This window comes from Halobacteria archaeon AArc-dxtr1, from assembly GCA_025517425.1.
GTDB lineage: Archaea > Halobacteriota > Halobacteria > Halobacteriales > Natrialbaceae > Halostagnicola.
Window position 1 is genome coordinate 831,601 of the sequence record JAOPJY010000001.1, and the last position, 446,064, is coordinate 1,277,664.

Here is a 446,064-nt window from a genome sequence, read left to right on the forward strand (position 1 = left end):
TCTCTAGGAACTCGGTGAGCTCCTGTTCGGGGAACGGCATCATGTCGGAGACACCGATACCCTTGACGGCGTGGCCCTGGTCGTTGAGGCGTTCGACGCCCTCTTCGACGACACCCTGGGAGGAGCCCCAGGTGATGATGCCGAAGTCGGCCGACTCGTCGCCGAAGTACGTCTGGTTCGAGTCGTACTCCTCGTCTAGGGCCGTGCGGATCGCCTCGAGCTTGCGCAGTCGGCGGTCCATCTGTGCGACGCGGTTGTCCGGATCCTCGCTGATGTGGCCGGCGGGCGTGTGCTCGTTACCCGTGGCGAGGTACCGACCGCCCTTCTGGCCGGGCAGCGAGCGCGGACTGACACCGTTCTCTGGGTCGTGCTGGAAGCGGTGGAACTTCCCAGAGTCGGCGTGGGGAAGCTCTTCGAGTTCGTCCTCGGTAGCCGTCGAGCCCAGCGACGGGTCGGGCTCGCGGTCGAAGAAGCTGACGGGAACGTTGGTGTTCTCGCCGGAGAGCTTCTGGTCGTAGATGATGATCACCGGGATCTGGTAGTCGTAGGCGATCTCGAAGGCCAGTCGCGTCTGCTCGTAGGCCTCGGCGACGGTGCCGGGCGCGAAGACGACGCGGTTGGAGTCTCCCTGACTCGTGTACAGCGAGAACTCGAGGTCGGCCTGCTCTGGCTTGGTCGGCATCCCGGTCGAGGGACCGGCACGCATCGACTCGAGCAAGACGATCGGCGTCTCGGTCATCTCTGCGAGGCCGAGCGGTTCGCTCATCAGCGCGAAGCCGCCGCCCGAGGAGCCGGACATCGCCTTCACGCCGGCGTGGCTCGCACCCACGGCCAGCGCCGCAGCCGCGATCTCGTCTTCGACCTGCTCGGAGATCCCGCCCATGTCGGGCAGGTTCTTCGACATGATCGTGAAGACGTCAGTCCACGGCGTCATCGGGTAGCCGGCGATGAAGCGACAGCCGGCGTCGATCGAGCCGTAGGCGATCGCGTTCGAGCCCGAGAGCAGCGCCTGCTCCTCGTCGTGCTCGCCCGTCGGCACGCGCAGGTCGTGCTCGAAGTCGTACTCCTCGGTGGCCATGTCGTAGGCCTCCTGGAGGATGATCTCGTTGGCCTCTAAGACGTCGCCGCTCATCGCGTCGGCCATCAGGTCCTCGATGTGGCCGAGATCCATCTCGAGCAGTGCGGCGGTGACCCCCACACCGGCGGTGTTACGCATGACCTCGCGGCCGTGCTCTTTGGCCATCGATCGGAGATCGACCGGGAAGACGTGCCAGTCGTTCTCCTCGGCTCGTTCTTCGAGGTTGAGCGCGTCGACGTCTTCCTCGTCGATCAGCCCCGAGTCGTAGACGATGATCCCGCCCTCACGGAGTTCGTCTAGGTTCTCCGAGAGTGGCTTGACCTCCTCGTTGCCGTAGTAGGCCTCTTCCTGTGGGTTACGCGCGAACGAGTCGCCCAGCGCGAGCAAACAGTTGTAGCCGTCTCCCCGTGACTGTACCTCTTCGGCTGCTGCGCGGATTTCGACGTACGTGTGGCCACCGCGAATCCGTGACGGATAGTGTCGGTGGGTGAACACGTGCAACCCCGAGCGCATCAGCGCTTTCGCAAAGTTCTGGCTCGTCGAGTCGATTCCGTCGCCGGAACCCCCCGCGATTCGCCAGATGAGTTCGTCGCTCATAGTGAGTTCAGTGGCCGATGGGCCAACAGTGTACGGATTTTCGGCGTACGCAACCTAAAGCCTTTGCTATAGATTGCCAAGGATCTTTCGTGAAGAATGTGTGGGTAGGCACCACCGATCGCACGAATCATCACTATTGGACACCATAACGGGAGAACAGTGGCCAAAAGAACAGTACGGTGATCGGACGAACGTAGCCGAATGCCCACCCTAAGACGGACCGGTTGGGGTGGGGGAACCTACGTCCGAGCGTAGGCTGATCCTACTCGTCTTCGTCGTCGCCAGCTCCTGCACCCGCCTCACGGATTTCGATCCCACAGAACTTGGTGTTGTCCTCGTGGGTCGTCGACCGAATCGAGAGGGTTTCCTGATTGACGACAACGCTTTGCAACGTAATCGTGTGTGCAGTGTCTTCGCCGGCTTCCGCGAAGAGGTCGAGCTCTTCGGCGACAGTGGTTCCCTGAATCTGGAGGTCGAAGACGCGTGTTTCTTCCTCGTCGAAGGCCGTCTCGGCGTTGTGGACGGTCACGTCGTAGACGCCGTTTTCGATGGCGATATCGTAACCGAGGTCGGGCCCCCAGTGTTCGGTCTGGTAGAGGGCATCGTAGTCGGTGTCTTCGATCTCACCGCCGTCGTCGGCTCTACCGGGATCTCCGAACCAGTCTTCACCAGCGTCTGGATCGTCCTCGTCCCAGTGGACGTCGACTTCGTCGATGTCGTCGGGATCGTAGAGTTCCCCGAACTCGAGGCCGTCGATTTCGACGGGAACGTCGGACTGTGGATCCTCTGGGTTACCGCCCGAGTTGAATCCGAACGGCGCGGAGACCGTTGGGACTTCTTCGGCGTCAGGATCTTCGAGCGTAAAGGTGCCGAGCGCTTCGTAGCTCTTGTCCTCGCTGATGGCGGGGCTGGTCCAGTTCAGGACGGCTTCGCGGCCGTCACCGTCGTCGTTGTTGATGATGACGCCGAAGCGGAAGGAGTCACCGGGCTCGGGCGCGGCTGGGAGGATGGCCTCCCACGGAATCGTCGCCTCGTAGGTGGTCAGATTCTCGTCGTCGTCGCGGCTGGTGTCGGCCTCGATGACGTCGAGACCCTCCTCGTTTTCGCCGTCCATCCAGCGGGTGGTACTAGTCTCGCCGTCGACGTGGGAGATTCCGTCTTCGGGCCCGTACGTGCCGTCGTAGCCGGCGGCGTACTGGATGCTGTCGGCCTCCCACATGCTGCCACCCTCGAGTGCGTGGTGCTCGTCGTCGGTGACCTCACCGTGGAGGTGGAGGTTGTCGTCGTCGTAGCCGAAGTAGAACTCCGCCGAAAGCTTGTCTTCGTCGTAGTCCTCGGGGTCTGCCATTTCAAGCATTCCCTCCTCGGGCAGCAACGTGAACGACGGCTCGTCCGCAACGCCGCCTTCGACGTGCTGGATTTCGACCTCGGCCTTCTCGATCTTGAGGCCGTTGAACGCGACCCAGTCGTCGACTGCTTCGCCGAGAATCGTGAGGCTGCCGTCGGTAACCTGCACGGAGGAAATCGTCTCGCGAGCGGCGGTCGCGTAGCCAACTTCCGCGACGGTGTTCCACTCGTCGAACACGACGCTCCCGTTGATGGAGATGTCCATCACGCGCGTATCGTCCGGCTCGGTGTTGTCTTCCCAGGTTTCACCGAAGTAGAACGTGACGTCGTAGACGCCGTTTTCGAGCGGGATGTCGTATCCCAGATCGCCACCGTCGGAGCCGTGGTGTTCGCTGAGGTAGAGGTCGTCGTCGTCGGTGTCTGCAACATCGTCGACGTCGTGTGTAGACGTGCCGTAGTCTCCGAGAATCTGGATGGCGTCAGGAAGGTTCGGCGTGAACGGCACGCCGTCTTTGACTGTTGGCTCGTCGGCCTCGGAGCCGAAGTTAAACGCCAGCGGCGTCGCGAGCGGACCGACAACAGTCACTTCGAGGGTGTGATCCTCGCTGTGTGACTCGTCGCCAACCTCGTGGCTTGCTTCGGCTTCGAGTTCGAACTCGTCTTCGTCGTCCGGGACCTCGACGTGCCACTCGACGCTTTGGGAGGAACCGGCACCGAGTTCGTCGAAGCTGGTTCCGTCGTCGTCGACGATCTCCCAGCCGTCAGGGACGTCGAGGCTGACCTCGCCGGACTCCGCTGCGACGGGATAGGAGTTGTCGAACTCGCCGGAGATGGCCGCAGTACCGGGCTGGACGGTGATCGAGTCCTCGCCGAACGAGAAGATCGAATCGAGGTCCTCGAACGGATCGACGGTGAGTGTCGCGCTCTCGCTGTCGTCGTCGGTGGTAACTTCGTAGTCGTAGTCGCCTTCGTCTAAGTCGCCGGTGTCGACGTCGAAGGAGACGTCGTCTTCGGCGCCACTTTCGAGTTCGAGAGTAGCGACGTCTTCGCTGTCGCCGTCGAAGAAGAACTCGACGTCCTGTTCGCCGTCTTCCTCACCGGTATTCTCGACCGTCGCCGTGACCGTCACCGACTCGCCGAGCGAGACGCTGTCGTCGCCGGGCTCGAGAGCAGTAATCTCGAACGTGTCCGACTCCGCTGGCGGCTCGTCGTCACCATTTGCGTCGTCCCCGTTTGCGTCGTCGCCATTCTCGTCATCGTCGCCGAGGCAGCCGGCAGTAATCCCAGCAATACCCGTCGCCCCAACCCCCTGGAGGAATCGACGTCGATGTTTGTTGACTCGCCCTTCGGCACCATCTGTGTTCGCTTTATCACTCATTAGTGAACCACTTGCATAGGAACAGTATTTTTCGCCACATATATACATATCGGTAAATATTGCAACTAGAATTCCAGTGTGATTATCTCAGGTATGTCGTGTTTACTCCATCGGTAAATAGAGGTTATTTCGGTGGGCAAACGGATTGGTGCCTGGCTGCTGACAGTCCAGGGAATCGAAAAAGAAGTTCCGGATGTACAACGCTTTTATCGACCGGCGCCGGACATTGTTGTATGGTAGACGTTGCAATTGTCGGCGGCGGCCCGGCGGGACTGAGCGCGGCCCTGTTCACCGCGAAGAACGGACTCGACACCGTTGTCTTCGATACAGACGAGACGTGGATGCACAAAGCACACCTGTTCAACTATCCCGGCGTTCGGAGCCTGAGTGGCAGCGAGTTCATGGCGCTGACCCGCGGGCAGGTCCGAGATCGCGGCGCCGACGTCCGAACCGACGAGGCAGTGACCGGTGTCGAAGACACCGACGATGGCTTCCGCGTCGAGACCGAATCCGACGAGTACGACGCCGAGTACGTCGTTCTCGCGACTGGAGCCGATCGGTCGGTCGCCGAAGAGATCGGGTGTGCGTTCGACGACGACGAGACCGTCGCGGTCGACCTCGACATGGAGACCAGCATCGACGGGCTCTACGCGACCGGTGCGATGGTTCGACCCGAGAAGTGGCAGGCGGTTATTGCGGCTGGCGACGGTGGTGCTGCGGCGCTCGATATTCTAAGCGCCGAGCTGGGCGAACACTACCACGATTTCGACGTTCCTGGAGACGTTCCGGAGCTCTCCGACGAGCTGTAACTGCCGTCCACGATTTCGAGCCGTCTTTCGGTAACACGCTGCCTCGCCCACAAGGAGTTATATAGTCACTGGCACTAGTCGCTCGGCTACGATTCGAAAGGCACCGACTGATGGGAGATATGACCTCCGTAACAAATAGTGCTCGAATGTGATGTGTTGCCGAGATGGACGACCTCACAGGGTTTCAGCGTGATCTGTTGTACGTGATCGCTGGAGCCGACGACCCGTCAGGACAGGACGTCAAAGAGGAGATCGAAACGTACTACGAGTCAGACATCAATCACGGTCGGCTGTATCCGAACCTCGATACGCTCGTCAACAAGGAGCTCGTCGAAAAAGGACAGCTCGACCGGCGGACCAACTACTACACGATTACCGACGACGGTATGGACGCAATTGAACGGCGTCGAGGGTGGGAAACACAGTTTCTGGAATGAGCTGAGACGTAGCGTTCCGGACTATCGATCGCCACGCCGTGAGCGGCGCGGAACCGGTCACCCCTGCCGCGGTGGGAATTGCTTTTTACCGCCATCGGCAAGCCTCGGGCGGTTCTCGTGGCCAGACAGGTACCGAATCCGTTCCGACTGCTGATCCTCTGGATCGGGCTCGGGCTGGCGAGACTTGGTCTCGTCGACGCCCAGCGAGCGCGTCGGACCACCGACCTCGCCTGGCCGCGGATCGTTACCGGTCTGGCCCGGATGTCGAAAAACGCCGTCGACGTCGCGATGGTCGGCATCGCCGTCGGCTCCGGGGCGATCGCCGGTGTCGGATTCGCGGCACCGTACTGGGGGCTGGCATTTACCGTCGGCGGCGGCGTCGCCGGCGGCACGATCGCGCTCGTCTCCCAACGATACGGCGCCGAGGCGACCGAGCAACTCGGGCAAGCCATCCGGTCGAGCGTCGTTCTCGTACTCGCGATTTCGCTGCCGATCGTCGCCATCTTCTGGACACAGTCGACGACCCTTCTGTCGCTTCTAAGCAGCGACCCAGAGGTGGTCGAGCTCGGCGCAACGTATCTGCAGTTAGTCGCACTCGGCGTCCCCTTCGCCGGACTGAATCTGATCGGGAGCCGGACGTTCGTCGGGATGGACGACTCCTGGACGCCGATGGTGCTTCGCGCGGGCGGCGCGGTCGCGAACATCCTGCTAAACGCCGTGCTCATCTTCGGGCTCGGAATGGGGGTGGCCGGGGCCGCGCTCGGGACCGTCCTCGCGAACGTCGCGGTGACGTCGGCGTTTACGGTCGCACTCGTTGCGGGCCGCCTGCCCGGCTTCGAACCGTTCCCGGTCAGCGTCGATCCACTCGGACGCTACCTCGATGCGGAGACGATTCGGGACCTCGTTCGGATCGGCCTTCCCGTGATGGGGACGAACCTCGTCTGGACCGCCGCCGAGTTTCCGATGCTCGCCATCGTGGACATCTTCGGCCAGGACACCGCGGCAGCGTACGTCATCGCCCGGCGCATCTGGGGGCTGATGAACACACCGGGTTGGGGATTCGGGCTGGCCGCTTCGAGCCTCGTCGGCCAGTCGTTGGGAGAGGGTGACGAGCGGACCGCCGAGCAGTACGGCCGGGAAATCGTCCGTTTTTCGGCGGGCGTCTACGTCGTCTTCGCGGCTCTGGTCTTCGTGTTTGCCGAGCCGATCGTACTCGGGTTCACCGACGATCCCGGAGAGTTATCCGTCTCGACTGCGGTGGCACTGATTCGCGCAGCCGCACTGGCTGCCGTTTTCCAGGGCGTGACGACCGGTGCCTCCGGCGCGCTGAACGGAAGTGGGGACACTCGCTGGCCGTTCTACAGCCAATTTCTGGGGACGTTCGGGCTGGCGATTCCGCTGGCGTATCTCGGCGCAACGTCTGTGAGCGTTCCCGCACTCACGATTCCAGTGTTCGGACTCTCGCTTCCCGGTGTGACAATCCCGGCGATCGGGCTGACCGGACTCTACCTCGCCTTCTTCGCAGAGGCGATGGTACCGGCGGCGATCAACTACTACCGGTTCACGACGGGAAAATGGAAGGCGATCGGCCGGGAGTTCCGACCGGAGTCGGCGAGCGCAGACGACTGACGACACGGCCTGAGTAGGCGGATACGCGTCTCCCTCTCATCCGTCGTGTTTCCAGTCGTAGACCTCGTCGACGTCGCCGGGTGGAACCGGTCCGTCGAGCAGTGGATCGTCAGTTTCGTCCATCCAGGTGTGCAGTTGCGCCGAGAGCTCCTCTCGAATGTCCTGGTAGTGGGGTTCGAGAACGACGTTTTCGTCTTCGCCGGGTCCCTTCTCGAGATCGTATAGCTCCTCGTACGGCCTGGGTGGCATTCCGTAGGACTCGCGCACCTCGCGACCGGCCTCGCTCGCGAAGATATCTGCCGAGAGGTACACCTCCGGCAGGTGCCAGAAGTTCCGGATGTACTTGTAGCGGTCCGTCCGGATCGCACGCACTGGATTGTACATGTCGTGCCAGGTCATCTCCGCGAAGAGCCGCTCCCGTGGATCGTCGCTCTCACCGGTTAGCTCCGCAAGGACGCTCCGTCCGTCGACGGCCTCGGGAACGTCACAGTCGAGGAGTTCGAGAATCGTCGGCAGAATGTCGACGTTGCTGACCAACCCGTCGTAGCGCCGGCCCCCGTCGAACACGCCGGGGTACCACAGCAAGAGCGCGGCCTCGATCCCGGGGTCGTAGCAGCTTCCTTTCGCCCGCGGGAAGGCGATGCCGTGCTCGGTCGTGAAGACGAGCAGCGTCTCCTCGGCCAGCCCCGTTTGCTCGAGAGCGTCGACGATCGTCCCGACGCCGTCGTCGACCGCCCGAACCATCCCGTGCATCTCGGAGAGATCGTGCCTGATTCCCCGACGGTCAGGGAGATACGAAAGTGGCTGGACGTCGGCCGGATCGGGTGTCTCGTAGCTATCCCCGTCGAACCCGAACCGACCGTTGTCCTCCTCTACTCGGTGGAGTTCGAAGAAGCCGACCGAGGCGAAAAACGGCTCGGGAGCCGACCGTTCTTCGAGAAACCGCTCGACGACGTCGGCGACGTTTCGGGCACGGTTTGCCTCGTGAACAGCCGGAGAGACCCCTGGATACAGATTCCCCTCCGAGTGGACGTGGTCGTAGCCGAGCCGGTCGGTATCCTGGCTGATGTGCTGGAGACCGAACAGGTGAGTCTCGTACCCCGCATCGCTCAGGTAGTGTGGGAGGATACGCTCGCCGTCGTGTAACTCCCAACTGCCGTGAGCGAGCCCCATCAACCCGTTTACGTGCGGATAGCGACCGGTCATGAGACTTCCCCGCGAAGGCGAGCACTGCGGTGCGGTCACGAAGTGGTTCTCTGCGGTAACGCCACGGTCGGCCAACTCGTCGATTCGGGGCGTCTTGACGTCGACACCGTACGTACCGAGGTACCGTCCGAGATCGTGACAGTGGACGAGAAGGACGTTCGGGCGCGTGTCTGCCATACGCCGTTCCACGACGACCCGCCCGAAAACCCTTCCAGTGTCTCTCAGTCAGCGATCCGGTATCGAGACGGTGCGATCCGACATCGGCGGGATCGCGATGTGACAGTCCTTTTGACCGCCGCGTTCCGTACGTGACGTATGCACTCGTACACGGTCTGGTCGAGCGAGCCAAATACGGGCGCGACGACGCTCGCGGCGAACCTGGCCCGCGCACACGCCGATCGCGGCAAGCGCGTCCTCGCGATCGACTTCTCCCCGCCGGGAGACGGACTCACGGCCCACTACGGCCTCGACCCAGCGCCAGACGACGCGGACAACATCGTCTTACATCTCTTAGAAGACGAGCAGGGAGCGTTCGAGGAGCTGATCGAGCCCGCCGAACCGGGCGTCGACCTCGTTCCGACCCACTCCCATCTCGACTCGCTCTCGGAGACCTTAGCGCAGAACGCAACTCTTGCGGAGCTGTCGGCTCCCAAACAGAATTACACCTATCCAACATCCGAACAGCTCCGACGAGTCCTGCTCGACTCGACGGTGTTCTACGAGTACGACCTGATTGTCATCGACGCTGCACCCGGGGTCGACGAACACGTACTCAACGCCGTCTACGCCTCCCCACATCTCGTGGTTCCGGTGGATTCGTCGGACGCGACAGAGCGCGTCGCCGAGTCGGTCGACGAGCTCGAAGCCGAGTTCGACGACGCAAATCTCACAGTGCTTGGCGCCGTACGCAACCGAGCTACCAGCGGCGACGCCACAGCTGAGGCGTCCGGACCGGGCGCAGACGAGGGTGCCGTTTCGCTCTTTTCCGCGTCGATTCCCGAGGCACCAGGACTGTTCGCCGACGCTCGAGAGAACGGCTGCAGCATCTTCGAACTCGCAGACGATAGCGCACACCGTGAGCTCGAAGCGGATGAGCAGGACGTCCTCGACGCGTTCGGGGCGCTCGCAGCGGCGGTCTCCCGTCGGCTCGAGGATCCTGCGTCGAGTCCCTGACCGGGAATCGATTGGCACTGCGAGACGGCGACTGCGGTCCAGAACGGTATCTCTTTTAGTCGGCCACTCCACGAACCGCGTATGACCGCGCTCGGACTGGTGGTCGCGGAGTTCAACCGGCCGATCACCGAGGAGATGGAACAGACGGCGCTCGACGCCGCGGGTGACGCCGGCGTGACCGTCTCCGAGACGGTACACGTCCCTGGCGCCTACGACGCTCCGCTGGCAGCCGACCGCCTCGCTCGTCGCGAGTCGATCGACGCCGTCGCCGTCCTCGGGGCCGTCATTACCGGCGACACCGACCACGATCGAGTGATCGCCGACGCGATCGCCGGGCGACTCGCCGACGTGAGCCTAGAGCGCGACACACCAGTCACCCTCGGCGTCACCGGGCCGGGAATGTCTGCGGCAGAAGCCCGCGAGCGCGTCGAGAACGCGGCCACGGCCGTCGAGGGCGCGATCGATCTCGCGACCTCGCTTCCCGATTCGAAACCGGCCGCCGGGAGCGATCCGGCAGACGACCCCAGTTCGCAGTGAGTCTCTGATACCATGACCATGGAATTTACCGACCGCGTAACCCGAGTCGAACCGTCCGCAACGCTCGCGATTTCCGCGCTCGCGACCGAACTCGAGGCCGACGGCGCAGACGTCGTCGACCTCTCGGTCGGGGAGCCGGACTTCCCGACGCCCCAAAACATCATCGACGCCGGCCAGGACGCCATGGACGCCGGCCACACCGGCTACACCACCTCCGCTGGCATCCTCGCGCTTCGAGAAGCTATCTCGGAGAAGCTCGCTGACGACGGTCTCGATCATACGACCGACGAGATCATCGTCACGCCCGGCGCCAAGCAGGCGCTGTACGAAATCGTGCAGGCGCTCGTACAGGCCGGCGACGAGGTCGTCCTGCTCGACCCGGCGTGGGTCTCTTACGAGGCGATGGTGAAGATGGCCGGTGGCTCGCTCTCGCGTGTCGACCTCTCGGGACACGACTTCCAACTCGAGCCCGCACTCGACGACCTCAGTGAGGCCGTCTCGGACGAGACCGAACTGCTGATCGTCAACTCGCCGTCGAATCCCACCGGTTCCGTCTACTCCGATGCAGCTCTGGAGGGCGTCCGCGACCTCGCCGTCGAGCACGACATCACCGTCATCTCCGACGAGATCTACAAGGAGATTACCTACGGCGTCGAGCCGACCAGTCTCGGCACGCTCGAGGGAATGGCAGACCGCACCGTCACGGTCAACGGCTTCTCCAAGGCCTACTCGATGACCGGCTGGCGCCTAGGCTACTTCGCAGGTCCCGAGGACCTGATCGACCAGTGTGGCAAACTCCACAGCCACTCCGTCTCCTCGGCCGTCAACTTCGTCCAGCACGCCGGCATCGAGGCGCTGGAAAACACCGACGAGGCCGTCACGGAGATGACCGAGGCCTTCGAGGGACGCCGCGATCTCGTCGTCGATCTCCTGGCAGCGCACGACGTCGACGTCGCGGTACCCGAGGGCGCGTTCTACATGATGCTCCCGGTCGATGAGGACGACCAGGCCTGGTGTGAAGGCGCTATCGAGGACGCCCACGTCGCAACGGTTCCCGGCAGCGCCTTTGGCACGCCCGGCTACGCGCGGATCTCCTACGCCGCAAGCGAGGAGCGACTCGAGGAAGGAATCGAGCGGCTGGCTGACGAAGGTTACCTGTAAGCCCGTCTCACAACCCCCGCAACCGACCGCGCATTACCTCGGTTTCTGTACGTCGTCAGTGCAGTCGCATCGGTAGCATGCGTCTCCGATTTCGCCGCCCACCAGCGCCGCGTTCTCAGGTTTATCAGGGATGGCGAAGCCACTCACCGCATGGACTGCCCGACGTGTGGCAAGTCACTACGGACGGAACAAGGGATGCGCCAACATCACACCAAAGTCCACGACAAACCGATCCCGAATCGGACCTGTAATGGGTGTGAAACGGAGTTTTACGACTCGAAGGCTCGCCGCGAGTTCTGCGAGAACTGTAACCCAAACGCTGGTGAGCACAACGGGAACTGGAACGGTGGGAACGAAACGACGACCTGTAAACTGTGTGGGGAGACGTTCGAATACTACCCGTCCGACAAGCTGGGTGTGTACTGTCCTGATTGCGTCGAAGCCGCTGACGGGCAGATTCCGGAGAACCCGTCGACGAAGGGGCCGCGAGTGCAGACGAACTGTCGCCACTGCGCCGCGGTTCTGGAGATTCGCCCGTCCCGGATCGAGTCGCGGACCCGCGGCGTCTTCTGTTCACTCGAGTGCTACGGCGGCTGGCTCTCGGCGAATGTCGTCGGGCCGGACCACCACCAGTGGGAGGGCGGTCCGATCGAGTACGGACGCGAGTGGTGGCGAATTCGACGGCAGGCACTCGAACGGGACGGCTACGAGTGTCAGGAGTGTGGCGCCGGACCGGACGAACTCGGCCGGAATCCGGACGTCCACCACCAGACTCCCGTTCGATCGTTCGGCGAGCCCGAAGACGCGCACACGCTGGACAACGTGATCTCGCTCTGTCGACCGTGTCATCGGCGCGCAGAGTCGAAGACCAGGTCGGCGTCGACTGCCGACGAAAAGTAACACTATTGTACCGAGAAAGCAGTAGCAGTTGATGGAGTCCCGTGGTGTAGTGGCCAATCATATGGGCCTTTGGACGTACTCGGTCCAGGCCGATTACGGAAGATAGCCCATGACGGCGGTTCGAATCCGCCCGGGACTATTCAAATTTTCAATATTTGGTTCGTAGCGTAGCTAGTGTAGTGATCACACGCAAAGTCTGTCATGGGCAATGGTGGCAAACGCGCGAAACGCCACAACCTGTCGCGAGCAGTCGTTATCACTCTGAAACGAAAGAAGCAACGCCGCACACAGCCCGAAGAGGGCGATAGGATGGCTCCTACCGCCCGTCTCGGGTGCGATAGTCATGAATCGCCCACTGGGGGCGTGTGGTAGCGTACCCCCCTTTCCCAGTAGGCATCGATATATTCGTCTCTGTATACATAAATCTAGAGGGTGAATTCAAAGATGGACGGAGTCAGCGGCCCAAAAGCACAAAGACGATCAGTAGCGAGACTGCGAGGATGGGGAGAAGCGGAACTCCGCCCAGCGTCGCCGTCTCGACCGGTTCGGGAAGGTCAACGACCCAGAGAAGCACGACCGAGACAGGGAAAATCGTGATCGCAGCCACGACTGTCGTCCAAATTGAGGTCATGGGTACACCGACAGTGGTGTCGCTATTAACCGTAGCCTCGATTCTCAGCACGTGTGTGTCGGCGCTGTCGGACGAGCGGCCGAACAATGATATAGCCGGCACACCCAGTTTCCAGTAACGGACCCCGACAATGACGAGCCACTACGACCACGCGCAGGTACAGGAGTTTTGGCAGTACGTCTGGGAGCGCGACGACGTCTACGCACTCCCCGAAGACGCCACAGATCCGACGTACGTGCTCGGTATGTTTCCGTACACGTCGGGGACGCTCCACATGGGACACATCCGGAACTACGCGATTACGGACGCGTACGCCCGATATCGGCGGATGCAAGGTGACGACGTGCTCCATCCGATGGGGTGGGACGCGTTCGGTCTCCCCGCCGAAAATGCTGCCCATGAGCGTGCGAGTGATCCCGGATCGTGGACGCAGGCGTGCATCCGGCGGATGCGTGAGGGACTCGAGGCGATGGGCTTTGGCTACGACTGGGATCGGGAGATCACCACCTGCGAGCCGAGCTACTACCGGTGGAATCAGTGGCTGTTCAAACGCTTTCACGAAGCCGGTCTCGTCGATTACGAGGCCGCCTCTGTCAACTGGTGTCCAGACTGCGAGACCGTCCTCGCCGACGCGCAGGTCGAAGTTCGAGAGGACGCTGCGGAGCCGATCGAAGGTGCGTCTGAGAGCGAAATTCACGCCGGGGAAACCCGGGTCTGCTGGCGCTGTGAGACCCCTGTCGGGAGACGCGAACTCGACCAGTGGTTCTTTACGATCACCGACTACGCCGAGGAGTTAGACGCTGGACTCGACGACCTCGAGGAGTGGCCCGAGGGCGTCCGAGAGATGCAACGTAACTGGATCGGTCGCCAGGAGGGCGCACACATCGCCTTCGAGGTCGCGGACCACGGATCAGTCGACGTCTTTACGACGAGACCCGAGACGGTCGGCGGCGCGACCTACCTCGCGGTGTCGCCGGGCCACGAGCTGGCCGAAGCGCTCGCCGAAGCCGACGACGCGGTCGCGGAGTACGTCCGAACCGCCCGGGAGCGCGATCCCAGTGAAGTCGGCTTCTCTGGCGTGGCAACCGAGGCGACGGCCGTCAATCCCCTCACGGGAGCAGCGCTGCCGGTGTACGTCGCGGGCTACGTGCTCGACGACGTCGGCACCGGCGCCGTGATGGGCGTTCCGGGGCACAACGAGCGCGACCACGCGTTCGCGACCGAGCACGGGCTCCCGGTCGAGCAAGTGATCGAACCCGAGGAGAGTAGCGAAGAGGAAGGAGCTCCCTACACAGGAGAGGGAAGCGTCGCCGACGATGGGGCGTACGACGGTGTCCCGAGCGAGGAGGCCCGCGAACGCCTCGTTGCCGAACACGAGGCGGTCGAGGAGGCGGTGACCTATCGTCTTCGCGACTGGCTCATCTCGCGTCAGCGCTACTGGGGGACGCCGATTCCGATGGTTCACTGCGAGGACTGCGGGCGCGTCCCGGTTCCCGACGAGGATCTCCCCGTCGAACTCCCAGAGTTCGTTCGGACGACAGGGAATCCGCTCGACGAGGCCGATGAATGGAAAGAGACGACCTGTCCCGACTGTGGCGGCCCGGCAGCGCGCGAGACCGACACGATGGATACCTTCGTCGACTCCTCGTGGTACTTCCTGCGGTTTCTCTCACCCGAGTACGACGAGGGTCCCTTCGATCCCGACCGGGCCGCAGAGTGGATGCCGATCGACGTCTACGTCGGAGGCGAGGAACACGCCGTGTTGCACCTGCTCTATATCCGCTTCGTTACCCGAGCGCTCGCCGATATGGGACTCCTCGAGGATCGGGAGCCGGTTTCCCGACTCGTCAGCCAGGGTGCGGTGTTGTACGAGGGGGAGAAGATGTCGAACACGCGTGAGAACGTGGTCACACCCGGCGAGTACGGCGCGGAGACGACGCGGCTGTTCGTCCTCTCGGCGGCCCACCCCGAACAGGACTTCGAGTGGACGGCCAACAACGTCCGCGGCGTCTACGACCTCCAGCAGTCGCTGTACGGAATGGCGACGGCGTTCATCGACGAGACAGAGACCCGCATAGAGCGGACGGATCGAGACGAGTATCTGGATCACGAGATCGATCGAACGATCGCTGCCACGACCGAGGAGTACGAGCGGTTCCGGTTTCACCGAGCGGTCAGCGAGATTCAGGGGCTGGCACGGCTCCTCCGACGGTATCGGGAGTACGGCACGCCCCACGAAGCGGTCTACCGGCGCGGGCTGTTGACGCTATCGGCGCTGATCGCCCCGATGGCGCCCCACCTCGGAGAGGAACTGTGGAACAAGCTTCGGGGAGACGGGCTCGTCGTCCTCGCGGACTGGCCCGAACCCGAGAGCGAGACGGGTCGGTACCGAGCGGAGCGCCGAACCGTCGAGCGAACGATCGCAGACGTCAGAGACATCGTCGACACCGCCTCCATCGAAGACCCCGACCGCATCGAACTGACCGTCGCGGCGCCGTGGAAGTACCGCGTCCTCACGCACCTGATCGAGGCGGACGACGAGGGCGCGGCGATCGAAGCAGCCCTGGCCGACGACGCGATCGACGTCGGCCGGGAACGGACGGCGGCGGTTGCAAGCGAGACGACACCGCCGCGGGGCGAGCCCGGACCGCTCGCCGACGCCGACGCCGAGTACGCAGTGCTCTCACAGGCGCGGTGGCTCTTCGAAGACGAGTTCGGCGCCTCGGTCACGATTCACCGAGAATCCAAGCGATCGACCGAAACCGACGCCAGGCCGGGAAAACCTGCGATCGAAATCGCGTAGCCCGCTCCAGGCGTCGATTTCGGGCGGATGACTTCGTGTGGGTTGTGTCCGCACCATACATGAACAGTTTTATTTCACCGGACTTGATACCTCCCGATAAGATGGTCGAGGGCGGAGATAGCATCGATACGCGCATCCAGACATCGCCGAGTTGGGCAGTCGTGGAAGCAGTAGCGGATGCCGAAGGAATTTCAGCCGACGAACTCGAACCACCCGAGTACGAGGCGTTACACGACGTTATCGATCCGGACGCACTGAACGCGCTCTTTTCACCGCGGGGACAGACTGCCGACCGTGATGGGGGCACTGTTATCTTTAACTACTGTAACTACGAGGTCATCGTCGAGAGTGACGGCTCCGTTCGGCTCGAGTAAGTACTTCGTCACGGTGCAGTAGTGCGAAGAACAAGACACATAGCGCCCCCGTTCTAACGCACACCGATGGCAACTGCGACTGCGAGACGGCAGATCCGGGACCGGCCACTCGGTGTGACGGTAGTTTTGAGCATCATCGGCTATGCGCTGGTCATCGGAACGTTCCTCCTCGACCTTCCGATCTACCCCGACCTGACGAACGCGCAGGTAAACCTGCTGACCCACGCCGTTGCGGTGACCAACCTGGTGACGACGGTACTGCTGGTACTTGGCTGGTACTGGATCCGGCGCAACGAGGTTGCCAAACACCGGGCCGCGATGATCGGTGCGTTCGTGACGATCATCCTGTTTCTGGTGTTGTACCTCACGCGGGTCGGCGGTGGTGACGGCGAGAAGCTGTTCGTCGGGCCCGATCTGTACTACTACGCATACCTGATCATGCTCGCGATCCACATCATCCTCTCGATCGTGGCCGTTCCGGTCGTCCTCTACGCGTTGCTTCTCGGGCTGACCCACACCCCGGCGGAACTGAAACACACTGCCCACGCTCGAGTGGGTCGGATTGCCGCCGGATCGTGGATCCTCAGTCTCGTCCTCGGCATCGTCACCTATCTGATGCTCAACCACATCTTCAGTTACGAGTTCGGACTGGTCGTTCCGCTCGTGTAAGTAGCCAGTACTGGGAATCTTCTCAGTCTCGAATTGCCGAATGAGACAGGATTCGGCCTAAGCCAGTAACTTATCCCAATCGAGGGCCTCAAGATGGATATGAGTGAACGGGCCGACCCCTCTGAAATGGCGTTCGAGGAGAATACGGATGACACCGAGGCCCTACAGTACTATCGCACCCTCGTTAGTACGATCGACGATGGGATCTATCGACTCGACGCTGAGGACCGCCTCGTCTCGGTCAACGACGCCATCGTCGAGAGTACCGGGTACATGCGCAACGAGCTGCTCGGCGAGCACGTGTCCGCCCTCTTCGGTGACGACAGTGCGACGATCGAACGCGAGATAGAGCGTCTCCGAGCGACCGCCGCCGATCAAATCGAGCCCCTCGATCTTACTATAGAAACCGCCGAACGAGGACCGATTCCGTGTAAAGTGCGGATGAATGTGCTCGACGTGGGCGAGACCGCGCAGGAAGCAGTCGGCATTGTTCGTGAAACTGGCGACCGCGAACAGCCGGAGTCGGAAGCGACCGAAGCGACCTTTCGGCGACTGTTCGAGAACGTGCCCGGCAACTATCTCATCGTCCAGCCCGGAGACTACGAAATCGTGGCCGTGAGCGATGCCTATCTGGACGCGACGATGACCGAGCGGGCGGAGATCCTGGGCAAGACGTTGTTCGAGATCTTTCCGAACAACCCCGACGATCCGGCCGAGGGTGTCGGAAATCTGCGGGAATCCCTCGATACCGTAGCGAAGACCGGTGAAGCGGACACCATGCCGGTGACACATTACCCGATTCCCGACCGCGAGTCCGATGACAACGAGTTCGAGGAGCGGTGGTGGAGTCCGATCAATTCACCGGTGTTCGACACGGGTGGCGAACTCGACTACATCGTCCACAGCGTCGAGGACATCACGCCGATCGTCGAGGAACTCTTCGCAGACGGAGAGGAGCAGTTGCTACAGGATTCGAGCACGGCGGAGCCTCAGCTCGCATCGGACGTCGTGTTACGTGGACAGGAGTTACTCCAACAGGCAAAACAAGAAGCATACGAGCAACTACGCGAGAGCGAAGAGCGCTTTCGCGCGTTGGTTACTACCACGTCAGACGCGGTGTTCAGCATGAGTGCAGACTGGAGCGAGATGCGCAGTGTAGAGGGGTCAGATTTCCTCGCAGACACCGACACACAAGGGGCCTCGTGGATTGAACAATACGTTCCGTCCGAAGACCAACTGCGCGTTCAGGAAGCTATTGACGAAGCCACTCGAACGAAAAGCAGCGTCGAGCTGGAACACCGGGTCGTTTGCGAAGACGGCACCGTCGCCTGGATCGTGTTACGTGCGACACCGCTGCTGGATGAAAACGACGAAATCACGCAGTGGCTAGGGACGGCCAACGACGTAACCCAGCGGGTCGAACGAGAGCGCTATCACGAGGACGCAAAAGAGCGCCTGGAGGCGGCGACCGAAGCCGGCGCTGTCGGGACCTGGGAGTGGCATATTCCCGAGGACCGGATGGTCACGGGCGCATCGTTCGCCACGAAGTTCGGGATCGATCCCGACGCGGCCACCGAGGGCGTTTCGCTCGACCAGTTCATCTCGGCGATTCACGACGACGATCGCGAGCGGGTCGAACAACGGGTCGAGGACGCCATCGAATCGGGGGAGGAGTACGAAGAGGAGTACCGCGTCTGGGACGCCGACGACGAACTCCGGTGGGTCGTCGCGCGCGGTCACGTCGAGTACGACGGCGACGGAAATCCCGTCACGTTCCCCGGTGCACTGGCCGATATCACCGAGCGAAAGCAGTTCGAGCAGCGACTCGGGGAATCCAACAAGCGTCTGGAACAGTTCGCCTACGCCGCCTCACACGACTTACAAGAGCCCCTACGGATGGTCTCGAGCTATCTGCAGTTGATTGAGGACCGCTACATGGATGAACTCGACGATGACGGTGCGGAGTTCCTTGAGTTCGCCATCAACGGTGCCGACCGGATGCGAGACATGATCGAGGGGTTACTCGAGTATTCGCGGGTCGAAACGCGTGGAGATCCCTTCGAGCCGGTTGATCTGGACGCCGTTCTCGCGGATGTCCGCACGGACCTTCAGGTGGTGATCGACGAGAACGGCGCCGAGATCACAGCCGAATCGCTGCCTCGCGTCGAGGGAGACCCAGGACAGTTACGCCAGCTATTCCAGAACCTGCTTTCGAACGCAACCGAGTACAGCGGCGACGAGCCGCCACAGGTAGATATTTCGGCTGTGCAGAACGGTTCGGAGGTACGCGTCTCAGTCACCGACAAGGGGATCGGTATCGATCCGGACGACAGAGGGCGGATCTTCGAGATCTTCGAGAGCCTACACGCACAGGACGAGCACTCGGGAACGGGGATCGGGCTCGCGCTCTGTAAGCGCATCGTCGAGCGCCACGGTGGCGACATCTGGGTCGACTCCGAACCGGGTGCAGGTGCAACCTTCTCGTTTACGCTCCCTGCTGCAAGCAGTCAGGAGGCGTGAACGCACTCAACTGGCCAGCTGGGTCGGCTCCAGTCTGAGTTTAGTCCGTCCGCGGGATCGAGCGCGCCCCGAGCGCGAACGCAACGATGGCGATACCCGCGAGGATCGCCAGATTTGCGAGCGCCGGGTCGACGCCCGCAATCTCGGGCGTGGCGGCGTCGGGAGAGGTCGCCGCTCGAACGCCGCGGGCGAAGTACGTAAGCGGCGAGAGCGCCACGAACGGTTCGAACCAGCCTGGAAGCTGCTCGAGCGAGACGAACGTCTCCGAGAGAAAGAGCAGTGGGAGGCCGATCGCGTTGCTCGCGGCGATGGCGCCGTCCTGGGAGTCGGCGTAGCTGCCGAGCATCGCGCCGATACCACAGAAACAGACGACGCCGATGAGGATGTAGGGAACCAGCAGCGGGGAGAAGACGATCTCCGCGCCCGTCAAGACGATCACGAGTCCGAGGATGAGAACGCTGGCGAGACCGATGATCGCCGCGTTGACGATCGTCTGGGCGAGTAGCCACTCGCCTCTGGTCAACGGCGTCGTCGCGAGTTTTTCGAAGCGGTTCCCCTCCCGGTGGCGGGCGACCTCGCTGCCGAGTCGCGAGAGGGGCGTAAAGAGGACGACGACCGCCAGGTAGCCCGGCACGTAGTACGCCGGCGCCTCGGTAAAGAGTCCGTCGCCGGTGGGATCGGTTCGGACGAGCGCCCCGAAGATGACGATCAGGATCACCGGGAAGAAAAAGGTGAAAAAGACCGCTGTTCGACGACGAGCGAACGAGCGCCAGCCGGCGCCGACCGCGGCGCCGACGCGACCCGCACGCACCGAGAGACCGCTGCGCTCACGGGACGCGCTCACGGCCGCACCTCCGGTTCGGCGGCGTTTTCCTCGGTTTCGAGTCGGGCAGTCCGCGCTTGCTCTGTATCATCTGCAAGCGCCAGGTAGACGTCCTCCAGATCCGGTTCGCTCCACGAGAGTCCGGTGTAGGTGACGCCCGCTGCCGCTAGGTCGTCGACGACATCGCCGATATCTGTCGGGGCGACGTCGTGAACGACGAGTGTACCCTCCCGGACCGATGTCCGATGTGCGAGCGCGTCGTCGAGCGTTCCATCACCAGCAGAAGCAGCCTCAGTTTCGACGGTGAGGGTGCGCTCTCCACCGTGGGCCGTGACGAGCGCGTCCGGGGCGCCGGTCGCGACGAGTTCGCCGCCTGCGAGGAGCCCAACGCGGTCGGCGAGACGCTCGGCCTCGGCCATATCGTGAGTGGTCAGAATAACGGTCGTCCCGCCCGCTGCCAGGTCCTCGACGAGGCGCCAGACGGTTCGGCGACCGGCCGGGTCGATCCCGGTCGTCGGCTCGTCGAGAAAGAGCACGTCGGGGTCGTTGACGAGCGTCGCGCCGACGCAGACGCGCCGTTGCTGACCTCCCGAGAGCTCCTCGTACCAGGTGTCGCCCGCGTCGACGAGTCCGACATCGGCGAGCACCGCCTCGGGATCGCGCGCCTCAGTATAGAGGCCGGAGTAGTAGGCGAGTAGCTCGCGGGCAGTGAGCCGATCCGGCGGTGAGAACGCCTGCGGGAGAACGCCCAGCCGGTCCCGATCGACGGTCGCCGGGGGCGCGCCCAGTACGCGGACGGTTCCCGAATCCGGCCTCGTCGTTCCCGTCAGTGCGCGGACGAGCGTCGTCTTTCCGGCGCCGTTCGGGCCGATCAGCGCGAACACCTCCCCACGTTCGACGGATAGCGACGCCGACGCGAGCGCGACCGTCTCGCCGTAGCGTTTCTCGAGCGCCGTTGCCTCGACGACGGCTTCCATACGAGAGGATACCGAACGGGCGCGGGTAAGCGGTTCGATTTTCGGCGTCTGTCGTGGTGCGACGGCTGAGTGGGGGCGCGTTGTGTTCGCAGGGCCAACGGTTAGAACGCCGTTCGTGATTTCTTCGGTATGGTCGAGCTCGGCTACACGCTCTCGAGCGAGGAACACGGCCCGAACGAACTCGTCGACATCGCGGCTCGCGCCGAGGCGGCAGGCTTTGACTTCGTCTCGGTCTCCGATCACTTCCACCCGTGGATCTCGGCGCAGGGCGAATCACCGTTCGTCTGGTCGGTTCTCGCCGGAATCGCCCGCGCAACCGACGAGATCGAGATCGGTGTTGGCGTCACCTGCCCAACAATCCGTATCCACCCGGTGAACGTCGCCCAGGCGGTCGCCACCACCCAGGTGATGGCCGACGGCCGGTTCACCTTCGGTGTCGGCACCGGTGAAAATCTAAACGAGCACGTCACAGGTGCGCGCTGGCCGCCCCACAACGTTCGCATGGAGATGCTAGAGGAGGCGATGGCCGCAATGCGCAAGCTCTGGACCGGCGAGACCGTCACCCACCGCGGCGAGCACTACACGATCGAGAACGCGAGACTGTACACCGTCCCCGAGGAGATTCCCGACGTCGTTGTCTCTGCGTTCGGTCCACAGGCTGCCCGACTGGCCGCCGAGGAGGGAGACGGTCTCTGGACGGTGGGGATAAAAGAGACCGTCCGCGAGCGCTACGTCGACGCCGGCGGCGAGGGGCCGAGATACACTCAGATCGACGTCTGCTACGCCGACAGCGAGGACGAAGCGATTGACACCGTCTACGAGCAGTGGCCGAACACGGCACTGCCGGGGGAGCTGAGTCAGGTGCTCCCGACGCCTGCCCACTTCGAGCAGGCGACGCAGATGATCGAGCGCGAGGACATCGCCGAAGGGTCGACGGTGACGAGCCAGGAACCGGAAGCACATATTGCGTCCATCGAAGAGGCGATCGACGCGGGCTTCGATCACGTCTACGTCCACCAGGTCGGCGACCGGCAGGCGGAGGCGATCGAGTTCTACGAGAACGAGGTGCTGCCAGCGTTCTCCTGATCCGTGCCAAGTGTATACATACACCAGCAGATAGTCTGTCTGACAAGAGAGGTGCGTACCATCGCTTTTTCTCAGTACGTAGACTTCGAATGCGAGTATGAACAATCCCCACACATAGTTGACAGACAGCGCCAATGTAATCGATAGCAACAATTAAGAGTGTTGTCGCACACCACACGAGGGATGAGACACAGCGACGCCGCCCTCCTGGTCGTCGTTGGCATGGTCCTCCTGGCGGGCTGTGCTGAGATGACGACAACAACAGAGGTCGCTGCCGACGGTGAGATCGAGGAGTTGACCGTACAAGCAGAGGTTGAAAAAGATGCCTACGAGAGCTTCGAAGCGGAAGTAGAAGAGAGTGGGCACGACTCTGTCGAGTCGTTCCTCGAAGACGAAGTCACCGAGGGTATCGGTGATTCTGCGCTCGGTTCGGTGACGACCGCAACTGAGCCAGTCGAAAATGACAGGTATCTCCTGACGGTGACGGTAACCCACGTCAATCCGGACGCACTCGGTGACGTCACCGTCACCGTCGAGGACGGGACAATGTACTACGAGAGCACCGACGTGTTCAACCGTAACTTCGCTGGCAACACCTACGAGTTCGACGATGCATTCGATGATGACAACGGGTTCGGGATCAATGACGATCTCTTCGGCGGCGTCGAGGATGGTGACAACGGATACGGCGAGAGTCTGGACGAACTCTTCGAGGAGTACGAAGAGGACATCTGGATCGAGTACTCGGTGACGATGCCGGGGGAGATCATCGATCACAACGCCCACCAGATCAGCGACGACGATCGGACCGCGACATGGGGATACATGGGCGACGAAATCGAGACGGTCTACGTCGAAAGTGAGATCGACGGTATAAATGGCGACGATGGATCCGACGACGGGGCCAACGATTCAACCGGTAGTGATGATGGAGGTGCAGACGACGAAAGCACGGACGATGGGGGTGCGGACGACGACGGTGACGATTCGATTGACAGCGACGACGAACAGACGGACAATGAGAGTACAGACGATGGCGGTAGTGTCTTCGACGATGGCGGCGTGTTCGATGACACACCGAGCGACGACGGAGTTGCTGACGAAGGCGACACACCGAGCGACGACGGGAATGACCACGACGACGATGGCGGGAGCGTAAGCGACTCGATACCTGGCTTCGGGATCAGCGCCATCGTGTTCAGTTCGCTGCTGGCCGGGGCTATCTTGGTGTTGCGACTTCGGTAGACAGATCAGGGCAGAATAGACCCCACCGATTTTCACGCACGGCGTTCAACCACCACCCATGGAGTACACCACGCTCGGAAACACCGGAACGACCGTCTCGCGACTGTGCTTTGGCACCTGGCGCTTTGGGAAAGAGGTCGACGGCGTCGTCGAGACCGAACGAGACGAGGCCCACGAACTGCTCGATGCCTGTCGGGAGCACGGGATCAACTTCATCGACACGGCTAACGTCTACGGCGATCCCGACGGCACGAGCGAGGAGTGGATCGGCGAGTGGCTCGCAGACCACGACCGTGAGGACTACGTTCTCGCCTCCAAGGTCTACTTCCCCTTTAACGGCTGGGGCGATCCCGGACCGAACGATTCGGGGCTGGGGCGAAAGCACATCCGAGCACAGATCGAGGGAACTCTCGACCGGCTCGGTACCGACTACCTCGATCTGTACTACATTCACCGCTGGGACGAGAAGACACCGATCCGGGAGACCATGCAGACGCTAACGGAACTCGTCCGAGAGGGTACAGTCCACTACCTCGGCGCCTCAACGATGGCGGCCTGGCAGCTCACGAAGGCGCTGTGGACCAGCGACGCCGACGGACTCGAACGGTTCGACGTCACACAGCCGATGGTCAACGCCGCCCACTACGACGCGGTCGGCGGCTACCTCGATGTCTGTGCCGACCAGGACCTGGCAGTCTGCCCGTACTCCCCGCTGGCAGGGGGCTTTCTCACCGGGAAGTACGACCGTGGTGACGACGGCGGCGTCGTCGCCCCCGACGGCTCCCGGGGAAGCTTAGACGACGCGTTCGGCGACCACTACGCCACCGAGCGCGCCTGGCGCGTTTTGGAGGCTGTCGAGTCCGTCGCCGACGAGGTCGATGCCACGCCTGCACAGGTCTCCTTGCGGTGGCTGATCGAGCAGGATCGCTTTACCTGCGTGCCGATCGTGGGCGCGCGCAGTCCGGATCAGCTCGCAGAGAACGTCGAGGCCGTCGAAATCGACCTCTCGGACGATCAGTTCGATCGCATCGACGACGCCCGTGCCGAGGAACTGTAGTCACCCGTCAGCGTCGACAAACTCTCGGTACAGATCGCGAATTGTCGGTTCCTCTCGGGAGATTACGTCGGCGTCAGGAAGGGTCGACGCCAACGTCGATTCGACGGCGGGCGATTCCGCGGTGACGCGAACGATCTCTCCGTCGACGGTTGCAGAGCGAACGCCGGGGACGGTCGCGGCGCGGTCGCAGGCGCTGGCTGGCTGTGGCGTCGTCAGCGCCATTTCTGTTTCCAGTTCGGCTCGCTGACACAGCTCCGCGTGCGTTCCGTCCGCCAGAAGTGTCCCCTCCGAGACGAAGCCGATTCGATCTGCGACGCCGTCTAATACGTCGATCTGGTGGGTCGTTACCAGAATTGCCGCACCGCGATCGCGTTCGGCCTCGATAATTCGGCGAGCGATGTCGGCCCCATCGGGATCGAGATTCGCGAACGGCTCATCGAGGATCAGGAGCTCCGGTTCGCCGATGATCGCCATCGCGAGACCGAGGCGCTGTTTCATTCCTTCGGAGTACGCTGTCGCTCGTTTCTCACCGGCGCCCTCGAGCCCGACCAGTGACAGTATACGATCGAGATCGTCGTCAGTTCCAGAGGCGTCACGAACGTACTCCAGATGCTCTCGGCCCGTCAGGTTCACGAACGGCGCGAACTGGTCGGGAAGGTAGCCGACCGGCTGTCTGGCTGCCATCGGATTGCGGTACGGATCATGTTCGAATACGGAGACGGTGCCTTCATCGGCCCGCATGAGTCCCATCCCGATACGGACGGTGGTCGACTTTCCGGCACCGTTCGGTCCCAAGAGACAGTAGAGATCACCTGTCGAGACCGAGAACGAGAGTCCGTTGGCGGCCGGTTCACCACCAAAGAACTTCGTCAGCCCAGAAACCGAGAACACGGTCATTGGATCTCCTCCTTGCGGAAACGAAGGTAGCCCAGTCCGAGTGGGAGAACAGCCCATAGAATCATACCCAGAAGAGCGGCCCCGCTGGTGAGATAAAACGGCGTTGAGTGGAGTACGTCTTCGACTGGGAAGACGTACAAAACCGTGTGCCTAGGTGCAGCGGCTTCAACGGAGGTACTCGCGTGCCACGACGTGTTTGGCGCGCCGATAATTGGATTCGTCACGACGTGATAGAGACTATCGGGAACGAGTCGTTGAAATAAAAGGTACCCACTTGAGGGGTCTGTCTCGGCACGAATCGAGTGCGGTACTTTCGAGCCGGTAAGTTGGTGGTACGCCATCCAACTCAGAACCGCCTCCCAGACGAACACGACGAACAGAAACACGAACGCGAGGAGGTTCGCGACGTGCCCCGAGCGAACAAGTGCCGACAGTCCGACCCCGATCGAAACACAGGAGACGGCGTACCCGGCCGTCACGACGAGAAACGCAACAGTACGTATCGGAGACGGAGTCCCGTACCAGAAGATGCCGGCGGTCAACATAATCGCGACTGGGATCGCCGTCAAGACGAGAACGACGAGCGACCGTCCCAGTACCTTTCCGAGCACGATTTCGAGTCGACTGTGCGGCAGCGATGCCGTCACGATCAAACTCTGGCCCCGTTCATCACTCATCGCCCGATACCCGAGGAAGAACGCCGTCACAAACACGAACGGACCAGTAATGCTCTGCACGGCGGCGAGAGTCGTATTTCCACCTAATGTCTCCAGAAGAAGTGACGTCCGGTGTGCGTGCGACCCGCCGATCCCGTACTGTCGCAACATCACGTACGTCACGAGGAGTCCAATTACAAACAGCAGGAGCGTGATTTTGTACTTGAGCGTCTGCTTGAACTCACGACGAACGATACTGCGTAGCGTATCAGGGCCGATTGTATTTTCTACGTTCATATACTGAAAAATATAGTGTTCCGACTAATAATTTGTGGCTATGGGAAGAGAGAATCGTTCCCAGAGTCGAGCGTGGAGCCACTTCCGTTCTCCTCGCCTCGAAGTTCCAGATACGGCTGAAACGTCTGTCGGAGATCTACACAGTACACTCCGCGAACGTAGTCAATGCAGATTTCACCCATCCTGTTGTCGAACGTGGCCTGCAAGTACGCGTCGAAGTACTCGCCCCGATCAACGATATCGATCTCTGTGCCTTCGTGGCTCACAGCCCAGTTCGTATAGAGTACCGTATCGACTGCGTCGATATCTGTTACTCCGCTACTACCGCCGCGGTACCAGTCCCAGTAGATCCGTCCTCGCCACTCGTAGCCGGTGTAGTCAAACGACGCAGCATACGCGCTGATAGTGTCACTGTAGCTTGTGCTGTATCGATACGAGGGGTGTGAGGTCGTACCTACCCGTGTCTGGTCGTTGGTGGTGCCGGATTCGACGAGTGACGCCTCGATGGATTCGTCGGAGCGGCGGTGAACGTCGCGTTCGTTCCATCCCCACGTTTCGGCTGGGTCGTCATCGATTGCCTCGACTCCTGTCTCGTGGGATTGGAGCACTGTCCCCTGTTCTTGGGCGAGAATGGCGTCCGGCGAAACGTCTGCACCGCGTCGAGGGGCACCGTCTCGGTGTGTGAGTTGGACCTGTTCTCGGGCGACGTATTTCGGGAGGACGGCGTCGAAGAACGCCTCCACTTGCGGCCGCGTCAGCGCGGAAAACACCGCATCCATCTCGTCCGTTTCGCTCCACTCGACGAGTTGTTGCAGCGGGTTCGCATCTGCATCGAAGACGCTCTTGACGAACCGGTCTACCTGCGGGAAACTATGCGGATCGAAGTCGGTGTCGACGCCGTCCGGAGTGCGTTTTCCGCTGGCAGTCCCCGCCAGGATGGCCGAACCGACGGCGATTCCGGCGCTTCGTTTCAACAGCTTCCTTCTCGTAGGGTTATGATTACCCATGGCCGCCCATTGCCAAGAGTTAGTTTAAGAAGTTAAGCGTGAGAATTTATATTAGAGTGTGGTACAAAAGCTATGAGGTTGAAGAGCAGCCTCGGCTGACTGGGAGACGAACCACGAAGAACGCCTATTTTGGTGTGGCTAACTAGCCGTCGGCGTTGTTGTCACAGTACGAGCGCGTCGACGAGGACGGCGACGAGGACGGCGCCGAGGAAGGCGTTCGAGGCGTGGAACGAACGGAAGGCGGCGGCCTCGGTCTGCTCGAAGTGGAGGCGAACGGCAGTCCAGAGGAAGATCCCACCGAAGAGCACGACCGTTGCGGCGTAAAGAACACCGAGATCGGTGATCCACGCCAGCGCGACCGTACCCGCGAAGGTGGCGGCGATGTAGTAGATGATGTGCTTTCGCGTGACCGTCTCGCCGCGGACGACGGGCATCATCGGGAAGCCGCCGCGGGCGTAGTCGTCCCGGTAGGCCAGCGCGAGGTTGTAGAAGTGTGCGGGCGTCCAGAGAAAGATGACGCCGGCGAGCGCGAGCGCCGGGAGCCCAATCTCGTTGGTGACCGCAGCCCAGCCGATCAGTGCGGGGAGTGCACCTGCGGCGCCCCCAATAACGGTGTTTTGGACCGTGTTCGGCTTCAACAGGAGCGTGTAGACGACACTGTAGAAGACGATTGCGATCAGCCCCAGAGCGGCCGCCAGCAGGTTGATTGTGAGGAACGCGGCCATCGAGGCACCTGTCAGAACGAACCCAAAGAGTAACGCGTTCCGGACCGGAACCAGCTGGGTCGCGAGCGGGCGGTCGGCCGTCCGGGACATCCGCTGGTCGATGTCGCGCTCTAAGACGTGGTTGAACGTCCCGGAAGCGCCGATCGCTAACACGCCGCCGCCGAGGGTCGCGACGATAGTCGTCGGGGAGAGGTCGGGTCCGGCAGCCAGAGCCATTCCGGCCGCGGCAACGAGACAGAGCAACCACATCAGCCGCGGCTTCATCAGCTTGAAGTATGCAAACGCGGTGAGCCTGGCCCGGGCCCACCGGCCAGCCGGGAGCTGACTCGAACCCCCGGTATCGGCTGTGGTGTCGGGTTCGATCGGGTCGGGCGCTGGCTCGATCGCATCGTCCTCCCGACCGGTCGCGATTTCTAGGTCCCAGGCGAGACCGAGAACGATCAGCGAGAAGATCAGGACACCGAGCCCTAAGTGAAGGCCGGGGGCGATCGCCGCCGGGCCAAGGGTCGCAGTCGCCGCGCCGACGGCAATCTGCACGACGTAGAGGCTGGCACCGGCGAGCAGGACCGTCCGAACGCGTTTTGAGGTCGGACCGAACAGCGCCGCCACCGCGGTGACGGCGACGAGTGCACCGACGAGGACCGCCGCGAGACGGTGGCCCCAGACGATCGCGAGCTCGGTCTGACTCAACGGATCCGCAGGAACTGTACAGGTCGGCCACGTCGAACAGGCCGATGAGGCGCCGGTCATCGAGGTTGTCGCGCCGACGATCAACAGGAGATAGACGCCGAGTGCGGTCGCTGCCAGTAGCGCGGAGAAGCGCTGTTGCGTGCCGATGGGACGTGGATACGACTCGAGCGTCACGGCAGTTCTTGTCTGAAGGTTCGACCGCGGGTATTTAGGCGTCCCGCTTTCCGCGTTCGGAGTCACTCCCCCGTAGCGTCACATCCCCATATCGGAAGCCGCGCCGGGAATCGGCAGCTCGAAGGGATCGACTCCAAGTAGCTCTCCGACGTGATCAAGTGCCATGTCGAACCCGTAGTACCGCTCCAGCTCGTCGCCATCAACGCCGTCTCGGACTTTGAGCATCGCGTACCCATCGCGGTTCTGGGCGACGACGACGGGAAAGCCGTCGATCGATGCCGGCAGGGTTGCCCCATCGTCCCGACTTGCTGAGGCGGACCGTCGGAACGCAAGCAGTCGTTCCGTTTCAGTTTCGTCGTACACTGCTTGGACCGCATCTGTTCGTTCCATGCGTTCGGCGTCGGCATCGTTGCTCATATCTCGCTGTCGGAAGCGGACGAACGGGAACCTGTCGATTTCGGGACCCGGCAACGCGGATCGACACCGATTTGCCGGCGCTCTGATGACAGGCGTTCGTGACGTCTTCCGAGCCAGCGGCGTGGCGCCGCATCGCGACCCTCCATCGCCCCGCCGCAAGCGGCCCTCGATGGCTCGCGCTCTCGGCGGCGGCGTTCTTCGCGTTCGCGTACGTGTTCGCAGGCGTGCTGGCTGTCCGGCAGGGTCGACCTCTCCAACCGATTATCATCGGTGTTCCCGCGCCAGAAACACTCTCTGTGACGCTGTTCACCCTGGCGGTACTGCTCGTACTGGTCGTCGTCGCTCACGAGGCGATCCACGGACTGTTCGCGACCTGGTACGGTGGGGAGCCGAAGTACGGGGTCGATCTGACGTCGGTTGGGCTCCCCCACGCCTACGCCGCGCTCGCCGGCACCTACACGCGCGATCAGTTGCTCGTGATCCTTCTCGCGCCGTTTCTCGTCCTGACCGGTCTGGGGCTCGTGTTTCTTACGATTGTCCCCACTCTGGTGGTCGCCGTCGTTCTGGCGGCCAACGCTGCGGGCTCGATCGCAGATCTCTGGATGGCCGGTCGGCTCCTCCGGTATCCTTCGAGCGTCCGAATCGGCGAGCCACCGGTGTGCGTCGAGACCGACAACCGTTACGCCGACGAAGTATCAAACGGCGATACGACAGACGGCGTGGCGATCTACGGACTCGCGTCCAGCGAGGAGACTGGCCACCCCAGCTCAGAACTACTCTCGTCGCTGGTCGTCGGCTCCGTCGGTACCTTCGCGATCCTCGTGATGGGGCTGCTCTCGCTGGTGTTGCTCTCGCTCGCAGTCGGCAGTGGAAGCGTTACGATTGGCCTTGGTGATCGGCTGACGCTACTCAGACATGACTTCGTTCCCGAGGAGGGGATCGCCCTGCTTCGCGTCGACGCCGCCGCAATTGTCGCGATATCCGCATTGGGCGGCGCCTGCTGGGCGGTCGTGGCGCATACGAGGCAATCCAAACCGAAAGGATAGAGAGCCAGAACCGTCGAGAGAGACCATGACGAAGTGGCTCCAGAGCGGACGCCGACGCGACATCTGCATCCTGCTCGCGAGCGCCGGTGAGCGACGCGGACAGGAGCTCAAATCGGCACTTGAATCGCACTACGACGAGCGACTCGACCCGTCTTCCTTTTACGGATCGCTCTCGGCGCTAGTCGAGGCCGGGTTCGTCGAGAAACGGACCGAGGGGCTGTACGACGTCTACACGCTGACCGAGGCGGGAGAGCGACGGCTCGCCGCACACTACGACTGGCTGCAGTCTTGCCTGGACGAGTAGAGACGGTACCACATAGCGACGGCCGGATCCTCGTGACTCGAGTGACGCACGGTAGGCAGTGTGGTACGTGTTCGAAGCGGTCACGGATAGTGACGCACGGACCGCGGTGTTTTTCCGGGAAGCGGACGAATAGGGGCTACGTCAATGACAACGGGCCAGCGCGAACGCACCATCGACGCCGACCTGGAGTGGTGTTCCGAGGCAGTACACGGCGTCTCGCGGACGTTTTCCATAACAATCGATCGGCTCGAAGAGCCGATGGCGACGCAGATTTCCCTGGGGTACCTCTTGTGTAGAATTGCAGATACGATCGAGGACGCAGGGCACATTCCACCGGAGCGACAGACCGAGGTGCTCGAAACGTACGACCGCCTGCTGGACCCGGACGATCCGACCGATGTCGAGGCGTTCATGGCCGACGTGGGGCCCTGGATCCCCGAGGATCCAAGCCCCGACTGGGAGGTTGTCGAGCAGACGCCCCGAGCCGTCCGGGCGTTCGAATCGATCGACGACGAACCGCGCGAGATCATGCGCGATCCCGTCCGAGAACTCGTCGGCGGAATGGTGATGTTCACCAGTCGGTACGCCGAGGAAGGGGGCCTACGATTACAGACGCTCGAAGAACTCGAGGAGTACTGCTGGTACGCCGCCGGCACCGTCGGCACCCTCATCACCGGACTCGTCGCCCGCGGGGCCTCCGAAGAGCGCGCCGAAGAGATGCGCGACAACGCCCGATCGTTCGCGCTGCTATTACAACTCGTCAACATCGCGAAAGACGTCGAGTCGGACTACCACGAGGAGAACAACGTCTACCTCCCCGCCGAGTGGCTCGCCGAAGAGGACGTTCCGCTCGAAGCGATCACCGAGGAGCCAAATCACGGCGGCGTCACGAACGTAATCCGCCGGGTAACCGACCGTGCCGAGACGTATCTCGACGACGCACACCGGTATCTGGAGGTGCTACCCGAGCACCACGGCAATCGTCTCTCCGCGTGGGCGATTCCCTATCTGCTCGCGGTCGGCACGATGCGTGAACTCCGCGAGCGACCCGAGGACGTGATCCGCGAGGGTGACGTCAAAGTTTCTCGCGCCGAGGTGTACGAACTACTCCGAGCGTTCGAACGCGGCGTGACACGGTCGGGTGTCGACGACCTGCGCCGTGAAATTTCGGAGAAACCGCTCCATCAGTAGCTGACCCGGCCTCGGACGGCGCCGTTTTTCAACCCAGCGTCACTCTACAGGCGAAATCTCGCTCTCGAGTTCGCCGTCCGGTGTGACGACGACGGTTACCGCGGCAGTGTCTGGCCCCCAGCCGCTTCCCGCCAGTCGGTCGACGATCTCCTCGTTTTCGAGTACCAGCACGTCGTCGCCCGTCTCCGCGCGAATTGCGTACGCTCTGGCGTGCTTGATCCAGGGACCAGCGATCGACATCTCGTCACCGTCCTCGCCCGCAGCCTCCAACTCGACCGTCTGCTCGTAGCCGTCGTCGAGATTGCGCCCCGCCGTTATCACGACCTCGACAGCCTCTTGGGAATCGTTTCTGGCAACGAGCGGATCGAACCGCAGATCGTTGCGTCGCACGTATTGCTCCCTCGCGTAGGCTCCGGTTCCGAGAGCGAGGAGACCACCGAGAGCGCCACCGAGGAGCGTTCGTCGACTGTACCGCATCAGTCAATCGTTCTCTGCATTCGACAAAACTGTATCGGGTATTCTCGCCGACTCTCGTTGACGTGTGGACTGTCGGACGTTCGTTCCGCCCGAGAACCGAGGATAATCTTCAAGAGCGATGGGTGAGAGGTGGGAACTGATCTGGTGATCGGAGTGGCAGACGAATCAGCCGTCGGGGAGACGGACGTCGACACACGGCGACTCGCCGAGCGCGAGCGCCGCGCCCTCGAGTCCGCGGGTGTCGAGCCGAACACCGTCTCCCGCGGCGAGCGTTCCTACCGGATGCTCCTCGACGACGGCGTCGAGCCCGGGATCGCCAACGCCCTTCGCCGTCGGTTTTCCCTCCCGTGGTCGTTTGAAACAGTGGGCGACCTCGACCGTCGCTCCGCTGAGGTTCGCGGTCTCGGAGCAGCCGAGCGGGAGTGGGTCGCCGCGAGCACCGACGAGGAGTGGCAGGCGTTCGAAACCGATCGCCACTACCACGCCGACGAGGGCGACGAGTCATCTGAGAGTCGACCGTGGCCGAAGCCGACGCCCGTCCACCGTGTCGCCGGCGTCGGCCCTGACGACGCCACAGCGCTGGCCGACGCAGGTGTCACCTCCGCAGAGCGCCTGGCAACGATCGATGCCGGCGCGGTAGCCTCGGCACTGGGGCTGAACGTGCTACACGTCCGAACCTGGCGGTACAATGCCCGCGAGTTGCTCGAGTGAGAATCAGGCGATCTCGCGTGGCCGGCCCCACGTCGACGTGAGCGAGACGTAGAGGCCGACACCGAACAGCAACAGTGCGTAAAACGCCCACCCGGGCCAGCCAGTCGACAGGAACAGCAGCGCCAAGAGTAACACCCAGAGTCCCAGAATAGCCGCGTCGAGTAGTAGTCTGGCGAGAACGACGACCGTCGTTCGCAGTCTGCTCTGTCCGCGCGTGTCTCCCGTTTGTGTCGTGTCTGTGGTGGAATTGGCCATCGTTAGAAGTGATATCCCTGCGTTTCGAGGAGGTGGTAGGCACTGACGCCCCAGACGTAGCTCTGTCCGGGCCACCAGGTGCGTGCGTTGTTCACGCCAGCGATGAGCACGCCGTCGGAATCTTCCGGATCAGGGTGATAGCTGACAGAGCCGCTGTCGCCATCTATCAGGTCCATCTCACCGCCCCAGCGAATCTGCCCGCGTCGGCAGAACTCGTCGGTGAAACACGTGATCGCGTCGATTCCCTGGATCGCTCCGCTCGTGTGGCCGGTCATCGAACCCACCTTCTCTAAGTACTCGTCGCGCGCGATGAGATCTGCGAGTCCCCAGCGAGTGTACTGACCGTTGACGCGGACCGGCGGACTCTGGTCGATGATCGATCCGGGTTCGACCTCGCCGTTTGGCTCTACGGCCACGATATCCTCGGCTGGGTAGGCGTTTCTGACCGTTCCCAGTTCGATTGAACTGCCGTGCTCGACCGGAAGCGAGAGCGGCTTTCCGCGGACGTTGTCGCTCCCCTCTGCGTAATAGGCGTGTTCAGCCGTGGAGAAAAACGGCCCGTCGCCGTCGCGATGGTGGAGCGCCGGACCAAGCGTTGCCGTGCTGTCGTCCGTCTCGACGGAAACGCCAGCGGGAGCGCCGTCGGAAAGCTCACTCGCCAGTCGCGGCTCGACCTCGCCCGGATTCCGACCGTCTTCGAGTTCGGTGATCTGCTCGACGTCGATCGTGACGTCTGTGATCATGTCTGCGATATCCGACAGGGTGCCCGTGCTGACCGATACTCCGACGGAGACCGACGCGGTTCCCTCGTCGTAAGAGCTCGGAACGACGGTGCTTCCGAGGTAGCCGGTAACCCGCAGCCGCGAGAGCCAGTCGTTTAGTCGGATTGCCGATTCGACGGCGGCGTACCAGTCAGCCGGTACCGTTCGCGTCCGTTCAGTGAGCGACCACGGATCGTCGTGGTCCTCACGAACCAGCGCGGTGACGACCGGAACCTCGCCATCGTCGGCCGTCAGAAAGTGGTCAACGTCGAGGAACTGAGCCATTCCGAGCGCGTAGCCGCCGCTGGCGAGCGTACGGAGGAACTCCCGTCGGTCCATCCCGGTATCGACGCGCTCGCGAAGCGTTGCTAGTGACTGGGTGCGTGTCGATTCGTCAGTTGCCATTCCTGTCGTCGGCCGTCTCGTCGTGTCTTCGATCGTCAGTGTACCCGCCGGCAGACTGCAGTCGCCGACCCCGGTCGTGAGTGCCCGAATCTCCGATAACGATCCCAGTATCCGCCCAGTGAGTCGATAGCAATTCTGCCTGCAAGTGCCGTCAACGGACCCCTTCGAGTCGCCAGACAGCGTTTTCAATCTGTGTAGCGCTCCGATTGCAGTGGCCTCGGTGCTGTGACGGCCCGAACCGTTCGAGCCGTGTCGTTCGACTAACACGCGGAGAGACGGTCAGAGACGGACGATAGGCGGCCCCTATGAGACGGTATGATTCGATTACTCACCCCTATCCTTCGCATAACAATGTCGGGGTTGCTGGTAGCGTGGCGTGCGGTCTCATACGCTCCTTGGGATACGAAGCCGGTTCGACTCCGGTTGGGAGTCTATGCGTTTCGACGCTGCCGCTATGCCAGTCGACGCGACGGAACTGTCGGCCGTCGATCTCGAACGCCAACTCTGGGTCGTGGTCGCTCTCGCACTCCTTGGAGACGTCATCACGACGTTCGTTGGCCTCCATCTCGGGCTCGGCGAGTCAAATCCCATCACCAGAAGTGCAATCGAGGCATACGGACTGATCGGAATGCTGGGTCTGAAGGCGGTCGCAATAGGCATTGGAGTGGCCTGCCGTCCGGCGTTGAGCCAGGCGTACCGACCGATTATCCCGGCCGGGCTGGCACTCCCGTGGGTCGTCGCTGTCGGCGTGAATCTGTACATGATCTCGACGGTCGTCTAACCGCCGTCGGCGACGAGCGGACGGTGCGCCGGTTACGAGTAGGGGTATCAGAAGAAGATTGGCACCACTAGGTGATGCATACACCGTCGTGTCAGCGTGGGGATTCGAGCGCACGACGCCAAACAATCTGTTACTCGTCTCATAGACGGTTGGCGCGTGACTCAGAGCGTAGAGTGGCCGCAGATGACGATTGTAGGCACTCAGTACTCGGTTACCTGGTGTAATGGTTGGCGGCGTTTATCCGGAAAATCCCCGTTGTTGTCGACGCCATTATGGCAGACATGAGCTCACGAAATCTACTCGTTGCCCTGGTAGCAGCGCTGATGGTCGGTGCCGCCCTCGCGGTCGGAGGCGGGGCCGCCGTTCCAGCCCAGGACGACGACCAAGCGACGGACGAGACGCCAGAGACGGCTGACGAATCGCCACTCGACGTTGTAATCGAAGAGCCAACCATCCTCACGGTCGATGACTTAGAGGAGTGGGGGGCTGACGACGCTACCGAGAACGGTGTTGACGATGCTGACGACACCGAAGTCGACGATACCGAAGCGGACGATAACGGCGTTGACGACGGCGTCGAAGAAAACGGCGTTGACGACGCCGAAATGGACGATAACGGTGTCGACGACGATGCTGCCGTCGACGAGTCCCTTCACGTAGCGATCGACGATGCGAACGTCTACACGGAAGCAGCCACACAGGCTGACGCCGATGCCGAAGACGGCCAGATCACCGTCGAATCGGCCACCATCTTCGTCGTCGCGGACGCACAGCTAGACGACGTCGACGATAACGGCGTTGACGATGCCGAGATGGACGACAACGGCGTCGATGACGGCGACGACATCGACGAGGAAGAAGACGTGGATGAGCGACCGACCGGCGAGAACGATGTCGCCGAGAACGGCGTCGAAAACGACGATAACGGCGTTGACGACGCCGAGATGGACGAGAACGGCGTCGACGACGCTGACGACAGCGTCGAAGAGAACGGCGTCGATGACGCCGACAATGGCGAAATAGACGATAACGGTGTCGACGAATACGTCGACATCGAGCAAGCCACTGTCTTCGTCGTCATCCACGACGACGGCGACCAGACCGATGACGGAGTCGCTAACGATGACGACGGGATGGATGACAACGGCGCCGATGACGCTGAGATAGACGAAAGCGGCGTCGATGACGCTGACAACGGCGTCGACGACACCGAAGCGGATGATAACGGTGTTGACGACGCTGACAACGGCGTCGACGACACCGACACTGAGGTTGACGACAACGGTGTCGACGATACCACGGACGCCGATGTCCACATCCAGCAGGCAGACATCTACGTCGTCCACCACGACGACGCAGCCCCGGTTGATGAGAACGGTGTCGACGACGCCGAGATGAACGATGACGAACTAGATGAGACTGACAACGGCGTTGACGAGACCGAAGCGAACGATAACGGCGTTGACGACGCTGACGACGGCGTCGAAGAAAACGGCGTTGACGAGACCGAAGCGGACGATAACGGCGTTGATGACGCTGACGATGGAGAAATGAACGATAACGGTGTCGATGACACTGCAGAGAACGGTGTCGACGACGCTGACAACGGTGTCGACGATACCGAAGTGGACGACAACGGCGTCGATGACGTAAGTCAGGACGCTGACGTCCACATCCAGCAGGCAACTATCGTCGTCGTTCACGACGATGTCGCAGATATGCCAGCGGAGCCGCCTGCTGAGGACAACGACTACGACAACGGCGAGGATGACGACTACGACAACGGCGAGGATGACGACTACGACAACGACGACGGTGTCGAGCAGGCAGCGGTCGCGAGCGCGTGCCACTGTTAACGATCGAATAGCTGCAATCGGCTGCAGACTGCTGCCCGATCGCTTTTTTGCCGGCGCACCGACGGTTAGTCACAAACCGACTGACGATTGCCAATCGCACTCTGTGGGAAGTTGACGTCCAACGTGACGACCGTTTTCGATACGTCGTCAGTCGCTACGCTTATTCACCACTCGATAAATTGTACGCATATGGCTGAGGCGAACCCGTTCGAAAGTCTTCAATCACAGATCGACGAGGCGGCCGAAAATCTCGAAATTGGCGACGACGTCATCGATCGGCTGAAACATCCCGAACGTGTCCTCGAAACGAACCTGACGATCGAGCGCGACGATGGCTCTCTCGAGCGATTCAAAGCCTTTCGATCGCAGTTCAACGGCGATCGCGGCCCGTACAAGGGCGGCATCCGATATCACCCCGAAGTTACCCGCGACGAGGTGAAGGCACTGTCGGGCTGGATGGTGTATAAGTGTGCCACCGTGGACATCCCCTACGGCGGTGGGAAAGGTGGCATCGCCGTCGATCCCGACGGGTACTCTGCAGCCGAGCTCGAGCGGCTCTCCCGTGCGTTCGCGGTCGAGCTACGGCCACTGATCGGCGTCGATCGGGACATTCCCGCACCCGACGTCAATACCGGCCAGCGAGAGATGGGCTGGATCAAAGATACCTACGAAACGCTCGAGAACACGACCGAGCCGGGCGTTATCACGGGCAAAGCTGTCGACAGCGACGGCAGTGAGGGACGCGTCGAAGCGACCGGCCGCTCGACCGTCGTCGCCGCCCGCGAGGCCTTCGAGTACCTGGGACGAGACATCGCCGATGCGACCGTCGCGATTCAGGGGTACGGTAACGCGGGCTGGATCTCCGCGAAACTCGTCGACGAGATGGGCGCAACCGTCGTCGCCGTCAGCGACTCCAGCGGCGGGGTCGCCAACCCCGACGGGCTGGATCCGATCGCAGTCAAAGAGTACAAAAATGAGACGGGAAGCGTCGTCGGATACGAGGGCGCGACCGAGGAACTCACGAACGAAGACGTACTCACCCGCGACGTCGACTTGCTCGTTCCCGCGGCCCTCGAGAACGCGATCGACGGAGACCTAGCCCAGGAGGTCGAGGCTGACGTCATCTCCGAGGCGGCCAACGGACCGCTGACACCAGCGGCAGACGAGGTGCTTGCCGACACCGAGACGATCGTCATCCCCGACATTCTCGCGAACGCCGGGGGGGTCACCGTCTCGTACTTCGAGTGGGTGCAGAACCGCCAGCGCTTCTACTGGACCGAAGAGCGCGTCAACGAAGAACTCGACGCGATTATCGTCGACGCGTTCGACGCCCTCGTCGACACCTACGAGGAACACGACGTAGAAACGTTCCGGACGGCCGCCTACGTCGTCGCGGTTCAGCGCGTCGCCGACGCCTTTGAGCAACACGGCGCGTTCCCCTGACGAACAGGGCGCGTTCCCCTGACGTGGGCGTTCGATGCTCGCGGTGACCGACCAGCGAGTGGTCGCTTCTCATGAAAGTCACGGAACCCAACGTTTTCTGTGGAGTCGCGATAGGTATTTGGTCTTCCTGACTGTCTGGGTAGGTGAATCGAATGCTCCGCGAACGACTCTCGACGTACCGCGATCGGGCCCGCCGAGAGCTCACGACGGCGATGACCGCGGAGTACACGCCACACGAGATCGCGCTGAGCTTCGCGATCGGGCTGTTCGTAACGGCGATGCCGACCGGTGGTCTCGGTATCGGACTGCTACTCGGGCTGGCCTACTGGCAGGCGTGGGCGAGCAAGGCGGCGATGATCGCGGCGATTGCGGTGTTGAACCCGCTGGTCAAGCCGGCGGTTTACGTCGCCAGCTACCAGCTCGGCGCCGCTCTGCTCGGCAGCGAACTCGTGGTCTCGCTGGGCCATCCGACGCTCGATCTGGGGCTCGAAATCGTCCAGTTCCTCCTGTTTGGAAACCTCGTGATCGCCCTCTTGCTCGCTGCGCTGGGCTACGTCGCCGTCTTCCGGGTGACAGTGGCCTACCGCCAGCGCCAGGAACAAGTCTCGCCGGGTGGCGCCTGGGCCACCCTCTCCGTATTCGGCCGACGAAAGCGATAGCCACTACCAGCCGCGATTCTCGTCGTCTTCGTCACGGTCGCTCGTCTCGTCCCACGTCGACCAGCCGTCGTCGTCTGTTTCGGACCGGCTATCGTCCTCGTTGCCACCGTTCCAACCGTCGTCCTTGCCGCCAGCAGCGCCCCAGCCATCGTTCCCGTCTGAGTCGTCAGGGACGCCGATCCCTGGCTCACCGTCTCGTACTGCCTCTCGCTGGTCGGGGATCAGATCGAGTTCGGGGTCGGTGTCACCGAGCAAGAGCAGCGCGTAGTACTGGAAGTACGTGGTGATCGGGACCCACACCAGCGCGACGAACACCAGAAAACTGATCAGCGCGAGCACGACCAGGAGGAGGACGGGAATCGCCGCGAGGTCGCCGAGGGCGGCGACCAGAACCACGGCGACGACCACAACGGGGATCGCGAAGGCGAGCAACGAGATGCCGACGACGAACCAGACGGTAATCGAGATGACGAGGTTGAGAATCCAGACCAGCAGCAGGTAGACGACGTACTCCGCCCAGTTTCCGGCAAGCGCCGAGAGGAATCGACGCCAGGCGCTCAACACGCCGCGTTCTTCGAGCAACATCACCGGGGCGACGAACTCGGAGGTAAATCGGTTGACGACCGCGTACGAGAGAGCGACGGCCCCACCGAACAAGACGACCGCACCGGCCTCCACACCCGAGAGCGCGGAGAGTCCACCTGCCCCCGAGACGAGCAGGTAACTCGGAACGAGCGCCACCAGTGACGCGAGGAGCAACAGCGCGATTCGGAACCCGAACAGCCGGAGGCCGCGACCGAGGTTCTCGCGGAAATACCGGCGCACGTGAACCGTAGACGTACTGAGCGACTGGATGAAGACGAACTCCATGATCGCGGCGAGCAGGGCGTAGACGAGCCAGATGCCAAACACCACCAGCCCGATCAACACGAGTGCGAGCACCAGCTCCTCCCAGGGCACCTCTTCGCCGGTCTCAGCTTCGAACTCGGATTCGAACTCCGAGAGGAACTCCCCGTCAGTGGTCATCTGAACGTCGCCGGCCGGAACCGAGGGGCCGCCGAATCCGAGGCTGCTGACGAAAAAGACGATCACGGCGAGCCTGAGCCACAGCCCGGGCCGAGCCGGCGTCAGGAACTCGCGGGTTGCGTCGATCGCATCGCTGAGGTCGTCGACGGCGTGCATATGCCACCCCATACTCTCGACACAGTGAAAATGATACTGTTTCACAGTGATCGAACGGGGACGAGCAGTGTGACGGGGACAGCAACCTTCGAACGAGAGACTCGGTCGGGACGTTTAACCTACCGGCCCGTCTGTGTCGTGATATGGATATCCGCCAGTTCGCTCGCGGAACGGTCGCGTGGAGTCGGATCGAGCGCGTGATCCGGACGCTGGCGGAGCGATACGATCGGGAGGTCGTCCGCGTCGAGTTTTTAGAGAGTGATAACTGGCTATCGACGCCCTGCGTGATTGACGACAGGTGGTTCGTCAAGATCGTCTCCCGCCAGAACGCCTTGGTCCACGCGCTGTTGACCACCGGCCGAAACGTGGGCGCGTTCTCCTCGGGTGTCGAGGGCTTTTTCGACCGATTCGAGACACCCCTCGAGATGGTCGAACACGAGTACGAAGCCACAGAACGGATGCGCGAAATCGGGATCAACGTCCCGCGTCCGATCGAGGCGTTCGAAGTCAACGGACTCGGCGTCTTGGTTCTCGAGTATCTCCCGGCGTTCCGGACGCTCGAGGAGGTCGACGACGAGGCGGTTCGACGCGTGGCAGTCGACCTCTTCGAAATGTTGGCGATGCTTCACGAGCACGGCCTCGCCCACGGCGACGTTCGCGCCGAAAACGTCCTCCTTTGTGGGGACGAACTGTACGTCATCGACGCGACGAACGTCTCACCGGACCGGGGTCACGAGACGACGGCCTACGATCTGGCGTGTGCGATGGCCGTCCTCGAACCCCGGATCGGTGCCAGAGACACCGTCCGAATGGCCGCGACCGTGTACGATCCTGAGACACTTCTCTCCGCACGGGAGTTCCTCGATTTCGTTCGCCTACGACCGGACCACGAGTTCGATAGTACAGTGCTCCGAAGCGAAGTCGAGAAGGTCGCTGATCTCGGGCAGGTGTAAGAACGGCTCGCCGGGGAAGGGAGTGGGCGAGAGCGACGAGCGAGGTCGGGAGTGGATCCAACTCCCGACGAGTGGCCGAGCGCGTGTACCGGTTTCGACGTGAAAAGCGCCTTCACCGGCATCTTCTCGTTGGCGGCCGATACCTAAAAGGCCACGGTTAGCTCGCACCGAGCGGCGCCTCTAGAGACGGCGCCTCAAGTACGGTCAATCGGTCGTCCGAAGATGTCGCTCGAGTGCCCGGCGGAGATTCTCGAGTTCGCCGTCTAGATTGCGCTTGAAGAAGGTCTCGACGCCGGGGAGCTTACCCTCGACGATGAACCGGTTCTCGAGTCGGCTTCCCGTCTCGGTCGCCGTGATCTCGTGGGTGCCGGTGACGTCCATCACCGCCGAGGTGCCGGTAAACTCGACGAACTCGGGGGGGCGTCGGGTTACGTCTTTCGTCCGGACCGTTGCCGTCTGTCGGACGAACGGGATCGGAAGTTCGACGTGCCAGGTGACCGCTCGCCCAGCCTCGTCGGTGACGGTGTAGTCCGAGACGACGCTGATGGCCTGCGCACGGTTTTTCGGATCTGCGATGAACTCCCAGACGCGTTGTGGAGGGGAATCGACCTCGAACGAACGTTCGACCCGGACGGTCATAACCCGACGTGCGTCACTCAGGGGTAAAAAGTCGATGGAAGCGGCGACCAGTCAGCTAACCGTGACCTTCCAGGTCGTCGAACGGGCACGTCCCCACTTCTCGATGTCGACGTCCTCGGATTTCTCGGCGAGATGGGGGAGACGAGCCCCGACCTGTTTCGAGGATAGTCCAATCGCGTCGGCGATGTTCTTGGCCCGGAAGTACTGCTCGCCGCGGGCTGCGCTCTCGCGGAGGTACGAGAGAATCCGCCGCTCTTCAGTGGAGTAGTCGCTCATCGTCCACCGAAGATAGAGCGTGGATGGTCTTAACTCTTCATAGCGTTCGTCCGGGCGTGAAACTGTGAGCGACCGGAGCGGGAGCAGAAAGTGGGCTGTCGGTCGAGCGTTAGTCCCAGAGGTGAATGCCGACGACGGCGAGGATCGCAAAGAGAACGGCGGCACCAAAGCCCCAGGCGGCCGTGATTTCGGGAATGCCACCAAGTTCTAGAGCACCGACGATCATCGCGACTGCACCGATGAGAACGAGCGCGCCAAACACCATCGTGAGTCCGAGCCCCGTATCCGTCGCGGACTCCGTCTGCGTAGTCATACGGCCCGGTTGTCGACCGGGTCCCTTAATTGCACCCATTCGTGTCGGTGTGACTGGCGACCGATCGGGTAGTCACGAGCGGGCTCAGTTGATCGTCGTGTGTTCGGACTCCTCGTTGAGCGCGAGGTTCGCGGCGATCTCTGCGTTTCGCATCGCGTACTGGGCGGTTTGCTGGAGGCTTACGAGCACCTCCCGAACCTGGAGCAGATCGTGGTTGTTCATCTCCGGGAGATCGGCGAGGATCTCGCGCTCTCGATCCGAGATTTCGTGGAACAGTTTGCGCGCCTCGATCATCTTGTCGTAGTCGCGTTCGACGGCCGACTCGACTGCCAGTGTCGTGATCTCGTCGACCTGTTCGGTCAGTTCGCGGATTTCGCGCATCGCCGCGTTATCGATGTCGAGTGAGTGATCGCCGGCCTCGAGGACAATTTCGGCGATATCTTCGGCGTTGTCGGCGGTGAGCTCTAAGTTCTTCGCGATCGAGCGGTAGCCGATCAGCGGGAATCCCGAGTCCAGCCCGACGGCGCGGGCGAGGTTGGGGTTCTGGTAGGCAGTAAAGATCAGGCGCAACAGGAGCACGAAGATCTTGTTCGCCTGGCGCTCTCGGTTCAGGGCTCGCTGGGCGAGGTCCGGGTTGCCGTGAGCGAGCGATTTGATCGCCTCGCCACGCATCGTCCGGCCGGTTCGCTCTAACCGTTCGAGGAGGTTATCGAGCGTGAAGTCCTCGGGGTCGACCGAGCAGCGAATCGAGATGCTTTCGGGGGTCTCTTCGATGACGCCAAGCCCCATCAGCTGGGTCTCCGCGCGGTAGACCGCGTTGATGTTCTCGGAGGCAAGGGCGCCGTCTTCGCACTCGATCCGGATCACGCGCCGCCCGAGAACGTACTGCGCGACGATGGCGCGCTCGACGGCGTCGGCGTCTAAGTTGTCCGAGTGGATAATCGCCTCAGTCTCCTCGGAGTTGGCGGACTCGGGCATTACCGTCAGCGTTCCTTTCCCGCTGGTTCGAAGCGACACTTCATCGCCCTTCTCGACACCGTGCTCGCTTGCCCACTCAGCGGGCAACGTCATCGCGAGCGTAGAGGGACCCAGTCGTTGTACCTTCCGCGTTTCCATAGAGAGGAGTTGGCACGAGGTGACCTTAATCCTGACTATATTCAAAGTATCTCGAATTGCATGATTATATTCATTATCAATACACCACTATTCAGTAGCGACCTTAAACAATTGGTCGTATAGAGGGACCACTGCGCAACCAAAGCGGCAACTACTCAGACGACTTCGACGAGTCGCGTGGTGAACCGCCCCGTTCGTACCCGCCGCCAGCCCCGGAGCGCCTCGTCGAGGGCGGTGTCGCCCGTGTCGACTCTGAGCGTTCCGATTCCGTCTATCTTCTCCGGAGAGGCCACGATTTCGATCTCGTCAACGCCGCGAATAACGGCCGGCGAGAGCTGGTGGTTTCCGCGACCGAAGACGAACCCCTGGCCGCCGATCGGCGAGACGACGATCGTCGCAGGCGACGCGAGCGCCGACAGAATCTCCGACTCGGCGGCGTCACGGACGATGAGTTCGCCGTCGCGCCAGACGTCGATCCCAAGCGGTGAGGCGTCAATCCCGAGTTCGTCCTCGATCCGGCCGACGGTGCCACCCGGACCGAAAACGTAGGTTCGATCCGGATCGATGTCGCGAGCAAAGCCAGCCGCGAGGGCGTCGACGCTCCCGCCGGCGAGTTGTTTGCTCGACTGGACGGCCGGCGACACCGGTACCGGAACCACCGCCCGCAGCGTCGTCCGAACCTCGCCCTCGCGGTACGCTGCTTCGTCGATGTCGGTCACCTCGCGGGGCTCGGTTCGCTCGAACTCGGCAGCGATCCGACCGGCCTCATTTGGCGTGACGGCGAACACCGAGGAGTAGATCTTTACGCCGGCCGGCACGCCGAGCATCGGCGTCTTCGCGCCGGCATCTTCGATCGTCTCCGCGACGTCGACCGCCGTCCCGTCGCCGCCGACGAAGAGCACGAGGTCGACGTCGTACTCGAGACAGGCCGCAACGACAGCCCGCGTGTCGGCGGCCGTCGTGCCGGCCTCGGCAGGAGCGGCCGTAACGTCAATCGAGGAGGGATCGGACGTTGCCTCAGTCGAGGCGGGGTCGGACGCCTCCCTGGTCGAGTCGGGCTCGTAGATGACCGTCGGATCGAATCCGGCGTCACGGGCTGCCTGCGCTCCGAGAACGCCGGCGCCCGTGTAGAGTCGGACGTCGGACCGACTGGCGGCCAGCGATTCGAGCGCCTCGCGAGCGCGGCTGGGAGCTCGTGGTTCTGCGCCCCGCTGAAGAGCCGCCTCGAGCTTCCCGTCGGTCCCTTTCAACCCCACCCGACCGCCCATGCCGGCGATGGGGTTGACGACGACGCCGATCGATTCCATATGGAAGACGGTGGGTCGTCAGCGTGAAAAGTCGTGTCGTTGGCAGACGAGTGCAAGGAGGCCGTTGAGACGGGTGAAACGGTGGCTACGGACTGTACTCGACGACGTGGATACCGGAGTACATGCCCATAAAGACGACGCGGCCGTCCGGCAGAACCTCCATGTCGTAGGCAGCCTCAATTGGGTTGCCCGGCAGGAATTCCTCGATCTCGACGCTCCCGTCGTCGTTGAACGTCAGATAGCGGATGACGTCCATGTTCGAGGGATTCATGAAGAACTGTTTGCCCTCGAAATAGGGGTCAAGCGCCCCCTCGCCGTACTCGTCAGAGTACCGGTAGGCGACACCAGCATCCGCAGATCCACCCGCGTCGAGTTCGGACCAGGTGGTCTCGCCGGGACGTGGCATGTCCGCCCAGGCGGCCGCATCCTCGTAGCTGGCGAAACTCTGGGGATGCCACAGCAACGCCGGCGTCACGTCCGGAATGTGCTCGATGCCGGTGTTGTTCGGCGAGCGGTTGCGCAGGTTGTCGAACCAGAACGGCTGGCGCGGCTGATCGTTCTCGAAGTCGTAGTCGCGGTTCGGATAGTACCCCTTAAAGAACGGGTAGCCCGCGTTCCCCGGCTTACAAAAGAGGTGGTGTGTGGCGTGACCCACTGTCCCCAGGTCGAAGTCCCACTCGGGAGCGTCGTTGCCGTAGTCGCTTACGAACGGGATCCCGGTGTGCTCGTCGACGTGGAGGTTGAACGGGTTGCGAAGTCCCATCACGTAGATTTCGGGATGGAACTCCTCCGCAGCGTAGGACTCGCCCGTCTCCCGTTCCCAGTACGCTTTGAGGTTGCCCTCCGGAATCTCGTAGCCGTTCTCGGAGGGGGTGATGCGCAGAAGCTTCCCGCGGAGGTCGGCCGTATTTCCAGACGTTCGCTGGGCGTCGGAAACCGCCGCCGGTCGGCCGCCGACGTCGCCGTCTCGCTCGTCGGTCATCGAATAGTCGATCTCGGGCCGATGGGGTGCGCCGACGTTGTTCGACTCGTCGCCGGTGCTGATCCAGAGGTCTCCCTCCGGGCCGAACTCGAGGCAGCCGCCGTAGTGACAGCAGGTCTCGAGCTGAACCGGGACCTCGAGAATTACCTCCTCGGAGTCGGGATCTAAGCCGTCGCCGTCCATCTCGAACCGAGAGATGAGCTGGGAGGCCGTCGTGATATCCTCGTTGTAGGGGTTGTCGATGAAGTCGAGATCGTCGCTTGCAGGATGGTAGAAGACGTAGACGTAACCGGTCTCTGCGAAGCTGGGATCGACGGCGATCCCCTGCCCGCCGAGTTCGCTCGCGTTCCCACCGGTGAGCTCCTCGGAGCCGACGATCACGTCGAGTTCGAGCGCCACGGTATGGTCTTCGGTATCCGGGTCGACGTAACAGATCTCGGTGACCTCGTCGCCGTGGATGTTGACGTCGGCACCCTTTCCGATGTACCAAATGCGGCCCTCCGGATCGACGTCCATCTCCATCAACTCGCCGCTCGACTCGTGACCCAGGTCACGGACCTCGTAGTTGTCCCAGTCGGTGGCTGCCCCGGGGTCTGGCACCCAGTCGTGGTCTCTGTGCCAGTCTGGAACCGGTATTTCGAGTGGGTCGTCGCCGTTTCCGTTCTCACCGTTTCCGTTCTCACCGTTTCCGTTCTCGTCGTTAGGATCGTCGTCGCCGTCATCGCCGAGGCAGCCGGCCAATCCGATAGCGCTTGCTCCGCCGAGAGCCTGGGCAAGCCGGCGGATCCTCCCTTCAGTCGATGATGTGTCCTCGGTCACGATAGTCAACCGTTCTGATAGGACTGCTACACTGTAGTAAAATTTGGGACGATCCTCACCCCCCGGCGATCGCCAGCGCGCTGTCGGGATCACATCTGCATCGAGGGGAGACGGGCACGGAAGGGACAACCGACATCGAGTACTCGCGACGGGTTTCTGAACCGTTAAGAGGGCGGGGGACACAGCGTAGCACATGAGCGAACTGACCACGCTGGCACTGGAAACTGACCTCCCGATGACCGAAGTCGGCTGGGGAGTTCTGATCGTAAGCCTGCTCGTCGCTGTCGTCTGGCTGCTGGCGCTGTACCGGTGACTACTCCTCGGCGAGGTCGACCTGCGACTTGAGCCAGGCGACGGCATCCTCGACCATCTCTGACCGATACCCCTCGACGAGGATTCGAACTGACTCACCCGGATAGCTGCCGACCGAGACGTCGAACCGGTCGCGTACCGTCTCGATCCGATCGACGAGGGCACTTTCGGGTTCGTCGACGACGACGGTTCGCTGGTGGCGCGTTCGGCCGGTGAACTCGTCGGCGACCGAATCAAACATCGCCCGCATCTCGGCAGGAACACCGGGGAAGACGTACACGCCCTCGAGTACGGCACCGGGTGCGACGCCGACGTCGTTGTGCAGCGGCCGTGCGCCTTCGGGTATCTCTGCCGTTCCGTCCGCGAGATCCCCCCGCTCGTAGCCGCCGGTTTCGGTGAGTCGCGAGATGACCGCCTCGGATTCGGCAAGATCGCAGCCGAGTGCGGCGGCGACGCCGGCCATCGTGACGTCGTCGTGGGTTGGCCCCAGACCGCCGGTCACGACGACCGCGTCGTAGGCCGCTCGGTACTCGTTGACCACGCGGGCGATGTCCGCGACGCGGTCCGGGACGGTTGTCACCCGCCCGACGCGCGTCCCGTGGTCGGTAAGCCGCTCGCAGAGCCACGTCGCGTTCGTGTTCGCCGTTCGACCGGCGAGCAGTTCGTCTCCGACCGTCACGACGGCGGCGTCCATACCCGGCGTTCGTTCTCGGCGGACAAAGGCGTCTCGGGAGCGCCCGTCGCCGTCGCGAGGGACGTTCGTCGGTTCATCTGACGGTTGACAGACCGACGAGGGGGCAGAAAGGTCACCACGCGAGTCGACGGACGGCTGTCCGTACTCTAGAGCCGTCCGCTCGAGTTGGTACTCTCACGATCTCCGTACGACCGGCGATATACATTTGTCCGACGGAGTGATACACCTGACATGGGTCCGACGACACCGAAACCGACGACGGTCGCCGACGGCGACGCGCTCGAATCGTTCGTCGCGGACCGGGACGCTGCACTCGTCTTCTTTCACACGGCCGGCTGCGCTAAGTGCCGGGCAATGGAGCCGGTGCTTGGAAACGTCGCTCGGGAGACCGGCGTCCCGATCGGGATGGTCAACCCGGGAAACGATCTCTCGCTCGTGTCCCGCTTTTCCATCCGGTCGGTGCCGACGCTGGTCTGCTTCCGAGAGGGCGAGGCAGTCGCGACGCTCGCTGACGGGTTCCAGGGGACGGACGCAGTACTCGAGTTTTTGGCGGCGAACGCACCAGAGACGGTCTCGGGTGGGGAGTCCTAACGCCACCCGGCTCACTCGACGGTCGCCAGCGACTCGAGAACGTCCTCGATCGGCTGGGTCGTCGTCGCCAGTGAGTAGCCATCGATCCGCGCGAGTTCGGCCGCGTGTTCCCACAGCTCGTCCTCTTCGATTCCGTGGAGGACGACCGCGTTTGGCGTTGGGTTCAGCACTCGGAGGGCGATACCGACGCCCTCACCTCTAGTGACGTTCGTAAACACGAGCACGCGGCTCGTACTCTGCCCGTAAAGGCGAAAGAACTCCTCGCTCGAGAGGCGAGTGATCGCCTTGATGCTGTCGACGACTGTGTGGCCGCTTACGTGGTCCGTCTCCCCGCGGCTGATCTCGGTCCCGCCGATTGCGTCGTAGACGGTCTGAAGGGGCAACGAGGTGGCGTACTCCCGAAGATCGAGGACGACGTCGCTCTCGAAACCCGCCGACAGAACCCGGCCGTACTGGCGAATCCGCTCGCCACCGCGGCGCTCGTCGATCGCCAGCAACCCAGTGACCAGACGGTTGACGACGCCGATCCCGGGACTTTCTCGCCGTCCGCTCTCGTAGTCGGAGATCACCGACGAGGAGACCGCAAGCTCCGTCGCCAGATCGGTCTGTGAGACATCGAAGTCGGTCCGCCACTTGCGCAACGTGGCGCCGGGATCGTCGCTCAGCGTGATCTCGCCGGCGATCTTCTCTGCGAGTTCCCGCTTCGGTCCACGGCCGCTCATTGGTTGTCGGTCGCCCGGTCACCCCAAGTAGCTACCGGAGTCGGTGCCGCCTCGCACACAGGCCGACCGTTCCGAGCCGGATTTACGCGTCGATGCCTGACTGACGACGAACGACATGACCGGATCGGACGAGTCTACGCAGGGTTCCTCGGAGTTCCCGTCCGAGGCCTCCACGAAGTCCCCGACAGACGTACGCTTCAGCGCCCGCGGCGCCTGGGCTGGCTTCGTAATTACCCTCCCGGTCGCCCTCGGCGTGGCTGGCTACGGCGTCGCGTTCGGCATCCTCGCCGATCAGGCGGGCTTGAGCGTCGCGGAAGCGGCGCTGATGAGCGCGACCGTGGTCGCCGGAGCCGCCCAGATCGTCGCCGTCGAGCTCTGGGAGAACCCGATTCCGGTGGCCGCGATCGTGGTCACGACGTTCGTGGTCAACCTCCGGTACTCGCTGATGGGGGCTGCGTTACGGCCGTGGTTTCGCCACCTCTCACCGCGCCAGGCCTACGGCAGCCTCTTCCTGATGGCCGACGAGAACTGGGCGCTGACGCTGCGCGATCTCAAGTCCGGCAGCGGACGTGGGGCGTTCTTGCTGGGAAGCGGAATCGCAATCTGGACGGCGTGGGTCGGAGCGACGATCCTGGGCGCGGCTGCAGGCGGGGCGATCGGTGACCCGAGAGCCTACGGCATCGACTTCATCCTCGCCGCCGTCTTCGCCGCGCTCGCAGTCGAACTCTGGGAGGGGCGATCCTCGGTCGTCCCCTGGTGTGTCGCCCTCGCGACGGCGCTCGTCGCGGCCTCCCTGTTTCCGGGCCAGTGGTACATCCTGCTCGGCGGCGTCGCCGCCTGCGCCGTGGAGGTGGCGCGGTATGAGGAGTGAGTGGATACGGACCGGAACCGAGACGATCCCCGCGATCGGTTCGGGAGCGCTCTCGCTCGACCCGCTGGTCGTCTTCGTCATCTTCCTGATGACGGTCGCGACCATCATCACCAAGATGGGCGGACTGTGGCTGGTGAGCCACGTCGAACTGAGCGATCGGGTTGAGGCCGGCATCTCGGTGCTCCCCGGCGCGATCATCGTCGCGATTCTCGGTCCGGAGCTCGCCGCCGGCGGCCCGGCGGCGTGGGGCGCTGCGGGCGTCACGGCCGTGGTCATGTGGCGGACGGAGAATATCCTGCTGTCGCTGTGTGCCGGGCTGGGAGCGATCGTTCTGCTCCGGTCCGTTGGGTAGCTCGATCACGCGCCGTACGTCGATCGGAGATACGAAACGATCTCGTCGACGAGAGCAGGATCGTACGTCCAGAATCCGTAATACCGACCGGGATCGCGCTCCACTGCGAGCAGCCCACACGCGTTCAGCTCACTGCCACCGCCGTCGAAGATCACGAACCAGAACTGACCGAGTTCGCCACCGGCGTCCGAGATGACGTTGACTGCGTCGGCAGAGGGGACGGTGCTCGCGTCGGCGGAGCCGATCCCGCTCTCGCTCGCCGTTCCATGCTGGACTCCAACCGCGCCACTCCACTCGTCTTCGACGAATATTCGGACTGAGACGTCGCTGTCGTGGGCAAACCGCTCGTAGATCGGGAACTGCGCTTTGAACGCGGCGACGCGCTGGAAGCCGACGTACAGCGTGCCGTCGTCGACGCGCCAGGCGCGTTCTTCGATCTCGCGTGTCGTCGCCAGCATCTGGCGGCGGTCGTAGGCGGTAAAGATCGTCTCGTCGAGGAACCGAAACAGGACGTGGAGATCGGCGCCTGCGTCTGCGGGTTCCCATGGAGCGGAAATCTCCGGCGAGAGGATTGCGTTGAACGTTTCGAGACTGAGGGCGCCACTGAACTCGCCCGTTTCGTCCCGCATCACGAGGAGGGCTCGATTCGATCCCGTCTGAAGGTCGTGGTGTACGACGTCGACGTTTCGCGTCGAAAACTGAGCTTTGAGCTCCGCTGTGACGTCCTCGTCGTCCGTGTACACCTCGAGTGTCTTCTGTCGGGACCGAACAGTTTCGAGTACGTCGTGGAGCGAGTTCATCTGTCTCGTGGATGGGATCAGTCGCCGCGTTCGAGGATTGCGTTCAGTTTTGGCGAATTCGTTCTGGCGACGGTGAGCGTTTCGACATCGAACTCGAGGTAGCCGAGCGTGTCGAGTTTCGGAAGGACTACGTGGTGGAGTTGGATTCGGACCCGGTCGTGGTCGGTAGAAATTGCGAGTCTGTCTGTCGCCGCCGCCTCGAACCCCGTCACCGCGTCGGTGAGTTCCTCGAGCGTCGCGGTCTGTCGGTCCGAGAGAAAGTAGAGGGTATATCTGGCGTGTGCGTTCGCGAGAACGCCGAACAGTTCGTCCAGTGGTAACTCTCCCTCCGCCGATCGAACCGCATCCAGATCGATCTCGAGCTGATCACTCGACATTATCACGATCTATGATTTGGAATGGTATGAATCTCGTGCTGGCACGCAGCAGGAGCGAATCGCGCGAATCGTCGGTCGGCTCTCCCAATCGGCGTCGTGTGTAAATATCGCTACTCAGACAGAAGCTACCTCCGCGACTCAGTCGTCTTCGGTGGTCGTCTCTCCCTCCCGAGCCTCGATCCGCGCCCGACAGTCGACACACCGCTGGGCCAACTCCGACAGGTTGCGCTCGACGTCGATCGATCCCAGCTCGTGGTCGTCATCGTAGGCCAACGGGCTCTCGTGGTTCATTCCCCGCCGTTCGAGCTCCACAGCGAGTTCGTCGTGGCGTGACTGAAGCAGGCTCGTGTCGACCTGGTTTCGCTCGGCGTGGCCCCGGACGATAGCCTCGCCGTGGGGATGATTCAGCAGCGTCCCCACCTCCTGGTGCATCTCCGAGTGCTCGCCAAGTAAGTGCTGGTCACAGAGCAGTGCCGGGTCGACGCCCCACAGGCGCGTCATCGACGGGACCCCTCCGGAGCGGTTGCGTGGTAGTTCCCCGCTGTGTCGGGGCGGGTCGAACCGCTCGGTGTCGAATCGTTCACGCCCAAGGCTTAGGAGCCACAGGGGATAATCTGTGCCCCTCGAGCCGTGGGGCCGCTTGCGAACGTGTCGACGAAACTGTGAGCTGTGGCGGATATTGGACCGAGTCGCACTGACGATCTGTGGCCGGTTTGTTAGCCGACACCGAGACGATCAAGGACACCGTCGTCTCACTCATTTTTAACGTCGAGGGCTCCGACTCTTTCTGTAGTGAGTTCGTTTTCTCCATTCGAATACCTCGTCGAGACGGTCGGGTTGCTGCTGGTAGCGACGACGAGAGTCTGGAACTCGCCAATGTCGCCCACAGGGAACTGGATGGGCGGTGCTAGTATACTACTGGGTCAGGTAACGAAGGTACGGTTATGTACGGCGTCGGCCGCGGTGACGCGACGTCGCCAGCCAGTGCGTGCGTGTTCGGACTGTTTGTCCAAGTGTCTGCGCTCGCGTTCGGGCGTCGGGGTGAACCGCGTTTGATCGACCTACCGACCACGCTACTGGAGGTAACTCAGCAACGGATCGCCGCCATCGGCGCCCTCTCGCTCTAAGGCAGTCATCGTGTCCGGCGAGAGACCCACGAGGTGACAGAGCGGATTTCCGGGGTAGACGACGGGGTTCTCGAGAACACCGACGACGAGTCCGGTAAAGGGGGCTTCGACGGAGACGATGTCGTCTTCCTCCTTGAACGGGTTCGTGATCGTACAGATCACGTCGCCCTCCCTGACCAGCTCGCCGCGACCGTGTTTCATGTCGACGATCCCGCCCGCGTCGGCACGGATCCAGGTCTTTTCGTCGTCGTCGTCGATGACGGTCCGCCAGCCGGGCCAGTGGACAGACGACTCCGTGTGGAGGCCGAACTCCGCGAGGACGCTGGCAACGCCCGTCAGCGCGCGGTCGATAAGCGAGCGCTGGAAGCGGTGGGCTTCGCCCATCTCGACGGTGATCGTCGGGACGCCGGCCTGGGTCGCCTCGTGTCTGAGGGTCCCGGAAGCGCCTTCGCCGTCGATGATGACGTTCGAACTGAACGCGTTTGCCAGCCGGACGATCTCGGGAAACTCCATGTCTGCCCGGACGTGGAGCATGTTGGTCCGCCCACGCGTCGAGGTATGGAAGTCGATACCGAGGTCGCAGGGCTCGATGAAGTTCGTGAAGATTCGGTGGGCCATCCGCCGGGCGCTCGTCGACCCCTCGCGGCCGGGGAACGACCGATTCAGGTCCCGGTCGTAGATCGGCAGGTACCGCTCCTGGGCCAGAAAGCCGGGGACGTTCATTACGGGGAGGCAGACGAGTGTTCCGTGGAGAACCGAGTGATCCCAGTCGTGGGCGACCTCGCGGACGACCTCGATACCGTTTAGTTCGTCGCCGTGAGCGGCCGCCGAGAGGAACACAGTCGGCCCGGGATGCTCGCCGTTGACGACGGTGACGGGGATTCGCACGGGATCGCCCAGATAGGTCTCGCTGATCCCGTATCGGATGTTCGCGGACTCACCCGGATCGACCCGGCCGCCGTTGTAGGTGAAGACGTCCTCCAGTTCGTCCGGATCCGCACCGTCGCTGGGAGGCTCCGCATCGTTCATATACTCACTCTATCGCCAACGCTAAAACGTGTGCCGTCACGAGGCCGAACTCGGCCCCGATGACGAAGCGCTCGTTGGGCGGTGTCGAATCGAGTATTTTAGCGGATCGAATTCGACGAAGCGTCATGAGGAACGGGGATACTTATTTTGTGTGTGGCCTGTTATCGTAGCTCGTATGGACATTCGCAATGCAACCGAGGAGGATCTGGCGTCGATCCGAACGGTGGCCCGCCGCTCGCTGCACTCGCTGTACACGGAGTTTCTCGGTGAGGACACTGTCGAAGAGGGGATCGACCAGTGGTACGGCGACGGCGCCGCCGACGAGATCGCGGACGACCACGCCCTATTCGTAGTGGTCGAACGCGACGGCGAGATTATCGCGTTCTCCCAGAGCGAACTGGTCGGCCAGCGCTACGGCACGGGACAGATCCTCTGGCTCCACGTCGACCCGGACCACCGCGGAAGTGGGCTCGGCGTCCGACTACTGGTTCGCACCCGCGAACGGTTGCTCGAAGCGGGTGCTGATCATATCCTCGGCTTCGTCCTCGCGGGCAACGACGCTGGAAACGCGTTCTACCGCGAACACGGCTTCGAGCAGGCGAGCCAGCGCGACGTCGAGATCGGTGCCAAGACGTTCACCGAGAACGTCTACGTCGAGGGCGGACTGAACGGTGGCAGCTGGGAGGCGACCGACGACCTCACGATCGATGGGCAGAATCGCATCGTGAGCTACGGTGAAGTCACGCGCGGCTCGCAGTCGCCGTTCTACGCGGTCTACGAGGGGCCTGACCGCGATCGGCGCTACGGCTGGCTCTGTGGCAACTGTGACTCGGTCGATAACGCGATGGACGCGATGGGGCGGATCGAGTGCAACACCTGCGGAAACCGACGCAAGGCGACGCGCTGGGACGCATCCTATCTCTGATCGCCCCGGCAACTGCTTCGGGATGTCGTCGACTCACGGTCAGGACTCGTTGGGACAGTTCTCATTTCGAATGTGTTGGTCACCCAAAGTATCCGATGTATCTGGATGTTTCCCGCTGTTCGCCCTCCATTACAATTGGTGTACCGGGCAACCCACCAGATGAACCGCCGTCGACATGGCGGATCGGACGTTTGTGACCGGCCGACGATCGATGAATCCGCACACATGGTGACGACACCCCAGACGACGCTATGAATAGACAGGAGCACATCGTCCGCGGCTTCAAGGCGACGCTCGTCGCGCGAGCCGTCTACATGCTCTCCAGTGCGCTGTTGATGCTGGTGCTGGCGCGGTACCTGCTCGACCCGGAGGGATACGGCGCGCTCTACTGGGCGATCGGCATTTTAGCCGTCGTCCAGCTGTTTGCCGACGTGGGCCTCGGGAAGTCAGCGGCGCGGTACGTCGCCGAGTATCGGGAACGAGACCCCGGACAAATCCCCCACCTGCTGCGGTCGACGGTCGCGTACAAGCTCGTCGTCATTGCGATCGTTTCTACGATCCTCCTGTTGTTCCACGAGACGATTGCGGACCTCCTCGGCGATCCGGATGCTGCCCCGTTTCTCGCCGCCGGCGTCGTCTACGTTGCCGTCCGGTCGTTCGACGGGTTCGCCCAGATCGTCTTCCAGGGGTTCAACCAGCTCGGCTACAGCGCGGCGGTCCAGGCGATCGGCGGCGTGGCTCGTCTCGTCTTCGCCGTCGCCTTCGTCCTGCTCGGTCTCGGCGCCCTCGGGGCCTTCTTTGGCTACATCGTCGGCTACACCGTCGGCGCCGCCGTCGGAATTACGGCGCTGTACCTCACGTTTTACTCCCGGTACGAGCCCGCCAACCGGTACGAGGACGGCCTCTCCCGGCGACTGGTCGAGTACAGCGTTCCACTGACTGCGACCCGGAGCGCGAACGTTCTGGATAAACAGATCGACATCGTCCTCGTCGGCGTGCTGTTGAATCCGGTCGCGGTCGCGTTCTACACCCTCGCAAAGCAGATTTCGGACTTCGTGCTTGCGCCGGCCGAGTCGCTTGGCTTTACCATCTCGCCGAACTTCGGCGAGCAGAAGGCAGCCGGGAAGATAGCCGAGGCCCGCCAGATCTACGAGAGCGCACTGACGAACGTCCTCTTGCTCTACATTCCGGCTGCCGTCGGGCTCGCAATCGTCGCCGGTCCGTTCATGACGCTCGTGTTCGGCGCCGACTACGCCGGAGCCGGGCCAGTCTTGCAGATCCTCGCCGCCTTCATCGTCCTCCAAGCGATCACGAACCTGACCAGCGACAGTCTGGATTACCTGGGTCGGGCACGATCACGGGCGATCGCGAAAGGCGGGACGTCGGTCGCGAACGTGATCCTGACCGTCGCGTTGCTGCCGGTAATCGGTGTCATCGGGGCGGCGATCGCGACCGTCGCTACCCACACCGTTTACGTGGCGGTCAATCTCTACATCGTCCACTCCGAGCTCTCGCTGCGAGTCGCCGAACTCACGCGGACGATCGGGGCCATCTGTGCGGTCACCGCCGCGATGGCCGTCGCCGTCATCGTGGCGGTTCCGATGGTCTCGAGCATCGTGATGTTGTTCGTCGTGATCGGTCTCGGTGCGGCGATCTGGGCTGCGCTGGCTGTGGCGAGCGGGCTGCTCGATCCGCAGGACGTTCGGGAGATCGTTGCGACGCCCGAGATCGGGGAGTGAGTCGAGGGAACAGAGTCTCCGAGCTACGCCTCGTCTGTCACTGCGAGCGTAAACCCACACTCGACGCGCTCGCCGTCCTCACCACCGCCCTCGTGGTATTCCTCCTCGCTTTCCAGATCGTACACCTCGTACGCTGACGAAAACCGATACTCGCCGGTGGCGAGGCAGTCGTCGACATCGTCGCCGTGTTGGATAACGTGGCGAACGTCCGACTGCGTCTCACCTGACTCCAGAACGCCGTCGTAGAGCGCGTCCTCTCGAACGAGGCGCTCGTCGTCCGCGAGCGACCAGCACCCGTCCGAATCGAGGTCGAGACGGTCGGCTTCTTCGGTCGTAATGGTGTACAGTCCGTTCGGCTCGCTTCCGCTGAACTGGCCGACGCGATACCGAAACCAGATTGAAAATGCCACGAGCTGTGGTCCGGTGTTTTCGACCTCGAGAGTCAGTTCGGGGAGGTCGCCATCGTTCAGCGACGCCGACTCGATCTCGACGTCGAAGGAGATTCCGTGTTCGTCCGGCGCATCGGTTATTTCTGCCACGGAGAGGGTTCGGGTCATCGCATTACTGACTCCGGCGGCTTCGGTTACGTCACCGATGCAGCCACTGAAACCGGCTATTCCCGCGACGGCGCCTGATGCGAGTAGATCACGTCTGGAGGGCATGAAAAATGGTTCGTGCTCCAACAAAAAAGTTGTGGACAGTCACACTGGGGTGTCTATCCATGATGCGCGAAGCGGACAGTGACTCGACTGTGAGAGTCACACATCGCTGATCGATCTATCAACGCTTTTCATCGACGTTGGTGTCTAGCGATCATGGCCGTCGACGATCCCGTCACTGTAGGTGTGTTGAGTCTTCACACGAGTAAAGAAACGAAAGCGATTCTGAACGCCGTCGAAGCACTCGGACACGACACCGAGTGGTTACGAAACGAGAATACGAGCGTCGAAGTGAACGACGGCGAGGTTGCCGTCGAGCCCGACGTCGACGTGATCGCCAACCGAATGCTGCTCTCGAACACCGAACAGCCCTGCGAGGAACTCGGGATCGCGAACACGTTCTCACAGCTGGTTCCGATGCTGAACGAGCCCGGCGCCGTCATGACGGCGTTTCACAAGCTCTCGACGGCCGCGGTGCTGGCGAACCACGGCGTTCGCGTCCCCGACGTCTTGCTCGCGCTCAACAGCGATCGACTCAACGCCGCCCGCGAGGAGTTCGGCGGCGAGGCGGTTTACAAGACCGCGATCGGCACCCACGGCGGCGGCACCTGGAAAGTCGGCCAGGACGACCCGATCAACGCGAAGGTCGGCAACCGATACGCGTTCCTCCAGCAGCTCATCGACATCGAGGACGTCCCCAACCGCGACGTCCGCGTCTACGTCGTTGGTGGCGAGATCGTCGGCGCGATGTATCGCTACGCGCCGGACAACGACTGGCGGACCAACGTCGCCCTCGGAGGGCACGTCGAGGACGCGACCGACGATCTGCCGGAGTCCGTCCGCGAGATGGCTCGCCAGTCGGCCGAGGCGACCGGCCTCGACTACGCTGGCGTCGACCTCGTCCAGGGTGACGAGGGCTGGTTCGTCCTCGAAGTGAACCCAACGGCGGGATTCAAGGGGCTGTACGAGGCCACTCGAGTCAGCCCGGCTCCCTACATCGCGAAACTCGCCATCGAACGCGCCGGCGGAGCGGTCGACGAAAGCCGCGTCGAAAAGCTGGCCCACTCCTTGGACGACTCCCAGCCGTCGGCCCGCCCGCCTGAGTCGGTCGTCGTCGACGACGAGCCCGCGATCATCGGCTACATCGAGGAGGTCACCCTCCTCGGGACGAGCGGTTCGAAGACGATCCACGCGAAATCAGACACCGGCGCGACCCGGACAAGCATCGACACCCAGCTCGCCGCCGAGATCGGCGCGGGCCCGATCAAGTCGATCACCCGCGTCAAATCCGGCAGCAGCAAGACATCTCGCAGCCGTCCTGTGGTCGACGTTGTGGTCGCCGTCGGCGGCAACCGCCACACCGTCACCGCGAGCGTCGAGGACCGGAGTCACATGGATTACCCCGTCTTGCTTGGCCGCGACATTCTGGAACACTACCGCGTAGACGTGAGCCGACGCGTCGATTCCGACGCCGTGGATACGCCCGAAGAAGAGGAGTAACACGCGATCGTCGTCCGGGTTCGCTGGTCAGTGTTACCTGTGCGTGGCAAACACGGCGTCTACAGCGAACGGAGTTACAGAGAGGAACGAATATACGAGCCCACTGTGATGGAAGCGGTGTTCCGTGGAGACCACTCTGCTTGTCGGTGTCTGGTTGTTCGCCATCACACACGTCGATACGCTTGTCGTCATCGGTGCGTTTTGTGCGGACAACGATTACCGGGTCTGGGAGGTGCTCGTCGGACATTACGTGGGCTTTTCGATCGGCCTCGCCGCTGCGATAATCGGGACCATCGTCGCCGCTGAACTGCTCCAAGAGTGGACGTTTCTCTTGGGGTTTGTCCCCCTCAGCATCGGCCTCTGGGGCCTCGTTCGGCGTCCCCCAGAAACAACGATCGACGACTTGCCAGTTGTGCCGAACTCCCTCGGACGGATCGGTGTGGTCGCCGTCGCGGGGATCGGTCTCAGCGGCGAAAACGTCGCGGTGTTCATTCCGTTTTTCGTCGAGCTTTCGCCACGAGAGCTGTTCTTCGTAGTCTGTGTCTATCTGATTGGCGCCGGACTCGTCTTTCTCACTGCGCTCCAGATCGTGTCTCGCGTCGCTGTCGATGGTATTTCTGATCGTCTCGACCGATGGCTCGTCCCCACTGTGCTGGTGGGAGTCGGTGGATACGTTATCGTGACCGGGTTGATCATCGGGTAAGCGATCGGACTGGACGGCTACGTCACAGCCAAAATCGGTCGCGATACCTGTCGAACGTCGCTGTAGCTGAGAAGAGCTAGCGATGAACCGATCTTCTGAATTGGTGATTGCTACTGGAGTCCGAATATTATTTTGTAGTTCAAAAGGATAGTCACCCCATGACGAAACTCAGCAAGGAGTGCAAAACCCATCTTGAGACAGCACTGAGCGAGGACGACCCCGCTCAGAAGGATTACCATATTCGACAGGTATTGCAAGCGTGTGGAGTCGAGGATGTCCCAGAAGGGATAACGGATCAGTAAGCACTCCCCACACTGAGAAATCACTGCTCACCGGTGATTGGTCACGAGTCCGTGTCGCAGTCGCGCTCTGTAGTTACCACAAACCCATCGACGGGAGTCCCCGTTTTGCGTCTCGATAGCGTTCGATCGTTGCGTAGCAAACACGCGCAGGTGCCAGATTGGAAACGACGGGTTACATACCGACGGATGAATCTACCCTAGGTTCACGACTCGTACTCAGCCCACAGATACCGCGTCGCCATGCTCCGGTAGGGTCGCCACGGTTCGGCGATCTTCCGGAGTTGGGGCCGGGAACGTTCGGCGCCGTCGGCGTACAGCGTCTCCATGCAACGCCGAACCGCGAGGTCCCCAAGTGAACCTAGCCGTTCGACGCGTTTGGGTACGTTCCACCACCACGTATTTCCGATCGTTGTTCGAACACAGTCGTATGGATTGTCTCCTGAGCGGTCTCGTCACTCGTCGGCGACGATGAACGGGTACTACCGCCGGTATCTCCAGGTGTTCCTCCGGTTTCTCCCGTTCGCGATCGCCTTCCTCAGGGATCGACGGCGATTCCTGTTCATCGGGCCGCCGAGGCGCGTCGAGGAAGACGTCCACCGCAAACGCGCCGAGCGGTTGACGGAAACGATGCTCGATCTCGGGCCGGCGTTCATCAAGGTCGGCCAGGTGCTCTCGACCCGACCGGACATCGTACCGCCGACGTACGTCGACGTCTTCGCGACATTACAGGACGAAGTTCCCGAAGGGGTGGGAGGTGATCCCCTGACGGTCGTTGAGGCAGAACTCGACGAGCAGATTGATCTCGAAACCGTCGATCCCGTGGCCGGCGGGTCGCTCGCGTTCGTCTACACCGCCGAGTACGAGGGCGAACGGATCGCGCTGAAGGTTCGCCGGCCCGAAATCGCCCCGATCATCGAGCGCGATATCCGGGTCATCAGGGGCCTCGTGCCGCTGCTTTCGACGTTCGCCGACGAGCGCCAGCGCTACTCGCTTGAGAACATCGCCGACGACTTCGAGAAGATCATCCTCGAGGAACTCGACTTCGAACGCGAGGCGTCGATCATGGCCGAGATCGGCGACAACGTCGCCGACGACGATCGGATCGTCGTTCCGACGGCGTACCCCTCGCTCTGTTCCGAACGGGTGGTGGCGATGGAGTACGTCGAGGGCGAGAAGATCACCAGTGAGCGGGCGCTGGAAAACGTCGGTATCGAACCGACCGAGATGGCGACGCTGATCGCCCGGACATACCTCGAGATGGGACTCGTCGACGGCGTATTTCACGCCGATCCCCATCCTGGAAACCTTGCAGTGACCGACGACGGCCGACTCGTCATCTACGATTATGGGATGAGTCAACGCCTCAGCCAGCAAGAGCAGGATGACATCACGAGCCTCTATCGCACGCTCGTTCGTCGGGACGTCGACGGGCTACTGGAGACGCTCATCGCTCTGGAGGTGCTGGAACCGAACGTCAACCGCGCCGAACTCCGGCGCGTCCTCGAGTTGGTAATCGAGAACCTCGAAGGGCGGTCCGACATCACCTGGCGGATGATTATCACTGAGCTGTTCTCGACGCTTTACGATTTCCCGTTCCGTATCCCCCCGAACGTCCTGCTCCTCGTGCGCGTCGGAACGGTCGGCGAGGGCGTCTGTCGGAGCCTGGACCCGGAGTTCGACTTCATCGCCGTCACGCGCTCGTTTCTCGTCGATCACGGATTTATCGAGAGCGAACTAGAGGCACTGTTCGACGATTTCCGAACCGATCTCCGCCGATCGACGCCGGTGCTCGCTCGACTGCCTGCCAGAACCGATACCGTTTTGGGCCAACTCGAGAACGGCGAACTTGTCGTCAGAACCGACCCCGTGGACCCGCCGAGCGATGGTGATCCCGGGGTCGGCTACGCCGTACTCGCCGGTGCGTTGGTCGTCTCGGCCGCAATCCTGACGTTCCAGGAGGTAGCGTACGCGCTCACCAGCCTGGCGGGGGCGTTCGTCGTTTTCGGTCAGTACCTTCGCCTGCAGTGGGCGAGAACAGGTGGCCGGTGACGTCGTCGGCGAGCGATCGGACGAGACTGCGACGGCTCTGAGGGATGGGCGAAACCGCGCGGACGAACGCTGCTCCGGATCGATACCCGAAAGCGCACGTTGTCGGGGACCGGGTCCGCCCCAGACACCACTCGCCCACCACCGTTTTCCCCTCGTGGGAGGTTCCTACGAACGAATGCAACTGAAGACAGTCAGAATCGACATTGGAACGAGCCGCGCGCTCGTCCTGTTGAATGCCACCGACGCGAGCGAATTGGGGGCCCATCCTCTCGATCGGGTCCGGATCGGATACGACGAGAAAACGACGACGGGGATCGTCAAGGTGACCGACGAACTGGTCGAGGAGGGGGTCGTCGGTCTGACCGAGCCACTCCACCACGTTCGGAGTCCGGTCGAGGTGACGCTCGCTGGGACGCCCCGATCGGTCCGATACGTTCGAAAGAAACTGAACGACGTCGAACTCCGGCGCCACGAACTCGAGACGATCGTCGAGGACATTCACGAGAACCGACTCTCGGACATCGAACTAGGTGCGTACGTTTCTGCCATCTATACGAACGGGTTCTCGCTGGAGGAGACGAAGCATCTGACCGAGGCGATGAGTGACGTCGGCGAGCGGCTGACGTGGGATGCCCCGATCGTCGCCGACAAGCACTCGGTCGGCGGCGTGGCGGGAAACTGCGTGACGCCGATTCTGGTGTCGATCGTCGCAGAGGCAGGACTGGCGATGCCTAAGACCTCCTCGCGGGCCGTGACGTCGCCGGCGGGGACCGCGGACGTCATGGAGGTGTTCTGTGACATCGAGTTCACCGTCGACGGAATCGAGGAACTCGTCGCGGAGACGAACGCCTGTCTCGTCTGGGGTGGCGGCGTCGACCTTTCCCCAGTCGACGACGAGATCATCCGCGCTGAGAATCCGCTTTCGGTGGATCCGCCAGGCCAGTTGATGGCCTCCATCCTCTCGAAGAAGCGAAGCGCCGGATCGACCCACGTTGTGATCGACATCCCCTATGGAGAGGGAGCGAAAGTCGAGAGTCTCGTCACGGCGCGAGAGCTGGCCGACGACCTCAAGCGTGTCGGCGAGCACTTGAAAATGGACGTTACCTGCGCGATCACTCACGGGACGGATCCGATCGGACGCGGGGTCGGACCCGTCCTCGAGGCTCGCGACGTCCTCGCCGTGCTGGAGGGAGACGGGCCGGAATCGCTCCGGCTGAAGTCCGTACGGCTCGCGGAGATGCTGCTCGATCACTGCGGCGTGGACGCCTCGGCGAGCGAGATCCTGGAGTCAGGGCGCGCCCTCGACCGGTTCCGGCGGATCGTTGCCGCCCAGAACGGCGACCCCGACGTCAGCACCGACGACCTCGAGCCGGGTGAGGAGACGGCGACCCTTCACGCGGAGCGTGCAGGCGTCGCCGCCCGCGTCGATAACAGGCAACTCTGTGACGTGGCCAGACGGGCCGGGGCGCCGCGGGACGCGCGGGCCGGGCTCGTGGTCCATCGATCGGTCGGTGATTCGATAGCTGACGGTGACCCGCTGTACACGATCTACGCGGAGACGACCACGAAACTCGAGGCAGCGGTGGACCTAGCGACCCGGAGCGAACCCATCCGCGTTCGAAGCAAGGCCGACGCACTCGTAGAACACCGGTGAACGCACGAGGCACAGATCGAACTACATCTGAACGCGAGAGGGAGCCGAGATGGCGTCGAATATTCAACTCCATCAGCCATTTACGACTCGTACTCAGCCCACAGATACCGCGTCGCCACGCTCCGGTAGGGTCGCCACGGTTCGGCGATCTCCCGGAGTTCGGATCGGGAACGTTCGGAGCCGTCGGCGTACAGCGTCTCCATGCAACGCCGAACCGCGAGATCTCCAAGTGGCAATACGTCCGGGCGCTCGAGAACGAAAATGCAGTACATCTCCGCGGTCCACTGGCCGACCCCCCGGATCTCGGTGAGGGTGTCGACGACCGCCTCGTCGGCAGCGTTGGCGAGCCCCTCTCGTGTTAAATCGCGCTCCTGAAACGCCTGCGCGGCGTTTCGCACGTACTCGACCTTCTGTGAGGAGAGCCCCGCCTCTCGTAGCGCATCCTCGTCGGCTGCGAGGACGGTCTCCGGCGTCACGTCCCCCGCAAGCGTTTCGAAGACTCGATTGCGGACCGCACGCGCGCTTGCGGTCGAGAGCTGCTGGTTGATAATCGAGATACAGAGGCGTTCGTACTCGTCCCAATCAGGTTCGACGTACGGGTCGTGGGCGTCTATCAGCCCTGCCATCACGGGATCCCGGCGCAACACGGGTTCGGCCTCGTCGAGCATATCGGTGAGCATCACGGGGGACTCGACGGGCAAAGGCGTCTCGGTTGGCCATGGGAGGTGCGTTCCGTCGGTCGGGATCGTATGGCGACGCCGCCTTTTTCGACCGTCGGGCCGTAGACGCGACCCGTGCAACCAGTCGTCCACCTCGCGGTCGGCTACCTCTGTTACGCCGCGTTCGCGCGGTGGCGAGACGGAGGTCCGCCCGCGGAACTGCCGGCGCTCGCGGCGATCGTCGGCGCGGCGCTGCCGGACCTACTCGACCAGTCGCTGGCCGCAGCCGGAATTACCGAGGTCACCCGGACGATCGGTCACTCGCTACTGTTCGCGCTCCCGGTCGTCGCCCTCGTCTGGGCGGTTGCGGCCAGCCGGGACCGATCCGTCCTTGGCGTCGCCTTCGGGATCGGGTACGTCTCACACATCGCGACCGACGTCCCGTGGCACGTCCTCGCCGGAGACTATCACGAACTCGGCTTCCTGCTCTGGCCGGTGACCGAGATGCCGGAGTACTCGGGTGTCAAGCCGCTCGGAACGATTCCGGGCCTCGGCATCGAGGCGACGACGCTGTGGATCGAGGCCGTGATTCTCGTCGCGGGCGTCGCGCTCTGGCGGGCCGACGGCTATCCGGGGACGGAGCCGATTCGGCGCGCAGTCAGCCGAGAGTAAACGACGGTCGGTGGGTTACTCCGACTCGGGGTGATCCACCGCTGCGGTGTCAGGCGTCTCTGGTTCGACGTTCGCGAGTCGCATCGCGTTGCCCGTCACACCGAGGCTCATCCCCATATCGCCGATGACGACCGCGTGGATTACGGTCACGAGCCCGAACGGCGCCCCCGCCGCGAGGACGGCTTTCACGGCGAGACTCGACCAGACGTTCTGCCGAATAACGCCGTTTGCCGTGCCTGAGAGCTCGTAGAGGTACGGCAGTCGGGTGAGATCGTCACCCATCAGTGCCACGTCGGCGATCTCGAGGGCGGTGTCCGTCCCCGCGGCGCCCATGGCGATCCCGACCGTCGCGGTCGCGAGCGCCGGCGCGTCGTTGACGCCGTCGCCGACCATGGCGACGTGGGTTCGGTCTTCGTCCTCGTCGGAACCCTCGAGCCGGCGAATCCACTCGAGTTTCTCCTCGGGGAAGAGTTCGGCGTGGGAGGCGTCGACGCCGACTTCCTCGGCGATGGCCCGGGCGGTGCCCTCGTTGTCGCCGGTGAGCATCACGACCCGCACGCCTTGCTCTTGGAGCCGGGAGACGGCCCACTTCGCTTCGGGACGGACGCGGTCAGCTACGCCGATGATCCCCAGTGGCCGGTCCTCGGTGCCGACGACGACCGCGGTCTTGCCCTCGCGCTCGAGGTCCGGAACGACGTCCGCGAGCACGTCCAGACAGGCCTCGCGATCGCACTTCGAGGACGAGTCGTAGCCCATCTCGGCCAGCGTAACGCCGCCGTCGGTCGTCGCGTGAACGTGTTCGAGGTCGGCCAGGCCGTCGAACAGGTCCGGCTTACCGACGTAGTAGGTCTCGCCGCCGACCTCGGCGCGAACGCCCTTGCCGGTCAGCGCTTCGAAGTCCGAAACGGACGGCCGGCTGCGTTCGCCCTCGTCACCGACGACACCCTGCTCCTCGGCGTAGCCGACGATGGCCCTGCCGATCGGGTGCTCACTTCGGTGTTCGGCCGCGCTCGCGATGTGCACCAGTTCGTCCTCGTCGACCCCTTCGAGCGGGATTATATCGGTCACCGACAGGTCTCCTTCCGTGAGCGTTCCCGTCTTGTCGACCGCGAGCACGTCGCTGTCGCCGACCGCCTCGAGGTGCTTGCCGCCCTTGATGAGCACGCCGTTTCGCGCGGCGTTCGTGATCCCCGAAACCACGCTGACGGGCGTCGAGATGACCAGCGCGCAGGGACAGGAGATCACGAGCAGCGTCAGGCCGACGACGAACCAGTAGCCCCAGGACGCGCCGAACGCGAGTGGAGGAGCGACCGCGGCCGCGAGTGCGAGGGTCACGACGATCGGCGTGTAGACGCCCGCGAAGCGGTCGATGAACTGCTCTCGGTCGGTCTTCTCGCGTTCGGCGTCCTCGACCAGTCGGACGATCCGGGCGAGCGTCGACTCGTCGGCCGGACGCTCGACGTCGACCTCGAGGTAGCCTGACTCGGCGATCGTCCCCGCGTAGACCTCGTCTCCCTCCGTTTTGTCCGCGGGGACGCTCTCGCCGGTGATCGGCGACTGATCGACCGCGCTCCTCCCCTCGAGTACCGTCCCGTCGGCCGGCACCTTCTCGCCGGGTCGGACGACGGCGGTGTCGCCGATCTCGAGGTCGGCTGCGGGAACCGTCTCCTCGCTCCCGTCGGGGCGCTTGACCGTCGCCGTCTCCGGCGAGAGCTCCATCAACTCGCGCAGAGAGTCCCGCGCCCGGTCCATCGAGAAGCGCTCGAGCAACTCGGCGACCGAGAACAGGACCGCGAGCAGCGCGCCTTCCTTCGGGAAGTGGGCGGCGACGCTCGCGAGGATACCGATGCTCATCAGCAGGTCGATGTCCAGACTGCGGTTGCGGGCCGAGTAGTAACCGTTACGGACGATCGGTGAACCGGCGAGCACGGCGGCCGCAACGAAGAGGGCGTGCGAGAGGTCGTACTCGCGACCCGCGACCGTCGCGAGCGTCGGATCGACCGCGGGAACGACGAACTCCAGAAGGAGACCGACCGTCACGAGGATGGCACCGAGTCCGGTTCCGAGAGCGCGACGGCTCTTCCAGACGGTGCGCTTTTCGGCGATGGGATCGCGCTCGTCGCCGATCGGCGTCGCGTCGTAGCCGGCCCCCTCGATCGCGTCGACGATCGCCTCAATCGAGTGGTCGTTGCTCGTCGTCACGGTTACGCGGCCGGCTGTCGGCCGGGTCTCGACCTCCTCGAGGCCGTCGACGGACTCGAGTGCGTTCTCGACTTTGTTCGCACAGGAGGCACAGTCCATCCCGGGAACCGAGAACGATCGCTCGGCGGCTACGCCCGCGACCTCGTACCCCGTAGCTTGGACGCGGTCGGTGACCTGCTCTGCGGTCGTCATCGTCAGATCGTACGTGACGACGAGGCGACCGCTCGTCACGTGGGCGTCTACGTTGTCGATACCCTCGAGTCGCCTGACGCTGCGTTCGACCTTGTTGGCACAGGAGGGACAGTCCATCTCGGGGACCCGGAGCGCGAGCGTGCGGCTCGACTCGGGCGACTGCTCGTCGAACTCGCTCATCACCTGTTCGTACACGGTCCGCCAGCATACGAGTTATTTGGCGCACGCCAACTCCGGCGGTGACCGAACTCACTCCCCAGACGCCCACTCGTGTCGGGCGCAGTCGAGAGCGAGCATGAACACGAGATACAACACGGGTACACTCACGATGAACGCCCAGTCGATCCGGCCCCGGTAGGCCTGAATCGCAAACAACACGCCGAAGACGATCTGCGCACCGATCACCCGCCGCTGCCACGGTAGCTCGGACACGTCCATGCCGGGCGTTGAGCGAGCCAGAACAAGTATCCCGTCGATTTGGCTCCGTGACTGTCGCTGGTTGTGGGTTCCGAGCGCTCGCTACCGGCTCGGGGCGATCGCCGCCAGTGACTCGTCTTCGCGGACGAACGTCCGTGCGAGCTCGCTTTCGGCTCGCTGGAGGCGGTACGAGAGCGTCGAGCGCGGAATCCCCAGCTCGGCGGCCAGTTGGGTGAGATCGATAGCTCGCGGCGTCTCGTAGTAGCCGCGGTCGACGGCCGCCCGAAGCGCCTGGCGCTGTTCGGCCCGCAGCCTCTCGTCGGGGGTGTCGCGGTTCGGATCGACGTCCGTCAGTCGGAGCATCTCCATACCCGCACACTCGCCGACTTCCTCGCCCAGCGCGTCGAAGAATGTGTGGATCGGCGCCTCGTCGTCGAGGACGATCCGCCAGCGGTACCGGCGCCCCTCGCGGTACGTTTCGAAGAGCAGCCCCTCCCCTAACTGATCGAGAGCGACGTGCGGGACGGAGGTACAGACGTCCGTCCGATCCCAGTAGGTGTAGACGACCAGCTCGTCGCTCGAACGGTCGAGAACCTGCGTCTCGCAGTCGGCGCCACAGTCGTCTCGGATCAGACAGTCCGCACAGTAGGTCACATCGCGGTAGGCGGTTTCGAGCGTCTCGAGAGCCGCCGCTGAGCCAGTGGCGTGGTCGACCCGCCAGAGACTCTCGGGGGTGACGTGACAGGAGAGCGATCGCACTTGCGTCCCGGGATTGTCCGCGAGGGCGTCTGCGACGGGGTTCGTCCCGGGATCGTACTCGAGGGCGAAGACGAACTCTCGCATGCGTCGCCGTAGGGGCTCACGGGAAAAAGCGTTCCCGGTGGGCCACGTAGAGGGCGTGTGCCACGACGCGATTCCCAGCCGGGAGTGCGAGAGCGGTTGCGAGGGCTCTGGGAGTTCTATCTGGCGTACACGAACACAGGGGTTCACACCGCTGCAGCCGCCGCACTCGCGATTTTCGGGCTGCTCGTCTTCGTCGACCCCCTGTTCGCTGTCGTCGCCATTGCCTCGTACGTGCTCCCGCCGCTTGTTCTGTACGCACGCTCGAACGGAAGACGGAGCGTAGAGCCCATAGGAGACAGCGTAAAGCGCGCACCGAATCGGCCAGATGCGAGTCGGCGTCGCGAAAATGCGACTGCGGATCCACCACGCACAGGAGCAGCTACTGCTGGAGACGAGCCCGATCGCAACCCCAACAGGAGCGTGGATGCGGGCGACGGCGATGAGGCGGACACTGACACGGACGGCGACACGGACGATGGCGATGCTGACACCGACAACGGCGACACGGACACCGATACAGATGCAGACGGTGGCGACACGGACACCGATACAGATGCAGACGGTGGCGACACGGACACCGATACGGATCGCGCCTAGCTCGACAGTGACGAGCTGTCTCGTGATCAGAAATAAACTAAATAGTAGTTTCCAGCCGAGACCGGGGAAACGTTCAAACCGCTGCCTGCCCCACGTTGTGACATGGATATCGAGGACGTCAACACTGTCGCAGTTCTCGGCGCCGGAAATATGGGTCACGGAATCGCAGAGGTTGCAGCCATCGCAGGCTACGACGTGGCGATGCGCGACATCAACGAGGAACTGGTACAGGACGGCTACGAGTCGATCGAGTGGTCGCTTTCGAAGCTCGTCGAGAAAGATCGACTGACCCAGGACGAGGCCGATGCCGCCGCCGAGCGCGTCCGACCGATCGTCGACGTCGAGGAGGCCGTCGGCGACGCCGACGTCGTCATCGAGGCGGTTCCCGAGCGAATGGAGATCAAAGAGGAGGTCTACGAGGAGGTCTGTGCGGCGGCGCCCGAGCAGGCGATCCTCGCGACGAACACCTCGAGCCTCTCGATCACGGCGCTTTCGGAGTTTACCGACCGACCAGAGCGGTTCTGCGGGATGCACTTTTTCAACCCGCCGGTGCGGATGGATCTCGTCGAGGTCATCACGGGTGAGGAGACCGACGAGGACGTCCTCGACCTGATCGAGGCGCTCGCCGAGGACTTCGGTAAGACGCCCGTCCGCGTCCACAAGGACGCACCGGGGTTCGTCGCCAACCGCATTCTCGTTCCGCTGATGAACGAGGCCTGCTGGCTCGTCTCCGAGGAGACGGCGACCATCGCCGAGGTCGACTCGACCACCAAGTACGGGATGGGACTCCCGATGGGCACCTTCGAGCTGGGCGATCACGTCGGCAACGACGTCAGCTATCACGTTCTCGAGTACATGCACGAAGAGCTTGGCGACCCCTACGAGCCCGCGCCGCTGCTCGCCGAGGTCGTCGACGAAGAGAAACTCGGAAAGAAAACCGGCTCGGGCTTCTACGAGTACGAGGACGGGCCGGGCGTCGAGATTCCGACCGACGAACAGTCCGACCTCGTCCGCGAGCGCCTGATCGCCACGATGGCCAACGAGGCGGCCAAGCTACTCGGCGACGGCGTTGCAACCCCCGACGCGATCGACAAGGCGGTCACGCTCGGCGCGGGCTTCCCCGACGGGCCGGTACAGATCGCCGAGGAGTTCGGCCTCGACGCGGCCCTCCAGACACTCGAGTCCGCCGCCGAGGAGACGGGCCATCCCCGGTACGAACCGGCCGATTATCTCCGTGAACGCGCAGAAGTCGGTGGCTTCCGCGAGGGCGCCGAGAGCGAGGCTGGTGACGACGCGCCGTCGTTCGAGGCGATCCGGGTCGAGTATCCCGGGGAGATGGTTGGCGAAATCGTCCTCGATCGTCCCCACCGCATGAACACGATCAGTGACACGACCCTCGACGAACTCGTCGAGGCCGTCGAGTTGCTCGAAGCCGACGAGGACGTTCGGGCCATCTTGCTTACCGGCGACGGTGACCGGGCGTTCTCCGCCGGCGCGGACGTCCAGAGCATGGCCGCTGGAGGTGCAGATCCGATCGACGCCGTCGAGCTCTCGAAGCGAGGGCAGTCGGTCTTCGGGACGCTCGAATCGGCTGATCTGCCGGTCGTCGCAGGAATCGACGGCTACTGCCTGGGTGGTGGGATGGAACTTGCGACCTGTGCCGACCTGCGCGTCGCGAGCGACCGCTCGGAGTTCGGCCAACCCGAACTGAATCTCGGACTACTGCCCGGCTGGGGCGGGACCCAGCGCCTCTCAGCGATCGTCGGCGAGGGACGTGCCAAGGAGATTATCCTCACCGCCGACCGGTTCGACGCCGAGACGATGGCCGACTACGGCTTCGTTACGGAGGTCGTCGACCGCGAGGAGATCGACGAGCGCGCGTTCGAGCTCGCGGCACAGCTGGCCGGCGGGCCGCCGATCGCGACGAAGTACACCAAACGGGCGATGCTCGCCGGCCGCGACGACACCGACGCCGGCCTCGAGTACGAGTCCTCGGCGTTTGGCCACCTGATGGGAACCGACGACCTGATGACGGGCATGACCGCGTTCATGGGCGATCACGAGCCGGAGTTCGAAGGAAAGTAATCGATTCGGGCGGCGTCGGGCGGTGGGTCAGACACGAGGCCGCCGCCAAGAGCAGTCCGTAACTGCGACAAACTCGCCACTGGATGCTGTCGAAGCTCGATTTCGGGCTGTTCCAGGCCAGAGGGCTACGACCTCGTGTCTGGCTCACCGGTCGCGAGTTTTATCACACAGAAGTACCATTAGAGATTCGAGGCAGTGATGGATGATGGGACAGAAGGGGCCGACTCATGACTGACGAGCCCGAGATCCTCGTCGTCGATGACGAGGTTCGACTGGCGGATCTGTTCGCCGCATGGCTCGAAGGCGAGTGGGCAGTAGCGACCGCAACCGGCGGCGACGAGGCGCTCGCCGCAATGACAGACTCCGTCGAAGTCGTCTTGCTAGATCGGCGGATGCCCGGGCTCTCCGGGGACGACGTTCTCGACGCCATCCGGGAGGAGGGATACGACTGCCGGGTGATTATGGTGACTGCGGTCGACCCCGATTTCGACATTATCGAGATGGGGTTCGACGACTACCTGGTCAAGCCTGTCTCGAAGGACGAACTCGTCGAGACGGTCGAGTCCGCACTTACCCGATCCGGGTACGAGACTGCAGTCCAGGAGTACTACGCACTCGTTTCGAAGAAAGCGCTGCTCGAATCAGAGAAGACAGACCACGAGCTCACGAACAACGATGAGTACGTCGAGCTTCGCGATCGTGTCGAGGACCTCAAAACACAGGTAGACACCTCGGCCGCCGAGTTTACCTCGCACGAGGACTTCGTCGGCGCGTTCCAGGATCTAGAGCCACGAAACTGAGACGGGGCGCATTCGAACGCACCCGAGAGAGCCGCCGGCTGCGGATCGACGCGGCGCCTCCCGTCGAAACAGACGCGGCGTACACCTTCAGACCGCGTGACGGCTCAGTACGGCGACTGTCGGTAGATCAGGTTTCGCTGGACCTCGTTCGTCCCCTCGTAGATGACGGGGACGCGTGCGTCCCGGTAGAGCCTGGAGATCGGCCGCTCTTCTAAGACCGAGCGCCCACCGTGGAACTGCATTCCCTGTTCGGTGATTTCGACGGCGGCTTCGGTCGCAATTGTCTTCGCCAGTGCGGCCCAGTAACCTGCGTTCTCGTCGGCTTCGACCTTCTCGCAGGCGCGCCAGGTCAGCGCGCGGGCGCTCTCGAAGGACAGAAGCATGTCGGCCAGCCCGTGCTGGACGGCCTGGAAGTCAGCGACCGTCCGGCCGAACCCTTCGCGGTCGTGGACGAACTCCCAGGCTTCGTCGATGGCGGCGGCAGCAATCCCGAGGCTGTGGCCGGCGACGGCAACGCGACCGTGGTTGAAGAAGTCTGCCAGAAGCATGAAGCCAGCTCCTTCGTGACCGATCAGATTCTCGGCGGGTACGCGGCAGTCGTCGAAGGTGATGTGGGCCTGCTTCGAGGCGCGCATCGCCATCTTCTCGGGAATGTGCTCGGCCTCGTAGCCGTCGAGATCAGTTGGAACGATAAACAGCGAGTGGTTTGCGTATCGGTTGTCGCTGTCATCGGTGCGGGCGTAGACGGTCACCCAGTCGGCTTCGACGCCGTTGCCGATCCAGTACTTCTCGCCGTTTAGGACGTACTCGTCGCCGTCGCGTTCCGCACGAGTCTGCATCCCGGCTAAGTCGCTGCCAGTGTCGGGTTCTGACACCGCGAGACCGGAGATCTGGTCGCCCTCGGCGACGGGTCGGATATACTCCTCGCACTGCTCTTCGGTGCCGTAGTCGTAGGTGATCTCGCAGCCGAAACTCGCCAGCTGCAGGGTCAGGCCGATGCCGGCGTCGGCGCGGTAGAACTCCTCGGTGAGTGCGAGCAACTGGGCGAGGTCAAAGCCCCGTCCACCGTACTTCTCTGGAATGTCCTGACCGGCCAGCCCCGCCTCCTGGGCGGCTTCGAGGATATCGTGGGGGTATTCGCCGGATTGGAAATACTCTGCGGCTCGCGGCTCGATGTGTTCGCGCGCGAACTCCCGCGCCTCTGCTTTGATGTCGGTCGCCCGGTCCGGGACGATGGTGTCGTCAAGCAACTCCATACGAGTTCATAGTGGTCGGGGGAAGATATAGGTCGGGGACGCCGAATGGATCGCCGATTCCGGCCGATCGAGGTCGAGGACGATGTGATAGTCGGATTGCGGACCTTTTAGCCGGCGAACCCGGTGAGAAGCCACTCGCCGTTATCGCCGTCGTCGTCGGCGATACGCGGAGCGCTGACGAGCACGAAGGCGCTCTCGGCGTTGCCGTTTCTGATCTGGCGGGTCGACTCCGGCGAGATCCAGAGCGCGTCGCCGGCTTCCATCGAGACCGGTTCGTCGTCGACGACGACGGTCGCCTCGCCCTCGATTAGAACGTAGACCTCCTCGTGTTCGTTGTCCGCGTGGTCGTGGGGTTGACTCTTCCAGTCGGGATCACAGCGGGCGACGGTGACTCCGACCTGTTCGGTCTGGAGCGGATCCGAGAGAAAGTGCATCGCGCTCGAGACTTGCTCGACGTCCTCGTAGTTGACCTTGGTGTACGACATCGTAGATCGGGATACGGCGGGAGCGTAGTAAAACTACGTGCTCGCCGAGATTCGCCGGCGTCTCAATCGCTGAGGTTCGACGGTATCTCGGCGAGCCCGAACCCCTATACCCTTCCACGCCTTCAGAGGTGACAATGTCATCCCCACAGCAGCGAGCACCTGTCGAAGAGCCGACCGTCGAGGCCTGCCCCGTCATCGAGTCGATCGAGCGAATCGGCTCGCAGTGGCGTCTCGCGGTTCTTCACGAACTGCTCGACGGGGAACAGCGGTTCAACGAACTCAAGCGCTCGACCGGAGCGAACGCTCGCACGCTCTCGCGCGTGCTCGACGACCTCGGCGAGATGGGGTTCGTCGCTCGGCGCACGGAGGAGGACGCACCCATCGCGACCTACTACAGCCTGACGGAGAAGGGAGCCTCGCTGGAGCCAGTGTTCGCCGAGATCGAATGCTGGGCGGGCACCTGGCTGGCGGAGTGCGAGGACCCAGAAGAAACCCGGTAGCTGCCACCGGACGATCGGCTCAGTTGCCGGGTTCGAACTCGACCAACTCGAGTGACCGATCTAAGTGACAGACCTCGTGTGGCGGTTCACCGAGCATCTCGCGAATGCGGTACTCCTCGTCGAAAGAGACACCGTCGGGCTCGCAGAACTCGTGGCTCGGACACTCGACGTAGGGACAGGGGCCCGCCAGGCTGTTCTTGCTGCCGGCGTAGGCGCCCTGCTTGGGAACGGTTGCTTTGACGGGCGCTCGCTCGACTTCGACGGCACGGACGCCGCCGTCGTGCATCGCACACTCGAGGGTCTGGGCGTTCTCTCGGACGGCAGTGACACGGTATTTTGCGTCGGACTCGAGATTGAGACACTGGCTTCGGTACGGACAGCCCGCGCAGGCGTCGGCCTCGCCGTGGTAGACGAACTCGGTCCCCGGTTCGGCCAGCCGGGTTCCGAGGAGGGTGACGGTCGACATACCACGTTCTACCGGCCAGGCGCCGATAAATCTCTCGTCCGCGCGAGTTCGGATCTGCTCTGATCTGACGAACGCGTGGGGACTCGGGAGACCGCCTCAGCTCCCGTCGCCGGTCAACTCGTCGAGGCGCTCGAAGTATTCTTCTCTCGGGACCTGGTAGAGCGCCCGGTAGTCGATCTCACCCGCGTCGAACCGATCGGCGAGCTCGAGTAGGCAGTCGACGGCGGCCTCACGGCTCGAAAATCGGTTCGTCTCTCTGAGGTGGACTTCCGGCTCCAGGTAGAGGGTGACGTGCCAGTCGGTGTCGACCGAGTTCGGGTTGGTTCCGGGTCGGCGGGTTCGACGCCCGTGGGTGAGATACAGCGTCGGGAGGCAGGCGGCTGGAAGGAGCTGGCCGTCGAAGACGTCAGGCCGGTAGGCGAGCACGATCCGGCCGTCCTCGCTCTCGTCCCAGACGGTCCATCCGTCGGGCAACTCCGCCAGTGCACTCATGGCCGGAGCTACGAACGGGAGCCATAAGTCGCCGTCGGCCGGCGACGTGTAGGAAGCGCGCGCGAGTACGGGTGAGCGTCTGCAGGCGATCCGTTTATACATCGCTGCGCTGGTGTCCCCGCTCACACCCGCCGACAATCATCGGTTCTGTCAGATGAGTGCTGAAAATAGTTCTTCATAAATACCTTTTGGGGTTATACTTATGTATCTGGATTACTCACTCATTAAATACTATCGGTATCCGATCGACAGACCGATTCCGCGCCGCGCTCGTTTCCGAGGACCGTCACTGCGATCGACGACCCGGCTCACGACGGCTCTGTGGCGCACGTAAACATATGGCACGAACCGCCGCCGCCCGACCGGCAGTCGCTCTCCGAGCCCGTCCGCGCCGCGATCAGCGGTCGGCAACGAATCCAAAGCGAACCCATCCAATTCCATCAGACTATGACCGGTGACACAGAGACACTCGAGACGCTCAGTACCGAATACAGGGAATCGATCCCCGAAGACCTGCGCGAGACGAAGTCCTTCGAGTGGTATCTCCAGGAGTGTTACGCGGACCCCAAGATCGCCCGCAACGCCCACCAGCGAGTGGCCGATATGTTCGATTACTACGGAACGACGTACGACGAGAGTGCCGGCGTCGTCGAGTATCACCTCGCGAGCGAGGACCCGCTCCAAGACGGTGAGAACGCCTTCTACGGCACGGTCATCCACCAGGCGATCCACGAGTTCGTCAACAAGATGAAATCCGGCGCGCGACGCCTCGGCCCGGAGCGCCGGATCAAGCTCCTCCTTGGACCGGTCGGCTCCGGGAAGTCACACTTCGATACCCAGGTTCGGCGGTACTTCGAGGACTACACGATGCGCGAAGCCGGCCGAATGTACACCTTCGAGTGGACGAACCTCTGTGACGTCATCAGAGATCAGGACCCGACCGACGACGTCGTCCGCTCGCCGATGAATCAGGATCCGCTCGTCTTGTTGCCCGTCGAGCAGCGCCAGCAGGTGATCGCGGAGATCAACGAGCGCTTAGACGCGCCGTACACGATTCAAAACGAGCAGGCGCTCGATCCGGAAAGCGAGTTCTACATGGATAAGCTACTGGCGTACTACGACGACGACTTACAGCAGGTCTTAGAGAACCACGTCGAGATCGTCCGGCTCGTCGCCGACGAGAACAAGCGCCAGTGTCTCGAGACGTTCGAACCCAAAGACAAGAAAAATCAGGACGAGACCGAGCTGACGGGCGACGTCAACTACTCGAAGATCGCGGTCTACGGCGAATCCGATCCGCGCGCGTTCGACTACTCCGGAGCCTTCTGTAACGCAAACCGCGGCATCTTCTCCGGCGAGGAGCTGTTGAAGCTCCAGCGGGAGTTCCTCTATGACTTCCTGCATGCCACCCAGGAGGCGACGATCAAACCCAAGAACAACCCCCGGATCGACATCGACCAAGTGATCGTCGGGCGAACGAACATGCCCGAGTACAAGGATAAGAAGGGCGACGAGAAGATGGAAGCCTTCAACGACCGCACCAAGCGGATCGACTTCCCCTACGTCCTCGCCTACGACCAGGAGTCGAAGATCTACGGAAAGATGCTCGACAACGCCGATGTCCCCGATATCGACGTCGAGCCACACACCCTGGAGATGGCGGGGCTGTTCGGCGTTCTCACCCGAATCGAAGAGCCCGACACGGAGACCGTCGATCTCCTCTCGAAGGTCAAAGCCTACAACGGCGAGATCGACGAGGGCGACGACGTCGACGTGAAGAAACTGCGCGCCGAGGCCGAAGAAAAGGCCGAGATCGGCGAGGGGATGGAGGGAATCTCGCCCCGGTTCATCGGCGACGAGATCGCCGAAGCGATCATGGATTCGAAACACCGCCAGCGCGGCTTCCTCTCGCCGCTTACGGTGTTTAACTTCTTCGAGGAGAACTTAGAGCACCACGGCTCGATCCCCGAGGAGAACTTCGAGCGCTACTACCGCTACTTGGAGACGGTCCGCGAGGAGTACCGCGAGCGCGCCATCGAGGACGTCCGCCACGCGCTGGCCTACGACGTCGAGGAGATCCAGCGCCAGGGCGAGAAGTACATGGATCACGTGATGGCCTACATCGACGACGACACGATCGAGGACACGCTCACGGGACGCGAACAGGAGCCAGACGAGACGTTCCTGCGATCGGTCGAAGAACAGCTCGAGATTCCCGAAGACCGCAAGGACGACTTCCGCCAGGAGGTGTCGAACTGGGTCTCCCGGCGCGCCCGCGAGGGTGAGGCGTTCAACCCGCAAGACAACGAGCGCCTGCGCCGCGCCCTAGAGCGCAAGCTCTGGGCCGACAAGAAACACAACATCAACTTCTCCGCGCTGGTCAGCGCGAGCGACGTCGACGACGACGAGCGGTCGGCCTGGATCGACGCGCTGATCGAACAGGGGTACTCCGAGGCCGGCGCCAGGGAGGTCCTCGAGTTCGCCGGCGCGGAGGTCGCCAAAGCCGAGATCGAGGACTGACGATCGATCATGACCGGACACGACTACGTCCGTGCGGCAGACCGCACCCTCGAAGACGCCTACGAGGAGCCGACGAGCCTCGCTGCGTACGTCGACCAGCTCTTCGAGGCTCCCCAGGTCGCCGCCCACGCCTCGAAGTACCTGCTGGCGGCGATCGAAGCCGCGGGTACCCGGACGGTCGTCGAGGAGGGCGAGGAGAAGACTCGCTACCGCTTCTTCGACGATCCGTACAACGACGGCGAGCACGCCGTCCTCGGCAACACCGAGGTGTTGAACGCCTTCGTCGACGACCTCCGATCGATCGCGGCGGGCCGGGCGAAAGACGAGAAGATCATCTGGTTCGAGGGACCCACGGCGACGGGGAAGTCGGAGCTAAAGCGCTGCCTGGTCAACGGGCTGCGTGAGTACTCGAAGACGCCCGAGGGGCGGCGGTACACGATCGAGTGGAACGTCGCCACCGTCGACATCGACTCCCGGGGACTCTCCTACGGCGGCGATCCGACCGTTGGCGACGAGGACCACTGGTTCGAGAGCCCGGTTCAGTCCCACCCCCTCTCGGTGTTCCCCGAGGAGACCCGCGAGGAGCTGCTCGCCTCGCTCAACGACCAGCTCGACGACCGGCTCCCGATCCGCGTCGAGACGGAGCTCGATCCGTTCTCGCGGGAGGCGTACGAGTTCTTAGAGGAGCGCTACCGCCGGGAGGGAACCGAGGGACTGTTCTCGGCGATCACCGACGAGCGCCACCTCCGTGTGAAAAACTACGTCGTCGACGTCGGCCAGGGGATCGGAATCCTCCACAGCGAGGACGACGGCCGGCCGAAAGAGCGCCTCGTGGGCTCGTGGATGCACGGAATGCTCCAGGAACTGGACTCCCGTGGACGGAAGAACCCGCAGGCGTTCTCCTACGACGGGGTACTCTCGCAGGGCAACGGCGTCCTGACCATCGTGGAGGACGCGGCCCAGCACGCCGACCTCTTACAGAAGCTGTTGAACGTTCCCGACGAGCAGTCGGTGAAACTCGATACGGCGATCGGCATGGACGTCGACACGCAGCTGCTGATCATCTCGAACCCGGACCTCGAGATGCAACTCGACCAGCACGCCGACCGGAACGGGATGGATCCGCTGAAAGCGCTAAAGCGCCGACTTGACAAACACCGCTTTGGCTACCTGACCAACCTGAGCCTCGAGACGGAGCTGATTCGCCGGGAGCTGGCCGACGAGACGGACGTCTGGACGGCAGACGAGTACGACGAACTGGCCGACCGCATCCGCGAGCCGGTGACCGTCCACGTCGGCAACAGCGTCCGGGACGAGGGCGAAGAGAAACGGCGTCCTGGCGGCGCTGCCGCCGGCTCCGTGACGGCAGGGGCTGGCACCAGGGAGTTCGCACCCCACGCGATCGAGGCCGCTGCGCTGTACGCCGTCGTGACCCGCCTCGACGAAGAAAATCTTCCGGCGGGGATCGACCTCGTCGACAAGGCCCTCCTGTTCGATCAGGGCTACCTCCAGACGGGCGACACGCGCCAGGGAATCGACGAGTTCGCCTTCGACGGCGACGGCCACGACGGCGAGCACGGCATTCCGGTCACCTACACCCGGGACCGACTCGCCGAGTTGCTCCAGACCGAGCGCGACCGCCATCACCCAGAACTGCCCGTCGCGAACGTGATCATGCCCAGAGACGTCCTGAACGCGATGGCCGACGGGCTCGCCGACGCACCGGTGTTCTCCGCGGGCGAGCGCTCCGAGTTCGAGAACCGAATCGTCCCGGTCAAGAACTACATCTACGATCGCCAGGAGGACGACGTCGTCGAGGCCATTATGCACGACCACGGGGTCGAGGAGGAGGCCGTCGCCGAGTACGTCGAGCACGTCTACGCCTGGGAGACCGAGGAGCCGCTTTCTAACGACCGCGGCGAAGAGATCGAGCCGGATCCGCTGAAGATGAAACTGTTCGAGGTCGAACAGCTCGGACGGTTCTCCGAGGAAGCGTACCAGGGCGACCAGCCCAGAGAGCGCGTCGTCGACTTCCGGCGCGAGCGGATCATCACGGCGCTGAACCGCCACGCCTGGGAGCACCGCGACGAGGATTTCTCGGTCGCGAACGTCGACCTGACGGAGATTCCGGTGATCCGAGACGTCTTGGAGAGCCACGATTGGGACGACGTCGCCCGAACGTTCGAGGATCTCGACCCCCGCCAGTGGGACGATCCGCCGAGTGGGACCGAAACTGCAGCCGTCAAGGAGCGGACGATCGACGCCATGGTCTCCGAGCTCGACTACTCGCGGGCGTCGGCAGAACTGACCAGCAGGCACGTCATGGGACAGGTGAGCTACCGATGGGACTGACCGAGGAGGATCGATTATGGGACTGAGAGACGACTTAGAGCGGTTCTACGAGGTGGGCGAGACGCGCCGCGAGGATCTGGCCGACTTCATCCGGTACGGTGACTTGACCGGGGGCAACTCGGACCGTATCGAGGTCCCCGTCAAGATCGTCTCGCTGCCCGAGTTCGCATACGATCAACGGGATCAGGGTGGCGTGGGTCAGGGCGACGGCGACACGCCCGACGTCGGCCAGCCCGTCGGCCAACCACAGCCCGGCGACGGCGACGACGACGGCGAACCCGGGGAGGAAGGTGGTGAACACGAGTACTACCAGATGGACCCCGAGGAGTTCGCCCGGGAGCTAGACGAGGAACTCGGCCTCGACCTAGAGCCCAAGGGCAAGCGGGTCGTCCGAGAGACGGAGGGGCCGTTCACCGATCTCACCCGGTCGGGTCCGGACAGCACGCTCGACTTCGACCGGATGTTCAAGGAAGGGCTCAAGCGCAAGCTGTCGATGGAGTTCGACGAGGCGTTCGTCCGGGAGATCTGCAAGGTCTCCGGAATCACGCCCCGCGAGGTCTTCGAGTGGGCACGCGGAGAGAGCCTCCCCGTTTCGATGGCCTGGATCGAAGAGGCCCACGCCGACGTCGAAGACGACCGCGGCGTCTGGCCGTCGATCGAGGCGGTCGAGGAGAACGTCGAGCGCGAACCGGTTCAACAGACCATCCGCCGTGAGGGGATCGGGCACGTTCCCTTCCGGCGCGAAGACGAGCGCTACCGCCACCCCGAAATCGAGGAGGAGCGCGAGCAGGCCGTCGTCGTCGTCAATATCCGCGACGTCTCGGGCTCGATGCGCGAGAAGAAACGCGAGCTCGTCGAGCGGACGTTCACCCCACTCGACTGGTATCTCCAGGGGAAGTACGACACCGCCGAGTTCGTCTACATCGCCCACGACGCCGACGCCTGGGAGGTCTCCCGCGAGGACTTCTTTGGCATCCGATCGGGCGGCGGGACGCGCATCTCGAGTGCCTACGAGTTGGCCGCCGAAGTCCTAGAGGAGTACCCCTGGAGCGACTGGAATCGGTACGTCTTCGCGGCGGGCGATTCGGAGAACTCGAGCAACGACACCGAAGAACGGGTGATTCCGATGATGGAGGAGATCGACGCCAACCGACACGCCTACGTCGAGACCCAGCCCGGCGGGAACGCGATCAACGCCACCCACGCCGAGGAGCTAGAGAAACACTTCGGACAGGACGCCGAGGACGTGGCGGTGACGTACGTCACGGACGCCGAGGACGTCACCGACGCGATCTACGACATCCTGAACACGGAGGACGAGACCGATGCGTAACAGCCCCAACACGGAGGGAACAGATGCCTAAGCCACACAGCAACGCCGACAGATTCCGAAAGCAACGAATCGCGAGCGAGCTCGAGGAGCCGGTCAGCGAGGCGCGGAACCTGGCGCTGTCGCTCGGACTCGATCCCTACCCGGTCAACTACTGGATCGTCGACTACGACGAGATGAACCAGCTGATCGCCTACGGGGGGTTTCAGTCGCGATACCCCCACTGGCGGTGGGGGATGCAGTACGACCGCCAGCGAAAGCAGGGTCAGTACGGTGGTGGGAAGGCCTTCGAGATCGTCAACAACGACAACCCCTCCCACGCCTTCCTCCAGGAGTCAAACACGGTTGCCGACCAGAAGGCCGTCATCACGCACGTCGAGGCTCACGCCGACTTCTTCGCGAACAACGAGTGGTTCGGCCTGTTCACGGCGGGACGCGTCGACGACGAGCCGGTCGATGCTGCGGCCATGCTCGAGCGCCACGCCGATCAGATCGAGGAGTACATGTCGGACCCCGAAATCGACCGTGCCGAGGTCGAGAAGTGGATCGACCACTGCCTCACGTTAGAGGATACGATCGACCAACACCAGGTCTTCAGCCGCCGACTCGACTTCGAGGGCGAACCCGACGACGACCGAGACGAGATCAGCGAGCGGCTCGAGGAGCTCGGACTCTCCGATGAGGTGAAAGGAGAGGTGTTCGACGACGAGTGGCTGGCAGCGGTCGAGGACGATGGCGAAGGCCACAGATTCCCTGCCGAACCCGAGAAGGACCTCCTCGCGTTCGTCAGAGAGCACGGGAAGCAGTACGACCGAGAGGCAGAACGCGCCGTCGAGATGGCAGAGTGGCAGCGAGACGTCCTCGACATGCTGCGCGAGGAAGCCTACTACTTCGCCGCCCAGAAGATGACGAAGGTGATGAACGAGGGGTGGGCCAGCTACTGGGAGTCGGCGATGATGGGCGGGGAGACGTTCGCCGGCGACGACGAGTTCCTGAGCTACGCCGACCACATGTCGAAAGTGCTCGCTTCGCCCGGACTCAACCCCTACAGTCTGGGACTGGAGCTGTGGCAGTACGTCGAGAACACGACGAACCGCCGCGAGGTCGTCGAGCGATTGCTTCGAGTCGAGGGGATCACCTGGCGCAACTTCGACGATGTCGTCCACTTCGAGGACGTACTCACGACTCTCGAACCGCCACGGGCACTCGACCGGATCACCGCCGACACCGTAGACGCAGTCGCGGACCTGCCGGACGCCTACGTTGACCGGGAGGCGCTCGCCCGGGCCCAGGAGGGAGCGATAGACGTCGACCAATACCCGTGGAAAGTACTCACCTTCGAGGGGATGGCCCGGCGCCACTACTCGCTGGTCAAACCCCAACACCGGGGCTTTCTCCGCCGCGTGAGTCAGTCCGAACTCGAGCGGATCGGCCGCTACCTCTTCGACGACACCCGCTACGACAGCGTCGAGGCGGCACTGGCAGACGTAACGTTCACCGCGGGATGGGACCGGCTGTTCGACGTCCGAGAGAGCCACAACGACGTCACGTTCTTAGACGAGTTTCTCACGGAGGAGTTCGTCCGGGAGAACGACTACTTCACGTACGAACACTCGCGGGCGACCGGCGGCTACCACGTCTCGAGCACCGATCCCGCAGACGTCAAGAAGAAGCTGTTGTTACGGTTTACGAACTTCGGGAAGCCGACGATCGCGGTCTACGACGGGAACTACAACAACGCCAACGAGCTGTTGCTCGGCCACCAGTACAACGGCGTGATGCTTGACATGGAGCAAGCAGAGGAAACGCTCGCGCGCATCTTCGAGCTGTGGGGCCGTCCGGTGAACCTGCTGACGATCGTCAAGGCGGTCGACGACCACGACATCGAGGTCGCCAAGCGTCGCAACAGGGAGCCGACGGTCGACGAAGAAGGGCGACTGTTGCGCTACGACGGGGAGACCCTCACGACCGAGGAGGTCCCCTGGGAGGCCGTCGACCACCTGGCGGCCGACGACGTCGACTACGACACGAAGCCCGACGACTGGCTCGCGTGAGTGTTTTTTCTTCCTGAACGCGCCCGAAGAAACTATCGGCAGACTTTTGTACGCGTTCTGATACGGAATGGACGATGAACGGGGAGGGGGAACCCGTGGTGCAACCCGACCAGAGCGATGACGACGTTGATCTTCCGTCGACCCTCGCACAGCTCGACGATCCGGACCCAGCAGAACAGCGCCGGGCCGTCGACACGGTCAGGGATGCCGTAGAAACGCAGCCGATGGCGGTGGTTCCGACGGTACCGAAGCTGCGGGAGTTGCTCTCACGGGAGACGGTCGACTGTCACGAACAGATCGCCTACTGCCTGGCCGAGCTGGCGACGGCCTCGCCCGACGACGTCGCACCGTCGGTCGCCACGCTAGTAGAGGTTAGTCGCGACAACGCGACAACGGCTACGACCGGGGAGATACTCCGGTGCCTGTCGGCCGTCGCTACCGAACGTCCGGACGCCGTCGCCAAACACGTCCCTGGGATCGTCGCAACTCTGGAGGAACGCGGACCTACCGACCGGTGGGGAATCGCCACGCTTTCGGCAGTTACAGCGGAGTATCCGGAAGCGGCCGAACCCGCGACGCCCGTCTTCGAGGCAGCGACGAGAACCGGTCCCGAAACCGCCGGGGCAGCGGCGCTGTCCGGGCTCGGTCGACTGGCCAGGGTGGGTGCCACAACGTCTTCGTCGTTCGTGGACGTCGCAGGCTCTCTCGCCGATCACGAGACGCCGTCGGTTCGGCGAAACGCGGTGGGCTGTCTGGCGGACGCGAGCTACCGATATCCCGCTGCGGTCGAGCGATGGCTTCCAACGGTCGCCGAGGCGCTCGAGAGCGGCGATCCGGTGACGCGATCGAACGCAGCAGTGGTCGTCGCTCGTATCGAAGCGGACGGCCGGACGGTAAACGCTGGTGCTGATCGACTGATTGCCTTGCTCTCAGACGACGACGCGGACGTTCGGGCCAACGCCTGCGTCGCGGTCGGGTGGGCTGCCGTCGACGGCGCTCGCGATCCCCTCTCGAGAGTCTGTGAGCAGGATCCCGAGCCGGGCGTTCGCGAGCGTGCGTCGTGGGCGCTTGCGCAACTCTCGTAGGGTTTCCCTTCGTGGTACCGTCGTCCCTCCATCCGTCGGTGTCGGCGTTCCGTCCACCCGCGTGACACCGCTCCATCACACTCGAATGGGACGATCCGCAGAGACGCAGTCTACGCCACGGAGCGCGAGAAGACGGGCGACGGTTCGGCGCTCGACCGTCCAGGCGTGGACTTCGAGACCGAGGGCCTTCGCGCGCGGGACGAGCGTCGTCGACAGACAGCGCCAGTAGTTCGCGCCGACGACGTCACAGTCGAGTTCGACCGCAGTCGTCACGGGCGTCTCGAGGTGTCGGCTCACGAGCAGTCCGGTCGGCTGCTCGCGGTCGCGTTCCCGGATCGCCCGGAGTTCGTCTTCCAGAAACGAGGTCGTGACGACCCGGTTTTCGACGCCTTCGAGCGCCGCGAGGACGTCCGCTGCGATCCCCGCCGCTTTCATCTCGAGGTTCACCTCCACCGTCGGTGGGAGGGCCTCGAGAACCGCCTCGAGTGTCGGAACGCGCTCGCCGGAATCGAGTACAGAGAGGGTTGTTAGCTCCGCGAGATCGATCTCGTCGACCCGACCAGTGCCGTCGGTGACACGATCGACTGTCTCGTCGTGGATGACGACGAGTTCCCCCGAGCCACAGCGACGGACGTCGAACTCGACGGCGTCGGCCTGTGCCGCGGCGGACTCGATCGCGCCGATTGTGTTCTCGGGAGCGGTCGCCGCGAACCCACGGTGGGCGATGAGTCGCATTCTCACGTCGGGAGAGGGTGTCCGAACGTATCAACGTACTGCCGGGAGATGCATTCCGCCGAGACACACCCAGACATTGATTCACACAGAGGTCGTAATCGAACCACCCATGCCACCGACAGCAGCGTTCGACTTCGCGGACACCGTCGCCGTCGTGACCGGCGCAAGCGGCGCGCTCGGGAGCGCGACGGTCGACCAATTTGCCGACGCCGGCGCGACCGTCTGTGCGGTCGACGTCGTCGCCCCAGACGAGGACGACAGTTTGCTCGATACCAGTGAGAACGTCGCCTTCTACGAGGCAGATCTCACCGACGAGTCAGCCGTCGAAGAACTGTTCGCCACCATCGTCGACGAACACGGGCGCGTCGACCACCTGCTCAACGTCGCGGGCACGTGGCGCGGCGGCGACCACATCGAGGAGACCGATCTCGACGAGTTCGAACTCCTCGTCGATATCAACGTCAAGACGGCGTTTCTCGCCTCGAAACACGCCCTTCCTCACCTCCAGGAGCGCGAGGGGGCGATCGTCAGCGTCAGCGCGCGCTCGGGACTGGAAGGCGGCGCGGGAGACGGCCCCTACCGGATCACGAAGGCGGGAATTCGGATCCTGACGGAGACGCTCGCCGAAGAAAATCGCGGCACAGTTCGGGCGAACTGCGTCATGCCGAGCGTGATCGACACGCCGATGAATCGCGAGATGATGCCCGACGCCGATCACGACTCGTGGGTCGATCCGAGCGAGATTGCCGACGTGATGGCGTTTCTGTGCAGCGACCGGGCGAGCGCCACGAGCGGCGCTGCGGTTCCAGTGTACGGTGAGGCGTGAGCACTGGCTCGGGTCACGCGCCGGTCGAAAATGTGATTTCGAGACGTTATCGGATTACTGATCACCCAACCACGGGATGAAGTCGTCGGTCAGGAACTCGACGTAGTCGATAATACCGAGCGTGAGGGTGACGGCGAGGACGATCAGGATCGGAATCCGTACCGCCCAGATCCAGGCCGATCCGAGCGATCCGAGATCGCCGATCCCCTTCTCTAGTTCTTGGACCGCGACCTTCGGCGCGATCCAGCCGACGAGGATGACGAGCATGAACGCGCCGAAGATCAGTAACACACCATCTGCGAAGCCATCGAGCAGGTCAAGCAGGTACAGTTCGAACTGGTCTGCAGACGGGTCGAGCGTCACTGGCACACCGAGCAGGTAGATCGCCCCGCCCATACCGAGGGCGGCCTTCCAGCGTTCAATCCCCTTCTCGTCGATGACGTAAGAGGTGACAACCTCGAGCAGCGAGATCGCACTCGAGAGGGCGGCGATCGCGACAGTGCCGAAGAACACCAGGCCGATGATCCGGCCACCCGAGACGTCCGCGAACGCTTCGGTCATGCTGAAGAAGATCGCGCCGACGGTCTCCTGAGTCGGATCGGCGCCCGCAGAGAGGATCACCGGGAACACGATGAGCCCGGTCACGAACGCGATAGCGGTATCGAAACCGATGATGATCGTGCCGTCCTCGGCTAAGTTCCGGTCTTCACCGAGGTAGGAGGCGTAGGTAATCATCACGCCCATCCCGAGCGAGAGCGTAAAGAAGGCCTGTCCAGCGGCCGCCGGCAACAGCGTCGTCCAGTTGGAGACGATCGTACCGAAGTCCGGCGAGAGGTAGAACTCGTACCCGGCACCCGCGTCGGGCAGCGTTGCCGCCCAGATGGCCATCCCGGCGAGCAACACGATCAGCGATGGCACCATCACCTTCACCGCAATCTCGATCCCGCGTCGGACGCCCAGAGCGACGATACCGATCGTCAGCGCCATAAACACCGTGTGCAGGACAAACGCCTCGAGCCCCGTCGCCAGGTCGAAGAACATGATGATCGACTCGGGCAACTCGGCTTCGGCTGCTTCACCTGAGTACTCGTCCAGGTGCTCGTCGTACCCACTGGTCAGCCCGAGCAGGAAGTACCGAACGAACCAGCCGGCGACGACGCTGTAGTACGACAGGATGACGAATCCGGTTACGATGAAGACGCCACCGGCCCACTTCCAGGCGTTGCCCCCCATTTCGATGAGTGCCCCCACGGGGTTGCGCTCAGTTCGCCGACCCACGACGAACTCGACCAGAATTGCTGGGAACCCGACGAGCAGGATAAACAGCAGGTACACAAGTAGGAAGGCGGCGCCACCACCCTCTCCGGTCACGAATGGGAACCGCCAGATGTTCCCCAATCCAACCGCACTGCCCACTGCAGCCAGAATGAACCCTGTCCTCGTTGCCCATGTTTCTCGTTCTACCATGTCATCCCCCCTTTCCCACCACCATCACTAATAATTTTCCAGGGTCTCGGGATCAATTCTACCCGAAACCATCGCCTACTGGGATGCCGTTGGGGTCACCGTCTGCGGACGGCAATCTTTTTCCCAGTGGTTCGACGACAGTCACCCATGATTTCGAGCAGGTGGTCGCCGTGACGATGGACGACCGAATCGCGGAGCTCGAGGAACTCCGCGAGGCGGCGCGACTTGGTGGCGGGGAGGAGCGAATCGAGCGCCAGCACGAGAAGGGGAAGATGACCGCCCGTGAGCGGATCGACTACTTCATCGACGACGGCACGTTCACGGAGTTCGACCAGCTCCGAACCCACCAGACCAACGAGTTTGGGATGGAAGAGCACAAGATTCCCGGCGACGGCGTCGTGACCGGATACGGCGAGGTCAACGGTCGAAACGTCTTCGTCTTCGCCCACGACTTTACCGTCTTCGGCGGTTCGCTCGGCGAGGTCTTCGCCGAGAAGATCTGCAAGGTGATGGATATGGCGATGGAGGTCGGCGCGCCGATCATCGGGCTCAACGATTCTGCCGGCGCGCGCATCCAGGAGGGCGTCAAGTCCCTCGCCGGCTTTACCTCGATCTTCCGACGCAACCAGGAGGCAAGCGGTGTTGTCCCCCAGATCTCGGCGATCATGGGGCCCTGCGCCGGCGGGGCGGTCTACTCCCCCTCGATCACCGACTTCATCTTCATGGTGAAAGACTCGAGTCACATGTACATCACCGGGCCCGGTGTCACCGAGACCGTCACCGGTGAACAGGTCACCCACGAGGAGCTGGGCGGGGCGATGACCCACGCCGGCACAACTGGGGTCGCCGAGTTCGCCTGCGAGTCGGAAGAACAGGCCCTGGATGATATCAAGCGGCTGCTCTCCTATCTTCCCCAGAACAACGTCGAGGACCCCCCGCGGGTCGATCCGTGGGATGATCCCGACCGCCGCGACGAAGCCTTAGAGGACATCGTCCCCTCGAGCCCGCAGAAACCGTACGACATGACCGACGTGATCGACTCCGTCGTCGACGAGGGCTCGTTCTTCGAGGTGGCGGACAACTTCGCCGCCGAGCTCGTCGTCGGCTTCGGCCGGCTCGACGGGCGATCCGTAGGGATCGTGGCGAACCAGCCACGGGTCAACGCTGGCACGCTCACCGTCGACTCCTCGATGAAGGGGTCGCGATTTATCCGCTTTTGTGACTCGTTTAACATCCCGATCGTCACCTTCGTGGACGTGCCCGGCTACATGCCCGGCACCGACCAGGAGCACCGCGGCATTATCCGCCACGGCGCGAAGCTGCTCTACGCCTACTCCGAGGCGACCGTCCCCCTGCTGACGGTCATCACCCGCAAGGCCTACGGCGGCGCCTACTGCGTGATGGCCTCGAAGAATCTCGGCGCCGACGTGAACTACGCCTGGCCGACCGCCGAGATCGCAGTCATGGGTCCGAAGGGGGCGGTCGACATCCTCTACCGCGACGAGCTCGCCGAAGCCGAGGATCCCGACGAGCTCCGCGACGAGCTCATCGAGGAGTACCGCGAGGAGTTCGCCAACCCCTACACGGCGACGGACAAGGGCTTCTTAGACGACGTCATCATGCCGACGGAGACGCGTCCACGGCTGATCGCCGACCTGGAGATGTTAGAGACGAAACGCGAGGAGCAGCCGGACAAGAAACACGGCAACATTCCGCTCTGACGATGGCAACAGACACGCACCCCGAGGAGACCGCAGCCGACGACCGGACCGCGCCGGCCGAGGGCGCGGACGAGCGAGCCGGCTCACTCTCCCTCGACATCCCGGCCGACGCCGACGACGAGGAGGCGGCGGCAATCGCCGCCGCCATCGGCGCCCACCTGCGTGATCAGGAGCTGGCCGCAGCGGCGGCCGCGGTCGACGACGAGCCGAGCTGGGACGGCAAGCGATGGGCGTACGCGGGGCGTATCCGCTCCCAGCAGGCGCGATCCGTTCGCGTCCCGCGAACCGCGCCGACAGATCCCTGGACGGCGGCGGGACGCACGGACAGATTCTGAGTACGCGCCAGCGACTCGGACCTGGCGGGTCGAACCCTCCTTTCGTCGCATGACGAAACAATAAGGTAGGGGCCTCTCGAGATGTCGGATAACGATGTTCAGGAAGGTTCTCGTGGCGAACCGCGGCGAGATCGCCGTGCGAGTGATGCGCGCCTGCGAAGAGCTGAACGTGGGGACCGTCGCGATCTACTCCGACGCGGATGCGGATGCGGGGCACGTCCGCTACGCCGACGAGGCGTACAACGTCGGCCCCGCACGCGCAGCCGACTCGTACCTCGATCACGACGCCGTCATCGACGCCGCCAGACGAGCCGGTGCCGACGCGATCCATCCCGGCTACGGCTTCCTCGCGGAGAACGCCGACTTCGCCCGCAAAGTCGAGGCGATCGACGGGCTCACCTGGATCGGGCCGTCGGGCGACGCGATGGAAGCGCTCGGTGAGAAGACGAAGGCGCGCTCGATCATGGACGAAGCGGGCGTCCCGATCGTCCCCGGGACGACCGAGCCGGTGACCGACCCCGAAGAGGTCCGTGCGTTCGGCGAGGAACACGGCTACCCGATCGCGATCAAGGCCGAAGGCGGCGGCGGTGGCCGCGGCATGAAGGTCGTCCGATCCGAAGACGAGGTCGAGAGCCAACTCGAGAGCGCCCAGCGGGAGGGCGAGGCGTACTTCGACAACGACTCGGTCTATCTGGAGCGCTACCTCGAAACTCCGCGTCACGTCGAGGTCCAGATTCTCGCAGACGGGCACGGAAACGTTCGCCACCTGGGCGAGCGTGACTGCTCGCTCCAGCGGCGCCACCAGAAGGTCATCGAGGAGGGGCCATCGCCCGCGCTCTCCGATGAGCTACGGGAGAAAATCGGTGAGGCAGCCCGGCGGGGCGTCGCCGCCGCGGACTACACGAACGCCGGCACCGTCGAGTTCTTGGTCGAGGAAGAACCCAGCCGCAACGGGCTTCTCGGCCCCGAGACGAACTTCTACTTCCTCGAGGTCAACACTCGAATTCAGGTCGAACACTGCGTCACTGAAGCGATCACGGGACTGGACATCGTCAAGCGCCAGATCCGGGTGGCGGCCGGGGAAGAACTTGATTTCGCCCAAGCGGACGTCGAGATCGACGGCCACGCGATCGAGTTCCGGATCAACGCCGAGAACGCCGCCGAGGAGTTCCAGCCCGCAACCGGTGGCACCCTGGATGTGTACGACCCGCCGGGCGGCGTCGGCGTCCGGGTGGACGACGCGCTCCGGCAGGGCGACGAGCTCGTCACGGACTACGACTCGATGATCGCGAAGCTGATCGTCTGGGGCGAGGACCGCGACGAGTGCATCGAGCGCTCGCTGCGCGCGCTCCGGGAGTACGATATCGAGGGAATCGTGACGATCGTCCCGTTCCACCGGCTCATGCTCACAGACGAGACGTTCGTCGCCGGCACGCACACGACGAAGTACTTAGACGAGGAGGTCGACCGCGACCGAATCGCGGAGGCCCAGGCCCAGTGGGGGACCGGCGACGAAGACGGCGACGACGACGAAGACGAGGACGAAGAAACCGTCGAGCGGGAGTTCACCGTCGAGGTCAACGGGAAGCGCTTCGAGGTCAACCTCGAAGAACACGGTGCACCGCCGCTGCCGACCGGCGATGTGGGTGCCGGGTCCGGTCAGGCCGGGCCGCCCCAGCCCGCCGGCGGCGAGGAGAGCGAGGCAATCGCGGGCGACGGCGAGCTCGTCGAGGCCGAGATGCAGGGAACGATCCTCTCGGTCGAGGTCGAGGAGGGCGAGGAGGTCGCTGCCGGCGACGTGCTGGTCGTCCTCGAGGCGATGAAGATGGAAAACGACATCGTGGCTTCTCAAGGCGGCACGGTCACTGAAATCGCCGTCGCAGCCGACGACAGCGTCGACATGGGCGACACCTTAGTCGTTCTCGAGTAAGCGCCGATCGATTTCTCCGCCGACTGACCAACTCGAGGCGGCGACGACCGCCCAGCCCGAGACGGCGGCGACCGACCGGCTCGAGACGTCAACCTTCATGAGCGACGCCGTTCATCTACGGCCATGGCATCGGCGGCCGGCTCGCTGTCTGAACCGCACGTCCTCGCTCACGCCAAGCAGCGGCTCTTTCCGGACGAGGCGGGCGCCTACGCGGTCGTCGATACGCAGTTTTCGCGGGAACACTGGCTCGCCGACGAACCAATCGATCGGGACGTCCGTGAGGCGCTCGCGCCGTTTAACCGCGTTCAGGTCGGAAGCGGCTACCCGGATCTGGTCGGCGTGCGGGCGCTCGAATCCGAGCTGATAACCGTCGAGCGCGTCGGCGACGAGCCCCCGCTGGTCGCAGTCGAGGCCAAGGGACGGACGAGCGCGGGCGGTGTCGACACCCATCGAGGAATCGTCCAGGCTCACGACCGGCTCGGGGAGGCTAACGCGGTGTATCTCGCCGCACCTGCGACGGCAGTGTCGGAGACCGACCGCACCCTGGCGCGCGAGTTGAACGTCGGGATCCTCGCCGTCGAGGCGGACGGAGCCGTGGCCGCGATCGAGACTCCTCGCGTCGTTGGAAACCGGGCGACGAGCGCGACGGGCGCGATCCGGCTGCAGGCGAGCGCACAGGGCGTCACCGACCAGTCGTTTGGCCTCAACCACCCGAAGAACTACCTCGGGTATCCGCTCGCTCACTACGCCGAGGGCAACACCGACGCCCTGCTCTCTGCGTACGACGTCGTCGGCGCGACGGACGCAGCCCGCCAGGGGGCGGCGTTTCTCGGTTTGCTCGAGGACGGTCCCGGTGAGCCGCGGCTCTCGGCGCTCGGCCGGGAAGTCGTCCGCTTCGGGATCAGGCGCCACGGATCGGTCGAGGCCGCTCTAGCGGAGTTTCAGTCGTGGTACCGGTCCCGACGGCGGTTCATCGACGAGGCGCCGGCGTGGGGTCATCTCGCCCGGCGAGTGGTGTTCGCCTACCCGGCGACACAGCTACTCGTCGAAGAGCTCTCGAACCTCCACGCCGACGGCGAGCTGGAACCGTCGCTCGCGACGTTCGTCGAGTATCTCCACGTGCTCCATCCGACGCTCGCGGTCGAGCTCTTCGTCCGCGGGGAGGAGAACGTCCGGCGACGGGTGCTCTCTCCCGACGGCGAGATACGTCCCGAGGCGCTTCTGGATGGGTCGGTGTATCACTCGCCGACCGTATTCCAGCTCAAAGCGATGCTCTATCACGCGGGAGTCCTGACCGAGCGCGGAGCCGAGCCGAGTCGGCTCGATCCCGCGACCGACGTCTGGGCGCTGCGAGAGCGCCTCGAGCGGCGGTAACTCCGATGTGGCGATCGTCAGCCGAGCGAGACGAGCGTCGAGACGCGCGCGTTCTCCTTCAGTTCGAGCCCACCGTCGGGAACCGAAAGCGGGAGCAGCGGCAGGTGCGTGTCGACGCGAACCGTCGGGTGCGAACCGCCCCTAGCGAGGAGCTCGTTTCGCGGCTGAAGCAGCGCGGGCGTCTCGAGGTCGGTGACGAACTCGTTGTGCTGGAGGACGTACTGACCGCCCGACAGCGACCACCAGCCGTACTCGTCGTCGGGGTCACGCTGTGTCGTCTCTACCGGCTCCAGCTCGGCGTCTTCGAGTTCGTCGCCGCCGAAATCGATGGAGCCGGGTTCGGCGACCTCGTAGACTGCGCCCACTGTGAGGTCGACGCCGCGTTCGTGGACCTGTACCGGTTCGTAGACGAGGTTGTCGACCGATTCGGCGAGTAGCTGTTCCTCGGACATCTCGGTCGGTGTGAGAACCCGAAGGGGCAAAAAAGATGCTCTGGAGGGTGGCCACTGGGTGGCGGAGTGGGCGGCACACGAGAGTACTGTCGGCACTCGGCTGACACCAGCGATACAATTATTGCGAGGAGCGTCCCAGAACCACGTATGAAAGCGCGCGTCGAGCAGGTGCTGCTCCTCTCGTTTCCGGCGATTGTCGTCCTCGTCGTGGCACACGTTCTCGGCGTTCCGTACGCGCGACAGGGAGCGATGCTGGCGATTCTCGTTGGGGGCGCCTGTCTCGGCCTCGAGCGACTGTTCGGCGATCGGAGCCGAGCCGACCTCTTCGCCGCCACGTTGCTCCCAGCCGGTGCGCTCGTCGGCGCCGTCCTCGGCGTCGTCGGGACCGGCGGCGAGAACGGTGCGCTCGTCTTCGGCCCGGCGCTCCCCGGTCTCCTCGCCTACTACGCGGCAACCGGCGACCCGCCCTCGGGCGTCGTTCCCGGCTGGCTCGCCTCCCGGTGACGATCAACCGCGTGATTTGAGGTGCCGGCCTGTATACGAGGAGCTATGTCCGACGTCCTCACAGACGACGTCTACCGGTTCGTTCGTGCCGCAGGTCCACAACCCGATGCAGTCGTAGCAGAGATGGACGAGTACGCCGAGCGCGAGGGGTTCCCGAACGTCGGTCCTGACGCGGGCGGATTTCTGCGCTTGCTGGCTCGGCTCGCCGACGCCGAGCGCATCTTCGAGTTCGGCTCTGGCTTTGGCTACTCGGCGTACTGGTTCGCCGAGGCGCTGCCCGAGGGTGGCGAGATTGTCCTCACAGAGGTCGACGCAGACGAACTCGACCTCGCCCGCGAGTACCTCTCTCGGGGCGGCTTCGACGACCTCGCGCGATACGAGCAGGGCGACGCCCTAGAGACGATCGAGCGCTACGACGGCCCGTTCGACGTGGTGTTGATCGACCACCGGAAGCCAGACTACGTCGACGCCTTCGAGGCCGTCAAATCGAAGATTCCCGTTGGTGGCGCGATCGTCGCCGACAACGCGATGTCGGCTGCAGTGGTCGACTTCGACGCGCTCCTATCCATCGTCGAGTCGCGCGCCGCGGGTGACGACGCTGCGGCCGACGACCGGATCGACGACGTCGACGAGCACACAGCCGGCGTCGCGGCCTACCTCGAGCGCGTGCGAGCCGACCCGGACTTCGAGACGACGATCGTGCCAGTCGGGGAGGGGCTCGCGGTAAGCTATCGGATCTCCTGAGGTCGGCTCTGGGACGGGCGGTGATCGGCTGGGTGCGTCTGGGAAGGGTGGGTGGGACGGTGCCATTCTTCCTTAGCACACTGTCACGTCGCCCAAGAGTAATCAGTCGGGACCGAATACCGAAATGGAGAGCACACCGTGACCGACTCATCAAGAGGTAGACGGCGATACGTGCAGGGATTCGGCGCGACGGCGGCGCTCGCCCTCGCGGGATGTACGGACGTCCTCGACGGCGAAACCAACGGGGACGACGACTCGGATGGAACTGACTCGGGCGACGACGGAACGGACGACGATCGAAACGGCGAGGGCGAAGACGAAATCGCCGAAACCGCATTCGAGATGCGGCTGTACGAGGTTGCCGCCGACACGTGGTCGTTCGTCGAGGCACACGCGGACGAGACCACCGGATTCGTTCCAGACCGGCTCGACGCCGACGGAAATCCATCCGAGAGTCGGGCAGTCACGTCCCCAGCGAACATCGGACTCCAGTTGCTGAGTGTGGTGGCGGCGACCGAACTCGAGATCATCGAGGAAGACGAGGGCGAAGCCCACGCCGCCCGCGTCTTCGACACACTCGAGGACGTAGAACGGTGGGAGGGACAGTTCTACCGGTGGTACGACGTTTCCGACGGCGAGGTCGATGAGGAGGCAGGCGGCTGGTGGGAGATTTCGACCGTTGACAACGGCTGGCTCACCGCCGGCGTCGCGACCGTCGGCGGCGCGTTCCCGTCGCTTCGTGACCGTGCTGACGACCTCCTCGAGAGCCAGGACTACGAGGCGCTGTTCGACGACGACGTCACGGAGCCCTTCGACGGCGAGACGGTCGGGCAGTTTTACGGCGGGTTCGACGCCCGTGACGGCGACGACCTCGGATTTCACTACGACCTGGTAAACAGCGAGGCGCGGATCGCGAGCTACGTCGCCATCGGCAAGGGTGACGTCCCCCGATCACACTGGTGGCACTTGCTCCGAACGTTGCCGCCTGACGCCGAGCAAAATCAGGAGCCAGAAGGCGAGTTCGTCACCTACGAAGGCGAGGAGGTCTGGCAGGGAACCTACGAACACGGCGGGAACCGATTCGTTCCTTCCTGGGGCGGTAGCATGTTCGAGTCGCTCATGCCGTCGCTCGTCGTGCCGGAGCCCGAACTGGCGACGGAGGGGTTCGACCAGAACAACGCCCGTCACGTGCAGTTACAGATCGACCACGCCGACGAGCAAGGCTACGAGGCGTGGGGGTTCTCGCCGTGTGCCGAACCCGGCGGATACGACGAGTTCGCGGTCGAACACGCCGGGATGGGCGGCTACGAACGCGACGATATCGTGACCCCGCACGCGACCTTCCTTGGGCTCGGGTACGCAGACGAAAGCGACGTCGAGAGTGCCCTCGACGCCTACGAAGATCGCGGACTGTACACTGAGTACGGCTTTTTCGACTCGATGAGCGTGGTCGACGACGAGATCACCGAGGAGTACCTGATTTTAGATCAGTCGATGTCGCTCGTCGCCATCGCGAACTTCCTGACTGACGGGGGCGTCCGCGAAGCGTTTCGCGCCCATCCAATAGGAGAAGAGCCTGAAGAGCTGCTCGAACTCGAATCGTTCGGGATCTAACGGATAATTCGTTCGCGTAGCGCGCGCCGTCTTCGCCCGTTAGGCGTCGAAGAGTTCCCCGATCTCGGCCTCGCCGAGGGGTCGGTCGTAGAGACGGACGTCGGCGAACTGTCCGGTGTAGTGATCCCAGGTGTCCTCACCGTCGACGCCCGCGCCGATTCCGATTTCGAAGTCGGAGCTGTCGGACTCACCGCCGGCTTCGATCTCGTCTTCGAGCTCGCCGTCGATGAAGATTTGCGAGACATCGTCGGCGTCGTGGCGGAAGACCACGTGGTGCCACTCGCCGTCCGTGATGTCCGTCTCGCCCCAGAGCTGATCGTCGAAGTCGGTATCGTCGAACGCGTCCATCCGGAGATTGTTCTCGTCGCCGGTGCCACACCACATCGAGTCCTCCTTGGCGAACAGCGCCGACCAGTCTTGCGTGTCCTCCGTCTGCATCCACAGCGAGACCGTGTACGAACTCGGGTTGAGCGCGTCGTCGCTTTCGATCACGACGACGTCCTCCTCGCTCTCGCCGTCGAAGGCGGCCGCGCCACCAACGGGTGCGTCGAGGCCTGTCTCGACGCCACCCCGAATCTCGCCGTCGTGGCCGTGACCGCTCTGGTCGACGACCGTCCCGTCCTCGACGCTCTCCTCGTCGAACGCCCAGTGGCCGGCGAGTCCGTCGATCTCGTGGGAGACGTCGACACCCCACGTCTCGCCGAGCTGGTTTTCGAGTTCCTCGCGCTGGTCGGTTGGGAGTTCCCAGTCGTAGACCACCGCCTCGCCGATATCGCCGTGGAAGTACGGCGGAGCGTGGCCGTCGTTCGTGTCCTGGCCGATGCTGAACTGGTCGGACGGCGCGACCGGCGGGTTTGCCTCGACCTGATCTTCCAGCGTCAGTAGCTGCCCGTCGAGCCGGAGTTCGGGCTGGTCGGGGGCGTCCTCTGAGATGGTGAGCGTCGCAACGTGGAACTGATCCTCTTCAACCGCCGTATCCGACCAGTACCAGTTGACGCCGCCGTACAGGACGTGGAGGTAGCCCTCCGAATCGGGGCCGCTGCCGCCTTCGTTGTTGACAAAGATACCGTAGCCGTCGCCGTTGTCGTCGCTGCCGTTGTAGAGGAGAGTCTGGCGTTCGGCGGTGACGTCGTGGGTGTTGAACGCGACGGCCATCGTCACGCCCGCCGTCGACTCCGTCGGCACACCCTCGGAGTTGATGTACTCGCCCTCGCCGAAGTCGGTGTTGCCCTCGAATCGGATGGTGGCGTTGCCGTCTGCCCCATCGGCGTGGTAGGTTGGCTGGGCGTCCTCGTCGTCCTGGGTCAGATCGAGGCCCTCGCCGGTGGCGTCGGCCCAGGCGGCGAGCGCGTCGCCGTCGTCGGCGGCGAGCGCGTTCGCATCGTAGTGTCCCGCGACGCCGGACTCCAGGTCCGCCTCACGGATCTCAACGGCGCTCAACTTCGGATTCTCAACGGACGAATCCAGGTCGACGGAGATCTGGTTGTCGGTGACGGTGACCACCGTGCCGGCCGTCGTCGCCGTCGCGAACCCGACGTCGGCGGTAAGGTTGAGCTCCTCGACGACGGTTTGACCGTTGACGAACGCGGAGAACTCTCGCTGCTGTTCGTCTGGGTCGTCAAAGACGACCTCTGCGAAGTGGAGAACCACCTCATAGTCTCCGTTTTCGACCATAAGATCGATCGAGAACTGATCGTCTTGCCAGTACTCGGTCCAATAAAGCGCGTCATGCTCTGTTCCCTCGATATCCTCGCCTTCCTCGTTTATCGCCGGGTTCGGAATCGGATCAAACAGGATCGCGTCGGGCCACCACGCGACGTCCTCGAGATCGTCCTCGTCAAGATCGATTTCGGCCCGCTGTTCTGCCGTGGGGTGGAACTCGAGGTCGTCAATCTCGACACCCTCTTCGAGCAACTCACCGCCACAGTCGAGGCCGAACGGCGCCGAGAGCGGTTCGACGACCGAAACGTCGATCGTCACCGAGACGTCGGCACTCTCGTCGAAGACGCTGTAACTAACGTCAGCAGTCATCTCACTTTCCGCCTCGGCATCTGCCGGAACCGAAACCTCGACGCCGACCTCCTGGCTGTCGCCAGCGCCAAGGTCACCGAAGCTGGCGTCGGCATCGCCTTCGATCTCCCATCCATCGGGGAGCGACAGGTCGATCTCGATGTTCTCGGCTGTGACGTCGTAGGGGTTCTCGAGCGTTCCCGCGACGGTCGCCGTGCTGTCGAAGACGGCCAGGAGGGGGTCGTCGTCGAACGTGAGGAGGGCGTCGGGACTGTCACCGAGTACGGGATCGACGGTGAGTTCGCCCATCGCCTCGTCGTCGTCGGTGACGACGGCGTAGTCATAGTCCCCGGCGGCGAGCTCGTCGGTACCGGCGTCGAACTCGACGGTGTCGCTGTCGCCGCCGTCGAGGTCGAGATCCTGTTCGCCCTCGACGTCGCCGTCGACGTGGAACTCGACGGTCTGTTCGTCGCCGTCCTCGCCGGTGTTCTCGATGGTCGCCTCCACGGCAAGTTCGCTACCGCGCGTGAGACTCGTTTCGGCCGGATCGAGATCAGTTACCTCGAAGCTGGCGGGTTCTGGTTCGTCGCCGTCGTCGTCGCCGTTTGCGTCGTCACCGTTCTCGTCGTCGCTGTCATCTCCCCCGAGACAACCAGCGAGAAGGCCAGTGGCACCAGTTACACCAACACCTTGGAGAAATCGCCGCCGGTGGCTGGCGAGTTCTCGATCACTGCTATCATCTTCGGAACGCTGCATACGAATGCACCTTGAAGTGCACCATCAAATAATTTCGTGTGAATTAATTAGATATTGCATGAATATTATTGGTGGGTCGGAGACAGGTGCGAGCGTTCTCAACTAGGGTACTCTCGAGTGATCGTATTTCAACAGTTCAATTCGAAGCACAACAGTCACCAAAAGCGCCGTTCAGCGTCGATTACCCCTCGCCTTCGGACTGATACGGTTCGCCGACGGCTTCCCGGGGAAGGACGTTGTGTAGCTCGGCTTCGAGGTCAGCCGGCGACTCGAACTCGGAGACGGTCGAGCGCTCGACCAGCGAACCGAGGTTCGCCTCCCCGTCGGCAAGGACGAGCGTCGTCCCCTCGAGTTCGTCGCTGGCTTGGTCGCTCGTGATCGGATAGGAGAGGGCAGCCAGTGTCTCTCGAACGCCGTTCAGTTGGACAGTGTCGGACATACAGTGGAGTAACACTCGCGAGTGGCTTCTACTATGTTGGCTCTCTGTGTGGAAGTCACGATTCGTGATGAGTTGCCGACCGTCTAGCCACTGGGCGGGCAACCGTGGCGCAACGCAAAAGTAGCGGATCCGAGTACGAATTGACAATGACGCTCTCGGAGGAGGTGCGCGACCGCCTGGCCGACGTGGTGGAGCTACAGCCGACGAAAAATGCGGAGCTGCAGGATCGGTGGGGGATGGAAAGTGGCAGCGACGTCCATCGGTACCTCGAAAACGAGCTGGGAGAGTACTACTTTCGCGACGACGATAGCCTGATTCGGGCGACGGCTGAGGCCGCCGATCTCGTCGACGTGGAACCGGGAATCGAAAGCGAGTCCGAGTCGGCTGGCCCGCCCGAACGGATCCGGGTGCCGACACTACAGACACAGATCGTCGACGTCCTCGCCGGTCCCGACGAGCGCTCCGAGAGTGTGGTGTCGGTGTTACACAGCCTCAGGGAGGCGTACGATGTCGATCCAGCGGCCGAGGCGGTTCGCTCTGGCCTGCGAAGCCTCGAGCGAAAAGGCGTCGTCTCTGTCGAGCAGCGGACCGTTCCGACGTTCCGCCTGGCCGTCGACCGGGAGGCGTTCGAGGTCGAGGCTACCGACTGACATTGCGGGAGGGCATTTTCGGGCGTACCTGACGTCCTCACAGTTCTGGACGCCTGCGCCGTCGTCGAGCAGCGAGAAGGCGTTTGACCGATGCACCGGGACCACCCTCGATCGGCCAGCCCTGGCTGCGCCATCCCGGGGGCTCAGGTTCGAACGATGGACAGGAGCCCGAACACTGTGCGGCGGTCGGTACGCAGTCGTTCGCCCGGCACTGTGGGACGGCGCCGTCACGATCGCGGAGGTCGAAGTGCCGACAGTCGGGGCGCATCGTGTCGACGAACGAACGCCACCCTCGTTCGTAGGCGCGCTCTGCGATCCCGAGGCGCGTAGCGGCCTTCGCGTCGGGAGCGACGTACTCGAATCGGGCAGCCGACGCGTCGTACTCGCTACCGTCCGGCCGCTCCGTAATCTGCGTGCCGGGCTCGCCGACGGCGAGTGTCCGAGGAAACCACGTAACCGTTGCCGAGAGGCTGTCGGGATCGAGCGAGAGGATGCCCGCCTCGACGGGGAGATCCTCGAACAACGCGGGGTCGGCCGCGGATGCGTCGGAGACAGCCGCCGACGGAGCCCCCCGCTCCGTGGCGACCCAGACCTCGTCGGCCAGCGCCATCGCTACGTCGTACTCGAGTTGCTCGCCGAGTCGGCGGGCGGCGCTGGCGTCGAGGTCTGGTTTGTTCTCGATCGCGACGATGCGATCGATCCAGTCGGGATACGGCCACTTGCGTCGGATCTCGATCCGGTTTCCTGCGCGACGCGTTTCCACGATTCCGCGATCGTCGGCCTGGTGGATCGCCTCGCGGACGTACCGCCAGGCGTAGCCGGGATCGGGGAGAACGTCGCGGTAGTACCCCCACGAGTCGGGCGCGTGCTGGACGACGTGGAGCAAATCGCTATCGAGGCGCTTCGAGCCGAAGCGCGCGCGTTCGCGGAGTGCAGCCGGGTCACACTCGATGACGATCGTATCCCAACGCCGACGCTTCGTTCCGAGCTGGCGGGCGACGACGGTCGCGACGTCGCGGTCGCTGTCGGGTGGCCAAGAGCGCTCGGCCCAGCGGCAGGTGCGCAACTCGAAGGCGAACTCGGAATCGAAGACGGGGACGGTCACGACTCGTACGTCGCTACCAACTCGAGGGCGAAAACGATTCGCTTCGATGGCAGTTCAGCGACGAAACCGGACTGTTAAGTGGGCGTCCTCCCGAGAACCAGGTACACGCACATGACCTGGATCCGAGCGGTATTCGCCGCCGGGCTCTCGATTATCCTGCCCGGCGCCGGCCACGCCCTCCTGCGCGACTGGGCCCGAGCACTGCTGTTCGGCGGGCTCTTTCTGTCGGCGTTTTACGTCTTCTTACCGACCGGCGAGATCGCCGCCGCAGGCTCGATCACCGAACTGCGCTCGATCGCAGAGGGCGTCGATACGATGAGTCAGTTCGCCCTCTCGTTTATCATCCTCTTTGCGACGATCGACGCCGGCTTCCGGGCGTTTGGCTTCGCGCCGAACGGCAACTCCGGGGACGAGGGGCCGAGCTGTCCGAGCTGCGGAAAACCGCTCGACGAGGATCTCGAGTTTTGTCACTGGTGTACGACGCGGCTCGAACCCGAACCCGGTGCTGAGGAAGCCTGACTCACGGCTCCGAGACGACGGTACAGATCTGGGTGAGACGACGCCGCAGAAAACGACGACGGTCGCGACGCCAGCAATAAATCCGCTACTTCTCGATGATGCTCTCCTCGACGGCCTCGCCGAAGTGACGCGCCGTGTCCTCGGTGTACAACTGAAGTTCGTCACCCACTGAGAGATCTGTGACCGCTTTCCGACCCTCGCTCGTCGCGACTTTGATCGTCTCGGCGTTCTGCAAGAGCGTCTCGACGCGGTCGCCGTCTTCGGTCTCGACGGCGACGCGGAACATCGGACGCTTCTCGATCTTGACGCGGCCGACGACGGCCTCGCGGGTCCGTCCGTCGGTATCGACGATCTGGACCTCGTCGCCGCTTTGGAGCTCCGAGAGGTACTTCGTGCCGCCGTCGGGGGTGCGGACGTAGGCGTGGACCGCGCCGGCGTTGACCCGGAACGGGCGGGAAGCGACATACGGTGATTCGGCCGTCTCGCCGTGGACGAAGACGAGGCCACGGCTCATCGATCCGATGAGCATCCCCTCGTCGTGCTCGAGTAAGCTCCCGGTGTCGACGCAGACCCGGTCGGCTCGGGGGACGGACTCGATATCGACGACCTCGGCGTACTCGAGATCGAGTTGTTCGCGCTCGGCTTCGTCGCGGACCTCGACTGTCTTTCTGATCTCGTCAGGGTCGTCGGAGTCGAGCAAGACGGCGTCGGCGCCGAGTTCGAGCGTCTCGAACGCTGTGTCTGCCTCCTCGGCAGTCGTGACGCCGGCGATGAGATCGGTCTCCTCGCCGATGCGGGCGATCAGGTTCTCGAGGGGGATGATCGTCCAGTCGTCGCCGATAACGATCGTGTACTCGGCGTCCTCGGCGGCGGCCTCAGCGAACGTCTCGTACTCCTGGCTGAGAATGCGAACGTAGGCGCCGCGCTCGATCTCGTCGTCGCGGCGCAGCGTCGAGAGGTCAGCAGAGCCCGAGAGGTCGGCAGGAAGGTCGACGGTGCCGTCACCCTCGGCGTCCTTCCCGACGACGACGGCGTCGGGCCGGGCGTTCGGCGCTTCGTCCTCGGGATCGTCGATCAGCGAGACGTCCCCGTCGGTGCGGAAGGCGGCGACGTTGATGTCACCCAACTCGCGCACGCGGGCGACGTCGTCATCGTCGACCAGTACCCAGTCAGCTCCGGCTTCGAGCGCGGCCGTGATTCGCGCTCGGCGATCGTCCCAGTCGCCGACCGTGTCGTCGGCTTTTACCCAGACAGCTCTCGTCATATCTCGACCCTCGAAGGGGACCGGCTTGAACGTGGCGGATTCGGCGACTGTTGGTGAGAGAAGCAGGGGCGAAACGTTGAGGGTCGCCACGACGCTAGTAGGGGTCAATGGCGCCGTACGACGCGATCTACTTCGATCTCGACAGCACGCTCTGTGAGCCAACCGCAGCGCGCGATGCGCTGCTGCAGAGCGCCTTCGATCAGGCCGGGGTCGAGCAGTTCTGTAGCGTCGCCCAGCTTCGCCACGCCTCACAGGACGTCAGAGACGCTCAGACCGATCGGGAGTTCTTCGAACAGGTCTTCGCGGCGACCGCCCGACGGGTTGGCGCCGATCCCGCGACCGCCCCCGACCTCGCGGACGCGTATCTCGACGTCTACGATCCGCGGGGCGTTCGGTTCCGCCCCGGCGCCGAGCGCGCCCTCGAGTACGCAAGCGAGCGCGGTCCTGTCGGACTCATCACCAACGGCAGCGAGGAAACGCAGTCCCAGAAGTTAGCCGCACTCGGCGTCACCGACCTCTTCGATACCACGGTGTTCGTCGACCCGCGAAACGGCGTTCCGCCGAAGCCGGATCCGGCGCCGTTCGAGCGTGCACTCGGGGCGCTCTCCGTCGATCCCTCCGCCGCGCTCCACGTCGGCGATAACCGCTATGCCGATATCGGCGGGGCGAACCGGGTGGGCATGGATTCGGCCTGGATCGACCTCGGTCACGGCGCGGGTGAGTACGACGACGGTGAGTACGGCCCCGAACACGAACCGACGTACGAACTCGAGACGCTCGAGACGTTCGACAGAATCGTCTGAACCACGCACCATTCGCGGGGCTCTTGTCGACAGCCACGCCGAGCGTGATAACTTAGCCCTCGATCTCGGGGAGGTGGCGGGTATTGACGACGACCCGGTTTTCGCTTCTCCCGGTTGCGTCCCGAACACGGCCCAGCATGGCGGCTGCAGCATCGATTTCGGGCGGGAGCGTGAACGGATCGGAGTCACGCTCGTCGCGGCGCCGGCAGAGATCGAAAAACGAGGCGAGCGTCGACTCAGCGCCGACGGGCAGGTAGACGATCAGATCGGCAGACGCGGAATCGGGCGCGTCACCAACGCTCGTGCCATCGTCCGATTCTGTGCCGTCGACAGAGTGGGCGGTTGCGAGCCGTTCCCAGGTCTCGACGACAGGTTCGACGGCCCGCCGTGGGGCCGCCATCCGTTCGGTCCAGGCCTCGACGTCGACCGAATCCGTATCGAGCACCGACTCGAGGGCCTCGGCCAGCGACTCGTCGCCGTCCTCGACGTAGGGAGCCTCGCGCTCGGCTCGGAGGAGCGCCCCGAGTGCCGCAATCTCCGGCTCGGAGACCGGAATCGCGTAGGCGACGTCGTGGCTCTCGTCGGAGACGGTGTAGGTCACGTCGTACCGGTCGCCGGAGAACTTGGCCGTGCCGGCCTCGCCGTCGCCACCGATCGCGCCGAACATCGACTCGAGTAGGCTCATGGACGCACAGAGGGCGATCCGGAAATAAAACCTTGTGAGATTGACGCGCGGGGCGAGATCGGTGCCTGCCGTGGGGGTCACCACTCGTCGCCGACCGCGGCCTTCGCGCCACCGTAGCCCGCAGCTGTGGTCCAGGTACGTCCACTCTCGACATGTGAGACGACGTAGTCGCCGCCACAGTCGCCACAGCGATACCGAGAGGGTGTCCGCACTGGATCGGAGGCACGGTGTCTGCCCGCCTGCCAGTCGCAGTCGTCGGCGAGACAGCACAGCACGTACCGCGGTTCGGCAAACGCCTCACAGTGACGGGGCGCGTCGACCCGGGCCGCGAGCCGCCGAAATTGTGGTCCGTGGCCGGACTCGCCCTCGTGCTGGAACTGGCTGGCGTGGACGAGTTCGTGGCGTACAACCGCGGCAAAGTCGTCCCACTCGTAGGCCTCGTAGGCCCGTCTGGTCAGGACGATCGTCGCCACCTCACGGTCGCGGTTCCACCGACAGCAGCCAGCCCGGCGGGTGGCGCGCGACGAGACGTCCCACTCGACCCGACCGAGGTCGACGTCTATGTCTGACCCCGCGACGACCTCACGGGCGTGGATTCGAGCCCGCGCGAGGAGTTCGTCGTCGACGGTGAGGTCGTCGACAGCGGCGGGATCGGCGGCGGTTCGATCTGACTCTGCCACGCACGCCGCCTCGAACGCGCAGCGCCTAATCCTTCCGGCGGCGGCAATCGGTTCGACGCGACCGTCGACCGCGCGCATCACAGCTGCCGGCGACCCGCAGACACTTTTCGCCCGGCGACGAGTGTCGACCCATGACCGACAGTTCCCTTCCGGATCCTCGACCACCGGGCGACGACCCCGTCCGTCCGCGCGCGCTCGTGCTCCCGGCCGTCGCCGCGCCGCCACTGGACGAGCGCGGACCGTGGCTCGAGCGTGAGAAGGTCGACGACGCCCTCAACGTTCCAAGTCTCGAGACGCCGCTGTACCTCACCGACGCCGAGGTCGCTATCACGACGACCGGTATCGGCAAGAGCGACGCCGCGACGACGGTCGCCGCGATGACCGCCTCGCCCGCAGTCGACCTCTCGGACGCCTACGTCGTCTCCGCCGGCATCGGCGGCGCGGCCCCCGAACGAGCCGCACTCGGATCGGTGTTCGTCGCCGACGCGGTGGTCGACTGGGACCGAAAGCACCGCTGGGATCGGGCCGAGGTGGGCGAAGACCACTCGGGTAGTGATTCGCCGGGCGGATGGGACGACGGCGAGCGTCCGATCGACCTCCTCTCCTACCGGCCCCGGGACTACGTTCGCGAACTGGACGAGGAGCTGGTCGCCGCCGCGCTCGAGGCCGCCGACGGGGTCGACCTAGCGACCGACGAGACCGTCCGGGAGTACCAGCGCGGGTATCCGGATGCGCCAGCCGATGGTCCGACCGTCGACGTCGGGACGACGGTCTGTGGCGACGAGTTCTGGCATGGACCGCACTTCGCCGCAGAGGTCGACTGGCTCTGTGAGGCCTACGGCGTCGGGCCGTACGCGACCACGCAGATGGAGGACGCAGCGACGGCGACCGCCCTCGAGCGCTTCGGTCTCGGCGATCGGTACCTGAGCGTGCGCGCGGTCGCGAACTACGACCGGTCGGCCCCGGGAGAGTCAGTCGAGGAGAGCTTCGACGGGATTCCCGAGAGCCTCGAACTGGGGATCGAGAACGCCGCACGCGTCGGCTCGGCGGTCGTCGGGCAGCTGGTCGAGCGCGATCCACTCGGCATACGCTGACGGGAGAACACAACACCCCTATCGGCACGCGTTCCGCTCGAACCACCGGAAGAGAACGGCCGGATTGCTCAAAAGCACTGGAGCAGCTGTCCATCTTCGACCGGATCTGGAAGCGCTTCGGGATCGTCGGGGAGGTTCTCGATCTCGTGGTAGTACTCCGCATCCGTGCGCACGATTCCGGTTTCGTCGATTCCGTAGATCGCACCCTCCCCGAAGGCATCGTGGTAGCCACCCGGATCAGCCCCGCCCTCTTGTCTGAAGCCAAAGCCAAAGGCAATGTAGACTGTCGTGATCGCATTGGACTCGTCGACCGTCTCGGTGTCGTGGGTCGTGTACGAAAATTCCACGACACTGTCTCCGTACTCCGCCACGGCCCCGTTTTGCGTGTAGGCCCGCTCGTACTCGGAGACGAACGAGTGGACCGCTTCCTCGTCGGAATTCGATGGTGGATCCGGGTACGGCTCGACGCCAGCACTGTGGAATTCGGTCGTTTCACCGTCGTCACCCTCCACCTCGAACGTCTCACAGACGTCGCCGGTTGGCTCCGGGCGATCCGCGTTCGCACAGTCACGACGGCCAGCGATCGAGGCCGGGTCGGGATCTGTTGGCCCGGTGGTGATCTCCGTCTCCCACGCGTCTTTTTGCGTACAGCCCGGCACCTCATTTCCGGTCGTCTGGTCCGTCCGTGGATCGATCTCATCGAGACAGCCGGCTGCCCCGAGAAACGCGCCCGTTGCACCCATCTCGAGAAGCGTTCGGCGATTCATCTGCCATATTTTATGAGATGGACATAACTATTTGTCCCAAGATCAAACGACGGTTTTAGCTATCGGCGGTCGTCGGTTATCAGTTTGCAACGCGAGCAAGTCGTAGCGGCAGTGTTGGATGTTCGTTGTCGACCTGCGACGCGACTGCCGGGATTTGGGGAATAGTGTGGACGGTCGCGATGTACTCAGATCTCGATCGCCAGCCCAGCTTCCGCGAGTGCCTCGTCCGGATCTGCGTCGTCGTGGACGACGGCCGCGACGGCGCGAGTGATCGCACCGGGCTCTTCGTGCTGGAAGATCGAACGCCCCATCGAGACACCGGCGGCGCCGGCGTCCATCGCGCCACGAACCATCGCCATCGTCTCGCGATCCGAGCCGCGTGCGCCGCCGGCGATGAGGACCGGGCGACTCGTCGCCTCGCAGACGTGCTCGAAGCTCTCGGCGTCGCCGCTGTAGCCCGTCTTGATGACGTGAGCGCCGACCTCCTCGGCGAGTCGAACCGCGTGTCCGAGCGATTCTGGGTCCTCAGGATCGACGTCGGGGCCGCGGGCGTAGGCCATCGCCAGGACGGGAATCCCGAAGCGCTCGGCCTCGGAGGTCAGCTCGGCGAGCTGAGTAATCTGGTCTGGCTCGTAGTTCGAGCCGACGTTGATGTGGAAGGAGACGGCGTCGGCGCCGGCCCGGATCGCGTCCTCGACGGTGCCCGTGAGGCGCTTGTCGTTCGAGTCGGGACCCATCGAGGTCGAGCCGTTCAGGTGAACGATGAACCCTTTCCCGTTCTTGTTCGGATGGACGCGGGGGGCGATCCCCTTCTGGGTGAGGACGGCGTCTGCGCCGCCCGCCGTGATCGCGTCGATCGTCGATTCAATTTCTTTGAGGCCGGCGACTGGCCCCAGTGTCGTGCCGTGGTCCATGGGAACGACGACGTATCGTCCCCCTGTCCCGATCCGTTCGAGTCGTGCGTCGATTCCGGTACTCATTGTCGTCCTGTAGCAAGCTTTCGGTTATGGATGTTCTGGTTCTGGAAGCGACCCCGCACCGCGGAGGGCGCCGGCTTTTAGCTCCCGAGCCAACTCCTCGAGCTGGGCTGCGGTTTCTGCAACCGATCGATCGTCCGTCTCGCCCGCGGCGATGATGTCGATAAGCGCGCTGCCGACGATGATCCCGTCGGCGCCGGCGCCGACGATCCGTTCTGCGTGGTCGCCGGTCTTGATGCCGAAGCCGACCGCCTTGGGGATCTCCCACTCGTCGAGGCGTTCTAAGCTGGCGCCGGTCTGGTCCGAGACGTCCTCTCGAGCGCCCGTCGTCCCGAGCCGGGCCTGGACGTAGACGTAGCCCGAGACGCGCTCCATCATTCGCGCTAAGCGCTCGCCACGGGTTGTCGGCGCGACGATGAAGATCAGGTCGAGGCCGAACTCGTCGCAGGCCTCCCGAAGGGGGTCGGCCTCCTCAGCGGGCAGGTCGGGCACGACGAAGCCGGAGAGGCCAGCCTCGGCGGCGCGCTCGACGAACGGTCGAGGCCCATCGTCCGCGCCGTACTGGTAGATCAAGTTGTAGTAGGTCATACAGACCAGCGGCACGTCAACGTCGAGTTCCTCGACGAACGCGAAGAAGCGCTCGGGGGTCATGCCAGCATCGAGAGCGCGGGTGACGGCCCCCTGGATCGTTGGGCCTTCGGCGATCGGCTCCGAAAACGGGAGGCCGAGTTCGATAACGTCGGCGCCGCCGCGAGCGACCGCCTCGACGTACTCGAGAGAGGCCTCGTAATTCGGGTCGCCCGCGGCCAGGTAGGGGACGAACGCCGGGCTGTCGGCGAATGCGGCCTTGAGGTCGCTCCTCATTACAGCCCACCTCCGGACTCGAAGACCGACAGGTCGGGCGCGGCTTCGAGTCCCCGTTTTTCGGTCTCCTCGATGACGGTCTCTAAGTCCTTGTCGCCGCGACCGGAGACGTTGACGACGACCGTCTCGCCGACTTTCTCGCCTGCTTCGACCGCCTCGTGGAGGAAGCCAAAGGCGTGGGCTGTCTCTAACGCGGGGATGATCCCCTCGTCGGTCGAGAGCCGGTGGAACGCCTCGAGTGCGGCCTGATCGCCGACGTTCACGGGCGTGACCCGACCCTCGCCGACCAGGTAGGCCAGCTCGGGGCCGACGCCGGCGTAGTCGAGGCCGGCGGAGATGCTGTGCGATTCCATAATCTGCCCGTGTGAGTCTTGCAGGAGCTGGGTGCGCGCGCCGTGGAGGACGCCCTCCTCGCCGGTCGAGAGCGTCGCGGAGTTCGGTGCGACGCCCGCTTCTTCGTCGACCTCGAGGCTCGATCCGCCAGCTTCGACGGCGTAGAGAGAAACGTCTGCATCCGAAACGAACTCGGCGAACGCGCCCATCGTGTTCGAGCCGCCACCGGCACAGGCGACGACGGCGTCGGGCAGTCCACCGAGCTGATCGCGACACTGCTCGCGAGCCTCCTCGGAGATGACGGCCTGGAAGTCCCGGACCATCGCGGGGAACGGATGGGGACCAACCACGGAACCGATGACGTAGTGGGTGTCTTCGACCGTTTTCGACCAGTCGCGCATCGTCTCGGAGATCGCCTCTTTTAGGGTTCCCCGGCCGGCGTCGACGGGGTTGACCTCGGCGCCGTTGATCCGCATCCGGAACACGTTGGGGCGCTGGCGGTTGATGTCAGTTCGGCCCATGTAGATCTCACAGGGCATATCGAGGTGGGCTGCTGCCATCGCCGTCGCGGTGCCGTGCTGGCCGGCGCCGGTCTCGGCGATGATCCGCTCTTTGCCCATATACTTCGCCAGCAGCACCTGTCCGAGAGCGTTGTTCAGCTTGTGGGCGCCGCCGTGGAGGAGGTCCTCGCGTTTGAGGTACACTTCGCAGTCGTAGCGCTCGGAGAGCTGGTCGGCGCGCTGCAGCGGCGTCGGCCGGCCGCCGAAGTCCCGCAGTCGGGCGCGGAACTCGTCCATGAAGCCATCTTCGTTCTCCAAAACGTAGCGTTCGTAGGCGTCTGTGAGTTCCTCTAAAGCCGGCATCAACGCCTCAGGAACGTACTGGCCGCCGTACCGACCGAACGCACCGGATGACTCGCCGTTGCCGGTTTCGCGACCGTCGTCGGCTCCGCGATCGTCAGTCTCGTGGTCCGTCTCGCTCATGTCTGTGTCACCCTCTGGGTGTTCGCCGTAACATCACTGTCGGTCCCGTGGTCCATAATGGCGCTGCCCACCAGCAGGGCGTCGGCGCCGGCTTCGCGCATCCGGTCGACGTCCGCAGGCGTCGAGATCCCGCTCTCGGCGATCAGCGTCACGTCGTCTGGCACCTGGGGAGAAACCGCCTCGAACGTGCCCAGATCCACCTCCAGCTTCGTCAGATCGCGGTTGTTGACGCCGATGATATCGGCACCGGCCTCGAGCGCGACTTCGAGTTCGGCTGCGTCGTGGACCTCCACGAGCGGCTGGAAGCCGCGATCGCGGGCGGCCTCGACCAGCGCGGGGAGGTCGTCGACGAACCGGACGATGAGAAGCAAGAGATCGGCTTCGACGGCGTCCATCTGCGCTTCGCGCAGGATGAAGTCCTTGCGAAGGACCGGTACGTCCACGGCCGCACGGACGCGTTCGAGTGCGTCCGTCGAACCGCCGAAGTGCTCGGGTTCGGTGAGCACGGAGATCGCCGCCGCACCGCCGTCGACCATCGCGGTAGCCAGGTCGACGGGATCGTCGGCTCGAGTTCCGTCGGCAGTCGGGCTCGTTGGCTTCACTTCAGCGATCACGGGGACGCGTCCGTCGGCCTCGGCGCGGGCCAGCGCGTCCGGGAACGAGCGCGAGTCAACTGACAGCTGCCGATCAGTATCGGCCGTGCGCTCCCGCGCGGCGTCGAGGATCGATTGGACCGCCGGGGCGACCTGCGTATCAGAGTCCATTATTGTACATCGACGGACTCATATGTACATAAAGATTGCGCCATCGACACGGCCGTGGCGAATCTTCAAGTTCGCGCCGGGCCTCCGGCCACCCATGGTGGATGTTACGGACGCCGGAATCTATGCGCGGGAGTCGCCGTACTTAGAGCGGTACGTACAGGTGGGGATCGCCAGTGGGCGCGTCCTTCGCGTCTCATTTCCCAATCTGCCGGCAGAGGATGCCGACCCGACGCATCCGACGCTCGATCGTCTGTTCGAATACTTAGACGGGATCGAGGAAGACGACTTTACCGACCTCGAAGTGGCGCTGACCGTCCCGACCGAGCAGCGGTCGGTGCTCGAGCAGGTCCGATCGATCCCCTACGGCGACCAGGTAGATGTCGCGACGCTGGCGAACGTGACGCCGGGGCTCGACGCCGACGAAAGCGCGGATCTGACACTCGTACGAAGCGCATTAGACGAGAATCCGGCACCGATCGTCATCCCCGACCACCGGGTACGGGATGGCCCAAGCGCCGCCCCACCGCCCGTCGAGCAGAAGCTCCGATCGCTCGAGGGGCTATGAGAGACGGGAACGTCAGTTTTCGATCGCGATTGCAAATAGGTAGCCGCCAAGGCCAAGGAAGACCAGCATTGACGCGAGCGTATCGAACGTTGAGCTTCCGGTCAGAATCCAGATGAATTGGGAGAGCCCACCGAGGATAAGCGTCGTAGCCGACGCGATAAGCAGCCGCCCGCCCGTCCCGCGCGTGTAGAGCAAGCCGCCGATGGCGACAGCGATGGCGCCGTAAACGATATCAGCTAGACCGAGGGCGGGTGAGACGCCCCCCACGAGCCCAACGACCAGCAAGACGAAGTAGACCAAAATTCCGATCAGGATCGCGCGATAGACAGATTTGGGGACACCTCTGAGCGCCGTCATACGTCGGGTGAGGAATCCGCCGTTCTTAATTGTAGCTTTCGAGGACGCTCGCCCACTCCAGTCCGAGCCCCTCGTGGACGACGAACTCGAAGGCGTTGATCAGGTAGTGGGCGACGACGACCACCAGGAGGCTCCCAGTGGCGATGAACACCAGCGCGAGGACGAATCCGAGCGCAGCCGTGACGAGGACGCCGACCGATCCCTGGATGCCGTGTCCGAGACCGAACGCGATCGACGACACCACGGCCAGCACGAACGGCGAGAGATCGAATCCGGCCGAGAGAACGCCGATCAGCGCCGCACGAAACAGGAGTTCCTCGAAAAAGGCGATCAGGGGCAAGACGACGATCAGGAGGACAAGCCATCCGGCTCGGGACTCTGGAGCGAGCATCTCCCTCAGCGTCTCGTCGTGATCGAACCCGAGCCACGTCGCGCCCGCAGCCCCGATTTCGTTGGCGAGATAGAGGGCGATGCCGATGGCCGTTCCGAGGAGGAGGCCGGAGACGACGTACGCGCTGCTGACCTCGATACCGAACGCCTCGGCAGGGATATCGGCGTAGATTGCCGCACCGATCAACACGACCGCAAACAGCCCCTGCGAGAGGGCGACGTTCGCAAGCAACTCCGCAGTAGAGAGGTCCGCGGGAGATGAGGAGGCGGTCTGTGGGAGCGGTTGCTCACGCGAGGAGTCGGACGATTCGGGTGGCGAGTCGGTGTGCTGAGAAGGGGAATCGGGCGTCTGTCCGGAGTACTCGGACGGAGAGGTGGAGTCTGTCGAGGCCGGAGGTGAGCGGTCTGGAGCCGACGGCGGGTGCTGCGTTTCGTCCCACTCGACCGGCTTCGGGGGGTGAGACTCCGCGGCGTCGGAGAGGTCGGTAGCACCGCCGTCTCCCGGCGAGACGGCGCGCTCGCTCAGGTGGGTCAGGACGAGGAGTAAGCAAAGGACGACGATCGTTACGCCCGCGAACGTCGCCCACTGCGCCACGGCTACTGGGGACTCGGGTTGGAGCCGTGACCGGCGACGCCCTGATCGAACGCCGAACCGGTGATCTGTTTGAGACGATCGACCAGCGAGTCTTTCTGGGGTTCGCCCATGAGGGCGACGTCTAAGACCTCGCTGATGTTCGAGCAGGGGATAATCTCGATCATCTCGTCGTACTCGTCTTCGATCATCACGTCTTGCTCGTTGGTCTTGGGAATGATGACCTTCTTGCAACCAGCTTTCGCCGCAGCCTCAATCTTGTGGGTGACGCCACCGACCGGGAGGACGTCACCGCGCACGGAGAGCGAGCCGGTCATCGCGACCGACTGATCGACGGGGATGTCCTCTAAGGCGCTGATGACCGCGGTCGCCACCGTGATGGAGGCCGAATCGCCGTCGACACCCTGCTGGCCGGCCTGGACGAACTGGATGTGGACGTCTTTCTCCGAGAGGTCGACGTCGGAGAACTTCTTGATGATCGCCGAGACGTTCTGGACGGACTCCTCGGCCATCTCCTTGAGCTGGCCGGTGGCGATCACCTGTCCGCCGCCCTGGGCGGGCGCGATCTCGGCCATCACGGGCAGCATGATCCCGGAGTCCTCACCCATGACGGCGAGGCCGTTGACCCGGCCTTCGACGCCGCTCTCGGTGACCTGCAGCTCGTAGTCCTTGCGGCGGTCGATGTAGTCGTCGGCGAGCTGTTGCTCGATCGACCGCGAGCGGCCCTTGGCCTCGAGGACGTGCTCGCGGGTCGTGAGCTCGGCGTCCTCCGCGCGGGCGATGTCGCCGGCGACGCGGACGAGTCCGCCGAGGTTCCGGAACTCGAGGGTGAGGTGTTCCTTGCGGCCCGCCCGGCGCTTGGCTTCGAGGATGAGCTCCTCGACGGCCTCGCGAGTGAAGTGCGGGAGGCGACCGTCGCGGTCGACCTCCTGGGCGATGAAGCGGGCGTACTTCCGGCGCATCTCGGGGGTGTCCTCGATGGTGTCGTCCATGTACACCTCGTAGCCGTAGCCCTTGATGCGGCTGCGGAGTGCGGGGTGCATGTTCTCCATCGCGTCTAAGTTCCCCGCTGCGATCATGATGAAGTCCGTCGGGACGGCTTCGGTCTGGACCATCGCACCCGAGGAGCGCTCGGACTGGCCCGTAATCGCGAACTCGCCCTCCTGGATCGCCGTCATCAGCTTCTGCTGAGTGCGGATGTCGAGCGTGTTCATCTCGTCGACGAACAGCACGCCCTTGTTGGACTTGTGGATCGAGCCGGGCTCGACGCGGTCGTGGCTGGGCGTCTCCATACCCCCGGACTGGAAGGGGTCGTGGCGGACGTCGCCCAGTAGTGCGCCGGCGTGGGCGCCGGTGGCGTCCTCGAAGGGCGCCTGGCGCTGGTCGCCGTTGTCGACGATCATGTTGGGCACCATCGCGTCTGTCCCCCGACTCGTATAGCGGAAGACGAGCCAGACGACTGCTGCGGCGATGATGCCAAGCAGGATGTTCGGTGGCCCCAAGATAGTGTAGGCGATGATCACCGCGATGATGACCCACATCAGGACCGATCGCATCTGGTTGCGCTTTCGCGCCTCCTCTTTGTGGGCGTCGATGATCTGCTCGCCTTTCCCGGCGGGGACGGTCCGAACCTTCGGCGCGTTCCCGTCGTCGGGGTTGTGATAGACGAGGACGTCCTGGAGGTCCTCCCTCGGGAGGAGCTGGCTCATCGCTTTGGCCAGCATCGACTTGCCGGTCCCCGGCGAGCCGATCATCATCACGTGTCGGCGCTGTTTCGCGGCTTTGATGATGATGTCTCGGGCCTCGTCCTGTCCAATCACCTGATCGACGAGCCGGTCGGGAACTTCGATGTCGTCTGTCGAATCGATCATCAACCCACCGAGGAGATCGTCCTCGGCGTGTTCGTCGTCGATTTCGACGCCTGGGTCGACGTCGACAGTGCTCCCCAGGTCTTCGACAGTTTCGATCTCGTCGTCGGCTTCGTCGGGTGATTGGCCGTCGATCTCAAGCCCGTCCGGATCGTCGAACTCGTCGTCCCTCGGCGAGGGCGGATCCTCGGCGTTGCTCTCGGAGTCAGCAGACGGATCGGCGCCCTCGCTGGCGTCTGCCTCCGTGGCGTCCGCGCTCGAGAAGACGTCCGGACCGTGGGCGTCCGAGTCGACGGTCCCGGACGATCGGTCCGGGTCGGCGTCGAATTCATCGTCGACAGGTTCGTCTCCGACGTCGCCCGCTTCCTCGGCGTCTTCTTGAGGCTCGGAAGTCACCTCGTCGGGGGCGTCGTCGGGCGAATCGTCGACGTTCGTATCGTTGCTCATAGAACGCTAGTCAGTACCTGGTTCGAAGGGATTGCGACTGATATACTTTCTCCATACGGTAGTCGTCGCCCCGTTCGCATAGACCACCTCTCGGTGCCGTTTTCGCCCGAATTCGAATTGGTTAGAGAGACGGTCACCGCAACCGACCGATCGAACCGGACCAGCGACCCCCAGAGACGCAGCGACAGCGAGGACTCGCCACGCTTAAGCGGGACGCACTGCCAGTATTCGGTAATGAAGCGTGGGTTCTACATCGGACGCTTCCAGCCGTTTCACAACGGCCACTACAGCATGGTCGAGCGGATCTCCGAGGATATCGACGAGCTCGTCCTCGGGATCGGAAGTGCCGGAGACTCTCACACCGTCCGGAACCCGTTTACCGCCGGCGAGCGCATCATGATGATCACCAAGTCTCTGGTCGACTTCGATATCGTGACCTACGCGGTTCCCATCGAGGACTTAGAGCGGAACTCGGTCTGGGTGAGCCACGTCCAGAGCATGAGCCCAGATTTCGACGTCGCGTACTCGAACAACCCGCTGGTCATCCAGCTCTTTCGGGAGGCCGGCGTCGAGGTGCGGCAGTCGCCGATGTTCAACCGCGACGTGTTAGAGGGAACAGAGGTTCGCGAGCGGATGATCGCCGACGAGAGCTGGGAGGAGCTGGTGCCGGACGCCGTCGTCGAGACCGTCGGGGAGATCGACGGCATCGAGCGCCTGCAGATGGTCAACGAGTCGGACGTGAACGGCCAGTAACGCCCGCACCGCCGACCCACACACCGTACACGATGATCACGCTCGCTTCCGACTTTGGCTCGCCATATCCCGCCGCGATGCGTGGAGTACTCTGCCAGCAGACCGACGCTCGTCTCGTCGACGTCACTCATGACTTCCCTCGCCAGGACGTCCGGGTAGCGGCGTTCTGGCTCCGGGAGATTCTCCCGTACTTTCCGCCGGCGGTCCATCTGGTCGTCGTCGACCCCGGCGTCGGCACCGACCGTGCAGCGATCGCGATCGACGCCGGTGAACACGTACTGGTCGGCCCCGACAACGGCGTCTTGCTCCCGGCCGCCAGAGAACTCACAGACAGGAGCGACCTCTCAGTCTACGAGATTGATGACGCCGACGCGGAGAGTTCGACGTTCCACGGCCGCGACGTGTTCGCACCAGCAGCCGCCGCGATTCACGATCAGTGGCGCGAGGGGGACTCTCCGAGTGCACTCGACGGCGTCACAGGGGTCGACAGCTACGTCGACCTCTCGCTTCCGGAGCCGACCGTCGAGGACGGCAAAATCGTCGGAGAGGTACTCGTCGTCGACGAGTTCGGCAACGTGATCACCAACGTTCCTGGTGACGTGATTGCGGGCTGTGAGTCCGTTGTCGTCGACGGAGACCGGGTTCGTGTCGGCGAGACGTTCGCGGACGTTCCGGTTGGGGAGCGCCTCGTCACGGTGGGGAGCCACGGCAACGTCGAAGTAGACGTCAATCAGGGCCGCGGAGACGAGGCGTTCGGACTGACCGCAGGAGACGCAGTGCGAATCGAGATCTAACCCACCTCACCCAGGTCCGACAGCGCGGTCAGATCCGCCACTCCTCTTGCGTGTAGGCCATCTCCCAGAACTGGTGTTCTAACCGTGCAGAGGTCAGAAACGCCTCCCGCATCGCGTCGTGCTCGCCGGGGTAGCGGTCGCCACAGCGATCGACGAACTCGCGCATCCAGTCGACGGCCCCGTAGAACTCCTCACTGGTGTACTTCTCGATAAAGGGGGTGTAGCGGTGGTCGTCGTCGGCCAGTTCGGCCATGTGCTCGGCGATGTCGAGGTAGCCCTGTCCACAGGGGTAGATAGCCGCCGCGATCTCGGCAAGTGAGCCCTCGTGGGCGGTCCTGACGAGGAAGTTGGTGTAGGCGACGCAGGTCGGCGATTTCGTCGTCGACTCCAGATCCGCGACCGAGAGGCCGTAGTCGTCGGCGAACTCGCGGTGGAGGTCCATCTCGTAGTCGAGGACGGTGTGAGCCACCCCAAGCAGGTGGGTCATCGTCTGCTCGTCGCGCGCTTTCGTCCCGGCGATCGCGAAGGTACGCGCGTAGTCGAGCAAGTAGCGGTAATCCTGCCGGACCCACGTGTAGAACGCCTCGGGATCGAGCGTTCCGTCTGCGAGCTCCGTCACAAACGGGTGGCGTTTCTGTGCCGCCCAGATCTCGCTGCCCTCTTCGAGTAGTTCGTCGCTGAATGCCATCGGGTAGGAGACGGCACCCCCACAGCATATAATTTGCTACTATTATCGAGTTATATAGCTGGGGCGAGGAAACGACTCCCGGACGAGAGACGGTCTGGCGAACAGCTGCCGAAAACCGAAAGAGAACGGGTAAGAGCGTTATTCCGCCGCGATGACGTCGTCGATGCGAGCGATCATCGTCGCGGCCTCGGTGGCGCTCTCGATGGCCTCACGTTTGACGTCAGCAGGGTCGACGACGCCGTGTTCGAGTGGGTCACCGATCGTGACCTCCTCGCCGTCGGTGATCAGCCCGGCACGGCCCTCGGACTCGTGGGCGGCACGGAGGTCGACCAGCGAGTCGATCGGGTCGCGGCCGGTGTTGGTCGCGAGCGTTCGCGGGACGATGTCGATCGCGTCGGCAAACGCCGTCACGGCGAGTTGCTTGCGGCCCTCGATACCGGCGGCTTCGGAGCGAACGCGGTCTGCGATGGCGATCTCGGTGGCACCGGCGCCGGGGACGACCTCACCGGAGTCGAGTGCGGTCGCGACGACGTCTAACGCGTCGCCGATCGCGCGCTCGAGTTCGTCGACGACGTGGGCCGTGCCGCCCCGGACGAAGACGGTGACGGCCTCGGCGGCCGCGCCGCCCTCGACGAACGCCAGATCGTCGTCTCCGTAGGTCTTGGTGCGGATGCGGTCGGCCTGGCCGAAGTCATCCTCCTCGAGGTCTTCGAGCGAACCGACGCGACTGGCGCCGGTCGCGGAGACGATGCGGGAGGCGTCGCTGCTGCCGACGCCCTCGAAGGTGAGGATGCCCGCCTCCGCGAGACGAGCGGCGACGCGATCGTCGACGTCCTCGGTCGTGAAGACGACGTCGACGCCGCTATCGGCGATCGTGTCGGCGTAGCCCTGAAGTTCAGACTCCTCGGCGTCGATCGCGGCGTTTAGCTGGTCGATCGAATCGATCGAGTACTCGGCGTCGAACTCACCGGTTCGGACCTCGAGTTCGACGTCGAGGACGGCGACGGTGGCGTCTTCGACGTCGGTGGGCATGTCGTCGTGGGCGGGCTCCTCGTCGATGACGATGCCGGGGACGAGTTCGGTCGCACTCGAGGAGGCGCCGACCTGCGTGTGGACGTCGACGTTCTCGCGCTCGACGCCGTCGTCTCCGTCGACGTGCTCGACGGCGGCGACGACGGTCTCGGCGAGCGCATCGGCGGTGAGTCCGCCGGTGCCCTTGCCGGTCATGCTCGACTCGGCGACCTGCTCTAAGATTTCGGTGTCGACTGTGGCGTCGTCGACGACGTCGTCGATCGCCTCGAGGGCGATCTGGGACGCTTCGTGATAGCCCTCGACGATCGTCGTCGCGTGGACGTCCTGTTCGAGCAAGTCCTCGGCCTCGCCGAGGAGGTTGCCCGCGATCACTGCTGCGGTCGTCGTCCCGTCGCCGACCTCTTCTTCCTGGGAGTCGGCGACTTCGACGATCATCTGGGCGGCGGGGTGCTCGATGTCCATCTCCGCTAAAATCGTGGCGCCGTCGTTCGTGATGACGACGTCACCGGAGGAACCCACGAGCATCTTGTCCATGCCGCGGGGTCCGAGCGTGGTCCGTACGGCCTCGGCGACGGCCTTGCCGGCCATGATGTTAGACGACTGTGCGTCGCGACCCTGCGTTCGCTGACTGTCCTCGCTGAGAATGAACATCTGCTGTCCACCCATGCGTCGCTGTTGTGCCATGATTGAACCCTCACTAACCATGTCGTCAGCACTTCTATATAAGCGTTTTCCTACGACCTCGCTCCCCTCTGGTGATCCGGACGTTCGTCCACGTGGAGATCCCTCCCGAAATGGCCGGTAGCAACATATAGTGTCGACGAGAAAGCCCACCCGGATGCTGGAGCTGGAACACGGGTTTCGCGTCGTCGACGTCTACGCGCAGCTGACCCCAGACGACGTGACAGCTGGTCGCGGGCGGTCGATCACGCCGGATCGGCTCGAACGGGAGATGCGCCAGGCGGGGATTACGCGCTCTGTCGTCTTCCCGCGGGCACGCGGCGAGACGGACTACGTCGCCGCCAACAACGGCGTCGCGCGGTACAGCGTCGATCGCCCGTTCGTCGCTTTCGCGCGTATCAACGGCTCCCAAACCGAGGATTCCTCGCCGACCGGCCGGCTCCGAAACGCGGTGTCCGGACCCAAAGAGTACCACACGTCGGCGAGCGACGTCGAACAGTACGCGTACGACGATCGGTTTCACGGCTTCGTCCTCGATCCGGTCGTCGACGGCTATCCGGACGAAGCCGTCCTCGAAGCGCTCGCCGACGTCTCCCTGCCGGTGTTGGTTCGAGGCGGGCGAGGAGCCCCACCCGAAACGCTTGCAGAGACCCTGCTCGGCCGGTCGTTCCCGGTCATCATCTGTCACTTCGGAGGCTACCCACTCGATAGAGATCGAATGAGTGAGACGATCGACTTGCTCGACGGTCACGACGACTGTTACCTAGAGACCAGTTTCGTCCGGTTTCGCGACCAGCTCGAACGGGCGCTGCTCGAACACCCCGACAGAGTGCTATTCGGCAGTGGGGCCCCCGACTGTCACCCGAACGTCGCCGTCATGGAGATGTTGACGCTCGACGTGCCCGAAGACAAACTCTGGCGAGTGTTCTCGAAAAACGCCTGCCGAGTGATCGAGCCGTTGGCTCCCGAGTCGGGATAGCCACCCGTGGGGGCGACGCCAACCGCGCTCACAGGCGCAGTGAGTGAGATTAGCGCCGATCGTACAGCCGGACAGCACGGTCGTGGCGAGCCGAGACGCCGTTTGGGTTGCGTCTGGTGGTCCGGTCGGCGTAGCGGGCACGTAATCCGTCCGCATACCCCTTCGCGGCGTTGGTCGTCACCGCGAGTCCGTTGCCGAGCCAGCCCGTCGGCGTCGATTCGCCCGTCGCGACGGCCTTTGCGGCGCCGGCAGCGTCCCGGAGCGCACTGCCGACGATCCGAGCGGTGATCGTCGGCCGCGGGCCGTAGTTTTTCGTCAGTCGGTACGACAGCGACCGGTAGCGCGGTCCCCAGCCGGGGTCGAGGTTCGTCTGGCGCCGAACGCGCATTCCGGGATCCGAGACGACGTCGAAGCCGAGGTCGGCGATCCGATGGGCAGCGTCGACCGCCCCACCGGTTTCTACCGACTCGTCGAAGCCATCGAGCGCGTCGAGTACCGTCCGGTCGAACGCGACGTTATCGCCGTCGAACTCCGTGACTGCTCGGCCGCCGACGGTCCGCGAGCGGAGGTTCGTGGCCGCGTCGCCCGAGACCGGTCCGGTGACGACGTCGGCTCCGGCACACATCGCAGCGTCGAGTGCGGCGTACCAGCCGTCGTCGACGACGGTCCGGTCGTCGAGGAAGGCAACCACCGATCCCGTGACCGTCTCGAGTCCGGCGTTTCTGGAGACGTTACGGTTTCGCTCCGAAATCTCGACGAGGACGTCGACGTCGTCGCGGTCGCGGACGGCCCCGGTCGTCCCGTCAGAGGAGGGACCGTTGACGACGATCACTTCCGCCGACGGCGGCGTCGCGGCCGCGAGCGCGTCGAGACAGTCGAGCAATCGCTCTCGGCCGTTGAGTGTCGAAACGACTACCGAGAGCTTCATACGGTCGGATAGAAGGCCCGGGCAATAAAAGGCTGGTAGAGGCGATGAGAGATCATCGACGCCTCCGTCTCATCGCACGCGGGTGTTCCAGTAGGAGACGGAAGCGAGATGATCCGTGATGGGAATCCGCCCGAGCGTCTCGTCGACAGTTCGGATCGGCGAGGCGAGGACGTTCGGAATGGATCGGTAGAGTCCGTAGGGAGCGAGGAAGTCGTCTTCGACCTCGACGAGCGTCAGATCGGTCTTCGCGAGCAGGACGCTCACCTCGCTCTTCGAGTACAGCCGCGACCCCATCGGCAGCGCCCAGTTGTAGACGCTGCGTGCAGAGAAGCGGTTGAACGTGTCGAAGACGATCTGGTCGCGACAGACGCGGCGCATCTCCCGGAGGAAGCCCTCCGGATCGTCAGCGAGGTGGAAAAAGCGCATCGCGATGACCGTATCGAAGTGATCGTCCGGAAACGGCAGTCGTCCGGCGTCGCCACGAAGGAACTCGAGCGTCTCCGAGACGGCTGCATCCTGTGCCTTCTGGCGGCCGTGCTGGAGCATCGCCGCCGAAATATCGAGTCCGACCACGTCTGCGCCGCGCTGGGCGAGCATCACCGTAAACCGCCCGGTACCACAGGCGATTTCGAGTACGTTCTTATCCTCAAGGGGAGAGACCGCGTCCAGAACCGCCTCCTTCTCTCGGCGGTCGATCAGTTGTCCGCCCCGCGAGAACCGCTTGTCGTCGTACTCCTCGGCGACGTCGTCGGCTTGGTACCACTCCTGTCCTTTCACACTGACCGAATCTACAGATCCGAGGGATAAAACGATACTGGAGTCAGTCGAACCGGGCCGATGGGACGGCGGGAGCCCCGCTCGCTTGCCCGAGATCGAGACGCTACCCCGCCGCGTCGATCGCTATCGAGGGCGGGAGCCGGCATTCGTCCACGTCTCGCCCCATCCACATACATATGGTAATAATACACCTATTACAACTTGCATTGTTCGTATCCACATATAGGGAAACTTTACCATCACTGAATTGCAGGAGAGGGTATGAGCACCAGTACGGCCGACGACCACGCCATCGCCGCCGAAGAACCGCTCACCGAGGCCGAATACCGCGACCGACTACGCGACCTGCCACCGAGCGCGAAGCTCGTTGCGAAAGTCCTCGAATCCGAATCACCGCTCTCGCAGGGACAGCTCGCCGAAGAGTCGCTGTTGCCGGACCGCACCGTCCGCTACGCGCTAAATCGTCTAGAGGACGTGGACCTGATCGGCTCCCGGTACAGCTTCCGCGACGCCCGCAAGCAGGTCTACTTCCTGAATCACTGAGCGGTCTGACGGCCGCTACGGTGGACCGACTCGTTTTTTTCCCTCGCCCGCAAGGACTACCACGTGGAAACGGTAGCCGACGAGTTAGTTCGAGCCCGCGAGCTCTCGACGAGCAATCTCGCCGACGCGATCGAGACGATCGGCTTCGAGTGTACCCGCTGTGGCGCGTGCTGTACGGCCGACGGCGACGAGGCGCACACAGCAACGGTGTTCCCGGGAGAGGTACGTACGCTCGCGGACGCCACCGAGCGTGACTGGGAGGAGGTCGCCAGACCGATGCCGTACGGGCTTCGCGAGCGCGACGACGGCAAGACGGTAGGCGAAACCTTCGAGTGGGCTCTCCAGACCGACAGCTGCGGAGACTGTACGTTCTACGCGGAAGCTGCGGACGGCACCGGTAGCTGTCAGGCTCACGAGCACCGGCCGCTGATCTGTCAGACCTATCCGTTCAGCGTAGATCTGAACGAGACGGATTCGTCGGCGGACGGCGGGGCGACGGAGCCACAGGCAGTCGAGACCGTCGATCGACACGGGCCCGTCCGCGCCCACGAGTGTGAGGGACTCGGGCGGGAGATCGACCGCGCCGACGCCGAGAAGCTGGCCCACGCACTGAAAGAACGGACGATTCGTGAGCTTGAGGAGACGATGGGAGTACACGAGTCGTACCGACCGACGCCGGCCAAATCGAGCATCGTCGTCCACGACTCGGAGGGGGCCAAACGCCCCGACGGAACGCGAGTGAGCCCTGATACGGCGCAGTAGTCTCTACGAACTGGGTTCGTGGCAGTTACAGTATCCTGTCGAATTCGGCGTGGCCCCGTCGACACCGACGTCGAGTGTCGCCGAAACCGACCGTGATAAAACGGGGCCGCCGGACGATTAAAACGTCTCTTCTATGATGTCGCCGACGGCGAAGTTCGACTTGACCTCGGTGACCTCGATCTTGACGCGCTCGCCCACCTCGGCGCCCGGAACGATGATAACGTAGCCGCGCTCGACGCGGGCGATCCCATCGCCTTGCTTGCCGATATCCTCGATTTCGACGTATCGCGTCTCCCCGACGTCGACGGGTGGCTGTGGCTCCGATGGCGGAGAGGGCCGATCTGACGACGGCGTGGCCTCGCCGCTTGCGGTCGCCTCTCCGTCTTCGCGAGAGATCAACGCAACCTTGTACACGTCGCCCGGTTCGACATCACCCGTCTCGATTTCCTGTCGGGGAACCTCGATGACGTAGCGGTCGTCCTCACTCGAGATCTCCGTACTGAACAGACACAGGAGTTTTTCAGATATTTCCACAGGTAAACCCTCGTCTTTCTGTCTGAATCGCATCCGTAATAGAACTACCGACCGGATGCCCCCTGTGGACCGGGAAGACGGCCGGCAAACCGGGTCAGATCTACCTCCGAACCGGCGTCGACCTCGTCTACCGAGGCGTACGGCCGGCCGACGACGATATCTCCGGCCGTGCGATCGCCAATCCCGGGGATTGCGGTGAGTTCGTCCATCGACGCCGCGTTGACGTCTAAGGGGTAGGGAACGCCCGTCACCGAGCGGTAGCCGTGGTCGACGACCGCGACGTCGATGACCTCGCCCAGTTCGCGCTCGCCGGGGATACCGACCAGCAGCGGGTAGGTGCCGAGCTGGCGGCCGAACGTCTTCCCGTCCTGGTGGTACTCTAAGTGAACGTCCGGGAGAACAGTCCCCCGGGGGGCGACCCGATCGAGCATGGGATTGTCGATCTCCTCGCGCACCTGCCGTTTGTAGCGCTTGAACAGCGACTTGTGCTCTGTCGCGATCTGGGCGCCAGTGTCTGACATATCGGTGCCGGCAAACGCCATCACCTGGCGGATGTTGACCCGCCGGAGCATGTACCCCTCGTCGTACACTCGCTGCAGGAACTGCATGTTTCGCTCGTAGGTCTCCTCGCGCTCGCCTTTAAGTCCGTGAAGGAGGTTGATTCCGGGCAGGAGCTTGGGGAGTCGGGTCGGGCCACTGGCACCCGAACCGTCGGTGGCAACTCCCGCAGCGGACGCTGCGCCGTCGCCACCGGTCGGGTCGTTCGGCCCGCCCGGTCGCCACCCTGCCTCCTCGTTGACGATCTTGACGGCCTCGAAGCACTCCTCGGCGGAGACGTTCAGATCGTTCGCTTCCTGAACCACCGGATCGGCGGACTCGAGGCCGAAGGCGGCCGTATCTCCCGGCGTGTTGTGCTCGGCGATGATTCGAATCCCCTCCCGACTCTTCTCGGGCCACTTCACGATCGTGATGGGATTCATGTTGTCGAGATGGAGCGTCTCGAGGTCCGGCGCGACCTCGCGGATCCCACCGTAGAGTTGGCGCAAGGCGTCGGGGTTGGGCGCCTCACCGTCGCCGCCGTAGGCGAGGATGTCTGCCTGTCGACCGATCCGGAAGTGTGTGACGCCGTAGTCCGAGAGCGCATCGACCTCGCCGACGACCGACGGCGGCGGCCGGAAGTCGGGGTTGCCGTACAGCGGTTCGGTACAGAACGAACAGCGGTAGGCACAACCCCGAGAGGTCTCGAGTTCGGCGATGAGGTGGTCGGGGTGGTTCGGGTGTTGCTCGACGATGAACGCCCCCTCCCGAGCCCACCGTGACACCTCGTCGACGTCGCGCATTCGGTTGTTGAACCCCTCGAAACCGCTCTCGACCAGATCGTAGACCGCAGCCTCGACGTCGCCTTTGGCGACGAAGTCGAAGTCGAGATCCTGGCGTTCGGTCTCGATGGCACCTTCGTTTGCCTCGCCGACGCCGAACTTGATTGGGCCGCCCATCAGGCTCGTCCCGCCTGCGGTCCAGGCGAGCTTTCGGACTTCGTCAGGTTCTGCCGGCGTGCCGCCGACGTACTTGCCGGGGACGGTCATCCCGCCGAGGTAGATCATGAGGTCGGCCTCGTCGACGTCGCGCCAGCGGTCGGGCTGGTCGCGCAGCCTGTCGATCGTGTGGTAGGTGATCTGCTCGCGAGGGACGCCCGCGTCGACGAGCGCACCCGCGACGTACCGGGGGTACGTCGAGATGTACGGCGGCACCCCGAAGTGAGCGGGCTCGTCGACGTAGCCGTCGACGAGTGTCACCGAGAGCGTCTCGGGGTCTGTCATAGACAGCGATAGCGCCCCGACGCCTAAAACGGTGACTACACGCAGCCCCGTGAACACGAACAGGTCCAGAGCGCGCTTCCGTCAACCGCCACGTTCACGATATCGAACCGTTCGTGCCAGAGAGAGACTGTTCTAACGACAAAAGCACTAAGAAGCGAGCGAACGTAGAGTCAGTATCCGCCAATGAGTCCGATCCACCCCGTCTCGCCCTCCGTCGGAGGTGTCCGCCCGTGACGCTCCGTGACCTCACCGATTCGATCGGTAAGGAGCTTTACCGTCAGGTCGGACGCGTCCAGAGCCGCATCCAGCAACAGCGCGAACTGCCGGTCGACGTCCTCGAGAACGAGACGGGATATCTCGTCGTCTTCGACGCCGCAGGTGCCGAGTTAGCTGACGTCCAGGTGCGGTACGTCGACGGAACGGTCCGGGTCCTGATCGAGCGCGCTCAGCCGGAGTACGACGGGTACGAAATGCGATTCCCCGGACGCTCGAACACTGTCGATGGGTCGGTCGATCTCCCTGCAGACGCCCTCGTCGACCCCGACGACGCCACCGCGACACTCACCGACGGCGGGACCCTCCGCATCGAGATCCCGAAAGAAGACGACGCCAACACCGACGACGCACCAGCGACGGATGCGACAGGCGAGACGGAGACGCGATCGAATCCGGGAGAGCCAGCCGACGCGGAGACGAGCCCACCCGAAGAGCTCACCGTCGACTGAGCCGCACCCGAGATCGCGCGCAGCTGTCGGCTCAAGAAACCGATCGACGAGTATTCTGACCGTCACCGGTCGATAGGCATTCCGGCTTTCACGGCTCTGTTGAAACCCTCACTACCTGACAAGAGAGGCGTGCTGAATATAGAGCATGAAGTCAGCAGTTGAGTAATGTTGATTCCTCACGGTTGCGGATGAACCAGCAAGTCAGTGTTGACTGACTTATTTCCGCAACTCACATACATATGATTGGATTATTTATCATATGGAATCAGATAAGATCCTCTTCGGTATATTGGGTCTACAAATCGCCGTTGTTGCCGCAGCACATGAGATTATTAGCGAGATATCCTTCGCAGCAGAAGGTCCGGTAATAATCTTAATGTGGGGTAGTATTTTAGTCACACTTTCTGGATTTTTGGTAGGACGAACCGGTCGCTAGTATGTAATTGCGATTGGATTGACTTCTCTGTTTGATCGGGGGCATCAGATGCTGAGTTTGCGCTCTCAATTCAGCACGACCGCTGAAACCTATCACTGATTGAGGGTTTCAACAAGGCCGCTTTCACCGATTGACAGCCATTCCGACCTCGATGTCGAACGACTCCGTGCCGTCAAATCGCGTCGGATCGAAGTCGCCGGCGGCCTCCTCTTCTAATATCAACTCCGCGACCCGGTCGCCGATCGCCGGCGCCCGCATGAACCCCTCACCGTCGAAGCCAGTTGCCACGTACAGTCCGTCACGGACCCGCCCGACGAGCGGGTCGCGATCGGGCGTCGTCGTACAGAGGCCGGCCCAGGAGCGCTCGACCGAGAGCGAAGCCTCGGGCAGTCGCGTCTCGAGTTTCGAGACGAGATCGTCGACGAACTCGGCATCGGCCGTCGGATCGTACTCGTCGGGATCGGCTTCGCTGAGAACGGCGCCGTCGCCTGCGAGGATTCCGTCTGCGTGCGGGCGGAGATAGTACCCGGCCGACGCGTCGTAGCACATCGGCTCCGAGAGCGAACCGCTCGCGACGAGCGCCTGGACGCGGTAGGGCTTCATCGCGATCGGGACGTCTGCGCCCCCAAGAAGTGCCTTCGTGTGCGCGCCGGCGGCGACCAGGACGGCGTCGTACTCGCGGTACTCGCCGTCGGGGAGCACGACGCCCGCCGGGTCGGTTCGAATCTCGACCGGCGTATTCGTCTCCAGGGTCGCGCCGGCGCCGGTCGCCGCCGCAGCCAGGCAGGCCGTATAGCGTGCCGGGTCGGCGTATCCCGCGGCGCCGGCGATGCCGGCGACGGCGACGTCGTCGGTTGCCAGTGCGGGAAACCGGTCGGCCAGCCCGTCGGCGTCGAGTTCGAGCGCGACGACGCCATGCTCTTGCATGCGCGCGATCCCGTCGCGGATCGCCTCAGCCCGGGCCGTGTCGCCCTCGCGGGCGAACCAGACGTAGGGGCACTCGACGAACGGGAAGGTGTCGTCGCCGGAAAACGCCCGGAAGCGCTCGATGGCCTCGCCGGCAATCGCGGCGTCGCGCTCGTCGGCGAAGGCGTCGTAACAGAGCCCAGCTGCCCGTCCAGTGGCGCCGCCGGCGACAGTGTCGCGGTCGTAGAGCGTCACGTCGGCGCCAGCGCTCGCGAGATCGTACGCCGCGGTCGCACCCACGGCACCGGCACCCACGACCGCGATCTGTCGGCCTGCGCCGCGGTCGACGAAGGCGTCGGCGCCGACGGCCAGTTCGGCGTCGGGCTCGGAATCGCTCACAGTCGTTCACCTCGTAGCCGGGGGTTTCGGAGGGAGCTCGTTCCCGTTCGCTCGAGGCTTCGGTCGGCAGACGAGATCGACTCGAATCCATCCATACCTCAGCGTGGGTAACGGGGGTCCTTATTCTCACGGGGTCCCGTCGGTCGATTGCACGAACTGAGATGGGCGCAAAGAGCTATCTGGGCTCCCCGAAAGGAGAGCGGTACGATGGCTCCTCGTCGACGACTCTCGCCGACGGCAGCCGGGATTGCCGCCGGGCTCCTGTTTGTGGCCACCGCACTCGTCGTCCACCTGCGTCTCGTGGTCGCCGAGTACGGGACCGGGCTCGCAACCGGTCCACGGACGGCCCTCTGGGTGTTCGGCGGGGCGTTTTTCCTCGTTGCGGTGCCTGCGTCCGTCTCGGTGCGCTACCGCGTCTACTCGCCCGTGATCGTCGCCACCGCCCTCTACGCGTGGCTGCTCGCCGCCTCGTGGTCGGCGATGGTCGAGTCGGCGCAGTCTCCCGGCGCTGGGTTGACGGCGACGCTGTTCGAACTCAGCCTCTGGTACTGGCCGCTCGTAGTGTGGATCCCACTCAGCGCCGGCGCCGTCGAGTACGGACTGCGCCGACTGACCAGCTGGAGTCGACTGCCCGCGAGTACCTAGTACCGGGACTGATCGACGGCATCTGCCGGTTCGAACGGAGTGGTCAGTGAAAGCAGTTGGACCAGAATCTGTCCCGTCGCGCCCCAGACGGTGTAGCCGTTGACGCGGAAGTAGTGGACGAGAATCTCGCCGTACTCGGGGTGTGTTCTGCGCTCTGACGTGTAGTTCTCCGGATCCAGAAGCGCCGAGACGGGAAGAACGACGATCTCGGCGACCTCGCGTTCGTCGGGATCGTAGGTGCGATCGGGGATACGCGCAGCAAACGGTGTGACGGCGTACTCACTGACCGTCCGAATGTCGTCGAGGCGACCGACGGGATCGGCAGCGGCCGGATCGAGTGCGATCTCTTCGTTGGCCTCCCGAAGCGCGGTGTCGAGAAGCGTCTCGTCTGTGGGTTCAGTCCCGCCACCGGGGAAGCTCATCTGACCTGGGTGCTCCCCGAGGTGTTCTGCGCGCTTGGTAAACAGCAGGTAGTCCTCGCCGTTGCGGTCGATAACCGGCGCGAGGACGGCGGCCGTGTAGGCCTGATCGTCGACCGTTCGAGGCTCGTAGGCGGCGACGGAATCGAGTGCGAGGCGCCTGGTCATGGTCACTCCGTGTCGAGTGCCGCCTCGAGTCGCTCTCGCTGGGCCGAGAGATCGACAGGGGCCCAGGCTTCGGCGTCGTAGCTGGCGTCGAGCAGGTGTCGGAGCCGGTCTCCGTCGGCAGAGAGGTGAGATGCTGGCTGGTCATCCGCGGGAGACGCTTCGCCGACCGCAGCCGAGACTGCGTCGGCGAACGCCTCGCGGAACTGATCGGCAAGCGCCTCGCGGTCGAGCCGCCGGCGCTCGACGTCGAGAATGTGCGGGACGTCCTCGGCGTGTTCGGGCACGCGCGGGAAGGCCGTGGGACCGGCGACGAGCAGCCGGTCGCCGCCGTCGGCTGCGATCGGATCCGCCGAATCCGCAAGAACGTCCGGATCGCACTCGACCAGCGCGAACGCTGCGAGCGCATCGTCGACGGCGTCTGCGACCGCGTCCTCGTCGACGGCAGCACCGTCGGCGCGGTAGGCCGTCTCTCTGAGCGCCCGCTCGAGTTCCGGGCGAGTCAGGCCACCGAAGAGGTCGACGACACCGGCGAGTTCGTCGGCCATCGGAGTCATGGTCGAGGAGACGATGGGAACGCTGATAATCGTTCCGTCGGCGGCGAGTGTGGCACCACGAGGAGAGTCCGACGATGAATCGAGTCGGCCTGCTCGACGGGGTCAGTCGCCGACACCTGACTCCACTGGCTCCGTGAGCCACGGACGGGCGGCTCGCAAGACCGCGTCGGGATCGATTGGGGCGTCGCTCCAGCGCGGCAGTCTGGAAGCCGGGTCGGGCGGCGAGATCGAGTCGGCGTAGCGCTCCAGTTGCTCGCGCTCGGCTGTGGCATCGTACGTGAGTCCGTTGAAGCGGGCGTCGGCCTCGTACTGGGCGATCAGTCGCTCGCCAGCGTCGAGGTAGGCGTCGGGGAGCGTCTCGTAGTCGGGATCGACGCCGCGGCCCTCGAGAACCGACAACAGCGTGGCAACGACCTCGCGGCTCATCCCCTCGAGGCCCTCGGTGCCGGCGACGGCTCGGTGGTCGTGCTCGTGACGACCCAGGTCGACCTGGGCGGTGCCCGCGAAGCCGGCGTGGTCGAAGGCGTCGCCGAGGGTGCCGACCTCGAGCCCCCAGGTCGGTGGCGCGCGAAGCCGACGGGCGAAGGCAGAACTCGCGGCGAACTCGCCGGCGAGAGCGTACCGGAACGCGCCCAGATAGTCGAGGATCGGGGCGTCACTATCGGTCACGAGCGCCCGGATCAGGGGTTCATAACAGAGGCGGAACAGTCGACCGTAGAGGCGATCGTTCTCGACGCGCGCGTAGTAACCCTTTGCGAACTCGAAACCCATCGTCAACGGCGCCACGAGTCGCGCGACGTGGTCGGCCTCGTAGCTGCGGGCGTCGGCGTCGTGGACGACGACGTAGTCGGCCTCGGCTGCGGCCGGCCCGAGCGCCAGCCAGACGTCGCGTCCCTTGCCGCGCTCGCGGGTAAGCCCCGCCTCCGCCAGCAGTGCGTCGACTGCCGGCGCGTTACACCAGAGCACGGTCGTCGGGAGAGAGAAGGAGTCGAGCCACTCCCGGACCGGCTCGATCCGATCGGTCGAGGCTCGGAGGGGAACGTAGACCGCTGCGGGATCTGCCCGCTCGAGTTCTCCCAGCACGCGCTCTGCGGCCTCGCTTCCGTGTTCGCGGGCGGTCATCGGGACCACCACTGCCGTCCGGGACAGCGGCTCCCGAGAGTCCGCGACCGTCGGCTCGTCGGCCCCCAACCCGTGGAGCGTCGTAATTCGCTCCTGGACGTACTCCATCGGTACAGACTTCGGCCGGATCACCAAAACGGCCACGGCTCCGGCCAATCGTTCGAGAAGCGGTCAATTCCCGCTTGCGGCGTGGACCTGTCACCCCTCGCTGGCCGGGTCACCCCATTAGCTCTCGCTGGCCGGTCGGACACCGCCGGCTCCGCCCGCCGGTAACAGCCCAGCGGCGTAACAGCCAACCAGAATCACGGTCATGGCGACGAGGCCGACGGCGAGCCCGCCGAAGACCTGATCGAAGCCGTAGCCGAGGTCGACGAGACCGCCGACGAGGACGCTCCCGACGGCCTGAATAGGCATCATCGTCGCACTGAAGACGGCGTAGGCGCTGCCGCGGTGCTGATCGGGAAAAGAAGCGAGCAGGTAGGTGTCCGTCGCCGGGAAGAGGCTGTGCATGACGTAACCGAGGATCGCGGAGACGGCGGCGACCGCGACCAGCCCCTGGGCCGTGATCAGGGCGACCAGACAGGCGGCGAAGCCGGCGAGAATCGCGAGGATCAGCGGGACGAACGGGACCCGATCCGCGATAGCACCGGTCAGCCAGAAGGCGGGGACGCCGGTCGCGAAGACGACGGTCAGCAGCAGCTGCGAGACGCCCGCCGAGAACCCCTTCGTCTCCACCAGGTAGGTCACGTAGAGGTTGAACACGCCGTTCCAGACGAGCCCGGCGAAACCGACGACGACGACCCCGACGAGGACGAGGCGCCACTGGGCGGCGAGGGCGGCTCCGAGGTTGCGGTCGGCTGCGCCGGCATCGGGCAACGTCGCGCGGCGCGTGGCGAGCGCGAAGTGGACGGCCGAGACGAGCGCCGCGAGCGCGATCAGGACGAAGACGACCCGCCAGGCCGCGACCGGCCAGCGCGCAATGGCGTAGGCGGCAGCGACCACGAGCGGCGCCGCCACGGCCGCGAGCTGGCTCGCGGTGCCGTTGATCCCGATCGCACGCCCGGGGCGCTCCGGGAAGAGTTCGCTCAGGAGCGGCATCGCGGCGACGTAGTAGACGCCGCTTGCGACCCCCATGAGCACGGCGCCGACGTAGAGGTGGGCGAGTGAGTTTGCCGCCGCGGCGACGAGCGATCCTCCGGCCAGGACGAGTCCCGAGACGAGCACGATCCGGTGGCGAGCGACCCGCGTCAGCAGGTACCCCGTCGGAAACCGGGGCGCGGCGCTGCCGGCCCACGCGAGCGTCGCCAGCAGACCGACCGCGCCAGCGCTGGCGCCGAAGGTCGTCCGAAACGGCTCGAGCAGCGGCGCGTAGATCACGCGCCCGAGGTTGACGAGAAAGACCAGCAGACACAGCGAGCCGAACACCTGTGTCCGGCCCTGGAACCGCGTCGCTTCCGCAGACATGCATTCCCAGAGACGTCCCAGGGGGTCAACGCTTTCGACCCACGTGTCGGACGGACAGCCCCGGTCTTTTTCTCCCCCTCCTTCGTATGGGCCGCGTATGAAAACGATCCGGAAAGGCCTGCGAGAGGGAACCCTGGAGAAAGACACCTACGAGCGGGTCGTCTGCGTCGAATGCGAGAAACCGCTGAAGACGACGAACGATCCGGACTCGATTACGACAGTCCGTGCGTGTCCGGACTGTGAGACCGAGTGGAAAGAGTTGCGGTAGCCGTTCTGGCAGGTCATCGACTACGACCGTGTTCTGTCGCCCGACTACGACCGATCGCCGGACAGCGTCGCGAACAGCCGGTCTTCGAACTGGGACTTGCTGACGCCCTCTGAGGGGCCGATACCGCCCATATGTTCGACGGAGACCTGCCCGCCGCCCATCCGAGCGTGCCCACCAGCGTTGGCCATCGGAATGTCGCTGACGGCGTGGCGCAAGGATTCGCCCATGTGAACGCGGTCGTCACGCGAGCGCCCGGAGAGATGGAGCGTGCCGTCGTACTCTCCGAAGACGACGACCGCCGTCACCCCCTCGAGGTGCATCAGTTCGTCGGCAGCCTGGGGGATGGCATCGACGTTATCGAGTTCGCCGACGTCGCAGACGGCGAACGAGCCCTCGACGCGCTTCTCGGTGATCGCCTTGGCTTTGATCTGTAACACGTCGTCGCTGACCTGCGGATTCGCGATCCGGTCGAGAAGATCCTCGTCGATGAGCGGATAGAGGACCGCGGCCGCGTCGAACTCCGCCTTCGAACAGCCGTTCGTGAGGTGGTTCGTATCCGAGAGAATACCATAGAGCAGTCCAGTTGCGAGCTCCTCGGAAACGCGAACGTCGGCGTCCTGGTCGTCGCTCGTCGCACCGAGCGCCTGGAGATACTCGACGAAGATCGTCGCCGCCGCCCCGTAGTCAGTTCTGACGTCGGTAAACGCCGTCCCGGTCCCGTTTCCGGGGTGGTGGTCGACGACAGCAATCGGTTCGACGGTCTGGGAGCCGGTAAAGCCCCGCGGCGTGTTGTGATCGACCAGCACGACGGCCTCGGCAGCCAGTTCCGAGTTCGACTCGACCTGCTCGACGTCTAAATCGAGAACGGTCCGGAACGCGCGGTTTTCCTGGTGGCGAATCGCACCCGGATACTGTAAGGTTGCCTCGGTGTCGACGGAGTCGGCGAGCGCGGCGACGGCCATCGCACACGACATCGCGTCCGGATCCGGGTTCGGGTGCATCAGGACAGAAACCTCGCCGACGCCGTCTAACACCCGACGCAGACGGGTACCAGGGGGCCTGCGAGCCCAGCGAAACAGCCACCATCCCCCGACGGCGATCGCCAGACCAGCGAGTACCAGCAGCGAGAGGACGAGTGGGTCGGTCGTCTCGGCGACCTCACTGACCGCATCGACCGCGAGGATCGCAGCGCCGTCGATCCCGCTGCCGACCGCTATCAGCGACACCGTTTCACCCGCCATACAGACGCAATCGACAGTATCCCCCGAGAGCACATACTCCACACTCAAATCGAGCAACCAAGAATTTTCCCCCAGTCAGCCGGTGACTACTCGCCAGATCGGACCGCCGCGATCGCGTCCCGGTACCCCTCGCGGTAGGTTGGATAGGCGAACTCGTAGCCCAGTTCGCTCAGTTTCGCGTTCGAGCAGCGCTTGCTCGTTCGAAGCCGGCGCTCGGCGGCATCGGAGAGGTCACCGGCCGCAATACGCTCCTGGGTAGTCTGTTTCGGCGGCTGCTCGCGACCGGCTTGCTCGGCGAGCCAGTCTGCGAACGTCCACTTCGACGCTGGCTCGTCGTCGACCACCTGGACGACATCACTGCGGGCGAGGTCCTCACAGAGGAGATACCGGACCGCGCCGGCGGCGTCGTCGCGATGAACCATGTTCAGGTATCCCTCCGTCACCGGCCCCTCGAGATAGCGCTCCAGCCGGTAGCGATCGGGACCGTACAGCCCCGCATAGCGGGCGACGGTCCCGCCGAGACCGTGTTCGGGCGCTTCGTCGAGTGCAATCCGCTCGGCTTCGGCGAGCACTGCAGTCTTCTCTGTCGTCGGCTCGATCGGCGTCTCCTCGTCGACCCAGTCGCCGTCGTGGTCGCCGTGAACGCCCGTCGAGGAGGTGTAGACGAGTCGATCTGGCGCGTCCGTCCGCGCGCCGAACGTCTCGATCGTGGTTCGGAGTCCGTCGACGTAGATCTCGCGGGCCGCGTCGGCGCCGCGGCCGCCGCTGCTGGCGGCGAAGACGATCGCGTCGACGTCGGGAACCGCAGCGAGCGCGTCCGCGTCGGTAACGTCTGCCTGAACTCCCGCGAATCCGGCGTCTTCGATCCGGTCGACGCCGTCGCGCGAGCGGCGAACCCCGACCGCGTCGTGGCCTCGCTCCGTGAGCTGTCGACCAAGTTCGAGACCGACGTAGCCACACCCCAAGATAGCAACGTGCATACTCGTACTGGCAGTTGGTCGAGCATAACGTCACCGCTCGCTGATGAGTTTCTGGTGGGGAGGGATCGACACGCTACCGGAATCGAGTTTCTACCGGAGCCGAATCTCTACCAGAACCGAATGGGTGCGGAGATGCCGACAGGATCGACCGTCAGGCTACGGCAGTGCGTCGACGATCGCGTACTGCAGGTGGACGTACTCCGCGAACGTCATCGGCGTTCGACGCTCGATTTTTTGTTGGATCTCTTTGGGTTCGAGGGCGAGATCGAGCTCAGCCGCGAGCGTATCGACGTCCATCACCGCCGAGGACATGCCGAGTAAGAGATGCTCGCAGGCGATCGTCTCGATTGTCTCCGGGTCGGGTTCGCCGCCTGTGAGCGACTGAATCTCGGCCGCCTCCGCGAGCGTCAGTTCGGCGTCGTCGATCGAGACGAGCCGATCGCGGTCGATATCGGTCTGGGCTGTGACGTCCTCGAGACCAACGTCGTCGACGATACTCGACAGCTCCACTGCGTACTCGGTCCGGAGAGCCGCCGGTGAGGCGGGGACGGAGCGTCGCTGTTCGTAGAACATGTGTACACCCAGGGGGATCGAACCCAAAGGGGTTGCCATCCATCGGCACGATCCCAAACGTTGACTACCCCTCCGGCGCATCCAACTGGCATGAAGGTTGCCCTAATTGGTGTGGGACAGGCGGGGGGAAAAGTCACGGAGCGGCTGGTCAAATTCGACGCAGACATGGGGTTCGACGCGGTTCAGGGAGCGGTCGCGATCAACTCCGCGACGGCGGATCTCGACGGACTCGACGTCGTCGACACACAGCTGGTCGGTGCAGATCGAGTGAACGGACACGGCGTCGGCGGCGACAACGAACTCGGCGCTGAGGTCATGCAGTCAGACATGCAAGAGGTCATCGACGGAATCGACGGCCGCGTGACCTCCAAGGCCGACGCCGTCTTCGTCGTCGCAGGACTGGGTGGGGGCACGGGGAGTGGCGGCGCCCCGGTACTGATCCACAATCTGCAACAGATCTACGACGTGCCAGTGTACGCGCTGGGCATCCTCCCTGGACAGAACGAGGGGGCTCTCTACCAGGCCAACGCGGGCCGGTCGCTGAAGACCGTCGTTCGCGAGGCTGACGCAACGCTGCTGGTCGACAACGACGCCTGGCACGAGCAAGGCGAGAGCGTCGAGGGTGCGTTCGAGACGATCAACCAGCGAATCGCCCAGCGGATCGGCCTCCTGCTGGCGTCCGGAGAGGGCGTCGAGGAAATCGGTGAGAGCGTCGTCGACTCCTCAGAAGTCATCAACACGCTTCGCCAGGGCGGCGTCGCGGCGCTTGGCTACGCCAGCGCGGTCGCAGGCGAAGACAGCGAGGACAACATCAACACGGTGATGAGCATCACGAGGCAGGCCGTACTCACGGGAGCAAGCCTACCCGACGCGACGACGGCGGAAGCCGCGCTGCTGGTCGTCGCGGGGCGTCCAGGCTCGATTCCTCGCAAGGGCGTCGAGCGCTCGCGGCGCTGGCTCGAGGACGAGACCGGGAGTATGCAGGTTCGCGGCGGCGACTTCCCACTCCAGAGCGACCGGCTGGCCGCGCTCGTCGTGCTGGCCGGCGTCGAGCGCTCAGACCGGATCGAGACGTTCATGGAACGCGCGAGACAGGCCCAAAAGGAGGAGCCGGAATCGACGGAAGATCCGGCCGAGGCGTTCTCCGACGATCGGCTCGAGAATCTCTTTTGAACGGCGAGCGAACAGAGAGACAACTCGCCTCGACGCTGTCACCGACGGGGGGTCAGTCGCCGAACCGAGCGACGGGTGGTATTTATACCCACCACTACACCGTGGGAACGCTCGACACGGCAGATACGCCCCCTGTCAACCGTTTTCAGGGGGTTGCGGACCGGTACATTTAAATTACGCCGGACGGTATTGCCAGTTACCAGAACGCCACCGGGGCGCGTATCGCTCGACGATCGATGACAGGAAATCTTATTCACCGAGGTTTCGCAGATCCTGAGCGACCGCTGTCGCCGGTGCGGGTATGGAATCGAGGGACCAACACATGGTAGACGAATCACAGAACATCGAACTGACAGAAGACGATCTCGAAAACAAATCCAAAGGGCAGCTGATCAAGAAGGCCGGACAGCTCCGTGACCGACGGAACGACCTGAACCAGATGGCCTCCGAGCGGGCCTCGAGCCGAGATGACCTGAACGCGAAGACCCGCGAGAAGGTCGACGAGGCACAGGAGCACCGAGAGAAACGCGACGAGCTAAACGAGCAGGTCCAAGAGCACAAAGAGCAGCGAAACGAACTCAACGCCGAGGCCAACAAGCTCTTCGACCGCGTCGAGCAGCTCAAGTCCGACATGGAGCTCGACGAGGGCAAGGATCTCGAGGAGCTCGAAGAGGAGATCGAGCAACTCGAGTTCAAACAGCAGACGGAAGTCCTCTCCAGCGAGGACGAGCGCGAACTCATCGAGAAGATCGAACAAAAGCGCGAGGAGTACGCAGAGCGCAAGGGCAAACTCGAGCAGAACGACGACTTAGAGGAGCTCGTCGAGGAAGCCGAAGAAGTGCGATCTGAAGCCTCCCAGCACCACCAGAAGGTGACCGAGCTGGCCGACAAGGCCCAGGAACACCACAACCAGATGATCGAGGCCTATCGCGAGGCCGACGACATCCGCGACGAAGCCGACGACATGCACGACTCGTTCGTCGAGGCCCAGGAGGCCGCTGACCGACACCACGAGGACTTCGTGCGCGTCCAGAAGCGCCTACGCGAGCTGGACAAGAAAGAGGAAAAGCAGCGCCAGTCCGCCCGGGACAAGAAGAAAGAGGCCGCCAAAGAGGAAGCCGAGGAGATCTATCAGAAGTTCAAGGAAGGCGAGACGCTCGACACCGAGGACCTGATGAAACTCCAGAAGACGGGCCTGCTCTAAGCCCGGCGTAGCGAGACGACGCGAGTTTTCCGAGGACAGCAGCACCACGAGAGCAATCAGTGCGCTAAGGCGCGTAGAGACGGGCAGCGACGGAACGTGGATGTGTACTAACAGAGTGAGACGCGTTGTCTGTTCAGAGGTGGTTGGGGTGTGTAGTCAGTAGACACAAGCATAGTACCGTGCTCAACCGCTGTGGAGAGCAGTTTGTCAACACGGTCACGACTGATACCCCGGTCTGCAGTCATATTACCGGTCTGCCATCATATTACTCGTGTTGTCTAGGTTTGCCGCAACGAGTTCTATGACTCCGTCGTAGCCGTTGCTCAGTGGAGCAGGAACGAGTGGGTCTCGTTCAGCGCAGCCCAAAAGTCGTCTGGCGCGTGGCGGTCAGGCGTCGGAGGCGACCCCGACCTGTACGTCATCGCTGCCGCGTACGACGACGTCGTACCCAGCGTACTGGAACGTAACATGCTCGACAGTAGCGTGCCCGGTGAACAGGTTGTTGAGCGCATCAGGATCAATGAAGTCGTGAAGCGGCGGTAGTTCAAGGAGATCAGTACCGCTCGCCTCCGCGACCGCTGAGACAACCGCAAACACCGGCGTAGTATCGGAACCGTGGTCGGCTATTTCGATGGTAGAATCGGCTGCGTTGTCTGAACCATCGACCGCACTAGTAGGACCGCTCATCTCGACCATGCTCCGTTGTCCAACAACCCCGTATAAAAGCCTTGCCAAAACACGTTGGCAGCCAGCAGATATAACCCGGTGGTGTTGGTCGACTCATAAATCACTATTGGAGATTTTGTACAGTTGGTTAATATCAAATTATGCGTGACTGACTGCAATCGTCTGTTGTTGACGGCAGCGGTCACTTCGCACACGCACATAGCAAATCACCGTTATTCGTTGCAGGCGGCCTTCAATTGATCTCCCCGTTCAGTAGAGGAAGTAAACCGATCAACTACCCATAGCAGTTCCAGATTCTTACTCATGTATCCAGAGTTATAAATAGTCCTGTCTGAAATGTAGAACAATGGTTTCCAGACGAAAGGTAATCGGCGTCTCCGGGAGTGCACTATTGGGTAGCGCGCTGGCAGGCTGTCTTTCGGATTCGGACACTCTCTCAGCTGAACTCCTGCAACTCAAAGGGATCTCCGTCAGATGGAGGCACGAGAGTCGCACCTATTCGGATCAACTACTCCGACTGTACTCCGACGGCGAAAGTGAGATAACCGGACAAGTGGCAACGGAGTACGATCACATTGTCTCTTCCCTCACAGAGGCCGTCGTCTCTGAGGAAATCCATGAAACGTTAGAAAGCGAGTTTGAGGACGTTCGCTATGTGATCGGCGTGTGTGGCGACGATTTCGGCGACGACGATCACGGTTGCCGAAACGCACCAACGTCCAGAGAGGATTTCAATAGTGTTCAGTTCGGTGATCGGGCAGACGTCAAGATAGACAATAATCTGATTGACGTTCAGGACATTGAGAGCGGTGACGTTGAAGACTGGGACACAGATATTAACGAATTCGAGTGGAGTGAGCGCCACGCAGAGCACGGACAATAAGCACTGACCAGGGTTTCGGTTGCTATTGCCTTCTCTGGTAGACGTTCAGTTCGCATGCACACTGAACAATCCGAACGGGTCCTCTTCTCCTTGTAACCCTTCACACGTCCCGCGACGTCAACGCTTAACAGCGGTGCGCACGCACGTCACCCCATGAACCAGAGGTGTGTACGCCGGTGAGTGAGAAGGATCTCCTCAGACTCGGAATCGTCGCCGTCGGGACGGCAGTCGTCGCCATCCTCGGCGTTGCGCTGTTCGTCGTCTATCCCCAGAGCCTCGCCGACCTCTTCGGCGTCCTGCTCGCGGTGATCGTCGCGGTCGTCGGGATCAAGTTCGCCGGTAACGCGGCCGGTTCGATCGCACCCGACTACGACGTCGCCGAAGTCGCCGTCTCCGGGCCGATCACCCGCGACGGTGGAGGCGGACGGCTCCCGACGGGACCGCGCGGGACGCCCGCAGACGACATCGTCGAGCAGATCGACCGCGCCAACGAGGACGAGGCCGTCGAGGCGCTGGTGGTGAAGCTGAACACGCCCGGCGGCGAGGTGGTTCCCAGCGACGATATCAAGCGCGCTGCCGAGCGCTTCGAGGGACCGACAGTCGCCTACGCGACGGACTACTGCGCCAGCGGCGGCTACTGGATCGCCAGTGGCTGCGACGAACTCTGGGCGCGAGACGCCAGTATCGTCGGCTCGATCGGCGTCATCGGCTCGCGGGTCAATGCGACCGGGCTGGCCGAGAAGCTCGGGCTCTCCTACGAGCGCTTCGCCGCCGGAGAGTTCAAAGACGCGGGAACGCCGTTAAAGGAGATCGACGAGAAGGAACGCGCGTACCTCCAGGGGCTAATCGACGACTACTACGAGGCGTTCGTCGAGCGCGTCAGCGAGGGTCGGGACCTCGACGCGGAGACGATCCGCGAGACGGAGGCGCGAGTCTACCTGGGCGGCGAGGCCCACGAGCTGGGGCTGGTCGACCGCCTCGGAACGCGCCGCGAGATCGAGGACGACCTCGCCGACCGGTTGGGGACCGACGAGGTGACCGTCCGCGAGTTCGAACCAAAGCGACCACTGGCATCCCGCGTCGGCGCCGAAGCGCGCGCAGTCGCCTACGCGCTCGGCTCGGGGATCGCCGGATCCGCCGAGGACGGTCGCTTTCGACTTCGCACCTGAGGGCGTGGTTTTATCGTTGCCCACCGTCGAACGGAAACCGTGACAACCCTGGTCGTCTGCCTCGACCGGACCGACGACGTGGGTCGCCGGACCGGCCTGCGCTCGCCGGTCGTCGGCTGGGAGGCAGTCCGCGCGCTCGTGACCGACGTCGGCCTCGCGGATCCGGAGGATTCAGGCGTTAACAGTCTGCTCGAGACGCTCCGCGTCGCCCAGGACCTTCGCGACGAGGACGAGGAGGCCGTCGTCGCCGTGGTCTCGGGCGACCGGGAGTCGATGGTGTCGGCAGATCGGGCGGTCGCATCCCAGATCGACGACCTCGTCGCCGAGTACGACCCGGACTCGGCAGTTGTGGTGATCGACAGCGCCGAGGACGAGCGTCTGGTCCCGATCGTCGAGAGTCGGGTCCGGGTCGACTCGGTCGACCGAGTAGTGGTCAGACAGGCCAGAGACATCGAGTCGACCTACTATCTGCTGAAGCAGTTTCTCGCCGACGAAGAGTTGCGCCAGACCGTTCTCGTGCCGATCGGCTTAACGCTGCTCGTCTTCCCGATGCTCGCGACGCTCGTCGGACCGGCAGAGGGCGCAGCCGCGATCACGACCGTGATCGGGCTCTTCTTGCTCTACAAGGGGTTCAGCCTGGACGAACTCACGGCTTCGCTGGCCCACCAGGTCCGCGAGTCACTGTACACCGGTCAGGTGTCGATCGTGACCTACGTGGTCGCGGGTGGGCTGACGCTGGTCGGCCTCTTTGCCGGTGCACTCGGCGTCTCGGGGCTCGAGTCGGACCAAACGCAGAACATCCTGCTGCCGGCGGCGACGTTCGCCTTCGAGGGCGTCCCGTGGCTCGCGATGGCGGCGTTGACTGCAAGCGCGGGTCGCCTGTTAGACGAGATCATCCGTGACCGCCCGCTGCGGGCATCCTACCTCAATCTGCCATTTATCGTGGTCGCCGTGGGGCTCGTCGTGCGCGGGTTCTCGGCGTACTTCCTCGAGACGCAGGCGGTCATCGGCTCCCTGGCGATTCCGCCGGTGAACCTCGGCTGGCGAACGGTCGGCGATATCCAGGTAACCGCCGGGGAACGACTGGCGCTGTACGTCACGGCTGGCATCGTCGTCAGCCTCGTTGGCGTTCGAATCGCATCGTGGCTGAGCGGGACGCAATCGGAAGACGGGACGGAGCCGACGGAGAGACGCGACGAGGTCGAGCGCACGTCCGAATCCGAGCTCACAGACGGGAGCGGCCGTCCCCAATTTGACGGCGAAGACGGAGTGGGTGGAAGCGACGAGCGCTCGGAGGAGTGAGTTGACGGCGAGTGGTTCGGATCTTCCCGACGGACTCGCCACCCCTATAGTGACGCAGGCGTACCCTCGGACATGAGCGAGCCTGCGGGCGCGTGGATCAGTCTCTTTTCGGGCGGCAAGGACTCCTCCTGGGCGCTGTACCGCGCCCTAGAGCGGGGGCTCCCGGTCGAGCGGCTGGTCACCGTCCATCCAACTGGCGACTCGTATATGTACCACACGCCCGCGACTGACCTCGCGACGCTTGCAGCCGAGAGCGTCGGGATTCAGCTCGTCGACGTCGAGCCCGACGACTTCGACGCCGGAGCAGCGACCGACTCGGGCGCGCAGGGCGACGCCGAACTCGAGCCGCTCGAGGCGGCACTGAGAGAGCTCGACGAAGAGCTGCCGGGCGGCGTCGCCGGTGTGACTGCTGGGGCCGTCGAGAGCGAGTACCAGACGAGCCGCATCGAGGCGATGTGTGAGCGACTCGACTGTGATCTGTTCGCGCCGCTGTGGCAAGAAGAGCCGCGGGCGCTCGCCGAGGAGATGCTCGATGCCGGTTTCGAGATCCAGATCGTCCAGGTCGCGGCAGCGGGGCTCGACGAGTCCTGGCTCGGCCGGACGATAGACGCAGAGGCCCTCGCCGACCTTGAGCGACTCAACGAGGAGTACGGCGTCCACATCCTGGGTGAGGGCGGCGAGTTCGAGACACTCGTTGTCGACGGCCCGCACATGGATCGCCGGATCGACCTCGAGTACGAGACTGAGTGGGAGGGAACGCGAGGGTCGATCCAGGTCACGGACGCGCGGTTGGTGTAGGCGCTCACCTCCCCCGAGTGAGCGAAGCGAGTGAGGGGATTTTTGGTCCAGATTTTTCGTCGAGGGGGTCGCGAAGCGACTCCGAGGCGAAAAAGGTGGTTCCTGAGATACTCGTTGTCGACGGCCCGCACATGGATCGCCGGATCGACCTCGAGTACGAGACTGAGTGGGAGGGAACGCGAGGGTCGATCCAGGTAACGGACGCGCGGTTGAACTAGTCACAACGCGAGGCGCTCGAGTTCGGCCTCCCGCTCGGCCTCGTCGACACCGTGCCACCAGCCGAGCCGATCGATTTCGGCGCGTCGGAACGAGGTCTCGATTGCGAGCCACTCGGCGGCAGCGATCGTTCGCAGCGGCGTCTCGGCGTCGATCTCTGACTCGTCGATGTCGTCTGCCATCTCCTGGATCAGCGTGGTGACGCCAGTCCTCGGCGCCACGACGTCAGCGCCCGCGAGCAGCCGCAGCTGCTGAAAGCTCGCGGGGCCCACACCGTCGATCGCCCCGATCGGATCCGCCTCATAGCGAAAGACGTCGGCCTCGCCTGCCCAGGCTTGCAGCGCCGCCAGATCGTCGTCCTCCGGACGGTTTGCGAGGACGTCCGCGACGGTCAGTAAGACGTGGCGTTGGCGCTCGGGGCCGAACGCCGCAACCAGGTCCTCGTCGTCGGGATCGACGGCAGCCAGCTCGGCCAACGAGTCGACCCGACCGGCGTCGACGAACGACTCGCGGAACGCCTCGACGGCGGCGACGGCGTTGCTGAGCCGGCCACCGGTCGTCGTCGCCGCAGCCTCGGCGACGAGCAGCCGAGGATCCGAGCCGGTGTACCGGTCGAACGAGGCCAGCGCGTCGGCGAGGTCGGCGCAAGGGACCCCCTCGGCTCGCCGTTCGAGGATCGACTGGGGCGCAGTCATGCAACACCGTACCAATCGAGGGCGAAACAGATAGCTCTGACGACCAGTCAGTCTACCAGGACGTCCGCTGCGCTCGACTGCGATTACTCGGAGACGCCGTTCGTGATCGTCGTGTGGGCGCCGATGAGTGCCCCCGCGAGGTCCAGATTCTCGAGGCGGGTTCCCTCGTCGATGATCGAGCGGCGAACGTCGCCGCTCTGGACGACTGCGTCGGGGAAGATGACCGCGTGTTCGAGGTGGGTGTCGACGAGGGTCGCGCCCTCCATGACGTGGACATTCTCGCCGATCGTGGCGTCCTCCAGGCTCGCGCTCTCGGAGACCAGCGAGTCGCCGTCCAGATGCCAGGCGACGGCGTCGAGATAGCTCTCGGGGGTGCCGATGTCGTACCAGGCGCCCTCGAAGGTGTAGGCGTAGGTCGGCTCCCGGTTCTGGAGCCACTGGACGAACCAGCCGGGCTCGTCGGGGTTGTTGCCGTCTTCTAAGTACGTCGGGAGCAGGGAGAGCGAATCACGGGGGAACGCGTAGCAGGCGATGGAGACGAGCGTGCTCTTGGGGTCGTCGGGTTTCTCCTGGAAATCGACGACGCGGTCGCCCTCGAGATCGACCAGCCCGTAGGATTTGGCCTGGTCGCGCGAGCCGACATCGTAGGCGGCGAGCGTCGGCGCTCCCTTGGCTTCGAAGTAGTCGATGAAGTCGGCGACGGCGAAGCTCATCAGATTGTCGCCGGCGATCACGAGCAGGTCGTCGTCGACGCCCTCCCGATCGATCAGCTGGGCGAGCGCGCCAACGACGCCGAACTTCTCGTCTTCGGCCTCGGTCTCCTCGATCGAGAGCGTCGGTTTCTCGTAGGGCTGGTCCTCGAGGTGGGCCTCGAAATCGGGTGCGAAGCGCTCGTTCGTACTGACGAAGACCTCGTCGATACGGTCGTCAGCCTCGAGCTCGGCAAAGATGCGGTCGATGACGGTCGACTCCCCGATCGGGAGGAACATCTTGGGCCGATGTTTGGTGATTGGCCACATTCGGGTCGCGTATCCGCCAGCAAGCACGACGGCCTTCATAGCCGGCACTTCATCACCGCCATGTAAGTCAGTTACCCCCGCGAGGACGTGGTGACCGTCGCAGTCGAGCCGTCTCCAGCGAAGCCGTCTTTACCCGCTGGGACACAGACGTCCACATGCGGGAAGCAGACGAGACGACGAGACAGCGCCTCGCAGACGCCCTCCGAGAGGAAGCCGCACGCCCGTCAGAGTTGGCTGCCCGGTTGGATCTGACACCCCACGCAGTCGTCGAGCACGTCGAACACGTCGCCCGATCCGTCGAGGGAACCGACGCCGACGAGCAGTTGCTGGTCGCACCGCCGACGTGTCGTGCGTGTGGATTCGACGCGTTCGACGATCCGGTCAACCTCCCCTCGCGATGTCCCTCCTGTAAGAGCGAGGACGTCGCTGAACCGGCGTTTACGATCGAGTGAGCGATCCGCCGACAGTGCAAGAGGCATTTCGACACGCATATTTACCGCGCAGGCTACTCCCCTACAACGACACCAGCTCTCCCCTATGACCACTACACCGGAATCTAGCTGTGCGGACGTCGTTGCCAGTCTCCTCGACTGGCTGGCAGCGCGAGATGCGTCCGCCCAGACGGTCGACGAGGCGCTATCGGTGGTCACCAACGAGCGCCGACGCCTCTTTTTACAGGTGATGCGCGAGTACGAGGAAGCCGTCACGCTCCCCGACGCAGCCGAGGCCGTCGCGAGTCGTGAAACGGGCCGTGAGGTCGTCGAGATTTCCGCCGAGCAGATCGCAAACGTCTACATTTCGCTGTACCACGACCATCTGCCGCGACTCGTCGACGTAGACCTCCTCGAGTACGAGCAGGAGCGAGATCTGGTCAGACCCGTCGGGCTGCGGTAAGCGGTCTGCTCGGGGTCCGCCGGGTTCAGAGCTCTACGTTCGACGTCGAGCCCCGCGCCGTGTCATCGGTCGGAATCGGGCCAAGTTCGGAGAACACGTAGTCGTCGTCGACGAGATACACCGCATTCTCCCGTATCGCGACCGCGAGCTCCGTGAGGTAGGCCCCCTCACAGGGGCCGTAGGTACACCGTCCGGTATCGGCTTCGAAGTACGCGCCGTGGTTCTCACAGATGATCTCGCCGTTTCGCATGGCGGCACCGGATCCCTTGTCGAGGGGAATGTGTGTGAGGTGCTGGCAAGTGTTGTGCCAGCAGGCGATTCCGTCGTCGGTCCGAACCAGGATGGCCTCCGTCACCGTGTCGTCCGAACCAGCGGGCGTCTCGGTGCGTCCGGAGGAGCTGTCTGCATCGTCGACCGGCGTAACCCTGAACACCAGCGTCGAGTTCTCGGGAATCGAGTCGAGGGACGCAATTCGGGAGGCAGACGACATTGAGTGGCGGATTTCCCGTCCGGCGCCCTGAACGTTACGGACTGTGGCTGGGGAGAGGGGACGACGGCAACGCACCTTTGGGTCAGGACGCGGTAGGGATAGATGAGATGGGATCCCTGCTACTCTACGGTGCGTACGGCTACACGGGGCGACTCGTCGCCAGCGAGGCGGTCGGCCGAGAGCTCGAACCGATCGTGGCCGGCCGCGACGCAGAGAGCGTCCGCGAGCAGGCCACAGCACTCGACGTCGACAGCCGGGTCTTTCCGCTAGACGCGCCAGCGGAGATCGCTACCCAGCTCGCAGACGTCGATGCGGTCGTAAACTGCGCCGGCCCGTTCGCCCAGACGGCGCCGCCACTCGTCGAGGCGTGTCTCGAGACGGAGACCGATTACCTCGATATCACCGGCGAAATCGGGGTCTTCGAACGACTCAGCCGCCGAGACGAGGACGCCCGCGACGCCGACGTGACAGTCCTTCCCGGCGTCGGCTTCGAGGTCGTCCCCACGGACTGTCTGGCTGCACACCTCGCCGAGCAACTCCCCGACGCCGACGAACTCACCCTCGGCATCAACAGTCAGATGACACCCTCGCGAGGAACGATCAAGACGCTGCTTGGGCAGATCGGGGACGACGCGCTCGTCCGGCGAGACGGACGGCTCGTCCCCATCGCGCTGGGCAGCCGGGGGCCGGAGATCGACTTCGGGGACGGACCGGAGCCGACCGTGATAGCACCGCTTGGCGACCTCGTCACCGCGGCGCATTCGACTGGGATCGACACCGTCACGACGACCGTCGCGATTCCGGGACCCGACTGGCTCGGCCGGCTGGCACCGGAGCCGTCGACGGCGGCCAGATTTGAGCCAGTGATCGACGGGTTCGCCCAACTGCTTGACTCGCGACCCGCCGAGACAGTCCTCGGTCGGGCAATCAATCTGCTCCCGGAAGGACCGGATGGACGCGAACTCACGACCAGTGAGGCGATCTGCTGGGGCGAGGTCCGAGCCGGCGACCACACTGAGCGCGTGCTTTTACGAACGCCGGGGCCCTACGCGCTGACCGCAGAGTCGGCTGCTGCAGCGGCAGAGCGGGCGCTGGCTGGCGAGGCATCGGCTGGCTTCCAGACGCCGGCGAGCGCGTTCGGCCCCGACTTCGTACTGGACCTCGCGCGGACGGAACGAACGGGAGTCGAATTACTGCCCGCCTGAGACGGCGCTCGAAGGTTACCTCGCCACGTTCGTCAGGACTGCCACGCAGCTCACCGCGACGACGACGTGCATCAGCATGAGAACGACGACCGCGGGCACCGTCGCGTTCGGGTCGAGTTCCAGCAACGCGACATCCGGGAGAAACGAGAGGACGAGGACGACCGCCGCGAGGCGAGTAAACGTCCGATCCGGCGTCTCCGAGACGCGGGTGAGCACACCGTAGACGAGCGTCGCACCCAGCGCACCGAGGACCGTCAGCAGCGTCACTGGCGGGACCGAAAGCGGGTCGAACGGCTCGACGGTGTCGACCGCGAGCGCCGCCCAGAGGACGATCCAGTTCGCGACGACCGAGAGGACAGTCGCGAGCGCCCCCCGTGTGAGGAGCGTTCGACCGTCGAGGCTCTGCGCGTCGGACGTATCGATCGCAGCCATGCATGTCATCTCGACACACGCACAGATCAGTGTACCGATGGGTGGGGAACTCACCGGCGTCGCGAACGGGAGTTCGGCGATTCGGTGTGGCGGAATGGAAGCCGGCGTTGACTCGATGTTGCGGAACGCGAGCTAGCGTGGATCCGCCGTCGTCTCAGTAACAGCGCTTTTCGACGCGCTCTCGGTACAACTGCGCGAGACGGTCGGTTATCGGCCCGGTGTCGACCGCATCGCCGCCTACAGCCTCGCCGCCTACAGCCTCGCCGTCGACGCTCGCGATCGGTCGGATCTCCCAGGTCGTGTTCGTCAGAAACGCCTCGGAGGCGTCCGCCAATCGCGCAGGCTCGTACCGGCCCTCGGCGATGGGAACCTCGGCGTCCCGGGCGAGTTCGATGACGACTCGGCGGGTGATTCCCGGGAGTACCGGTCCCTCGGTCGTCGGGGTGTGAAGAGCCCCGTCGTCGACGAAGAAGAGGTTGCTCGTCGCGCCCTCCGCGAGGAAGCCGTCCGTGTCACACAGGAGCGCCTCGTCGCCGTCCTCGAGCTCCCGCCTGGCGAGGATACCGTTCAGGTAGTTGTGCGTCTTCGCCGCCGACGGAACTGCCGCATCCGGAATCCGGCGGGTCTCTACGCGCTCGACCCGGGCGGGCGCGTCCCAGACCGGATCGCCAGCCGTACCGCCCCTGGGAAGCGAGGCGACGTAGACGACGACCGTCGGGTCGACCTCGGGATCGGGCGTGAGTTTGCCGGGCTGGACCCCGCGAGTAATCGAGAGCCGGACGTAAGCGTTGTCGAGCCCGTTCGCCCGCAGAGTCTCGTCGATTCGGCCCCGCAGGCCGGTTCGGGAGAGTCCGTGATCGATTCCGAGCGCCCGTGCGGAACGCTCGAGGCGGTCGGCGTGGGCGTGCCACTCGAAGAGCTTCCCGCCGTAGGCCCGGAGTGTCTCGAAGACGCCGTCGCCGTAGCGAAAGCCGCGGTCGTCGACGCGAACGGTCGCCTCGCTCGCGGGCACGAGGTCGCCGTCGACGTGGTACAGCAGGTCGTCGGTCATGGTGCGAATCGGCGTCGCGTCTACCCGTTCGTCGCCGCCAGAGCACTATGAACCCACTGCTCGTCCTGTTGGAGGAGAGTTGAGGTGCAGATATGGGAAGGGGTGACTCACAGCAGTTGCACCGAAGACGGGTTATTCGGGGGTCTGTTCAGGAAGATCGGGTGTGGATCATCCGACAAGTACGTTTGCGAGTTGATCGATAACTACAATCCGTATTTGAGCTTGGAGAACGTATTTATGTACACTTGTGGAATCGAAATATATGAATCGTCGGAACCTTCTCAAAATGGGTAGTTCTGGTGCACTCATCAGTGTTTGTGGGTGCCTCGATCAGTTCGGAGACGTGCAAGGAACTGACGATAATTCGAATACCAATGCAGGCAACGGAGAGTTGAACGGCAACGAGTCGAAGGGTGAGCCATCCGGAGAGTTGACCGAGTATGGAGATAGCGCAGATCCGCTTGCGTTCGAGACACTACGACTCGGAGATTGCTACTTGGAACAGGAAGTGATCCCAAACGGAGTCTGTTCAGAGAACCCAACCTCACTCCACCGGACCGAAACAGTTGGCGACTTCCCGGCTGGCTCCACGGAGCTATACGGTTTCATACTTAATTCTCACGAAGATGCCGAACAACTTGACGAAACAGCTCTGAATGACCTCGGTATTGAAGGCGGATCACAGGCGGACACGTACGAACGACCGAGCGTATTTGTCGATGACACGGATTTTGAGACCAACTCACTTATCGTGCTTCAAGGGGGTTTCTCATCTTCTCCCGGAACAGTTACCGTCAGCTCCGTCGGTGGACTCTCCAAGAATGAAATATACATTGGAGCAGAGACTTCACAAGAGGGTAATGATGAACCGGCGAGTCTGACAACCCTCATCCAAGTGGAGCAATCCACAGTAGTTGATGGCCTTCGTGTCCGCCAAGCACACGAATTGGTAGAAACGGGCGAGATGCATTACGCAATATACGCTACTGAAAAATAGGCTGCTACGGGGAAGTGTGTTTCTTCCGTAAGTGGTGTCTGTTTCCCCTGTATTGATCGTTGGCCCTTGCTAGAAGATCACATCGCGCACTAGTTCCTGATTCGTACAGAGAGTACACACTACGCCTGCCGACTCACTCGTCAGCGTCGTACTCGGCGGCGAACGCACAGAAGTTCCGGATCATCCGTTTGCCGACCGCAAGCGAGATCTCCCGGCCCGCACCGACGGATCCCGCGACCGTCGTCGCGTTCGGATCGGTGGCTGCCGGGTCGGGAGCGGCGGCGGGGTCGCCCGAGCCGGACGCAATTGGCTCTGACTCGGCCGGCTCCGGCTCGCGGGTGAGGATGCTCTCGGGGTGAAACTGGACGCCCAGGTGGGGACGCTCGCGATGGCGCACCGCCATCAGCACGCCCCGCTCGTCGGCGGTACGGGCTGTCTCGACAAGGCTATCCGGCAGATCCTCGCGCTCGACGGCCAGGGAGTGATACCGGCCGACCTGGAAGCGCTCGGGGAGGCCGTCGAACAGCCCCTCACCGTCGTGGGAGACGACCGAGGGCTTGCCGTGGACGACCGAGGGAGCGTGGACGACGGGCGCGCCGTTGGCCGCACAGAGCGCCTGGTGGCCCAGACAGACACCGAGGATCGGATACTCGGTCTCCCGGAAGAGGGGAATCGAGATCCCCGCCTCCGCGGGTGTGCCGGGCCCGGGCGAAACGACGATCCCCGTCGGGTCGAGTTCGCCCACGCCCGCGAGGTCGATCTCGTCGTTGCGCCGGACCACGACCTCGTCGGCTACCTCCCCAACGTACTGGACGAGGTTGTACGCGAAGGAGTCGTAGTTGTCGACGACCAGCAACCGGTTGCTGCGATCGTCACTCACGTGGCTCACCCCCGTCGGCCGAAAGCGCCATCTCGACGCGCTCGCCGAGGGCCTCGTCGATCGCGGTGATCAGCGCCCGGGCCTTGTCGAGGGTCTCGTCGTACTCCCGACCGGGCTCGGAGTCGTGGACGATGCCGGCGCCGACCCGGAGGTGGTACTCCTCGGCGTGGCAGACGAGCGTCCGGATCACGATGTTGAGCGTCGCCCGCCCGTCGAAGCCGAAGAGGCCGACGCTGCCGGTGTAGGGGCCCCGACGGGTCGTCTCGACCTCGTCGATGATCTCCATCGTCCGGGGCTTCGGCGCGCCTGTGATCGTCCCGCCGGGGAAGACCGCCGCGATCGCGTCCGCGAGCGTGGCGTCGGCCCGCAGGCGGCCGGTCACGTCTGAGACGAGGTGCATCACCTCGGAGTAGCGGTCGACCCGGCGGTACTCGGCGACGTCGACCGAGCCGTACTGACAGACCTTCCCGAGGTCGTTCCGTTCCAGATCGACCAACATCGCGTGCTCGGCGCGCTCTTTCTCGTCGGTCAGCAGATCGACCTCGAGTTCGCGGTCCGCCTCCGGGGTCTCGCCGCGGGGGCGGGTGCCGGCGATGGGTTCCGTACGGACGAAGTCACCGTTGCGTTCTAACAGGAGTTCGGGACTCGCGCTGACCAGATCGGCGGCGCGAAGTTCGAGCAGGCAGGAGTAGGGGGCCGGATTCACCCGGCGGAGGGCGTCGTAGGCGGCGACGGGGTGGACCGCCGCGGGGGCGGCGAGTCGCTGGGAGATGTTCGCCTGGAAGGTGTCGCCGTCGCGGATGTACGCCTTGACCCGGCGGACGCGCTCAGCGAACGCCTCGCGGTCGCAGTCGCTCTCGAAAGTTGCCTCGGTCGCGGCGACGGGCGGACCACCATGGCTCGGGTCGCCCGAGAGGGCTGCCTCCGCGAGTTCGAGTGCGCGCTCGCGGCCACGCTCGTAGGCCGCCTCGACGGCGGCGTCGCCGTCCAGCTCGACGCGCGGACAGGCCGTCACCCGCAGCGTGACCGGTTCGTCGTCGGCGTCGGAATCCGTCGCGGAGGTCGTGACACCGTCGCCTCCCTGGATTTCCCAGGCCGCGAGCCGGTCGTAGACGCGGCCCTCGAACCGGGGCAGTCCCCGATCGTCGTCGGCGTCGGTCGGGAGCTCCTCGAGCTCCCGAGCCACGTCGTAGGATAGCCAGCCGATCACACCGCAGGGGTAGGGGACATCACAGTCGCCACGAACGAGATCCTCGAGCGCCAGCCGACTCTCGAGAGCGTCTAGCGTGGGGGAGCCGTCGCCGCCTCGCGAGACCGCGTCCGCGCCGACAGTGAGCCGGTCGGTCGGGTCGACACCGAAGTAGCCCCATCCGGCCTGTCCGCCGGTCGTTTCGAGGAAGGAACCGTCGGATGTGCCGGGCTCGCGAGCCCGACGATACGCTAAAAACGGGTCCTCGACCTGAACGCGAACCTCGACGGGAACCCGGAGTTCGGTGGAGCCGGGGCGGTCGTCTTCGGCGCGAGAAGCGACGCTCGCATCTCGGCCGTCTGGAGCGCTGGAAACGGCCTCCCGGAAGGACGCGAGCGTGGTGACGACCTGCGGCTCCGTCATAGGCACAGAGAGGACTCGGCGGGGTAATCGTCTTGCGGTTCTCGGCGACGTTCGCCGCGGATCGCGACCGATGGACCGGTCAGCGGACTTCTGCCCGATTGATCCAGCCCTGGAGTCGCTTCTCGGAGATTTCAGTCTGCTCGGCGAGGTCGCCCGCGTCGGCAGCTGCCAGCTCAGTGACGGTCTCGACGCCCGCATCGGCCAGGCGGTCGGCGTAGGCCGGCCCGATTCCCTTGATCACGTCGACGGGTTCGCCCGCTTCCGCCTCGTCTGCAGCGTCGGAATCGTCGTCGCTCGAGGCAGCGTCGTCGACCTCGTCTGCAGTCTCTTCAGCAACCGCGTCTGCGGCGTCGCCTCCCTCATCCTCCTCGGCGGTCGCCTGGTCCGCAGCGGGGTCGGACTCCTCGACGCCCGAATCGGCTTCTTCGTCGCCGTCGGCCTCGTCGGCCGTGTCGTCGATTTCGGGTTCCGGCTCGTCCTCAGATGCCATCTCTTCGGGTTCGTCATCCGATTCGTCGACATCGGAGGTCGGTCTGTCGTCGGCCGTTTTCTCCGTCGAGGGCGCCGCGTCGGCGTCGGTCGGCCCTGCCGCTTCGCCAGGCTCGGCCGCCGACTCCGGCTCTGCCGGCGTCTGCGTCATCGAGTCAGTCGATCCGGCGGCCGAGGTGCCGGCTGCGGCGGCGTCGTCAGGTTCCTCGGTGCTCTCTATCGATCGCTCGCGTTCGACGGTTACGCTCACGTCGCGCGATCGCGCGGGTTCGTCGTCACCGCCGAGTCCGAGCAACGACTTTAGCTTCTGAATGAGTGCCATTTAGTGAATATTATCGACTCAGACACTTAAAGCCGTCCGGTTCTAGAGGTGTTCGCGGAGCGCCGCGTTCATCGGTTCGACCGGCGCGTCGACGTCGAGCCAGCGTTCGAAGGCGGCGACGCCCTGGTAGAGCAGCATCCAGGCGCCGTCGACCGTGGTGGCTCCCGCGGCCGCCGCGTCCCGGAGGAGGCGCGTCTCGAGCGGGCGGTAGACGGCGTCGAGGACTGCCAGCTCGCCGTGGAGGGCGTCGGCCGGAACCGGCGTCGCGTCTTCTTCCATGCCGACGCTCGTGGCGTTGACGAGGACGTCGGCCTCGGCGAGTCTATCGGGAAGTGCGCCGAGTCCGTACCCCGTCGCTCCGGGAACCGCTTGGGCCAGCTCGTGGGCGGTCGACTCGGTCCGGTTGGCGATCTCAACGGTTGCGCCCGCGTCGGCGAGACCGAACGCGATCGCTCGTCCCGCACCGCCGGCGCCGACGACGACGGCGTGCGCGCCGTCGATCGCGACGTCGTGGTCGCGCAGCGCGCGGATCGCACCCGCGGCGTCCGTGTTGTGGCCGGTCGGCGCATCGCCCGAGAAGTCGATCGTGTTCACGGCGCCGATGCGCTGGGCCAACTCGTCCGGTTCGACGACGTCGAGGACGTCCTGTTTGAACGGGATCGTCACGTTCAGCCCGCGAACGTCGAGCGCCTGGGCGCCCCGGACGGCGGCCTCGATCTCGTCGATCTCGGGTTCGAAGGTGACGTAGCGGGCGTCGATCCCGAGCGCCTCGTATCCCGCTTCGTGCATCGGCGGGGACAGCGAGTGGCCGACGGGGTTTCCGAGTAGTCCAAAGACGTGCATACCGGTCTCTGCTCGCGGAGGGATCATAATCAGTGCGGCTCGGCGCTGTTGTGGTTTCGGTCAAGGGCGGCCCACGGGGCAGGTCGGTCCGTTTATCCCCTGTTCACGAGTATCGCCGAACAGATCATGGCGCTCGGTCCCGACCTAGTGGTTCCCGTCGTCTTGCTGGCGGCAGGGATCGTTGCGCTCTACGTCGGCGCGGAGCTGCTCGTCTCGGGCGCTGGCGGGCTCGCGTTCGGAATCGGCCTCCGGGCGGCCACTGTCGGCGTCACCGTCATCGCGTTCGCGACGACCGCTCCCGAACTGTTCGTCGCGACCATCGGCGCGCTCGACGTCTCGACCGACGTCGGCCTCGGAGCGATCATCGGCTCGAACGTCGCCAACATCGGTCTCGTACTCGGGCTCGCAGCACTGATACGGCCGCTGTCGATCAGCACGGTCGCGATGACGCGCCACGTCCCGTTCATGGTGCTGTCGGCGTTCCTGCTGGTCGCGCTCGCGTGGAACGGGGAGCTGGGCCGACTCGACGGACTCGTGATGCTCGCCGCACTCGCGGGCTTTACCGCGTACCTGCTGTACTACGTCAACGCAGATCCCGCGCCGATGGTCGACGATCCGGACGCTCGAAACGGCGTCCAAGCACGTGACGTTGCGCTGGTCCTCGGCGGTTTGCTCGCGCTCGTGGTCGGCTCGCGGTGGCTGATCTCCGGCAGCGTCGATCTCCTCTCGGCGTTCGGCTTCTCCGATCTGTTCATCGGGCTCACGGTGCTCGCGCTCGGCACCTCCCTGCCCGAGCTCGCAGCGTCGGTCGTGGGAGCGCTGCGCGGAGAGACCCAGTTCGCGATCGGAAACGTGGTGGGTTCGAACGTCTACAACATCCTCGCCGTGCTCGGGCTCGTAGCGGTGATCACGCCGATCCCCGTCTCGTCGGGAACCCTGCGGTTCGAACTCCCCGCGCTCGTCGCGTTCACCGTCGTCCTCGTCGCGATGATGGGGTACGGGCGACGACTCACGCGCCTGGACGGACTCGCACTGCTCGCGGGCTACGTCGGCTTTATCTACCTGTTACTGCCCTGATCGGCTCCCCTGCTGTCGGCGGAACCCGACTTAGCTGGTGGGAACCGTCACGTATTCGGCCGCCCGCGAGCAACTGCGGACGTGATCGCGATCGTCGAGAGCCGAGCCGATCGGGCCTCAGAGCACATCTGCGAGCGCCTGCGAGAGCTCGCCGACTGGGAGCGGCGGGAAGACCCGAGCCAGCCGGACGCCAAGGGCGGGGGCACCTACGACCGCACCGACGCCTTCGAACTGCGGTCGTTCGAGCAGCGCCACCTCGAGATGGAGCATCCGGCGGCGGCGTTCTCCGGCGATCCAGACCTGCTGGTGTTCGCCTCCCGACACGCCGGCGAGACGGGGCCGTTGCTAACCGGTCACTTCACGGGAAACTTCGGCCCGGCAGAGTACGGCGGAGAAGACCGCGCGCTCGCCGCGGCGTGTCCGAACGCGCTCGTCCGATTCCGCGAGGCCGCCGCCGAGTACGCCCCCGAGGGCTACGACATCGGCCTCGAATGTACCCACCACGGCCCGACCGACGTCGGCTGCCCCTCGTTGTTCGCCGAACTCGGCAGTTCCGACGAGCAGTGGGACGACCCGGAGGGAGCGACGGCCGTCGCCCGCGCCATCCTCGCGCTGGCAGGCGTCTCCCCCCACCGCGAGCGCACCGTCGTCGGCTTCGGCGGCGGCCACTACGTCCCCCGATTCGAGCGTATCGTCCGGGAGACGCCGTGGGCTGTCGGCCACGTCGCCGCCGACTGGGCGCTCTCCGCGATGGGGGACCCCGCCGAGAACGAGGCGGTGATCGAGCGGGCATTCGTCGAAAGCGGGGCGGAGCTCGCGGTCGTCGACGACGACCGACCGGAGCTCGAAGGCGTGATCGAGAACCTCGGCTACCGAACCGTGAGCGAGGCGTGGCTCCGCGAGGTTGGCGACCGACCTCTCGAGCTCGTCGCGCGTGTCGAGGACGCGCTCGGCCCAGTTGCAGACGGCGTGCAGTTTGGCGAGCGCATCCCCGAGGCCCCCGCGGACGGCGATACCGGTGGTTTCGCCGTCGTCGACCTGCCTGCGGAGCTGGCCGCCGAAGCGGAGGGGATCGATCCCGACCGCGTTCGGCGGACGGTCGCCACCCACAGCGTCGCCTTCGAGACCGAAAACGGCGGCAGCCGCGTCGGCGAACGAGCGGCGCTCCCCTCGGACACGACTCTCGAACCCGTCGTCGAGGCGCTGGCGGAGATCCTCGAAGAATCCTACGAGACGGTTCGCGTAGAGTCGGACGCGGTCGTCGCCGAGGGGTTGGCGTTCGACCCATCGCTGGCCAGCGAGGCCGGCGTCCCGGAAGGGCCGAAGTTCGGCGCGCTAGCCAGCGGCTCGCCGGTCACCGTCGACGGGAAAACTGTCGAGCCGGGGGACGTTCGAGTCCGCCGAACCAGTCGCTTTCCGATTCCGTCAGGGACCTCGTCAGGTGATCGCGGATCTCCCACCCAGTAGGCGCTCCATTCACTCGAGTGACGCGATAGTAATATCGTATTACCGCGTCTGACGTTCGTCTGACGCCGAGGGGGAAAGGATATGATGCTTCATCATATAGAACGGCACAAGATGGACTCAATTATCGACGACGCCATCGACGAGGCCGAAGCCGACGTCGAGGGCGATTCGGAGGCGGTCGGCTACGAGGAGGATACCGGGACCGATGCCGACCCATCGGGAACGATGACCGACGACGAACTGCTCGACGTTCTCGACGACCTCCAGACAGACATCACGGTCGTGGGGTGTGGCGGCGCCGGGGGCAACACCGTAAACCGGATGGACGAGGAAGGGATCCACGGTGCAAAGCTCGTCGCCGCGAACACGGACGTCCAGCACTTAGTCGAGATCGATGCCGACACCAAGATCCTGATGGGAGAGCAAAAGACCGGCGGCCGCGGGGCCGGTTCGCTGCCCCAGGTCGGCGAGGAGGCTGCCCTCGAGAGCCAGCAGGACATCTACGACGCCATCGACGGCTCCGATATGGTCTTCGTTACGGCGGGTCTCGGCGGCGGTACCGGCACTGGCTCTGCGCCCGTCGTCGCCAAGGCGGCCCGCGAGGCCGGTGCACTCACCATCTCGATCGTCACGACGCCGTTTACCGCAGAGGGGGAGGTTCGCCGGACGAACGCCGAGGCCGGTCTCGAACGGCTGCGTGACGTCTCCGACACCGTCATCGTCGTGCCGAACGACCGGCTGCTCGACTCCGTCGGCAAACTGCCGGTCAAGCAGGCCTTTAAAGTCTCCGACGAGGTGTTGATGCGCTCGGTGAAGGGCATCACCGAACTGATCACCAAGCCGGGCCTCGTCAACCTGGACTTCGCCGACGTCCGCACCGTGATGGAACGCGGCGGCGTCGCGATGATCGGCCTCGGCGAGGCTGACTCCGAGGCGAAAGCCGAAGACTCTGTCAAGACCGCGCTCCGATCGCCGCTGCTCGACGTCGATATCTCCGGTGCGAGTTCTGCGCTGGTCAACGTCACCGGCGGCAACGACATGTCTATCGAGGAAGCCGAGGGCGTCGTCGAGGAGATCTACGACCGGATCGACCCCGACGCACGGATCATCTGGGGGACGTCGATCGACGAGAGTCTGGAGGGATCGATGCGAACCATGATCGTCGTCACGGGCGTCGAGTCACCCCAGATCTACGGTCGGCCGGAGGGCGAGGCCGTCCAGCCAGAGACCGAAGACGTCGACTTCGTCGACTGAGCGGACGATTGGCTGTTTTATCGGAGAGTTGCGCTTCGAACGAAGAGTTCGGAAGTGTCGAGCGTGAAGTGGATTCAGTTCGGCTGTCAGTCGTCGGCAGGTGCGGCGTCGCCCGCCGCTTCGACATCGGCCTCGATGCTCGGCGGATAGACACCGCGCTCGAGTTTGAGATCTGATTGGGGGCGAGCCATACAGGTCAGCGCGTAGCGTTCGGCTTCGGCCTCCGTGAGGCCGCGGGCGGCAGGCTGGGTGACCTCACCGTCGAGAATTTCGGCAGAGCAGGCCAGACACATCCCGACCCGGCAGGAGTACTCCTGGGCGATCCCTTCCTCGAGACACCGACTGAGGATTGTCTCTTTGTCCGAGCAGGTGATCGTCTCGCCGGTCCCGACGAATTCGACGGTGTACTCTGTCATACCCGCCGATACGAAAGACCTCCCTAAAACTCTTTATTCGCACCCCGCCAGATTGTGCCGACTAGCGGGTCGGAGGCGAGTTTTGCGCCGGCAGGCGGCGAAGTGCACATAAAACGTTTTCTTACCCGGGTGAGGACACACGACTATGAGTACGCAGGAGCAGTCAACCAACGCGACGACGACCGCAGCGGGTGCGCCGGACGTGGTCGTCGTCGGAGCCGGAACCGCCGGCTGTTACGCCGCGGCGACCGTCGCCCAGGCCGGATACGACGTCGTCGTCCTGGAGCGCAAGTCGGCCGAAGAGGCGGGCCACATCGCCTGTGGCGACGCCCTGAAGGGAGCCGACGCCTTCCCGGACGCCATCCCGAAATCCCAGCTGGAGCCCGCCTTTACGAACACGGGCGTTGACCATGGCCGATTCGAGATCCCCCAGGAGGACACCGTCCTCGAGATTCCGGTGCCGGGCGAACTCGCGGTGATCGACCGCTGGGAGTACGGCCGACTGATCATCGAGGGCGCAGAGCAGGCAGGCGTGCGCTTCGAGTATGACACCGTCGTCCAGGACGTCCTCCAGAACGACGACGGCCGCGTCGTCGGCGTCCAGGCGACAAAAAAGGGAACGCCCCAAACCTACGAGGCCGAGATCGTCGTCGACGGCGCCGGCTCGCTGTCGGTCCTGCAAGACACGGTCGACTTCTCTACGTCCACGTTCGACACCAACGTCACCTACTCGCAGTTCTGCTCGGCCTACCGAGAGATCGTCCACGTCGACGAGCCCGTCGAGTGGTCGGACGCACTCGTGTTCAAGCCGACCGAACGAGCCGCGGGCTACCTCTGGTACTTCCCGCGCACCGAAACCGAGATCAACGCCGGTCTGGGCTTCCAGATGACCGAAGAGCCGATGAAACTCGTCGAGGATCTAAAACGGGACCTCCGGGACCGACCCGAGTTCGCGGGCGCCCGCGTCGAGGATAAACTCGGCGCCGCCCTCCCGACCCGTCGGCCCTACGACTCGGCGGTCCACCCCGGGTTCGTCGCGGTCGGCGACGCCGCCGGCCACGTCAACCCCACGACAGGCGGCGGTATCGCCGGCGCGGCGTACGCTGGCAAGTACGCCGCGGACCAGGCGATCGAGGCCCTCGAAACCGGCCAGTACGGCGAGGACGTCCTCTGGAAGTACAACGAGCGCGTGATGGACCACTTCGGCGCCCGTTACGCCGCCTTAGACGTCTACAATATCCTCTCGACAGCGGTCGACGTCGACGACCTGATGGGACTGCTGGCGGCGATGCCTGGCGACAAGCTCGCCGACGCGCTGTACTCCGGCAGCACGGATATCGGCCTCAAGCTCAAACTCGAGGCGTTGGTGAAGAGCCGCGGCCACTGGGGCACCATCTGGAACCTCTACCAGACGAAACGGCGCGCAGACGAGTTGCTTTCCCACTACGAGACGTATCCGTCGAGCCCTGATGGCTTCGACGCCTGGCAGCGCCGCCGGGACGAGCTGATGGAGGACGTCTACGAGACGACAGGCGCCGATCCGAAATACTAGACACCGAAATTTTGTTCTGCGGTCTGCGACGGCGACGGCAGCTGCGCTGCCGCACGCCGTCGCGTCCCTCGACAAAATCATCAAAAGAGCGCGGAGCGCTCTTTTGGACAGCGAGGGACCGTAGGTCCCTCGGGCAGTCGACGCTTTGCGCCGACGACCTCGCGGGATCTTCGATCCCGCTCAGTTTCGATCAAAAGCACTCCTCCTTCTGTTCCGGGCCGCTTCGCGGTTCTTCACATCAGTCGTCGGCCCGCTCGGGCCTGCGGCCCTCGCGGTGAATGTTAGTGAATCTACACTCTACGACCGCCCCGCCCCAACCCGCTCGATCGCTCCCGAGAGGACCTCCACGCCGTGGCGGATGCTCTCTTCGTCGACGTCGAACGTCGCGGTGTGGTGCCCACCTGGGTGATCCGTGCCGATGCCGACGTAACAGGCGTTGCCGCCGTTTTGCTGTACCTCGCGCATGAGGAATGTTGCGTCCTCGCTGCCACCGAGTTCGGAGCGCTCGAGAACGCTGTCGACGCCGTCGACGTCGCTTGCGACGTCAGCGACGGTCCGGGCGAGGTCGTCGTCGCTCGTCGCACTCGGCGCCTCCGCGCCAGTTTCGATTTCGACCTCGCAGTCGTGCATTTCGGCGGCCGATCGGATGATCCGGCGGGCGTGGCGCTCGACGTGGTCTTTGAGAGCTGTCGTTTCGCCGCGTACCTCCGCGACGAGTCGGGCCTCCTCGGCGATCACGTTGGGGGCCGAGCCGCCCTCGACGACGCCGACGTTGATCCGGGTGGCGCCGTCGGCATGGCGCGGGATGCCATGAAGGTTCGTCACCGCCGTGGCGAGTGCCTGGTTGGCGTTGCGCCCCTGCTCGGGATGGCCGCCGGCGTGAGCGGACTCGCCCGTGAACGTCGCCTCGAGGTGGGCGACGGCGAGGAAGCCGTCGATGCCAGCGACGACCTCGCCGGTTGGGTGGTCGAGGCCGACGTGGACCGCGAACAGGTGGTCGACGTCGGTCAAGTGCTCGCTTTTCGCCATCGCCTTGCCGCCGCCGATAACCTCCTCTGCGGGCTGGAAGAACACTGTGAACGTCCCCGAAAAGTCACTCTCGACAATCTCACGGAGTACACCGACACCGATAGTCGCGTGGGCGTCGTGCCCACAGGCATGCATCGCGCCCTCGTGTTCGGACCGGAACCCCTCAGCCGCCGGACGGTGGTCGGAATCGGCTGACTCCGGGCGTGGGAGGGCGTCGATGTCGACGCGTAGTCCGATCGTTGGTCCCTCACCGCGTTCGATACCGGCGATAGCACCCGTGTACCCTCCCTCGAGCCGGGTGAGTACGTCCCTGTCGACGTCGTATCTACTCGCCTGCTCGTACCACGCGTCCAGCTCCGACTCGTCGGGAACGGCGAGCCGATGATCGGTTGCGAGCGCGTCCGGGCCAACGAAGAGTCCGTCCACGTCGAGTCGCTCGAGTTCGGCGACGATCCGCGCCGTCGTGTAGAACTCACACCAGGCGGGTTCGGGCCGCCGGTGGAGGTCGCGTCGCAGCGAAATGAGCGTCTCGTCCATACGTACGGATCGATAAGCGAAATGAAAAGCGTGCCGGGTGGTCAACAAATAGTGAATTTACAGCGATACGTTCAGCGAGAGTGGTTCCTCAGTACCTCGAAAGTGAACTTAGTTCCGACCACGCCCAACCCCGTGGACCTGTTCGACCTCGGCTTCGATGTGGACCGAATCGGGGAAGTTCTGTTTGGCGATGTTCCGCGCGAGGTTGTCGTGTCCGTGGATCTCGAGTTCTCGTTTGAAGACGGTGTACTGCCAGGAGGCAAACCGCCGGTCGTCGTCGGCGTGCAGTCGAGAGTGTTGGGGTACCGAGATCGTCTCTGGTGGATAGGAGTGAGGGCCCTTCAGAGCCGCACCCTTTCGCTCTGCAGTTTCTTTGATGTCCGAGACGATCCCATCGAGGGCGGCCCGGTCCCCGCTTTGGAGGGTCAGACGAGTGACGAAGGTCATAGCTGGTATCCTTGTCCACGGCGATAGCGTAAAAATCTCCCGAGATAGGCCGCGAGTGGACGACCAGTCCGATATTCTCTTAACGTCGTAACTGTTATTCCTGTTAATGGCAGTCGAAGCTACGAGCGCAGGCGCGATCCTCTTCCGCGACACGCGGGGCCGGCGCGAGTATCTTCTACTCAAGAGCCGCCCGGGCGACTGGGAGTTTCCAAAGGGCGGTGTCGAAGGAGAGGAAGAACTACAGCAGACGGCGATCCGCGAAGTAAAGGAAGAGGCAGGTATCGATCAGTTTAGACTTCTCGACGGCTTTCGCGAGGACTACAGTTACGTCTTCGAGGCAAACGGCACGACGATCCACAAGACCGTCCACCTCTTTATCGCGAAATCGTTCGAGGCCAGCGCCGAGATCTCGAACGAGCACAGAGACCTCCAGTGGCGCGACTACGAGCAGGCGGTAAACACCGTCACGCAGGACGGGCCGCGAGACATCTTGGAGGAGGCCCACGAGTACCTAGACGATCTCGAAGCCGCAGACGAGATCTAACTGGTAGAAGTGGACCGTCTCCGACCCGCGGGAGCGGCGGCTACGGCTATTTCAGTCTGTGACGCCTCGAAATATGTCGGACAAAGTTATTTTGCGGCGGATGCCGTGGGGCTGAGACGAATGAGACGCAGACGGGTGCTCGCTGCGAGCGGGTTGGTCGGGCTTGGTGGGGTGAGCGGCTGTCTCGATCGGCTGGATACGAGCGGGGGCGAATTGGAGACCGACGACGAGTCCGACGATACCGGCGGAGACGGCAAGCGCGAGAGCGGGTTCGAAAGGCGGGAGTATCCGGAGCCACCAAACGACCTGGATCCTGACGCCGTTCGGAGCCACGTAACAGCCTACGAGGAGGCCTACCAGTACAACACCACGCCACGGGCAGACAGTGTCTCTTTTTCCACGAGTTGCGACACGGTGATCGACCGCGAGGTCGACGAAGGCGTCGTTGCGAGTACGTACTGCGGACACAACTTCTCGAGTGAAGATGCGTCGGGGATGGGGTTTTCCGATCCCACCCTGTACCTCGTCACGACAGAGGAGACGAACCGCGTCGCGCCAGTGGAGCGAACGCACGACGACCCCTACGAGGGTGAGGAGACGTTCTCCGAGGAGACATCGCGGACCCCCGGCTGGCACGGCATCTGGATCACGAACTTCGACGCGCGCGAGCACGACCTCTACGTGCGAGCCACTCATCGGAGCGGTGACGACCCGGTGACGGTGTTCGAGCAAACGTTCGACATCCGAAGCGAGTTTGCCCGCCACATCACTCAAATCACCGCGGCGGAAGGAACGTACGAACTACACGCCGAGCTCGCTGACGGTGCCAGTACAACCGAGACGTTCGACCTTCCGAACACCAGCGTGCCGATCGTCCGTGGCTGGCTACTCGGCGCAGTCGTCGTCACGCCGGGAGGCGGTCTCGACGTGCGCGACCTGAGACTACCCTAACCGTCTCGACGTGCGCGACGTGGGGCTGCCCAAGGGTCACTCAAGCGCGTCGACTAGCGTTGCGAGCGTCTCTAGATCGTACTGCCCGGGTGCGGTTGCGGCGTCGGGATCGACCGGCGCGTAGCCGATTTTCGAGCCGTAGACGGGTGCTACCGCCCGCGTGTGGCTGCCTGGGGCTCCCATCGCCATCGTCGCGACCGTCAGTCCCTCGGTGGCGGCCTCGTGAGTCGCAGTAAGCACCGCGAGAGCGTCCGCGCGCGAGGTGGCCGTCACCGCGAGTTTGCCGACGTCCGCACGTTCCGCGCCCGCCTCGAGCGTTCGAACCAGTGACTCGCGGCCGGGTGTCCCCTCGAAGTCGTGAGCCGAGGCGACGACCGAGACGCTCCGGTCGCGGGCGGTCTCGAGAACCGCATCAGCCGAGCCATCCTGCACCGCAGCGAGTTCGACGTCGATCGCTGTGACGGCTCCGTGGGCAGTCGCCTCCGAGAGCGCCGCGAGGCGCTCGGCGTCGTCGCCCTCCCACTCGCCGCCCTCCCAAGACGCGCGGTTGGTCGCGAGGATCGGCAACTCGCCGTCGTAGCTCGCGAGCTGAGCGAGGGGCTCGTCGGCCAGGTCCATACGAAATTCGATGGCGTCTGCGTGCTCGCGGGCAGCCGGCTCCTCGGTCAGATCTGCGGTCGCCGCTGCCAGCACGAACGAGTCGAAGTCCATGCGCTCACGAGGTTGCGACCGTGGCAAAAAGGTTGCTTTCGGGTCTGACGACTCGGACTGCTCAGGCGACGCCGAGGGACTCTTCGGCCTCTAACAGCTCGTGGTAGCGGTTGCGGATCGTGACCTCGGAGATGTCGGCGACGTCGCTGACCGCGGCCTGGGTGGTCTTCTCGTTGGTGAGCAAGGCGGCAGCGTAGACCGCGGCGGCAGCGAGGCCGACCGGCGACTTGCCGGAGTGAACGCCCTTCTCCTTGGCGTTGCGAAGGAGGCTGCGGGCGCGGTGTTCTGCCTCGTCGGAGAGTTCGAGACCGGAGGCAAAGCGGGGGACGTAGCTCTCGGGGTCGGCAGGCTGGACTTCGAGGCCGAGTTCGCGTACCACGTAGCGGTAGGTGCGAGCGATCTCGTTTTTCTCGACGCGGCTGACGTCGGCGATCTCGTCGAGCGAGCGGGGGACGCCAGCCTGACGGGCAGCGGCGTAGACGCAGGCCGTCGAGACGCCCTCGATCGAGCGCCCGGGAAGGAGGTCCTCGTTCAGCGCGCGGCGGTAGATCACACTCGCGGTCTCGCGGACGTTCGTCGGCAGTCCAAGCGCGGAGGCCATCCGGTCAATCTCGCCGAGGGCCTGCTTCAGATTACGCTCTTTCGAGTCGCGGGTACGGAAGCGCTCGTTCCACTTGCGCAGGCGCTGCATCTTCTCGCGCTGACGCGAGCCCAGTGAGTTGCCGTAGGCGTCTTTGTTGCGCCAGTCGATGTTGGTCGACAGCCCCTTGTCGTGCATCGTGTTCGTCGTCGGGGCGCCGACGCGGCTCTTCTTGTTCTTCTCGGCGGCGTCGAACGCGCGCCACTCGGGGCCGCGGTCGACGGAATCTTCCTCGACGACGAGGCCGCAGTCTTCACAGACGGTCTCGCCGTGCTCGTCGTCGACGACGAGGTGGCCCGTACACTCGGGGCAGGCAAGGTCGCTTTCCTCGCTCTCTGCTTCCTCTTCGGTTGTTCGCTGTTCGCTACCTCGGACTCTGGTGTGTGGTGATGCGGGTGGCATACGATGGCTCCTGCTGCCCGGCCGAACGGCGGAAAAAGCCGGACTGGTTCGTTACCACCCTCGTTCAGCTACGCGCTTCATAAAGATTTCGGAATTAGATAGAAACGACCCGTCAAACCGGGTAATTCGCGGGAAGTGGCATTAAAGATCAAAACATTAAAGTAGAGAATGGCGAACCGAATCGCCCAAATCGCGGTAGGGCGAGACGAGAATATGCACGTCGCAGTCGGGAGTACGAACCCCGTGAAAGTCACAGCCGTCGCCGACGCCCTCGAGTCGTCCGATCCGACGACTGTACCGGTCGCGGTCGATTCGGGTGTCTCCGAACAACCGACGTCGGTCGCGGAAACGGTCAGGGGGGCACGGACGCGCGCCAAACGAGCCCTCGAGAGCGTCGCGGACGCGAACTTCGGCGTCGGGCTCGAGGGTGGGGTCGCAGAGTACGAGGGCGCCGATGGCCTCTTTTTGATCATGTGGGCGAGTGCGACCGATGGAGACCGCGTCGAAGTTGGCGGGGGACCGTCACTTCGACTTCCAGAACCCGTCGTCCGCCGCCTCGAAGCGGGGGCAGAACTCGGGCCTGTCATGGACGCACTGCTCGGTACGGAGGGGATCGCCGAGCGCGAGGGTGCCGCAGGTGTCCTGACCGGCGGTCGCGTAGACCGGGCCGGCGCCCTCGAGACCGCAGTCACATGTGCGTTCGGACCCTTCCTGACCGACCACTACCGTCAGTGAGCATCCCGAAAACAGTGTATTACCCGTCGTTGCCGACGAGAGTCATCAATACGTGTCGATTAACCGGCTGTACCAACGACTCGTTTCCACCCGGTTATTCGTCTGTTACCCTCGCCGAAAACCGCACGACTGCGCCGCATTAACCGGACGTACCAAACCCCCTAAGGCGAACGCTATCGTTCCGACGAGTATGAGTTCCGCAATGGCCCCCGACCTCACGAGCAAACAGCTGCAGATTCTCCAGTACCTCCGGGAGAACGGCGCGACCAAGACCTATTTCAAATCGCGGCTGATCGGACGGGAGCTCGGCATGACCGCCAAGGAAGTCGGCTCGAACATCACAGCCCTCCAGGACGGCGACTACGACGTCGAGATCGAAAAGTGGGGCTACTCCTCGAGTACCACCTGGAAGGTCAACGTCTAACCGGACACACTCGGCCACCTGAGTGGACGGCTTTTTTTGCGTGTCAAACAATGTGATAGCGGATAGCCATAGACCAACCACTGGGAGTCGGCAAAGACACCGTCCCAGAAATACACTCTCTGTCAAAACTGAATTGACCTACTCGTCGTAGATGGAGACGGCACGCCGTAGCTGGTGACCTACCCGTCGTAGGTGAGCAGTTCGTTCGCCTCCCGGGCGAACGTCCGGGCGTGGCTACCGAACGAGTCGGCATGTCGGACGAGCAAGAGGAGAACGGTCTCCGGCCGCTCGACGGCGTACCCGTCTTCCCGGGAGAGTAAGCCCGCCTCCTCGAGTTCGCCAGCGTACTTGCTCACCGTGGGCGGCGAGACGTCGAGTGCGTCAGCCAGGTCGCCGGCGCTGGCGTCGGGATCCCGAAGGAGTTCGATCACCATTCCGCGTGGCGTTGCTCGGCGGAGGTATCCAAGCGCGTTCTTCTCGAAGTTATCGAAGCGGTTCGCGAGGACAAAGCGCTTGTAATCACCGTCGCTGTAGGCCTCGATGGTACCCTGTTCTTCGAGACGTCGAAGATGGTGTTGAGTCTCACCGGTCCCCAGCTGGAGATCGTCTCTGACCTTCGAGAAGTGTGCGCCGGGAGTCGTCGAAAGGTAGCCCGTGATCGCGTCTCGGGCGTTACTCTCGCCGGATTCCGCCACAGCAGAATCTGAAAAGTTCGCCAGCGGCGCGGCGGCGCCAACGGCGGCGAACCTTCGTAGGGTCGATCGTTTCCGCTCGTCGACCCTCTCGGACGGTGCCATTCATCCCACTAGATGAGACGGGCGGTAAAACGCGTTTCGCTCCGCCTCGTTCACCGAATGCTAGACGTTTCAGTCCCTGCCGCCTTCGAACTCCTGATCCATCTCCTCGATAACGGCGTCCGGATTGGAGATCGTCGAGGCATCTTTACCCTCTTTGATCGCCTGCGCCTGTTGCTCGAGCTCTTCTAAGTCCATCTCGGCTTCTTCGTCGATCTCGCCGATGATCTCGGCGATGTCATCGAGACCGATCAGCTCACGCGTTTCATCGTCGAAGTCGAGACTCTCTAACTGGCTTTCGCCCTCGCTGACGTCACTGCCAGTGAGGTGCTTGCCGTACCGGCCGAGCATCGAGGAGAGCTCCTGTGGGAGGACGAACGTCGTCGACTCGCTCTGACCGATCTCTTTGAGCGTGTCCATCCCCATATCGATCACCGCTCGCTCGCCCATCGATTCTGCAGACCGCGCACGAAGGACGGTCGAGATGGCGTCACCCTGTGCTTCGAGAATCTGGCTCTGTTTCTCACCCTGGGCGCGGATGATGTCACTCTGTTTGTCACCCTCTGCCTTCTCGACGGCACTGCGCCGTTCACCCTGGGCCTCGAGAATCATGGCACGGCGCTTTCGCTCTGCGGAGGTCTGTTGCTCCATCGCGCGCTGGACGTCCTTCGAGGGGTTGACCTCGCGGACCTCGACGGACTCGACGCGGATCCCCCACTCGTCGGTGGGCTCGTCTAACTCCTGGCGGATGCGTGCGTTGATCTCTTCGCGCTTCGAGAGCGTGTCGTCGAGTTCCATATCACCCAGCACCGCTCGGAGCGTCGTCTGGGCCAGATTCGAAACTGCCTTCTTGTAGTTGTCGACCTCTAAGAACGCCTTCTTCGCGTCCATCACTTTGATGTAGACGACGGCGTCGGCGGTCACCGGCGAGTTGTCTCGGGTGATCGCCTCCTGGCGCGGAACGTCTAAGGTCTGGGTTCGCATGTCGAACCGATAGGTTCGAGAGACGAACGGCGGAATGATGTTGATACCGGGTTCGAGGAGCTTTCGGTACTCCCCGAACACTGTAAGTGCTCGTTTCTCGTAGGCGTCGACGATCTCGACGGCGCTTAACAGTGCCGCGATGACGACCACGAGCACCAGCGCACCGACTAGCAGTCCGACTTCGGCGACTTGCAGCGGGAGTAACTCCGGAACCATATCGGAACTTGTTACGGTACCCTCAAAAGCGTTCCCTTACTCGATCAACATGATTCGGGCGCAAGAGGAGACGAAGCCATCGACCGGCGTACTATCGGTCGGTTTCGAGTTCCTCGTCAGTCTCGGGTTCGTCGTCGGTATCTGTGGTCGTCTCGTCCTGATCAGCCTCTGTCGCACCCCGGGCTAGCGCGCGGTCGATCTCGTCGGACTCGATGGCGCCGAGTGCCTCGACGGTCAGGACGTTCCCCCCACCGGGGTCGAGTACGATGATCTCCTCGCCGGCTTCGATCTCGCCGCTGGTCGTCCGCGCCGTGTAGTACGGTGAGAACCCACCGGCGTCGAGTTTGACCTCGCCGCCGCGAGCGGTCACAGTCTTTGTCACATATCCGGTCGCACCGGCCAGCGAATTCGAATCTGAGGTCTGTGCCGTCCCCTTCCCGCCGTAGAAGTCGAACTCGCGGTAGACCCACGACGCCGCGCCGCCAATGACCAGCGTCATCGCCGCGAGGGCGAGAATCAGCGCCGTCCCGCCGAGGATGGGACCGAGCAACAGCCCGAAGAGGCCAGCGCCCGCCAGTGCCACGCCGATCACGATGAGGTGGGCACCCGGAGAGACGGCTTCCATCGCCATCAGCACGAGCCCCGCTGCGAGCAACAGCAGCGGCACGTTCGCCAAGAGAGATTCGACCATAGGCGGCGGTAAGGTCTCGGCCCGATTAAATGTTTAGTGCCGACACCGCTCAGCCGAGCGCGACGGTGAACAGCCGAGACATGATCAATAGCATGACCAGCGCGCCGAGGGCGACGAACAGCGCGTTCTCGAACGTCGGCGTTCCGGGTTCGACGGGCGCGGAACTGGGTTCCGGTGCGTACGACTCCGTCTCGGCTCCGTCTGAAGAGATCACGTTAGCCGGTTCGTCGCCCTCGTTCCCGTCGTTTGCCGCCGAGAGATCGATCGGCACTCGCCCCCAGTCCTCCTCGGCCGGTGTCGTCTCGCGGCCACTCACCGGGCCCGGGTCGGTACCCGAATCGGACCGGTCATCCGAGAGCCCCGCATCCGCCCGCCGGTCGTCCGCGCGGTGATCGTCGGTCATAGGGAGTTCTAGCGGACGGGCGATGAAAAACCCGCGGTCGTCAAACGCGATAGCGGGGATCGATTCATACGATAGAGGTGGCCGATCCACGCGAGTAGAGGGGGTCGGTGGCGCTTACGTCCCGGCGGGAGCGCCCTCGCGAACCCAGACGGCCATTCCGGTGTCGAAGGCATCGATGGCGTCGGCGCTTAGCTCTGCGCGACCTACTGCGAGCAGTCCGCCATCCTCGTGGACGACGAGAACCTCATCGCCCGGCCGGATCGCCCCGTCGACGTCGCAGACGAACTTCGCGAAGACGTTCTTTTCGTCGCGGACGAACGGCTCACTCTCGTCGTCAACGACGACCCGGTAGCCGGGCTCGGGGAGTGCAGCGTCGAGGCGGCGACCGCCGGCCAGTCCGAGCGTGAACCGGCCGTCGGTGCCAAAGGAGACGAGTCGGCCGTCGTCGCCGTGGACCTGCTGTGGTCGACCGGAGGTAGTCCGCCTGATCGTCAGCGGTTCCGCGGGTGGAAAGAGGGCACGCCCGGCGCCGGCACCGAACTGGTAGTCCGCAATCGTCCGGAGCGTGTCGGCGTCGTGGCTCCCGGGAGAGTCGCTCATCGGTCGGGGTTAGCGGGGGGACGCCGAAAGGCTGTCGACGTGGATCGGCCAACCGTGGGACGTTCCATACGCGATCCGAAGCGTTACAGGAGGAAGGTGTCGGGATCCTCGCCGAGATCGGTAAACGCGTCGGCGGCCTCGATCAACTCCTCGGCGGTCGAGGACTCGAAGGCCATCACCTCGACGCGGACGCCTTCGTGGCGCAGGTGCGAACAGAGCCGCGAGAAGTCGCCGTCGCCGGTACAGAGCACGAGCGTGTCGATATGGTTCGCAAGCGTCACCGCGTCTAAGCTCATCCCGACGTCCCAGTCGGCCTTCTTCGAGCCGTCGGCGAACGTCTTGATGTCCTTGATCTTCGTCTCGAAGCCGATATCGATCAGCGCGTCGAAGAAGCTCTCCTCGTCGGTGGCGTCGGCTCGGATGACGTAGGCGATCGCACGGGTGAGTTGGCGCCCGTCGACGGCCTCCGAGAGGAGATCTGAGTAATCGATATTTCGGCTATAGATGCTTTGGGCGGTATGATAGAGATTCTGGGAGTCCGCAAGAACCGCCACGCGCTGATTCGGATGAATGTCGGTCATATGCTAGTGTGTGCAGGGCACACGTAAAAAATCCGCGTCAGCGGTCGTGAGCGCGGTGGTTCGAATCGGGTCCGTTCACGGGGCGCAGATGGCCCCGTCACGGCGACCGGCGACACTCAGTAGCGCAGTTTCTCGATACGCTTCTCCGTTGGCGGGTGGGTGGCGAACAGCGTCGCCATGAGTCCGCGCTCGGAGTTGAAGATACAGAGGGCAGCCTGGCCCTCGTCGACGGTCGACTCGCGGTTCTCGGCGCCCTTCGAAATCTTCTCTAAGGCGCGTGCAAGCGGCTCGCCGCTGCCGATGTACTGACGGGCATCATCGTCGGCGACGTACTCGCGGTACCGCGAGATTGCCATCACCAGCACCGTGACCAGCATCTGGGCGAAGATCGAGAGGATCCAGCCAACGATGAAGCCGCCGGGGTTGTCCTCGCCTGCGAACACGTAGACGAAGTAGACGGCGTAGCCGACCATCATCCCGATGGAGCTGCCGACCGTCATCATCAGCACGTCGCGGTTCTTGATGTGTGCGAGTTCGTGGGCGATGACGCCCTCAAGTTCGTCGCGGTCGAGCAGCCGGATGAGTTCCTCACTGACGACGACGACACCGTCGCCTTTGCGGCCGGTCGCGAAGGCGTTGGGGACGCCCATCTGCTGGACCATCAGTTTGGGCTTTTTGATCCCCATGTCGCGGGAGAGCGACTCAGTCATGTGGTGAATATCGGCGTACTGGCCGTCTTCGGGCATCTCTTCGGCCTTTCTGGTCGCGGCCCAGGTTCCGATCTTGTACTGGATGAACGGGAAGGTGATCAGGAGCAGGAGGACGATCGGCCAGGCTCCGGTGCCGAGAAACGCCAGTCCGACGGCCCCGACGAACAGATACAGTGCCGCCAGCATCGAGCCGACGACGAACATCCGAAGCTTCAGTCCGAAGTCTGTCATGGGCAAACCTTGGGAGGCAATCGGGATAAGTTTCGCGGAATATCAGTCCCGAGAGTCTGTCGGCGACGCTCGGATCGGTGGGGTGGACACGACGGGCCGGAGAAAAGTCACAACCGATAAGTTCGTCCGCACTCGTTGTTCGAGCATGTCCCGAACCGCTCGTATCGCCGTCGGCACCACAGCGAGCGGTCCGGTCTCTCGTCTTCTGAAAAAGCCCGTCTGAGAGCGCTCACTGCGGGAGTGGCGATCCCGTCGCGGGCGCGATCCGACGCAACTCACACGGCGATCAGATTCACTGACCAGGCAGCTACCACCCACCCAACGCATGACGAACAATATCGACTTCACGGGCGTCTTTCCGGCGATGTGTACGCCCTTCGACGCGGACGAGCGAATCGACTTCGAAACACTCCAGGCCGACGCACAGCGACTCGAGTCCGCCGGCGTCGACGGGCTCGTTCCCGTCGGCTCGACCGGCGAGTCGGCGACGCTGACCCACGACGAGCACGTCCGGGTCGTCGAGGCGGTCATCGAGGCCGTTGACGACGTTCCGGTCATCGCGGGCACAGGCTCGAACAACACCCGCGAGGCGATCGAGCTCTCAGAGCGCGCTGCCGACGCCGGCGCCGACGGACTCCTGCTCATCTCGCCGTACTACAACAAGCCCGAACAGCGCGGCCTCGTCGAACACTACCAAACGGTCGCCGATGCGGTCGACGTTCCCCAGATCGTCTACAACGTCCCCTCGCGGACGGGTCGAACGCTCGAGCCCGACACGGTCGTCGAGCTGGCCAACCACTCCAACATCGCGGGCTACAAGGCCGCCGAGGGCGATCTCGGCGCGATCGGCGAGATCGTCGAGCGTACGCAGGAGGCCGAGTTCGAAGTGCTCTCGGGCGACGATCCGCTCACGCTCCCGATCCTCTCGATCGGCGGCACAGGGGCGATCAGCGTCGCCGCCAACGTCGAGCCCGAGCGGACCGTCGCGATGGTCGGGGCAGCTCTGGAGGGCGACTACGACCGTGCGAGAGCGCTCCACCACGAGCTCGGCCCGCTATTCCGGGCGCTGTTCGTCGAGACGAACCCGATTCCCGTCACCGAGGCGATGGCGATCCGCGGTCACGGACCAGCCCGGCTTCGCCCGCCACTGACCCGCCTCGCAGAGGAGTACCGCGAGGAGCTCGAAGCCGTCCTCGCCGACCTCGAGACTGAGCAGACGACGGTCGCCGACGCGGAGGAGGACCGATGACGGTCGGCATCGGCGTCACCGGCGCGACGGGTCGGATGGGACGTGAGGTGATCGCCGCGGTCGAGGATCACCCCGACTGCGAAATCGCGCTGGCGGTCAATCGCGACCCCGACGGCGAGACGGTCGACGGAGTGGAGATCGAGCCGGCGGCGGAACTCGCCGATCATCTCGATCGGGGCGAGGTGGACGTCGTGATCGACTTCACTGGTCCCGAGTCGGCGCTCGCGTACGCCGAGGCCTGTTCGGACGCCGGCGTCGCGTTCGTCACCGGGACGACCGGCTTCACGGATGCCCAGTTCCAGGAGCTGCGGGCGACGGGAAAAGCGATCCCCGTCTTGCACGCGCCGAACTTCTCTCGAGGCGTCCAGGCGCTCGTCAACGTCGTCGGACGGGCGGTGTCGGACCTGCCGGGCTACGACGTCGAGGTCGTCGAGGCCCACCACAACGGGAAGCGCGACGCGCCCAGCGGAACCGCAAACAGGCTCGTCGAGGAGATCGAAACTAACGGCGACTTCTCCGGGCGCACCCACGGCCGCGAGGGCGAACAGCCTCGGGAAGCCGGCGAGATCGGAATCCACGCGCTTCGGGCGGGAGACGTCTCCGGCGAGCACGAGGTCATCCTCGCGGGCAACCACGAGGTGCTTCGGCTGGGCCACCGCGCCGAGGACCGCAGCGTCTTCGCCGTCGGGGCGGTCGACGCCGCCGTCTGGATCGCCGACCGGGACGCGGGCTGGTACGACTTTTCGGACGCGATCGCCGAATAGGGGGACGAAACCCCGGAAACGCGAGCCGAATGAGTGGAATTTTAGCCCTGCACGCGCCAGTTCCGGGTAGCCATGAGTGCACTCGAATCGGATATCGTCGAGTTGTGGGAACGCAAGGAAGCTGGTGAAATTGACGCGGTCTCGGCGGGCGAGGACGCCCTCGCGACCGTAGACGAGTTCCTCGCGGCGCTCGAAGCCGGCGACGTTCGCGCGGCCGAACCGGTGGACGGAACCTGGGAGGCAAACGAGTGGGTCAAGCAGGGCATCCTGCTGAACTTCGGGCTGCGGGAGACCGTCCCGCGCGAGTACGGCGGCGTCACCTACCACGACGTGCTGCCCCTCGCCGACACCAGCGGGTACGGCGACCGCGGGAGCCGGAACACGCCCGACGGGACGGTCGTCCGACAGGGCGCCCACATCGGCTCGGACTGCATCCTGATGAGCCCGGCGTTCGTCAACATCGGCGCCCACGTCGGCGACGGGACCCTCGTCGACTCCTGTGACACCGTCGGCTCGTGCGCCCAGATCGGCGAGAACGTCAAACTCGGTGCGAACACCCTGATCGGCGGCGTCTTGGAACCGGTCGAGGACGCGCCCGTGATCGTCGAGGACAACGTCTCGCTGGGTGCGGGCTGTCGCGTCACCTCCGGCTTCGTCGTCGGCGAGAACTCGGTCGTCGGCGAGAACACCCTGTTGACGCCTCGAATTCCGGTCTACGACCTGGTCGAAGAGGAGGTCGTCTACGGCGAGCTGCCCGCAAACCGGCGCGCGTTCACCCGGTTCGTCGAGTCCTCGGTCGGCGATCACGACCTCTTCGAGGGCGGCGCCTACAAGCCCGCCGTCGTCGCGACGGATCTCGAGGACCGCACCCTCGAGGCGACCGAGCGCGAAGACGCGCTTCGCGAGTAGGATCGGACGTCTCGTTTTCGAACTCGGCTACAGGTAGTGAACAGCGGTCGGTCTCGACAGCGTCGCTGCACCATGCACTCGATACCTGCTACGAGACGCCAGTGGATCCACCGCAGCGCCAGCCCGGCCGCTCGGTCAGGTTCGAGTGTACCCGAACTCGTGTCTCGGCTCGCTGAGCGGAATATCTTTGCAATCTACACACAATTCGTCCTACGTCACAGACCATCAATCACGAATTTCAAATAGAAATTCTGCATTCCAAAACATATTTTCCCATTCAGGGCAGCTATCGGTTACAGATGATCTTTGAGTACAACGCAGCGGGACGAACGATGCCGAGCACGCCGATGGTCGGCGTGAGTAGCGATGACCGACGAATGCAGACGCCGATGGTCGGTGCGAACACCGGCGCTCAGCTACCGCAGACGCCGATGGTCGGAAGCGGACAAACCACGACCGCACCCCGGCCGCCGATGCGTTCAACTGCCCCTGACCGATCCGACTGAACGACGAACAACGGTCGGGTCGGATCGCATCCCACTTTCGCCGTCTCAAACCCAAACGCTTGAATTCGCGGGGTCGCTTGAGATAGTCAATGACCGACCTCGTGGACTCGCCGGCAGTCCGCCGGCTTGCAGACTGGGACGGGGAGCGGCTCGAATCGCTCGCCGCAGAGTACGACACGCCGCTGTACGTGACAGACGTAGACCGGGTGAAAGAGAACTACGCCCGATTTTCCGCTGCGTTCCCCGACGCGCACGTGATGTACGCAGCGAAGGCCCACACCGGAAAGGCGGTTCTCAACGCCGTCCTCGAGGCCGGCGGCGACATCGAGTGTGCCGCCTGGGGTGAGCTCCAGCGCTCGATCGACGCGGGCGCGGATCCGAACACGCTCCAGTACACCGCGGTCAATCCGCCGGCGCACGACCTGGACTACGCCGTCGATCTCGCAGACGGCGCGCCTGGACTGACGATCACGATCGGTGCGACCGATACGCTCGACCGCCTCGCCGAGCGCGGCTACGACGGCCGAATCGCGATCCGGATCAACCCCGGGATTGGAACGGGCCACCACGAGAAGGTCGCGACCGGCGCCGACGCGAAGTTCGGCATCCCCTACGAGCAGGTTCCCGAGGTCGCAGACCGCGTGCGAGAGGAGTTCGAACTCGTCGGGCTCCACGCCCACGCCGGCAGTGGCGTGCTGACCGCCGATCTCGAGGACCACTGCCGAGCAATCGAACGCGTCGGCGAGATGGCCCGCCGTGTCGACGACGCTGATCTGGAGTTCGTCGACGTCGGCGGCGGCTACGGCGTTCCCTACCGCGAGGAGGAGCCGCCGCTCGACCTCGAGAAGACGGCCGAAATGGTCCGCGACGCGGTTGGCGACCTCGACGCCCAACTGAAACTCGAGCCGGGACGCTATATCGTCGCCGACGCCGGACTCATCCTGACCGAAGTCAACACGATCAAAGAGACGCCGGACACGACCGTCGTCGGGGTCGACGCCAGCCTCTCGACGCTGATTCGACCCGCGATGTTCGGCTCGTACCACCCGATGCTGAACGTCACGGCGCCCGACCGAGAGCCCCACGAGGTGACCGTCGGCGGCCCGGTCTGTACGAGTGCGGACGTCTTCGCCCACGACCGACCGATCGCCCGTCCGGAGCGCGGTGACGTGCTCGCAATCGGCAATGCGGGCTCCTACGGCTACGAGCTGGCCAACCAGTTCCACTCACAGCCAAAGCCGGCCGAGGTCGCCCTTGAGGGCGGTGAGGCGCGAATAGCTCGGCGCCGAGAGACGCTCGACGATGTGACGCGCCTGGAGCAGTAACGACACATGAGCTTCGACATCGAGGCGTTCCACGCCGACGCGGTCCGGACACCCTCCCACGAGGACGTCTCCGAGATGCGTGAGCTGCTGTGCGAGACGCTTCGAGAGGCGGGTATCGAGCCGGAGGTAGACGAGCTCGGCAACGTGATCGCGAGTCGAGGCCCCGGAGCGTCGGGAGCCGACGAGGCGAACGAGAACGGCGAAACAGAGGGGCCACACGTCGTCCTGAACACCCACATCGACACCGTCGCACCTCACGTCCCCTACGAACGCGACGGCGACGTCGCCCGGGGACGCGGCGCCTGCGACGCGAAGGGCCCGCTCGCGGCCCTGCTCGCAGCGTTCCTGCGGGTCGAACCGGAGGCGGGAACGATCACGCTCGCGATTACACCCGACGAGGAGACCCTGATGACGGGTGCCGAGGGGCTCGCGGGTCGGCTCTCGGCAGATTGCTACATCGTCGGCGAGCCGACTGACCTCAACGTCTGCGTCGCCGCCCGCGGGCAGTGCGAGGCGACGATCACGGTGACGGGCGAGGAGGGCCACGCCGCCAGCGTCCCCGCCGAACGAAACCCCGCGTTCGGTGTCTCGAACGTGCTCGCCGCGCTTCGGACGTTCGACGAAGAGACGGGAACGGACGAGGATCCCGTCCTCGGCGAGCCGAAGCTGACGCCCACCGTTCTCTCCGGCGGCGAAGCGCCCAACCGGGTTCCACAGCGGTGTCAAGTCACGGTCGACCGCCGGAGCGTCCCCCCGGAGACGAGCGAGGAGTTCGAGGCGGCGCTGGCCGAGTACCTGGCGGAGCGCGTCCCCACCGAGCTGTCGATCTCGGTCGATCTCATCCGGCCGGACACGCCGTTTCCGAAGGCGTTCGCGACCGACGAGAGTGAAGCCGTGGTGCGGGCACTACAGGCAGAAAGCGGCGGCGACGTGCGCCCGTTCGGCGCGGCGACCGAGGCCGGCTTCTTCGCCGCCAACGCGCCGACGGTCGTCTTCGGGCCCGGCGTCCTCGCCGACGAGGAGGGCGCGGTCGCACACGCGGAACGCGAGTACGTTCGCGTCGCGGAGATCCACCGGGCGGCCGACGCGATCGAGGGCGCTGTCCGGCGCCTGCTAGAGTGACGGCAAAGCAGAGGAACGAAGGAGGACGTTATTGTGAGAGGTCGTCGACGAGGTCGTCGGCAACGCCCGTGTAGGTCGCCGGGGAGAGCGCGCGCAGCTCCTCGCGAACGTCCTCGTCGACGTCGAGTTCGTCGAAGAGAGTCTGAAAGTCCGCTAGGGTGACGTTCTTCCCGCGGGTGAGTTCCTTGACTTGCTCGTAGGCGTCGTCTTGTCCTTCCCGGCGGAGGATCGTCTGGACCGCCTCGCCGATGATTTCGGGGGTGTTCTCGAGCTCCTCGCGCATGACGTGCTCGTTGGGGACGACCTTTCCGAGTCCGGCGGCGGTCTTCTGGTAGCCGATGAGACAGTGAGCGAAGGCGGCGCCGATATTTCGCTTGACCGTCGAGTCCGAGAGGTCGCGCTGGAGCCGGGAGGTCGTCACGTAGTCGCCGAGGAAGGCGAGGTCGGAGTTGGCCTTCGAGAGGTTGCCCTCGCTGTTCTCGAAGTCGATCGGGTTGACCTTGTGGGGCATCGTCGACGACCCGGTCTCGCCGGCGACGGTCTCCTGACCGAGGTAGCGATCCGAGACGTAGAGCCACATGTCCCGGTCGAGGTCGAGGAGGACGGTGTTCGCGCGCTCGAAGGCGTCGAACAGCGCCGCGATGTCGTCACAGGGGTTGACCTGCGTCGTAATGGGGATGAACTCGAGGCCCAGCCCCTCGACGAAGTCGCGGGCGAACGCCCGCCAGTCGACGTCGGGGTAGGCCGCGACGTGGGCGGCGTACGTTCCCGAGGCGCCACCGAGCTTGCCGGCGAGTGCGTCGGTCGCCTCGCGGATGGTTGCGGTCGCTCGACCGAGGCGGGCGGCGTAGACGGCCATCTCCTTGCCGAACGTCGTCGGCGTCGCGGGCTGGCCGTGCGTCCGGGCGAGCATCGGCAGGTCGCGGTACTCTCGAGCCATCCTGGCGAGAGCGTCCTGAACGTCGTAGAGTTGGGGCAAGAGCACCTCGTCGACGGCGTCCCGGATCAGCAGTCGGTGGGCGAGGTTGTTGACGTCCTCGCTGGTGAGGCCGAAGTGGATCCACGCGGAGGCGTCGCTCTCGTCGGAGAGGCGGTGGCGAATGAAGTATTCGACGGCCTTGACGTCGTGGTTGGTCGCGTCGAACTCCTCGTGACCGTCCGTCTCGAGCTTCTTCACCAGCTGAGCGTCCTCTTCGGCGAAGTGGCGGTAGAGGCTGCGGAGTTCCTGACGAGCGGCGGTGTCGAGTTGGAGTGGCGTCACCTCGGCGTCTGCGAGCGCGATCAGGTACTCGGCCTCGACGCGGACGCGGGCCCGCATCAGTGCGGCCTCGCTGGCGTACGGCGAGAGAGGGGCCGTTCGACCGTCGTACCGGCCGTCTATCGGCGAGACGGCGTACAGCGCGTTCGTGTCGGTCATGTGAGAGCGTGTTGTACCGCAGCGCAAAAGCGTGTCGAAGCGCGTCCGATGCAGAGGTCGTTCCTGTACATACTCTCGTACGAACCACCGTACTGTTTAGGCAAAGTAATGCACAGGTGTGGATACAATTCGACCCGAGACCGCAACCACTTTCTCGCTCGCGAGCGCCACATCGGGTATGACGCGCATCGCCGGGATGGCCGGCAACCGAGGGCGTAACCTGTTGAACATCGCCGACCGAGCGCCGGGCGGCGCCGAACTCGCCGTGGTGCTTACGAACAGTCCGGACGCGCCGGTGCTCGAGGCCGCCGCCGAGCGCGGGATTCCGACCGAAGTCGTCCCGCGCGAGGGGGCGAGCCGCCGGGAGCACGAGGCCGCCGTCAACGAGGCGCTCGCCGACTACGAGTTCGACCTCGTCTGTCTGGACGGCTATATGCGCATCCTCTCGGAGACCTTCCTCGAGGCCCAGCCGACGACTATAAACGTCCACCCCTCGCTGCTACCCGCCTTCCCCGGGACGGACGCCTGGGGCGACGCGCTCGACGCGGGCGTCTCGGTGACGGGCTGTACGGTCCACGTCGTCACGGACGCCACCGACGACGAGGGCGACGTGATCGAGTCAGAAGTCGACGCCGGCCCGATCGTCACCCAGGAGCCGGTCCCGATCTACGAGGGAGACGACGCCGAGGCGCTCAAAGAGCGCGTCCTCTACGAGGGCGAGTTCCGCGCGTACCCCCGCGCCGTGAAGTGGTTCGCCGAGGGCGCGGTTTCAGTAGATGAGGGCGCCGGTGAGGTGACCGTCGACGCCGACACCGCCGACGCCGAGGACGGCGACGAACTCCCCTCACGCCGGCTGACTTCGAGCGACCGCGTCGACACCCTCCGATACGGGGAGAACCCCCATCAGAACGCCGCGGTCTACGCCGACTACACCTGCGAGGAGGCGAGCGTCGTCCACGCAGACCAGCTAAACGAGGGCGCCAAAGCGCTCTCGTACAACAACTACAACGACGCCGACGGCGCGCTCAATCTGATCAAGGAGTTCGACGAGCCCGCCGCGGCCGTCATCAAGCACACTAACCCAGCGGGCTGTGCCACGGCCGATTCGCTGGCCGAGGCCTACGAGAAGGCCCTCTCGACGGACCCGATGAGCGCCTTCGGCGGCATCGTCGCCCTGAATCGCGAGTGCGACGCCGCCACTGCAGAACAGATTACGGACTCGTTCAAGGAGGTCGTCGTCGCACCCGGCTACACCGATGAGGCCCTGGAGGTGCTCTTCGAGAAGGATAATCTGCGCGTGCTGGATGTTGGTGGCGAGGCGCATAGCGCCTCGGATGCGAGCGGCGACGAGCCGCGAGCGCTCGGAGAGGGCGAGACCGAGCGTTTCACAGAAAAACCGATCGTCGGCGGCCGACTCGTCCAGGAGCGCGACGACCAGTCGGTTTCGATCGACGACCTGGAGGTCGTCACCGAGCGCGAGCCGACCGACGAGGAACTCGAGTCGATGGTGTTCGCCTGGCAGACGCTCAAACACGTCAAGTCCAACGGCATCCTCCTGACGAAGGGAACCGAGACAGTCGGCGTTGGCATGGGCCAAGTTTCGCGCGTCGACGCAGTCCGGCTGGCCGCGATGAAAGCCGACGAGCACGCCGAGGGGAAAGACGCCGAGGGCGCCGTGATGGCCTCGGACGCGTTCTTCCCGTTCCCGGACGGCATTGAGGAGGCCGCCGACGCCGGAATCGAGGCGGTCGTCCAGCCCGGCGGCTCGGTCAACGACGAAGACGTAATCGCAGCTGCCGACGAACACGACATTGCGATGGCGTTTACCGGCCAGCGGAGTTTTAGACACGACTGAGTCGCGCGAAGGAGTATCTACAGCTCGAATTGTCACGCAGAGACGAGTTCGGAACGCCAACCGATGGCAACTATAAAGGTCGGGTTGTGCGTGTTCGAAGCTAGTGGGACGATGGCGATCAAACAGGAAGTCGAAATGAGCGCCGCGGAGGTAGACGAGTTCCTCGGTCGACACGAGACCGGAGTCCTCTCGCTCGCGCGGGCGGACGAGCCCTACGCGATCCCGATCTCGTATGGGTACGACGACGGCGAGCGCCAGGTGTACCTGCGTCTCGTTTCGGTCCCCGACAGCGAGAAACGGCGGTTTTTAGACGCCGATCCGGACACACGGCTGGTCGTCTACGACGAGTCGGATGCTGTCTATCGGAGCGTCATCGTGACCGGCACACTCGAGAACGTCTCTCCAGCGGCACTGACGCCCGAAGAGATCGTCCAGTACGGACAAGCAAAGCGGCCGCTGTTCGAAATCTGGGCTGACGGGAAAGCCGACCTCGATATCGAACTGTACCGGATCGACGCGGCGGAGATCGCGGGCCGACGAACCGTTCTCGATCGAGAAGAGTAAGCTAGTTCTGCGATGTCGAGGCGAACGTCGTCTCCGACACTGTCGCGCTACAGACCGGACACCCGTGGGAGAGAATCGCCGCTCGCATCGACTCGTTGACCTCGATCTCCTGCCCACAGTCGGGGCACGTGAACTCGTATCTACTCATGTCGGGTGGGTCTGTCGGAGACGTTGCCACGCTCATAGCTGTGCGTGGGACGCATATAGGAATAGGGTTCGTTGCCGGGGCGGAGTAGGTCTCGAAGCATTTTTATTAGGGCTGGTTGTCCAGGATCGCGTCGAAGAGTTTCGTCTGTGCAGCAGCGAGATGTTCGGCGACCGTCGAGCCGGAGATATCGAGCGCGTCGGCTACCTCCCCAGCGTTGGCTCGTTTCGGGCGTTCGAAGTAGCCCATTCGGTGGGCCGTCTGGAGTACCTCCCGCTGGCGGTCCGTAAGTTGGCTCCGGTCGACAAAGACACCGGTTTCGCCGCCGTGCTCTTGTTGGGAGTGCAGCAGCCGTTCGACGTCGAAAGACGTGTACCGATCGGCGAGCTCGCCGAGAATCGAGCGGAGTCGCTCCATGTTCGGGGCGTGAAACGTCAGGTGGAGCGTCGACCCCTCCGCCCGAACGTCGGTAATAGGACAATCAAAGCGTTCGATGGCCTCGCAGGGACAGCCCGAGTCGAGTTGACGTTCGAACCGAATGGCGGTACTCGAGCCGTAGGCGAACACCGGCGAAAGCGCTGGATCGAGGTCGAGTTCCTCGAATGGCGTGTCGGTTTCGAGGAGAAACTCCGCGGTGACGCGCTCGGGCGTGTCTGGGTTAACGCTCGTTGCGACCGACCGAGCCCGGCCGCCGGCCGCAGCGGCGGCGTCTACGACGGGACAGTCGGGCGGATCGGCAATTCTGACTTCTGCGCGGATCCCGGCCGGCATCGGTAGACGGTGGTGGTCGTGGACACCTAAACCCACCGCCACAGATGTGGTGCTTAAAAACCCCCATATTTAGTGGGAGCGATTTCGTACCCGTGGGGGCGCTACCATCAGGTATCGATGTCTATTTCGAACCTGCAGGCGAGCCACGACCGGCAGACGACGACCCAGGAGACAGACGCCCAGACCGTCCTCGACGCGCTCCAGGACGACGGTTGCCGAGCGATCCTCGAGGAAGCGGCCACGGAGGCACGGACTGCGACCGAACTTTCGAACTGCTGTGACATTCCGATGTCGACCGCGTACCGAAAAGTGGAGTCGCTGGCCGACGCCGGACTGCTCGAGGCGGCGGTCCGTATCAACACTTCGGGCAAACACCCGACGGAGTACCGAACCTGTTTCGACGACGTCGTCATCTCTATCGTCGACGAGGGACAGGTGTCCGTTTCGATGGCCTAAGGCTGCGGTGGCGAGCCAGCGTCGGCCGCCTAACGCTGGAGGGACAGCGCCGCGGTTGCGAGTGCCAGGGATCGTCTTTTGCACCCGGTTCTGAAATCGACCGTATGGAGCGACGCCAGGTTCTCGGCGTAGCGAGCCTCGGGATCGCAGCGGGGCTCGCCGGCTGTGCCGGGGCAGTTCCCGACGCCGAAACGGACGGACGAGATACAACGACGTCGACCGAGACGGAGCCGGACGACGCAACGACAGAGCGTGGTTCCGAGGCAGAACCCACGCTCTCGATCGCCGTTGACGCCCGCGGCGAGGTCGAAGCCGAGCCCGACGAGGCGACCGCAAGCATCGGGGTACAGGCGACCGGCGACACCGCCGAGGAGGTAAACGAGGAACTCGCCGAGCGCTCTGAGACGCTCCGAGAGACGTTCGACGAACTCGAGATCCCCGACGAAAACGTCGAGACCGGACGGTACGACATCCGAGAGGATCGCGACGAAGCGGGCTACGAGGGAACCTACGCGTTTACCGTCACCATCGACGACGTCGACCGTGTCGGGGAGGTAGTCGACGCCGCCGTCGACGCTGGCGCAGACGACGTTGGCCGGATCCGTTTCGGGCTAAGCGACGATCGGCGGGTCGAGATGCGCGAAGCGGCGGTCGACCACGCCCTTGAGAACGCCGACGCGGAGGCAGCCCACATCGCCGAGAACCGCGGCGTCGAGGACGTGACGACGCGTTCGGTCTCGACGAGCGTGGTCGACGTGGTCCCGGCCGCGCACGAGCCGACGGCAGACGTCGCAGAAGACGACGCGGTGGCGGCGGAGACGGAGTTCGACACCGGACCAGTCAGCGTGAGCGCGACCGTCGCCGTCGAGTACGACGCCAATACGTGACGCCGCTGCTCGAGAATACGGGTGCGTCTCTGCGTGATTCAAAATGCGTCAGAGACTTCTAGACAGTCGGGGACGAAGGGGAGCGAACGCGGTCGATCGGGGGAGAGCAGGGCCGAGTACTGCCGAACGCGGTCGCGTCAGTCGTCGGCCGGAGCGGCGGTCGCCGCCTGCGACTCGGTCATCGCGAGGACGTCGTCGAAGAAGTTGAGGGTGTCCTGTGGACCGGGGTTGGCCTCGGGGTGGTACTGGCGGGTGATGACGTCGTACTCGACGCCGTCGATTCCCTCCGGCGTGTCGTCGTTGACGTTGATCTGGGTCACTTCGAGGTGCTCGCCGGGGTCGTCGACCGTGTAGCCGTGGTTCTGGGTCGTCATGACGACCTGCCCCGATTCGAGGTCGAGGACGGGCTGGTTGACGCCGCGGTGGCCGAACGCCATCTTCTCGGTCGTGCCGCCGAGCGCTTCGGCGACGATCTGCTGACCGAGACAGATTCCGGCGACGGGAGTATCCTCGACGAACGCCTCCACGAGCGAGATCGCTTCCTCGTAGTTGGCCGGATCGCCGGGTCCGTTCGAGATGAACAGCACGTCGGGATCGATCGCTTCGACGTCGGCAGGAGTCGCGTCGTGGGGCAGGATGTGGACCGTCGCATCACGTTCGAGCAGCGAGGTGACGATCGATCCCTTTGCGCCACAGTCGACGAGCGCGACATCCGAGCCGGCGTTGTCGGCACCGCGGACGACCGGCTCGTCGACGCTGACCTGGGCGCCGATCTCAGTGTGGTCGCTCATCGGTTTCGAGGCCTCGAGTTCGGCGATCGCATCCTCGGGAGTGACGTCCTCACCGACGGCGATCCCACACTGCATCGCACCGCCATCGCGAATGTCGGTGACGACCTCGCGGGTGTCGAGATGGTCGACCGACGGCACACCCTCGCTCTCGAGCCAGGCGGCGACGTCGTCAGTCAGTTCGCGTGCGAGAACGGCTCGCGGGTGAACGCGACCGGATTCGAAGCGCTCCTCGCGGACGCCGTAGTTTCCGATCAGGGGGTACGAAAAGGTGAGCACCTGTTCCTCGTAGGAGGGATCGGTGAGGCTCTCTTCGTATCCGGTATAGGCCGTCGTGAACACCAATTCCCCACGAGCAGTCCCCGGCGAACGGCCACGGCCCTCGAGTACGTGACCGCCCCCCAGCGCTACGTAGGCATCTGTCATTACGAAGTACGTACTGATCCTACCCCCATAAGCGTTTTCTTCGAAGGTGAGTTACGAATTTCGTAATCGGTAAGTCCCCACCGATCGAAGCATCGATCCTCCATGGACGAGCTGGACCGGCAGATACTCAACGTCCTGCGTCGCGATGCCCGCACACCCTACACCGAAATCGCCGACGAGGTCGGCACGAGCGAGGGAACCGTCCGTAATCGCGTCGAGCGCATGACCGAAGAGGAGACGATCGAACGGTTTACCGTCTCGACGCGAACGGGGAACGTGAAGGCGATGATCGAGGTCAGCGTGGCCGTCGACGTCGATACGGCCAGCGTCGCAAACCGGATGGCCGAGTGGGAGGAGGTCGACTTCGTCTGGCAGGTTTCCGGCGAGCAAGACGTCGTCCTCGTGGTCGACGCCGCCGACACGCGCGGCGTCAACGAACTCATCACGGACGCACGCGAACAAGACGAGGTCGTCAGCACGAAGACGCGACTCATTCTCGACGAGGAGCTGGGATAGCGTCGACACGATCGCCGTCTGAACCGTCAGTCGGTGTGCTTCCGGTAGAGCGAGCGTCCCGCCTTGACCGCTGGCCAGACTGGGTTCGTTCCCCGCTCCCAGTAGAGGTTCGGGACGAGATCGCCGCCAAACTCCTCTTTGAACTGGAAGAAGCCATCCTGGAAGTCAGAGCCGGCACCGCCGAAGTCGTACGTCTCGTAACCGTTTTCGATCGCCCACTGGAAGACGTAGTCGTAGAGCAGTTCCGAACTGTGGTACTCAAAGTACTCGGCGGGGACGCCGGCGAAGAAGCCGTGGACAGTCGACCGCTGCTCGTCGAGCAGTTCCAAGAAGCCCCCCGCGTACTCCCCCTCGACGCGGAGGGTGACGAGCAGAACGTGTTCGTCCATCGCGGCCAGATGTTCGAAAAACGACCGTGGGTAGACGATTCCGTCGATATTTCTCATGCGCCGCGCGTATCGCTGGTGGAAGCGGGCGATGGCGTCGAGTGTCAGTTCGCTCTCGACGATCTCGTGGTCGGTCTCTCGGCCGCGTCTGATTGCACGGCGTTTCGAACTATCCATCTCCTCAAACACCTCGTCGTATCCTCTCGCGAGATTCAACAGGAACCGACCCTCCACACGGTTGCACTGGTATCCACGGGATCGGAAGAAGTCGCCGTACCGGAGGACGTTCGGATTGCAGGCTCGCACCTCGTGGAGGACCGTAGCGCTATCGTCCAGGCGGGCCAGCGCATCGTGAGCCAGCGAAAGCGCGTCCGCGACGTCGGTCGTCGCCAGCGGCCCCCCGAAGCCAGGGTAGATCGAGGTCAGTCGCGAAAACGGCGTCTTCGGCAGTGAGACGACGAAGTTCGGGAACAACCCGATCAGATTCGTATCCTTCTCGACGAGGACGTGTCTGGCAGGGTAGCCGAGTCCTCGTTCGATCGCTTCGAGCCACTCGTATCGGTGAAAGATCGTTCCCGCGACCGCTCGCTCGACGACATCGTTCCATTGAGCGCGGTCGACGGTTCGAATCGAATCAACGACAGTTGCAGACAGTTCCGATGAGGACGCTGTCACTCGGAGGACTGGCTCTCCGTCGTCGTCAACCTCCCGTGGGAACTGTGCGGTTCGGGGGAGCATCACGTGACGATCCGCGTGTCGTGGTCTCCCGAATTAACTCATCGTCGGGTACACTGATTTGTCGGGTTCAGACGACGGTGTAAGAGTCCCATACAGCCGATCGGTTTACTATGCCCAAGAGAGTCAGCGCTGGCCGGCGGCGTAGCGTTCGGCAATCCGGGATACGGCCGTTGACGACTTTGCCAGCACGTCTTCTGGGTGCTTGCGGCGGTGGACGTGATAGTAGCCACGCCGGAAGAGGCGATCCAGCGGCGCGTCCGCGACACGAGCCTCGACCCGTCCGTCGCGAATTGCCGCGGCCACCGCCCCGGGCGTGAGCCGGTCGGCGTCGATCAGGGTGTAGGCCCGTCCCACTTCTATCGGGAGGTGTGCATCGCTCCCGGCGACGATGGGACAGTCGAGTTCGGCGGCGTGGTGCTCGACCAGCGGGCGCGTCCGTGGGTGTTTGCCGTTTATTTCGATCGCGTCGAAGGGCACGTCCGTCCACTCGAGCAGATCGCTATCGCGGTAGGGGTGAGCGATAATGGCTGCACAGCCGCGATCGTGGGCGCGTGCGACGATCTCGGCGGGCGTATACTCGAGCGGTGTCGTCTCCCGGGGCGGGTCCGGGCCAACGACGAGGACGTGACCGTGGGTCGTCGAAACCTCGATACCGGGGATCGCAGTGACGGCTGCGCTGCTGGTCGGGAGCGAAGGCGTGTAGTAGTCATGGTTCGTCGTAGCGACGCCGTCGAGGTCGCGCCGGGCGGCTGCGGCCGCAAGGAGTCGAAGACCGTAGGGATCGAATCGGTCGCCCAGACGGCGCCGTCCATGAAAGAATCGCGTGTGCGCGTGGAGGTCGACCGCGAACATACCCCTCCGTTCGATCGGCCCCGATATCCATCTTCGGCCTTCGAGTCGGTCGCTGACACGGCAGACACAGTCGATACTGCTTTCACCGACCTGGCCAATGCTCTGACTATGAGCGCCCAGCAGGACGCCGAGTTGCCACACAAAAACGCCGCACAGGACGTCATCGCGGTCGACGGCGACGACACCGAACTCGAGTTAGTCAACCGACTCGAGGCCCACACAGGCGAGGGTATCCGGCATCGAGCCTTTACCTCGCTTGTCTTCGACGAGGACGACAACATCCTGCTCGCCCAGCGAGCGCCCGACAAGCGCCTCTGGGGGACCTACTGGGACGGCACCGTCGCTTCTCATCCGGTCGAGGGACAGAGCCAGGAGGAAGCGACCCGAAAGCGACTCGAAGAGGAGCTGGGTGTCACGCCCGATCAGTACGACGATCTACGACTGACCGATCGCTTCGAGTACAAACGCTACTTCGAGAACGCAGGCGTCGAACACGAGGTCTGTGCCGTTCTCAAGCTGACGCTAACCGACCGGACACTCGACCCCGACGAGGAGGAGGTCGCCGGGCTGATGTGGGTACCCTACGAGCGCCTCCACCAGAATCCAGCGTGGTACCGCCAGCTCCGACTCTGTCCGTGGTTCGAGATCGCGATGCGACGCGACGTGTCCGAATAGCGCTTTTTTAGGGTCTCGTCGTCGCCCAGACGGCCGTGAGCGCGAGTAAAACCGCCGGGACGAGCGGAACGATGAGCAGCGCGAATCGGTACCCCTCGACTCCGGGCGGGATGAGGAGGATGACCAGCGGCGCGATCACGAACGCGAGGACGATGGCGCAGACGAGCACCCATCCACGCCAGTCGAACGTCCGTTCTACTGCGTCCGGGTGGACGCCCCCCGACTGCCCCTGAGACGAGGTCTCATTCTCTGTCACGCACAGGTGTTTCGAGCGGACGAGCATAGCGCTCACGGTTCCGTCGGACGGGCGAAATCACAGCGGTCGCTTGTAGGCAGTCTGTCGACATCGCCCAGAACGGTTTTAGACCGGCGACAACCACATCGAGTAATGACAGATGCCGATTCGCCGGAGGCAGAGGCCGATCGAGACGACCCGGAAAAATACCCACCAGTGGACTCGAAACCGACTGAAGCTGACGCCAACGAGACAGCAGAATCGCCAGATTCAGACGACACAGCGGAATCAACAGCGCCGGAAGAGCCACCCGATGCAGAAGAGCCAGATGACACGACGACGTCGGACGGCACAGCAACGTCGGACGATAGCGCCGGCATCGCCGTCGTGACGATCTCCGATCGGGAGTCGATCGAGGGCGACGAGGTCGGAGCTGCAGTCCTGACGGAGTTCAAAAAGGCAGGTCACGACGTCACTGCCAGAGCGTTGGTCGAAAAGGATCTCGACGAGGTCCAGTCGAGGGTCTCGGCGCTGGTCGATCGGGACGATGTCGATCTGATCGTCACCGTTGGGTCCACCGGCATCGAACCAAGCGACGTAGCGATCGAAGCCGTCGAACCGCTCTTGGACAAGAAGTTGCCGGCGTTTCGAGATCTGTTCCACCAGCTCTCCTACGCCGAGATGGAGGCGGCCGTGATCACGAGTCGGGCGATCGGCGGTGTCGTCGAGGGAACGCCGGTGTTCTGCCTCCCGAACAATGAGATCGCGGTTCGCCTGGCAGTCGAGAGGCTCATCGCTCCCCAAGTCGAACGGCTACTGTCGCTGGCGAACGCGGGAAGCGGCGGTAGTTGAAACTGCACGAACTGGGAGCTCAAGGATGAAAAGTCCACGTCGGGATCCCGAAGGATCCCGACTGCCATGCCCGCAGGATTGGCGATGGCCTGGTGCAAGCCCCGCCGACGAACGCAAAGGTCTGGCGATGGTGGGGAAGGGTGCTGTGGTGGGATTGCTGGAAGTCGCGGGTGCAAGGCAGACGGTGGGTGCCTGTCGTGTGGGTGATGGTGTGCCCGCCGACCTCCGTCGTACACTCACGCCGGAAGCCACTTGAACGGCAGCGACGGTATATCGTTCTTACGTCGGATTCCGCCCCAGTTAACCACAGTTCAATCGGTCGAAAGCGGCCGCGAGAGCGTTCATTGACCGAGTATCCGACTCCTTCTGTTCGATGGAAGATAGAACGTAATTGTACAGACACGATACAGCCGACACGTATATACCGCAGCGACAGGCAAGTAATTCCTTACTTGATAAGTTCGCTCGCGACGACGTCGGGTGCCAGCAATGCCGGGTCAAGCGCCAAGTCCAGTTGTCCGCGAATAAACTCCGGGATCGTATCGTCAACGTAGACGACCGTCCGAACGTCGTCGGTGAGGTCACAGACGATCGGTATCGTCGTCGCCTGACCGACATCGGTCAGCACGTACAGGTCGGCGTCGACGACGCCGGCCTCTTCGAGCTGGGGCCGCGAGATGACGCCGTTCAACCGAGTTACGGTCACACCTGCGGCCGAAAGCGCCTCGCTGATGCCGGCCTCGTCGGGGCCAGCGACGATTGCCTTCATCGTCACTCGTACTCGATCGTCGCGGGCGGTTTGTGTGTGACGTCGTAGACGACACGGGCGACGGTCTCGTTCTCACCGGTGATCCGTGACTGAATGCGCTGGAGTGTCTCCCAGTCGATCTCCTGGGCGCGGGCAGTCATCCCGTCACGAGAGTCGACCGAGCGGACGGAGACGACCCAGCCGTGGACGCGGTTGTCACCCTTGACGCCCGTCGCTTTCCCGATGACAGCCGCGAGGGCCTGCCAGGGCTCGTACTCTTCGAGTTCCTCCTCGACGACGTGACAGGACTCGCGAGCGACCTCGAGTTTCTCCTCGGTGACCTCGCCGATGACGCGAACGGCGAGTCCGGGGCCAGGGAACGGCATGCGCTCGGCGACAAGTTCGTCCAGATCGAGCGCGCGCGCGACCTCGCGGACCTCATCTTTGTAGAGGTCGCGGACGGGTTCGACGATGCCCTCGAAGTCGACGACGTCGGGGAGTCCGCCGACGTTGTGGTGGGACTTGATTCCACCTTCGGACTCAATCCGGTCGGGGTAGATCGTCCCCTGAACGAGGTAGTCGGCGTCTGCATCTGTGGCCTCGCGCTCGAACTCGCGGATGAACTGCTCGCCGATGACGGCGCGCTTCTCTTCAGGATCGGTGACGCCAGAAAGGGCGTCGAGGAACCGATCCTTGGCGTCGACGACTCGCAGGGAGTCCATATACGAAAACGTCTCGCGGATCTGGGCGGTCTCGCCCTTTCGCATCAGGCCGGTGTCGACGTAGACCGGGGTGAGCTTGTCGCCGATGGCCTCGTAGGCCAGGGCAGCGGCGACAGAGGAGTCGACGCCGCCCGAAAGGGCGATGACGGCGTTTTGCCCGTCGATTTCGTCTTCGATCTCTGCGACTGCGTCTGGGATGAACGTCTCAGTGTCTACCATTAGTGGGTTACCTCGTGTTCGCTTCGCGAATCAGTTTCGTCGCCGCCCACCTCGGTCGTCTCGAGGATCGCCTCGAGTAAGCCGACGAACGGCGGGCTCGGCTTCCCGGGTCGCGAGCTGTACTCGGGGTGGTACTGCGTGCCGAGGAAATAGGGGTGGTCCTCGAGTTCTAAGATCTCCATCCGGTTGCCCGCCGTTCCGGAGAAGACGAGCGGTTCGTCGGCGAAGTCCTCGAAGTACTCGGGGTTGACCTCGTAGCGGTGGCGGTGGCGCTCCGTACAGCTGGTGTCGCCGTAGAGCTCGTGGGCGAGCGTGCCGGATTCGATCTGGGTTTCGTGCTCGCCGAGGCGCATCGTTCCGCCCATATCCTCGACCTCGTACTGCTCGGGCAGGATGTCGATGACTGGGTGGGGCGTCTCGGCGTCCATCTCCGCGGAGTGGGCGCCCTCGAAGCCCAGTACGTTCCGGGCGTACTCCACGACGGCCATCTGGAAGCCAAGACAGAGTCCGAGGAAGGGAACGTCATTCTCGCGGGCGTACTGGGCCGCCCGGATCTTGCCTTCGGTGCCCCGCATGCCGAAGCCGCCGGGGACGATGATACCGTCGACGTCGTCGAGCTGGCCGTCGTAGCCGTCTGCCAGCCCGTCGGCGTGGACCCAGCGAACGTTCGCGTCGACGCCGAGCTCGAAGCCGGCGTGTTTGAGCGACTCGCGGATCGACATGTAGGCGTCTTCGAGATCGTACTTGCCGACGAGTGCAATCTCGACCGCGCCGTCTTTCTCCGTGGTGACGACCTCTCGCCACCCGTTGGCGCGCTCGCCCTCCGGGAGGGCCTCGTCGGCCAGGCCAAACCGTTCGAGAACGAACTGGTCTAACCCCTCGTCTTCGACCATCAGCGGGACGTGGTAGACGTCCTCGACGTCCGGGTTCGAGAAGACGGCCTCCGTCGGGATGTCACAGAACAGCGCGATCTTCTCTTTGGTCTCGGGGTCGAGTTTGTCCTCACAGCGACCCACGATCACGTCCGGCTGGAGCCCGATCGAACGGACCTCCTTGACGCTGTGCTGGGTCGGCTTCGTCTTTTGCTCGCCGTTTTTCGAGTACGGGACGAGCGTGACATGGGCGAAGAGAATATCCTCGTCGTCTTCCTCGTGGGCGAACTGTCGCAGCGCCTCGAGGTAGGGCATCCCCTCGATGTCGCCGACCGTGCCACCGACTTCGATGAGACAGACGTCGGTTCCCTCGGCGGCCTCGCGGATGCGACGCTTGATGTCGTCCGTAATGTGGGGGATGATCTGGACCGTCTTTCCGAGATAGTCTCCCGCACGCTCTTTCTCGATGACGTGCTGGTAGGTCTTTCCGGTGGTGATGTTGTGATCCGAGGTCATATCGATATCGAGGAACCGCTCGTAGTTCCCCAGATCGAGGTCGACCTCCCCGCCGTCTTCTAAGACGTACACTTCGCCGTGCTGGTAGGGATTCATCGTCCCCGCGTCGACATTCAGGTAGGGATCGATCTTCACCGCGGTGACGTCGAAGCCGGCGTTTTTCAGGAGTCGGCCGGTGCTCGCGGCCGTGATTCCCTTGCCGAGTCCCGACATCACGCCGCCGGTGACGAAGATGAACTTGTTCCCCAGGGAGGGGTCATAATGAGTGTCCGATTCCGTCGGCATACCGAGTGTGCGCGCGACCGGTTGAAAACGATTTCGGGACTCCCACGCCACCGCCAACGGCTGTCACGCGCCGGACTGACAGGATCGCAACAGTGACTTCGGCGCAGTCGAGTACGTTCGGGCATGACCGACCTTCGCGTTCGCGTGGCCGACCGCGAGCTGTCTGCGAACTGGACCGACGACGCCCCCAAGACCCGCGAAGCGTTCGAAGCAGCGCTGCCCCTCGCCGGAGACGCCGTCCGCTGGGGCGACGAACTCTACTTCGGCGTTCCGGTCGACGTCCCGCCAGAGAACGCGTGCGAAGCGGTTCCGGTAGGGGCAATCGCCTACTGGCCGCCTGGGAACAAGCTCTGTCTGTTCTGGGGTGAGACGCCGGCGAGCGTCGACAGCGAGCCCCGCGCCGCCTCGCCGGTAACTGTGGTCGCACAACTCGAGGACATCGGGGCGCTTTCGCACGTCGAGGGCGGGGTGCAGGTGCAGATCGAAGCGGTCGAGTAGTCTAACAGGTCTATTGGAAGCCGAAACGCCCAGTCCAGGTGATGTAGGTACGGACGGTGATAGCTCAAATCGGTCTTTGACTCTGCAGTGCGTATTTGTGTGTCGTCCGAGTGCCACTATGCACGATGAACCGTCGAGAGCTTCTCGCTATGAGTAGTGCAGGGGCTGGTATCGCAATAAGTGGCTGCCTCGACGAATTCGACTCACAAAACGAGGATGACGAGAATGACGGGGATGACGATACGGATCGCGTCGTCGTCCGAGAGGGGGCAGACGGATGTCTCGAAAAAGACGACTGGAGTGACGATGCCACCACCGGGTCGGCGGATCCCGAACCAGGGTCCATCGCTGACCAACTCGACTGCTCGAACGCGACTCGTCCGGAACCGACGGGAGACCTGTGTGCGACCTTCGAGGTCACAACCGCGGATGACGAGCGGACGTATGAGAGCGCTGGGATTCGGCGATATCCGGACCCACTGACGACGTTCGACGAAGAGACAATCACGTCGTTCGTCGCCGAATACGAACAGGCCTACGCGCACAATTCGTCCGTTGAAGAGTCCGGAAAAAACCTTACTGGGTTCGGAATTAATATTGACGACGACCTCACTCGAGCCTTCGACACTGACACTGAACGTACCCTCCTCCGCATCCAGTACCATACCAGTGAAAGTATCGTCACCGACAACGGGCACTCATCTGGCGGTGGCCCGGGAGCCGCAGTGTACGCTGTTGATGAGACGGCCATCGCTCGTTCGGAGGACGAGTCTCGAGACGATGTCGAGGAACTGGATTCCGAAGAGATACCCGATCCAGTCGAAGATGGCGACCTCCTCCAGTGCTTTTGACCAGTTCGCGCCAGTAGCGAACGCGCATTTCACAGCAATATGGGGCTGAAAAGCGACGTTCACCAGCAGCTAAAAACCGCCTACTTGCCCCAGAAGGGGTCGCGCTTGCGGTGTTTCTCGAGAAACATGTTGAGCGCCTCGAGTTCGTCGCCGGGAATCTCGTCGGTGAGTTCCTGCTCTAGGATCTTCGCGTGTTTCTCGGGCACCTCGATCCAGAGCTCGTCGTCCTCTTCGATCTGGCGGCCGACCGTCGGCCCGTCGATGGCGACGGAGACGCGGTTGCCGGCGCGGGCCTCGCTCACGTCGTCGCCTTGCTCTTGAATCCCCTTGACCTGGCCGACGCGGGTGGACTCGTTGCCCTCCCATTTGAGGACGTGCGCGTTGGTCTGGATCGTCCCCGAGTTGACCTCGACGCCGACGACGGCGGGATCGTTCTGCCGGAAGACGTGATCCGGGAGGATCCGGAACCGGGCGGGTCGGATGATGTTCTCCAAGATCGTATCCTGCTGGGAGCGCTCGAGTTCGTCGACAAAATCGGTGTACTCCTCGACCAGCTGGTAGATGACCTGGTCGGTAAAGATCCGGACGTCGTCGAGTTCGGCGCGCTGCTCGGCGTCTGCGAGGACGTCGACATTGAATCCGAGAATCACTTGCTGTTTGGTGTCGTCGGCCGTGGAGGCGATCGAGACGTCTCGCGGGGCGATATCGCCGACCTCCGCGCGGACGATCGGGATCTCGGCCTCGCCCAGCGCGTCGGCCATCGCCTCCAGGCTGCCGAGCGTGTCGGCTTTGACCACGACACCCTCCTCGTCGGTGTCGACCGCGATGTCGGCGAGTTCGCTCTCGACTTCTCGGATGACGTCGGCTAGGTCCCGGTTGCGGACGACCCGAACCGGCGCGCCGGCCATCGCGTCCTCGAGGTCGGGTGCGGCGACCTTGATCCCGGCCGCAGCGCTGACTTCCTCGACCTGTTCGAACCGGCTCTCAGTGCGGATTTCGGCGAGCGGGCGGGGCTGGAGCAACGCCCGGACCTCGGTGACGATCGGCTCGTTCTGGCCGCCGACGACGAGGTGGTCGTCGGCTCGGATCGTCCCGTCGTAGAGGACGATGTCGACCGTCGCCCCGAAGCCCTTCTCCTCTTTGACTTCGAGGACGGTGCCGACGCCGGGGCCACCGATGTCGATCTCCATCTCCTCTTTCATATAGCGCTGGGAGAGGCCCATCATGACCGCGAGCAGGTCCGGAACGCCCTCGCCGGTCATCGCCGAAACGGGGACGACGCCGACGTTGCGCTGGAAGTTCTGGACCCGCCAGTAGAGGTCCGCGGAAAAGCCCTCGTCTGAAAGCTGGCCGATAATCTCGTAGAGACTCTCGTCGAGTCGGGAGCGTGCCCGGTCGGACTGGGCCTCGTAGGTTTCGGTGACCGGGGCGTCCTCGTTGGGGTTCCAGCCGGGGACGGTGTCGATCTTGTTGGCGGCGACGATAAACGGCGTCTCCGAGCGCTTCAAGATGTCGAGCGCCTCGACGGTCTGGGGCTGGAAGCCGTCGTTGACGTCGACGACGAGGACGGCGATATCCGCGAGGGCGCCCCCGCGCGAGCGAAGCGTCGTAAATGAGTGATGCCCGGGCGTGTCGATAAAGAGCAGGCCGGGAAGGTCGAAGTCGTCCGGGTTGACGAGGTCGCCGGCGATCTCGGAGACGACGTCTAGGGGGACGGCCGTCGCGCCGATGTGCTGGGTGATCGCGCCCGCTTCGCCCTCGATGACCGCCGAGCCGCGGACGGTGTCGAGGAGGCTCGTCTTGCCGTGATCGACGTGGCCGAGAACGGCGACGATCGGCGTCCGCAAAGAGCCGGGGTCGTGCGTGTCCGAATGGGAATCAGTGTCCGACATGGTAATCCACCCGAGAAGGTCTTGCCTAGATCGACCGGAGGGCCATAGTTAAACCCATCGTCACGCCTCAGAGCGGAGCGGACGGGCTCACGCACCGAATCGGGACAGAAAACGCCACGCACCGAACGAAGATGGGGAACACCCGGTCGGGAAGGCGCTCGCCGATCGGTCGGCGACACGACAGCTAATTGACCGCCTCCATGGTATTTATTAGCGACTAGTCTGAACGGGTATGCATGAGCGACATACTCGCCGAAAACCTCTCGGGGAAGGCCGTCATGGGCTCGGACGGAACCGAACTGGGGTTGCTCTACAACATCACGATGGACCTGAAATCCGGCCGCCTTCACGACCTCGTCATCGATCCCGACGAGGAACTCAGAGACCAAGCTATCGAGATCGAACACGACGACAACGGCCGATTTCGTGTTCCCGTCAGTAACGTTCAAGCGGTAAAAGACTACATCGTCGTCCAGCGCTAACGGTATGTACATTCTCGATTCGTCGGCGTTTATTCACGACTTTCACACGACAGAACGGACGGCGACGATCCCGCTCGTCCGCGAGGAACTGCAAGACGAGAGCGCCTACCGGTACGACGCGATGGAGGGCTCGGGGATGCACGTCCACATCCCGAACGAGGACACGACCGAGAAGGTCGAGCGGGCCGCCCGGGAGTCGGGCGACCTGGAGGTCCTCTCAGAGACCGACGTGCGCCTGATCGCGGCGAGTTTCGAACTCGACGGGACGCTCGTTACGGACGACTACGCGATGCAAAACGTCGCCGAGAAGCTGAACGTGGCGGTCGAAGTGATCGCCCGGGACGGCATCGACGAACAGTTCGACTGGCACTACCAGTGTCAGGGCTGCGGTCGGGAGTTCGACGAGGAAAAAGAGCGCTGCCCGATCTGTGGCTCCGGACTCGCACGGAAGAATCCGAACTGAGACTCTCGGCGCGAGACGTTCCGGCGGTTATCCCAGGAGTACAACGACCAACAAAGCGTTGTACCCGCCGTGGGCCAGCGCCGGAACCAGTAGATTCTCCGTTCGTGCGTAGATCGCACCGAGGAGAATCGAGAGCACGAAGACGCCGAGGAGACTCGCGAGGAGTTCGCTGGCTCCCGCGGTCGCGTAGGCACCGACGTGGACGATGGCGAACGGGACGCTCGTGACGACGATCGCACCGGCGGTCGAGAAGGTGTCGTACAGCGATTTCTGGATGACGTTTCGGAACAGCAGCTCCTCAGCGGGGCCGACGATCAACAGCATCGCCGGAACGATGACCAACAGTAGGTCCGGGTTCTCTTCGGCGGCATCCATCGTGGTGTGGCCCGCGGTTTCGGCCCCAATAACGGACAGCAGAGAGCCGATTCCGATGTTCGCGACGAACAGGACGGCAACGCCCGCGGCGATCCAGAGCAGCGTCCAGACGGTTGGCGCCCGCAGATCGAGGTAGGAGCGGTCGTATCCCTTCAAGACGAGGTAGCCGATCGCGACCGCGCCGAATCCCAGCCCGAACGACAGGTAGCTAACGGTTTGGAGCTGGACTGGCGTAAGATCGCCGACGAGCAGGAAAAGCGGCGCCGCGAGAAGTAGCTGGGCGACGGGAATCGCGAGCTGGCCGAGCAGGCCTACCGCTGAGAGCTCGACGCCACTGACGACGCGCTGACCGAATCCGTACCGAGAGACCCCACCGTAGTCGGCGACACTCGTTCCGGCGGCTCCGCCAGCGGCCAGAAACGCTGTGAACGTGCCCGACAGTGTCCAGTCCACGCCCGGGACGGCGACGGATCCGGTCACGCCAGTCAGTGCGGCGTAGCCGGCCAGCACGACGGTAAGCGCGCTCGCAACTGCACCGATCCCGGCAATCCGTCGGCCGAGAAGCCCGTGGCGCCGTGCGAAACAGATCACGAGTGCGAGAGAGCCAGTGCCGACGCCGAGCCAGATTGCCACGATAGTGGCGTCCTGGCGCGCTGTCGCAAGGAGACCGACCAGCGCGACTGCAGCGAAGAGGAAGCCGACCAGCGTGACGGTGCGGTCGGGCTCCGGGCCGCCGGCTGGGGCGGGGTTCCCATCCGGATCGGTGGCGTCGACGTCAGCCGCCGTTGCACTGCCATCGGGCACAGCGGCAGCGTCGCGTCCGTCGGGAGGCTCCGCAGGCGCGTCGCCGGGGGACGAGTCGTCGGCTGCCCGGTTCATGCCAGTCTCTTCGAGCGAGCACCTATAGGGACACCGCAATAGCTGTCGGCATCTCTCGACGGAACCTAGCGTTCGACGCGGAGAGAGTGGCGATCGTCGAGAGGTTGCTCGCCACGGAGAAGGTCCCGGGTTGCGGTCTTGGCCCACTCCACGGCGGGCTGGTCGAACGTATTCACGCCGGCAAGTTCGCCCGCGAGGATACAGGCGGCTTCCATCCCGTAGAGAAGCGACCCGAGTTCGAAGGCGTCGATGCGCTCGAGTTCGATCCGGACGCTCGGCCGGGAGGCGGCCGCGAGGCTCGCTTCGGTTGCGTCCAGTTCAGCGTCCATCAGTTCCCCGAGCGTGGCCCCCTGGAGGTGAGAGAGCGCCGACGCGTCCGGCTGTGGTATCGCCCGGTCGGGTCGCTCCTGGGGAGTGACGAACGTGACGAGTTTGTCCCGCGGTCCGGCTCGATAGAGCTGGAGCTGGGAGTGCTGGTCGGTAACGCCCAGCGCCCGTGCCGGCGTCTGCCCGCGCTCATCCTTCCCCAAACTTTCGGCCCAGAGCTGGGCGAACCACTCGGCGAAGGTCTCGAGGGATTCAGCGTACGGCATCATCGCGTTGATCCGGGCCCTTCGCTCTTCGAGCGCGTACGCCGTAGCCCCGTAGGCGTAGGCGGGACACTCGAACAGCGATCCGGTAAGCGTTTCGGCCTCGGCTCGCGCGCCCGCAAGCAGTGCCTCGATATCGTGGCCAGAGATGGCTGGGGCGACCAGACCGACAGGCGAGAGCGCCGCGAACCGGCCCGGGACGCCGTCGGGAACGGGCAGTGTCGGCAGATCGTGTCGCCGCGCCAGCTCACGAAGCGGTCCCGACTCGCCGGTGGTCACGATGGTTTGGTCGGTCCACTCGACGCCGGCTGCCTCGAAGGCCTCTCGGACGACGAGGAAGTTCGCCAGCGTCTCGACGGTCGTCCCCGACTTCGAAACCACGTTGATCGCCGTCCGTGAGAGCGGGAGTGAGTCGAGTGTTCGCTCGATCCAGGCGGGGTCGACGTTGTCGAGAAAGATCGTCTCGGTCCCATCGCCCTGTCCCGCTAGTGTATCCACAATCGTCGCAGCGCCCAATGCGCTGCCGCCGATCCCGATCGTGACCAGTGCGTCGACGTCGGCGACGGGTGCGACCGCCTGGCGAATCCGATCGGGATCGGTTCGGTCGGGAAGCGCCAGCGCCGCGTAGCCGTGATCGCCGTCGACACGGCCCGCCTCGATCGTCTCGTGAGCGTCTGCGACGCGCTCGTCGAGACGATCGAGTGCCTCCCGAGAGAGTCCCGACGACGCCGTCGAATCGAGGGCGTTGCCGATGTCAACGTCCATGCACGAGAGATGCCACGGAGCGAGCCAAAGGCGTTCCGGCTCGTTGCGGGCAATGAGTGCCCGCAGAAGGCAGAGGGAGAAGGACAATTCACTGCGACGGAGCAACGAAACACGAAAGCCCAAAATTGCTCGACCGCTTCCGGTCGGGTATGAGCGAGAAGACCGCGACGTTCGTCGTCACCCACGCGGAGCCCGACTCGGCGGTCGTCCGGGATGTCGAGACGGCCCAGATCCACACCCTCTCTGGGAATCCTGATCTCGAGGTTCACGACGTCCTCGAGGCGACGATCGCACCCGAGCCACCGTTGGAGGTGACCTGGGAGTTGCGCGAGGAGGTCGACCGTCGCAGCGTCGACCTGGTCGACAGCGACCTCGAGCCGACGGGTCAGTCGATCGAGCTGGCTACCGCGGCCGACGCCGGCGAAGTAGTACGAGAAGAACGTGCCGGGGCGGGCGAGGTACACGCGATGCGGTTACCTGAGACTGATCTCGAGTCGGCGGCCGCGGACGTACTCGCAGACGAGGAAACCGTCGCGCGGGCAGCCAGACTCGACGCCGTCCGGGTCGAGGTTCGGCGAGCGCCGGAGACGGACGTGTTGAGTGTCCGTTATCTACCGAACTGAGCCTCGGCGATTCCGGCGGTTCCGACAGTACGGGGTGTGTTTCACGAATTGCGAAGGCTTACTTGACGTGACTGCTACAGACCTGATATATGTGGTCTTTCGACGTACCGGCGTTCGATTACACCCGGTACAGCGACCGGCAGCTTGCGGCGGTGCCGCTTGCGTTGCTCGCGGTCGCGCTGCTCATTTTGGGCGGTGCGTACGTCGTGTCAGGAACGCCGGTCGCGCTCGGCACGGATTTTGCAGGTGGATCGGAGCTGACCGTCGAGACGTCGACACCAGAAGAAGAGATTCCAGAGGCGTTCGACGCTGAGCCAGAGTCCATCCAGTCGGTCACCGGCGTGGAGAATCAGTACATCCTGCAGTTCACCGAAACTGATGAGGCCGCGCTGAGCGATCAGGCCGAAGCGAATCTGGAGCCGATCGACGGTGCCAGCGAAGACGACATCGTCCAGGCAGCGTCGAGTACGTCTGCGAGCTTCGGCGCGGAGGCCCAGGAGACGGCACTGGTCGGTATCGCCGCCGCCTTCCTCGGGATGAGCGTCCTCGCATTCTTGCTGTTTCGGACGTTCGTGCCGTCGATCGCGATCGTCGCCTCGGCGTTTTCCGATCTCGTGATTCCCCTCGCATTTATGAGCTTGATGGACATTCCGCTCACCCTTGGAACTGTCGCCGGACTGTTGATGTTGATCGGGTACTCCGTCGACTCGGACATCCTGTTGAATAACCAGATCCTGCGGCGAAGCGGCAGCTTCTACGAGAGCGCGAACCGGGCGATCCGAACCGGGGTCACCATGACGGTGACGTCGATGACCGCGATGCTCGTGATGGCGATCGCAGCGTGGCTGCTCGGTGTCGAACTACTCGCCTCGATCGGGCTCATCCTGTTCGTCGGGCTGTCCGCGGACCTGATGAACACATACCTACTCAACTTCAGCCTGCTTCGCTGGTACAAATTCAAGGGGGTAACACGATGAGCCTCCTCGACCCCATCAAGGCGAACTGGCGGCTGTTGTTGCTCGTCGTCTTCGTCGGGGTTTCCCTGCTGGCGCTGTTCATCCCCGGCGGGCTGATGGCCGACGACAGTCCCGTCGAGGGCGAGGAGGAGTCCGCCTGGACCGATGATCCGCTGAATCTCGAGTACGGGCTCGGTCTGGAAGGCGGAACGCAGATCCGGGCACCGGTAATCGGGATGCACGCCGAGAACATCGAACCGGACGCCGTCGACCGCGAAACCGGTGAGGTCGACTGGGATCGGCTCGATGAGATCGAAGACACGCTCGATGAAGAACTTGGTCTCGAGACCGGGGACGCGAGCGTCGACTTCAACGAAGACTCGGGGACGGTCACGGCGGAGGTGTTCACCGACGAGGTGACCGCAGCCGAGTTCGCGGCGGCGTTACAGGCGGCTGGCGTCGACGTCGACGAGGACGATATCGAGGACGGCGTCACACAGGAGACCCGCGACCAGATTATCTCAACGATCGATCTGAAGGTCAACCAAGCCGGGCTCGGCGGCGGGCAGGTGACGCAGGCGTCGATGGCCGGGCAGTACTACATCGTCACCGAGGTGCCCGACATGGAGCCCGACGAACTGCGCGAGTTGCTCTCAGAGCGTGGCGTCGTCGAGGTCGTCGCCTACTATCCCGACGAGGAGGGCAATCAAACGAACGAGACGGTCCTCGAAACTGACGATATCGCCGACGTCGATCCGCCGACGTACACCGAAGGCCAGGGCTACCAGGTGCCGGTACAGGTGACCGCAGAGGCGGCGCCGGAGTTCCAGGACGATATGAACGAGATGGGCTTTACCAACGAGGGTCGAGGCATGTGTTCGCTCACCGGTGACGGCGAGCAGATCGACTTCGATCACACCGGGGAGGAGTACTGTCTGCTAACCGTCGTCGACGGCGAGGTCGTCGACGCCCACTCGATGGGAGACCTGGCAGACGGGATGGCCGCCGAGACCTGGGCCGACAATCCGTCGTTCTTCATGGGCGCACAGAACCAACAGCAGGCCCAGTCGCTCTCGATCAACCTCCAGGCCGGCGAACTGCGCGCCCCCCTCGACTTCGACGAAGGCGATACGATGACCTTAGAGCCGGCGCTGGCTGACCAGTTCAAGCTCTACTCGCTGCTGATCGGTGGCCTGGCTGTGCTGACGGTCAGCGGAATGGTCTTCATTCGCTACCGCGATCCTCGCGTGGCGCTGCCGATGATCGTGACGGCGATGGCAGAGGTCCTCATCTTGCTCGGCTTTGTCGCGCTGATACGAATGCCCCTCGATCTCTCCCACGTCGCCGGATTCATCGCGGTCGTCGGGACGGGGGTGGACGACCTGATCATCATCGCCGACGAGGTGATGTCGGAAGGCGACGTCAACTCCGAACGCGTCTTCGAATCGCGGTTCCGGAAGGCGTTCTGGATCATCGGCGCGGCGGCCGCGACGACGATCATCGCGATGTCGCCACTGGCGGTGATGCAACTTGGCGATCTGACCGGCTTCGCGATCATCACGATCCTCGGAATTCTGGTCGGAGTGCTCGTAACCCGGCCGGCCTACGGGGATATCCTTCGACGACTGCTCACAGACAAGTAAGCCCCACGCGTCTACGTCAGGGCGCAAACCGGCTGGTTCGGTCAACACCCTCGCGGAGTGCACGACAGGTCGCCGTCGCCCGACGCGAGTTCGTCGGCCGCGGCGTCGATCGCCTCGGAGAGTGCATCCTCGAACTCGCTCTCGGTGACGAACTCGAGGGCAGCCGTCTCGACGTCGAGAAACTGCTCACCGGTGACGCGCTCCCAGTCACCGTCGTGGATGGCGCTTGCGACCTCGGCGGTCGCGACGGCGGGCGTCCAGGTGGAGGTACCGACGACGGCATCTTCGTACACCGCGTCGACGGCGGAGCCGTCGGGACCCGTCGCGATCGCGAACCGGCCGTGTTCGGCGGCGGCCTCGACGATCTGCGTGGCCCCCGGCTCGGAATCGGCGTAGACGAGATCGGCGCCATCATCGTACTGTTCGGTGGCCGTCTCGCGGTATCCCCACGAGAAGCCGTCGTCGTATCCGGTGAGAACGTCGACGTCCGCGTTCGCCCACGCGACGCCCTCGACGTACGATTCCTGGATCGCGAGTGTCGCATCGTTCTCGCTGGCCCCGACGAAGCCAACGGTCGACTCGTCGGGGTCAGTAGCACTGTCCCCGTGCTCGACGGACCCTGTCGTCAGTGTGCCAGCGGCGACGCCGGCCAGAAACGCCATCTCGGTTCGGGCGGGGATCCAGCTGGAGACGGTTTCGCGGTCGACCGGCGTGCCGGAAACGAGCAGCCACCGCTGCTCCGGATAGTCGTCTGCAACCGCCCCGAGAGAGTCGGCGTGGCCATCGCCGACGAGTACGACGAGGTCGGGGTCGTCGGCCGCGAGGTCCTCCTGTGTGCGTCGGTAGCCGTCGTCCTCGGCGTCGTCGACTGTGACGATTTCGGGGTCGAATCCGCGGTCGTCACCGGCGTCGGCCAATCCGTCGCGGGCCGCCTCGCGGAGGTGATCGTCCGGACTGGCCGGGTCGACTGCGATAGACACAGAGAGCGTCGACCCGTCGGAACTCGAGAGGCAGCCGGCAGTGATCGCACAACCGAGACCGGCGCCCGCCGCGAGAACCGAGCGCCGGGACGCAGTTTCGCCACCAGTCTCTCGACCAGTGAACTGGTCGCATCGATGTGTTCCACCCATTGTAAAAAAATCAACACATGAACGCACATAACTGTTCCGCAGCCATCAGATTCGACAGTACACGAGTCAGTTAAAACTGGTCGAGTCCCACTTGCTGGGCCGCCGCCAGCGCATCTGCACATGTCGACCACGATTCGCGGGCGAACGGCGGTAGGTCGCCGCGGTCGGCAACGTATGCGGCGAGAAACGCCCGAGTCGCAGGATCGCTGGGATAGCCGCTGCCGATCTCGTCGTAGCCCTCGCAGGCCGCGGCGAGCGCGTCGACGTGGGCGTCCCGAGCGACTTTCGCGATCACGCTCGCGGCGCCGACCAGCGCCGAATCGTCGTCGGCACCGTGGCGGGCGTCGACGTCGCAGGCGTCGCCGGCGATGGAACAGGCCTCGGCGACTCGACGGGCGAACCGCTCCGCGTCGATGTCGCAGGCGTCACAGAGGACGGTGGTGCCGTCTGGCGTCGACGCGGCAGATTCCCCGCCGTCGACCCCCGCAGCGTCCTCGATTGCCCGGGCGTGGGCCTCGACGGTGAGCGTGTTCATGTCGGTCGTGGGGTCGTCGATTCGTGCGGGGGTGATCTCGGCGACACCGACGTCGATCCGGTCGTCCTCGCGGAGCGCGGCGGCGAGTTCCTCCCGCCGAGCCGGCGAGAGACGCTTCGAATCCGCGATCCCCTCCGGCAGCATTGCGGGCTCTGGAACCCGGACGGCAGCCGCGAACATCGATCCGAGGGCCGGCCCCTTCCCGGCCTCGTCGACCCCGAACTGGTACATGGGTGGGCGTCTGCCGGGAACAGATTAGGTGTTTTGCTACGACTGGCGATCGCGCTCGATTTCGGCGGCTTGCTCTTGGATCTCCTCGAGCGCTTGCTCCTGCTCGCCGCGGGCGAGGCCACCAGATTCGACGTGTCGGCCCCCGTACTGCCAGGACGGAATCGCGTCCCAGACCGAGGTATCGTCGGCATCGGGATCATCGGCGGTCGCCCTATCCTGGTCGCGGTCGGTTGCTGGTTCGGGCTGTGTTGATTCCCCGTTGCGAGAAATCCGTACAATCAGGGCGACGAGTGTGAGCACCGCGAACACAGCAAAGGCGAGGACGAGCGTGGCCCTCACGCCGAGCAGGGAGCCGACGGCGGCGCCGAGAAGTGAAAAAGCGGCCCCCGTCGCGAGCGCACCGTTCAGCCGTGACGGGTGTCCCATACGACGCACAACGGATCGATCCCCGTAATATGTTGTGATAGTGCCACCTATGCGTCACGGGTGCCGTTGATTTTAGGCGCGGGAGGAGGTCAATGTCTGTATCGCTCCTTCGGTTCGTCGCCCGTTTCATGCCGGTTGTAGGCAGCAGGAGGGTTAATGAACACTGCTGCCGAACATCAACCTGATGACCGATCCCGAAACCGAGGGGAGTCTACTCGTTCCCATCGCGAACCCGGAAACGGTCGACCGATTGCTTGATACCGCCATCGACATCGCTCGCGAACGGTCGGTTCCGATCGTCGCCGTTCACGTCGTGGAGGTCCCTCCCCAAATTCCGTTGAGCCAGGGCGACCAACTCGTTACGAACGAAACGAACCGCTTGCTCGAGTACGTTTCCGAGCGGGCGGAAGACGACGGCATCGAGATCGAAACGCGAACGCGGTTCGCCCGCGATACGGCGACGGGGATCGTTGGCGCCGTCAACGTCTACGACGCGGCGGCACTTCTCATGGGATGGCGAGGTCGTCCCCGACGACGCGACGTGATTCTGGGAAGCTTTCTGGACCGCGTTCTCGGAGAAGCACCGTGTGACGTCTACGTCAAACGGATCAAGCTACCGACGTCGTCGATCGACTCGATCTTGGTTCCGATCGCAGGCGGCCCGCACGACGAACTCGCGACGAAGCTGGCGGGGACGATCGCCACGGCTCACGACGCCGAAATCGTCCTCTTGCACGTCGAACACCCCGACGTCAACGAGAAGGCACACGAGGATCACGCGAATCTCCTTCGGGAGCGACGCGAGAAGCTCTCCAGCGAGCACTCTGTGGACGAAACGATCATCGAGAGCGACAACGTCGCCGGTGCGATTACCGACGAAACCACCCATCACGACCTCACAATACTGGGCGCAACGCGAGATCCGTTTCTCAAACGAAAACTGGTCGGCTCCGTCGCACAGGGAGTTGGGCGTTCGGCGGGGAGTTCGGTCATCGTGACTCGGAGCGATCAAGAAGAGTAGTGAACCGACGGGCCACCGCTCGCCCCTGATCGGCACCGAACAGAACGACACGCGATGGCCACCACGATGTTGGCGCTGTTTCACCACCAAATGTGGATCGTCAGCGTGGCTCGTCCCGGAAGTAATCCTCGACCTCGAACGGCTCGGACTCGCCTTCGACGCCGGTCACGTCGAGCGCGGTCACCTCGGCGCCGACGCCGAGCAGCCCGGCGAGACTCGGCTCGGTACGGCCGCCGTCGCCGCTTATCAGCTCCTTCACGTAGAGACCGCCCTCGCCGTGGAGACTGACGACAGCCGTCGTCTCGCCGCTAAGTTCGCCGTCGATCTCGTAGACGGTGCGCTCGCGGGTGAGGCCGGCACGCCGGTGGTCGACGCGCTCGGGCGTGTACTGCTCGAGCGTAGTGCCGTCGAGTTCGGCGAGGGCTGCCTCGAAGTCGGCTTCCGAGATCGGTTCGTCGAAGGTAACGTCGGCCCGATAGCGCTTGCTCGCGTCGAGTTCCTTGACGCGTTCGACCATCTCGTAGGTCGCGAGCCGCAGCCCTGAGACGTCGACGGCACCGCCGGCTGCCTCGTTGATCTCTCGTTCGAGCGTTTCGACGTCGGGATCGCGGAATCGGGGGCGCTTCACTTCGAGGACGAACGGCCGCCCCTCCTCGAGCATCAGAGCGTCGACGTCCTCCCTGCCGGCGCCGTGGAAGGTTCCCTCGTCCCCGTCCATCGCCTCGACGACGTGCGGGCGGACGACCTGTTCGACGCTCGTGTCGTACATGTACCCCGAACCGCCACAGTAGTCACAGGGCTCCTCGCCGGAGTCGGCAAGCTGGACGCCGCTGCCGCCACACTCCCGGCAGGGCCACTCCGTCTGGGGGATGTCCCGCTCGAGTTTGCGGTAGCGTCCGTAGACGAACGCCGGGTTGACCTGGATGTCGACGGCGTGGCTCGTCACAGACGGCTGTGCGTCGTCTGACGCCTCGACGGTGGCGTCTTCGGCACCACCGGCGTCGAGCAGTTCGAACGGGTCGAATGCGTCGAGGTCGATGACCGCGAGCACGTCCGGGCGATCGAAATCAACCTCGGCGCCGGTTGCGGCGCCGACGCGGCGACCTACCTCGCGGTTCATCTCGCGGCTCATCGACTCGCCGGCGTCGGGATCGAGTGTGGCGTCTTCCCTGAGCAGTTCCTCGTTCTCCTCGATCAGGGGCGGGACGCGAGTGCCGACCTGGTAGGTCGAAAAGGAGATCCCCTCGAGTTCGTCGACGACGGTGGCAGCGATCGCATCGAACGTCGCACAGTACCCCTCACAGACCCAGCAGTCGGCCGGCGCGACCGTCTTGAAGTCGGCGTCGTCTTCAAGCGCGATGGTCGTCCGGAGCGCCCGACCGCGCTCGGCGTTTGTCAGCCCGAAGCTGCGGGCGGCAAAGGGGCGGCCCAGGCAGGAGTCGCAAACGGGGCCGGTAGCCGCCAGCCGGCGGGCGTCGTCCGTGATCGTCATGTCCGGAACGTCGGAGGGAGACGGTAACACGCTTTCCCTTCGGCGCGGGTATCTGACGAACTGAGCTGTCCGAGTAGCAGCGGCCTGTACAGCCTTCCCACGGGTTAAAATACGTTCCAGCCATATCCCGTTGTGTATGGACGAGTCGCAGCTCGACCGCCGGCAGTTTCTGACACTTGCGACGGCCGGTGCAGCGGGCGCGATCGCGGGGTGTACTGAGCCGCGAGCAGATCGGTCTATCGGGGGCAGCTCCTCGACGAACCCCGATATCGATCCCGAAAACCTCGCCGACGGCTCCGCGTTTACCGACGTCTACGACGCCGTCATCGATTCGGTCGCTCAGCTTCGCGTCTTCGGTATCGACGATCCGATGACCGGTGAGGAAGGGCAGGGCCAGGGGTCGGGCTTCCTGCTGGGCGACCATCTGGTGACGAACGACCACGTCATCGCGGACGGGACGGACGTAGACGTCCAGTACACGACGGGCGACTGGACAGGAACGAGCCTGGTCGGCCGGGATTTCTACAGCGATCTGGCCGTGCTCGAAGTCGACGACGTTCCCGACGAAGCGGAGCCGCTCTCGCTGACGGAGACACAGCCCGTCCCCGGCCAGCAAGTGGTCGCCGTCGGCAACCCCTTCGGGCTCGAAGGATCGATCTCGACCGGCGTCGTCAGCGGCGTCAACCGCTCGGTGCCGATGCCCCAGCGAAACTTCTCGCTCCCGAACGCCGTCCAGACCGATGCCGCGTTGAATCCCGGCAACAGCGGCGGTCCGCTGGTCGATCTAGAGGGCGAGGTCGTCGGCGTGGTCAACGCCGGTGGCGGCGTCAACATCGGCTTTGCAATCTCGGCGGCGCTGACGAGCCGTGTCGTCCCGGCACTCATCGAGGACGGCGAGTTCGAGCACTCTTATCTGGGGATCGGACTCGACAGCGTCGATCGAGTGGTCGCCGCGGAGAACGATCTTCCCGAAGCAACCGGCGTCATCGTCGTCACCACCGAGCCCGATGGCCCGTCTGATGGGGTGCTCGAGGAAAGCGACGGGGTCACCAGCAGCAACGGCGAGGAGATTCCCGTCGGGGGGGACGTCATCGTTACCATCGACAACACACCGATCCCGGACCGCCACGCACTGGGAACCCACCTGGCGCTTGAGACGGATCCGGGCGATCAGATTGTGGTGACGGTGTTGCGAAACGGCTCGGAGACGGACGTCGAACTGACGCTTGGCTCGCGGCCGCCACCGACGCAGTCGGGTTGGAGCCCATAGCCAGCCAAGAATTGGGTTCGTCTGCGCAGTAATAACCGACTACTGATCAATTGCGGTGAGATTCTCCAGCCAGGGACGGTCAGGATCGGACTATCGTCGTCTGCGTTCCATCTCGTAACTGCATCTGTCCACCTCGTAACTGCGTCTGTGTAGGTCCTCGATAACAATAGTCGAATACGGTCTCGTACGGGTAGGCACCGGACCACGGCCACGTACCCATGAACGACGACTCACCGACGCCCAACGAGAGCAACGGTCGAAAACGACCCCTCGAACGCCGATCCGCGAGAGACGACGAACCGGACGAGTGGCTGGTGGTTCCAGCCAGCGCAACCGAGCACGAACGGCAGACGAACTGGATCGCGGCCGACGAGTCCACGTTCGTCGACCTCGGGTCGGCACGATGACGCTGACAAGGCTCATCACTGCGACGGGGTTCTGGGTGGGCGCACTCCTGCCGCTGGTCTACCTGCCGGTGTTCGTCGCGGGCATCGACTCGGCAACCCGGTTCTCGATGCTACTCGCACTATTGCTGGTCAACGTGCTCGCGCTGATCGTCGGCCACGAGTATCCCGAGACGCGGTCGGCGCGACAGTAGTGCAAAAGGGGTGGTCGCCGGTGTGGCGTCAGAACCACGACGCACTGTCGGTCACGTCGGTGACGTGTCGTCGACGCGTCTGACGATGGTGTCGATATCGGAGTAGGCGATGCTCCCGGCGCCGAGTGGCCGCTCGTCGAGTTCGAGGTAATTGGGCCCCGACTCCTGGGTTCGCAGGCCCGTAACCTCTCCTTCGACGACGGTCCGGTCGTCAGCTGCAGTCGCCTCCGAACGGACTTTGACGATATCGCCATACTCGACGAACTCCGCGATCAACTCGCCAGCTTCGGCCTCGTCGGCCTTCGGCGGAACGGTGAGTTCGGTCACGAGTCCCAGGTCTGTGCCCGCGGCGTCTCACAGGAGTCACAGAGGACCGCTCGATTCCCCTTGTACGTACCGCGTTCCAACTGGCCACCCTCACAGTCGGGACAGGGGCGACCCGCGAGTACGGTGAGGACGCTGGCCCCGTCGTGATCAATCTGGACAGCTGATTGGTGTGTCGCCATACCCATTCTGGCGCCCGTCCGCCGGGTAGGAGTTGGCCATGCACCTGCAACCCCTCTGGGTCGGGGAGTCGATTGCGGCGACCGACCAGGCCGGTGCAGTCATGCGGTTCCAGCCGTGTGAGAGAGATGAGTATGACAATACTAACCACGATCGTGCTCGCAAACGGAGTCGAAGCGGCTATCCTGCTCGGGCAAAAACCGGCGACCGATGTGGCCCTGGGGACACCTCGGCGTAGCGTACCTGCTGTACACCGCCTACACGCACCGCCAGTTCGGTCGGGCGCCGTTGGCGCTGCCGGCGCTCGCACTCGCGGTCGGTTCGCAGGCACCGGATCTGATCGACAAGCCCCTCGCGTGGACGATCGGCGTCCTTCCCGGTGGGCGGACGCTCGGACACTCGCTGCTGTTCGCCGTCGTATTTCTCCCCGCGTGTTACGCGCTCGCAAAACGGTACGACCGTCCCGACGTCGGCGTCGCCTTCGCGATCGGACACCTCTCGCACCTCGCCGCTGACGTCCCGCCGTCGGCACTCACAGGAGATCTCTCGGGCACCGAGTTCCTCCTCTGGCCGCTGCTCGAGGCGCCGTCGGAAGAGCCAGTGGATGGCCTCTTCGACGCGATCTTTACCTACTACGCGATGGGGCCGTACGAGGTGGTCCAGCTGGGGCTGTTCGTCCTCGGCGCGCTCGTCTGGGTCCGCGACGGGATGCCCGGACTGGCGCTGGTGCGATCGCTTCCGGGCCGGATTCAAGAGGCGCGAGCGGAGAACCCGTAGCTCGCGACTCGTCGCTCGACGTCACGGATCGTCGCCCCTATTTCCCCGCCGGCCGAACCGGCAGTATGCGACAGTTCGTCCTCATTGCCCACGACGTCCCCACCGAACCGGACTTCTCGCTCGACGATCTCGCGGGTGGCGCCGGCCGCCTCGACGCCGTCTGCCGGTCGATCACCGCGGCGTTGCTGACCTCCCACGGAATCCGCGAGGACGTCCGGGTCCACCTCGTCGTCCAGGACGAGTTCACGATCACCATCGACGGCGACTCGGTCCGCCGGCTCAACCCCGACGAGCGCTCGACGGCGGCGCTCGTCCGCAAGGCCCTCGACCATCGCGAGGAGGCGATCGGAGCGCTGCCGGCCGAACCGAGCCCGGGCATCGCCCTCTACCGCCGTGGATTCGAGGCGACGATAGACGAACTCGAGGAGCGTGGCGGAACGATCGTCCAGCTTCACGAGGACGGGAAACCAATCGCGGAGGGAGACGTCGACGCGTGGCAGGAGCCGGCGTTCGTCCTCTCGGACCACCACGACTTCACCGACGACGAACGAGCGCTTCTCGATGAGCGCACGAGCCATCGCATCCGACTCGGTCCGACGCGGCTCCACGCAGACCAAGCGATCACCGTCGCCAACCACGCACTCGACACTCGCGGATATACGCAGTTGTGAGGGAGGCCTTATGCGAGTAAACCGCATCGTTCGGCCTCAAGGGGGGTCCGGAAGCGTTAAACGATCGGATCGACTCGATTCGACTGCGGGCCGGTGGGGTAGCTTGGTATCCTTCGGCCTTCGGGTGGCCGTAACCGCAGTTCGAATCTGCGCCGGCCCATTTCTGCCCGCGAATTCTAACCGACGAGCGAAGCGAGTCGCGTTCGTGAGCGGGCAGAAATGCAGCCGCAAAGATTCGAATCAGGGAGGAGCGTCGCTCCGACCGTGGTTCGTAATCTGCGCCGGCCCATGTTTCCCGCAACCGCTCAACGTCTACAATACGGCAGCACACCGCTTACAAACACGGTCGTCCTGCGTGCCATAGAGTGTAACTGCAGTGCAAACGCACCCCTTGCCGTCCTGGACTTCAAGAAACACAAGTAACAGATCCACAATAAAGCAATGGCAGATAAACAGTATTTTTTGTCTTGAGACACCTGTTTTGCTCCGTTGTCGCCTTCGTCTCCCGAGTGCGAGACAGCATGCAACCCACTTCAAGCGTGAGAGACCTATCCATAGCAATCGTCTTGACTTTCATAGGTAGATTGATGAGGGGACGGTAGTCATATTTTGACATAATGAACAGTGAGGCCGTTAGAGACTACGTTGAGCAGTCCCGGACCCTGTTGGAGGCCTCACCCCAGATGGACGAGGAGAATACGAAGGTCAAACTCATTCAGCCATTCGTCGATCTACTGGGGTGGAACTTCTACTCGACTGAAGTCCAACTCGAGTACACCGTACAAATGGGGACTCAGACCTCAAAGGTCGATTACGCGTTGATGGTCGGCGACACACCGGTCGTCTTCATCGAGGCAAAGTCAGCGCGGTCCGATCTCAGTGAGACCAACGTCCGTCAACTACAGAGCTATATGCGGCAGGAATTGTCTGTGGATTGGGGGGTTTTAACGAACGGGAAGACATTTGAGATCCTCAGTGTGAGTAGTGGCGACAACCGCGAGGGTGAAACCTCAATTGCGAAGTTCGATCTCAGTGAGATGGCAGATAACCCAGACATTTTGGAAATACTCACCAAAGACGCCATCCAGTCTGGGCGGGCCGACGAAATAGCAAAACAGCTCACCCAAACTAACCGGGCTATCCGTCAACTGAATGAGGAGGAAAGGGCTATCACAGAACGACTCACCGACGTTCTTCAGAACGAATTGGGGCAAACTCCACTGGATCTCGAAGAACAGAGTCTGGACTTTGTAGACGATCTTCGTGGGACGCTTAAAGAGCGCCGTCGGTTCATTGGTGAGTCGACGAAGGAAACAGAGGTTGACACAAAAGGAGAAAAAGACGGCAGTGGCGGTGACAACGACGATGATGTGGTAGACCCGGTCGAAGATAATATCGTTGCAACGATCCCCAGAAGTGCCATAGACGGGCAGAATGACGAAGAAGTAGCCGTTTTCCCGACTCGTGAGTCAGGCATTCCGTTTCTGTTGGAAAATAACGCATGGGGGTTCGTTCGTATTGGGCGTAACTTCGACTATGTAGCTATGTACGTAACTGGCGACGTTCAGGAAGTACAGTATTTCGCTGCAGTTCGTGATGTTGTTTCCCCTCAAGAGGCGGTCCTCGCTCGTGAAGTGTCCGAGTATGCCGATGGTGCTAAGATAGACAACGGGAAGAAGGTCGTCCGGTTCGAAGAAGACAGCCTCTATCGACTAGAAGATCCGATTCCATACGAGACGAAATACCCGCAGAACCACCGCTATACAACGCTCGGTGATCTTCGTACAGCAGAGACGACCGACGACATACTGTAGCGAGAGTTTTCCAACATCGCAGAGGGGAACCGAGTTGAGGAACGGACTGATAGCGTTAAAGAAGAGGTGAATTTAATTGCAGGATTCGAATTTACGCCGGCTTACACACGATCGTTATTCAGCCGCTACGAACCCGATTCCTGCTCCCGAACGAACGTCTCGACTGCATCCACAACCGCCGCGGCCGCCTCGCCGTCGCCGTAAGGCTGGGGCTTTGCTTCTGGAAGATCGAACGCACCGGTGAGGTGGGCCTCGAGTTGGTCCGGGTCGGCGCCGACGAGGACGTTCCAGCCGCTGTCGACGAGTTCGGTCCACTCGGTTTCCTCGCGCATCGTCACGCAGGGCGTATCGAGGAAGAAGGCCTCCTTCTGGGCACCCCCGGAGTCGGTGGCGACCATTCGCGAGCCGTCGATGAGTCGGATGAAATCGAGATAGCCGACCGGATCGATCAGTGTCAGCTCCGCGGCGGCGTCCTCGTACAGCCCGTGCTCGCGCATCGCGTTTTTCGTTCGGGGGTGGACCGGGAAGACGACCTCGTCCTGAATGTCGGCGAGCGTCTCGAGAATTGCGGCGAGGCGGTCTGGGTCGTCCGTGTTGCGCGCGCGATGGACCGTCGTCAACACGTACTCCTCGTGCGTGAGTTCGAGGTCCTGTAGGATCGTCGACTGGGAGGCGGCGCGCTCTCTGACCAGCAAGGTGGCGTCGTACATCACGTCGCCCGTGTCGACGACGCCCTCGGTGATCCCCTCCTCGCGGAGGTTCTCCGCCGACGCCTCGCTCGGTACGAGGAGGAGTTCGGCGGCGTGGTCGGTGAGAACGCGGTTTATCTCCTCGGGCATATCGCGGTTGTAGCTTCGGAGTCCCGCCTCGACGTGGGCCAGCGGGACGTCCATCTTCGAGGTGACGATTCCCGCAGCGAGCGTCGAGTTGGTGTCGCCGTAACAGAGCACGATGTCCGGCTCCTCTTCGATGACTAGTTCCTCGATACCGACGATCATCTCGGCGGTCTGGGCGCCGTGATCGCCCGAGCCAACGCCGAGATTGTACTCGGGTTCGGGGATGCCCAAGTCCTCGAAGAAGACATCGGACATCTCGTCGTCGTAGTGCTGTCCGGTGTGGACGAAAATTTCCTCGTGGTCGCGTCGCAGCTCTCGCGAAACCGCGAACGCTTTGACGAACTGTGGGCGGGCGCCGATGACGGTGAGTACCTTCATGGATTGTGAATGTGTGAAGCGAGTTGTGTCTGTGTGTTGAACACTATCCTGACAGCGAGTGTTCGTGCTCGGGACTGTCGACTCTGTTCGGACTATCGATCGATTCGTTCGGGAGCGAGGCAAAGCGGATCCCCCGGGAAGGGGTCCACTCCTCGGCCTCCCAGTCGGTGACGAGCAGCGTGCCGTCGCTCGTCTTGACGACGAACTGGTCGCTGGGTTCGAAGACCTGCACGACGGTTCCCGGCTGGGCGTCTAACAACAGGTCGGCCGAGAAGGGCTGGGCCTCCCAGATCGTGACCCGGGTGCCGTCGTGGTTGGTGAACGCGCCGGGGTATGGGTGGCCGACGGCCCGGATGAGATTATAGATCGTCTCGGTCGGATCCGCCCAGTTGATCGCGCCGTCGTCGGGATTCCGTTTCGGGTAGTAGGTCGGCTGGGCGGACTGTGTCTCGAACTCGGCGGTCCCCGAGAGCACGTCAGCGACGCAGTCGTCGAACAGCTGCTGTCCGATCATCACGAGCTTGTGGTACAGCGACTGGATCGTGTCGTGGCGATTGATATCGAACTTCTGCGTGGCGACGACATCGCCGGAGTCGGCCCCCTCATCCAGGTGCATCACCGAGAGGAGGAATCGATCAAGTCCCTCGATGAGCGACCAGTTCATCGGCGAGCGACCGCGTCCCTTGGGCAGTCCGAAGGCAGAGCCATGGAGTCCGAGCGCTCCGTGGGTGAACGTCCCTAATACGTCGCCGGGAATGAGACGCTGCCAGCCGTGGACGAGCAGTAGGTCGGCGTCTACGTCGCGAAAGTGGTCGGCGTCCGCGTCGGTCATGCCGTAGGTCTCGGGACAGTAAACCGAGACGTCGTTCTCGGCAGCGTACTCGCGGTGATCGTAGTAGCTACAGACGCCGTATTGCTCGCCCTGTTCCGGTCGGAGCGTGATGAGTTCGTCCACCGGGACGATTTCCTCGTGGACGTACCGGAAGAGGTCGAAGCCGGCGTCGGTACAGCTCGCGAAGACGACGCGAGCGTCGGAAAGCGACGCCACAGCGTCGTCGGGAGATGTGGCGGAGGACATCGGTTTGGTTACGATCTGGCGACCTCATCGTCGATGTACTGGCGCTCTAAGAAGCGCTTCGTCGCGCCGAAGCGCTCGTCACGCTCGCGGTAGAGACGCTCGGCGAACGTCTGGTCGGTCTCGGCCCACAGCCCAGGGTGGATGAGAATTTGCAGCCGATCCGGGAAACCGTCGGGGAACGGCGGCGACTCTCGCCACCGCTGGTTCGAATCACCGCGGTAGGCGATGTCGGTGAAAAAGCGCTCCTCGTAGGTGCTGATGAAGCCGTCGTACCGTCGTCGCAACACCCAGTCCGGGGGAATGTGAAACGAGATCGCCGGCGAGAGATCGTCCGCGATTGACGAGAGGATCTCTCGTTCGCGATCGACCGCGGCGACGAGATCCGCGTCTGCCGGCTCATCCGACCAGTACTGGTGGGTGCTAAAGTGGAGCCCGACGTCGTGTCCGAGCGACTGAATGCGGTCGATGATCTCTCGTGTCTCCCGGTGTAACGGGTTGTAAAACGGCGAGGAGAGCAGGAAGAAGTACGTCGTCGAGACGCCCGCCTCGGCCTCGATCTCCGCCATTTTCAACGCCCGCTGTGGTGACCAGTCGACGTCGTGTCGCAAGAGGACCTCACCGTCCGCGACAGCACCACCGTAGGTGGTGTACTCGTACCCGTGAGCGAGCAGTTCCTCGAGGAAGGTCGCGTACTCGTCGTACGTAAACCGGATCGAACGGTCGTCTCTGGGGGTCGACGGGACGGTGTGGGTGCGTTGCGATGCCAGGTCGCTCATAGCGAAAGGGGTGATACACGGGATGAAAGTTATGCGTCGGTGACCGGCCACTAGGGAATCATTTCGGTCGAACGGACCTATCGCTGGTCCAACCGAAGTCGGAACCGTTAGGCGACTCGAACGTCTCTCTGCAGGCGAATGGGCGACCGAGGGCAGTCCGATATCGGAGGGGTCGACGAGCTCGTGTCGGCGACGGACGTTGCGGACCGCCGCGACGAACTCGCCGCCGAGTTACGCGAACACGCCGGCGAGGTTGCTCGTGAGGTCGCGATGCTCCAGGGGGGCGATTACGGCCAGCAGGTCTTCGAGACGGGCTCCGGGACGTGGACGCTGAAGTACGAGGGTGGCGACGTCGACTACCTCCGCTTCGAACCGCGCTCGGGCGTGGAGATCTACGCCGTCTCAAGCAAGCAACAACCCGAGCCCGACGCACTCGCACGAGCGCTCGACGACTACGGTGCGTTCGTTGCGGCGTACAACGAGTACGTCGCGTCGATGGACGGGCGCCTCGAAGACGTCGAGCCGTCGTTTCCCGAAGTCGCCTCGACCGCAGCGCTCGTCGAGGACCGCGACCGAATTCTCCGACGGGTTCGCGAGGCGGCGAACGCGATGGCGAGCGAGCTTCACCGCTACGAGGGGGAGTACGGCACCTACGCGACAACGGTGTCTGGAACTCGCTGGGAGCTCAAGTGGGACGGCGACGTCGCTGCCTACCTCCGCGTGGGTGGCTCGGACGGCACCTATCTGCTCTCGCAGTACCAGCCGCCACCGGTGACGGAGGTCCGCAGACTGGTCGCGGACGTTCCGGCCTTCGTCGAGGCGTTCAACGAGGAGGTCGCCGCTCTCGAAGCGGGACTCGCTGCGGTCTCGTTCACTCCAGAGTCGTAGTCCGGGAGACGCGTGGGAGCCGAACCACGCCTGTAGGAACTCGTTTCCCGAAATCACGGACAGCCTAGCACTGTGTAGTCACAGGAAACGTCACGAATATCACGCGGACTGACTAGCTGACTTTTTCCAGTCCGGTCCTCCGTCTCGACTGCAACATGACAGTATCACGGCGAGCAACGATGAAGGCGATCGGCGCACTCGGCGCGACGACGGCGCTGACCGGAACCGCACTCGCGGTCGGCGAACACGACGACGACGAGCGCGATCCCGACGAGACGGCGACCGACGACGAGGACGTTCCAGAAGCGATCGCAGCGGTTCGGGTGGCTCACCTCTCGCCCGACGCCCCGGCAGTCGACATCTACGTCGACGGCGACCAGGTGCTCGAAGGCGTCGATTACGAGGAGATCACGCCGTACTTAGAGATTCCCCCGGGAAGCTATCAGGTGACGATCACGGCGGCCGGCGATCCGGAGACGGTCGCGTTCGACGACGAGGTCTACTTCGGAGAGGCGTTCCACACCGTCGCAGCAGTCGGTGAGCTGGCCGAGGAGACGTTCATGCCGCTGGTCCTGACCGACGCGGGCTCGGCGCTGATCCGGCTGGGACACGCCTCGCCGGACGCACCGGCGGTCGACGTAGTCGGAAACGAGGGTAGCATGACGCTGTTCGAAAACGTCTCGTTCGGCACCGCGACGAACTACGTCGCACTTCCAGCAGGAAGCTACACGCTCGACGTGCTCCCGGCCGCGGGCGGGGAGGGCGACGCCGGCGGGGAGGCCCCCGACCACGAGGAGATGAACGGCGAGGGTGACGGAGACGCTGATACCGACGACGACTACGACGAGGACGAGGACAACGGCGTCGAGGATGCGGACGACGAAGCCGCCCCCGGCGACGCGGTGGCCACAGTCGAGGTCGACCTCGAGATGGGGACGGCCTACAGTGCGTTTGCGGCCGGCTACCTCGAGGGCGACGAACCGGACCGCGAGTTCACGGTTGTACTCACCGAAGACGGCCCGGGTGCGGTGTCGACCCCGGACGATGCAGACGACGAAATGGATGCAGACGAAGAGCCGGACGACGAGATGGATGAGGAAGACCACGACGACGAGGCCGAAGATGACGACTACGACGACGAGGCCGAAGACGACGACAAGGCCGAAGACGACGACTACGACGACGAGGCCGAAGACGACGACAAGGCCGAAGATGACGACTACGACGACAAGGCCGAAGATGACGACTACGACGACAAGGCCGAAGACGACGACTACGATGACAACGGCCACTGAGCACCGATCAGGCACTCGGTAACGAGTAACCCGGATCACTCACCGTTCCAGTGGCTGTTCGGTCACTCGACTGGAATCGGTACTGACGCGCTGAAACCGGTCCCTGCAAGGGACCCGTCACCGGTCGAACTGTTCGACACGTATTCTTTGTCGATCGCACGGCCACCAGCACCGCGACCCAATGGGCCGTCGGCTCGGATCGGCTGGCGTGGTGAATAGAAGTGTCATGCGAGGAGCCGAACGCAGCCGCAACTAGTCGCGTCAGGCCTCGACGTACTGATCGACCCACGCCTGGCGCTGCTCGAGGCTGCGCTGCCCCCGTGGCGTAAGCGCGTAGTAGTTCGTCCGGCGATCGAGTTCACCTTTCTCGACGAGATCGAGTTCGACGAGCGTATCGAGGTTTGGATACAGCCGGCCGTGGGTAACCGGCTGGTCGATGTACTCGTTGATGTCGTCGAGAATCTCCTGGCCTGACGGTCGGTTCTTGCCTGCGATGACGTACAGCAGGTCGCGCTGAAAGCCGGTAAGTTCGTCCATGAGTTGTCCTCTTGCGTACAGACCGTCACCGATCTGTGGCTTTGTTATGCGGCGAACAGACTGGATCGCGGAGGGGGTAGGTGTCGGATACAGCTGCGGACGGAAGACCCCGATGCTGTCTGCCAAACAGCTACATCGAAGCGAGTGGCGACGTTTTTGCGCGCGGCGTTCGTACCGACGGCTATGTCATCGGATCCGCTCGCCTGGAAGACGCTCAATCGAGAGACGGCGTACACCTGCCCGGGGTTCGACGTCATCACGGACGCCGTCGAGCTTCCGGATGGGACAGAGACCGAGTACGACTATCTGAGCGAGGCGCCGAGTGTCTGTATCCTTCCGTTTACGTCGGAAGGCGACGTGGTCTGTATCGAGGAGTGGCGCCAGGCGGTCTCCCGAGTCAACCACGGGCTCCCGGTTGGCGGCGTCGAACCCGAGGACGACGACCTCGCCGCCGCCGCCCGGCGTGAACTTCGTGAGGAAACGGGCTACGAACCGGAGGGAGTCGGGGCGCTCGTCACCGTCGAACCGGCAAACGGTATCGCCGACTCCGTCTTGCACCTGTTCGTCGCACGCGGTTGCCGGCCAACGGGCGAGCAGCAACTCGACCACAACGAGAGCATCCGAGTAACGACCAAACCGCTCGAAGCGCTAGCCGAGGACGTCAAAGCGGGGCGGATACGCGACGCACGGGCCGTGCTCGCCGTCTCGTACTACGGGCTGTTCGGCGACGGACTTGGGGCGGCAAAAAAGGACTGAATCGGGATCGGACGGCTCAACTGATCGAGCGCAGATCAGGTCAGCAGTGCGACCGACGCCGCGTTGTCGTTAGCGTCGTCGGCGCCGTTGTCGTCACCGTCGTCCATGTCATCGTCGTCATCGTCGTCGGTCCCCTCGTCATCTGCATCGTCTGCCTCATCGTCGTCGATCTCCTCTTCTAAGTCGTCGGTGTCGCCGATAGTGACGGTTTCTGCGGTGGCGTCACCGACCGTGATCGCGGAGGCGGAGACGTATTCGACGGTCTCCATGTCGTTCTCGTCGTTGTCGTCAACGTCGTTTTCATCGTCGTTAGCGTCGTTGTCGTCCGCGTCGTTCTCGTCGTTGTCGTCGGCGCCGTTGTCGTCCGCGTCGTTCTCATCGTCCGCGTCGTTGTCGTCCGCGTCGTTGTCGTCAGCCTCGTCGTCATCTGCCTCCTCATCACCCTCGAGTGACTCGATCGTCATCGAGTTGATGTGGACTTCCTCGACATCGAACTGCTCGATGGTTAGCTCGTCAATCTCTTCAGTTTCGGTATCGTTGTCGTCAGCCTCGTCGTTATCTTCCTCGTCAGCCTCGTCGTTGTCGTCGGCGTCGTCGGCACCGTTGTTGTCAGCCTCCTCGTTGTCCTCCTCGTCAGCCTCATCGTCGTCGTTGAAGATGCCATCGAAGAAGTCACCGATGCGATCGACGATACCGTCATCCTCCTCGACGGTGAGCTCGTCGATCGTCATGTGCTCAACGTGCATCGATTCGATGGTGAGATCCTGGACGCTTAGGGAGTCAGCACCCTCCTGGACGAGTTCGTCGTCGGTCTCGTCGGCGTCGTTCTCGTCATCGTTTGCCTCGTCGTTCTCCTCATCGACGTCTTCCTCATCGGCGTCGTCGTTGTCGTTGGCCTCGTCGTTGTTGTCAGCCTCGTCGTTGTTGTCGGCCTCGTCGTTGTCGTTCTCGTCAGCCTCGTCCTCGACATCGTTCTCGTCCATCTCGTCCTCGTCGAACTCGAGGTCGTCGATGCCAACCTCCTCAAGTTCGAGTGATTCGATCTCGATGTCCGAGATCGTTACTGGATCCTCCTCGTCGGCATCGTCGTTATCGTTAGCGTCGTTGTCGTCAGCGTCGTTATCGTTAGCGTCGTTGTCGTCGGTATCGTTCTCGTCAGTGTCGAGTTCGTCCTCGAGCTCTTCGTCGTCGACGTCGAGCTCATCGACAGTCAGTTCGTCGATGGTCGCGTTCTCGACAGTGACGTTCTCAAGACTGAGAGTCTCGACCTGTACGTTTTCGAGCGTTGCGCTCATGTCTCCGTCGGCACCGTCGTCCGCCGCCGTTCCGGCCGCTCCCGCCAGGGCAGGACCCCCGGAGAGTGCGACTAGTAGTGCGACGAAGACGACGCCGATTGTCTGCGGTCGTGAAACCATGCCTCCGAGGCTACGCCAGTATGATGGCTAAAACGAGCCGACTGTTACAGGACTGACCGCAGGAAAACCGGTGTTGGCTCTGCGTAACGGTACGGAGCGACGACAGTCAGACCGCCAGATCGTTTCTCGAAGCCGAACGCACGCATCCCCCGCCGGACGCTTTCCGGTTATCCTTGCACTCGCTACCCGCCGAAATCGGCCGGACGGAACGGAACGTTTACCGGCCCGCTCACGAAGACACGGTCGATGCGCGAGTGCTTCGAACTCCGGGATACTGATGCCGGCGGTCGGATCGGCGAGCTGACCGTGCCACGGGCGGGCGTCACCGTCGAGACGCCGGCGCTGTTGCCGGTCATCAACCCGAATCTGGACACGCTCTCCCCACGACGACTGGCCGAGGAATTCGGCGCGGAGATCCTCATCACGAACTCCTACATCGTCCACAAGACCGACGGACTCCGGGAACGGGCGCTCGATGAGGGACTCCACGAGGTCCTCGACTTTCCGGGCGCGATCATGACCGACTCGGGCTCGTTTCAGCTCTCGGAGTACGGCGAAATCTCGGTGACGACCGAGGAAATCCTCGAATTTCAACACGAGATCGGGTCGGACATCGGCACGCCAGTCGACATCCCGACACCCCCCGACGCCGCCCACGAGCGCGCCAGCGAGGAACTCGAGACGACCACCGAGCGCCTCGAGGTAGCCGAGACCGTCGACACCGGCGACATGCTCGTCACCGCGCCCGTCCAGGGCTCGACGCACCCCGACCTCCGGGAGGCCGCGGGCCGCCACGCCGAAGGAACCGATCTCGATGTCTTTCCGATCGGCGCAGTCGTCCCCTTGCTAAACGAGTACCGGTACGCCGAGATGGTCGACGTCGTCGCCGCCGCCAAGCGCGGGCTCGGCCCCGACGCGCCGATCCATCTGTTCGGCGCCGGTCACCCGATGATGTTCGCGCTCGCGGTTGCAATGGGCTGTGACCTGTTCGATTCGGCCGCCTACGCCCTCTACGCCCGCGACGACCGCTACCTGACGGTACGGGGTACGCGCCACCTCGAAGATCTCGACTACCTCCCCTGCTCGTGTGCGGTCTGTACCGCCAACAGTCCCGACGAACTCCGCGCACTGCCTGACGACGAGCGCGAGTCCGAGCTCGCGGCCCACAACCTCCACGTCACCTTCGCCGAGATCCGCCGCATCAAGCAGGCGATCCGCAGCGGCAGCTTACTCGAGCTGGTCGAGCAGCGCGCGCGCTCGCATCCAAAGATGCTCGACGGCTACCGAACCCTGCTCGACCACGCCGCCCAGTTAGAGCGGTCGGATCCGGTCTCGAAGGGCTCGTTCTTCTACACCTCCCACGAGAGCGCCCGCCGGCCCGAGGTGTTGCGCCACCACGAACGGCTCGACCGGCTCTCGATCCCCGACTCGCTCTTTCTGGCCGAGGGCGACGAACCCGCCTTCGCGGAGGAACAGTACGACGACGTCTGGCGGGTCCAGCCACCCTTTGGTCCGTTCCCGCGGGCGCTCTCGAAGAGCTATCCGCTCACCGCCGAGGTACCTGAACGGACGGATCGGGCGGCGATCGAGGCGGCCGCCCGCGGCGTCTCGCGCCTCGTCGGAGAGAATCCCGACAGCGCGTTCGCACTCGGCCACCGCGGGTGGCCCACAGACGTCCTCGCATCGCTCCCGGAAGGCATCGAGACGGTCGATCTGGCGGATGGGTCAGATTGAGAGATCAGAACAGCAAAGAGGAGACGGCCGCACACACGGAATATGATTGGGGCAACGTCGCTCGCGCTGGGGGCGATCGTCATCGTCGTTTTTGGGTCGTGGCTCGTTCGCCGCGGGCGAACCCGCAGCGGGAGCAGCGAGCGACACGAATCCTTGGAACGACACCGAGACGCAAAGCAGCGCGATCCGCCCGTCGAGATCGGCGACGAGCACGTCGCGGGGATCGAAGACTTCTCGACCCACCACAGCGGCGAGCGCCACGCCGTCTGCAAAGTCGAGGGGTTCGTCGTCTTCGTCGAAGGCGTCCCGGCCGATCTGGGGATCGGGGACGTAGTCGAGTTCCGGGTACTCTCGTACAACCGTGGACACACCTCGGCGAGCGGGACGTATCTCGGCCGGACGTGACGGATCGGACGAACGCACTCTTTTGTTCGAAGCCAGCGAACGGCGCGTATGAAACGGCTGGTCCTCGGCACGCTCGCTCTCGTGGAGGTGGTGCTTGCAGAACGGATCGTCGCCCGCGGAGAGCGCTTCGCGTTCGACAACCCCCACGCGGCGCGCCTGCAGGGATGGACGATTCCGATGGCCCGGCTCGAGGGGATCGTCGCGCTCTGGGTCGCGTGGAAGTGGGAATCCGCCTGGCCCGGCATCAGACCCCTGTTCGGTGCGGTCGGGCTACCGATGTTGCTGGCCCCGACGGCGGTGCTCGACGCCGCCCTCGGAATCGCCTACGAGAATCCCGACGAGATCGAGGTGAAGCCGTGGGTCGGCCCCCTCACGCGGCTGCTCGGGCTCTGTTACGTGCTGGTTGCCATCGCCCCCGTCCTCGACGACAGCGACACGCACGACAAACTGGCTGCGGACGGTTCGGTCGTTGACACGTCGGCGTAGCTGTAGCCGCTCGCCGCCGGATCAGCCACGCGCTATCGACACGCTCTTTCGCACGCCGTCCCCAGTTCGGCCAATGACCGACTACTTCGAAGTGCACGAGCGCGACGGGGCCGCTCGCGTGGGCGAACTCCGCCTCGACGAGCCCGTCACGACCCCGACACTCGTCGACGACGTGCTCGACGACGCCGGCTCGCTGTGGGCCCGCGAGCGCGCGCTCCCGGAGGGAGACGAGTCCCGCCTGACGGTCCTCCCCCACCGGGGGTTTCCCGGCGGGACCGCCGAGGAGGTTCGCGAGTCGTTCGCCGTGGAGTATCCCGACGTCGACTACCCCAGCGTCGCGGTTATCTCGAGTGAGAGCGCCGACGATGAGGGTACGGACGCCTACGCCGTCTCCGACGTCCAGTCGATCGTCGGCCACGGCGCGGCGCTCGTCGAGGCCGTCGTGGCCGTCCGCGAGGCGATTCCGGCCGACACCGCCCTCCTTTTCTCCGGTGTCGCGACGCCGCGAAACGTCGCCGTGCTCGCCTACGCCGGCGTGGATCTGTTCGACGCCACCGCGGCGGTCGTGCGCGGAACCGAAGGCCGGTACCTGACCACCGACGAGGCCTACTTCCTCGAGGATCTCGAGGAGTTGCCCTGTGCCTGTCCGGCCTGCCAGAAGCCACGCGAGGAGTTCACGCGCGAGGACTGCGCCGAGCACAACGAGAACGCGCTGCGAGCCGAGCTCGGGATCGTCCGCCGGCGCATCCATGACGGCCGCCTGCGCGATTACGTCGAGGGACAGGCCCGCCAGGACCAGTGGCTCACCGCCGCGATGCGCGAGTTAGACACCCAGTGGAGCTACGTAGAGGAGCGGACGCCGATCCTCCGCGATTCGGAGATCAGCGCCGCCACCGAGGACACCCTCCGTCGAGTCGAGATCCAGCGCTTCGCCGACCGCGTGACGACGCGCTACCGGAACCGCTTCAGCAATCCGCTCGTGCTCGTCCCCTGCTCGGCGACAAAACCCTACAGCGAGTCCCAGAGCCACCGCCAGTTCCACGACGCGATCCACTGGCGCGGACACACCGTCTCGATGACCAGTCCGATCGGCGTCGTCCCCCAGGAACTGGAGACGACCTACCCAGCCCAGCACTACGACACCGTCGTCACGGGCCGGTGGTCCGAAGACGAGAAACAGTTCGTAAGCGAGGTGCTGCGCCGGTACCTCGAGCGCAACGCCGACACCTACCCCTCTGTCGTCGCCCACGTCCCCGACGAGGGCTACCGCGACATCGTCTCCCGCGTCGAGGAGTCCTGGGAGGGCGAGGAGGAGCTCGACGTCACCTACACCGTCCCCGAGGGCGGTCACCCGACCGACGACGAGTCCCTCGCGAATCTCTCCGAGGCGCTCTCGGGCGAACTGAAGTACTCCAAACGCGAGCGCGAGCACAACACGGTCCGCGCCATCGCGGACTACCTGCTCGGCGACGGCGCCGGCGACGACCTCTTCGACGATATCCAGACGACGAGCCGGTACCCGAAGATCCAGGTTCGCGACCGTGAGGACACCCAACTGGCGACGATGGTGCCCCAGTACGGCACCCTGTCGTTCACGCTTGCTGGCGCAACGCGGTGGGTCGAGAGCGACGCACCCACGAAACGTGTCGAAATCGACGGCTTCGTCCCCCACGGCAGCGTGCTCGCGCCGGGGGTCGTCGACGCTGACGAAGACATCCGGGTAGGCGATGAGGTCGTCGTGGAGGGCCCGAAGGCGTTCGGCGTTGGCCGCGCCGAGATGTTCGGCCAGGAGATGGCCGAAAGCACGCGCGGGATCGCCTGCGAGATCCGCCACGTCGAGGAGCGCTAGCGCCGCATCGGGAGTCGACGCGATCGGAACTTCGGTAGTGACCTTCTTTTGGCCGGTCGGTGAAGCGGGGGTATGCTCGGGTTGGCGTGGTTGGGACTCCTGATCGTTGTCGCGACCGCGCTCATCTGGCGGGGGAGTCTCTACCTCGAAGGCGCTGCAGATCGACTGGCGCTGTACTACGGGCTGCCGGCGATCGTCCAGGGAGCCGTGATCGCCGCGGTCGGATCGAGCTTCCCGGAGCTGGCGAGCGTCGTGATCGCGACGCTTCGCTACGGTGAGTTCGAACTCGGCGTCGCGGCGATCGTCGGCTCGGCCGTCTTCAACGTCCTCGTGATCCCCGCAGCCGCGGCGCTGGCCAAGCGAGAGACCCTCGAGTCGAGTCGCGCGCTCGTCTACCGCGAGGCGCAGTTTTACATCATCGCCGTCGCAACCCTGTTGCTCACGTTCTCGCTGGCGACGATCTACTTCCCGACCGGTGGGACGGATCTCGGTGGGGAGATCACTCGCGCGCTCGCGCTGTTCCCGCTCGGGTTGTACGGGCTCTATCTGTTCATCCAGTATGAGGAGACGAGTGACCACACGCCGACGAGCGCGAGCCCCAGTGGCTCAGTCGCGACGCAATGGGGCCTTCTCGCAGTCGGACTCGTCTTGATCCTCGTGGGGGTGGAGCTGATCGTCCACGCGGCGATCGAACTCGGCGACGTCTTCGAGACGCCGTCGTTCCTGTGGGGGCTGACGGTCATCGCAGCCGCAACCAGCCTTCCAGATGCGATCATCAGCGTCCGGGCGGCCCGCAGCGGCGACTCGACGGTCAGCCTGGCGAACGTCTTCGGGAGCAACATCTTCGATCTGCTCGTGGCGATCCCGGTCGGCGTCCTCATTGCGGGCTCGACCGTCGTCGACTTCGGCGTCGCAGCTCCGCTGATGGGGTTTCTGATCGTCGCGACGATCGCGCTGTTTACCGCCGCCCGGACTGACTTCGAGCTGACCGACCTCGAGGCATGGAGCTTGCTCGGGTTGTACGCGCTGTTCGTCGGGTGGATGCTCTTAGAGAGTACCGGCGTGACAGGGGTTGTCCTCTAGGAGCGATTCGGCAGGCGCCGGCTCACTCGAGTACCGAACTGAAGAACTTCCGCTCTGCCGTCCGGAGGTGCTGATTGAACGTCGCCGGCGAGATGCCCATTCGCTCTGCGATCTCCTCGCCGGTGCTCTCACGTGGCCAGTCGAAGTAGCCAGCGGCGTACGCCGTCTCGATGGCGGCGCGCTGTTTCTTCGTCAGCTGTTCGTCGAGAACTGGAGCCGTGGAGGCGCTCGCGTCGTCGTGTCCGTCCTCACGCTGGTGTGTCCGCTGTGCGAGGTACGTAACGCCGGTGTGGCGCTCGCGAACCAGTTCGATGATGCGACGCGTGTCTCGTCCTTTCGGTAGGTGGACCAGAAATCGGAACTGGCCGTCGTCTATCGTCGCCTCGGCGACGCGACCGCCGTGGGTTGCAATCGTCTCGAACAACGAGATGGCGGCGGGAGTGACCATTTCGAATTCGAAGGAGTCGCCACCGCCCGAGAGGATTCGGGCGTCGGCGAATCCGTCGGCGCGCTCGACGGCCTCCCGAAACTCGTCTCGGTCGACGTCCGTCGCTGAGCCGTAGGCGAGTAGCGTCTCTGCACCCGAAATGAGTCTCTCGATCTGGATCGTCGCCGGTGCAGACTCGGAGAGTTCGACGAGCGGTTCGGCGACGCCGTCGACCCCGAATTCGAGTTCGACGACGGTGTCGCTCATCAGCGCCTCGCGGCGATCGATCGCCGCGATCGCGTGGCCGATAACCTCGCCCATCCGTGCGAGAACGGCGGTTTCGGGGCCAGTGAACGCAGTCGTGGAGTTGGCATAGATGTTCAAGACGCCATAGAGCATCTCGCCGTAGTCGACCGGAATCGCCGCCGACGAGCGGTAGCCACGTTCGAGGGCGTCCTCACGCCAGGGCTCGTAGGCTGGATCAGTTTCGATATCCTCGGCGATTTGCACGCGTCCGGTTTGGATGGCCTTCCCGGTCGGACCCTTCGCGGTCTGCCCGTCATTCGTAGTAATGACGACATCGTCGAGATAGTCGGCTTCGGCGCCGGCGCTCGCGCTCGGAGTGACCCGACTCGACCCGGGGTTGAGCGTGCCGATCCAGGCAAAGCGGTAGGCGTCGGAGGCCGCGAGCCGCTCGCAAACCCGCTGTTCCAGGGCGGCCCGCGTCTCGCTCGTGATGACGATGTGAGTGATGTCGTGGGCGATCCGGTTTAAATTGTTGAGCGACTTTAGTTGCTCCTGGCGTTCGCGACGCTCGCGGCGCTGTCGAGCGCGCTCGATCGCGTGGTGGATCGTTCGAACGAGCAGCGGACTCGACACCTCGTCTTTGACGAGGAAGTCCTGTGCTCCGCGCTGGATTGCCTGAATACCCACCTCCTGATCACGAAGGCCAGTCATGACGACGACCGGAACCGTCTGGGCCGCCCCGTTGACGGCCTCGAGGGTTTCGATACCCCGCGAGTCCGGCAGATTGAGGTCCAGTAGGATCACGTCAACAGGCGTCGTTTTTAGCGTCTCCAGTCCGTCTTCGAGACGCCGCTCGACCGTGATCGTTGGCTTTCGACTCTCGGTCTCGTCGGGATGAACGCGTTTGATGAGTTCGTCGTTGCGATCGAGCATCTCCCGGATGAGACGCGAGTCACCCGGATTGTCTTCGATCAGGAGGATCGAGATTGCAGACGGCTCCTGTTCTGCCTCGGTAGTGTCGGCACTTTCGCTCACGGCGACTCACCATCCGGTGGAAGTTGAACGGTCGAAAACCAGAACGTTTCGAGTGCACGAACGGTCTCGACGAACGCGTCCGGATCGACCGGCTTGGTCAGATACGCGTTCGCAGATCGGTTGTAAGAGGCGAGAATGTCCTCCTCTGCCTCCGAGCCAGTGAGGACAATAACCGGGATTCGACGCAGTGTATGGCTCGCTTCGATCTCCTCGAGTACCTCCTCACCGTTCATGCGAGGAAGGTTCAGGTCGAGCAAGACGACGTCCGGACGGGGGGCATCGGCGTACTCGCCGCGCTGGTGGAGGAAGTCAAGCGCATCCATCCCGTCGGTGACCACAGAGATGGTGGTTTGAATCGAGCTTCGCTCGAAGGCCTCCTGAGTCAGTCGCACGTCGCCGGGGTTGTCCTCTACGAGGAGGATGTGCGCTGCTTGTGCGTCCAGCGGTGCAGTGTCGGTCATCGATATCTGAGCGATCGTGGCATCGTTTCGGCGAGCCAGGCCAGGGCTGACAGCTCAGCGTGGCTCGGCCGGCCGGCGCGACGGGGACAGGATGGAGACGCCTGCAACGACCGCCGGGCGCTGCAAATGCCGGTGACCGATCGAACGAAATCTCCAGCGAACATCAGAATACCATGTATAAGGGAGTGAAGCGTCCTAAATGTACCGTCTCCACCAGTACGGATGGCGGACTGACTGGTGAGCCAGCCGTTCGCCAGAGATCGATTTTCCGCACGGTTGATTAGATATAGCACCATACGCTGTATTCAGCCGGAGAGGGCGACAAGAACCCCAGACGTGCGTGTGTCGTTGTAGTCGTTCACGGAGAGATCAGGTGTGAGACAGCACGCACAGAACGAGTGACCACACCGAGGAGGTCGTAGAACGGTTCCCACACCTATTCTTTGATTATCTCCGACGGTTAATACAGAAGAGGCACCTGTTATCAGGAGAGAAAACAACCCAATCAGCGACCGATAGCAGTTTCAGATTTCTTTCTCATCTTCCCGAAGTTGTAACTAGTCCTACTAGACATATCGAATAATGGTTTCCAGACGAACGGTAATCAGTTCCTCCGGCAGTGTGGTGTTTGGTAGCGTGCTGGCTGGCTGTCTTTCGGATTCGGACACCCTCTCAGCCGAACTCCTGCAACTCAAAGGAATCTCCGTCAGATGGGAGCACGAGAACCGCACCTATTCGGATCAACTACTCCAGCTTCACTCCGACGGCGAAAGCGAGATAACCGGACAAGTGACAACGGAGCACCATCACATTGTCTATTCCCCCACAGAAGTTACCATTTCTGAGGAGATCCATGAGACGTTAGAAAGCGAGTTTGAGGACGTTCGCTACGCAATTGGTGTGTGTGGCGACGAGATCGGCGACGACGGCTACGATTGTCGAAACGCACCAACGTCCAGAGAGGATTTCAATAGTGTTCAATTCGGTGATCGGGCAGACGTTACGATAGACAATAATCAGATTGACGTTCAAGACGTTGAGAGCAGCAATGTCGAAGACTGGGACACAGATATTAGCGAATTCGGATGGAGTGAGCGCCACGCAGAGCACGGACAATAAGTAACGATCAGAGATTCGGTTACTACTCCCCGCTCTATCAGACGTTCGTCTCCTCTGACAGACGTCCAATTCACACGCGGACTGGCCGCACTATTCTCCCGAAGACTGGGGAAATAATCCCTGAGGACGCCCCTATAGCATCGCTACACGCCTGCTGTAACCAACTGAACGACGAACACCGCCACACAGCTCTGAGGACGGTAGCCACGCTCACGTCCAAGACAGTTCGAGACGAAACGGCTGTTCCCTGCCACAGCGGCGATACGTCCCCACGAGAACACAGCAAGCACCGCTTTGTAAACCATATGACGGTATACCAAAACGAAGGAAGCAGGACCATCACCCATGAATTAGTACTGAGAGTGACGTGGCGGGACGTTTATGCCAGACGCGACCGTACTGCGGGCCATGCTCGTCGATATCGTGCCGGTGGGTAGCGTCCCCGCAAACGTAAAGCGGGCAGCGTCGAGCGCGCTGCGGTCCGTCTACGACTGTGACGTGACAGTTGGCGACTCACAAGCGGTGCCCAACGGCGCGTACGACGCAGAACGGAACCAGTACTGCGCGGAGACGTTTATCCAACTGGCCGAACGAGTCGGCCAGGGAGCGAAGAACATCGCAGTTACACCCCACGATCTCTTTTATCGACGGCGGAACTACGTCTTCGGGCTGGCCTATCTCGACGGCAGCGGTAGCGTGGTGTCGACCTATCGGTTACAGACCTCGAGCGACGGTGGCTTCTCGAACAAAAGCGCCGGCGACATCTTCGAAGATCGGGTCCGCAAGGAGATCGTCCACGAGATCGGTCACACCCACGGGCTCGAACACTGCGACAACAATCGGTGTGTGATGAACTTCTCGCCGACGGTCCGAGAAGTCGACATCAAAGAGGAGAACCTCTGTGGGAGCTGCCAACGCCTCGTCGAGTGAGCCGAACGAGCAATGATTGATCTGGTGAGGGGATGACGACGCAAATCGTTCTGTGCGACCTCGACAATACGTTCTACCCGTACGCACCCTGCAACGAGGCCGGGAAGCGAGCCGCCTGGCAGGCTGCTCGAGAGCGAGGATACGACCTCGATCGAGATGCCTTCGAGGAACGATACCAGGCGGGGCGCCGGGAAACCAAACGGGAAATCGAAGCGACGGCCGCGTCACACGAGCGAATGCTCTACGCGAAACGGGGGTTCGAGCAGTTCGACGACGACGTATCTTACGGAGACGTCCGTGCGATTGGAGAGGCCTACTGGACGGGATACAGAGCCGAGATGGAGCTCTTTCCCGACGTCGCGGAGACCCTAGCCGAACTTCAGGATCGGGGGGTCGCCATCGCGGTGGTGACGAACCTTACCACGCGCGTTCAACTCGCCAAGATCGAGACCCTGGAGCTCGATCCACACATCGATCTGGTCGTAACCTCCGAAGAGGTGGGGCGAGAGAAGCCGGCGTCGGTCATGTTTACGACCGCGCTGGCCCGACTCGACGGGCGCGTCTCGGAGGCGGTGATGATTGGCGACAACGTCGAGGCCGACATCGCGGGTGCGAACGCGGTCGGGATAGAAACCGTACTGTACAACGCCGACAGCGACGGCCCACTCGAGGGCGTTCGAGAGCCCGACCATCAAATACCTGACTTTTCGGACCTGCTGGCGGTGGTAGAATGACCGAGCCGCTGACCCAACAGCGCCGAGCCGTCGTCGAGCACGCCGCCACGCTGGCGGATCTGACGCCGGGCCGAACCGGAAATCTGAGCGTTCGCGACGGCGACGCCTTCGCGATTACGCCGACGGGGGTGGCATACGACGCCTTCGAGGTTGCAGACGTCCCCATCGTCGGTGTCGATGGCGAGCAGCGCGACGGACGGATGACTCCCAGTAGCGAAGTGCCAATGCACGCCGCAATCTACGATCACGCCCGCGAGGGCGTCGGCGCGATCGTCCACACCCACTCGCCGTGGGCGACGACGCTCGCAGTCGCCGGGGAGCCACTGGAACCGATTCACTACATGATCGTCGCCGTCGGGAAGCGCGTTCCCGTCGCCGACTACGCTCCGTACGGCACTGACCGACTCGCGAAGAACATCGTGCGCGCGATGGACGACGCCGACGCCACCGCGTCACTGATCCAGAACCACGGACTCGTCGTCACCGCCCCGGATATCGAGACCGCCCTGGAGAATACGGTGCACGTCGAGAGTCTCGCACGGATCTCTCTGCAGGCGCGGGCGGCCGGCCTGACCCCGGAAACGCTGACCGACGAGCAACTGGAGACAGTACTCGAGAAATTCGAGTCCTACGGGCAGTAACGGGAGGTACCGATGACTTCGTTCAGTTCCGATCGGCCAGCAACTCGCTCGCGGTGACGAGCGCCTCCATCTCGATTCCGGCGTCCTCGATGGTTTCGCGGCCACCGTCCTCGCGGTCGACAACGACCAGTGCGCGCTCGACGGTCGCCCCCGCTTCGCGAAGTGCCTCGACGGCGTCGACGAGGCTGGTTCCCGTCGTGACGATGTCCTCGACGACGACGACCTCCTGGCCCTCGTCAAGCCGGCCCTCGATGAGGTTGCCCGTCCCGTACTCCTTGCGCTGCTTGCGCGCGATGACGTAGGGAGCGCCCGCTGCGACGCTCGTCGCAGCCGCCAAGGGAACGCCGCCGAGGGCAACGCCGCCGAGGGTGTCGTCGTCGTCGAGACGGTCGGCGAACGCCGAGGCGATCAGGTCCAGACAGGTCGGATCGGTCTCGAAGAGATACTTGTCGACGTAGTACTCGCTCGTACCGCCATGTGAGAGTTCGAACTCGCCGAACTGGACGGCGTCTGCGTCTCTGAGGGCATCGATGAGCTCTTGGTTGGGCATTGGCGAAACTGGCGCGTCGAACCGAAATAAACGGTGTGAAACGCGATCAGTGGAACCGGGTGCGAGCCAGACGGGGTCCGTCGCTCCCAAACGCAGCGCAAAAGGTGGGTGTCAAACGGTGGGTGTCTACCAGGGTTCGTTCTTCAGCCCGAGCTTGTAGGCGATCATATTCGTCGAGACGTGCAAGATCGGCGTCAGGACGACGACGACGGCGATGACGTCCCAGGTGAAGACGTCGGTGAACCAGTCGGTCGCGAGCAGGGCGGTCAGCGGAAGCGAGACGACGACGAAATCCAGTTGATCCAGCCCGGGGAACATCGCGCCGCGCTGGCGACCAGTTCGGCGTTTGAGAAAGGAGGCCAGAATGTCGCCGAGCATCGCACCGGCGGCCAGACCGAGGGCGGCACGCGGCGTGAACTCGGGGACCGAGATACCGGTGGCGTCGCTGACGTCGCCGGCGACCAGGGTGAGCAGCCCGGCGAGGGCGAGCCCCGCGATGATACCGCCGGCGGTGCCCCGCCAGGTCTTTCCGTCACCGAGGATGCGCTTTCCACCCCAGTCCCGACCGCCGTCGATCGGGCGGCCGCCGCCGGCCAGCACCGCGGCGTTGTTCGGAACGTAGGCGGGCAACATCGCCCAGAAGGCGACGACAACCGTCTCGAGTACTGCCATGCAGGCGGCAACGAACCGCCAGCCCTTAATCGGGGCGATTCACTTCAACGCTGCCGGGGCCCCGTCCCAGACAGACGCGTCGGATCCGGGAGGTGTCGGGCCGATAAAAGGAAGCGCTCTTAATCCCGCAGCGTGAGGTGTATCCAATGACCTCCTGGAAGCGGGACTTTGCGAGTGGGCTCATCGTTCTGGGTCCGATCCTGGTCACGCTCTACATTCTGTACTGGGTGTACGGATTCCTCGCGGGGTTGACGCCCGGGGTGATCCTCGACGAGCAGGCGCTGATCTGGCTGATTCCCGGGGAAAGCACGGAGATGGTACAGTTGCGCGAGCAGGTCGCACAGCTGATCCGAGTGCTTGTTGCCCTGACGGTCCTCATCATCCTGATGCTCTCGGTGGGCTACCTGATGCGGACGACCGTCGGCGGACTCGCCGAGCGCGTCGTCGACGACGTCGCGAATCGGGTTCCGGTGATGCGTGTCGTCTACAACGCCTCGAAGATGGCCGCCGAAACGGCCTTCGGTGAGCAGGATTCCCTACAAAAACCCGTCAAGTTAGAGACGTGGGACGGGCTTCGAATGACAGCGTTCAAGACCGGGAAGATAGCCGACGACGGCCGCGAAGTCCTCTTCTTACCAACCTCGCCGAACATCACCACCGGGTTCGTCATCGAGGTGGAGTCGGATCGGATCACAGAACTCGACGAGGACGTCGAAGATGCCCTGACGCGAGTGCTAAGCGCCGGCTTCGGCGACGCCGAGCGCAACCGCGGGATGGACGCTGGCGTCTCGATCGACGTCGTCGAGGAGTCAGACGGCGAGAAGAAAGAGCGGAAGAAGGCGGACGCCGGCGACGACTAACAACGACCTTTTACGCTGCGTTCTGGAGCGACGACGCCAGCTACGCTGGCGCACGTCGCTCCGTCACTCGGCAAAAGCTCGATCAAAAGCACTCCTCTCTCCGTTCCGGACGCTCTTCGAGCGTCCTTCACATCGCTCGTCGGCCCGCTCGCTCGGCGCAGCCTCGCTCGCGGAGAACGGCGTCACTCGGGTTCTCCGAACCGCTCGTTCGCCGATGCTCGGAACGCGGATGGTCCGGAGCGTTCTGTCGTAAGTCCTCGAGTCACCCGTTTCGTCCGTTCGCCGTCCTACACCGCTTTTATATCCGATCTGTAGGTAACTCAGTTACCGGGCGGTTGAGAGTTCCTTGGCGAAAAGAAGCTGTTGAGGGATTCGAACATCGAAACACTCGAACTGAAAGTGGATACTATTCAGTGAATCGTTCAAACTCCAACTCAATTTGAAACGAGATCTGCGAGGGGGAGTGGTCGGTCAATAGAGGGAAACCACGTACCGAAGATCCATATGGGGTGAAGATGTTAGCTTATTGTATGAAACGCCGCCCCCTCATTGCTACCGTTCTCGGTGGAATAATCGGCACTGCAGGATGTATCGACGATTTATCCGAGAGGACTAATTCGGCGGGGTCACCGGAAGTGAACGCGGGGGAGCCAGAACTCACTCCCGGAGAAGAACATACGATCTTCATTGAAGCGGATAATGTGGAGTCACTCCAGATTCAATATGCAGATATGGAAAGCAGCGGTGTAATCCAATTTGATGCCAATAACGCCACACTCTCCCCTCAGCCAGATGCTGCAGAAGACGATAGTCTACCAATATGGCTGTGGGACAATCCGACGCCCGTTGAAATCGACGTTCCACTCCATATTGTGGACCATGCAGATCTTGGTGAGTATCACTACAAAGTTAGGGCTTCCCAGGGTAATGGAGAAAATAGGAAGTCGGTAAGTCCTGAATTCACGATCACTGTCGTTGAAGAAGAGCAGTGATCAGTACGCACAGTCTCTTTCGGGTGTTTCAAGCGAGAGTTAGATGAAAATAGTGACCAGGTTTGTTCGCAGTACCAGGCGGTCCATCGGTCAACAGAGGCGGTTCACATTGCACTCACCGCGAGCGAGGCTGCGCCGAGCGAGCGGGCCGACGAGCGATGTGGAGGACGCTCGAAGAGCGTCCGGAACGGAGAGAGGAGTGCTTTTGATCGAAATTTTGCCGAGTGACGACCGGCCGGTGCGCGTAATTCGCGCACCGGCCGGTCAGAACGCAGCGCAAAATTTCGTTAGACGTACGTGAACCACTCGTCGTACTCGTCGGTTCGGCGCTCGACGACCTCGAAGAACTTCGCCTGGAGTTCCTCGGTGACCGGACCGCGTGAGCCGTCGCCGATGACGACGTTGTCGACTTTTCGGATCGGCGTGACTTCGGCCGCAGAGCCCGTAAAGAACAGTTCGTCGGCCGTGTTGAGCTCGCCTCGCGAGAGCGAGGCGTTGTCGTGGACGGTGTATCCCAGGTCGCGTGCGAGCGTGATGACGGTGTCGCGGGTGATGCCATCGAGAATCGACTCGGAGAGGCCGGGCGTGTAGAGTTCGTCGTCGCGGACGAGGAAGATGTTCTCGCCGGGACCTTCGGCGACGTTGCCCTCCTTGTTCAGGACGATCGCCTCGGCGTAGCCGTTTCGCCGGGCCTCCTCGCCTGCGAGCAAGCTGTTGACGTACAGCCCCGTCGTCTTCGCGTTGGTGGGGATCTGGCTCGAGGCGTGTTTTCGCCACGAGGAGATCATCACGTCGATACCCTGTTCTAAGGCCTCCTCACCCAGGTAGGCGCCCCAGGGCCAGACGGCGATCGCCGTCTTGGTGGGACAGTCTTTCGGGCTCACGCCCAGAGAGTTGTAGCCGTAGAAGGAGATCGGACGAACGTAACACGACGCAAGGTCCTGTCGGTGGATGAGCTCGATCGTCGCGTCGGTGAGCTCGTCGTGGCTGTAGCCGATGTCCATCTCGTAGGGCTTTGCCGACTGGTAGAGGCGCTCTAGGTGCTCAGGCCAGCGAAAGAGGGCCGGTCCCTGCTCCGTGTCGTAACAGCGTGCGCCCTCGAAGACCCCGCTCCCGTAGTGGAGCCCGTGTGTGAGCACGTGAATCTGCGCGTCGTCCCAGTCGACAAACTCACCGTCCATCCAGATCGTGTCGACGTCCATCTCGTCGAATCCCATATGCCTCGGAGAAGGAACCCACTGTACTAAGTATTCGTGATTTGCGGGGCAAGTGCTTGTGAGACGGAGAACAGATAGCGGAGGAGCCGTCTAGAATGGACGGTGATCGTCCGAACACAGTCGTAGTGGCGACGAGCCGACATCGACTCGATCGTGACCCCGACAGTGCCGAGACAGTCGACTCGGGTGTCGAAACGGTCGGTGGCTACGCTCGATCTCCCTCGAGTAAGTCGTCGACCAGCCGGGTAAACCGATCGAGCAGCCGGTCAGGAACCGTCGGACGGACCGTCCGCAGCAGCGTCGCCGTCCGTTCGGGGTCTGCGAGTCGAAGCCGGACGCGACCGCTGTCGTCGTAGGTCTTTGTGACCGCCTCGTGTTCGACCAGCCGGTCGAGATGGTACTCGAGCGTACTGCGGGCAATCCCCAGGGCGTCGGTGACCGCCGCCGGACTGGTTGACTCGTGCTCGAGAAGGTAGACGACGATCTCACGGGTCGTCTCCCGGCGAAGTAAGGCAAGCACGGCGCGTTCGCGCTCGTCATAGACGGGCGGAAAGTAGTGGGTCCGACCGTAGAATTCGCTGCGAACGAGGTCACCGTCGTCGACCAGCCGGCGGACGTGGTACTGGATCTGGCCGGGGGCGAACGCCGACTCTCTGACGAGTTCGTTGAAGTGGATGCCGGCATTTCCGTGGACGTGTCGCTTGATCCGTCGGCGAGTATCTGTCATACGGGAACTGTCGCGCGGTTCGCGCTATACCAAAGTTCGGAGCCTCGGCTTCATAACGAATTCCGTTCGTTCCCACCAGCTGAGAACGAACGTGTCCAATCGGTGACCGAAGCGAATAGGTACCTCTCGGAGAGAGCTAGCGTATCGGCAATGGAGCATACGAACCCTGTCGAGCTTGGGTGGCTGGATCCGCAACTCGCACCGGTACTCCTGGCTCTGATTGTGCTCGCCGGGATTGGGACCACAGTGCTGTTCGTCTGCGGACTGGTCGCGTACTCGCGGCGTCGGTCCACCCGCTATCTGCTGATCTCGATCGTTCTCGGTCTGCTCGCGGTCCGGTCGGTCGTCGGGCTCGGAACAGTCTTCGGGTTCGTCCCCATGGCGGGTCACCACCTGATCGGGCACGGGATCGACTTCACGATCGCGGTGTTGATCCTCTACGCGGTTTACCGCAGTGGCTCACGAACGAGAGAGGGGCGTCGACAAACGGGTGGCGACTGACGCAGAAGGGCAGTCCGTTATCCGAGATGTGAGATGATGCCCCGCCCTTCGACGTAGGGGAGGTCGTAGCGATCGGCGTACTCGCGGGCGCTAGCCGGCGAGCGAGCGCCACCGTCGTCGGCTAACATCTCACAGACGACGATCGCTGGCGGGAGATCGGCAGCCTCGGCCAGCGCGAGGCCGAGTTCGGTGTGACCCTCACGCTCAGCCAACAGATCGGGGGCAGCCCGCAACAGCTGGACGTGACCGGGAACACGAAACGTGGCTGCGAAGTCGAACGCCTCGGGATCGTCGGCCGCATCGGCCAGCGCCCGAATGGTCAGTGAACGCTCGTCATCGGTGACCCCGGTGTAGGTGTCGCGGTGGTTGACTGTGAGCGAGAACGAGGGGCGATCGTCGTAACCGAGGTCGTCGCCGACCGTCGCGGGGTGGTCGACCGCGTCGGCGAGGAAGGGGAGATCGAATGCGTCGGCGACGGAGTCAGTTAGTGCTGCACAGATGAGTCCGCCGGCGTCGTTTCGCATGCGGGCGACGGCGCCGGGCGTGACGGCGCCAGCGTGATAGATGAGATCCGTCTCACCCTCGCGATCGGCCGCGTCGTGAACGAGGACCGGGTCGCCCGCGGCCATCGCCGCGACCGCGCTGTCGACGGCAGCGGAGCCGTCGGCTGGCCGGTCGTCGACCGCACCAGACGTAGCGACATCGGCGTCGCGTCCGTCGGGACCGGCGCTCGTGGGGTGGCCACCCATTACCGGTCACCCCCGGCAGAGACGGTGACGGTAATGTGGTCGTCGTCGGCCAGATCGAGTTCGTCGCGGAGTTTATGTGGGGCGATCACCTCGAGTTGGTCCTCGTCGTGGTGAGTCCGGTCGGGGGCGATCGTGTGGGCACCGTCGTAGGTCTCACCCGTCGCCGTCTCGACCGTAGCCGGGTAACAGACCGCTGGACCGTACGTGCGTTCGTCGTCCTCCCAGCCGTCGATCGGGACCGGATCCAGCGAGGAGATCGCTCCGCGCCGACGAACGCTCTCTGCGTCGAGATCGACGTTTAGCGTGCCGGGAAACGGCTCGTACCCCAGACGCTCCTCGAACTGGCGCTGGTAGCCCGACAGAGAGATGTAGTGGCGACCCTCACCCATCCCGCCAGTGACGGTGCCGTCGAGATCGATTTCGTCGTCGGCCTCGAAGATTCGGCGGTACTGCTCGTACTCGGCCCGAAGTCGGCGCTCGCCGGCGTCAGTGATCGCGACCCACTGGCCGTCGCTAACCGTGTCGCGTTCGAGGGCACCCGCATCCTCGAGTCGACGGAGGCGTCGCGAGGCGGTCTGGGTCGAGGCGTCGAGGCGCTCGCCCAGCACCGCACAGGAGATTTTGACGTCGCCGGAACGGCCGCCTTCGAGCGCCAGCAGCTTCAGCGCGGCCAACTCGTCAGGGCCGACGGCAGACTCGGCTCGCAGTGACATGGCTCCCGGTTAGACCGGATCACGTAAAAGCATACCGAACGTGGTACGCATACCAGAACTGTTACGCAGTGTGACGGAACAGAGCTGTCACGCAGTGCCCGACTCGTGGACGCGGGGACCTCGCAGGCGTGGACTCACGTAACGGTCTACAGCGCCTCGTTGATGTAGTCGTCGATGGCGGCGATTCGCTCGCGATCGTACGTGAAAAATCCGTCCCAGACACGGGGCTCGTCTTCGAGGCAGACGAGCGCCGCAGGATCTGTGGCCGACTCATCGGGTCGGAAGACGACAAACCAGGAGCGTCGGTACTCCTCGTCCGTGCCGGTGTGGACCGTGACGTCGGGGCGGGGGTCGGCGTCGCCGACACCGTAGACGTGAACCGAGACGTCGGCGTCACCGAGCCGTTCGTAGACGCGGCGCGTCCCAATCTCGTCGTCGATCCGAGAGAGGTGTTGGAAGGAGCTTCGGAGGGTCCCGCCGCCAGCCTCGAGCGCGCGCCGTTCGATCCAACGCGAGACGACGATCAAGAAGAGCTTCTCTTTGTGGGCGAGGGGATAGCCGCGGAGACGAAACCGTATGTCGTCGAGGGCGGCGAGCGCGTCCGGGAGGACGACCTCGTCGACCTCGCGGGCACCCGTGACGAACAGGTCCGAGTTGATCGCGAGGAGCGCATCGTACAGCGACGACAGCGGCGAGCGCGCGACTATCGTCTCGTCGTCGAGCACCACGAGGGCGTCTTCGCTCTCGTCGACTGCGAGACCGTCATCTGCATCCTCGAGAGCGACCGGCAACTGGTCACCGAAGAGATCTACGAGCATCGCTGCGAGGGGGCCATCGTCCCCGACCACCGCGAGACGGCGGTCCGGTCGACCGCGCGCCTCGATGAACGATCGAATCGTCACTAGTAGCGAAATTCGTGCGAGAAACAGTAAATATTGGTGCTGCGGATCGAATTGCTCGGAGTTCGAAGACCGATCGGGATCCTCAGTCGCCCGTCACCGGATCGCGCGCCCAGAAATCGCTGCCCTTCTTCAGCTTCGGCACCCAGGTGTCTTTCGTCTTGGAGAGTAAGGCGACGCGGGAGGCGGGAACGTCCTTGCACTCGGTGAATCCGGGCATGTAGGACATGACCTCTTCGGCGAAGGCGACGACCTCGTCGTGGTCAGGCATCGTCTCCCGGTCGAGTCGGCCCCGCGAGTGGCCGACGTGCATGTAGGCTTTGAGCTCGATGAAATCGGGGTCGGCCTGCTGGTAGAATCCGGCGTACCAGTCGGGGTGGTGCATGTTCTCCCCGTTGAGCAGGGTGGTCCGCAGGACGGTCCGCGTCTCGTCTTTCGCGGCGAGGACGTCCATCGTCTCCAGCAGGCGCTCCCAGGCGTCGTCTTCCATCGCCTTGACGACCTGATCGAAGGTGTGGCGTTCGGGCGCGTCGACGCTGACGTAGAGCTGGGTCGGATCACAGTCGCGCAGCACCTCGGGCCGAGTCCCGTTCGAGACGAGGAAGGTCGTGATGTCCCGATCGTGGAAGGCCTCGATGAGTTCGGGCAAGTAGGGGTACAGCGACGGCTCGCCGTCGAGGCTGATTGCGACGTGGCGGGGCTCCATCGCCTCCTCGAAGGCGTCCCGGGGAACCTCTTCGTTGCCACCAAAGCCCGAGAGCAGCTTCTTCTGGAGGGAGATCGAGGCGTCGACGACGGCCTCGGGATCGTCCCACTCGACCTCGTCTAACTCGTAGGCGTGGCCACGGTGGTCGCGCCAGCAGAAGACACAGCGTTCGTTGCACTTGACGACCGGCGTCATCTGGATGCAGCGGTGTGATTCGATGCCGTAGTAGATGTTCTTGTAGCACCGGCCCTCCCCGCGTAGGGCGTTGGCCGTCCAGCCGCAGGTCTGTGCGGCGGTGTGTCCCTCGCTATGGTAGTCGGGGGAGTCGACCTGCCGGGACCCGCCGTCGGAATCGCTCATAGACGGGCTAGTGAGCCCCACCGCAAAAACCTCGGCGGAAGCGCGCGGGTCGATATGATCGATCGCAGGTCGAGACGGTCGGGCGCGGCACGCCTGTCCGGCCAGTTCGAGTGCGGCCCGCTGTCAGCTCAGTTCCCGTCCCCAGTGACCTGCTCTAACACCGACAGCGTCCCCTCGGCGTGGGCGTCGGGGAGGACCACGTCTGCGGCCTCGCGAGCGGCCGCGTCGGCGTTTCCGACTGCAAAGGAGCGCCCGACGGCCCCGAACGTCGAGACGTCGTTTTCAGAGTCGCCGACGGCAACCGCGGCGTCGAGGTCGAACTCGAGGTGGGACGCGATCGTGCGAACGCCCGCACCCTTGCTCGTCTCCGGATCTTTGACGTGGTAGGCGTAGCCGGTGTCGACGACCTCCAGGCCGTGCTCGTCGGCGATCGCCGCCAGCGGGGCGAGCGGTTGGTCGCGGGCGACGGCAATTTCGGTCTCGCGCCAGCGGTTGATCGTGTCGGCACCCTCCCAGCCGAGATCGTAGCCCGCCTCTCGGTAGGCCGCGGCGACCGCGCGGGCGGCCTCGGCGTCGGCGGTGATCGTCATCGTCTCACCCGTGTAGACGACGCCCCCGTTCTCCGCGACGACGCGCTCGGGAATGCCGAGGAACTGACAGAGGGCAACGGGGTAGGGAGCCGACTTTCCCGTGGCAATGACGACCGGGCCGTCCCAGGCGAGAAGTGGATCGAAGACGCGGGGATCGATCCCCCACCCGTCCCGGCGAGTGAGCGTCCCGTCGACGTCCAAGATTAGCGGCGGGTCGGACATACGAGATAGTTATCCGGTGTGGACAAAGGTGCTGCGTCCGCGGCGATCGCCGTCTGGACTGGAACGGTCTGAATGCACGAAACGATCCGCGGCTACCAGGCGTAGGGCACGTAGCGTTTGATGGCGACGGTCACGACGAGAAAGGAGAGCGCGCTGGCCCCGCCGCCGATCGCGGCGACGAGGACGCGTTCGGCGGTCGGCCCATCGATAACCGAGAACAGCAGCACGGTCATGATCCCCGTCGCGAGCAGGAGATTCCGTCCGTCGCGTCGCTCGAGACCGAGGCGAGAGAGCAGGTGGGTTGGTTCCAGTGGCATCGCTGATCACGACTCGTCGAGGACCGTCGAGAGGAGGGCGTACGAGGCGACGAGGACGAGCCCGCCGACACCGAGACTTGGCGTCGAACCGAGCCCGAGTGCGAGCGCCGCGACCGCAGCTGGAGCGGCGAGAACGAGCGCACCGCCGGCAGCGCCCTGATGGATGGGGCCGTCGGGGACATCAGCGTCACCCCCCGGGACGGTCCGTCTGGCCTGGTACGGGAGGAGGTACTGGACGCCGATTCCGGCACCGGCGCCGGCGACGGCGCTAAACTGTACGTCGGCGGTGAGCCAGACGCTCGTCAGAAAGAGGGCAATCGTGACGGCCATCGCGACGAGCCAGCTCCACCGATCGACCAGCTGGATACGGGGCGCGACGTTCGTTTCGGACATGGGGTATGCTAGCGAGTGAGCCGGCATAACTGTTGTCAGTCCAGGAGGGTACGATCGCCCGACAGGACTCTGCAAGTACAACTGAAATGTGAGAGGAGCCCCTCTACACGGGAGAGCACACCATGTACGACCAAATCCTCTATCCAACGGACGGGAGCGCCGGCGCCCACGCCGCACTGGAGCACGCCCACAACCTGGCGGAGACGTACGGCGCCACCGTCCACGTGCTACACGTGATCAACGACCGACACTTCGGCTACGAGGCCAGCGGCGGCTCGGAAGAAGTTCGGTCCGGGCTGATGACCAGCGGGAGCGACGACTCACAGTCCGGGATGCTCGGCGGTCACGGCGACGGCTCCTTGACGGGAATGATGGTCGACGACCCCGAGGAGTTTCGCACCGCGATGCGAGAACGCGCCGAGAGTGTGGTCGAATCGATCGCTGAGCAGTTCGAGGGGGTCCAAACGGTTCCTGTAGTAAAAGTAGGAAAGGCACACAAAGCCATCCTCGACTACGCGGCGACACACGACGTGGACATCATCGTGATGGGAACCCACGGCCGGACGGGGATCGATCGCTACCTGCTCGGTAGCGTGACCGAGAAAGTGGTTCGGATGTCAGACGTTCCGGTCGTGACAGTGCGAGAAGCAGCCACTGAGGACGAACACCGAACGTAACCGAAAAAAGCGGTCGCGTTGTTAGAGCCCGAACGTCGCCCAGAACGTCGCGTCGAAGACGCCGACGGCGACCAGCGCGGTCGCGAGCAGGCCGGATGCGGCGATGCCGAACGCCGGCGGGTCAACGTGGGTCCTCCCGTGGGCGTAGAACACCCGGTTACAGAGTTCACCGGTGAACGCCCCGAAGAGGCCAAAGAGGATCGCGAACACCATCGCTACGGTGGGGTCGAACCCGGTCGCGGCGGCGCTGAACGCGCCAACTGCGCCGGGAAGCGTGATGTGGTGCGTGACGGGGAAGTCGTCGATCCCGAGGTTCAGGAACAACAGGCTCGCCGCGCTGATCCCGAAGATCAACACGACGCTGCCGGTTTCTAAGTAGACGAAGCCACCGAGCAGGCCACCGATGAGACCGATCATCGCGACCCCGGCCGGTTTGTACTGCCAGGGCAGCCAGATGCCGGGGGCGTTGTCCTCGCCGCGTTCGGCAGGACTCATATCGAAGATGTTGTTCCCGGTGATTTCGCCGATGATGCTGTAGCCGAAGACGACGCGGTGGACCAGCGCGGAGACGAACACCATCAGCGCGATGGTGTCCGTCCCGAACTCGACGTAATTCAGGAGTTCGACGGAGGCGAAGCCGAAGACACCGAACAGCCCCCCGACGGCCAGCACGTCGACGTTGTGCGTCCCGAGGGCGCTCGCGATATCTTTTCCGTCGTCGAGATAGCCCTTCTTGGCGGCGTAGGCTGCGGCGGCCGCGCCGCCAGCGAAGGAGACGTGCGGGCCGAAGATGGGGCCGAAGCCGACGAGGCCGGTGACGGCGTCGCCGCCCCCGGCGAGGTCGAGTGCCTCACCCGCGATGACCATGAAGCCGGTAAAGACGAACGCCGGTAAGGCCCCGATGGAGGCCGCGAAGGCGCCGCCAGCGAAGGCGGCCATCCAGAAGACCGGATCTCCGAGTGCGGTTTCGAGGACCATCTACTCGCTACCCTCGTCGGTCGCCCAGCCGAGCGAGCGGTCGACGGCGTCGCTCCATCGGCTGTACATCTGGTCTGCGTTCGATGCGTCCATCTCGGGGGTAAACTCGCGGTCGACCTGCCAGTTGTTCCGGAGCCCCTCGACGTCACTCCAGTAGCCAACGGCGAGCCCGGCGGCGTAGGCCGAACCGAGCGCCGTCGTCTCGTCGACGACAGGACGAGCGATTTCGGAGCCGATGATGTCCGACTGTAGCTGACAGAGATAGTTGTTTTTGACCGCGCCGCCGTCGACTTTCAGACTCTGCATGTCGATTCCAGAGTCTGCTTCCATCGCCTCGGCGACGTCTCGAGTCTGGTAGGCGATCGACTCGAGGGTCGCGCGGACGACGTGCTCTTTGCGCGTCCCACGGGTCATACCGATGATGGTCCCGCGTGCGCGCTGGTCCCAGTGCGGTGCGCCAAGGCCGGTGAAGGCGGGGACAACGTAGACGCCGTCTGTCGAATCGACGCTTCTGGCCATCTCGGCGGTTTCTGCGGGGTCGTCGATGAGCGTCATATCCTCGAGCCACTCGATCGCCGCACCGGTGATGAAGATCGCGCCCTCGAGGGCGTACTGGACCGGTTCGCCCGAGCGCTGGAAGCCGATCGTCGTGAGCAGCCCGTGTTCGGATTCGACGGCTTCGTCACCCGTGTTCATCAGGAAGAACGAGCCCGTTCCGTAGGTGTTTTTGGCCTCTCCCGGATCGAAACAGGTCTGGCCGAACAACGCGGCCTGCTGGTCACCCAACGCACCGGCGACGGGCACTTCTGCCTCGAGGAACCCGTCAGAATCGGTCGAGCCGTACGTCTCCTCGTCACTCGAAGGACGGACCTCGGGTAGCATTGCCTCGGGGATGCCGAACTCTTCGAGAAGTTCGTCGTCCCAGTCGAGGTCGTGGATGTTGTACAGCATCGTCCGCGACGCGTTCGAGACGTCGGTGATGTGGTTCCCGGTCAGGTTGTAGATGACCCACGTGTCGATGGTTCCAAACAGGATCTCGCCGCGGCCGGCGCGGTCCTGAATGTCGTCGGGTCGCGTGCGCTCCATCTTGATCGGGTCGGAGTTCTCGAGCAGCCACTCGGCTTTCGTCGCCGAGAAGTAGGCGTCGGCTTCGAGTCCGGTCTTCTCTCGGATCGTCCCGACGAGCCCGTCTTCCTCGAGCTCCTCGACGCGAGCGGTCGTCCGGCGATCCTGCCAGACGAGCGCGTTGTGGACCGGCTTCCCGGAGTCAGCATCCCAGAGAAGGGTCGTCTCGCGTTGGTTTGTGACTCCGATGGCCTCGAGCTGATCCGGACTGATTCCGGACTGCCCGAGAGCAGTCGTGATCACTGATTTCGTGTTCTCCCAGATTTCCATGGGGTCGTGTTCGACCCAGCCCGGTTCCGGGTAGATCTGTTCGTGCTTTTCGTACGCGTTCGCGACGACCTGGCCCGCGTGGTCAAAGACCATAAATCGCGTGCCGGTTGTCCCCTGATCAATGGCGCCGACGAATGTGTTTTCAGTCACTGGTTGTCACCCAAGCTGTCCACAACCACCTTTATCGATGGTGGCGTGATACTAGTAAACATAACCCACAATAGTTATAAACGTTGCTGAAAATGGTAGTTATCAGATAGTTTCTTGTCTGACGATAGTCCCGGGACACAGTCAATTCCCGAGGTCATTTCCCTGTTTAGAACGGTTATAGAGAATTACGGAGGAAATGGAGGAGCAGAGAGAGGAAGAGGAATTAGTGTTGTTTTAGCAATATGTTATGGTGGGGGGCCTCCGTCGATAAAATAAAGATGAATGGGCACCACAGTTGTGTCATAGAATGACATACGATACGGACGTTCTTGTCCTCGGCGGTGGTTCCACCGGCTGTGGGATCGCCAGGGATCTGGCGATGCGCGGGGTCGAGGTGACGCTCGTCGAGCGGGGCAATCTGACCGACGGAACGACCGGACGGATGCACGGGCTGCTCCACAGTGGCGGCCGGTATGCGGTTTCCGATCGGGCGAGTGCGGTCGAGTGTATCGAAGAGAACCGCATCCTCCGGGAGATCGCGGGTCACTGCGTCGAGCTGACCGGCGGACTGTTCGTCCAGCGCCCCGAGGACCCGGACGACTACTTCCAGGAGAAACTCGAGGGGTGTCGCGCCTGCGACATCCCCGCCCGGGTGCTTTCAGGGCGAGAGGCCCGGGAAATAGAGCCGTACCTCGCGACGGACGTCAAACGGGCCATCGAGGTGCCCGACGGCGCGATCGATCCGTTTCGTCTCTGCGTCGCGAACGCACTCGACGCCGAGGCCCACGGCGCGCGCATCGAGACACACGCGGAGGTCGTTGACCTGCTGCGCGAGGGCGACGACATCTACGGCGTCCGCGTGCGCCACGATTCGGGGCCCGGAAAACGCACCCACCGAACACCGGGCGAGACCGAGGAGATCACCGCCGACTACGTCGTCAACGCGACGGGCGCGTGGGCCGGTCAGATCGGTGCGATGGCCGATCTCGACGTCGAGGTTCGCCCCTCGAAGGGCGTCATGACGATCATGAACGTCCGACAGGTCGACACCGTCATCAACCGCTGCCGGCCGAAAGGCGACGCCGACATCGTCGTCCCCCACGAGACGACGGCGATCCTCGGCACGACCGACGAGGAGGTCACAGACCCCGACGACTACCCCGAAGAGCAGTGGGAAGTCGACATGATGATCGACACGCTCTCCGAACTCGTGCCGATCCTCTCGGAGGCGCGGACGATCCGCTCGTTCTGGGGCGTGCGACCGCTGTACGAGCCGCCGGGCACCGGCACACAGGACCCAACCGACATTACCCGGGATTTCTTCCTCCTCGATCACGCCGACCGCGACGGCGTCTCCGGGATGTCGAGCATCGTCGGCGGCAAGTTCACGACCTACCGGGCGATGGCCGAGGAGATTTCGGATCACGTCTGTGCGAAACTCGGCGTCCAGGCCTCGTGTGAGACCGCCGAGACGCCGTTGCCCGGCAGCGAGAATCTTGACCGGCTCGAGGCGGGGATGGACGACTTCGGGCTGCGCTCGCCGATCGCCCGCCGAAGCAAGCAGCGTCTCGGAAGTCGCGCCCCTGACGTCCTGGGAACGAACGAGGCCAACCCGGTGATCTGTCAGTGCGAGGGGGTAACCCGGGCGGAGATCCAGGACGCGATCACCCAGTCGGGCTCGGACCTGAACGCCGTCCGCATTCGCACCCGCGCCTCGATGGGCAACTGCCAGGGCGGCTTTTGTGCGCACGCGATGGCTCACGAGCTCCATCCCGAGTACGACGAGGCGACCACCCGAGCCGCCTTCGACGAGCTAGTTCAGGAGCGCTGGAAGGGAGAGCGCCATGCCCTCTGGGGCGAACAGCTCTCCCAGGCGATGCTCTCCTACGCGCTTCGCGCGACGACGATGAACGCCGACGGCGACCCCGTGAGGGCCGAACAGGAGGTCGATTTCGGCGCGTTCGATGCCGGTTCGACCAAAACCGGCCCTGCGGCGGACCTGCGAGCCGACGGAGGTGAGCGCTAGTGGCGATCGAAGACGACGTGCTCGTGATCGGCGGCGGGCTGGCGGGCGCCACGGCCGCGCTCGCGGCTGCCGACGCCGACGGCGACGCGCGCGTGCGACTGGTCACGTACAAGCAGAGTACCCTCCGTCACGCGAGCGGACTGATCGACGTTCTCGGATACACGCCCGACGGTTCGGGACCACTTTCCGATCCGTTTTCGGAACTCGACGAGCTACCGTCGGGTCACCCCTACGAGCGCGTCGGCGCGGAGGCGGTCCGGGAAGCACTCGCGTTCTTCGACGCGGTGACCGGCGACGCCTATCGCGGGGAGCACACGGACGCGAACGCTCTCGTGCCGACGAGCGAGGGCGCGTTAAAGCCGACCGCACGCTACCCGACGGCGACGGCCGCAGGACTGGCCAGTGACCCCCGTGATCTGCTGCTGGTCGGCTTCGAGACGCTGCCCGATTTCGACGCACCGCTTGCAGCCGCCCACCTCGAGGCCGCCGGCGTTCCCTTCGACGTCCGTGGTGTGAGCCTCTCGTTCCCCGGCATCCGCCGGGACGACGCGAAGGTCACGCGCTACGCCCACCTGCTGGATCGCAACGAGGCGGTGGCGGAGCCCGGCTCGGTCGCGGCGGACGGCGGGGTGTCCACAGGCCGAACCGATGCCGGGACGGAACCCCGCGACGGGGACGCCACACGTTCCGAGCAGACGGCGCGAGCCGCGCTCGCGGGAGCGGTCGCCCCGGAGATGGACGGTGCGGAGCGAGTTGGCTTCCCGCCGATTCTGGGCGACGACCACGCGGCGACGGTGCGCCGAGAACTCGGAGAGCGCCTCGGCGCTACAGTCTTCGAAGTGCCCGCTGGACCGCCGAGCCTTCCTGGAATACGCCTCGAAGATCTGCTCTACGACGCCCTCAACGCGGCCGGCGTCCGGGTGACCAGCGGCGTCCCGGTCGTCGACTACGAGGCGTCGGACGGTGACGACGGCGAGCGACGAATCGAGCACGCAGTCGTCGACCGGAAGGGACAGACGGTGCCCTACCACGCGTCTCAGTACGTCCTCGCGACGGGCGGGCTCGTCGGAAAAGGCGTCAAATCCGCCCGCGAGCGAACTGCGGGCGGCGACACCGCGGCCCGGACGACGGCCCCGGAGGGACAACCGGCAGGTGAGTCGGAGCGAACCGGCGTCGTCTTCGAACCGATCTTCGGCTGTCACGTCGACCACGCGCCCGACCGGTACGACTGGTTCGACGACGACGTCTACGGCGACCATCCGTTTGCCCGGTACGGGCTTGCGGTCGACCGCGAGTTGCGACCGCTCGACGCCGACGGAGAGCGCGAGTTCGCGAACCTGCGGGCAGCCGGTGCCGTCCTCGGCGGGTACGACTACGCTGCCGAGAAATCCGGAAGCGGCGTCTCGCTCGCGACGGGCTACGTTGCGGGACGGCGAGCGGCGAGCGAGGTGAACCGATGAATGAAGCGGTGATCGAGGCGACGTGGGGGTGGCGAATTGCCGACGCGACGACCGACGAGAGGGCGACGAGAGTGACGGCCGGTGAGCGGGCGGGGACGAGCGAGACAGGAGCTGATTTCCAATGAGCGACGCAGCACAGCCGACGGACGAGGGTGCACCGGGAGACGACCACGCAGCAAACACGGGGTCGTCGGATGACGAGTTCGAGCCGATTCAGGTCTTTCCGGAATCCGAGGAGATGGACCTCCGGCCGGGCGCCGACAGCTGTTATAAGTGCTCGACCTGCGACACCAACTGCCCCGTCGCCGAGGTCGACGACGAGTTCCCCGGCCCGAAGTTCCAGGGGCCCGAGCAGTGGCGACTCAAACGCCAGGACGACCACGATATCGACGACTCCGTGATGAAGTGCTCGAACTGCATGCGCTGTGACGACGCCTGTCCCTCGTCGGTCCCACTCTCGCAGATGCACAACACGGCCCGCGGGGAGTACGTCAGCGAGCAGATGAGCAAGCGCTCGGTCGAGTACTGGCGCAACCGACTACTCTCTAACTACCGGCTTATGGCCAGTCTCGGGAGCAAGGTCCCCCGGCTGACGAACTTCGTGATGGGACTGCGCGCGACGAGGGTGATAAACGAAAAACTCCTCGGGATCACGGGCGAGCGGGAGTTCCCCGAGTTCGCGACCGAGACGTTCCGAGAGTGGTGGGCACAGCGAGGTGGCGCCCGGGTGACCGACCCCGACAAGCGCGTCGCGTACTTCCACGGCTGCTACGCGAACTACAACACGCCGGAGGTCGCGAAGTCGATGGTCCGAGTCTACGAGCACTTCGGCTACGAGGTGCTGGTCCCCGACCAGGGCTGCTCGGGAACGCCGATGTTCGCGAACGGAATGCTAGACGACGCCGCCCGCGAGGCCGAGACGAACGTTCGTGAGCTGGCCGCGGCGATCGAATCGGGGGCAGACATCATTGCCTCCTGTACCTCCTGTTCGATGTCGCTGCGCCAGGAGTACCCCGAACTGTTCGACTTCGAGGGGACCGAAACCGTCGCCGAGAACACGTGGGAAGCCATGGAGTATCTCCGAGTGCACGAGGATCTGGAGGGAGCGCTCGCAGCCGCCTCGGACGGCGACGAGCCGATCGACGCCGCCTTCGCCTACCACGCGCCCTGTCACGCTCGCAACCAGGGACTCGACGGGCAGGCCATCGAACTGTTCGAGGCTGTCGACGGCGTCGACGTCGAAGATGTCGGCGACTCCTGTTCGGGCATCTCGGGGACCTACGGCTGGAAGCGTGAGAACTACGAGACCTCGATGAAAATTGGCGACGAGATGTTCGAGCACATGGAGGCTGCCGAGGCGACGACGGGGCTGACCGAGTGTCCGACCTGTGCGATGCAGATGGGCCACGGCACGGGCTATGAAATTACCCACCCACTCGAGGTGGCAGCGGCGGTCCTCACGAGCGAGGATCGATCGGGTGGATAAGCGATGGATCTCACCGACCGAATCGCGCGTCGGCGCGCGTCTCGACTGGGACGAGACGTTCTCGTCGATCACGAAGAGCTGAGCCCCGTAACCCACCGACCGAATCCGGTGGGACGGGGGCCGGTGTTAGAGCGGCTGCTCGATAAGATCGAGCCGGTATTCGATACCCAGTTGCCGCCGTCGTTTGCGGTCGTCGGACCGTTTGGGTCGGGTACATCGGCGGTCATCAGAGCCCTGTTCGATGCGCTGAACGACCGGGTTGGAAACTCGAACCGTGCGATCGGAACCACCACTCGCGCCGGGGGAACGATAACCTGGTTCGTCTACATCGATGGGCGACGGGTCGACAGTCCGTTCGCGTTCTACCGAGCGCTGCTGTCTGGCGTCGCCGCCGAATCGGTCCCCGAAAGCGGCGTCGGAACCGACTACTTCCGCGATCGCATCCGAGAGCAACTCTCGCGGCCCGACCGGCGAGCCGTCGTCGCGATCGATCACCACGACGAGCCGGGCGCACTCCCGTTCGACCGCGTACAGGAATTGTTGGAGCCGGTCGCAGAGAGCGTCTCGGCGGTCGCGGTCGGCACCCGCGAGCCGGCGGATTGGGACGGGGAGACCGTAGACATCCCAGCCTACCGCCAGCACGAACTCGTCGACATCCTCACCGACCGCGCCTCGCGGGGCATCGCACCCGGCGGCGTCGATCACGAGTCGATTCGCCGAATTGCCGCCTGGGCGGACGGCAACGCTCACAACGCGCTCGCGGCGCTGTTCGGGGCTGCAATGCTTGCGAACAACGCGGGGGTCGATCGGATCGCACCGGACCACGTCGAGGCGGCGATGGCCGACGTCCCCACCGACGGCGTCCACGCGGATCGAGCGCTCTCGCTATCGGAGACACGACGGGAGGTGTTACTGGCACTCACGGAAAGCGAGATCGACGAGTTGCCCATCCGGGAGGTCGCAGCGAGGCTGGCAGACAAAACGAGCTTGACCGAAGGGACCGTGACGCGTGTCCTCTACGAACTCGCCGACGCGGCGGTTCTAGAGCGTGTCGCGATCCAAGCCTCCGGATCCGGACGGCGCCCGAGTACGGTCGAAGCACGGTTCCCGACGATCGTTTTCCGCTCGCTGGCCGGCGTGGATCGATAACGCGATCGTCTCCTAGGGAACCTTTTGTACTCGCCGTGAGAAAGGGGGGTACCAACGGATCGCATGGGTATCGAATTCGGACGGACGGAGACCCCCACGGGGCTCGTAATTACGGACCCAATCGAGCAGCGCCAGTTGCAGGTTCGAACGCCCGCACCCGTCTCCCCGGCGTCAATCGACACGGACCAGTTCTGTTTCCCGGTCGACACAGCCTGTACGATCGACACCGAGTCGCTCACGTTCAACCAACGGTACTCGGTCCACGTCCACGACGAGAACGGACAGTCGATACGGAGCCTCGAGGTCGGAGATACCTGTACGCTCGATGGCTCGCTCCGGTTTGTCGGACTTGGCGGTCCGATCAAACTCTACTGTCGGATCGCAGCACCCGCACAGATCGAGGCAGGGATCGACTCGATTCGCCTCTCCTTCGCGGACGTCTCCCGGGTTGCAATCGGTGCCCGATCGCTCCACGAACAGCCCGCAGGAACGATCCAGACGCCGGACGATCCCGAGACGATGATGCGTGCGGTCTCTGCGCTCTCGTCGGCGCTGAAGACGACATCAGTAGAGCGGTCGTGGCCGACGCTCCGGGGACATCCACCGCTACTCGAACGCGGCGACGAACTCGAGATTCCGGAGCTGGTCTCACCGACAGAAACGGGAGTGACGATTACGGTCCCAGCGACGCATCGGGAGCTGTACACCGTCGCGCCACTCTCGTTTTACCTCGGAGCACGAATCGAGGCGGGATCATCCCCCCGACTCGAAGCAGACGGTTTCGAGTACGCCTTCGACGCGACAGCCCTCGAAGACGACGTCGCTCGGACGCTCCGTCAACTCGTCTTTCTTGATAGCCTGGTTCGCACCGAAGGGTTGTACCGCGACGAGCTCCACGAACGGGTGGCACTCGAATCGACGCTCCCGTTCGATCTCGGGGCGCTCTACGGAGCGCCCCTCTCCGAACAGCTCGCAACGTATCTCCAGGTTCCCTACGACGTGCTCGAACCGCACCTTCCCCGCTGGCCACTGACCGCGTACGTTCCCGGAGAGCCAGACGGGGTTGAGATACTCCCGTACGTCGTCAACGAACTCGGGATTGTCCGAGCACCCCGTGGCACGACTATCGAGCCGTCAGCCGATCGAACCGCGGAATCCGGGCTCACGCGTTCGGTCCGGTCGCCGCGCTCACCCGATCCAACGGCGGGTTCGACGGACCGGTCGTCAGATCTGCGAGTCGTCGAGCCGGCGGTCGTCGACGGCTCGATCGAACACGCCTGGTTCGGTCCAGACGTCCCCCACAACGCCTCGAAAGCCCTCGTCGAATCGTTCCACAATCAGCTGTCCCGGTCGGCCCGAAGTGAGACGATCGAGATCCTCGTCGTCTGTAACGACGCGCGGATGCTAGAAGAACACGACGTCCTCGGCGAGACCTACGGCAGTCGAGAGGCGCTTCCGTTCAACGTCGACTCGAAATTCGGCGTTTCACGGGCCGAACTCGCCACCCTACTACGTGATGGTGGATACGACTTCCTGCACTTCATCGGCCACGCCACGCCCGACGGACTGCGGTGTTCGGACGGAGAACTCGACGTACGCGAGTTAGCGACGATCGATCTCGGTGTCTTCTTCCTCAACGCGTGCCAGTCGTACCAGCAGGGAGTCGCGCTGGCTCGGAAGGGAGCGTTCGGCGGTATCGTGACGCTCGAGGATATCGATAACAGCGAGGCCGTCGAATCCGGCGAGACCATCGCCCGGCTGTTAAATCTGGGCTTTCCGCTCAGAGCAGTGCTCGAACTCTCCCAGGAGACAGCCGCACTCGGCGAGGAGTACCTGATCGTTGGCGACGGCTCGACCGATATCGCTCAGTCCGACGGCGGGGCACCGATCGTCGTCCGCCTCGGAACCGACAGCAGCGAACCGATTCGATTCCAGACCTACACGACGAAAGAGCTCCAGATCGGCACTGCCAGCGCACCGATGGTCGAAGCGATCACACAGAAGTATTTAACCCCCGGAGAGATCCGGAATTCGGAGCTCGAGCCGGCCGATCTGGAGTCGTATCTCACTTGGACGCGCACGCCGCTGCTGATCGATGGGTCGTTTCTGTGGAACGATGGGTTGGGAGCGGTCGAGATCCCACCCGCAGTCTGGACGTGAGCAATCAGGGACCGGGATTGCTTGCTGCACCGCCAGCGAGCGCCGAACTGGCCTGACTGAGGAGGATCATCAGCGCGAACAGCGCGCCGATCATTCGAGGGTGTGATGCGAGGTAGTCTTTCATTCGGTCTGTCGTTGACATTACGGATTGAAAGACATCTCCGTCGGTAATAGTCTTATCTTATAGTTACAGATACATGGCTGAAAAATTCCGGAAACGACTCACTGATCGCGACAGGGATCCTAAAATTTACCCGCGTGTGACTCACCCACACGCAACTCACTCACACGTACTCGAGATCGTCTGTCCGCCAGTCGACGAGCAAGACCACGCCGACGCCGATAATTGCAGCGATGACAGCGACGGGAAGCGATCCTGCCGCCGTCTCTCCGAGATTAGCCGAGACCTCAACAGCGGGAAGCCGAAGCGCACCGACCATCAGGCTGACCAGAAAGACGAGCGTCGCAACCCGGTACCGATCGAGGGCGTACCGAACCATATGAGCCATGGTAAACAGACCAATGGCAGCACCGACGCCGAAGACGGCGACGACGCCGCCGGCCTCGAGAACCGGTTGGATCGTACCGCCACGGAATAGATCGACGATTCCGTCGACGAAGGTGCTCAACACGCCGGTGAGATACTCGTACTGGCCGAGAATCAGGAGGAAAAAGGCCCCCGAGACGCCGGGTAGCACCATCGCACAGATCGCAATCGCCCCTGCGAGAAAGATCATCGCCAGTTCGTGGGAGGCGTCGGCGGCCGTCGCACCGGTGATCACCCAGGCAAGCGCGATTGCGACGAGTCCGACGCCGAATCGGCGGACGGTCCAACGATCGACGTTTCCGTAGAGGACGATAGCAGATGCCGCGATCAATCCGAAGAAGAACCCGTAGGTCGGAACCGGATACGAGGTCACGGCAGCGTGCATGAGCCGCGAGAGAACGACGATCGCCGTGATGACCCCGAGTCCGAGCGAGACCAGAAACGGAAGGTCCATGCGCTCGACCTCCGCAAGGAAGGCAGCGCGACTCGTCGGGTCGTGAAGCCGCAGCGCCGAGTGAAATCGGCGGGGGTCGATCGCCGTGATCGCCGCGATCAGCCGGTCGTAGATCCCCACGATAAGGGCGATCGTCGCACCCGAGACGCCGGGGACGACGTCGGCAGCACCCATCGAAAAACCCTTGCAGTAGACGACGAGCAGCTCTCGCATTAAGCGAAGCTTCCTCGGGGGGCGCCAAAAGCGTTGATACAATTCGCACGCCGACGGCGCGGTCAGAACCTCCGTAGCCGGCAGTTATTCATCGTCGCCGTTCTCACCGTCACCGCCTTCGCCGCCCTCGCTATCATCGCCTTCGTCGTTCTCGTCGTCCCCATCGTCCTCGACGGGTTCGAAGTCGGTTATCTCGACGGTCTCGCCGTTGACGACGGCGGATTCGGTAACGCTCACCTGCCCTTCGTACTCGGCCTCGCCGTCGACGTAGATGGTAACCGTGTAGTCGTCGTCGATCGCCTCGACGCTGCTGTCGGTGTACCCGTCCTCGACGCCGAGTTCGTCGTCCGTGGCGTACGAGACGTCGAGTTCGAACGAGCCGTCGTCGGCGAGGTCGCCTGTCTGGGTGTACTCGACGGAGCCGTTGTGTTCGGTCTCGAGGTCGAGTGTGGCCTCGACGCTGGTGTCGTCGTCGTCACCAAGGTCTGCGTCGTCGACGGTGCCGTCGATCGTCGCCCCGTCGACGCGTTCGTAGGTCTTGACCGCCGCGTCTTGGCGCTGGTCGAAGATTTCGACGCCGTATTCGGTCTGCTGCTCGAACATCATGAGCTGCTGTTGGAGCTGTGGCGTGAGCTGCTGGTTGAGGACGATCTCCGGATTGCCATCGTCGTCTTGCAGCACCTGATCTCCCTGCGTGATGGCGTAGCTGACGAACGCCGACTGCTGTTCTGACTCGTGAACGAGCCTGTAGTTCTCCATTCCGGCGGCGTCGTCGAAGTACAGCCGGGAGAGCGTGGTATCCTCGTAGCGGCTGTCGGCTGCGACCTCGTCGAGTTCGTCGACAGAGATTGGGTCGCCCTGTTCGTAGTCCTCAGGAACCATGTACGCTCCGTGCTCGGAGTCAGCCCACTGGGCGATGGCGCCGAACTTGGGTCCGACCATGCCGTCGTCGATCATGACGTACCGCATCTCCTCACCCTCGCCCTCGCCGATCTCGTTGAGGACCGCCTCGCTGTCGTCCTCGGACTGGGCGGTGAAGAACTCCGCCGCCGAGGAGGCGCCGGACTGGAAGGGGTTCGCGTGCGGGATGCGTTCTGCCTGAGTCGTTATCAGGTGGCCGTAGTCCCACCAGGACAGCACGCCGTAACTCCCCGGCGGGTAGTCGTAGTCACCGCCGTCTGGATAGTCGTAGCTGCCGAGGTACTCGAGTCGGTGTGAGTTTTCGTATTCGCCGTAATCTCCGACCTCGGGCGTGTTCTCGGCGAGCCACGTGGTCGACTCATCCCACTTCTCGGTGTCCGGATGTGGCTGGTCTCCGGGCGTCTGCTCCCAGGCGGCGCCGGCCGCTGCAAACGGCGGCAGCAAGGGGGCAAACAACAAGAGGACGACCAGCACCACGACGATCACCTGGTAGGTCTCGACCTGCCGGAGCGAGTCGATACTGCCGCTGAGATCGAGTTGGAAGAGTCGGACGATATCTGCAATGAAGACGGCGTTGACGACCGCAACGGCGAGCACCAGATAGTACGCAAACCGAAGCTGCGTCGCCGCCATGCTCAGTAGGAACAGCGACCAGACGATGATGAGCGTGTACTCCGCGCGGTACTCACGACCCAGGAACGGGCGGGCGATCAGGAAGGCGAGTCCGGCGAGCATCGTGTAAAATGCCGCTCCGAACTCGTCGAAGACGTGCGACGTGAAGTCGGCGGGAGCCCGGGCTTCCTGGATCGTCACGTCAGTCGTCTCGGGGCCGAACGGAATCAGCCGTCGAGCCAGGTTATCGTAGATCGTACTGAAGAAGTCCGGGAGGACGAGCGCCATCACGCCGAATGCGAGGAGGATGAGTCCGCCGATCGCCAGCGGATAATACATCGGCTCGATATCGCGGTCGTCCCACGTCCGCGCGAGCCACGCCATGAAGACACAGCCGACGGCGATCGTTGCCGCGACAAATGGCTGGAGGTAGCCGAAGCTCGTGACGCTCGTTCCCGGCTCCTCGACCAGCAGGAGCGTAAGGAGGGCGGTCAGACCCAGACTGACGGCGCCGACGAACGCGACGTGATCTGGCGATCGGCCGCGAACGTAGTCGAGACAGAGGTGGACAGCGAAGAAGACACCGAAGATCCCGATGAGGACGATGCCCGGCGGCCACACCCAGATGTACAGCGTCAGTGCGACACCGGCGAGTGCGCTGTACAGCGCCGGGCGCCTGAGAGCGTCGGCGTCTCGGTCGTCGACGAGTTCCCAGATGGGGCGATCCTGCTCGGCGACGCGGAGGGCGACCATCATCGCGAGGACGGCAATCGCCATGAACAGCACCTCTGCGACGTGGTGCTGGAGTTGCCCTGCAGTCGTCCGACTGAGGAAGGTTCCCGGGGCGAGTGCGAGGATGAGGACGGAGACGATGCCGCCGAACGTTCCGCCGAGGCGGCGTCCGATGTAAAACACCGGAATCGCGACCAGGGCGGCCATGATGGGGACCACAACGAGGGAGACCGTAAACAGCGTCTCGCCGGAGGGGTCGCCGAGGCCGACGATCATCGCGACCGTGACGATGATCTGGTCGAAGAGGGTCCCGAACTGGCCCACGTACCGGCCGGTCGGAAAGCTCGTCCATATCTCGTAGGGCATCGTCCACGGATAGTTTTCGGCAGTCCACTCGACGGTTCGCCAGTGATAGTACGAGTCGACGGCCTGCAGCTGGGGGGTCCCGTCGTTGTACGAGAAGTTCTCGAGGGGACGGAGCCGAATCCAGGCCATAAGGACCATCAGGGCGCCGAGAACGGGCAGGTGGTACCACCGTTGCCAGCTCTCGAGGAGGGAGGTGTCGGTTTCGGTCCCGACACGCTCGGTGTCTGCGCTCATTACCGTGGAACAGATGCAAGCGGCGAATAAGCTTTATCATCTACTCGTGGGCGACTGACATCACGGGCTGACTGACAACCGTCGGGTGAAGGTGAACGTTTTGGAAGCCCACGAACGCTCCGCGGTGTCAGAAGTGCCAAAACGAAAAGGCTTATTCGGTGATCGGCGCAATCGATCCTCGATGAAGGTCTCCGTCGTCATCTGTACGTACGCGATGGAGCGCTACGACGTCTTTTCTGCGTGCGTCGAGAGCGTCCTCGCACAGACGTACGCGCCGCTCGAAGTCGTGATCGTCGTCGACGGTAACGACGCCGTCTTCGATCGCGTCGAAACGGACTTCGGGGGCCGAGATGGCGTCGTGATCCACTGCAACGAAAAAAACGAAGGGATCTCCTACAGCCGAACGCGAGGCGCCGAGCTGGCAACCGGCGAGGTCGTCGCCTTTATTGACGACGACGCAGTCGCCGAGGACGACTGGATCGCAGAACTCGTACGGGTGTACAAGGAGACCGACGCGATCGCCGTCGGCGGCCACGTGGCACCCGACTGGGTCACCGAAAAGCCCGCCTTCTTTCCCGCGGAGTTCTACTGGCTCGTCGGCTGTGACGAACGCGGCTTTGGCGAGCACATGGAGGAGCTTCGGAATACGTACGGCTCGAACATCTCCTACCGCCGCGAGGTCTTCTTGAGTGTTGGGGGGTACGACGAAAACACGGGCCGAAAGGGAGACCGACACATCCAGGCCCACGAGGCGCCCGTCTGCATCCGGATGGCAAACCGGTACGGAAAGGGCGTCGTCTACACGAAGAAGGCGGTCGTCCACCACAAGCTATTCGACTACCGCGGGGAGTTTCGGTGGCTCGTCTTCCGATCGTTCTGGCAGGGGTACTCGAAGCGGATTATGGACGTCCTACTGCCGGAGGCCGCGGGCGATAAGAGCGCGTATTTGACGGACCTCATGCTGCGATACGTCCCGTCGCGACTCAAAGGATTGGTTCGACGGCCGTCGGTCGCGGGAGTAGCCCAGCTCGTTGCAATTTTCGTGTTTACCGCTGCTGTTGGGTTCGGGTACCTGTACGGATTGGCGAGTGTTCGGGGGTCGGAGTTAGACACAGAGTAGCGAGTAACGAAGGCCCGAGAGTTACTCGGCTACGAGCCGAGCGTCTCGATCAGAGAGGGGCCCGCAAGTTCGTGAAGTGGTACCGGAAAAACGAGGACTGGGACGATCCGCTGGTGCGTCAGTCCTGATTCCGGTCGGTTCGCACGTTTTGGGTCGCTCGCTCCCGATCGGCAGGCGTATTGACATTCACACGCCAGCCGTCGAGGGAGACGGTGGCGATCGTGCTGCCAGCGTGTCGGAGATTTGTGAGCGCGTCGGCAAGTTCGTACTCGCCCGTGTTTGCCGGGGTGCTCGCCCGGCAGTAGTCGAAGATCGTCTCGGGGAGGGCGTAGACACCCGTCGTGACCCGCGTCGTCGGCGGATCAGCGGGTTTTTCGGTGATGTCGATGACGGTGCCGTCCGCCGACGTGGTCACGACGCCGGTCGTACGAGCCACGTCGCGAGTAGTGTGTTCGGTCAAGAGGGTGGCGTCGACGTCGGGCTTGGACTGGGTGTCGAGCACCGGCGCGAGTGAGCCGGCGAAGACGTTGTCGCCGTTGTAGACGAGGAAGTCGCCGTCGACGGCGGGTTCGGCCTGCAAGATGGCGTGGGCGAGTCCCTTTCGGTCTACCTGGCGGACGTAGGTGAGTGGAGTTCCCTCGTAGCTGTCACCGTAGTAGTCGACGATCTGGGCACCCTCGTAGCCGATGACGACGATGATCTCGTCGACGCCGGCCGTACGAAGCCGGTCGAAGCAGTGGGTGAGGATGGGGCGGCCCGCAACCTCGACGAGCCCCTTCGGCTGGGAGTCCGTCAGCGGGCGGAGCCGAGTTCCTTCGCCAGCGGCGGGGACGACGGCCTGCATAGTGTCGTGTACTATCAGTGGAGTCATCAAGGTGTCCTGATCGAATCCAGATCATCTCGAGGGTCGTTTCCGGTCGGATGTCCCTCGCAGCGAGAACGAGTCTTATGCATCGAGCCGGGGAACTCCACGCTCGCTTTCGGAGGAGTCTCCAGTGAGATACTCGCGATAGTAGCCAAGCCCGCGAATACCAGTGAGGAATTTTGAGAGGGCACCGAATGCGAGGCGGTCTCTCGGGGGGAGCTCATTGTCAGGTGACTTGAGACCTGACGGCCGAGGCGGGATTCCCGGCGTTCCGTAACGGTCGGGGTGGTACCGCTGGAGTTGACAGAGGCCGCGGCCGACACGTAGGTCCTTTTTGACGAGTTCTCGAACGGTGTCTCTAGTGGGGTGATACATCGTGACATCCTCCGCGAAGTGCAAATCGTATCCTGCCTCGTAGACACGGTTTCCGAACTCCTTATCCCCGCCAGAGATCAGGCGGTGGTCGAAGAGTCCGACGTCTTCGAAGACGTTGCGGCGGACGAAGAGACAGCACGTGGGGGCGAACTGCTGGCGTTCGAGATACTGTTGGACGGGAAAGCCCGTATGATGGTCGTATCGGGCCGCGAGAGAGAGGTCGTCGGGGGGCGTAAGTTCGACGTTGCAGCCCATATAGTCGGCGTCGGCAGAGTGAAATTTTTCAAGAGCAGACTCGAGCCAGTCGTCGGGGACGGTCATGTTAGCGTCGACGAAGGCGAGGATTTCGCTGTCGGTGTTGCGGATGCCCGTGTTGCGGGCGGCGTAAGAGGACTGGATGGTCGGTTCGGAGAGATGGGAAATCCGGTCGATCGTGTACCCATCGATTACGGCCGGTGTTTCGTCGGTAGAGCCGTTGTCCACGACGTACAGGTGAGCCCCGGCGTCGGTGAGTTGTGGCCGGAGAGACTCGATCGTGGTTCGGACGCCCGCCGGATCATTGTAGACGGGAACAATGATAGCAGGCATCGTCAGCGCCTCCGTCGGATTGCAACGGTTTCACGGAGCGAGCTCACCGTCTGGGTCAGTTTCAGACCGTACTCAAGGGTGTAAAATGCCAGCAGGTCAATCACGGTAAAGGATGAGGTCGAATATCGACGACGGAGTCGCCACGGACTCGGCGGGAGGTAGTTGATCGGATGCAACGGGTGTGAGTGTGTGTCGATCGAGGGATGATAGTGGCGCACCTGTGTCCGCCCACGGCCGATTCGGCGCGCTTTCGAGAACAGTTCCTCAAAGGAAGCACGAGCCGGATGGTAGGCTGTGATCTCGTCCGCATACCCCTGCGTGAAGTCGGCCCGATTAACGCGCTGTCCGAACTCCTTGTCACCCCCGGACTCAAGTCGGTGATCGAAGCGACCGACTGTTTCGAAGACATCGCGCCGGACCGCGAGCGCGCAGGTCGGTGCGAAGTGTTTGCGTTCGAGGTACGTCTCTACGGGAAACGAAAGGGCCCGTTCGTAGCGTTCGGGGATCGTCGGCTCGTCACTTACGACCACGTCGACGGCGCAGCCGAGGTAGTCACAGTCGTGGGACTCGAGGGCAGTGACCATCTCCTCGACCCACGTCTCTTCGACCCACATATCCGCGTCGAGAAAGAGAAAGACGTCACCCGATGCGCGTTCGATCCCCGCATTGCGAGCCGCATACGAACTCTGGACGGTCGTCTCCGCAGCAGGAACGACGAGGTCGAAAAAGCGCTCGCCAAACGTCTGGATAACTTGCGGAGTCGAGTCTGTAGAGCCGTTGTCAACAGCGATGATTTCGTAGGACGACGACGTTTGGTCGCTCAAAGAGCGAAGTGTCACCCGGAGTCCATCCGCATCGTTGTAGACTGGGATGATCACCGAAGCTTCCAAATCGGCGGTCTGCTCGCTTCGATCGCTGCTCGTCACACCAGCAACAATTGCACAACACAGTGTATAACTTCTGATTGATCGGAAGCAAAACAACCACTAAAACCACTCACAGCACGGGTCAGAGGCTGGCCACGCGACAGCCCAATAATCAGTAGATGCCTACGCCGCTGAATGAAGGTCAGCTAGATCCGGGTGAGACAACTGTGTTTTGGCTTCCTCAGGGAGGTCGGCGGAATTGTCGGCCCGGCTAATAGTCTCCCGGACGCGTTGCCAGTGCTCGTGTCGGACCGCAATCCGAACCGGAACTGAGTCGAGGCCGAGAAGTTTCGCGAGCGTGAGACGGTGTTTGCCGGCATTACAGATCAGCCGGCCATCCCGCCCGATCAACACCTCAATCTCACCAAGCGCCGTTGGGACCCGTGCAGCGAAATCCTGGCTTGCTCGAAGCTCTCGTTGGGATCGGTAACCGTCGTCTCTAATATGTTGGGCTACGTCGTCCCAGTAGGCAAGGTACGACTCGTACGCTTCGACAGTCTGTTCGGGGCCATCCAGTTCTGGAACCGACTCACCTCGTTTCAGTTGTTCGATCCGGTTCCGGTAGCAATCAGTCTCGTCCCAGGGGACGCCATCGAGAAAATGCTGCTCGAACATATCGTAGACCGCGTTCTGTTCGAAGGGATACGCCCGAGTGTCCCAATCACCCGCGACGATGCCAAACCGAGGGACTCAAGCGCCAAATTTCGATTGCGAGATCATATATTCGATCTGTTCGGGTGGAACGCGAACGGTTTTGTACGAGCGTCCGACGGCTCGATATCCACGGAGACGCCAGCGAAGATAATCATAACATTCGACTGCCGAGACGAGGCCCGAGTACGTGAGGGCCCAGACACGGGTCTTGAATCCCGCTTTCCCCCCAGCAGGGGCAGTACGAGCGCCAGCCCGAATCCACGGAGGAATTCGCATAGACGCTAGGTATTAGACACGATACCTAAGTGTACCGTGAACAGCTACTGTGCAACACTAGGGTCTGGCTAGTCCCAGCAGCGTTCTGTGCCCGCTCACAAGATATATATCACACCGTAGAAAATTACTCGGGATATGCAAGCAGTCGTTCTAGCCGCGGGCAAGGGCACCCGCCTCGAACCCCTCACCGACGACAAGCCCAAAGCCCTCGTCGAAATCGACGACAAACCCCTCATCGAGGACGTCTTCGACCAGTTGCTCGCGATCGGTACCACAGAACTGGTCGTCGTCGTCGGCCACATGAAAGAACAGATCATCGAACGCTACGGCGACGCCTACGAGGGCGTCCCGATCACGTACGCCCACCAGCGCGAGCAGTTGGGCCTCGCTCACGCCATTTTGCAGGCCGAGCCCCACGTCGACGACGACTTCGTCCTCATGCTCGGGGACAACGTCTTCCGAGCGAACTTAGGCGACGTGATCAACCGCCAGGCCGAAGAGCGCGCCGACGCCGCCTTCCTCGTCGAAGAAGTCCCCTGGGAGGAAGCCTCTCGCTACGGCGTCCTCGATACGAACGAGTACGGCGAGATCGTCGAAGTGATGGAAAAACCCGACGACCCGCCCTCGAATCTCGTCATGACCGGCTTTTACACCTTTACGCCCGCGATCTTCCACGCCTGCCACCTCGTCCAGCCCTCCGATCGCGGCGAGTACGAACTGCCCGACGCGATCGACCTCCTCATCCAGTCTGGCCGGACCATCGACGCGATCCGGATGGACGGCTGGCGCGTCGACGTCGGCTATCCCGAGGACCGAGATCGAGCCGAGAAGCGGATTTCGAACGTGGCGACGCCGAGATAGGCCGGTTCTGTACGGTCAATTCTTCACGGTCGGTTCTCGGCTCCGACAGCGAGCACAGCCTCGTATCACGATTCCCGACGCGCCGGCCCGAACGCGTCGACGAACGCCTTTTCCACGGAGTTGGTCGACACAAATAAACTGGCTCATACTAATGCAGCCCAGGTCCGTTGGAGCTGGTACCTTTCCCCCATGGTCTCACCAGGCAACCTCCGGGCGGTTCGCGAACTTCAGGACGGTCCAGACGACGCGTTCACCCCATCAGTCGACGAAAATGGGGTCGTCACCTACCCATCCGTCGAGCGACACCTTACAGAGCAAGACGATGAGGCCGTCGAGGTTCTCGACGTGATGGCTGATCGTGGGCTGCTCGATGCGGAGTTCACCCAGAAGGTGTACGTCTGTCCGAACTGTGCCGTCGAGGGGATGCAGTACAGCACTGGCTGCCCCGACTGCGGATCGATTCACTCGACTCAGGAGTCGGTGTGCGTTCACCGCCACTGTGACGAATCGCTTGGCCCCGCCAAGCAGGCCGAGCACCCGGCAGAGACTGAGTCGACATCCCAAGACGACCGCGGGGACTCGACTACCGAGAGTCACGACGATCAGCAGACGGAGCTGTACTGTTCGACGTGTGAGGAGACGGTTTCTCCGGACGAGACCGACACCGATCGTCGATACCTGTGTCACGACTGCGACGCGTGGTTCGAGACGCCGACGGACAGGCTCTGGTGCCGAGAGTGTCTGTACGTCTATTCGCCGGGCGACACGCACGAGGCGGTGCTCTACCGATACCCACTAACTGAGGCCGGGAATCGGTGGCTCACTGAACAGCTCGACGGTCGCCACTCGCTTGCAGCGACGCTCGAGGATCGAGGCTACGAGACACAGATCGAGGCGACTGTCTCGACGGCAGAGGGAACACGGTTGATCCACTTGCTGGCAGAAGATGATCTCTTCGACGATCGCATCGTTGCCGGGGTGCACGCGTCGCCCACCGTCGACGACGTCGAACGACTGGAGGCAGCCGCGAACGCAGCCGACGCCAGGCCGATCGTCCTCCTGACGGAGGGGTCTGTCTCCGATCGCGTCGCCGAGACGCTCACCACCACCGGTGTGACGATCGTCCGTGCCACCGACGATGGACTGTTCAGAGAACGTGACATCCACGCGGGGGCGAGCGAGCCGAACGGACTACTCGACTGGGTCGGATCCCGGGTTCCGTCGGTCGTTGCAGACCGGTAAATGAGGCCACGCGCCTTGGCGCTCGCGCCAACGAGGAGGTTATCCGTCCGACCGTCGTTTCGGTGCGATGGCCGTCTGACGGCTCCGTTCAGCCCAGAAGATGAAGCCGGCCCCGACGACGGCGAACGGGACGATGACGACGATACCGAAGTCGCCGCCAAAGGTCTCGGCGGCCGCGAATCCGCCCATGATAATGCTGAGTCCGATGACCATCCCGGTCAGGAACTTTCCGGCACGAAGGATCGACGTGAGTATCCCCATGGCGTGACCGTACCATCTGTTTTCATAAATATCTGGAGTGACTCTGTCACCGGCTGAGAGTGGACATCCCACGTCGCCTCAAGTGGGGCGACTGACGGTCGTTCTCACTCTGTCGGGACGCCACAAACGTTGATGATACCGGTTGAGGACACAGACTGTTGTGGAGGTGAGACAATGATCGAGAGCATCATATCGTGGCTCACACTGATGGGGTACGGGTTCGTCGTCGGATTCGTGTTGGCGGTCGTCGTGGTACTCCTGCGCCGATGAGACCGACGGAGACGAGTGCCGTGTCGAACGGCGTCGGCGCCGTGTAGTGAAGTTGAAGTGAGTGGCCACTCAGGTACCGACTGATACGAATGAGCAACGAGCAGACGGTCACCGCCTCGTCGATGGAACAGGCCGAGGGTCTAGACGCGTCCCTTCGCGAGACAATCGAAGAATTGGACTGCGTTGCCGGCACGCTACACCTCGCAGCCGACGGTGTGTTAGAACTCGTCGCACACGAGGGTATTCCCGAGCCCGTGCTCGAGAAGATCAGGAAGATCCCGATCGGCAAGGGGATGGCCGGACTGGCGGCCGAGCGAAAAGAGCCAGTTCAGGTGTGTAACCTTCAGACGGACGACTCCGGAGTCGCCGAGTCCGGGGCGCGGGATACGGGAATGGAGGGCTCGATCGCCGCACCGATCCTCGGCCCCGATGGGGAGCTCAAGGGCGTTATCGGCGTTGCCAAACCCGATTCGTACGAGTTCTCACCAGCAGAACGCGAGCGGTTGCTCGCGGCAGCTCGAGAGATCGTTCCGCGGCTCTAAGCGGTTGACATCCTCCCCACGGTAACGCGCGAAGATTCCCCGAAAGGGATGTTCAGGTTGCGCGTTTCCTCGGTTCTCAAGTACGCTTTCGCGTGGAATGTCGAAGATCGCCACCGAGTTGTGACCAACGGAATTGTGGAGAAGGTCGCACACAGTGGCGCCGCAGTGACCACTGTCCGAGACTCAGTAGAGCTGTTGATAGTGGTGTTAAAAGAGACGGAGAGGAGATATTAATAATAGCATTAAAATTACACCGAAGCTATTAAATTCACCTCAGTAGTTAGTAACTGTGTGGCGATGATTAGAGAGCAGACACGGAGTTCGAATCGAGGACGAAGAGAGAAGACACAGCAGTGCGACGGCGACTGGGTGCAGCCATCAGCTATCGGTCAGTCGGTGGAGACCCGTCGATGAACGAGCGACCATTCGATCGACGGCAGGTGCTGAAGACGACGGCCGTTGGCCTCACCGGGGCGACGATGCTCGGATCGTCGGCCGGGGCACAGAACGGGTCCGATGACGCTCTCGAACCGGGAGATGAGATCTGGTCGTTCGAGACCGATTTCGGTATTACGCGATCGGTGCCGACAGTCGTCGACGGGACCGTCTACATCGGCGGTCGGGACGGCGTCGTCTACGCGATCAACGCCGAGGAAGGCACCGAGCAGTGGACGTTCCAGACCGAGGGAGTCATCCTCGCGTCACCGACGGTGTCGGCCGACGGGACGATCTACATCGGGAGCAACGACGGCCACGTGTACGCGATAGACGCCGCAACCGGCGACGAGGAGTGGTCCTACGAAACCGATACGGAGGCCGAAGATAATCACGTCTGGTCCTCGCCGACGGTGTCTCAAGGAACCGTCTACGTCGGTGGTAAAGACTTCAACATCTACGCACTGGACGCGACAACCGGCGAGGAAGAGTGGGTCTTCACCGATCCCGACGACTGGATCGTCTCCGCGCCGACGGTCGTCGACGACACCGTCTACGTAGGAAGCGGTTCCTTCTTCAACGAAGCCCAGGCGACGGTCTACGCCCTGGACACCGCGGACGGCAGCGAACGGTGGAGTTTCGAGGGTGGGGACTACATCGCCTCCTCACCGACTGTCTACAACGGAACCGTGTACGTAGGCGACGCCGACAGCGTGGTCGCCGAGGAGGATGCTGAAGCCGCGCTCACGGCAGCAGCCCCAGCAGCGGGGGCGGCCACAACGAGGGGAATCGACGTGGCAGACGGAACCGATCTGCGTGCGAGTGGTCCGACTCCCCACGTCAGTGTCGCCGAGGAGGACGACGGTCCCCAAGAGGACCCAATCGGAAACGTCTATGCGATCGACGCCGAGGACGGCACCGAGCAGTGGTCCGTCCAGACCGACGACGTGATCCGCTCGTCGCCGACGGCGGCCGATGGCACCGTCTTCATCGGGAGTCGAGACACCAACCTGTACGCCTTCGACGCCGAGACGGGCGACGAGCAGTGGCGCTACGGGACCGGTGAGGGGATCGAGTCGTCGCCAACGGTAGCCGACGACGTCGTGTTCGTCGGAAGCTACGACGGCCACGTTCACGCAATCGATCTCGATGACGGCAGCGAACTGTGGCAGTTCGCGACCGAGGAGGGCTTCGTCCGTTCCTCACCGACGGTCGTCGATGGCACGCTATACGTCGGGTCCGACGCCGGTCACGGGGGCGAGGACGTCAACGTATACGCCATAGACGCCGGAGTCGAGGGATCGAGTCGAGGCTCACGCGTCTCGCTGGGCACGCTTGGCCACCACGACGAGTGGGCTGCAGAGACCATCGAGGGGCCAGAGGCGGTGTTCACCGTCGATTCCGAAGAGCCCGAGACCGGCGAAGAGATCACCTTCGACGCCGGCCCGTCCGTGGGCGACATCGACGCTTACGAGTGGGTTTCCCTCGACGACGAAACGGTCTCCGCAAGCGACGAAACGATCTCCCACGCATTCGACGAACCTGGCGAGTACGAGGTGTCACTGTCGGTCAGTATCGGCACTGCGACGGACACGACGACCGAGACGGTCACGGTCAGTGAGCCGGAAGACGATCACAGTGATGACGGCCACGATGATGATGGTCACGATCACAGTGACGACGGCCACGGCGACGATGACCACGATCACAGTGATGACGGCCACGGCGACGATGGTCACGACGACGGTGCAGACGATGATGGCGGAGACAGCGTTCCCGGATTCGGCATCGGAAGCGCACTCGCCGGAATCGGTGGTGCAGGCTACGTCCTGCGAAAACGGCTGTCGGGAGGTGAGAGCCCAGAGCAGTAGCCCGCCTCGATAAAAACGAATACGTCGCTCGTGCCTCTTTTTGTGGATCGTCAATGGGAGCGAATCAGTGACGACAGCATCGGGTTAGTGGGTGCCAGAGTAGTTGAGACTCCCGAGTTACTCAACGTCGGTGCCCTCGACTGGGTAGCCGCGGTCCACCCACTCCTGGAGTCCCTCTTTCAGCGCGTAGACGTCGGTGTATCCGTCCTCGATGAGGTCGGCTGCGCGGTTGCCGGCGAGCGTGTGTGGACAGACACAGTAGGTGACAATGCGGGCATCGTTCGCGACGTCTTCGAGCGGGTCGTCGACGTCTACTCCCTCCGGTGCCGGGCTCAGGAGGGCGCCAGGAATGCGAAGTTCCTCGTAGGCGTCCTCCGATCGAGTGTCGACCACCACCAGTTCCTCATCGTCTTCGTACCACTGGAAGACGTCCTCGGTCGGCGCCAGCGGTACCTCGGTTCCCCAAACCGAGTAGGTTTCGTAGCCGTTCTCGTCGGTGTCGCCGGTCTCATCGCCGTCAGACTCGTCGATTCCCTCGGGGTACTCATCGGGGTGTTCGATCTCGATATCGGGGTTGTCGCCAACCCCCAGAACGATCTGTCCCTCGTCGGGGGCGACGACCACGTACGTATCCAGTACCTCGCAGGTATCGTCGTCGACGACGTCGCGCTCGAGTTCCGTCCCGACGACGGTGTGGACGACGCCTTCGGCGACGTAGAAGACGAACGCACCGTTGTGGGCGTGTGCCTCGGCGTCGAAGGTAACGTAGCCGTAGTCGTCTTCGTGGGTTACGTCCCAGATAACGTGGGTATCGGCGACTGTTGGGGCGTCCGCGGCAGCCCCAGCGGCTGCGAGCGGCGTCCGGTCGTCGAACGTCGCGTGACTACAGGCGTGGATGTGACCCACGCTCGATTCGGCGAGTAACTCGACGGACAACGCGTCGGAGTCTTCGTTCGAGCCGCCGGTCGATTCTGGGTCGTCGGAACCAGAGCTGCCAGATTCGGGGTTGTCAGTCCCTGAATCGTCCGTTTCGTCGTCGGAATCCGGGCCGTCGTCGCCCGAGTTGGGCTCGTCACTACTCGATCCGCCACTAACACAACCAGCAACTACGCTTGCAATCGACGTACCGCCGATGACTCGGAGGATGTCTCGTCGGGAGGTATCCATACTAACAAAGAATTGCTAGTTGCGTATAATTGTTATTATCTCAGTTCGTAATAATAACAACATAGTGTTGTTTTCCAGAGAGAACACCCGGTGTGAAGAGAACTCGACATCTCGGCCCGCTATCGAGACGGATCAGTCCGTCGTCTGGTCGCAGACGTACGAGAACAGGAACGCTGCACCAACGAACAGTCCAAGAATGCCACTGATGCCGAGAGCCGAGACACCCGAAATCGTTGGGCCAGTACCAGTAGCGGCGAGTATCGACAGGAGGGCACCAGTTGCTGCGAGTCCGCTGCCAATGCTGTGTTTCACCATATATTTCTGATGTCTTCAGTCGTGATTATATATAAATCGTGGTGTAGAACAGTAGGGTTCGATCTGTGAGGTCGTGAAGAGCGGAGCGACGAGGCCGTCGCGATCGAACCCAAAAACGACTAACCACCCGCCTGCCTCACCACGAGCATGCACGTCTCCATCGTCGGCAGCGGCTACGTCGGCACCACAGTCGCCGCCTGCCTCGCCGAACTTGGCCACGACGTCGTCAACGTCGAAATCGACGCGGACGTCGTCGACGCGATCAACGCCGGCGAGGCCCCGATCCACGAGCCAGGCCTCCAAGAACGGCTCACCGAGCACGCGGGCGATCGCCTGCGGGCGACGACCGACTACGACGCGGTGATCGACACCGACCTTACGCTACTCTGTCTGCCGACACCCCAGACCGACGACGGCAGCCTCGACCTCGCGATCATGCGCGCGGGATCGGAGTCCCTCGGCGAGGCGCTTTCAGAAAAGGACGACGACCATCTCGTCGTCGTCAAGAGCACCGTCCTTCCGGGCACCACAGAGGAGGTCGTCGGTCCAACCGTCGCCGAGCACGCCGGGAAGGGGATCGGCGAGGGTATCGAGTTGGCCATGAACCCCGAATTCTTGCGGATGGGGACCGCCGTCTCTGACTTTCGGGAGCCGGACAAGGTCGTCCTCGGAACCGAGAACGAGACAGTCGCTGACGCCCTCCGCGAGCTCTACGCGCCGATCCTCGACCGCGAGGAGACGGCGCTCGTCGAGACCGAGATCCGGGAAGCTGAGCTGATCAAGTACGCGAACAACGCCTTCCTGGCATCGAAGGTATCGCTGGTGAACGAGCTCGGCAACATCGCGAAGGCCTACGGCGCTGACGCCTACGAGGTGCTCGAGGCAGTCGGCATCGACGACCGAATCTGCGAGCGGTTCATGCGCTCGGGGCTGGGCTGGGGCGGCTCTTGCTTCCCGAAAGACGTCAACGCGCTTCGTGCCGGGGCCCGTGAACAGGGGTACGATCCCGAGTTGCTCGACGCCGTCGTCGGGGTCAACGATGCTCAGCCCCGACGGTTAGTCGAGTTTCTCGGCAACCACGTCGAGCTCGGTGGCAGCCGAATCGCGGTGCTCGGCCTCTCGTTTAAGCCGGGAACCGACGACGTCCGCAAATCGCGTGCCCTCGACGTGATCGACCACCTCCGCGACCGGGGCGCCGACGTGGTTGCCTACGACCCTGTCGCGATCGAAAACGTCCGGCCGACGTATCCCGAGATCGGGTACGCCGAGTCGGCCCAAGCCGCACTCGCAGGCGCCGACGGAGCAATTGTCGCGACCGACTGGCCGGAGTTCGACGACCTCTCGTTCGAGGGAATGGCGAACCGAGTCCTCGTCGACGGTCGTCGGATCGACGTCGATCGCGACGGCCTCTCGGTCTACGAGGGGCTGACCTGGTAAGCGAGGGAAACGAAGCCGTCGGCGGAGAATCTACCACGATCGAGTTTCCGACCGCGACAACCAGTACGCTTTTGCGCTCGCGGGAGGCAGATCACGCCAATGGACCATGAGGCGCCACTCGAAGCGCCGAGCGCGGACGGGAGGGACGTCGTCGCCATGAGCGAGAGGGCCGTCGACATCACGCCCGAAGACGTCTGCGTGCTCGTGCCGACGCTCGACGAGGCCGCGACGATCGGCGCGGTGATCGAGGACTTTCACGAGCGCGGATATACGAACGTCCTCGTTGTCGACGGTGGTTCGACCGACGAGACAGCCGAGATCGCACGCCAACGGGGCGCCCGCGTCTTCACGCAGTCAGGGACCGGAAAGGGACAGGCTGTCCGCGAGGCGGTGAGTTACATCGACGTCCCCTACGTCTTGATGCTCGACGGTGACGGCACGTACGACCCAGCAGACGCAGAGCGGATGCTCGAACCACTTACCCGGGGTTACGAGCACGTGATCGGGAACCGGTTTGCGGACATGGACGACGACGCGATGCGCGCGTTGAACGGCTTCGGGAACCGGCTCATCAACCGCGCGTTCCGGTTCATTCACGGGGCGCCCTACGACGATATTCTCTCCGGCTATCGTGCGTTCACCACGGACGCCTTCGAGCGACTCTCGCTGGATTCCGACGGCTTCACGATCGAAACCGAACTCGCCGTCGCCTGTGCCAAACACGGCGTCCGGACGACGGTGATCCCGATCAGCTACGCCGCCAGACCCGAGGATTCGGAGACGAACCTGCATCCGATTCGAGACGGCGGGACGATCATCCTCGCGCTGTACGGACTGGCGAAGACGAGCAACCCGCTGTTTTACTTCGGCAGCCTCGGCGTGTTAGGCGTCCTCGCCGGCGGCGCCGTCGGTGCCTACGTCCTCACGCAGTGGATCTGGTACGGCATCGGCCACGAGATCCTGGCACTGGTCTCGGCGGCCGGCATCTTACTGGGCGTCCAGTTGCTCATCTTCGGCGTGCTCTCGGATATGATCGTCACGCTCCACCGCGAGCAGCGGACGTACTTAGAGCAGGTCACCCGAGAAGTCAACCGCGAGGATGAGTGAAGGGGTCCCTCGGACCCGTTAGGAACGGTTCAGAACGGCAAGAGCGAGCGGAACTGCTGGACGACGCCGCCGGAGTGTTTCTCTCGGTAGGCCTCGAAAGGGGGATGGAGGGCGTTTAACAGCTGTTGGCGCGTCTCGAAGCGCTCCTGGTCGACCGCGCCGAGGATCTCCCCGAGGGTGACCTCGTCGCCGTGGACATCGTAGGGAATGCGCTCGTGGCCGAGTTCGGCCGCGACGTCGTCTGCGGTCGCCGGAAAGGACAGCTCCGAGCGCCGGAGATGGGCGTCGACGGCAGCGATGCCAAAGGCGATGCTCTCGACGTCGTCGGTGTCGTTGCCCGAAGGGGGACGGACTCCCATAGCTACGCCAGTCTGAGAACTGCGGGCACAAATCAGATGCGGTCGCGAGCAGCCAGTCGCCGCGCCGACAATCCTTTTACTGTTCCGCCAGACGAACGGGTATGACCGAGTACACGACCGTCTCGATTCCGCGCGAACTGGCAGACCGAGTCGAAGAGACGATCGACGGCACGAGCTTTCAGAGCACCAGCGATCTCGTCCGGTTCCTGCTTCGCAGCATCGTCATCCAGCACCAGCGCAGGGGCGAACTCACGGAAGCCGAGTTCGAGGAGATCACGGAGCAGTTGAAAGGACTGGGCTACCTGGAGTAAGCGCGACACGGAACGCAGTCAGCCGAGACAGTCAGCCGAAAAACGAGGGATCCGAGAGGGACTCCTCTGGCGGTTCGGCGTCGATGATCTCGAGTTCGCGCCGGTCCCCGCGCCGGTCGAACGCGCCGAACGACTCGGGATCGGGCTCCCAGGGCGGGACGGCGACGAAGAGCACCTGCGCGAGGTGGTCGCGCTTCGAGACCGACAGCTCGCCGACGGGGTGGGAGATAAACCGGCCCGATGACTGCTGGGCGGGCGTCGAGAGGTCGACGCCGAAGACGGCGTTCACCGAGTCGCCGATATCCGGGAGGACGAAGTCGGTGAACACGGGCGTCTCCGGGGGCAACCCGTCGGCGCCCGAGAGCTCGCCGGCGGGCATCGTCTGGACGCCGGTCGAGACGTCGTTCGGGTCGGCGTCGCTGGCGAGGTCGAGTAAGATGTCGACGAGGCCGCGCGTGACGTAGACCACAGGGAGAGTACGGGCGGTTCGCAGTTAGGTCTTGCTCCGGATCAGATCCCGGAGCGCGCCGGCGTACAGCGACGGCATCCGGCGCCGGGAGCTGGCGAGAGCGATCTCGAGTGCCGCCGTCGCCTCGTCGTCGATCCCCGCCCCGTGACCGACGAGAATCCGGTCGGGTCGAAAGCCGCCGAGATGCTTCCGAGGCGGAACCGGGCGGAGCATGGGATGGACGCCGAGGCGCTCGTCACCCGCGAGAAAGTAGTCAGCGGTGCCGACGGACTCCGGGACGACGAGCGTCCTCGTCTCGGGATCGTAGAGGGCGACTTCCTGCCAGAACCTGCTGTCCCGGAGGACGTGCGCTTCGATCCCGCTTCCGGGGAGTTCGTCGTCGAACCGGGCGACTGGTGCGTCAATCTCGTCGGTGACGCCGTCGAAGGAGGCGTGGAGCCAGACTGGCACGTCGTGGCGGTTTGCGATGGCCGCCGAATCGCGCTTGTGGCGGTCGAGTGTGACGACCACCCCGGCGACCGTACCAAGATCGGCGAGGAAATCGTCGAGTCCGGCCGCGTCAACCGGATCGATCACCCAGACGTCGCCGTCGACGACGAGGGCGTGACTTGCGCGTTGCATGTGCTCGTCAGGGTGGGCGATCCAGCTGACTCCACCGTCAAAGCGATCAACGACGTCGAAGTCGGTCGCGGGTTCGTCGACACGAAATGCCATACCCGCCCTAGGGACTGGCCAGGCATAAACGTCAGAGTGGAGGCGAACACAGTGTAGAAGCGAGCGTCAGTGGAGAGGCGAACGCAGCATGGCGGCCAGGCCGTTCAGCCGAGCACCGCCTGATGTTGCCCTGGATCACCCGGTTGGGTCGTGACAGTTAGAGCTGGTCGGTATCGACGTCGATTCCGGGCGGCGCGACGATCAGAAACCCCCGGAAGTGAACGAGGCTGCCGCCTGACTCTTTGATGTCACGGGCGAAACCCGACGCGAGTTCGTTGACGTCGCCTTCGACACAGAGGACCAGTACGTTTCCGGTGGAGACGGTCTCGAGCCACGTCTCGGGGTCTGTCGTGCCGTCGAGAATGCCGAGGACCACGTTCCCCTCGAGTTCTTCGTCGATGTGCTCCTCGACCGCCTGGAGATCGAGGTCGAAGTTGGCCATGTGTGCTCGCTCGAATCGAGGCGGCAAAAATATTCCTACTAGAGAACGTCCAGCAGGTCCCCCGTAGCGTTCCAGAACGTGTTCCGAGAAGGGACCGTCCCACCTGCTGTCGCAGCGCTGCCCTCACGGCCACACTTATTATCCACACTCGCTACAGCCGAGGTATGTCACAGCCTCTGTCGGCGCGCGGTCTCGCGGTCCCCGAGGAGACGATCCGCGAGGCCTGCGGCGACCCGCCGCTCCCCGAGTTTGGCGTCATCGAACAGACCTGGGAGACCGATCCCATTCCGCCCGGAAAAATTCGAGAACGCGCCGCCAAAGCAGCCACAGAGCTCCCGTTTTCGGACATCCCTCCCGGCGGCGAGGTCGCCCTCGGCGTGGGAAGCCGCGGGATCGCGAACCTCCCGGAGATCGTCGCTGGTGTGGTCGACGCCGTTTCCGAGGCCGGCTACGAGCCGTTCGTCGTGCCGTCGATGGGGAGTCACGGGGGGGCGACGGCTGCCGGCCAGCGGGAGATGCTCGCGGAACTCGGCGTCACCGAGTCCGCGATCGGCTGTGAGATTCGCTCGAGCATGGACGTCGTCGAAGTCGGGCGGACGCCGGATCGGGACGTGCCCGTCGTGACCGACGCGAACGCAGCTGAGGCCGATGCGATCCTTCCGATCAACCGCGTCAAGCCCCACACCGACTTCGACGGGACGGTCGAGAGCGGCCTCTCGAAGATGCTCGTCATCGGGATGGGTAAACAGCGCGGCGCCCAGATCGCCCACAGGTGGGCCGTCGACTGGTCGTTCCGGCGGATGATCCCCGAGATCACCGATCAGTTACTCGAGGCGCTCCCGATCGTCGGCGGCGTCGCGATCGTCGAGGACCAACGTGACGATACGGCGCTGATCGAGGGCGTGGCCCCGAGTGGCTTTCTCGACCGCGAAGCGGAGTTGCTCGAACGCGCCTACGACCTGATGCCGACGCTTCCGTTCGACGAGCTCGACGTGGTCGTCTTCGATCGACAGGGAAAGGAGGTAAGCGGACAGGGAATGGACACGAACGTGATCGGCCGGCGCCCGTTCGCGATCAACGAGCCCGCACCCGAACAACCGGAGATCAAGCGGATCTACACCCGCGGGCTGACCGAGAAGACCCACGGAAACGCGATGGGCGTGGGGTCGGCCGACGTCGTCCACGCGGACGTCGCCGCTGAGTTGGATGCGGAGACGACGCTGATCAACGCGCTGACGGCGAGTACGATCCGCGGCGTGAAGCTCCCGCCCGTCGTCGAAACCGACCGCGCGGGCCTGATCGCGGCGCTGTCGACGATCGGGGTCGTCGATCCCGAGACGGTGCGCGTCCTTCGAGCCGCGGACACGATGCACCTCTCGCGGCTGTACGCCTCTCCGGCGTTGGTCGAGGCAGCACGTGAGCGCGACGATCTGCGGGTAGTCGAAGAGCCGTCGCCGATTGCGTTCGAGGATGGCGAGTTTCGCGCACCGTCGCTGCGCGAGTAACGGAGGAACGCGATCGGAGCATCCGCAGCCACGAATACGCCCGCAAATCGTATAAGATATCCGTAGATGTGCTCTCAGCAACTCTTCCGGACGAGATCTACCCATGCGACAGCGTCAGCTTTATATGTCCAGTCGCCCTCGGATCCTGATACCATGTCTACACCAGACACCGGCTCTGAGACCCCTCAGGGCGGTCGAGTTCTTCCAGGGCACGTTAGACTCCACTGACGAAATCGACGCTGCACGCGTCTTCGATACGACCCTCCGGGACGGCGAGCAGTCGCCCGGCACTTCGTTCTCGTACGACGACAAGCGCCAGATCGCCGCGATCCTAGACGAAATGGGGACCCACGTCATCGAGGCCGGCTTCCCCGTCAACTCGGACGCGGAGTTCGAGGCCGTCCGCGACATCGCGTCGTCGACGTCCACGACGACCTGTGGTCTGGCCCGCGTCGTCGACGAAGATATCGAGGCGGCGCTGGATTCGGGCGTGGAAATGGTTCACACGTTCGTCAGCACCAGCGACGTCCAGATCGAAGATTCGATGCACGCCACTCGAGACGAGGTCGTACAGCGCGCAGTCGAGTCGGTCGAGCGTATCACGGAGGCGGGAGCAATCTGTATGTTCTCGCCGATGGACGCGACGCGAACCGACGAGGCGTTCCTGATGGACGTGATCGAGGCGGTCACGGAGGCAGGAACCGACTGGATCAACATTCCCGACACCACAGGCGTCGCGACGCCCACGCGGTTCAAGGCCATGATCGAGAAGGTCTGTGCCCACACCGATGCGCGGATCGACGTCCACACCCACGACGACTTCGGACTGGCCACCGCCAACGCCTTGGCTGGGATCGAAGCCGGTGCGGATCAGGCGCAGGTGTCAGTCAACTCCATCGGCGAGCGAGCGGGCAACGCCGCCTACGAGGAGTTCGTGATGGCCGTCGAGTCGCTGTATCAGACCGATACGGGGATCGACACGACACGCATCACCGAGCTCTCGAATATCGTCGAGGAGAAAAGCGGGATGGAGACGCCAGGCAACAAGCCGGTCGTCGGCGAGAACGCCTTCTCCCACGAGAGCGGCATCCACGCCGCCGGCGTCATCGAAAACTCCGATACCTTCGAGCCCGGCGTCATGACCCCCGAGATGGTCGGCGCCGAGCGCCGGCTGGTCATGGGGAAACACACGGGAACCCACTCCGTGCGTGAGCGCCTGCACGAACTGGGCTTTGACCCAAGCGAGGAGCAGGTCCGCGCGGTCACGCGCCGGGTCAAAGACTACGGCGCGGAGAAACGTCGGGTCACCGTCGACGACTTAGAGCGCTTCGCCGAAGAGGCCGACGTCGAGCGCCAGGAGACCCAGGAGGAGGTGCACGTTTAGTCATGTGCGCCTCGTTCGCACGCGATCCCGAGCGTCGGCTGTACCGGACGATGCGGAACAATTATGTATCACGAACGAACTACAGAGAGAGTAATGAGGACTCCTGTGCAAGAATCGACCGCTTCGGTCGACAGCAGCACGTCCATTTCGCTCGCGATCGTAGGGGCGGCCTAGCCCCTCATACCCCCTCTTTGTCCCGTTCGGAACCCGTATCGACCTCACAGCGACCAGCCAGTCAACACATGACCCGACACCACCACTATCGACGCCAGCAGACGGGGGGAGGATCCCAATGAGCGAGCGCGCTGCACCGATCTCCTCGTCGAGCGACCCGGACGAACAGCCAACAGACCACACAAGCGACGCGGAGGCCGAGACACCGTCGGACGAGGCCGCCGGCATTCCGGAGGACGACCGGACGCCAGTCACGACAGGCGCTGAAGCGGTCATCCGCGCACTCGAGAACGCGGGCGTCGAGTACGCCTTCGGCGTGCAGGGCGGGGCGATCATGCCCGTCTACGACGCGATCTACGACTCCGAGATCTACCACGTGACGATGGCCCACGAGCAGGGGGCCTCGCACGCAGCAGACGCCTACGGAATCGTCGCCGGCGAGCCCGGCATCTGCCTGGCGACTTCGGGCCCGGGTGCGACCAATCTCGTTACCGGCATCGCGGACGCCGACATGGACTCGGACCCGATGCTGGCGCTGACGGGCCAGGTCCCGACGGAGATGGTGGGCAACGACGCCTTCCAGGAGACCGATACGACGGGCGTCACGATGCCGGTCACGAAGAACAATACGTTCGCTGCCGACCCGGACCGCGTCGGCACGGACGTCAGCGAGGCGTTCGCGCTCGCCCGCGACGGGCGGCCCGGACCGACGCTCGTCGACCTGCCGAAGGACGTTACCCTCTCGGAAACCGACAGCGAACCCGGCGAGCCGAAAGTCCCCGAGACCGTCGAGGTCCAAGAACGGGCCGATCCGGAGATCGTCGCGGCCGCGGCCGACCGCATCGAGAACTCCCAGAAACCCGCCATGCTGCTCGGCGGCGGCGTGATCAAAGCCGAAGCCAGCGACGCGTGGCGCGAGTTCGCGATCGAACACGAGATTCCGGTCATCACGACGATGCCCGGGCTGGGCTCGTTCCCCGAAGACCACGAGCTCTCGATGGAGATGGCCGGCATGCACGGCACCGGCTACGCCAACATGGCCGTCAGCCACTGTGACACGCTGATCGCGGTCGGAACGCGCTTCGACGACCGCCTGACCGGCGGCATCGAGACGTTCGCGCCCGACGCGGAGGTCATCCACGTCGACATCGATCCGGCAGAAATTTCGAAGAACATTCACGCCGATTACCCGCTGATCGGCGACGCCGGCGAGGTCGCAGCCCAGCTTTCCGACGCGGTCACGGAGTCCCCGACGGCCACGAAGTGGCGCGCCCAGTGCCAGCAGTGGAAATCGGACTACTCGATGGCCTACGAGACGCCCGACGACGAGCCCCTGAAACCGGAGTTCGTCGTCGAGGCCTTGGACGAGGCGACGAGCGATCGCGCGATCGTCACCACAGGCGTCGGCCAACACCAGATGTGGGCCTGCCAGTACTGGACCTACACCGAACCTCGGACGTGGGTTTCGAGCCACGGGCTGGGGACGATGGGGTATGGCTACCCGGCCGCCGTCGGCGCCCGGCTAGCCGCCGACGACGACCAGGAAGTGATCTGCATCGAGGGCGACGGCTCGTTCCTGATGACACTCCAGGAACTGGCGGTCGCTGTCCGAGAGAACCTGGATATCACCTGCGTCGTCCTCAACAATCAGTACGTCGGGATGGTTCGCCAGTGGCAGGACGCCTTCTTCGAGGGGCGACACTCCGCCTCGGAGTACAACTGGTGTCCCGAGTTCGACAAGCTGGCCGAGGCGTTCGGCGCCAAGGGCTTCCGGATCGACGACTACGACGAGGTCGCCGACACGATCCAGGAGGCACTCGCCTACGACGGGCCGTCGGTGATCGACGCCCACATCGATCCGCAGGCGAACGTCTACCCGATGGTGCCAAGCGGCGGCGACAACAACCAGTTCGCCCTCTCGGAGGATCAACTATGACTGTTGGACAAACGCCATCCACCCGCACACGAACCACACGGAGGTGGTTCGCATGACAGGAGGATTAGACGGACCAGCACCCGAAGAGCGTCCGGTTCCCCAGGGTCGACGAACACCGCAGGGTGTCCGAATCGATCCCGAGGTCGAGGCCCAGTACGAGTCTCGGCGCACGGTCATCTCGGTGCTCGTCGAGCACGAGCCCGGGGTGTTAGCGGAGGTCTCCGGCCTCTTCTCTCGACGCCAGTTCAACATCGAGAGCCTCACCGTCGGTCCCACGGAAGACGAGAGTCGCGCGCGAATCACGCTCGTCGTCGAGGAGACCGACCCCGGAATCGACCAGATCAAGCGCCAGCTCCGGAAGCTGGTGCCGGTCGAGACCGTCCGCGAACTGGAGTCAGACGCGATGCGACGGGAGCTCGCGCTGATCAAGGTCAACGCGACGCGGCCAGACCGGGTTGCCGCGATCGCAGACATGTACGGCGGCAAGAGCGTCGACGCGAGCCCGGAGACGGCGACGATCGAGCTCACCGGCTCGCGCCAGAAGATCGATGCGGCGATCGAATCGTTCGGGCAGTTCGGCATCCGCGAAATTTCGCGGACGGGCGTCACCGCGTTGGCCCGTGGCACGTCGGACACCGCTCGCGAGACCACGCCGGAAGAATCGACACAGACACAAGAGACCAACGCGGCGATGCAAACACACGCAGACGATGACTGAAGACTTCACCACCGAGATCTATTACGACAGCGACGTAGACGAATCGTATCTGGCAAACACCACGGTCGCGGTCTTAGGCTACGGCAGCCAGGGCCACGCCCACGCGCTGAACCTCCACGAGAGCGGCGTCGACGTGATCGTCGGCCTGCGCGAGAGCTCCGCGTCCTGGGACGCCGCCGAGGAGGACGGGCTCACGGTCGCGACGCCGGCAGAGGCGTGTTCGGAAGCCGAGGTCATCTCCGTGCTCGTCCCCGACACCGTCCAGCCGGCGGTCTACGAGAACGCGATCGAGCCGAACCTAGAAGACGGCGACACGCTCCAGTTCGCCCACGGCTTTAACATCCACTACAACCAGATTCAGCCGCCCGAACACGTCGACGTGACGATGATCGCGCCGAAGTCGCCGGGCCACCTCGTCCGCCGTAACTACGAGAACGGCGAGGGGACCCCGGGACTGCTCGCGGTCTACCAGGACGCGACCGGCGACGCCGAAGGACGCGCGCTGGCGTACGGAAAGGGAATCGGTTGTACTCGCGCGGGCGTCGTCAAGACGACGTTCAAAGAGGAGACCGAAACCGACCTCTTCGGCGAGCAGGCTGTCCTCTGTGGCGGCATCGCCGAGCTGATCAAGGTCGGCTACGAGACGCTGGTCGACGCCGGCTACAGCCCGGAGATGGCCTACTTCGAGTGCATGAACGAGATGAAGCTCATCGTCGACCTCATGTACGAAGGTGGACTCGGCGCGATGTGGGACTCGGTTTCTGACACCGCCGAGTACGGCGGGCTGACCCGTGGTGACGACATTATCGACGACCAGGTCCGAGCCAACATGGAAGAGACCCTCCGGCAGGTCCAGGAAGGCGAGTTCGCCACCGAGTGGATCGCCGAGAACCAGGCCAACCGGCCCGTCTACACGCAGCTGAACGAGGCCGAGAAGAACCACGAGATCGAGGACGTCGGCGAGCGTCTCCGCGCGCTGTTCGCCTGGGAGGGTGAGGAGACGGAGAGCGACGACGAGAAAACGCGCGTCCAGGCCGACTGATAACCGATGAGCGAGGGAACACTCTACGACAAGGTGTGGGATCGCCACACTGTGACGACGCTGCCGACCGGACAGGACCAGCTGTTCGTCGGCCTCCACCTCATCCACGAGGTAACGAGTCCGCAGGCGTTCGGGATGCTGCGAGAACGCGACCTCGAAGTCGCCTACCCAGAACTCACCCACGCGACGGTCGACCACATCGTGCCGACGGCGGACCAGTCCCGACCGTACAAGGAAGACGCCGCCGAGCGGATGATGTCTGAACTCGAAGAGAACGTCCGCGAGGCGGGGATCGAGTTCTCGGACCCCGACAGCGGCGACCAGGGGATCGTCCACGTCGTCGGCCCGGAGCAGGGACTCACCCAGCCCGGGAAGACGATCGTCTGTGGCGACTCCCACACCTCCACGCACGGCGCATTCGGCGCGCTCGCGTTCGGAATCGGTACCAGCCAGATCCGAGACGTGCTCGCGACGGGCACCATCGCGATGGAGAAACAGAAGGTCCGTAAGATCCAGGTCGACGGCGAACTCGGCGAGGGCGTCGAGGCCAAAGACATCATCCTGGAGATCATCCGCCGACTCGGCACCGAGGGCGGCGTCGGATACGTCTACGAGTACGCCGGCTCCGCGATCGAGAACCTCGGGATGGAGGGCCGGATGTCGATCTGTAACATGTCGATCGAGGGTGGCGCCCGCGCGGGCTACGTCAACCCCGACGAGACCACCTACGAGTGGCTCGAAGAGACCGACTACTTCCAGGAGAACCCCGAGAAGTTCGACGAGCTCAAACCCTACTGGGAGTCGATTCGCTCCGACGCCGACGCCGAGTACGACGACGTCGTCACGATCGACGCCGACGAGCTCGAGCCCGTCGTTACGTGGGGGACGACCCCCGGTCAGGGAGTCGGCATCACGGAGCCGATTCCGGCGCCCGAAGACCTGCCCGAGGACAAGCAGGAGACCGCCCGACGCGCCCAGGAGCACATGCGCGTCGAGCCCGGCGAGACGATGGACGGCTACGAGATCGACGTCGCCTTCCTCGGCTCCTGTACGAACGCCCGCCTGCCCGACCTACGCCGCGCGGCGAAGATCGTCGAGGGGCAGCAGGTCCACGAGGACGTCCGCGCGATGGTCGTCCCCGGCAGCCAGCGCGTCCAAGCCACTGCCGAGAAAGAGGGGCTCAAAGACACCTTCGAGGAGGCCGGCTTCGAGTGGCGAAACGCCGGCTGTTCGATGTGTCTGGGCATGAACGAAGACCAACTCGAGGGCGACGAGGCCTGTGCCTCCTCCTCGAACCGGAACTTCATCGGCCGCCAGGGATCGAAAGACGGGCGCACCGTCCTGATGAACCCACGGATGGTCGCCGCGGCGGCGATCTCCGGAGAGGTCACTGACGTGCGCGACCTCAAGGAGGTGAGTCTGGTATGAGCCGCGAGGATGAGCGAAGCGAATCCTCGGAACGAGGGAGCGGTGGAACCGCGACCGAGGAGATTCCGTCGGTCGAGTCCGTCTCCGGAACGGGCATCCCGATCCGGGGCAACGACATCGACACCGACCAGATCATCCCGGCCCGCTTCATGAAGGTCGTCACCTTCGACGGACTGGGCGAGTTCGCGTTCTTCGACGTCCGCTTTGACGACGAGGACAACCAGAAAGACCACCCCATGAACGAGGATCGGTTTCAGGACTCCTCGGTGATGGTCGTCAACAGCAACTTCGGCTGTGGCTCCTCGCGCGAGCACGCTCCCCAGGCCCTGATGCGTTGGGGTATCGACGCGATCATCGGCGAGAGCTTCGCCGAGATTTTCGCGGGGAACTGTCTGGCGCTCGGTATCCCGACCGTGACGGCCGACAGCGAGACGATCCAGGAACTGCAGACGTGGGTCGAGGACAACCCCGACGCGGAACTCGACATCGACGTCGACGCCGAGACCGTCACGTATGGTGACGAGACGATCGACGTCACCGTCGACGAGGCCCAGCGCAAGGCCTTAGTCGAGGGTGTCTGGGACACGACCGCGCTGATGAAAGCCAACGCGGGCGAGGTCCAGAAGAAGGCAGCGGAGCTTCCCTACGTCGAGGACGCGACGGTTCCGGACGCAGAATAGCGAGCCAACCGGGAATTTTGCGGCGATCAGTCCCGATTTGCGGGGGAACAGATATATTGTGGTTGCCGGCCGTAGCTACGTGTATGCCGGAACACTGCCCCCACTGTGGCGAACTCGTCAACGCGGTCCGAAAGAACCCAGACGACGGACGCCCCTACGAAGTGTGGCAATGTGCGGACTGTGATGAGGAGTGGCGCCACCCCGAGGAGACAGTGTTGAACCGCGACCTGGACTTCAGCGCGAATAAGAACCAGGTGTCACGGCGGGATGCAGACACCGACCAGACCTGGTAAGCGCGTCGAATGCGATCACGACGTCGGCCGACTCCGGCGCCAGAACGGAAAGAGCAGGGCCGAAGCCCCGAGTAAGACAAGGTTTTTAACGATTTGAACCAAGCAGCAGGTATGAGAACCGGAGTGTGGCTGGTGGGGGCACGAGGCAACGTCGCGACCGTCTCGATGGTGGGCGCGCGAGCGATCGCTCGCGGCGTTACCGATACGACCGGAATGGTTACCGCCCGGGAGCCGATGGCGTCGCTCGACCTGCCGGCAGTCGACGACCTCGTCTTCGGCGGCCACGACATTAGAACGCAGAGCATCGAACAGACCGCAGAGGAGGCGAACGAGGGCGGCGGGGTCCCGAACCGGGCGACGCTCGAGGCGGTCCGCGAGGACCTCCGAGAGATCGACGAGCGCGTCAACATCGGGACGGCCCAGCGCTGCGGGCAGGTCGTCGAGGAGATTTCGGATGAGACGACCGACGAAGAAACCGTCGAGTCGATCGTGGCCCAGATCCGGGAGGACTACGCCGACTTCGCCGAGCAGGAAGACCTCGACCGCGTCATCGTCGTCAACGTCGCCTCGACGGAGCCGCCGATCGCCGACGCCGCAAAGTACGACACACTCGACGCCTTCGAGACGGCGATCGAGGAAGACGACCGGGAACTGCCCGCGAGCACGCTTTACGCCTACGCTGCGCTCGTCGACGGCCATCCGTTCATCAACTTCACGCCGAGTACCGGGACCGCGCTGGGCGGCCTGGAGGAACTCGCCGAGACGAACAACGTCCCCCACATGGGTCGAGACGGCAAGACCGGCGAGACGCTCGTGAAGTCGGCGCTCGCGCCGATGTTCGCCGGCCGAAACCTGCAGGTACTCTCCTGGGAGGGGCACAACATTCTCGGCAACCAGGACGGACTCGTCTTGGAAGACGACGCGAACAAGGCGGGCAAGATCGAGAGCAAGGGAAGCCTCTTAGAGGAGATACTGGGCTACGAGACCCACAACGCGGTGCGGATCGACTACACGCCCTCGCTTGGCGACTGGAAGACCGCCTGGGATCACATCCACTTCCAGGGATTTCTCGACACCAAGATGAAGATGCAGTTTACCTGGGAGGGCTCCGACTCCGCGCTTGCCGCCCCCCTCGTCTTAGATCTGGTCCGTCTCGTGGCGTTCGCCGACGAGCACGGCGAGGGCGGGAGTCAGCCACAGCTCGCTTCCTTCTTCAAATCACCTCAGGGAGTCGACGACCACGACCTCTCCCGCCAGTTCCAGCGGTTGTACGATTACGCCGACCACCACCTCGATCGATAATCGCCAGTTCGCGGGTACGATCGTCGAGACAGTCGGCAATGGACTGTGGTATCGCGATTTCAGGGTAGGAAATCGAGTGAACAACCAGTGGCAACTACGACTCGAGACCGTCGACCGTGTACCACCCTACAGCCCACATAATTCCCGTTCGAGCGTGCTCGACGAACGATTCTTCCTTCCAGCTCTCGTGGGTGTGTCCGCTCGTGGGACAATGACGCGCGCGAGAGAGACACACACCTCGAGCGGTTCGAATTGTGGTCGAAACCGCCTGCAGAACGGCATCGATGGGGGCTCGATCGGTCAGCCAATGATTACTCGGCCAGAGAGTAGAGACGCAAACGGTGGGGAGACCGTGAGCGATACTCCCTCGGCGGAGCAAAGTTGTTCATCCGTGAGAAACCATGCCGTAATTGAGTGCAGGAGGTGCCAAATGGGGACGACAGATAGCATACCGAGTCAGAAGGCTGTCGTATTTTCAGTAGAAAAGTGTGCCGATCTGCTCGAAACAGGCACAGCTAGAAAGACGATAATTTCGGGGTAACACGACGTAACTATCCGATTGAGCGTCTGCAGATACCATTGGATATGAATAATTTTTTATGGTGGGAGTGGCATCTGGGTTAGTGTAATGTCCCGCAGGACAGACGCACGCAACGGTTCCGCAGATTCGAACAGTACGACCACGTCGGTCGATCGACGTACCGTCCTCCGCACGGGGGCAGCAAGTGCAGCAGCCATCAGTGGGATGGCGCTGGCCGGCTGTATCGGTGGCGGCGGCGATGGCGACCAGGTCGCGATCATCTCGAGCCCAGCAGGCTTCGGTGACCAGGCGTTCAACGACAACGCTCGCAGCGGACTCGAAGAGGCAGCTGACGACTTCGGTTTCGAACTCAACGACGTCGAGGCGACGGACGAGACGGAGTACGAGTCCCAGCAGGCAGACCTCGCCGAGACGGAAGACTATGACCTCATCGTGATGGTCGGCGAGCAGCACCTCGACCCCCTCGAGACCAACGCCGACGAGTACCCAGATCAGTACTGGATGCTGATCAACAACCACGTCGAGGGCGCCGACAACGTCTCGGGATGGATCGAGATGAACAACGAGATGTCGTTCCTCGCCGGCGTCGCAGCGGCAACGCTCACCCACGAGGATATCTCGGAGAACGACAGCGAGACCGACCCTGACGAGAGCATCGTCGGCTTCGCTGGCGGTGAGGACATCCCGCTGATCAACGCGTTCGAGGAGTCCTACAAGGAAGGTGTCGAGTGGGTCGACAGCGACATCGAAGTGCTCGACGGCTACGGTGGCAGCTTCTCCGACCCTGACGGCGTCAACAACGTCGCAGAGTCACAGTTCGACGAGGGCGCAGACATCGTCTGGCACGCCGCCGCCGCAGCCGGCGCCGGCGCGTTCAGCGCTGCCCAAGACAACGGCCGCTTCGCACTGGGCGTCGACGACGACCAGTCGGTCTCGAGCGAGGAGTACTCCGACGTCATCCTCGGCTCGGCGATCAAAGCACTCAACCAGGCAACCTACGACGTTGCCGAAGCCGTCTACGAGGACGACTGGGACTCGATGTCGGGCGAGCAGAATCTGAGTCTCGAGAACGAGGGTATCGACTTCATCACCGGCCAGGACTTCGAGGACGTCGATCTCGGAGATCTCGACGACAACATTCAGCAGGCGAAAGACGAGTTCGCGGAAGGCGAAATCGAACTCAGCTGCGGACCGACCAGCTGCTAACCGACTCCGTCCTCTTTCAGATCGTATTTATGGGAGCATTTCAAAGGGAGCATCATGGCTACGAGTAACGAACCGCCCGCGGTCGAACTCGAAGGAATCACGAAGACCTTCGGAGACGTCGTGGCGAACAACGAGGTCGATCTCACCCTTGAGAAGGGGTCGATCCACGCGCTCCTCGGCGAGAACGGTTCCGGGAAGACGACGCTGATGAGCGTCCTCTACGGGCTGTACGACCAGGACTCGGGATCGATTTCCGTCAACGGAGAGCCCCTGACAGTTGACTCTCCGCGTGACGCGATGGATGCCGGGATCGGGATGATCCACCAGCACTTCCAGCTGGTCAAACCGATGACCGTGCTTCAGAACATCGTTCTGGGGAACGAGCCAACGGAAGGCGGATTCGTCGACGAGGCAGATGCCGCAGCTGACATCGAAGAGATCTGTTCTCGCTACGGATTCAACGCCGACGAGTACCTCCACACGCCGGTCGAGGAACTCGACCTCGGCACGCGCCAGCGTGTCGAAATTATCAAAAGTCTCTACCGCGGCGCCGAGATCCTGATTCTCGACGAACCGACAGCGGTCCTCACGCCCCAGGAGGTCGATGGGCTGATGGAGGTTATGAACGACCTCAGAGACGACGGGCGGTCGCTCATCTTCATCTCTCACAAGCTAGACGAGGCACTCGAGATGGCCGACGACATCACCGTCTTGCGCGACGGAAACGACGTGGGAACCGTCAAGGCCAGCGAAAGCGACGAGAACGAACTGGCGAAGATGATGGTCGGACGCGAAGTGCTGTTCGACCGACTCGAACGAGAGACAACGAGTGGGTCGCCGGTTCTCGAGGTCGACGACCTCTACATGCGCGACGACCGCGACCTGGAGAAGGTTCGCGACGTCGACCTGACAGTTCGCGAGGGCGAAATCCTCGGTATTGCCGGCGTCCAGGGGAACGGACAGACCGAACTCGTCGAAGCGATCACCGGCCTTCGTTCGGTCGAATCGGGTACGGTCCAGTACCACGGCGAGGACATCACCGAGATGAGCCGGCGGGATCGGATCGAAGAAGGAATCGCGTACATCCCGGAAGACCGACACACGGAAGGGCTCGTTCTCGAGTACGATCTGGTAAAGAACGCGCTGCTGGGGAACCAGACGATCGAGCCCTACGCCAATGGCTCGTGGCTCGACTGGGATGCGGTACAGGAGCACGCAGAGGAAATCATCGAGGAGTTTGACGTCCAGCCGCCGAACGCGGCGGCACAGTCCTCGTCGCTGTCCGGCGGGAACCAGCAGAAGTTCATCGTCGGCCGCGAGATCGGACACGATCCAGACGTGATGGTCGCCTCTCACCCGACCCGAGGCGTAGACATTGGATCGATCGAGTTCATTCACAACCGTCTTATCGAACTCCGCGATGCGGGACTCGGGATCATCATGGTCTCCTCGAAGCTCGAGGAGATCCAGAAGCTCTCGGACCGCGTCGCCGTGATGTACGAGGGTGAATTCGTCGACGTGGTCGACCCAGAAGCGGTAACCGAGCGCGATCTCGGTCTGCTGATGGCCGGCCACCAGCTCGAGGAGACAGACACGGCCGAAAGCGAAGAGGGGGTGCAGGCATGAGCGGCGAAGAACGGTCGATGCTCGACCGTGCGGCAGACGTCATGCTCAACGCGTCGGTCATCGAGCGGCTGCTCATCGCGACCGCGTCGACGGGGCTTGCCCTGCTCATTGGCTTGATTATCGTCGCGGTAGCGGGCTACGATCCGCTTCAGTTCCTGAACAATCTAATCGTCGGCGCGTTCGGCGACATGCGGTCGATCTCACAGACGCTGCGATTTACCACCTTGTTCATACTGGCCGGCGTCGCCGTCGCGGTGGCGTTCCGGGCCGGTGTGTTCAACATCGGTGTCCAGGGCCAACTGATCATGGGCGGCATCGCGTGCGTCCTGTCGATCCTCTGGCTCGCGCCGTTCCTGCCGAACGGGCAGGTCGGCGGCGTCGTGCTGATGCTGATCGGAACCATCGCGGCGATCGTCGCCGGTGGACTCTACGGCGCCCTGCCCGGTGCGATGAAAGCCTACGCAGGCGCGAACGAGATCATCACGACGATTATGCTGAATTTCATCGCCATCGGGGTCGTTGGATGGGCGGTCAGCGGACCGCTTCGCCCGGAGGGAACCGGCGCAGTGCGAACCGAGCGGCTTCCCGACAACGTCGGGTTCCCGACGATCGTCTCGGCGGACTCGTCGTTCTCGGTCATCGGGCTCGCAATCGCGCTCGGGACTGTGATCCTGATCTACGTGTTGATGACCCGAACCAGCTTCGGTTACGATATGGTGACGAGCGGCTACCAGCGCAGCGCAGCGAGCTATTCGGGCGTCGACGCCAAACAGACGATCGTCGCGACCATGACGCTGTCTGGAATGATCGCCGGCCTCGCAGGCGCGGTCTTCGCAATAATGGTCCAGGGATACTACGTCGATCCGGCGGGCATTCACACCTACGGGTTCGACGCGATCGCGATCAGTCTCCTGGCGGCGAACAACCCGATCGGCGTCGTCCCCGCCGCACTGCTGTTCGGCGGGCTAAACGGTGCGACGTCGACGATTCAGATCGCCAGCGACGTTCCCGTACAGCTGATCGAAGGGATTGTCGGTCTCGTCGTGCTGTTCGTCGCAGCCCCGGAGCTGTTCCGAATGATTGCAGAGCGAACGGGTCTCGGAGGTGAGAAACGATGAGTGTCGCGACCTACACTGCAAAGCGAAGCGTTCAGATCGGTGGGCTCGCGATCGTCATCGCACTTGGTAGCATGGCGGTTCTCACCGCGATGGGATATCCGCTGCTGACGACCGGTTTTGTCGGTCGATCCTTCCAGGCGGCGACGCCGATCGCAATCGCTGCAATCGGCGGCCTGTACGCCGAAAAGAGCGGTGTGTTCAACATCGGTCTCGACGGGTTCATGATCATCGGTGCGATCATGGCCGCAGTGGTTATGTACACCCTCGGCGGAACGGGTGCCAGCCAGGGACAGCTCCTCGCGGCGGTTCTCGGCGCTGTCGTGGTCGCGACGGTACTGGCCGTCCTCTTCGCTGTGATCCTGATCCGCTACCAGGCGGACCAGATCGTGGCGGGACTCGGTGTCTGGTTCATCGGACTCGGGTTCGCACCCTTCCTCTCGTCGGTGATTTGGGGCAGTGTGAACCGAACGGGAATGACGTCGATCAGCAACCCGGTTCCCGGAGTGAGCTTCTCGCCGTTCGTGATCCTCGGGATCATCGCCGTCGTGGCAGCCTGGTTCTTCCTCTACCGAACCCGGTATGGGTACTGGATCCAGGCGGCCGGTGAGAACCCCGAAGCGCTCGATACGGCGGGAATCGACGTCAACCGCGTCCGGTACGCGACCGTGATCTTCTCGGGCGCGATGGCCGGGCTCGGTGGGGCAATTGTGCTGGCCCACGCGGGTAGCTGGGTCGGAACTGGAGAAACAATGGTCGACGGTCGCGGTTGGATCGCGATCGTCTCGTACCTGTTCGGAAACTACAACCCGCTCGGAGCAGGGGCCGCGGCGCTCCTGTTCGGTGCGCTGGACATGCTGAACGTCCAGTTCCAGGCCGCGAACTTCGACGACTTCATTTCGAGTCGGCTGGTCAATCTGCTCCCGTATGTCGGCGTCCTCGTCGTGCTTACGGCTGCTGGGACGACCCGAATGCCGTCGGCAGTCGGGGAACCCTACGAGAGCGAAGACTAACCGAATCGGATTTTTGTTATTTTCAATCGCGACCAGTGAGCCGACGGCTCGTCGTGGGGAACGGAGTGCTGTAGGAGAAGAGCGGTTACGTTACGCGAAAGGAACTGCTGTCGGACTCCTCGTCGTCCTCGGGTTCGTCGTAGCGCTTTCGGCCCGTGATCGTCACGGTCGCCTCCAGATCGTCTGTATCCGCCCAAGGGCTGTCGTAGGCGGTGAGTTCGACGTCAGTGACGTCCCATCCGTCCGCTTCGAGCAGTTCGACGAGTCGGCGCTGGTCTGCGAGCATGTCCTCGTCCATACAAGATCGTCACGCCACGCGCACCGGTATGTCTTGTGCCCACCCGAAGAGAAACCACAATCAGTTACGAATCGTCGAGAGAGGCCCGCGTCTTTAAGCAGATTCGTCTACAAGAGAGGGTATGCTCACCGATGAGTTCGGGCGCGAGGTGACGGGGATCCGCGTCTCGCTCACCGACCGGTGTAACTTCGACTGTGTCTACTGTCACAACGAGGGGTTAGGTGACACGCGGGGGCCACTGGAACCCCAGGACGACGAGATGGAGACTGACGAGGTCGTTCGAGTGCTCGAGGTCGCAGCTGAAGAAGACGTCGAGGCAGTCAAGTTTACCGGCGGCGAGCCGATGTTGCGAGACGATCTCGCGGAGATCATCGCCCGGACGCCGGACTCGATGGACGTCTCGATGACGACAAACGGAACATTCCTCCCTGGACGGGCACAGGAACTCGTCGACGCCGGACTAGAGCGGGTAAACGTCTCACAGGACGCACTCGATCCGCAGGATTTTGCCGCGATAACCCAAAGCGGAGCCTACGATCGGGTGCTCGAAGGCGTCGACGCGGCCCTCGAAGCCGGACTCGATCCCGTGAAGCTGAACATGGTCGTCTTCGAGCACACGGCTGGGTACGTCCCCGAGATGGTCGACCACGTCGCCGAGAATCCGGGGCTCCAGTTGCAGCTGATCGAGTACATGCCGGAGCTGACCGGCCGTCCGGAGTGGAACATCGAGATCGAGCGCGTCCACGACTGGCTGGCCGAGCAGGCTACCGAGATAGAACACCGGGAGATGCACGATCGAAAGCGATACTGGATCGGCGGGAGTGCCGACTCGTCGGATCGGTCCGGCGGCATGGTCGAGATCGTCGACCCCGTCGAGAACCCGACGTTCTGTGCGAACTGCCATCGCGTACGGGTTACCCACGACGGGTATCTCAAGGGCTGTCTGAACCGCAACGACGACCTCAAACCGATGGGCCAGATGACGAAATCGGAGATTCGGACGGCATTTCGCGAGGTCGTCGCGAATCGCGTCCCGTTCTACGGGGAGTACATGGTTCAAAACGCCGACGGAGAGTGGGAGGTAAACGAAGCGTATCTCGAGGAGGAGCCGTCGCGGATGAATTCGACAGCCGACGACTGAGAGGTCAGCTCGATGCGGACGCGGCTGGCAGCGAGAGCGTAACGATCGATCCTCTGGGCTCGTTTTCCGCGAACGTTAGCGACGCCGATGAGAGCGAGGCGGTCCAGCGAACCAGCCAGAGCCCCAGTCCGCTGCCGTGATCGAGCTGGGTCTCCACCCGGGTGGCAGTAGCGGTCCGCTCCGCGTGGGGGACGCCGGGGCCATTGTCCGCGACGTGGATGTGAACGCGGTCGTCCGTCGCTTCGAGACTGAGAGTGACCCGTGGCTCCCGATCGTTGTGTACCACCGCGTTCTCGACGAGTTCGGCCAGTGCCTGCTCGAAGAGCTCGATATCTGCGACGCGCACATCCGGAAGCGAGTCGGCTCCCGATTCCCCGGGGAACTCGATCACTGCGTTAGGAAACCGTTCGCGTGCGTCAGCCACGACCGTTGTGACGACGACAACCGGCGAGACGGTGTCGACCTCGGCGGTCGAGTTGATCGTTCGCTCGACGCGGCGGGCCTTGTCTGCGAACTCGACGACGCGATCAATGCGCTCTCTGGCACGCGCAACGTGCTCGTCGGCTCGTGCTGGCTGGTCGTCGAGCAGATCGAGGTGGCCAGCGGCAACGTTCATTTCGTTTCGGATATTGTGTCGCAGAATCCGATTGAGGACGCTGATACGCTGTTCGCGCTCGACGGTTTCGGTGATATCGTTGAGGTACACGATGCGGCCGACCGTCCGGTTTCGGTCGTCTGTCAGGGGGGTTGTCCGGGTCCGAAACTGTCGCTGGTCGCCGTCGATTTTCGCGGAGAGCTGGTCGTTGTCGGGTGCAACCACGTCGGGAAAGACGTCGGCTGCGGGCTGGTTCAACTCGAGGCCGCCGAGGACGGCGGTGGCAGTTTGGTTGTAGTCTCTGATCTGCCCGTCCGGTCCGACGACGACGACGCCGTCGTCGAGTTCGTCGACCAGCAGATTCCGGGCAACCGGCCGAATCTCTAACATCTCAAAGTGAAAGAGCGCCAGCGCGAACGCGAGTCCGGAGATCGCGAACGCGGTCGTCGTCAGATCGACGGTAAGAAACGGGACGAGATTGAGGTTGATGCCGGCGTTTACCGTGAGCGGAACGAGTCCGCCAAAAAAGATCAGCGTCGCCTGTTTCCGATAGAGCATGCCCGAGCGGACGACGACGGTAGCCAGCACGGCCAAACTGAGGGTGATGAGGAGATACGAGTAGCCGAGGTGAACCCAAAACCATGGTCCGAACTCCGGGGTGAAAACGGCGGCGTCGCCGACGGTAGTGACCTCGTGAGCGGTCCAGAACAGCCCGTGGGCCGGGTTCGTCCACACGATCGCAAGCGTCGTGAGGGGAACGATCGCGAGCGCGGCGTAGATCCGGCGAGTGAGCCAGTGGTTGTAGCCGGCAAACGTAAGCGCGAGGACGAAGTACGCGGTCGGTAGCAAGACGATTCCCAGATACTGTACCTGCTGCCAGAAGACGACGTGGTCGACAGTCGAGTAACCGATCCCGATCCCGTGAGGGATCGCCCACAGTACGGCGGCGAGCATCGAGACCGCAAGCGGCCAGGCCATCGGATCGGGCCGGTGGCGCAACGCCTCGACTGCGACAAGCATCGCGACGAGTGCGCCACCGAAGATGAGCATCGAGATCGGAGAGAACGTCCAACTCATCTCGTCGCTCACTTCACAAACGGAGATTATAAAACAGGGAGATTGTCAGGTCAGACTGGTGAACGGCGACCGTCCCCAGACGGGCTTTCGTTGCCCTTAAGTACCCCACACTGGTAGCAATCAGTGCGATACGTGTAGGGGACCGATCCCCGAGTCCAGATGGGCGACGATAGAGTACACGCGGTGTCGTGGTAGCCAAGCGGCCCAAGGCGCATGGTTGCTAACCATGTGGCGTCAAGCCTCCGGGGTTCAAATCCCCGCCACGACGTCGGACAATCACAGCGTGCGTGGACAGCCAGTACACGCGCACATCAGATCGAATACACACACATGAGCGAGGAAGAACCTCAGGAACAGGAGGACGACGATCTTCAGTACTTCGTCCGCATCGGTCAGACCGACCTCGACGGCACCAAGTCCGTCGAGCGGTCGCTGTCCGAGCTGAACGGGGTCGGTCGACGGACCGCCCGGATCATCGCGGAGGAAGCGGGCGTAGATCGGACGGCGACGTTCGGTGCGCTCGACGAAGACGTCATCGACGAGGTCGTCAGCCACGTCGAAGCGTACGCCGACGAAGTGCCCGAGTGGCTCACCAACCGCCAGCGGGACTTCTACACCGGCGAGACGACCCACGAGATCGGTAACGACCTCCAGTTGACCCGACAGCACGACATCAACCGGATGAAGATGATCGACTCCTACAAGGGCGCCCGTCACAAGCGCGGCCAGAAGGTCCGCGGACAGCGCACCAAGTCCACCGGCCGAACGGAGGGCACCATCGGAGTCAACGTCGAAGAGATCCGCGAAGAGGAAGCAGCCGAAGCGGCGGAGGATGACGAATAATGGCACTCGGAAGTAACACCAAACAGTACGAGACGCCGAATCATCCCTACCAGGGCGAGCGAATCGCCAGCGAGCACTCGCTGCTCGACCGCTACGGCTTAAAGAACAAAGAAGAGCTCTGGCGTGCCCAGTCCCAGCTTCGCTCCTACCGGCGCGAGGCCCGTGACCTGCTCGCCCAGCCCCAGGACGAGGACACCGTCGTCCGCCGACGCGAGGAGTTCCTCGGTCGGCTCAAGCGCGTCGGGTACTTGGACGAGGGCGACGAGCTCGGCGACGTCCTCGCACTCGAGATCGAAGACGTCCTCGAACGGCGACTGCAGACGGTCGCCTACCGCAAGGGACTCGCGAACACGCCCCAGCAGGCCCGACAGTTCATCACCCACGGCCACGTGATCGTCGGCGAGAGTCGCCACCGTATCCCGTCGTACGTCGTCGACATCGACGAGGAGGATCTCGTGGCGTTCGAGGAGAACAGTCCGCTTGCGGACGAGCTCCACCCAGCACGAGCGGAGGAACAATAACATGAGTCAGGACGACGAGAAGTGGGGAATCGCCCACGTGCACGCATCGTTCAACAACACCATCATGACCGTCACGGACCTCACGGGTGCCGAAACGATCGTGAAGTCCTCCGGCGGGACCGCGGTCAAGCAAAACCGCGACGAGGCATCGCCGTACGCGGCCATGCAGATGGCCGAGTCGGTCGCCGACGAGATCAAAGCCGCCGGCATCACGGGTCTTCACGTCCACGTTCGCGGCCCGGGCGGCAACCTCCAGAAGTCCCCCGGTCCTGGCGCACAGGCGACGATCCGCGCACTCGCCCGCGCCGGTATCGAGATCGGGCGCATCGAGGACGTCACGCCGATCCCACACGACGGATCGCGCGCACCGAAAGGTAAGGGCGGCTACTAGCATGACCGCAGAGTACGACGTCGAGTTCGTCGAACGCGGGGATCGGGAGGCACGGTTCCTGGTCCGCGGGGTCACACCCGCGTTCGCCAACGGCATCCGTCGCGCGATGGTCGCCGACGTGCCGACGATGGCGATCGACACCGTTCGGTTCGTCGAAAACTCGTCGGTGATGTTCGACGAGCAACTCGCCTTACGGCTCGGGCTGGTTCCGCTGACGACGCCGCCGGAAGGCGAGTTCGTCGAGGACGACGTCGTCACGCTCTCGATCGACGTGTCCGGTCCGGGAACCGCGTATTCGGGCGATCTCGTCTCGAGTGACGAGTTGGTCCAGCCCGCAGACGAGAACGTCCCGATCATCAATCTCAAGGACGGACAGCGTCTCGAGGCCGAGGCCGACGCCGTACTGGACCGCGGGAAAGATCACGCCAAACATCAGGGCGGCGTGGCCGTCGGCTACCGACATCTCCAGCGAGTGACCGTCGACGGCGATCTCCCCGAGTTCGAAGACGAGGAGTCCCGCATCGTTCGCGGCGTGATCGAGGACGAGGACGGCGAGCTGGTACCGACCAGTGAGTTCGACCACGACCTCACGGAGCGATACCCCGGGAAGAATGTGCAGGTCGAAGACGTCCCAAACGCCTTCGTCTTCCACGTCGAGACCGACGGCTCGTTCACCGTCTCTGAACTGGTCACGCGAGCCGCCGACTCGATCGAGCGCCGCGCGACCGAACTCGAGGACGCAGTACAGCTATAACGACCGATGACCCGTCACCCGACTCCCACGACGATGGCCGCCGACGCCGGATCCCACGAGATCGGCGTGCCGACGCCGCCCACAACTGGGCGAATCGAAAGGGGTTTTACGGGGCGACGGGTAGGGAGAAGTGCGAGCAGGGATAGCCAAGTCAGGCCAACGGCGCAGCGTTCAGGGCGCTGTCTCGTAGGAGTCCGCAGGTTCAAATCCTGCTCCCTGCATCACTTCTCCAACCGTGGATTCGTCTCACAGACGAGCCACACCGCAGTATATCGAGGACACAATGAGTAGTAAAACCAATCCGAGGCTCAACGATCTCATCGCCGAGTTGAAGTCCACGTCCCGACAGCGGGGCGCGGACGTCTGGCATGATATCGCGGATCGGCTCGAGAAGCCCCGTTCCAGCCACGCAGAGGTGAATCTGGGGCGGATCGAACGATACGCACGCGAGGAAGAGACCGTCGTCGTTCCCGGCAAGGTGCTGGGTTCCGGCGCGCTACAGAAAAACGTCACCGTCGCCGCCGTCGACTTCTCGTCGTCGGCAGAGACGAAGATCGAACAGGTCGGTGAGTCGGTACCGCTCGAGCAGCTGCTCGAGGACAACCCCGACGGATCCGGCGTCCGGGTGATTGCATGAGTTACGCAGAGTTCGACGCAGACGTCGTCGTCGACGCCCGCGACTGTATCCTGGGACGCGTCGCCAGCGAGGTCGCCCAGCGCGCCCTGGCAGGCGAGCGCGTCGCCATCGTCAACGCCGAAGACGCCGTCATTACCGGCGACAAGGAGGATATCTTCGAAACGTACCGAACGCGTCTCCAGCTCGGCTCCGATCGCGGCCCGGTCTACCCGAAGCGACCGGACACGATCTTCAAGCGTGCCGTCCGTGGCATGCTGCCGTACAAGAAGACCCGCGGCCGCGAGGCGCTCTCTGGCGTCCGCGTCTACGTCGGCAACCCCTACGAGGGTGACGACGAGCGCGAGGCCGAGGTCCTGCCGGATACCTCCCTGGATCGACTCTCGAACATTCGCTTCGTGCACTTACACGAGGTCTCCGAACAGTTAGGTGCTAACGTTACATGGTAACGAACACAAGTGGCAAGAAGAAGACCGCCGTCGCCCGCGCGACCGTCAGCGAGGGTGAAGGCCGCGTCCGAATCAACTCCCAGCCGGTCGAGCTGGTCGAGCCCGAAATGTCGCGGCTCAAGATGCTCGAACCGTTCCGCATCGCCGGCGAGGAGCTTCGCGGCGAGATGGACATCGACGTCAGCGTCGAGGGTGGCGGCATCAGCGGACAGGCAGACGCCGTCCGTACGGCAATCGCCCGCGGCATCGTCCAGCACACCAACGACGCCGAACTCCGCGACGCCTACCTGGAGTTCGACCGCTCGCTGCTGGTCAACGACGTCCGCCAGTCCGAACCCAAAAAGTGGGGCGGCCCCGGCGCACGGGCCCGCTACCAGAAGTCCTACCGCTGAGGTGAACAACGTATGATGGTACCGGTCCGGTGTTTCACGTGCGGTAACGTCGTCGGCGAGCACTGGGAAGCGTTCGACGAGCGAGCCAACCAGGGCGAGGAAGACCCTCAGGAGGTCTTAGACGAGCTCGGCGTCGACCGTTACTGCTGCCGACGGATGCTCGTGAGCCACACCGACCTCGTTGACGTCGTCTCACCCTACCAGTAATGCAACAAGAACACCACAACCGATACGAGAAGGCCCGGATCCTCGGCGCACGAGCGCTGCAGGTCTCCTACGGAGCGCCGGTCCTGATCGAAACGGACCAGACGGAACCGATCCTGGTGGCCGCCGAGGAGTACGATGCCGGCGCGCTGCCGTTTACCGTCAAGCGAGGGAACACGTAAATGACGCTCATCACCGACGTTCGACTGCGCCGCATCGTCGACTCGCGGGGGAACCCGACGGTCGAAGCCGACGTCGTCACCGAAAGCGGTGGCTTCGGTCGGGCAGCGGCGCCATCCGGCGCCAGCACCGGCGAGTACGAAGCGATCGAACGCCCAGCAGAAGAGGCGATTGCCGCCGCACGCGAACACGCCGTCCCCCGACTCGTCGGGGAGGCCTACGCGGGCAACCAGCGCGAAGTCGACGGAATCCTTCGGGCGGCCGACGGCACCGACGACTTCTCGCAGATCGGCGCCAACAGCGCCGTCGCGATCTCGATGGCCGCTGCGAAGGCGGGCGCCGACGTGCTGGGTGCGCCGCTGTTCCAGCACTTGGGCGGCACCTTCCGCGGACAGAACTTCCCGATCCCACTCGGGAACGTCGTCGGCGGCGGCGAACACGCCGCAGACGCGACCGACATTCAGGAGTTCCTCTCCGCACCAGTCGGCGCACCGAGCGTCGAGGACGCCGTCTTCGCGAACGCCGCGGTCCACGACCGCGTCGCCGATCTGCTCGCAGAGCGCGACGTCGCCTGCGGCAAGGGCGACGAGGGCGCGTGGGCGCCGTCGATCGACGACGACGAGGCGTTCGAGATCGTCGACGAGGCGGTCTCACAGGTTGCCGACGAGGTCGGCTTCGAGATCCGATTCGGCCTCGACGTCGCGGCCGCAGAGATGTACGACGCCGAAGCGGGCGTCTACGAGTACAGCGACACGACCTGTAACGCAGACGAGCAGATCGAGTACATCGCGAGTCTGATTGACGAGTACGATCTCGCCTACGTCGAGGACCCCCTAGACGAGAACGACTACGACGGGTTCGCAGAGCTGACCGACAGAGTGAGCGGTGACACGCTCATCTGTGGGGACGACCTGTTCGTCACCAACACCGACCGACTCGCCGACGGCATCGAGCGCGGCGCGGCCAACAGTATCCTGATCAAACCAAACCAGATCGGGACGCTGACGGACGCCTTCGACGCGATCGAGCTCGCCGGCGAGAACGGCTACGACTCGGTCGTCTCCCACCGCTCGGGCGAGACCGAGGACGCGACCATCGCACACCTCGCCGTGGCGACCGACGCACCGTTTATCAAGACCGGCGCAGTCGGCGGCGAGCGAACCGCCAAGTTGAACGAACTCATCAGAATCGCAGACGATGCCACATGACTGACAACGACGCACAACAGGAAGGGCTCGACGCCGCCGAGGCGGAGATCGACGAGGAGCCGGCCGAGGGGGCCGGTCCCGCCGCCGATCCCGCCGAGGACGTCGAGCCGGTAGCCGACGAACAGGACGACGAGACCGACGCGGGCCCGACTCTCGACGACGACGTAATGTCCGACGAGGAAGCGGACCTGCTGATCCCCGTCGAGGACTACCTCGGCGCGGGGGTCCACATCGGGACCCAGCAAAAGACCAAGGACATGGAGCGGTTCATCCACCGCGTCCGAACCGACGGGCTCTACGTCCTTGACGTCTCGAAGACCGACGGCCGCATCCGCACGGCCGCGGACTTCCTCGCGAACTACGCGCCCGAGCAGATCCTCGTGACCTCCTCGCGCCAGTACGGTCGGTTCCCGGCCGAGAAGTTCGCCGAGGCAGTCGGCGCTCGCGCCCGCACCGGCCGGTTCATCCCGGGCACGCTGACCAACCCCAAGTACGACGGCTACATCGAGCCCGACGTCGTCGTCGTCACGGACCCGATCGGCGACGCGCAGGCCGTCAAGGAGGCCATCACGGTCGGGATCCCAGTCATCGCGATGTGTGACTCGAACAACCAAGTCAGCAACGTCGACCTCGTCGTCCCGACGAACAACAAGGGTCGCAAGGCCCTCTCGGTCGTCTACTGGCTGCTCGCCAACGAAGTCCTCGATCGGCGCGGTGCGGAGCCGTCGTACTCGCTCGAGGACTTCGAGAGTATGGTCTAACCCGGAATTCGAATCGCGTTTTCTCTGCAGACTCGCGCTCGCTCAGAGAGATCCGTGTGCGCTGCGTAAGAACAGCCACCGCCAGCATTCCACGACAGAGTGAAAAGACTACGTACCGGTCGTCCGAACTGGGAACATGATCAACCGTCTGTTCGAGTTCGAAGAGGAGCAGGTTCCGCCGGCGGTCGTCGTCGCGGTCGGAATCTTACTCTCGATTTTTGCGCTGGGAGCGATGTACCGAGTCGTCGGGCTGCTCGTTTGATCGCCATCTACTGATCACACGCAGTCCGTAGTCGTCTCGGAGCCGCGTCAGGACGACGCCTGGGCGAGCAGCGACTCGACCAGCGTAGCCGCCTCGGCAGCCGTCTCCGCGAAGACGTACGTTGCTGGTTCGATGCCGAACGCGCCACGGTGGTAGACGATCGCCGGAACGGCACCGCGGTCGGCAAAGCGCTCTCGCAGGTGTTCGCGGCGGTCTTCGTAGTCCGGGTCGAACTCGAGCGGGTCGATACCGAGCGATCGGGCGGTCTCGAGAATCGCGTCGTCAGTGGCGACGTTGACCGCTCCGCGAATCTCGGGGTCGGCCTCTCGGGCCGCAAGTAACGCCATGGCGACGTGCTTGGAGGCGCCGAACTCGGGATTGGCCGGGATCTCGATGCGACCGCCCATAGCGTAGATGCGTCCGGGGATCGCGGCAACGTCGGTCTCATCCGTTGCCTCGGGCAGGCACATCCCGACGTTCGTCCCGACGTTAGGGATGGCGTCGGCCATTCCAGGAATCGCGGCGAGCGTCCGGGCGGCCCCGCGGACGTTCGCGAGGACGTCGCGCTCGGCGCGCACGTCCGGGTCGAGTCCGCGAACGCAGAGGTCACAGCTCAGTCCCTGGAGTTCGGGCATCTCCTCTTCGTGGAGTTCGCAGATCGGCCCTCGATCCTCGAGCGTGCGGACGAGTGCCAGGAGTTCGGCCAGCGCGTCGTAGCCGTCCATCTCGCCGGTATCGAGCCCCTCCGCGATGCGCTCGACAGTCGCCCGGGTCTCGGGGTCGTCGCGAAAGCGCTTCTCGCCGACGTCGTCGGCGCCGACGTACTTACTGACCGCAGCCTGGGTGACACCGAGGTTGGCTGCGATCTCCTGTTGGGTCATGCCGCGGTCGGCGAGTCGAGTCGCGAGCATCGCCCGAACCGTAGGCAGGAATCGCTCGACGACGAGCTCGCTGGGCAAGACGAGAGACATACGACCGCGTTGGGGTGAGGTCGGCTTAAGTCCGGCTACAGCGATCGGGCGAGACGAAACTGCCAGGGCATGTGAGGACCGTGGGAGGGAGTCCGCGACGAGGGGCCGCGAGAGTGGCAGTGAGAGCCGCGAGTGTGCGCAGAGAGGTCGCAAGTGCGGGCGCGAGAAGATAGCTATTAACCGCCCTCGAACGAACGGCCGGATATGACACGCTCTTCGGCCCCCGGTAAAGTCTATCTCTTCGGGGAGCACGCGGTTGTGTACGGCGAGCCGGCGGTCCCCTGCGCGATCGAGCGGCGCGCTCGTGTCGGCGTGCGCCAGCGAAGCGACGACAAGCTGCGCGTCCACGCCGAGGATCTAAGTCTCGACGGCTTTACCGTCGAGTACGGGCGCCAGCCCGACGAACACCCGGACGTCGACGTCTCGGAGTCGCTGGTGCGTGCGGCGACGGGCTACGTCGACGAGGCGATCGCACAGGTTCGGGACGTAACCGGGGCGACCGACGTCGGGTTCGACGTGACGATCGAGAGCGAGATCCCGCTTGGAGCCGGGCTGGGTTCTTCGGCGGCTGTGGTCGTCGCGGCGATTGACGCGGCAACGCGAGAGCTCGGCGCCACCCTGGAGGCCGACGAACTCGCCGAGCGCGCGTTTCGAACCGAACACGCCGTCCAGGACGGACAGGCCTCGCGTGCGGATACGTTCTGCTCGGCGACCGGCGGCGCGGTCAGAGTCGAGGGGGACAACTGCAAGGCGATCGAGGCGCCGGATCTCCCGCTGGTCATCGGCTTCGACGGTGGAGCCGGCGATACGGGCGAACTCGTGGCCGGAGTCCGGCGGCTCCGCGAAGAGTACGACTTCGCCGCCGACACCGTCGGCGCGATCGGCGATATCGTCGGCGACGGAGAGGATGCGCTCGCGACGAACGATCTCGAGGAGGTCGGCCGGCTGATGGATTTCAACCACGGCCTGCTCTCGGCACTCGGCGTCTCCTCGCGCTCGCTGGACGCGATGGTCTGGGCGGCCAGAGGGGCGGGTGCCTACGGCGCGAAGCTGACCGGGGCGGGCGGTGGCGGCTGCATCGTCGCGCTCGACCCACACGAGGAAGTAGAGACGGCACTGTCGTACACGCCGGGCTGTGAGGAGGCGTTTCGCGCCGAGCTGGCCGAGGAGGGGGTGCGACAGCTCGAATGATCGTCTGTAAACTGGGCGGGAGCGTCATCACCGACAAGGATCGTGCCGAAACGCTCGACGGGCCCGCACTGGACCGGGCAGCCGAGGCGATCGCCGAGGCGCATGCAGCGGGCCGGGACGATCTCGTGCTCGTCCACGGCGGCGGGAGCTTCGGCCACCACGCAGCCAGCGAGCACGGCGTGACGACAGAGAGCGGCACGCACGACGAGACCGCAGTGATCGAGATCCACGGCGCGATGACGACGCTGAACGAGTTCGTCCTCTCGCGGCTGCACGAGCGGGACGTTCCGGCGGTTCCGGTACACCCATTCTCGGCGGCGAGCCGAGACGCGGAGGGGGCGCTGTCGCTCCCGACGCAACAGGTCGCGACGTTGGTCGCAGAGGGGTTCGTCCCGGTCTTGCACGGCGATCTGGTTGCCCACGCAGGCCACGGGGCGACCGTCGTCAGCGGCGACGAACTCGTCGCGGCGCTCGCGGCCGATCTGGGCGCCGAGCGCGTCGGTCTCTGCTCTACGGTCCCGGGCGTGCTCGACGACTCGGGGGCGGTCGTCGAGCGCATTGACTCCTTCGAGGCCGTCGCAGACGTCCTCGGCGAGAGTGAGTCGACGGACGTGACGGGCGGAATGGCTGCGAAGGTCGCCGCACTGCTCGAACTCGAGGCATCGGCGTCGATCTTCGGGCTCGAGGAGTTGGCGGCGTTCTTGGGCGGCGAGAGTCCGGGAACGACGCTCGTCTAACCGAGCGACGGGAGCTGTCGAACCCACTGCGTTTTTAACACTTGGGCGTGTAGGGCCACGTAGCGAGACCCGCGGGCAAGTGCATCCCTCGTCGCGGCGGTGTCGCGACCCGGGTCGACGGGCGGACCGTCGGCTCGGAGGATGCATAGCGGGATGGCCGACGCGCCGAGAGACGCAGGGGCCGAGCGAAACCGGGAGTCCGCGGACCGTTTCGATGAGAGTCCACACGCGGCTTTCAGTGCTACAACCATGGAAATCGAAATTGCAACCATTGGCGGATACGAGGAAGTCGGACGGCAGATGACTGCCGTCCGCGCCGGGAACGACGTCGTCATCTTCGACATGGGTCTGAACCTCTCGCAGGTTCTCATCCACGACAACGTCGAGACCGAGCGGATGCACAGCTTAGACTTGATCGACATGGGCGCGATCCCCGACGACCGGATCATGTCCGACCTGGAAGGCGACGTCCAGGCCATCGTGCCGACCCACGGTCACTTAGACCACATCGGTGCCATCTCGAAGCTGGCCCACCGGTACAACGCCCCAATCGTCGCGACGCCGTTTACGATCGAACTCGTCAAACAGCAGATTGAAGGCGAGCAGAAGTTCGGTGTCGAAAACGACCTGGTGAAGATGGACGCCGGCGAGACGATGTCCATCGGCGACTCCGGACAGGTCGAACTCGAGTTCGTCAACGTCACTCACTCGATCATCGACGCGATCAATCCGGTCCTCCACACCCCGGAAGGTGCCGTCGTCTACGGACTGGACAAACGGATGGACCATACGCCAGTCATCGGCGACCCGATCGACATGAAGCGCTTCCGTGAGATCGGTCGCGAGGGCGAGGGTGTCCTCTGTTACATCGAAGACTGTACGAACGCCAACAAGAAGGGGCGCACGCCCTCCGAAAACGTCGCCCGCGAACACCTCCGGGACGTCCTCTACAGCATGGAGGACTACGACGGCGGGATCGTTGCAACGACGTTCTCGAGTCACATCTCGCGCGTGACGAGCCTCGTTGAGTTCGCGAAAGACATCGGTCGCCAGCCCGTCTTGCTGGGCCGATCGATGGAGAAGTACTCCGGCACCGCAGAACGACTTGACTTCGTCGACTTCCCCTCGGACCTGGGGATGTTCGGCCACCGAAAGTCCGTCGACCGCACGTTCAAGCGGATCATGAACGAGGGCAAAGAGGACTACCTGCCGGTCGTCACCGGCCACCAGGGCGAGCCCCGCGCGATGCTCACCCGGATGGCCCGCGGCGAGACGCCCTACGAGCTAGACGAAGGCGACAAGGTCGTCTTCTCGGCGCGCGTGATTCCGGAGCCGACCAACGAGGGACAGCGCTACCAGGCCGAGCGACTGCTCGGCATGCAGGGCGCTCGCGTCTACGACGACATCCACGTCTCTGGGCACCTGAACCAGGAGGGTCACTACAAGATGCTAGACGCGCTCCAGCCCCAGAATATCATCCCGGCCCACCAGGACCTGAAGGGCCTGTCGGGCTACGTCAAGCTCTGTGAGGGCGAGGGCTACGAGCTAGGCCGCGACGTCCACGTCACGCGCAACGGCAACCTGATCCAGCTCGTCGACTGATATGACGTCTCCCAAGACACGAGAGGAGACGGTTCTCGAGGCCGTTCGCGAGCGCCGCGAGCTGGTCAACGAGGCGATTCCGGAGGCGCTGCCGATACAGCGACCCGAACGTCTCTACGAGGCCTCACGATACCTGCTCGACGCGGGCGGGAAACGCCTCCGGCCGACCGTGTTACTCACGACCGCAGAGGCACTCGCCGACGTCGAGCCGCTGACGACCGACTACCAGCAGTTTCCGACACTCGACGAAGGCGCGGGAACCGTAGACATAATGGACGCCGCCGTCAGCGTCGAGGTCATCCAGTCGTTTACGCTCATCCACGACGACATTATGGACGACGACGACCTGCGACGGGGCGTCCCCGCCGTCCACAAGGAGTACGACCTCGAGACGGCGATCCTCGCGGGCGATACGCTCTACTCGAAGGCGTTCGAGATCATGCTCGATTCGGGTGCCGACCCCGAACGAACCGTCGAAGCGCTCGACATCCTCGCAACGACCTGCACGCAGATCTGTGAGGGCCAGTCTCTCGACGTCACCTTCGAGGAGCGCACCGACGTGACACCCGAGGAGTATCTCGAGATGGTCGAGCAAAAGACCGCCGTGCTCTATGCCGCCGCTGCGAGCCTGCCAGCAGTGTTGCTGGGCGCAGACGACAAGACCATCGACGCACTGCACGGTTACGGGCTCGATATCGGCCGTGCGTTCCAGATTCACGACGACGTGCTCGATCTGACGGTCCCGAGCGAGAAACTCGGCAAACAACGTGGCAGCGACTTAGTCGAGAACAAACAGACGCTGATCACCGTTCACGCCCGCAACGAGGGCGTCGACATCGAGGGATTAGTCGACACGAACGACGTCGACGCCGTCACCGAGGCCGAAATCGACGAGGCAGTCGCGGCCCTCGAAGAGGTCGGCTCGATCCGGTATGCAAACGAGTTCGCACGCGAGCTCGTCGAAGACGGAAAGCAGCGACTCGACGTGCTTCCGGACAACGAGGCGCGCGACCTGTTGCTGACGCTTGCGGACTACCTGATCGAACGGGGCTACTGAGCGCTGTCGGTCGGGCCGACCGTTTTATTCGACGGATAGTTCGACGACGAAGGCGGCACCGCCCAGGTCAGCGTCTTCGACCCAGATCTCACCACCGTACCGACCGAGCAGCGTCGAGACGAGGTAGAGCCCGATCCCGGTCCCGTCGCTTCGGTCGCCCTTCTCGCGCTTATAAAAGATTTCCTCGCGCCGAGACTCGGGCACACCGGGCCCGTTGTCGGCAATGCGAACGGTGACGACGTCATCAGTGGTCTCGGCTGAGATGGTGACGACCGGTATCTCGGTGTCGTTGTGCTGGATGGCATTTTCGAGGAGGTTTCTGAACACCGCCCCGAGCAGCCCGTCAGCACGAACCCCGACGTCTGGCAGAAATCCGGCGACGGAGACGTCGGCGTTCGGATGAGCGGATCGGATCTCGCGAAGTTGTTGTGTGAGGACGCCAGAGAGGGGAATCCGATGACTGGTCGTCGCCGACTCCGCCATTTCGGCGGCCAGTTCGCGTGCCGTCTGGGTGAGCGTGATCGCGTTCTCGGCGCTCTCGATGATCGTCTCGAGGTACGATACCCCCTCATCGTCGACGTGTTCGGTCGCAAGCTCGGCGTACGCCTGGATGAGTTGGAGGTCGTTTCGAATGTCGTGGCGCACAACCTCGTTTAACAGTTCGAGGTTGTTGCGCTGGGCTTCGAGTTGTCGCTCGTACTCTTTGAGTTCGGTTACGTCCCGGGCGTACGCGAGAACGGCCGTTTCGTCCGTGCCAACCGGCTCGTAGGGGATCTTGGTCGTCTGGAGAATACGCGTCTCACCAGCGTCTGTCGTGATCGTCTCCTCGACTCGCTCCATCGGTTCGCCGGACTCGATCACCGACAGATCGTCGGCTCTGAACTTCGCTGCCGTCTCCTCGTCCACGCCGATCTCTCGATCCGTTTTTCCCTCCATCTCTTCGGGGGTACAGCCGTGCATCGACGCGAATGCCTCGTTTGCGAGCAGAAACTCGCCCCCACGGTTCTTCGCGAGCAGCAGGTCGGGAATCAGATCGACGATCTGGCGAAACTCCGCGACGGTTAACTGGTGGGTCGGATCCGTCTTGGCTCGCCGGCGGGAGATCGCGACGATCCACGCGGTCGACTGAGCAGCAGACAGCGGGACGAAGCGCGTGTACCAGTGGCCGTCGACGTCGGCTGTTCCGGGAACGCCCTCGTACTCGACCGAATCGCCGCGTTCGATACACCGACGGCAGTTCGAGACGATCGCAGAGCCCCTCTCCGCACCGAACAGTGCAGTCGGATCACGGCTGTGGCCTGCCCCGCGGGCCAATCCAGCGAGGTCCCGATACTGTTCGTTGGTCGCCGCGACTGTGACGTCGGGCTCGTCGTCGGTGGTGACAGCGAACAGAACCAGTGCCTCTGGGCCCGCCAGTGCCAGCTGATCACTCCCGAGAAAGATGTCTCGGTCTGCGGATCGGCCGTCAACACAGCCACGGGAGGACTGTGACGCCGACCAGTCCCGATTATCCATACCATCTATCAATCAGCCATAGTAAAATAGTATTTGATTTATAGTCGATAAATAGTGACGGGGTGGTGAGTGATGGGATCACGTCCAAACTCCGAGGCGGCACCACAACATCGCGGACGTTTTGGTCCGGGCGAGAGTACGGCAGACCAATGGACGAGGATCTTCGCGAACGCGTCGAGCGCGAGGCAGAGAAGCACGCGCTGTTGAACGCGGTCAAACACGAGAGCGACGCCGACGTCGGTGCGATCATGGGGCCACTGATGGGCGACAACCCCGACTTCCGGCCCCACGGCGGCGAGATTCCGGGCGTCGTCGGCGGCGTCGTCGGGCGGGTAAACGACCTCGCGTACGCCGACAAGCGCGAGCGACTCGAAGAGCTGGCACCCGAGGAGCTCGCCGACATCGAAGCCGAGGACGAGGAAGACGAGTACGATCTCCCCTCGCTTCCCGGCGTTTCGGAGCCGGATGACGAGGCAGCCGACGCGGACGAGGACGTGCGGATGCGCGTCGCACCCAACCCGAACGGGCCGTGGCACGTCGGCCATGCCCGCATGCCCGCAGTCATCGGCAGCTACAGAGAGCGATACGACGGCTGGTTCTGCGTCCGTTTCGACGACACAGATCCCGAGACGAAACGTCCGGATCTCGACGCCTACGACGCCATCCTCGAGGATCTCGGCTATCTCGGCTTCGAGCCCGACGACGTCTACCGGGCGAGCGATCGCCTCGAAACCTACTACGACCACGCCCGCGAGTTGATCGAACTGGGCGGCGCCTACACCTGCTCCTGTTCGGGCGAGGAGTTCTCGGAGCTGAAGAATTCGGGCGAGGCCTGTCCCCACCGCGACAAGGACGTAGAGACCGTCCGCTCTGAGTTCGAGGCCATGATCGACGGCGAGTACGAGAGCGGAGAGATGGTCCTGCGCGTAAAAACCGACATCACGCACAAGAACCCCGCCCTCCGGGACTGGGTGGCCTTCCGGATGATCGACACTCCCCACCCTCGCGAGGCGGCCGCCGACTACCGCTGCTGGCCCATGCTCGACTTCCAGTCAGGCGTCGACGATCACCTGCTGGGAATCAGCCACATCATCCGCGGTATCGACCTCCAGGACTCTGCAAAGCGCCAGCGGTTCGTCTACGACTATTTCGACTGGGAGTACCCCGAAGTAGTCCACTGGGGCCACGTGCAGGTAGACGCCTACGACGTCAAAATGAGTACCTCAACCATCGCCGAGCTGATCGACGCCGGCGAGTTAGACGGCTGGGACGATCCACGCGCACCCACCCTGCAGAGCCTGCGCCAACGGGGAATCCGCGGCGACGCGATCGTCGAGGCGATGACCGGCCTCGGCACCTCCACGACCGACGTCGACCTCGCGATGAGTACGATCTACGCGAACAACCGCGATCTAATCGACGAGGAGACTGACCGCCGATTCCTGGTCCGTGATGGCGTCGAGGTCCCCCTCGGCGGCTCGCCACCGGACGAAGCGAACCCGCCGCTACACCCCAACCACGAGGACCGCGGTGTCCGCGAGATTCCCGTCTCGGACGCGGTCCTGATCGAGGAGGGAGACCTCCCCGACCCCGAGGACCGCATCTGGCTCAAGGGACTGGGCTGTTTCCAGTACACCCGCAATGCGTTGCAGTACACCGGCGACGACATCGACGTCGTTCGCGAGGGTGACGTCGACGTGATCCACTGGGTGCCAGCCCGCGAGAGCGTGTCCGTTCGCCTTCGGACGATGGAGGGAGACGTCTTCGGCCACGCAGAGCCCGGCGTCGCCGACCTCACAGACGCTGTCGTCCAGTTCGAGCGCGTCGGCTTCGCCCGAATCGAAGGGGCAGACGAAAAGTCGGATGCGGAGTTGGTTGCGTACTACGCCCACCCCTGAAACGGAACGCGGGTGATTCGAAGGTGTAGCGGCTAGTAGGCGTGTGAACCAGTCATCGAAGCAACTATTCAGGAGTAGAGGAGGTTTGACAATATGGATGCCGGTAATTCGACCGCAAGAAAGGGGCTCGGTTTTATTTTCGTCTTCGCACTTCTTGTAGTTCTGTTACTAACCACTAGAGGCATTATCGGAGGTATCTATGGGAACCTTTCTAATGCAAACAGGGTGGTTGGGATATTATTCCTCATAATTGTAAGTTCAATCCCTTTTTGGATTGTTTACCGGTACTTTGATTCTCGGGATAAAGAGTGAACTACCTGAACTGACCACTACCAACCGTGTCGCAGTCACTCCTGATCGCGGCGCTCCGCAGCCGACTCGAAGCCGAACTCCGCCTGTTCGCGGCCGCGGCGTTGTTCTCGTGCTGCGATCGCTTCGGGGTCTGGCGCAGCGTCGTCGTCTAAGCGCGCCCAGGAGTTGTGGACCTTGGCGTGACACCACCGGCAGACGAAGACGGTGATCTCGTGGCTGTCTTCACCGTCGTAGGAGAGGTGGTGCTCTTCAAGCAGCGGACGCTCCGCGGAGAGTCCCGCCCGGCGCTCTGCCAGCCCGCAGCGGACGCACTCGTGATCGTGATTGCGCGATCGAAAGTGCGAGCAGTCGGCCCAGCCGTCGTCTGTCTCGGAATCTGCGATCGGACACGCGTAGTCGTCGGCAGCGCGCTCGCGAGCGAACTCGGGGTCGTGTTGGCCGTGTTCGACGGCGTAGCGACAGCGGCCGTCGTCGGTCAGGTGATCACAGCGCTCGACGAACGCGTAGGGGTCGTCGACGCCGACCGAGGTGCCGTTTGGCGTCCGCTCCATGTCGATCGCGCTTCGGTCGCCACGATAGTTAACTCTCGCGTCGGCGCTGTGGACACGATGTCACAGCCTCGAACTGTGGTACAATGGGGGTGCCAGTCCGCGCTCAGCGGGAGATTTTTGGGAGCCCCCTGCGAATCCCGGCCCGTGAAGGTGGTCCACGAATCGGACGACGGCGAGCAGATCATCGCGAGCAAAGCCGAGACGGCAGACGGGATCCTCACCCAGGGGCTGGGGCTGATGTTTCGGCGCTCGCTTCCGGCGGAGTACGCACTCGCCTTCCGGTTCGATCGGGCCAAGACCCGGAGCATCCACATGCTGTTCGTCTTCGTTCCACTCGACGTCATCTGGGTTCGCGAGGGGGTCGTCGAACGAGTCGAGCGACTGGCACCGTGGCGCGGGTTCGCGCGGGCGGAGGCGGATCTGATCCTCGAACTGCCTGCGGGCGCGGCTGCAGGCGTGAGCGCCGGCGACCGTATTCGGCTCGAGGAAGCGTGACCGCCGACGGCCGGTCGCATTCCCAACCGGCGGGTTTAAGGTTACGGTCTCCATTAGAGGCAGGTACGATGGCACGAGATACACTCTCAACGCCGTACGCCGAGGATAGAGGAAGTCGGGGCGACCCGGCTGGGCGTGAAATTCCGCGACGACACTGATCGCAGTTCATCACTCTTGCCTGTAACGCATTCACCCGCCGAGACGATCGACCCCGACCGTACCGTCCGCCTGCTCGATACGACCCTTCGTGACGGCGAACAAGCCCCCGGCATCTCGCTGTCTCCGGACGAGAAAGTCGAGATCGCCCGCGCCTTAGACCGCACCGGCGCTTCGGTCATCGAGGCCGGCAGCGCCTGTACGGGCGCAGGCGAGCGACAGGCGATCTCGCGGGTGACCGATTTAGAGCTCGACGCGCGCGTAACGAGCTTCTGTCGCGGTCTCAAGACGGACATCGATCTCGCACTCGAGTGTGACGTCGACGGCATCCACCTCGTCGTTCCCGCGAGCGACCGCCACGTCGAGGACAAGGTCGGCACCTCCCGCGAGGAGAACGTCGAGCGGACGGCTGAACTCGTCTCCTACGCCAAAGACCAGGGGCTGTGGGTCGAGGTCATCGGCGAGGACGGCTCGCGGGCCGATCTGGACTATCTGGAGACCCTTATGCAAGCCGCCCTCGAGGCTGGCGCCGACCGAACCTGCTTTGCCGACACGGTCGGCCACACCGGCCCGGAGCGCACCGCCGAAGCCGTCTCCCGACTGGCCGAACTGGGTCCCGTAAGCGCTCACACCCACGACGACCTCGGGCTGGGCGTCGCAAACGCGCTCGCGGCGATCTCCGCGGGCGCAGACCTGGTCCACTGCACCGTCAACGGGTTGGGCGAACGCGCGGGCAACGTCGCCCTAGAGGAGGTCGCGATCGCGTTAGAGCACGTCTACAATGTCGAAACCGTGGAGTTGACGGAGCTGTACGACCTCTCACAGCTCGTCTCACGAGCGACGGGCGTCGCGCTCCCACCGAACAAGGCGGTCGTCGGCGAGAACGCCTTCACCCACGAGAGCGGTATCCACACCGACGGAACGTTAAAAGACGACAAGATGTACGAGCCGTACCCACCCGAAACGGTGGGACGCGAGCGCCGACTCGCGCTTGGCAAACACACCGGTCGCGCGGGCGTCCGAGCTGCCTTAGAAGAGCACGATGTCGCAGCCGACGAAGACGAGGTTGCTGAGATCGCCCAGCGAGTGACTCAACTTGGCGACCGGGGTCGGCGCGTCACGGACGCCGACCTGCTTGCTGTCGCCGAGGACGTCACCGGCGACGAGCACGATCGCGTCGTGGAGCTGGTCGACCTCGCAGCGACGAGCGGTGGACCGGTCCCGACCGCCAGCGTCCGGCTGGACGTAGCCGGCGAGGAGCGCGTCGCAAGCGGCACGGGATCGGGGCCCGTCGACGCCGCAGTGTCGGCGGTCAGAACCGCGCTGGGCTCCGCAGCCGACGCCGAGTTAGAGGCTTATCAGGTCGACGCCGTCACCGGCGGCACCGACGCGATCGTCACCGTCGAGGTGACGATGAGCCGCGACGACCGCACTGTGACGGTCGCCAGAAGCGAAGCCGACATCACACGCGCCAGCGTCGAAGCAATGGTCGACGCACTGGACCGACTGCTGGAGTCGGACGCACAGGCACTCGCACCGGCAGACGACTGAGTTGGCTTGCGAATCGCCGCCCGGATCACTCGAAGTACTTTTTCGAGATGACGCCCCGCGGGTCGAGTATGTAGACCGCCGCCAGGAACAGCGCCAGCACGACGACGAACAGCCGCGCTACGTCGCCGACCGAGTCCGGTACACCGGGCTCTAACGTGATCGCCATCAAGCCGGCGACGACGATCCAGATCGCGCCAATCACCAGTCGTTGTCGGTCGTCCATACCGAGGCTTCGGGTCGAGTGAGGAGAATCGTTCGGATTTCAGATGAGAGGATATTGCAGAGATACTGCGAGCCGAGCGGTTCGAACAAACGAAATGGATCTACCGACTCACAGGGTGGGGCACTCTCACGGCGAACAGTTATGAACTAGCCAGCGGTTGTCGGCGTATGCGAATCGTAGTTAACCAGTCGACAAAAACTGTACACAAACCGTCATGTGGCGACAGCATTCATCCAGCGATCTGCGGCGCGTTGTGGCACGTTCCGGAAGACCAGATCAGCGTTACGACGGATGGCGAACTCGCGTCGACCCACGAGTTCGATCAGTGCGGGCGGTGTTTCGAGGGCGCTGGCGGGTACTGAGTACCGGCGTGTTCGAGCCGGAGTGAGTGGTGGTGGTTTTGCCTGCGTTTGCACACAGAGTCATCTTCTACTGAAAGGGTGAACAGCCCGTAGCGGAGAACACATGGTACTCATTGTTGGCAGCGAGGACAGTGCAGAAGCACCAGGCGAATCGGTCGTCATCGAACACGAGTACGATGCGGAAACGCCGGCGAGCATCGCGGTCGTACAGGCGATCTGTGCACTCGAAGATGTCGATCCAGTCGAGATGACACGGGAGCTCGGTATCACCCTCTACGAGCAGATCGATCCGGAGGCACTCGACGCGATGCTCGCAGATGGCACCGGAACCGGAGAGGTCGTCATCTCGTTTGCGCTCGTCAACAGCGAAACGTACCGGGTGCAGGTTGCAGACACGGGAACAGTCGTCGTCTATCGAGAATCCTGATCGCACGCAGTATTACGGTGGTGTTCAACGAGCGGTCTCGATATCCAGAAGGAGACGCTACGCTCGCCGTGTTGTTCGCGTAAAACGCCGAGAGGGAGATTTGAACAACGTCCAGACGTGCTCGCTTCGCTGCGCGCGACTGGTCTCGTTCAAACTCCCCTGTATCGTTTTCAGCAGCACGAACGACTCGCTACGCTCGCCGTCTTGTGCTGCTGAAAAGCGCCGAGAGGGAGATTTGAACTCCCGAGTCCGTGGGGACAGCAGATTTCGAATCTGCCGCCTTGGCCGGGCTAGGCTATCTCGGCTCAACGTAGAGTACCGCAGTGACGTTTTTACCCGTTTCGATTCCGGCCGGCTCTGACCCGACGACGGCGTCCACCCTGGCGAGTGAGTCTCGGGGAAACCGACTCGTCGGAAGCGAAGGATATCGACAGAGAACTCGTTATCCGGTGTTCTTCATCCCGGCGGCGATTCCCTTGACGGTCAGGCGCAGGGTTCGTTCCTCGACGTCGGTTCGGTGGGTTCGGTCGAGGAGGTAGGTCTGAAGCTCGTTCAGTGGATCGACATACGGATTCCGTCGCTCGAGATTCTCGCCGAGCCAGTCGCGGGTGTGGAGCTCGTCGCGCTGGCCGATCTCGGTGATCAGATCGGTGGCGCGGTCGTACTCGTCGGTCAGACGGGGGAAGAACGTCTCCCGGAGATCCTCGTCGGCGAGGTCAGCGTAATCGGCGGCGATCTCGAGGTCGGTTCGAGAGAGCGAGAGGGCGGCGTTGTCGAGGGTCGTCTGGAAGAACGCCCAGTCGTCGTACATCTGCTGGAGCGTCTCCATGGAGCCGCCGTCATCGAGGTAGGCGTCGATACCGGAGGCGATCGTGTACCAGCCCGGGAGGATGCACCGCGACTGGGTCCAGGAGAAGACCCACGGAATCGCACGCAGATCTTCGACGGTCCGCTCGCCGGAACGTGAGGCAGGACGCGAACCGAGGTCTAAGTTCTCGATGACGGAGATTGGCGTCGCTTGCTCGAAGTACTCGACGAAGCCCTCGGACTCGAGGAGGTCTCGATACTCCGTCCGGGCGGCGTTTGCCATCGTCTCCATGGCCTCCATCCACTCCTCGGGGATGTCCTCTTCGGGCTGGCGAATCGAGTACAGCCGCGATCGGAGTTGGGCGTTTAGCATCTGCTCGATGTTTCGCTCGGCGATGCGTGGATTGCCGTACTTTTCGGCGATCGCCTCGCCCTGCTCGGTGAACTTGACCTGGCCGGTGATCGTGTTGTTCGGCAAGGCGAGCAGCGCCTCGTTCATCGGGCCGCCGCCCCGCGAGATCGAGCCGCCGCGGCCGTGGAACAGCCGCATCGTCACGTCGTAGTCATCACAGATCTCGCCGAGTCGGCGCTGGTTCTTGTACAGCGACCAGTTCGCCGCCAGGAAGCCGTTTTCTTTGTTCGAGTCGGAGTAGCCGAGCATGATCTCCTGGGTCTGGCCGCGGGCCTCGAGAGCCTGGCTGTAGGCCTCGTTTTCGAAGAGCGTCCCCATGATCCGACGGGCGCCCGAGAGGGCGTACTCGGTCTCGAGCAGGGGCACGATGTCGATCCCGCAGTGTTCGGGCAGGGAGACGACGCCGGCCTGATCGGCGAGGAAGAGGACTTCCATGACGTGACTCGGCTCGTCGTTCATCGAGATGCAGTAGGTGTCGATCGCCTCGACGCCGTACTCGGTCTGCCAGTCTCCAAGGTTGGCGAACAGCCCGAACACTTTCTGAGCGTCCTCGGAGACGTCGTCCTGGACCGCCTCCAGATCGATGATCGGCTCGTCTTGGAGGATCGCGTCGGTGAGCAGTTCGACGCGCTCGTCCTCCGAAAGCGATCGGTAGTCGATGTCCTCCTGTTCGAGCGCCTCCGCGATCGCGCCGGTGTGTTTGGCCTGGTGTTGGCGCAGGTCGAGACTCGCCAGCGAGAAGCCAAAGGTCGACACCTGCCGGCGCAGAGGATCGACGTGGGCGTCGACGACCGACCCCGCGCTGTTCTCGCGAAGACTCTCGGCGAGTACGTCCAAGTCGGCGCGCAGCTCATCGGCGTCCTCGTAGCCGCCCGGTCGGACGTCACCGACGCGCTCTAAGCGCTCGCGCATCAGCTTTAGCTTCTGGCGGTAGGGCTCACCCGGATAGCGTTCCTCGGCGGTCTTCGCGCTCCCGGGGAGTCGATCCTGGTCGCGCTCTAAGCTCTCCTGGAATGCGCCGTTGGCGTCGATTCGGCTCCCGTCCTGGCTCAGGACACCAGAGAGGCGTTTTAACTGCTCTCGGTAGCGGTCGAGGATGACTCGGCGCTGGCGTTCTAACGTGTTCGCCGTTACCTCGGGGGTGACGAAGGGGTTCCCGTCGCGGTCGCTGCCAGCCCACGAGCGGAACTCGAAGAGTTTGGGGATGTCGACGCTCTCACCGACTTCGTCCTCGACGGCGACGGTGAGCTCGTCGTAGACCTCGCCGACGACGTCGAACAGCGTGTTCTCTAAGTACCACTGGACGTTTCGGGCCTCGTCTTCGACCTCGGGCTGGCGCTTGCGGACCTGGGGGGTCTGCCAGAGGCTCGTAACCTCGGCGTCGACGTCGCGCCAGACCTGTTCGCGCTCCTTGTCGGTCAGCAAGCGCTCGTCCAGTGTTTCGAGGTGGTTCGCGACCGACCGGAGCTTGGCCTTGACCGTTTTACGCCGCGCCTCGGTCGGGTGGGCGGTGAACGTCGGCTCGATGAGGACGTCGTCTAAAATTTGGCGTACCGTCTCCATGTCCTCCTCGGCGAGTTCCTCGGCGGCTGTCTCTAAGCTATCCTCGAGAGTTCCCTCCTGGGACCCCTCGCGAATCGAGCGGACACGCTCGCGCTCCTCGGCTAAGTTGATCAACTCGAAATAGGTGGTGAACGCGCGGGCGACGATCCGCTGTTGGTTCGGCGAGAGGTTCGCGAGCGTGTTCGCCAACTGCTCACGAGAGTCGAGTTCGCCGTCACGGTAGGCGATCGACGACTGGCGAGCAGATTCAACCGTCTCGAACGACCGTCGCGAGGTCTGTTCTTTGAGGACGTCTCCGAGCAGCGCCCCCAGTTCGCGTACATCCTGCCGGACGTCCCTGTTGTGTAAACTCATACCGGATCGGTACGCGCGCCACGTCAAAAATCCATTGCACTGGGACGGTCTCCGACGATAAATCATGCTGCCGGCAAACTGGGCCGCGAAACCGATCAGGCTGCAGCGATCACTTCGATCTCGACGCCGATATCGATCGGGAGATCCGCGACTTCGACGGCGCTTCGGGCCGGGAACGGATCGCTCATGTACTCCGCGTAGACCTCGTTAACGGCGTCGTACGTGTCCATATCGGTGACGAAGACGGTCGCTTTGAGCACGTCGTCCAAAGATGCACCCGCGGCCTGCAGGACGATCTCGATGTTCTCGAGTGTTCTGGCGGTCTGTTCTCTGATGTCGTCGCCGACGATCTCATCGGTCTCGGGGTCAACGGGACCCTGGCCCGAAACGTAGATCGTGTCTCCGTGGCGGACCGCCTGCGAGAACGGACCGATACTACCTGGTGCGTCGTCGGTCGCGATTTCTTCCATCGACATGTGCATCTTCGGGGTTTCGTGGGGTCCGTATTGTAAGTAGGTGATAGAACGAGCGGCAGCGTCACGCCAGCCAGGTCAGTCGGTAAACACTGGCAGCGGGCGCAGTTTGCGCAAGTCGTCAGCGTCGCGTCGGGCGCGTCCGGATCGTGATTTGCGGCCCCCACCGCCACGGCCGCCGTCACCACCACGGAGCAGCCGATACCCCGCGTACAGCGCGAGCGCTCCGAGCCCGAGACCCGCAGTCCGTCTGGAGGGAAGGCGTCGCTGGACGAGCGTTGTGTAGAGACTCGTCTCGGCGACGTGGCCCTCGTACTCGCCGCGCTCCTCGAGATCTCCGGATGGTTCGTCGAGGGCGTCGGTTCCACGCTCGGCGTCAGGGCGTTCCGTCCGCTGCTGTCGGCTAAAGACCGTCCGCATGAGTGTATCCATCAGTCCCGAGGCATGCTGTCCGAGCACCGCGAGCTGTTTGCCGCCGGCGCCGACGGTCACCTCCCGCTGTGGGCGCTCTGCAGCGTCGAGGATCGCGCGGGCGACCGTCTCCGGCGCGTAGATCGGCGGTGGCAGCGTCGCCTCCTCATTCATGTAGTTACGCGCGTGCTGGGGATACGGCGTGTCGATCGAGCCCGGCTTGACGAGCGTCACCGAGATCGGCGCACCCTCGTCTTCGAGTTCCATCCGCAGCGTGTCGGTGAACGCCTTGACGGCGTGTTTCGACGCCGAGTAGCTGCCCTGCAACATGAGAGCGCGCTCGGAGACGACGCTCCCGATGTTGATGATCGCGCCGCCGCGCCCGCGCAGATGCGCTACGGCCTCGAGCGAGCCGTAGACGACGCCCCAGACGTTGGTCTCGAACTGCTCGCGCATGTCCTCGACTGGCACGTCCGTCAGTTTGCCGTAGATGGAGACCGCGGCGCCGTTCACCCAGGTGTCGAAGCCGCCGTAGGCGTCCTCGGCGACGGCCGCGATCTCTCTGACGGCGTCGCGGTCGCCGACGTCGGCGACAACGTACTCCACGTCGCCGCCCTCGGCCTCGGTCTCCTCGGCCAGCTCCCGCAGGGCGTCCTCGCTTCGCGCGGCGAGGACGAGTCGCGCGCCGCGTTCGGCGGCCATCCGCGCAGTCGAGAGGCCGATGCCGGAGGAGGCGCCGGTGATGACGATCACTTGCTCGTCGATGGGGCGTAGGTCAGGCACTGTGGAACAACTCCGTGCGGGTCGGAGGGCCAGGATGACCTTGCCGGCGCGGCCTGTATTCGCTGGGACGGGGTCGCAGTCGCAGGAAGCAAAACGGTTCGAAGAAGGTCGAAACGGACGGTCTGGGGCTAGTCGTCGCCGGCCATTCCGGATGGGGACGGATCGAACTCGCCGCGGGCCGGCTCCGGGACGTACTCCTCCAGATCGACGTCGTCGAAGGCAACGCGCTCGCCGCGCTCGGCCGAGAGGTACGACGCCATGCAGAGTTCGACGATCTCGAGCCCGTCGTAGAGGTCCTCGCTCGCGTTCTCGCCGTTTCGGAACGCCGAGACGACGTGGCGGTTCTGATCCAGATAGCCGTAGGTCGTCACCTCGTCCGGGATGACGGCCATCTCGCCCTGGCCGGCCTGTTGTTTCTCGACGACGTAGCCGGTGTCGTCTTCGACCTCGCTCGAGAAGAAGACGTTGACGCCCGAGTCGAGCGTGTTGATATTTCCGGAGTACTCCGGGCCGAGCAGTTCGATGGTGATACGCAGCCCCTTTCCGACGAAACACCAGGAGTTCGTCGACTCGGCGACGACGACCTCGCCGTCGTCGGTTTCGTAGAAGACGGTGGCGTGGGCGTAGTCCTCCGTGGGCTCGGCCTGGAAGTCGACGTCGAAATCCTCGGCGAGCCGGTCGGCGTACTCGTCGCGGGTCCACTTCAGCGTCGAGAGGTCACAGCTCACGGCGAGGGGGGTGAGATCGTCGCCGGTTTCGGCCTCGAGTAAGTGCTTGTTGACCTTGTGGCAGTGACACATCATGTCGCTCAAGACGCCGCCGCCCTGCTTGTCGCCCTGCCAGAACCACGCCGAGTGCGGCCCGGCGTGCTCCTCGGCCGAGCGCGCGAGGTAGGGCCGGCCCGTGGCCTCGGCGCTGTCCCAGAGGAGGTCCTTGATCTTCGCGATGCCGGGCATGAACACCTGATTCTCGAGATAGGCGTGGTTGACGTCGATCGACTCGATCAGGTCGACGACCTCCTGCGCTTCCGCGAGGTTGCGCGCGAGGGGCTTCTCGATAGCGATGCCGTCCAGATCGGCGCCGTCCTCGACGGCCTCGACGACCGCCTCGATCGTCTCGAGGCGGGTGAAGTTCGGGCTGGTTATCCAGAGCGCGTCGACGTCCGGATCGCGCGTCAACTCGCCGACCGACTCGTGGACCGTCGGATCCCCACACTCGTACCCGCGGAGCTTCTCCGCGAGGGCTTCGGCCTTGCTCCGAGTCGGGTTCATTACGCCCGCTGCGTGAGCGTGTCGGATCCCGCGCAGCGTCTCCGAGTGGAACGTGTCGGTGATGAAGCCGGCGCCGACGAAACCGATGCCCAGTGAATCATTCGCTGGCATGTGCTCGGAGATCTGTCCGCATCGATAATATAAATACTGCAACTGGCAGCCCGGCGCGAGCGGTGGATTGGATTCGAGAAGGTCGGTTGGCGGGTTCGCGGGACAGAATTCGAATCAGGGAGGTCGCAGCACGCTGCTCCCAGAGTTGGTACAAGACCCACTGCAATACACACCAGTCAACTGTCGGCAAACGAGCGGTTCGGAGAACCCGAGTGAAGCCGTTCACCGAGCGCTACGCGCTCGGGCCAAGCGACGACCGTAGGGAGGAGTGCAGTGCTTTTGGTCCAGCTTTTGCCGAGGGCTGACGCAGTCAGCCCGCAGAGCAAAAGGTGGATGCGCGGGACAGGATTCGAACCACAGTCGTTCCGTTCGCTTCGCTCACTTCACTCCTTGATTCGAATCCTTTTGCGATAGCTGTCGCTCGCGGAATTGCTCGCGACAGCAATGCGCGGGACAGGATTCGAACCTGCGGACCCCTACGGGACAGCGTCCTAAGCGCTGCGCCGTTACCACTTGGCTACCCGCGCTCAACACAGCGTACCGTCGATTCGAGTAAGAAGCTGTCGATCCGACCGAGTCTCTCTGCGCCTCAGTCGTGGGCCAGGGGCTCTTCGGGCGACCAGTCGGGTGGGACGATGAAGGTAACGTGCTCCGAGTCACGCAGCTGGTGGAGCTCTGCGGCCTGCTCGGCCATCGACCGGTCCCGGTACGGTAGCTCGAGACCGCATCCGGTACAGACGAGCTTGCAGGTTACCCTGGATGACATAGGAACGTGACCGCGGACTGGAGACGGACACACGTGAACTACGGAGGGGCGAGTCGAGCTTTAGTAATCGTGACTTACAGAGGCTGACGGGGGACTGTCGGGAAGTGCTGACAGCGCGAGGTCGGATCGTGAACGTACGGACGTTTATCCCGCATTGGACACTACAACTGGGTATGCACAGCGCGAGAGACCGGGTCGAGCACGAGGCCTGGCTCGACGAGCTCGAAGTGATCGCCGACAGACTCGGTCTGTCTACCGACGCGCGATCGTGTGCGGCCGAGCTATTCCTCTCTGACGTTCCCGAGGCCGACCGATCGAAACGAGCGGTCCTCGCGGCCAGTGTCTACGCCGGGTCGCTGGTTGCTGGAGAGGGCTGCACACAGGGACGTGTGGCCGAGGCGTCCGACGTCTCGCGGCTGTCGATCCAGCAGCGCTGGAAGGACCTGCTCGAGAGTGCCGGACTGGAGCCGCCGGGCTGGTAGACCCGAGACAACTGCGCCGTGCTACGGTCGAACGTACCCGTAGCCATCGGCTTGGAGTCGGGTGACCTCGACGGCGCCTTCCGGGACCGTCTCGACTCCCTCGACGAGATCGGAATCCGCGAGTCCGCGGCCGTCGAGGGTGTTCTCGCAAGCCTTCACCGCGACATCATCGTCGAGTAGCGCACGAACCGTGTCCTCGTTCTCGCCGCCTGCTTTGATCGCGCCGATTCCGTCGGCCTGGACGACGAGTACGATGTCGTCGATTTCCTCGTCCGCCAAGAGGTTCTCGGCAATCGCGAAGGCGGTTCGCTGTTCGGTCTCGTCGCCGGAGGGGACGTGAATAACGCTCTGCATACACCGTTCTGGGACGAGCGGTGTGGAGTACCTACTGCTTGCGAGAGCGGCGGCGATCGAACAGGCTCGGAGGAGGGGTGTATCGGCCACTCTGCAGCAGAGCCGTCGTGTGTCGGTCACTCGCCGTCCGACTGCGTCCCGTCGAGCACTGCTCCGTGTTCGTCGATCTCGCCGTTGACGATTCGAGTACTCGAGATGATGTCGCCGTCGTCGGCGACGACGTGCGGAACGACGACGATATCGAGGGCGTCGTGGCCGCGTTCACGCCTGATCTCGTTAATTCGGTGGCCGCCGTCGACGGTTTCCGGCGAGACGACCAGATAGTCGAACTGAGATTCGGTCGCGATACCGGTCGGTTCGTGGAGCGGTCGGATTTCGAACGCCCGGTCGTACTCCTCGGCGAAGGATGCGAGTTCGGTCTCGAGACGACGCTCCCGGCGCTCGTAGGACGACACCGGGCGATCCTCGTGGCGCGTTTTCGGGGCGAGCTCGTCGCTCGTCAGGCCGACGGTCACGTCGCCGAGTTCGAACGCTCGATCGAAGAGGCGGCGGTGACCGTCGTGGACGGGGTCGAATGTCCCACCGAGCGCGACGTCCATACCCCGGCACACTGGCGCGGTCCGTATAAACCAGTCGGAACGAAACGTTCGAAACGCCGATACCGATGGCTTCGACGACCGTCGAACGCCCCGTTCGCATCGCTTTTGGTGGTGGGCGGGAGTACGTGTCACATGGGACTTGACGAGGACGCCCTCGAGTATCACCGGACGGATCCGCCCGGGAAAATCGAGATTTCGACGACGAAACCGACGAACACCCAACGAGACCTCTCGCTTGCGTACTCGCCGGGTGTGGCCGCTCCGTGTCTGGCGATCGACGACGACGAAACCGACGCGTACAGCTACACGGCAAAGGGGAACCTGGTCGGAGTCGTCTCGAACGGATCGGCCGTCCTCGGCCTCGGTGACATCGGCGCACAGGCGTCGAAGCCGGTAATGGAAGGGAAAGGGGTCCTGTTCAAACGCTTCGCCGACATCGACGTCTTCGACATCGAACTCGACGAGGCCGACCCCGACGAGCTGATCCGGGCGATCACGATGATGGAGCCCACCTTCGGCGGAATCAACTTAGAGGACATCAAAGCCCCCGAGTGTTTCGTCATCGAAGAGCGCCTGCGCGAGGAGATGGACATCCCGGTCTTTCACGACGACCAGCACGGCACCGCGATCATCTCCGGGGCCGCGCTGTTGAACGCCGTCGACGTCGCTGACAAGCAGATCGAGGAGCTGAAAATCGTCTTCTCCGGTGCGGGGGCGAGCGCGCTGGCTACCGCCGAGTTCTACGTCTCGCTAGGGGCGCGCCGGGAGAATATCTTCATGTGCGACTCGACAGGGATCATCACGGAACAGCGCGTCGAGAACGACGAGATCAACGAGTACAAGCGCGCGTTCGCCCAGGACGTTTCCGAAGGCGACCTGTCGGACGCACTCGAGGGCGCCGACGTCTTCGTCGGGCTCTCGGTCGGCGGCCTCGTCGACGAGGAGATGGTCCGCTCGATGGGAGCCGATCCCATCATCTTCGCGATGGCCAACCCCGATCCGGAGATCGGCTACGAGCAGGCGAAAGCGGCCCGCGAGGACACCGTCATCATGGCTACCGGCCGCTCTGACTACCCAAACCAGGTCAACAACGTGCTCGGCTTCCCCTTCATCTTCCGTGGCGCGTTGGACGTCCGGGCGACGGGAATCACCGAGTCGATGAAGGTCGCTGCCGCGGAGGCGCTCGCGGAACTGGCCCGCGAAGACGTACCTGACGCCGTCGTCAAGGCCTACGGCGACGAACCGCTGCAGTACGGTCCGGAATACATCATCCCGAAGCCGGTCGATCCGCGGGTGTTGTTCCGGGTTGCTCCAGCCGTCGCGCAGGCCGCGATGGACGCCGGAGCCGCGCGAACCGAGATCGACCTCGACGCCTACGAAGAACAGCTCGAGGCGCGCCTCGGAAAGTCTCGCGAGATGATGCGGGTCGTCCTGAACAAAGCAAAGAGCGACCCGAAGACGGTCGCACTCGCAGAGGGCGAGAACGAGAAGATGATCCGTGCGGCCTACCAGCTCGAAGAGGAAGGGATCGCCGACCCGGTTCTGATCGGCGACGAGAGCGACATCCGGAAGACGGCGGCCAATCTCGGGCTCGACTTCGCGCCCGAGGTTGCCGATCCGACGGCCGACGGCGAGGGGTACGCCGAGCGGCTGTACGAGCTACGCCAGCGCAAGGGCATCACGCGAACGGAGGCGAGCGAGTTGATCGAGCGCGACACCAACTACTTCGGCAGCGTGATGGTCGAACGCGGCGACGCCGACGCGTTCCTGACGGGACTCTCTCACCACTACCCCTCGGCGCTCCGGCCGCCCCTGCAAGTGGTCGGAACGGCCGAGGACGTCGACTACGCCGCCGGCGTCTACCTGCTGACGTTCAAAAACCGGGTCGTCTTCGTCGCCGACGCGACGGTCAACCAGGACCCCGACGAGGAGGTCCTCGCGGAGATCACGAAACAGACCGCCAAACTCGCCCGGCGATTCAACGTCGAGCCCCGCGCCGCCTTACTCTCGTACTCGAACTTCGGCAGCGTCGACAACGCAGACACCCGGAAGCCGCGGACGGCGGCCCGGCGTCTGCAAGACGACCCCGAGGCCGACTTCCCGGTCGACGGCGAGATGCAGGCCGACACCGCTGTCGTCGAGGACATCCTCACAGGTACGTACGACTTCGCCGAACTCGAGGAACCCGCGAACGTGCTCGTCTTCCCGAACTTAGAGTCGGGCAACATCGGCTACAAGCTGCTCCAGCGGCTGGGCGGCGCCGACGCGATCGGCCCAATGCTGGTCGGGATGGACGAGCCGGTTCACGTCCTCCAGCGTGGCGACGAGGTCAAAGACATCGTCAATCTGGCGGGCGTGGCGGTCGTCGACGCCCAGCAGGAGTAAGATCCGCGAGCGTAGCGAGCGGCTTTTTAGTGGAGATTTTTGCGCACCATCTGTGAACCCCAAATCGCGCCCCGAAGCTTGCGAAACCGGGACACTTTTGGACGGAGCGTGCTTCGCCTTGCAGCAAGATCCCCCACATGCGACCCTCTGAACGGCCCGTTTCGGCCACAGACGCGATCGCTGACCGACTTTCACGACGACGGCTACTCCAGGCGACAGGGGTTGGCGCTGCCGCTTCCCTGGCGGGCTGTACGCTCGACGCAGACGGCGACTTGGGCCGGCCCGACTGTCCCGCCGACCTCCCCGCACTCCCCGAAGACGGTAGTCACCCCGACGAGGACGTAACGATGTGGCGCCGCGGCCTCCAGCGGTGGGGGTACTACCCCGACGAGACCGTGCCGGAGTCGGTGAGCGTGAACTGGTCGTTTCCGATCAACTACGTCGGCCACACCGCGGCGAAGGCGAGTCCGGTGCCGACGCCGGACGGCGAGACGATCGTCTTCGCGGGCGACACTGGCCTCGTCGAGGGGTACACCCCCGATGGGCGCCGTCGGTGGTCGACCCAGACGGGCGCGACGAGCCTCGGCTTTCATGGGTCGGCGACGATCGTCGACGGGATCGTCTACATCGGCGGCTACGACGGCGATCTCTACGCAATCGAGGCCGACACCGGCGACATGGTCTGGCGCACGCGCAGTCACGAACTCGACGGGACGCTCGCGATCGGCTCGAGCCCGGCGTACTACGACGGGACGCTGTACGTGGTTGCCGAGTACGGCAGCCCCTCCTCGGGGGCACTGTGGGCGATCGACCCCGAGACCGGCTCGCCGGTCTGGAAGGACGACGACATCTGGGGCCAGCCCCACCCATCGGCGACGTTCGACTTCGAGACCGAACGGATCGTGACGGGGTCGAACGACGGCGTCGTCTACTGCTGGGAGTACCCCTGTTTAGAGCGGGCGTGGACGTTCCAGGCTGGGCCGGAGGGTGGCCCCGAGGGCGAGGAGAAAGCCGGCGGCGAGTTCAACTTGGGCGCGGAGATCAAGGGGACGGCGCCGGCCTACGACGGACGCGTCTACGTCGGCTCCTGGGACGGCTTCTTCTACTGTCTCGATCTGGAAGACGGTGAGGAGCTGTGGTCGTTCGAGACAGGCCGGGTCATCATGTCGAACCCGGCGATCGATCCGGAGACGGGAGTCGTCTACATGGGAAGCGACGACAGCACCGTCTACGCACTCGACGCCGAAACCGGCGAGGAACTGTGGTCCGAGACCGTCAACGGCCGGGTGATCGGCTCGCTTACAGTGACCGAGAACGCGGTGCTGGTAGGCTCGTACGACGCGCATCTCTACGCACTCGACAAGGAGACCGGAGAGCGGTTCTGGCGCGTGGAAAACCGTGGACGAGTGACGAGCGCGGCCGTCCCCGTCGACGGCCAGATCTACTACGCCGAGCGTGGGGTCATCGAGGGCCACTACGACGACGAGGTCGACGAAGAACTCCTCGCACCCGGGCACGCCTACTGTCTGGTCGAGGAGTGACCGACCGGCGCCAGTCGAAGCGTTCGTTCGCCGACGACAGGCGAGCCAGCCCCGACGCCGAAAGAGTGCATTCAAGTAGCTACCGGGTTTCCGTGGGAGTATGAACGATCACGGACGCTCCACCCGAAAACGCACGGGCGGTCGACTGAAGGATACTCGAAACCGACGCAAACACCAGCTCGGACGCCACCCTGCAGAGACGCAGGTCGGCGAGCCCCGATTCCGCACCGTCGACGTGCGTGGGAACGGCGAAAAGACCCGCGCGCTGGCGACGAACGTGGCCACCGTCAACACGGGCGGCGAGGCGGTCACCACCGAGATCGCCGACGTCGTCGAAAACGACGCCAACCCCAACTACGTCCGCCGAAACATCGTCACCAAGGGTGCCGTCATCGAGACCGGCGAGGGAACGGCTCGCGTGACCTCCCGACCCGGCCAGTCCGGCCAGGTCAACGCCGTCCTGCTCGACGACTGAGCGATTTTCGCTGCGGATAGTGGCGCCGAACGTGTTCTAGCGTCGCTTCTATGATCCTCGGGATAGGAAGTCGACAATTCCACCCAAGAGCTCCCCTTGGAAGAAGACTCAGGGACGTGGCGCCGCCTTCTGGAGCGCCGTTTCGGCGATGTTGCCGCCGTAGTCTGCGCTTCGGGACAGGGAGTCGACGATGAGGCCGAGCGATTGGGCCTGCAACGGATCGAGCTCGCGGAGCATGTCGTCGATCGTCCGGGTGTGTTGGTCGATCTCGAGGACCGACTCGCGAGCGCTGTGTCCCAACCGGTTTGCCTCCTCGCTCTCTTCGGCAAAGAGCGCGTCCATCGAGCGCTCTAAGACGCCAGCAGCGTCTTCCTGGAGGGCAACGAGGGCGTCGGCGACGTCCGCGGGAATCTCCTCGAGTTTGAGCGCCAGCTTGCTGATCTTGACCGCGTGGTCGGCGACGCGCTCGAGTTGGCGCGCGCTCGAGTGATAGTCGAAACAGTCCTCGCGAGGGACACCGAGTTCCTCGGCCGCGCGTGGCGAGCGCAACGTCGCCCGAAAGATGCGCGAGACGACCAGCCAGAGGCGGTCGACGTCGTCGTCGCGCTGGACGACGTCGTGGGCGATGTCGTCGTCGTTCTCGACGAGGGCGACGACCGCGTCTTGGAGCATCGACGCGGCGATCAGCCGCATCCGGGAGACGGCGTTGACGATCGACAGCTCGGAGGAGTCGAGTAAGTCCTGGATGACGACGCTGTCTGTCGTCTCCTCGAGGACCTCGACGCCGACCAGCCCCTGCGTCGCGGCCCGGATCGTGCTTCGCTGATCGGTCGTGACGCGAGCGGCCTCGAGACGGATGATATCGAACCCGCTTACGTACATCGTCATGACGGCGCGCATGAGGCGTTCACCCTCGAGATCGGTCACGTCGAGGGTCCCCTCCTGGCGGTTGGTCTCCGAGCGCGGGGTCAACAGGAGGGCGTCGTCCTCCGGGTAGAATTCGACGGTGCTTCCGGCAGAAACGTCGTTGTCAGTCGCCCACTCTTTTGGCAGCGAGACGGTGTATGTAGAGCCACCAGTCACCTGGACCTTTCGCGTCTCCATACCGGCGGGTTTGAGCCCACCACCATATATTGATCGAAATCTATGTACTCGAGGACCATACGGGGCGTTGGAGGGGGTTAGCGCAGTATATACAGCTATATACTACGATATAGACCCAGTATAAATTTCGTGCTAAGCAGTTCTCTAGTGCACAAATATATATCTCCATTTCCTATGTAGAGATATATAGAGAACATAGTAGCGTATTTAGACGGGTCGGCTCCTTGTCCCAGGTGATGGGAACACAGCCGAGAGCCGGAGGCGGCCGGGGGCGCTCGCGTCGGCGCGTCTTACTCGGCGTCGCAGGCGCGGCGACGGCCGGCCTGGCCGGCTGTATCACTCGAGGAGAGGACAGCGGCCTGCAGGGAGAGATCGTTATCGACGGCTCGAACACGCTGTTGCCAAACAGCGCACTGGTGGCTGAGCTATTCTCGTGGGAGAACAACCAGGTCGAGATTCCGGTCCGCGGGTCCGGAACCGGCGCCGGCTTCCAGCAGTTCTGTCGCGGCGAGACAGACCTCCAGAACGCGAGTCGTGATATCGCCGACGACGAACTGGAGCTCTGTGAGGAAACCGGCGTCGAGTGGTTCAGACTCGAGGTGGTCCGTGACGGGATCGCGATGATGAAACACCCCGACAACGACTGGTGTGACTGCCTTACCACCGAGCAACTGGGCGCACTCTGGGAGCGAAACTCGTCTGTCGAGACGTGGCGAGATCTCGCCGAGATCGGCGATGAGACGCCCGAGAACGCCGAGGAGTGGCCCGACGAGGTGATTTCGCTGTACGGCCGGGACTCCGCCTCGGGAACGTTCGACTACTTCACCGAGGAGATCACCGGCTCCGTCGGCAACATCCGCGGCGACTACAGCGGAACTCCGGACACGAACGCGATCATCCGTGGCGTCCGCGGCAATCGACACGCAATCGGGTTCGGCGGCGCCGGCTACTACTACGAGAACGAGGACGATCTTGATCTGATCGCCGTCGACAACGGCGACGGATGCATCTATCCCAGGGCAGAGACGATTGAGGACGGCAGCTACAGTCCCCTTTCTCGGCCGATGTACCTCTACGTTCGCGAGGATGCCCTCGAACGCGAGGCAGTCCGGGAGTTTCTGCGATTCTACCTCGACAACACACAGGAGACCGCCCGAGACGTCGGTTTCTACGCCATCGAGGACGAGACGATCGCAGAACAACACGCGAAACTCGACGAGTTGATCGGAGTGGACGAACCGCAAGCGGAAGACGAACCGACCGAGGAGGACGAATGAACACGAACGTCGCATCTATCGAACAGTCCGCGAACCCGACGGACACTCACAGCCACCGATGAGCACGGAACCGATCGATTTGAGCCGAGACACCAACAGTGTCGGCAGCGTCGTCGACAGGGCCGCGAAGTGGATCTTCTTCTCGTGTGCGCTCGTCACCGTCCTGACGACCCTCGCGATCATCCTGGTGTTAGTCGACGGCGCAATCGACTTCTTCGCGCACGTTTCGATCGTCGAGTACCTGACCACGACCGAGTGGAACCCCCGCGCCGCCGAGAACCCGAGCTTCGGCGTGTTGCCGCTGGTCTGGGGGACTCTCGTCATCACTGTCGGCTCGGCGCTGATCGCCATCCCAGTCGGCACGCTGACGGCGATCTACCTCTCCGAGTACGCCGACGAGCGCGTCCGACGGACGATCAAACCGACGCTCGAGGTCCTCGCGGGAATCCCGACGATCGTCTACGGCTTCTTCGCGCTCTCGTTTATTACGCCGATTATCCAGTACTTCCACCCGGGCGTGGGAACGTTCAACGCCCTCTCGGGAGCGATCGTCGTCGGCGTCATGATCATCCCGATGGTGTCGTCGATCTCCGAGGACGCGATGAGCTCGGTGCCGGACTCGCTTCGGAACGCCGCCTACGGACTCGGCGCGACGAAGTTCGAGGTCTCGACCCAGGTCGTCCTGCCCGCGTCGCTGTCGGGTATTCTCGCCGCCTACATCCTCGCGATCTCGCGGGCGATCGGCGAGACGATGGCCGTCACCCTCGCTGTCGGAATGTTGCCCCAGATCACCGCCAGTCCCTTTGCTGAGATGCAGACGATGACGGCGTACATGGTCGAGATCGGGACCGGTGACGCCTCCGTCGGCTCCGTCGGCTACATGAGCCTGTTTGCAATCGGGCTCACGCTGTTCCTGATGACGTTCACGATGAACGTCGGGAGCATGTGGGTTCAGTCACGCTACCGGGAGGAGTACCAATGAGCGCGGAAACCGCAGACGACGGCTTCGCGGTCGACGATGCCTCGATCCGCCGGATGCGTCTCTACGGTCGCATCTTCCTCGGTCTCTGTATCGCGGCGACGATGGTCGGAATCGTCGCACTCGTCGCACTGGTGTACGACGTGGTCGCCGAGGCCTGGGGCTGGCTCACCTGGGAGTTCCTGACCCACCCGCCGTCGTATCTGGTCGAACACTACAATCCGTCGAACTACGGGGACCTACCGACGGGGCCGGGCGGAATCTACCCGGCGCTCGTGGGGTCGATCTACCTCATCGTCCTCACCGCGATCTTCACGCTGGTACTGGGCGTCGGCGCCGCGATCTACCTAGAGGAGTACGCCGCTGAGACGCGGTTCACCCAGTTCATCGAGGCAAACATCGCGAACCTCGCAGGCGTCCCGTCGATCGTCTACGGACTGCTCGGGTTGGCGCTGTTCGTCCGCGCGATCGGTGCGGGGGCGAGCCTGCTCGCGGGCGCGCTGACGCTAACGCTGCTGATCCTGCCGATCGTCATCGTCCAGACCCAGGAGTCCCTGCGGGCGGTGCCGGACTCGATGCGCCGGGCTTCCTACGGTGCGGGCGCGACGAAGTGGCAGACGATCCGAAACGTCGTCCTGCCGGAGGCGATCCCGGGTGTCATGACCGGGATCATCCTCTCGCTGTCCCGCGCGATCGGCGAGACGGCGCCGATCATCATGGTCGGGGCGGCGACGTCGATGTTCGCGCCGCCGAGTATCACAGACCCCACCGGCTCGTTCGCCGCGATGCCGATGCAGATCTTCGAGTGGGCGAAAGCACCGGAAGGTGACTTCCAGCACGTCGCGGCGGCTGGGATCATCGTCCTGCTGAGCGTCCTGTTGCTCATGAACGCGACCGCGATCTACATCCGAAATAAGTACGACCGCCGCGCCTGATTACCAATGACCCGAAAGACACCACCAAACCGAACCACCAACGATCGTCCCACAACAGGTAACTGCCCGGGCCGCGAGGGTTCGACAACGGCCATGCTTCCAGACGGCGGTACGGAGACGGTCCCGCAATCGCAGGCGGTGTCCACAGACGAGTCGGATGCACGCGACTCGATGTGGGACCGAACCGACGAGCCCGACGACAGCACCCGTGTCGACGACGCGGTCATCCAGTCTCGTAATCTCGACGTCTACTACGGCGAGACCCAGGCGCTACAGGGGATCGACATGGACATCCCCGAGACCAAAGTGACCGCCCTGATCGGCCCCTCGGGCTGTGGAAAGTCGACGTTCCTGCGCTCGATCAACCGGATGAACGACCTGATCGACGTCGCCAACGTCGACGGGGAGCTCTTCTTCCATGGCAAGAACGTCTACGACGAGGACGTCGATCCCGTCGCGCTCCGACGGAAGATCGGGATGGTGTTCCAGAAGCCAAACCCGTTCCCAAAGAGTATCTTCGAGAACGTCGCCTACGGGCTGCGCGTCCAGGGCAAAGACGACGACGTCGAGCGGAAGGTTCGACAGGCACTGGATCGGGCAGCGCTGCTCGACGAGGTCGATGGCCGACTCGACGAGTCCGGCCTCGACCTCTCTGGCGGGCAACAACAGCGCCTCTGCATCGCGCGGGCGATCGCCCCCGACCCGGAGGTGTTGCTCATGGACGAACCCGCGAGCGCGCTCGACCCCGTCGCGACCTCCCAGATTGAGGATCTGGTCGAGGAGTTAGCCGAGGAGTACACCGTCGTCATCGTCACCCACAACATGCAGCAAGCGGCCCGCATCTCCGATAAGACCGCAGTCTTCCTCACCGGCGGCGACCTCGTCGAGTTCGACGATACCAACAAGATCTTCAACAACCCAGAGAACCAGCGCGTCGAAGATTACATCACCGGCAAGTTCGGGTGAAGCCAGATCGTCGATTTCGCGATGGAGTTCGGTATGACCAGTTCTCTATGTGTACACCGTTGCTCACCCCAGTCAGCGTGTCGCCTGCCCGTAACGGGACTCGCCTCGCGGAACTAGCCGCGGGCACAAGCTATATCTTCGCCCGGCCAGGTCGGTGAAATATGGCCAGAAAATCGTTCGAAGAACAACTCACGGCGCTCCGCGAGGACGTCTGCTACATGGGCGAGGTCGTGATGGAACGGCTTCGCATGGGCCTCGACGCGCTCCAGCGTAAGGACCGCGAACTCGCCCGGGAAGTAATCGAGGGCGACGGCGAGGTCAACCGGATGTACCTCGATCTAGAGCAGCAGTGTGTCGATCTACTCGCCCTCCAACAGCCCGTGGCGAGCGATCTGCGCTTTATCGCCGCCTCGTTCAAGATCATCACGGACCTAGAACGGATCGCAGATCTCGCGGTCAACGTCGGCGAGTACACCTTAGAAGCCGAGCGCGATCGGTTTCCCGACGTCGACGTACAAGCGATGGGCGAACTCACGCTCGTGATGGTCGAAGATGCGATCGACGCCTACGACAGTGAGGACATCGACATGTGTTACGACCTCTCGACGCGCGACGACGACTTAGACGGCTTTGCCGAGCGAGCCAGCGAGATCGTCGTCCGTGATCTGATCGAGCGCGAACTCGAGACCCAAGAGGAAGTCGAATCCCTGTTACAAGACGTCTCGAGGCTCTTGCTGACGATTCGGGATCTAGAGCGTGTCGGCGATCACGCCGTGAATATCGCGGCTCGAACGCTCTACATGGTCGAAAGCGACGACGAACTTATCTACTGAGCGTCGAACCTAACGCTTGGCCACAACTCTCGTGCTATCCGACAATTCCGAGGACGCCGTCGGTCTCGCCATCGTCGGCTGACGAGTTGTGCTCCTCATCGGTCGTCGCGTCCTCGTGAGCGTCTTCGTCGACACCAGCCATCAACTCGAGAATGAGGGGCTCTTCCTGCGAGCGGAGTTGTCGCGGGTAGACGCCGATCGTCACGAGCAGATCGTCGTCGGTCTGGACGGCCTCGCTGACGTGTAGGTACACCTGGAGGCTCTGTCCCTCGAACACCGCGTCCGCGGTGAACCGGGTCTGCGTCGTCGATTGATCGAGAATCTCGACGGTATCGGATGTATCTTCTTCGACGTTTCCGATCTCGTCGTAGTTATCCTCGACGAGTTCGATCAGTTCTGCCGCAGACATATCCTCGACAGGGTTGAAATTCCGGCCGAGGAGCCCGATCTGGGGTGTCGTGAGGACCATGAACATCGCACCGCGTGCCTCTCCGAGTATTCCCATATCGATCGTCTTCTCGTGTTCGGTCACGTAGTTCGTCGCGCTCACTTCTGAGGAGAGCGGGCCGGCGCCAACGTCTCGGTCGACGACGACATCGTCGATGCCCGTCTGTCGGTAGCCGGTCTCGTCACGAGCCTGGACATCGACGCCAGCAGGTGACGCCTCGTGCTCGTCCATGCCGACGAGTCCGAGACAACCGGCCAGACCAGCCAGTCCGGCGGCCCCACACCCCGCGAGGAGACTCCGTCGATTCATTGAGGAAGAAATTGACCGTCGGTTCATATGAGTTTGTTGGCTGCCGGAAGAAGCGTGAGAACGAACTGTCAGCACAACCTAGCGACGTGGCTCAGGATCGGTCAGGGACGCGGGTCAACAGCTGTGCCGTATCGAAGACGTTCCGGGTCTCGACGAGGACGGTCGCGGCCTCCCTGAGGGTGAACTCGGCGTCGATCGACGAGCCGTGACACCGCACATATAACTCGAGCCACCCGTTCATCGCACCGCGGAGTGCGTCGAGTTCAGCCGACGAAAACGGAACCAGCCGCCCGCCGGTCCGGGCTTCGACGTAGAGCCAGACGGCGGGTCCGACTCCCTCACGGAGGTACGTATCGGCGGCGGTGGGCGTCGCCGTCTCGGGATCGAACGTCTCGCGGTCACGCTGAGCGCGGCGGGCCAGTGCCGCGATCTGGGAGCCGTAGCAGTTCATGGATTCGCGGCTACCGGCCCGTCACCCCTCGCGGTACTCGACGCCCTTGCCGCCGCGGGGGTGTTCCCACTCGGTCTCGGCGACGATCGCGCAGGTGCCACACTCGATGCAGGGCTGGGTGTCCAAGCTAACGACGGTCTCTTCCGTGCCGTTAGTCGAGACGGTCTCTGCCCGATAGCAGCCGCCGCCGAAGTCCTCGGCGCTGACGGGGCAGGCGGCGACGGCCGCCCCGCTGGCTTCGACGGAGTCCTCAACGAGTCGGATGTGGGGGTTCCCGACGTCTGTATCGTACGTGAGGTCTCCGATCCGTTCCTCGAGGGAGGGGGGTTCGACCTCGTTCTCCCAGTGGATTGTCCGGCCGTGTTGCTCGCCGATCACCGCCGGGAGTGTGACGTAGCCGGTCTGTGCGTCCGGCAGCATCGAGACGAGAAACGGCGAGTTGTACGCCCGACGAAGCAGCCGCTTCGAGAGCGGATTGCCGACCGCGAGGCCGCCGACTCGTGACTCGAGGACCGTATCAACCGCCCTCGTGACGAGGTCGCGCTCGCCGACGGTCTTTGCGAGGTCGTACCGTCGCGGCCGGAGTTTCGCCATCGTCCCAGAGTCCTCGAGAGACGCCGCGTACTGGCGCCCTGCGGCCTCGGGATCGGTGTTGCCGCGGGTGCTCGCGAAGGCGTCGGCCGCGAGCGCGCCCGCGGTCACGGCGTGGTTCATCCCCTTGATGATCGGCCCCTGGGCCTGCATCTGGCCAGCGGCGTCGCCAACGAGGACGAGCCGATCCCGGTAGGGCTCGCGGTGGGCGACCTTCTTCGAGTCCGGGACGAGCTTCGCGGCGTACTCGCGCTCGTCGTACTCGCCGCGGAACCACTGGGCGAGCAAGGGGTGAGTGAGCAGGGCGTCGAGCAGCTCGTGCGGTTCGGCCTCCTGCTCGACGAGACTATCCAGGTGGAAGACGGTCCCGACCGACAGACTGTCCTCGTTCGTATAGAGGAAGCCGCCGCCCCGAACGTCGGAGAAGAGATCGCCCGAGAAGAGATGGGCGACGCCCTGGTCGGAGTCGACGTCGAAGCGCTCTTCGATCGCCTCGGGATCCATCTCGACGGTCGCTTTGACGCCCTGGAACCACTCGTCTGGTTCCTCCCAATTCATCAGGCCGGCGTCGCGGGCGAGTTCGGAGTTGACCCCGTCGGCCGCGACGATCAGATCGGCCGTGATCGGGTCGAGTTCGTCGCAAGTCACGCCGACGATCTCACCGTTTTCTCTGAGCAGGCCGTTGACCCGCACCTCGGTGAGGACGCCCCCGCCCGTCTCGCTGGTTTTCTCGTGGACGCGCTTCTCGAGCCAGGAGTCCATCTGCCGGCGGAGGACGGCGTCGCACCAGTCGGTGTCGTGTTCGTGGAGATCGGTCAGATCGTACGTTTTGACCGTGTTTCCGGCGACGTTGTGGATGTAGTAGTCGGTGACGGGGCGCTCTGCGGCCACCTCGCGGAAGTCGGGAAAGAGGTCGTCGATCGCGTACGGCGCCGACTCCTCGGCGTAGATCAGGCCGCCAGAGACGTTCTTCGAGCCGGCCTCGACGCCGCGCTCTAAGACGAGCGTCTCGACGCCGTGGTCTGCCAGGCGGGCCGCCGCCGCGGCCCCGCCGGGACCACAGCCGACGACGATCGCCTCGTAGTGCTCGTAGCCGCCATCAGTCATCGTCACCACCCCCGTCGGCGGCGGCTTCGAGCTGTAACTCGCCGGATTCGACGGCCGCCGTCAGCTGCGGAAGGACCTCGAAGAGGTCGCCCTTGAGGAAGTAGTCGGAGACGTCCCGGATGCGGGCGTCGGGATCGGTGTTGATCGAGACGATGGTGTCGGACTGGTCCATACCGACCTTGTGCTGGACCGCGCCGGAGACGCCCGCGGCGATGTAGAGATCGGGTGCGACGACCTGGCCCGTCTCGCCGATCTGGCGTTCCTCCTTCGAGTACTGTTCGACGTGGCCCTCGAACTGGTAGGCAGAGGTGACGATCCCTCGGGTGATGCCGAGCGCCGAATCGTCGAAGGCGTCGACGAGGTCGAGGCCGAGTTCCATCCCGAGCGTGGGGTCGTCGGCGATGCCCCGACCCAGACAGACGACGACGTCGTGGCCAGTCAGGTCGACGCCCGCTTCTAGGGTGTCGTACTCCTCAATCTCGACGGCGAACCACTCGTCGTCGAGTTCCATGTCGTGTTCGACGACGAGCCCCTCGCGGTCGGGGTCCGGATCGGGGACGTCGAACGTTCCCGGAATGACGGAGGCCCCCTGCGGGTGGAAGTCCCGGTCGGGGTTGTCGAGACAGAGGATCGTCGAATACTCGAAGCCCGAGAAGTCGGGTCGCTTCATGTGGAGGACGCGCTCGAACGTCTTTTTGACGCCGGGTTCGCCCGTCTTGACCGGGTTCGAGGCCTCTTCTTCCTGGATGAAGAGGTCAGAACAGTCCGAAGCGAGCCCGGAGTCGAGTTCGGCCTGGACCATCGCGGAGAGGTCCCGACCGTTGTTCGTCGCCGGGAAGAGCACGTACCGGGGCTCGTCGTACTCGCGCCAGTCGGTGCTCTCGACGGTTCCCTCACCGCGGGCCATGTGGGCCGCGATCTGCGTGTAGGGCGTGTGGGTGAACCGCTCGAGGCGGTCGTCCTCGTGGAAGACCGCGACGTCGGCGCCGTAGGCGATCGCCTCCTCGGCGAGGTCAGCGCAGTCGTCGCCGACGACGAACGCGACGACGCGCTCTTCGTCACCGTAATCCGCCTCGTACTGATCCATCAGCTCGCGGGCCTTCCCGAGCATCTCCTTCGAGACGTCGAGCAGTTCGCCCTGCTGGGTCTCACAGAAGACCCACATATCCTCGTAGTCACCCCCGACGAGCGCGCGAACGTGGCGCTTGTCCCGCGTCTCGGCCATCTCCTCGTCGATCGCTTCGATCGCTTCGTCGGGTGTATCGGCGTCGGATTCTTCGCTCCCAGCTTCGTCCGCCTCGGGTTCGTCACCCTCGGCGTCGTCGCCGATAGTTTCAGCTGTCTCCTCGTACTCGCCTTCGGTCTCGTCGTCGGACACGGTGCTGGCGTCCGTGGCCTCGTCGTCGGTTTCAACCTCGGTCTCCTCGCCCTCGGCGCCGGCGTCGTCTTGCGCGCCGACCGAATCGAGGCGACGATTGATTGCCTCGCGAGCCGTCTTCCGGTCCTTGCCGGCACGTTCGGCCTCGAGGACGGCAGTGAGTTCGTCGACGTCGTCGATCGTGTCCAGTTCCTCGGTCAGTTCGGGAACTGTGTGTTCCTCGGGGTCGATACCCACAGTTAGTCACCTCCCGCAAACGGCGTCAGTTCGTCGACGACGGTGCCCAGGCCCTCGGGATCGTCGGGGTCGATCATCGTTGCTTCGCGCTCGGCCGGCGCCTTGGGAATCGGATCGACCGAGGAGACGATCGTCGGCGAGCCGTCGAGACCGATGTAGTCGGGATCGAGGTCGAGGTCCTCGTGGTCCCACTCCGTCAGGTACTCGTCGTGTTCGGCTGCCCGGGCCTGTGTCTCTGCGCGAAGTTGCTTGTGCGTCAGTCGGTGAGAGGCCTTCCGATAGGTCGGGGCGAACTCCGGATCTGCGATGACCATACACGGCAGGGGCGCCTCGACGGTCTCGATTTCGTCGACGTCGCCCTCGACCAGCCGCTTGGCCCGCAACACCCGCTCCTCGAGATCGATGTCTAGCGCGAGGACGTGCGTGACGATAGGCCACTCGAGCCCCCAGCAGGTCTGGGGGCCGGTGTGGCCGGTCTCGCCATCCGCCGTTTTGAAGCCGGCGAAAACGAGGTCGACGTCGGCGACCTCGTCTTGATACTTCTCGACTGCCGAACAGAGCGTGATCGCGGTCGCCCAGGTGTCCGAGGCGGCGAACTCGCGGTCGGAGAGGAGATAGCTGTCGTCTGTGTAGACCGAGGCCATCGCCTCCTCTAAGACGCTCGTGTAGGATGGTGGACCCATACACATCCCGCTGACGTGGCCGCCGTGGCGGACCTTCGTCTGGAGGGCGGCCTCCAGCGCAAAGGCGTCGTTCGGATTCATCACCGTCGGCGTCTTGCCCCGCTCTAAGTGGCCGTCCTCGTCGAAGGAGACGGCACCCTCCGAGAAGTCCGGCACGCCCTTGGTCAGGACGAGAGATCGCATCGGTCCCTCCGGTCTCGCATCGTGTGTGTGTCTCCCATGCTCACCTCATCCATCGTAGGTGTTCCTCTTAAGGATGAGGGGTGTTTCACACGGTTGAAAATGAGGATCTGGGCGACCTCACGCGATGGTGGACTCGGCGTGCACTCGTCCCGTGACCGTCTCACTCCCGCTCGCGTTCGGTCGTCCCCATCGTGATCTCGCCGGTCGCCCGGATCGAGCCGTCGATCTCGACGTCCGGGTGGAGGTCGAGATCGCGACAGGAGACGTCGCCGAGTACGCGGGCGCTCTCGCGGACCGTCACGTCGCCGTCACGGGTGGTCAGGTCGCCGTGAATCCGCGTTCGCTCACCGACCGTCACGTCGCCGCGGGCTCGGAGACTGCCGAAGACGTTCGAGTCGGCGCCGACGTCGATCGTCTCCGCACGGACGTTGCCGTGGAGGCGACACTCGCTGCCGATTCGGGCCGGCGTCGAGACGCGCCAGGCGTCGTCGCCGACCGTCGCGTTGCCCGGAATCACGAGCGGTTCGACGGGCGGCTCCTCGCCCTCGTCGTCGACGAGTTCGGAGACGAGCCGCTGGGCGGCGTCTTCCTCACCGAGCAACAGGAGATGTTTGAGGTAGACGAACAGGAAGACGATCGTTGGCATCGGATTTCGAATGACGATCCAGCCGTTGGCCTCGAACCCCTCCTCGATCTCGACGTCGTCGCCGATGTCTAGATCGCCGGCGACCTTGAGTTGGCCGTCGACGGTGACCCGTTCGCCGACGTACGCGTCCTCGCCGACGAGCACGTCGCCACCGACCGTACACCACATATCGAGCCGGCAGTCGCCCGCCGCTTCGATGCTTCCGTCGACGTCGACGCTTTCGCCGACGAGCACGTTTCGCCCGCGGATGCCGAAGTCGACGGTCGACCGGGTGCCGACGAGGACGTCGCCGTCGGTCACCAGATCGACCTCTTTGGCTTCGGTTCCGTCGGGAACCACGAGTTCGTCGAGGGGGTCCCTGCTGAACGCCACACTCACAGCCAGTCGACCAGCCCATAAATATATTCACGAGATGTCCGCCGCGCGTCTGACGAATCGATTGGGTCAGTCCCACCGCTGGCGGCTGGTTGGCCCCGGCCCCAACCCGTCCCGTTTTTGTCTGCCAGTCGCATATCCCCGAGCATGACTACACTTGCGTTCGACGAGGAGGGCGTCGACGTCGTCTACGAGGGCACGGAGTTTCGACTCGACAGCGACCTCATCGAGGAGGCGACCGAGAAGTCCTACTACGACGTGACCGACCACGAAGTCCTGAAGATCGTCGCCGAGCAGCCGAACCTGCAGGGCGAACCGCGGCGCGTCGGGGATATTCTGGACTGATAGACAGGTTCGAGCACGCGGCGACCGGTCGCAGTCACTCCCCGCCGAGTAGCCGCTCCGTACTGTCGGGCAGGGGATCGGGAACGACGCCGTCGCGCTGCCCGAGCGTTCGGGCGTGGGGCGCACAGACGAGCCGATTGTCGGCCCACGGCACGTGAAGTTCCACGGCCGCCTCGCGTTCGCAGTCGGCCTCGACACACTCCATGTCGATCGGTACCTCGGCCCATGACCTGAGTGTTTCGGCCGGGCGTGTCGCGGCGTCGCCTCCGGTGTGGCTCAGATGAAGACGGCGACGAGAAAGCCAAGCAGGATTGCGGTCGTCAACAGCACCTGAACCGCCGTCGAGGCCAGTATCCCGAGGGTCGCGTAGAGAGCGGTTCGCGTGCCGCCCGCGACGTCGCCGTGGCGAGCAAATTCGAGCGCGAACACCGTCCCGAACAGCCCGACGAGAAGCCCGAGAGGACCGAGAACGAACATGAGCGCGAGACCCACGACGGCCGCGACGGCAGTCGTTCCCCACGAGGCGCCGCCCGCGCGGGCGGCGATCGCCCCGCCGAGAAACTCCGCGATCAGGGTGAGCACTCCGAGCGTAGTGAGCACCGCGAGCGCGAGCGTTCCCGGCTCGGCGAAGCCGGAACTCCACCAGTAGAGGTAGACGCCCGACAGCGAGAGCAGTCCGCCGGGCACCAGCGGAACGAGCGTGCCGGCGATACCCGCCAATAAGAGACCCACCGCCAGCACCGTTATCGCGTCGACCATATCGGAGGGTTTGTCGGCGGGTCCAAAACCGTGTCGTAGCGCAGTGGAGCGGTGCGTGATCGACGCCAGACTGCGAGGCGCGAACGCACACTCGCCGGCTCCCGCAGGATTAGGTGTTGGGAGACCGAGCGTACGGTTATGAGCGAGCCACGCGGGGCGATCGTCATCGGCGCCTCCTCCGGAATCGGCGAGGCGCTCGCGCGGGAACTCGCCGCCGAGGGGTATCGAGTCGGACTGGCGGCCCGGCGGACCGAGCGCCTGAAATCGATCGGCGAGGAACTGCCGACGAAGGCGTACGTGGCGACGATGGACGTGACCGACGCCGAGACCGCCCGCGAGCGCTTTTTCGGGTTGGCCGAGGCGATGGGGCGGGTAGAGCTGGTCGTGATCAGCGCCGGGATCGGCCGGGTCAACCGCGAGTTGGAGTGGGAGCGCCAGCGTCAGGTTATCGAGACGAACGTGACGGGGTTTGCGGCGCTCGCGAGCGCCGCGGTGGCGTACTTCGAGGAGCGGGCAGGCGCGGGGGGAGAGGCGAGCGACGGACACGAGTCCAGTACCGAGGCGCCGGCCGGCCACCTCGTCGGCATCTCGTCGATCGCCGCCCACGTCGGCATCGGCGCCCTCCCAGCCTACGGCGCCTCGAAGGCGTTCGTCTCGAACTATCTAGAAGGGCTGCGGTATCGGCAATCGGGACGGGGCGCGGACGTGACGATCACCACCGTCGAGCCGGGCTACGTCGATACGCGGCTCTCGGTGGGGGAGTTCTGGCGAGCCTCACCCGAATCGACGGCGAAACAGATCGCACGCGCGATCCGGAGAGAGCGCCGCCACGTTTACGTCACCCGGCGTTGGCGGCTGGTTGCGTGGTGGCTGAAGGCGATGCCTGAGCGCGTCTTACAGTGGCTGCTTCGGTGAGGATGAGCCAGTCCAGCTCGAATCTATCCCCCATTGAATCGCTCGCGAACCGCAGCGGCCGCCTCGCCGCCGTACCGATCGACCAGCGGGGCGAACGCGTCGCCGAGCGCCCGCATGCACTGCCCGACGGAGTGATAGCCAAGCTCGTCAGCGACGGACTCGACGTCCCGTGCCTGGAGCACCCGACGGACGAGCAGCCGCTCCTCACGGCCGGAGAGGTCGAGATCCGACGGCTGCGCGACGAAGTACCGGACCGCGAGGCGTCGGAAGGGGCCAGGGTCGACGTCGAAGAGACCGGGGCCGTAGGCGGCGCCGGCGACCAGGCGCCACTCGTGAGCAGAGAGGTCGGGATCGGGGACTGCGTCGGCGTCGACGCTTTTCAAAGCAGCGCGAAGGACGTCGGGCGCTACCTCTGCGAGGGTATCCGAGCAGACAGCGGGGATACGCCGCGCGAACCGGGCGGCGTGACCAGTGGCGAGTTCGTGGCCGGCGTCGCTCGTGGGAAGGAGCACGATCGCGGAGTGTTCGCCGCTCGTGTCGTTTCGCGTCGTCGAGAGATGGACGGCGCCGTAGCCGTTTTCCGCCCAGAAGGCGAGCAGTCCGGGCGTCGCACCGAAGCCGGCACCGAGCCAGTCGATCTGCCGTTCGAACTCGCTTCGAACGCGCTCGAGCAGGTGCGAGCCGAGCCCCCGCGAGCGGGCGGCGTGGTGGACCGCGATGCGGACGACGCGCAGCCCCGAGGGGTCGCCCGCGGACTCGTCTCGCAGCTGGCTCGTGAGGATATCGGGGATCATGTTTCCGGGAATGCGCTGGCCCTCGTAGATGGTCGCTTGCGTCTCCGCAGAGAGCCCACCCTCGCGGGCGAGCAGGGCGACGCCGACGACGTGGCCGTCGAAGACGAGCGCCCGGGCTGTCAGATTTGGTGCGTCGAGCAGACGGGCCAGGTCGTTGGGCTCGGTCCGATAGTGAGCGAGCACCAGCAGGCCGAACGCTTCGCGAAGCAGGCGCTCGTCCGAACGGAGCGTCTCGGGGTCGAGTGCACGATACGTGACTGTCTCCGGAGTCGCCGCCGCGACCAGCGGTTCGACCGGCGGCCGTGCGTCCAGACAGAGCGCCCGGAACGCCCAGACCTCCACGGGGTCACCCGCGGCGTACCGGATCGGTTCGACCAGTCGGCGCTCGATCACCTCGTGGTCGCTCTCTGCGAGCCGATCTCGAAACCGGACCGAGAAGCCGCGACCGGCACCCTCGTAGCCGTGGATCGTCGTCGCGAAGGCGACGCGGTCGGCGGCGAGAAGCGCCTCCAGCCGAGCGACGGGGAGCGCGGCGGCCTCGTCGACAATCAGGACGTCAACGTTCTCGCAGCTGTCGACAGCGTCTGTGGGTGACCGATAGCTAATCTGGCCGCCGGCGCGCGTGTGGATCTGCCGGTCGTCGTCTGCCGGGTGGCTAGTCTCGGATACCGGCTCGTCTGTGCCCTCAGTCAGCTCTCTGGCGCGGGCGAACAGTTCCTCAGCGTTGCGGAAGGCGGGCGCTGTGACGAGAACATCCGCGCCAGAGCGAGCGAGTGCCCCCGCGGCCAGCCCCGCTGCACTCGACTTGCCGCGGCCGCGGTCAGCCTCCAGAACGACAGCACGCTCGCCGTCGTCGAGCAGTGACTCGAAGGCGGCGACAGCCGCGGCCTGATCGTCGGTTCGACAGCGTTCGTACGTCGCGTCCAGAAACCGGCGCTCGCCGGGTGGCTGCGGTGAAGGAGCTGCCGGCGAGGAAGCCTCGATCCGCGGAGCCGGATCGGTCAGCCCGTCGTCGAGGATTCGGCCGGCGTCGACGTCGACGATCGCGATGCCGCGGTGGGTCCGCAGAAGGGTGACCAGACGGCGGGTGAACCGGCCGGTGACGTCCGAGAGGGAGAACGGCGGCACCGCCAGGGACTCGGCGAAGGCGCCGGGGCGCTCGGGCCAGGAGTCGAGTGGGGGGGCCAAGAGAACGAGCAGGCCGCCGCCGTCGACGGCGCCGACGGCCGCCCCCAGCGCGTTCGGCTGGAGGCCGCGGTGGGCGTCGACGACGACGATTTCGCGGGTGGTTCCCAGGAGTTCGCCGGCGCGGGATTGGGGTAGCTGCTCGCATCGAAGTCGATCGTCCGGGCCGAGGAGTGTGGTGGCCGTGATCGGGACCGAGAGCGCGTCGAGGACGTCAGCAAGTGTCTCGTACCCACTCGCGCGCTCGCCCGAGAGAACGAGGAGCCGGCGCTCGTTCGTTTCGGCCGCCTCTGTGGCGAGGCGGTGTGCGAGTGCGACGACGTCGGCGGTCATACCGGAACGCTCGGTGACGGAGGGTAATAGACACCAGCGGTCGATCGTCCGCAACCCGCGTGCGGAGCCATCGCACGCCCTCGAGCGTTTGAACACGCTTTTAAGGGGGGCTACGCTACTGAGGTGTACACCCTATGCGGGGTTGATGATGCTCCTAGCCCCACAGGACTTTCGCCGGATCGTCCGGCCCGGGGATCGTGGTGGCGTCGTCGACGCCACCCGGACCCAGCCCCCGGACGGCAGGGGAGCGAGAGCCCACGCGTAGGAGACAGGTGAACAACCAATGGCAGTTTACGTAACTACAGAGATCCCAGCCGACCTCGCCGACGACGCCCTCGAGGCGCTCGAGGTCGCACGAGACACAGGCAGTGTAAAGAAAGGAACCAACGAGACGACCAAGGCCATCGAGCGCGGCAACGCCGACCTCGTTTACGTCGCCGAAGACGTCACGCCCGAGGAGATCGTGATGCACCTCCCCGAGCTGGCAGACGAGAAAGGCATTCCTGTCGTCTTCGTCGAGACCCAGGACGACGTCGGCCACGCTGCCGGCCTCGAAGTCGGCTCCGCCGCCGCGGCGATCGTCGACGCCGGCGAGGCCGACGACGACGTCGAAGATATCGCCGCGAAGGTCGAGGACCTCGACTGAGGTGATCAGAGATGAGCGCTGAAGAGGGAGAAAGCGGCTCTACGCCCGCCGAGGTCATCGAGATCGTCGGCAAGACCGGCATGCACGGTGAAGCCATGCAGGTCAAATGCCGGATCAAGGAGGGCGAGAATCAGGGACGAATCATCACCCGAAACTGCCTCGGGCCGGTCCGCGAGGGGGACATCCTCCAGCTGCGCGAGACCGCCCGCGAGGCCGACTCCATCGGAGGACAATAATGGTCGAGAAGCGAACCTGCGACTACACCGGCGAAGAGATCGAGCCCGGCACGGGCATCATGTACGTTCGCAACGACGGCACCGTACTCCACTTCGTCGACTCGAAGGCGGAGAAAAACTACAAGCTCGGCCGCGAGCCCCGCGATCTGGAGTGGACCGCGGAAGGACGCGCCGGGAAAGGTCCCGTCCAAGACGAGGTCGCAGCCGACGAGGAGGCTGACCAGGACGAGGACGTCGAAGCCGAAGCGGACGTCACCGAGGACGACTCCGAGGATGTCCCCGCTGACGACGAGTCCGTCGACGAGACGGAAGCCGAGGCTGACGACGAGGACGAGGAATGAGCGACCACGAGCGAACCTTCGTGATGGTCAAGCCCGACGCCTTCGCGCGTGGGTTAGTCGGCGAGGTCGTCTCCCGACTCGAAGAGCGTGGCCTCAAGCTGGTCGGCATCAAGGTGCTCAACATGCCCGAAGCGCGGGCCAAAGAGCACTACGCCGAACACGAGGAGAAGCCGTTTTTCGACGGCCTGATCGACTTTATCACCTCGGGCCCGGTCGTCCCGATGGTCTGGGAAGGCCAGGACGCAACTCGACAGGTCCGCCAGATGATCGGCGCGACCGATCCACTCGAGGCCGCCCCCGGAACGATCCGTGGTGACTACGCGCTCGACCTCGGTCGAAACGTCGTTCACGCAGCCGACCACGAGGACGAGGGCGCAAACGAGCGAGAGATTGCGATTCACTTCGACGAGGACGAGTTGATCGACTACGATCAACACGACGTCGAGTGGCTCTACGAGTAGCGCCGTTTCGGTTTCGACCGTACTACGTTCTCCGGGTAATATCACTGAGTAAAGACATGTGTGTATCTAGGACGCCGTAACATCTAATGTGGGGGCTGTAGTAGTCGGCGTTGGTGGTTTCGAATGGTAACGTTCGGTAGGTGGTCCGGGGATGGGTGAAAGCGAACGGGGGTCAGCAGCCGTCGCGACCGGCACGGCGCCGTCGCTCGACGAAGTGTTCGACGTACTCTCTGAGCAGCGCCGGCGGTACGCACTGTACGAGCTCTGGATGCGCGAGCCAGGAGTTGCAACGGTAACGGAACTAACAGAGCGGGTCCTCGCGCTCGAGAACCGCGCTGACGAGAGCGAGGCGTACCAGCGTACCGTCAGAACGACCCTCCAGCACAGCCATTTGCCGAAGCTCGAAGACGCCGGCGTGGTAGAACACGACGCCCGAAGCGAGACGGTCCGGTACTGGCGGCAGCCGTCGGTCGAGGAGTGGCTCGAGCACGCATACCACAAGGAGTTCTCCCGGCGGCAGCGAGCCGAGTTCGGATACGAGTAATCAAACAGCGCCAACTCGACCAGCCCTTCACACCCAATTGCTGAAAGGTTTAACACGATACCCGTCGTGGCTTGGTCGGAGGGGTGGCGAACTGCCCACGAGAGTGGGACGTGATATCGTTTCACTCCTCAAAACTTAACAGGAGAGCGGACAATACACAGAATACAGCACCACTATGACTGATCACGAACTCCCACCGCTGCCGTACGACTACGATGCACTGGAACCGTCGATCTCCGAACAGGTCGTCACCTGGCACCACGATACCCACCACCAGGGATACGTAAACGGCCTCAACAGCGCCGAGGAGACCTTAGCAGAGAACCGCGAGTCGGGCGAGTTTGGCTCGACCGCTGGCGCACTCGGAAGCGTCACCCACAACGGCTGTGGACACTATCTCCACACGCTGTTCTGGGAGAATATGTCTCCCGACGGCGGCGGCGAGCCTGAGGGCGACCTCGCCGACCGCATCGAGGAGGACTTCGGCTCCTACGAGGGCTGGAAGGGCGAGTTCGAGGCCGCAGCGAGCGCCGCCGGCGGCTGGGCCCTGCTCGTCTACGACCCCGTCGCGAAGCAGCTTCGCAACCTGGCTGTCGACAAACACGACCAGGGTGCCCTCTGGGGCGCCCACCCGATCCTGGCGTTAGACGTCTGGGAGCACTCGTACTACTACGACTACGGTCCCGACCGCGGCGAGTTCGTCGACAACTTCTTCGACGTGGTCAACTGGGACTCCGTCGCAGAAGAGTACGGGAAGTGCCTCGACCACTTCGAGTGAACTACCCCACACCTACTCAGCCGCTGGTGCGGCTTCGTTGAGGGTAGCGTGAGACCGAAGGCCTCACGGACCATGCGAACGGGCGCTTCGCGCCCGTGAGCAGATGGGGCTTCCTGTTTCTATGACGCGCTTTGCAGACACCGAATGGGTGTCCGTAGGGAGCGCAGTCTCCACAGGCGTGTCTTCGGGCCATCCCAGCCCTAGTTCAGAAAAGCCGCGCTGCAAGACGTTCATCGCCGCATTCGCGTCCCGGTCACACTCGAACCCACATGACGGACACGAGTGTTCTCTGACCCAGATCGGTTTCGCTGTTTCCACACCGCACGACGCGCACTCCTTCGTCGTCCCAGCGGCTTCCACCTGAACGACGTGACAGCCGTACAACTCTGCCTTATATTTGAGGAGGGAGATGAACTGTCGCCACGCCGCGTCCTGCTTGTTGCGAGCGTTGTGTGACTGCTCCAACATCCCCTTCACATCCAAGTCCTCGACGAATACGGCGTCGTATTCGCGGACGAGCCACGTCGTCAACTTGTGCTGGTAGTCCAACACCTTCCGGCGGATGTGTCGCTTGACCTTCGCCACGTTTCGGCGTTGCTTCTCGTAGTTGTTCGACCCTTGCTCTTTCCGCGACAACCTGCGTTGTTCACGTCGGAGGCGGGCGTATTCGTTTTCGAGGTTGAGCCAGTCCACGATCTTGCCGTCACTAGTGTGGATGTAGTTCAGAATGCCGAGATCAACACCGACGCTGTTGGTCGTGTCGAGCGAATCTACGTCAGGCTTCTCGGGTAGATCGGCTTCACCGGTTTCGAGGCCGAAGGAAACGAACCACTCACCGGTTGTCTCTTTCTTGACCGTCACTTCTTTGATGTCGGCTTCGTCGGGGATGTCGCGGTGGTAACGGATCGGGATGTCGCCAATTTTGGAAAGCCAGAGCGTCGCGCGTCGACCACTCGTGTTTTTGAGTTCGAAGCCAGACTGCGAGTACGTCATACTCTGGAATTCCGTTGGTGACTTCCACTTGAGCCTCCCGACTGTACGTCCGTTTTGTTTCTGCTCGGAGAGTCCGTCGAGGTTCTGGTAGAACCGGGTGACGGTTCGTTGCAGAGCCTTCGAATTAACTTCCAAGAAGACGGGGAACTCGTCTTTCCAGTCGGGGAGTCGGTAGTGGTGTTTGTACGCGGAACCAATCTCATCGGCGTCTACGTTCTCGTACTCGTACAGGGTGTAGTTGTACGCTTGGCGATGAATGTCGATGTGATGTTGCAGTTCAACCGCTACCTCTTGTGTCGGGTATGCAGAGTAGCGGTGACTGTACTCCATCGCGATCTCTCGATTAGAGATGTGTTCGCTTAATGGTTTGTACTACCGTGCAGGGATTCAACCCCTCCCTGCTCGCTCCTTGAGGGGGGCATTCTCGCCTCAATTCTGGTAAACCACGTTTTTTCGTCGGCGATAGTCGATCTCGGATAGAACGATTTACCCGCCTCTCTACCGTAGCGTGGCGCATGCCCGTTCCCAAATCCGAGTTCGAGAGCCTCCCACCCTGTGACTTCTACACGCCAGATGAGTTGCTCGAGAACGAACAGATGTACACCGTCTACGAGATCGCCAGGCTGCTCCAGGGGCTCGACCCGGATGCCGAGATCGATCAGGAGACCGAGGATATCCTGCTCGACTGGGCGATTCCGTGGATTATGACCAACGCCGACGATCTCGTGGTCGCCGAACCGCGAACCGACGATGAGCCCGGCTTCTACGGACTCCGGGAGTGATCAACGGGCTACGGACGCGGCGTCGAGAGCTCTCGTGGCAGTCACTCGTTTAACGCAATCCGCGTGGCGAGTTCGACGTGGTCGTGAGGGCGATCGGTGACGCTCTCTCCGTGCCCGGTGTGGAGCTCCGAGAGATCCTCGTCGACGGCGTCTAAGAGGTCGTGGAGGCTAAGCACCAGTTCCTCTCGGTCGCCGCCAGGAAGATCGGTTCGGCCGTAGCTGCCGTTCGCAAAGAGCAGGTCGCCCGAAAAGAGGATTCCCGGCCCCTGTGCGTAGAAACAGAGGTGATCCTCCTTGTGTCCCGGCGTGTGCATCGCCCGGTACTCGTGGTCACCGAGCTGGACGCGCTCGTCGTCTTCGATCGCGTGATCGACGCCGTCGACCGAGGGGTCCTGGCCCCAGGCGTCGACGCCGAACGCCGATTTGACGGCATCGAGATTCCCGACGTGATCGCGGTGTGTATGCGTGAGGACGACTGCATCGATGTCGTCGACGTGTTTCTCGATGGCAGCGACCGCGTCGAAGTTCGCACCCGTATCGACCACAACGGTGCGCTCGCCGGTCACGAGGAAGGCGTTGCTCGTAAAGGCGTGAACGTCGGCTGCGAGATTCGTAATCACACGAGTCCGTACGGTCGGCGTCGGTTTGTGTATGTCGACACGGTCGAAACTGTACGCAACCGATCAACACCGATGCTGGCCGGAACACCGCTAGTTCTCGTCAGTAGACACGGGACCGCCGGATACCCAACGATTTTTAGGGTTGGCATCTATTCATCGCTGAATGCGACGGTGGGTGCTCGTCGGACTCCTCGTGGTGCTCCTGGTAGCTGCCGGCTACGGTGGGGTCGCAGGTGGAGCCAGTGGTGAAATGGGGTCAACAAGCGACGCCAGCAACGAGGCAGGTAGCATCGCAGTTGTTCAAGACGAGAGCAACGAACAGGAGTTCGATCGGACGCAGTTCGACGTCACGGTACACGAGAACGACAGTGCGACCTGGACGTTCCGCTACGAACAGTCACTCGACGACGGCGAGATCGACGCGTTCGAATCGTTCGCAGCCGAGTTCGAAGACGAGGAGATGGCCCGCTACGATCGGTTCGTCGAGCAAGCAGAGGGGTTGACCCAGACCGGAGCCGAACGAACCGACCGGGAGATGGAGGCGACCAGTTTTAGCCGAAGTGCGGGGGTCGAATACGGCACCGTGACCACCGGCGTCGTCGAAATGACGTTCGTGTGGGAGGGGTTCGCCGTCACCGAGGATGACACCGTCGTCGTCGGAGACGCGTTCGGTCGGTGGTTTCTCGACAGCGATCAGCACCTCATCGTTCGTCCGGGCGACGGACTGGCGTTCGACACCGTCTCGCCGGATGGCGAGTACAGCACCGTCTCGATCGGAAACGCCAACTCGGTGACGTGGACCGGAGAACAGGAGTTCATCGACGGCGAGCCACGGATCGTCTTCGAGCAAGAGGGTGGCGAACGCGCAAGTTGGCTCGCCAGCACCGACGTCGGGCTGTGGCAGCTAACTGCCATACTGGGCGTCGGTGCGGTACTGGCTACTGTGTTCATCTGGTGGCGCCACAGAGCGGAAGCCACAGAGCACGACGACAAAGCTGAAGACGCAGAGACATCGGCGACTCGGTCGCCGCTGCCGGAGGACGAACTCGTGACCGACGAGGACATCGTCGTCAACATTATCCGCGAGAACGGTGGGCGGATGAAACAGGTCGACATCGTCGCAGAGACCGACTGGTCGAAATCGAAGGTGAGCATGCTCCTCTCGGAGATGGAAGAGGAGGGAACGATCAGCAAGCTTCGGGTCGGCCGCGAGAACATCATCAGTCTCGACGGCTACGAACCCGAAGCGACGAAGTCGCCGTTCGAGGAGTAATCGAGGTGTGTCACGTCGAGGCAGTACCGCGTCGAAACGGAATCCTTAAACAACACTGCGCGCTACGATAAATCGTACGCTCCGATAGTGTAGTCCGGCCAATCATATTGCCCTCTCACGGCAATGACCAGGGTTCGAATCCCTGTCGGAGCATTCTACTGCAAACAATTCGCGAGCAGTAGCTGTGACTCGCAGGATTCGTATCAGGGAGTGACGCGAGCCAAGCGAGCAAAACGCCCGTGGTTCGAATCCCTGTCGGAGCATCCTACTGCGAACAACGCAAAATCGCTAGCCACAGCGGTGATACGGCGAACTCATCGGAGAGCAAGTAGTTCTATCCAGCGGTAGCCGGATTCCGGTCGGCGCCGTCACTTCGGTCGCGAACGTGTGAAAAAAGAGATGTTTTCATCACTGATCCGACGACAGACGTGCGTCAGACATGCCACAACGCTTATTCGAGCGGAAACAGGTTGTAGAGACGATGGCCGGATTAGACGACGTCTTCGAGGATCTCTTTGCCAGCGTGGACGCCGTGGTGCTGTTTTCCCCCAGCGGCTCCTACTACGAGCGTCTCGCCGCCGTCGACGACCTCGAGGTGATCGTCGTCGGAACCGAAAACACGGTCGGTGCTGGCGCGTTCGTCGAGCTACCCCTGGAGTTCGAAGAGGTCGCCGAGCGCGTCAAGTTCGGACTCGAGGGCGCTCTCGAGCAGGATTTCGTCGAGGACGGCGACGAACTTGCCTGTGCGACGAGCGTCTTCGCCGACGGAATCGACACCGTCTCGCGTGTCCGGGCCAATGCGGACGACCACACCGGGATCTACGACCTGTTTGCGAAGTCCCGGGCCGATCCGGAGGTGGTCAAGGCAGTTCTGGAACTCGCAGTCGAACTCGGCAAGAAAGGACAGAAAGGGAAACCGGTCGGCGCGCTGTTCATCGTCGGCGACGCGGGGAAGGTGATGAACAAGTCCCGACCGCTGTCGTACAACCCCTTCGAGAAGTCCCACGTCCACGTCGGTGACCAGATCGTCAACGTGATGTTAAAGGAGTTCTCCCGGCTCGACGGCGCGTTCGTCATCTCGGATTCGGGGAAGATCGTCTCCGCCTACCGCTACCTAGAGCCTTCAGCAGAGGGGGTCGACATCCCGAAGGGGCTCGGGGCCCGGCACATGGCCGGCGGAGCGATCACGCGGGATACGAACGCGATCGCGATCGTCCTCTCGGAGAGCGACGGGATGGTGCGTGCGTTCAAGGGCGGAGAGATCCTGTTGGAGGTCGACCCGGAGGCGTACTGATATGGACTGGCAGACGCTCGTCGACGAACCCGCGGTGATCGCCGCAGCGGTGCTCGTCCTGGGGTTCGTCGTGGGCTATCTCGTCGGTCGATTGAACCGGGAGCTCCTCCGGGCCGCCGGCGTTCCGGAGGCCGTCGAAGGAACGCCCTTCGAGCGGACAGCCCAGAGCATCGGCACGTCGACGGTCGACATCGTTGCACGAATCAGCTCCTGGTTCATCTACGGCATCGCGATCCTGACGGCGATCCACATCGCCCAGCTGCTCGATACGGACGCGTTCTGGCTCCGGGTAACGGAGTTCATCCCGCAGGTGTTCATCGCCGTCCTCGTGCTCATCGTCGGCTTCATCGTCGCCGACAAGGCCGAGTTGATCGTCAGCGAGTACCTTCGGGGCGTCAAGCTTCCGGAGGTAGCGATTCTCCCGAAGGTCGTCAAGTACTCCGTCCTCTACGTCGTCTTCCTCATCGCGCTCGGCCAGATCGGCGTCCAGGTGCTGGCCCTGCTCGTCCTGTTGACCGTCTACGCGGCGGGAATCGTCATCGTCGGCGCGTACGCATTTAAGGACTTTCTCGTCTCGAGTGCCGTCGGGCTGTATCTCCTGTTGAACCAGCCCTACAGCATCGGCGACCGGATCAAAGTCGGCGATCAGGTCGGCATCGTCCAGGAGGTCGACCTCTTCGTCACCAAGATCGAAGACGACTCGGAGGAGTATATCGTCCCCAACCGGAAAATCTTCGAGGACGGCGTCGTCCGGATTCGCGACTGAGTGGAGAGTCCGTCGACGACGGCCGTTCCGTCGATCTCACTCGATCGAGAGGCCAGCGTGCCACCGATCGACGCCGGCCTCGCGCTTTGTCGCGTCCATCTTCGCGAGCAGGTGCGTCGCCAGTGCGGCGGTTTCGGCTGCACGGTACTCTCCTTCGGTGCGGAACTCGCCGGTCTCGCGATTGGCGTAAACCGAACACACCGCCCCTGCACGCAGTCCGTAGATCGAGGCGAGCGTCAGAATGGCGCTGGCCTCCATCTCTACGTTCGTCACGTTCGCATCTCGAAGCTGATCCAGGAGGGTGTCTGAATTTGCAGCCTCGAACCCCTCGAAACCGGGCCGGCCCTGGCCGGCATAGAAGGAATCGGTGCTCACCGTCAGCCCGGTGTGGTACTCGTAGCCGAGTCGCTCGGCGGCCGCGACGAGCGCCGAGACGACCTCGTAGTCGGCGGTTGCGGGGTAGTCCTCACGGACGTACTCGTCGCTGGTTCCCTCCTGGCGGACAGCGCCGGTGGTGATCACGAGGTCGCCGACGGAGGCCTCGGCCCGGAGCGCCCCACACGAGCCGACCCGGATGAAGGTGTCGGCGCCGACCCGGGCGAGTTCTTCGACAGCGATTGCGGCCGACGGCCCGCCGATCCCCGTCGAAGTGACGGAGATCTGCGTCTCCTGGTAGGTTCCGGTCGCGGTCCGGTACTCGCGGTGGTGGGCACGCTCTTCGTGATGGTCCCAGCAGTCAACGATCTTCTCGACGCGCTCGGGGTTGCCGGGCAGCAGTACGGTGTCTGCAACGTCGCCGGCGCCGACTTCGAGATGGTACTGGACATCTGCGTTGGGATCCTCGCTGTCGCCAGTCATGAGATCCGATAGGTTCGATCCGGGGCAGTATATAACTGCAGGCCGGCCGTATGACCGGCTATGGCGCCAGGCCGTCTGACGGAGACGTACGTTGCGGCCCTCCAGCACGATCTGGCCGACCTCCCACCCGAAGCGTCACTGGTCGGCGTCGTCCGCGAGCCGACGACCTGGTTTCACGCCGCGGTCGACGAGAACGTCCCCGCACTGGGACCGCCCGCCGACCTGCTCGAGGAGGTTCAGGAGGCCGAGTCAGGCCTGAAGATGCGGGGTCTCTGCGCCGAGGAGGCGCACAACGCGGCCTGGGAGCAGGTCGGGTTCGAATCGCGGTATCGAACCCACCTCACGAAGTCTGGGGCGGCCAAAGAGGCGATCGAATCGCTACGAGATCGGCTCGCAGAGGGAGAGTCGATCGCGCTGGTCTGTTTCGAAAACACCGCAACGAAACGCTGTCACCGATCCGTGCTGCAAGAGCTCATCAGTCAGGGCCGCGACGCAGCCGACTGAGTTCAGTCGTCGAGCATCTCCTCGGAGATCGTGTTCGGAAGCAACTCGCCGAGCGTGTACTCGGTGACCGAGTCGCCCTCGTCACAGATGACCGTGAGGTCGTCGTCGCAAAACTCCGCGAGCGTCTGACGGCACATTCCACAGGGAGTGACCCCGTCGCGCCGATCCGAGCTGACGGCGATCCGGGCGAACTCGCGGTGGCCCTCCTTGACCGCTTCCGCGACGGCGACCTCCTCGGCGTGGAGGCTGTTGCTGTAGTTTGCGTTCTCGAGATTACAGCCGACGTAGACCGCGCCGTCGGCGGTTTCGAGCGCCGCACCGACCCGGTACTCCGAGTAGGGAACGTGGGCGGCTGCCTGAATCTCGCGGGCGGCGTCTACAAGCGACTCCGTGTTCGTGCTCATGTCTCCTCTTTTTCGACCAGCTGCATGAACGCTGTGCCGAGCGGGAGTTCCGAGACGTGTTATGATCCGGTGTCGTCGATCGCCACCTCGACGACCGCACGAGCGTCGGCGACCAACTCGTCGACGGCGTCGCTCTCGGCGTAGATCCGAACGTAGGGCTCGGTACCGCTTGGCCGAACGAGGACCCACGACGCGTCGGCGAACTCGAGGCGGACGCCGTACTCCGTCTCGACAGTCGTCGCTGGGATCGCGTCTGCGAGTGCCGTCTCGAGCGTCGCCATCACTTCCTGCTTTCGCGATTCGGGGCAGGGAACGCTCACCTTTCGGTAGGGACGTTCGGTGACCGGTGCACGCAGCGTCGCCACGTCGCCAGCGTCGGCGACCAGCGCGGCGACGACGGCCGCGCTCGCGACGCCGTCGATCCAGCCGCCGAAAGCGGGGTGGATGTGCTTCCAGGGCTCGGCGGCGAAGACGACGTCCGTCTCGTCGTCGCCAGCGTTCAGTTCGCGGGCGATCCCCTCGTGGAGCGCCCCCAGTCGGACGCGCTCGATGCGACCGCCAGCCTCGCGAACGCGCTCGTCGATCCGGGCGGAGGCGTTCGGCGTGGTGACGACCACGGGATCCTCGCACGTGGCAGTTCGGGCGTAGTGGGCGGCGACAACCGCGAGAATCGTATCCTCGTGGACGACTTCCCCGTCGGGACCGAGGACGACCAGGCGGTCGGCGTCGCCGTCGTGGGCCAGCCCCAAATCGAAGCTGCCCGCGGCGAGAAAGGCAGAGAAGTCGGTGAGCGTCTCGGGAGTGGGTTTGCTCCCGCGGGCGGGGAAGTGGCCGTCGACGGTCGCGTTCAGTGCGACGACGTCGGCGCCGAGGCGATCCAACACCTGTGGCGTCGCGAGCGCGCCGACGCCGTTGCCGCAGTCGACGGCGACCGAGAGCCCGGAGAGGGGGCGGTCACCGGCACTCGGATTCCCGTCGCCGTCACCGAAATCTCCTCCGGCGTCGCCGTCGAACTCGTCGCGAACGTAGTCGGCGACGGCCTGGCGGTAGGTGTCGAGGACATCGATACGCTCGGTGTCGCCCCACTCGTCCCAGGCGGCGGTCGCCGAGGCGTCCGACTGGACGGCCCGGTCGACGGCGCGTTCGGCCGCCCGGTCGTACTCGATACCGTCGTCGAAGAGCTTGATGCCGTTGTCCGCGGGCGGATTGTGACTCGCGGTGAGCATGACGCCACGTCGACCCTGCGAGGCGAACGCGAGCGCCGGCGTCGGCACCTGCCCGATGCGACGGACGTCAGCGCCCGCGCTGGTGAGTCCGGCTTCGACCGCCGCGGCGAGCGCGGTTCCGGTCTCGCGGCCGTCGCAGCCGACGACGACCGTCTCACCCGAATCCCCGACGGCACGTCCTACCGCCAGCGCGAGGTCCGGCGTCACGGTCTCCGCGACGGGGCCCCGGATGCCGGCCGTCCCGAACAGTGTCATGGTGGGCCGTTTTGCGAGCAACTACTTATACTTCGGAGAAGGTGAAACGGGGTTCGGGACGGTTACTCCTCGTCCTTTTCCTTCTCTGTGACGCGCACGTTCTCGATCGCGGTCGCCGGGTACTGGCCGTTCTCATCCTTCTCGACGGCTTTCACCATGTCCCAGACGACGCTTAGACCGGTTGTAACGCCCTCTAAGGCCTCCATCTCACAGCCCGTCTTCCCGGTGGTCTCGACCGCGACCTCGAGTTCGACGCGCTCCTCTCGAAGCTCGAAGGCGGTGTCGACGTTCGTGATCGGGATCTGGTGGCACATCGGGATCGTCTCCCAGGTGTGTTTGACGGCCTGGATCGCGCCGATCCTGGCCGTGGCGAGCACGTCTCCCTTGCCGACCTCGTCGTCCCGAATCGCGGCCACCGTCGACGGCCGGAGACGGATCTCGCCGGCCGCGACGGCCCGGCGCTCGCTGTCGGGTTTCGCGCCGACGTCGACCATCTGCACCTCGCCCTCGTCAGTGGTGTGGGTGAGCTCGTCGGCGTCGGACTCGGTTCCGTCTCTCGGATCCGGGTTTGACCCGTCAGCGGGGACGGGATCCTCAGACATCGTCGTCACCTCTGCCCCACAGAACGGCGGGCAGTTGTGCGAGCAGTTCGGAGGCGAGAAAGCCGTACGCGTCGCGCTCGGCGAGTGCCTCGCCCGCGAGCCCGTTGACGTGAGCGCCAGCAGCGGCGGCGTCGAGGGGCTCGGCGTGTTCCAGGAGCGCCGCGACGATCCCCGCGAGCGTGTCACCGGTGCCGCCGACTCTCATGCCGGCGGTCCCGGACCGGCTGATCCGGGTGCGTTCGCCGTCGGTGATCACGTCGTTCGCCCCCTTCGCGAGGACCACGTGACCCAGCTCGGCCGCGAACGACTCGACCTCGTCGGCGGCTGCGGCGAGATCGTCGACGTCGGGGCCGCCCATCCGTGCGAGTTCGCCCCGATTTGGCGTACAGACCAGCGTCGCGTCGGTCTCGACTTCCGGGACGACCGCGAGCGCGTCGGCGTCGACGACCGCGAGACCGTCGTAGCCGGCGAGGAATTGTCGAGCCGCCGCGAGCGTCTCGTCGTCGGTTCCCAGTCCCGGCCCCAGAACGACGACGTTGTCGTACTGCTGGGCGGTTTCGAGCAGGTCGCCGGCTCGATCCGGCGTGAGCACGTCCTCCTCGTAGGGCTGCACGATGAGGTCCTCGGCGTAGCTCTGAATCTCGCCGGCAACGGTTTCAGGGGCAGCAACGAAGGCGAGCTCCGCGCCGGCCCGAAGAGCCGCCTGGGCGGCGAGCGCCGGCGCGCCGGTGTAGGGGCCGCCGCCGATGACGTAGGGTCGGCCCGTCCGGCCATCGGGACGGGCCAGGCGGATGTCTCCAGGGCCGACATCGCGCTCGGCGGCGGCTGGGATGCCGATATCCGCGACCGTCACGTCTGTCGCGAGCGCGGAGAGGCCGGGTTTCGCGTCGTGAAAGGTGACGACGTGGTCGGCTTCGACGCCGTTGTCGGCGTGGTCGCCCGCGTTGGCGTCGAACCCGGAGGGGACGTCGACGGCGACGACAGTCGCGTCGGCGGCGTTGATCGCCGCGGCAGCGGTCGCCGCCGGCTCGCGGAGGTCGCCACTGATGCCGGTTCCGAGCATCGCGTCGACGACGACGTCGCAGTCCGGAAGCTCGAAGTTGCTGGAATCGGTGACCGTTTGCAGCTCGTAGCCGCCCTTTCGGAGTGCGTCCCAGTTCTCCCGGGCGATCTCGGTACCGATTCGGTCGGAGTGGCCGAGCAAGATCGTCGAAACGTCGTAGCCCGAACTCGCGCCAGCGCCGTCGAGAAATCGGGCCGCGACGAACGCGTCGCCACCGTTGTTGCCCCGGCCGGCGACGATCGCGACGGTGGCGCCCTCGGGAGCGACCTCACGGACGACGTCGGCGACGGCGCGTCCGCTCGACTCCATCAGTTGCTTGCGGGGAACTCCCAGGGCCGCAGCGTTCTCGTCGACGGCGGCCATCCGCTCACCGGTGATCATAGCCGGAGTTCGACCGCCCGACCGTTGAAGATTGCGGACCGATCGGGGCGGACAGGCGGTCACGTCGACCGTGACTAGCGACACGAACTATTTGGGAGGGGTGAGTATCGAGAGCTATGTCCGACCGACACGGCCTGTCGAAGTGGCTCTCAGATAGCGCGGGGCTCGCCCTCCTCGCGTTCGCGAGCGCCGTTCTGGCGGCACTCATCGTCCTGCCTTACGTCCAGTACGTGCTGCTGGGTGCGGTGCTCGCGTACATCTTCGCGCCCGCACAGCGACGCCTCGAGCGCTACGTCCGATCGGGCGTCGCAGCGCTCGTGCTCGTCGCCGTCGCGATCCTCGCGATCATCCTGCCGACGATGTACCTCCTGGCCGTCGCGCTCCGGGAGGCGCTCGAAGTGGTCGCCGCCGTCCAGGACGGACAGTTGTCGATGGGGGATATCGAGCGTCAGCTCGAGGCGATCGGCTACGCCGGCGACATGGGCGACCTGTACGACGCCTACCAGGAACCGATCTCGACCGGCATCCAAGGGCTCGCGAGCAGCGCGCTCGGGTTCATCGGCGGGCTTCCGAACATCCTCATCGGTCTCACCGTGACACTGTTCGTCCTGTTCGGGCTGTTGCGCGACCGGCGTCGGTTTCTGGCGTGGGTACGGTGGGTCCTGCCGGTCGAGGAGGAGCTCCAGCGAGAGCTGTTCGCCGAGATCGACCAGCTGATGTGGGCGTCAGTGGTCGGGAACGTCGCCGTCGCGGCGATCCAGGCGGTACTGCTCGGAATCGGTCTCTACCTGCTCGGAGTGCCGGCCGTGGCGTTTCTCACTGTCGCAACGTTCGTCCTGGCGCTCCTCCCGCTTGTCGGCGCATTCGGCGTCTGGGTTCCAGTCACGATCTACCTGCTGATAGTCGGACGACCCGTCGCAGCCGCGATGCTCGTCGTGTACGGATCGCTCGTCAGCGCCTCAGATACCTATCTCCGTCCTGCACTCATCGGGCGAACGAGCGCGTTCAACTCGGCGATCGTCGTCGTCGGAATCTTCGGCGGACTGGTCGTCTTCGGCGCTGTCGGACTGTTTATCGGCCCGGTCGTCCTCGGCGGGGCGAAGGTCACGCTCGACGTGTTCGCAGAGCAGCGGGCAGCCGCGATGAACGAGGAGAGCCACGCGGATCCCCAGACGGTGGCAGATTCGAGCCGATATCTCCGAATCGGTGGAGTTCCCGGCGTCGACACCGCCTCGTCAGGAGTTCAAGACGCGGTGGAGGAGTCGGAGACGTCGGAAGACAACGGTGACGGAACCGCATCCGAGAATTCGGACATCGATTCATCACCCGAAACTGACGACGATAGACGGTGACGGGGGACGGACGGAGGCAGCGGCGATTGGGGCTGACAACGCCTCAGTACCGGATCTCGAAGCCCTCGATTCCCTCGGGTTCCTCGTGCTCGACGTCGACGCTCGCGACGTCAGCCGCGGGCGACCCCTCGTGACACCACTCGACCACCGACTCGACCGCATCTGTGGGTCCCTCGAAGACCGCCTCGACGCGGCCGTCGGCGAGGTTTCGAACCCAGCCGTCGACGCCCGCATTGCGGGCGGTTTCGCGGGTGTTCGCACGGTAGTAAACGCCCTGAACGGTTCCCGAGACGAAGACGTGTGTGCGGACTCGATCGGCCATGCAGGATGGATCGGTCGGGGACGACAAAAACCACCGACATGCGACTGAGGCGAACAGAGATACTTCTGTCCGTCCGCCTTACGCTTCTGTTCGCCCGGTTCTGAGGTAGTCGAAGAGATAGGTCTGGGCATACCCCGCGTACTCGCCGCCGAGGCGCTCCCGGATCGCCCGTGAGGTCGCAGCGTACGAGCCGCGATCACAGTCCGGATAGTGGTCTTCGATCGCCGATTTGATCCAGGTGTCTAAGGGGACTGCCTCGTCGAAGCCAAGCGAGAACAACAGGATGCAGTCGGCCACTTTGTCACCGACACCGACGAACTGTGTGAGGTGGTCGCGGGCTGGCTCGTACTCGAGATCCCGAGCGTCTGCCGGGTGAGCTTCGCCGTCTGCGACCATCTCCGCCGTGCGGACGACGTAGGGGGCGCGGTATCCCAGCCCGAGGTCGCGGAGTTCCTCCTCCGTCGCGGCGGCGAGTTGGTCGGGCGTCGGGAACGCGTGGACGGTCTCGCCGTCGAAGGCGACCGCATCGCCGTACTCGCGGGCGAGCGCGGAGACCATCTGATGGATGCGACCGACACGCATCTGGGCCGAGCAAATAAAGGAGATGAGGGTTCCAAACGGCGGATCACCGACCAGCCGTAGCCCGCGCGTGGCCTCGTAGGCCTCCCCCAAGAGAGGATCGTCTGGACACGCCGCCACGATCGCGTCGAGGTCGTCGTCGAGACGGAGTCGCCGGCGGACGATCGGTTCGACGTCCGCGGTTCCCGCCCACTCTAAGACGTCGCCGCGCTGTCTGACCGCGACGACCTCCTCGTCGGCGACGGTCCGATACCAGCGGTCAGTGACGCCGTCGTCGTCGTACATCCCACCGTCGGCGCGCCGCCACAGGTAGCTCTGGCCGCTCTCTAACGTTCGGTAGAGATCGAGGCCGCCGGCGAGATCGTCGAGTGGGATCGTCCCCGTTTCCATTACCAGCATCTTCGGCGAGGTCGGCTTGGGGCTTTCGAAGTTTGGGTCCGACGGCGTCGCTCAGACATCGACGAGCGGGCAGATCGGGCGTTTTGGGGAGGGGCGAACCTTCATACTGTAGGCGATACAATAGGAATGTATGAACTGCAGGGTCGTCGTCGAGGCCGCCGTGCCGGTGTTCGATGTCGAGACCGAAGACGAGGCGATCCGCATTGCGATCTCGAAGACGGGGGACATGCTAAACCCCGACCTGAACTACGTCGAGATCAACATGGGGGAGCGAACGTCCCCCTCGGGTGAGGAGCTTCCACCGGCGTTCATCGCCGCCGACGAGGCACTGGTCGCCCTCGAACTCGAGATGACGGTGTTCAACGTCGAACGCGAGGAACACGCGTCTCGAATCGCCCGAAAAGAAATCGGTCAGCGCCTCGAGAACATTCCCCTCGAGGTGCTCCACGTCGAAGTGCTACCGGACGAAGACGAGGGTGACGAGGAACCAGAGCAGCGTGATGAGGAGCTAGAAGCAGACGAAGGGAGCGACCAGCACGCGGGCCAAGACACTGACAGTCAGGAGCCTGAAACAGTCGAAACCGACGAGGACGTGCTGCCCGAGTTCGAAGACCTGCTCGAGTGACGACTGCGCAGCGAGTACACGAACTGTATGCGCATCATACTCTCATAAACGAGTGGATATCGGCAGCGTTGCCACTTGAGAGGCGAATGTTCTGAGGATTCGAACGAGAACTTAGTCGGCGGTAGCGGCAACTGGCTCCTGCGGTTCCTCTCGCATGGGCATGGTGATTCCCCCAGCAAGAGCAAAAACGGCGGCTTTGTGGTCTGTTTTCGATTTGTGAATCGATGTCGGTCGAATGCCAAGGGACTCGTACCGCTCGAGGTCGATCGGACAATCGTCCCATTCGGCACACTGGTTTGATACTTCGGCGAGAAGCCCGTGAAGGTGAATGAGTTCCTGCTTCTTCATAACCATGCAATCCTATCCACCGCAGGGTTATATTATTATCCTGAGTCGCGTTACCACACTACTCCCCGAACTCTGCCGGGAGAACAGCGGAGACGCCACACTACCAGGAAATTAACCATAATAAAAGACCGCCGTAGGACGGTATTACTGGGTGGGTGGATCGACGCGCTCGGAATCACCAACGAGAGCGCGATTCGGTCACGTAAAATTATCACCAACGGGAGAGGTCTGACCGATCGGATCCAACTACTCCTTACCCGAGTTGTTTGAGCGTCCGGAGGTCGCGGTCAGTGCGGGTAAACTCCGCCGTTCGCCGCGAAGCGTGACAGTTTGGACAGTGGAACAGTTCAGTCGAGTCGGGAAGTTCCGCGGGTGGGAGCTGCCAGTCCTTGGTGCACTCGGGACAGAGAAGTTGGATTGTCGTTTCCTCCATGATACCAATATGCACACTATCCCTCAAAAAGGTTGCTCGAGCCATGACCGACGATCACAGACGCCGAGCCGAAAGAGGCGGCTCAGGCGGGGGCAGCGGATTCGGAGGCCTCGAGCAGCTCCTTGTACCGGTTTCGGATCGTCACTTCCGAGATGTTGGCCACCTCGCTGACCTCGTTTTGCGTGACCTTCTCGTTGGTGAGCAAGGCGGCGGCGTAGACCGCGGCGGCGGCGAGACCAACCGGCGACTTACCCGAGTGGACGCCGTCGCTTCGGGCGTCGTCGAGGAGGCGCCGTGCGGTTCGCTCGGTCTCGTCGGAGAGGTCGAGTCCGCTCACGAACCGGGGCACGTAGTGCTCCGGGTCGGCCGGTTTGACCTCGAGGCCGAGTTCGCGGACCACGTAGCGGTACGTGCGGGTTAACTCCATCTTGTCGACGCGGCTGACCGCCGAGATCTCGTCGAGACTGCGCGGCGTTCCGGCCTGTCGAGCCGAGGCGTACAGCGACGCGGTCGCGACGCCCTCGATCGAGCGTCCGGGGAGGAGGTCCTCCTCGAGGGCGCGGCGATAGATGACCGAGGCGGTCTCGCGGACGTTCTCTGGGAGACCGAGCGCGCTCGCCATGCGGTCGATCTCGCCGAGTGCCTGCTTCAGGTTGCGCTCTTTCGAGTCACGGGTGCGAAAGCGCTCGTTCCAGGTGCGAAGCCGCTGCATCTTCTGGCGCTGGCGGCTCGAGAGCGTCTTCCCGTAGGCGTCTTTGTCCTGCCAGCCGATGTTGGTCGACAGCCCCTGGTCGTGCATCATGTTCGTCGTCGGGGCGCCGACGCGGCTCTTTTTGTCTTTCTCGGCAGCGTCGAACGCCCGCCACTCCGGACCACGGTCGATCTCGTCTTCTTCGACGACGAGCCCACAGTCCTGGCAGACGCTCTCGGCGTGTTCGGCGTCAGAGACGACGCGACCGCCACACTCGGGGCAGTGCTCTCGCTCGTCGGTCTGTTCGTCGGTCTGCTCGGTCGATTCTCGCTCCGTGCCACTCGCGTAGGTTCGAATTTGCGTATCAGTCATGGTGTATCGGGATGGTTACTCGGGGCTGCCGGGTGGGGAAACCAGATAAAACCCGGTCGCCTCAGCTAACATATTGTTAGTCCGGAAGCCTTATAAAGATTTCGCCTACTATATAAACAAGTCACGCCGCCATGTAAATACGTGTCGGTTACTAAATTATTAATAAGGATGTTTTGTCGGCGGTAAGCAGTTCATTCGGGCGGTCACGACCCAGCCGCGTTCAGACCGTAAACAGGTGTCCGTCGGTCGGCACGTCGAAGAGGCCGATCCGAGCGCCAGCATCGAGCCAGGCGTGGCCATAGGAGAAGGCCGCGAGGGCGTTGACGAGATCGTCTTCTGCCCGGAAGTGGCGACCGTCCGTGAGATAGGACGCTGCCATCTCGTAGCACTCGTCGGCGGCTGTGGCCATCGGCGATCCATCCGGCGGGGCGACCGTCGCCGCCTCGAGCGCCTCCGCCAGTAGCTCGCCGTAGCGGTTCGTCTTCTCCTCGAGGGAAGCTGCCATGAGGGATCGGTCGTCGGTCGGCGTGGTAAGTCCACCGACGCGAAGCCGAACACCGAGCCACGTACTACATGGGAGGGTGGAACGCAAGGGGTTTAGGCCGCGTTTCCCAAGTAACGACATATGAGCGAGCAGCCTCGCGTCGAAATCTACACCAAGGAGGACTGCCCCTACTGCGAGAAGGCGAAAGACTTCTTCGACGCCAAGGGCGTCGAGTACGAGGAGTACAACGTCACGGGCGACGACGAGCGCTTCTCGGAGATGGTCGAGCGCACCGACGGCCGCAAGACCGCCCCCGAAGTGTTCATCGACGACGAGCTCGTCGGTGGCTGGGACGACACCAGCGCACTCGAAGAGACCGGCGAACTCGACGAGAAACTCGGGATCGTCACTGACGGCGGGAGCGATGCGCCGCTGGAGCATCGAGACGAAGGCGGCCCAGCCGCCGAAGCGGTCGAACACCGAAAGCTGATCATCGCCGGCACCGGGATCGCCGGCCTCACCGCCGCGATCTACGCCGGTCGCGCGAACAACGAGCCCCTAGTAATCGAGGGCGACGAACCCGGCGGACAGCTCACCCTCACCACTGACGTCGCAAACTATCCGGGCTTCCCCGAGGGGATCAGCGGTCCCGAGCTGGTCAACAACATGAAAGAGCAGGCCCGCCGGTTCGGCGCCGACCTGATAAACGGGATCGTGGATTCGGTCGACGCCACAGATCGTCCGTTCCGCCTCGAGCTTACGAACGGCGACGTCTACACCGCAGACGCCGTGATCGCTGCCTCGGGCGCGAGCGCTCGTACTCTGGGCATCCCCGGTGAGGACGAGCTGATGGGGTACGGGCTCTCGACCTGTGCGACGTGTGACGGCGCGTTCTTCCGCGGCGAGGACATGCTCGTCGTCGGCGGCGGCGACGCCGCGATGGAAGAGGCGACCTTCCTCACGAAGTTCGCCGACACGGTCTACCTCGCCCACCGCCGTGAGGAGTTCCGTGCGGAGGACTACTGGGTCGACCGCGTCCACGAAAAGGTCGAGGAAGGCGAGATCGAGATCATGAAAAACACCGAGGTGCTCGAGATCCACGGCTCCCAGGAGGCGGGTGTCGACTACGTCACGCTCGCCCAGAACGAGGCCGGTTACCCCTCGGAGAACCTGGACGATCCCAACACCGAAACGATCGAGTTCGACGTCGGCGCCGTCTTCTTCGCGATCGGTCACACGCCCAACACGGAGTATCTCGAGGGTACCGGCGTCGAGATGGACGAAGAGGGCTATCTCCGGACGCAGGGCGGCGACGGCGGCGGTCAGACCGAGACCGACGTCCCCGGCATCTTCGGTGCGGGTGACGTCGTCGACTACCACTATCAGCAGGCCGTCACCGCGGCCGGGATGGGCTCGAAGGCAGCCCTCGACGCCGACGACTACTTAGAGGGACTCGAGCGCGAGGAGGCAGCAGAAGCCGAGACGGCTGCTGCAGACGACTGAACCGATCGTCGGGCGTACTCGGCAGGACGTGGTGACAGATTGGTGGCGCCGATCAACGCGAAAGTCATTACTCCATTCGGTGGCTACCGACAATACAACGACCCACACACGACATGGATCCGTTCACACTCCTCGGGATCGACGTGGTGTTGTTTCTCGTCATCGGCCTGCTGGCCGGAGCCCACTGTATCGGAATGTGTGGGCCTCTCGTAACGGTCTACGCGGGAGCGATGGACGGGAGCGCGCGAACCGACGGCGGATCGACCGGAACTGCAAGCGCAGCGCAGAGTCGGGGATCCGCCGAAAGCGGTCACCTCACCACCTACGAGGTTCGCCAACACGCGCTGTTCAACCTCGGTCGCACCGCGAGTTACACCCTGCTTGGCGCCGCCTTCGGCGCGCTCGGGAGCGTTCTCTTCGTAACGACGGCGTCGCTGACGTCTGTCGTCGATCCGATCCGAGGGGGCGCCGGTATCCTCGTCGGCGGGTTCGTCATGGCGACGGGGGGCTACTACCTGCTCGGGCGGACGACCGGTGGCGTCTCCATTCCCGGCCTCCAGCGAGTCACCGGCTGGCTCGCGGCCCACGTCGAGCGCCTCGCAAACGGGCCTGGAATCGTCGGTCTGGGCGCCCTCCACGGATTGTTGCCGTGTCCAATCCTTTATCCGGCGTTTCTGTACGCGTTCGTGCTCGGCTCGCCCGTCGGCGGCGCGCTCGCGCTTGCGGCACTCGGCATCGGCACCGTACCGGCCGTCTTCGCTTACGGCACGATTATCGACCGAATCGACGTCGCTCACCGCCGGCGCGTCCATCGGCTACTCGGAGTCGCGTTCGTCGTCCTGGGCTACGTGTTGCTGGCTCACGGACTGATGAGTTTCGGCTTGCACGTCCCCCACCCAGAGCTACCGTTCTACGACGGCATCGATATCGCAGGCGAGGGAGGTGACAGCTACGATGGGGGCGGTCACGATCACCACTAAGACACCATGACCGAGACCACCACCGACGCGGGTTGTACGCTCTGTGATCTCCCCGTCGAGGGGAGTTCGGTCGCGGACGAGTCGGGGAACCGTTTTTGCTGTGTTGGCTGTCGGGACGTCTTCGACGCGCTCGGCGACGTCGACGTCACGCCCGAGGACGTCCGGCAGGCGCGAGACGCAGGCGATGCCGAGCGCGAAGTTCCTGCCCATCACGAGTCGACGTACCTGGAGGTCGACGGCATGCACTGTGCGACCTGCGAGGCGTTCATCGAATCGGCCGCCCGCGACGTCTCCGGCGTCAGCGACGCCAGCTCGAGTTACGTGACCGATACGGTACGGATCGACCACGATCCCGACGCAGTCTCGCAAGCAGAGATTCGAGAGGCGATCAGCGGACTCGGCTACAGCGCCTACGACCGCGAGGACGCGTTCAGCCGCCGACAGGCCGATAACTGGGCGCTCGGTCGGATCGTCGTCGGCGTCCTCGTGGGGATGATGGTCATGCTTCAGTATCTCGTCATCATCTATCCAACCTACTTCGGCGCCTGGTTCTACGACGAGCGGACACTCGAGTTCTTCGAGGCGACACTCGCGAGCGACCTCGCGACGCCGTTTTACCTCATGATCGGGGCGCTGACGACGATCGTGCTCGGGGTCACCGGCAAACCGATCCTGCAGGGGGCGTACGTCAGCGTCCTGACCCGCCGGCCGAACATGGACCTGCTCGTGACGATCGCGGCCGTCAGCGCGTACCTCTACAGTACGCTCTCGATCGCCGTCGGCGGTCCGCACATCTACTACGACGTGACCGTCGCCATCATCGTCATCGTCTCCGTGGGGGGCTACTACGAGAACACCCTGAAACAGAAGGCGACCGAGCGGCTCTCGGAGCTGACCGCCGTCCAGGTCGACCAGGCCCGCCGCGTCGGCCGGGCCGGCGAGACGGGCGACGGCGAACCCGAGGACGTCTCCGTCGCCGACCTCGCGGCCGGCGACCGCGTGCTCGTCCGGACAGGCGAGCGCGTCCCGATCGACGGGACCGTCGTCGAGGGTGAGGCAGCGGTCGACGAGGCGGTCGTCACCGGCGAGTCGCTGCCGGTCGGCAAGGCGGAAACGGACGCCGTCGTCGGCGGTTCGATGGTCGTCGACGGCGCGCTCACCGTCGCGGTCGGCGACGAGGCGACGAGCACCGTCGACCGGATCGCCGAACTCGTCTGGGACCTCCAGAGCGGCACCCACGGGATCCAGAAGCTCGCCGACAAGCTGGCGACGATCTTCGTTCCCCTCGTCCTCGTCCTGTCAGTGGTCGTAACGACGGTCTACCTCGCACTCGGGGCGGGGATCGCCGACGCCTTACTCGTCGGACTCACCGTCCTGATCGTCTCCTGTCCGTGCGCGCTGGGGCTGGCGACGCCGCTTGCGGTCGCCGCGGGGATCCGCGACGCGCTCGAGAACGCGATCGTCGTCTTCGACGACAGCATCTTCGAGCGCATCCGCGACGCCGACACCGTCGTCCTCGACAAGACGGGGACGCTGACGACGGGCGAGATGGCGGTTCTCGAGACCGACGTAGAGCCAGATCTGGTGGCGCAGGCCGCGGCACTCGAGCAACGGTCGGCCCACCCGGTCGGGCAGGCGATCGCGGAGGCGGCTCCGGTTGCGGACGGCAAATCCGAGACAGTCGCAGACGGTGGCGCGGTCGAAGTTACTGGCTCCAACCCCGATGGCGAGAGGGGAGACGAGGATGGCGTCGAGCGCTTCGAAAGTCACCGAAACGGCGTCTCGGGCGTCGTCGACGGCGACGAGATCATCGTCGGCCACCCGGATCTGTTCCGCGACCGCGGGTGGACGGTCCCCGAGGCGATCGTGCGGCAGGTCGCAGACGCCCGCGAGACCGGGCGCGTTCCGGTCGCCGTGGGTCGAGACGGGCGCGCGGAGGGCGTGATCGTCGTCGGCGACGACCTGCGGCCCGGCTGGGAGGAGACGCTGTCGGCGATCGCCGACACCGACGTCGAGGTCGTCGTTCTCACGGGCGACGACGCCCGGGCAGCCGAGCGCTTCCGCGAGTCCCCGGCTATCGACCGCGTCTTCGCGGGCGTCCCACCCGAAGGGAAGGCCGAGACGGTCGAACGGCTCAAGGGCCGCGGGCGGACGATCATGGTTGGCGACGGGACGAACGACGCGCCCGCGCTCGCCGCCGCGGATCTAGGAATCGCGCTGGGCGGGGGCACGGCGATGGCCGCCGATGCGGCCGACGTCGCGCTCGTCGACGACGATCTCGACGCCGTCGAGACGGTCTTCGAGCTGGCCCGCGCGACCGATCGCCGGGTGAAGGGCAACATCGGCTGGGCCTTTTGTTACAACGCGATCGCGATTCCGCTGGCAGTGACCGGCCTGCTCAACCCGCTGTTCGCCGCGCTCGCGATGGGCGCGAGCAGCCTGCTGGTCGTGACGAACTCCTCGCGGCCGCTGTTAGACGAGTAGGCGACTGCCGGCGGCTCGTCACACGAACTGGAACGCAACCACAGCATTAACCACGACCCCGTCGTACGATCAGGGCGATGAAAGCCGTCGTCCTCGCGGCCGGCGAAGGAACGCGTATGCGCCCGCTGACTGCGACCATGCCAAAGCCGATGCTCCCCGTCGGCGACCGCCCGCTGGTCGCTCACACGGTCGACCAGGCGATCGACGCCGGGGTCGACGAGGTCGTCCTCGTGGTCGGCTACGAGGCCGACGCGATCAGGGACTACTTCGGCGACGAGAGAGGCGGGGTCCCGATCAGCTACGCGGTTCAGGCGGAACGGGCCGGGACGGCCCACGCCGTCGCGACCGCCCGCGAGCATATCGACGGACCGTTCGCGGTCTTAAACGGCGACAACCGCTACGAGCCGGGTGCGGTTCGGAGACTGCTCGAGGCCGGGCCGGCCGTCGCGGCCGTCGAAGTCGACAATCCACAACACTACGGCGTCCTCGGGACCGACGATGGCGTTGTGACGAGTATCGTCGAAAAGCCTGCCGATCCGCCGACGAACCTCGCGAACGCGGGCGCCTATGTCTTCCCCGAGGCGGCCGCCGACTGGCTCGAAGTCCCCGAAAGCGAGCGCGGCGAGCACGAGATCACCGACGTGCTCGCGCGGACGATCGAGGAACACAGCGTCCGACCGGTCGTCATGGACCGCTGGCTCGACGTCGGCCGCCCCTGGGAGCTGTTAGAGGCCACTGAATGGCATTTAGAGGGGGTCGAGCGCCGGCTCGACGGCGACGTCAGCGACGAAGCCGATATCCGCGGTGACGTCGTCGTCGAGGAAGGCGCCACCGTCGAGCCGGGCGTCGTGATCGAGGGTCCCGTCCTGATCCGGTCGGGCGCCACCGTCGGACCGAACGCCTACGTCCGCGGCTCGACGGTACTCGGCGAGGGCGCGACGGTCGGCCACGCCGTCGAGGTGAAAAACAGCATCCTGATGGCCGGCGCGACCGTCCCGCACCTCTCGTACGTCGGCGACAGCGTCCTCGGCCGAGACGTCAACTTCGGCGCCAGCACCACAGTCGCGAACCTCCGCCACGATGACGAGCCAGTGCAAGCAACGGTCAAGGGCGAGCGCGTCTCGACCGGCCGGCGCAAGTACGGCGTCGTCGTCGGCGAGGGCGCGAAGACGGGGATCGACACGAACCTCTATCCGGGCGTCTCGCTGTCGGCCGGCGCGACGACGATGCCCGGCGAGAACGTGGATCGCGATCGGTAGCGCGCCGAAATCGGCGGGTCGTCGCGATCAGTGGCACGCCAAAACTGACGTGGCGACGGACTCGCTGGGCTCGCGAGTGCGGAAATCTCCCCAGATATATTTCAACCCCCCAACAATAGTGGCAACAATGACGACCCGACGAGCGTTCCTCGCGGCCGGTGGTACCGCCGGCGCGGTCGGTCTTGGCGGCTGCCTCGACGAACTATCGCTGAGAGACGGCGACCCCTCGAACGTGGAGCTGGCAGTGACGGATATCGACGACGCAGCCGACGAGCACGGGATCGCCCTCGACGTCGCCGTTTCGAACGCGCGACTGGACGGCGACGAGATACCGGAGCTGTACCTCGAAATCGAGAACGTCGGCGAGCGACTCGTGCGAATCGATAGCTGGTCGGGCTACCGGGTCGGGGAGTTCGCCTCCAGCGAGCCGTCGGGACTGCACACGTTCACGATGGGCGAGACGGACCAGTACGACCTCCGCGCAGAGACCTGCTGGTCATTCGACGAGGAGTATCTAGAGCGGACGAGTGACTCGCAGACGACGTTTCTCGAAGCGGACGATGTCGAATCTGAGAGCCGTCACGTGCTCCGACACGGCAGGGACTTCGAGGGCGATTGTCCCGAACCGGGCGAGTACGCGTTCGAGAGTTCGTACCAGGTCTACGACCTGGAAACCGAAGAGCAGTACCACGATTCGGAGCTGGACGTAACCGACGGCGAGCGCGTGGCGTGTCGGTTCACGCTCGACGTAACGGCGGGCGAGTGAAACTACAAGACAACGTCTAGAACGGGAACAGCGACTCGGCCGCCGGATCGCGCTGGACGATCTCGATCTCGTGACCGTCCTGGTCCGTCGTGAACGCGTACATGTTGTCGTTGCTCTCCGGATCACGGTAGTCGGGGGCCTCGCGTTCTAACAGCGTCTCCCAGTCCTCCTGAAGGTCGTCGACGCGGACGCAGAGGTGGCCCCAGGCGTCGCCCTGCTCGTAGCTGCGGCCGTCGTAGTTGTAGGTGAGCTCGACGCTCATCGCCTCGCTGGCGGCGTCGCGGGGTTCGACGAAGTAGTTTGCGAAGGTGTCGGACTCCCAGCGGCCGACCTCGTCGTACTCGAACTTCCGGGTCCAGAAGCCGAGCGCTTCGTCTGCGTCCTCGACGCGGATCATCGTGTGGTCGATCGACCAGGTCGCGCCCTGGTCGCGCTGGACGATCTCGATCTCGTGGCCGTCGGGGTCCTTCACGAAGGCGTAGCGCCCGCCACAGGACTCGGGGTTGCGGTAGTCCTCGACGCCCTCGTCCATGAGCTGTTGGTAGTGGGCCTCGAGTTCGCCCTCGGGGACGCGCACGGCGATATGGCCCCAGGCGTCGCCGACCTCGAGCTCGTCGGCCCCCTCGTTGTGGGTGAGTTCGAGCATCGCCTCGTCCTCGTGCATCTTCTCGGGACCGAGGTAGACGATGGTGAAGCCGTCGCCCTCGTAGCGATCTTTCTCCTCGTACTCGAGGTGGGTCTGGTACCAGTCGAGCGATTCCTCGAGATCCGAGACGCGGATCATCGTGTGGTCGACTACGCCGTCCATAGGCGAGTGGAGGGCTGCGAATCGCAAAAAGCTGTGGAAGGCGGTCGATTCGGGAGAGGGTCGTGATGACGGATCGAAGTTAGTGGCGACCGAACAGTATTGAGGGAGGGCTGTGATGGAGGCGACATGGACGAGAGACGGCTCGGGCTCATCATCGGCACCGTCGGCACCCTTCTGGGCATCGCGCTCATCCTCTGGGGTGCTGGAATTATCTGAGGTGCCGGGAGCACGAACTGGCCGGAAACGCGGCAGAGAAACTGCGATTACCGGCGCAGAATCAGCTTCAGCACGTCCTCGTCTTCGAGGACGTGCTCGGTCCCGACCTGCTGCTCGTCGTGAGTGGCGCTCGGACCCGAAACCCGGGCGAAGCGAAAGCGCTCTTCCATCTCGCCGCCGAGTTTCTCGATGGCCTCGCCGACGGTCGTTCCCCGCTGGATGACGAGGGGTTCCTCCCAGTCGACGCCGCGGCCGGGTTTGTCCATGTAGACCCGAATGAGTCCGAGATTGTCCCAGATACGGTCTTTGAGCGACGCTAAGCCCTTCTCCTCGGCGGCGCTGATGAAGGTGACCTCCTCGGGGTCGAGATCGCGCTCGCGCAGTTGCTCGTCGACGGTCTCCTTGTAGTCGGGGTTGATCAGGTCGACCTTGTTGACGCAGGTGATCGAAGGGATGTACTCTCGGTTCTCCATCAGGCCGTCGATGAGCCGGTCGATATCGACCTGCTCCTGGAGGTTCAAGTCGGCGTTGACGAACCCGTGCTCGCGCAGGACGTCCTTGATCGTCGTCTCGTCGAGTTCCTGCTCGACGCTCGAGGTGATCTTGATCCCGTCTTTGATCTTCGGACGGACGGTCACCCGGGGTGGCTCCTTGTCGACCCGGATGTTGATGTCGTACAGTTCCTCCTGCAAGCGGTCGTACTGCTCGATCTCGAACACTGAGAGGACAAACAGGATGAGGTCGGCGTTGCGGACGACCGCGAGGACCTGCTTACCGTCACCCTTCCCGGTCGCCGCACCCTGGATCAGACCCGGAACGTCGAGCAGCTGGATGTTCGCCCCGCGGTGTTTGCACATCCCGGGGTTGACGTCGAGCGTGGTGAACTCGTACTCGCCGGTCTCGGACTCGGCGTTGGTCAACGAGTTGAGTAAGGAAGACTTGCCGACGCTCGGGAAGCCGACCAAGGCGACCGTTGCGTCGCCGGTCTTCTCGACGGAGTAGCCGGTGCCGCCACCCGCCGAAGACTGGTTCTGAAGCTTCTCTTTTTTCTCGGCGAGTTTCGACTTGAGCCGGCCGATGTGGGCCTCCGTCGACTTGTTGTAGGGCGTGTTGGCGATCTCCTCTTCGATTGCGTCGATCTCCTCCTCGAGCCCCATGTACTCGTATCCTGCCGGCCGCACCGAAAAACCCTTTCGACCCGACCACGGCGCCCGGACTCGGCGTCAAAACGCCCCCGTAGCAGGAGAGTGGTCAAAGATGATTGGCAATCACCGATCCCAACGCAAGTTCGACACGCATAAACGGCGGGCGGAAAAAGCCCCGACTATGCCAACTCCGACGCAGCTGCGTGAGAGTACGCAGATCGTCCTCCCGCGAGAGCGCATCCGTGGGATCGAAGCGCAGTTGCACGAGGAGGCCACGGTCTCCGTCTTCGAAGAACGGGACGGATACTGTCGGCTCGTCGGTAGCCCCGTCGAAATCAAAGCTGCGAGCGAATTTTTAGCCAAAAACGGCATCCCACTGCAGTAAGCAGAGATCGGCAGTGACGCCGCCGATGGATCAGCGCTCGGGATGAACGGGCGCATCGAAGCCGCCCCGAACCAGGGGTTTCGCGATGTGCCGTCGGGCGCGCGGGGGGACCTCGTACCAGCCGACGTCGAGCTCGCGCTCGATCGGTACCGACTGCTTCTCCGGTGCCGACGTCCCGCAATCGCGACACCGGTAGCCCTGATCGCGACCGGCGCTTTTCATCCGCCGGTCGCAGCCGGGACAGGTCGGTGTCACACGCTCCGTCCGGACGAGGTCGCGGACGGCGAACTTCTCGAGTTTGAGCGTGTCGCGTGAGACTTCTCCACAGACCGTGAGCCGATCGCCCGGACGGAGCGCGCGCACGCGGTCTCGGAATCGCTTCGTTGGCTCGAAGGCGGCACACCGAAGGCGGGAGGTCGAGTCTCCTAATGCAGCGTCTCCCGGCTCGAGCTCGACGAAAACGTGCCCGCCGCGTCGCGTTTCGGGCTCGGTCGCCACCTGGCCGTCGACCCGGTAGGCGCGCCCCTCCAGAAGGTCGCCGATCGTCCCGTCCTGAAGGTGGGCGTCAGTCCCCTGGTTCGTGACGAACAGCTGCGCGTCGGCAACCGGCTCACCCTCGATACTGTCGGCGACGTACCGGACGGCGTCGGAATCATCGCCACGGATGCCGTGGAGAATGGGGCCCGGAGTGTGGGGCACACAGACGAGTTCGCCCGCGACACGATCGACGGTGTCCCACGTCGCGGGGGAGGCAGAGTCGGCGGCCTCGAAAACCGAGTCGGGATCGACGTCCCGCGAGGTGCCCCATCGGTCGGGCTCGCGGTAGCTGATCAGCTCGGCGGTCCACTCCGAAAATGTCGACCAGCTACCGACAGCCGCTAGCGCCCCGATTCGGCCACGACCGTTCCCGGTGCTCCAGTGGCGGTACTCCCACTCCTCGACCAGCGCCGTCGCGTCCGCAATCGAAAGCTGTTCGCGAACCGCGCGGCGGGCGAACGCCTGGACAGGGTCCGGAGCCGTCGCTTCGTCGGGGTCGTGGTCGGCAACGACGAGCCCCGGATGCGTCCGATCGTCGGCAGTCTCCGCGAGGGCTTCGATGCGTTCCCGGGCGATCGAAAAGGCCCGGTCGGGGTCGCAGTCAGTGTGAATCGCGAGCGCGGCGTTCCCCCGAGTCTTGTACTCGACGGCCGGGTTCAGCCGCACGAGCAAGAGCCGCGAGACGGCGGCCTCACGAGCCAGCCGCTCGGCAACCTGCGCGGCGACGTACGTCGTACACATCCCGCGCTCGCGCGAGTCGGTATCGTCGATCCCGACGACGGTCATCGGCGGTGGGTTGGCCGCCGAGGCGGTAACACCTTTCGGGAGCCCGCGGCGGTGCGCTCAGAGGACGTATATAAATTATCCGGCCCTGAACCCAGCCAATCGCCGGACGTAGTCCGGACATAACCAGGGAAAGGCACATATATGAGGAGTTACTTACGTCTCCCTATGTCCCGATCCGCACTGGTCGGCAACGTCACCGCGATGTTAGAGGACGCGGGGTTCGCCGTCAGCGACCGGTGTGCGATCCGCCCGAAGAGCTTCGACGTGGCGGCCCGGCGCGGCGAAGACCTGCTACTCGTAAAGATTCTCGGCAACGTCGACGCGTTCACACAGGCAACGGGCCACGAGATGCGCCGTCTGGGCGAGTACCTCCGGGCGACGCCGCTGGTGATTGGCCTGCGTAGCCGCGACGAGGACCTGAAACCGGACGTCGTCTACTTCCGCCACGGTGTCCCCGCGTTCAGCCCGGACACGGCGTACAACCTCTTTATCGAGGGGGTCCCGCCGTTGATCTACGCCGCACCCGGCGGTCTGTACGTCAATATCGACGGCGACCTGCTGGCCGACGAACGCGAAGGTCGCGAGTGGAGCCTCGGTCGCCTGGCCTCAGAGTTGGGCGTCTCGCGCCGAACCGTCTCGAAGTACGAAGACGGAATGAACGCCTCGATCGAGGTCGCGATGGCCCTAGAGGACTTATTCGACTCCTCGCTTACCAGCCCGGTCGACGTCTTAGACGGCGCCGAAGAGGTCCACGAGAACGACACGATGCCGGACGACCCCGACGCCGATCCTGACGACGAGGAGGTCGTCGCCGTGTTGACCCGAGCCGGTTACCGGGTCCATCCGACGCTTCGGTCGCCGTTCAAGGCGATCAGCGAGGACGAAGACGACAGCGAGGTCGTCCTCACGGGTCACTCGGAGTTTACGAAAGCCGCCGAAAAGCGTGCGCGGATTATGAGTTCGATCGGCCGCGTCACCCGGACGCGCTCGGTCTACGTCGTCGACCGGGCGAAACAGGAGTCCGTCGACGGCACCGCGCTGGTCGAACGCGACGAGCTGGCGGAGCTGCGGGAAGCGGACGATCTGCGTGCGGTGATTCGAGAGCGATCCGAACGCGAAGAGGCCGCGTAAAGAGCGGTCAGAGCCGTTTTTAGGCGTACGTTTTGTCGAGATAGTCGACGATATCGTCGCTCTCAGGCATCCCTTCGACGCCGTTGGCCTCGTCGACAAGTACGGGGACGCCGGTCTGGCCGCTTACGGCCTCGACTTCTGTCCGGTCACCGTGATTGCGAGGCACGTCGATCGTCTCGTACTCGAGATCGAGCTCGTCGAGTTTGGTTCTGACTTTCGCACAGTACGGGCAGCCGGGGAGGTTGTACATCGTGATGTCAGCCATACCTGACGTAGCGAGAGGAGAAGTATCAGCTCACCGGTCGGCCGGGTCCGTTGCCGCAACTGGGAAACGTGAGGAGAGAGCCGAACGCAAGAAGAACGAGAAGAGCGGTTAGAACGTCACGACGCCCGCATCGACGGCGAAGAAGATAATGAAGTAAGCGACGAACGCGACTGCGAGCGTCCACTGGCCGAGCGAGACGTCCTGACGCTCGCCCATCGCGGCCTTGATCAGCGGGTAGCTGATGATCCCAGCCGCGAGCCCGTTCGCGATCGAAGCCGTAAGCGGCATGACCGTGATCGTCAGGCCGCCGGCAACCGCCCAGGCGGGATCCTGCCAGTCGATGTCTGCGACGCCCTGGAGCATGATGATGCCGACGACGACCAGCGCGAGGTAGGTCGCGTACTGCGGGATCAAGACCATTAGCGGAACGATGAGGAGCGCGAGGAAGAAGAGACCGCCGACGACGAGCGCGGTGAAGCCGGTTCGGCCGCCCTCCTCGAGTCCGGTCGAAGACTCAATGAACGTCGTGACGGTGGACGTACCCATCGCCGCACCGGCAGTGGTCCCGACTGCGTCGGCCATCAGCGGCTTCTCGATCTCGGGCAGGTCACCCTGATCGTCTAAGAAGCCGCCGACCTGGGAGACGCCGATGAGCGTTCCCGCCGTGTCGAAGAAGTCGACGAAGAAGAACGTGAAGACGACCAGTGCGAAGACGAGCGGATCGTCCGCAACCATCCCGAATCCGTCGATGAAGCCGGAGATCAGCGGTGTGATATCGTACTGTGCGGAGGCTAGCATCGAGACGAGGCCGTCGTTGGTGGCGTCCTGATACGCGTCCTCGGGAACCAGTTCACCAGCCGAAAAGAACCCGGCAAGAGTCAACAACCAGCCCGCGACCGCCGTGGTAACGATACCGATGACGATCGACCCCTTGATGCCACGCGCCCAGAGGATAAACGTGAGCGCCAGCCCAACCAGCGAGAGCCCGGCAACCGGACTCGTCGCGACGTTACCGAGGTAGACCAGCGTCTCGGGATCGGCGACGACGATCTCCATCTCTTGCAGTCCCAAGAAGAGCAAGAAGACACCGATACCGGCCCCGACGGCGAACTTGACCGGTTCGGGGAAGAGTTCGATGATGTACTTCCGGGCGCCAACGGCGGTCAACAGGATGAAAATAATCCCCTCAACGAAGACCGCGACGAGCGCGACCTCCCAGGGGACGCCGAGCCCGAGAACGACGGTGAAAGCGAAGAAGGCGTTGAGTCCCATCCCGGGTGCGAGTCCGAACGGCCGATTCGCGTAGAACGCCATGACGAGGATTGCGACGATCGACGCGAGGATCGTCGTGACAGCGAGCATCTGGAACACCTCCGGTTGCTCGTATCCCTCGATCTGGATTGCTTCGCTCAAAATAGCCGGATTGACGACGATGATGTATGCCATCGCCAGGAACGTCGTGAGGCCGGCGAGCGATTCGGTCCGAATGTCGGTGTCGTGTTCGTCGAACCCGAAGTAGGTCGCGACGCGGTCAGTAACCCCCATATTGGACGGTCGAGCATTGAGACACCGGCTGCTTAAGTGTTCCCGTCCATCTCGACGAAAAGACGTTCACGTTCGTGGATATGGAGTGACGTGATAGCTCGTCACTCGATACCGTGTACCCCGACACGAACTGAGAGTGCTGGGAGCGAACGCACACCGTGACGCCGCCGTCAGGCGAGATCACGTTGGCTCCACCGCCAAACGGGATCAAGTATTTCACGAACGAGGGCGTATCGCCATCCATGCAATTTGTTATCGTTGGGTACGGTCGGGTCGGTTCGCGAGCGGCGCAGGTTCTGGCCGAAGAGGGCCACGAGGTGGTCGTCCTCGACGTTGAACCGGACCGGGTCGAACGCGCCGACGCGGACGGCTTCGAGACGGTGACCGGCGATGGAGCCGACGAGGACGCGCTGCTCGAGGCCGGCATCGAAACTGCCGACGCGATCGGAGCGTTCACGCCGGATCTGAACGTCAACTTCGCGGCCTGTATGGTCGGCAGCCACCACGGCTGTCGGACCGTTCTTCGGATCGACGAGGACTACCGGCAGGAAATCTACGAAAAGTACGCCGCAGACGTCGACGAGATCGTCTACCCAGAACGCCTGGGTGCAGCAGGCGCCAAAACAGCCTTGCTCGGGGGCGACTTCAACGTGGTCGCCGACCTCGCGGCGAATCTCCAGCTCACGGTCGTCGAGATTGGGGATGGATCGCCGGCGATCGGGAAGCGAATCAGCGAGGTTGAGCTTCCCGCTGGCGCTCGAATCTACGCCCACGGGCGGGCGAAAGAGGCACTGACGATTCCGCTTCCGGGAACCCAGCTCGAAAGCGGAGACGAGGTTGCCGTCATCACCGAAACCGACCACGCCGACGCGGTTCGCTCACAGTTCGTCTCGACGAGCGTATGAAACCTCTCGAGGGCACGGCTTGTCGGCTCGTCGCGTGGAATCGGGGAAAGAGGGGGATGGGGAGCAAACTGCTAGGCGCGCCAACGGAAAGGATGGGGGAATGAAACCGTCGGTGAACGCGCCTGGTTCTACCAAGCCGGCGGAATCGTATAAAGGTACGTCAGACAATCGCACGACGGAAGTCTGACGGGGAACACAACCGATGCGGAGTGGTCAGCGATCGACCCGGAAGACGAGTACGTTCTGGTGAACCATCGACGGAACGAACGAGAAGGGGTAGCCGTAGACGTGGAGGTCCTTGGTCGGATCGTACCAGACAAGATTCGCGGCAAGGGTCACCGGTGCCCCAGCCTCGATTTCCCGGGCGAGATCAGCCGAGAGGAACTCGTAGGACTGCTCGCGGTACATGTCCCCGATGAAGACGACCAGGTGAGCGTCGTCGGTCAACGCTCGGGTGAAGCGAGCGAACTTCTCGCCCATATCGGCGAGCCACTCGGCTTTCGTCTGTAACCCCGACCGAGAGTCGGTCGAGTCGGCAGCCGACGATTCGTCGTCGGGCACCGCCTCGAACGAGCCGAGTTTGCTCGCCCGCGTCGCGCGCTCGTTTCGGGTCTGCTCGAGTTCGTCCATGTGCCAGTAGGGCACGTCCGTCAGGAGCAGGTCGACCGACTCGTCGGGCACGTCCGCGACGAGAGCTGCACAGTCTCCGTGACGAATGTCCTGTGCGGCAAGCGGGGACTGACCGCGGTCTCGGCGCGCGGCGTTTTCGCGCTCGAGGACGTCCCGGTAGCGGTCGATCCATCGTTCGGTTTGCTCGAAGCCGATCGCCTCGCGCAGGCCGGTCCCCTCGTGTTCACAGAGGCTCGCACCCAGAAGCGTGCCGCCGACGCCGGCGAAGGGATCGAGGACGGTATCGCCCGCCTTCGAGAAGCGCTCGATGAGATCGGCACAGAGTCGCGGTGGCTTCTGGCCGCCGTGTTCGCTTCGCAGCTCGTGTTGGAGATCCGGCGGGTAGCGTTCGGCGATCACGGACTTGGTAGCGTACTTCCACTCCCGGCCGGTGAGGTCGTTCACTCGGTTGCGTTCGTCGTAGATCCCGCGACCCTCGCGGTAGGTCTGGTAATCGGCCAGCTCGTCGGTGTCGACCACCTCGCCGTCCTCAACCGGGAGGGAGTCCTCGCGGGCGCGCTCCGCGTCGAACCCACCGTCGTCGTCGGTCACGAGACGGCTCTGGCGGTGTCGCGGCTCCTCGTCGGCCATACCGTCGCGTTCGGTCGCCGCACTATAAAGGTCGTGGACGGCAGTGTGCCGCGGTGGAGGTACCCCATTCAGTCGCCCGGGGCGGTAACACCGGTGTCAACTGTCGTTTTGTACCTCTGGTGCGTAGCCGAGGTATGAACATGCTCGTCGACGGCGAGTGGCGAACCGACGCGTTCGAGACGACCGGCGAAGACGGCTCCTTCGAGCGCCAGACGACACCGTTCCGAGACGAGATCCGCGACGAGCCGGATGCACGATTCCAGCCCGAGGCCGATCGGTACCACCTCTACGTCTCGTACGCGTGCCCGTGGGCCCACCGGACGCTGATCGTCCGCGCGTTAAAGGGCCTCGAGGACGCGATTTCGGTCTCGGTCGTCGACCCATATCGTGGCGAGGACGGCTGGCAGTTCACGCCTGAGAAGGAGGGCTGTACCCGTGATCACGTCCAGGACGCCGACTACCTCCGCGAGTTGTACGTGCGCGCCGACCCGGACGCAACCTGTCGGGTGACGGTGCCAGTCCTCTGGGACACCAAAGAGGAGACGATCGTCAACAACGAGTCCAAGGAGATCATGCGGATGCTCGATACCGAGTTCGACGACGTGGCGGCTCGCGACGTCGACCTCTACCCGGAGGGATACCGCGAGGAGATCGATCGGGTGATGGACGAGATCTACGAGCCGATCAACAACGGCGTCTATCGCGCCGGGTTCGCGACGAAACAGGAACCCTACGACGAGGCGGTCGACGAACTCTTCGAAGCGTTAGCTCACTGGGACGAGGTGCTCACCGACCAGCGCTACCTCGCGGGAGAGAAACTGACCGAGGCGGACATCGCGATGTTCACCACGCTGGTCCGATTCGATCAGGTGTACCACACCCACTTCATGTGCAACGTCCAGTTCATCCGAGAGTACGAACACCTCTGGCCGTACCTCCGTGATCTCTACCAGACAGGCGCTGGGAGTGGGTCGGCGGATCCGAGCCACGGGAGCGTCGCCGAGACCGTGAACATGGACCACATCAAAGAACACTACTACACCACCCACCCGGACGTCACGCCGCACGGAATCGTGGCACGTGGACCGGATCTGGACTTCGAGGCGTCCCACGATCGCGACGAGCTTCCGGGAGACCCACCGGCCGCGCTCACACCGGTTGGGAGCGCCGATTGATGGTAGTAGTGATTACCAGCAGCGGTGGAATTAATATCCTACCACTCACAGGTCGATGTAATGGAGCAGGGGGATCGAGATCGTGGACCGATCGGCGACCAGTTGGCCGATCTGAAGGGTGACGGTTGTAATCTGCTGGTAACCGGTAACGTCACACAGGACGTGACCTACCACGCGACCCGAACGCTGTTCGGTGCGAGCCAAGAGGGACGGGACCGCATTCTCGCCTGCACGGATCTCGAACCCGGAGCAAATCACTATCTCCGAACTGGATTCGACGCAGATCCGTCCGTCGTCTCTGCCAATAGCCTCCACCGAAGCGTGACCGTGACCGATCCCACACAGCCCGGAACGCCCCCCGACCGAGCCCTCCGACCGTTTCGAGCGCGAGTGTGTGGAAGGGTCGCCGACGCGGTCGAGGCGCGGGAGTCTGTCGGTGCTGGTCAATTGCGCCTCGGCGTATTGACACTGCGACCGATCGTGGAGCGATTCGAGCGAGACGAGGGCCGGAGGTTTCTACGCGTTCTCACCACGCTGGTAGACGGCGCGAGCGGAATCGGCCACTATCACCTGCCGGTTGCCGACGACGATGCGCTGGTCGAAACCTACGACGACCTCTTCGACGCACGGATCGAACTCCGAAATCGTGAGGGCGCGCTCCCGGAGCACCGCTGGTACCTCCCGGAGACGAACCAACCGACCGACTGGTGGCCCCTGTAAGATGGCCTCCGAGATCCGCCGTCCCGAGATCGACGACACGGGAGATTGCCAGATCGAAGTCCGAGATCCGGTCGAACGCTCCTCGTTGGGGTTTTCGTTCCCGGAACCGGTCGCGATCGAACCCATCGAGACGGACGACTTCCATTTCCCCGTCGAGACGGCCGTCCGGTTCGCAGCATCAGCGATCGAGTGTGAGACGATCAGAGACGTCCACGTCTGGACGGGAGACGGCGAGTTCGTCGCCGAGTCGACCAACGGCGAGGCGCTCATGCTTCCAGCCGAGGAGTACCTCATCGACGTCGCAGGATCGATCAAATGCAACTTTCGGGTGACGGCCCCACTGCAGGTGCTCTCTGACGGGGAGCGAACCTCGATCGGCTTTGAGCGGGAGACGACCGTCGAGCTTGGAATCCGATCGCTTCACGAGCGCCCGCGAGGAGCGATTACGGTCAGCGAGAGTCCCTACTCGTTGCTGGAGGCACTCTCGTATCTGGGCGACTCGCTACAGACGCTCTCACCAGATCGCTCGTTTCCGACGCTCCGGGGCCACCCCCCGCGATTCGAGCGCGGGGACTCCCTCGAGATTCCCGACGGGCTCTCGAAGCCCGACACCGGGATCCAGCTGCAGCTCCCGCCGTCGCGGCGCTACCTCTATCCGGCGACGACGCTCGCGTACTACCTCGGCGCCGAGATCGTTCCGGGGCGAGAGCCGCGGCTGGTCGCCGACCGGCAGAGCCACGATCTGGGCAGCGACGAGATTTCGTACGACCGTGCGGTGTCGCGAATCCTCCAGCACGTCTTCTTCTTGGACTGTCTGACCCGAACCGAGGGGATGGTCAAGGCGCCGTTACACGAGCGCTCGACGTTCGAACGCCGGTTGGCAGAGACCGATCTCGGCCCGGACGCGGTCGACTTCGCAGCGCTGTACGAGGCGCCGATCGACGAGCGCGTCGCGCGCTACCTCGAGATTCCCTTCGAGGCCGTCGTCGACGACCTCCCCGAGTGGCGTCTCACTGCGGACGTCCAGCCCGACCCCGAGTACCTCGAATCACTGCCCTACCTCGCCGCAGATCTCGCGATCGTCCGCTGTCGCGATCCGACCCCGGTCGACGACCTGCCGGAGACGCCAGAACCCGTTCGGGACTTCTTCCGCGACGGGACGCTCGAGGAGACAGACATCTCGTTCGTCGACCTCCCGAAGGCCTGGTCGGTCGAGCAGACGTTCGTCGGCGACGCGAACCCGATCGCTGCGTCGAAGGCTACGCTGGAATCGTTCCGCAGCAAGTTCGACCGAACCGCCACGCGGTCTGACGACGTCACGGTAACCGTGATCGTTAACGACGACCGCATGGGAAAAGAGCGCGAGGCGGTCCGAGAGCGCTACCGCGCGCTCGAAGAGCAGGGTGCGACGGTGACCGTCGCGACGGACGCCAGCGTCGACCGCATCGCCGACATCCTCGGCGGAGACGACGACTTCATCCACTACATCGGCCACGTCGACCGGGAGGGGCTGGAGTGCCCCGACGGCCACTTCGACACCACGGAAAACGGCCCCTACGGCGTCGATGCCTTCATCCTGAACGGCTGCCAGTCCTACGCGCAAGGTGAGGGACTGGTCCGGGGTGGCTGCGTCGCCGGCGTCGTCACCACCTCGAAGGTGCTCAACGAGCCCGCCGTCGAAATCGGCGCCACCTTCGCCCGCCTGCTCACCGACGGCTTCACGATGGCGGCTGCAACCGACGTCGCCAGCCGCCAGCGGCTGGTCGGCAACCAGTACCTCGTCATCGGCGAGGGTAGCTTTCGGGTTGCCGAGCGGGAGAACGGGACGCCGACAATGTGCCAGCTCGAGGATCGTGAGGACGGATCCTGGGATCTAACGATGAAGACCTACCCTGCATCAGACATGGACATGGGGACATTGATAACACCACATATCCCCGGAGTTAATGAAAGATATCTAACATCAGGAACTATTGATACACTACATGTTAAAAGAGAGGAATTGCGTGCGTTTTTAGAACCGACCTCATTCCCAGTGGAACATTGCGGCGATCTAGTGTGGAGTAATGAACTAATCACACAGATATAGCCGTTAGGGACCAGGATACGAGGAGGAAGTCGCCGCCACAGAACCAACCTGTGACAGCGCCAGCATCACAGCGAACACGGCGCCAATCATGCGCGGGTTGTTTTTGAGGTACGAGACGATTCGACCGTCGGAGTTGTCCTGAGTGGACATACGACAACCGAGGGCCGGGGATTATATTATATTATTTTAATACTTCGTAGTAGAATAATAAACAAGTAATTGTAAATGTGTGTGTAGGAATACCATTCAGGCAATATCAGCGGATCCCGAATCGAAGTCTCCAGGGCGGCAGTCGGGTTAGAAACGACGTTCCGAGGGGATCTCGACGCCGCTGATCTCGAATCTGGCGCCGCCGTCGCGGCTTTCACAGAGGTCGACGTCCCACTCGTGGGCCTCACAGACGTGTTCGACGATGTTGAGCCCGAAGCCACCCTCTTCGTCGGTGCCGGAGTAGCCGATGTCGAAGATTTCGTCTCGCTTCTCGGGTGGGATTCCGTCGCCATCGTCGGCAACGGCGAAGCCGGAGCGCTCAGAGAGACGGGTAACGCAAACGGTTACGTCGGAGCCACCGTGTTCGACGGCGTTGCGAAACAGGTTCTCGAAGAGGTGCTTGAGTCGGCCTCGGTCGGCCTCGAGTTCGACGCTTCGTCTGACCTCGAGTGTGGCGGTGGCGGTCTGGACGTTGTCCCAACACTCCTGGGCGACGGTGGCGAGATCGACCTGCTCGGCGCTGCCGAGGCCGTGGCCCTGCTCGGCGAAGGCCATGACGTTCTCGATGATCTCGAACGCCCGCGAGTGGGCCGTGTCGATTTTCTCCACGTGGCGCGAGTCACCGTGTTCGGCGCGGATGAGTTCGAGGTGGCCGTTGGCAACGTTCAGGGGGCTACGCAGGTCGTGGGAAACGATGTTGGCGATCTGGGAGAGGCGATCGACCTCGGTCTCTAAGTTTCGTTCGCGCTCGCGAAGCATGGCCTCGCGCTCGCTGCGATCCAGGGTGACGGTGAGGTTCGAGGCGAGCACCTCGACGAGCGTCCGGTCGGTGAGATCGAAGGGCGTGTCCTCCTGGGAGCCGGCGATCAGGACACCGTGATCACCGAGCGGGATGAACATCTCGTTGCGGATCGCCGTCTCCGGATTGTAGACGTCGGGATCACTCGACACGTCCTGAACGAACGCCGAAGCGCCGTTGTCGTAGACGCGCCAGGCGATGCTCGAACCGGGCTCGAACGACGGGGCACCGTCACAGAGAACCGAGAGGGAGTCGCTGACGGCGACGGGTTCGAGGGAGTCGGTCGTCTCCTGGTAGCGGTAGATTGCGGTGAGTTCCACCCCGAGGATGTCACAGGCAGCCTCGACACCGATTTCACAGACGCGTTCGACGCTCTCGGCGGCGAGGGCAGTCCGCGTCGTCTGGTGGAGAGCGGTGAGTTGGCGCTCGCGGGCCTTCCCGCGCTTTTCTGCACGGTAGCGTTCGACGACGTTGTGGATTCGATTCGCGAGGACGGTGTACTGATCGGTGCCGGTTTCCTTCTGTAGGTAGTCGGTGACGCCCCGAGAGATTGCCTCGCTGGCGACCTCCTCAGAGCCCTTTCCGGTAAAGAGAATAAAGGGCAACGACGGGTACGATTCCCGTACCTCGTCTAGAAACTCGAGCCCGTCCATCCCGGGCATCTCGTAGTCGCTGACGATACAATCGATCTGATGCTCGGCGAGCAGTTCGAGGCCCTCGTGGGCGCCGGGTGCGACGATGGTCGAGAGCGAGTCGGACTCGCGTTCGAGAAACTCGCCGACGAGCTGGCCGAGGCTCGTATCGTCGTCGACGCACAACACCCGTACCGGCGGCGGCTCGACCGACGGCGCGGTGATCGACCGTTCCGACGCATTCCCCATGTAGGAACTGGTTTGAGTGCCACAGATAATTACTTTTGGGAATTGAAAGGTAAACGGAGACGAACCGGACGCAGAGCCGTACAGCGACCAGTCGACCGGTGGAGTTACCGCTTGTGAGTCGGTCCGCCGACGTTTCGCCGCCAGGACCGCCGGCGCGGTTCGGCGTCGTCGTCGGTGAGTAGCCGATAGAGCACGTAGCCGACGGCGGCAAACGGGAGCAGGGGGAGGAGTCCGATGAAGATGATCGCAGCAATGACGTACCCGATCGTAGACATCCCGCGGTTCGGACCGTACCCCGTCGAGTCAGACACCTTGACGCACATAGTCGTCCGTTTGGCGGGCGTGACCTTCGTCCTTTCGAACCTGGAGACTACCCGGTCTCGAGACCGGTTCTGTCACCCTCGCCGTCGGCGAGGACGGCCGCGGCGTCGTCCTGTGGTCGGTAGTCGAGCGCCAGTATCGTCTCCGAGAGCGAGAGGAACCGCTCGGCGTTGCGCGAAATGCCGTGGGCAACTAGCGGAGAGGATTCGAGCGTCGTCGTTGCGGCCGCAGAGACCACGCGCCGGCAGTCCTCGGGACTGAGCCACATCGCGCGGGCAAAGCGCTCCCCGGGTCCGTCGCGCTCGTGACACTCAGTACGTAACTCGTCACGAGTGAGCAGCCAACCGATGCGGAGGCTGACGACATCGATACCGTGGCGGCGCGCGTAGTACTCACCTAAGGCCTCGCCGAACACCTTCGAGACGCCGTAGTAGGTGTCGGGTGCGGGGGGATCGTCCGGACGGACGACCGAGGGGGTACCAACGGTCGACTCGGGTCGAGTCGGCGAGACGGTGTTCTCGGCGTTGACCGCGTGGTTCGAGCTGGCGAAGACGACTCGCTCGAGGTCGTTCTCGATCGCGGCCTCGTACGCGTTGTAGACGCCCGCGACGTTCGGTCCAGACACCGTCTCCCAGTCGGCTCGCGGCGAGGAGATCGCTGCGAGATGGATCAACACGTCCTGTCCGGAGAGTGCGTCGACGAACGCCCCCCGGTCCTCGATTTCGAGCGTCTCCGTGTCCATCTCCTCGCTCTCGCTGTGGGAGTACAGCGTCAGGGTAGCATCCGGGAAGGCGTCGGCGACGACCCTGCCGACGCGTCCCGACGCGCCGGTGACGGCGATGTTCGTCATGTGCGAGGCGACAGGAGCCGAGGGGAAATACGCCGGGTTGGCGAGTGCCGGTCGATTTCAGGGACACGGCAAGAGGGATCGAGCGGTCGAATTTAAATACGAACACGCGGCCAGAGCGACGCGTGATGATGGACGCGACGGGAAACGGCGTCGAGAGAAACAGCGTTCGGACGCAAGACGATGGGACATAGAGCGATCGTCGCCTACCGGCGCCCTGATGGCCGGTACGATCTCCGGTACAGCCACTGGGGCGGCGACGAGCTCTCGCTGCTCGAGCGCATCGATGTGGAGACGCCGCTGGCCGGTGGGCTCGTCGACCCGACGGTCCTCGAACCGAGGGTCTCGGTTGCGGAACTACTCGAACGTGTTCTCGACCCACGGACGTACGAGACGCTGTATCTCGTCTCGACGGCGTTTTCGGTCGAGGCAGAATGGGTCTGCTGGCTCGGGTGGGATGCCGACCGAACAGGGAGAGAGCCAGACGACGGACCACTGCGAAGCGAGGCACGCGGTGCTATCGTCCCCGTCGAACGATCCACAGAGGTAGTTCGGCTTCGAACGTGGCTGCGAGCGACCAAAGCCGCCCTCACCGATCTCGTGGCGGTCGGTGCGCTATCGACGGAGACGGCCCAGCAGTATTTGCAAGCACGCGTGCGTTCGACTCACAGCGGCCGGTGTTACACGTACCGAGGTGTCCGGATGGGCACGTGACTGGGCCACTCACGGGCACCAGCGTGCGTCCACAAGGGTGCGCTGGACCACGTCGTTGCCGACGGCCTCGGCGAGCGTCTCGAAGCCCGCTCGCTCGGTACGATCGCCCGCGTTCGCGACGAGCCGCGAGACGATGAACTCCGGCGTCGAGCGTCCAACGGTACCAAAGCGGGGTTGGTAGTCGACGACGAGTTCGAGTTCCGGCGAGAGCCCCTCGGCGAAAATTCCGTCGACGCGCGCCTCGCTGGGGAGGGGCTCCAGATCGTCGGCGAGGTGCGTGACGAACACGCCGAGTGCATCGCGCTGGACGGAGAGCGTCACCAGGCCGTGGAGAAGATCGGCCGCACTCCCCGGTTCGGTGATCGCCTCGAACTCGTCGACCAACATGAGCGTCCGCCCCTCGGCGGACAGCGGCGGCACGATCGATCGCAGCGTCGACTCCAGGACGCCCGCGTTGAAGCTGGCGTGTCGGCGGTGAAAGACGAGCGAGTCGACCGGCGATATCGCGGCACGGTCGGCGGGGACCGGAAGTCCCATCGATGCGAGCAAGACGACCTGACAGAGCGTCTCGAGCAGCGTCGTCTTCCCGCCGCTGTTGGCGCCCGTCAGGACCGCCACCCGTTCGTTGCCCGGAAGCGATGTAGCGTCGTCGGGATCGTCAGGGTCGGGTTCGAAGCCGTGATCACCGAGCGCGTAGGTAATCGGCTGGACGGACTCGGGCTCGCCGGCCGAAAGCGAGAGGTTGCGCGCGCTGACGACTGCGACGGTCGCCGCCTCGCCGTCGACGTAGGTCGGGCGGGTACAGTCGTAGGCGTCGGCGAATCGGGCAAGCGAGAGATGGAAGGCGATCTCGTCGACGGTCGTCACCGCCTGCTCGATCGCCGCGGACGTGTCGGCGAGCGTTTCGGAGAGATCGTCGGCGACGGCGGCCTCCCGCTCGTCGACCGCACTCGTGAGATCAGTACGGAGGGCGCGCAGCGTTCCGCCGACGAAATCGGTCGCGTCCGTGGCGTCCGTCGGCATCGCCTCGCGGGCGCGGTCGACTGTGACGCCAGTCTCGCGGAGAAGCCGATCCTCGAAGGCGTCTCGGAAGCCGGCGACGTCACGGACGCCGTCGTCACGGAGGTTCTCGACGAGGGAGAGTGCGTTCGCGTCCATGTCTTCGACGGCGCCCAGCGCCGCCCGCAAGCGATCGAGTTCCTCGTCGCCTCCCTCGCGAACGCGGCCGTCGTCGAGCGAACCGAGCGCCTCGGCAGCGGCTGCGAGCCGATCGCGCTCGAGGGCGGCGATCGCGGCGAACGGGCCGGTTTCGACGCCAGCGTCGAGCAGTGCAATCGCCGCCTCGACCGCAGCCTGATCGCTGCCATCGCGCTCGTCGTAGCGTTCGTACGCCGCGAGAACGCGCTCGCGATCGTCCGCTGCCAGGTCCGCCCAAGCGTCTCGAACCGCGAGGATGTCGTCGAGCCGACGCTCCATCTCCGTTCGGTTGTCGAGTGGAGTCAGAATCCTGATCCGGTCGGCCGCACGCCCGGTGACGGCATGCTCGACGGCCAGATCGAGCAGTTCCTTGTAGGCGGCGCGCGCGTCGCTGGTTGCGAGGATCTCCACGCCGGCGCCGCCAGTTGCCCTGCGGAGGATGCGAGTCGCACGTCCACGGGCCAGTCCGGCGTCAGCGAGCGTCCGAACGTCGCCGCTTTCGATCGCCTCGACGGCGCGCTCGTGGCCGAGTTCGTCGACGAGCGTCTCCCGCGTCTTCGGTCCGACACCCCAGTACTCCTCCAGTCGCATAGCCAACGGTTCGAGCGGACGCTCTTGAACGCTTGGTCCCAGAGCAATCAGTGACGGTCAGTAGGGACCACAGATGTTCAAATTCGTGTATAAGATATCGGTTCGAGAGAGAGATTCGAGCACAAACACGGGGATTTTTATCGGCCCATCCCCGTAGGACCTACCATGACTGAAGCGCGGGGCGAGACTCCCCGGCGAACAGGGATGACCGAAAAGTGTGGCGTCGTCGGCGTCTCACTTGCCGGTCGCAATGCAGCCCGGCCACTGTACTACGCGCTGTACGCACTCCAACACCGGGGTCAGGAGTCGGCAGGGATCGTCACCCACGACGGCTTCCAGCAGCACAGCCACGTCTCGATGGGACTCGTCGGAGATGCCTTCGACGAGGACGATCTGGACGGACTGAAAGGCGGTGCCGGGATCGGGCACGTCCGCTACCCGACGGCAGGGTCGGTCGACTCTTCGTGTGCACAGCCGTTTTCGGTGTCGTTCAAGAGTGGCTCGCTGGGCCTGTCACACAACGGCAACCTCGTCAACGCCGACGAGATCCGCGACGAGCTCGCGGGACTGGGACACGCCTTTACCTCCGACGGCGACACCGAAGTGATCGCTCACGACCTCGCACGGAACTTACTGGAAGAGGACCTCGTCAGAGCGGTAAAGCGGACGATGCAGCGCATTCACGGCTCCTACGCGCTGACGATCTCTCACGACGAGACGATTCTGGGCGTTCGGGACCCGGTCGGCAACCGCCCGCTCTGTATCGGGAAACTCGAGGGGGGCTACATCCTCGCCTCGGAGTCGGCGGCGATCGACACCTTAGACGGCGAATTCGTCCGGGACGTCCGTCCCGGTGAGCTCGTCGTCCTGCAGGAAGACGGCGACGGCTTCGACTCGTATCAGCTCTTCGAGCGCGAGAACACGGCCCACTGCTTTTTCGAACACGTCTACTTCGCCCGCCCAGACTCGAAGATCGACGGGACGCTCGTCTACGAGGCCCGCCGAGAGCTCGGCCGCAAACTCTGGGAGGAAAGCGGCGTCGAGACCGACGTCGTGATGCCGGTTCCGGACTCCGGACGCGCGTTCGCCTCGGGCTACGCCGACGCGGCAACCGAGACGACCGCCGACGGCGAGCCGCGAGACGAGGCCGACGAAGGCGTCGAGTTCGCGGAGGGACTGATGAAAAACCGGTACGTCGGCCGGACGTTCATCATGCCGACCCAAGACGAGCGCGAGCGTGCGGTGCGCCTGAAGCTGAACCCGATCAAGTCGACCGTCGAGGGCAAGACCGTCACGCTCATCGATGACTCGATCGTCCGAGGCACGACCTCCACCCAGCTCGTCCAGTTACTGAAAGACTGCGGCGCAGAGGAAGTTCACATGCGTATCGGCGCGCCGGCGATCGTCGCACCCTGTTACATGGGGATCGACATGGCCACCCGCGAGGAGCTGATCGCGGCCGGGAAGACAGTCGAGGAGATCCGCGAGACGATCGAGGCCAACAGTCTCGCGTACCTCTCGACCGACGCCGTCGCCGAGGTGCTCGACAATGAACGGATCGACCTCTGTATGGGCTGTGTTACCGGCGAGTACCCCTACGACATCGAGGGCGAGGAAACCGACCGCGACGTACGTCGCCCCGAACTCGGCGGGACGACAGTTCACGCCGACGACTGACGGTGGCGAGGAGTCCGATGGCACGTCTCGGATCTCGCGGAACCGAGAGAGAGCCAATTTCGCTCGGAGGGAATCCTCGATGAACCTCGGGTTTGAGCTGTTGAACGGCATCGGCCTGATCGCGTTCGCGATGGTGGGCGCACTGAAAGGATCGAACGCCGATCTGGACCTGTTCGGAATCGCCGTTCTGGGCGTCATCACGGCACTTGGTGGCGGCATGGTCCGGGACGCGCTGGTGATGGAAGTGCCGGTCGCGCTGACGTCGACGACGGATATCGTCGTCGTCCTCGTCGGCGTCGCGGTCGCGGTGGCGGTCGCCCGGGGACGGTATCAGTCAGCGCTCAGCCACCCCGCACTACAGACTGCCGACGCCGTCGGGCTGGCAGCGTTCGCGACGACTGGCGCACTCGTGGGCTACGAGGCGGGCGTCTCCGTCTTCGGGATGATCGTCCTCGCGACGCTCACCGGCGTCGGCGGTGGAAGCATCTGTGATCTACTGCTCTCACGGGTTCCGGTCGTCCTCCGGGAGGATTTCTACGCGACGCCCGCGGTCATCGGCGGTGGGCTGTTCCCCCTGGCGCTGGCATTGGGTGTGTCGATCGACGTCGCGGCGTTCAGCGTCGCGGGCATCGTCTTTGCGCTGCGAATGGTGGCGCTGCGATTCGACTGGCGGCTGCCGTCGATCTGACGTCGAACGAAATTTCAGATCGAGCCAACGTTTTAGAGTGATCGGTCCGTCATCAAAATTGGATGATAGGATCGGGCAACGGTCGACCCGCCGAAGAAGACGATGGCGACAGCGGTGATGAGGATCGCGGCCGCTTGAGTAAGGCAAAAGACGTCGTGTTGGAACTGCTCGGAGCCCTGTAGTCCGTATCGCTCAGAGCCGGCCACGACCCCAATTCCGCACTCAGTAACCGACGTGAAGCAGCAGGTAGACGACGATTCCGAGCGAGAACGAGACCAGCCACAGGCTCGCCGCGAGCCGGCCGACGCGAGCGTGGGGCGTTCGGGGGAGTTCGGCCACCGGACGCGAGGCAGCGAGCAACAGCGCGTAGTACAGAAGCGGGATGCAGACGACTGCGAGGGCGATGTGTACCGCGAGCGTCGGCAAGTAGACGAACCGGTAGACGGCGTCGGGACCAGGGAACGGCTCCGGACCACCGAGCGCGATCAGCCGGTAGAGGTAGAGCGTCAGAAAGGCCACAAAGAGGCCGAATGCAGCAAGCATGGCGATTCGGTGACGGTCGATCCGACCACGTCGGATCGCGCGCCAGCCAAAGAGGATCGTGACGATCGCCGTCACGCTGATCGCGACGTTGATGTGCGGGATCGCCTCGAGTAGCCACGCGGGCGCGTCCGGGACCGTCGAGGCCGGGATCCGTCCGCCGGCGGCGGCGAACACCAGCGCGAGCGAGACGACGGACAGCGCGATCGTGAGCGAACGAACGCGTGCTCTGGGGACGAGTTCCATGCGGAAGTTGTTCGGTCGGGTCGGGAAAGCTGTTGCTCTCGGCGCCGCTACCCGCCGAGGGCGGGCGGCACCGTCGCTATAGGGTGTTGCTTCGGTAGGATTATGCGTGGGTGATGTCCGCGAAGGGAAATCACCTGCATCGTCGTGCTCGGCGGCGTCGCCGCCTCGCAATTGGTGGACATCGTCCACCCGTGCGATGCGTGGGACCGGATTTGAACCGGCGGACCCCTACGGGACAGCGCCCTCAACGCTGCGCCGTTGGCCTGGCTTGGCTACCCACGCTCGCCATTCAGTTCTGCACTCGATCGTATCCAGTGTGACTATTAAAGCCCTTTCCTTTGGCTCCGACTCCGGGACGGAATGGCGGTATTGCGTGTGAGGTATCCTCACACAGAGAGGGTGGTTCGAGTCGACGTGCGAGCGTAGTTGGTTCCTGAGAGCGGTGATTTCAAATGTGCCAGCGGCGAAAGCCCCACATGGCCAAGTACTCAACCGGTTCCAGCTCGGGCGGGGGCGGAACCACCTGCGAACTCTGTGGCGCCAAGAGCGACTCGCTTCGGCGCGCGAACGTCGCGGGCGCAGATCTGGAGGTCTGCCCGGACTGTGCGCCCCACGACGACGCGACGCGGTCGTCGGGGTCGAGCGGCGGGAGTTCGGGCGGTGCCAGTAGCGGCCGAGATCCCGGAGAGCGAAAGCGAAAGGCGGCCCAGAACGTGGCGAAGGCGAATCCGATCTGGGACGGCGACTCCGAGCACTGGGAGCGCGAGGGGACGAACTACGACGACGATCCACTCCCGTACCTCGTCTCGGGCTACGGCGACGTGCTCATCGAGGCGCGCCAAGAAGCGGGACTCCAGCGCGACGAACTCGCCGACGAACTCGGCGTTCCCGAATCGGACGTGCTGGCCGTCGAGCAGGGCCGGGCGACACGGGCTGGCGTCGGCGGTGGTCTGATCGAGGCACTCGAGGAGCGACTGAACGTGACACTCGCAGAGTGAGCTGACGGGACAATGGGTCGCCCTGTAGAGGGTGAGACACACAACAGAACCTGATGGGATTGTAACTCATCTGTCGGGTGACGTCGGGCACACTTTTAATGCCTGCGCCGAGACTGGAAGCGATGAGCGGACAACGGGCAGCAGCCGAGCCGTATACGACGCGGTTCGAGAGCGAAGTGACGGCGGTCGACGGGCGAGACGTCTGGCTCGATACCAGTTACTTCTATGCGGCCGACGGTGGTCAGCCACCGGACCAGGGAACGATCGGCGACGTGGCCGTCGAAGACGTTCAACTCGTCGACGGGACTCCGGTCCACACGCTCGCCGAAGAACCCCGGTTCAACGCCGGCCACCGCGTCCTCTGTGCAGTCGACTGGTCGTTTCGCATGTACTGCATGCGGGCCCACACCGCGGGCCACGTCCTCTACGGCGCCGGACGAGGCCTGATTGACGATCTCGGCTACGGCGGCATCGAGATCGACGAGCGGGCCGTTGGCGTCGACCTGGAGACGACGAACGATGTCGGCGACGAGACGCTGGTCGAACTGAACGAACAGGTCAATCAAACGATCTGGGAGTCGCGGCCGGTGCAGTGGGACGACGTCTCCCTCGCGGAGGCGCGCGAGCGAACGGACGTCGCGTTCGACGAGACCGAAGACCGATCGGCCATCTCGGACGGACGAGTGCGGCTCGTAACCGTCGGCGGTGCCGACGAGAACGGGCACGGGGAGTCGGCAGATCCGTGGGACGTCGCCGCCTGCGGCGGCACGCACGTCCGAAACACACGCGAAATCGGCCCCGTGACCGTTCTCGGTCGGTCACAGCCCGAGCGGGGCATCGTGCGGGTTGAGCTCGCGGTCGGTCCACGCGCGATCGAGCGCCGAGCAGCCGAGAAACGCGCGGTGTTCGGTGCCACGAACGCACTGGACGTCGCTCTCGAGGACGTACCGGAAGAGTTGGCTCGGCTCTGTGAGCGGGGAGAGGAACTTCCGTCGCGACGGTGACGGTGCGTGAGCCTCCCGTCTCCAACCGGGAGTGAGTCGTGACGAACGAACGAGCGTCAAGGGTACTGACGGAGTCAGTTCGGCTCGTCGGTCGCCTCGCTCGAGCGTTCGTCGATCTCGTCGTCGTCCGTGTCCGAACGAGGAGCGTTCTGGGTGCCGAGATCGCCGTCGTCGACCTCGTCAGGGTTGCGATCGATCCGCTTGAGTTCGTCTTCGATCTCGGCGTCGCGCTCGGCATCCAGTTCGTCCTCTCGGTCAGTGTCGTCTTCGGCCATCGTCGAACAATGGTCGGACTGCCCGTTGTCGTCCCGGCCGTCGACTGCAAGCGGACGAACTGGGGGGTGGCGAGGGGAGTCCAATCGAGCGTACGCCCTCGCGATTCCGGCGCCGGTGACGAAAGACAGATAAAAGGGCGCGGAGTGAGAAGGGACAGGTATGGACGTTCCGTACGATCTCACCTCGTACGTCAGGGTGTTGAAGATGGCGACGACGCCCACGACGAACGAGTTCCTGCAGGTCTCGAAAATCGCCGGCGCCGGAATCCTCTTCGTAGGATTCATCGGCTTCATCATCGGCGCGATCATGCTGCTACTGACCGGTTCGGGTGGCGTCTGATGGGCATCTTCGCAGTCAAAACCACCGCGAGTCAGGAGCAGACCGTCGCCGACATGATCATCAACCGTGAGGAGCCGGAGGTCCACGCCGCGCTCGCACCCGATTCGTTGACCTCCTACGTGATGGTCGAAGCCGACAACAACGCGGTGTTAGAGCGCGTGCTCGAGGACATCCCGCACGCACGCACCATCGTCCCCGGCGAGTCAGATATCACCGAAGTCGAGCACTTCCTCTCGCCAAAGCCAGACGTCGAGGGGATCGCCGAGGGCGACATCGTGGAGCTCATCGCCGGCCCCTTCAAGGGCGAGAAAGCCCAGGTCCAGCGCATCGACGAGGGCAAAGACCAGGTGACCGTCGAGCTATACGAGGCAACGGTGCCCATTCCGGTGACTGTTCGGGGCGACCAGATTCGCGTGCTCGATAGCGACGAGCGCTAGCGAGTCGTCGTTTTATAATACATTTTGCGAGGAACGGTGAGCGACACCGACGAGAAGTAGCGACACAGCAGTCACACAGGGACGTGCGGTGTTGGTCGCGCGACGAGTACGTTCGGGCCGAAGAGTGTTGTACAGTTGGGAAATATAGGGACAATCACTGCGTCAGGCCGGTATCAAACCGATATCCGATGGCAGCCTCTCAGATTCGACCGGGCGTCGCGGTCGACTGCTTGGTAGTGCTGTCGTCTTCTTTCGCGAGGCCGTCGAAGTCGACGTTGTCGAACTCGCCGGGCTGTAAGCCCTCAGTCGCGTACAGGTACAGCGTCGTCTTGATGATGCCCTGAAGTGTCTGGCCGACGAGGAACGCAAGCGCCAGGCCGAGCAGGATCGTTCCGATAGCGAGGACCGACTGGATGCTCGAGAGCGCAACGCCGACGAGGATGAACGGCAAGGCAACCACGAATCCGATGAGCTGGACGCCAAAGAGGCTGATCGGTGTCTCGCCCCAGGTCTTCTTGAAGGTTCGGCCACTCTCGGTGAACATTCCTTTCGCACCGGTCTTCTCGAAGATGGCAACCGGGATGACGAAGAACGTCAGGACCGTCCAGGCGAAGCCGAAGATCGTCCCGAACAGCTGTGCACCCCGCGAGTCGGAGTTCTCGAGCCCGTTGATCAAGACCCCGACCGTCGCGCTAACGAGCGCCCAGATCAGGAGCTTCCCTTTCACACCCCAGGCGGCCGCGAGGCCGTCGCGAACGGAAGGAGTCGATCCGGTCATGATCGCGTCGTGAGTCTGATGGACGAGCCCGGCGGTAAAGAACGTCGAGACGAACGTAAGCACGAGATACGCCAGGAACAGGCCGACGAGGGCGCCACCCTCAGGTGTGATTGCCATCAGGCCGAACGTGACGCCGAGGAAGAGTCCGAGGAAGGCAAGCGCAGCCGCACCGCTGATCAGCGGAAACAGCAACAGCGTCGGGTTGTGACGCATCAGTCGAAGGCTGTCCACTGTCAGGGTAATCCCCATCTTGAACCGTTCGATGACTCGCATAACCGACCGTACCCAGTGTCAAAGCATAAACGTACGTGTCCTATTTCCAGCCCGGAAATACGTGTTCGAGTACTGGTCCGGAGAGACACCAGCCGTGGCTTACGGAAGTTTATGCCGAAAGGCACGAAGGGCGTTTTTGCCGGTTTCGGTGAGTGAAACCTGCTTCGTTCGACCGACCGACTCGATGTGGAGATAGCCGTTTTCGACGAGTGGATCGACAATCCGGTTGTTCAACAGCGCGAACTTCGCTTTCTCGTTGGCAGGCTCTGATCGTGTCATGAACGCGAGGTCCTGCTCCTCGGCGAAGGAGATGAGGTCACTCTTTTTCGGCGTATGCGTCTGGTCGTCGGCCGTCTCGATATAATCGAGGATCCGAACCTGATCTGCGGTCGGCGTTTCGAGCGGGTAAGAGGGCAGTTTTTCGGCGACGGACAGTCCTTCCGTTCGAGGAGTCTCCTCGATCGGGTGGGGCCGTGACTCGGGATGGACGTGGTAGCCGCTGGCTTCAGTCGCCATACAGGCCAGTGCTGCCCCAATCGTCGCCAGCTTCGGCCCACTCGAGACGTTCACGCGGACGATGTCTCCCTCGGAGTGATCGACGATGGTCGTGATCTCGCCCAGGACGTCGTACATATCGCCCAGATCAACTGCACGCGTGATGACGTCGACGCCGCCATCGGTAAGTTCAGCCACCAGCGCCTCGTGGTAGGACACCTGCGGCATGGATTCATCACGGAGCAGGTAGACCACATCGGCGTCGTACCGGCGGACGGGTTCGAGGATGCGATCGTACTCGTAGCCAAGCGGCGCGACGTGGATCTCACCGATGCGTTGTAACTCGGTTTCTCGTGTCATTTTTAATAGTATAGATAGTAGTGATACTATAATTGTATCTATTGTATCGACAGTATTGTCATAGAATTGAATATTAGTAGGAGAGATCATCGAACTATGGCAATTGATCGACCATGGATGGGACAGCAACAGAGCGCTCGACCGGCCGAACTACTCGAACTCCTCGGCGACGAGTACGCACGCGAGGTGCTCGAGGCGCTTCTCGCCGAACCCCGGAGCGGCAGCGACGTCGCCGCCGAAACCTCCGTCTCGAAACCGACGGCATTTCGCCGACTTAACCGGCTCGAGGAGGTCGGGCTGGTCAAGAGTCGACAAGCGATCGATCTCGAGAACGGACAGCACTACCGGGAGTTTCAGCCGGCCTTCGATCGAATCTCGGTCGAACTGGACGGAGAGACACTCACCACTGTTGTCGAGTGGTCTGAGGAGGCGTTCGGTGGCGTCGACTCGGGAGAGCAGCGGTAGTGATCGGCAGAGGCGGACTCAGCGCTTGAGTTCGTCTGCGATTCGCTCCATGTCCGCGATCTCGCGGACGTCCTCGAGCAGTTCCTCACGCTGTCTGACGTCCTCGGAGTTGGCGCCGTAGGCACGGACGTACTCGGCACGACTGTGTTCGGAGAAGACGTGGCGGATAGCGACGTAGCCGTCCGGAACGATCGAGCCACAGACCTTACACTCACGGCGCTCGTGCTCGGTGGCCTGATGGACGATGGCGTCCTCGACGTCGTCGAACGCCGCCTCGCAGCTCTCGATACCGCATTCCCAGGCCATTTGCTCTCAGTCGACGGGCCTCCCTAAAGGTCTTTTCGCCGTCCCGGAGAGACAGCGTCTGTGACAGCGGCCCGATCACGGCAACAACGTGAGCGTGCAAGGAACAGCTAGGGAATCAGAACCCATAACACCCCGGTGTCGAAAGAGAGCGTCGTGAACGCGGGACGCGAGGTTCGGATCGATCTCCACACCAAGGTGCTCGACGACCGTGTCGTCGAGCGCGCCCAGGCGGCCGGGCTCGACGTGGTTGTCTATGCCCCCCACTTCACTCGCTTGCCGGAAATCCGCAGACAGGCCGCCGCCTATTCGACCGAGGAGTTGCTGATTGTTCCGGCTCGCGAGGTGTTTACCGGGACGTGGCGCGAGCGAAAGCACGTGCTCGCGCTGGGCCTCTCGGAGCCGGTCCCGGACTTCATCCCGCTGGAGGCCGCAATGGACGAGTTCGAACGCCAGGACGCGACCGTCCTCGCGCCCCACCCCGAGTTCGCCACAGTAAGCCTGACCGCGTCGGATCTCGAACGATACACCGACGCGATCGACGCGATCGAGATCTTCAACCCGAAGCACCTCCCGTCGGACAACCGCCGCGCCCGCGAGCTCGCCGACCGGCTCGATCTGCCGCCGTTTACGTCCTCGTACGCCCATCTATCGAGTTCGATCGGCGTCGCTCACACCGTCTTCGAGAGCGAGATCGACTCGGAAGAAGATCTGCTCGCGGCGCTCAACGAGCGGACGCCGCGCCGAGTCGTCCACGAGAACGGCCTCGGTCGATGGCGGACGACCACGGCGGAGCTCGCACACCTCTGCTACGAAAACTCCTGGGAGAAGATCGATCGGCTGTTTCTCTCCGGGCAGGAGCCGACACACCCCAGACACATCGCCTACGACGGCCGGTTCGACGACGTCGCACTGTACTGAGTTAGCCCTCGATGCCGACCTCCCGTTCTTCGGCCCGCTCCGCACAGGTGTCGATTCCCAGTGCGGCGTTGATGGGACAGATCCGGACGGCACCCGTCGTGAGCAAGATCGCACCGACGAGGGCTGCGCCACCGGCGAGAACGAGACCGGTCGTGCCACCTGCTAAGGTGAGCAGCCCACCGAGTGCGGCGCCTCCAAGGCCGAGAAGGGCGATTCCGACGACGATACGTAGACCGCGTTCGACTCCACAGACGTTTCTCTCCATATGGGTCACCAAGCCAAATGACGCGTCCAAAACCGATAAAGGTGTATGACACCACACCACACGATCAGAGTTCCGGACAGCTCTCACCGGGTGGGACCGTCCCGCGATCGATCCACGCCTGTTCGAACCCGCGAGAGCGTCTCCCGGACGCGATCCCAGTGACTCCCCCTCCAGAAGTACTGCCCGCAGTCTTGACACCGCCAGATGGCCGATTCGAGGGAATCGGGAACGTACTCTGGTAGTGGATCGGTTCCCTCCACGCGCTCGAGACGCCCGTTACACGACCCACAATAGGTGGGCTCGGCGTCGAGTTCGAGGTCGACGCCAGCCGCCGCGAGCTCTCGAAGTTGGGCCTCAACGTCCCGTGATTCGAGGCAGATCGCTCCGTCCGTGCGCTCGGCTCGGTTCGCGAGCGCGACGTCTCGGGTGACGATCGTTCGATTCGCGTGGCGTGCAAGTTCGAGAACGGCGTCATCGGCCTCGACTCCGCGGTCGCCGGCGTAGACCGTATCGTGACCACACATCCGCAGGTAGGAGACGATACCGCCACACATCAGATCGACGAGCAGGCGCATGGTGAGTGAGGATTCGGTAGTCGAATCAGTGCAAGAACGCGCGCAACTCGTCTTCCTCCCAGGCGTTGATCACGTCCGCGGACTCGGCCCAACCGCGACGGGCCGTGTGGACGCCCCACCGCATGTACTCGAGCGTAGCGGGGCGATGAGCGTCGGTGTTGACCGCAATCGTCGCCCCCTCTTCGATCGCCGCCTGGACGGCACCGCCCCAGAGGTCGAGCCGGTGGGGGTTACCGTTTACCTCCAGTGCGGTCCCGGCGTCGGCGGCCGCCCGCGCGACCTCGTGGACGTCGAAGTCGAGCCCGGAACGCTGGTTCAACAGCCGCCCGCTCGGGTGGCCGAGCACGTCGACGGCCGGGTTCTCGACGGCGCGAACGAGGCGCTCGGTCGCGGTCGAGGCGTCCTGGTCGAGCGCGCTGTGGGGCGAGGCGACGATCAGGTCGAGCGCCTCGATCACCGCCTCGGGGAGCCCGATCTCGCCGTCGGCGTCGACGTTGGCCTCGATTCCCGCGAGTACGGCGGGGTCGGCGGCAGCGTCGACCTCGCGGATCGCTTCGACCTGTTCTATGATCTCGGCGGGGGTGAGTCCCATTCCGCCGACGACGCCGGGACCCTCGGCGTGGTCTGCGACGCAGTAGTAGTCGTAGCCGAGGTCGTCGGCGGCTGCGACCATCTCGTCGATCGTGTTGTTGCCGTCCGACCACTCGGTATGGGTGTGCAGATCGCCCCGTACGGCCTCGCGGGTGAGCAGGTCGGGAAGCTCGCCTGCAGCTGCAGCGTCGATCTCACCGCGATCTTCGCGTAGCTCCGGTGGGATCCAGGGGAGGTCGAGCGCCTCGTACATTCCCTCCTCAGTCTCGCCGGCGACACGTTTGCCGGCGCGCTGGTCGCCGCCGACAGGGCCGTCGCCGGGGTCGGCGGCGGCCTCGGTCTCACCGCGGGACTCCATCCGGCTCTCCGAGGCGCGTCGTACCTCGCTGACGTCGAAGGCACCGTACTCGTTTAACTTCATCCTGCGGTCAATCGCGTAGTTGCGCAGCCGGACGTTGTGGTCTTTGCTCCCCGTAAAGTACTGTAGCGCCGAGCCGAACTCCGTGGGGTCGACAACCCGCAGATCGACCCGGACCTCGCCGACGCGGACGCTCGCTTTGGCGGGCCCGGACTCGATCTCGTCGTCGATCGATTCCCACTCCAGAAAGGCGTCGACGGCGGCCTCACCGTCGGCGGTGGCGGCTAAAACGTCGACGTCGCCGATCGTCTCGCGCCACCGCCGGATCGAGCCGGCGACCTCGGCGCGCTCGACCGGCTCGCGCGACTCGAGGTAGTCGAGGACGTCGTCAGCGAGTGGCCGGGCCTCGCCCAGCAGCTGGCGTTCGCCGACCGTCCGGGCGAACTCGACGTTCTCTAGGATGTTCTGCTCGGTCTTCGCGCCGAAGCCCTTCACCTCTTGAATGTCGCCGGCCTCGGCGGCAGCTTCGAGCTCGTCTATCGTCTCGATCCCGAGCTCGCGATAGAGCGTGCCGACGGTCTTGGGGCCGACACCCTCGACGCGAGTGAGCGCGGCCATGTCGACGGGCAGCTCCGCGCGCAGTTCTTCGAGTTCCTCGATCCCGCCGGTTTCGACGTACTCGACGATCTTCGCAGAGATGGCGTCGCCGACACCCTCGATATCGGAGACGGCATCTTCGTCACCGGCGTCGATTCGGTTGGCGATCGGGATGGGGTGGGCGCGGACGTTCTCGGCTGCCCGGCGGTAGGCGCGGGGCTTGTACGCGACGTCGTCGGCCTCGAGTAAGTCGGCGAACTCCTCGAATCGGGCCGCGAGCTCGGCGTTCGTCGCCATCTCAGCGCCCTCCCCGCGAAGAGGCACTCTCGTCTCGACCAAGCGCCTGTTTTAAAAAGGACATCCAGCGCTTGGTGTCTGCGGCCTGTTTGGCCTGCTGTTCGCGTTCGAGATCGGTCGGACCGAGCTGCTGGAGGGCGTTTAATGCTCGATCGATGCCTACGATGGTCCGGGCAAGTTCTTCGCCCGTCTCGAAGTCGATGTCGGCCTCCTCGATCCGGTCGAGACGTTCGCGGCGCTCGCGGCGCAGGTTCCGCTTTGCGCGCTCGACGCGCTCGCGCTCGCCTGACGGGATCGTCTCCCGGCGCTTGATCTCGAAGACGAACTCCCGGAGATCGATCTCCTCGCCCTGGACGGTGATGGTCTCAGGGATGTCTGCGCCGACGGTCGCGCTCTCGCGTTCGACGCGCTCGAGCAGCTGCTTTCGCTCGTACGCTTGCACGTACGGTTCTGGGAGAGCCGGAGCCAAAAACCTACGTCTCGGCGCAGACGACTCGAACAATCCCAAACACCTTAGCCGCGGGTCCCTTACGAGGGGACAATGGCGACCTGCGACGTGTGTGGGGCACCGGAGAGTATGCCGTACAACTGCCGCCACTGCGGCGGGACGCACTGCGCAGAGCACCGGTTGCCCGAAAACCACGACTGTTCGGGACTACACAACTGGAACGATCCGCAGGGCGTCTTCGACAGCGGCTTCGACGAGCGCGTCAATCCGGGGTCGGAGGCGTCGACGCGCGAGAAGGTCGCGTCGAAGATCCCACTCGACACCGGACCGGGCGGTCCGCTCGCGTACTTCCGCGGGAACATGACCTACACCGTTCTCGCACTGATGTGGCTGGCGATGCTTGGCCAGTTCATCGCGTATACGGTGGGGGGCAGGGGCCTTCACGACACACTGTTCGTCCTTTCGTCGCAAAATCCGGAGTACGTGTGGACGTGGATAACGTCGATTTTCGCCCACAGCCCGTTCTTTATGCCGATCCAGGACGGCGGCGGCTCCATCTTGCACATCGTCTTTAACAGTATCGTGATTTTCTTCTTCGGCCCGCTGGTAGAACGATATATCGGATCACGCGACTTCGTGATCCTGTTTCTCGTCAGCGGGGCGCTTGCAGGACTCGGACAACTCGCCACGGTACAACTCTTTGGCGACCCCGCTATTCCCTCGAGCGTCCTCGGTGCCAGTGGTGCCGCACTGGCGATCCTGGGCGTCGTGACGATTCTAAACCCCGACCTTCGGGTCTACCTGTTTTTCGTTCTCGCGATGCCGATCTGGGTCATCGCCGCAGGAACCGCCGCGATCAGCGCTCTAGCGATTATCCTCGGCTCCCCGGGTGGCGGGGGGATCGCCCACGGTGCACACCTCGTCGGCTTACTCGTGGGGCTCGCCTACGGAAAGTACCTCGAACGCACGCGGAACATCCGCACACCAAACCAGCTACGAATGGGTGGAGGCGGTCCCGGCGGACCAGGTGGCGGCCGCCGCCGGTTCTAACGTGCCCGAGATCGTCCGCCCCGAGTTCGTCCCCGACGCGAGCGCGAGTCGCGCTGAGATGGAAGCGCTCCAGCGCGAAATCACCGGAGCCGCGACGTTCGCAGACGACCACGGGTTCGATCCGACCGCCCTCGCGAACCCGCTGGCCGCGAGCGCGGGCGGCGAGGCGCCGATCGTCGCGGGCGTCGACCAATCGTTTCTCCAAGCGTCCGAAGAAGGGCACGACCGCGCACTAAGCGCCGTCGTCGCGATGCAGGCGGGCGACGTTATCGAACGCGTCTACGCCGTCACACCGCTCGAGATCCCCTATATTCCGGGGCTGCTGGCGTTTCGCGAGGGGCGTCCGATTCTCGAAGCAGTGGGGAACCTCTCGGTCGAGCCGGACCTCTACTGCTTCGACGGCAGCGGTCGGATCCACTTCCGGCAGGCCGGAATCGCGACCCACGTAGGGGTGCTCTTCGACGCCCCGAGCGTCGGCATCGCCAAGAGCCTGCTGTGTGGGACGCCTGTCGGCGACCTCGAGACCCTCCCGACGGGAACGCGGGTTCCCATCGAGTCGAACGCCCGCGTCGACGCCCCCGATGGAACGGTACTCGGCTACGCCGTCCAGACGAAGCAGTACGACTCGCCGAACCGGCACATCAACCCACTGTACGTCAGCCCAGGCCACCGCGTAAGCGCCGAAACGGCGGCCGACGTCGCCCTCGAACTGGCGGCCGGGTACAAGCTTCCAGAGCCGGTCCGGCTTGCTGACGCCTACGCTGAGGAGGCGAAGGCGAACGTAGAGATCCAGTAAAAAGCGAGCGGAGAGAACCGGTGATAAACGCGAACGGGGACGGCGAGTGAGAAACGTGGGTGAGCAGTCCCGAAACGAGCGAGAAACCGTCGGTACTTAGGTGACGTCTCACGAACCCAACCGGTATGTCCATCGCTGAGGACCTCGAGGAACCCGCCGACGCCGACGGCTCGAGTCGGACCGAGCGTGCCGGATCCGAGGCGCGAGCGACCGGCCCAGAAACCGGGCAAGCACACGGTGACCGGGACGATCAACTGACCCGAAAGCGCTGCGTCCTCATCACCGGCTGTTCGTCCGGAATCGGCCGGGCAACCGCACTGGCCTTTCTCGAGGAGAACTGGCAGGTGATCGCGACCGCCCGAAACATCGACGATATCGCCGAACTCGCGGAGGCGGGCTGTACGACGCTCGAACTCGACGTCACGGAGCCCGACCAGGTCGCAGACGTCGTCGAGCGAACCGTCGAAATCGGCGGTGCGATCGACTGCCTGGTAAATAACGCGGGCTACGCCCAGATGGGGCCCTTAGAGGACGTCTCCACGCGCGACCTCAACCGGCAGTTCGACGTGAACGTCTACGGCCCACACCGGCTCTCTCGGGCCGCGATCCCGCATATGCGCGCCCAGGGCGAGGGACGGATCGTCAACGTCTCGAGCGTCATCGGGCGGGTCTCCTTTGCGGGTGCCGGCGCCTACGCGGGCTCGAAGCACGCCCTGGAGGCGATGAGCGACGCGTTGCGAACCGAGGTCGACCAGTTCGGCGTCGAGGTCGTCCTCATCGAACCGGGGCCAGTCGAGACCGAATTCGTCGAGCGCGTCGACGAGGAGATGCCCGACGGCGATCGGACGCCGGCCTATGAGAACCTCTACGAGCTCTACGAGGAGGCCCAACTGGTCGGCGGCGGCGGACCGCTCGCAAGTCCTCCCTCCGAGATCGCAGCGGCAATCGTCCACGCGGCGACCTGTCCGGAGCCGCCCGCCCGGTATCCCGTTGGCCCGCTCGCAACGTTTGGCTCCTACGCGCGATACCTGCCCGACAGCGTCCGCGACGCCGCCTACGGCGTCCTACGGAAACTGGCATGAGCGCCGACGGACCGCAGGACACATCACTCGGATACTTCGACCGAATAGGACGGACACCGACGGACGCCCACGAGACTGCCCTGGCCTGTCTCGAGGCAGGGATCGACGCCGCACTCCCCGAACGCGTCGTCGAACAAACCTGTTCGGTTCGGGACGGCCTCCTTCGGATCGACGACGGCGAGGGGCGAGAGTACACCCTGGGAGCGTACGATCGCGTTGTCGTCGTCGGTGGCGGGAAAGCCGGCACTGGCGTCGCAACCGGACTCGCTGGTCTGCTCGGGAATCAGATCGACGACGGTGTCGTGATCTCGACGCCGAGAGACCGGGACGAGGGTAGTGGAGATGGAGGCAAAGAGGCGGCTGCGGTCGACGACCCGGGGGCGGTGCGGATCCGCGAGGGAGACCACCCGACGCCGACGCCGCGAAACGTTGAGGCAACAGCAGAGCTGCTCGAACTCGTAGACGATGCCGACGAGAACACGCTCGTGCTGGCGGTCATTACGGGCGGCGCGAGCGCGCTGCTCTGTGCGCCCGCGGCGGACCTTTCGCTCGCTGATCTGCGAGAAACCACCGACGCGCTCCTCGAGTCGGGCGCGTCGATCGACGAGATCAACGCGGTCCGCAAGCACTGCTCGGCGATCAAGGGTGGGCAACTCGCACAGCGCTGTGCACCAGCGACGGTCTGTACGCTCGCGCTCTCGGACGTCGTCGGCGACGACCGATCGGTGATCGGCAGCGGGCCGACCGTCCCCGACAGAAGCACCTACGCAGACGCGCTCGCTGTCGTCGGCCGATACGACCTTCGAGACCGGCTTCCGGACGCGGTCGTTGCCCACCTCGAAGCGGGAGCCGCCGGCGAGCGCGCGGAGACGCCGACGACGATCGAAGCAGGAAGCGAGGGAAACGGTGCCGAAACCTACCACCTGCTCGCGGGGAGTCGAACCGCGATCGACGCCGCCCGCGAGGTGGCGGCCGAACGCGGCTACGAGACGCTGGTGCTCTCGAGTCGGCTCCGGGGCGAAGCGCGAGAGGTCGGCCGGATGCAGGCGGCGATCGCCGAAGAGATGAGTGCGACAGGCGACCCAATTTCGCCGCCCGCAGTCGTCCTCTCTGGCGGCGAGGTGACCGTCACCGTCGCAGGCGAGGGTGGCGCCGGCGGCCCGAACCAAGAGCTCGCGCTCGCGGCCGGAATCGAGTTCGCAGCGGGCGGGACCGACGCCGTCCTCGCGAGCGTCGATACGGACGGGATCGACGGGCCGAGCACGGCCGCGGGAGCGATAGTCGATCGCGAGACGGTCGCCGACGCGGGGGCTGCGACGGAGGCGCTCGACGCGAACGACGTCACAGGGGTCCTCGAGGCGTGGAACGCGCTGCTCGAGCCGGGATACACGGGGACGAACGTCAACGATCTGCGTGCGCTGGTGGTACCAGCGCAAGTGGAGTAACGCCGACTACTCTTCGTACGTTCGGACCTCCTCGGGACGGATCGCGATGATGACGCGTTCGCTCTGGATCGGGATCGTATACTCGTCTTCGCCCGTATAGCGCCTGGCGAGTTGGTCGATGTGTTCGCGGGCGTTTTCGGTGGTGATCTCGTCGACCGTGCCGGTGATCGAGAGCATCCGATAGGGGTTGTCCGGGTCGGTCATGCTGACGGCGATCCGGTCGTCGCCCGCGGCGTTTTTTGCCTTTCGACGCTCGCGCTCGGTGTTTACCAGCACCCGACCTGTGTCGGCATCGTAGTCGATCCAGACCGGCGTCACGTGGGGTGCGCCGCCGGGCAACAGCGTCGCGACGTGGGCGAACGTTTGTTTCTCGAACAGCTCCTGGAAGTCATCTGGGATCGACGTCATGAGGCGAGGTACACCACCTCTGTACTAAGAAGCACCCCCTAACTCGGACTGAGCGCATCGTTCTGGCGATGCCCACTGTAGACGGGGTCGATCGAGTTCACCGCACGCAGGCTGCAACGATCGCGAGCGACTCCTCGCCGCGGACCTCCTCGGCCAACAGGGGGACACGCCTGACGTCGGTTCCCCGAAAGAGCTCCTGGGCCTCGGTCAGCGCCCGCTGCTGGACGTCCCAGCGGCGCTGACAGAACGCGCAGTCGTCGAGATTCGGCTCGAGGAAGGCGTCGTCCGCGACGTCGTCGGTGACGTCCGAAAGCGGCTCCATCACCCGGTTGACGACGATCGTTCCGACCGGAATTTCGAACTCGCGGAGCTGCTGGCGGAGGCGTTTGGACTCGAAGACGCTCATCTCCTCTGGCACCATAACGATCCGGAAGTCGGTGCGCTCGGGATCGCGGAGCGCAGCCCGGAGGCGCTCGATACGCTCGCGAAGCTCCTCGAGATCCTCGAGCCCCGCTTCTTGCTCGGCCGGCCCGCCACCAAACAGGCCCTTCAACCCCTCCATCATCCCGCCGATTCGCTGGCGCAGCGTCAGCATCCGTCCGACCATCGAGTCCATGATCTCCGGCAGCTGGAGCAGCCGGAGGGTGTGACCCGTAGGGGCGGTGTCGACGATCACGCGATCGAACCGGTCGTCGTCCAGATATTCGAGGAGGAGCTGCATCGCGGCAGCCTCGTCGGCGCCGGGCATCGCCCCGCCGAATAGCGCCTCCATCGGCGAGTCGCCGCCCAGCAGGTCCTCCATCCCGCCGAGAGGACCATCGGCGCCGAGGGCGTCCGCGCCGGGACCCCCAGCACCGCCCGCTGGATCGGCCCCTACGTTCGCGCCGGCTCGGCCGCCCCCGTACGGGTCGTCGCCGGCCTCGTCGGCCCCACCCATCGCGGAGAAGACCGCAGCGCCGTCCTCGAGCGCCGCCTCGGGGTCGATCTCGGCGGCATACAACGGAATATCCTCGCGGATCCGCGCCGGTCGGGCCGGCACGTCGACGAGAAGAGTATCCGACAGCGAGTGGGCGGGGTCCGTCGAGACCACGAGCGTCCGAACGCCCCGCCGGGCGCTGTCGAGCGCCGTTGCCGCCGCCATCGTCGTCTTGCCGACGCCACCCTTGCCGCCGTAGAGGACGTACTCGGGTCCGTCATCCGAGTCTTCGCCTGGCTCGACGTCGATCGTCTCGCGCTCGTCGTCCGTGGCGGAGCCCGTCGGCGTCACCTCGATCGTGTGGTCCCCGTCGTCGGCGCTGTCGCCGCCCGTGTCTTCGATCGGATCGACGTCGAGTCCACTCATACTGAGGGGTACCGTTCCCCCGGCACCTGTATGCGTCGGTCCCGATCGAGACACACCGTTCAGAGCCGACTGGCCTCGCTCAGGAAGGCACGACGTAGTAGAGGAGCACGGCGAGAAACAGATAGACGGCTAGAAATGCCGAGAGGCGGATGGCAGCGCGGTCGTCGATTCGAAGCGCCGCGAAGAGACCAGCGAAGAGGGCGATCGCGGTTGGCCAGGCAGCAAGCGACATCGACGGGACCATCGCGAGTACCAGCGCCCCAGCAAACCGATCGAGGATGACCGGAAGCGAGGCAAGGCTCCCGGTCACGTAGACGGTAGCCGCCGTTACGAATCCAAACGCGAGTACGAGTACGCCGAGTCCCGTCTCCGCTAGATCGCCAATGTCCGACATACCAGAGCTGAGACGCCAGCAATGCCTATCTTCCTGGGTGTACACGTTCGCGACTAATACCCTCAGCCAGGAGCGACGTCCCGGTTCGACAGAAGACGGTGCGCCCCTCAGCCGAAGTGTGACGCCAGTCGCGCGGCGGCCTCCTCGACCTGGGGCGTCACGAGCGCGAATCGGAACCAGTCCTCGCGGGCAGTGCCGAACGCCTCGCCGGGCATCCCCGCGACGCCGGCCTCGTCGATCAGTCGCTCTGCGTTTTCGAGCGTGCCGGGGTAGCCGTCGAACCGCGCGAGGACGTAGAAGCCGCCCGCTGGACGCCTGTATTCCGCACCCGCCTCGTCGAGGGCGTCCGTGAAGGTCGCCACGCGATCGCGAAGCCGGCGGCGGTTGCGCTCGTAGTAGTCGGGGCCGGTCTCGCGCAACGCTTTGAGAACGGCGTACTGGGCGGGCCGGCTGCCGGCGACGTTGACGAGCATGTGTCGGCTCCGGACGCGATCTGTGAGTTTCGGTGGAACGATCGCGTAGCCCACCCGGAAGCCGGTGATCGCGAGTGACTTCGAGAACGAGTTGGTGACGATCCGGTGGTCAGAGTCGACCGCGAGCGCGCTCGAAAACGTCCCCGAGAGATCGTAGTGGTCGTAGACCTCGTCGCTTATCAGGATCGCGTCGTACTCCTCGGCGACGGCGACGAGCTCGCGGACGGTCGACTCGGGGTAGACCGCACCCGTCGGGTTGTTCGGCGAGTTGACGACGATCGCGGCGGTCTCCTCGCTCGCCGCCTCACGGACCCCCTCGGGGTCGAGATGTCCGTCCTCACCGACCGGAACGAACGTCTGGCCGCCGCCGAGCAGGCTCGTTTTGCCGGGGTAGTAGGGATAGACTGGATCGGTGAGGATCACTTCGTCGGCGTCGTCGCGTTCTATCGCGGCGGCCATCGCGAGGTAGTTCGCCTCGCCGGCGCCGTTGGTGATGAGCACCTGCGAGACGTCGACGCCACGTCGGGCGGCGATCTCCTCGCGAAGCGGGCGCAGCCCGACGGTCGGCGGATACTGAAACCGGTCGGGATCGAAGTCGGCGTACTCGCGAAGCCCTTCCCGCAGCGCCTCTGGTGGGTCCCAGTCGGGGTTGCCGCTGACCATGCCGACGACGTCGCGCTCCGTGCGAGCCGCGTACCGGATCACGTGGAAGAAAAGCGGCGTCTCGTACTCCATGCGAGAAGGGTGTTCGCGTGGGCCCCTGGCTCTTTCGGGCCCGAATGTCACTCGAGGCGGAGTCGGCTGTGCGGTGGGGCAGGGCCAGCATTCAGTAGCCCGGCGACCTTTTCGGGCGTATGAACGACGATATCGACCGCGAACTCCCGATGCAGGTCGCGGACGTGTTGCGGGCGCGCGGGGAGACGGTCTCGGTCGCCGAGTCCTGTACGGGCGGGCTGATCGGCGCCGCGATCACGGCGGTGCCAGGCGCCAGCGACTACTTCGAGGCCGGACTGACGACCTACGCCTACGACGCCAAGCGCCGCCACCTGGGCGTCAGCCGCGAGGCCCTAGACGAACACGGCGCGGTCTCAGAGCCCGTGGCCCGCGAGATGGCCTGCGGTGTTCGCGACGTGACCGACGTCACCTGGGGAATCGCGACGACGGGCGTCGCGGGACCGACCGGCGGGGACAAGGAAACCCCAGTGGGGACCGTCTACGTCGGCGTCGCCTACGCCGGCCCCTGGGGGGCTGAAACCTCTGCGAGCTGGGTCAGCCGGTACGTCTTCGACGGCGATCGCGCTGCAGTTCGAGCACAGACGGTCGACCAGGCACTCTCGGATCTGCTCTCTGCGGTCGAGCGGCGACAGCCGTGACAGTCACAAAACAGCGACACTCACGCAGAACTACTATTTCGCTCCGGCTCGCACGTCGGCTCGATGAACAAGAAGGGGCACGTGCTAAACGCCGTGTTGTTGAGCATCGGACTGGGCTACCTGCTGGAGCCAGCAGGGACCGAAGAGACGTTCATGACGATCATCGCGATCGGGATTCCGGTCACGCTCGGTGCGCTGTTTCCGGACGTCGACACCGAGTTCGGCAAACACCGCAAGACGTTACACAACCTGCCGGTGTTGATCGGGTTCATGGCCTTCCCGTACGTCTTCGGGAACCTGGAGTACGTCTGGATCGGCGTTCTGACTCACTACGTCCTCGACATCGCAGGAAGTAAGCGGGGCATCGCGCTCTTCTATCCGATCTGGAAGAAGGAGTTCGGCTTACCGATCGGCGTCGCCGTCAAAAGTCGTATGGCTGACGCCATGACGGTCATCATCACTGTCCTGGAGCTGGCGGTCATCGCCGTTGTCCTCTACTGGTTCCCGGACGTGAGTCTCGAACTCGGGGAGCAGTTCGTGGGGCTGTAAAGGGAACCAACCGAACACCGTCGTCGACTACTCCACGTTCGGCGTCCACTCCTCGCAGGCGTCCATATCCTCCATCGCCTCGTCTGTGTCTCCGCAGTAGGGAACCATCCCGGAACTGGTTCGAACGTACTGGAAGTGCTGGCAGCTACCGCAGTATCGATCGCGCGTTCGGGACGCAGCGTCGTCCTGGGTAGCCGACGACTCTGGGGCGGTGTCGTGTGCGGTGGCGGCAGTTTGCGTGCCACCGGCCGATCCCGTACCGTCGCCCGGCGTGGCTGCCTGTGCGGATGGTGCGTCCGGAGACCGGGTCTCCTCGTCGAGTGGCGAGGAGAGTTCCTGGGCGTCGGAGCCCCCGTCGCTGGTCGGCTCGGGAGTACCGTCGTTGGTCTGCGTCTCGACATCACCGTCGGGCATCGCACCGAGGAGGCCGATACCGCCGAGACTGCTCTTGTCCTCGACCTCGACGACCTTCGTTCGCCCCTGACGAGTGACGTTCATCTCGAGGGCGCCCCCAGGATCGTTTCGGGTCTTGAAGTTGACGACGGCGGTGAACAGACACCAGATCGCGGTGAACAGTCCGAGCAGATACACAGCGGAGACGTGTAGGGTGAGATCGTCACCGTATCCGCGCCAGTGGTGTGGGTAGGCGTGCCAGAAGAGGGCGACGCCAAGCAGACAGAGGCTCGCCCCGATCGCGGCAGCGGCCTTGACCCGCTTCGAGGCTGGCAGAACGATGAAGAGGCCGACCAGCGCAGCGGGAACGCCGATCCCGGCGAGGACGCCGGCCATTCTGACCGCGGCGAAGTGGTCGTCGAACAGTCCCGAGACGGGCTCGGTCGTGGCGGTCAGCAACGCGACGACGGCGAGTATGGCACCAACTAGGACGAGCGCCGTCCCGGCGTACAGCCGGCGGAGGCTCGATATCTCGCGTGCATTCCCCTCGTAGACCTCCGACAGGCTAGTCATGCGGGGGTAATGGAACCCATCACACAAAACAATACGTCAGACACGTGTCGAAACGTTATCACGACCGCGACGGATGAGTCTCTAGCGAACCGGCCACGAGCAGTGAACTGCAGGAGAGCGAAACCTTGAATCGACGGGACGCCGAACGGTGCGCTATGAGCGACGATGCGGACGAGGAGCCGGCAGTCACACTCGGTGAGGAGACGCCGGTCGAAGGGGCACCGCTCGCCCGGGTGACCTCCCGTCTCTCCTGGCCGATCGAAAGAAGCGAAATCGACCGTCTGGAAGGCGATAGCGTCGTCCGAACGCCCGATGGCCCACGGGAGTTGGCCTCGATTCTCGCGGAGCTAGACGAGACCTACTTCGAGCGCCACCAGGAGTTCGAATCACACGTCCAGGACATCGTCGGGACAGGACCCGTCCGGACGGCCGAGTAACTACCCGTGGCGACCGAGGCGGGGTCGAGCGCCCGCTGGATTCGGGATCAGCTAGACCGTCTCACGTGGGTTCAGAAGTCTCTGCTCGTTGGTGCCGTCCTGACGGTACTGTGGATGCGATACGTCCCGGCAGCGCTAACCGGTCGCGTCCTCGTCGACGGCGTGATTCTGATCGGCGGCCCGCTTACGCTGGGACTCACGCACGGTCGGCACATCGGCTGGAATATCAACCGGGTTGCGGTTCGAAACGCCGTCTTACTCTCGCTGTTCGTCCTCCCATTTTACATCGTGGGCTCGACGCTACCGACGATCAGGGCGTTCTACCCGATGTGGGAAACCTCGGCCGCGCCAGCGGAGTTCGTCCCCCACGCAGTGCAACTGTTCGTCCTCGCACTCGCCGCCGAGACCTACTACCGGGGGCTACTCTGTGTCGGCGTCAGAGATCTGGGCTTCGTCGCGGTGTTCATCAGTCCCGTCGTTTACATGATCCACCACGCCGGTAAACCCCCGATCGAGTTCCTGCTCTCGGGGCCGACTGACGTACTCTTCGGTGCGGTCGACTACCAGTCGAACTCGATTCTCCCCTCGGTGATCGCCCACGGTGCGGGCCTCGTGTTACTCGACTGGCTCGTATTGCACGATCCGCTGTTCGATCCGAGGCCCGCACTCGAAGCGCTCTCGTGGCTCCCGATTCCGCTGTGACACAGACGAGTAGGGGCCACAACGGTAGCTGCGGTCGTTACTCCTCGGAGACGGGACCCTGCCAGGTCAGGTTCGATGTTTTTGCCCAGGCAGAACCTAGATGCGGCGATGGTCAGCCTCCGTCTCCTGCTGTACGCGCTACTGGTGACGATACTCGGTGCTGTGCTCGTAGTCTGGGGTGGAACGGTCGTGTTGCCAGGCTCCCAAGCCCCGGATGCGCTCTGGTATCTGGCGGTCGCGTTCGTCAGTCTGCTGTGCGTGATTCCGATCTGGAAGCGGGAACAAAATGATGAGCGCTCGATCTAGTGTGACACTCACTTTTAGGTTCTCGGTCCAAACGTCTCCGTATGTCACTGCCAATCGATCCGACGCAGATCGACCCCGACGATTACGGCGAGCACCGCGCCGTCCTCGAGATGGACCACCAGGAAGCGATCGAACACTGCCGTGAGGTGTTCACGGCCGCCGGCTTCGGCGTCCCCGTCGAATTCTCGCCCTCGGAGCTGTTAAACGAGAAGGTAGACGCGAACCGCGATCCCTACTACGTTCTCGGCGCCTGCAACCCCGAGATGGCCGACCGAGTCCTCGATGTGACGAGGCAGATGGGCGGACTCTTTCCCTGCAACGTCGTCATCTGGGAGGAAGCGCCGGGTCGACAGGTCGTCTACCACCTCTCGATCATGAAGATCGCACGCCTGCTCGGGATCGCCCCGGACGACGAGAGCTGGCAAGAGATCGTCGACGAGACGAGTGCGATGGTCGCTGACGCCTACGCGAATCTGGAGCGAGACGACGATCCAGCCCATTGACATCCTCCCCGCCTTGAAGGGCGAGGATTCCCACGTTGGGAGATTGTGGTTTACGACGTAGCCTGTTCTCGCGGTGCGAAGCATCCGCTCTCTGAATCGAACAGGAACGTCGATGGCTGTGCCAACCAGCCGTTACTCCTATCACCGCCATCCGTGGCGGGACTCGGAGATACTTTCTGCCGAATGTTCTCAGCACCGTTCACATCCGCGTTCGCCACCGTATCACACTCATCGCACACGTACAACCCGCGTTCAACACGGTTCGCGTCACGCTTACGACCACAGCAGGAACACGACTTCGACGTGTCCCGCTCGGACACTTCTTCGACCGTGATTCCCTCCATCTCTGCCTTGTATTCGAGCAGGTCTGTGAAGCGGTCGAACGCCCACGAGTGGAGGTCGAGGTTTCCGTGCTTGCCCCAGTTTTTCGCCTCCCCGTTCTCCTCGTCCTCACGGATACCAGAGAGGTCGCCAACCACAATCGTTCCGACACCCTCGTCCACACATCGTTCAACGATGTGTTTCGAGAGCGTGTGGAAGTAGTGGGTGCGGCGAGTCGACTTCTTCCGGTTCAACCGATTCGCTTGCTTGGAGTCCGAGTCGTCACATCGGGCGATACGCTTGCTGAAGTAGTAGTCGTCCTCCTTCAGGCAGTTCAGCGGGTACAACTCGGCGTGACCGTCTTCGTAGGCGAGAGCGGCGAAATTGTTGATCCCGAGGTCAACACCCACCGTCTTCTCACCGGGGGCTTCGGACACCTCTATCTCGACCTTGCACACGAAGTGCAACTCCCACTCCTCGCCGTTCCAGACCGCCCGAACTTGTTGGACGTTCTCCACGGTGGAGAGGTCAACATCGGGACGAGTCTGGTACTCGCAGAGGATGAAGTCCGACCAGTAGTCCTTGAGGTTCGACCCTTTTGAGAGCCGAACGCGGTCGTACTGGGTATCGGGTTTGAAGCCAGCGGCTTTGAACGTGACCGTGCTACGCGGGTGGTCGTCGTCGCGTTTGCGGTAGCCGGGCGGGTTCGCTCTCACGTCTCCGTTACGCCGTTTACCGTACCAGCCGTCGAACGCCTCAGCGAGTTCTTGAAGGACTCGCTGACTTGACTGAGAATGCAGGTCATCGTAGCGTTCGTGGCTCTTGAGGTACGCGGTGAGTTCGTCGTGTTCCGGAATGTAGCCGATTTCATCCCAGACACGACTGATTGTCCACCGTCCGACGTTCCAGAGTTTCGAGGCGGCGAACCCGAGGGCGTCAAGGTCGTCAGACACCTGTGACTGATTCCGAATGGAAGCAGTGTAGGTGCGGGTGACGACCTGTTTCGCCATACGTAACCTATGTAGACAAACCTACTTGAAGGTGTGGATTGCGCAGCGTGGAATATCCTGCCGTGCCATCGAACGGTGGGCTGTGAAGGGTAGTATCAGATTCATCCCCGCCCTGAAGGGCGGGGCTTTCTCCTTGCATTTCCGTAACTGGTCCTGAAATCCAACACGAACGTTTACATTACTGACGCGACACGTCGGCTACATGGACGTCCGAACGGGCTTTTTCGCCCTCCTCTTGATCCTCCTGGGGATGATTGCAGCCCTGATGATCGCCCCGCTGTTGCAGTACGTGCTGGCGGCGGGACTGCTCGCGTTCGTCCTCTACCCCCTCCAGCAACGGCTCGAACCCAGACTCGGTCCGCGCATCTCGGCGCTCGTCCTGACGGGACTCGCCGTCGTCTTCGCAGTCGTCCCGCTGCTCGTCTTTTCGGTGATCATCCTCGATACGGTGATCTCGTTTCTGAACGACTTCGACGAGAACGCAGCCGTCGACGCGGTGTACGATCTGGCGTACCAGTTCGGCGCAGACGAGGCGACGATCGACGCGATGGAGAGCGAACTCCTCTCGGAGGTCGAGGGCTCGCTCTCCTCGGCCGTCGAGTTCGCGCTGTTCGAACTCATCGGGCTGGTAAACACCACGATTCAGATGGCTCTCGGCCTCATGGTGTTGTTGTTCCTGTTGTACTATCTCCTGGTCGACGGCGCGGAGTTCGTGGCGTGGCTCGGCGCCGTCGCCCCGCTCGAAGGGCGGATTCAAGAGCGCCTCGCAGACGAAGTCGAGGTCGTCACCTGGGCGGTAATCTACAGCCACGTACTGGTGGCCGTCGTCGAAGGAATCCTGGGCGGACTCGGACTCTGGCTGCTCGGCGTGCCGAACGTGGCGTTCTGGACGATCGTAATGATCGTCGTCTCGTTCCTGCCGGCGATCGGCATCTGGCTCGTCTGGGGTCCCGCAGTCGCCTATCTTGCGGTCGTCGGAAACCCACTCGAGGCAGTCGTTCTCCTGCTGTACGGCATCGCCGTGCTCTCGGTCGTCGACAACTACCTGCGAGCGATCTTCGTCGACCGCGGCTCGGGACTGCATCCGGCGGTGGTACTGGTCGGCGTCATCGGCGGAATCTACCTGCTTGGCATCTTGGGACTCTTCCTCGGACCGATCCTGCTCGCGGTATTCAAAGCCGGGCTCAACGTGTTCGGAGAGACCTACGGTGACGAGGGGTCGGAATCGCGCCCGTCGGCGTCGGACGGCTCCTCGCCGTCGGATTCAGGTTCGGACCCCCCGGCGCCCTCCGACGTCAGCTCAACAGCCGACGCCGTAGAGTGAGGCGTGGCGTCGGCTGCGTCGTCGTCTGGCGTGCGGTCGCCTTCGGCCTCGTCCGGCGTGTGGTCACCCTCGGCATCCTCGAGTTCCGCCAGATACTGCTCGGCATCGTAGCGAACGTAGCCCGTGTAGAGCATGATGAGGCCGAACAGGATCGCGGGGACGCCGAATAACAGAAATAGGACGGCCAGGATCGTTGGGAGGTCGGTCGGAAGGACGGCCGGCAGTAGCATACGCTGAGTCGGTTCTGAACAGGCAAAAACGGTGCGCTCTCCGTCGAGTTACTCGGCGGTTCGGAGTATCTCAGTCGCCCCGCACTCACTCCCCGTCGAGGCGCTCTTTCAACCGTTCGACCTCCCGCTCGAGGTCGTCGAGTCGACGGCGGACCTCTGGATCGGGGTCGCGACGGGAGGTGTCGGCTACTGGGCCCTCACGGGTAGTCCGGGCTTCGGTTGGATCGCCAGTAGCGCCGCTGTCGACCGGCTCGCGTGAGGGTCGGTCCTCTTTCCCGCCCCAGTGACCGGTGAGAACCAACACTAGGAGGACGATTACGGCCAGCGGAACGATACCGATGAGAACGAAGAGAAACAGCAGTATCAGTAGCTCCGGACCACCGGGGGCACCGGGCACGAACGCGGATATCTCGACGAGCATATTCAACAATTATTCGACATCTTATTTAATATCACCGGACAGTGGTCGATACCGGCGCTGCTGAAGCTACTGGCTCGAGAAGGTGTTCAGATTCGACTGTAACCCGGCGGCGAGGGCCGACTTGCGCTGGAGGCGAGACAGCGAGACCGGAAGCTGAGAGGCGACCGTCGCGACCGCCTCGTGGAACGTCTCTGCGGTGCCGAACTCGCCGGCGAGCGAGGCGCGGGCTCCGCGATCTCGGTCGCTGGCACCGCCGGGGGCGTCCTCGAAGGCGTTGCGGACGCTCTCGCGAACCTGCCAGACGCCGACGGGGGCCCAGTAGTCGTCGGACACCTCCCGGAGAACGAGACACTTTGCCTGCCTGCCGACCGACTCTAAGTGCTCTAAGACGCCGAGGCGAGCGGCGTAGTAGGCGCCTGCGGTCTCCTCGACGTAGCTCGAACGTCCCTCGTAGCCCTCCGAGGCGCTGGCCATCCAGACGTCACCGTGTGGGTCGGGATTCCAGATGCTGCCCGGCGCCTTCATCTCGACGAGTTCGAACTCCCAGGTGCCCGGTGCGAGAATTACCCAGTAGCGGTTTCCCATGTACTCGGAGACCCAGACCTGGACCTCGTCGATGCTCGGGGCGTTTTCGATCCGGCCGCGGAGGAACTGGCCGATCGTGTCGTCGACGGCGGTGATCGACCACCGGGTCGGAACCAATCGACGGTTCTCGGCCTGTCCGAGCGCACCAGCCGAGAGGATCGAGTCGATCTCGTAGACGTCGAACCCCCGCCGGTAGAGGTAGGTCATCGCTCCCTGGGCCTGCCAGTCGTCGTCTTCGAGGGTCTTCTTCACTGGACGGGGAACGTGGGGATTCTCCTGCAGCGAGGCGTCGCTCGCCGCGGCTCGCGGTCCGCGGGGCGTCGCCACGTCCGAGCCTGTATCGAGCCCGAGATCGGGTTTCCCATCGAGGCCGATCTCCAGATCGACGGGCCGATCGGCGATCGCCACCTCGCGCTGGACGCCGACGAAGCCATCCCAGGTGTCGTGAACCGAGGGCGCCAGCCGGCTGGCGATTCCCGGCGCGTCGACGTTCGCGCGCTTGTTCGAGTTCAGCAGACCGGTTCGACGCTGGAGGACGTCGTCGATTCCGTACCCCTCGCGGTACCAGCTGGCGTCGGTGACGTACTCAGTGGCGGCGCTCTCGTCGCCGACCGGCGAGAGCAGCCCGACCGGAATGTCGGGATAGGAAGACCGGCCGACGAAGATCGAGGGGGCCGTCGAGCCGACCAGCGTGTCGCCTGAGAGCGCCTGCTCGAAGTCGCGCTCGAACGCCTCGAGGTGGTCGGTGATCGCGTAGGACTTTTCCTTCGCGAGGCGCCGGCGCTCGGCCTCCGCGTCGGGCTCTAGATCCTCGATGTAGTCGTCGAGGCGCATTCGGTTCGAGTAGGGACGGACGGCGTTTCAATGTTGAGTTTCACCGAACGAAACAGCCTCGGAAAGGATTACGAGTCGGCGTTTGCATCGACATCGGCCCAGAGGGGGTAGAGATCGTCCTCGACCGGGCCGGAAATCGCCTCGCCATCGAGGATCAGTGCAGACTCGCCGGCCTCGACGGTGCCGATCGTCGCAGCGTCGATTCCGGCCGCTGAGAGCGCGTCAAGGCACGCCTCGTGGGCGGATTCGGGAACAGTGGCGAGTACGGCACCGGAGCCGAAGATGCGAAGCGGGTCGACGTCCGCCGCCTCGCAGAGTTGCCGGGTCGCGTCGCGAACGGGGACGGCTTCGCGCTCGACCGCGAGACGACAGTCGGAGGCGCGGGCGAGTTCGAGCAATCCAGCGAGAACGCCGCCTTCCGTCGGGTCGTGCATAGCGGTCGCGTGCTCGCGGACGATGCGAGCGTCGGGAACGACACTGACCTCCTCGAGGAAGGTTTCGGCCCGATCGCGCGTCTCGCGGTCGACATCGAGCGCGTCGCCGAAGTCGGTTGCGAGGATCGCCGTCCCCTCCAGACCGGCGCCCTTCGTCAGGAGCAGGCGGTCGCCAGGCTCGGCGCCGCCGGTCGGGACGAATCTGTCCGTGGCGCCCATCGCGGTCAGCGAGAGCAGCGGCCGCGAGAGGGCGTCGACGGACTCGGTGTGGCCGCCGACGATGGCGACGCCGACGTCGCGGGCGGCAACGTCCAGGTCCCGCGTGATCTGCGTCACGGCGTCGTCGGTCGCCTCGGGAAGGAGGGCGACGACGGTGAGCCACCGCGGGTCGGCACCAGCGACCGCGACGTCGTTGCAGGCGACGTGGACGCCGAGGGTGGCGACCTGCGAGGCCGCAAGCGAGATCGGATCGGAGCTGACGACGAGGGTGCCTCCGGGCCAGTCGATGGCCGCTGCATCCTCGCCGTCGGCCGGTCCCTGCAAGACGGCGTCGTCGGGCGCCCCAGTTCGATCGAAGACGTGCTCGAGTAGCGTCGACGGGCGTGCTTTCCCCGGCATAGTACCATCCTGTGTGGATTGGGCGCTTGTAGCTGTCGACAGTGATCGAGGGTTTTCGAGAGTCGTACCAAAATCGGTTTACTGAGTTGTGGCCGAAAGTCAGTATGACTCAACTCGATCTCGCGGCCCTGAGAGAGCGCCAGACGGTGCTTCTCGGCGTCGCGGTCGTCTTCGCGGTCCTCTCCGCGCTCGTTCACCTCGGCATCGGGGTTTCCGAAATCGTCGACGGCATAACCGGCGACGGAGTCGCCATCGTGGCCGTCCTATTCGTCGTCAGCGGCGTCGTCGTCTTCGCCCTCCTGACAGCGCTGGCAACCGGCGCACTCGCACCACCGGTTGCGTACCTCGCCGGCGGCGCGCTGATGCTTCTCAACCTGTTCGCCTACGTCGACGTCCACGCGCTCGGGCTGTTCGAATCGGCCACCGGGGCCGACGTCCACGATCACGGACACGACGATCATAGTCACGGCGACGACGGTCACAGTCACGGCGACGACGGTCACAGTCATGACGACGGCCACAGTCATGACGACGGCCACAGCCACGACGACGGCCACAGCCACGACGACGGCCACAGCCACGACGACGGCCACAGCCACGACGACGGCCACAGCCACGACCACGATCACGACGGACCTGTCCACGAGGTCGTCATCGACCACCTTCGCGAGGACTACGTCGCACTCACCACAAAGGTGAGCGAGACGGTCGCCGCGGTCGCGTTCTTTACCCTGTACGTTCTCGAGCGGTGATCAATTACCCACTCTGATGAGAGGGTCGTCAGTCACCGGAGGCAGGTCCGAACTGATAGCGCGTGAGTTGAGCTACCCACCGCTAAAGCGGTGGGATTCAGCGTGGACTCCCGTTCTGGCCGATTTGGTTCGAGAGACCTTCGGTCTCTCGTCATCACGAGACGGCTTCGCCGTCTCGAACGACCTCGGCAGGAGAATAGCCTCCGTTCACGTTCAGCGTCCCGCTGTTCAAGCGCACGCCCAAGGATGCGCCTCCGTCGCCCCCAGTTTGGTTGCGACGGAGATACCGTAACCCGATGTTTTTCGCGGCGTTGTAGTCGGCGTGGTTCTCGTACCCGCACTTCAGACACTCGAACTCCTCGCCGTCGCGGTTGTCGGGATGGGTGAACCCACAGTGTGAACAACGCCGACTCGTGTTCTCAGGGTCAACCTGCTCTACGTCGATGTCGTATTCTTCGGCCTTGTACTCAACGTAGTCGTAGAGTCGGTTGAACGCCCACTTGTGTCCCCACGACGCACCAGCCCGCTCACGAATGTCGGTTAAATCCTCGAACGCAATCACCGAACACTCGTTCTCACGAGCTTCAGCGACGAGTTCGTTGCTGATGCGATGGAGCATCTGTTTGAACCGCCCTTCTTCTTTCCGTCCGACTGACTGGATGTTCTCGTGCGCCCAGCGCGTTCCGCACTGTTGGAGCGAGCCACGACGTTTTTCGTACTCGCGCCGCCAGTGGTCGAACTCGTCGCCCGTCCAGAACGTGCCCGTCGAGGCGACGGCGAGGTTGTTCACGCCGAGGTCAACCCCGAGAACCGTTCCGTTCTCAGGTGTTGCCCTGTCCGACGTGTCGGACTCCACCTCCTTCTTGCAGTGGACGTGAAGCACCCAGTTGCCGTCGCGGTAGTGTAGTTCCGCACCCGTGATTTCGTATTCGTCTGAAAATAGGTACTCCGAGTGTGGCGTGTCATTCTCCTTGTCAGGCAGTACGTAATCGGCTTCGATGCGACCGTCTGTGGTGGCGAGGCTTACGTAGTCGTCGTGGAATGTGGCGGTGCGGTGGTCGTAGACGACGTGTGGGCTGGTGAACGTCGGTTTCGACGCTTTCTTATCGTGTTTCCAGCGTGCGACGACGCTTTTGCAGGCTTCAGCGGCCTTGTTCCGAGCGGCTTGCACCAGTCCACCGTTGAAGCCATCCGTTTTCTCGCGTACATCGTCGTAGGTTTCGTCATCCAGCGTGGTTTTGCTGGTAGTGACGTACTCGCCTGTGAAAGCGTGGTCAACGACGTACTGTGCCGACCAGAGGAAAGTGTCTACGGTGTCTTCGAGGAGTGCGTCGTCGTCGCTGTCCACGTCGAGTGCAACGGGGACGGTACGCCGCACCTCCATATCTTATATGTAGCACTGGTATTTCTTAAATACTGGGGAGTTGGCCTGCCACTGTAGCGTGGTTCGATTCAGCAGTGACGGATTCATCCCACGTTCACAAGACCGAAGGTCTTGTGCAGTATGGAAGACGCGTGCGTCTTCCATGCCCACCAGAAGGCTTTGCATTCTGGGGACAGCCCATCAGAACGCTTTGCGTTCTGAGGACGGCTAAAGCCGTGGGTTTTCTCCTGTATTTCGTATAAGCGATAACTCAGCAGACGAACACACAACACCCACATCGTAGCCATTCGGACAACGGCCCCGGACTCTCGTGGCTCGTCACCATCGATGGGATCGACTCGCGACCGGTCACCGACCGGTACGATTAAGTGTGCATCACCTGCCTTGTTTCGTATGAGTGGACGACCGCTTGACGTCCTCGAGGCGTCCCTCGACGAACAGGTCACTGTACGGCTCAAGACCGGTGACGAGTACGTCGGCGACCTCGCCGGCTACGACCAGCACATGAACCTCGTCCTTGCGGACGTGAAGAGCCCGGCGGCGGGCGAGCCCGACGTCGAGACGCCGACCGAAGACACAACGATTATACGCGGCGATAACGTCGTCTCGATCACTCCATGACTGGCGCAGGAACCCCGAGCCAAGGAAAGAAGAACAAGACGACCCACGTCAAGTGTCGACGCTGTGGCGAAAAATCCTACCACTCCAGAAAGGGCGTCTGCTCCTCGTGTGGCTTTGGCAAGTCCGCCAAGCGCCGCGGCTACGAGTGGCAGTCGAAAACCGGCGACAACTAACGCTTCTCGACTCTTCGTTCGACGGTTTCGAGCGCTGAGTGGTCGCTTTCACCCCTGGTCAGCGCGTTCTTCGTCCCGGGCGGCATCGCTTTGCTCCGGTACGTTCGTCGATCGCGCATCCGTCGAAGTCCTCATGCCAGAAAGGTGCCCCTCTCCTGGGGATGGCGCGCTGGAACGAGGACAGCGTAGCCGAAGCGATCGGCAGGAAATATCATAAATATGAATTACCGCAGAGTGTCGGATACAATCACGATGAACGTCGAAATATTTCCGAAATTATATATATTGAAGCGCGAAGTTTTCGAAAGTGAGACGACGAACGTACATCGCGCTAACTGGCGCACTGACTGCGGGTCTCGCGGGCTGTCTGGGTAGCGATTCGGACGACGAACCGGGAACGAATGACGACTCGGAAACCGGCGACGAACCGGAGACGGACGACGGCGGCCCGGGAACGGACGAGCCAGAATCGGAGGACGAGGAATCAGAGGACGAGGAGTCGGAGGCAGACGACGACTCCGACGAGGGAGAAGCTGAAGCGATCGGCAGCGATTGGCCCCGTCCAGCGTACGATGCCGGACGCACGCGGTACAACCCCGATGAAGCATGGATCGGCGATCTCGAACCAGTCTGGACCCACTCGTTCGAATACGCCAGCAGCCACTTCGTCCGAGACGGCGTCGTCTACGTGAACCGAGACCGCAACGGTATCGTGGCGATCGACGCCGACGGCGAGATCCGGTGGGTACAGGACCTCCACGTGATCGGCGACATCACAGTTGTCGACGGCGAGATCGTCGCTCGAAACGACAACGAGCGGCTCTTTCGCTTCGACGCCGACACGGGCGACCGACTCGACGCGGCCGATCCGGAGTTCGAGGGGAGCATCGTCTACCTCGGCCCCGAGGGGATCTACACCGTCGCCGACGGCGAATCGATTGGAGAATACGTGCTCAGAAAGTACGACGTTCAATCGACCGAAACCGAGTGGGAGCGCACGCTCGAACTCAGCACATGGAACAGCGACATCCTGTTCAGCGGCGATACGCTCGTCCTCTCGAACCGGTTCGAGACGTACGGCGTGGACGACGCGACCGGAGACGTCCTGTGGGAGTCGGAGTACGGCTCCCAAAGCGACAGGCACTTCGCCGCCCGTGGCGGCCGCATCGTCTTGTACAACGACCCCGACGACACCCTGTGCGTACTCGACGCAGACGGCGAACTCGAGTGGGTGACCGAGGAGATGGATCGAATCCGTGGATCGATCGCCATCGACGACGACGCCATCTACTACGGGGAAGGCGACATCATGTACGCGGTCGACGTCACTTCCGGCGAAACGCTGTGGGACTATATCGGGACCGAGGACATTCAACAGACCATCGTCACGTCGGATACGGTCTATACCGTCGAGAACGATCAGACCTCGGGCGGAACGCTGCTGGCTCTCGACAAGGCAAACGGCGACCGGCGATTCGAGGACGCCGACGCGGACTGTGCCGGAATCGTCGCGGCGAACGACGCCGTCTACATCCGAACGAGACCGTCGATTACCAGTCGCGGCGTCGCGGCGCTGCATCCGGTCGCCGAGGAAGACGACGTGTAGTGGCCTCGGCAGCAGTACTGTGCTCGTGCTTCGGACCCGACCTCGAACTGATTTGATGGTTTACCACTTCGAACTGGTTGCAGTGCGCTCGTGTAACTCAGGGGATCGGTGACGCCGGCGACACCGGATGGACAGCACTTAGTCGCGAGCAACGAACTCCTCTAGTATGAACGTCACCGACGCCTTCGCCGGTCTCGCGTGTCTCGATTGCGGGGCGCTCGCCGACGATACCGAACCGACCTCCCGCTGCGAGCAGTGCGGTGGGCTCCTCGACCCAACGTATGAGTACGATGCGATCGAATTCGATCGGGCGGCGGCCCCCTCCCAATCTGGCGATTCGATGTGGCGATACGCGGACCTCCTCCCGTTCGAGCGTGACACCGCCGTAACTCTTGGCGAGGGGGCGACGCCGTTGGTCGAGTGTCCGAGTCTCGCCGATGAACTCGGCGTCGAGCGCGTACTGGTCAAAGACGAGGGCCAGAATCCGACGGGGACGATCGCCGATCGCGGCCTCTCGGTGGCCGTGACCGCGGCGAGCCAGCACGGCGCCGAGACGGTCGCACTCTCGGATACGGGCGACGCTGGCCAGTCCGCAGCGGCTTACGCCGCCCGCGCCGATCTCGACTCGCAGGTCTACCTCCCCTCGCGATCGGGCTTTGCGACCAAGGCGATGGTTAACGTCCACGGCGGCGAGATGAGCGTCGTCGGCGGTCGCCTCGGGGACGCCCGGGAGGCCTACGACGAGGCCCTCGCAGAGCACGAGGAGTGGTCTCCGCTCGGAGCCTTCGAGACGCCATACCGTCACGAGGGGGCAAAGACCCTCTACTACGAGATAGTGGAACAACTCGACTGGACGACGCCGGACGCTGTCGTCGTTCCCACCGGCGAAGGGGTGGGGCTCCTCGGCGCGTACAAGGCGGCCCGGGAGTGTCGCGACCTCGGTCTCGTCGACGAGCTACCGGCGCTGTACGCGGCGCAGGCCGCGGGTTGCGCCCCGATCGCCGAGGCGATGGAGGCGGACCGCGACGACCCCGAGCCGGTCGATCATCCGGACACGATCTGTGGCGAGATCGAGGTGCCCGACCCCGTGGCCGGAAGCCGACTGCTCGAGGCCGTCCGCGAGACCGACGGCGGCGCGGTCGCCACCGAGGACGACGCGATCCTCGAGGCGGCGGTCGCCGTCGCTCAAGGCGAGGGACTGGAGATGGCCCCGAGCAGCGCGGTCGCTGCCAGCGGCGCGTGGAAGCTCGCCGAACAGAGCGAGTTCGACGGCGACGAGACCGTCGTGATCGTCAACGCCGGCGCGGGAATCAAAGGCGCCGACGTGCTCCGCAGCCACCTGATGGGTCGCGGAATCTAACGAGACTGCAAAATCGGCCGCTTACAGCCCGATGTTCATCGCGTACGGCCACGTCGCACTCGCCACCACGAGGAACGCGAGCGCGCCGCCGGCGCCGTAGACGTTTTTCAGGAAGCTGTTCATCTCATTTTGGGCGTCCTCGCCCTCCTGGCGCCAGAAGTCGTGCATCGCTACCGCGGAGACGAGCAGGAACGCCGCGAGCGCGGCAGCGCCGATTCCTGGGAAGACACCCACGACGATCGAGAGACCGCCGAGGACGAGTAAGGCACCGCTACCGAGCACCGAGAGGCGTGGCATGGGAAGCCCCTTGAACTCCGCGTAGGCAGCCATCTCGTCCGTGTTCAGGAAGTGGTTCAGTCCCGTAAACGCGAGTACGCCGCCAAAGAGCACGCGGGCGAGCAGGAAGGCGATCTCCGCAGCGGTCGACTCGAACATTAGGCGATCACCGCCGAAGGGGCGGACACAGTGGAGGTGTCGGGAGAGTCATCAGACAGTACGTCCGAAACAGCAGACAGTTTCATCACGTTACCTGGTTCGTTCTGTAACCGATATATGCGTTCCCGGACACCGGTGATAGCAGGTAACCCCGACGACACCGCTCGATTCGGCCAGCGACTGGTTGCAGAGTCGCCCGCGCTACCGGCCTAAATCGGCGTCTTCGCTCCGGCAATCGGTGACGCGAGGATCCGCAGGGCTTTTGCTGGTTGTCGGGAAACGGGGCGGTATGTCTACACCGTGGGCCGACTGGAACCACATCCTCAAGATCGATCCCGACAAGGATCTTCCCGAGGGTGTCACCTACGGCGATCTCTGTGCGACCGGAACCGACGCGATCGAAGTCGGCGGAACGATGGGGATCACCGAGGAGAATATGACCGCCGTCATCGAAGCGTGTGCCGACCACGACGTCCCCCTCTATCAGGAGCCGTCGGACCCGAGCGTCGTCGTCAAGGACGAGGTTTTGGAGGGGTACTTCGTCCCCATCGTGCTCAACGCGGGCGACCCGTTCTGGATCACTGGCGCCCACAAGGAGTGGGTCCGGATCGCCGACGACTTAGACTGGGACCGGTTGGCCACGGAAGCGTACATCGTCCTCAATCCCGACGCCGACGTCGCGACGCTGACGGAAGCCGAGTGTGACCTCTCTGCAGAGGACGTCGCCGCGTACGCGTCCGTCGCCGAACGAATGCTGGGTCAAGACGTCGTCTACGTCGAGTACTCGGGCATGCTGGGCGAGGAGTCGGTCGTCGAGGCAGCCAGCGAGGCCGTCGACGAGTCGACGCTCTTCTACGGCGGCGGAATTCGTGACTACGACTCCGCCTACCAGATGGCCACCCACGCCGACGTCATCGTCGTCGGGAACCTCGCCCACGACGAGGACGTCGAAGCGGTCCGCGAGACGGTGAAGGCGGCAAACGACGCCTGAGCGTTCGACAGCGATACCGGAGTCCAAACCACCGCCTCTTGCAGTCGTCTGGCCAACGTTGATTTCGCCGCCCGCCGTATAGTCACCGGAATGCAGATAGACCGATTCGACCTCCAGGCAGACGTCACCGGCACGCTCGAACTCGTCTGTGAGCGCACAGAGGGCGAGGAACCGGTCGAGGTGCGGACGTTTACCGGCAGGGACGAGTTCGGCCTGCTGGCCGACGACCTCGAACCGAACGAAGCCGTCGCCCTGTTCGTCGAGCGAGGGAACGTCGCGGAGTGAGGCGACCGGACCCGTTCCGTCGGACACGAACGAAGGCGCTTAAGTTTGGGCTCCGAGAATCAGGAGGTATGCAGAACAGAACCTACACTGCGGACGCCGAGCCGGGCGACGACGTTACCGTCGCTGGTTGGGTCCACGAGATCCGCGACCTGGGCGGCATCGCCTTCCTGATTCTCCGAGACGCGACCGGGAAGATCCAGGTCAAGTTCGAGAAAGACGAGATGGACGAAGAGCTAGTCGAGACCGGCCTTGGCGTCGCCCGCGAGAGCGTCGTCTCGGTTTCGGGCGCCGTCGAGGAGGAGCCCCGCGCACCGACGGGCGTCGAGGTCACCCCGGAGTCAGTTGAAGTCGTCTCGGCCGCCGACCCCGAACTCCCCCTCGACCCCTCCGGCAAGGTCGACGCCGAACTCTCGACGCGGCTGGACAACCGCACGCTCGACCTCCGCAAAGAGGGCGTCCAGGCGGTCTTCGAGATCCGCGCCGAGATCCTGCGTGCGGTCCGCGAGCAGTTCCGTGCGTTCGACTCCACGGAGATCACGACGCCGAAGATCGTCGCCACGGGAACCGAGGGCGGCACCGAGCTCTTCCCAATCACCTACTTCGGCGAGGAGGCCTTCATGAACCAGAGTCCGCAGCTGTTCAAGCAGCTGATCGCCGGCTCGAACGTCGAGCGCGTCTTCGAGATCGGGCCGATCTTCCGCGCCGAGGAACACAACACGCCCCGGCACCTGAACGAAGCCACCTCGATCGACTTCGAAGGAGCGTTCTGTGACGCCGACGACGCCATGGACGTCGCCGAGGGCGTCCTGAAAGCGGCCTACGAGGCCGTCTCCGAGAACTGCGCCGAGGAGCTCGAGGCGCTGGGTCTCGCCGAGGAGTTCGAGGTTCCCGAGGGCGACTTCCCCCGCATCAGCTACGAGGAGGCCATAGAGCGCATCAACGCGACGGGCGAACTCGACGAGCAGCTCGTCTGGGGCGACGACCTCTCGACGGCTGCCGAGGAGGCCCTCGGCGACGACGTTGGCGGCCACTACTTTATCACTGATTGGCCCAGCGAGATCAAGCCCTTCTACATCAAGGATCACGATGACGACGAGCAGCTCTCGACCGGCTTCGACCTGATGCACCCGCGGATGGAGCTCGTCTCCGGTGGCCAGCGCGAACATCGCCACGAAGCCCTCATCGAGGGCTTCGAGCAGCAGGGGTTAGACCCCGACCAGTTCGAGTACTACACGAAGATGTTCAAGTACGGCATGCCGCCCCACGCTGGCTTCGGGCTCGGCGGCGAGCGCGTCGTCATGACGATGCTCGGACTCGACAATATTCGGGAGGCTGTTCTGTTCCCGCGAGATCGCCAGCGTTTGTCGCCGTAGGCGACAAACCTGGGAAGCAGCAAGGCGTGGCGAGTGTACGAGCCACACCTTGCGTGATCGTCAACGTCTGAGCCCGTAGGGCGAAGGCGTTGAGAACCAGCGAGGCGAACGGAATTTGCCTCGCCGGACCGGCAGCGGCGCGGCCCGTAACAGTCGGTAGGAGCGCGATGTCGGTATTCAGAAATGCGGCTGAGACTGAGTTGAGTGATTCGCTAGCCACATGTGCGGACACACCGTTGAGAGCCCAATCAGTTCCAGATGATGTCTGGCAAGTCGTGGTGAATAGCTCGCGCGAATGTGGCACGGAGTGAAGATGGCGATCGCCCGGTGCATGGGAGGTGAGGTCTCGAACTGAGACCGATCGCCATGTCAATAGAAAATCCAGGCAAGATGGAGAGACAAGGTAGGAAGGTGCTACTGCTTGGCTTCGGTCCTGACGGTACTGCCGATTGCGAGTGCAGCGCCAATGATGACGAGGTTCTTGATGATGTACTGTCCCTCGACAGTGAGGGCGTACGGAGCGGTCGTGTAGACAACTTCTGGGAGGAGAACGAGCGGGAGAAAGGTCCCTGGAAGCTGCAAGAACAACAAGAAAATGCCGACGCGAATCAGCGGTCGATACAACAGACAGATGCCGATGACCACTTCCCAAACGCCAAGCACAGGAACAAACACCTCCGGAGGCACAACGTATACGGTCGCCGCAACAAGGTCTGCTGCCGGACTGATTTCGAACAGTTTCAACGCGCCAAACCAGATGAACACGACCGCAAGAGAGACGCGAAGTATCGGAATGCTCCACTGACTCATCGCCGAGGTGATCCGCATGTCGACTTCGTCGAACCGTCGCTTATACGCCTGCAACCGCTCAGTCTCGATTCGGTCCATCATCACATCATGTTGGAACCCCAGCAGGCAAAATCCTGTCTCCTTCGATCGTTGTGAATACTACGTGCGATCAACAGAGGATTACCGACTAGCGCTCGGACCTGCCAGAGGGGAGTCACTGTGTCTTACACGGTGGTGAGGAGATCTGTCGGCACTAGCAGCTAGATCAACCGTCCGTTCGTAGGTCGAAACGAAGTCTGCATCACGTCGATCTACGTAAAAAAACGAATCTGCCACGCTGATCACATGCTCTGGATGTTCCACGAAAATTTTGTAGGGAGGACAGAGTCGTGCTGAAAACAGGGCACGACTGTCGCAGACTATCTATCTCGATGTACGGACGGGAGTGACGAGTCGTCAAGCACGGACCGGGTCCGAAGACCACCGTGACGCGGCGTGGTCTTCCGTAATCAGCGGAAGTCGCTGCGCGGATCGTTGGACATCACCGGGGTTCGAATTCTGGTAGCTGTGATCGATGTACCCCTAAAGAGTGAGCGGCTGGTGCTCTCGCCGCCGTTTTCGTCTACTGGACCAGATCGGCCTTTTGTCCCGGCTTCCAAGGGTCGCGTATGACACCACGCGAATGCTCGCGAATCGGTAGCGAACGGACAGTCACTCGACGAACGATGCTCGCGGGAACCACACTGGTCGCTCTCGGTTCGCTCGCCGGCTGTCTCGACGACGACGAGAACGGCGACGACGATGGAAACGGCAACGGCAATGGTAACGGCAACGACGACGAGAACGGGAACGGCAACGAGAACGGCAACGGAGACCAAAACGACAACGGCGACGAGAACGACGACGAAAATGGCGACGAAAACGGCAACGATAACGGCGACGAAAACGGCGACGAAGAGGAACTGTTCGAGATCGATCCGGGAACGACGATCGAGTTCGACGGCATCACCAGCGGCTGGATCGGCATCGAACCCGACGAGATTGCGGGCGTCTCGAACCCGACACTCGTTCTCGAGGAGGGCGAGGTGTACGAGATCGGCTGGAGCATGGGCGACGGCACCTTTCACAACATCGCCATTCGAGACGAGGAAGCCCAGATCGTCGACAATCTCAGGACTCCCGAGGTGAGCGATCCCGGTGAGGACCAGTGGCTCGAGTTCGAAGCCAGCGAGGAGATGGCCCAATACGTCTGCGAGCCACATTCCGGACTGATGGTCGGCGAGATCGTCGTCGAGTAGCACTACGTTTCGCCCCTCCGGTCGCCCGAAGACGTTTACCGGTTGGCTGCTTCGTCGTGGTGGCCGAGCGTGCCGAGTCGAACCCGCGAGTCCTCGCTCGACCCGTCGGCACCTGCGTCCAGCGCGTACAACGTTCCGCCGATCGTGCCGACGTAGACGATCCCGTCCGCGACCGTCGGCGAGGACCGTATCGCTCTCTCGGCCATGAACGACCACACTTCCTCACCCGCCTCCGCATCCACAGCGACCAGCGTATCCCACGAGATGTGGAAGGCGAGTCCGCCGGCGACAGTCGGCGACGAGGTGTTTGCGTACTCCGTTTCGGCGGATGGCCACACCCGGTCACCGGTCTCCGCGTCGATCGCGACGTTTCCTACGTACACTGTCCCGTCGGCGACCGTCGGTGACGAGGTCACCCCCACAGTGGGCTCGTCGAACGCCCACTCCCGCTCGCCCGTCTCCGCGTCTACCGCGTACAGCGTCCTGTCGTTCGCCCCGACGTAGACCGTTCCGTCCGCGACCGTCGGCGACGACTGCATCGGATTGGCCGGCTCGGTAAAGTTCCACTCCTGCTCGCCCGTCTCCGCGTCTACCGCGTACAGCGTCCCGTCGTCCGCCCCGACGTAGACCGTTTCGCCAGCGACCGTTGGCGACGACCGGATATGATTGAGTCGTATCGAATGCGACGGCTCGGTAAAGACCCACTCTTGCTCGCCCGTCGCCGCGTCTACCGCGTACAGCGAGCTGTCATCGGATCCGACGTAGACCGTCCCGTCCGCGACCGATGGAGAGGAGTGGATCTCATCCTCGGACTGGGTAAAAGCCCACTCTTGCTCGCCGGCCTCGGTATCGACGGCGTACAGCGTGCCGTCGACTGAGCCGACGTAGACAATCTCGTCCGCAACCGCTGGTGAGGAGTACACTTCCTCGGACGGCTCGGTAAAGGCCCACTCCCGGTCGCCCGTCTCCGCGTCTACCGCGTACAGCGTCCCGTCGTACGATCCGACGTAGACAGTCCCATCGACGATCGTCGGCGACGACCGGATGGCGTAGACTGGGTCGTCAAACTCCCAGCGGACGGTGCCAGCGCCGGAGTCGCCGTAGAGGCCCACACATCCGGCGACCGAAGCGAGTCCCATTCCGGCGGTGGTCCGGAGCAGGTGACGCCGATTCAACCCCTTCCCGAAACCATTGGCCATTCTGACTAGTGTCCATCTACTTACCAATAAAAAGGTATGGATTTGAAATGGGTTGCAGATTCTTCGCACCGCCCCAGTTCTCATCGACTGATTTGAATGTATTGAGGCAACCACCCATACCGAGGAGACGATCCGAGCTACGTTGAGCGATCCCGGTTCGGTACCAACACCTCCGCTCTTGAACGCGAGTTGTACGAGCGACGCTAAATAAGAAATTGCGCCACTAACTACTGATCAGAACAAGAGAACGAACCGTCAGAGCTCACTGTCACCGTCCCCGCACGGCGGCAGCTCCCATCGCCCCACAGCGTCGCGCCATACGTCTTCCTCGTCGGGATCGCAGACCGCCTGCCACTCTCGCGGCGACATAATGGTCGCATCGATCTCCCCGGTCTGGGCCTCGACGGGCGGATCCGTCCTGATTTTGTGCAACAGCACCCCGATATCGGGGTGTTTACGGATCCGACCCAGTGCCTCGGTCGCCTCGTCGGGCCCTAAAAACGAGAGCATACACTCTGTCAGAAGCACGTCAATTTCGTCGACACCGAACGCCTCGCGAAGCGTCTCGATTACGTCTTGGTCGCGAAGATCGGCCTGGATAACCCACTGTCGCGTCGCCTCAGGGACCGCGTCCACGGCGTCCGCCGAGGCGTCGAATCCGTAGGTAGCCACGTCGTTCGCCCGCAGTCGCTCGACGGTCGTCGCGGAGCCACAGCCCGCAATGAGGACGACCGGATCGCGGTCGTCGTCGGCGACGAACCAGGCAAACTCGGCGAGTTCCCGCGTTTCGTCGTACGTGTCACCCATACGGCCGACAGGGCGGGGAGGCGAAAAAGCGTCTCGGTCGGCGGCGTTCGGAAGAACGTCCCGGCCGAATTCGCGTGATCCCTTACTCGGCGTACAGCGCCTCGATCTCGGCGATCCGATCCGGGTTCCCGAAGTACGTCGGAATGCGCTGGTGTAGGGTGTCGGGATCGGCATCGAGAATCGAACCGTGTCCGGTCGACGAGCGCCCACCCGCCGTTTCGACGATGTGGGCGATCGGGTTCGATTCGTACTGGAGCCGCAGGACGCCGTCGGGACCGCCCGATTGTGGGGGGTACGCGAGGAGACCACCGCGGTCGAGCAGGTGGGCAACGTCGCCCACCATCGCCCCCGTGTACCGGAGCTTGTGCGTGCGCCGAAGCTCTCGCCAGTGATCGCGCAGTTCCGGTGGCCACCCCGCAGTCGAGCGGGCAGCACCACAGATTTCCGACGTCTCGGGGATCGAGACGGGATCTGCGGAGACGACGGCACCGTCGTCGATGACGTAGCGCACGCAGCGATCGTCGGTGGCGACAGTCATCGTCGTCGTGGGGCCATAGAGCACGAACGTGCTCGCAACGAGGTCCCGGCCTCGGGCAGGAACGGAATCATCGTAGACGCCAACGACGGTGCCGGTGACGGTGTTCGGCCGGAGGTTCGAGGAGCCATCGACCGGATCGACGGCGACGGTGTAGCCCTCTCCGACGTCGAGGAGATCACTGCGCTCCTCGCTGGCGTAGGTTCCGACGGCGTCGACTGCGGTGAGTTGATCCTGCAGACGGCGGTCGACGCGGCGGTCGACGGCGAGTCGCTCGTCGCCGCTTTCGTTCTCGCCAGCGGTCTCGACGGTCGACCGTCCGGCGACGTCACAAAGCGTCCGATTGATCGTCGGCGTCACCTCGGCGAGAGCCTCGAGTATCGAGGCGACGTCTGCGTCGGCTTCGATCATCGCACCACCCGAACCGCTGGTGCCGAGGCCGAACTCAAGCGGCGACGAAGGTGGGTAGAGCCCCAAGTACGGAGCCAGCGTTCGGTTTCGAGCCCCATCAGGGATCCTCCGCGACGATCTCGACGTTCGCGGCCTCGAACGGTTCCCGCTGTGCGTCGGAGAGGGCGTCGTCGGTGATAAAACAGGTCGAGGTCGGAGTGATCGGCAAATTGGACGAAGCTCTGCTTGCCGAGTTTCGTCGTATCGGCGACAGAGCACTCGCCGCGCTCGCTGACGAGTTCGACGATTTCGCGCCTGCGGACTGCCGGTAACATCCCTAGTCGGTCGACGCTACGCGAGCCGATCCCAAAGCGTTCCCGCTTTCACTCGTTACGAGAGCCTCCGCTTGACCCGAGCGAGGAGGCTCTTCTCGCGGCGTCGTTCGAGCGCCTCCTGGTCGATAGTTCGCGTCCCGTCGGCAGGAGACGACGAGGCGGTTTGGGCCTCGGCATCGTCCGCCGCCGAGGCGACGGTTTCGTCGTTTGCAGACGCCTGCGGAGCGTCGACGGGGTCGCCGCCGGCGGCGTCGATGGCCGCCGCGATCAGGGAGTCGGCATCGTTGACGGCATCTTTGACCGTTCCCTTCACGACTGGAAGGGCTTCGAAGCGGTCCATGGGGACGGCGGTGTCGGCCGCGACGATCGTGGCCTCGGCCGCCTCGATGTCGCCGTCGGGGAGTTCGTTCTCGGCACCCATCGCCCCCTGAACCTCGACGGTGATCTCGTGGCCGCGCGCTGTGGGGGTTGTCTCTAACTTCTCGGCGGCCATCTGGCTGTGTGCGATTCCGGTCGGACAGGCTGTGACTGCAACGAATTTCAGTGGTCTGGGAGGTGGTCGCGTACGTCTCGTTCGGTCGTCGCCGCGAGCGCGCGTTCGGCAAGTTCGCTCGCGTCGGCTCGGTGCTGGCGGGTGACGGCGGCTTTCACGTCGGGAACGGTGACCGGGCTCATGCTCAGTTCGTCGAGTTCGAGGCCGACGAGCAACGCCGTGAAGGACGGATCGCCGGCCATCTCGCCGCACATTCCGATCCAGGCGTCCTCGGCGTGGGCCGCCTCGACGTTCCGTCTGATCGCGCGCAACACGGCGGGCTGACAGGGATCACGAAGTCCCGCAACCTGCTCGTTTTCGCGGGCGGCGGCCATCACGTACTGGGTGAGGTCGTTCGTCCCGATACTCAGGAAATCGACCCGCGACGCCAGTTCGCGGGCGAGGAAGACCGCGGCCGGCGTCTCGACCATCACGCCGAGTTCGGGGACGGCGTGGTCGACCCCCTCGGCGTCGAGAGCCTCGGCAACGTCGTCGACGACCGAGAGCGCGGCGTCGAGCTCCTCGACGGTCGTCACCAGCGGGAACATGACGGCGAGGGCACCCTCGTCGTGGGCTGCCGCCCGGAGCAGCGCCCGCAGCTGGGTCTCGAAGAGATCGGCGTCAGGCCCCAGAGATCGTCTGATTCCGCGCTCGCCGAGGAACGGATTCTCCTCGTCGGGCAGGTCGAGGTAGGGAATGGGCTTGTCGCCCCCGACGTCGAGCGTTCGGACGACGACCCGGCCGTCGGGAAACGTCGAGAGGGCGTCGACGTAGGTTTCGTACTGCTCGTCCTCGCCGGGCGGAGCGTCTCGATCGAGAAACAGAAACTCGGTTCGATAGAGGCCGATTCCGTCGGCTCCTTGCTCACGAGCGCCGGCCAGTTCGGTGGGCCGGCCGACGTTGGCGGCGATCTCGATGGCGGTCCCGTCGGCGGTCATCACCGGGTCGGACCGAACGTCGACGGCGTCCTCCTCGGCCGCGGCGGCGCGGCGCTCTGGAGTCGGATCGACGACGACCTCGCCGGCCTCGCCGTCGACGACGACCGTCGCGCCGTCGGCCACGTCCGAAAGCGCCTCACCGACACCGACGACGGCGGGCAGGGAGAGCGAGCGCGCGAAGATTGCGGCGTGGGAGGTCCGCCCGCCGGTGACGGTGGCGAAGCCGGCGACTCGTTCCGGATCGAGCTGGACGGTGTCACTCGGCGTGAGGCGCTCGGCGAGCAGAACTGTTCCAGGCGGTAGCTCGGCGAGAGCAGCGCCCTCGTCGCCGGTCAGGGTACGGACGAGACGGTCGCGGACGTCCCGCAGGTCGTCGGCCCGCTCTGCCATCCGGCCATCCATCCCTTCGAACTGCTCGATCGGGGCGGCAAACGCCGTCCTGACGGCGCCTTCGGCCGCCGCTCCGTCCTCGATCGCGTCCGCGACGCCGTCTTCGATCTGTGGATCGTCGAGGAACTGGATGTGGGCGTCGAAGACGCCGGCTTCCTCCTCGCCGATGCGCGCTGCGGTTCGCTCGCGTTCGTCGGCCAGGGCATCTCTGGCGCGGTCGCGAGCGTCGACGAATCGTCGCCACTCGGCGCCAGGGTCGATCGCGTCCGTCCGCGAATCCAGGGTAGCCTCCGCAACGGTATCGGCCGACTCTCCGTCGGACGGACGGTACCAGACGACGGTTCCGGCACCGCTTCGAGGTGTCACACCGGTTCCGGTAAGGGTTCGTTCGGACATGGTGTTCAGGCGTGAGGCGTGATCATTCGTGTGTGAGGGGGAGTGGTTCGTGCGTAGGGCGGACGTTGTGCTTCGACGTCTCAGTCATCGTTCAGCTCTGCTTCAGGCGACGTGAGGAGGGCTTCGAGGGCGTCTAACGCGTCCTCAGCGCCGTCGCCCTCGGCGACGAGCAGGACGTCCTCGCCGTTCTCGACGTCGAGTCCAGTCACCGCGAGCATGCTCGCCGCAGAGTGTAAGTCCTCGTCGCCGGGGCGTCCGACTCGAACCTCGGCGTCGTACATGGCGGCAGTCTGAACGAATTCGGCCGCGGGCCGCGCGTGGAGGCCGGCTTCGGGGACGACCGTGACGACGCGCTCGTGGGCAGTCATGCGATCGCCTCCCGAAGGACGGACTGCACGGCGTCCGGCGACGACGCGTCCGACAGCCCCTCGCGACCCTCGTCGTGCATCAGCGCCCGAGACAGCGAGCTGAGGATCGAGAGGTGATCCTCGGCGCCGGACTCGGGAACCAGGATCGTGAACACGAGGCGGGCGGGCTTGTCGTCCATCGCTCCGAAGTCGATGCCGCCGTCGGCGCGGGCGAAAGCGAGCGACGGGCGGCTGACAGCGTCGGTTTTCGCGTGGGGAATACCGATCCCCATCCCGACGCCGGTGGTGGTCTGTTCCTCTCGCGCGAGCAACGCCTCGAGGGCCGCCTCCCGATCCTCGACGCGTCCGTTGTCGTCGATCAGAGAGGGCAGGTGCTCGATGCAGGCCTCCTTCTGGTCGGGGGCGCCTGACAGCGAGACGTGAGCGGTCGGCAGCAACTCGTCTGCGTCGTCTGCCTCGATTGCCGTAGTCATGGATTGGAGTTGGGTCGTGTGTTCGTCTGCCCCGGTGAGCCGGGGAGGCCAGTGGTTGGTGGTAGCATACCGAACATAGTGGAGATTTCGGTCGGCAAGTGGTCAGAGAGCGTTACTGACCCGATCCGCTGACGGGACCAGTTCCCGCGGCGTCGTCGACCGTAACCTCGACGTCCGACTTGAGCGGCGTGATGACCGCGGCGGTTACGACCGCGCCAAGAGCGATACAGCCCAGGAACAGCAGCGGGTTATTCGCCAGCGGCACGACGAAGATACCTCCGTGGGGTGCGGGCATCGTCACGCCGAGTCATATCGCGGTGGCGGCGGTCACGCTGCCGGCCATGATGCTCGGAATAACCCGGAGCAGGTCGGCCGCGGCGTAGGGAATCGCCCTCAGTGATGAACGAGAAGCCGAGCGGAACGGCGGCCTTCGCGTTCTCGTCCATCTCGGGCAGATACTTGTGCGGAGCGGCGAAGTTCGACAGCGCGAGGCCCAGCGGCGGAACCATCCCGGCGATCATCACCGCGGCCATCGGCTCGGTAATGCCGTCGGCGATCAGCGCGACCCCGAAGACGTAGGCGACCTTGTTGACCGGGCCGCCCATGTCGAAGGCCATCATCGCGCCGATGATCGCACCGAGCAAGAGCGCGTGCGAGCCCTCCATGCCCGTCAACGCCGAAGTCAGCGCGCCGTCGAGCAGTGCGATTGGGACGCCGAGCATCCACCACTACCAACTAAACAGTACTGAGCATGATTGTTCCATATTTTTAATGGCGAGAAATATGTGGGGACGATCAGTAAATGCACGGCGCGCCGAATCTGCAAGGTTATACCCGGCGGGTGACAACCCGTGGGCAATGCGCGAGGAGGCGACAGCGTTCGTTCCGGGCCACGTGACGGGCTTTTTCAGTGCCCACCCGGACACGGATCCGATGAAGGCGGGATCGCGAGGCGCGGGCCTGACGCTTACCGACGGCGTCGAGGTGACCGTCTCGTCGGTCGAACGTGCCGGATCCGCGTCGCGATCGAATGGAGCGTCAGCGGAGACAGTCTGGCTCGACAGCGAGCCGATCCACGTCGAACCAGTCGAAACGGTTCTCGACGCACTCGGAGCGTCTGCCCACGTAACGGCCGAATCCGATCTCCCGCTCGGAGCCGGCTTCGGCGTCTCGGGAGCGATGGCGCTGGGAACAGCACTGGCAGCAAACCGGGTGTTCGGCGAACATCGGTCGGAGAACGAACTCGTGGCGCTCGCCCATTGTGCGGAAGTCGAAGCTGGAACTGGCCTGGGCGACGTGGTTGCCCAGGCTCGCGGCGGCGCCCCGATTCGACTCGAACCGGGGGCGCCGGCACGCAACGAACTCGACGCCATCCCGGAGCGCTCGCGAGTCGAGTACGTTGCCTTCGACGAACTCTCGACGGCCGACGTACTCGCAGGTGATACCGAGACGCTGTCGGCAGCCGGGGAACGTGCGCTCTCGAGGCTGGTCGATGATCCGACGCTGCCCGCGCTCGTGCGCACCTCGAGACAGTTCGCCCGCGAGGCCGACCTGCTCACGCCCCGAGTCGAGACGGCGATCGAGGCCACCGCCGATGCGGGTGGCGAGGCGTCGATGGCGATGCTCGGCGAGACGGTCTTCGCGCTCGGAACCGGGCTCACGGATGCGGGGTATGATCCTGCGGTCTGTGAAACGCACTCGGCAGGCGCAGTGTTACACTAAGCACTCGGGAGTCCAGGACGCGAGGCTGGTATTGCCGACGTCGGCGAGCGCGAGGACAGCGAAACCACCCGCCAGAGCGCGCTTCGCTGCGACGACCTGTCCTGCGGGCTGATTGTACACACAATTGTAAATACATACACATGTGTGAAACCATTAAGATAACGATCGTCCATACGTACCTGTATGGGAGACAATACCATACAGATCGATCGGCGCGGAGTGCTCCGAGGAACGGGCGGCGCTGCTGCGGTCGTCGTTGGACTGGGAAGTATCGGCGGCGCGAGCGCACAGGAAGCGCTCTCAGTCACCGCCGTCTGGACGGACGACGAGGAAGAAGACTTCCTCGCGGTAGTCGACTACGCCGAAGACGAGACCGGACTCGAGATCTCGTACGCACCGCGGGATACCGAGACACTCCTGACCGAGACGCTGATGGACTACGAGGTGGGCGTCGCAACCGCGGACATCGTCGTCTTACCGACGGAGGGACGAGTGCGACGCGACGGCGGAGCCGGCCACCTCGAACCGCTGGATGACCTGTGGGACGAGGACGACTACACGACGGACTACGGACCCGTCACGGTCGACGGTGAGGTCTACGCCGCACCCTTCGGCGGCGATATCAAGCCCGGCTTCTGGTACCGGCCGTCGTTCTTCGAGGAGCACGACCTCGAAGAGCCCGACGACTACGACGCTTTTCTCGATCTGCTCGAGGAGATCGACGGGATCGACGGCGTCGAGGCACCGCTGGCATCGGGCAACGGCGATGGCTGGCCGTTGAGCGACGTGACGGAGGCGTTTATCCTTCGCCAAGAGGACGGCGCCCAGCTGCAGGTCGATCTCATCGAGGGTGACGCCTCGTTCACCGACGACCGCGTCGTCACTGCCTTCGAAGAGCTACAGGAACTCCTCCAGGCGGGATACTTCAGCGAGGTTCGAGACTTCGGCATCCAGTACGAGTTCTTCTGGGCGAACGAGACGCCGCTATACTTCATGGGCTCGTGGACGCCAGCGTTCGGTGCGATCGACGATCCTGAAGATCTGGATTACTTCATGCTTCCCGGCGCGGAGGCGATGGTGACGAGTATCAACTGGTTCACCGTCCCAGCGTACGCCCCAGACATCGACGCGGCCCGAGACGCGGTCGAGGCAATTATCTCGCCTGAAGGCCAGGAGGTCTGGACCGAACGCGGCGGGTTCGTTCCGACGGCACTCGACGTTCCCGACGACGCCTTCGACCTCGAGGTCATGCAGGACATCTCGGAGCAGGCCGACGAGGTCGAACTCGTCCCGGACTTAGATGACGCGCTGGGCGATCCGTTCCAGGCGGAGTTCTGGTCGCAGTTGCTCGGCCTCTGGGCGGAGCCAGATCAGGACGTCCAGTCGATCACCGAATCACTCGACAGCGTGTTACAGGAGACCGTCGAGGAGTGACGTGACCGAACCGAGCGAGGGTGGAAACGTCGGTCGCGGGGGCGCCGACAGCGACGGCGATCGAAGCGGGGCGGGAAGCGACGCTGATCGCGTTTCTGCGGTTAGCGACGGCGGTGTCGAGGACGGATCCGGGAGGACAGTCGGGGCGGGCGATAGCGACAGCAGTGTACTCGATCCACTCCTCGTCGTCGGACAAGAGATTCGACGCAGCAGCGCCAACGCCGTCGCTGTCGACGTGCTGTACCTGTTCACGACGGCGTTTTTCGCCACGCTCGCGATACGCGGGTTCTGGCCGGCAATGATCGCCGCACTTCCCCTCGCCGTGTTGCTCGCGTTCGCCTTGATGTCCTCACGGCTGTTCTTCATCACGAACGTGATCGTCCTGGCTCTGACCGTGGCAGCGACGCGGGCTGGCTACGTCCCGCTGTGACAGTGGCTATTGTTGCCACAGAACGTCAATGCACACCTGATCGACAGACAGATCGGCGATCAGTATGGAAATCGGTTCAGTTGTTACGATAGTAGCAGTTTATTCGTTCGAAATTGACACTGTTACTTCCGTTCAATACAGGGCAAGCAATTGTCGAAGCAGCTATCCATCTATCCAAATTGTATTAAAAGACGGCTGCTGAGTAGAGAGTGTATGCACGACAAACCGGATCGATCAAATCGGTGTTGTCGTCCAGTCCACACTCGGAACACTCGAAGCGTCCCTACGTTTCACGGACGCCCTCGCAGGCACAGCGGTTGAACGTTTTTTACGTGCTGCATCCCGAACATCTACCAATAGCAGTAATTTTAGAAAAGTAATTTACCTTCTAAACCGAACAGAGTACCACTCATCCTCATACAGGACGTAGTACTCTTCTCGGTGAAGATCCCGACTACTTTCTGGTGTGTCCTCAATCTCGTCTTGAAGTTGATTGTACCCTTCATATTCTGGTGTACTCTGTGGGCCGTCATCCTGTTCACAAGTCTCAAACCGAAGGCTTCCACCAGCCTGTTTCGTCTCGTTGATTAGATATGACGCGTCGTCATCTACATGAGATAACTCAGTCCCATATTTTTCCAGAACATTGTCAATAAACTGTTCGGTAGATTCTGCAGGGGTAGCTGATAGCTGAATTCTGTTCACGGTCGCTGACTCCTCATCACCTCTCTCAGCTTCCAAGTAACTACCGTGAAAGTCGATGTACTGGTGGTCAAGGCCATCGACGAGTAGCGATTCTGAATGATCGTCTGCGTCAAGATATCCCGCAGTAACTGCCGTTGAAACGTTTAGATCAACTTCCCCATCGTCGTTGAATTCGACTGCATCAGTGATTCGCCACTGGTCGTGGCGAGGAAGATCTGTAATCGACAGGGCCTCGTCATCAGAAACCGTAGTGTGATGTTGTCCTGAAATAGTGTACTGAGGCCCGGTCACTTCGTTCTCTTCCAGTACCTCCTCCTCTATCCAATAGAACTGCTCTTCCTCTCGAAAGTGAGTACGTTCATCTAGCAGTGATGCAGCCATCGTTTCTATGATAACCTCCTCCTCATCAAGGAGTCGGGAAACGAGATCCTCAAGCAGCGGATTATAGGCTACATCGGTCATTGTGGATGCCTCCTGCTTTGCGATCTCTGCTGGCGAAATCTCCTGAAAATGGAATCTGCGGCTACCCCCCAGACAACCTTCACAGCCGGCGAGGACAACCGCACCTGCAGCAGCTGCCCCGGCAAGTATTTCCCGACGGTACATGTCTGAAAAACATCCACTTTTGCATATATGTTTTGTGGGGTGGATGGTGTTGTACGAGACATGAGCAAACGAAGGATCTACGCTGGAAATATCGACGATCCAGCGTTCGGTTTCGCTACCAGTGAGTCACGCTCGCGTCGTTCAGGTGGACGCGCGATTTGCACACGTTACGAACTTCCCGACCGATTACCCCTTACGTAGATCGAGTCCAAGCTCGTGACACATTCGCGCCCTGTATTCATGACGGCTCTTCAAAAATATACGAAGACTGTCGGGAATCTCTGCGGTCAGTAAGCACGTGTACTAACCGAATCCACCACCAACTGGTACGCACAGAACTGTGAACCAACGCCGAAAAGAAGGGGATCAGTCCGCCACGGCGGCGACCATCCCACGCTTGTAGTACCGCTCCAGTATCAGGAACAAGAGCACGGGCACGGCCATCGTCAGGATCGATCCCGCAGCGATCATCCCCCACTCGACCTGGATGCGCCCGCGCATCAGCGGGAGAACCTGTGGCGCGAGGTAGAGTTCTGGCGAGCGCATGAACACCAGCGGGAAGAAGAAGGCGTTCCAGACCCAGGTGAACTGGATGACCGCGACCGAGACGAGCGCTGGCGTCGACAGCGGGAGGATGATCGTCCGGAAGATCTGGTAGCGCGAGGCGCCGTCGATGCGCGCGGCCTCCTCTAGCTCCTTTGGAATCCCGAGCAGGTAGTTCCGGAGGAAGAGGACGACCCAGCCCAGTCCCCAGCCGATGTGGATCAGTATCAGCCCCATATAGGTGTCGAACAGCCCCATCTCCCGCAGGGCGTTGTAGTTGCCCATCGCGACCAGTTCTGGGGGCGCAGCCATCACCAGCAGGATGAGGAAAAACAGCGTCGTCTTCAGCGGAAACTCGAACCGGGCGAAGGGGTACGCCGCCATCACGCCGAGGAGCATGACGACGAGTACGGCAGGGATCGTGACGAGGAACGTATTGAGCAGCGCCTGACTCAGCGGGGCGGTGCTGTAGTTCCAGGCCTGGACGTAGTTCTCGAAGGTAATCGTCATCCCCTCTAGGTGCCACCAGCCGCCGATAATCTCCGGGAGCGGCCGGATCGACGCCATGAACAGGCCGAGAAACGGAACGATCCAGAGAACGGCGACGGTAATCGCGACAGCGTACTTCAGAGTTCTCCGTCTCGTGGGAACCGCGTCGGCGAGGCGCTGTTGCCAGGTTAGATTCGGATCAGGAGCCGTCTCGGGGACGTCCTCCATTCGCAGGTAGCGGTCGGTGCCGGCGCCGTCGGTTCTCGCGTTGGAGTCTGTTTCCGCCTCTGCGTCGGCCGGGAGGCTCGATTCTGCGTCGGTGTCAGTCGAGTCGGGGGAGTCGTCGTTGCTCATGTCGGATTACCTCATGCGGGCGATGTACAGTGCGAGTGGCGCGACGATGAACAGCTGAATCAGCGCCACGACCATTGCCATCCCGTAGTCTATTTCCGGCCGGAAGGCGGCTCGGTACACCTCGATTCCAAGTACGGAATACGCGTGGTTCGGTCCGCCTGCCGCGCCGCCGGCCGCGTAGACGATGTCGAACATGCGCATCACCCAGATGATGCCCATAATGACGACGACGGCGGTCACCGGCTTCACCAACGGCCAGATAATGTCCCAGAACCGCCGCCACGGGCCAGCACCGTCGACTTTGGCCGACTCGATCAGAGACGGATCGATGGCCGAAAGCGACGAACTGTACAGCAGCATGCTAAAGCCGGTGTGAACCCAGATCCCGCCCGCGATGAGTGCGTAGATCGCTACCTGTGGCGACTGCGTCCAGTTGCGGACCCACTGGTCCTGTCCGAGCACCCGAAGCACCTCGTTGAAGATCCCGGCCTGAGGATCGTAGACGAACAGCAGAACTAGTCCGATGACGATCGGCGGGACGGTAAAGCCCACAAACACCATCGACCGGAGGATGCGCCGCCCCTTCAGGTCCGCAAACAGCAGCGCCAGCCCGAGGCCGAGGAAGGTGCTCGCGGGGACGTGGACGACGACCCACAGGAGATTGTGGGTGAGCGCGCCCATCGGATACCGAAACTCCTGAATATTCGACCAGTGGACGATGAGTGGATCGGTGAGCGATCGGGTCCAGTTGTCGAATCCGACGAAATTCTCCATCGTGAACGTGTCCCATGCGTAGAAGCTCCCGATCGCGGAGTAGACGATCGGTCCGACGGAGAAGATCCCGAAAAGCGTGAGGCCAGGGACCAGAAACACAATGATAGCGATCGCTTTCTCGCGGTCGATATCCAGACCGATTCCCAGGTCACGATCGGTGTCGGCGGATTCGAATCTGTCTCGTAAGCTCATGACTGCGCCTCAGCTGTGCCCTCCGACCAGTGTCCCATCTGCGTCATAGAGGTACGCGTCGCCGTCGTCGAACGTCAGATAGACGGGGTCGCCCCGTCGGACGGTCGACTCAGATACCTTGGTGTGGACGATCTGGTCGTTGACAGAGACGTTGACGAGGTCGTACTCACCGAGCGGTTCGATCGTGTCGACAGTCCCCGCAATCGCGTGTCCCGACGACGGTTTCGTGGTAGCGACGGTGAGATCCTCGGGCCGAACGCCGAGCGAGACGTCACCGCGCGTACCGTGGGTCACCACGCCGGTCGTACTCGCCTCGTTCCCGCCAGTCTCCAGGACAGCCTCGTCGCCGTCGGCCCCAACGATGGCTTCGTCGGCGGGCAAGAGGCCGGCAATCTCGACGGATCCCGCCTCGCCGAGATCGATTGCCCCATTTTGGCGCGTCCCTCGAAACAGGTTCATCGGCGGTGAACCGATAAATCGGGCGACCCACGCCGTTCGCGGACGCTCGTAGAGTTCCTTCGGCGGGGCGATCTGCTGAATCGTCCCCTGGTTCATGACCACAACCCGGTCGGCCATGCTCATCGCCTCCTCCTGGTTGTGCGTGACGTAGATCGTCGTGATGTCGAGCTCGTTCTGGAGGCGTTTTAACTCGATGCGCATCTCCTGGCGGAGCTTCGCGTCTAAGTTCGACAGCGGCTCGTCTAAGAGAAACACCGTCGGCTCGCGGACGATCGCACGGGCCAGCGCGACTCGCTGGCGCTGTCCACCCGAGAGCGCCGCCGGCTTCTTGTCGACCTGATCTTCGATGTGTAACAACGCAGTTACCTCCTCGACCTTCTGATCGCGTTCGTCGGGCGAGAAGCCACGAACCTTCAGCGGATAGCCGATGTTCTCTGCGACAGTCATGTGTGGGTACAGCGCGTAGTTCTGGAAGACCATCGCGACGTTCCGATCGCTCGACGACCGCCCGTCGACGCGCTCGTCGTCGAAGTAGATCGCCCCCTCGGAAGGCTGTTCGAGGCCGGCAATGAGCCGAAGCGCCGTCGTCTTGCCACAGCCCGACGGTCCGAGAAAGGCGAGAAACTCGCCGTCTTCGACCTCGAGCGAGAGCCGGTAGTTCGCGACGGTGCCCCCCACATCGAAGTATTTGCTAACGCCCTCCATGAGAACCGATGCCATGAGGATAGTGTACGCCGGATTCACCCATTAATCCCACCTGTACCGCCAGAAATAGTGATATGAGCGTTCTGCAGAACGACAGTCCAGACCGAGGTTTCAGTCGGCAGGAGAAGTCGGCCAGCCGAGAGATCTCTCGGCCGTCGAACTGCGGCGACAGTGGGCGGAGTAATCGGGGAACGGCCCGATGACGGCGACCGTGGCACGACGAGGCTACGCTCACCGCCGATCGGTCGGCTTTTTATCGGCGACCCCTACCCCTCTGACGTGAGCGAGCACGATCCTGCGCCCGCCGAGGTCGACCACGAAGAGGAGCTTCCCGAAGAGCACCCGCGGTACCAGGACCTGCTCACGCGCCACCGGATCGAGGCGGGGGTCAGGAAGGGGATCACGCACCTCCAGGGGATGCACGCCGAGGGGCGAGGGAGTGCCTTCGACTATCTGCTGGGCGAGGAGACGATCCCGAGCGCCGACGCCGCCGAGCGCGCCGCCGCCGCCAACCTGCTGCTCGCCGAGAAACCGGTCCTCTCGATCAACGGCAACGTCGCCGCGCTCGTCCCCGGCGAGATGGTCGCGCTCGCTGAGGCCGTCGACGCCGACCTCGAAATCAATCTCTTCAACCGGACGCCCGAGCGAATCGACGCCATCGCTGATCACCTACGAGAGCACGGCGCCACGGATGTGAAGGGGATCGAGGCCGACGCACGGATTCCAAATCTCGAGCACGAACGCGCGAAGGTCGATTCAGCTGGCATCCACGCCGCAGACGTCGTCCTCGTCCCCTTAGAGGACGGCGACCGGGCGGAGGCGCTGTCGGCGATGGGGAAAACCGAGATCGTGATCGACCTCAATCCCCTCTCGCGATCCCCGCAGGTCGCAGACGTCCCGATCGTCGACAACATCATCCGAGCAGTCCCGAACGTGACTGCCCGCGCGCGCGAGCTGGCGGACGCCGATCCCGAGGAACTCCGTGAGATCGTCGACGGGTTCGACCCCGAGGCGGCGCTCGAAGACGCCGAAACGCGGATCCGGTCGGGAACGCTCGCCTAACCGAACTGCTCAAATTTTGTCGGTCACGCGGGGCGAAACGCTGTTTCGTCCGCCCTCATCGCCAGCTGACTCGTCGTCAGCGCTAGACAGCGGGCCAGACTCGTCGCCGCCGATCGGAATCGCCGACTCGTCCCCGCCGTCGACCAGCGGAAGCCGCGACCGAATCGAGGCAGCCCACTCCGTCGTCTGGTAGTACGACAGCGAGAGGTACTCGCTCAGCCGTCGCTTTGCCGACGTATCGATCTCGTACTCGATTCCCTGCCCGTCGACGACCTCCCCGGCGTAGCGGTCGAACCACTGGCGAGTGAGATCGACGCCGGTCTCGGCGTCGTAGCCGCGGGCGACGTAGTGTTTGTATGGGTGGCGGATCCACGAACACTCCCAGTGGGCGTAGACGTCGACGCCGGTCTCGTTTTCCAGATCGTGGAGGACGATGTGGAGTTGCTTCGAGGCCAACGGAGAGGCCCGCCAGACCCACGAGCCCTCCGCGGTGTTACCGTCCATCCTGACCTTGAGGGCGGCGATGGGGTTGCGCGAGAAGCCCATCTCCTCAAGCGCCGCCTCGAGTTCGTCCTCCGAGCACTCGGCCGTAAGGACGTACTCTTCTGCCGAAGTGTGGCTGACGGCGTAGCCGTCGAAGGTGCCCCGAAGGAGGAAGTGAATCTGCGGGAGCAGGCTGCGCCGGACGGCGTTTATCGCATCCTCTCTGTAACCCATAGTGGCCTCGTCTGTTGGTCCGGCTTCAGTATCAGCGTTGGCCCGGCAGGAGTCGGGACGGGACCGCTCTCGGTTTTCGGACGGCATTCCCGGAGCGGCGGAATCTGAGCGCTCGGGAGTGAGAAGTCATAAATTCCCGCTCCGGTTTCGTGAGGACATGGACGCGTACGAGCTGATCACGCGAAACGCCGAGGAGGTCGTCACCGACGAGGAGGTGCGCGAGCTGGCCGAAGATCCCGCCGGTAAACGCGCCTACGTCGGCTACGAGCCCTCAGGGGTTCTCCACGTCGGGCACCTGCTGACGGCGAACAAGCTAATCGACCTCCAGGAGGCCGGGATGGAGGTCGTCGTCTTGCTCGCTGACGTCCACGCCTACTTAAACGGAAAGGGGAGCTTCGAGGAGATTCAGGAGATCGCCGAGCAGATGCAGGCGCAGTTCGTCGCCTACGGGTTAGACGAGGAACAGACGGAGTTCGTCTACGGGTCGGAGTTCCAACTCGACGAGGAGTTTACCCTCGACGTCCACCAGCTCTCGCTGTCGACGACGATGAACCGTGCCCAGCGCGCGATGGCCGACCTCCAGTCCGGCGAGGTCGCGAAGGTGAGCCACCTCACCTACCCGCTGATGCAGTGTC

461 protein-coding genes, 8 tRNA genes and 6 pseudogenes (2 of these 475 cut by a window edge) are annotated in these 446,064 nt (G+C 63.8%); 249 read left to right on the forward strand and 226 right to left on the reverse strand.

Annotated elements, in window-relative coordinates:
- Both OB905_04260 and OB905_04265 read right to left on the reverse strand, forming a co-directional pair.
- Positions 1-1,675: the 5' portion of a 2-oxoacid:acceptor oxidoreductase subunit alpha gene (locus OB905_04260; GenBank protein MCU4925201.1), read on the reverse strand. It extends 224 nt beyond the left edge of the window; 1,675 of the gene's 1,899 nt are visible here — the first part of the coding sequence; it begins with the start codon at positions 1,673-1,675; the stop codon falls past the left edge of the window.
- A 262-nt stretch (positions 1,676-1,937) separates the two neighbouring features.
- Positions 1,938-4,400 (reverse strand): malectin domain-containing carbohydrate-binding protein, encoded by a 2,463-nt coding sequence (locus OB905_04265; GenBank protein ID MCU4925202.1) that lies wholly within the window; start codon positions 4,398-4,400, stop codon positions 1,938-1,940.
- A gap of 233 nt (positions 4,401-4,633) precedes the next feature.
- On the opposite strand from OB905_04265, the gene OB905_04270 reads away from it, so the two are divergent.
- The 3 genes from OB905_04270 to OB905_04280 all read left to right on the forward strand — a co-directional run bounded on the left by OB905_04270 (position 4,634) and on the right by OB905_04280 (position 7,275).
- Entirely contained in the window at positions 4,634-5,209 is a 576-nt protein-coding gene (locus tag OB905_04270; protein MCU4925203.1) for an NAD(P)/FAD-dependent oxidoreductase, read from the forward strand.
- A 164-nt stretch (positions 5,210-5,373) separates the two neighbouring features.
- Entirely contained in the window at positions 5,374-5,646 is a 273-nt protein-coding gene (locus OB905_04275; GenBank protein MCU4925204.1) for a PadR family transcriptional regulator, read from the forward strand.
- Between the two features lie 117 nt (positions 5,647-5,763).
- Positions 5,764-7,275: an MATE family efflux transporter gene (locus OB905_04280; protein ID MCU4925205.1), complete on the forward strand. Its 1,512-nt coding sequence runs from the start codon at positions 5,764-5,766 to the stop codon at positions 7,273-7,275.
- Positions 7,276-7,311: 36 nt separating this feature from the next.
- Here OB905_04280 and OB905_04285 read toward each other — a convergent pair whose 3' ends face one another.
- Positions 7,312-8,658 (reverse strand): sulfatase, encoded by a 1,347-nt coding sequence (locus OB905_04285; GenBank protein ID MCU4925206.1) that lies wholly within the window; start codon positions 8,656-8,658, stop codon positions 7,312-7,314.
- 138 nt (positions 8,659-8,796) lie between these two features.
- Here OB905_04285 and OB905_04290 point away from each other — a divergent pair, with 138 nt between their 5' ends.
- The 5 genes from OB905_04290 to OB905_04310 all read left to right on the forward strand — a co-directional run bounded on the left by OB905_04290 (position 8,797) and on the right by OB905_04310 (position 12,391).
- Positions 8,797-9,654 (forward strand): ParA family protein, encoded by an 858-nt coding sequence (locus OB905_04290; GenBank protein MCU4925207.1) that lies wholly within the window; start codon positions 8,797-8,799, stop codon positions 9,652-9,654.
- A gap of 81 nt (positions 9,655-9,735) precedes the next feature.
- Positions 9,736-10,191, forward strand: a complete 456-nt coding sequence (gene ribH, locus OB905_04295; protein MCU4925208.1) for a 6,7-dimethyl-8-ribityllumazine synthase — start codon at positions 9,736-9,738, stop codon at positions 10,189-10,191.
- A 12-nt stretch (positions 10,192-10,203) separates the two neighbouring features.
- Positions 10,204-11,352: a pyridoxal phosphate-dependent aminotransferase gene (locus OB905_04300; protein MCU4925209.1), complete on the forward strand. Its 1,149-nt coding sequence runs from the start codon at positions 10,204-10,206 to the stop codon at positions 11,350-11,352.
- Between the two features lie 150 nt (positions 11,353-11,502).
- Complete coding sequence (locus tag OB905_04305; GenBank protein ID MCU4925210.1) at positions 11,503-12,252, forward strand: HNH endonuclease; 750 nt, start codon at positions 11,503-11,505, stop codon at positions 12,250-12,252.
- Between the two features lie 35 nt (positions 12,253-12,287).
- Positions 12,288-12,391, forward strand: a tRNA-Gln gene (locus OB905_04310).
- Positions 12,392-12,706: 315 nt separating this feature from the next.
- Here the strand turns inward: OB905_04310 and OB905_04315 are convergent.
- The gene (locus tag OB905_04315; protein MCU4925211.1) at positions 12,707-12,883 is read right to left on the reverse strand and encodes a hypothetical protein; all 177 of its coding nucleotides are present in this window, start codon (positions 12,881-12,883) and stop codon (positions 12,707-12,709) included.
- A 130-nt stretch (positions 12,884-13,013) separates the two neighbouring features.
- Here OB905_04315 and leuS point away from each other — a divergent pair, with 130 nt between their 5' ends.
- From leuS to OB905_04335, 4 genes are all read left to right on the forward strand, one after another.
- On the forward strand, positions 13,014-15,686 hold the full coding sequence (gene leuS, locus OB905_04320; protein MCU4925212.1) for a leucine--tRNA ligase: 2,673 nt from the start codon (positions 13,014-13,016) through the stop codon (positions 15,684-15,686).
- 101 nt (positions 15,687-15,787) lie between these two features.
- Positions 15,788-16,060 carry a hypothetical protein gene (locus OB905_04325; protein MCU4925213.1) on the forward strand — a complete coding sequence of 91 codons (273 nt, stop codon included), beginning with the start codon at positions 15,788-15,790 and terminating at the stop codon, positions 16,058-16,060.
- Between the two features lie 66 nt (positions 16,061-16,126).
- Entirely contained in the window at positions 16,127-16,729 is a 603-nt protein-coding gene (locus OB905_04330) for a DUF420 domain-containing protein (protein ID MCU4925214.1), read from the forward strand.
- A gap of 99 nt (positions 16,730-16,828) precedes the next feature.
- Positions 16,829-19,249: a PAS domain S-box protein gene (locus tag OB905_04335; GenBank protein ID MCU4925215.1), complete on the forward strand. Its 2,421-nt coding sequence runs from the start codon at positions 16,829-16,831 to the stop codon at positions 19,247-19,249.
- Positions 19,250-19,289: 40 nt separating this feature from the next.
- Here OB905_04335 and OB905_04340 read toward each other — a convergent pair whose 3' ends face one another.
- Together OB905_04340 and OB905_04345 are read right to left on the reverse strand one after the other, a co-directional pair.
- The gene (locus tag OB905_04340) at positions 19,290-20,060 is read right to left on the reverse strand and encodes an ABC transporter permease (protein MCU4925216.1); all 771 of its coding nucleotides are present in this window, start codon (positions 20,058-20,060) and stop codon (positions 19,290-19,292) included.
- A 29-nt stretch (positions 20,061-20,089) separates the two neighbouring features.
- Complete coding sequence (locus tag OB905_04345; protein MCU4925217.1) at positions 20,090-21,049, reverse strand: ABC transporter ATP-binding protein; 960 nt, start codon at positions 21,047-21,049, stop codon at positions 20,090-20,092.
- 129 nt (positions 21,050-21,178) lie between these two features.
- Here OB905_04345 and OB905_04350 point away from each other — a divergent pair, with 129 nt between their 5' ends.
- The 3 genes from OB905_04350 to OB905_04360 all read left to right on the forward strand — a co-directional run bounded on the left by OB905_04350 (position 21,179) and on the right by OB905_04360 (position 24,437).
- Positions 21,179-22,135, forward strand: coding sequence for a TIGR03557 family F420-dependent LLM class oxidoreductase (locus OB905_04350; protein MCU4925218.1), 957 nt, complete (start codon positions 21,179-21,181; stop codon positions 22,133-22,135).
- Between the two features lie 183 nt (positions 22,136-22,318).
- Positions 22,319-23,380, forward strand: coding sequence for a hypothetical protein (locus OB905_04355; GenBank protein ID MCU4925219.1), 1,062 nt, complete (start codon positions 22,319-22,321; stop codon positions 23,378-23,380).
- A gap of 58 nt (positions 23,381-23,438) precedes the next feature.
- On the forward strand, positions 23,439-24,437 hold the full coding sequence (locus tag OB905_04360; protein MCU4925220.1) for an aldo/keto reductase: 999 nt from the start codon (positions 23,439-23,441) through the stop codon (positions 24,435-24,437).
- Here OB905_04360 and OB905_04365 read toward each other — a convergent pair whose 3' ends face one another.
- The 5 genes from OB905_04365 to OB905_04385 all read right to left on the reverse strand — a co-directional run bounded on the left by OB905_04365 (position 24,438) and on the right by OB905_04385 (position 29,300).
- Positions 24,438-25,334, reverse strand: a complete 897-nt coding sequence (locus OB905_04365) for an ABC transporter ATP-binding protein (protein ID MCU4925221.1) — start codon at positions 25,332-25,334, stop codon at positions 24,438-24,440.
- Positions 25,331-26,287 carry an ABC transporter permease gene (locus OB905_04370; protein MCU4925222.1) on the reverse strand — a complete coding sequence of 319 codons (957 nt, stop codon included), beginning with the start codon at positions 26,285-26,287 and terminating at the stop codon, positions 25,331-25,333. The genes OB905_04365 and OB905_04370 overlap by 4 nt, the downstream gene beginning before the upstream one ends.
- A gap of 38 nt (positions 26,288-26,325) precedes the next feature.
- Positions 26,326-27,261, reverse strand: coding sequence for a hypothetical protein (locus OB905_04375; protein MCU4925223.1), 936 nt, complete (start codon positions 27,259-27,261; stop codon positions 26,326-26,328).
- Positions 27,262-27,455: 194 nt separating this feature from the next.
- Positions 27,456-28,883, reverse strand: a complete 1,428-nt coding sequence (locus OB905_04380) for a heme o synthase (GenBank protein ID MCU4925224.1) — start codon at positions 28,881-28,883, stop codon at positions 27,456-27,458.
- A 78-nt stretch (positions 28,884-28,961) separates the two neighbouring features.
- Positions 28,962-29,300: a hypothetical protein gene (locus OB905_04385; protein MCU4925225.1), complete on the reverse strand. Its 339-nt coding sequence runs from the start codon at positions 29,298-29,300 to the stop codon at positions 28,962-28,964.
- A 98-nt stretch (positions 29,301-29,398) separates the two neighbouring features.
- Between OB905_04385 and OB905_04390 the strand changes: the two genes are divergently transcribed.
- From OB905_04390 to OB905_04400, 3 genes are all read left to right on the forward strand, one after another.
- Positions 29,399-30,346, forward strand: a complete 948-nt coding sequence (locus tag OB905_04390; GenBank protein ID MCU4925226.1) for a DUF3267 domain-containing protein — start codon at positions 29,399-29,401, stop codon at positions 30,344-30,346.
- A 25-nt stretch (positions 30,347-30,371) separates the two neighbouring features.
- The gene (locus OB905_04395; GenBank protein ID MCU4925227.1) at positions 30,372-30,650 is read left to right on the forward strand and encodes a PadR family transcriptional regulator; all 279 of its coding nucleotides are present in this window, start codon (positions 30,372-30,374) and stop codon (positions 30,648-30,650) included.
- A 144-nt stretch (positions 30,651-30,794) separates the two neighbouring features.
- Positions 30,795-31,841 carry a squalene/phytoene synthase family protein gene (locus OB905_04400; protein MCU4925228.1) on the forward strand — a complete coding sequence of 349 codons (1,047 nt, stop codon included), beginning with the start codon at positions 30,795-30,797 and terminating at the stop codon, positions 31,839-31,841.
- A 39-nt stretch (positions 31,842-31,880) separates the two neighbouring features.
- Here the strand turns inward: OB905_04400 and OB905_04405 are convergent, their stop codons facing one another.
- Positions 31,881-32,318, reverse strand: coding sequence for a hypothetical protein (locus OB905_04405; protein MCU4925229.1), 438 nt, complete (start codon positions 32,316-32,318; stop codon positions 31,881-31,883).
- Positions 32,319-32,531: 213 nt separating this feature from the next.
- Here OB905_04405 and OB905_04410 point away from each other — a divergent pair.
- Positions 32,532-33,029: pseudogene (locus OB905_04410) on the forward strand (hypothetical protein).
- Positions 33,030-33,032: 3 nt separating this feature from the next.
- Here the strand turns inward: OB905_04410 and OB905_04415 are convergent.
- Both OB905_04415 and OB905_04420 read right to left on the reverse strand, forming a co-directional pair.
- The gene (locus OB905_04415; protein MCU4925230.1) at positions 33,033-33,284 is read right to left on the reverse strand and encodes a hypothetical protein; all 252 of its coding nucleotides are present in this window, start codon (positions 33,282-33,284) and stop codon (positions 33,033-33,035) included.
- A 2-nt stretch (positions 33,285-33,286) separates the two neighbouring features.
- On the reverse strand, positions 33,287-34,450 hold the full coding sequence (locus OB905_04420) for a hypothetical protein (protein MCU4925231.1): 1,164 nt from the start codon (positions 34,448-34,450) through the stop codon (positions 33,287-33,289).
- A gap of 433 nt (positions 34,451-34,883) precedes the next feature.
- Between OB905_04420 and OB905_04425 the strand changes: the two genes are divergently transcribed.
- From OB905_04425 to OB905_04440, 4 genes are all read left to right on the forward strand, one after another.
- On the forward strand, positions 34,884-35,231 hold the full coding sequence (locus tag OB905_04425) for a DUF5658 family protein (GenBank protein MCU4925232.1): 348 nt from the start codon (positions 34,884-34,886) through the stop codon (positions 35,229-35,231).
- Positions 35,232-35,503: 272 nt separating this feature from the next.
- Complete coding sequence (locus tag OB905_04430; GenBank protein ID MCU4925233.1) at positions 35,504-37,087, forward strand: hypothetical protein; 1,584 nt, start codon at positions 35,504-35,506, stop codon at positions 37,085-37,087.
- A gap of 189 nt (positions 37,088-37,276) precedes the next feature.
- Positions 37,277-38,530, forward strand: coding sequence for a Glu/Leu/Phe/Val dehydrogenase (locus tag OB905_04435; GenBank protein ID MCU4925234.1), 1,254 nt, complete (start codon positions 37,277-37,279; stop codon positions 38,528-38,530).
- Between the two features lie 152 nt (positions 38,531-38,682).
- Positions 38,683-39,189, forward strand: coding sequence for a DUF2062 domain-containing protein (locus tag OB905_04440; protein ID MCU4925235.1), 507 nt, complete (start codon positions 38,683-38,685; stop codon positions 39,187-39,189).
- A 3-nt stretch (positions 39,190-39,192) separates the two neighbouring features.
- Here the strand turns inward: OB905_04440 and OB905_04445 are convergent, their stop codons facing one another.
- The gene (locus tag OB905_04445) at positions 39,193-40,371 is read right to left on the reverse strand and encodes a hypothetical protein (GenBank protein ID MCU4925236.1); all 1,179 of its coding nucleotides are present in this window, start codon (positions 40,369-40,371) and stop codon (positions 39,193-39,195) included.
- 143 nt (positions 40,372-40,514) lie between these two features.
- Here OB905_04445 and OB905_04450 point away from each other — a divergent pair, with 143 nt between their 5' ends.
- Positions 40,515-41,324 carry a protein kinase family protein gene (locus OB905_04450; GenBank protein MCU4925237.1) on the forward strand — a complete coding sequence of 270 codons (810 nt, stop codon included), beginning with the start codon at positions 40,515-40,517 and terminating at the stop codon, positions 41,322-41,324.
- Between the two features lie 204 nt (positions 41,325-41,528).
- Here the strand turns inward: OB905_04450 and OB905_04455 are convergent, their stop codons facing one another.
- From OB905_04455 to OB905_04485, 7 genes are all read right to left on the reverse strand, one after another.
- Positions 41,529-41,963 carry an SRPBCC family protein gene (locus OB905_04455; GenBank protein ID MCU4925238.1) on the reverse strand — a complete coding sequence of 145 codons (435 nt, stop codon included), beginning with the start codon at positions 41,961-41,963 and terminating at the stop codon, positions 41,529-41,531.
- 51 nt (positions 41,964-42,014) lie between these two features.
- Positions 42,015-42,239 carry a hypothetical protein gene (locus OB905_04460; protein ID MCU4925239.1) on the reverse strand — a complete coding sequence of 75 codons (225 nt, stop codon included), beginning with the start codon at positions 42,237-42,239 and terminating at the stop codon, positions 42,015-42,017.
- A 109-nt stretch (positions 42,240-42,348) separates the two neighbouring features.
- Positions 42,349-42,552 (reverse strand): hypothetical protein, encoded by a 204-nt coding sequence (locus OB905_04465; GenBank protein ID MCU4925240.1) that lies wholly within the window; start codon positions 42,550-42,552, stop codon positions 42,349-42,351.
- Between the two features lie 84 nt (positions 42,553-42,636).
- Complete coding sequence (locus tag OB905_04470; GenBank protein MCU4925241.1) at positions 42,637-43,668, reverse strand: phosphate uptake regulator PhoU; 1,032 nt, start codon at positions 43,666-43,668, stop codon at positions 42,637-42,639.
- A 155-nt stretch (positions 43,669-43,823) separates the two neighbouring features.
- Positions 43,824-44,975 (reverse strand): ATP-NAD kinase family protein, encoded by a 1,152-nt coding sequence (locus tag OB905_04475; protein ID MCU4925242.1) that lies wholly within the window; start codon positions 44,973-44,975, stop codon positions 43,824-43,826.
- 85 nt (positions 44,976-45,060) lie between these two features.
- The gene (locus OB905_04480) at positions 45,061-46,776 is read right to left on the reverse strand and encodes a PQQ-dependent sugar dehydrogenase (GenBank protein MCU4925243.1); all 1,716 of its coding nucleotides are present in this window, start codon (positions 46,774-46,776) and stop codon (positions 45,061-45,063) included.
- 313 nt (positions 46,777-47,089) lie between these two features.
- A complete protein-coding gene (locus tag OB905_04485; protein MCU4925244.1) occupies positions 47,090-47,782 on the reverse strand; it encodes a molybdopterin-binding protein in 693 nt (230 codons plus the stop codon).
- 231 nt (positions 47,783-48,013) lie between these two features.
- On the opposite strand from OB905_04485, the gene OB905_04490 reads away from it, so the two are divergent.
- On the forward strand, positions 48,014-48,373 hold the full coding sequence (locus OB905_04490) for a thioredoxin family protein (GenBank protein ID MCU4925245.1): 360 nt from the start codon (positions 48,014-48,016) through the stop codon (positions 48,371-48,373).
- A gap of 11 nt (positions 48,374-48,384) precedes the next feature.
- Here OB905_04490 and OB905_04495 read toward each other — a convergent pair whose 3' ends face one another.
- A complete protein-coding gene (locus OB905_04495; protein MCU4925246.1) occupies positions 48,385-49,095 on the reverse strand; it encodes a helix-turn-helix domain-containing protein in 711 nt (236 codons plus the stop codon).
- Positions 49,096-49,210: 115 nt separating this feature from the next.
- Between OB905_04495 and OB905_04500 the strand changes: the two genes are divergently transcribed.
- Positions 49,211-49,966, forward strand: a complete 756-nt coding sequence (locus OB905_04500; GenBank protein MCU4925247.1) for an AzlC family ABC transporter permease — start codon at positions 49,211-49,213, stop codon at positions 49,964-49,966.
- The gene (locus OB905_04505) at positions 49,956-50,318 is read left to right on the forward strand and encodes an AzlD domain-containing protein (protein MCU4925248.1); all 363 of its coding nucleotides are present in this window, start codon (positions 49,956-49,958) and stop codon (positions 50,316-50,318) included. Before OB905_04500 ends, OB905_04505 begins: the two co-directional genes overlap by 11 nt.
- A 5-nt stretch (positions 50,319-50,323) precedes the next feature.
- Here OB905_04505 and OB905_04510 read toward each other — a convergent pair whose 3' ends face one another.
- The 4 genes from OB905_04510 to OB905_04525 all read right to left on the reverse strand — a co-directional run bounded on the left by OB905_04510 (position 50,324) and on the right by OB905_04525 (position 53,651).
- Complete coding sequence (locus OB905_04510; protein ID MCU4925249.1) at positions 50,324-51,118, reverse strand: histidine kinase; 795 nt, start codon at positions 51,116-51,118, stop codon at positions 50,324-50,326.
- 17 nt (positions 51,119-51,135) lie between these two features.
- Complete coding sequence (locus tag OB905_04515; GenBank protein MCU4925250.1) at positions 51,136-51,495, reverse strand: hypothetical protein; 360 nt, start codon at positions 51,493-51,495, stop codon at positions 51,136-51,138.
- A 138-nt stretch (positions 51,496-51,633) separates the two neighbouring features.
- Positions 51,634-51,996 (reverse strand): pyrimidine dimer DNA glycosylase/endonuclease V, encoded by a 363-nt coding sequence (locus OB905_04520; GenBank protein ID MCU4925251.1) that lies wholly within the window; start codon positions 51,994-51,996, stop codon positions 51,634-51,636.
- A gap of 572 nt (positions 51,997-52,568) precedes the next feature.
- The gene (locus OB905_04525; protein ID MCU4925252.1) at positions 52,569-53,651 is read right to left on the reverse strand and encodes a succinylglutamate desuccinylase/aspartoacylase family protein; all 1,083 of its coding nucleotides are present in this window, start codon (positions 53,649-53,651) and stop codon (positions 52,569-52,571) included.
- A 175-nt stretch (positions 53,652-53,826) separates the two neighbouring features.
- Here OB905_04525 and OB905_04530 point away from each other — a divergent pair, with 175 nt between their 5' ends.
- Both OB905_04530 and OB905_04535 read left to right on the forward strand, forming a co-directional pair.
- A complete protein-coding gene (locus tag OB905_04530; GenBank protein MCU4925253.1) occupies positions 53,827-54,576 on the forward strand; it encodes a GNAT family N-acetyltransferase in 750 nt (249 codons plus the stop codon).
- Positions 54,577-54,827: 251 nt separating this feature from the next.
- Positions 54,828-56,315: a flippase gene (locus tag OB905_04535; protein ID MCU4925254.1), complete on the forward strand. Its 1,488-nt coding sequence runs from the start codon at positions 54,828-54,830 to the stop codon at positions 56,313-56,315.
- A gap of 23 nt (positions 56,316-56,338) precedes the next feature.
- Here the strand turns inward: OB905_04535 and OB905_04540 are convergent, their stop codons facing one another.
- Positions 56,339-56,977, reverse strand: coding sequence for a hypothetical protein (locus OB905_04540; GenBank protein ID MCU4925255.1), 639 nt, complete (start codon positions 56,975-56,977; stop codon positions 56,339-56,341).
- Between the two features lie 153 nt (positions 56,978-57,130).
- Between OB905_04540 and OB905_04545 the strand changes: the two genes are divergently transcribed.
- Together OB905_04545 and OB905_04550 are read left to right on the forward strand one after the other, a co-directional pair.
- Positions 57,131-58,474, forward strand: a complete 1,344-nt coding sequence (locus OB905_04545) for a RimK family alpha-L-glutamate ligase (GenBank protein MCU4925256.1) — start codon at positions 57,131-57,133, stop codon at positions 58,472-58,474.
- A gap of 124 nt (positions 58,475-58,598) precedes the next feature.
- Positions 58,599-59,177, forward strand: coding sequence for a cadmium resistance transporter (locus OB905_04550; GenBank protein ID MCU4925257.1), 579 nt, complete (start codon positions 58,599-58,601; stop codon positions 59,175-59,177).
- 505 nt (positions 59,178-59,682) lie between these two features.
- On the opposite strand, the pseudogene OB905_04555 reads toward OB905_04550, so the two are convergent.
- Positions 59,683-59,862: pseudogene (locus OB905_04555) on the reverse strand (hypothetical protein).
- Between the two features lie 85 nt (positions 59,863-59,947).
- Between OB905_04555 and OB905_04560 the strand changes: the two are divergent.
- On the forward strand, positions 59,948-61,528 hold the full coding sequence (locus OB905_04560) for an AarF/UbiB family protein (protein MCU4925258.1): 1,581 nt from the start codon (positions 59,948-59,950) through the stop codon (positions 61,526-61,528).
- Between the two features lie 175 nt (positions 61,529-61,703).
- Positions 61,704-63,182 carry an AMP phosphorylase gene (locus OB905_04565; GenBank protein ID MCU4925259.1) on the forward strand — a complete coding sequence of 493 codons (1,479 nt, stop codon included), beginning with the start codon at positions 61,704-61,706 and terminating at the stop codon, positions 63,180-63,182.
- An 80-nt stretch (positions 63,183-63,262) separates the two neighbouring features.
- Here OB905_04565 and OB905_04570 read toward each other — a convergent pair whose 3' ends face one another.
- Positions 63,263-63,850 carry a DNA-3-methyladenine glycosylase 2 family protein gene (locus OB905_04570; protein ID MCU4925260.1) on the reverse strand — a complete coding sequence of 196 codons (588 nt, stop codon included), beginning with the start codon at positions 63,848-63,850 and terminating at the stop codon, positions 63,263-63,265.
- Between the two features lie 126 nt (positions 63,851-63,976).
- Between OB905_04570 and OB905_04575 the strand changes: the two genes are divergently transcribed.
- Entirely contained in the window at positions 63,977-64,513 is a 537-nt protein-coding gene (locus tag OB905_04575) for a metal-dependent hydrolase (GenBank protein ID MCU4925261.1), read from the forward strand.
- A gap of 15 nt (positions 64,514-64,528) precedes the next feature.
- On the opposite strand, the gene OB905_04580 is transcribed toward OB905_04575, so the two are convergent.
- The 3 genes from OB905_04580 to OB905_04590 all read right to left on the reverse strand — a co-directional run bounded on the left by OB905_04580 (position 64,529) and on the right by OB905_04590 (position 68,167).
- Positions 64,529-67,087, reverse strand: a complete 2,559-nt coding sequence (locus tag OB905_04580; protein ID MCU4925262.1) for a heavy metal translocating P-type ATPase — start codon at positions 67,085-67,087, stop codon at positions 64,529-64,531.
- A gap of 69 nt (positions 67,088-67,156) precedes the next feature.
- Positions 67,157-67,345, reverse strand: a complete 189-nt coding sequence (locus tag OB905_04585; protein ID MCU4925263.1) for a hypothetical protein — start codon at positions 67,343-67,345, stop codon at positions 67,157-67,159.
- Positions 67,346-67,426: 81 nt separating this feature from the next.
- Positions 67,427-68,167: a helix-turn-helix domain-containing protein gene (locus OB905_04590; protein ID MCU4925264.1), complete on the reverse strand. Its 741-nt coding sequence runs from the start codon at positions 68,165-68,167 to the stop codon at positions 67,427-67,429.
- A 57-nt stretch (positions 68,168-68,224) separates the two neighbouring features.
- On the opposite strand from OB905_04590, the gene OB905_04595 reads away from it, so the two are divergent.
- The 3 genes from OB905_04595 (at position 68,225) to OB905_04605 (ending at position 71,649) form a co-directional block, all read left to right on the forward strand.
- Entirely contained in the window at positions 68,225-68,764 is a 540-nt protein-coding gene (locus OB905_04595) for a hypothetical protein (protein MCU4925265.1), read from the forward strand.
- A 102-nt stretch (positions 68,765-68,866) separates the two neighbouring features.
- Positions 68,867-70,849, forward strand: coding sequence for a 3-hydroxyacyl-CoA dehydrogenase/enoyl-CoA hydratase family protein (locus OB905_04600; GenBank protein MCU4925266.1), 1,983 nt, complete (start codon positions 68,867-68,869; stop codon positions 70,847-70,849).
- Between the two features lie 227 nt (positions 70,850-71,076).
- Positions 71,077-71,649: a response regulator transcription factor gene (locus tag OB905_04605; protein ID MCU4925267.1), complete on the forward strand. Its 573-nt coding sequence runs from the start codon at positions 71,077-71,079 to the stop codon at positions 71,647-71,649.
- A gap of 104 nt (positions 71,650-71,753) precedes the next feature.
- On the opposite strand, the gene OB905_04610 is transcribed toward OB905_04605, so the two are convergent.
- Positions 71,754-72,905, reverse strand: coding sequence for an acyl-CoA dehydrogenase (locus OB905_04610; GenBank protein MCU4925268.1), 1,152 nt, complete (start codon positions 72,903-72,905; stop codon positions 71,754-71,756).
- A 107-nt stretch (positions 72,906-73,012) separates the two neighbouring features.
- The gene (locus tag OB905_04615; GenBank protein ID MCU4925269.1) at positions 73,013-73,390 is read right to left on the reverse strand and encodes a cupin domain-containing protein; all 378 of its coding nucleotides are present in this window, start codon (positions 73,388-73,390) and stop codon (positions 73,013-73,015) included.
- A gap of 134 nt (positions 73,391-73,524) precedes the next feature.
- On the opposite strand from OB905_04615, the gene OB905_04620 reads away from it, so the two are divergent.
- Positions 73,525-73,890 carry a helix-turn-helix transcriptional regulator gene (locus OB905_04620; GenBank protein MCU4925270.1) on the forward strand — a complete coding sequence of 122 codons (366 nt, stop codon included), beginning with the start codon at positions 73,525-73,527 and terminating at the stop codon, positions 73,888-73,890.
- Positions 73,891-73,909: 19 nt separating this feature from the next.
- Here OB905_04620 and OB905_04625 read toward each other — a convergent pair whose 3' ends face one another.
- Both OB905_04625 and OB905_04630 read right to left on the reverse strand, forming a co-directional pair.
- Entirely contained in the window at positions 73,910-74,356 is a 447-nt protein-coding gene (locus OB905_04625) for a UPF0179 family protein (protein MCU4925271.1), read from the reverse strand.
- Positions 74,357-74,452: 96 nt separating this feature from the next.
- Complete coding sequence (locus tag OB905_04630; GenBank protein ID MCU4925272.1) at positions 74,453-74,848, reverse strand: DUF5820 family protein; 396 nt, start codon at positions 74,846-74,848, stop codon at positions 74,453-74,455.
- Positions 74,849-75,295: 447 nt separating this feature from the next.
- On the opposite strand from OB905_04630, the gene OB905_04635 reads away from it, so the two are divergent.
- The 5 genes from OB905_04635 (at position 75,296) to OB905_04655 (ending at position 84,189) form a co-directional block, all read left to right on the forward strand.
- Positions 75,296-77,368: a serine protein kinase PrkA gene (locus tag OB905_04635; protein MCU4925273.1), complete on the forward strand. Its 2,073-nt coding sequence runs from the start codon at positions 75,296-75,298 to the stop codon at positions 77,366-77,368.
- Positions 77,369-77,377: 9 nt separating this feature from the next.
- The gene (locus OB905_04640) at positions 77,378-79,720 is read left to right on the forward strand and encodes a kinase anchor protein (protein MCU4925274.1); all 2,343 of its coding nucleotides are present in this window, start codon (positions 77,378-77,380) and stop codon (positions 79,718-79,720) included.
- A gap of 16 nt (positions 79,721-79,736) precedes the next feature.
- Positions 79,737-81,053 carry a YeaH/YhbH family protein gene (locus OB905_04645; GenBank protein MCU4925275.1) on the forward strand — a complete coding sequence of 439 codons (1,317 nt, stop codon included), beginning with the start codon at positions 79,737-79,739 and terminating at the stop codon, positions 81,051-81,053.
- A gap of 23 nt (positions 81,054-81,076) precedes the next feature.
- A complete protein-coding gene (locus OB905_04650) occupies positions 81,077-83,104 on the forward strand; it encodes a SpoVR family protein (protein MCU4925276.1) in 2,028 nt (675 codons plus the stop codon).
- A 74-nt stretch (positions 83,105-83,178) separates the two neighbouring features.
- Positions 83,179-84,189, forward strand: coding sequence for a HEAT repeat domain-containing protein (locus tag OB905_04655; protein MCU4925277.1), 1,011 nt, complete (start codon positions 83,179-83,181; stop codon positions 84,187-84,189).
- Positions 84,190-84,264: 75 nt separating this feature from the next.
- Here OB905_04655 and OB905_04660 read toward each other — a convergent pair whose 3' ends face one another.
- Entirely contained in the window at positions 84,265-84,924 is a 660-nt protein-coding gene (locus OB905_04660; GenBank protein MCU4925278.1) for a glycerophosphodiester phosphodiesterase, read from the reverse strand.
- 109 nt (positions 84,925-85,033) lie between these two features.
- Between OB905_04660 and OB905_04665 the strand changes: the two genes are divergently transcribed.
- Positions 85,034-85,750 carry an SDR family oxidoreductase gene (locus tag OB905_04665; protein ID MCU4925279.1) on the forward strand — a complete coding sequence of 239 codons (717 nt, stop codon included), beginning with the start codon at positions 85,034-85,036 and terminating at the stop codon, positions 85,748-85,750.
- A gap of 54 nt (positions 85,751-85,804) precedes the next feature.
- Here OB905_04665 and OB905_04670 read toward each other — a convergent pair whose 3' ends face one another.
- On the reverse strand, positions 85,805-87,217 hold the full coding sequence (locus tag OB905_04670) for a sodium-dependent transporter (protein MCU4925280.1): 1,413 nt from the start codon (positions 87,215-87,217) through the stop codon (positions 85,805-85,807).
- A 176-nt stretch (positions 87,218-87,393) separates the two neighbouring features.
- Between OB905_04670 and OB905_04675 the strand changes: the two genes are divergently transcribed.
- The 4 genes from OB905_04675 to OB905_04690 all read left to right on the forward strand — a co-directional run bounded on the left by OB905_04675 (position 87,394) and on the right by OB905_04690 (position 92,577).
- Positions 87,394-88,938 (forward strand): acyl-CoA carboxylase subunit beta, encoded by a 1,545-nt coding sequence (locus tag OB905_04675; GenBank protein ID MCU4925281.1) that lies wholly within the window; start codon positions 87,394-87,396, stop codon positions 88,936-88,938.
- Positions 88,939-88,940: 2 nt separating this feature from the next.
- Complete coding sequence (locus OB905_04680; GenBank protein MCU4925282.1) at positions 88,941-89,273, forward strand: hypothetical protein; 333 nt, start codon at positions 88,941-88,943, stop codon at positions 89,271-89,273.
- A 94-nt stretch (positions 89,274-89,367) separates the two neighbouring features.
- Positions 89,368-91,203: an acetyl-CoA carboxylase biotin carboxylase subunit gene (locus tag OB905_04685; GenBank protein MCU4925283.1), complete on the forward strand. Its 1,836-nt coding sequence runs from the start codon at positions 89,368-89,370 to the stop codon at positions 91,201-91,203.
- A 123-nt stretch (positions 91,204-91,326) separates the two neighbouring features.
- The gene (locus OB905_04690) at positions 91,327-92,577 is read left to right on the forward strand and encodes a hypothetical protein (protein MCU4925284.1); all 1,251 of its coding nucleotides are present in this window, start codon (positions 91,327-91,329) and stop codon (positions 92,575-92,577) included.
- A 17-nt stretch (positions 92,578-92,594) separates the two neighbouring features.
- Here OB905_04690 and OB905_04695 read toward each other — a convergent pair whose 3' ends face one another.
- Positions 92,595-93,029: a dCTP deaminase gene (locus OB905_04695; protein ID MCU4925285.1), complete on the reverse strand. Its 435-nt coding sequence runs from the start codon at positions 93,027-93,029 to the stop codon at positions 92,595-92,597.
- Between the two features lie 147 nt (positions 93,030-93,176).
- Here OB905_04695 and OB905_04700 point away from each other — a divergent pair, with 147 nt between their 5' ends.
- The 3 genes from OB905_04700 (at position 93,177) to OB905_04710 (ending at position 95,891) form a co-directional block, all read left to right on the forward strand.
- Positions 93,177-93,533: a hypothetical protein gene (locus tag OB905_04700; GenBank protein ID MCU4925286.1), complete on the forward strand. Its 357-nt coding sequence runs from the start codon at positions 93,177-93,179 to the stop codon at positions 93,531-93,533.
- A gap of 45 nt (positions 93,534-93,578) precedes the next feature.
- Positions 93,579-94,277: an O-methyltransferase gene (locus OB905_04705; protein MCU4925287.1), complete on the forward strand. Its 699-nt coding sequence runs from the start codon at positions 93,579-93,581 to the stop codon at positions 94,275-94,277.
- A 171-nt stretch (positions 94,278-94,448) separates the two neighbouring features.
- Positions 94,449-95,891 carry a DUF3131 domain-containing protein gene (locus OB905_04710; protein ID MCU4925288.1) on the forward strand — a complete coding sequence of 481 codons (1,443 nt, stop codon included), beginning with the start codon at positions 94,449-94,451 and terminating at the stop codon, positions 95,889-95,891.
- Between the two features lie 39 nt (positions 95,892-95,930).
- Here the strand turns inward: OB905_04710 and OB905_04715 are convergent, their stop codons facing one another.
- The gene (locus OB905_04715) at positions 95,931-98,657 is read right to left on the reverse strand and encodes a malectin domain-containing carbohydrate-binding protein (protein MCU4925289.1); all 2,727 of its coding nucleotides are present in this window, start codon (positions 98,655-98,657) and stop codon (positions 95,931-95,933) included.
- A 181-nt stretch (positions 98,658-98,838) separates the two neighbouring features.
- A complete protein-coding gene (locus OB905_04720; protein MCU4925290.1) occupies positions 98,839-99,096 on the reverse strand; it encodes a hypothetical protein in 258 nt (85 codons plus the stop codon).
- Positions 99,097-99,242: 146 nt separating this feature from the next.
- Between OB905_04720 and OB905_04725 the strand changes: the two genes are divergently transcribed.
- Positions 99,243-99,746: a DUF5797 family protein gene (locus tag OB905_04725; GenBank protein ID MCU4925291.1), complete on the forward strand. Its 504-nt coding sequence runs from the start codon at positions 99,243-99,245 to the stop codon at positions 99,744-99,746.
- A 37-nt stretch (positions 99,747-99,783) separates the two neighbouring features.
- Here the strand turns inward: OB905_04725 and OB905_04730 are convergent, their stop codons facing one another.
- On the reverse strand, positions 99,784-100,851 hold the full coding sequence (locus OB905_04730) for a DUF5787 family protein (GenBank protein ID MCU4925292.1): 1,068 nt from the start codon (positions 100,849-100,851) through the stop codon (positions 99,784-99,786).
- A gap of 111 nt (positions 100,852-100,962) precedes the next feature.
- On the opposite strand from OB905_04730, the gene OB905_04735 reads away from it, so the two are divergent.
- Positions 100,963-101,370 carry a zinc ribbon domain-containing protein gene (locus tag OB905_04735; protein MCU4925293.1) on the forward strand — a complete coding sequence of 136 codons (408 nt, stop codon included), beginning with the start codon at positions 100,963-100,965 and terminating at the stop codon, positions 101,368-101,370.
- Between the two features lie 85 nt (positions 101,371-101,455).
- Here OB905_04735 and OB905_04740 read toward each other — a convergent pair whose 3' ends face one another.
- A complete protein-coding gene (locus OB905_04740) occupies positions 101,456-102,634 on the reverse strand; it encodes a 3-dehydroquinate synthase II (protein ID MCU4925294.1) in 1,179 nt (392 codons plus the stop codon).
- 107 nt (positions 102,635-102,741) lie between these two features.
- Between OB905_04740 and OB905_04745 the strand changes: the two genes are divergently transcribed.
- Positions 102,742-103,437 (forward strand): HAD family hydrolase, encoded by a 696-nt coding sequence (locus OB905_04745; protein MCU4925295.1) that lies wholly within the window; start codon positions 102,742-102,744, stop codon positions 103,435-103,437.
- Between the two features lie 52 nt (positions 103,438-103,489).
- On the opposite strand, the gene OB905_04750 is transcribed toward OB905_04745, so the two are convergent.
- A complete protein-coding gene (locus OB905_04750; protein ID MCU4925296.1) occupies positions 103,490-104,122 on the reverse strand; it encodes a hypothetical protein in 633 nt (210 codons plus the stop codon).
- A 77-nt stretch (positions 104,123-104,199) separates the two neighbouring features.
- Entirely contained in the window at positions 104,200-104,802 is a 603-nt protein-coding gene (locus OB905_04755) for a SprT-like domain-containing protein (GenBank protein ID MCU4925297.1), read from the reverse strand.
- Between the two features lie 131 nt (positions 104,803-104,933).
- Here OB905_04755 and OB905_04760 point away from each other — a divergent pair, with 131 nt between their 5' ends.
- A complete protein-coding gene (locus OB905_04760; GenBank protein ID MCU4925298.1) occupies positions 104,934-105,896 on the forward strand; it encodes a purine nucleoside permease in 963 nt (320 codons plus the stop codon).
- Between the two features lie 68 nt (positions 105,897-105,964).
- Here OB905_04760 and OB905_04765 read toward each other — a convergent pair whose 3' ends face one another.
- The 5 genes from OB905_04765 to OB905_04785 form a co-directional block, all read right to left on the reverse strand.
- Positions 105,965-106,663, reverse strand: a complete 699-nt coding sequence (locus OB905_04765) for a hypothetical protein (GenBank protein ID MCU4925299.1) — start codon at positions 106,661-106,663, stop codon at positions 105,965-105,967.
- Between the two features lie 185 nt (positions 106,664-106,848).
- Positions 106,849-107,643, reverse strand: coding sequence for a 2-amino-3,7-dideoxy-D-threo-hept-6-ulosonate synthase (locus OB905_04770; GenBank protein MCU4925300.1), 795 nt, complete (start codon positions 107,641-107,643; stop codon positions 106,849-106,851).
- Positions 107,644-107,667: 24 nt separating this feature from the next.
- On the reverse strand, positions 107,668-108,504 hold the full coding sequence (gene trpA, locus OB905_04775) for a tryptophan synthase subunit alpha (protein MCU4925301.1): 837 nt from the start codon (positions 108,502-108,504) through the stop codon (positions 107,668-107,670).
- Positions 108,504-109,820: a tryptophan synthase subunit beta gene (gene trpB, locus OB905_04780; GenBank protein MCU4925302.1), complete on the reverse strand. Its 1,317-nt coding sequence runs from the start codon at positions 109,818-109,820 to the stop codon at positions 108,504-108,506. Before trpB ends, trpA begins: the two co-directional genes overlap by 1 nt.
- Positions 109,817-110,584: an indole-3-glycerol-phosphate synthase gene (locus OB905_04785; GenBank protein MCU4925303.1), complete on the reverse strand. Its 768-nt coding sequence runs from the start codon at positions 110,582-110,584 to the stop codon at positions 109,817-109,819. The genes trpB and OB905_04785 overlap by 4 nt, the downstream gene beginning before the upstream one ends.
- A 94-nt stretch (positions 110,585-110,678) precedes the next feature.
- On the opposite strand from OB905_04785, the gene OB905_04790 reads away from it, so the two are divergent.
- Positions 110,679-111,149, forward strand: coding sequence for an MGMT family protein (locus tag OB905_04790; protein MCU4925304.1), 471 nt, complete (start codon positions 110,679-110,681; stop codon positions 111,147-111,149).
- Between the two features lie 12 nt (positions 111,150-111,161).
- On the opposite strand, the gene OB905_04795 is transcribed toward OB905_04790, so the two are convergent.
- From OB905_04795 to lonB, 3 genes are read right to left on the reverse strand one after another with little or no spacing between them, the layout of a single operon-like run.
- A complete protein-coding gene (locus tag OB905_04795) occupies positions 111,162-111,506 on the reverse strand; it encodes a hypothetical protein (GenBank protein MCU4925305.1) in 345 nt (114 codons plus the stop codon).
- Positions 111,507-111,531: 25 nt separating this feature from the next.
- The gene (locus OB905_04800) at positions 111,532-112,491 is read right to left on the reverse strand and encodes a CPBP family intramembrane metalloprotease (GenBank protein ID MCU4925306.1); all 960 of its coding nucleotides are present in this window, start codon (positions 112,489-112,491) and stop codon (positions 111,532-111,534) included.
- A gap of 2 nt (positions 112,492-112,493) precedes the next feature.
- A complete protein-coding gene (gene lonB / locus OB905_04805) occupies positions 112,494-114,803 on the reverse strand; it encodes an ATP-dependent protease LonB (GenBank protein MCU4925307.1) in 2,310 nt (769 codons plus the stop codon).
- Between the two features lie 234 nt (positions 114,804-115,037).
- Here lonB and OB905_04810 point away from each other — a divergent pair, with 234 nt between their 5' ends.
- Complete coding sequence (locus OB905_04810; GenBank protein MCU4925308.1) at positions 115,038-115,556, forward strand: nicotinamide-nucleotide adenylyltransferase; 519 nt, start codon at positions 115,038-115,040, stop codon at positions 115,554-115,556.
- Positions 115,557-115,588: 32 nt separating this feature from the next.
- A complete protein-coding gene (locus OB905_04815) occupies positions 115,589-116,350 on the forward strand; it encodes an SAM-dependent chlorinase/fluorinase (GenBank protein MCU4925309.1) in 762 nt (253 codons plus the stop codon).
- Positions 116,351-116,378: 28 nt separating this feature from the next.
- Here OB905_04815 and tenA read toward each other — a convergent pair whose 3' ends face one another.
- Both tenA and thsA read right to left on the reverse strand, forming a co-directional pair.
- Entirely contained in the window at positions 116,379-117,038 is a 660-nt protein-coding gene (gene tenA, locus OB905_04820; protein MCU4925310.1) for a thiaminase II, read from the reverse strand.
- Between the two features lie 138 nt (positions 117,039-117,176).
- A complete protein-coding gene (gene thsA, locus OB905_04825; GenBank protein MCU4925311.1) occupies positions 117,177-118,721 on the reverse strand; it encodes a thermosome subunit alpha in 1,545 nt (514 codons plus the stop codon).
- Positions 118,722-118,908: 187 nt separating this feature from the next.
- Between thsA and OB905_04830 the strand changes: the two genes are divergently transcribed.
- Positions 118,909-119,730 carry an amidohydrolase family protein gene (locus OB905_04830; GenBank protein ID MCU4925312.1) on the forward strand — a complete coding sequence of 274 codons (822 nt, stop codon included), beginning with the start codon at positions 118,909-118,911 and terminating at the stop codon, positions 119,728-119,730.
- Between the two features lie 49 nt (positions 119,731-119,779).
- Here OB905_04830 and OB905_04835 read toward each other — a convergent pair whose 3' ends face one another.
- Both OB905_04835 and OB905_04840 read right to left on the reverse strand, forming a co-directional pair.
- On the reverse strand, positions 119,780-120,658 hold the full coding sequence (locus OB905_04835; GenBank protein MCU4925313.1) for a glycosyltransferase family 2 protein: 879 nt from the start codon (positions 120,656-120,658) through the stop codon (positions 119,780-119,782).
- A gap of 69 nt (positions 120,659-120,727) precedes the next feature.
- Positions 120,728-121,435: a class I SAM-dependent methyltransferase gene (locus tag OB905_04840; GenBank protein MCU4925314.1), complete on the reverse strand. Its 708-nt coding sequence runs from the start codon at positions 121,433-121,435 to the stop codon at positions 120,728-120,730.
- A 261-nt stretch (positions 121,436-121,696) separates the two neighbouring features.
- Between OB905_04840 and OB905_04845 the strand changes: the two genes are divergently transcribed.
- Together OB905_04845 and OB905_04850 are read left to right on the forward strand one after the other, a co-directional pair.
- Positions 121,697-121,978, forward strand: coding sequence for an ArsR family transcriptional regulator (locus OB905_04845; GenBank protein ID MCU4925315.1), 282 nt, complete (start codon positions 121,697-121,699; stop codon positions 121,976-121,978).
- A gap of 63 nt (positions 121,979-122,041) precedes the next feature.
- Complete coding sequence (locus OB905_04850) at positions 122,042-122,740, forward strand: YkgJ family cysteine cluster protein (GenBank protein MCU4925316.1); 699 nt, start codon at positions 122,042-122,044, stop codon at positions 122,738-122,740.
- 117 nt (positions 122,741-122,857) lie between these two features.
- Here OB905_04850 and OB905_04855 read toward each other — a convergent pair whose 3' ends face one another.
- Both OB905_04855 and OB905_04860 read right to left on the reverse strand, forming a co-directional pair.
- Positions 122,858-123,274, reverse strand: a complete 417-nt coding sequence (locus OB905_04855) for a TRAM domain-containing protein (protein ID MCU4925317.1) — start codon at positions 123,272-123,274, stop codon at positions 122,858-122,860.
- Positions 123,275-123,318: 44 nt separating this feature from the next.
- Positions 123,319-125,094, reverse strand: coding sequence for a radical SAM protein (locus OB905_04860; protein ID MCU4925318.1), 1,776 nt, complete (start codon positions 125,092-125,094; stop codon positions 123,319-123,321).
- Between the two features lie 230 nt (positions 125,095-125,324).
- On the opposite strand from OB905_04860, the gene OB905_04865 reads away from it, so the two are divergent.
- Positions 125,325-125,819, forward strand: coding sequence for an Hsp20/alpha crystallin family protein (locus OB905_04865; GenBank protein ID MCU4925319.1), 495 nt, complete (start codon positions 125,325-125,327; stop codon positions 125,817-125,819).
- A gap of 559 nt (positions 125,820-126,378) precedes the next feature.
- Here OB905_04865 and OB905_04870 read toward each other — a convergent pair.
- Entirely contained in the window at positions 126,379-127,560 is a 1,182-nt protein-coding gene (locus tag OB905_04870) for an FAD-binding oxidoreductase (GenBank protein MCU4925320.1), read from the reverse strand.
- A gap of 207 nt (positions 127,561-127,767) precedes the next feature.
- Here OB905_04870 and OB905_04875 point away from each other — a divergent pair, with 207 nt between their 5' ends.
- A complete protein-coding gene (locus tag OB905_04875) occupies positions 127,768-128,205 on the forward strand; it encodes a hypothetical protein (protein MCU4925321.1) in 438 nt (145 codons plus the stop codon).
- On the opposite strand, the gene OB905_04880 is transcribed toward OB905_04875, so the two are convergent.
- The 4 genes from OB905_04880 to OB905_04895 all read right to left on the reverse strand — a co-directional run bounded on the left by OB905_04880 (position 128,202) and on the right by OB905_04895 (position 131,932).
- Complete coding sequence (locus tag OB905_04880) at positions 128,202-128,792, reverse strand: CoA pyrophosphatase (protein ID MCU4925322.1); 591 nt, start codon at positions 128,790-128,792, stop codon at positions 128,202-128,204. The two genes, OB905_04875 and OB905_04880, sit on opposite strands and share 4 nt — an antisense overlap.
- A gap of 2 nt (positions 128,793-128,794) precedes the next feature.
- Complete coding sequence (locus OB905_04885) at positions 128,795-129,346, reverse strand: hypothetical protein (GenBank protein MCU4925323.1); 552 nt, start codon at positions 129,344-129,346, stop codon at positions 128,795-128,797.
- 102 nt (positions 129,347-129,448) lie between these two features.
- Positions 129,449-130,576, reverse strand: coding sequence for a glycosyl transferase family 2 (locus OB905_04890; GenBank protein ID MCU4925324.1), 1,128 nt, complete (start codon positions 130,574-130,576; stop codon positions 129,449-129,451).
- A 117-nt stretch (positions 130,577-130,693) separates the two neighbouring features.
- Positions 130,694-131,932, reverse strand: a complete 1,239-nt coding sequence (locus OB905_04895) for an MFS transporter (GenBank protein MCU4925325.1) — start codon at positions 131,930-131,932, stop codon at positions 130,694-130,696.
- Between the two features lie 97 nt (positions 131,933-132,029).
- Here OB905_04895 and OB905_04900 point away from each other — a divergent pair, with 97 nt between their 5' ends.
- Positions 132,030-132,200, forward strand: a complete 171-nt coding sequence (locus tag OB905_04900) for a hypothetical protein (protein MCU4925326.1) — start codon at positions 132,030-132,032, stop codon at positions 132,198-132,200.
- A 44-nt stretch (positions 132,201-132,244) separates the two neighbouring features.
- Here OB905_04900 and OB905_04905 read toward each other — a convergent pair whose 3' ends face one another.
- The 3 genes from OB905_04905 to OB905_04915 form a co-directional block, all read right to left on the reverse strand.
- Entirely contained in the window at positions 132,245-133,420 is a 1,176-nt protein-coding gene (locus OB905_04905; GenBank protein MCU4925327.1) for a DHH family phosphoesterase, read from the reverse strand.
- 107 nt (positions 133,421-133,527) lie between these two features.
- Positions 133,528-134,421, reverse strand: coding sequence for an SDR family oxidoreductase (locus OB905_04910; GenBank protein MCU4925328.1), 894 nt, complete (start codon positions 134,419-134,421; stop codon positions 133,528-133,530).
- A 156-nt stretch (positions 134,422-134,577) separates the two neighbouring features.
- Positions 134,578-134,994, reverse strand: a complete 417-nt coding sequence (locus OB905_04915; protein MCU4925329.1) for a DUF5791 family protein — start codon at positions 134,992-134,994, stop codon at positions 134,578-134,580.
- Between the two features lie 90 nt (positions 134,995-135,084).
- Here OB905_04915 and OB905_04920 point away from each other — a divergent pair, with 90 nt between their 5' ends.
- Together OB905_04920 and OB905_04925 are read left to right on the forward strand one after the other, a co-directional pair.
- Entirely contained in the window at positions 135,085-136,167 is a 1,083-nt protein-coding gene (locus OB905_04920; GenBank protein ID MCU4925330.1) for a tubulin/FtsZ family protein, read from the forward strand.
- A 322-nt stretch (positions 136,168-136,489) separates the two neighbouring features.
- Positions 136,490-137,371, forward strand: a complete 882-nt coding sequence (locus tag OB905_04925; protein ID MCU4925331.1) for a phosphoserine phosphatase — start codon at positions 136,490-136,492, stop codon at positions 137,369-137,371.
- A gap of 387 nt (positions 137,372-137,758) precedes the next feature.
- Here OB905_04925 and OB905_04930 read toward each other — a convergent pair whose 3' ends face one another.
- Positions 137,759-138,058 carry a hypothetical protein gene (locus OB905_04930; protein MCU4925332.1) on the reverse strand — a complete coding sequence of 100 codons (300 nt, stop codon included), beginning with the start codon at positions 138,056-138,058 and terminating at the stop codon, positions 137,759-137,761.
- Positions 138,059-138,404: 346 nt separating this feature from the next.
- Here OB905_04930 and OB905_04935 point away from each other — a divergent pair, with 346 nt between their 5' ends.
- From OB905_04935 to OB905_04955, 5 genes and pseudogenes are all read left to right on the forward strand, one after another.
- Positions 138,405-138,941, forward strand: a complete 537-nt coding sequence (locus OB905_04935; GenBank protein ID MCU4925333.1) for a hypothetical protein — start codon at positions 138,405-138,407, stop codon at positions 138,939-138,941.
- Positions 138,942-139,117: 176 nt separating this feature from the next.
- Positions 139,118-140,110: a signal peptide peptidase SppA gene (sppA, locus tag OB905_04940; protein ID MCU4925334.1), complete on the forward strand. Its 993-nt coding sequence runs from the start codon at positions 139,118-139,120 to the stop codon at positions 140,108-140,110.
- Positions 140,111-140,149: 39 nt separating this feature from the next.
- Positions 140,150-141,412 (forward strand): DUF373 family protein, encoded by a 1,263-nt coding sequence (locus OB905_04945; protein ID MCU4925335.1) that lies wholly within the window; start codon positions 140,150-140,152, stop codon positions 141,410-141,412.
- A 72-nt stretch (positions 141,413-141,484) separates the two neighbouring features.
- On the forward strand, positions 141,485-142,210 hold the full coding sequence (locus tag OB905_04950) for a diphthine--ammonia ligase (protein MCU4925336.1): 726 nt from the start codon (positions 141,485-141,487) through the stop codon (positions 142,208-142,210).
- 104 nt (positions 142,211-142,314) lie between these two features.
- Positions 142,315-142,428 (forward strand): annotated as a pseudogene (locus OB905_04955) (ATP-binding protein).
- On the opposite strand, the gene OB905_04960 reads toward OB905_04955, so the two are convergent.
- Positions 142,429-143,121 (reverse strand): hypothetical protein, encoded by a 693-nt coding sequence (locus OB905_04960; protein MCU4925337.1) that lies wholly within the window; start codon positions 143,119-143,121, stop codon positions 142,429-142,431. It lies immediately after the preceding pseudogene.
- 83 nt (positions 143,122-143,204) lie between these two features.
- Positions 143,205-144,179 carry an NDP-sugar synthase gene (locus OB905_04965; protein ID MCU4925338.1) on the reverse strand — a complete coding sequence of 325 codons (975 nt, stop codon included), beginning with the start codon at positions 144,177-144,179 and terminating at the stop codon, positions 143,205-143,207.
- A 116-nt stretch (positions 144,180-144,295) separates the two neighbouring features.
- On the opposite strand from OB905_04965, the gene OB905_04970 reads away from it, so the two are divergent.
- Both OB905_04970 and OB905_04975 read left to right on the forward strand, forming a co-directional pair.
- Positions 144,296-144,592, forward strand: coding sequence for a transcriptional regulator (locus OB905_04970; protein MCU4925339.1), 297 nt, complete (start codon positions 144,296-144,298; stop codon positions 144,590-144,592).
- Positions 144,593-144,677: 85 nt separating this feature from the next.
- On the forward strand, positions 144,678-145,034 hold the full coding sequence (locus OB905_04975) for a hypothetical protein (protein MCU4925340.1): 357 nt from the start codon (positions 144,678-144,680) through the stop codon (positions 145,032-145,034).
- 25 nt (positions 145,035-145,059) lie between these two features.
- On the opposite strand, the gene OB905_04980 is transcribed toward OB905_04975, so the two are convergent.
- The gene (locus OB905_04980; protein MCU4925341.1) at positions 145,060-145,524 is read right to left on the reverse strand and encodes a Rieske (2Fe-2S) protein; all 465 of its coding nucleotides are present in this window, start codon (positions 145,522-145,524) and stop codon (positions 145,060-145,062) included.
- 107 nt (positions 145,525-145,631) lie between these two features.
- On the opposite strand from OB905_04980, the gene OB905_04985 reads away from it, so the two are divergent.
- Entirely contained in the window at positions 145,632-146,729 is a 1,098-nt protein-coding gene (locus tag OB905_04985; protein MCU4925342.1) for a saccharopine dehydrogenase NADP-binding domain-containing protein, read from the forward strand.
- Positions 146,730-146,744: 15 nt separating this feature from the next.
- Here the strand turns inward: OB905_04985 and OB905_04990 are convergent, their stop codons facing one another.
- Positions 146,745-147,161 carry a DUF6069 family protein gene (locus tag OB905_04990; protein ID MCU4925343.1) on the reverse strand — a complete coding sequence of 139 codons (417 nt, stop codon included), beginning with the start codon at positions 147,159-147,161 and terminating at the stop codon, positions 146,745-146,747.
- Between the two features lie 154 nt (positions 147,162-147,315).
- Positions 147,316-148,212 (reverse strand): aminotransferase class IV, encoded by an 897-nt coding sequence (locus OB905_04995; protein ID MCU4925344.1) that lies wholly within the window; start codon positions 148,210-148,212, stop codon positions 147,316-147,318.
- Between the two features lie 262 nt (positions 148,213-148,474).
- Here OB905_04995 and OB905_05000 point away from each other — a divergent pair, with 262 nt between their 5' ends.
- The gene (locus OB905_05000) at positions 148,475-149,209 is read left to right on the forward strand and encodes a hypothetical protein (protein ID MCU4925345.1); all 735 of its coding nucleotides are present in this window, start codon (positions 148,475-148,477) and stop codon (positions 149,207-149,209) included.
- 133 nt (positions 149,210-149,342) lie between these two features.
- Here OB905_05000 and OB905_05005 read toward each other — a convergent pair whose 3' ends face one another.
- The 4 genes from OB905_05005 to OB905_05020 all read right to left on the reverse strand — a co-directional run bounded on the left by OB905_05005 (position 149,343) and on the right by OB905_05020 (position 153,355).
- Positions 149,343-150,089: an aminodeoxychorismate/anthranilate synthase component II gene (locus tag OB905_05005; protein MCU4925346.1), complete on the reverse strand. Its 747-nt coding sequence runs from the start codon at positions 150,087-150,089 to the stop codon at positions 149,343-149,345.
- Positions 150,082-151,701 carry an aminodeoxychorismate synthase, component I gene (gene pabB / locus OB905_05010; GenBank protein ID MCU4925347.1) on the reverse strand — a complete coding sequence of 540 codons (1,620 nt, stop codon included), beginning with the start codon at positions 151,699-151,701 and terminating at the stop codon, positions 150,082-150,084. The genes OB905_05005 and pabB overlap by 8 nt, the downstream gene beginning before the upstream one ends.
- A 79-nt stretch (positions 151,702-151,780) precedes the next feature.
- Entirely contained in the window at positions 151,781-152,512 is a 732-nt protein-coding gene (locus OB905_05015) for a helix-hairpin-helix domain-containing protein (protein MCU4925348.1), read from the reverse strand.
- Between the two features lie 42 nt (positions 152,513-152,554).
- Positions 152,555-153,355, reverse strand: coding sequence for a shikimate dehydrogenase (locus OB905_05020; protein ID MCU4925349.1), 801 nt, complete (start codon positions 153,353-153,355; stop codon positions 152,555-152,557).
- Positions 153,356-153,481: 126 nt separating this feature from the next.
- Between OB905_05020 and OB905_05025 the strand changes: the two genes are divergently transcribed.
- The 3 genes from OB905_05025 to ftsZ all read left to right on the forward strand — a co-directional run bounded on the left by OB905_05025 (position 153,482) and on the right by ftsZ (position 157,153).
- On the forward strand, positions 153,482-154,432 hold the full coding sequence (locus OB905_05025) for a calcium/sodium antiporter (protein ID MCU4925350.1): 951 nt from the start codon (positions 153,482-153,484) through the stop codon (positions 154,430-154,432).
- An 81-nt stretch (positions 154,433-154,513) separates the two neighbouring features.
- Positions 154,514-155,899 carry a hypothetical protein gene (locus OB905_05030; protein ID MCU4925351.1) on the forward strand — a complete coding sequence of 462 codons (1,386 nt, stop codon included), beginning with the start codon at positions 154,514-154,516 and terminating at the stop codon, positions 155,897-155,899.
- Positions 155,900-156,010: 111 nt separating this feature from the next.
- Positions 156,011-157,153: a cell division protein FtsZ gene (gene ftsZ / locus OB905_05035; GenBank protein ID MCU4925352.1), complete on the forward strand. Its 1,143-nt coding sequence runs from the start codon at positions 156,011-156,013 to the stop codon at positions 157,151-157,153.
- A gap of 86 nt (positions 157,154-157,239) precedes the next feature.
- Here ftsZ and OB905_05040 read toward each other — a convergent pair whose 3' ends face one another.
- Entirely contained in the window at positions 157,240-157,569 is a 330-nt protein-coding gene (locus OB905_05040; GenBank protein MCU4925353.1) for a 2Fe-2S iron-sulfur cluster-binding protein, read from the reverse strand.
- A gap of 145 nt (positions 157,570-157,714) precedes the next feature.
- Here OB905_05040 and OB905_05045 point away from each other — a divergent pair, with 145 nt between their 5' ends.
- Positions 157,715-159,121: a geranylgeranyl reductase family protein gene (locus OB905_05045; protein ID MCU4925354.1), complete on the forward strand. Its 1,407-nt coding sequence runs from the start codon at positions 157,715-157,717 to the stop codon at positions 159,119-159,121.
- 297 nt (positions 159,122-159,418) lie between these two features.
- Here the strand turns inward: OB905_05045 and OB905_05050 are convergent, their stop codons facing one another.
- Together OB905_05050 and OB905_05055 are read right to left on the reverse strand one after the other, a co-directional pair.
- Positions 159,419-160,687 (reverse strand): amidohydrolase, encoded by a 1,269-nt coding sequence (locus OB905_05050; GenBank protein MCU4925355.1) that lies wholly within the window; start codon positions 160,685-160,687, stop codon positions 159,419-159,421.
- Between the two features lie 108 nt (positions 160,688-160,795).
- Positions 160,796-161,134 carry a hypothetical protein gene (locus OB905_05055; GenBank protein MCU4925356.1) on the reverse strand — a complete coding sequence of 113 codons (339 nt, stop codon included), beginning with the start codon at positions 161,132-161,134 and terminating at the stop codon, positions 160,796-160,798.
- Between the two features lie 106 nt (positions 161,135-161,240).
- Between OB905_05055 and OB905_05060 the strand changes: the two genes are divergently transcribed.
- Positions 161,241-161,678 carry a bis(5'-nucleosyl)-tetraphosphatase gene (locus tag OB905_05060; protein ID MCU4925357.1) on the forward strand — a complete coding sequence of 146 codons (438 nt, stop codon included), beginning with the start codon at positions 161,241-161,243 and terminating at the stop codon, positions 161,676-161,678.
- Positions 161,679-161,798: 120 nt separating this feature from the next.
- Complete coding sequence (locus OB905_05065) at positions 161,799-162,629, forward strand: hypothetical protein (protein ID MCU4925358.1); 831 nt, start codon at positions 161,799-161,801, stop codon at positions 162,627-162,629.
- A gap of 36 nt (positions 162,630-162,665) precedes the next feature.
- On the opposite strand, the gene OB905_05070 is transcribed toward OB905_05065, so the two are convergent.
- Both OB905_05070 and OB905_05075 read right to left on the reverse strand, forming a co-directional pair.
- Positions 162,666-163,340, reverse strand: a complete 675-nt coding sequence (locus OB905_05070) for a type I 3-dehydroquinate dehydratase (GenBank protein ID MCU4925359.1) — start codon at positions 163,338-163,340, stop codon at positions 162,666-162,668.
- Between the two features lie 61 nt (positions 163,341-163,401).
- Positions 163,402-164,382 carry a transcription initiation factor IIB gene (locus OB905_05075; protein MCU4925360.1) on the reverse strand — a complete coding sequence of 327 codons (981 nt, stop codon included), beginning with the start codon at positions 164,380-164,382 and terminating at the stop codon, positions 163,402-163,404.
- 213 nt (positions 164,383-164,595) lie between these two features.
- On the opposite strand from OB905_05075, the gene yjjX reads away from it, so the two are divergent.
- Both yjjX and OB905_05085 read left to right on the forward strand, forming a co-directional pair.
- The gene (yjjX, locus tag OB905_05080; GenBank protein MCU4925361.1) at positions 164,596-165,117 is read left to right on the forward strand and encodes an inosine/xanthosine triphosphatase; all 522 of its coding nucleotides are present in this window, start codon (positions 164,596-164,598) and stop codon (positions 165,115-165,117) included.
- A gap of 190 nt (positions 165,118-165,307) precedes the next feature.
- On the forward strand, positions 165,308-165,541 hold the full coding sequence (locus OB905_05085; protein MCU4925362.1) for a hypothetical protein: 234 nt from the start codon (positions 165,308-165,310) through the stop codon (positions 165,539-165,541).
- Positions 165,542-165,720: 179 nt separating this feature from the next.
- Here the strand turns inward: OB905_05085 and OB905_05090 are convergent, their stop codons facing one another.
- The 7 genes from OB905_05090 to OB905_05120 all read right to left on the reverse strand — a co-directional run bounded on the left by OB905_05090 (position 165,721) and on the right by OB905_05120 (position 170,751).
- Positions 165,721-166,338: a winged helix-turn-helix transcriptional regulator gene (locus OB905_05090; protein ID MCU4925363.1), complete on the reverse strand. Its 618-nt coding sequence runs from the start codon at positions 166,336-166,338 to the stop codon at positions 165,721-165,723.
- 69 nt (positions 166,339-166,407) lie between these two features.
- Positions 166,408-167,535, reverse strand: a complete 1,128-nt coding sequence (locus OB905_05095; protein MCU4925364.1) for an SPFH/Band 7/PHB domain protein — start codon at positions 167,533-167,535, stop codon at positions 166,408-166,410.
- 91 nt (positions 167,536-167,626) lie between these two features.
- On the reverse strand, positions 167,627-168,226 hold the full coding sequence (locus tag OB905_05100; protein ID MCU4925365.1) for an NfeD family protein: 600 nt from the start codon (positions 168,224-168,226) through the stop codon (positions 167,627-167,629).
- A gap of 49 nt (positions 168,227-168,275) precedes the next feature.
- On the reverse strand, positions 168,276-168,629 hold the full coding sequence (locus OB905_05105; protein ID MCU4925366.1) for a hypothetical protein: 354 nt from the start codon (positions 168,627-168,629) through the stop codon (positions 168,276-168,278).
- 114 nt (positions 168,630-168,743) lie between these two features.
- Positions 168,744-169,229 (reverse strand): PUA domain containing protein, encoded by a 486-nt coding sequence (locus OB905_05110; protein ID MCU4925367.1) that lies wholly within the window; start codon positions 169,227-169,229, stop codon positions 168,744-168,746.
- 83 nt (positions 169,230-169,312) lie between these two features.
- On the reverse strand, positions 169,313-169,810 hold the full coding sequence (locus tag OB905_05115; GenBank protein MCU4925368.1) for an NYN domain-containing protein: 498 nt from the start codon (positions 169,808-169,810) through the stop codon (positions 169,313-169,315).
- Between the two features lie 116 nt (positions 169,811-169,926).
- Complete coding sequence (locus OB905_05120; protein MCU4925369.1) at positions 169,927-170,751, reverse strand: M48 family metalloprotease; 825 nt, start codon at positions 170,749-170,751, stop codon at positions 169,927-169,929.
- A gap of 325 nt (positions 170,752-171,076) precedes the next feature.
- Here OB905_05120 and dapA point away from each other — a divergent pair, with 325 nt between their 5' ends.
- The 6 genes from dapA to OB905_05150 all read left to right on the forward strand — a co-directional run bounded on the left by dapA (position 171,077) and on the right by OB905_05150 (position 176,626).
- Positions 171,077-172,000 (forward strand): 4-hydroxy-tetrahydrodipicolinate synthase, encoded by a 924-nt coding sequence (dapA, locus tag OB905_05125; protein MCU4925370.1) that lies wholly within the window; start codon positions 171,077-171,079, stop codon positions 171,998-172,000.
- Positions 171,997-172,764 carry a 4-hydroxy-tetrahydrodipicolinate reductase gene (gene dapB, locus OB905_05130; protein MCU4925371.1) on the forward strand — a complete coding sequence of 256 codons (768 nt, stop codon included), beginning with the start codon at positions 171,997-171,999 and terminating at the stop codon, positions 172,762-172,764. Before dapA ends, dapB begins: the two co-directional genes overlap by 4 nt.
- A gap of 72 nt (positions 172,765-172,836) precedes the next feature.
- Positions 172,837-173,673, forward strand: coding sequence for a 2,3,4,5-tetrahydropyridine-2,6-dicarboxylate N-succinyltransferase (locus OB905_05135; protein ID MCU4925372.1), 837 nt, complete (start codon positions 172,837-172,839; stop codon positions 173,671-173,673).
- A 299-nt stretch (positions 173,674-173,972) separates the two neighbouring features.
- Entirely contained in the window at positions 173,973-174,179 is a 207-nt protein-coding gene (locus OB905_05140) for a hypothetical protein (protein ID MCU4925373.1), read from the forward strand.
- Between the two features lie 89 nt (positions 174,180-174,268).
- Positions 174,269-175,504, forward strand: a complete 1,236-nt coding sequence (gene lysA, locus OB905_05145; protein ID MCU4925374.1) for a diaminopimelate decarboxylase — start codon at positions 174,269-174,271, stop codon at positions 175,502-175,504.
- Between the two features lie 6 nt (positions 175,505-175,510).
- Positions 175,511-176,626 (forward strand): M20/M25/M40 family metallo-hydrolase, encoded by a 1,116-nt coding sequence (locus OB905_05150; protein ID MCU4925375.1) that lies wholly within the window; start codon positions 175,511-175,513, stop codon positions 176,624-176,626.
- Between the two features lie 28 nt (positions 176,627-176,654).
- Here the strand turns inward: OB905_05150 and purB are convergent, their stop codons facing one another.
- Positions 176,655-178,043 (reverse strand): adenylosuccinate lyase, encoded by a 1,389-nt coding sequence (purB, locus tag OB905_05155; GenBank protein ID MCU4925376.1) that lies wholly within the window; start codon positions 178,041-178,043, stop codon positions 176,655-176,657.
- Positions 178,044-178,221: 178 nt separating this feature from the next.
- Here purB and purH point away from each other — a divergent pair, with 178 nt between their 5' ends.
- Together purH and OB905_05165 are read left to right on the forward strand one after the other, a co-directional pair.
- Positions 178,222-179,898: a bifunctional phosphoribosylaminoimidazolecarboxamide formyltransferase/IMP cyclohydrolase gene (gene purH, locus OB905_05160; protein MCU4925377.1), complete on the forward strand. Its 1,677-nt coding sequence runs from the start codon at positions 178,222-178,224 to the stop codon at positions 179,896-179,898.
- 111 nt (positions 179,899-180,009) lie between these two features.
- Positions 180,010-180,462, forward strand: coding sequence for a pyridoxamine 5'-phosphate oxidase family protein (locus OB905_05165; GenBank protein ID MCU4925378.1), 453 nt, complete (start codon positions 180,010-180,012; stop codon positions 180,460-180,462).
- 1 nt (position 180,463) lies between these two features.
- On the opposite strand, the gene OB905_05170 is transcribed toward OB905_05165, so the two are convergent.
- Both OB905_05170 and OB905_05175 read right to left on the reverse strand, forming a co-directional pair.
- Entirely contained in the window at positions 180,464-180,610 is a 147-nt protein-coding gene (locus OB905_05170) for a zinc ribbon domain-containing protein (protein ID MCU4925379.1), read from the reverse strand.
- A 105-nt stretch (positions 180,611-180,715) separates the two neighbouring features.
- Entirely contained in the window at positions 180,716-181,378 is a 663-nt protein-coding gene (locus OB905_05175) for a helix-turn-helix domain-containing protein (protein ID MCU4925380.1), read from the reverse strand.
- A 117-nt stretch (positions 181,379-181,495) separates the two neighbouring features.
- On the opposite strand from OB905_05175, the gene OB905_05180 reads away from it, so the two are divergent.
- Together OB905_05180 and OB905_05185 are read left to right on the forward strand one after the other, a co-directional pair.
- Positions 181,496-181,834 carry a helix-turn-helix domain-containing protein gene (locus tag OB905_05180; protein MCU4925381.1) on the forward strand — a complete coding sequence of 113 codons (339 nt, stop codon included), beginning with the start codon at positions 181,496-181,498 and terminating at the stop codon, positions 181,832-181,834.
- Between the two features lie 104 nt (positions 181,835-181,938).
- Positions 181,939-182,721, forward strand: coding sequence for an SIMPL domain-containing protein (locus OB905_05185; GenBank protein ID MCU4925382.1), 783 nt, complete (start codon positions 181,939-181,941; stop codon positions 182,719-182,721).
- Positions 182,722-182,858: 137 nt separating this feature from the next.
- Here OB905_05185 and carA read toward each other — a convergent pair whose 3' ends face one another.
- Entirely contained in the window at positions 182,859-183,935 is a 1,077-nt protein-coding gene (gene carA, locus OB905_05190; GenBank protein MCU4925383.1) for a glutamine-hydrolyzing carbamoyl-phosphate synthase small subunit, read from the reverse strand.
- A gap of 102 nt (positions 183,936-184,037) precedes the next feature.
- Here carA and OB905_05195 point away from each other — a divergent pair, with 102 nt between their 5' ends.
- A complete protein-coding gene (locus OB905_05195) occupies positions 184,038-184,451 on the forward strand; it encodes an Lrp/AsnC family transcriptional regulator (GenBank protein MCU4925384.1) in 414 nt (137 codons plus the stop codon).
- Between the two features lie 26 nt (positions 184,452-184,477).
- Here OB905_05195 and OB905_05200 read toward each other — a convergent pair whose 3' ends face one another.
- Both OB905_05200 and OB905_05205 read right to left on the reverse strand, forming a co-directional pair.
- Positions 184,478-185,575 (reverse strand): GNAT family N-acetyltransferase, encoded by a 1,098-nt coding sequence (locus tag OB905_05200; GenBank protein ID MCU4925385.1) that lies wholly within the window; start codon positions 185,573-185,575, stop codon positions 184,478-184,480.
- Positions 185,576-185,698: 123 nt separating this feature from the next.
- Complete coding sequence (locus OB905_05205) at positions 185,699-186,427, reverse strand: PHP domain-containing protein (GenBank protein ID MCU4925386.1); 729 nt, start codon at positions 186,425-186,427, stop codon at positions 185,699-185,701.
- 108 nt (positions 186,428-186,535) lie between these two features.
- On the opposite strand from OB905_05205, the gene OB905_05210 reads away from it, so the two are divergent.
- Positions 186,536-187,102 (forward strand): NUDIX domain-containing protein, encoded by a 567-nt coding sequence (locus tag OB905_05210; GenBank protein ID MCU4925387.1) that lies wholly within the window; start codon positions 186,536-186,538, stop codon positions 187,100-187,102.
- Positions 187,103-187,109: 7 nt separating this feature from the next.
- Here OB905_05210 and OB905_05215 read toward each other — a convergent pair whose 3' ends face one another.
- The gene (locus OB905_05215; GenBank protein ID MCU4925388.1) at positions 187,110-187,385 is read right to left on the reverse strand and encodes a hypothetical protein; all 276 of its coding nucleotides are present in this window, start codon (positions 187,383-187,385) and stop codon (positions 187,110-187,112) included.
- A 105-nt stretch (positions 187,386-187,490) separates the two neighbouring features.
- Between OB905_05215 and OB905_05220 the strand changes: the two genes are divergently transcribed.
- Positions 187,491-188,189 carry a molybdopterin-binding protein gene (locus tag OB905_05220; GenBank protein MCU4925389.1) on the forward strand — a complete coding sequence of 233 codons (699 nt, stop codon included), beginning with the start codon at positions 187,491-187,493 and terminating at the stop codon, positions 188,187-188,189.
- A gap of 448 nt (positions 188,190-188,637) precedes the next feature.
- Here the strand turns inward: OB905_05220 and OB905_05225 are convergent, their stop codons facing one another.
- Genes OB905_05225 through pyrG form a run of 3 tightly spaced genes read right to left on the reverse strand, consistent with a single transcriptional unit; the run spans position 188,638 to position 191,551 of the window.
- Positions 188,638-188,958, reverse strand: a complete 321-nt coding sequence (locus tag OB905_05225; GenBank protein MCU4925390.1) for a CTP synthetase — start codon at positions 188,956-188,958, stop codon at positions 188,638-188,640.
- A gap of 2 nt (positions 188,959-188,960) precedes the next feature.
- A complete protein-coding gene (guaA, locus tag OB905_05230) occupies positions 188,961-189,878 on the reverse strand; it encodes a glutamine-hydrolyzing GMP synthase (protein MCU4925391.1) in 918 nt (305 codons plus the stop codon).
- Positions 189,878-191,551, reverse strand: a complete 1,674-nt coding sequence (gene pyrG, locus OB905_05235) for a CTP synthase (glutamine hydrolyzing) (GenBank protein MCU4925392.1) — start codon at positions 191,549-191,551, stop codon at positions 189,878-189,880. The genes guaA and pyrG overlap by 1 nt, the downstream gene beginning before the upstream one ends.
- A 123-nt stretch (positions 191,552-191,674) precedes the next feature.
- On the opposite strand from pyrG, the gene OB905_05240 reads away from it, so the two are divergent.
- Together OB905_05240 and OB905_05245 are read left to right on the forward strand one after the other, a co-directional pair.
- Positions 191,675-192,049 (forward strand): hypothetical protein, encoded by a 375-nt coding sequence (locus OB905_05240; protein ID MCU4925393.1) that lies wholly within the window; start codon positions 191,675-191,677, stop codon positions 192,047-192,049.
- 149 nt (positions 192,050-192,198) lie between these two features.
- Positions 192,199-192,900, forward strand: coding sequence for a hypothetical protein (locus OB905_05245; GenBank protein ID MCU4925394.1), 702 nt, complete (start codon positions 192,199-192,201; stop codon positions 192,898-192,900).
- 80 nt (positions 192,901-192,980) lie between these two features.
- Here the strand turns inward: OB905_05245 and infB are convergent, their stop codons facing one another.
- Positions 192,981-194,792 carry a translation initiation factor IF-2 gene (infB, locus tag OB905_05250; GenBank protein MCU4925395.1) on the reverse strand — a complete coding sequence of 604 codons (1,812 nt, stop codon included), beginning with the start codon at positions 194,790-194,792 and terminating at the stop codon, positions 192,981-192,983.
- A gap of 236 nt (positions 194,793-195,028) precedes the next feature.
- On the opposite strand from infB, the gene OB905_05255 reads away from it, so the two are divergent.
- Entirely contained in the window at positions 195,029-195,274 is a 246-nt protein-coding gene (locus OB905_05255) for a PRC-barrel domain-containing protein (GenBank protein ID MCU4925396.1), read from the forward strand.
- Between the two features lie 4 nt (positions 195,275-195,278).
- Positions 195,279-195,737: an NOB1 family endonuclease gene (locus OB905_05260; GenBank protein MCU4925397.1), complete on the forward strand. Its 459-nt coding sequence runs from the start codon at positions 195,279-195,281 to the stop codon at positions 195,735-195,737.
- Positions 195,738-195,764: 27 nt separating this feature from the next.
- Here the strand turns inward: OB905_05260 and OB905_05265 are convergent, their stop codons facing one another.
- Both OB905_05265 and OB905_05270 read right to left on the reverse strand, forming a co-directional pair.
- Positions 195,765-196,991: a CPBP family intramembrane metalloprotease gene (locus tag OB905_05265; protein MCU4925398.1), complete on the reverse strand. Its 1,227-nt coding sequence runs from the start codon at positions 196,989-196,991 to the stop codon at positions 195,765-195,767.
- A 65-nt stretch (positions 196,992-197,056) separates the two neighbouring features.
- Positions 197,057-198,346 (reverse strand): glucose-6-phosphate isomerase, encoded by a 1,290-nt coding sequence (locus OB905_05270; protein MCU4925399.1) that lies wholly within the window; start codon positions 198,344-198,346, stop codon positions 197,057-197,059.
- Between the two features lie 149 nt (positions 198,347-198,495).
- On the opposite strand from OB905_05270, the gene OB905_05275 reads away from it, so the two are divergent.
- The 3 genes from OB905_05275 (at position 198,496) to OB905_05285 (ending at position 201,568) form a co-directional block, all read left to right on the forward strand.
- The gene (locus OB905_05275) at positions 198,496-198,969 is read left to right on the forward strand and encodes a DUF5812 family protein (protein MCU4925400.1); all 474 of its coding nucleotides are present in this window, start codon (positions 198,496-198,498) and stop codon (positions 198,967-198,969) included.
- An 89-nt stretch (positions 198,970-199,058) separates the two neighbouring features.
- A complete protein-coding gene (locus OB905_05280; protein MCU4925401.1) occupies positions 199,059-199,946 on the forward strand; it encodes a protein translocase subunit SecF in 888 nt (295 codons plus the stop codon).
- Positions 199,943-201,568: a preprotein translocase subunit SecD gene (locus OB905_05285; protein ID MCU4925402.1), complete on the forward strand. Its 1,626-nt coding sequence runs from the start codon at positions 199,943-199,945 to the stop codon at positions 201,566-201,568. The genes OB905_05280 and OB905_05285 overlap by 4 nt, the downstream gene beginning before the upstream one ends.
- Positions 201,569-201,609: 41 nt before the next feature.
- On the opposite strand, the gene OB905_05290 is transcribed toward OB905_05285, so the two are convergent.
- From OB905_05290 to OB905_05300, 3 genes are all read right to left on the reverse strand, one after another.
- Positions 201,610-202,698 (reverse strand): BMP family ABC transporter substrate-binding protein, encoded by a 1,089-nt coding sequence (locus tag OB905_05290; protein ID MCU4925403.1) that lies wholly within the window; start codon positions 202,696-202,698, stop codon positions 201,610-201,612.
- A gap of 70 nt (positions 202,699-202,768) precedes the next feature.
- Positions 202,769-203,464 carry a ribonuclease HII gene (gene rnhB, locus OB905_05295; GenBank protein ID MCU4925404.1) on the reverse strand — a complete coding sequence of 232 codons (696 nt, stop codon included), beginning with the start codon at positions 203,462-203,464 and terminating at the stop codon, positions 202,769-202,771.
- A gap of 36 nt (positions 203,465-203,500) precedes the next feature.
- Positions 203,501-203,890: a hypothetical protein gene (locus OB905_05300; GenBank protein MCU4925405.1), complete on the reverse strand. Its 390-nt coding sequence runs from the start codon at positions 203,888-203,890 to the stop codon at positions 203,501-203,503.
- A gap of 184 nt (positions 203,891-204,074) precedes the next feature.
- Here OB905_05300 and OB905_05305 point away from each other — a divergent pair, with 184 nt between their 5' ends.
- A complete protein-coding gene (locus OB905_05305) occupies positions 204,075-204,911 on the forward strand; it encodes a universal stress protein (protein ID MCU4925406.1) in 837 nt (278 codons plus the stop codon).
- A gap of 100 nt (positions 204,912-205,011) precedes the next feature.
- Here OB905_05305 and OB905_05310 read toward each other — a convergent pair whose 3' ends face one another.
- The gene (locus OB905_05310) at positions 205,012-206,403 is read right to left on the reverse strand and encodes a tRNA pseudouridine(54/55) synthase Pus10 (GenBank protein ID MCU4925407.1); all 1,392 of its coding nucleotides are present in this window, start codon (positions 206,401-206,403) and stop codon (positions 205,012-205,014) included.
- Positions 206,404-206,539: 136 nt separating this feature from the next.
- Here OB905_05310 and OB905_05315 point away from each other — a divergent pair, with 136 nt between their 5' ends.
- The 3 genes from OB905_05315 to OB905_05325 all read left to right on the forward strand — a co-directional run bounded on the left by OB905_05315 (position 206,540) and on the right by OB905_05325 (position 208,271).
- Complete coding sequence (locus OB905_05315; GenBank protein ID MCU4925408.1) at positions 206,540-207,673, forward strand: trypsin-like peptidase domain-containing protein; 1,134 nt, start codon at positions 206,540-206,542, stop codon at positions 207,671-207,673.
- Positions 207,674-207,891: 218 nt separating this feature from the next.
- A complete protein-coding gene (locus OB905_05320) occupies positions 207,892-208,080 on the forward strand; it encodes a hypothetical protein (protein ID MCU4925409.1) in 189 nt (62 codons plus the stop codon).
- On the forward strand, positions 208,077-208,271 hold the full coding sequence (locus tag OB905_05325; protein ID MCU4925410.1) for a hypothetical protein: 195 nt from the start codon (positions 208,077-208,079) through the stop codon (positions 208,269-208,271). Before OB905_05320 ends, OB905_05325 begins: the two co-directional genes overlap by 4 nt.
- 51 nt (positions 208,272-208,322) lie before the next feature.
- On the opposite strand, the gene OB905_05330 is transcribed toward OB905_05325, so the two are convergent.
- Positions 208,323-208,598: a hypothetical protein gene (locus tag OB905_05330; protein MCU4925411.1), complete on the reverse strand. Its 276-nt coding sequence runs from the start codon at positions 208,596-208,598 to the stop codon at positions 208,323-208,325.
- Complete coding sequence (locus OB905_05335) at positions 208,595-208,777, reverse strand: hypothetical protein (protein ID MCU4925412.1); 183 nt, start codon at positions 208,775-208,777, stop codon at positions 208,595-208,597. The genes OB905_05330 and OB905_05335 overlap by 4 nt, the downstream gene beginning before the upstream one ends.
- A 208-nt stretch (positions 208,778-208,985) precedes the next feature.
- Between OB905_05335 and OB905_05340 the strand changes: the two genes are divergently transcribed.
- The 4 genes from OB905_05340 to OB905_05355 all read left to right on the forward strand — a co-directional run bounded on the left by OB905_05340 (position 208,986) and on the right by OB905_05355 (position 212,037).
- Positions 208,986-209,552, forward strand: coding sequence for a metal-dependent hydrolase (locus OB905_05340; protein ID MCU4925413.1), 567 nt, complete (start codon positions 208,986-208,988; stop codon positions 209,550-209,552).
- Between the two features lie 65 nt (positions 209,553-209,617).
- Positions 209,618-210,223 (forward strand): tRNA (pseudouridine(54)-N(1))-methyltransferase TrmY, encoded by a 606-nt coding sequence (gene trmY, locus OB905_05345; protein ID MCU4925414.1) that lies wholly within the window; start codon positions 209,618-209,620, stop codon positions 210,221-210,223.
- A gap of 87 nt (positions 210,224-210,310) precedes the next feature.
- Positions 210,311-210,383: transfer RNA gene (locus tag OB905_05350), tRNA-Pro, on the forward strand.
- Positions 210,384-210,840: 457 nt separating this feature from the next.
- Positions 210,841-212,037 carry a type I restriction enzyme HsdR N-terminal domain-containing protein gene (locus tag OB905_05355; GenBank protein MCU4925415.1) on the forward strand — a complete coding sequence of 399 codons (1,197 nt, stop codon included), beginning with the start codon at positions 210,841-210,843 and terminating at the stop codon, positions 212,035-212,037.
- Positions 212,038-212,162: 125 nt separating this feature from the next.
- Here the strand turns inward: OB905_05355 and wecB are convergent, their stop codons facing one another.
- From wecB to OB905_05370, 3 genes are read right to left on the reverse strand one after another with little or no spacing between them, the layout of a single operon-like run.
- On the reverse strand, positions 212,163-213,251 hold the full coding sequence (gene wecB / locus OB905_05360) for a UDP-N-acetylglucosamine 2-epimerase (non-hydrolyzing) (GenBank protein ID MCU4925416.1): 1,089 nt from the start codon (positions 213,249-213,251) through the stop codon (positions 212,163-212,165).
- A 43-nt stretch (positions 213,252-213,294) separates the two neighbouring features.
- The gene (locus OB905_05365; protein ID MCU4925417.1) at positions 213,295-214,329 is read right to left on the reverse strand and encodes a methionyl-tRNA formyltransferase; all 1,035 of its coding nucleotides are present in this window, start codon (positions 214,327-214,329) and stop codon (positions 213,295-213,297) included.
- An 8-nt stretch (positions 214,330-214,337) separates the two neighbouring features.
- On the reverse strand, positions 214,338-215,105 hold the full coding sequence (locus OB905_05370) for a hypothetical protein (GenBank protein MCU4925418.1): 768 nt from the start codon (positions 215,103-215,105) through the stop codon (positions 214,338-214,340).
- Between the two features lie 138 nt (positions 215,106-215,243).
- On the opposite strand from OB905_05370, the gene OB905_05375 reads away from it, so the two are divergent.
- Positions 215,244-215,993: a hypothetical protein gene (locus OB905_05375; protein MCU4925419.1), complete on the forward strand. Its 750-nt coding sequence runs from the start codon at positions 215,244-215,246 to the stop codon at positions 215,991-215,993.
- Between the two features lie 155 nt (positions 215,994-216,148).
- Positions 216,149-217,288: a DUF4397 domain-containing protein gene (locus OB905_05380; protein ID MCU4925420.1), complete on the forward strand. Its 1,140-nt coding sequence runs from the start codon at positions 216,149-216,151 to the stop codon at positions 217,286-217,288.
- Positions 217,289-217,549: 261 nt separating this feature from the next.
- Here OB905_05380 and OB905_05385 read toward each other — a convergent pair whose 3' ends face one another.
- Positions 217,550-217,825, reverse strand: coding sequence for a PadR family transcriptional regulator (locus OB905_05385; GenBank protein ID MCU4925421.1), 276 nt, complete (start codon positions 217,823-217,825; stop codon positions 217,550-217,552).
- Positions 217,826-218,008: 183 nt separating this feature from the next.
- Between OB905_05385 and OB905_05390 the strand changes: the two genes are divergently transcribed.
- Positions 218,009-218,581, forward strand: a complete 573-nt coding sequence (locus OB905_05390) for an NUDIX hydrolase (GenBank protein MCU4925422.1) — start codon at positions 218,009-218,011, stop codon at positions 218,579-218,581.
- Between the two features lie 35 nt (positions 218,582-218,616).
- Here the strand turns inward: OB905_05390 and OB905_05395 are convergent, their stop codons facing one another.
- On the reverse strand, positions 218,617-219,996 hold the full coding sequence (locus OB905_05395; protein ID MCU4925423.1) for a hypothetical protein: 1,380 nt from the start codon (positions 219,994-219,996) through the stop codon (positions 218,617-218,619).
- A gap of 246 nt (positions 219,997-220,242) precedes the next feature.
- On the opposite strand from OB905_05395, the gene tgtA reads away from it, so the two are divergent.
- The 5 genes from tgtA (at position 220,243) to OB905_05420 (ending at position 225,553) form a co-directional block, all read left to right on the forward strand.
- On the forward strand, positions 220,243-221,730 hold the full coding sequence (gene tgtA / locus OB905_05400) for a tRNA guanosine(15) transglycosylase TgtA (protein MCU4925424.1): 1,488 nt from the start codon (positions 220,243-220,245) through the stop codon (positions 221,728-221,730).
- Positions 221,731-221,772: 42 nt separating this feature from the next.
- A complete protein-coding gene (locus OB905_05405; GenBank protein ID MCU4925425.1) occupies positions 221,773-222,135 on the forward strand; it encodes an RNA-binding protein in 363 nt (120 codons plus the stop codon).
- Positions 222,136-222,183: 48 nt separating this feature from the next.
- Positions 222,184-222,621 (forward strand): hypothetical protein, encoded by a 438-nt coding sequence (locus tag OB905_05410; GenBank protein ID MCU4925426.1) that lies wholly within the window; start codon positions 222,184-222,186, stop codon positions 222,619-222,621.
- A gap of 73 nt (positions 222,622-222,694) precedes the next feature.
- Positions 222,695-224,470, forward strand: a complete 1,776-nt coding sequence (gene arcS / locus OB905_05415; GenBank protein ID MCU4925427.1) for an archaeosine synthase subunit alpha — start codon at positions 222,695-222,697, stop codon at positions 224,468-224,470.
- Between the two features lie 72 nt (positions 224,471-224,542).
- A complete protein-coding gene (locus OB905_05420) occupies positions 224,543-225,553 on the forward strand; it encodes a sodium:calcium antiporter (GenBank protein MCU4925428.1) in 1,011 nt (336 codons plus the stop codon).
- A gap of 22 nt (positions 225,554-225,575) precedes the next feature.
- Here OB905_05420 and OB905_05425 read toward each other — a convergent pair whose 3' ends face one another.
- A complete protein-coding gene (locus OB905_05425) occupies positions 225,576-227,261 on the reverse strand; it encodes a helix-turn-helix domain-containing protein (protein MCU4925429.1) in 1,686 nt (561 codons plus the stop codon).
- Entirely contained in the window at positions 227,258-227,722 is a 465-nt protein-coding gene (locus tag OB905_05430) for a response regulator (GenBank protein ID MCU4925430.1), read from the reverse strand. The genes OB905_05425 and OB905_05430 overlap by 4 nt, the downstream gene beginning before the upstream one ends.
- 582 nt (positions 227,723-228,304) lie before the next feature.
- Between OB905_05430 and OB905_05435 the strand changes: the two genes are divergently transcribed.
- The 4 genes from OB905_05435 to OB905_05450 all read left to right on the forward strand — a co-directional run bounded on the left by OB905_05435 (position 228,305) and on the right by OB905_05450 (position 231,146).
- On the forward strand, positions 228,305-228,841 hold the full coding sequence (locus OB905_05435) for a hypothetical protein (protein MCU4925431.1): 537 nt from the start codon (positions 228,305-228,307) through the stop codon (positions 228,839-228,841).
- Between the two features lie 408 nt (positions 228,842-229,249).
- The gene (locus OB905_05440; GenBank protein ID MCU4925432.1) at positions 229,250-229,771 is read left to right on the forward strand and encodes an archaemetzincin family Zn-dependent metalloprotease; all 522 of its coding nucleotides are present in this window, start codon (positions 229,250-229,252) and stop codon (positions 229,769-229,771) included.
- A 32-nt stretch (positions 229,772-229,803) separates the two neighbouring features.
- Positions 229,804-230,505, forward strand: a complete 702-nt coding sequence (locus OB905_05445) for an HAD family hydrolase (GenBank protein ID MCU4925433.1) — start codon at positions 229,804-229,806, stop codon at positions 230,503-230,505.
- Positions 230,502-231,146 (forward strand): class II aldolase/adducin family protein, encoded by a 645-nt coding sequence (locus OB905_05450; protein ID MCU4925434.1) that lies wholly within the window; start codon positions 230,502-230,504, stop codon positions 231,144-231,146. Before OB905_05445 ends, OB905_05450 begins: the two co-directional genes overlap by 4 nt.
- A 22-nt stretch (positions 231,147-231,168) precedes the next feature.
- Here OB905_05450 and pyrE read toward each other — a convergent pair whose 3' ends face one another.
- Both pyrE and OB905_05460 read right to left on the reverse strand, forming a co-directional pair.
- The gene (pyrE, locus tag OB905_05455; protein ID MCU4925435.1) at positions 231,169-231,696 is read right to left on the reverse strand and encodes an orotate phosphoribosyltransferase; all 528 of its coding nucleotides are present in this window, start codon (positions 231,694-231,696) and stop codon (positions 231,169-231,171) included.
- A gap of 126 nt (positions 231,697-231,822) precedes the next feature.
- Positions 231,823-232,368 carry a CDP-2,3-bis-(O-geranylgeranyl)-sn-glycerol synthase gene (locus OB905_05460; protein ID MCU4925436.1) on the reverse strand — a complete coding sequence of 182 codons (546 nt, stop codon included), beginning with the start codon at positions 232,366-232,368 and terminating at the stop codon, positions 231,823-231,825.
- Between the two features lie 146 nt (positions 232,369-232,514).
- Between OB905_05460 and OB905_05465 the strand changes: the two genes are divergently transcribed.
- The gene (locus OB905_05465; GenBank protein ID MCU4925437.1) at positions 232,515-233,228 is read left to right on the forward strand and encodes a DUF502 domain-containing protein; all 714 of its coding nucleotides are present in this window, start codon (positions 232,515-232,517) and stop codon (positions 233,226-233,228) included.
- Between the two features lie 530 nt (positions 233,229-233,758).
- The gene (locus tag OB905_05470) at positions 233,759-234,220 is read left to right on the forward strand and encodes a hypothetical protein (GenBank protein ID MCU4925438.1); all 462 of its coding nucleotides are present in this window, start codon (positions 233,759-233,761) and stop codon (positions 234,218-234,220) included.
- Between the two features lie 287 nt (positions 234,221-234,507).
- Here the strand turns inward: OB905_05470 and OB905_05475 are convergent, their stop codons facing one another.
- Both OB905_05475 and OB905_05480 read right to left on the reverse strand, forming a co-directional pair.
- On the reverse strand, positions 234,508-235,437 hold the full coding sequence (locus OB905_05475; protein MCU4925439.1) for a branched-chain amino acid transaminase: 930 nt from the start codon (positions 235,435-235,437) through the stop codon (positions 234,508-234,510).
- Positions 235,438-235,642: 205 nt separating this feature from the next.
- Complete coding sequence (locus tag OB905_05480) at positions 235,643-236,164, reverse strand: winged helix-turn-helix transcriptional regulator (protein MCU4925440.1); 522 nt, start codon at positions 236,162-236,164, stop codon at positions 235,643-235,645.
- Positions 236,165-236,314: 150 nt separating this feature from the next.
- Between OB905_05480 and OB905_05485 the strand changes: the two genes are divergently transcribed.
- Positions 236,315-236,665 carry a hypothetical protein gene (locus OB905_05485; protein ID MCU4925441.1) on the forward strand — a complete coding sequence of 117 codons (351 nt, stop codon included), beginning with the start codon at positions 236,315-236,317 and terminating at the stop codon, positions 236,663-236,665.
- Positions 236,666-236,682: 17 nt separating this feature from the next.
- Here OB905_05485 and ribB read toward each other — a convergent pair whose 3' ends face one another.
- From ribB to OB905_05520, 7 genes are all read right to left on the reverse strand, one after another.
- Positions 236,683-237,414, reverse strand: coding sequence for a 3,4-dihydroxy-2-butanone-4-phosphate synthase (gene ribB / locus OB905_05490; protein MCU4925442.1), 732 nt, complete (start codon positions 237,412-237,414; stop codon positions 236,683-236,685).
- Complete coding sequence (locus OB905_05495) at positions 237,414-238,127, reverse strand: CTP-dependent riboflavin kinase (GenBank protein ID MCU4925443.1); 714 nt, start codon at positions 238,125-238,127, stop codon at positions 237,414-237,416. The genes ribB and OB905_05495 overlap by 1 nt, the downstream gene beginning before the upstream one ends.
- Before the next feature lie 146 nt (positions 238,128-238,273).
- On the reverse strand, positions 238,274-239,029 hold the full coding sequence (locus OB905_05500) for a histidine kinase (GenBank protein ID MCU4925444.1): 756 nt from the start codon (positions 239,027-239,029) through the stop codon (positions 238,274-238,276).
- Positions 239,030-239,111: 82 nt separating this feature from the next.
- Positions 239,112-240,092 carry a 4-demethylwyosine synthase TYW1 gene (twy1, locus tag OB905_05505; protein MCU4925445.1) on the reverse strand — a complete coding sequence of 327 codons (981 nt, stop codon included), beginning with the start codon at positions 240,090-240,092 and terminating at the stop codon, positions 239,112-239,114.
- A 128-nt stretch (positions 240,093-240,220) separates the two neighbouring features.
- Complete coding sequence (locus OB905_05510; protein ID MCU4925446.1) at positions 240,221-240,904, reverse strand: HAD-IIB family hydrolase; 684 nt, start codon at positions 240,902-240,904, stop codon at positions 240,221-240,223.
- A gap of 92 nt (positions 240,905-240,996) precedes the next feature.
- Positions 240,997-241,221 (reverse strand): hypothetical protein, encoded by a 225-nt coding sequence (locus OB905_05515; GenBank protein MCU4925447.1) that lies wholly within the window; start codon positions 241,219-241,221, stop codon positions 240,997-240,999.
- Between the two features lie 6 nt (positions 241,222-241,227).
- Positions 241,228-241,614: a hypothetical protein gene (locus OB905_05520; GenBank protein MCU4925448.1), complete on the reverse strand. Its 387-nt coding sequence runs from the start codon at positions 241,612-241,614 to the stop codon at positions 241,228-241,230.
- 122 nt (positions 241,615-241,736) lie between these two features.
- Between OB905_05520 and OB905_05525 the strand changes: the two genes are divergently transcribed.
- Positions 241,737-242,291 carry a universal stress protein gene (locus OB905_05525; GenBank protein MCU4925449.1) on the forward strand — a complete coding sequence of 185 codons (555 nt, stop codon included), beginning with the start codon at positions 241,737-241,739 and terminating at the stop codon, positions 242,289-242,291.
- A 21-nt stretch (positions 242,292-242,312) separates the two neighbouring features.
- Here the strand turns inward: OB905_05525 and OB905_05530 are convergent, their stop codons facing one another.
- Together OB905_05530 and glpK are read right to left on the reverse strand one after the other, a co-directional pair.
- A complete protein-coding gene (locus OB905_05530; GenBank protein ID MCU4925450.1) occupies positions 242,313-243,269 on the reverse strand; it encodes a hypothetical protein in 957 nt (318 codons plus the stop codon).
- A complete protein-coding gene (gene glpK / locus OB905_05535; GenBank protein MCU4925451.1) occupies positions 243,270-244,814 on the reverse strand; it encodes a glycerol kinase GlpK in 1,545 nt (514 codons plus the stop codon).
- A gap of 307 nt (positions 244,815-245,121) precedes the next feature.
- On the opposite strand from glpK, the gene glpA reads away from it, so the two are divergent.
- From glpA to OB905_05565, 6 genes are all read left to right on the forward strand, one after another.
- On the forward strand, positions 245,122-246,840 hold the full coding sequence (gene glpA, locus OB905_05540; GenBank protein ID MCU4925452.1) for an anaerobic glycerol-3-phosphate dehydrogenase subunit GlpA: 1,719 nt from the start codon (positions 245,122-245,124) through the stop codon (positions 246,838-246,840).
- Positions 246,840-248,300 (forward strand): anaerobic glycerol-3-phosphate dehydrogenase subunit B, encoded by a 1,461-nt coding sequence (locus OB905_05545; protein ID MCU4925453.1) that lies wholly within the window; start codon positions 246,840-246,842, stop codon positions 248,298-248,300. Before glpA ends, OB905_05545 begins: the two co-directional genes overlap by 1 nt.
- Positions 248,297-248,425, forward strand: coding sequence for a hypothetical protein (locus OB905_05550; protein MCU4925454.1), 129 nt, complete (start codon positions 248,297-248,299; stop codon positions 248,423-248,425). Before OB905_05545 ends, OB905_05550 begins: the two co-directional genes overlap by 4 nt.
- The gene (locus tag OB905_05555) at positions 248,422-249,786 is read left to right on the forward strand and encodes an anaerobic glycerol-3-phosphate dehydrogenase subunit C (protein MCU4925455.1); all 1,365 of its coding nucleotides are present in this window, start codon (positions 248,422-248,424) and stop codon (positions 249,784-249,786) included. The genes OB905_05550 and OB905_05555 overlap by 4 nt, the downstream gene beginning before the upstream one ends.
- 3 nt (positions 249,787-249,789) lie before the next feature.
- Positions 249,790-250,935 (forward strand): AAA family ATPase, encoded by a 1,146-nt coding sequence (locus tag OB905_05560; protein ID MCU4925456.1) that lies wholly within the window; start codon positions 249,790-249,792, stop codon positions 250,933-250,935.
- A gap of 63 nt (positions 250,936-250,998) precedes the next feature.
- Positions 250,999-253,095: a hypothetical protein gene (locus OB905_05565; GenBank protein ID MCU4925457.1), complete on the forward strand. Its 2,097-nt coding sequence runs from the start codon at positions 250,999-251,001 to the stop codon at positions 253,093-253,095.
- 4 nt (positions 253,096-253,099) lie between these two features.
- On the opposite strand, the gene OB905_05570 is transcribed toward OB905_05565, so the two are convergent.
- From OB905_05570 to OB905_05580, 3 genes are all read right to left on the reverse strand, one after another.
- Positions 253,100-253,237, reverse strand: coding sequence for a hypothetical protein (locus OB905_05570; GenBank protein ID MCU4925458.1), 138 nt, complete (start codon positions 253,235-253,237; stop codon positions 253,100-253,102).
- Between the two features lie 142 nt (positions 253,238-253,379).
- On the reverse strand, positions 253,380-254,309 hold the full coding sequence (locus OB905_05575) for a DUF368 domain-containing protein (protein MCU4925459.1): 930 nt from the start codon (positions 254,307-254,309) through the stop codon (positions 253,380-253,382).
- A gap of 84 nt (positions 254,310-254,393) precedes the next feature.
- Positions 254,394-257,174, reverse strand: a complete 2,781-nt coding sequence (locus OB905_05580) for an oligosaccharyl transferase, archaeosortase A system-associated (GenBank protein ID MCU4925460.1) — start codon at positions 257,172-257,174, stop codon at positions 254,394-254,396.
- Between the two features lie 181 nt (positions 257,175-257,355).
- Here OB905_05580 and OB905_05585 point away from each other — a divergent pair, with 181 nt between their 5' ends.
- Both OB905_05585 and OB905_05590 read left to right on the forward strand, forming a co-directional pair.
- Positions 257,356-258,294: a glycosyltransferase gene (locus OB905_05585; protein ID MCU4925461.1), complete on the forward strand. Its 939-nt coding sequence runs from the start codon at positions 257,356-257,358 to the stop codon at positions 258,292-258,294.
- Between the two features lie 9 nt (positions 258,295-258,303).
- Positions 258,304-258,422 (forward strand): annotated as a pseudogene (locus OB905_05590) (UDP-glucose 4-epimerase).
- Here OB905_05590 and OB905_05595 read toward each other — a convergent pair.
- From OB905_05595 to OB905_05610, 4 genes are all read right to left on the reverse strand, one after another.
- Positions 258,413-259,138, reverse strand: a complete 726-nt coding sequence (locus tag OB905_05595) for a sugar phosphate nucleotidyltransferase (GenBank protein ID MCU4925462.1) — start codon at positions 259,136-259,138, stop codon at positions 258,413-258,415. The pseudogene OB905_05590 and the gene OB905_05595 sit on opposite strands and share 10 nt — an antisense overlap.
- A 102-nt stretch (positions 259,139-259,240) precedes the next feature.
- On the reverse strand, positions 259,241-260,122 hold the full coding sequence (locus OB905_05600; GenBank protein ID MCU4925463.1) for a glycosyltransferase: 882 nt from the start codon (positions 260,120-260,122) through the stop codon (positions 259,241-259,243).
- A gap of 2 nt (positions 260,123-260,124) precedes the next feature.
- Positions 260,125-261,048 carry a glycosyltransferase gene (locus OB905_05605; GenBank protein ID MCU4925464.1) on the reverse strand — a complete coding sequence of 308 codons (924 nt, stop codon included), beginning with the start codon at positions 261,046-261,048 and terminating at the stop codon, positions 260,125-260,127.
- A 123-nt stretch (positions 261,049-261,171) separates the two neighbouring features.
- Positions 261,172-261,663, reverse strand: a complete 492-nt coding sequence (locus OB905_05610) for a hypothetical protein (GenBank protein ID MCU4925465.1) — start codon at positions 261,661-261,663, stop codon at positions 261,172-261,174.
- A 450-nt stretch (positions 261,664-262,113) separates the two neighbouring features.
- Between OB905_05610 and OB905_05615 the strand changes: the two genes are divergently transcribed.
- Complete coding sequence (locus OB905_05615; GenBank protein ID MCU4925466.1) at positions 262,114-262,839, forward strand: sugar nucleotidyltransferase; 726 nt, start codon at positions 262,114-262,116, stop codon at positions 262,837-262,839.
- Between the two features lie 189 nt (positions 262,840-263,028).
- The gene (locus OB905_05620; GenBank protein ID MCU4925467.1) at positions 263,029-264,081 is read left to right on the forward strand and encodes a hypothetical protein; all 1,053 of its coding nucleotides are present in this window, start codon (positions 263,029-263,031) and stop codon (positions 264,079-264,081) included.
- A gap of 39 nt (positions 264,082-264,120) precedes the next feature.
- On the opposite strand, the gene OB905_05625 is transcribed toward OB905_05620, so the two are convergent.
- Entirely contained in the window at positions 264,121-264,342 is a 222-nt protein-coding gene (locus OB905_05625; protein MCU4925468.1) for a hypothetical protein, read from the reverse strand.
- A gap of 359 nt (positions 264,343-264,701) precedes the next feature.
- Here OB905_05625 and OB905_05630 point away from each other — a divergent pair, with 359 nt between their 5' ends.
- A complete protein-coding gene (locus OB905_05630) occupies positions 264,702-265,154 on the forward strand; it encodes a GAF domain-containing protein (protein ID MCU4925469.1) in 453 nt (150 codons plus the stop codon).
- A gap of 410 nt (positions 265,155-265,564) precedes the next feature.
- Positions 265,565-267,460: a PQQ-binding-like beta-propeller repeat protein gene (locus tag OB905_05635; protein ID MCU4925470.1), complete on the forward strand. Its 1,896-nt coding sequence runs from the start codon at positions 265,565-265,567 to the stop codon at positions 267,458-267,460.
- Positions 267,461-267,577: 117 nt separating this feature from the next.
- On the opposite strand, the gene OB905_05640 is transcribed toward OB905_05635, so the two are convergent.
- Both OB905_05640 and OB905_05645 read right to left on the reverse strand, forming a co-directional pair.
- Complete coding sequence (locus tag OB905_05640) at positions 267,578-268,627, reverse strand: rhodanese-like domain-containing protein (protein MCU4925471.1); 1,050 nt, start codon at positions 268,625-268,627, stop codon at positions 267,578-267,580.
- Positions 268,628-268,759: 132 nt separating this feature from the next.
- Entirely contained in the window at positions 268,760-268,942 is a 183-nt protein-coding gene (locus OB905_05645; protein ID MCU4925472.1) for a hypothetical protein, read from the reverse strand.
- 147 nt (positions 268,943-269,089) lie between these two features.
- Here OB905_05645 and OB905_05650 point away from each other — a divergent pair, with 147 nt between their 5' ends.
- Both OB905_05650 and aglJ read left to right on the forward strand, forming a co-directional pair.
- Positions 269,090-270,379, forward strand: coding sequence for a UDP-glucose/GDP-mannose dehydrogenase family protein (locus OB905_05650; protein ID MCU4925473.1), 1,290 nt, complete (start codon positions 269,090-269,092; stop codon positions 270,377-270,379).
- Positions 270,380-270,478: 99 nt separating this feature from the next.
- Positions 270,479-271,486 carry an S-layer glycoprotein N-glycosyltransferase AglJ gene (gene aglJ / locus OB905_05655; GenBank protein ID MCU4925474.1) on the forward strand — a complete coding sequence of 336 codons (1,008 nt, stop codon included), beginning with the start codon at positions 270,479-270,481 and terminating at the stop codon, positions 271,484-271,486.
- Between the two features lie 29 nt (positions 271,487-271,515).
- Here the strand turns inward: aglJ and OB905_05660 are convergent, their stop codons facing one another.
- Positions 271,516-271,845, reverse strand: coding sequence for a hypothetical protein (locus tag OB905_05660; protein MCU4925475.1), 330 nt, complete (start codon positions 271,843-271,845; stop codon positions 271,516-271,518).
- A gap of 101 nt (positions 271,846-271,946) precedes the next feature.
- On the opposite strand from OB905_05660, the gene OB905_05665 reads away from it, so the two are divergent.
- On the forward strand, positions 271,947-272,156 hold the full coding sequence (locus OB905_05665) for a ribbon-helix-helix domain-containing protein (protein ID MCU4925476.1): 210 nt from the start codon (positions 271,947-271,949) through the stop codon (positions 272,154-272,156).
- 31 nt (positions 272,157-272,187) lie between these two features.
- Here the strand turns inward: OB905_05665 and OB905_05670 are convergent, their stop codons facing one another.
- From OB905_05670 to OB905_05680, 3 genes are all read right to left on the reverse strand, one after another.
- Positions 272,188-272,625, reverse strand: a complete 438-nt coding sequence (locus OB905_05670; GenBank protein ID MCU4925477.1) for a hypothetical protein — start codon at positions 272,623-272,625, stop codon at positions 272,188-272,190.
- Between the two features lie 24 nt (positions 272,626-272,649).
- Positions 272,650-273,339, reverse strand: coding sequence for a hypothetical protein (locus tag OB905_05675; protein ID MCU4925478.1), 690 nt, complete (start codon positions 273,337-273,339; stop codon positions 272,650-272,652).
- Positions 273,340-273,496: 157 nt separating this feature from the next.
- Positions 273,497-273,781 carry a DUF5779 family protein gene (locus OB905_05680; GenBank protein ID MCU4925479.1) on the reverse strand — a complete coding sequence of 95 codons (285 nt, stop codon included), beginning with the start codon at positions 273,779-273,781 and terminating at the stop codon, positions 273,497-273,499.
- A gap of 164 nt (positions 273,782-273,945) precedes the next feature.
- Here OB905_05680 and OB905_05685 point away from each other — a divergent pair, with 164 nt between their 5' ends.
- The 13 genes from OB905_05685 to OB905_05745 all read left to right on the forward strand — a co-directional run bounded on the left by OB905_05685 (position 273,946) and on the right by OB905_05745 (position 289,744).
- Positions 273,946-275,286 carry a DUF362 domain-containing protein gene (locus OB905_05685; GenBank protein MCU4925480.1) on the forward strand — a complete coding sequence of 447 codons (1,341 nt, stop codon included), beginning with the start codon at positions 273,946-273,948 and terminating at the stop codon, positions 275,284-275,286.
- Between the two features lie 124 nt (positions 275,287-275,410).
- The gene (locus tag OB905_05690; protein MCU4925481.1) at positions 275,411-276,670 is read left to right on the forward strand and encodes a 2-isopropylmalate synthase; all 1,260 of its coding nucleotides are present in this window, start codon (positions 275,411-275,413) and stop codon (positions 276,668-276,670) included.
- A gap of 292 nt (positions 276,671-276,962) precedes the next feature.
- Positions 276,963-278,780 carry a biosynthetic-type acetolactate synthase large subunit gene (gene ilvB, locus OB905_05695; protein ID MCU4925482.1) on the forward strand — a complete coding sequence of 606 codons (1,818 nt, stop codon included), beginning with the start codon at positions 276,963-276,965 and terminating at the stop codon, positions 278,778-278,780.
- 52 nt (positions 278,781-278,832) lie between these two features.
- The gene (gene ilvN, locus OB905_05700) at positions 278,833-279,498 is read left to right on the forward strand and encodes an acetolactate synthase small subunit (protein ID MCU4925483.1); all 666 of its coding nucleotides are present in this window, start codon (positions 278,833-278,835) and stop codon (positions 279,496-279,498) included.
- Positions 279,491-280,540, forward strand: a complete 1,050-nt coding sequence (gene ilvC / locus OB905_05705) for a ketol-acid reductoisomerase (GenBank protein ID MCU4925484.1) — start codon at positions 279,491-279,493, stop codon at positions 280,538-280,540. The genes ilvN and ilvC overlap by 8 nt, the downstream gene beginning before the upstream one ends.
- Before the next feature lie 6 nt (positions 280,541-280,546).
- Entirely contained in the window at positions 280,547-281,968 is a 1,422-nt protein-coding gene (gene leuC, locus OB905_05710; protein MCU4925485.1) for a 3-isopropylmalate dehydratase large subunit, read from the forward strand.
- The gene (leuD, locus tag OB905_05715) at positions 281,965-282,648 is read left to right on the forward strand and encodes a 3-isopropylmalate dehydratase small subunit (GenBank protein MCU4925486.1); all 684 of its coding nucleotides are present in this window, start codon (positions 281,965-281,967) and stop codon (positions 282,646-282,648) included. The genes leuC and leuD overlap by 4 nt, the downstream gene beginning before the upstream one ends.
- An 83-nt stretch (positions 282,649-282,731) precedes the next feature.
- A complete protein-coding gene (locus OB905_05720; protein ID MCU4925487.1) occupies positions 282,732-282,941 on the forward strand; it encodes a hydrogenase expression protein HypA/HybF in 210 nt (69 codons plus the stop codon).
- Between the two features lie 111 nt (positions 282,942-283,052).
- Positions 283,053-284,243, forward strand: a complete 1,191-nt coding sequence (locus tag OB905_05725; protein MCU4925488.1) for an inositol-3-phosphate synthase — start codon at positions 283,053-283,055, stop codon at positions 284,241-284,243.
- 628 nt (positions 284,244-284,871) lie between these two features.
- On the forward strand, positions 284,872-285,990 hold the full coding sequence (locus OB905_05730; protein MCU4925489.1) for a BMP family ABC transporter substrate-binding protein: 1,119 nt from the start codon (positions 284,872-284,874) through the stop codon (positions 285,988-285,990).
- 54 nt (positions 285,991-286,044) lie between these two features.
- Positions 286,045-287,616, forward strand: a complete 1,572-nt coding sequence (locus tag OB905_05735; GenBank protein ID MCU4925490.1) for an ABC transporter ATP-binding protein — start codon at positions 286,045-286,047, stop codon at positions 287,614-287,616.
- A gap of 41 nt (positions 287,617-287,657) precedes the next feature.
- Complete coding sequence (locus OB905_05740) at positions 287,658-288,734, forward strand: ABC transporter permease (GenBank protein MCU4925491.1); 1,077 nt, start codon at positions 287,658-287,660, stop codon at positions 288,732-288,734.
- A complete protein-coding gene (locus OB905_05745) occupies positions 288,731-289,744 on the forward strand; it encodes an ABC transporter permease (GenBank protein ID MCU4925492.1) in 1,014 nt (337 codons plus the stop codon). The genes OB905_05740 and OB905_05745 overlap by 4 nt, the downstream gene beginning before the upstream one ends.
- An 85-nt stretch (positions 289,745-289,829) precedes the next feature.
- Here the strand turns inward: OB905_05745 and OB905_05750 are convergent, their stop codons facing one another.
- Complete coding sequence (locus tag OB905_05750) at positions 289,830-290,042, reverse strand: hypothetical protein (protein ID MCU4925493.1); 213 nt, start codon at positions 290,040-290,042, stop codon at positions 289,830-289,832.
- A gap of 121 nt (positions 290,043-290,163) precedes the next feature.
- Here OB905_05750 and moaA point away from each other — a divergent pair, with 121 nt between their 5' ends.
- On the forward strand, positions 290,164-291,183 hold the full coding sequence (gene moaA / locus OB905_05755) for a GTP 3',8-cyclase MoaA (protein ID MCU4925494.1): 1,020 nt from the start codon (positions 290,164-290,166) through the stop codon (positions 291,181-291,183).
- Positions 291,184-291,187: 4 nt separating this feature from the next.
- Here the strand turns inward: moaA and OB905_05760 are convergent, their stop codons facing one another.
- Entirely contained in the window at positions 291,188-292,855 is a 1,668-nt protein-coding gene (locus tag OB905_05760; GenBank protein ID MCU4925495.1) for an ATP-binding protein, read from the reverse strand.
- Positions 292,856-293,040: 185 nt separating this feature from the next.
- On the opposite strand from OB905_05760, the gene OB905_05765 reads away from it, so the two are divergent.
- The 14 genes from OB905_05765 to OB905_05830 all read left to right on the forward strand — a co-directional run bounded on the left by OB905_05765 (position 293,041) and on the right by OB905_05830 (position 299,454).
- Positions 293,041-293,123 (forward strand) — tRNA-Ser (locus OB905_05765).
- A 62-nt stretch (positions 293,124-293,185) separates the two neighbouring features.
- Positions 293,186-293,698, forward strand: coding sequence for a 30S ribosomal protein S13 (locus OB905_05770; GenBank protein ID MCU4925496.1), 513 nt, complete (start codon positions 293,186-293,188; stop codon positions 293,696-293,698).
- Positions 293,698-294,219: a 30S ribosomal protein S4 gene (locus OB905_05775; protein MCU4925497.1), complete on the forward strand. Its 522-nt coding sequence runs from the start codon at positions 293,698-293,700 to the stop codon at positions 294,217-294,219. The genes OB905_05770 and OB905_05775 overlap by 1 nt, the downstream gene beginning before the upstream one ends.
- Position 294,220: 1 nt before the next feature.
- Positions 294,221-294,610 (forward strand): 30S ribosomal protein S11, encoded by a 390-nt coding sequence (locus OB905_05780; protein MCU4925498.1) that lies wholly within the window; start codon positions 294,221-294,223, stop codon positions 294,608-294,610.
- A 1-nt stretch (position 294,611) separates the two neighbouring features.
- Positions 294,612-295,364 carry a DNA-directed RNA polymerase subunit D gene (locus OB905_05785; GenBank protein MCU4925499.1) on the forward strand — a complete coding sequence of 251 codons (753 nt, stop codon included), beginning with the start codon at positions 294,612-294,614 and terminating at the stop codon, positions 295,362-295,364.
- Positions 295,365-295,500: 136 nt separating this feature from the next.
- A tRNA-Leu gene (locus OB905_05790) sits at positions 295,501-295,585 on the forward strand.
- A gap of 50 nt (positions 295,586-295,635) precedes the next feature.
- The gene (locus OB905_05795) at positions 295,636-296,001 is read left to right on the forward strand and encodes a 50S ribosomal protein L18e (GenBank protein MCU4925500.1); all 366 of its coding nucleotides are present in this window, start codon (positions 295,636-295,638) and stop codon (positions 295,999-296,001) included.
- Positions 295,998-296,447: a 50S ribosomal protein L13 gene (locus OB905_05800; protein MCU4925501.1), complete on the forward strand. Its 450-nt coding sequence runs from the start codon at positions 295,998-296,000 to the stop codon at positions 296,445-296,447. The genes OB905_05795 and OB905_05800 overlap by 4 nt, the downstream gene beginning before the upstream one ends.
- Positions 296,441-296,839, forward strand: a complete 399-nt coding sequence (locus OB905_05805) for a 30S ribosomal protein S9 (GenBank protein MCU4925502.1) — start codon at positions 296,441-296,443, stop codon at positions 296,837-296,839. Before OB905_05800 ends, OB905_05805 begins: the two co-directional genes overlap by 7 nt.
- A 12-nt stretch (positions 296,840-296,851) precedes the next feature.
- Entirely contained in the window at positions 296,852-297,046 is a 195-nt protein-coding gene (locus OB905_05810; GenBank protein MCU4925503.1) for a DNA-directed RNA polymerase subunit N, read from the forward strand.
- Complete coding sequence (locus OB905_05815; protein MCU4925504.1) at positions 297,046-297,225, forward strand: DNA-directed RNA polymerase subunit K; 180 nt, start codon at positions 297,046-297,048, stop codon at positions 297,223-297,225. The genes OB905_05810 and OB905_05815 overlap by 1 nt, the downstream gene beginning before the upstream one ends.
- Positions 297,226-298,431 carry a phosphopyruvate hydratase gene (gene eno, locus OB905_05820; protein ID MCU4925505.1) on the forward strand — a complete coding sequence of 402 codons (1,206 nt, stop codon included), beginning with the start codon at positions 297,226-297,228 and terminating at the stop codon, positions 298,429-298,431.
- A complete protein-coding gene (gene rpsB / locus OB905_05825) occupies positions 298,428-299,192 on the forward strand; it encodes a 30S ribosomal protein S2 (protein ID MCU4925506.1) in 765 nt (254 codons plus the stop codon). The genes eno and rpsB overlap by 4 nt, the downstream gene beginning before the upstream one ends.
- A 136-nt stretch (positions 299,193-299,328) precedes the next feature.
- The gene (locus tag OB905_05830; GenBank protein MCU4925507.1) at positions 299,329-299,454 is read left to right on the forward strand and encodes a hypothetical protein; all 126 of its coding nucleotides are present in this window, start codon (positions 299,329-299,331) and stop codon (positions 299,452-299,454) included.
- A gap of 47 nt (positions 299,455-299,501) precedes the next feature.
- On the opposite strand, the gene OB905_05835 is transcribed toward OB905_05830, so the two are convergent.
- Complete coding sequence (locus OB905_05835) at positions 299,502-300,425, reverse strand: transcriptional regulator (GenBank protein ID MCU4925508.1); 924 nt, start codon at positions 300,423-300,425, stop codon at positions 299,502-299,504.
- Between the two features lie 204 nt (positions 300,426-300,629).
- Between OB905_05835 and mvk the strand changes: the two genes are divergently transcribed.
- The 4 genes from mvk to OB905_05855 all read left to right on the forward strand — a co-directional run bounded on the left by mvk (position 300,630) and on the right by OB905_05855 (position 305,012).
- Complete coding sequence (mvk, locus tag OB905_05840; GenBank protein MCU4925509.1) at positions 300,630-301,616, forward strand: mevalonate kinase; 987 nt, start codon at positions 300,630-300,632, stop codon at positions 301,614-301,616.
- On the forward strand, positions 301,613-302,353 hold the full coding sequence (locus tag OB905_05845) for an isopentenyl phosphate kinase (GenBank protein ID MCU4925510.1): 741 nt from the start codon (positions 301,613-301,615) through the stop codon (positions 302,351-302,353). The genes mvk and OB905_05845 overlap by 4 nt, the downstream gene beginning before the upstream one ends.
- 249 nt (positions 302,354-302,602) lie before the next feature.
- Positions 302,603-303,955: a ribonuclease J gene (locus OB905_05850; protein MCU4925511.1), complete on the forward strand. Its 1,353-nt coding sequence runs from the start codon at positions 302,603-302,605 to the stop codon at positions 303,953-303,955.
- 1 nt (position 303,956) lies between these two features.
- Positions 303,957-305,012: a polyprenyl synthetase family protein gene (locus OB905_05855; GenBank protein ID MCU4925512.1), complete on the forward strand. Its 1,056-nt coding sequence runs from the start codon at positions 303,957-303,959 to the stop codon at positions 305,010-305,012.
- Positions 305,013-305,036: 24 nt separating this feature from the next.
- Here OB905_05855 and OB905_05860 read toward each other — a convergent pair whose 3' ends face one another.
- A complete protein-coding gene (locus tag OB905_05860) occupies positions 305,037-306,527 on the reverse strand; it encodes a PAS domain-containing sensor histidine kinase (protein MCU4925513.1) in 1,491 nt (496 codons plus the stop codon).
- A gap of 149 nt (positions 306,528-306,676) precedes the next feature.
- On the opposite strand from OB905_05860, the gene OB905_05865 reads away from it, so the two are divergent.
- Positions 306,677-308,425 carry a glutamate--tRNA ligase gene (locus tag OB905_05865; protein ID MCU4925514.1) on the forward strand — a complete coding sequence of 583 codons (1,749 nt, stop codon included), beginning with the start codon at positions 306,677-306,679 and terminating at the stop codon, positions 308,423-308,425.
- 347 nt (positions 308,426-308,772) lie between these two features.
- Here OB905_05865 and OB905_05870 read toward each other — a convergent pair whose 3' ends face one another.
- Entirely contained in the window at positions 308,773-309,288 is a 516-nt protein-coding gene (locus OB905_05870) for a hypothetical protein (GenBank protein ID MCU4925515.1), read from the reverse strand.
- A gap of 144 nt (positions 309,289-309,432) precedes the next feature.
- Here OB905_05870 and OB905_05875 point away from each other — a divergent pair, with 144 nt between their 5' ends.
- Both OB905_05875 and OB905_05880 read left to right on the forward strand, forming a co-directional pair.
- On the forward strand, positions 309,433-309,783 hold the full coding sequence (locus OB905_05875) for a DUF192 domain-containing protein (GenBank protein MCU4925516.1): 351 nt from the start codon (positions 309,433-309,435) through the stop codon (positions 309,781-309,783).
- 174 nt (positions 309,784-309,957) lie between these two features.
- Positions 309,958-311,490, forward strand: coding sequence for a 2-isopropylmalate synthase (locus tag OB905_05880; protein ID MCU4925517.1), 1,533 nt, complete (start codon positions 309,958-309,960; stop codon positions 311,488-311,490).
- 25 nt (positions 311,491-311,515) lie between these two features.
- Here the strand turns inward: OB905_05880 and OB905_05885 are convergent, their stop codons facing one another.
- Entirely contained in the window at positions 311,516-311,713 is a 198-nt protein-coding gene (locus tag OB905_05885; GenBank protein MCU4925518.1) for a hypothetical protein, read from the reverse strand.
- Positions 311,714-311,880: 167 nt separating this feature from the next.
- On the opposite strand from OB905_05885, the gene OB905_05890 reads away from it, so the two are divergent.
- On the forward strand, positions 311,881-312,075 hold the full coding sequence (locus OB905_05890; GenBank protein MCU4925519.1) for a hypothetical protein: 195 nt from the start codon (positions 311,881-311,883) through the stop codon (positions 312,073-312,075).
- Positions 312,076-312,178: 103 nt separating this feature from the next.
- Complete coding sequence (locus OB905_05895; protein MCU4925520.1) at positions 312,179-312,502, forward strand: hypothetical protein; 324 nt, start codon at positions 312,179-312,181, stop codon at positions 312,500-312,502.
- A gap of 220 nt (positions 312,503-312,722) precedes the next feature.
- Here OB905_05895 and OB905_05900 read toward each other — a convergent pair.
- The 7 genes from OB905_05900 to OB905_05930 form a co-directional block, all read right to left on the reverse strand.
- A tRNA-Ser gene (locus OB905_05900) sits at positions 312,723-312,807 on the reverse strand.
- Between the two features lie 137 nt (positions 312,808-312,944).
- Positions 312,945-315,638, reverse strand: a complete 2,694-nt coding sequence (gene ppc / locus OB905_05905; protein MCU4925521.1) for a phosphoenolpyruvate carboxylase — start codon at positions 315,636-315,638, stop codon at positions 312,945-312,947.
- 95 nt (positions 315,639-315,733) lie between these two features.
- Positions 315,734-316,108 (reverse strand): Rid family detoxifying hydrolase, encoded by a 375-nt coding sequence (locus OB905_05910; protein ID MCU4925522.1) that lies wholly within the window; start codon positions 316,106-316,108, stop codon positions 315,734-315,736.
- Positions 316,109-316,189: 81 nt separating this feature from the next.
- On the reverse strand, positions 316,190-317,305 hold the full coding sequence (locus OB905_05915; GenBank protein MCU4925523.1) for an SDR family oxidoreductase: 1,116 nt from the start codon (positions 317,303-317,305) through the stop codon (positions 316,190-316,192).
- Between the two features lie 128 nt (positions 317,306-317,433).
- The gene (locus tag OB905_05920) at positions 317,434-318,687 is read right to left on the reverse strand and encodes a Gfo/Idh/MocA family oxidoreductase (GenBank protein MCU4925524.1); all 1,254 of its coding nucleotides are present in this window, start codon (positions 318,685-318,687) and stop codon (positions 317,434-317,436) included.
- Between the two features lie 445 nt (positions 318,688-319,132).
- A tRNA-Leu gene (locus OB905_05925) sits at positions 319,133-319,214 on the reverse strand.
- A gap of 62 nt (positions 319,215-319,276) precedes the next feature.
- On the reverse strand, positions 319,277-319,453 hold the full coding sequence (locus tag OB905_05930) for a hypothetical protein (protein ID MCU4925525.1): 177 nt from the start codon (positions 319,451-319,453) through the stop codon (positions 319,277-319,279).
- A 173-nt stretch (positions 319,454-319,626) separates the two neighbouring features.
- Between OB905_05930 and OB905_05935 the strand changes: the two genes are divergently transcribed.
- Positions 319,627-319,935 carry a transcription initiation factor IIB family protein gene (locus OB905_05935; GenBank protein ID MCU4925526.1) on the forward strand — a complete coding sequence of 103 codons (309 nt, stop codon included), beginning with the start codon at positions 319,627-319,629 and terminating at the stop codon, positions 319,933-319,935.
- Positions 319,936-319,956: 21 nt separating this feature from the next.
- Here the strand turns inward: OB905_05935 and OB905_05940 are convergent, their stop codons facing one another.
- The gene (locus tag OB905_05940; protein ID MCU4925527.1) at positions 319,957-320,289 is read right to left on the reverse strand and encodes a DsrE family protein; all 333 of its coding nucleotides are present in this window, start codon (positions 320,287-320,289) and stop codon (positions 319,957-319,959) included.
- Positions 320,290-320,405: 116 nt separating this feature from the next.
- Positions 320,406-320,888 (reverse strand): phosphopantetheine adenylyltransferase, encoded by a 483-nt coding sequence (locus OB905_05945; GenBank protein MCU4925528.1) that lies wholly within the window; start codon positions 320,886-320,888, stop codon positions 320,406-320,408.
- Positions 320,889-321,020: 132 nt separating this feature from the next.
- Between OB905_05945 and OB905_05950 the strand changes: the two genes are divergently transcribed.
- From OB905_05950 to OB905_05960, 3 genes are all read left to right on the forward strand, one after another.
- A complete protein-coding gene (locus OB905_05950; protein MCU4925529.1) occupies positions 321,021-323,273 on the forward strand; it encodes an NADP-dependent malic enzyme in 2,253 nt (750 codons plus the stop codon).
- 137 nt (positions 323,274-323,410) lie between these two features.
- On the forward strand, positions 323,411-324,814 hold the full coding sequence (locus OB905_05955; protein MCU4925530.1) for a PQQ-binding-like beta-propeller repeat protein: 1,404 nt from the start codon (positions 323,411-323,413) through the stop codon (positions 324,812-324,814).
- A 100-nt stretch (positions 324,815-324,914) separates the two neighbouring features.
- On the forward strand, positions 324,915-325,289 hold the full coding sequence (locus tag OB905_05960) for a 30S ribosomal protein S8e (GenBank protein ID MCU4925531.1): 375 nt from the start codon (positions 324,915-324,917) through the stop codon (positions 325,287-325,289).
- Positions 325,290-325,397: 108 nt separating this feature from the next.
- Here the strand turns inward: OB905_05960 and OB905_05965 are convergent, their stop codons facing one another.
- Positions 325,398-326,393 carry an AbrB/MazE/SpoVT family DNA-binding domain-containing protein gene (locus OB905_05965; protein MCU4925532.1) on the reverse strand — a complete coding sequence of 332 codons (996 nt, stop codon included), beginning with the start codon at positions 326,391-326,393 and terminating at the stop codon, positions 325,398-325,400.
- Between the two features lie 236 nt (positions 326,394-326,629).
- Between OB905_05965 and OB905_05970 the strand changes: the two genes are divergently transcribed.
- From OB905_05970 to phoU, 5 genes are all read left to right on the forward strand, one after another.
- A complete protein-coding gene (locus OB905_05970; GenBank protein ID MCU4925533.1) occupies positions 326,630-327,670 on the forward strand; it encodes a PstS family phosphate ABC transporter substrate-binding protein in 1,041 nt (346 codons plus the stop codon).
- Positions 327,671-327,728: 58 nt separating this feature from the next.
- Positions 327,729-328,652: a phosphate ABC transporter permease subunit PstC gene (pstC, locus tag OB905_05975; GenBank protein ID MCU4925534.1), complete on the forward strand. Its 924-nt coding sequence runs from the start codon at positions 327,729-327,731 to the stop codon at positions 328,650-328,652.
- The gene (gene pstA, locus OB905_05980) at positions 328,649-329,584 is read left to right on the forward strand and encodes a phosphate ABC transporter permease PstA (GenBank protein ID MCU4925535.1); all 936 of its coding nucleotides are present in this window, start codon (positions 328,649-328,651) and stop codon (positions 329,582-329,584) included. The genes pstC and pstA overlap by 4 nt, the downstream gene beginning before the upstream one ends.
- A gap of 171 nt (positions 329,585-329,755) precedes the next feature.
- A complete protein-coding gene (gene pstB / locus OB905_05985) occupies positions 329,756-330,550 on the forward strand; it encodes a phosphate ABC transporter ATP-binding protein PstB (GenBank protein MCU4925536.1) in 795 nt (264 codons plus the stop codon).
- 161 nt (positions 330,551-330,711) lie between these two features.
- Positions 330,712-331,383, forward strand: a complete 672-nt coding sequence (gene phoU / locus OB905_05990) for a phosphate signaling complex protein PhoU (GenBank protein MCU4925537.1) — start codon at positions 330,712-330,714, stop codon at positions 331,381-331,383.
- A gap of 34 nt (positions 331,384-331,417) precedes the next feature.
- Here phoU and OB905_05995 read toward each other — a convergent pair whose 3' ends face one another.
- The 6 genes from OB905_05995 to OB905_06020 all read right to left on the reverse strand — a co-directional run bounded on the left by OB905_05995 (position 331,418) and on the right by OB905_06020 (position 337,788).
- The gene (locus OB905_05995) at positions 331,418-332,140 is read right to left on the reverse strand and encodes a DUF6517 family protein (protein ID MCU4925538.1); all 723 of its coding nucleotides are present in this window, start codon (positions 332,138-332,140) and stop codon (positions 331,418-331,420) included.
- A gap of 91 nt (positions 332,141-332,231) precedes the next feature.
- Positions 332,232-332,591 carry a hypothetical protein gene (locus OB905_06000; GenBank protein MCU4925539.1) on the reverse strand — a complete coding sequence of 120 codons (360 nt, stop codon included), beginning with the start codon at positions 332,589-332,591 and terminating at the stop codon, positions 332,232-332,234.
- A 21-nt stretch (positions 332,592-332,612) separates the two neighbouring features.
- Positions 332,613-334,289: an FAD-dependent monooxygenase gene (locus OB905_06005; GenBank protein ID MCU4925540.1), complete on the reverse strand. Its 1,677-nt coding sequence runs from the start codon at positions 334,287-334,289 to the stop codon at positions 332,613-332,615.
- Entirely contained in the window at positions 334,282-335,904 is a 1,623-nt protein-coding gene (locus OB905_06010; protein ID MCU4925541.1) for an electron transfer flavoprotein subunit alpha/FixB family protein, read from the reverse strand. The genes OB905_06005 and OB905_06010 overlap by 8 nt, the downstream gene beginning before the upstream one ends.
- A 2-nt stretch (positions 335,905-335,906) precedes the next feature.
- A complete protein-coding gene (locus OB905_06015; protein ID MCU4925542.1) occupies positions 335,907-336,770 on the reverse strand; it encodes an electron transfer flavoprotein subunit beta/FixA family protein in 864 nt (287 codons plus the stop codon).
- Positions 336,771-336,930: 160 nt separating this feature from the next.
- Entirely contained in the window at positions 336,931-337,788 is an 858-nt protein-coding gene (locus OB905_06020) for a polymer-forming cytoskeletal protein (protein ID MCU4925543.1), read from the reverse strand.
- Positions 337,789-337,938: 150 nt separating this feature from the next.
- Between OB905_06020 and OB905_06025 the strand changes: the two genes are divergently transcribed.
- The gene (locus OB905_06025; GenBank protein ID MCU4925544.1) at positions 337,939-338,136 is read left to right on the forward strand and encodes a DUF5800 family protein; all 198 of its coding nucleotides are present in this window, start codon (positions 337,939-337,941) and stop codon (positions 338,134-338,136) included.
- Between the two features lie 34 nt (positions 338,137-338,170).
- Here the strand turns inward: OB905_06025 and OB905_06030 are convergent, their stop codons facing one another.
- Together OB905_06030 and OB905_06035 are read right to left on the reverse strand one after the other, a co-directional pair.
- Complete coding sequence (locus tag OB905_06030) at positions 338,171-338,341, reverse strand: hypothetical protein (protein MCU4925545.1); 171 nt, start codon at positions 338,339-338,341, stop codon at positions 338,171-338,173.
- Positions 338,342-338,412: 71 nt separating this feature from the next.
- Entirely contained in the window at positions 338,413-338,895 is a 483-nt protein-coding gene (locus OB905_06035) for a DUF456 domain-containing protein (GenBank protein MCU4925546.1), read from the reverse strand.
- Positions 338,896-339,033: 138 nt separating this feature from the next.
- Between OB905_06035 and OB905_06040 the strand changes: the two genes are divergently transcribed.
- Entirely contained in the window at positions 339,034-339,810 is a 777-nt protein-coding gene (locus OB905_06040) for an SDR family NAD(P)-dependent oxidoreductase (GenBank protein ID MCU4925547.1), read from the forward strand.
- 23 nt (positions 339,811-339,833) lie between these two features.
- Here OB905_06040 and OB905_06045 read toward each other — a convergent pair whose 3' ends face one another.
- Positions 339,834-342,122, reverse strand: a complete 2,289-nt coding sequence (locus OB905_06045) for a GNAT family N-acetyltransferase (protein ID MCU4925548.1) — start codon at positions 342,120-342,122, stop codon at positions 339,834-339,836.
- Positions 342,123-342,405: 283 nt separating this feature from the next.
- Here OB905_06045 and rpl7ae point away from each other — a divergent pair, with 283 nt between their 5' ends.
- From rpl7ae to OB905_06075, 6 genes are all read left to right on the forward strand, one after another.
- Positions 342,406-342,768, forward strand: a complete 363-nt coding sequence (gene rpl7ae / locus OB905_06050; protein ID MCU4925549.1) for a 50S ribosomal protein L7Ae — start codon at positions 342,406-342,408, stop codon at positions 342,766-342,768.
- 11 nt (positions 342,769-342,779) lie between these two features.
- A complete protein-coding gene (locus tag OB905_06055) occupies positions 342,780-343,004 on the forward strand; it encodes a 30S ribosomal protein S28e (protein MCU4925550.1) in 225 nt (74 codons plus the stop codon).
- A complete protein-coding gene (locus OB905_06060; protein MCU4925551.1) occupies positions 343,004-343,345 on the forward strand; it encodes a 50S ribosomal protein L24e in 342 nt (113 codons plus the stop codon). The genes OB905_06055 and OB905_06060 overlap by 1 nt, the downstream gene beginning before the upstream one ends.
- A complete protein-coding gene (ndk, locus tag OB905_06065; GenBank protein ID MCU4925552.1) occupies positions 343,342-343,806 on the forward strand; it encodes a nucleoside-diphosphate kinase in 465 nt (154 codons plus the stop codon). The genes OB905_06060 and ndk overlap by 4 nt, the downstream gene beginning before the upstream one ends.
- Before the next feature lie 151 nt (positions 343,807-343,957).
- Complete coding sequence (locus tag OB905_06070) at positions 343,958-344,350, forward strand: hypothetical protein (GenBank protein ID MCU4925553.1); 393 nt, start codon at positions 343,958-343,960, stop codon at positions 344,348-344,350.
- A 175-nt stretch (positions 344,351-344,525) separates the two neighbouring features.
- On the forward strand, positions 344,526-345,128 hold the full coding sequence (locus OB905_06075) for a superoxide dismutase (protein MCU4925554.1): 603 nt from the start codon (positions 344,526-344,528) through the stop codon (positions 345,126-345,128).
- 63 nt (positions 345,129-345,191) lie between these two features.
- Here OB905_06075 and OB905_06080 read toward each other — a convergent pair whose 3' ends face one another.
- On the reverse strand, positions 345,192-346,451 hold the full coding sequence (locus OB905_06080) for a transposase (protein MCU4925555.1): 1,260 nt from the start codon (positions 346,449-346,451) through the stop codon (positions 345,192-345,194).
- A 185-nt stretch (positions 346,452-346,636) separates the two neighbouring features.
- Between OB905_06080 and OB905_06085 the strand changes: the two genes are divergently transcribed.
- The gene (locus tag OB905_06085) at positions 346,637-346,903 is read left to right on the forward strand and encodes a DUF5827 family protein (protein MCU4925556.1); all 267 of its coding nucleotides are present in this window, start codon (positions 346,637-346,639) and stop codon (positions 346,901-346,903) included.
- 41 nt (positions 346,904-346,944) lie between these two features.
- Here the strand turns inward: OB905_06085 and OB905_06090 are convergent, their stop codons facing one another.
- The gene (locus OB905_06090) at positions 346,945-347,523 is read right to left on the reverse strand and encodes an MBL fold metallo-hydrolase (protein ID MCU4925557.1); all 579 of its coding nucleotides are present in this window, start codon (positions 347,521-347,523) and stop codon (positions 346,945-346,947) included.
- A 163-nt stretch (positions 347,524-347,686) separates the two neighbouring features.
- Here OB905_06090 and OB905_06095 point away from each other — a divergent pair, with 163 nt between their 5' ends.
- The 4 genes from OB905_06095 to OB905_06110 all read left to right on the forward strand — a co-directional run bounded on the left by OB905_06095 (position 347,687) and on the right by OB905_06110 (position 350,856).
- Positions 347,687-348,796 (forward strand): hypothetical protein, encoded by a 1,110-nt coding sequence (locus OB905_06095; GenBank protein ID MCU4925558.1) that lies wholly within the window; start codon positions 347,687-347,689, stop codon positions 348,794-348,796.
- A gap of 78 nt (positions 348,797-348,874) precedes the next feature.
- Positions 348,875-348,949 (forward strand) — tRNA-Glu (locus tag OB905_06100).
- Positions 348,950-349,277: 328 nt separating this feature from the next.
- Complete coding sequence (locus tag OB905_06105; protein ID MCU4925559.1) at positions 349,278-350,090, forward strand: DUF5912 domain-containing protein; 813 nt, start codon at positions 349,278-349,280, stop codon at positions 350,088-350,090.
- Between the two features lies 1 nt (position 350,091).
- The gene (locus OB905_06110; protein ID MCU4925560.1) at positions 350,092-350,856 is read left to right on the forward strand and encodes a mechanosensitive ion channel; all 765 of its coding nucleotides are present in this window, start codon (positions 350,092-350,094) and stop codon (positions 350,854-350,856) included.
- 36 nt (positions 350,857-350,892) lie between these two features.
- Here the strand turns inward: OB905_06110 and OB905_06115 are convergent, their stop codons facing one another.
- The gene (locus OB905_06115; GenBank protein ID MCU4925561.1) at positions 350,893-351,714 is read right to left on the reverse strand and encodes a nucleoside phosphorylase; all 822 of its coding nucleotides are present in this window, start codon (positions 351,712-351,714) and stop codon (positions 350,893-350,895) included.
- A gap of 60 nt (positions 351,715-351,774) precedes the next feature.
- Between OB905_06115 and OB905_06120 the strand changes: the two genes are divergently transcribed.
- A complete protein-coding gene (locus OB905_06120; GenBank protein ID MCU4925562.1) occupies positions 351,775-352,218 on the forward strand; it encodes a DUF488 domain-containing protein in 444 nt (147 codons plus the stop codon).
- A 2-nt stretch (positions 352,219-352,220) separates the two neighbouring features.
- On the opposite strand, the gene cdd is transcribed toward OB905_06120, so the two are convergent.
- The 4 genes from cdd to OB905_06140 all read right to left on the reverse strand — a co-directional run bounded on the left by cdd (position 352,221) and on the right by OB905_06140 (position 356,149).
- The gene (gene cdd / locus OB905_06125) at positions 352,221-352,688 is read right to left on the reverse strand and encodes a cytidine deaminase (GenBank protein ID MCU4925563.1); all 468 of its coding nucleotides are present in this window, start codon (positions 352,686-352,688) and stop codon (positions 352,221-352,223) included.
- Complete coding sequence (locus OB905_06130) at positions 352,682-354,103, reverse strand: phosphomannomutase (GenBank protein ID MCU4925564.1); 1,422 nt, start codon at positions 354,101-354,103, stop codon at positions 352,682-352,684. The genes cdd and OB905_06130 overlap by 7 nt, the downstream gene beginning before the upstream one ends.
- A gap of 62 nt (positions 354,104-354,165) precedes the next feature.
- Complete coding sequence (moaC, locus tag OB905_06135) at positions 354,166-354,705, reverse strand: cyclic pyranopterin monophosphate synthase MoaC (GenBank protein ID MCU4925565.1); 540 nt, start codon at positions 354,703-354,705, stop codon at positions 354,166-354,168.
- Positions 354,698-356,149: an NAD(P)H-hydrate dehydratase gene (locus tag OB905_06140; GenBank protein ID MCU4925566.1), complete on the reverse strand. Its 1,452-nt coding sequence runs from the start codon at positions 356,147-356,149 to the stop codon at positions 354,698-354,700. The genes moaC and OB905_06140 overlap by 8 nt, the downstream gene beginning before the upstream one ends.
- Before the next feature lie 116 nt (positions 356,150-356,265).
- On the opposite strand from OB905_06140, the gene OB905_06145 reads away from it, so the two are divergent.
- Complete coding sequence (locus OB905_06145; protein MCU4925567.1) at positions 356,266-357,501, forward strand: AI-2E family transporter; 1,236 nt, start codon at positions 356,266-356,268, stop codon at positions 357,499-357,501.
- Positions 357,502-357,544: 43 nt separating this feature from the next.
- On the opposite strand, the gene OB905_06150 is transcribed toward OB905_06145, so the two are convergent.
- Together OB905_06150 and OB905_06155 are read right to left on the reverse strand one after the other, a co-directional pair.
- A complete protein-coding gene (locus OB905_06150; protein ID MCU4925568.1) occupies positions 357,545-357,823 on the reverse strand; it encodes an acylphosphatase in 279 nt (92 codons plus the stop codon).
- A 78-nt stretch (positions 357,824-357,901) separates the two neighbouring features.
- Positions 357,902-358,792 carry an 8-oxoguanine DNA glycosylase gene (locus OB905_06155; GenBank protein MCU4925569.1) on the reverse strand — a complete coding sequence of 297 codons (891 nt, stop codon included), beginning with the start codon at positions 358,790-358,792 and terminating at the stop codon, positions 357,902-357,904.
- A 139-nt stretch (positions 358,793-358,931) separates the two neighbouring features.
- Here OB905_06155 and OB905_06160 point away from each other — a divergent pair, with 139 nt between their 5' ends.
- The gene (locus tag OB905_06160) at positions 358,932-359,426 is read left to right on the forward strand and encodes a DUF555 domain-containing protein (protein ID MCU4925570.1); all 495 of its coding nucleotides are present in this window, start codon (positions 358,932-358,934) and stop codon (positions 359,424-359,426) included.
- 111 nt (positions 359,427-359,537) lie between these two features.
- On the opposite strand, the gene OB905_06165 is transcribed toward OB905_06160, so the two are convergent.
- The 4 genes from OB905_06165 to OB905_06180 all read right to left on the reverse strand — a co-directional run bounded on the left by OB905_06165 (position 359,538) and on the right by OB905_06180 (position 361,775).
- The gene (locus OB905_06165) at positions 359,538-359,774 is read right to left on the reverse strand and encodes a UPF0058 family protein (GenBank protein MCU4925571.1); all 237 of its coding nucleotides are present in this window, start codon (positions 359,772-359,774) and stop codon (positions 359,538-359,540) included.
- Positions 359,775-360,027: 253 nt separating this feature from the next.
- Positions 360,028-360,207, reverse strand: a complete 180-nt coding sequence (locus OB905_06170; protein ID MCU4925572.1) for a hypothetical protein — start codon at positions 360,205-360,207, stop codon at positions 360,028-360,030.
- Between the two features lie 82 nt (positions 360,208-360,289).
- Complete coding sequence (locus OB905_06175) at positions 360,290-361,270, reverse strand: transcription initiation factor IIB (protein ID MCU4925573.1); 981 nt, start codon at positions 361,268-361,270, stop codon at positions 360,290-360,292.
- 220 nt (positions 361,271-361,490) lie between these two features.
- Positions 361,491-361,775, reverse strand: coding sequence for a DUF357 domain-containing protein (locus OB905_06180; protein MCU4925574.1), 285 nt, complete (start codon positions 361,773-361,775; stop codon positions 361,491-361,493).
- A 120-nt stretch (positions 361,776-361,895) separates the two neighbouring features.
- Between OB905_06180 and grxC the strand changes: the two genes are divergently transcribed.
- From grxC to OB905_06205, 5 genes are all read left to right on the forward strand, one after another.
- A complete protein-coding gene (gene grxC, locus OB905_06185; GenBank protein ID MCU4925575.1) occupies positions 361,896-363,257 on the forward strand; it encodes a glutaredoxin 3 in 1,362 nt (453 codons plus the stop codon).
- 113 nt (positions 363,258-363,370) lie between these two features.
- Positions 363,371-364,237 carry a sulfite exporter TauE/SafE family protein gene (locus tag OB905_06190; GenBank protein MCU4925576.1) on the forward strand — a complete coding sequence of 289 codons (867 nt, stop codon included), beginning with the start codon at positions 363,371-363,373 and terminating at the stop codon, positions 364,235-364,237.
- 6 nt (positions 364,238-364,243) lie between these two features.
- Positions 364,244-366,721: a cation-translocating P-type ATPase gene (locus OB905_06195; GenBank protein MCU4925577.1), complete on the forward strand. Its 2,478-nt coding sequence runs from the start codon at positions 364,244-364,246 to the stop codon at positions 366,719-366,721.
- A gap of 77 nt (positions 366,722-366,798) precedes the next feature.
- Positions 366,799-367,980 carry a sugar phosphate nucleotidyltransferase gene (locus OB905_06200; GenBank protein MCU4925578.1) on the forward strand — a complete coding sequence of 394 codons (1,182 nt, stop codon included), beginning with the start codon at positions 366,799-366,801 and terminating at the stop codon, positions 367,978-367,980.
- Between the two features lie 127 nt (positions 367,981-368,107).
- A complete protein-coding gene (locus OB905_06205; protein MCU4925579.1) occupies positions 368,108-368,746 on the forward strand; it encodes a hypothetical protein in 639 nt (212 codons plus the stop codon).
- Positions 368,747-368,762: 16 nt separating this feature from the next.
- Here the strand turns inward: OB905_06205 and OB905_06210 are convergent, their stop codons facing one another.
- Both OB905_06210 and OB905_06215 read right to left on the reverse strand, forming a co-directional pair.
- On the reverse strand, positions 368,763-369,554 hold the full coding sequence (locus OB905_06210; GenBank protein ID MCU4925580.1) for a VOC family protein: 792 nt from the start codon (positions 369,552-369,554) through the stop codon (positions 368,763-368,765).
- A gap of 263 nt (positions 369,555-369,817) precedes the next feature.
- A complete protein-coding gene (locus OB905_06215) occupies positions 369,818-370,927 on the reverse strand; it encodes a GTP-binding protein (protein MCU4925581.1) in 1,110 nt (369 codons plus the stop codon).
- Between the two features lie 169 nt (positions 370,928-371,096).
- Here OB905_06215 and OB905_06220 point away from each other — a divergent pair, with 169 nt between their 5' ends.
- Complete coding sequence (locus OB905_06220) at positions 371,097-371,300, forward strand: hypothetical protein (GenBank protein MCU4925582.1); 204 nt, start codon at positions 371,097-371,099, stop codon at positions 371,298-371,300.
- Positions 371,301-371,330: 30 nt separating this feature from the next.
- On the opposite strand, the gene OB905_06225 is transcribed toward OB905_06220, so the two are convergent.
- Positions 371,331-372,623: a tRNA(Ile)(2)-agmatinylcytidine synthase gene (locus tag OB905_06225; GenBank protein MCU4925583.1), complete on the reverse strand. Its 1,293-nt coding sequence runs from the start codon at positions 372,621-372,623 to the stop codon at positions 371,331-371,333.
- 165 nt (positions 372,624-372,788) lie between these two features.
- On the opposite strand from OB905_06225, the gene OB905_06230 reads away from it, so the two are divergent.
- Positions 372,789-373,754 carry a transcriptional regulator gene (locus OB905_06230; GenBank protein MCU4925584.1) on the forward strand — a complete coding sequence of 322 codons (966 nt, stop codon included), beginning with the start codon at positions 372,789-372,791 and terminating at the stop codon, positions 373,752-373,754.
- Positions 373,755-373,773: 19 nt separating this feature from the next.
- Here OB905_06230 and OB905_06235 read toward each other — a convergent pair whose 3' ends face one another.
- Positions 373,774-374,019, reverse strand: a complete 246-nt coding sequence (locus tag OB905_06235; GenBank protein ID MCU4925585.1) for a glutathione S-transferase N-terminal domain-containing protein — start codon at positions 374,017-374,019, stop codon at positions 373,774-373,776.
- 108 nt (positions 374,020-374,127) lie between these two features.
- Entirely contained in the window at positions 374,128-375,564 is a 1,437-nt protein-coding gene (locus tag OB905_06240; protein ID MCU4925586.1) for an NCS2 family permease, read from the reverse strand.
- A 242-nt stretch (positions 375,565-375,806) separates the two neighbouring features.
- Here OB905_06240 and OB905_06245 point away from each other — a divergent pair, with 242 nt between their 5' ends.
- On the forward strand, positions 375,807-376,469 hold the full coding sequence (locus OB905_06245) for a TrkA family potassium uptake protein (GenBank protein ID MCU4925587.1): 663 nt from the start codon (positions 375,807-375,809) through the stop codon (positions 376,467-376,469).
- A 213-nt stretch (positions 376,470-376,682) separates the two neighbouring features.
- Here the strand turns inward: OB905_06245 and OB905_06250 are convergent, their stop codons facing one another.
- On the reverse strand, positions 376,683-377,729 hold the full coding sequence (locus tag OB905_06250) for a DNA methyltransferase (protein ID MCU4925588.1): 1,047 nt from the start codon (positions 377,727-377,729) through the stop codon (positions 376,683-376,685).
- Positions 377,730-377,863: 134 nt separating this feature from the next.
- On the opposite strand from OB905_06250, the gene OB905_06255 reads away from it, so the two are divergent.
- From OB905_06255 to OB905_06265, 3 genes are read left to right on the forward strand one after another with little or no spacing between them, the layout of a single operon-like run.
- Positions 377,864-378,904 (forward strand): glutathione S-transferase family protein, encoded by a 1,041-nt coding sequence (locus tag OB905_06255; protein MCU4925589.1) that lies wholly within the window; start codon positions 377,864-377,866, stop codon positions 378,902-378,904.
- Positions 378,905-378,964: 60 nt separating this feature from the next.
- A complete protein-coding gene (locus tag OB905_06260) occupies positions 378,965-379,624 on the forward strand; it encodes a hypothetical protein (GenBank protein ID MCU4925590.1) in 660 nt (219 codons plus the stop codon).
- 1 nt (position 379,625) lies between these two features.
- Positions 379,626-381,713, forward strand: a complete 2,088-nt coding sequence (locus tag OB905_06265; protein ID MCU4925591.1) for a hypothetical protein — start codon at positions 379,626-379,628, stop codon at positions 381,711-381,713.
- Positions 381,714-382,010: 297 nt separating this feature from the next.
- On the opposite strand, the gene OB905_06270 is transcribed toward OB905_06265, so the two are convergent.
- The 3 genes from OB905_06270 to OB905_06280 form a co-directional block, all read right to left on the reverse strand.
- On the reverse strand, positions 382,011-383,603 hold the full coding sequence (locus OB905_06270) for a response regulator (GenBank protein ID MCU4925592.1): 1,593 nt from the start codon (positions 383,601-383,603) through the stop codon (positions 382,011-382,013).
- Positions 383,604-383,707: 104 nt separating this feature from the next.
- Complete coding sequence (locus OB905_06275; GenBank protein MCU4925593.1) at positions 383,708-383,926, reverse strand: hypothetical protein; 219 nt, start codon at positions 383,924-383,926, stop codon at positions 383,708-383,710.
- A 47-nt stretch (positions 383,927-383,973) separates the two neighbouring features.
- Positions 383,974-384,774: an NAD(P)-dependent oxidoreductase gene (locus tag OB905_06280; protein MCU4925594.1), complete on the reverse strand. Its 801-nt coding sequence runs from the start codon at positions 384,772-384,774 to the stop codon at positions 383,974-383,976.
- Between the two features lie 180 nt (positions 384,775-384,954).
- On the opposite strand from OB905_06280, the gene OB905_06285 reads away from it, so the two are divergent.
- Positions 384,955-385,485 carry a hypothetical protein gene (locus OB905_06285; GenBank protein MCU4925595.1) on the forward strand — a complete coding sequence of 177 codons (531 nt, stop codon included), beginning with the start codon at positions 384,955-384,957 and terminating at the stop codon, positions 385,483-385,485.
- Positions 385,486-385,494: 9 nt separating this feature from the next.
- On the opposite strand, the gene OB905_06290 is transcribed toward OB905_06285, so the two are convergent.
- A complete protein-coding gene (locus OB905_06290) occupies positions 385,495-387,273 on the reverse strand; it encodes a DNA mismatch repair protein (GenBank protein MCU4925596.1) in 1,779 nt (592 codons plus the stop codon).
- A 204-nt stretch (positions 387,274-387,477) separates the two neighbouring features.
- Between OB905_06290 and purF the strand changes: the two genes are divergently transcribed.
- Complete coding sequence (gene purF / locus OB905_06295) at positions 387,478-388,950, forward strand: amidophosphoribosyltransferase (GenBank protein MCU4925597.1); 1,473 nt, start codon at positions 387,478-387,480, stop codon at positions 388,948-388,950.
- A 79-nt stretch (positions 388,951-389,029) separates the two neighbouring features.
- Positions 389,030-389,638 (forward strand): trimeric intracellular cation channel family protein, encoded by a 609-nt coding sequence (locus OB905_06300; GenBank protein ID MCU4925598.1) that lies wholly within the window; start codon positions 389,030-389,032, stop codon positions 389,636-389,638.
- A 222-nt stretch (positions 389,639-389,860) separates the two neighbouring features.
- Here the strand turns inward: OB905_06300 and OB905_06305 are convergent, their stop codons facing one another.
- Both OB905_06305 and OB905_06310 read right to left on the reverse strand, forming a co-directional pair.
- The gene (locus OB905_06305; GenBank protein ID MCU4925599.1) at positions 389,861-390,424 is read right to left on the reverse strand and encodes a DUF420 domain-containing protein; all 564 of its coding nucleotides are present in this window, start codon (positions 390,422-390,424) and stop codon (positions 389,861-389,863) included.
- Between the two features lie 197 nt (positions 390,425-390,621).
- Positions 390,622-390,706, reverse strand: a tRNA-Leu gene (locus OB905_06310).
- Positions 390,707-390,900: 194 nt separating this feature from the next.
- Here OB905_06310 and OB905_06315 point away from each other — a divergent pair.
- Positions 390,901-391,422 (forward strand): multiprotein-bridging factor 1 family protein, encoded by a 522-nt coding sequence (locus OB905_06315; protein MCU4925600.1) that lies wholly within the window; start codon positions 390,901-390,903, stop codon positions 391,420-391,422.
- 122 nt (positions 391,423-391,544) lie between these two features.
- Positions 391,545-392,405, forward strand: a pseudogene (locus OB905_06320) (alanyl-tRNA editing protein).
- 95 nt (positions 392,406-392,500) lie between these two features.
- Here the strand turns inward: OB905_06320 and OB905_06325 are convergent.
- The gene (locus OB905_06325) at positions 392,501-392,701 is read right to left on the reverse strand and encodes a hypothetical protein (GenBank protein ID MCU4925601.1); all 201 of its coding nucleotides are present in this window, start codon (positions 392,699-392,701) and stop codon (positions 392,501-392,503) included.
- A 160-nt stretch (positions 392,702-392,861) separates the two neighbouring features.
- On the opposite strand from OB905_06325, the gene OB905_06330 reads away from it, so the two are divergent.
- Both OB905_06330 and OB905_06335 read left to right on the forward strand, forming a co-directional pair.
- The gene (locus tag OB905_06330; GenBank protein MCU4925602.1) at positions 392,862-393,041 is read left to right on the forward strand and encodes a protein translocase SEC61 complex subunit gamma; all 180 of its coding nucleotides are present in this window, start codon (positions 392,862-392,864) and stop codon (positions 393,039-393,041) included.
- Positions 393,041-393,478, forward strand: coding sequence for a transcription elongation factor Spt5 (locus OB905_06335; GenBank protein MCU4925603.1), 438 nt, complete (start codon positions 393,041-393,043; stop codon positions 393,476-393,478). Before OB905_06330 ends, OB905_06335 begins: the two co-directional genes overlap by 1 nt.
- 199 nt (positions 393,479-393,677) lie before the next feature.
- Here OB905_06335 and OB905_06340 read toward each other — a convergent pair whose 3' ends face one another.
- The gene (locus tag OB905_06340) at positions 393,678-394,529 is read right to left on the reverse strand and encodes a DUF6159 family protein (protein ID MCU4925604.1); all 852 of its coding nucleotides are present in this window, start codon (positions 394,527-394,529) and stop codon (positions 393,678-393,680) included.
- Positions 394,530-394,628: 99 nt separating this feature from the next.
- Entirely contained in the window at positions 394,629-395,384 is a 756-nt protein-coding gene (locus OB905_06345) for a DUF6293 family protein (GenBank protein ID MCU4925605.1), read from the reverse strand.
- A gap of 96 nt (positions 395,385-395,480) precedes the next feature.
- Here OB905_06345 and OB905_06350 point away from each other — a divergent pair, with 96 nt between their 5' ends.
- Entirely contained in the window at positions 395,481-395,849 is a 369-nt protein-coding gene (locus tag OB905_06350) for a winged helix-turn-helix domain-containing protein (protein ID MCU4925606.1), read from the forward strand.
- A gap of 18 nt (positions 395,850-395,867) precedes the next feature.
- Here OB905_06350 and OB905_06355 read toward each other — a convergent pair whose 3' ends face one another.
- Positions 395,868-396,155: a hypothetical protein gene (locus OB905_06355; protein MCU4925607.1), complete on the reverse strand. Its 288-nt coding sequence runs from the start codon at positions 396,153-396,155 to the stop codon at positions 395,868-395,870.
- Positions 396,156-396,308: 153 nt separating this feature from the next.
- Between OB905_06355 and OB905_06360 the strand changes: the two genes are divergently transcribed.
- Positions 396,309-397,073, forward strand: a complete 765-nt coding sequence (locus OB905_06360) for a PHP domain-containing protein (protein MCU4925608.1) — start codon at positions 396,309-396,311, stop codon at positions 397,071-397,073.
- A 1-nt stretch (position 397,074) separates the two neighbouring features.
- Here OB905_06360 and OB905_06365 read toward each other — a convergent pair whose 3' ends face one another.
- The 4 genes from OB905_06365 to OB905_06380 all read right to left on the reverse strand — a co-directional run bounded on the left by OB905_06365 (position 397,075) and on the right by OB905_06380 (position 400,198).
- On the reverse strand, positions 397,075-397,338 hold the full coding sequence (locus tag OB905_06365) for a DUF2892 domain-containing protein (GenBank protein ID MCU4925609.1): 264 nt from the start codon (positions 397,336-397,338) through the stop codon (positions 397,075-397,077).
- Between the two features lie 83 nt (positions 397,339-397,421).
- A complete protein-coding gene (locus OB905_06370) occupies positions 397,422-397,913 on the reverse strand; it encodes a Mut7-C RNAse domain-containing protein (protein MCU4925610.1) in 492 nt (163 codons plus the stop codon).
- Between the two features lie 25 nt (positions 397,914-397,938).
- Entirely contained in the window at positions 397,939-399,756 is a 1,818-nt protein-coding gene (locus OB905_06375; protein MCU4925611.1) for a helix-hairpin-helix domain-containing protein, read from the reverse strand.
- A 1-nt stretch (position 399,757) separates the two neighbouring features.
- On the reverse strand, positions 399,758-400,198 hold the full coding sequence (locus OB905_06380) for a DUF5788 family protein (GenBank protein ID MCU4925612.1): 441 nt from the start codon (positions 400,196-400,198) through the stop codon (positions 399,758-399,760).
- Positions 400,199-400,297: 99 nt separating this feature from the next.
- On the opposite strand from OB905_06380, the gene OB905_06385 reads away from it, so the two are divergent.
- From OB905_06385 to OB905_06400, 4 genes are all read left to right on the forward strand, one after another.
- A complete protein-coding gene (locus OB905_06385; GenBank protein MCU4925613.1) occupies positions 400,298-401,254 on the forward strand; it encodes a rhomboid family intramembrane serine protease in 957 nt (318 codons plus the stop codon).
- Between the two features lie 58 nt (positions 401,255-401,312).
- Positions 401,313-402,050 (forward strand): endonuclease V, encoded by a 738-nt coding sequence (locus tag OB905_06390; protein MCU4925614.1) that lies wholly within the window; start codon positions 401,313-401,315, stop codon positions 402,048-402,050.
- A 125-nt stretch (positions 402,051-402,175) separates the two neighbouring features.
- Positions 402,176-403,132 carry an SDR family oxidoreductase gene (locus OB905_06395; GenBank protein ID MCU4925615.1) on the forward strand — a complete coding sequence of 319 codons (957 nt, stop codon included), beginning with the start codon at positions 402,176-402,178 and terminating at the stop codon, positions 403,130-403,132.
- The gene (locus OB905_06400) at positions 403,129-404,577 is read left to right on the forward strand and encodes a DUF4147 domain-containing protein (GenBank protein ID MCU4925616.1); all 1,449 of its coding nucleotides are present in this window, start codon (positions 403,129-403,131) and stop codon (positions 404,575-404,577) included. The genes OB905_06395 and OB905_06400 overlap by 4 nt, the downstream gene beginning before the upstream one ends.
- 6 nt (positions 404,578-404,583) lie before the next feature.
- Here OB905_06400 and OB905_06405 read toward each other — a convergent pair whose 3' ends face one another.
- From OB905_06405 to OB905_06420, 4 genes are all read right to left on the reverse strand, one after another.
- Entirely contained in the window at positions 404,584-404,985 is a 402-nt protein-coding gene (locus OB905_06405) for a PPOX class F420-dependent oxidoreductase (protein ID MCU4925617.1), read from the reverse strand.
- A 97-nt stretch (positions 404,986-405,082) separates the two neighbouring features.
- A complete protein-coding gene (locus tag OB905_06410) occupies positions 405,083-406,327 on the reverse strand; it encodes an arsenical pump-driving ATPase GET3 (GenBank protein MCU4925618.1) in 1,245 nt (414 codons plus the stop codon).
- Between the two features lie 79 nt (positions 406,328-406,406).
- Positions 406,407-406,721, reverse strand: a complete 315-nt coding sequence (locus OB905_06415; protein MCU4925619.1) for a hypothetical protein — start codon at positions 406,719-406,721, stop codon at positions 406,407-406,409.
- Between the two features lie 107 nt (positions 406,722-406,828).
- On the reverse strand, positions 406,829-407,929 hold the full coding sequence (locus OB905_06420; GenBank protein ID MCU4925620.1) for a pyridoxal phosphate-dependent aminotransferase: 1,101 nt from the start codon (positions 407,927-407,929) through the stop codon (positions 406,829-406,831).
- Between the two features lie 119 nt (positions 407,930-408,048).
- On the opposite strand from OB905_06420, the gene OB905_06425 reads away from it, so the two are divergent.
- Together OB905_06425 and OB905_06430 are read left to right on the forward strand one after the other, a co-directional pair.
- The gene (locus OB905_06425) at positions 408,049-408,567 is read left to right on the forward strand and encodes a CinA family protein (protein MCU4925621.1); all 519 of its coding nucleotides are present in this window, start codon (positions 408,049-408,051) and stop codon (positions 408,565-408,567) included.
- Positions 408,568-408,630: 63 nt separating this feature from the next.
- Complete coding sequence (locus OB905_06430) at positions 408,631-409,116, forward strand: metal-dependent hydrolase (GenBank protein ID MCU4925622.1); 486 nt, start codon at positions 408,631-408,633, stop codon at positions 409,114-409,116.
- Between the two features lie 27 nt (positions 409,117-409,143).
- On the opposite strand, the gene OB905_06435 is transcribed toward OB905_06430, so the two are convergent.
- A complete protein-coding gene (locus OB905_06435) occupies positions 409,144-410,082 on the reverse strand; it encodes a YIP1 family protein (protein MCU4925623.1) in 939 nt (312 codons plus the stop codon).
- A 155-nt stretch (positions 410,083-410,237) separates the two neighbouring features.
- Here OB905_06435 and OB905_06440 point away from each other — a divergent pair, with 155 nt between their 5' ends.
- The 4 genes from OB905_06440 (at position 410,238) to OB905_06455 (ending at position 412,030) form a co-directional block, all read left to right on the forward strand.
- Positions 410,238-410,519, forward strand: coding sequence for a DUF5789 family protein (locus OB905_06440; GenBank protein MCU4925624.1), 282 nt, complete (start codon positions 410,238-410,240; stop codon positions 410,517-410,519).
- Between the two features lie 6 nt (positions 410,520-410,525).
- Positions 410,526-411,221 (forward strand): CPBP family glutamic-type intramembrane protease, encoded by a 696-nt coding sequence (locus tag OB905_06445; GenBank protein ID MCU4925625.1) that lies wholly within the window; start codon positions 410,526-410,528, stop codon positions 411,219-411,221.
- A gap of 108 nt (positions 411,222-411,329) precedes the next feature.
- The gene (locus OB905_06450; GenBank protein ID MCU4925626.1) at positions 411,330-411,527 is read left to right on the forward strand and encodes a hypothetical protein; all 198 of its coding nucleotides are present in this window, start codon (positions 411,330-411,332) and stop codon (positions 411,525-411,527) included.
- Between the two features lie 41 nt (positions 411,528-411,568).
- Complete coding sequence (locus tag OB905_06455) at positions 411,569-412,030, forward strand: DUF302 domain-containing protein (GenBank protein MCU4925627.1); 462 nt, start codon at positions 411,569-411,571, stop codon at positions 412,028-412,030.
- A gap of 50 nt (positions 412,031-412,080) precedes the next feature.
- Here OB905_06455 and OB905_06460 read toward each other — a convergent pair whose 3' ends face one another.
- Positions 412,081-413,361: a transposase gene (locus OB905_06460; protein ID MCU4925628.1), complete on the reverse strand. Its 1,281-nt coding sequence runs from the start codon at positions 413,359-413,361 to the stop codon at positions 412,081-412,083.
- Between the two features lie 202 nt (positions 413,362-413,563).
- On the opposite strand from OB905_06460, the gene OB905_06465 reads away from it, so the two are divergent.
- Positions 413,564-414,685, forward strand: coding sequence for an AI-2E family transporter (locus OB905_06465; protein MCU4925629.1), 1,122 nt, complete (start codon positions 413,564-413,566; stop codon positions 414,683-414,685).
- A gap of 315 nt (positions 414,686-415,000) precedes the next feature.
- Here the strand turns inward: OB905_06465 and OB905_06470 are convergent, their stop codons facing one another.
- The 3 genes from OB905_06470 to OB905_06480 all read right to left on the reverse strand — a co-directional run bounded on the left by OB905_06470 (position 415,001) and on the right by OB905_06480 (position 417,807).
- Positions 415,001-415,336 (reverse strand): hypothetical protein, encoded by a 336-nt coding sequence (locus OB905_06470; protein MCU4925630.1) that lies wholly within the window; start codon positions 415,334-415,336, stop codon positions 415,001-415,003.
- A gap of 66 nt (positions 415,337-415,402) precedes the next feature.
- On the reverse strand, positions 415,403-416,755 hold the full coding sequence (locus tag OB905_06475; GenBank protein MCU4925631.1) for an Nre family DNA repair protein: 1,353 nt from the start codon (positions 416,753-416,755) through the stop codon (positions 415,403-415,405).
- A 68-nt stretch (positions 416,756-416,823) separates the two neighbouring features.
- Positions 416,824-417,807, reverse strand: coding sequence for an AIR synthase family protein (locus tag OB905_06480; protein MCU4925632.1), 984 nt, complete (start codon positions 417,805-417,807; stop codon positions 416,824-416,826).
- A 104-nt stretch (positions 417,808-417,911) separates the two neighbouring features.
- On the opposite strand from OB905_06480, the gene OB905_06485 reads away from it, so the two are divergent.
- Positions 417,912-418,559 carry a hypothetical protein gene (locus OB905_06485; protein MCU4925633.1) on the forward strand — a complete coding sequence of 216 codons (648 nt, stop codon included), beginning with the start codon at positions 417,912-417,914 and terminating at the stop codon, positions 418,557-418,559.
- A gap of 154 nt (positions 418,560-418,713) precedes the next feature.
- Here the strand turns inward: OB905_06485 and OB905_06490 are convergent, their stop codons facing one another.
- Positions 418,714-419,943, reverse strand: a complete 1,230-nt coding sequence (locus tag OB905_06490; GenBank protein MCU4925634.1) for a transposase — start codon at positions 419,941-419,943, stop codon at positions 418,714-418,716.
- A gap of 393 nt (positions 419,944-420,336) precedes the next feature.
- Between OB905_06490 and OB905_06495 the strand changes: the two genes are divergently transcribed.
- From OB905_06495 to OB905_06510, 4 genes are all read left to right on the forward strand, one after another.
- Positions 420,337-420,564, forward strand: a complete 228-nt coding sequence (locus tag OB905_06495; GenBank protein MCU4925635.1) for a Like-Sm ribonucleoprotein core — start codon at positions 420,337-420,339, stop codon at positions 420,562-420,564.
- Positions 420,561-420,737: a 50S ribosomal protein L37e gene (locus tag OB905_06500; GenBank protein ID MCU4925636.1), complete on the forward strand. Its 177-nt coding sequence runs from the start codon at positions 420,561-420,563 to the stop codon at positions 420,735-420,737. Before OB905_06495 ends, OB905_06500 begins: the two co-directional genes overlap by 4 nt.
- Positions 420,738-421,044: 307 nt before the next feature.
- On the forward strand, positions 421,045-422,343 hold the full coding sequence (locus OB905_06505) for a PQQ-like beta-propeller repeat protein (protein MCU4925637.1): 1,299 nt from the start codon (positions 421,045-421,047) through the stop codon (positions 422,341-422,343).
- A 166-nt stretch (positions 422,344-422,509) separates the two neighbouring features.
- Positions 422,510-423,703, forward strand: a complete 1,194-nt coding sequence (locus OB905_06510) for a threonine synthase (protein ID MCU4925638.1) — start codon at positions 422,510-422,512, stop codon at positions 423,701-423,703.
- A gap of 21 nt (positions 423,704-423,724) precedes the next feature.
- Here OB905_06510 and OB905_06515 read toward each other — a convergent pair whose 3' ends face one another.
- The gene (locus OB905_06515) at positions 423,725-424,138 is read right to left on the reverse strand and encodes a DoxX family protein (GenBank protein MCU4925639.1); all 414 of its coding nucleotides are present in this window, start codon (positions 424,136-424,138) and stop codon (positions 423,725-423,727) included.
- Between the two features lie 289 nt (positions 424,139-424,427).
- Between OB905_06515 and OB905_06520 the strand changes: the two genes are divergently transcribed.
- The 3 genes from OB905_06520 (at position 424,428) to aspS (ending at position 426,787) form a co-directional block, all read left to right on the forward strand.
- On the forward strand, positions 424,428-425,129 hold the full coding sequence (locus OB905_06520; GenBank protein ID MCU4925640.1) for a putative phosphoglycerol geranylgeranyltransferase: 702 nt from the start codon (positions 424,428-424,430) through the stop codon (positions 425,127-425,129).
- A gap of 90 nt (positions 425,130-425,219) precedes the next feature.
- Complete coding sequence (locus OB905_06525; protein MCU4925641.1) at positions 425,220-425,414, forward strand: hypothetical protein; 195 nt, start codon at positions 425,220-425,222, stop codon at positions 425,412-425,414.
- Between the two features lie 68 nt (positions 425,415-425,482).
- On the forward strand, positions 425,483-426,787 hold the full coding sequence (gene aspS / locus OB905_06530; GenBank protein MCU4925642.1) for an aspartate--tRNA(Asn) ligase: 1,305 nt from the start codon (positions 425,483-425,485) through the stop codon (positions 426,785-426,787).
- A gap of 414 nt (positions 426,788-427,201) precedes the next feature.
- Here aspS and OB905_06535 read toward each other — a convergent pair whose 3' ends face one another.
- Positions 427,202-427,675, reverse strand: a complete 474-nt coding sequence (locus OB905_06535) for a DoxX family membrane protein (protein ID MCU4925643.1) — start codon at positions 427,673-427,675, stop codon at positions 427,202-427,204.
- Positions 427,676-428,244: 569 nt separating this feature from the next.
- Between OB905_06535 and OB905_06540 the strand changes: the two genes are divergently transcribed.
- The gene (locus OB905_06540) at positions 428,245-428,874 is read left to right on the forward strand and encodes a plastocyanin/azurin family copper-binding protein (GenBank protein MCU4925644.1); all 630 of its coding nucleotides are present in this window, start codon (positions 428,245-428,247) and stop codon (positions 428,872-428,874) included.
- Positions 428,875-428,909: 35 nt separating this feature from the next.
- Here the strand turns inward: OB905_06540 and OB905_06545 are convergent, their stop codons facing one another.
- From OB905_06545 to OB905_06580, 8 genes and pseudogenes are all read right to left on the reverse strand, one after another.
- Positions 428,910-430,073, reverse strand: coding sequence for a PQQ-binding-like beta-propeller repeat protein (locus tag OB905_06545; protein ID MCU4925645.1), 1,164 nt, complete (start codon positions 430,071-430,073; stop codon positions 428,910-428,912).
- Positions 430,074-430,328: 255 nt separating this feature from the next.
- Complete coding sequence (locus OB905_06550; GenBank protein ID MCU4925646.1) at positions 430,329-430,880, reverse strand: class I SAM-dependent methyltransferase; 552 nt, start codon at positions 430,878-430,880, stop codon at positions 430,329-430,331.
- An 82-nt stretch (positions 430,881-430,962) separates the two neighbouring features.
- Entirely contained in the window at positions 430,963-431,826 is an 864-nt protein-coding gene (locus tag OB905_06555; GenBank protein ID MCU4925647.1) for a fructose-1,6-bisphosphatase, read from the reverse strand.
- A 369-nt stretch (positions 431,827-432,195) separates the two neighbouring features.
- Entirely contained in the window at positions 432,196-432,684 is a 489-nt protein-coding gene (locus OB905_06560; protein MCU4925648.1) for a fructose PTS transporter subunit IIB, read from the reverse strand.
- On the reverse strand, positions 432,681-434,396 hold the full coding sequence (ptsP, locus tag OB905_06565) for a phosphoenolpyruvate--protein phosphotransferase (protein ID MCU4925649.1): 1,716 nt from the start codon (positions 434,394-434,396) through the stop codon (positions 432,681-432,683). Before ptsP ends, OB905_06560 begins: the two co-directional genes overlap by 4 nt.
- An 80-nt stretch (positions 434,397-434,476) precedes the next feature.
- On the reverse strand, positions 434,477-434,764 hold the full coding sequence (locus tag OB905_06570) for an HPr family phosphocarrier protein (GenBank protein MCU4925650.1): 288 nt from the start codon (positions 434,762-434,764) through the stop codon (positions 434,477-434,479).
- Positions 434,761-435,237, reverse strand: a complete 477-nt coding sequence (locus OB905_06575) for a fructose PTS transporter subunit IIA (GenBank protein MCU4925651.1) — start codon at positions 435,235-435,237, stop codon at positions 434,761-434,763. The genes OB905_06570 and OB905_06575 overlap by 4 nt, the downstream gene beginning before the upstream one ends.
- A gap of 112 nt (positions 435,238-435,349) precedes the next feature.
- Positions 435,350-435,962 (reverse strand): annotated as a pseudogene (locus tag OB905_06580) (PTS fructose transporter subunit IIC).
- Between the two features lie 133 nt (positions 435,963-436,095).
- Between OB905_06580 and OB905_06585 the strand changes: the two are divergent.
- From OB905_06585 to OB905_06595, 3 genes are all read left to right on the forward strand, one after another.
- Complete coding sequence (locus tag OB905_06585; protein MCU4925652.1) at positions 436,096-436,959, forward strand: pantoate kinase; 864 nt, start codon at positions 436,096-436,098, stop codon at positions 436,957-436,959.
- Between the two features lie 183 nt (positions 436,960-437,142).
- A complete protein-coding gene (locus OB905_06590) occupies positions 437,143-438,393 on the forward strand; it encodes an ABC transporter substrate-binding protein (protein ID MCU4925653.1) in 1,251 nt (416 codons plus the stop codon).
- 1 nt (position 438,394) lies between these two features.
- Positions 438,395-438,823 (forward strand): hypothetical protein, encoded by a 429-nt coding sequence (locus OB905_06595; protein ID MCU4925654.1) that lies wholly within the window; start codon positions 438,395-438,397, stop codon positions 438,821-438,823.
- 381 nt (positions 438,824-439,204) lie between these two features.
- On the opposite strand, the gene OB905_06600 is transcribed toward OB905_06595, so the two are convergent.
- The 4 genes from OB905_06600 to OB905_06615 all read right to left on the reverse strand — a co-directional run bounded on the left by OB905_06600 (position 439,205) and on the right by OB905_06615 (position 443,650).
- Positions 439,205-440,134: a hypothetical protein gene (locus OB905_06600; protein MCU4925655.1), complete on the reverse strand. Its 930-nt coding sequence runs from the start codon at positions 440,132-440,134 to the stop codon at positions 439,205-439,207.
- Between the two features lie 366 nt (positions 440,135-440,500).
- The gene (locus tag OB905_06605) at positions 440,501-441,520 is read right to left on the reverse strand and encodes a carbohydrate ABC transporter permease (protein MCU4925656.1); all 1,020 of its coding nucleotides are present in this window, start codon (positions 441,518-441,520) and stop codon (positions 440,501-440,503) included.
- A gap of 6 nt (positions 441,521-441,526) precedes the next feature.
- Positions 441,527-442,486 carry a sugar ABC transporter permease gene (locus tag OB905_06610; protein MCU4925657.1) on the reverse strand — a complete coding sequence of 320 codons (960 nt, stop codon included), beginning with the start codon at positions 442,484-442,486 and terminating at the stop codon, positions 441,527-441,529.
- Positions 442,487-442,495: 9 nt separating this feature from the next.
- Positions 442,496-443,650 carry an ABC transporter ATP-binding protein gene (locus tag OB905_06615; protein ID MCU4925658.1) on the reverse strand — a complete coding sequence of 385 codons (1,155 nt, stop codon included), beginning with the start codon at positions 443,648-443,650 and terminating at the stop codon, positions 442,496-442,498.
- 279 nt (positions 443,651-443,929) lie between these two features.
- Here OB905_06615 and OB905_06620 point away from each other — a divergent pair, with 279 nt between their 5' ends.
- Positions 443,930-444,712, forward strand: a complete 783-nt coding sequence (locus tag OB905_06620) for a 4-phosphopantoate--beta-alanine ligase (GenBank protein ID MCU4925659.1) — start codon at positions 443,930-443,932, stop codon at positions 444,710-444,712.
- A gap of 9 nt (positions 444,713-444,721) precedes the next feature.
- On the opposite strand, the gene OB905_06625 is transcribed toward OB905_06620, so the two are convergent.
- Positions 444,722-445,429: a hypothetical protein gene (locus tag OB905_06625; GenBank protein ID MCU4925660.1), complete on the reverse strand. Its 708-nt coding sequence runs from the start codon at positions 445,427-445,429 to the stop codon at positions 444,722-444,724.
- 157 nt (positions 445,430-445,586) lie between these two features.
- Between OB905_06625 and OB905_06630 the strand changes: the two genes are divergently transcribed.
- Positions 445,587-446,064, forward strand: the 5' portion of a protein-coding gene (locus OB905_06630; protein ID MCU4925661.1) for a tyrosine--tRNA ligase. The gene runs 503 nt beyond the window's last position; only the first 478 of its 981 coding nucleotides appear in the window; the start codon lies at positions 445,587-445,589; its stop codon lies off the right edge, out of view.

Excerpts from the sequence above, each read along its gene's own strand:
- OB905_04565 (MCU4925259.1), top strand. The coding sequence starts at position 61,704 with ATGCAACTGAAGACAGTCAGAATCGACATTGGAACGAGCCGCGCGCTC.
- OB905_05570 (MCU4925458.1), bottom strand. The coding sequence starts at position 253,237 with ATGTCAACGACAGACCGAATGAAAGACTACCTCGCATCACACCCTCGA.
- OB905_05390 (MCU4925422.1), top strand. The coding sequence starts at position 218,009 with ATGTCATCGGATCCGCTCGCCTGGAAGACGCTCAATCGAGAGACGGCG.
- OB905_06400 (MCU4925616.1), top strand. The coding sequence starts at position 403,129 with ATGAGCGCCGACGGACCGCAGGACACATCACTCGGATACTTCGACCGA.
- OB905_06355 (MCU4925607.1), bottom strand. The coding sequence starts at position 396,155 with ATGGCCTGGGAATGCGGTATCGAGAGCTGCGAGGCGGCGTTCGACGAC.
- OB905_04715 (MCU4925289.1), bottom strand. The coding sequence starts at position 98,657 with ATGCAGCGTTCCGAAGATGATAGCAGTGATCGAGAACTCGCCAGCCAC.
- OB905_04315 (MCU4925211.1), bottom strand. The coding sequence starts at position 12,883 with ATGACCTCAATTTGGACGACAGTCGTGGCTGCGATCACGATTTTCCCT.
- OB905_04360 (MCU4925220.1), top strand. The coding sequence starts at position 23,439 with ATGGAGTACACCACGCTCGGAAACACCGGAACGACCGTCTCGCGACTG.
- OB905_06035 (MCU4925546.1), bottom strand. The coding sequence starts at position 338,895 with ATGGTCGACGCGATAACGGTGCTGGCGGTGGGTCTCTTATTGGCGGGT.
- OB905_04845 (MCU4925315.1), top strand. The coding sequence starts at position 121,697 with ATGAGCACCAGTACGGCCGACGACCACGCCATCGCCGCCGAAGAACCG.
- ilvC (MCU4925484.1), top strand. The coding sequence starts at position 279,491 with ATGACTGAAGACTTCACCACCGAGATCTATTACGACAGCGACGTAGAC.
- OB905_06170 (MCU4925572.1), bottom strand. The coding sequence starts at position 360,207 with ATGGAGGAAACGACAATCCAACTTCTCTGTCCCGAGTGCACCAAGGAC.
- OB905_04290 (MCU4925207.1), top strand. The coding sequence starts at position 8,797 with ATGCACTCGTACACGGTCTGGTCGAGCGAGCCAAATACGGGCGCGACG.
- OB905_04610 (MCU4925268.1), bottom strand. The coding sequence starts at position 72,905 with ATGGAGTTGCTTGACGACACCATCGTCCCGGACCGGGCGACCGACATC.
- OB905_05610 (MCU4925465.1), bottom strand. The coding sequence starts at position 261,663 with ATGTTCGAGCAGCATTTTCTCGATGGCGTCCCCTGGGACGAGACTGAT.
- OB905_06335 (MCU4925603.1), top strand. The coding sequence starts at position 393,041 with ATGGGCATCTTCGCAGTCAAAACCACCGCGAGTCAGGAGCAGACCGTC.
- OB905_04835 (MCU4925313.1), bottom strand. The coding sequence starts at position 120,658 with ATGAAGCTCTCGGTAGTCGTTTCGACACTCAACGGCCGAGAGCGATTG.
- OB905_06525 (MCU4925641.1), top strand. The coding sequence starts at position 425,220 with ATGCAGATAGACCGATTCGACCTCCAGGCAGACGTCACCGGCACGCTC.
- OB905_04265 (MCU4925202.1), bottom strand. The coding sequence starts at position 4,400 with ATGAGTGATAAAGCGAACACAGATGGTGCCGAAGGGCGAGTCAACAAA.
- OB905_06000 (MCU4925539.1), bottom strand. The coding sequence starts at position 332,591 with ATGAACTGCTACGGCTCCCAGATCGCGGCACTGGCCCGCCGCGCTCAG.
- OB905_06130 (MCU4925564.1), bottom strand. The coding sequence starts at position 354,103 with ATGACACTGTTCGGGACGGCCGGCATCCGGGGCCCCGTCGCGGAGACC.
- ribB (MCU4925442.1), bottom strand. The coding sequence starts at position 237,414 with ATGGGTGGCCACCCCACGAGCGCCGGTCCCGACGGACGCGACGCCGAT.
- glpA (MCU4925452.1), top strand. The coding sequence starts at position 245,122 with ATGACATACGATACGGACGTTCTTGTCCTCGGCGGTGGTTCCACCGGC.
- OB905_06060 (MCU4925551.1), top strand. The coding sequence starts at position 343,004 with ATGGTCGAGAAGCGAACCTGCGACTACACCGGCGAAGAGATCGAGCCC.
- OB905_05300 (MCU4925405.1), bottom strand. The coding sequence starts at position 203,890 with ATGGGACACCCGTCACGGCTGAACGGTGCGCTCGCGACGGGGGCCGCT.
- OB905_06165 (MCU4925571.1), bottom strand. The coding sequence starts at position 359,774 with ATGAAGAAGCAGGAACTCATTCACCTTCACGGGCTTCTCGCCGAAGTA.
- OB905_05405 (MCU4925425.1), top strand. The coding sequence starts at position 221,773 with ATGATTGGGGCAACGTCGCTCGCGCTGGGGGCGATCGTCATCGTCGTT.
- OB905_06340 (MCU4925604.1), bottom strand. The coding sequence starts at position 394,529 with ATGCGAGTCATCGAACGGTTCAAGATGGGGATTACCCTGACAGTGGAC.
- OB905_04950 (MCU4925336.1), top strand. The coding sequence starts at position 141,485 with ATGAGCGAGCCTGCGGGCGCGTGGATCAGTCTCTTTTCGGGCGGCAAG.
- OB905_06515 (MCU4925639.1), bottom strand. The coding sequence starts at position 424,138 with ATGTTCGAGTCGACCGCTGCGGAGATCGCCTTCCTGCTCGCCCGCGTG.
- OB905_05380 (MCU4925420.1), top strand. The coding sequence starts at position 216,149 with ATGACAGTATCACGGCGAGCAACGATGAAGGCGATCGGCGCACTCGGC.
- OB905_06440 (MCU4925624.1), top strand. The coding sequence starts at position 410,238 with ATGAGCGACGATGCGGACGAGGAGCCGGCAGTCACACTCGGTGAGGAG.
- OB905_06015 (MCU4925542.1), bottom strand. The coding sequence starts at position 336,770 with ATGCGATCTCTCGTCCTGACCAAGGGCGTGCCGGACTTCTCGGAGGGT.
- ndk (MCU4925552.1), top strand. The coding sequence starts at position 343,342 with ATGAGCGACCACGAGCGAACCTTCGTGATGGTCAAGCCCGACGCCTTC.
- leuS (MCU4925212.1), top strand. The coding sequence starts at position 13,014 with ATGACGAGCCACTACGACCACGCGCAGGTACAGGAGTTTTGGCAGTAC.
- OB905_06285 (MCU4925595.1), top strand. The coding sequence starts at position 384,955 with ATGGGACATAGAGCGATCGTCGCCTACCGGCGCCCTGATGGCCGGTAC.
- OB905_05255 (MCU4925396.1), top strand. The coding sequence starts at position 195,029 with ATGAGCGACATACTCGCCGAAAACCTCTCGGGGAAGGCCGTCATGGGC.
- rpl7ae (MCU4925549.1), top strand. The coding sequence starts at position 342,406 with ATGGCAGTTTACGTAACTACAGAGATCCCAGCCGACCTCGCCGACGAC.
- pstC (MCU4925534.1), top strand. The coding sequence starts at position 327,729 with ATGAGCACGGAACCGATCGATTTGAGCCGAGACACCAACAGTGTCGGC.
- OB905_06485 (MCU4925633.1), top strand. The coding sequence starts at position 417,912 with ATGACTCAACTCGATCTCGCGGCCCTGAGAGAGCGCCAGACGGTGCTT.
- OB905_05580 (MCU4925460.1), bottom strand. The coding sequence starts at position 257,174 with ATGAGCGCAGACACCGAGCGTGTCGGGACCGAAACCGACACCTCCCTC.
- OB905_04875 (MCU4925321.1), top strand. The coding sequence starts at position 127,768 with ATGGCTCCTCGTCGACGACTCTCGCCGACGGCAGCCGGGATTGCCGCC.
- OB905_06250 (MCU4925588.1), bottom strand. The coding sequence starts at position 377,729 with ATGGCCGACGAGGAGCCGCGACACCGCCAGAGCCGTCTCGTGACCGAC.
- OB905_06095 (MCU4925558.1), top strand. The coding sequence starts at position 347,687 with ATGCGACGGTGGGTGCTCGTCGGACTCCTCGTGGTGCTCCTGGTAGCT.
- OB905_05370 (MCU4925418.1), bottom strand. The coding sequence starts at position 215,105 with ATGAGCGACCTGGCATCGCAACGCACCCACACCGTCCCGTCGACCCCC.
- OB905_06200 (MCU4925578.1), top strand. The coding sequence starts at position 366,799 with ATGAAAGCCGTCGTCCTCGCGGCCGGCGAAGGAACGCGTATGCGCCCG.
- OB905_05290 (MCU4925403.1), bottom strand. The coding sequence starts at position 202,698 with ATGGGTGGAACACATCGATGCGACCAGTTCACTGGTCGAGAGACTGGT.
- OB905_05620 (MCU4925467.1), top strand. The coding sequence starts at position 263,029 with ATGGTCTCACCAGGCAACCTCCGGGCGGTTCGCGAACTTCAGGACGGT.
- OB905_05450 (MCU4925434.1), top strand. The coding sequence starts at position 230,502 with ATGACCGAGCCGCTGACCCAACAGCGCCGAGCCGTCGTCGAGCACGCC.
- OB905_06325 (MCU4925601.1), bottom strand. The coding sequence starts at position 392,701 with ATGGCCGAAGACGACACTGACCGAGAGGACGAACTGGATGCCGAGCGC.
- ppc (MCU4925521.1), bottom strand. The coding sequence starts at position 315,638 with ATGAGTTTACACAACAGGGACGTCCGGCAGGATGTACGCGAACTGGGG.
- OB905_05220 (MCU4925389.1), top strand. The coding sequence starts at position 187,491 with ATGACAGATGCCGATTCGCCGGAGGCAGAGGCCGATCGAGACGACCCG.
- OB905_04640 (MCU4925274.1), top strand. The coding sequence starts at position 77,378 with ATGACCGGACACGACTACGTCCGTGCGGCAGACCGCACCCTCGAAGAC.
- OB905_05110 (MCU4925367.1), bottom strand. The coding sequence starts at position 169,229 with ATGAGCGACTCTCCCGGGAGCCACGACGCCGACACGCTCCGGACGATT.
- OB905_04585 (MCU4925263.1), bottom strand. The coding sequence starts at position 67,345 with ATGGACGTGTCCGAGCTACCGTGGCAGCGGCGGGTGATCGGTGCGCAG.
- OB905_05085 (MCU4925362.1), top strand. The coding sequence starts at position 165,308 with ATGAGTTCCGCAATGGCCCCCGACCTCACGAGCAAACAGCTGCAGATT.
- OB905_06225 (MCU4925583.1), bottom strand. The coding sequence starts at position 372,623 with ATGACCGTCGTCGGGATCGACGATACCGACTCGCGCGAGCGCGGGATG.
- OB905_04705 (MCU4925287.1), top strand. The coding sequence starts at position 93,579 with ATGTCCGACGTCCTCACAGACGACGTCTACCGGTTCGTTCGTGCCGCA.
- dapA (MCU4925370.1), top strand. The coding sequence starts at position 171,077 with ATGACGAACAATATCGACTTCACGGGCGTCTTTCCGGCGATGTGTACG.
- OB905_06590 (MCU4925653.1), top strand. The coding sequence starts at position 437,143 with ATGGGAGACAATACCATACAGATCGATCGGCGCGGAGTGCTCCGAGGA.
- OB905_04425 (MCU4925232.1), top strand. The coding sequence starts at position 34,884 with ATGCGTTTCGACGCTGCCGCTATGCCAGTCGACGCGACGGAACTGTCG.
- OB905_05785 (MCU4925499.1), top strand. The coding sequence starts at position 294,612 with ATGACCGCAGAGTACGACGTCGAGTTCGTCGAACGCGGGGATCGGGAG.
- OB905_05115 (MCU4925368.1), bottom strand. The coding sequence starts at position 169,810 with ATGACCGACATTCATCCGAATCAGCGCGTGGCGGTTCTTGCGGACTCC.
- OB905_06435 (MCU4925623.1), bottom strand. The coding sequence starts at position 410,082 with ATGACTAGCCTGTCGGAGGTCTACGAGGGGAATGCACGCGAGATATCG.
- OB905_06550 (MCU4925646.1), bottom strand. The coding sequence starts at position 430,880 with ATGGGTGACACGTACGACGAAACGCGGGAACTCGCCGAGTTTGCCTGG.
- OB905_05335 (MCU4925412.1), bottom strand. The coding sequence starts at position 208,777 with ATGGCGACACACCAATCAGCTGTCCAGATTGATCACGACGGGGCCAGC.
- OB905_06115 (MCU4925561.1), bottom strand. The coding sequence starts at position 351,714 with ATGACTGGCGACAGCGAGGATCCCAACGCAGATGTCCAGTACCATCTC.
- OB905_05750 (MCU4925493.1), bottom strand. The coding sequence starts at position 290,042 with ATGGACGAGGACATGCTCGCAGACCAGCGCCGACTCGTCGAACTGCTC.
- OB905_04980 (MCU4925341.1), bottom strand. The coding sequence starts at position 145,524 with ATGTCGTCTGCCTCCCGAATTGCGTCCCTCGACTCGATTCCCGAGAAC.
- OB905_05210 (MCU4925387.1), top strand. The coding sequence starts at position 186,536 with ATGAGCGCCCAGCAGGACGCCGAGTTGCCACACAAAAACGCCGCACAG.
- OB905_04920 (MCU4925330.1), top strand. The coding sequence starts at position 135,085 with ATGAAGGTTGCCCTAATTGGTGTGGGACAGGCGGGGGGAAAAGTCACG.
- OB905_05440 (MCU4925432.1), top strand. The coding sequence starts at position 229,250 with ATGCTCGTCGATATCGTGCCGGTGGGTAGCGTCCCCGCAAACGTAAAG.
- OB905_05365 (MCU4925417.1), bottom strand. The coding sequence starts at position 214,329 with ATGTCCTCCGCCACATCTCCCGACGACGCTGTGGCGTCGCTTTCCGAC.
- OB905_06290 (MCU4925596.1), bottom strand. The coding sequence starts at position 387,273 with ATGCGACTGGAGGAGTACTGGGGTGTCGGACCGAAGACGCGGGAGACG.
- OB905_04540 (MCU4925255.1), bottom strand. The coding sequence starts at position 56,977 with ATGCCCTCCAGACGTGATCTACTCGCATCAGGCGCCGTCGCGGGAATA.
- OB905_06555 (MCU4925647.1), bottom strand. The coding sequence starts at position 431,826 with ATGATCGAAGCCGACGCAGACGTCGCCTCGATACTCGAGGCTCTCGCC.
- mvk (MCU4925509.1), top strand. The coding sequence starts at position 300,630 with ATGACACGCTCTTCGGCCCCCGGTAAAGTCTATCTCTTCGGGGAGCAC.
- OB905_05245 (MCU4925394.1), top strand. The coding sequence starts at position 192,199 with ATGAGTAGTGCAGGGGCTGGTATCGCAATAAGTGGCTGCCTCGACGAA.
- OB905_06055 (MCU4925550.1), top strand. The coding sequence starts at position 342,780 with ATGAGCGCTGAAGAGGGAGAAAGCGGCTCTACGCCCGCCGAGGTCATC.
- OB905_05165 (MCU4925378.1), top strand. The coding sequence starts at position 180,010 with ATGGCGATCAAACAGGAAGTCGAAATGAGCGCCGCGGAGGTAGACGAG.
- tgtA (MCU4925424.1), top strand. The coding sequence starts at position 220,243 with ATGCGCGAGTGCTTCGAACTCCGGGATACTGATGCCGGCGGTCGGATC.
- OB905_04330 (MCU4925214.1), top strand. The coding sequence starts at position 16,127 with ATGGCAACTGCGACTGCGAGACGGCAGATCCGGGACCGGCCACTCGGT.
- OB905_05560 (MCU4925456.1), top strand. The coding sequence starts at position 249,790 with ATGGATCTCACCGACCGAATCGCGCGTCGGCGCGCGTCTCGACTGGGA.
- OB905_04415 (MCU4925230.1), bottom strand. The coding sequence starts at position 33,284 with ATGGCCAATTCCACCACAGACACGACACAAACGGGAGACACGCGCGGA.
- OB905_05305 (MCU4925406.1), top strand. The coding sequence starts at position 204,075 with ATGACCGATCCCGAAACCGAGGGGAGTCTACTCGTTCCCATCGCGAAC.
- OB905_04350 (MCU4925218.1), top strand. The coding sequence starts at position 21,179 with ATGGTCGAGCTCGGCTACACGCTCTCGAGCGAGGAACACGGCCCGAAC.
- OB905_05740 (MCU4925491.1), top strand. The coding sequence starts at position 287,658 with ATGCTCAACGCGTCGGTCATCGAGCGGCTGCTCATCGCGACCGCGTCG.
- aglJ (MCU4925474.1), top strand. The coding sequence starts at position 270,479 with ATGGACCATGAGGCGCCACTCGAAGCGCCGAGCGCGGACGGGAGGGAC.
- OB905_04970 (MCU4925339.1), top strand. The coding sequence starts at position 144,296 with ATGCGGGAAGCAGACGAGACGACGAGACAGCGCCTCGCAGACGCCCTC.
- OB905_05205 (MCU4925386.1), bottom strand. The coding sequence starts at position 186,427 with ATGTTCGCGGTCGACCTCCACGCGCACACGCGATTCTTTCATGGACGG.
- OB905_05240 (MCU4925393.1), top strand. The coding sequence starts at position 191,675 with ATGACCGACCTTCGCGTTCGCGTGGCCGACCGCGAGCTGTCTGCGAAC.
- OB905_04475 (MCU4925242.1), bottom strand. The coding sequence starts at position 44,975 with ATGGAATCGATCGGCGTCGTCGTCAACCCCATCGCCGGCATGGGCGGT.
- OB905_06610 (MCU4925657.1), bottom strand. The coding sequence starts at position 442,486 with ATGAGCTTACGAGACAGATTCGAATCCGCCGACACCGATCGTGACCTG.
- OB905_04655 (MCU4925277.1), top strand. The coding sequence starts at position 83,179 with ATGAACGGGGAGGGGGAACCCGTGGTGCAACCCGACCAGAGCGATGAC.
- OB905_04660 (MCU4925278.1), bottom strand. The coding sequence starts at position 84,924 with ATGCGACTCATCGCCCACCGTGGGTTCGCGGCGACCGCTCCCGAGAAC.
- OB905_05675 (MCU4925478.1), bottom strand. The coding sequence starts at position 273,339 with ATGGCATTTCGTGTCGACGAACCCGCGACCGACTTCGACGTCGTTGAT.
- OB905_05095 (MCU4925364.1), bottom strand. The coding sequence starts at position 167,535 with ATGGTTCCGGAGTTACTCCCGCTGCAAGTCGCCGAAGTCGGACTGCTA.
- OB905_06330 (MCU4925602.1), top strand. The coding sequence starts at position 392,862 with ATGGACGTTCCGTACGATCTCACCTCGTACGTCAGGGTGTTGAAGATG.
- OB905_05315 (MCU4925408.1), top strand. The coding sequence starts at position 206,540 with ATGGACGAGTCGCAGCTCGACCGCCGGCAGTTTCTGACACTTGCGACG.
- OB905_05835 (MCU4925508.1), bottom strand. The coding sequence starts at position 300,425 with ATGTCTCTCGTCTTGCCCAGCGAGCTCGTCGTCGAGCGATTCCTGCCT.
- OB905_05690 (MCU4925481.1), top strand. The coding sequence starts at position 275,411 with ATGTCCAGTCGCCCTCGGATCCTGATACCATGTCTACACCAGACACCG.
- OB905_05615 (MCU4925466.1), top strand. The coding sequence starts at position 262,114 with ATGCAAGCAGTCGTTCTAGCCGCGGGCAAGGGCACCCGCCTCGAACCC.
- OB905_04670 (MCU4925280.1), bottom strand. The coding sequence starts at position 87,217 with ATGGTAGAACGAGAAACATGGGCAACGAGGACAGGGTTCATTCTGGCT.
- OB905_04300 (MCU4925209.1), top strand. The coding sequence starts at position 10,204 with ATGACCATGGAATTTACCGACCGCGTAACCCGAGTCGAACCGTCCGCA.
- OB905_06160 (MCU4925570.1), top strand. The coding sequence starts at position 358,932 with ATGAACTGCAGGGTCGTCGTCGAGGCCGCCGTGCCGGTGTTCGATGTC.
- OB905_06230 (MCU4925584.1), top strand. The coding sequence starts at position 372,789 with ATGTCCCGATCCGCACTGGTCGGCAACGTCACCGCGATGTTAGAGGAC.
- OB905_04385 (MCU4925225.1), bottom strand. The coding sequence starts at position 29,300 with ATGAGCAACGATGCCGACGCCGAACGCATGGAACGAACAGATGCGGTC.
- OB905_05660 (MCU4925475.1), bottom strand. The coding sequence starts at position 271,845 with ATGGGAGTCCGTCCCCCTTCGGGCAACGACACCGACGACGTCGAGAGC.
- OB905_06365 (MCU4925609.1), bottom strand. The coding sequence starts at position 397,338 with ATGGAGAGAAACGTCTGTGGAGTCGAACGCGGTCTACGTATCGTCGTC.
- OB905_05510 (MCU4925446.1), bottom strand. The coding sequence starts at position 240,904 with ATGTCCGACCCGCCGCTAATCTTGGACGTCGACGGGACGCTCACTCGC.
- OB905_06280 (MCU4925594.1), bottom strand. The coding sequence starts at position 384,774 with ATGACGAACATCGCCGTCACCGGCGCGTCGGGACGCGTCGGCAGGGTC.
- OB905_04335 (MCU4925215.1), top strand. The coding sequence starts at position 16,829 with ATGAGTGAACGGGCCGACCCCTCTGAAATGGCGTTCGAGGAGAATACG.
- OB905_04355 (MCU4925219.1), top strand. The coding sequence starts at position 22,319 with ATGAGACACAGCGACGCCGCCCTCCTGGTCGTCGTTGGCATGGTCCTC.
- OB905_05680 (MCU4925479.1), bottom strand. The coding sequence starts at position 273,781 with ATGGCCAACTTCGACCTCGATCTCCAGGCGGTCGAGGAGCACATCGAC.
- OB905_06495 (MCU4925635.1), top strand. The coding sequence starts at position 420,337 with ATGAGTGGACGACCGCTTGACGTCCTCGAGGCGTCCCTCGACGAACAG.
- rpsB (MCU4925506.1), top strand. The coding sequence starts at position 298,428 with ATGACTGACAACGACGCACAACAGGAAGGGCTCGACGCCGCCGAGGCG.
- OB905_06300 (MCU4925598.1), top strand. The coding sequence starts at position 389,030 with ATGAACCTCGGGTTTGAGCTGTTGAACGGCATCGGCCTGATCGCGTTC.
- dapB (MCU4925371.1), top strand. The coding sequence starts at position 171,997 with ATGACGGTCGGCATCGGCGTCACCGGCGCGACGGGTCGGATGGGACGT.
- OB905_04560 (MCU4925258.1), top strand. The coding sequence starts at position 59,948 with ATGAACGGGTACTACCGCCGGTATCTCCAGGTGTTCCTCCGGTTTCTC.
- OB905_05055 (MCU4925356.1), bottom strand. The coding sequence starts at position 161,134 with ATGACCTTCGTCACTCGTCTGACCCTCCAAAGCGGGGACCGGGCCGCC.
- OB905_04785 (MCU4925303.1), bottom strand. The coding sequence starts at position 110,584 with ATGGACTCTGATACGCAGGTCGCCCCGGCGGTCCAATCGATCCTCGAC.
- OB905_06145 (MCU4925567.1), top strand. The coding sequence starts at position 356,266 with ATGTCCGACCGACACGGCCTGTCGAAGTGGCTCTCAGATAGCGCGGGG.
- OB905_06450 (MCU4925626.1), top strand. The coding sequence starts at position 411,330 with ATGGTCAGCCTCCGTCTCCTGCTGTACGCGCTACTGGTGACGATACTC.
- OB905_04960 (MCU4925337.1), bottom strand. The coding sequence starts at position 143,121 with ATGACTGCGCCCCAGTCGATCCTCGAACGGCGAGCCGAGGGGGTCCCT.
- OB905_04490 (MCU4925245.1), top strand. The coding sequence starts at position 48,014 with ATGGGTCCGACGACACCGAAACCGACGACGGTCGCCGACGGCGACGCG.
- rnhB (MCU4925404.1), bottom strand. The coding sequence starts at position 203,464 with ATGTACCAGTTCGGGGTCGACGAGGCCGGGAAGGGGCCGGCCCTCGGA.
- OB905_04620 (MCU4925270.1), top strand. The coding sequence starts at position 73,525 with ATGTCATCCCCACAGCAGCGAGCACCTGTCGAAGAGCCGACCGTCGAG.
- OB905_06385 (MCU4925613.1), top strand. The coding sequence starts at position 400,298 with ATGGCGACCTGCGACGTGTGTGGGGCACCGGAGAGTATGCCGTACAAC.
- OB905_04830 (MCU4925312.1), top strand. The coding sequence starts at position 118,909 with ATGCTGGAGCTGGAACACGGGTTTCGCGTCGTCGACGTCTACGCGCAG.
- OB905_05955 (MCU4925530.1), top strand. The coding sequence starts at position 323,411 with ATGCGACCCTCTGAACGGCCCGTTTCGGCCACAGACGCGATCGCTGAC.
- OB905_05430 (MCU4925430.1), bottom strand. The coding sequence starts at position 227,722 with ATGACCGACACTGCACCGCTGGACGCACAAGCAGCGCACATCCTCCTC.
- OB905_04485 (MCU4925244.1), bottom strand. The coding sequence starts at position 47,782 with ATGGACGCCGCCGTCGTGACGGTCGGAGACGAACTGCTCGCCGGTCGA.
- OB905_06375 (MCU4925611.1), bottom strand. The coding sequence starts at position 399,756 with ATGGCGACGAACGCCGAGCTCGCGGCCCGATTCGAGGAGTTCGCCGAC.
- OB905_06415 (MCU4925619.1), bottom strand. The coding sequence starts at position 406,721 with ATGTCGGACATTGGCGATCTAGCGGAGACGGGACTCGGCGTACTCGTA.
- OB905_05200 (MCU4925385.1), bottom strand. The coding sequence starts at position 185,575 with ATGCTCCCCCGAACCGCACAGTTCCCACGGGAGGTTGACGACGACGGA.
- pyrG (MCU4925392.1), bottom strand. The coding sequence starts at position 191,551 with ATGCCGACGGAATCGGACACTCATTATGACCCCTCCCTGGGGAACAAG.
- OB905_06075 (MCU4925554.1), top strand. The coding sequence starts at position 344,526 with ATGACTGATCACGAACTCCCACCGCTGCCGTACGACTACGATGCACTG.
- trpB (MCU4925302.1), bottom strand. The coding sequence starts at position 109,820 with ATGAGCGAGACGGACCACGAGACTGACGATCGCGGAGCCGACGACGGT.
- twy1 (MCU4925445.1), bottom strand. The coding sequence starts at position 240,092 with ATGAGCGATTCCGACGGCGGGTCCCGGCAGGTCGACTCCCCCGACTAC.
- OB905_05760 (MCU4925495.1), bottom strand. The coding sequence starts at position 292,855 with ATGAGTTGGACGTTCTCTCCGATCTCGATGCTCATCTTCGGTGGCGCA.
- OB905_04440 (MCU4925235.1), top strand. The coding sequence starts at position 38,683 with ATGCTCCGCGAACGACTCTCGACGTACCGCGATCGGGCCCGCCGAGAG.
- OB905_04695 (MCU4925285.1), bottom strand. The coding sequence starts at position 93,029 with ATGTCCGAGGAACAGCTACTCGCCGAATCGGTCGACAACCTCGTCTAC.
- OB905_05385 (MCU4925421.1), bottom strand. The coding sequence starts at position 217,825 with ATGGACGAACTTACCGGCTTTCAGCGCGACCTGCTGTACGTCATCGCA.
- OB905_05045 (MCU4925354.1), top strand. The coding sequence starts at position 157,715 with ATGAGTACGCAGGAGCAGTCAACCAACGCGACGACGACCGCAGCGGGT.
- pabB (MCU4925347.1), bottom strand. The coding sequence starts at position 151,701 with ATGACGGAGCCGCAGGTCGTCACCACGCTCGCGTCCTTCCGGGAGGCC.
- OB905_06480 (MCU4925632.1), bottom strand. The coding sequence starts at position 417,807 with ATGCCGGGGAAAGCACGCCCGTCGACGCTACTCGAGCACGTCTTCGAT.
- OB905_04435 (MCU4925234.1), top strand. The coding sequence starts at position 37,277 with ATGGCTGAGGCGAACCCGTTCGAAAGTCTTCAATCACAGATCGACGAG.
- OB905_04700 (MCU4925286.1), top strand. The coding sequence starts at position 93,177 with ATGAAAGCGCGCGTCGAGCAGGTGCTGCTCCTCTCGTTTCCGGCGATT.
- OB905_05890 (MCU4925519.1), top strand. The coding sequence starts at position 311,881 with ATGCGAATCGTAGTTAACCAGTCGACAAAAACTGTACACAAACCGTCA.
- ribH (MCU4925208.1), top strand. The coding sequence starts at position 9,736 with ATGACCGCGCTCGGACTGGTGGTCGCGGAGTTCAACCGGCCGATCACC.
- moaC (MCU4925565.1), bottom strand. The coding sequence starts at position 354,705 with ATGTCTGAGGATCCCGTCCCCGCTGACGGGTCAAACCCGGATCCGAGA.
- OB905_05140 (MCU4925373.1), top strand. The coding sequence starts at position 173,973 with ATGATCTTTGAGTACAACGCAGCGGGACGAACGATGCCGAGCACGCCG.
- OB905_06260 (MCU4925590.1), top strand. The coding sequence starts at position 378,965 with ATGGAGCAGGGGGATCGAGATCGTGGACCGATCGGCGACCAGTTGGCC.
- OB905_04275 (MCU4925204.1), top strand. The coding sequence starts at position 5,374 with ATGGACGACCTCACAGGGTTTCAGCGTGATCTGTTGTACGTGATCGCT.
- OB905_04605 (MCU4925267.1), top strand. The coding sequence starts at position 71,077 with ATGACTGACGAGCCCGAGATCCTCGTCGTCGATGACGAGGTTCGACTG.
- OB905_06350 (MCU4925606.1), top strand. The coding sequence starts at position 395,481 with ATGGCAATTGATCGACCATGGATGGGACAGCAACAGAGCGCTCGACCG.
- OB905_05575 (MCU4925459.1), bottom strand. The coding sequence starts at position 254,309 with ATGCGAGAGCTGCTCGTCGTCTACTGCAAGGGTTTTTCGATGGGTGCT.
- pstB (MCU4925536.1), top strand. The coding sequence starts at position 329,756 with ATGTGGGACCGAACCGACGAGCCCGACGACAGCACCCGTGTCGACGAC.
- OB905_06570 (MCU4925650.1), bottom strand. The coding sequence starts at position 434,764 with ATGACTGCCCACGAGCGCGTCGTCACGGTCGTCCCCGAAGCCGGCCTC.
- OB905_05885 (MCU4925518.1), bottom strand. The coding sequence starts at position 311,713 with ATGGACGACCGACAACGACTGGTGATTGGCGCGATCTGGATCGTCGTC.
- OB905_05665 (MCU4925476.1), top strand. The coding sequence starts at position 271,947 with ATGACCGAGTACACGACCGTCTCGATTCCGCGCGAACTGGCAGACCGA.
- OB905_06240 (MCU4925586.1), bottom strand. The coding sequence starts at position 375,564 with ATGGGGGTTACTGACCGCGTCGCGACCTACTTCGGGTTCGACGAACAC.
- OB905_06315 (MCU4925600.1), top strand. The coding sequence starts at position 390,901 with ATGGCCAAGTACTCAACCGGTTCCAGCTCGGGCGGGGGCGGAACCACC.
- OB905_06540 (MCU4925644.1), top strand. The coding sequence starts at position 428,245 with ATGACACCACGCGAATGCTCGCGAATCGGTAGCGAACGGACAGTCACT.
- OB905_05995 (MCU4925538.1), bottom strand. The coding sequence starts at position 332,140 with ATGAATCGACGGAGTCTCCTCGCGGGGTGTGGGGCCGCCGGACTGGCT.
- OB905_05135 (MCU4925372.1), top strand. The coding sequence starts at position 172,837 with ATGAGTGCACTCGAATCGGATATCGTCGAGTTGTGGGAACGCAAGGAA.
- OB905_05920 (MCU4925524.1), bottom strand. The coding sequence starts at position 318,687 with ATGCCAGCGAATGATTCACTGGGCATCGGTTTCGTCGGCGCCGGCTTC.
- OB905_05100 (MCU4925365.1), bottom strand. The coding sequence starts at position 168,226 with ATGGTCGAATCTCTCTTGGCGAACGTGCCGCTGCTGTTGCTCGCAGCG.
- OB905_04665 (MCU4925279.1), top strand. The coding sequence starts at position 85,034 with ATGCCACCGACAGCAGCGTTCGACTTCGCGGACACCGTCGCCGTCGTG.
- OB905_05120 (MCU4925369.1), bottom strand. The coding sequence starts at position 170,751 with ATGACAGACTTCGGACTGAAGCTTCGGATGTTCGTCGTCGGCTCGATG.
- OB905_05475 (MCU4925439.1), bottom strand. The coding sequence starts at position 235,437 with ATGGGATTCGACGAGATGGACGTCGACACGATCTGGATGGACGGTGAG.
- OB905_05070 (MCU4925359.1), bottom strand. The coding sequence starts at position 163,340 with ATGGACTTCGACTCGTTCGTGCTGGCAGCGGCGACCGCAGATCTGACC.
- OB905_05845 (MCU4925510.1), top strand. The coding sequence starts at position 301,613 with ATGATCGTCTGTAAACTGGGCGGGAGCGTCATCACCGACAAGGATCGT.
- OB905_06430 (MCU4925622.1), top strand. The coding sequence starts at position 408,631 with ATGAACAAGAAGGGGCACGTGCTAAACGCCGTGTTGTTGAGCATCGGA.
- OB905_05320 (MCU4925409.1), top strand. The coding sequence starts at position 207,892 with ATGAACGACGACTCACCGACGCCCAACGAGAGCAACGGTCGAAAACGA.
- OB905_06120 (MCU4925562.1), top strand. The coding sequence starts at position 351,775 with ATGGCGCCAGGCCGTCTGACGGAGACGTACGTTGCGGCCCTCCAGCAC.
- OB905_04745 (MCU4925295.1), top strand. The coding sequence starts at position 102,742 with ATGGCGCCGTACGACGCGATCTACTTCGATCTCGACAGCACGCTCTGT.
- OB905_05860 (MCU4925513.1), bottom strand. The coding sequence starts at position 306,527 with ATGGATAATCGGGACTGGTCGGCGTCACAGTCCTCCCGTGGCTGTGTT.
- purF (MCU4925597.1), top strand. The coding sequence starts at position 387,478 with ATGACCGAAAAGTGTGGCGTCGTCGGCGTCTCACTTGCCGGTCGCAAT.
- OB905_05855 (MCU4925512.1), top strand. The coding sequence starts at position 303,957 with ATGACGTCTCCCAAGACACGAGAGGAGACGGTTCTCGAGGCCGTTCGC.
- OB905_04675 (MCU4925281.1), top strand. The coding sequence starts at position 87,394 with ATGGACGACCGAATCGCGGAGCTCGAGGAACTCCGCGAGGCGGCGCGA.
- OB905_05830 (MCU4925507.1), top strand. The coding sequence starts at position 299,329 with ATGATCAACCGTCTGTTCGAGTTCGAAGAGGAGCAGGTTCCGCCGGCG.
- OB905_06575 (MCU4925651.1), bottom strand. The coding sequence starts at position 435,237 with ATGACTACGGCAATCGAGGCAGACGACGCAGACGAGTTGCTGCCGACC.
- moaA (MCU4925494.1), top strand. The coding sequence starts at position 290,164 with ATGCTCACCGATGAGTTCGGGCGCGAGGTGACGGGGATCCGCGTCTCG.
- OB905_04445 (MCU4925236.1), bottom strand. The coding sequence starts at position 40,371 with ATGCACGCCGTCGACGACCTCAGCGATGCGATCGACGCAACCCGCGAG.
- OB905_05280 (MCU4925401.1), top strand. The coding sequence starts at position 199,059 with ATGTGGTCTTTCGACGTACCGGCGTTCGATTACACCCGGTACAGCGAC.
- OB905_04770 (MCU4925300.1), bottom strand. The coding sequence starts at position 107,643 with ATGAGTACCGGAATCGACGCACGACTCGAACGGATCGGGACAGGGGGA.
- OB905_04400 (MCU4925228.1), top strand. The coding sequence starts at position 30,795 with ATGACAACGGGCCAGCGCGAACGCACCATCGACGCCGACCTGGAGTGG.
- OB905_06155 (MCU4925569.1), bottom strand. The coding sequence starts at position 358,792 with ATGGAAACGGGGACGATCCCACTCGACGATCTCGCCGGCGGCCTCGAT.
- lonB (MCU4925307.1), bottom strand. The coding sequence starts at position 114,803 with ATGAGCAACGATACGAACGTCGACGATTCGCCCGACGACGCCCCCGAC.
- OB905_04680 (MCU4925282.1), top strand. The coding sequence starts at position 88,941 with ATGGCAACAGACACGCACCCCGAGGAGACCGCAGCCGACGACCGGACC.
- OB905_06235 (MCU4925585.1), bottom strand. The coding sequence starts at position 374,019 with ATGGCTGACATCACGATGTACAACCTCCCCGGCTGCCCGTACTGTGCG.
- thsA (MCU4925311.1), bottom strand. The coding sequence starts at position 118,721 with ATGTTCATTCTCAGCGAGGACAGTCAGCGAACGCAGGGTCGCGACGCA.
- OB905_05600 (MCU4925463.1), bottom strand. The coding sequence starts at position 260,122 with ATGCCTGCTATCATTGTTCCCGTCTACAATGATCCGGCGGGCGTCCGA.
- yjjX (MCU4925361.1), top strand. The coding sequence starts at position 164,596 with ATGCACGTCGCAGTCGGGAGTACGAACCCCGTGAAAGTCACAGCCGTC.
- pyrE (MCU4925435.1), bottom strand. The coding sequence starts at position 231,696 with ATGCCCAACCAAGAGCTCATCGATGCCCTCAGAGACGCAGACGCCGTC.
- OB905_05770 (MCU4925496.1), top strand. The coding sequence starts at position 293,186 with ATGAGCGAGGAAGAACCTCAGGAACAGGAGGACGACGATCTTCAGTAC.
- OB905_05050 (MCU4925355.1), bottom strand. The coding sequence starts at position 160,687 with ATGGACGAGACGCTCATTTCGCTGCGACGCGACCTCCACCGGCGGCCC.
- OB905_05745 (MCU4925492.1), top strand. The coding sequence starts at position 288,731 with ATGAGTGTCGCGACCTACACTGCAAAGCGAAGCGTTCAGATCGGTGGG.
- OB905_05565 (MCU4925457.1), top strand. The coding sequence starts at position 250,999 with ATGGGTATCGAATTCGGACGGACGGAGACCCCCACGGGGCTCGTAATT.
- OB905_06305 (MCU4925599.1), bottom strand. The coding sequence starts at position 390,424 with ATGGAACTCGTCCCCAGAGCACGCGTTCGTTCGCTCACGATCGCGCTG.
- OB905_04370 (MCU4925222.1), bottom strand. The coding sequence starts at position 26,287 with ATGAACGTAGAAAATACAATCGGCCCTGATACGCTACGCAGTATCGTT.
- OB905_06585 (MCU4925652.1), top strand. The coding sequence starts at position 436,096 with ATGCGCGAGGAGGCGACAGCGTTCGTTCCGGGCCACGTGACGGGCTTT.
- OB905_05270 (MCU4925399.1), bottom strand. The coding sequence starts at position 198,346 with ATGGACGTTGACATCGGCAACGCCCTCGATTCGACGGCGTCGTCGGGA.
- OB905_06110 (MCU4925560.1), top strand. The coding sequence starts at position 350,092 with ATGGACTGGCAGACGCTCGTCGACGAACCCGCGGTGATCGCCGCAGCG.
- OB905_04720 (MCU4925290.1), bottom strand. The coding sequence starts at position 99,096 with ATGTCCGACACTGTCCAACTGAACGGCGTTCGAGAGACACTGGCTGCC.
- OB905_05735 (MCU4925490.1), top strand. The coding sequence starts at position 286,045 with ATGGCTACGAGTAACGAACCGCCCGCGGTCGAACTCGAAGGAATCACG.
- OB905_04520 (MCU4925251.1), bottom strand. The coding sequence starts at position 51,996 with ATGACGCGCCTGTGGGGCGTCGACCCGGCACTGCTCTGTGACCAGCAC.
- OB905_05520 (MCU4925448.1), bottom strand. The coding sequence starts at position 241,614 with ATGTCCGAAACGAACGTCGCGCCCCGTATCCAGCTGGTCGATCGGTGG.
- OB905_05960 (MCU4925531.1), top strand. The coding sequence starts at position 324,915 with ATGAACGATCACGGACGCTCCACCCGAAAACGCACGGGCGGTCGACTG.
- OB905_04515 (MCU4925250.1), bottom strand. The coding sequence starts at position 51,495 with ATGTCGAGTGATCAGCTCGAGATCGATCTGGATGCGGTTCGATCGGCG.
- OB905_04880 (MCU4925322.1), bottom strand. The coding sequence starts at position 128,792 with ATGACCAGGCGCCTCGCACTCGATTCCGTCGCCGCCTACGAGCCTCGA.
- OB905_04580 (MCU4925262.1), bottom strand. The coding sequence starts at position 67,087 with ATGAGCGAGTTCGACGAGCAGTCGCCCGAGTCGAGCCGCACGCTCGCG.
- OB905_06205 (MCU4925579.1), top strand. The coding sequence starts at position 368,108 with ATGACGACCCGACGAGCGTTCCTCGCGGCCGGTGGTACCGCCGGCGCG.
- OB905_05780 (MCU4925498.1), top strand. The coding sequence starts at position 294,221 with ATGAGTCAGGACGACGAGAAGTGGGGAATCGCCCACGTGCACGCATCG.
- OB905_05395 (MCU4925423.1), bottom strand. The coding sequence starts at position 219,996 with ATGGTTTCACGACCGCAGACAATCGGCGTCGTCTTCGTCGCACTACTA.
- OB905_05015 (MCU4925348.1), bottom strand. The coding sequence starts at position 152,512 with ATGGCACTCATTCAGAAGCTAAAGTCGTTGCTCGGACTCGGCGGTGAC.
- OB905_04790 (MCU4925304.1), top strand. The coding sequence starts at position 110,679 with ATGGTGGATGTTACGGACGCCGGAATCTATGCGCGGGAGTCGCCGTAC.
- OB905_05865 (MCU4925514.1), top strand. The coding sequence starts at position 306,677 with ATGGACGAGGATCTTCGCGAACGCGTCGAGCGCGAGGCAGAGAAGCAC.
- OB905_05625 (MCU4925468.1), bottom strand. The coding sequence starts at position 264,342 with ATGGGGATACTCACGTCGATCCTTCGTGCCGGAAAGTTCCTGACCGGG.
- OB905_05025 (MCU4925350.1), top strand. The coding sequence starts at position 153,482 with ATGGCGCTCGGTCCCGACCTAGTGGTTCCCGTCGTCTTGCTGGCGGCA.
- guaA (MCU4925391.1), bottom strand. The coding sequence starts at position 189,878 with ATGGTAGACACTGAGACGTTCATCCCAGACGCAGTCGCAGAGATCGAA.
- arcS (MCU4925427.1), top strand. The coding sequence starts at position 222,695 with ATGACCGACTACTTCGAAGTGCACGAGCGCGACGGGGCCGCTCGCGTG.
- OB905_06190 (MCU4925576.1), top strand. The coding sequence starts at position 363,371 with ATGGATCCGTTCACACTCCTCGGGATCGACGTGGTGTTGTTTCTCGTC.
- OB905_05910 (MCU4925522.1), bottom strand. The coding sequence starts at position 316,108 with ATGGAAGAAATCGCGACCGACGACGCACCAGGTAGTATCGGTCCGTTC.
- OB905_04305 (MCU4925210.1), top strand. The coding sequence starts at position 11,503 with ATGGACTGCCCGACGTGTGGCAAGTCACTACGGACGGAACAAGGGATG.
- OB905_05550 (MCU4925454.1), top strand. The coding sequence starts at position 248,297 with ATGAATGAAGCGGTGATCGAGGCGACGTGGGGGTGGCGAATTGCCGAC.
- OB905_05555 (MCU4925455.1), top strand. The coding sequence starts at position 248,422 with ATGAGCGACGCAGCACAGCCGACGGACGAGGGTGCACCGGGAGACGAC.
- OB905_04460 (MCU4925239.1), bottom strand. The coding sequence starts at position 42,239 with ATGAGCGACTACTCCACTGAAGAGCGGCGGATTCTCTCGTACCTCCGC.
- OB905_05355 (MCU4925415.1), top strand. The coding sequence starts at position 210,841 with ATGAACAGTGAGGCCGTTAGAGACTACGTTGAGCAGTCCCGGACCCTG.
- OB905_05895 (MCU4925520.1), top strand. The coding sequence starts at position 312,179 with ATGGTACTCATTGTTGGCAGCGAGGACAGTGCAGAAGCACCAGGCGAA.
- OB905_05870 (MCU4925515.1), bottom strand. The coding sequence starts at position 309,288 with ATGGAGCGGACGCCAAACGGCACCTCGGTCGGCGTCGACGACCCCTAC.
- OB905_04345 (MCU4925217.1), bottom strand. The coding sequence starts at position 21,049 with ATGGAAGCCGTCGTCGAGGCAACGGCGCTCGAGAAACGCTACGGCGAG.
- OB905_06140 (MCU4925566.1), bottom strand. The coding sequence starts at position 356,149 with ATGATCACCGGTGAGCGGATGGCCGCCGTCGACGAGAACGCTGCGGCC.
- OB905_04815 (MCU4925309.1), top strand. The coding sequence starts at position 115,589 with ATGATCACGCTCGCTTCCGACTTTGGCTCGCCATATCCCGCCGCGATG.
- OB905_05065 (MCU4925358.1), top strand. The coding sequence starts at position 161,799 with ATGAGACGCAGACGGGTGCTCGCTGCGAGCGGGTTGGTCGGGCTTGGT.
- OB905_05375 (MCU4925419.1), top strand. The coding sequence starts at position 215,244 with ATGGGCGACCGAGGGCAGTCCGATATCGGAGGGGTCGACGAGCTCGTG.
- OB905_04650 (MCU4925276.1), top strand. The coding sequence starts at position 81,077 with ATGCCTAAGCCACACAGCAACGCCGACAGATTCCGAAAGCAACGAATC.
- OB905_05530 (MCU4925450.1), bottom strand. The coding sequence starts at position 243,269 with ATGGTCCTCGAAACCGCACTCGGAGATCCGGTCTTCTGGATGGCCGCC.
- OB905_05310 (MCU4925407.1), bottom strand. The coding sequence starts at position 206,403 with ATGACGATCACGGACGACGCCCGCCGGCTGGCGGCTACCGGCCCCGTT.
- OB905_06040 (MCU4925547.1), top strand. The coding sequence starts at position 339,034 with ATGAGCGAGCCACGCGGGGCGATCGTCATCGGCGCCTCCTCCGGAATC.
- OB905_06520 (MCU4925640.1), top strand. The coding sequence starts at position 424,428 with ATGTCTACACCGTGGGCCGACTGGAACCACATCCTCAAGATCGATCCC.
- OB905_05800 (MCU4925501.1), top strand. The coding sequence starts at position 295,998 with ATGAGTTACGCAGAGTTCGACGCAGACGTCGTCGTCGACGCCCGCGAC.
- OB905_05930 (MCU4925525.1), bottom strand. The coding sequence starts at position 319,453 with ATGTCATCCAGGGTAACCTGCAAGCTCGTCTGTACCGGATGCGGTCTC.
- OB905_06455 (MCU4925627.1), top strand. The coding sequence starts at position 411,569 with ATGTCACTGCCAATCGATCCGACGCAGATCGACCCCGACGATTACGGC.
- OB905_04535 (MCU4925254.1), top strand. The coding sequence starts at position 54,828 with ATGAATAGACAGGAGCACATCGTCCGCGGCTTCAAGGCGACGCTCGTC.
- OB905_06470 (MCU4925630.1), bottom strand. The coding sequence starts at position 415,336 with ATGCTCGTCGAGATATCCGCGTTCGTGCCCGGTGCCCCCGGTGGTCCG.
- OB905_05435 (MCU4925431.1), top strand. The coding sequence starts at position 228,305 with ATGGTTTCCAGACGAACGGTAATCAGTTCCTCCGGCAGTGTGGTGTTT.
- OB905_06475 (MCU4925631.1), bottom strand. The coding sequence starts at position 416,755 with ATGCGCCTCGACGACTACATCGAGGATCTAGAGCCCGACGCGGAGGCC.
- OB905_04500 (MCU4925247.1), top strand. The coding sequence starts at position 49,211 with ATGACCGGATCGGACGAGTCTACGCAGGGTTCCTCGGAGTTCCCGTCC.
- OB905_05325 (MCU4925410.1), top strand. The coding sequence starts at position 208,077 with ATGACGCTGACAAGGCTCATCACTGCGACGGGGTTCTGGGTGGGCGCA.
- OB905_04990 (MCU4925343.1), bottom strand. The coding sequence starts at position 147,161 with ATGGCTGCGATCGATACGTCCGACGCGCAGAGCCTCGACGGTCGAACG.
- OB905_05945 (MCU4925528.1), bottom strand. The coding sequence starts at position 320,888 with ATGGACGTCGCGCTCGGTGGGACATTCGACCCCGTCCACGACGGTCAC.
- OB905_06105 (MCU4925559.1), top strand. The coding sequence starts at position 349,278 with ATGGCCGGATTAGACGACGTCTTCGAGGATCTCTTTGCCAGCGTGGAC.
- OB905_05195 (MCU4925384.1), top strand. The coding sequence starts at position 184,038 with ATGGACGAGCTGGACCGGCAGATACTCAACGTCCTGCGTCGCGATGCC.
- OB905_04450 (MCU4925237.1), top strand. The coding sequence starts at position 40,515 with ATGGATATCCGCCAGTTCGCTCGCGGAACGGTCGCGTGGAGTCGGATC.
- OB905_06195 (MCU4925577.1), top strand. The coding sequence starts at position 364,244 with ATGACCGAGACCACCACCGACGCGGGTTGTACGCTCTGTGATCTCCCC.
- OB905_04635 (MCU4925273.1), top strand. The coding sequence starts at position 75,296 with ATGACCGGTGACACAGAGACACTCGAGACGCTCAGTACCGAATACAGG.
- OB905_04510 (MCU4925249.1), bottom strand. The coding sequence starts at position 51,118 with ATGAACTCGCTCCACGACGTACTCGAAACTGTTCGGTCCCGACAGAAG.
- OB905_05225 (MCU4925390.1), bottom strand. The coding sequence starts at position 188,958 with ATGAAGGCAATCGTCGCTGGCCCCGACGAGGCCGGCATCAGCGAGGCG.
- OB905_06545 (MCU4925645.1), bottom strand. The coding sequence starts at position 430,073 with ATGGCCAATGGTTTCGGGAAGGGGTTGAATCGGCGTCACCTGCTCCGG.
- OB905_05075 (MCU4925360.1), bottom strand. The coding sequence starts at position 164,382 with ATGCCACCCGCATCACCACACACCAGAGTCCGAGGTAGCGAACAGCGA.
- OB905_04925 (MCU4925331.1), top strand. The coding sequence starts at position 136,490 with ATGGTAGACGAATCACAGAACATCGAACTGACAGAAGACGATCTCGAA.
- OB905_05060 (MCU4925357.1), top strand. The coding sequence starts at position 161,241 with ATGGCAGTCGAAGCTACGAGCGCAGGCGCGATCCTCTTCCGCGACACG.
- OB905_06490 (MCU4925634.1), bottom strand. The coding sequence starts at position 419,943 with ATGGAGGTGCGGCGTACCGTCCCCGTTGCACTCGACGTGGACAGCGAC.
- OB905_05850 (MCU4925511.1), top strand. The coding sequence starts at position 302,603 with ATGGAAATCGAAATTGCAACCATTGGCGGATACGAGGAAGTCGGACGG.
- OB905_04495 (MCU4925246.1), bottom strand. The coding sequence starts at position 49,095 with ATGAGCGGCCGTGGACCGAAGCGGGAACTCGCAGAGAAGATCGCCGGC.
- OB905_06045 (MCU4925548.1), bottom strand. The coding sequence starts at position 342,122 with ATGACCGCCGACGTCGTCGCACTCGCACACCGCCTCGCCACAGAGGCG.
- trmY (MCU4925414.1), top strand. The coding sequence starts at position 209,618 with ATGCGACAGTTCGTCCTCATTGCCCACGACGTCCCCACCGAACCGGAC.
- OB905_04860 (MCU4925318.1), bottom strand. The coding sequence starts at position 125,094 with ATGACAGACCCCGAGACGCTCTCGGTGACACTCGTCGACGGCTACGTC.
- OB905_04395 (MCU4925227.1), top strand. The coding sequence starts at position 30,372 with ATGACGAAGTGGCTCCAGAGCGGACGCCGACGCGACATCTGCATCCTG.
- OB905_05265 (MCU4925398.1), bottom strand. The coding sequence starts at position 196,991 with ATGAACCGGGCAGCCGACGACTCGTCCCCCGGCGACGCGCCTGCGGAG.
- OB905_06390 (MCU4925614.1), top strand. The coding sequence starts at position 401,313 with ATGGAAGCGCTCCAGCGCGAAATCACCGGAGCCGCGACGTTCGCAGAC.
- OB905_04685 (MCU4925283.1), top strand. The coding sequence starts at position 89,368 with ATGTTCAGGAAGGTTCTCGTGGCGAACCGCGGCGAGATCGCCGTGCGA.
- OB905_05515 (MCU4925447.1), bottom strand. The coding sequence starts at position 241,221 with ATGCCACTGGAACCAACCCACCTGCTCTCTCGCCTCGGTCTCGAGCGA.
- OB905_06070 (MCU4925553.1), top strand. The coding sequence starts at position 343,958 with ATGGGTGAAAGCGAACGGGGGTCAGCAGCCGTCGCGACCGGCACGGCG.
- OB905_05480 (MCU4925440.1), bottom strand. The coding sequence starts at position 236,164 with ATGACAGATACTCGCCGACGGATCAAGCGACACGTCCACGGAAATGCC.
- OB905_04895 (MCU4925325.1), bottom strand. The coding sequence starts at position 131,932 with ATGTCTGCGGAAGCGACGCGGTTCCAGGGCCGGACACAGGTGTTCGGC.
- OB905_04995 (MCU4925344.1), bottom strand. The coding sequence starts at position 148,212 with ATGACCGACGACCTGCTGTACCACGTCGACGGCGACCTCGTGCCCGCG.
- OB905_06510 (MCU4925638.1), top strand. The coding sequence starts at position 422,510 with ATGAACGTCACCGACGCCTTCGCCGGTCTCGCGTGTCTCGATTGCGGG.
- OB905_05215 (MCU4925388.1), bottom strand. The coding sequence starts at position 187,385 with ATGCTCGTCCGCTCGAAACACCTGTGCGTGACAGAGAATGAGACCTCG.
- OB905_06605 (MCU4925656.1), bottom strand. The coding sequence starts at position 441,520 with ATGAGCAACGACGACTCCCCCGACTCGACTGACACCGACGCAGAATCG.
- tenA (MCU4925310.1), bottom strand. The coding sequence starts at position 117,038 with ATGGCATTCAGCGACGAACTACTCGAAGAGGGCAGCGAGATCTGGGCG.
- OB905_06600 (MCU4925655.1), bottom strand. The coding sequence starts at position 440,134 with ATGTACCGTCGGGAAATACTTGCCGGGGCAGCTGCTGCAGGTGCGGTT.
- OB905_05815 (MCU4925504.1), top strand. The coding sequence starts at position 297,046 with ATGCAACAAGAACACCACAACCGATACGAGAAGGCCCGGATCCTCGGC.
- OB905_06465 (MCU4925629.1), top strand. The coding sequence starts at position 413,564 with ATGGACGTCCGAACGGGCTTTTTCGCCCTCCTCTTGATCCTCCTGGGG.
- OB905_05000 (MCU4925345.1), top strand. The coding sequence starts at position 148,475 with ATGAATCGTCGGAACCTTCTCAAAATGGGTAGTTCTGGTGCACTCATC.
- grxC (MCU4925575.1), top strand. The coding sequence starts at position 361,896 with ATGAGCGAGCAGCCTCGCGTCGAAATCTACACCAAGGAGGACTGCCCC.
- OB905_05640 (MCU4925471.1), bottom strand. The coding sequence starts at position 268,627 with ATGGATACCTCCCGACGAGACATCCTCCGAGTCATCGGCGGTACGTCG.
- aspS (MCU4925642.1), top strand. The coding sequence starts at position 425,483 with ATGCAGAACAGAACCTACACTGCGGACGCCGAGCCGGGCGACGACGTT.
- purH (MCU4925377.1), top strand. The coding sequence starts at position 178,222 with ATGACGCGCATCGCCGGGATGGCCGGCAACCGAGGGCGTAACCTGTTG.
- OB905_05935 (MCU4925526.1), top strand. The coding sequence starts at position 319,627 with ATGCACAGCGCGAGAGACCGGGTCGAGCACGAGGCCTGGCTCGACGAG.
- OB905_04420 (MCU4925231.1), bottom strand. The coding sequence starts at position 34,450 with ATGGCAACTGACGAATCGACACGCACCCAGTCACTAGCAACGCTTCGC.
- OB905_04735 (MCU4925293.1), top strand. The coding sequence starts at position 100,963 with ATGACCTGGATCCGAGCGGTATTCGCCGCCGGGCTCTCGATTATCCTG.
- OB905_06275 (MCU4925593.1), bottom strand. The coding sequence starts at position 383,926 with ATGTGCGTCAAGGTGTCTGACTCGACGGGGTACGGTCCGAACCGCGGG.
- OB905_05185 (MCU4925382.1), top strand. The coding sequence starts at position 181,939 with ATGGAGCGACGCCAGGTTCTCGGCGTAGCGAGCCTCGGGATCGCAGCG.
- OB905_05775 (MCU4925497.1), top strand. The coding sequence starts at position 293,698 with ATGGCACTCGGAAGTAACACCAAACAGTACGAGACGCCGAATCATCCC.
- OB905_04690 (MCU4925284.1), top strand. The coding sequence starts at position 91,327 with ATGGCATCGGCGGCCGGCTCGCTGTCTGAACCGCACGTCCTCGCTCAC.
- leuD (MCU4925486.1), top strand. The coding sequence starts at position 281,965 with ATGAGCCGCGAGGATGAGCGAAGCGAATCCTCGGAACGAGGGAGCGGT.
- OB905_05275 (MCU4925400.1), top strand. The coding sequence starts at position 198,496 with ATGAGCGAGAAGACCGCGACGTTCGTCGTCACCCACGCGGAGCCCGAC.
- OB905_05090 (MCU4925363.1), bottom strand. The coding sequence starts at position 166,338 with ATGGCACCGTCCGAGAGGGTCGACGAGCGGAAACGATCGACCCTACGA.
- OB905_05730 (MCU4925489.1), top strand. The coding sequence starts at position 284,872 with ATGTCCCGCAGGACAGACGCACGCAACGGTTCCGCAGATTCGAACAGT.
- OB905_04365 (MCU4925221.1), bottom strand. The coding sequence starts at position 25,334 with ATGACCGTGTTCTCGGTTTCTGGGCTGACGAAGTTCTTTGGTGGTGAA.
- OB905_05410 (MCU4925426.1), top strand. The coding sequence starts at position 222,184 with ATGAAACGGCTGGTCCTCGGCACGCTCGCTCTCGTGGAGGTGGTGCTT.
- OB905_05460 (MCU4925436.1), bottom strand. The coding sequence starts at position 232,368 with ATGGCAGTACTCGAGACGGTTGTCGTCGCCTTCTGGGCGATGTTGCCC.
- OB905_06370 (MCU4925610.1), bottom strand. The coding sequence starts at position 397,913 with ATGCGCCTGCTCGTCGATCTGATGTGTGGCGGTATCGTCTCCTACCTG.
- OB905_05650 (MCU4925473.1), top strand. The coding sequence starts at position 269,090 with ATGCACGTCTCCATCGTCGGCAGCGGCTACGTCGGCACCACAGTCGCC.
- OB905_06625 (MCU4925660.1), bottom strand. The coding sequence starts at position 445,429 with ATGGGTTACAGAGAGGATGCGATAAACGCCGTCCGGCGCAGCCTGCTC.
- OB905_06460 (MCU4925628.1), bottom strand. The coding sequence starts at position 413,361 with ATGGCGAAACAGGTCGTCACCCGCACCTACACTGCTTCCATTCGGAAT.
- ptsP (MCU4925649.1), bottom strand. The coding sequence starts at position 434,396 with ATGTCCGAACGAACCCTTACCGGAACCGGTGTGACACCTCGAAGCGGT.
- OB905_06215 (MCU4925581.1), bottom strand. The coding sequence starts at position 370,927 with ATGGGGCTCGAGGAGGAGATCGACGCAATCGAAGAGGAGATCGCCAAC.
- OB905_05485 (MCU4925441.1), top strand. The coding sequence starts at position 236,315 with ATGGAGCATACGAACCCTGTCGAGCTTGGGTGGCTGGATCCGCAACTC.
- OB905_05635 (MCU4925470.1), top strand. The coding sequence starts at position 265,565 with ATGAACGAGCGACCATTCGATCGACGGCAGGTGCTGAAGACGACGGCC.
- OB905_05725 (MCU4925488.1), top strand. The coding sequence starts at position 283,053 with ATGAGAACCGGAGTGTGGCTGGTGGGGGCACGAGGCAACGTCGCGACC.
- OB905_04935 (MCU4925333.1), top strand. The coding sequence starts at position 138,405 with ATGGTTTCCAGACGAAAGGTAATCGGCGTCTCCGGGAGTGCACTATTG.
- OB905_04470 (MCU4925241.1), bottom strand. The coding sequence starts at position 43,668 with ATGGAAACGCGGAAGGTACAACGACTGGGTCCCTCTACGCTCGCGATG.
- trpA (MCU4925301.1), bottom strand. The coding sequence starts at position 108,504 with ATGAGGAGCGACCTCAAGGCCGCATTCGCCGACAGCCCGGCGTTCGTC.
- OB905_05260 (MCU4925397.1), top strand. The coding sequence starts at position 195,279 with ATGTACATTCTCGATTCGTCGGCGTTTATTCACGACTTTCACACGACA.
- OB905_05810 (MCU4925503.1), top strand. The coding sequence starts at position 296,852 with ATGATGGTACCGGTCCGGTGTTTCACGTGCGGTAACGTCGTCGGCGAG.
- OB905_04505 (MCU4925248.1), top strand. The coding sequence starts at position 49,956 with ATGAGGAGTGAGTGGATACGGACCGGAACCGAGACGATCCCCGCGATC.
- OB905_04910 (MCU4925328.1), bottom strand. The coding sequence starts at position 134,421 with ATGCACGTTGCTATCTTGGGGTGTGGCTACGTCGGTCTCGAACTTGGT.
- OB905_06220 (MCU4925582.1), top strand. The coding sequence starts at position 371,097 with ATGCCAACTCCGACGCAGCTGCGTGAGAGTACGCAGATCGTCCTCCCG.
- OB905_05595 (MCU4925462.1), bottom strand. The coding sequence starts at position 259,138 with ATGCAGGCCGTCGTCCCCGCCGCTGGCGAAGGAACTCGGCTCCGCCCG.
- OB905_04325 (MCU4925213.1), top strand. The coding sequence starts at position 15,788 with ATGGTCGAGGGCGGAGATAGCATCGATACGCGCATCCAGACATCGCCG.
- OB905_05020 (MCU4925349.1), bottom strand. The coding sequence starts at position 153,355 with ATGCACGTCTTTGGACTACTCGGAAACCCCGTCGGCCACTCGCTGTCC.
- OB905_04545 (MCU4925256.1), top strand. The coding sequence starts at position 57,131 with ATGGCCGTCGACGATCCCGTCACTGTAGGTGTGTTGAGTCTTCACACG.
- OB905_06410 (MCU4925618.1), bottom strand. The coding sequence starts at position 406,327 with ATGAGTGGACTCGACGTCGATCCGATCGAAGACACGGGCGGCGACAGC.
- OB905_06270 (MCU4925592.1), bottom strand. The coding sequence starts at position 383,603 with ATGGGGAATGCGTCGGAACGGTCGATCACCGCGCCGTCGGTCGAGCCG.
- ilvN (MCU4925483.1), top strand. The coding sequence starts at position 278,833 with ATGACAGGAGGATTAGACGGACCAGCACCCGAAGAGCGTCCGGTTCCC.
- OB905_05720 (MCU4925487.1), top strand. The coding sequence starts at position 282,732 with ATGCCGGAACACTGCCCCCACTGTGGCGAACTCGTCAACGCGGTCCGA.
- OB905_06025 (MCU4925544.1), top strand. The coding sequence starts at position 337,939 with ATGACTACACTTGCGTTCGACGAGGAGGGCGTCGACGTCGTCTACGAG.
- OB905_06615 (MCU4925658.1), bottom strand. The coding sequence starts at position 443,650 with ATGGAGGGCGTTAGCAAATACTTCGATGTGGGGGGCACCGTCGCGAAC.
- OB905_05495 (MCU4925443.1), bottom strand. The coding sequence starts at position 238,127 with ATGTCACTGCGAGCCGAGTCTGCCGTCGGCCCTGACGAGTTGGCCGCG.
- OB905_04590 (MCU4925264.1), bottom strand. The coding sequence starts at position 68,167 with ATGCGAGAGTTCGTCTTCGCCCTCGAGTACGATCCCGGGACGAACCCC.
- OB905_05040 (MCU4925353.1), bottom strand. The coding sequence starts at position 157,569 with ATGACAGAGTACACCGTCGAATTCGTCGGGACCGGCGAGACGATCACC.
- OB905_06265 (MCU4925591.1), top strand. The coding sequence starts at position 379,626 with ATGGCCTCCGAGATCCGCCGTCCCGAGATCGACGACACGGGAGATTGC.
- OB905_04530 (MCU4925253.1), top strand. The coding sequence starts at position 53,827 with ATGGACATTCGCAATGCAACCGAGGAGGATCTGGCGTCGATCCGAACG.
- OB905_04900 (MCU4925326.1), top strand. The coding sequence starts at position 132,030 with ATGAAAACGATCCGGAAAGGCCTGCGAGAGGGAACCCTGGAGAAAGAC.
- OB905_06255 (MCU4925589.1), top strand. The coding sequence starts at position 377,864 with ATGAACATGCTCGTCGACGGCGAGTGGCGAACCGACGCGTTCGAGACG.
- OB905_04285 (MCU4925206.1), bottom strand. The coding sequence starts at position 8,658 with ATGGCAGACACGCGCCCGAACGTCCTTCTCGTCCACTGTCACGATCTC.
- phoU (MCU4925537.1), top strand. The coding sequence starts at position 330,712 with ATGGCCAGAAAATCGTTCGAAGAACAACTCACGGCGCTCCGCGAGGAC.
- eno (MCU4925505.1), top strand. The coding sequence starts at position 297,226 with ATGACGCTCATCACCGACGTTCGACTGCGCCGCATCGTCGACTCGCGG.
- OB905_06535 (MCU4925643.1), bottom strand. The coding sequence starts at position 427,675 with ATGGACCGAATCGAGACTGAGCGGTTGCAGGCGTATAAGCGACGGTTC.
- OB905_05170 (MCU4925379.1), bottom strand. The coding sequence starts at position 180,610 with ATGAGTAGATACGAGTTCACGTGCCCCGACTGTGGGCAGGAGATCGAG.
- OB905_04430 (MCU4925233.1), top strand. The coding sequence starts at position 35,504 with ATGGCAGACATGAGCTCACGAAATCTACTCGTTGCCCTGGTAGCAGCG.
- OB905_06245 (MCU4925587.1), top strand. The coding sequence starts at position 375,807 with ATGCAATTTGTTATCGTTGGGTACGGTCGGGTCGGTTCGCGAGCGGCG.
- OB905_04270 (MCU4925203.1), top strand. The coding sequence starts at position 4,634 with ATGGTAGACGTTGCAATTGTCGGCGGCGGCCCGGCGGGACTGAGCGCG.
- OB905_05470 (MCU4925438.1), top strand. The coding sequence starts at position 233,759 with ATGAAACGCCGCCCCCTCATTGCTACCGTTCTCGGTGGAATAATCGGC.
- OB905_04630 (MCU4925272.1), bottom strand. The coding sequence starts at position 74,848 with ATGAGTGCACTGGCGGAGTTGCCCGACGGATGGACCGTCTGGGACGAG.
- OB905_04795 (MCU4925305.1), bottom strand. The coding sequence starts at position 111,506 with ATGACGGCGCTCAGAGGTGTCCCCAAATCTGTCTATCGCGCGATCCTG.
- OB905_05420 (MCU4925428.1), top strand. The coding sequence starts at position 224,543 with ATGCTCGGGTTGGCGTGGTTGGGACTCCTGATCGTTGTCGCGACCGCG.
- OB905_04465 (MCU4925240.1), bottom strand. The coding sequence starts at position 42,552 with ATGACTACGCAGACGGAGTCCGCGACGGATACGGGGCTCGGACTCACG.
- OB905_06175 (MCU4925573.1), bottom strand. The coding sequence starts at position 361,270 with ATGACTGATACGCAAATTCGAACCTACGCGAGTGGCACGGAGCGAGAA.
- OB905_05105 (MCU4925366.1), bottom strand. The coding sequence starts at position 168,629 with ATGACCGACGATCACCGCGCGGACGACCGGCGGGCGGATGCGGGGCTC.
- carA (MCU4925383.1), bottom strand. The coding sequence starts at position 183,935 with ATGACAGATGCCTACGTAGCGCTGGGGGGCGGTCACGTACTCGAGGGC.
- OB905_05340 (MCU4925413.1), top strand. The coding sequence starts at position 208,986 with ATGTGGCCCTGGGGACACCTCGGCGTAGCGTACCTGCTGTACACCGCC.
- OB905_06345 (MCU4925605.1), bottom strand. The coding sequence starts at position 395,384 with ATGACACGAGAAACCGAGTTACAACGCATCGGTGAGATCCACGTCGCG.
- OB905_04930 (MCU4925332.1), bottom strand. The coding sequence starts at position 138,058 with ATGAGCGGTCCTACTAGTGCGGTCGATGGTTCAGACAACGCAGCCGAT.
- OB905_04525 (MCU4925252.1), bottom strand. The coding sequence starts at position 53,651 with ATGAACGATGCGGAGCCTCCCAGCGACGGTGCGGATCCGGACGAACTG.
- OB905_06210 (MCU4925580.1), bottom strand. The coding sequence starts at position 369,554 with ATGGACGGCGTAGTCGACCACACGATGATCCGCGTCTCGGATCTCGAG.
- OB905_04760 (MCU4925298.1), top strand. The coding sequence starts at position 104,934 with ATGACCGACAGTTCCCTTCCGGATCCTCGACCACCGGGCGACGACCCC.
- OB905_05285 (MCU4925402.1), top strand. The coding sequence starts at position 199,943 with ATGAGCCTCCTCGACCCCATCAAGGCGAACTGGCGGCTGTTGTTGCTC.
- OB905_06080 (MCU4925555.1), bottom strand. The coding sequence starts at position 346,451 with ATGGAGTACAGTCACCGCTACTCTGCATACCCGACACAAGAGGTAGCG.
- OB905_05525 (MCU4925449.1), top strand. The coding sequence starts at position 241,737 with ATGTACGACCAAATCCTCTATCCAACGGACGGGAGCGCCGGCGCCCAC.
- OB905_05970 (MCU4925533.1), top strand. The coding sequence starts at position 326,630 with ATGGGAACACAGCCGAGAGCCGGAGGCGGCCGGGGGCGCTCGCGTCGG.
- OB905_04645 (MCU4925275.1), top strand. The coding sequence starts at position 79,737 with ATGGGACTGAGAGACGACTTAGAGCGGTTCTACGAGGTGGGCGAGACG.
- OB905_04600 (MCU4925266.1), top strand. The coding sequence starts at position 68,867 with ATGGATATCGAGGACGTCAACACTGTCGCAGTTCTCGGCGCCGGAAAT.
- OB905_04625 (MCU4925271.1), bottom strand. The coding sequence starts at position 74,356 with ATGTCGACCGTCACCCTCCTCGGAACCCGGCTGGCCGAACCGGGGACC.
- lysA (MCU4925374.1), top strand. The coding sequence starts at position 174,269 with ATGACCGACCTCGTGGACTCGCCGGCAGTCCGCCGGCTTGCAGACTGG.
- OB905_05965 (MCU4925532.1), bottom strand. The coding sequence starts at position 326,393 with ATGGAGACGCGAAAGGTCCAGGTGACTGGTGGCTCTACATACACCGTC.
- OB905_05805 (MCU4925502.1), top strand. The coding sequence starts at position 296,441 with ATGGTAACGAACACAAGTGGCAAGAAGAAGACCGCCGTCGCCCGCGCG.
- OB905_06085 (MCU4925556.1), top strand. The coding sequence starts at position 346,637 with ATGCCCGTTCCCAAATCCGAGTTCGAGAGCCTCCCACCCTGTGACTTC.
- OB905_05445 (MCU4925433.1), top strand. The coding sequence starts at position 229,804 with ATGACGACGCAAATCGTTCTGTGCGACCTCGACAATACGTTCTACCCG.
- OB905_04885 (MCU4925323.1), bottom strand. The coding sequence starts at position 129,346 with ATGACTCCGATGGCCGACGAACTCGCCGGTGTCGTCGACCTCTTCGGT.
- OB905_04725 (MCU4925291.1), top strand. The coding sequence starts at position 99,243 with ATGACGCTCTCGGAGGAGGTGCGCGACCGCCTGGCCGACGTGGTGGAG.
- OB905_04810 (MCU4925308.1), top strand. The coding sequence starts at position 115,038 with ATGAAGCGTGGGTTCTACATCGGACGCTTCCAGCCGTTTCACAACGGC.
- OB905_06425 (MCU4925621.1), top strand. The coding sequence starts at position 408,049 with ATGAACGACGATATCGACCGCGAACTCCCGATGCAGGTCGCGGACGTG.
- OB905_05465 (MCU4925437.1), top strand. The coding sequence starts at position 232,515 with ATGACCTCCTGGAAGCGGGACTTTGCGAGTGGGCTCATCGTTCTGGGT.
- OB905_05180 (MCU4925381.1), top strand. The coding sequence starts at position 181,496 with ATGTCTATTTCGAACCTGCAGGCGAGCCACGACCGGCAGACGACGACC.
- OB905_04750 (MCU4925296.1), bottom strand. The coding sequence starts at position 104,122 with ATGAGCCTACTCGAGTCGATGTTCGGCGCGATCGGTGGCGACGGCGAG.
- ftsZ (MCU4925352.1), top strand. The coding sequence starts at position 156,011 with ATGGACTCAATTATCGACGACGCCATCGACGAGGCCGAAGCCGACGTC.
- OB905_04455 (MCU4925238.1), bottom strand. The coding sequence starts at position 41,963 with ATGACCGTCCGGGTCGAACGTTCGTTCGAGGTCGATTCCCCTCCACAA.
- OB905_05150 (MCU4925375.1), top strand. The coding sequence starts at position 175,511 with ATGAGCTTCGACATCGAGGCGTTCCACGCCGACGCGGTCCGGACACCC.
- OB905_04975 (MCU4925340.1), top strand. The coding sequence starts at position 144,678 with ATGACCACTACACCGGAATCTAGCTGTGCGGACGTCGTTGCCAGTCTC.
- OB905_05585 (MCU4925461.1), top strand. The coding sequence starts at position 257,356 with ATGAAGGTCTCCGTCGTCATCTGTACGTACGCGATGGAGCGCTACGAC.
- OB905_05175 (MCU4925380.1), bottom strand. The coding sequence starts at position 181,378 with ATGCCGGCCGGGATCCGCGCAGAAGTCAGAATTGCCGATCCGCCCGAC.
- purB (MCU4925376.1), bottom strand. The coding sequence starts at position 178,043 with ATGACCGACACGAACGCGCTGTACGCCGTCTCGCCGATAGACGGCCGG.
- ilvB (MCU4925482.1), top strand. The coding sequence starts at position 276,963 with ATGAGCGAGCGCGCTGCACCGATCTCCTCGTCGAGCGACCCGGACGAA.
- OB905_04890 (MCU4925324.1), bottom strand. The coding sequence starts at position 130,576 with ATGGAGTACGTCCAGGAGCGAATTACGACGCTCCACGGGTTGGGGGCC.
- OB905_06150 (MCU4925568.1), bottom strand. The coding sequence starts at position 357,823 with ATGGCCGATCGAGTCCGCACACACGTCTTCGTCTCGGGAACCGTTCAG.
- pstA (MCU4925535.1), top strand. The coding sequence starts at position 328,649 with ATGAGCGCGGAAACCGCAGACGACGGCTTCGCGGTCGACGATGCCTCG.
- OB905_06005 (MCU4925540.1), bottom strand. The coding sequence starts at position 334,289 with ATGACTGATGGCGGCTACGAGCACTACGAGGCGATCGTCGTCGGCTGT.
- OB905_04740 (MCU4925294.1), bottom strand. The coding sequence starts at position 102,634 with ATGACGAGAGCTGTCTGGGTAAAAGCCGACGACACGGTCGGCGACTGG.
- OB905_06395 (MCU4925615.1), top strand. The coding sequence starts at position 402,176 with ATGTCCATCGCTGAGGACCTCGAGGAACCCGCCGACGCCGACGGCTCG.
- OB905_04765 (MCU4925299.1), bottom strand. The coding sequence starts at position 106,663 with ATGAATCGCCGAACGCTTCTCGAGATGGGTGCAACGGGCGCGTTTCTC.
- OB905_04570 (MCU4925260.1), bottom strand. The coding sequence starts at position 63,850 with ATGCTCGACGAGGCCGAACCCGTGTTGCGCCGGGATCCCGTGATGGCA.
- OB905_05940 (MCU4925527.1), bottom strand. The coding sequence starts at position 320,289 with ATGCAGAGCGTTATTCACGTCCCCTCCGGCGACGAGACCGAACAGCGA.
- OB905_06420 (MCU4925620.1), bottom strand. The coding sequence starts at position 407,929 with ATGGAGTACGAGACGCCGCTTTTCTTCCACGTGATCCGGTACGCGGCT.
- wecB (MCU4925416.1), bottom strand. The coding sequence starts at position 213,251 with ATGAAGGTACTCACCGTCATCGGCGCCCGCCCACAGTTCGTCAAAGCG.
- OB905_05630 (MCU4925469.1), top strand. The coding sequence starts at position 264,702 with ATGAGCAACGAGCAGACGGTCACCGCCTCGTCGATGGAACAGGCCGAG.
- OB905_04965 (MCU4925338.1), bottom strand. The coding sequence starts at position 144,179 with ATGAAGGCCGTCGTGCTTGCTGGCGGATACGCGACCCGAATGTGGCCA.
- OB905_06500 (MCU4925636.1), top strand. The coding sequence starts at position 420,561 with ATGACTGGCGCAGGAACCCCGAGCCAAGGAAAGAAGAACAAGACGACC.
- OB905_04615 (MCU4925269.1), bottom strand. The coding sequence starts at position 73,390 with ATGTCGTACACCAAGGTCAACTACGAGGACGTCGAGCAAGTCTCGAGC.
- OB905_06030 (MCU4925545.1), bottom strand. The coding sequence starts at position 338,341 with ATGGAGTGTGTCGAGGCCGACTGCGAACGCGAGGCGGCCGTGGAACTT.
- OB905_04915 (MCU4925329.1), bottom strand. The coding sequence starts at position 134,994 with ATGTTCTACGAACAGCGACGCTCCGTCCCCGCCTCACCGGCGGCTCTC.
- OB905_05645 (MCU4925472.1), bottom strand. The coding sequence starts at position 268,942 with ATGGTGAAACACAGCATTGGCAGCGGACTCGCAGCAACTGGTGCCCTC.
- OB905_06405 (MCU4925617.1), bottom strand. The coding sequence starts at position 404,985 with ATGACGTCGATCCCAGATGACTTCCAGGAGCTGTTCGAGAAACAAACG.
- OB905_06180 (MCU4925574.1), bottom strand. The coding sequence starts at position 361,775 with ATGGCAGCTTCCCTCGAGGAGAAGACGAACCGCTACGGCGAGCTACTG.
- leuC (MCU4925485.1), top strand. The coding sequence starts at position 280,547 with ATGAGCGAGGGAACACTCTACGACAAGGTGTGGGATCGCCACACTGTG.
- OB905_04985 (MCU4925342.1), top strand. The coding sequence starts at position 145,632 with ATGGGATCCCTGCTACTCTACGGTGCGTACGGCTACACGGGGCGACTC.
- infB (MCU4925395.1), bottom strand. The coding sequence starts at position 194,792 with ATGTCGGACACTGATTCCCATTCGGACACGCACGACCCCGGCTCTTTG.
- OB905_05950 (MCU4925529.1), top strand. The coding sequence starts at position 321,021 with ATGGGACTTGACGAGGACGCCCTCGAGTATCACCGGACGGATCCGCCC.
- OB905_05685 (MCU4925480.1), top strand. The coding sequence starts at position 273,946 with ATGTCACAGCCTCTGTCGGCGCGCGGTCTCGCGGTCCCCGAGGAGACG.
- OB905_04405 (MCU4925229.1), bottom strand. The coding sequence starts at position 32,318 with ATGCGGTACAGTCGACGAACGCTCCTCGGTGGCGCTCTCGGTGGTCTC.